443 protein-coding genes, 5 tRNA genes and 3 riboswitches (2 of these 451 cut by a window edge) are annotated in these 458,772 nt (G+C 62.5%); of the genes, 225 read left to right on the plus strand and 223 right to left on the minus strand.

Features of this window, described 5'->3' with window-relative positions; translation table 11 throughout:
* A protein-coding gene (locus G8767_RS01950) for a lipase family protein (RefSeq protein WP_166809189.1) crosses the window boundary here: on the plus strand, positions 1-512 show its end. The gene continues 877 nt to the left of window position 1, outside the view; the window shows 512 of its 1,389 coding nt (coding positions 878-1,389); its start codon lies beyond the left edge, outside the window; it ends in the stop codon at positions 510-512.
* 5 nt (positions 513-517) lie between these two features.
* On the opposite strand, the gene G8767_RS01955 is transcribed toward G8767_RS01950, so the two are convergent.
* Together G8767_RS01955 and G8767_RS01960 are read right to left on the minus strand one after the other, a co-directional pair.
* Positions 518-886 carry a limonene-1,2-epoxide hydrolase family protein gene (locus G8767_RS01955; protein WP_124567746.1) on the minus strand — a complete coding sequence of 123 codons (369 nt, stop codon included), beginning with the start codon at positions 884-886 and terminating at the stop codon, positions 518-520.
* Entirely contained in the window at positions 883-2,124 is a 1,242-nt protein-coding gene (locus tag G8767_RS01960) for a cytochrome P450 (protein ID WP_124567745.1), read from the minus strand. The genes G8767_RS01955 and G8767_RS01960 overlap by 4 nt, the downstream gene beginning before the upstream one ends.
* 185 nt (positions 2,125-2,309) lie before the next feature.
* Between G8767_RS01960 and G8767_RS01965 the strand changes: the two genes are divergently transcribed.
* Positions 2,310-2,864, plus strand: coding sequence for a helix-turn-helix domain-containing protein (locus G8767_RS01965; RefSeq protein ID WP_095968594.1), 555 nt, complete (start codon positions 2,310-2,312; stop codon positions 2,862-2,864).
* Positions 2,865-2,874: 10 nt separating this feature from the next.
* Here G8767_RS01965 and G8767_RS01970 read toward each other — a convergent pair whose 3' ends face one another.
* The gene (locus G8767_RS01970) at positions 2,875-3,828 is read right to left on the minus strand and encodes a TauD/TfdA family dioxygenase (protein ID WP_095968595.1); all 954 of its coding nucleotides are present in this window, start codon (positions 3,826-3,828) and stop codon (positions 2,875-2,877) included.
* A 185-nt stretch (positions 3,829-4,013) separates the two neighbouring features.
* On the opposite strand from G8767_RS01970, the gene G8767_RS01975 reads away from it, so the two are divergent.
* Positions 4,014-5,459, plus strand: a complete 1,446-nt coding sequence (locus tag G8767_RS01975) for an aldehyde dehydrogenase (protein WP_095968596.1) — start codon at positions 4,014-4,016, stop codon at positions 5,457-5,459.
* Between the two features lie 90 nt (positions 5,460-5,549).
* Here the strand turns inward: G8767_RS01975 and G8767_RS01980 are convergent, their stop codons facing one another.
* Positions 5,550-6,707, minus strand: coding sequence for an acyl-CoA dehydrogenase family protein (locus G8767_RS01980; RefSeq protein WP_166809190.1), 1,158 nt, complete (start codon positions 6,705-6,707; stop codon positions 5,550-5,552).
* 202 nt (positions 6,708-6,909) lie between these two features.
* Between G8767_RS01980 and G8767_RS01985 the strand changes: the two genes are divergently transcribed.
* The 5 genes from G8767_RS01985 (at position 6,910) to G8767_RS02005 (ending at position 11,802) form a co-directional block, all read left to right on the plus strand.
* Entirely contained in the window at positions 6,910-8,058 is a 1,149-nt protein-coding gene (locus G8767_RS01985; RefSeq protein ID WP_124567742.1) for a TetR/AcrR family transcriptional regulator, read from the plus strand.
* Between the two features lie 109 nt (positions 8,059-8,167).
* Positions 8,168-9,295, plus strand: a complete 1,128-nt coding sequence (locus G8767_RS01990) for an acyl-CoA dehydrogenase family protein (protein ID WP_166809191.1) — start codon at positions 8,168-8,170, stop codon at positions 9,293-9,295.
* Positions 9,292-10,362: an acyl-CoA dehydrogenase gene (locus G8767_RS01995; protein WP_166809192.1), complete on the plus strand. Its 1,071-nt coding sequence runs from the start codon at positions 9,292-9,294 to the stop codon at positions 10,360-10,362. The genes G8767_RS01990 and G8767_RS01995 overlap by 4 nt, the downstream gene beginning before the upstream one ends.
* The gene (locus G8767_RS02000; protein ID WP_166809193.1) at positions 10,359-11,126 is read left to right on the plus strand and encodes an enoyl-CoA hydratase/isomerase family protein; all 768 of its coding nucleotides are present in this window, start codon (positions 10,359-10,361) and stop codon (positions 11,124-11,126) included. The genes G8767_RS01995 and G8767_RS02000 overlap by 4 nt, the downstream gene beginning before the upstream one ends.
* Positions 11,127-11,154: 28 nt before the next feature.
* Complete coding sequence (locus G8767_RS02005) at positions 11,155-11,802, plus strand: GntR family transcriptional regulator (RefSeq protein ID WP_095968864.1); 648 nt, start codon at positions 11,155-11,157, stop codon at positions 11,800-11,802.
* Between the two features lie 83 nt (positions 11,803-11,885).
* Here G8767_RS02005 and G8767_RS02010 read toward each other — a convergent pair whose 3' ends face one another.
* The 11 genes from G8767_RS02010 to G8767_RS02060 all read right to left on the minus strand — a co-directional run bounded on the left by G8767_RS02010 (position 11,886) and on the right by G8767_RS02060 (position 23,758).
* Positions 11,886-13,586, minus strand: a complete 1,701-nt coding sequence (locus tag G8767_RS02010; protein WP_240951820.1) for a class I adenylate-forming enzyme family protein — start codon at positions 13,584-13,586, stop codon at positions 11,886-11,888.
* A gap of 1 nt (position 13,587) precedes the next feature.
* Positions 13,588-14,754, minus strand: a complete 1,167-nt coding sequence (locus tag G8767_RS02015; RefSeq protein ID WP_095968603.1) for a thiolase family protein — start codon at positions 14,752-14,754, stop codon at positions 13,588-13,590.
* A gap of 49 nt (positions 14,755-14,803) precedes the next feature.
* Positions 14,804-15,961, minus strand: a complete 1,158-nt coding sequence (locus tag G8767_RS02020) for an acyl-CoA dehydrogenase family protein (RefSeq protein WP_095968604.1) — start codon at positions 15,959-15,961, stop codon at positions 14,804-14,806.
* Between the two features lie 24 nt (positions 15,962-15,985).
* Complete coding sequence (locus G8767_RS02025) at positions 15,986-16,366, minus strand: MaoC/PaaZ C-terminal domain-containing protein (RefSeq protein WP_166809194.1); 381 nt, start codon at positions 16,364-16,366, stop codon at positions 15,986-15,988.
* 1 nt (position 16,367) lies between these two features.
* Positions 16,368-17,555 (minus strand): lipid-transfer protein, encoded by a 1,188-nt coding sequence (locus tag G8767_RS02030; protein ID WP_124567735.1) that lies wholly within the window; start codon positions 17,553-17,555, stop codon positions 16,368-16,370.
* A 30-nt stretch (positions 17,556-17,585) separates the two neighbouring features.
* Positions 17,586-18,389, minus strand: coding sequence for an SDR family oxidoreductase (locus G8767_RS02035; RefSeq protein ID WP_095968607.1), 804 nt, complete (start codon positions 18,387-18,389; stop codon positions 17,586-17,588).
* Positions 18,390-18,408: 19 nt separating this feature from the next.
* On the minus strand, positions 18,409-19,536 hold the full coding sequence (locus G8767_RS02040; RefSeq protein ID WP_235170236.1) for a CaiB/BaiF CoA-transferase family protein: 1,128 nt from the start codon (positions 19,534-19,536) through the stop codon (positions 18,409-18,411).
* 30 nt (positions 19,537-19,566) lie between these two features.
* On the minus strand, positions 19,567-20,370 hold the full coding sequence (locus tag G8767_RS02045; RefSeq protein WP_124567733.1) for an SDR family oxidoreductase: 804 nt from the start codon (positions 20,368-20,370) through the stop codon (positions 19,567-19,569).
* Between the two features lie 37 nt (positions 20,371-20,407).
* Positions 20,408-20,860, minus strand: coding sequence for a MaoC family dehydratase N-terminal domain-containing protein (locus tag G8767_RS02050; RefSeq protein WP_124567732.1), 453 nt, complete (start codon positions 20,858-20,860; stop codon positions 20,408-20,410).
* 161 nt (positions 20,861-21,021) lie between these two features.
* Entirely contained in the window at positions 21,022-22,554 is a 1,533-nt protein-coding gene (locus tag G8767_RS02055) for a long-chain fatty acid--CoA ligase (protein WP_166809195.1), read from the minus strand.
* Between the two features lie 37 nt (positions 22,555-22,591).
* The gene (locus tag G8767_RS02060) at positions 22,592-23,758 is read right to left on the minus strand and encodes a thiolase family protein (RefSeq protein ID WP_166809196.1); all 1,167 of its coding nucleotides are present in this window, start codon (positions 23,756-23,758) and stop codon (positions 22,592-22,594) included.
* Positions 23,759-24,036: 278 nt separating this feature from the next.
* On the opposite strand from G8767_RS02060, the gene G8767_RS02065 reads away from it, so the two are divergent.
* The 5 genes from G8767_RS02065 to G8767_RS02085 all read left to right on the plus strand — a co-directional run bounded on the left by G8767_RS02065 (position 24,037) and on the right by G8767_RS02085 (position 29,994).
* Entirely contained in the window at positions 24,037-25,416 is a 1,380-nt protein-coding gene (locus G8767_RS02065; protein ID WP_124567729.1) for an MFS transporter, read from the plus strand.
* 10 nt (positions 25,417-25,426) lie between these two features.
* Positions 25,427-26,308, plus strand: coding sequence for an acyl-CoA thioesterase II (locus G8767_RS02070; protein WP_166809197.1), 882 nt, complete (start codon positions 25,427-25,429; stop codon positions 26,306-26,308).
* Positions 26,309-26,350: 42 nt separating this feature from the next.
* A complete protein-coding gene (locus G8767_RS02075) occupies positions 26,351-28,045 on the plus strand; it encodes a class I adenylate-forming enzyme family protein (RefSeq protein ID WP_166809198.1) in 1,695 nt (564 codons plus the stop codon).
* Positions 28,046-28,111: 66 nt separating this feature from the next.
* Entirely contained in the window at positions 28,112-29,158 is a 1,047-nt protein-coding gene (locus G8767_RS02080) for a phosphatidylinositol-specific phospholipase C domain-containing protein (protein ID WP_206028798.1), read from the plus strand.
* Positions 29,159-29,217: 59 nt separating this feature from the next.
* Entirely contained in the window at positions 29,218-29,994 is a 777-nt protein-coding gene (locus tag G8767_RS02085; RefSeq protein WP_124567727.1) for a trans-aconitate 2-methyltransferase, read from the plus strand.
* Here G8767_RS02085 and G8767_RS02090 read toward each other — a convergent pair whose 3' ends face one another.
* The 5 genes from G8767_RS02090 to G8767_RS02110 form a co-directional block, all read right to left on the minus strand.
* Positions 29,995-30,990: a glycine betaine ABC transporter substrate-binding protein gene (locus G8767_RS02090; RefSeq protein WP_095968617.1), complete on the minus strand. Its 996-nt coding sequence runs from the start codon at positions 30,988-30,990 to the stop codon at positions 29,995-29,997.
* Entirely contained in the window at positions 30,987-31,766 is a 780-nt protein-coding gene (locus G8767_RS02095) for an ABC transporter permease (protein ID WP_095968866.1), read from the minus strand. The genes G8767_RS02090 and G8767_RS02095 overlap by 4 nt, the downstream gene beginning before the upstream one ends.
* 35 nt (positions 31,767-31,801) lie before the next feature.
* Positions 31,802-33,022 (minus strand): ATP-binding cassette domain-containing protein, encoded by a 1,221-nt coding sequence (locus tag G8767_RS02100; RefSeq protein ID WP_166809200.1) that lies wholly within the window; start codon positions 33,020-33,022, stop codon positions 31,802-31,804.
* Positions 33,019-33,666, minus strand: coding sequence for an ABC transporter permease subunit (locus tag G8767_RS02105; protein ID WP_095968619.1), 648 nt, complete (start codon positions 33,664-33,666; stop codon positions 33,019-33,021). Before G8767_RS02105 ends, G8767_RS02100 begins: the two co-directional genes overlap by 4 nt.
* Positions 33,667-33,965: 299 nt before the next feature.
* On the minus strand, positions 33,966-34,586 hold the full coding sequence (locus G8767_RS02110; protein ID WP_166809201.1) for a malonic semialdehyde reductase: 621 nt from the start codon (positions 34,584-34,586) through the stop codon (positions 33,966-33,968).
* A gap of 109 nt (positions 34,587-34,695) precedes the next feature.
* Between G8767_RS02110 and G8767_RS02115 the strand changes: the two genes are divergently transcribed.
* The gene (locus G8767_RS02115) at positions 34,696-35,049 is read left to right on the plus strand and encodes a helix-turn-helix domain-containing protein (RefSeq protein WP_095968621.1); all 354 of its coding nucleotides are present in this window, start codon (positions 34,696-34,698) and stop codon (positions 35,047-35,049) included.
* Between the two features lies 1 nt (position 35,050).
* Here the strand turns inward: G8767_RS02115 and G8767_RS02120 are convergent, their stop codons facing one another.
* Complete coding sequence (locus G8767_RS02120) at positions 35,051-35,467, minus strand: PPOX class F420-dependent oxidoreductase (protein WP_166809202.1); 417 nt, start codon at positions 35,465-35,467, stop codon at positions 35,051-35,053.
* A 260-nt stretch (positions 35,468-35,727) separates the two neighbouring features.
* Here G8767_RS02120 and G8767_RS02125 point away from each other — a divergent pair, with 260 nt between their 5' ends.
* Together G8767_RS02125 and G8767_RS02130 are read left to right on the plus strand one after the other, a co-directional pair.
* Positions 35,728-36,582: an alpha/beta hydrolase gene (locus G8767_RS02125; RefSeq protein ID WP_166809203.1), complete on the plus strand. Its 855-nt coding sequence runs from the start codon at positions 35,728-35,730 to the stop codon at positions 36,580-36,582.
* A 183-nt stretch (positions 36,583-36,765) separates the two neighbouring features.
* Complete coding sequence (locus G8767_RS02130; RefSeq protein ID WP_019745155.1) at positions 36,766-36,969, plus strand: PspC domain-containing protein; 204 nt, start codon at positions 36,766-36,768, stop codon at positions 36,967-36,969.
* A gap of 9 nt (positions 36,970-36,978) precedes the next feature.
* Here the strand turns inward: G8767_RS02130 and G8767_RS02135 are convergent, their stop codons facing one another.
* The gene (locus G8767_RS02135; RefSeq protein ID WP_095968624.1) at positions 36,979-37,638 is read right to left on the minus strand and encodes a TetR/AcrR family transcriptional regulator; all 660 of its coding nucleotides are present in this window, start codon (positions 37,636-37,638) and stop codon (positions 36,979-36,981) included.
* Between the two features lie 99 nt (positions 37,639-37,737).
* Between G8767_RS02135 and G8767_RS02140 the strand changes: the two genes are divergently transcribed.
* Entirely contained in the window at positions 37,738-39,234 is a 1,497-nt protein-coding gene (locus G8767_RS02140) for an MFS transporter (RefSeq protein WP_166809204.1), read from the plus strand.
* Positions 39,235-39,283: 49 nt separating this feature from the next.
* On the opposite strand, the gene G8767_RS02145 is transcribed toward G8767_RS02140, so the two are convergent.
* A complete protein-coding gene (locus G8767_RS02145; protein WP_095968625.1) occupies positions 39,284-39,991 on the minus strand; it encodes a TetR/AcrR family transcriptional regulator in 708 nt (235 codons plus the stop codon).
* 141 nt (positions 39,992-40,132) lie between these two features.
* On the opposite strand from G8767_RS02145, the gene G8767_RS02150 reads away from it, so the two are divergent.
* Positions 40,133-40,570 (plus strand): GtrA family protein, encoded by a 438-nt coding sequence (locus G8767_RS02150; RefSeq protein WP_020908979.1) that lies wholly within the window; start codon positions 40,133-40,135, stop codon positions 40,568-40,570.
* Positions 40,571-40,619: 49 nt separating this feature from the next.
* Positions 40,620-41,390: an ABC transporter permease gene (locus tag G8767_RS02155; protein ID WP_095968626.1), complete on the plus strand. Its 771-nt coding sequence runs from the start codon at positions 40,620-40,622 to the stop codon at positions 41,388-41,390.
* Here G8767_RS02155 and G8767_RS02160 read toward each other — a convergent pair.
* Positions 41,368-42,039, minus strand: a complete 672-nt coding sequence (locus G8767_RS02160) for an NAD(P)H-binding protein (protein WP_095968627.1) — start codon at positions 42,037-42,039, stop codon at positions 41,368-41,370. The genes G8767_RS02155 and G8767_RS02160 overlap by 23 nt on opposite strands.
* Before the next feature lie 178 nt (positions 42,040-42,217).
* Here G8767_RS02160 and G8767_RS02165 point away from each other — a divergent pair, with 178 nt between their 5' ends.
* On the plus strand, positions 42,218-42,469 hold the full coding sequence (locus G8767_RS02165; protein ID WP_166809205.1) for a hypothetical protein: 252 nt from the start codon (positions 42,218-42,220) through the stop codon (positions 42,467-42,469).
* Here G8767_RS02165 and G8767_RS02170 read toward each other — a convergent pair.
* Together G8767_RS02170 and G8767_RS02175 are read right to left on the minus strand one after the other, a co-directional pair.
* Positions 42,402-43,883, minus strand: coding sequence for an NAD(P)/FAD-dependent oxidoreductase (locus G8767_RS02170; RefSeq protein WP_166809206.1), 1,482 nt, complete (start codon positions 43,881-43,883; stop codon positions 42,402-42,404). The genes G8767_RS02165 and G8767_RS02170 overlap by 68 nt on opposite strands.
* Positions 43,884-43,956: 73 nt before the next feature.
* Positions 43,957-44,415, minus strand: a complete 459-nt coding sequence (locus tag G8767_RS02175) for a DUF5990 family protein (RefSeq protein ID WP_166809207.1) — start codon at positions 44,413-44,415, stop codon at positions 43,957-43,959.
* 41 nt (positions 44,416-44,456) lie between these two features.
* Here G8767_RS02175 and G8767_RS02180 point away from each other — a divergent pair, with 41 nt between their 5' ends.
* A complete protein-coding gene (locus G8767_RS02180; RefSeq protein WP_235170225.1) occupies positions 44,457-45,608 on the plus strand; it encodes a lipase family protein in 1,152 nt (383 codons plus the stop codon).
* A 46-nt stretch (positions 45,609-45,654) separates the two neighbouring features.
* Here the strand turns inward: G8767_RS02180 and G8767_RS02185 are convergent, their stop codons facing one another.
* The 5 genes from G8767_RS02185 to G8767_RS02205 all read right to left on the minus strand — a co-directional run bounded on the left by G8767_RS02185 (position 45,655) and on the right by G8767_RS02205 (position 48,732).
* Positions 45,655-45,987 carry a CD225/dispanin family protein gene (locus G8767_RS02185; RefSeq protein WP_095968630.1) on the minus strand — a complete coding sequence of 111 codons (333 nt, stop codon included), beginning with the start codon at positions 45,985-45,987 and terminating at the stop codon, positions 45,655-45,657.
* A 72-nt stretch (positions 45,988-46,059) separates the two neighbouring features.
* Complete coding sequence (locus tag G8767_RS02190; RefSeq protein WP_095968631.1) at positions 46,060-46,587, minus strand: hemerythrin domain-containing protein; 528 nt, start codon at positions 46,585-46,587, stop codon at positions 46,060-46,062.
* Entirely contained in the window at positions 46,584-47,150 is a 567-nt protein-coding gene (msuE, locus tag G8767_RS02195) for an FMN reductase (protein ID WP_166809209.1), read from the minus strand. Before msuE ends, G8767_RS02190 begins: the two co-directional genes overlap by 4 nt.
* An 8-nt stretch (positions 47,151-47,158) precedes the next feature.
* Entirely contained in the window at positions 47,159-48,217 is a 1,059-nt protein-coding gene (locus tag G8767_RS02200; RefSeq protein WP_166809210.1) for an LLM class flavin-dependent oxidoreductase, read from the minus strand.
* A gap of 11 nt (positions 48,218-48,228) precedes the next feature.
* Positions 48,229-48,732 (minus strand): MarR family transcriptional regulator, encoded by a 504-nt coding sequence (locus G8767_RS02205; RefSeq protein ID WP_166809211.1) that lies wholly within the window; start codon positions 48,730-48,732, stop codon positions 48,229-48,231.
* 158 nt (positions 48,733-48,890) lie between these two features.
* On the opposite strand from G8767_RS02205, the gene G8767_RS02210 reads away from it, so the two are divergent.
* Complete coding sequence (locus G8767_RS02210; protein WP_166809212.1) at positions 48,891-50,210, plus strand: HNH endonuclease signature motif containing protein; 1,320 nt, start codon at positions 48,891-48,893, stop codon at positions 50,208-50,210.
* Positions 50,211-50,297: 87 nt separating this feature from the next.
* On the opposite strand, the gene G8767_RS02215 is transcribed toward G8767_RS02210, so the two are convergent.
* On the minus strand, positions 50,298-51,275 hold the full coding sequence (locus G8767_RS02215) for a GGDEF domain-containing protein (RefSeq protein WP_166809213.1): 978 nt from the start codon (positions 51,273-51,275) through the stop codon (positions 50,298-50,300).
* A 172-nt stretch (positions 51,276-51,447) separates the two neighbouring features.
* Between G8767_RS02215 and G8767_RS02220 the strand changes: the two genes are divergently transcribed.
* Positions 51,448-52,716: a VWA domain-containing protein gene (locus G8767_RS02220; protein WP_166809214.1), complete on the plus strand. Its 1,269-nt coding sequence runs from the start codon at positions 51,448-51,450 to the stop codon at positions 52,714-52,716.
* A gap of 1 nt (position 52,717) precedes the next feature.
* Here G8767_RS02220 and G8767_RS02225 read toward each other — a convergent pair whose 3' ends face one another.
* The 4 genes from G8767_RS02225 to G8767_RS02240 form a co-directional block, all read right to left on the minus strand.
* Positions 52,718-53,809, minus strand: coding sequence for an alpha/beta fold hydrolase (locus tag G8767_RS02225; RefSeq protein ID WP_166809215.1), 1,092 nt, complete (start codon positions 53,807-53,809; stop codon positions 52,718-52,720).
* A gap of 214 nt (positions 53,810-54,023) precedes the next feature.
* On the minus strand, positions 54,024-54,650 hold the full coding sequence (locus G8767_RS02230) for a superoxide dismutase (protein WP_095968638.1): 627 nt from the start codon (positions 54,648-54,650) through the stop codon (positions 54,024-54,026).
* Complete coding sequence (locus G8767_RS02235; RefSeq protein ID WP_095968639.1) at positions 54,643-55,215, minus strand: flavin reductase family protein; 573 nt, start codon at positions 55,213-55,215, stop codon at positions 54,643-54,645. Before G8767_RS02235 ends, G8767_RS02230 begins: the two co-directional genes overlap by 8 nt.
* Before the next feature lie 105 nt (positions 55,216-55,320).
* Positions 55,321-56,166 carry an LLM class F420-dependent oxidoreductase gene (locus G8767_RS02240; RefSeq protein WP_124567713.1) on the minus strand — a complete coding sequence of 282 codons (846 nt, stop codon included), beginning with the start codon at positions 56,164-56,166 and terminating at the stop codon, positions 55,321-55,323.
* Positions 56,167-56,386: 220 nt separating this feature from the next.
* On the opposite strand from G8767_RS02240, the gene G8767_RS02245 reads away from it, so the two are divergent.
* The 5 genes from G8767_RS02245 (at position 56,387) to G8767_RS02265 (ending at position 60,173) form a co-directional block, all read left to right on the plus strand.
* A complete protein-coding gene (locus tag G8767_RS02245) occupies positions 56,387-57,007 on the plus strand; it encodes a hypothetical protein (protein WP_240951821.1) in 621 nt (206 codons plus the stop codon).
* A 91-nt stretch (positions 57,008-57,098) separates the two neighbouring features.
* Entirely contained in the window at positions 57,099-57,956 is an 858-nt protein-coding gene (locus G8767_RS02250; protein WP_124567712.1) for an ABC transporter permease, read from the plus strand.
* Positions 57,953-59,053, plus strand: coding sequence for an aliphatic sulfonate ABC transporter substrate-binding protein (locus tag G8767_RS02255; RefSeq protein ID WP_124567711.1), 1,101 nt, complete (start codon positions 57,953-57,955; stop codon positions 59,051-59,053). The genes G8767_RS02250 and G8767_RS02255 overlap by 4 nt, the downstream gene beginning before the upstream one ends.
* Complete coding sequence (locus tag G8767_RS02260; protein WP_206028799.1) at positions 59,037-59,864, plus strand: ABC transporter ATP-binding protein; 828 nt, start codon at positions 59,037-59,039, stop codon at positions 59,862-59,864. The genes G8767_RS02255 and G8767_RS02260 overlap by 17 nt, the downstream gene beginning before the upstream one ends.
* Positions 59,865-59,945: 81 nt before the next feature.
* Positions 59,946-60,173 carry a hypothetical protein gene (locus tag G8767_RS02265; protein ID WP_166809216.1) on the plus strand — a complete coding sequence of 76 codons (228 nt, stop codon included), beginning with the start codon at positions 59,946-59,948 and terminating at the stop codon, positions 60,171-60,173.
* A gap of 23 nt (positions 60,174-60,196) precedes the next feature.
* Here the strand turns inward: G8767_RS02265 and G8767_RS02270 are convergent, their stop codons facing one another.
* The 6 genes from G8767_RS02270 to G8767_RS02295 form a co-directional block, all read right to left on the minus strand.
* On the minus strand, positions 60,197-60,385 hold the full coding sequence (locus G8767_RS02270; RefSeq protein ID WP_166809217.1) for a helix-turn-helix transcriptional regulator: 189 nt from the start codon (positions 60,383-60,385) through the stop codon (positions 60,197-60,199).
* Entirely contained in the window at positions 60,385-60,795 is a 411-nt protein-coding gene (locus G8767_RS02275) for a hypothetical protein (RefSeq protein ID WP_166809218.1), read from the minus strand. Before G8767_RS02275 ends, G8767_RS02270 begins: the two co-directional genes overlap by 1 nt.
* A 90-nt stretch (positions 60,796-60,885) precedes the next feature.
* Positions 60,886-61,404: an N-acetyltransferase gene (locus G8767_RS02280; protein WP_166809476.1), complete on the minus strand. Its 519-nt coding sequence runs from the start codon at positions 61,402-61,404 to the stop codon at positions 60,886-60,888.
* Between the two features lie 19 nt (positions 61,405-61,423).
* The gene (locus tag G8767_RS02285; RefSeq protein WP_166809219.1) at positions 61,424-62,302 is read right to left on the minus strand and encodes an SDR family oxidoreductase; all 879 of its coding nucleotides are present in this window, start codon (positions 62,300-62,302) and stop codon (positions 61,424-61,426) included.
* Positions 62,299-63,831, minus strand: a complete 1,533-nt coding sequence (locus G8767_RS02290) for an NAD(P)/FAD-dependent oxidoreductase (RefSeq protein ID WP_166809220.1) — start codon at positions 63,829-63,831, stop codon at positions 62,299-62,301. Before G8767_RS02290 ends, G8767_RS02285 begins: the two co-directional genes overlap by 4 nt.
* Before the next feature lie 13 nt (positions 63,832-63,844).
* Positions 63,845-64,849, minus strand: coding sequence for a patatin-like phospholipase family protein (locus tag G8767_RS02295; RefSeq protein WP_166809221.1), 1,005 nt, complete (start codon positions 64,847-64,849; stop codon positions 63,845-63,847).
* Positions 64,850-64,979: 130 nt separating this feature from the next.
* Here G8767_RS02295 and G8767_RS02300 point away from each other — a divergent pair, with 130 nt between their 5' ends.
* On the plus strand, positions 64,980-65,570 hold the full coding sequence (locus tag G8767_RS02300) for a TetR/AcrR family transcriptional regulator (protein ID WP_095968649.1): 591 nt from the start codon (positions 64,980-64,982) through the stop codon (positions 65,568-65,570).
* Here the strand turns inward: G8767_RS02300 and G8767_RS02305 are convergent.
* Positions 65,506-66,630 carry an alpha/beta hydrolase gene (locus tag G8767_RS02305; RefSeq protein WP_346842951.1) on the minus strand — a complete coding sequence of 375 codons (1,125 nt, stop codon included), beginning with the start codon at positions 66,628-66,630 and terminating at the stop codon, positions 65,506-65,508. The genes G8767_RS02300 and G8767_RS02305 overlap by 65 nt on opposite strands.
* Before the next feature lie 19 nt (positions 66,631-66,649).
* On the opposite strand from G8767_RS02305, the gene G8767_RS02310 reads away from it, so the two are divergent.
* The 3 genes from G8767_RS02310 to G8767_RS02320 are packed head-to-tail and all read left to right on the plus strand — an operon-like array spanning position 66,650 to position 68,659.
* Positions 66,650-67,414 carry an MBL fold metallo-hydrolase gene (locus tag G8767_RS02310; RefSeq protein WP_166809223.1) on the plus strand — a complete coding sequence of 255 codons (765 nt, stop codon included), beginning with the start codon at positions 66,650-66,652 and terminating at the stop codon, positions 67,412-67,414.
* Positions 67,411-68,064, plus strand: a complete 654-nt coding sequence (locus G8767_RS02315) for an alpha/beta fold hydrolase (protein ID WP_166809224.1) — start codon at positions 67,411-67,413, stop codon at positions 68,062-68,064. Before G8767_RS02310 ends, G8767_RS02315 begins: the two co-directional genes overlap by 4 nt.
* Before the next feature lie 43 nt (positions 68,065-68,107).
* Positions 68,108-68,659 carry an SRPBCC family protein gene (locus G8767_RS02320; RefSeq protein ID WP_095968652.1) on the plus strand — a complete coding sequence of 184 codons (552 nt, stop codon included), beginning with the start codon at positions 68,108-68,110 and terminating at the stop codon, positions 68,657-68,659.
* A gap of 39 nt (positions 68,660-68,698) precedes the next feature.
* Here the strand turns inward: G8767_RS02320 and G8767_RS02325 are convergent, their stop codons facing one another.
* Complete coding sequence (locus G8767_RS02325; protein ID WP_166809225.1) at positions 68,699-69,763, minus strand: LacI family DNA-binding transcriptional regulator; 1,065 nt, start codon at positions 69,761-69,763, stop codon at positions 68,699-68,701.
* Between the two features lie 125 nt (positions 69,764-69,888).
* Here G8767_RS02325 and G8767_RS02330 point away from each other — a divergent pair, with 125 nt between their 5' ends.
* Both G8767_RS02330 and G8767_RS02335 read left to right on the plus strand, forming a co-directional pair.
* Positions 69,889-71,061: an acyl-CoA dehydrogenase family protein gene (locus tag G8767_RS02330; protein WP_124567703.1), complete on the plus strand. Its 1,173-nt coding sequence runs from the start codon at positions 69,889-69,891 to the stop codon at positions 71,059-71,061.
* Positions 71,058-72,206 carry a CoA transferase gene (locus G8767_RS02335; RefSeq protein ID WP_166809226.1) on the plus strand — a complete coding sequence of 383 codons (1,149 nt, stop codon included), beginning with the start codon at positions 71,058-71,060 and terminating at the stop codon, positions 72,204-72,206. The genes G8767_RS02330 and G8767_RS02335 overlap by 4 nt, the downstream gene beginning before the upstream one ends.
* A gap of 54 nt (positions 72,207-72,260) precedes the next feature.
* Here G8767_RS02335 and G8767_RS02340 read toward each other — a convergent pair whose 3' ends face one another.
* Positions 72,261-73,262, minus strand: coding sequence for an NADP-dependent oxidoreductase (locus G8767_RS02340; protein ID WP_095968655.1), 1,002 nt, complete (start codon positions 73,260-73,262; stop codon positions 72,261-72,263).
* A gap of 111 nt (positions 73,263-73,373) precedes the next feature.
* On the opposite strand from G8767_RS02340, the gene G8767_RS02345 reads away from it, so the two are divergent.
* Entirely contained in the window at positions 73,374-74,297 is a 924-nt protein-coding gene (locus G8767_RS02345; RefSeq protein ID WP_166809227.1) for an alpha/beta hydrolase, read from the plus strand.
* A complete protein-coding gene (locus G8767_RS02350) occupies positions 74,294-74,725 on the plus strand; it encodes a nuclear transport factor 2 family protein (protein WP_166809228.1) in 432 nt (143 codons plus the stop codon). Before G8767_RS02345 ends, G8767_RS02350 begins: the two co-directional genes overlap by 4 nt.
* A 31-nt stretch (positions 74,726-74,756) precedes the next feature.
* On the opposite strand, the gene G8767_RS02355 is transcribed toward G8767_RS02350, so the two are convergent.
* Positions 74,757-75,530: an SDR family oxidoreductase gene (locus G8767_RS02355; RefSeq protein ID WP_166809229.1), complete on the minus strand. Its 774-nt coding sequence runs from the start codon at positions 75,528-75,530 to the stop codon at positions 74,757-74,759.
* Positions 75,531-75,789: 259 nt separating this feature from the next.
* Here G8767_RS02355 and G8767_RS02360 point away from each other — a divergent pair, with 259 nt between their 5' ends.
* The gene (locus G8767_RS02360) at positions 75,790-76,701 is read left to right on the plus strand and encodes a hypothetical protein (protein WP_166809230.1); all 912 of its coding nucleotides are present in this window, start codon (positions 75,790-75,792) and stop codon (positions 76,699-76,701) included.
* Here G8767_RS02360 and G8767_RS02365 read toward each other — a convergent pair.
* Positions 76,689-77,300 (minus strand): phosphoribosylanthranilate isomerase, encoded by a 612-nt coding sequence (locus G8767_RS02365; protein ID WP_166809231.1) that lies wholly within the window; start codon positions 77,298-77,300, stop codon positions 76,689-76,691. The genes G8767_RS02360 and G8767_RS02365 overlap by 13 nt on opposite strands.
* Before the next feature lie 69 nt (positions 77,301-77,369).
* Here G8767_RS02365 and G8767_RS02370 point away from each other — a divergent pair, with 69 nt between their 5' ends.
* The 3 genes from G8767_RS02370 to G8767_RS02380 all read left to right on the plus strand — a co-directional run bounded on the left by G8767_RS02370 (position 77,370) and on the right by G8767_RS02380 (position 80,791).
* Entirely contained in the window at positions 77,370-78,671 is a 1,302-nt protein-coding gene (locus G8767_RS02370) for an alpha/beta hydrolase-fold protein (protein WP_124567697.1), read from the plus strand.
* 91 nt (positions 78,672-78,762) lie between these two features.
* Positions 78,763-79,992 carry an acyl-CoA dehydrogenase family protein gene (locus G8767_RS02375; protein ID WP_007733810.1) on the plus strand — a complete coding sequence of 410 codons (1,230 nt, stop codon included), beginning with the start codon at positions 78,763-78,765 and terminating at the stop codon, positions 79,990-79,992.
* A 202-nt stretch (positions 79,993-80,194) separates the two neighbouring features.
* Entirely contained in the window at positions 80,195-80,791 is a 597-nt protein-coding gene (locus tag G8767_RS02380) for a CatB-related O-acetyltransferase (RefSeq protein ID WP_166809477.1), read from the plus strand.
* Between the two features lie 12 nt (positions 80,792-80,803).
* Here the strand turns inward: G8767_RS02380 and G8767_RS02385 are convergent, their stop codons facing one another.
* Positions 80,804-81,409 carry a hypothetical protein gene (locus tag G8767_RS02385; protein WP_166809232.1) on the minus strand — a complete coding sequence of 202 codons (606 nt, stop codon included), beginning with the start codon at positions 81,407-81,409 and terminating at the stop codon, positions 80,804-80,806.
* A gap of 67 nt (positions 81,410-81,476) precedes the next feature.
* On the opposite strand from G8767_RS02385, the gene G8767_RS02390 reads away from it, so the two are divergent.
* Positions 81,477-81,830, plus strand: a complete 354-nt coding sequence (locus tag G8767_RS02390; protein WP_166809233.1) for a VOC family protein — start codon at positions 81,477-81,479, stop codon at positions 81,828-81,830.
* A 64-nt stretch (positions 81,831-81,894) separates the two neighbouring features.
* Positions 81,895-83,226 carry a M18 family aminopeptidase gene (locus G8767_RS02395; protein WP_166809478.1) on the plus strand — a complete coding sequence of 444 codons (1,332 nt, stop codon included), beginning with the start codon at positions 81,895-81,897 and terminating at the stop codon, positions 83,224-83,226.
* Between the two features lie 10 nt (positions 83,227-83,236).
* On the opposite strand, the gene G8767_RS02400 is transcribed toward G8767_RS02395, so the two are convergent.
* The gene (locus G8767_RS02400) at positions 83,237-84,214 is read right to left on the minus strand and encodes a Dyp-type peroxidase (RefSeq protein WP_166809234.1); all 978 of its coding nucleotides are present in this window, start codon (positions 84,212-84,214) and stop codon (positions 83,237-83,239) included.
* Positions 84,215-84,464: 250 nt separating this feature from the next.
* On the opposite strand from G8767_RS02400, the gene purL reads away from it, so the two are divergent.
* The 9 genes from purL (at position 84,465) to purM (ending at position 94,778) form a co-directional block, all read left to right on the plus strand.
* Positions 84,465-86,753, plus strand: a complete 2,289-nt coding sequence (gene purL, locus G8767_RS02405; RefSeq protein WP_166809235.1) for a phosphoribosylformylglycinamidine synthase subunit PurL — start codon at positions 84,465-84,467, stop codon at positions 86,751-86,753.
* A 3-nt stretch (positions 86,754-86,756) separates the two neighbouring features.
* On the plus strand, positions 86,757-88,541 hold the full coding sequence (locus G8767_RS02410; protein WP_124567693.1) for an alpha/beta hydrolase: 1,785 nt from the start codon (positions 86,757-86,759) through the stop codon (positions 88,539-88,541).
* Positions 88,538-89,194, plus strand: a complete 657-nt coding sequence (locus G8767_RS02415; RefSeq protein WP_095968667.1) for a type II CAAX endopeptidase family protein — start codon at positions 88,538-88,540, stop codon at positions 89,192-89,194. Before G8767_RS02410 ends, G8767_RS02415 begins: the two co-directional genes overlap by 4 nt.
* Positions 89,194-89,586: a sterol carrier family protein gene (locus G8767_RS02420; protein WP_124567691.1), complete on the plus strand. Its 393-nt coding sequence runs from the start codon at positions 89,194-89,196 to the stop codon at positions 89,584-89,586. The genes G8767_RS02415 and G8767_RS02420 overlap by 1 nt, the downstream gene beginning before the upstream one ends.
* A gap of 124 nt (positions 89,587-89,710) precedes the next feature.
* On the plus strand, positions 89,711-91,288 hold the full coding sequence (purF, locus tag G8767_RS02425; protein WP_166809236.1) for an amidophosphoribosyltransferase: 1,578 nt from the start codon (positions 89,711-89,713) through the stop codon (positions 91,286-91,288).
* Positions 91,289-91,441: 153 nt separating this feature from the next.
* The gene (locus G8767_RS02430; protein ID WP_003940441.1) at positions 91,442-92,050 is read left to right on the plus strand and encodes an AIM24 family protein; all 609 of its coding nucleotides are present in this window, start codon (positions 91,442-91,444) and stop codon (positions 92,048-92,050) included.
* A 3-nt stretch (positions 92,051-92,053) separates the two neighbouring features.
* Positions 92,054-92,731: an AIM24 family protein gene (locus G8767_RS02435; protein WP_003939918.1), complete on the plus strand. Its 678-nt coding sequence runs from the start codon at positions 92,054-92,056 to the stop codon at positions 92,729-92,731.
* 13 nt (positions 92,732-92,744) lie between these two features.
* Positions 92,745-93,491 (plus strand): AIM24 family protein, encoded by a 747-nt coding sequence (locus G8767_RS02440; RefSeq protein WP_003939813.1) that lies wholly within the window; start codon positions 92,745-92,747, stop codon positions 93,489-93,491.
* A gap of 207 nt (positions 93,492-93,698) precedes the next feature.
* Positions 93,699-94,778 carry a phosphoribosylformylglycinamidine cyclo-ligase gene (gene purM, locus G8767_RS02445; RefSeq protein ID WP_003940225.1) on the plus strand — a complete coding sequence of 360 codons (1,080 nt, stop codon included), beginning with the start codon at positions 93,699-93,701 and terminating at the stop codon, positions 94,776-94,778.
* A gap of 175 nt (positions 94,779-94,953) precedes the next feature.
* Here purM and G8767_RS02450 read toward each other — a convergent pair whose 3' ends face one another.
* From G8767_RS02450 to G8767_RS02465, 4 genes are all read right to left on the minus strand, one after another.
* A complete protein-coding gene (locus G8767_RS02450; protein WP_003940337.1) occupies positions 94,954-95,157 on the minus strand; it encodes a DUF3073 domain-containing protein in 204 nt (67 codons plus the stop codon).
* A gap of 202 nt (positions 95,158-95,359) precedes the next feature.
* On the minus strand, positions 95,360-96,313 hold the full coding sequence (locus G8767_RS02455; protein WP_095968669.1) for an asparaginase: 954 nt from the start codon (positions 96,311-96,313) through the stop codon (positions 95,360-95,362).
* Positions 96,310-96,978 carry an MOSC domain-containing protein gene (locus G8767_RS02460; RefSeq protein ID WP_095968670.1) on the minus strand — a complete coding sequence of 223 codons (669 nt, stop codon included), beginning with the start codon at positions 96,976-96,978 and terminating at the stop codon, positions 96,310-96,312. The genes G8767_RS02455 and G8767_RS02460 overlap by 4 nt, the downstream gene beginning before the upstream one ends.
* Positions 96,975-98,096 (minus strand): folate-binding protein YgfZ, encoded by a 1,122-nt coding sequence (locus G8767_RS02465; protein ID WP_124567690.1) that lies wholly within the window; start codon positions 98,094-98,096, stop codon positions 96,975-96,977. The genes G8767_RS02460 and G8767_RS02465 overlap by 4 nt, the downstream gene beginning before the upstream one ends.
* A 79-nt stretch (positions 98,097-98,175) precedes the next feature.
* On the opposite strand from G8767_RS02465, the gene G8767_RS02470 reads away from it, so the two are divergent.
* The 5 genes from G8767_RS02470 to cydC all read left to right on the plus strand — a co-directional run bounded on the left by G8767_RS02470 (position 98,176) and on the right by cydC (position 105,171).
* Complete coding sequence (locus G8767_RS02470; RefSeq protein ID WP_124567689.1) at positions 98,176-99,039, plus strand: aminodeoxychorismate lyase; 864 nt, start codon at positions 98,176-98,178, stop codon at positions 99,037-99,039.
* 154 nt (positions 99,040-99,193) lie between these two features.
* Entirely contained in the window at positions 99,194-100,693 is a 1,500-nt protein-coding gene (locus tag G8767_RS02475; RefSeq protein WP_166809237.1) for a cytochrome ubiquinol oxidase subunit I, read from the plus strand.
* Positions 100,694-100,702: 9 nt separating this feature from the next.
* Positions 100,703-101,746 carry a cytochrome d ubiquinol oxidase subunit II gene (gene cydB, locus G8767_RS02480; RefSeq protein WP_003939727.1) on the plus strand — a complete coding sequence of 348 codons (1,044 nt, stop codon included), beginning with the start codon at positions 100,703-100,705 and terminating at the stop codon, positions 101,744-101,746.
* Positions 101,747-101,804: 58 nt separating this feature from the next.
* On the plus strand, positions 101,805-103,493 hold the full coding sequence (cydD, locus tag G8767_RS02485) for a thiol reductant ABC exporter subunit CydD (protein WP_166809238.1): 1,689 nt from the start codon (positions 101,805-101,807) through the stop codon (positions 103,491-103,493).
* Positions 103,483-105,171 carry a thiol reductant ABC exporter subunit CydC gene (gene cydC / locus G8767_RS02490; protein ID WP_166809239.1) on the plus strand — a complete coding sequence of 563 codons (1,689 nt, stop codon included), beginning with the start codon at positions 103,483-103,485 and terminating at the stop codon, positions 105,169-105,171. Before cydD ends, cydC begins: the two co-directional genes overlap by 11 nt.
* A 233-nt stretch (positions 105,172-105,404) precedes the next feature.
* Here the strand turns inward: cydC and G8767_RS02495 are convergent, their stop codons facing one another.
* The 7 genes from G8767_RS02495 to G8767_RS02525 form a co-directional block, all read right to left on the minus strand.
* Entirely contained in the window at positions 105,405-106,445 is a 1,041-nt protein-coding gene (locus G8767_RS02495; protein ID WP_166809240.1) for a type IV toxin-antitoxin system AbiEi family antitoxin domain-containing protein, read from the minus strand.
* Between the two features lie 144 nt (positions 106,446-106,589).
* Positions 106,590-107,228 (minus strand): FABP family protein, encoded by a 639-nt coding sequence (locus G8767_RS02500; protein WP_037128815.1) that lies wholly within the window; start codon positions 107,226-107,228, stop codon positions 106,590-106,592.
* Between the two features lie 258 nt (positions 107,229-107,486).
* Positions 107,487-107,792: a DUF1416 domain-containing protein gene (locus G8767_RS02505; RefSeq protein ID WP_095968677.1), complete on the minus strand. Its 306-nt coding sequence runs from the start codon at positions 107,790-107,792 to the stop codon at positions 107,487-107,489.
* Between the two features lie 2 nt (positions 107,793-107,794).
* Positions 107,795-108,628: a sulfurtransferase gene (locus G8767_RS02510; protein WP_003939859.1), complete on the minus strand. Its 834-nt coding sequence runs from the start codon at positions 108,626-108,628 to the stop codon at positions 107,795-107,797.
* A 74-nt stretch (positions 108,629-108,702) separates the two neighbouring features.
* Positions 108,703-109,173, minus strand: coding sequence for a DUF4395 domain-containing protein (locus G8767_RS02515; RefSeq protein WP_124567684.1), 471 nt, complete (start codon positions 109,171-109,173; stop codon positions 108,703-108,705).
* A gap of 228 nt (positions 109,174-109,401) precedes the next feature.
* Entirely contained in the window at positions 109,402-109,878 is a 477-nt protein-coding gene (locus tag G8767_RS02520; RefSeq protein ID WP_166809241.1) for a thioredoxin family protein, read from the minus strand.
* Positions 109,875-110,654 carry an LmeA family phospholipid-binding protein gene (locus G8767_RS02525; protein ID WP_166809242.1) on the minus strand — a complete coding sequence of 260 codons (780 nt, stop codon included), beginning with the start codon at positions 110,652-110,654 and terminating at the stop codon, positions 109,875-109,877. Before G8767_RS02525 ends, G8767_RS02520 begins: the two co-directional genes overlap by 4 nt.
* A gap of 141 nt (positions 110,655-110,795) precedes the next feature.
* Here G8767_RS02525 and G8767_RS02530 point away from each other — a divergent pair, with 141 nt between their 5' ends.
* The 13 genes from G8767_RS02530 (at position 110,796) to G8767_RS02590 (ending at position 122,421) form a co-directional block, all read left to right on the plus strand.
* Positions 110,796-111,548, plus strand: coding sequence for a response regulator transcription factor (locus G8767_RS02530; protein WP_003939728.1), 753 nt, complete (start codon positions 110,796-110,798; stop codon positions 111,546-111,548).
* Position 111,549: 1 nt separating this feature from the next.
* Positions 111,550-112,449: a mycothiol synthase gene (gene mshD / locus G8767_RS02535; RefSeq protein ID WP_166809243.1), complete on the plus strand. Its 900-nt coding sequence runs from the start codon at positions 111,550-111,552 to the stop codon at positions 112,447-112,449.
* Positions 112,450-112,642: 193 nt separating this feature from the next.
* Complete coding sequence (gene pstS / locus G8767_RS02540; RefSeq protein WP_095968875.1) at positions 112,643-113,761, plus strand: phosphate ABC transporter substrate-binding protein PstS; 1,119 nt, start codon at positions 112,643-112,645, stop codon at positions 113,759-113,761.
* Between the two features lie 62 nt (positions 113,762-113,823).
* Positions 113,824-114,915 (plus strand): phosphate ABC transporter permease subunit PstC, encoded by a 1,092-nt coding sequence (gene pstC, locus G8767_RS02545; RefSeq protein ID WP_007733846.1) that lies wholly within the window; start codon positions 113,824-113,826, stop codon positions 114,913-114,915.
* Between the two features lie 3 nt (positions 114,916-114,918).
* On the plus strand, positions 114,919-115,827 hold the full coding sequence (pstA, locus tag G8767_RS02550) for a phosphate ABC transporter permease PstA (RefSeq protein ID WP_003940100.1): 909 nt from the start codon (positions 114,919-114,921) through the stop codon (positions 115,825-115,827).
* A 58-nt stretch (positions 115,828-115,885) separates the two neighbouring features.
* Complete coding sequence (gene pstB / locus G8767_RS02555) at positions 115,886-116,662, plus strand: phosphate ABC transporter ATP-binding protein PstB (RefSeq protein ID WP_003939968.1); 777 nt, start codon at positions 115,886-115,888, stop codon at positions 116,660-116,662.
* Between the two features lie 280 nt (positions 116,663-116,942).
* Positions 116,943-117,245, plus strand: coding sequence for an urease subunit gamma (gene ureA, locus G8767_RS02560; RefSeq protein ID WP_003939800.1), 303 nt, complete (start codon positions 116,943-116,945; stop codon positions 117,243-117,245).
* The gene (gene ureB, locus G8767_RS36505) at positions 117,242-117,712 is read left to right on the plus strand and encodes an urease subunit beta (RefSeq protein WP_095968681.1); all 471 of its coding nucleotides are present in this window, start codon (positions 117,242-117,244) and stop codon (positions 117,710-117,712) included. Before ureA ends, ureB begins: the two co-directional genes overlap by 4 nt.
* Positions 117,709-119,418, plus strand: a complete 1,710-nt coding sequence (locus G8767_RS02570) for an urease subunit alpha (RefSeq protein ID WP_030535249.1) — start codon at positions 117,709-117,711, stop codon at positions 119,416-119,418. The genes ureB and G8767_RS02570 overlap by 4 nt, the downstream gene beginning before the upstream one ends.
* Before the next feature lie 4 nt (positions 119,419-119,422).
* On the plus strand, positions 119,423-120,112 hold the full coding sequence (locus G8767_RS02575; protein WP_166809244.1) for an urease accessory UreF family protein: 690 nt from the start codon (positions 119,423-119,425) through the stop codon (positions 120,110-120,112).
* The gene (ureG, locus tag G8767_RS02580) at positions 120,105-120,848 is read left to right on the plus strand and encodes an urease accessory protein UreG (protein WP_166809245.1); all 744 of its coding nucleotides are present in this window, start codon (positions 120,105-120,107) and stop codon (positions 120,846-120,848) included. Before G8767_RS02575 ends, ureG begins: the two co-directional genes overlap by 8 nt.
* Positions 120,848-121,585 carry an urease accessory protein UreD gene (locus G8767_RS02585; protein WP_206028803.1) on the plus strand — a complete coding sequence of 246 codons (738 nt, stop codon included), beginning with the start codon at positions 120,848-120,850 and terminating at the stop codon, positions 121,583-121,585. The genes ureG and G8767_RS02585 overlap by 1 nt, the downstream gene beginning before the upstream one ends.
* Before the next feature lie 89 nt (positions 121,586-121,674).
* Positions 121,675-122,421 (plus strand): NAD(P)H-binding protein, encoded by a 747-nt coding sequence (locus G8767_RS02590; RefSeq protein WP_166809246.1) that lies wholly within the window; start codon positions 121,675-121,677, stop codon positions 122,419-122,421.
* A 58-nt stretch (positions 122,422-122,479) separates the two neighbouring features.
* Here G8767_RS02590 and phoU read toward each other — a convergent pair whose 3' ends face one another.
* The 5 genes from phoU to G8767_RS02615 all read right to left on the minus strand — a co-directional run bounded on the left by phoU (position 122,480) and on the right by G8767_RS02615 (position 128,671).
* On the minus strand, positions 122,480-123,175 hold the full coding sequence (gene phoU / locus G8767_RS02595) for a phosphate signaling complex protein PhoU (protein WP_003940130.1): 696 nt from the start codon (positions 123,173-123,175) through the stop codon (positions 122,480-122,482).
* A 72-nt stretch (positions 123,176-123,247) separates the two neighbouring features.
* Positions 123,248-125,329, minus strand: coding sequence for an LCP family protein (locus G8767_RS02600; RefSeq protein ID WP_346842952.1), 2,082 nt, complete (start codon positions 125,327-125,329; stop codon positions 123,248-123,250).
* A gap of 150 nt (positions 125,330-125,479) precedes the next feature.
* Positions 125,480-126,622: a tRNA dihydrouridine synthase DusB gene (dusB, locus tag G8767_RS02605; RefSeq protein WP_095968686.1), complete on the minus strand. Its 1,143-nt coding sequence runs from the start codon at positions 126,620-126,622 to the stop codon at positions 125,480-125,482.
* Positions 126,623-126,703: 81 nt separating this feature from the next.
* Positions 126,704-127,663: an acyl-ACP desaturase gene (locus G8767_RS02610; protein ID WP_003940492.1), complete on the minus strand. Its 960-nt coding sequence runs from the start codon at positions 127,661-127,663 to the stop codon at positions 126,704-126,706.
* A gap of 129 nt (positions 127,664-127,792) precedes the next feature.
* On the minus strand, positions 127,793-128,671 hold the full coding sequence (locus G8767_RS02615) for a LysR family transcriptional regulator (protein WP_166809247.1): 879 nt from the start codon (positions 128,669-128,671) through the stop codon (positions 127,793-127,795).
* A gap of 114 nt (positions 128,672-128,785) precedes the next feature.
* Here G8767_RS02615 and G8767_RS02620 point away from each other — a divergent pair, with 114 nt between their 5' ends.
* Positions 128,786-130,003, plus strand: coding sequence for an MFS transporter (locus G8767_RS02620; protein ID WP_166809248.1), 1,218 nt, complete (start codon positions 128,786-128,788; stop codon positions 130,001-130,003).
* Positions 130,004-130,094: 91 nt separating this feature from the next.
* Here G8767_RS02620 and G8767_RS02625 read toward each other — a convergent pair whose 3' ends face one another.
* Positions 130,095-130,688 (minus strand): DUF937 domain-containing protein, encoded by a 594-nt coding sequence (locus G8767_RS02625; RefSeq protein ID WP_095968689.1) that lies wholly within the window; start codon positions 130,686-130,688, stop codon positions 130,095-130,097.
* Between the two features lie 99 nt (positions 130,689-130,787).
* Positions 130,788-131,234 carry a hypothetical protein gene (locus G8767_RS02630; RefSeq protein WP_124567676.1) on the minus strand — a complete coding sequence of 149 codons (447 nt, stop codon included), beginning with the start codon at positions 131,232-131,234 and terminating at the stop codon, positions 130,788-130,790.
* 99 nt (positions 131,235-131,333) lie between these two features.
* Here G8767_RS02630 and G8767_RS02635 point away from each other — a divergent pair, with 99 nt between their 5' ends.
* On the plus strand, positions 131,334-131,711 hold the full coding sequence (locus G8767_RS02635) for an MmcQ/YjbR family DNA-binding protein (protein WP_020908916.1): 378 nt from the start codon (positions 131,334-131,336) through the stop codon (positions 131,709-131,711).
* Between the two features lie 45 nt (positions 131,712-131,756).
* Positions 131,757-132,341, plus strand: a complete 585-nt coding sequence (locus G8767_RS02640; RefSeq protein ID WP_003940111.1) for a hypothetical protein — start codon at positions 131,757-131,759, stop codon at positions 132,339-132,341.
* A 1-nt stretch (position 132,342) separates the two neighbouring features.
* On the opposite strand, the gene G8767_RS02645 is transcribed toward G8767_RS02640, so the two are convergent.
* From G8767_RS02645 to G8767_RS02655, 3 genes are all read right to left on the minus strand, one after another.
* The gene (locus G8767_RS02645) at positions 132,343-133,542 is read right to left on the minus strand and encodes a low temperature requirement protein A (RefSeq protein ID WP_166809249.1); all 1,200 of its coding nucleotides are present in this window, start codon (positions 133,540-133,542) and stop codon (positions 132,343-132,345) included.
* Positions 133,543-133,626: 84 nt separating this feature from the next.
* A complete protein-coding gene (locus tag G8767_RS02650; protein ID WP_166809480.1) occupies positions 133,627-134,715 on the minus strand; it encodes an NAD(P)-dependent alcohol dehydrogenase in 1,089 nt (362 codons plus the stop codon).
* 29 nt (positions 134,716-134,744) lie between these two features.
* Complete coding sequence (locus G8767_RS02655) at positions 134,745-135,218, minus strand: DUF4334 domain-containing protein (RefSeq protein WP_166809250.1); 474 nt, start codon at positions 135,216-135,218, stop codon at positions 134,745-134,747.
* A gap of 121 nt (positions 135,219-135,339) precedes the next feature.
* Between G8767_RS02655 and G8767_RS02660 the strand changes: the two genes are divergently transcribed.
* Positions 135,340-135,882: a TetR family transcriptional regulator gene (locus tag G8767_RS02660; protein WP_095968694.1), complete on the plus strand. Its 543-nt coding sequence runs from the start codon at positions 135,340-135,342 to the stop codon at positions 135,880-135,882.
* 94 nt (positions 135,883-135,976) lie between these two features.
* Here the strand turns inward: G8767_RS02660 and G8767_RS02665 are convergent, their stop codons facing one another.
* Together G8767_RS02665 and G8767_RS02670 are read right to left on the minus strand one after the other, a co-directional pair.
* Positions 135,977-137,173 (minus strand): PrsW family intramembrane metalloprotease, encoded by a 1,197-nt coding sequence (locus G8767_RS02665; protein ID WP_166809251.1) that lies wholly within the window; start codon positions 137,171-137,173, stop codon positions 135,977-135,979.
* The gene (locus G8767_RS02670; protein WP_166809252.1) at positions 137,173-137,844 is read right to left on the minus strand and encodes a hypothetical protein; all 672 of its coding nucleotides are present in this window, start codon (positions 137,842-137,844) and stop codon (positions 137,173-137,175) included. The genes G8767_RS02665 and G8767_RS02670 overlap by 1 nt, the downstream gene beginning before the upstream one ends.
* A 446-nt stretch (positions 137,845-138,290) precedes the next feature.
* Between G8767_RS02670 and G8767_RS02675 the strand changes: the two genes are divergently transcribed.
* Together G8767_RS02675 and G8767_RS02680 are read left to right on the plus strand one after the other, a co-directional pair.
* On the plus strand, positions 138,291-138,545 hold the full coding sequence (locus tag G8767_RS02675) for a hypothetical protein (protein ID WP_166809253.1): 255 nt from the start codon (positions 138,291-138,293) through the stop codon (positions 138,543-138,545).
* 62 nt (positions 138,546-138,607) lie between these two features.
* A complete protein-coding gene (locus tag G8767_RS02680) occupies positions 138,608-139,459 on the plus strand; it encodes an alpha/beta fold hydrolase (RefSeq protein WP_166809254.1) in 852 nt (283 codons plus the stop codon).
* Positions 139,460-139,548: 89 nt separating this feature from the next.
* On the opposite strand, the gene G8767_RS02685 is transcribed toward G8767_RS02680, so the two are convergent.
* The 3 genes from G8767_RS02685 to G8767_RS02695 all read right to left on the minus strand — a co-directional run bounded on the left by G8767_RS02685 (position 139,549) and on the right by G8767_RS02695 (position 141,519).
* Positions 139,549-139,621: transfer RNA gene (locus G8767_RS02685), tRNA-Lys, on the minus strand.
* Positions 139,622-139,633: 12 nt separating this feature from the next.
* Entirely contained in the window at positions 139,634-141,025 is a 1,392-nt protein-coding gene (locus G8767_RS02690; RefSeq protein ID WP_124567667.1) for an MFS transporter, read from the minus strand.
* On the minus strand, positions 141,022-141,519 hold the full coding sequence (locus G8767_RS02695; protein WP_166809255.1) for a MarR family transcriptional regulator: 498 nt from the start codon (positions 141,517-141,519) through the stop codon (positions 141,022-141,024). The genes G8767_RS02690 and G8767_RS02695 overlap by 4 nt, the downstream gene beginning before the upstream one ends.
* 405 nt (positions 141,520-141,924) lie before the next feature.
* Here G8767_RS02695 and G8767_RS02700 point away from each other — a divergent pair, with 405 nt between their 5' ends.
* The 10 genes from G8767_RS02700 (at position 141,925) to G8767_RS02745 (ending at position 151,558) form a co-directional block, all read left to right on the plus strand.
* Positions 141,925-142,578: a TetR family transcriptional regulator gene (locus G8767_RS02700; RefSeq protein ID WP_019745065.1), complete on the plus strand. Its 654-nt coding sequence runs from the start codon at positions 141,925-141,927 to the stop codon at positions 142,576-142,578.
* A 112-nt stretch (positions 142,579-142,690) separates the two neighbouring features.
* A tRNA-Glu gene (locus tag G8767_RS02705) sits at positions 142,691-142,763 on the plus strand.
* Positions 142,764-142,898: 135 nt separating this feature from the next.
* Positions 142,899-142,972 (plus strand) — tRNA-Asp (locus G8767_RS02710).
* A gap of 70 nt (positions 142,973-143,042) precedes the next feature.
* Positions 143,043-143,116, plus strand: a tRNA-Phe gene (locus G8767_RS02715).
* 245 nt (positions 143,117-143,361) lie between these two features.
* Complete coding sequence (locus tag G8767_RS02720; RefSeq protein WP_166809256.1) at positions 143,362-144,990, plus strand: ABC transporter substrate-binding protein; 1,629 nt, start codon at positions 143,362-143,364, stop codon at positions 144,988-144,990.
* Positions 144,991-145,174: 184 nt separating this feature from the next.
* Positions 145,175-145,270, plus strand: a riboswitch (SAM riboswitch).
* 4 nt (positions 145,271-145,274) lie between these two features.
* Complete coding sequence (locus G8767_RS02725; protein ID WP_166809257.1) at positions 145,275-146,354, plus strand: LLM class flavin-dependent oxidoreductase; 1,080 nt, start codon at positions 145,275-145,277, stop codon at positions 146,352-146,354.
* Between the two features lie 29 nt (positions 146,355-146,383).
* On the plus strand, positions 146,384-147,778 hold the full coding sequence (locus G8767_RS02730; protein ID WP_166809258.1) for an NtaA/DmoA family FMN-dependent monooxygenase: 1,395 nt from the start codon (positions 146,384-146,386) through the stop codon (positions 147,776-147,778).
* Between the two features lie 6 nt (positions 147,779-147,784).
* A complete protein-coding gene (locus G8767_RS02735; protein WP_166809481.1) occupies positions 147,785-149,209 on the plus strand; it encodes an MFS transporter in 1,425 nt (474 codons plus the stop codon).
* 101 nt (positions 149,210-149,310) lie between these two features.
* Complete coding sequence (ftsW, locus tag G8767_RS02740) at positions 149,311-150,810, plus strand: putative lipid II flippase FtsW (RefSeq protein ID WP_235170186.1); 1,500 nt, start codon at positions 149,311-149,313, stop codon at positions 150,808-150,810.
* A 115-nt stretch (positions 150,811-150,925) separates the two neighbouring features.
* The gene (locus G8767_RS02745) at positions 150,926-151,558 is read left to right on the plus strand and encodes a TetR family transcriptional regulator (RefSeq protein WP_007733896.1); all 633 of its coding nucleotides are present in this window, start codon (positions 150,926-150,928) and stop codon (positions 151,556-151,558) included.
* Positions 151,559-151,561: 3 nt separating this feature from the next.
* Here the strand turns inward: G8767_RS02745 and G8767_RS02750 are convergent, their stop codons facing one another.
* Positions 151,562-152,320 carry an SDR family oxidoreductase gene (locus G8767_RS02750; protein ID WP_166809259.1) on the minus strand — a complete coding sequence of 253 codons (759 nt, stop codon included), beginning with the start codon at positions 152,318-152,320 and terminating at the stop codon, positions 151,562-151,564.
* Between the two features lie 131 nt (positions 152,321-152,451).
* Here G8767_RS02750 and G8767_RS02755 point away from each other — a divergent pair, with 131 nt between their 5' ends.
* Positions 152,452-153,192, plus strand: a complete 741-nt coding sequence (locus tag G8767_RS02755) for a VIT family protein (RefSeq protein ID WP_095968707.1) — start codon at positions 152,452-152,454, stop codon at positions 153,190-153,192.
* A gap of 53 nt (positions 153,193-153,245) precedes the next feature.
* On the opposite strand, the gene G8767_RS02760 is transcribed toward G8767_RS02755, so the two are convergent.
* The 3 genes from G8767_RS02760 to G8767_RS02770 all read right to left on the minus strand — a co-directional run bounded on the left by G8767_RS02760 (position 153,246) and on the right by G8767_RS02770 (position 156,720).
* Entirely contained in the window at positions 153,246-154,136 is an 891-nt protein-coding gene (locus G8767_RS02760) for a universal stress protein (RefSeq protein WP_095968708.1), read from the minus strand.
* Positions 154,137-154,185: 49 nt separating this feature from the next.
* A complete protein-coding gene (locus G8767_RS02765; protein WP_166809260.1) occupies positions 154,186-155,721 on the minus strand; it encodes a CYTH and CHAD domain-containing protein in 1,536 nt (511 codons plus the stop codon).
* A 75-nt stretch (positions 155,722-155,796) separates the two neighbouring features.
* Entirely contained in the window at positions 155,797-156,720 is a 924-nt protein-coding gene (locus G8767_RS02770) for a pseudouridine synthase (protein WP_166809261.1), read from the minus strand.
* 140 nt (positions 156,721-156,860) lie between these two features.
* Between G8767_RS02770 and G8767_RS02775 the strand changes: the two genes are divergently transcribed.
* The 4 genes from G8767_RS02775 to puuE all read left to right on the plus strand — a co-directional run bounded on the left by G8767_RS02775 (position 156,861) and on the right by puuE (position 162,130).
* A complete protein-coding gene (locus G8767_RS02775; RefSeq protein WP_166809262.1) occupies positions 156,861-158,888 on the plus strand; it encodes a CocE/NonD family hydrolase in 2,028 nt (675 codons plus the stop codon).
* 62 nt (positions 158,889-158,950) lie between these two features.
* On the plus strand, positions 158,951-160,195 hold the full coding sequence (locus G8767_RS02780; protein WP_166809263.1) for an aldolase/citrate lyase family protein: 1,245 nt from the start codon (positions 158,951-158,953) through the stop codon (positions 160,193-160,195).
* 3 nt (positions 160,196-160,198) lie between these two features.
* The gene (alc, locus tag G8767_RS02785; RefSeq protein ID WP_166809264.1) at positions 160,199-161,185 is read left to right on the plus strand and encodes an allantoicase; all 987 of its coding nucleotides are present in this window, start codon (positions 160,199-160,201) and stop codon (positions 161,183-161,185) included.
* Between the two features lie 15 nt (positions 161,186-161,200).
* Entirely contained in the window at positions 161,201-162,130 is a 930-nt protein-coding gene (gene puuE / locus G8767_RS02790) for an allantoinase PuuE (RefSeq protein WP_166809265.1), read from the plus strand.
* Positions 162,131-162,137: 7 nt separating this feature from the next.
* On the opposite strand, the gene G8767_RS02795 is transcribed toward puuE, so the two are convergent.
* Both G8767_RS02795 and G8767_RS02800 read right to left on the minus strand, forming a co-directional pair.
* Entirely contained in the window at positions 162,138-162,890 is a 753-nt protein-coding gene (locus G8767_RS02795) for a class I SAM-dependent methyltransferase (RefSeq protein ID WP_124567828.1), read from the minus strand.
* Between the two features lie 82 nt (positions 162,891-162,972).
* Positions 162,973-164,220: an MlaD family protein gene (locus G8767_RS02800; RefSeq protein WP_095968878.1), complete on the minus strand. Its 1,248-nt coding sequence runs from the start codon at positions 164,218-164,220 to the stop codon at positions 162,973-162,975.
* A 340-nt stretch (positions 164,221-164,560) separates the two neighbouring features.
* On the opposite strand from G8767_RS02800, the gene G8767_RS02805 reads away from it, so the two are divergent.
* On the plus strand, positions 164,561-164,872 hold the full coding sequence (locus G8767_RS02805; RefSeq protein WP_166809266.1) for a metalloregulator ArsR/SmtB family transcription factor: 312 nt from the start codon (positions 164,561-164,563) through the stop codon (positions 164,870-164,872).
* A 97-nt stretch (positions 164,873-164,969) separates the two neighbouring features.
* Positions 164,970-166,145, plus strand: coding sequence for an MFS transporter (locus tag G8767_RS02810; protein WP_095968716.1), 1,176 nt, complete (start codon positions 164,970-164,972; stop codon positions 166,143-166,145).
* Here G8767_RS02810 and G8767_RS02815 read toward each other — a convergent pair.
* From G8767_RS02815 to G8767_RS02825, 3 genes are all read right to left on the minus strand, one after another.
* Positions 166,112-166,840 carry an aspartate/glutamate racemase family protein gene (locus tag G8767_RS02815; protein ID WP_095968717.1) on the minus strand — a complete coding sequence of 243 codons (729 nt, stop codon included), beginning with the start codon at positions 166,838-166,840 and terminating at the stop codon, positions 166,112-166,114. The genes G8767_RS02810 and G8767_RS02815 overlap by 34 nt on opposite strands.
* Positions 166,841-166,845: 5 nt before the next feature.
* Positions 166,846-168,420, minus strand: coding sequence for an NCS1 family nucleobase:cation symporter-1 (locus G8767_RS02820; protein WP_166809267.1), 1,575 nt, complete (start codon positions 168,418-168,420; stop codon positions 166,846-166,848).
* A 107-nt stretch (positions 168,421-168,527) separates the two neighbouring features.
* Entirely contained in the window at positions 168,528-169,253 is a 726-nt protein-coding gene (locus G8767_RS02825) for a GntR family transcriptional regulator (protein ID WP_166809268.1), read from the minus strand.
* A 197-nt stretch (positions 169,254-169,450) separates the two neighbouring features.
* On the opposite strand from G8767_RS02825, the gene G8767_RS02830 reads away from it, so the two are divergent.
* Complete coding sequence (locus G8767_RS02830) at positions 169,451-171,784, plus strand: LuxR C-terminal-related transcriptional regulator (protein ID WP_166809269.1); 2,334 nt, start codon at positions 169,451-169,453, stop codon at positions 171,782-171,784.
* Positions 171,785-171,870: 86 nt separating this feature from the next.
* Positions 171,871-174,231, plus strand: coding sequence for a LuxR C-terminal-related transcriptional regulator (locus G8767_RS02835; protein ID WP_166809270.1), 2,361 nt, complete (start codon positions 171,871-171,873; stop codon positions 174,229-174,231).
* Here G8767_RS02835 and G8767_RS02840 read toward each other — a convergent pair.
* Positions 174,206-174,442 (minus strand): hypothetical protein, encoded by a 237-nt coding sequence (locus G8767_RS02840; RefSeq protein WP_095968722.1) that lies wholly within the window; start codon positions 174,440-174,442, stop codon positions 174,206-174,208. The genes G8767_RS02835 and G8767_RS02840 overlap by 26 nt on opposite strands.
* Before the next feature lie 190 nt (positions 174,443-174,632).
* On the minus strand, positions 174,633-175,079 hold the full coding sequence (locus G8767_RS02845) for a C40 family peptidase (protein ID WP_235170177.1): 447 nt from the start codon (positions 175,077-175,079) through the stop codon (positions 174,633-174,635).
* 251 nt (positions 175,080-175,330) lie between these two features.
* On the opposite strand from G8767_RS02845, the gene G8767_RS02850 reads away from it, so the two are divergent.
* The 4 genes from G8767_RS02850 to G8767_RS02865 all read left to right on the plus strand — a co-directional run bounded on the left by G8767_RS02850 (position 175,331) and on the right by G8767_RS02865 (position 178,091).
* Complete coding sequence (locus G8767_RS02850) at positions 175,331-175,819, plus strand: alpha/beta fold hydrolase (RefSeq protein WP_346842953.1); 489 nt, start codon at positions 175,331-175,333, stop codon at positions 175,817-175,819.
* Complete coding sequence (locus tag G8767_RS02855) at positions 175,792-176,097, plus strand: DUF6412 domain-containing protein (protein WP_206028806.1); 306 nt, start codon at positions 175,792-175,794, stop codon at positions 176,095-176,097. Before G8767_RS02850 ends, G8767_RS02855 begins: the two co-directional genes overlap by 28 nt.
* 113 nt (positions 176,098-176,210) lie before the next feature.
* Complete coding sequence (gene yidC / locus G8767_RS02860) at positions 176,211-177,164, plus strand: membrane protein insertase YidC (RefSeq protein ID WP_166809272.1); 954 nt, start codon at positions 176,211-176,213, stop codon at positions 177,162-177,164.
* Positions 177,165-177,215: 51 nt separating this feature from the next.
* Positions 177,216-178,091 (plus strand): oxidoreductase, encoded by an 876-nt coding sequence (locus G8767_RS02865; RefSeq protein WP_166809273.1) that lies wholly within the window; start codon positions 177,216-177,218, stop codon positions 178,089-178,091.
* 78 nt (positions 178,092-178,169) lie between these two features.
* On the opposite strand, the gene G8767_RS02870 is transcribed toward G8767_RS02865, so the two are convergent.
* From G8767_RS02870 to G8767_RS02895, 6 genes are all read right to left on the minus strand, one after another.
* Positions 178,170-179,177: an NADP-dependent oxidoreductase gene (locus G8767_RS02870; protein WP_095968727.1), complete on the minus strand. Its 1,008-nt coding sequence runs from the start codon at positions 179,175-179,177 to the stop codon at positions 178,170-178,172.
* A complete protein-coding gene (locus tag G8767_RS02875) occupies positions 179,174-179,602 on the minus strand; it encodes an organic hydroperoxide resistance protein (RefSeq protein WP_003939720.1) in 429 nt (142 codons plus the stop codon). Before G8767_RS02875 ends, G8767_RS02870 begins: the two co-directional genes overlap by 4 nt.
* A complete protein-coding gene (locus G8767_RS02880; protein ID WP_166809274.1) occupies positions 179,599-180,060 on the minus strand; it encodes a MarR family transcriptional regulator in 462 nt (153 codons plus the stop codon). The genes G8767_RS02875 and G8767_RS02880 overlap by 4 nt, the downstream gene beginning before the upstream one ends.
* A 68-nt stretch (positions 180,061-180,128) precedes the next feature.
* The gene (locus G8767_RS02885) at positions 180,129-181,511 is read right to left on the minus strand and encodes a condensation domain-containing protein (RefSeq protein ID WP_166809275.1); all 1,383 of its coding nucleotides are present in this window, start codon (positions 181,509-181,511) and stop codon (positions 180,129-180,131) included.
* A complete protein-coding gene (locus G8767_RS02890) occupies positions 181,511-182,977 on the minus strand; it encodes a condensation domain-containing protein (RefSeq protein WP_166809276.1) in 1,467 nt (488 codons plus the stop codon). The genes G8767_RS02885 and G8767_RS02890 overlap by 1 nt, the downstream gene beginning before the upstream one ends.
* Positions 182,910-184,406, minus strand: a complete 1,497-nt coding sequence (locus tag G8767_RS02895) for a condensation domain-containing protein (RefSeq protein WP_166809277.1) — start codon at positions 184,404-184,406, stop codon at positions 182,910-182,912. The genes G8767_RS02890 and G8767_RS02895 overlap by 68 nt, the downstream gene beginning before the upstream one ends.
* A gap of 471 nt (positions 184,407-184,877) precedes the next feature.
* On the opposite strand from G8767_RS02895, the gene sthA reads away from it, so the two are divergent.
* The 3 genes from sthA (at position 184,878) to G8767_RS02910 (ending at position 188,300) form a co-directional block, all read left to right on the plus strand.
* The gene (sthA, locus tag G8767_RS02900; protein ID WP_007733953.1) at positions 184,878-186,290 is read left to right on the plus strand and encodes a Si-specific NAD(P)(+) transhydrogenase; all 1,413 of its coding nucleotides are present in this window, start codon (positions 184,878-184,880) and stop codon (positions 186,288-186,290) included.
* A gap of 151 nt (positions 186,291-186,441) precedes the next feature.
* The gene (locus G8767_RS02905) at positions 186,442-187,344 is read left to right on the plus strand and encodes a hypothetical protein (protein WP_124567643.1); all 903 of its coding nucleotides are present in this window, start codon (positions 186,442-186,444) and stop codon (positions 187,342-187,344) included.
* A 110-nt stretch (positions 187,345-187,454) separates the two neighbouring features.
* Positions 187,455-188,300 (plus strand): class I SAM-dependent methyltransferase, encoded by an 846-nt coding sequence (locus G8767_RS02910; protein WP_124567825.1) that lies wholly within the window; start codon positions 187,455-187,457, stop codon positions 188,298-188,300.
* A gap of 538 nt (positions 188,301-188,838) precedes the next feature.
* Here the strand turns inward: G8767_RS02910 and G8767_RS02915 are convergent.
* Entirely contained in the window at positions 188,839-189,264 is a 426-nt protein-coding gene (locus tag G8767_RS02915; protein ID WP_166809278.1) for a hypothetical protein, read from the minus strand.
* Between the two features lie 50 nt (positions 189,265-189,314).
* Positions 189,315-190,316: a helix-turn-helix domain-containing protein gene (locus tag G8767_RS02920; protein WP_206028917.1), complete on the minus strand. Its 1,002-nt coding sequence runs from the start codon at positions 190,314-190,316 to the stop codon at positions 189,315-189,317.
* A 364-nt stretch (positions 190,317-190,680) separates the two neighbouring features.
* Here G8767_RS02920 and G8767_RS02925 point away from each other — a divergent pair, with 364 nt between their 5' ends.
* Positions 190,681-193,200 (plus strand): LuxR C-terminal-related transcriptional regulator, encoded by a 2,520-nt coding sequence (locus tag G8767_RS02925; protein WP_166809279.1) that lies wholly within the window; start codon positions 190,681-190,683, stop codon positions 193,198-193,200.
* A gap of 6 nt (positions 193,201-193,206) precedes the next feature.
* Here G8767_RS02925 and G8767_RS02930 read toward each other — a convergent pair whose 3' ends face one another.
* Positions 193,207-193,962, minus strand: coding sequence for a MerR family transcriptional regulator (locus G8767_RS02930; protein ID WP_124567639.1), 756 nt, complete (start codon positions 193,960-193,962; stop codon positions 193,207-193,209).
* 321 nt (positions 193,963-194,283) lie between these two features.
* Between G8767_RS02930 and G8767_RS02935 the strand changes: the two genes are divergently transcribed.
* Positions 194,284-197,739: an indolepyruvate ferredoxin oxidoreductase family protein gene (locus tag G8767_RS02935; RefSeq protein ID WP_042921773.1), complete on the plus strand. Its 3,456-nt coding sequence runs from the start codon at positions 194,284-194,286 to the stop codon at positions 197,737-197,739.
* 92 nt (positions 197,740-197,831) lie between these two features.
* On the opposite strand, the gene G8767_RS02940 is transcribed toward G8767_RS02935, so the two are convergent.
* The 3 genes from G8767_RS02940 to G8767_RS02950 all read right to left on the minus strand — a co-directional run bounded on the left by G8767_RS02940 (position 197,832) and on the right by G8767_RS02950 (position 201,511).
* Positions 197,832-198,482, minus strand: coding sequence for an LppP/LprE family lipoprotein (locus tag G8767_RS02940; protein ID WP_166809280.1), 651 nt, complete (start codon positions 198,480-198,482; stop codon positions 197,832-197,834).
* 97 nt (positions 198,483-198,579) lie between these two features.
* Positions 198,580-200,244, minus strand: a complete 1,665-nt coding sequence (locus G8767_RS02945; protein WP_166809281.1) for an amidohydrolase — start codon at positions 200,242-200,244, stop codon at positions 198,580-198,582.
* A 16-nt stretch (positions 200,245-200,260) separates the two neighbouring features.
* Positions 200,261-201,511 (minus strand): MFS transporter, encoded by a 1,251-nt coding sequence (locus tag G8767_RS02950; protein ID WP_166809282.1) that lies wholly within the window; start codon positions 201,509-201,511, stop codon positions 200,261-200,263.
* A 216-nt stretch (positions 201,512-201,727) separates the two neighbouring features.
* Here G8767_RS02950 and G8767_RS02955 point away from each other — a divergent pair, with 216 nt between their 5' ends.
* The gene (locus G8767_RS02955) at positions 201,728-202,357 is read left to right on the plus strand and encodes a TMEM175 family protein (protein WP_124567634.1); all 630 of its coding nucleotides are present in this window, start codon (positions 201,728-201,730) and stop codon (positions 202,355-202,357) included.
* On the opposite strand, the gene G8767_RS36270 is transcribed toward G8767_RS02955, so the two are convergent.
* Complete coding sequence (locus G8767_RS36270) at positions 202,354-202,932, minus strand: ABATE domain-containing protein (RefSeq protein WP_166809283.1); 579 nt, start codon at positions 202,930-202,932, stop codon at positions 202,354-202,356. The two genes, G8767_RS02955 and G8767_RS36270, sit on opposite strands and share 4 nt — an antisense overlap.
* A 108-nt stretch (positions 202,933-203,040) precedes the next feature.
* Between G8767_RS36270 and G8767_RS02965 the strand changes: the two genes are divergently transcribed.
* The 4 genes from G8767_RS02965 to G8767_RS02980 all read left to right on the plus strand — a co-directional run bounded on the left by G8767_RS02965 (position 203,041) and on the right by G8767_RS02980 (position 208,205).
* Positions 203,041-203,943: an NAD(P)-dependent oxidoreductase gene (locus G8767_RS02965; RefSeq protein WP_166809284.1), complete on the plus strand. Its 903-nt coding sequence runs from the start codon at positions 203,041-203,043 to the stop codon at positions 203,941-203,943.
* Positions 203,940-205,139, plus strand: coding sequence for an MFS transporter (locus G8767_RS02970; protein WP_166809285.1), 1,200 nt, complete (start codon positions 203,940-203,942; stop codon positions 205,137-205,139). Before G8767_RS02965 ends, G8767_RS02970 begins: the two co-directional genes overlap by 4 nt.
* Positions 205,140-205,151: 12 nt before the next feature.
* On the plus strand, positions 205,152-205,667 hold the full coding sequence (locus tag G8767_RS02975; protein ID WP_095968754.1) for a hypothetical protein: 516 nt from the start codon (positions 205,152-205,154) through the stop codon (positions 205,665-205,667).
* A gap of 114 nt (positions 205,668-205,781) precedes the next feature.
* Entirely contained in the window at positions 205,782-208,205 is a 2,424-nt protein-coding gene (locus tag G8767_RS02980) for an ATP-dependent Clp protease ATP-binding subunit (protein ID WP_166809286.1), read from the plus strand.
* Positions 208,206-208,257: 52 nt separating this feature from the next.
* Here the strand turns inward: G8767_RS02980 and G8767_RS02985 are convergent, their stop codons facing one another.
* The 5 genes from G8767_RS02985 to G8767_RS03005 form a co-directional block, all read right to left on the minus strand.
* Positions 208,258-210,150, minus strand: a complete 1,893-nt coding sequence (locus G8767_RS02985; RefSeq protein ID WP_346842954.1) for an FAD/NAD(P)-binding protein — start codon at positions 210,148-210,150, stop codon at positions 208,258-208,260.
* Between the two features lie 176 nt (positions 210,151-210,326).
* A complete protein-coding gene (gene fahA, locus G8767_RS02990; RefSeq protein ID WP_166809287.1) occupies positions 210,327-211,517 on the minus strand; it encodes a fumarylacetoacetase in 1,191 nt (396 codons plus the stop codon).
* Entirely contained in the window at positions 211,514-212,383 is an 870-nt protein-coding gene (locus G8767_RS02995) for a hypothetical protein (RefSeq protein ID WP_166809485.1), read from the minus strand. The genes fahA and G8767_RS02995 overlap by 4 nt, the downstream gene beginning before the upstream one ends.
* A complete protein-coding gene (locus G8767_RS03000) occupies positions 212,380-213,579 on the minus strand; it encodes a homogentisate 1,2-dioxygenase (RefSeq protein ID WP_166809288.1) in 1,200 nt (399 codons plus the stop codon). The genes G8767_RS02995 and G8767_RS03000 overlap by 4 nt, the downstream gene beginning before the upstream one ends.
* A gap of 108 nt (positions 213,580-213,687) precedes the next feature.
* A complete protein-coding gene (locus G8767_RS03005) occupies positions 213,688-214,239 on the minus strand; it encodes a MarR family transcriptional regulator (protein ID WP_166809289.1) in 552 nt (183 codons plus the stop codon).
* Between the two features lie 341 nt (positions 214,240-214,580).
* Here G8767_RS03005 and G8767_RS03010 point away from each other — a divergent pair, with 341 nt between their 5' ends.
* The gene (locus G8767_RS03010; RefSeq protein WP_166809290.1) at positions 214,581-216,179 is read left to right on the plus strand and encodes an ABC transporter substrate-binding protein; all 1,599 of its coding nucleotides are present in this window, start codon (positions 214,581-214,583) and stop codon (positions 216,177-216,179) included.
* Positions 216,180-216,239: 60 nt separating this feature from the next.
* Here G8767_RS03010 and G8767_RS03015 read toward each other — a convergent pair whose 3' ends face one another.
* Complete coding sequence (locus tag G8767_RS03015; RefSeq protein ID WP_166809291.1) at positions 216,240-216,926, minus strand: phosphatase PAP2 family protein; 687 nt, start codon at positions 216,924-216,926, stop codon at positions 216,240-216,242.
* 330 nt (positions 216,927-217,256) lie between these two features.
* Entirely contained in the window at positions 217,257-219,371 is a 2,115-nt protein-coding gene (locus tag G8767_RS03020; protein ID WP_166809292.1) for an ABC transporter permease, read from the minus strand.
* A 236-nt stretch (positions 219,372-219,607) separates the two neighbouring features.
* Between G8767_RS03020 and G8767_RS03025 the strand changes: the two genes are divergently transcribed.
* Complete coding sequence (locus G8767_RS03025; RefSeq protein WP_095968762.1) at positions 219,608-220,264, plus strand: TetR/AcrR family transcriptional regulator; 657 nt, start codon at positions 219,608-219,610, stop codon at positions 220,262-220,264.
* 37 nt (positions 220,265-220,301) lie between these two features.
* Here the strand turns inward: G8767_RS03025 and G8767_RS03030 are convergent, their stop codons facing one another.
* The 9 genes from G8767_RS03030 to G8767_RS03070 form a co-directional block, all read right to left on the minus strand.
* Entirely contained in the window at positions 220,302-221,369 is a 1,068-nt protein-coding gene (locus G8767_RS03030) for a quercetin 2,3-dioxygenase (protein WP_124567626.1), read from the minus strand.
* A complete protein-coding gene (locus G8767_RS03035; protein ID WP_124567625.1) occupies positions 221,366-222,310 on the minus strand; it encodes an alpha/beta hydrolase in 945 nt (314 codons plus the stop codon). The genes G8767_RS03030 and G8767_RS03035 overlap by 4 nt, the downstream gene beginning before the upstream one ends.
* A 218-nt stretch (positions 222,311-222,528) precedes the next feature.
* Positions 222,529-224,793, minus strand: coding sequence for a 5-methyltetrahydropteroyltriglutamate--homocysteine S-methyltransferase (gene metE / locus G8767_RS03040; protein ID WP_166809293.1), 2,265 nt, complete (start codon positions 224,791-224,793; stop codon positions 222,529-222,531).
* A 158-nt stretch (positions 224,794-224,951) separates the two neighbouring features.
* Positions 224,952-225,153, minus strand: a riboswitch (cobalamin riboswitch).
* Positions 225,154-225,258: 105 nt separating this feature from the next.
* Positions 225,259-225,696 carry a helix-turn-helix transcriptional regulator gene (locus G8767_RS03045; protein WP_166809294.1) on the minus strand — a complete coding sequence of 146 codons (438 nt, stop codon included), beginning with the start codon at positions 225,694-225,696 and terminating at the stop codon, positions 225,259-225,261.
* A gap of 220 nt (positions 225,697-225,916) precedes the next feature.
* On the minus strand, positions 225,917-226,546 hold the full coding sequence (locus G8767_RS03050; RefSeq protein WP_095968766.1) for a response regulator transcription factor: 630 nt from the start codon (positions 226,544-226,546) through the stop codon (positions 225,917-225,919).
* Complete coding sequence (locus G8767_RS03055; protein ID WP_124567622.1) at positions 226,543-227,667, minus strand: histidine kinase; 1,125 nt, start codon at positions 227,665-227,667, stop codon at positions 226,543-226,545. The genes G8767_RS03050 and G8767_RS03055 overlap by 4 nt, the downstream gene beginning before the upstream one ends.
* The gene (locus tag G8767_RS03060; protein WP_166809295.1) at positions 227,668-228,462 is read right to left on the minus strand and encodes an ABC transporter permease; all 795 of its coding nucleotides are present in this window, start codon (positions 228,460-228,462) and stop codon (positions 227,668-227,670) included.
* The gene (locus tag G8767_RS03065; protein ID WP_166809296.1) at positions 228,462-229,418 is read right to left on the minus strand and encodes an ABC transporter ATP-binding protein; all 957 of its coding nucleotides are present in this window, start codon (positions 229,416-229,418) and stop codon (positions 228,462-228,464) included. Before G8767_RS03065 ends, G8767_RS03060 begins: the two co-directional genes overlap by 1 nt.
* A gap of 45 nt (positions 229,419-229,463) precedes the next feature.
* Positions 229,464-230,411, minus strand: coding sequence for a DMT family transporter (locus G8767_RS03070; protein WP_166809297.1), 948 nt, complete (start codon positions 230,409-230,411; stop codon positions 229,464-229,466).
* Between the two features lie 68 nt (positions 230,412-230,479).
* On the opposite strand from G8767_RS03070, the gene G8767_RS03075 reads away from it, so the two are divergent.
* Positions 230,480-231,025, plus strand: a complete 546-nt coding sequence (locus G8767_RS03075) for a CGNR zinc finger domain-containing protein (RefSeq protein WP_166809298.1) — start codon at positions 230,480-230,482, stop codon at positions 231,023-231,025.
* Positions 231,026-231,138: 113 nt separating this feature from the next.
* Positions 231,139-232,437: an NtaA/DmoA family FMN-dependent monooxygenase gene (locus G8767_RS03080; RefSeq protein ID WP_166809299.1), complete on the plus strand. Its 1,299-nt coding sequence runs from the start codon at positions 231,139-231,141 to the stop codon at positions 232,435-232,437.
* On the opposite strand, the gene G8767_RS03085 is transcribed toward G8767_RS03080, so the two are convergent.
* Both G8767_RS03085 and pruA read right to left on the minus strand, forming a co-directional pair.
* A complete protein-coding gene (locus G8767_RS03085) occupies positions 232,434-233,399 on the minus strand; it encodes a proline dehydrogenase family protein (protein WP_166809300.1) in 966 nt (321 codons plus the stop codon). The genes G8767_RS03080 and G8767_RS03085 overlap by 4 nt on opposite strands.
* Complete coding sequence (gene pruA / locus G8767_RS03090; protein WP_124567616.1) at positions 233,399-235,060, minus strand: L-glutamate gamma-semialdehyde dehydrogenase; 1,662 nt, start codon at positions 235,058-235,060, stop codon at positions 233,399-233,401. Before pruA ends, G8767_RS03085 begins: the two co-directional genes overlap by 1 nt.
* A gap of 195 nt (positions 235,061-235,255) precedes the next feature.
* Here pruA and G8767_RS03095 point away from each other — a divergent pair, with 195 nt between their 5' ends.
* Genes G8767_RS03095 through G8767_RS03105 form a run of 3 tightly spaced genes read left to right on the plus strand, consistent with a single transcriptional unit; the run spans position 235,256 to position 238,340 of the window.
* A complete protein-coding gene (locus tag G8767_RS03095; protein ID WP_166809301.1) occupies positions 235,256-236,926 on the plus strand; it encodes a helix-turn-helix domain-containing protein in 1,671 nt (556 codons plus the stop codon).
* Entirely contained in the window at positions 236,923-237,240 is a 318-nt protein-coding gene (locus G8767_RS03100) for a nuclear transport factor 2 family protein (RefSeq protein ID WP_166809302.1), read from the plus strand. The genes G8767_RS03095 and G8767_RS03100 overlap by 4 nt, the downstream gene beginning before the upstream one ends.
* Positions 237,240-238,340 (plus strand): DNA alkylation repair protein, encoded by a 1,101-nt coding sequence (locus G8767_RS03105; RefSeq protein ID WP_166809303.1) that lies wholly within the window; start codon positions 237,240-237,242, stop codon positions 238,338-238,340. Before G8767_RS03100 ends, G8767_RS03105 begins: the two co-directional genes overlap by 1 nt.
* Positions 238,341-238,386: 46 nt before the next feature.
* Here the strand turns inward: G8767_RS03105 and G8767_RS03110 are convergent, their stop codons facing one another.
* Entirely contained in the window at positions 238,387-239,400 is a 1,014-nt protein-coding gene (locus G8767_RS03110) for an ABC transporter substrate-binding protein (protein ID WP_240951822.1), read from the minus strand.
* Positions 239,401-239,773: 373 nt separating this feature from the next.
* Here G8767_RS03110 and G8767_RS03115 point away from each other — a divergent pair, with 373 nt between their 5' ends.
* Entirely contained in the window at positions 239,774-240,862 is a 1,089-nt protein-coding gene (locus G8767_RS03115) for a 3-deoxy-7-phosphoheptulonate synthase (RefSeq protein ID WP_003940571.1), read from the plus strand.
* Positions 240,863-240,916: 54 nt separating this feature from the next.
* On the opposite strand, the gene G8767_RS03120 is transcribed toward G8767_RS03115, so the two are convergent.
* The 8 genes from G8767_RS03120 to G8767_RS03155 form a co-directional block, all read right to left on the minus strand.
* Positions 240,917-241,720: a TIM barrel protein gene (locus G8767_RS03120; RefSeq protein ID WP_124567611.1), complete on the minus strand. Its 804-nt coding sequence runs from the start codon at positions 241,718-241,720 to the stop codon at positions 240,917-240,919.
* The gene (locus G8767_RS03125) at positions 241,717-243,444 is read right to left on the minus strand and encodes an FAD-dependent oxidoreductase (RefSeq protein ID WP_166809305.1); all 1,728 of its coding nucleotides are present in this window, start codon (positions 243,442-243,444) and stop codon (positions 241,717-241,719) included. The genes G8767_RS03120 and G8767_RS03125 overlap by 4 nt, the downstream gene beginning before the upstream one ends.
* Complete coding sequence (locus G8767_RS03130; RefSeq protein ID WP_166809306.1) at positions 243,441-244,535, minus strand: Gfo/Idh/MocA family oxidoreductase; 1,095 nt, start codon at positions 244,533-244,535, stop codon at positions 243,441-243,443. The genes G8767_RS03125 and G8767_RS03130 overlap by 4 nt, the downstream gene beginning before the upstream one ends.
* On the minus strand, positions 244,535-245,359 hold the full coding sequence (locus G8767_RS03135) for an aldo/keto reductase (protein ID WP_166809307.1): 825 nt from the start codon (positions 245,357-245,359) through the stop codon (positions 244,535-244,537). The genes G8767_RS03130 and G8767_RS03135 overlap by 1 nt, the downstream gene beginning before the upstream one ends.
* Complete coding sequence (locus G8767_RS03140) at positions 245,356-247,308, minus strand: NADH:flavin oxidoreductase (protein WP_206028926.1); 1,953 nt, start codon at positions 247,306-247,308, stop codon at positions 245,356-245,358. The genes G8767_RS03135 and G8767_RS03140 overlap by 4 nt, the downstream gene beginning before the upstream one ends.
* Before the next feature lie 44 nt (positions 247,309-247,352).
* Positions 247,353-248,234: a shikimate dehydrogenase gene (locus G8767_RS03145; protein WP_124567606.1), complete on the minus strand. Its 882-nt coding sequence runs from the start codon at positions 248,232-248,234 to the stop codon at positions 247,353-247,355.
* A gap of 63 nt (positions 248,235-248,297) precedes the next feature.
* Positions 248,298-249,674, minus strand: a complete 1,377-nt coding sequence (locus tag G8767_RS03150; protein ID WP_166809308.1) for an MFS transporter — start codon at positions 249,672-249,674, stop codon at positions 248,298-248,300.
* 139 nt (positions 249,675-249,813) lie between these two features.
* Complete coding sequence (locus G8767_RS03155) at positions 249,814-250,731, minus strand: LysR family transcriptional regulator (RefSeq protein WP_054831264.1); 918 nt, start codon at positions 250,729-250,731, stop codon at positions 249,814-249,816.
* Positions 250,732-250,865: 134 nt separating this feature from the next.
* Here G8767_RS03155 and G8767_RS03160 point away from each other — a divergent pair, with 134 nt between their 5' ends.
* Complete coding sequence (locus tag G8767_RS03160) at positions 250,866-251,558, plus strand: SDR family NAD(P)-dependent oxidoreductase (RefSeq protein ID WP_166809309.1); 693 nt, start codon at positions 250,866-250,868, stop codon at positions 251,556-251,558.
* Between the two features lie 22 nt (positions 251,559-251,580).
* On the opposite strand, the gene G8767_RS03165 is transcribed toward G8767_RS03160, so the two are convergent.
* A complete protein-coding gene (locus tag G8767_RS03165) occupies positions 251,581-252,354 on the minus strand; it encodes a hypothetical protein (RefSeq protein WP_166809310.1) in 774 nt (257 codons plus the stop codon).
* Positions 252,355-252,459: 105 nt separating this feature from the next.
* On the opposite strand from G8767_RS03165, the gene G8767_RS03170 reads away from it, so the two are divergent.
* Both G8767_RS03170 and G8767_RS03175 read left to right on the plus strand, forming a co-directional pair.
* Positions 252,460-253,287: a crotonase/enoyl-CoA hydratase family protein gene (locus G8767_RS03170; protein ID WP_166809311.1), complete on the plus strand. Its 828-nt coding sequence runs from the start codon at positions 252,460-252,462 to the stop codon at positions 253,285-253,287.
* Positions 253,284-254,822 carry an AMP-binding protein gene (locus tag G8767_RS03175; RefSeq protein WP_166809312.1) on the plus strand — a complete coding sequence of 513 codons (1,539 nt, stop codon included), beginning with the start codon at positions 253,284-253,286 and terminating at the stop codon, positions 254,820-254,822. The genes G8767_RS03170 and G8767_RS03175 overlap by 4 nt, the downstream gene beginning before the upstream one ends.
* Here the strand turns inward: G8767_RS03175 and G8767_RS03180 are convergent.
* Positions 254,815-255,447, minus strand: coding sequence for an alpha-ketoglutarate-dependent dioxygenase AlkB (locus G8767_RS03180; protein WP_166809313.1), 633 nt, complete (start codon positions 255,445-255,447; stop codon positions 254,815-254,817). The two genes, G8767_RS03175 and G8767_RS03180, sit on opposite strands and share 8 nt — an antisense overlap.
* Before the next feature lie 147 nt (positions 255,448-255,594).
* Between G8767_RS03180 and G8767_RS03185 the strand changes: the two genes are divergently transcribed.
* Positions 255,595-256,011: a hypothetical protein gene (locus G8767_RS03185; RefSeq protein WP_095968791.1), complete on the plus strand. Its 417-nt coding sequence runs from the start codon at positions 255,595-255,597 to the stop codon at positions 256,009-256,011.
* Between the two features lie 69 nt (positions 256,012-256,080).
* Here the strand turns inward: G8767_RS03185 and G8767_RS03190 are convergent, their stop codons facing one another.
* Positions 256,081-256,308: a hypothetical protein gene (locus G8767_RS03190; protein WP_240951823.1), complete on the minus strand. Its 228-nt coding sequence runs from the start codon at positions 256,306-256,308 to the stop codon at positions 256,081-256,083.
* A 247-nt stretch (positions 256,309-256,555) separates the two neighbouring features.
* On the opposite strand from G8767_RS03190, the gene G8767_RS03195 reads away from it, so the two are divergent.
* Positions 256,556-257,347, plus strand: coding sequence for a MerR family transcriptional regulator (locus tag G8767_RS03195; protein ID WP_166809314.1), 792 nt, complete (start codon positions 256,556-256,558; stop codon positions 257,345-257,347).
* Positions 257,348-257,730: 383 nt separating this feature from the next.
* Here the strand turns inward: G8767_RS03195 and G8767_RS35515 are convergent, their stop codons facing one another.
* Both G8767_RS35515 and G8767_RS03210 read right to left on the minus strand, forming a co-directional pair.
* Positions 257,731-258,633 (minus strand): DedA family protein, encoded by a 903-nt coding sequence (locus tag G8767_RS35515; RefSeq protein ID WP_206028807.1) that lies wholly within the window; start codon positions 258,631-258,633, stop codon positions 257,731-257,733.
* Positions 258,630-259,337, minus strand: coding sequence for a methyltransferase domain-containing protein (locus G8767_RS03210; RefSeq protein WP_234036860.1), 708 nt, complete (start codon positions 259,335-259,337; stop codon positions 258,630-258,632). The genes G8767_RS35515 and G8767_RS03210 overlap by 4 nt, the downstream gene beginning before the upstream one ends.
* 132 nt (positions 259,338-259,469) lie before the next feature.
* Between G8767_RS03210 and G8767_RS03215 the strand changes: the two genes are divergently transcribed.
* Positions 259,470-260,606: a histidine kinase gene (locus G8767_RS03215; RefSeq protein WP_166809316.1), complete on the plus strand. Its 1,137-nt coding sequence runs from the start codon at positions 259,470-259,472 to the stop codon at positions 260,604-260,606.
* Positions 260,603-261,247, plus strand: coding sequence for a response regulator transcription factor (locus G8767_RS03220; protein ID WP_029536917.1), 645 nt, complete (start codon positions 260,603-260,605; stop codon positions 261,245-261,247). The genes G8767_RS03215 and G8767_RS03220 overlap by 4 nt, the downstream gene beginning before the upstream one ends.
* A gap of 37 nt (positions 261,248-261,284) precedes the next feature.
* Here the strand turns inward: G8767_RS03220 and G8767_RS03225 are convergent, their stop codons facing one another.
* Positions 261,285-261,470 (minus strand): hypothetical protein, encoded by a 186-nt coding sequence (locus tag G8767_RS03225; RefSeq protein WP_240951824.1) that lies wholly within the window; start codon positions 261,468-261,470, stop codon positions 261,285-261,287.
* A 171-nt stretch (positions 261,471-261,641) separates the two neighbouring features.
* Here G8767_RS03225 and G8767_RS03230 point away from each other — a divergent pair, with 171 nt between their 5' ends.
* Positions 261,642-262,010: a hypothetical protein gene (locus G8767_RS03230; RefSeq protein WP_166809317.1), complete on the plus strand. Its 369-nt coding sequence runs from the start codon at positions 261,642-261,644 to the stop codon at positions 262,008-262,010.
* A 23-nt stretch (positions 262,011-262,033) separates the two neighbouring features.
* On the opposite strand, the gene G8767_RS03235 is transcribed toward G8767_RS03230, so the two are convergent.
* The 3 genes from G8767_RS03235 to G8767_RS03245 all read right to left on the minus strand — a co-directional run bounded on the left by G8767_RS03235 (position 262,034) and on the right by G8767_RS03245 (position 264,379).
* Positions 262,034-263,179, minus strand: coding sequence for a HoxN/HupN/NixA family nickel/cobalt transporter (locus G8767_RS03235; RefSeq protein ID WP_166809318.1), 1,146 nt, complete (start codon positions 263,177-263,179; stop codon positions 262,034-262,036).
* Positions 263,180-263,319: 140 nt separating this feature from the next.
* A complete protein-coding gene (locus tag G8767_RS03240; RefSeq protein WP_095968798.1) occupies positions 263,320-263,649 on the minus strand; it encodes an AzlD domain-containing protein in 330 nt (109 codons plus the stop codon).
* Positions 263,642-264,379, minus strand: coding sequence for an AzlC family ABC transporter permease (locus G8767_RS03245; protein WP_166809319.1), 738 nt, complete (start codon positions 264,377-264,379; stop codon positions 263,642-263,644). The genes G8767_RS03240 and G8767_RS03245 overlap by 8 nt, the downstream gene beginning before the upstream one ends.
* Positions 264,380-264,458: 79 nt before the next feature.
* Here G8767_RS03245 and G8767_RS03250 point away from each other — a divergent pair, with 79 nt between their 5' ends.
* Positions 264,459-264,899, plus strand: coding sequence for an Lrp/AsnC family transcriptional regulator (locus G8767_RS03250; protein WP_020970517.1), 441 nt, complete (start codon positions 264,459-264,461; stop codon positions 264,897-264,899).
* A gap of 57 nt (positions 264,900-264,956) precedes the next feature.
* The gene (locus tag G8767_RS03255) at positions 264,957-265,382 is read left to right on the plus strand and encodes a VOC family protein (RefSeq protein WP_095968800.1); all 426 of its coding nucleotides are present in this window, start codon (positions 264,957-264,959) and stop codon (positions 265,380-265,382) included.
* Here G8767_RS03255 and G8767_RS03260 read toward each other — a convergent pair.
* Both G8767_RS03260 and G8767_RS03265 read right to left on the minus strand, forming a co-directional pair.
* Positions 265,379-266,389: an AraC family transcriptional regulator gene (locus tag G8767_RS03260; RefSeq protein WP_166809320.1), complete on the minus strand. Its 1,011-nt coding sequence runs from the start codon at positions 266,387-266,389 to the stop codon at positions 265,379-265,381. The two genes, G8767_RS03255 and G8767_RS03260, sit on opposite strands and share 4 nt — an antisense overlap.
* Positions 266,386-267,576: a pyridoxal phosphate-dependent aminotransferase gene (locus tag G8767_RS03265; RefSeq protein ID WP_166809321.1), complete on the minus strand. Its 1,191-nt coding sequence runs from the start codon at positions 267,574-267,576 to the stop codon at positions 266,386-266,388. Before G8767_RS03265 ends, G8767_RS03260 begins: the two co-directional genes overlap by 4 nt.
* A 135-nt stretch (positions 267,577-267,711) precedes the next feature.
* Here G8767_RS03265 and G8767_RS03270 point away from each other — a divergent pair, with 135 nt between their 5' ends.
* The 5 genes from G8767_RS03270 (at position 267,712) to G8767_RS03290 (ending at position 271,599) form a co-directional block, all read left to right on the plus strand.
* A complete protein-coding gene (locus G8767_RS03270) occupies positions 267,712-268,290 on the plus strand; it encodes a carboxymuconolactone decarboxylase family protein (RefSeq protein WP_020908828.1) in 579 nt (192 codons plus the stop codon).
* 125 nt (positions 268,291-268,415) lie between these two features.
* Positions 268,416-268,811 carry a TOBE domain-containing protein gene (locus tag G8767_RS03275; RefSeq protein WP_003940157.1) on the plus strand — a complete coding sequence of 132 codons (396 nt, stop codon included), beginning with the start codon at positions 268,416-268,418 and terminating at the stop codon, positions 268,809-268,811.
* 90 nt (positions 268,812-268,901) lie between these two features.
* The gene (modA, locus tag G8767_RS03280) at positions 268,902-269,711 is read left to right on the plus strand and encodes a molybdate ABC transporter substrate-binding protein (protein ID WP_166809322.1); all 810 of its coding nucleotides are present in this window, start codon (positions 268,902-268,904) and stop codon (positions 269,709-269,711) included.
* A complete protein-coding gene (locus tag G8767_RS03285) occupies positions 269,708-270,517 on the plus strand; it encodes an ABC transporter permease (protein ID WP_095968803.1) in 810 nt (269 codons plus the stop codon). The genes modA and G8767_RS03285 overlap by 4 nt, the downstream gene beginning before the upstream one ends.
* Positions 270,514-271,599, plus strand: a complete 1,086-nt coding sequence (locus tag G8767_RS03290; RefSeq protein WP_166809323.1) for an ATP-binding cassette domain-containing protein — start codon at positions 270,514-270,516, stop codon at positions 271,597-271,599. The genes G8767_RS03285 and G8767_RS03290 overlap by 4 nt, the downstream gene beginning before the upstream one ends.
* Here G8767_RS03290 and fadD11 read toward each other — a convergent pair.
* Genes fadD11 through G8767_RS03325 form a run of 7 tightly spaced genes read right to left on the minus strand, consistent with a single transcriptional unit; the run spans position 271,575 to position 279,844 of the window.
* Positions 271,575-273,377, minus strand: coding sequence for a fatty acid--CoA ligase FadD11 (fadD11, locus tag G8767_RS03295; protein ID WP_166809324.1), 1,803 nt, complete (start codon positions 273,375-273,377; stop codon positions 271,575-271,577). The genes G8767_RS03290 and fadD11 overlap by 25 nt on opposite strands.
* A complete protein-coding gene (locus G8767_RS03300; RefSeq protein WP_166809325.1) occupies positions 273,374-274,336 on the minus strand; it encodes an SDR family oxidoreductase in 963 nt (320 codons plus the stop codon). Before G8767_RS03300 ends, fadD11 begins: the two co-directional genes overlap by 4 nt.
* A gap of 4 nt (positions 274,337-274,340) precedes the next feature.
* Entirely contained in the window at positions 274,341-275,774 is a 1,434-nt protein-coding gene (locus G8767_RS03305; protein WP_166809326.1) for an aldehyde dehydrogenase family protein, read from the minus strand.
* The gene (locus G8767_RS03310) at positions 275,771-276,271 is read right to left on the minus strand and encodes an SRPBCC family protein (protein WP_166809327.1); all 501 of its coding nucleotides are present in this window, start codon (positions 276,269-276,271) and stop codon (positions 275,771-275,773) included. The genes G8767_RS03305 and G8767_RS03310 overlap by 4 nt, the downstream gene beginning before the upstream one ends.
* A complete protein-coding gene (locus tag G8767_RS03315) occupies positions 276,268-277,359 on the minus strand; it encodes a PDR/VanB family oxidoreductase (RefSeq protein WP_166809328.1) in 1,092 nt (363 codons plus the stop codon). Before G8767_RS03315 ends, G8767_RS03310 begins: the two co-directional genes overlap by 4 nt.
* Positions 277,356-278,288, minus strand: a complete 933-nt coding sequence (locus G8767_RS03320) for a metal-dependent hydrolase (RefSeq protein ID WP_166809329.1) — start codon at positions 278,286-278,288, stop codon at positions 277,356-277,358. The genes G8767_RS03315 and G8767_RS03320 overlap by 4 nt, the downstream gene beginning before the upstream one ends.
* A complete protein-coding gene (locus G8767_RS03325; protein ID WP_166809330.1) occupies positions 278,288-279,844 on the minus strand; it encodes an NAD(P)/FAD-dependent oxidoreductase in 1,557 nt (518 codons plus the stop codon). Before G8767_RS03325 ends, G8767_RS03320 begins: the two co-directional genes overlap by 1 nt.
* A gap of 183 nt (positions 279,845-280,027) precedes the next feature.
* On the opposite strand from G8767_RS03325, the gene G8767_RS03330 reads away from it, so the two are divergent.
* Together G8767_RS03330 and G8767_RS03335 are read left to right on the plus strand one after the other, a co-directional pair.
* Positions 280,028-280,684, plus strand: a complete 657-nt coding sequence (locus G8767_RS03330; protein WP_124567585.1) for a TetR family transcriptional regulator — start codon at positions 280,028-280,030, stop codon at positions 280,682-280,684.
* Positions 280,685-280,689: 5 nt separating this feature from the next.
* A complete protein-coding gene (locus G8767_RS03335) occupies positions 280,690-281,307 on the plus strand; it encodes a TetR/AcrR family transcriptional regulator (RefSeq protein ID WP_234036857.1) in 618 nt (205 codons plus the stop codon).
* 4 nt (positions 281,308-281,311) lie between these two features.
* Here G8767_RS03335 and G8767_RS03340 read toward each other — a convergent pair whose 3' ends face one another.
* Positions 281,312-282,439, minus strand: coding sequence for an acyl-CoA dehydrogenase family protein (locus G8767_RS03340; protein ID WP_240951890.1), 1,128 nt, complete (start codon positions 282,437-282,439; stop codon positions 281,312-281,314).
* 248 nt (positions 282,440-282,687) lie between these two features.
* Between G8767_RS03340 and G8767_RS03345 the strand changes: the two genes are divergently transcribed.
* Positions 282,688-284,409: an FUSC family protein gene (locus G8767_RS03345; RefSeq protein WP_166809332.1), complete on the plus strand. Its 1,722-nt coding sequence runs from the start codon at positions 282,688-282,690 to the stop codon at positions 284,407-284,409.
* Here G8767_RS03345 and G8767_RS03350 read toward each other — a convergent pair.
* Positions 284,385-285,347, minus strand: a complete 963-nt coding sequence (locus tag G8767_RS03350; RefSeq protein ID WP_095968816.1) for a sigma-70 family RNA polymerase sigma factor — start codon at positions 285,345-285,347, stop codon at positions 284,385-284,387. The two genes, G8767_RS03345 and G8767_RS03350, sit on opposite strands and share 25 nt — an antisense overlap.
* Before the next feature lie 277 nt (positions 285,348-285,624).
* Between G8767_RS03350 and G8767_RS03355 the strand changes: the two genes are divergently transcribed.
* Genes G8767_RS03355 through G8767_RS03380 form a run of 6 tightly spaced genes read left to right on the plus strand, consistent with a single transcriptional unit; the run spans position 285,625 to position 291,994 of the window.
* Positions 285,625-286,704: an ABC transporter substrate-binding protein gene (locus G8767_RS03355; protein ID WP_095968817.1), complete on the plus strand. Its 1,080-nt coding sequence runs from the start codon at positions 285,625-285,627 to the stop codon at positions 286,702-286,704.
* On the plus strand, positions 286,701-287,522 hold the full coding sequence (locus G8767_RS03360) for an ABC transporter ATP-binding protein (protein ID WP_166809333.1): 822 nt from the start codon (positions 286,701-286,703) through the stop codon (positions 287,520-287,522). Before G8767_RS03355 ends, G8767_RS03360 begins: the two co-directional genes overlap by 4 nt.
* Positions 287,515-288,387, plus strand: a complete 873-nt coding sequence (locus G8767_RS03365; protein WP_095968818.1) for an ABC transporter permease — start codon at positions 287,515-287,517, stop codon at positions 288,385-288,387. Before G8767_RS03360 ends, G8767_RS03365 begins: the two co-directional genes overlap by 8 nt.
* Positions 288,388-288,418: 31 nt before the next feature.
* Positions 288,419-289,765, plus strand: coding sequence for an LLM class flavin-dependent oxidoreductase (locus tag G8767_RS03370; protein WP_124567582.1), 1,347 nt, complete (start codon positions 288,419-288,421; stop codon positions 289,763-289,765).
* A complete protein-coding gene (locus tag G8767_RS03375) occupies positions 289,762-290,994 on the plus strand; it encodes an MFS transporter (protein WP_124567581.1) in 1,233 nt (410 codons plus the stop codon). The genes G8767_RS03370 and G8767_RS03375 overlap by 4 nt, the downstream gene beginning before the upstream one ends.
* A 13-nt stretch (positions 290,995-291,007) precedes the next feature.
* Positions 291,008-291,994, plus strand: a complete 987-nt coding sequence (locus G8767_RS03380; RefSeq protein WP_095968821.1) for an LLM class F420-dependent oxidoreductase — start codon at positions 291,008-291,010, stop codon at positions 291,992-291,994.
* 9 nt (positions 291,995-292,003) lie between these two features.
* On the opposite strand, the gene G8767_RS03385 is transcribed toward G8767_RS03380, so the two are convergent.
* From G8767_RS03385 to G8767_RS03405, 5 genes are all read right to left on the minus strand, one after another.
* Positions 292,004-292,666 carry a DUF3239 domain-containing protein gene (locus tag G8767_RS03385; protein ID WP_124567580.1) on the minus strand — a complete coding sequence of 221 codons (663 nt, stop codon included), beginning with the start codon at positions 292,664-292,666 and terminating at the stop codon, positions 292,004-292,006.
* Positions 292,667-292,740: 74 nt separating this feature from the next.
* On the minus strand, positions 292,741-294,819 hold the full coding sequence (locus G8767_RS03390; protein WP_166809334.1) for a peptidase: 2,079 nt from the start codon (positions 294,817-294,819) through the stop codon (positions 292,741-292,743).
* Between the two features lie 102 nt (positions 294,820-294,921).
* Complete coding sequence (locus tag G8767_RS03395) at positions 294,922-296,580, minus strand: DNA repair helicase XPB (RefSeq protein WP_003940219.1); 1,659 nt, start codon at positions 296,578-296,580, stop codon at positions 294,922-294,924.
* Between the two features lie 180 nt (positions 296,581-296,760).
* Positions 296,761-297,837, minus strand: coding sequence for an alcohol dehydrogenase catalytic domain-containing protein (locus tag G8767_RS03400; protein ID WP_166809335.1), 1,077 nt, complete (start codon positions 297,835-297,837; stop codon positions 296,761-296,763).
* On the minus strand, positions 297,834-299,027 hold the full coding sequence (locus G8767_RS03405; protein WP_166809336.1) for an LLM class flavin-dependent oxidoreductase: 1,194 nt from the start codon (positions 299,025-299,027) through the stop codon (positions 297,834-297,836). Before G8767_RS03405 ends, G8767_RS03400 begins: the two co-directional genes overlap by 4 nt.
* Positions 299,028-299,295: 268 nt before the next feature.
* Between G8767_RS03405 and G8767_RS03410 the strand changes: the two genes are divergently transcribed.
* A complete protein-coding gene (locus G8767_RS03410) occupies positions 299,296-299,946 on the plus strand; it encodes a TetR/AcrR family transcriptional regulator (RefSeq protein WP_095968825.1) in 651 nt (216 codons plus the stop codon).
* A gap of 425 nt (positions 299,947-300,371) precedes the next feature.
* Here the strand turns inward: G8767_RS03410 and G8767_RS36275 are convergent, their stop codons facing one another.
* Entirely contained in the window at positions 300,372-300,497 is a 126-nt protein-coding gene (locus tag G8767_RS36275) for a hypothetical protein (RefSeq protein WP_007733507.1), read from the minus strand.
* 87 nt (positions 300,498-300,584) lie between these two features.
* Positions 300,585-302,909, minus strand: a complete 2,325-nt coding sequence (locus tag G8767_RS03420; protein ID WP_166809338.1) for a helicase-associated domain-containing protein — start codon at positions 302,907-302,909, stop codon at positions 300,585-300,587.
* A gap of 60 nt (positions 302,910-302,969) precedes the next feature.
* On the opposite strand from G8767_RS03420, the gene G8767_RS03425 reads away from it, so the two are divergent.
* Positions 302,970-303,158, plus strand: a complete 189-nt coding sequence (locus G8767_RS03425; protein WP_019744939.1) for a hypothetical protein — start codon at positions 302,970-302,972, stop codon at positions 303,156-303,158.
* 83 nt (positions 303,159-303,241) lie between these two features.
* Here G8767_RS03425 and G8767_RS03430 read toward each other — a convergent pair whose 3' ends face one another.
* Positions 303,242-303,805 (minus strand): transglycosylase family protein, encoded by a 564-nt coding sequence (locus G8767_RS03430; RefSeq protein WP_095968827.1) that lies wholly within the window; start codon positions 303,803-303,805, stop codon positions 303,242-303,244.
* Between the two features lie 8 nt (positions 303,806-303,813).
* Positions 303,814-304,034: riboswitch (cyclic di-AMP (ydaO/yuaA leader) on the minus strand.
* 381 nt (positions 304,035-304,415) lie between these two features.
* On the opposite strand from G8767_RS03430, the gene G8767_RS03435 reads away from it, so the two are divergent.
* Positions 304,416-305,813 carry a YncE family protein gene (locus G8767_RS03435; protein WP_095968828.1) on the plus strand — a complete coding sequence of 466 codons (1,398 nt, stop codon included), beginning with the start codon at positions 304,416-304,418 and terminating at the stop codon, positions 305,811-305,813.
* Between the two features lie 95 nt (positions 305,814-305,908).
* Here G8767_RS03435 and G8767_RS03440 read toward each other — a convergent pair whose 3' ends face one another.
* Together G8767_RS03440 and G8767_RS03445 are read right to left on the minus strand one after the other, a co-directional pair.
* Complete coding sequence (locus tag G8767_RS03440; RefSeq protein WP_003939919.1) at positions 305,909-306,298, minus strand: YccF domain-containing protein; 390 nt, start codon at positions 306,296-306,298, stop codon at positions 305,909-305,911.
* Between the two features lie 33 nt (positions 306,299-306,331).
* The gene (locus tag G8767_RS03445) at positions 306,332-306,559 is read right to left on the minus strand and encodes a hypothetical protein (RefSeq protein WP_095968829.1); all 228 of its coding nucleotides are present in this window, start codon (positions 306,557-306,559) and stop codon (positions 306,332-306,334) included.
* A gap of 215 nt (positions 306,560-306,774) precedes the next feature.
* Between G8767_RS03445 and G8767_RS03450 the strand changes: the two genes are divergently transcribed.
* Positions 306,775-307,188 carry a cold-shock protein gene (locus tag G8767_RS03450; RefSeq protein ID WP_166809487.1) on the plus strand — a complete coding sequence of 138 codons (414 nt, stop codon included), beginning with the start codon at positions 306,775-306,777 and terminating at the stop codon, positions 307,186-307,188.
* Between the two features lie 87 nt (positions 307,189-307,275).
* Here the strand turns inward: G8767_RS03450 and G8767_RS03455 are convergent, their stop codons facing one another.
* The 3 genes from G8767_RS03455 to G8767_RS03465 all read right to left on the minus strand — a co-directional run bounded on the left by G8767_RS03455 (position 307,276) and on the right by G8767_RS03465 (position 310,364).
* Positions 307,276-307,770 carry a DUF2771 domain-containing protein gene (locus tag G8767_RS03455; protein ID WP_206028809.1) on the minus strand — a complete coding sequence of 165 codons (495 nt, stop codon included), beginning with the start codon at positions 307,768-307,770 and terminating at the stop codon, positions 307,276-307,278.
* Entirely contained in the window at positions 307,770-309,464 is a 1,695-nt protein-coding gene (locus G8767_RS03460; RefSeq protein WP_346842955.1) for an MFS transporter, read from the minus strand. Before G8767_RS03460 ends, G8767_RS03455 begins: the two co-directional genes overlap by 1 nt.
* A gap of 69 nt (positions 309,465-309,533) precedes the next feature.
* Entirely contained in the window at positions 309,534-310,364 is an 831-nt protein-coding gene (locus tag G8767_RS03465) for a glutaminyl-peptide cyclotransferase (protein ID WP_206028810.1), read from the minus strand.
* A gap of 38 nt (positions 310,365-310,402) precedes the next feature.
* On the opposite strand from G8767_RS03465, the gene G8767_RS03470 reads away from it, so the two are divergent.
* From G8767_RS03470 to G8767_RS03480, 3 genes are all read left to right on the plus strand, one after another.
* Positions 310,403-311,224, plus strand: a complete 822-nt coding sequence (locus G8767_RS03470) for a DUF3027 domain-containing protein (RefSeq protein ID WP_166809488.1) — start codon at positions 310,403-310,405, stop codon at positions 311,222-311,224.
* A 68-nt stretch (positions 311,225-311,292) separates the two neighbouring features.
* The gene (locus tag G8767_RS03475; protein WP_166809340.1) at positions 311,293-313,965 is read left to right on the plus strand and encodes an ATP-binding protein; all 2,673 of its coding nucleotides are present in this window, start codon (positions 311,293-311,295) and stop codon (positions 313,963-313,965) included.
* A gap of 6 nt (positions 313,966-313,971) precedes the next feature.
* A complete protein-coding gene (locus tag G8767_RS03480; protein ID WP_095968835.1) occupies positions 313,972-314,523 on the plus strand; it encodes a phosphatase PAP2 family protein in 552 nt (183 codons plus the stop codon).
* Here G8767_RS03480 and G8767_RS03485 read toward each other — a convergent pair.
* Together G8767_RS03485 and G8767_RS03490 are read right to left on the minus strand one after the other, a co-directional pair.
* Entirely contained in the window at positions 314,513-315,556 is a 1,044-nt protein-coding gene (locus tag G8767_RS03485; RefSeq protein ID WP_166809341.1) for an iron-siderophore ABC transporter substrate-binding protein, read from the minus strand. The genes G8767_RS03480 and G8767_RS03485 overlap by 11 nt on opposite strands.
* 92 nt (positions 315,557-315,648) lie before the next feature.
* Complete coding sequence (locus G8767_RS03490) at positions 315,649-315,906, minus strand: DUF2530 domain-containing protein (protein ID WP_166809342.1); 258 nt, start codon at positions 315,904-315,906, stop codon at positions 315,649-315,651.
* 102 nt (positions 315,907-316,008) lie between these two features.
* On the opposite strand from G8767_RS03490, the gene G8767_RS03495 reads away from it, so the two are divergent.
* The 3 genes from G8767_RS03495 (at position 316,009) to G8767_RS03505 (ending at position 319,375) form a co-directional block, all read left to right on the plus strand.
* Positions 316,009-317,463: an NCS2 family permease gene (locus tag G8767_RS03495; protein ID WP_095968837.1), complete on the plus strand. Its 1,455-nt coding sequence runs from the start codon at positions 316,009-316,011 to the stop codon at positions 317,461-317,463.
* A 65-nt stretch (positions 317,464-317,528) separates the two neighbouring features.
* Positions 317,529-317,960, plus strand: a complete 432-nt coding sequence (locus tag G8767_RS03500) for a MarR family transcriptional regulator (protein WP_003939901.1) — start codon at positions 317,529-317,531, stop codon at positions 317,958-317,960.
* 107 nt (positions 317,961-318,067) lie between these two features.
* Positions 318,068-319,375 carry an MFS transporter gene (locus G8767_RS03505; protein WP_095968888.1) on the plus strand — a complete coding sequence of 436 codons (1,308 nt, stop codon included), beginning with the start codon at positions 318,068-318,070 and terminating at the stop codon, positions 319,373-319,375.
* Here G8767_RS03505 and G8767_RS03510 read toward each other — a convergent pair.
* Positions 319,359-319,907 carry a hypothetical protein gene (locus G8767_RS03510; protein ID WP_095968838.1) on the minus strand — a complete coding sequence of 183 codons (549 nt, stop codon included), beginning with the start codon at positions 319,905-319,907 and terminating at the stop codon, positions 319,359-319,361. The genes G8767_RS03505 and G8767_RS03510 overlap by 17 nt on opposite strands.
* Positions 319,908-319,977: 70 nt before the next feature.
* Between G8767_RS03510 and G8767_RS03515 the strand changes: the two genes are divergently transcribed.
* Genes G8767_RS03515 through G8767_RS03525 form a run of 3 tightly spaced genes read left to right on the plus strand, consistent with a single transcriptional unit; the run spans position 319,978 to position 321,681 of the window.
* A complete protein-coding gene (locus G8767_RS03515) occupies positions 319,978-320,568 on the plus strand; it encodes a TetR family transcriptional regulator C-terminal domain-containing protein (protein ID WP_253252768.1) in 591 nt (196 codons plus the stop codon).
* 49 nt (positions 320,569-320,617) lie between these two features.
* Positions 320,618-321,424, plus strand: a complete 807-nt coding sequence (locus tag G8767_RS03520; RefSeq protein WP_166809343.1) for an RNA methyltransferase — start codon at positions 320,618-320,620, stop codon at positions 321,422-321,424.
* A complete protein-coding gene (locus tag G8767_RS03525) occupies positions 321,421-321,681 on the plus strand; it encodes a DUF2537 domain-containing protein (RefSeq protein ID WP_095968839.1) in 261 nt (86 codons plus the stop codon). Before G8767_RS03520 ends, G8767_RS03525 begins: the two co-directional genes overlap by 4 nt.
* Positions 321,682-321,701: 20 nt before the next feature.
* On the opposite strand, the gene G8767_RS03530 is transcribed toward G8767_RS03525, so the two are convergent.
* From G8767_RS03530 to G8767_RS03545, 4 genes are all read right to left on the minus strand, one after another.
* On the minus strand, positions 321,702-322,487 hold the full coding sequence (locus tag G8767_RS03530; protein WP_166809344.1) for a hypothetical protein: 786 nt from the start codon (positions 322,485-322,487) through the stop codon (positions 321,702-321,704).
* Positions 322,488-322,539: 52 nt separating this feature from the next.
* Positions 322,540-323,445, minus strand: coding sequence for a septation protein SepH (gene sepH, locus G8767_RS03535; protein ID WP_166809345.1), 906 nt, complete (start codon positions 323,443-323,445; stop codon positions 322,540-322,542).
* 197 nt (positions 323,446-323,642) lie between these two features.
* Positions 323,643-324,764: a phosphoserine transaminase gene (serC, locus tag G8767_RS03540; protein ID WP_007733484.1), complete on the minus strand. Its 1,122-nt coding sequence runs from the start codon at positions 324,762-324,764 to the stop codon at positions 323,643-323,645.
* A 63-nt stretch (positions 324,765-324,827) separates the two neighbouring features.
* The gene (locus tag G8767_RS03545) at positions 324,828-325,955 is read right to left on the minus strand and encodes a citrate synthase 2 (protein WP_003940025.1); all 1,128 of its coding nucleotides are present in this window, start codon (positions 325,953-325,955) and stop codon (positions 324,828-324,830) included.
* A 244-nt stretch (positions 325,956-326,199) separates the two neighbouring features.
* Here G8767_RS03545 and pdxH point away from each other — a divergent pair, with 244 nt between their 5' ends.
* The 5 genes from pdxH to G8767_RS03570 all read left to right on the plus strand — a co-directional run bounded on the left by pdxH (position 326,200) and on the right by G8767_RS03570 (position 331,231).
* A complete protein-coding gene (gene pdxH / locus G8767_RS03550) occupies positions 326,200-326,913 on the plus strand; it encodes a pyridoxamine 5'-phosphate oxidase (RefSeq protein ID WP_095971282.1) in 714 nt (237 codons plus the stop codon).
* Positions 326,910-328,175 carry an MFS transporter gene (locus G8767_RS03555; RefSeq protein WP_095971281.1) on the plus strand — a complete coding sequence of 422 codons (1,266 nt, stop codon included), beginning with the start codon at positions 326,910-326,912 and terminating at the stop codon, positions 328,173-328,175. The genes pdxH and G8767_RS03555 overlap by 4 nt, the downstream gene beginning before the upstream one ends.
* 41 nt (positions 328,176-328,216) lie before the next feature.
* Entirely contained in the window at positions 328,217-329,164 is a 948-nt protein-coding gene (locus G8767_RS03560) for an aldose 1-epimerase family protein (protein WP_124567568.1), read from the plus strand.
* A gap of 368 nt (positions 329,165-329,532) precedes the next feature.
* A complete protein-coding gene (locus tag G8767_RS03565) occupies positions 329,533-330,831 on the plus strand; it encodes a citrate synthase (protein ID WP_020908786.1) in 1,299 nt (432 codons plus the stop codon).
* A 37-nt stretch (positions 330,832-330,868) separates the two neighbouring features.
* On the plus strand, positions 330,869-331,231 hold the full coding sequence (locus G8767_RS03570; RefSeq protein ID WP_003940440.1) for an FKBP-type peptidyl-prolyl cis-trans isomerase: 363 nt from the start codon (positions 330,869-330,871) through the stop codon (positions 331,229-331,231).
* 91 nt (positions 331,232-331,322) lie between these two features.
* On the opposite strand, the gene G8767_RS03575 is transcribed toward G8767_RS03570, so the two are convergent.
* Positions 331,323-332,084, minus strand: coding sequence for an ABC transporter permease (locus G8767_RS03575; RefSeq protein WP_095971278.1), 762 nt, complete (start codon positions 332,082-332,084; stop codon positions 331,323-331,325).
* Positions 332,081-333,034, minus strand: a complete 954-nt coding sequence (locus tag G8767_RS03580; RefSeq protein ID WP_166809346.1) for an ATP-binding cassette domain-containing protein — start codon at positions 333,032-333,034, stop codon at positions 332,081-332,083. Before G8767_RS03580 ends, G8767_RS03575 begins: the two co-directional genes overlap by 4 nt.
* 93 nt (positions 333,035-333,127) lie before the next feature.
* On the opposite strand from G8767_RS03580, the gene G8767_RS03585 reads away from it, so the two are divergent.
* Positions 333,128-333,931: a TetR/AcrR family transcriptional regulator gene (locus G8767_RS03585; protein ID WP_124567567.1), complete on the plus strand. Its 804-nt coding sequence runs from the start codon at positions 333,128-333,130 to the stop codon at positions 333,929-333,931.
* On the opposite strand, the gene G8767_RS03590 is transcribed toward G8767_RS03585, so the two are convergent.
* On the minus strand, positions 333,866-334,849 hold the full coding sequence (locus G8767_RS03590) for a sugar-binding domain-containing protein (protein WP_095971275.1): 984 nt from the start codon (positions 334,847-334,849) through the stop codon (positions 333,866-333,868). The two genes, G8767_RS03585 and G8767_RS03590, sit on opposite strands and share 66 nt — an antisense overlap.
* 239 nt (positions 334,850-335,088) lie before the next feature.
* On the opposite strand from G8767_RS03590, the gene G8767_RS03595 reads away from it, so the two are divergent.
* From G8767_RS03595 to G8767_RS03605, 3 genes are all read left to right on the plus strand, one after another.
* Positions 335,089-335,913: an MIP/aquaporin family protein gene (locus G8767_RS03595; protein ID WP_166809490.1), complete on the plus strand. Its 825-nt coding sequence runs from the start codon at positions 335,089-335,091 to the stop codon at positions 335,911-335,913.
* Between the two features lie 65 nt (positions 335,914-335,978).
* Positions 335,979-337,487: a glycerol kinase GlpK gene (glpK, locus tag G8767_RS03600; RefSeq protein WP_124567566.1), complete on the plus strand. Its 1,509-nt coding sequence runs from the start codon at positions 335,979-335,981 to the stop codon at positions 337,485-337,487.
* Positions 337,488-337,535: 48 nt separating this feature from the next.
* Positions 337,536-339,251 (plus strand): glycerol-3-phosphate dehydrogenase/oxidase, encoded by a 1,716-nt coding sequence (locus G8767_RS03605; protein WP_124567565.1) that lies wholly within the window; start codon positions 337,536-337,538, stop codon positions 339,249-339,251.
* A gap of 64 nt (positions 339,252-339,315) precedes the next feature.
* On the opposite strand, the gene G8767_RS03610 is transcribed toward G8767_RS03605, so the two are convergent.
* Genes G8767_RS03610 through G8767_RS03625 form a run of 4 tightly spaced genes read right to left on the minus strand, consistent with a single transcriptional unit; the run spans position 339,316 to position 342,489 of the window.
* Positions 339,316-340,593 carry a HAMP domain-containing sensor histidine kinase gene (locus G8767_RS03610; protein ID WP_166809347.1) on the minus strand — a complete coding sequence of 426 codons (1,278 nt, stop codon included), beginning with the start codon at positions 340,591-340,593 and terminating at the stop codon, positions 339,316-339,318.
* A complete protein-coding gene (locus tag G8767_RS03615; protein WP_095971270.1) occupies positions 340,590-341,267 on the minus strand; it encodes a response regulator transcription factor in 678 nt (225 codons plus the stop codon). The genes G8767_RS03610 and G8767_RS03615 overlap by 4 nt, the downstream gene beginning before the upstream one ends.
* A gap of 12 nt (positions 341,268-341,279) precedes the next feature.
* A complete protein-coding gene (locus tag G8767_RS03620; protein WP_095971269.1) occupies positions 341,280-341,840 on the minus strand; it encodes a hypothetical protein in 561 nt (186 codons plus the stop codon).
* On the minus strand, positions 341,833-342,489 hold the full coding sequence (locus G8767_RS03625; protein WP_235170108.1) for a hypothetical protein: 657 nt from the start codon (positions 342,487-342,489) through the stop codon (positions 341,833-341,835). The genes G8767_RS03620 and G8767_RS03625 overlap by 8 nt, the downstream gene beginning before the upstream one ends.
* Before the next feature lie 253 nt (positions 342,490-342,742).
* Between G8767_RS03625 and G8767_RS03630 the strand changes: the two genes are divergently transcribed.
* From G8767_RS03630 to G8767_RS03660, 7 genes are all read left to right on the plus strand, one after another.
* A complete protein-coding gene (locus G8767_RS03630; RefSeq protein WP_166809349.1) occupies positions 342,743-343,306 on the plus strand; it encodes a hypothetical protein in 564 nt (187 codons plus the stop codon).
* Positions 343,307-343,369: 63 nt separating this feature from the next.
* A complete protein-coding gene (locus G8767_RS03635; RefSeq protein ID WP_166809350.1) occupies positions 343,370-343,831 on the plus strand; it encodes an RNA polymerase subunit sigma in 462 nt (153 codons plus the stop codon).
* Between the two features lie 235 nt (positions 343,832-344,066).
* A complete protein-coding gene (locus G8767_RS03640; protein WP_166809491.1) occupies positions 344,067-344,990 on the plus strand; it encodes a thiamine pyrophosphate-dependent dehydrogenase E1 component subunit alpha in 924 nt (307 codons plus the stop codon).
* A 10-nt stretch (positions 344,991-345,000) separates the two neighbouring features.
* Positions 345,001-346,050 (plus strand): alpha-ketoacid dehydrogenase subunit beta, encoded by a 1,050-nt coding sequence (locus tag G8767_RS03645; RefSeq protein ID WP_070385568.1) that lies wholly within the window; start codon positions 345,001-345,003, stop codon positions 346,048-346,050.
* 2 nt (positions 346,051-346,052) lie between these two features.
* Positions 346,053-347,570: a 2-oxo acid dehydrogenase subunit E2 gene (locus tag G8767_RS03650; RefSeq protein ID WP_166809351.1), complete on the plus strand. Its 1,518-nt coding sequence runs from the start codon at positions 346,053-346,055 to the stop codon at positions 347,568-347,570.
* Between the two features lie 6 nt (positions 347,571-347,576).
* Positions 347,577-348,974, plus strand: coding sequence for a dihydrolipoyl dehydrogenase (gene lpdA / locus G8767_RS03655; RefSeq protein ID WP_124567558.1), 1,398 nt, complete (start codon positions 347,577-347,579; stop codon positions 348,972-348,974).
* A 105-nt stretch (positions 348,975-349,079) separates the two neighbouring features.
* Positions 349,080-350,318: a helix-turn-helix domain-containing protein gene (locus tag G8767_RS03660; RefSeq protein ID WP_166809352.1), complete on the plus strand. Its 1,239-nt coding sequence runs from the start codon at positions 349,080-349,082 to the stop codon at positions 350,316-350,318.
* 10 nt (positions 350,319-350,328) lie between these two features.
* Here G8767_RS03660 and G8767_RS03665 read toward each other — a convergent pair whose 3' ends face one another.
* Positions 350,329-351,540, minus strand: a complete 1,212-nt coding sequence (locus tag G8767_RS03665) for a low temperature requirement protein A (protein ID WP_166809353.1) — start codon at positions 351,538-351,540, stop codon at positions 350,329-350,331.
* Between the two features lie 85 nt (positions 351,541-351,625).
* Here G8767_RS03665 and G8767_RS03670 point away from each other — a divergent pair, with 85 nt between their 5' ends.
* From G8767_RS03670 to G8767_RS03685, 4 genes are all read left to right on the plus strand, one after another.
* A complete protein-coding gene (locus G8767_RS03670; RefSeq protein ID WP_166809354.1) occupies positions 351,626-352,435 on the plus strand; it encodes a helix-turn-helix transcriptional regulator in 810 nt (269 codons plus the stop codon).
* Positions 352,436-352,529: 94 nt separating this feature from the next.
* Positions 352,530-353,696, plus strand: a complete 1,167-nt coding sequence (locus G8767_RS03675) for an LLM class flavin-dependent oxidoreductase (protein WP_166809355.1) — start codon at positions 352,530-352,532, stop codon at positions 353,694-353,696.
* Positions 353,697-353,700: 4 nt separating this feature from the next.
* The gene (locus G8767_RS03680) at positions 353,701-353,850 is read left to right on the plus strand and encodes a hypothetical protein (protein WP_166809356.1); all 150 of its coding nucleotides are present in this window, start codon (positions 353,701-353,703) and stop codon (positions 353,848-353,850) included.
* Between the two features lie 121 nt (positions 353,851-353,971).
* The gene (locus tag G8767_RS03685) at positions 353,972-354,262 is read left to right on the plus strand and encodes a hypothetical protein (RefSeq protein ID WP_095971305.1); all 291 of its coding nucleotides are present in this window, start codon (positions 353,972-353,974) and stop codon (positions 354,260-354,262) included.
* A 10-nt stretch (positions 354,263-354,272) separates the two neighbouring features.
* Here the strand turns inward: G8767_RS03685 and G8767_RS03690 are convergent, their stop codons facing one another.
* Complete coding sequence (locus tag G8767_RS03690; protein ID WP_095971259.1) at positions 354,273-356,690, minus strand: lysylphosphatidylglycerol synthase transmembrane domain-containing protein; 2,418 nt, start codon at positions 356,688-356,690, stop codon at positions 354,273-354,275.
* A 210-nt stretch (positions 356,691-356,900) separates the two neighbouring features.
* On the opposite strand from G8767_RS03690, the gene ppk2 reads away from it, so the two are divergent.
* Positions 356,901-357,866 (plus strand): polyphosphate kinase 2, encoded by a 966-nt coding sequence (gene ppk2 / locus G8767_RS03695; protein WP_095971258.1) that lies wholly within the window; start codon positions 356,901-356,903, stop codon positions 357,864-357,866.
* A gap of 13 nt (positions 357,867-357,879) precedes the next feature.
* On the opposite strand, the gene mgrA is transcribed toward ppk2, so the two are convergent.
* On the minus strand, positions 357,880-358,911 hold the full coding sequence (mgrA, locus tag G8767_RS03700) for an L-glyceraldehyde 3-phosphate reductase (RefSeq protein WP_166809357.1): 1,032 nt from the start codon (positions 358,909-358,911) through the stop codon (positions 357,880-357,882).
* A gap of 325 nt (positions 358,912-359,236) precedes the next feature.
* Here mgrA and G8767_RS03705 point away from each other — a divergent pair, with 325 nt between their 5' ends.
* Positions 359,237-361,513 (plus strand): bifunctional SulP family inorganic anion transporter/carbonic anhydrase, encoded by a 2,277-nt coding sequence (locus tag G8767_RS03705; protein ID WP_166809358.1) that lies wholly within the window; start codon positions 359,237-359,239, stop codon positions 361,511-361,513.
* Positions 361,514-361,518: 5 nt separating this feature from the next.
* Here the strand turns inward: G8767_RS03705 and G8767_RS03710 are convergent, their stop codons facing one another.
* From G8767_RS03710 to G8767_RS03720, 3 genes are read right to left on the minus strand one after another with little or no spacing between them, the layout of a single operon-like run.
* Positions 361,519-362,862: a HAMP domain-containing sensor histidine kinase gene (locus G8767_RS03710; RefSeq protein ID WP_166809359.1), complete on the minus strand. Its 1,344-nt coding sequence runs from the start codon at positions 362,860-362,862 to the stop codon at positions 361,519-361,521.
* The gene (locus tag G8767_RS03715) at positions 362,859-363,563 is read right to left on the minus strand and encodes a response regulator transcription factor (RefSeq protein WP_095971255.1); all 705 of its coding nucleotides are present in this window, start codon (positions 363,561-363,563) and stop codon (positions 362,859-362,861) included. The genes G8767_RS03710 and G8767_RS03715 overlap by 4 nt, the downstream gene beginning before the upstream one ends.
* 40 nt (positions 363,564-363,603) lie before the next feature.
* Entirely contained in the window at positions 363,604-364,179 is a 576-nt protein-coding gene (locus G8767_RS03720) for a TetR/AcrR family transcriptional regulator (RefSeq protein WP_166809360.1), read from the minus strand.
* Positions 364,180-364,268: 89 nt separating this feature from the next.
* On the opposite strand from G8767_RS03720, the gene G8767_RS03725 reads away from it, so the two are divergent.
* The gene (locus tag G8767_RS03725; RefSeq protein WP_095971254.1) at positions 364,269-365,258 is read left to right on the plus strand and encodes a hypothetical protein; all 990 of its coding nucleotides are present in this window, start codon (positions 364,269-364,271) and stop codon (positions 365,256-365,258) included.
* Here G8767_RS03725 and G8767_RS03730 read toward each other — a convergent pair.
* Positions 365,255-365,632, minus strand: coding sequence for a DUF952 domain-containing protein (locus tag G8767_RS03730; RefSeq protein WP_166809361.1), 378 nt, complete (start codon positions 365,630-365,632; stop codon positions 365,255-365,257). The genes G8767_RS03725 and G8767_RS03730 overlap by 4 nt on opposite strands.
* A 75-nt stretch (positions 365,633-365,707) precedes the next feature.
* Between G8767_RS03730 and G8767_RS03735 the strand changes: the two genes are divergently transcribed.
* Complete coding sequence (locus tag G8767_RS03735; RefSeq protein WP_095971252.1) at positions 365,708-366,295, plus strand: TetR/AcrR family transcriptional regulator; 588 nt, start codon at positions 365,708-365,710, stop codon at positions 366,293-366,295.
* 10 nt (positions 366,296-366,305) lie between these two features.
* The gene (locus G8767_RS03740; protein ID WP_166809362.1) at positions 366,306-367,652 is read left to right on the plus strand and encodes a deoxyribodipyrimidine photo-lyase; all 1,347 of its coding nucleotides are present in this window, start codon (positions 366,306-366,308) and stop codon (positions 367,650-367,652) included.
* 4 nt (positions 367,653-367,656) lie between these two features.
* Here G8767_RS03740 and G8767_RS03745 read toward each other — a convergent pair whose 3' ends face one another.
* The 3 genes from G8767_RS03745 to G8767_RS03755 form a co-directional block, all read right to left on the minus strand.
* Positions 367,657-368,025, minus strand: coding sequence for a VOC family protein (locus G8767_RS03745; RefSeq protein ID WP_166809363.1), 369 nt, complete (start codon positions 368,023-368,025; stop codon positions 367,657-367,659).
* A 156-nt stretch (positions 368,026-368,181) separates the two neighbouring features.
* Entirely contained in the window at positions 368,182-368,628 is a 447-nt protein-coding gene (locus G8767_RS03750; protein WP_166809364.1) for a hypothetical protein, read from the minus strand.
* Positions 368,629-368,761: 133 nt separating this feature from the next.
* On the minus strand, positions 368,762-370,000 hold the full coding sequence (locus G8767_RS03755; RefSeq protein ID WP_166809365.1) for an MFS transporter: 1,239 nt from the start codon (positions 369,998-370,000) through the stop codon (positions 368,762-368,764).
* A gap of 114 nt (positions 370,001-370,114) precedes the next feature.
* Between G8767_RS03755 and G8767_RS03760 the strand changes: the two genes are divergently transcribed.
* A complete protein-coding gene (locus tag G8767_RS03760; protein ID WP_095971248.1) occupies positions 370,115-370,705 on the plus strand; it encodes a TetR/AcrR family transcriptional regulator in 591 nt (196 codons plus the stop codon).
* Here G8767_RS03760 and G8767_RS03765 read toward each other — a convergent pair.
* Together G8767_RS03765 and G8767_RS03770 are read right to left on the minus strand one after the other, a co-directional pair.
* A complete protein-coding gene (locus G8767_RS03765; RefSeq protein WP_166809366.1) occupies positions 370,663-371,283 on the minus strand; it encodes a GNAT family N-acetyltransferase in 621 nt (206 codons plus the stop codon). The genes G8767_RS03760 and G8767_RS03765 overlap by 43 nt on opposite strands.
* 46 nt (positions 371,284-371,329) lie before the next feature.
* Positions 371,330-371,923: a TetR/AcrR family transcriptional regulator gene (locus G8767_RS03770; RefSeq protein ID WP_166809367.1), complete on the minus strand. Its 594-nt coding sequence runs from the start codon at positions 371,921-371,923 to the stop codon at positions 371,330-371,332.
* An 87-nt stretch (positions 371,924-372,010) separates the two neighbouring features.
* Between G8767_RS03770 and G8767_RS03775 the strand changes: the two genes are divergently transcribed.
* Positions 372,011-372,397 (plus strand): DUF1304 domain-containing protein, encoded by a 387-nt coding sequence (locus G8767_RS03775; RefSeq protein ID WP_166809368.1) that lies wholly within the window; start codon positions 372,011-372,013, stop codon positions 372,395-372,397.
* A gap of 9 nt (positions 372,398-372,406) precedes the next feature.
* Here the strand turns inward: G8767_RS03775 and G8767_RS03780 are convergent, their stop codons facing one another.
* From G8767_RS03780 to G8767_RS03790, 3 genes are all read right to left on the minus strand, one after another.
* On the minus strand, positions 372,407-372,916 hold the full coding sequence (locus G8767_RS03780; protein ID WP_234036847.1) for a hypothetical protein: 510 nt from the start codon (positions 372,914-372,916) through the stop codon (positions 372,407-372,409).
* Positions 372,917-373,217: 301 nt separating this feature from the next.
* Complete coding sequence (locus tag G8767_RS03785; protein ID WP_166809369.1) at positions 373,218-374,063, minus strand: mycofactocin-coupled SDR family oxidoreductase; 846 nt, start codon at positions 374,061-374,063, stop codon at positions 373,218-373,220.
* Positions 374,064-374,155: 92 nt separating this feature from the next.
* Positions 374,156-376,072: a propionyl-CoA synthetase gene (locus G8767_RS03790; RefSeq protein WP_166809370.1), complete on the minus strand. Its 1,917-nt coding sequence runs from the start codon at positions 376,070-376,072 to the stop codon at positions 374,156-374,158.
* Positions 376,073-376,254: 182 nt separating this feature from the next.
* Here G8767_RS03790 and G8767_RS03795 point away from each other — a divergent pair, with 182 nt between their 5' ends.
* Positions 376,255-377,526, plus strand: coding sequence for an MFS transporter (locus G8767_RS03795; RefSeq protein WP_166809371.1), 1,272 nt, complete (start codon positions 376,255-376,257; stop codon positions 377,524-377,526).
* Positions 377,527-377,531: 5 nt separating this feature from the next.
* On the opposite strand, the gene G8767_RS03800 is transcribed toward G8767_RS03795, so the two are convergent.
* The 6 genes from G8767_RS03800 to G8767_RS03825 all read right to left on the minus strand — a co-directional run bounded on the left by G8767_RS03800 (position 377,532) and on the right by G8767_RS03825 (position 383,195).
* Positions 377,532-378,572: a hypothetical protein gene (locus G8767_RS03800; protein ID WP_166809372.1), complete on the minus strand. Its 1,041-nt coding sequence runs from the start codon at positions 378,570-378,572 to the stop codon at positions 377,532-377,534.
* Positions 378,569-380,056 (minus strand): carboxyl transferase domain-containing protein, encoded by a 1,488-nt coding sequence (locus G8767_RS03805; protein WP_166809373.1) that lies wholly within the window; start codon positions 380,054-380,056, stop codon positions 378,569-378,571. The genes G8767_RS03800 and G8767_RS03805 overlap by 4 nt, the downstream gene beginning before the upstream one ends.
* Before the next feature lie 93 nt (positions 380,057-380,149).
* Positions 380,150-381,343, minus strand: a complete 1,194-nt coding sequence (locus G8767_RS03810; protein WP_166809374.1) for an ABC transporter permease — start codon at positions 381,341-381,343, stop codon at positions 380,150-380,152.
* Entirely contained in the window at positions 381,340-382,236 is an 897-nt protein-coding gene (locus G8767_RS03815) for an ATP-binding cassette domain-containing protein (protein WP_166809375.1), read from the minus strand. The genes G8767_RS03810 and G8767_RS03815 overlap by 4 nt, the downstream gene beginning before the upstream one ends.
* A 43-nt stretch (positions 382,237-382,279) precedes the next feature.
* A complete protein-coding gene (locus G8767_RS03820; RefSeq protein ID WP_166809376.1) occupies positions 382,280-382,825 on the minus strand; it encodes a hypothetical protein in 546 nt (181 codons plus the stop codon).
* Positions 382,818-383,195, minus strand: coding sequence for a helix-turn-helix transcriptional regulator (locus tag G8767_RS03825; RefSeq protein WP_166809377.1), 378 nt, complete (start codon positions 383,193-383,195; stop codon positions 382,818-382,820). The genes G8767_RS03820 and G8767_RS03825 overlap by 8 nt, the downstream gene beginning before the upstream one ends.
* Before the next feature lie 106 nt (positions 383,196-383,301).
* Here G8767_RS03825 and G8767_RS03830 point away from each other — a divergent pair, with 106 nt between their 5' ends.
* The 3 genes from G8767_RS03830 (at position 383,302) to G8767_RS03840 (ending at position 384,786) form a co-directional block, all read left to right on the plus strand.
* A complete protein-coding gene (locus tag G8767_RS03830) occupies positions 383,302-383,721 on the plus strand; it encodes a hypothetical protein (RefSeq protein WP_124567535.1) in 420 nt (139 codons plus the stop codon).
* A 75-nt stretch (positions 383,722-383,796) separates the two neighbouring features.
* Complete coding sequence (locus tag G8767_RS03835; RefSeq protein ID WP_166809378.1) at positions 383,797-384,210, plus strand: VOC family protein; 414 nt, start codon at positions 383,797-383,799, stop codon at positions 384,208-384,210.
* The gene (locus G8767_RS03840; protein ID WP_166809379.1) at positions 384,211-384,786 is read left to right on the plus strand and encodes a TetR/AcrR family transcriptional regulator; all 576 of its coding nucleotides are present in this window, start codon (positions 384,211-384,213) and stop codon (positions 384,784-384,786) included.
* Between the two features lie 12 nt (positions 384,787-384,798).
* On the opposite strand, the gene G8767_RS03845 is transcribed toward G8767_RS03840, so the two are convergent.
* From G8767_RS03845 to G8767_RS03855, 3 genes are all read right to left on the minus strand, one after another.
* Positions 384,799-385,638 (minus strand): aldo/keto reductase, encoded by an 840-nt coding sequence (locus G8767_RS03845; protein WP_166809380.1) that lies wholly within the window; start codon positions 385,636-385,638, stop codon positions 384,799-384,801.
* A 144-nt stretch (positions 385,639-385,782) separates the two neighbouring features.
* A complete protein-coding gene (locus G8767_RS03850) occupies positions 385,783-387,414 on the minus strand; it encodes an ABC-F family ATP-binding cassette domain-containing protein (protein ID WP_095971232.1) in 1,632 nt (543 codons plus the stop codon).
* A gap of 89 nt (positions 387,415-387,503) precedes the next feature.
* Positions 387,504-388,100: a class I SAM-dependent methyltransferase gene (locus G8767_RS03855; protein WP_166809381.1), complete on the minus strand. Its 597-nt coding sequence runs from the start codon at positions 388,098-388,100 to the stop codon at positions 387,504-387,506.
* A 130-nt stretch (positions 388,101-388,230) separates the two neighbouring features.
* Between G8767_RS03855 and G8767_RS03860 the strand changes: the two genes are divergently transcribed.
* Positions 388,231-389,079, plus strand: coding sequence for an aldo/keto reductase (locus G8767_RS03860; RefSeq protein ID WP_166809382.1), 849 nt, complete (start codon positions 388,231-388,233; stop codon positions 389,077-389,079).
* 64 nt (positions 389,080-389,143) lie between these two features.
* Here G8767_RS03860 and G8767_RS03865 read toward each other — a convergent pair whose 3' ends face one another.
* Positions 389,144-390,295 (minus strand): NADH:flavin oxidoreductase, encoded by a 1,152-nt coding sequence (locus G8767_RS03865; protein WP_166809383.1) that lies wholly within the window; start codon positions 390,293-390,295, stop codon positions 389,144-389,146.
* 203 nt (positions 390,296-390,498) lie between these two features.
* Here G8767_RS03865 and ctaD point away from each other — a divergent pair, with 203 nt between their 5' ends.
* Genes ctaD through G8767_RS03880 form a run of 3 tightly spaced genes read left to right on the plus strand, consistent with a single transcriptional unit; the run spans position 390,499 to position 393,247 of the window.
* A complete protein-coding gene (gene ctaD / locus G8767_RS03870) occupies positions 390,499-392,253 on the plus strand; it encodes a cytochrome c oxidase subunit I (RefSeq protein WP_095971300.1) in 1,755 nt (584 codons plus the stop codon).
* A gap of 45 nt (positions 392,254-392,298) precedes the next feature.
* Entirely contained in the window at positions 392,299-392,772 is a 474-nt protein-coding gene (locus G8767_RS03875; RefSeq protein WP_019744857.1) for a MarR family transcriptional regulator, read from the plus strand.
* A 55-nt stretch (positions 392,773-392,827) separates the two neighbouring features.
* Entirely contained in the window at positions 392,828-393,247 is a 420-nt protein-coding gene (locus G8767_RS03880) for a DUF5313 family protein (protein WP_042451127.1), read from the plus strand.
* A gap of 9 nt (positions 393,248-393,256) precedes the next feature.
* On the opposite strand, the gene G8767_RS03885 is transcribed toward G8767_RS03880, so the two are convergent.
* Entirely contained in the window at positions 393,257-394,279 is a 1,023-nt protein-coding gene (locus G8767_RS03885) for an NAD(P)/FAD-dependent oxidoreductase (protein ID WP_206028814.1), read from the minus strand.
* A 77-nt stretch (positions 394,280-394,356) separates the two neighbouring features.
* On the opposite strand from G8767_RS03885, the gene G8767_RS03890 reads away from it, so the two are divergent.
* Together G8767_RS03890 and G8767_RS03895 are read left to right on the plus strand one after the other, a co-directional pair.
* Positions 394,357-394,944, plus strand: coding sequence for an XRE family transcriptional regulator (locus G8767_RS03890; protein ID WP_095971228.1), 588 nt, complete (start codon positions 394,357-394,359; stop codon positions 394,942-394,944).
* 56 nt (positions 394,945-395,000) lie between these two features.
* Positions 395,001-395,459, plus strand: a complete 459-nt coding sequence (locus G8767_RS03895; protein ID WP_095971227.1) for a GNAT family N-acetyltransferase — start codon at positions 395,001-395,003, stop codon at positions 395,457-395,459.
* A gap of 12 nt (positions 395,460-395,471) precedes the next feature.
* On the opposite strand, the gene G8767_RS03900 is transcribed toward G8767_RS03895, so the two are convergent.
* Genes G8767_RS03900 through G8767_RS03925 form a run of 6 tightly spaced genes read right to left on the minus strand, consistent with a single transcriptional unit; the run spans position 395,472 to position 401,101 of the window.
* The gene (locus G8767_RS03900) at positions 395,472-396,008 is read right to left on the minus strand and encodes an AAA family ATPase (RefSeq protein ID WP_166809385.1); all 537 of its coding nucleotides are present in this window, start codon (positions 396,006-396,008) and stop codon (positions 395,472-395,474) included.
* Between the two features lie 53 nt (positions 396,009-396,061).
* A complete protein-coding gene (locus tag G8767_RS03905) occupies positions 396,062-396,856 on the minus strand; it encodes an MHYT domain-containing protein (protein WP_095971225.1) in 795 nt (264 codons plus the stop codon).
* Positions 396,857-396,896: 40 nt separating this feature from the next.
* Positions 396,897-397,484, minus strand: a complete 588-nt coding sequence (locus G8767_RS03910) for an ATP/GTP-binding protein (RefSeq protein WP_003940118.1) — start codon at positions 397,482-397,484, stop codon at positions 396,897-396,899.
* Positions 397,465-397,839 (minus strand): DUF742 domain-containing protein, encoded by a 375-nt coding sequence (locus G8767_RS03915; RefSeq protein WP_166809386.1) that lies wholly within the window; start codon positions 397,837-397,839, stop codon positions 397,465-397,467. Before G8767_RS03915 ends, G8767_RS03910 begins: the two co-directional genes overlap by 20 nt.
* A 5-nt stretch (positions 397,840-397,844) precedes the next feature.
* Positions 397,845-398,261 (minus strand): roadblock/LC7 domain-containing protein, encoded by a 417-nt coding sequence (locus G8767_RS03920; protein WP_003940329.1) that lies wholly within the window; start codon positions 398,259-398,261, stop codon positions 397,845-397,847.
* Positions 398,258-401,101, minus strand: a complete 2,844-nt coding sequence (locus G8767_RS03925) for an ATP-binding protein (RefSeq protein ID WP_240951825.1) — start codon at positions 401,099-401,101, stop codon at positions 398,258-398,260. The genes G8767_RS03920 and G8767_RS03925 overlap by 4 nt, the downstream gene beginning before the upstream one ends.
* Positions 401,102-401,451: 350 nt before the next feature.
* Here G8767_RS03925 and G8767_RS03930 point away from each other — a divergent pair, with 350 nt between their 5' ends.
* Entirely contained in the window at positions 401,452-401,994 is a 543-nt protein-coding gene (locus G8767_RS03930) for a hypothetical protein (protein WP_206028815.1), read from the plus strand.
* 4 nt (positions 401,995-401,998) lie between these two features.
* On the opposite strand, the gene G8767_RS03935 is transcribed toward G8767_RS03930, so the two are convergent.
* Together G8767_RS03935 and G8767_RS03940 are read right to left on the minus strand one after the other, a co-directional pair.
* Complete coding sequence (locus tag G8767_RS03935) at positions 401,999-403,441, minus strand: phospholipase D-like domain-containing protein (protein WP_166809387.1); 1,443 nt, start codon at positions 403,439-403,441, stop codon at positions 401,999-402,001.
* A complete protein-coding gene (locus G8767_RS03940; protein WP_095971221.1) occupies positions 403,438-404,541 on the minus strand; it encodes an NAD(P)-binding domain-containing protein in 1,104 nt (367 codons plus the stop codon). The genes G8767_RS03935 and G8767_RS03940 overlap by 4 nt, the downstream gene beginning before the upstream one ends.
* A gap of 112 nt (positions 404,542-404,653) precedes the next feature.
* Between G8767_RS03940 and G8767_RS03945 the strand changes: the two genes are divergently transcribed.
* From G8767_RS03945 to G8767_RS03955, 3 genes are all read left to right on the plus strand, one after another.
* On the plus strand, positions 404,654-405,385 hold the full coding sequence (locus G8767_RS03945) for an enoyl-CoA hydratase (protein ID WP_166809388.1): 732 nt from the start codon (positions 404,654-404,656) through the stop codon (positions 405,383-405,385).
* A gap of 62 nt (positions 405,386-405,447) precedes the next feature.
* Entirely contained in the window at positions 405,448-406,563 is a 1,116-nt protein-coding gene (locus G8767_RS03950) for an MBL fold metallo-hydrolase (RefSeq protein WP_095971220.1), read from the plus strand.
* Positions 406,564-406,637: 74 nt separating this feature from the next.
* On the plus strand, positions 406,638-409,142 hold the full coding sequence (locus tag G8767_RS03955; protein ID WP_095971219.1) for a cation-translocating P-type ATPase: 2,505 nt from the start codon (positions 406,638-406,640) through the stop codon (positions 409,140-409,142).
* A 6-nt stretch (positions 409,143-409,148) separates the two neighbouring features.
* On the opposite strand, the gene G8767_RS03960 is transcribed toward G8767_RS03955, so the two are convergent.
* Positions 409,149-410,282 (minus strand): GGDEF domain-containing protein, encoded by a 1,134-nt coding sequence (locus G8767_RS03960; RefSeq protein WP_240951826.1) that lies wholly within the window; start codon positions 410,280-410,282, stop codon positions 409,149-409,151.
* Positions 410,283-410,471: 189 nt separating this feature from the next.
* Here G8767_RS03960 and G8767_RS03965 point away from each other — a divergent pair, with 189 nt between their 5' ends.
* The 12 genes from G8767_RS03965 to G8767_RS04020 all read left to right on the plus strand — a co-directional run bounded on the left by G8767_RS03965 (position 410,472) and on the right by G8767_RS04020 (position 422,677).
* The gene (locus G8767_RS03965) at positions 410,472-410,663 is read left to right on the plus strand and encodes an antitoxin (protein WP_003940164.1); all 192 of its coding nucleotides are present in this window, start codon (positions 410,472-410,474) and stop codon (positions 410,661-410,663) included.
* 106 nt (positions 410,664-410,769) lie between these two features.
* A complete protein-coding gene (locus G8767_RS03970; RefSeq protein ID WP_095971218.1) occupies positions 410,770-412,416 on the plus strand; it encodes a Na+/H+ antiporter in 1,647 nt (548 codons plus the stop codon).
* A 15-nt stretch (positions 412,417-412,431) separates the two neighbouring features.
* On the plus strand, positions 412,432-413,649 hold the full coding sequence (locus tag G8767_RS03975) for a lipase family protein (RefSeq protein ID WP_166809389.1): 1,218 nt from the start codon (positions 412,432-412,434) through the stop codon (positions 413,647-413,649).
* Between the two features lie 4 nt (positions 413,650-413,653).
* Positions 413,654-414,040 carry an MmcQ/YjbR family DNA-binding protein gene (locus tag G8767_RS03980; protein WP_124567520.1) on the plus strand — a complete coding sequence of 129 codons (387 nt, stop codon included), beginning with the start codon at positions 413,654-413,656 and terminating at the stop codon, positions 414,038-414,040.
* On the plus strand, positions 414,037-415,254 hold the full coding sequence (locus tag G8767_RS03985) for a histidine kinase (protein WP_095971215.1): 1,218 nt from the start codon (positions 414,037-414,039) through the stop codon (positions 415,252-415,254). Before G8767_RS03980 ends, G8767_RS03985 begins: the two co-directional genes overlap by 4 nt.
* A 12-nt stretch (positions 415,255-415,266) precedes the next feature.
* Entirely contained in the window at positions 415,267-416,097 is an 831-nt protein-coding gene (locus tag G8767_RS03990; RefSeq protein ID WP_206028817.1) for a LytTR family DNA-binding domain-containing protein, read from the plus strand.
* Positions 416,094-416,465, plus strand: a complete 372-nt coding sequence (locus tag G8767_RS03995; RefSeq protein ID WP_095971213.1) for a hypothetical protein — start codon at positions 416,094-416,096, stop codon at positions 416,463-416,465. Before G8767_RS03990 ends, G8767_RS03995 begins: the two co-directional genes overlap by 4 nt.
* Before the next feature lie 10 nt (positions 416,466-416,475).
* Entirely contained in the window at positions 416,476-418,227 is a 1,752-nt protein-coding gene (locus G8767_RS04000; RefSeq protein WP_166809390.1) for a cation acetate symporter, read from the plus strand.
* A 172-nt stretch (positions 418,228-418,399) separates the two neighbouring features.
* Positions 418,400-418,762 carry a DUF485 domain-containing protein gene (locus tag G8767_RS04005; protein WP_003939976.1) on the plus strand — a complete coding sequence of 121 codons (363 nt, stop codon included), beginning with the start codon at positions 418,400-418,402 and terminating at the stop codon, positions 418,760-418,762.
* Positions 418,759-420,396, plus strand: a complete 1,638-nt coding sequence (locus tag G8767_RS04010) for a cation acetate symporter (protein WP_007727752.1) — start codon at positions 418,759-418,761, stop codon at positions 420,394-420,396. The genes G8767_RS04005 and G8767_RS04010 overlap by 4 nt, the downstream gene beginning before the upstream one ends.
* Before the next feature lie 73 nt (positions 420,397-420,469).
* Positions 420,470-420,901: an SRPBCC family protein gene (locus tag G8767_RS04015; RefSeq protein WP_003939735.1), complete on the plus strand. Its 432-nt coding sequence runs from the start codon at positions 420,470-420,472 to the stop codon at positions 420,899-420,901.
* 120 nt (positions 420,902-421,021) lie between these two features.
* Positions 421,022-422,677 (plus strand): substrate-binding domain-containing protein, encoded by a 1,656-nt coding sequence (locus G8767_RS04020; protein WP_124567516.1) that lies wholly within the window; start codon positions 421,022-421,024, stop codon positions 422,675-422,677.
* A gap of 1 nt (position 422,678) precedes the next feature.
* Here the strand turns inward: G8767_RS04020 and G8767_RS04025 are convergent, their stop codons facing one another.
* Together G8767_RS04025 and G8767_RS04030 are read right to left on the minus strand one after the other, a co-directional pair.
* Complete coding sequence (locus G8767_RS04025; RefSeq protein ID WP_095971210.1) at positions 422,679-423,584, minus strand: transporter substrate-binding domain-containing protein; 906 nt, start codon at positions 423,582-423,584, stop codon at positions 422,679-422,681.
* A 65-nt stretch (positions 423,585-423,649) separates the two neighbouring features.
* Positions 423,650-423,922 carry a WhiB family transcriptional regulator gene (locus G8767_RS04030; RefSeq protein WP_050654722.1) on the minus strand — a complete coding sequence of 91 codons (273 nt, stop codon included), beginning with the start codon at positions 423,920-423,922 and terminating at the stop codon, positions 423,650-423,652.
* Positions 423,923-424,037: 115 nt separating this feature from the next.
* Here G8767_RS04030 and G8767_RS04035 point away from each other — a divergent pair, with 115 nt between their 5' ends.
* Positions 424,038-426,314, plus strand: coding sequence for an ATP-dependent DNA ligase (locus G8767_RS04035; protein ID WP_166809391.1), 2,277 nt, complete (start codon positions 424,038-424,040; stop codon positions 426,312-426,314).
* A gap of 21 nt (positions 426,315-426,335) precedes the next feature.
* Here the strand turns inward: G8767_RS04035 and G8767_RS04040 are convergent, their stop codons facing one another.
* Positions 426,336-427,031 carry a MerR family transcriptional regulator gene (locus G8767_RS04040; protein WP_166809392.1) on the minus strand — a complete coding sequence of 232 codons (696 nt, stop codon included), beginning with the start codon at positions 427,029-427,031 and terminating at the stop codon, positions 426,336-426,338.
* Between the two features lie 107 nt (positions 427,032-427,138).
* On the opposite strand from G8767_RS04040, the gene G8767_RS04045 reads away from it, so the two are divergent.
* On the plus strand, positions 427,139-428,362 hold the full coding sequence (locus G8767_RS04045) for an erythromycin esterase family protein (RefSeq protein ID WP_166809393.1): 1,224 nt from the start codon (positions 427,139-427,141) through the stop codon (positions 428,360-428,362).
* Positions 428,363-428,367: 5 nt separating this feature from the next.
* Here the strand turns inward: G8767_RS04045 and G8767_RS04050 are convergent, their stop codons facing one another.
* A complete protein-coding gene (locus G8767_RS04050; RefSeq protein WP_166809394.1) occupies positions 428,368-429,492 on the minus strand; it encodes a serine hydrolase domain-containing protein in 1,125 nt (374 codons plus the stop codon).
* 250 nt (positions 429,493-429,742) lie between these two features.
* On the opposite strand from G8767_RS04050, the gene G8767_RS04055 reads away from it, so the two are divergent.
* From G8767_RS04055 to G8767_RS04070, 4 genes are all read left to right on the plus strand, one after another.
* Positions 429,743-430,276 carry an NlpC/P60 family protein gene (locus G8767_RS04055; protein ID WP_029255974.1) on the plus strand — a complete coding sequence of 178 codons (534 nt, stop codon included), beginning with the start codon at positions 429,743-429,745 and terminating at the stop codon, positions 430,274-430,276.
* 65 nt (positions 430,277-430,341) lie between these two features.
* Complete coding sequence (locus tag G8767_RS04060; protein WP_095971204.1) at positions 430,342-431,028, plus strand: response regulator transcription factor; 687 nt, start codon at positions 430,342-430,344, stop codon at positions 431,026-431,028.
* The gene (locus tag G8767_RS04065) at positions 431,025-432,020 is read left to right on the plus strand and encodes a HAMP domain-containing sensor histidine kinase (RefSeq protein ID WP_095971203.1); all 996 of its coding nucleotides are present in this window, start codon (positions 431,025-431,027) and stop codon (positions 432,018-432,020) included. Before G8767_RS04060 ends, G8767_RS04065 begins: the two co-directional genes overlap by 4 nt.
* 108 nt (positions 432,021-432,128) lie before the next feature.
* A complete protein-coding gene (locus G8767_RS04070; protein WP_346842956.1) occupies positions 432,129-433,631 on the plus strand; it encodes a DUF4173 domain-containing protein in 1,503 nt (500 codons plus the stop codon).
* A gap of 73 nt (positions 433,632-433,704) precedes the next feature.
* On the opposite strand, the gene G8767_RS04075 is transcribed toward G8767_RS04070, so the two are convergent.
* On the minus strand, positions 433,705-436,041 hold the full coding sequence (locus G8767_RS04075; protein ID WP_166809395.1) for an arylsulfatase: 2,337 nt from the start codon (positions 436,039-436,041) through the stop codon (positions 433,705-433,707).
* A gap of 455 nt (positions 436,042-436,496) precedes the next feature.
* On the opposite strand from G8767_RS04075, the gene G8767_RS35685 reads away from it, so the two are divergent.
* Both G8767_RS35685 and G8767_RS04085 read left to right on the plus strand, forming a co-directional pair.
* Positions 436,497-436,913, plus strand: coding sequence for a hypothetical protein (locus G8767_RS35685; RefSeq protein WP_240951827.1), 417 nt, complete (start codon positions 436,497-436,499; stop codon positions 436,911-436,913).
* Between the two features lie 32 nt (positions 436,914-436,945).
* Complete coding sequence (locus G8767_RS04085; protein ID WP_166809396.1) at positions 436,946-437,863, plus strand: TauD/TfdA family dioxygenase; 918 nt, start codon at positions 436,946-436,948, stop codon at positions 437,861-437,863.
* Positions 437,864-437,917: 54 nt separating this feature from the next.
* On the opposite strand, the gene G8767_RS04090 is transcribed toward G8767_RS04085, so the two are convergent.
* Positions 437,918-438,820, minus strand: a complete 903-nt coding sequence (locus tag G8767_RS04090; RefSeq protein ID WP_166809397.1) for a proline iminopeptidase-family hydrolase — start codon at positions 438,818-438,820, stop codon at positions 437,918-437,920.
* Between the two features lie 409 nt (positions 438,821-439,229).
* Between G8767_RS04090 and G8767_RS04095 the strand changes: the two genes are divergently transcribed.
* From G8767_RS04095 to G8767_RS04125, 7 genes are all read left to right on the plus strand, one after another.
* On the plus strand, positions 439,230-439,841 hold the full coding sequence (locus G8767_RS04095) for an RraA family protein (RefSeq protein ID WP_206028819.1): 612 nt from the start codon (positions 439,230-439,232) through the stop codon (positions 439,839-439,841).
* A complete protein-coding gene (locus G8767_RS04100; protein ID WP_206028820.1) occupies positions 439,838-440,680 on the plus strand; it encodes a carbon-nitrogen hydrolase family protein in 843 nt (280 codons plus the stop codon). Before G8767_RS04095 ends, G8767_RS04100 begins: the two co-directional genes overlap by 4 nt.
* A 2-nt stretch (positions 440,681-440,682) precedes the next feature.
* A complete protein-coding gene (locus G8767_RS04105; protein WP_166809400.1) occupies positions 440,683-441,609 on the plus strand; it encodes a transporter substrate-binding domain-containing protein in 927 nt (308 codons plus the stop codon).
* Position 441,610: 1 nt separating this feature from the next.
* Complete coding sequence (locus G8767_RS04110) at positions 441,611-442,579, plus strand: amino acid ABC transporter permease (protein ID WP_206028821.1); 969 nt, start codon at positions 441,611-441,613, stop codon at positions 442,577-442,579.
* Positions 442,576-443,367, plus strand: a complete 792-nt coding sequence (locus G8767_RS04115; protein WP_166809401.1) for an amino acid ABC transporter ATP-binding protein — start codon at positions 442,576-442,578, stop codon at positions 443,365-443,367. Before G8767_RS04110 ends, G8767_RS04115 begins: the two co-directional genes overlap by 4 nt.
* Positions 443,368-443,431: 64 nt before the next feature.
* Positions 443,432-444,757, plus strand: coding sequence for an aminotransferase class I/II-fold pyridoxal phosphate-dependent enzyme (locus G8767_RS04120; protein ID WP_166809402.1), 1,326 nt, complete (start codon positions 443,432-443,434; stop codon positions 444,755-444,757).
* A gap of 26 nt (positions 444,758-444,783) precedes the next feature.
* On the plus strand, positions 444,784-445,581 hold the full coding sequence (locus G8767_RS04125; RefSeq protein ID WP_166809403.1) for an alpha/beta hydrolase: 798 nt from the start codon (positions 444,784-444,786) through the stop codon (positions 445,579-445,581).
* A 9-nt stretch (positions 445,582-445,590) separates the two neighbouring features.
* On the opposite strand, the gene G8767_RS04130 is transcribed toward G8767_RS04125, so the two are convergent.
* Both G8767_RS04130 and G8767_RS04135 read right to left on the minus strand, forming a co-directional pair.
* On the minus strand, positions 445,591-446,550 hold the full coding sequence (locus G8767_RS04130; protein WP_166809404.1) for a formylglycine-generating enzyme family protein: 960 nt from the start codon (positions 446,548-446,550) through the stop codon (positions 445,591-445,593).
* Between the two features lie 50 nt (positions 446,551-446,600).
* Positions 446,601-446,676 (minus strand) — tRNA-Arg (locus G8767_RS04135).
* Between the two features lie 244 nt (positions 446,677-446,920).
* On the opposite strand from G8767_RS04135, the gene G8767_RS04140 reads away from it, so the two are divergent.
* Positions 446,921-448,300 (plus strand): LLM class flavin-dependent oxidoreductase, encoded by a 1,380-nt coding sequence (locus tag G8767_RS04140; protein WP_166809405.1) that lies wholly within the window; start codon positions 446,921-446,923, stop codon positions 448,298-448,300.
* A gap of 9 nt (positions 448,301-448,309) precedes the next feature.
* Here G8767_RS04140 and G8767_RS04145 read toward each other — a convergent pair whose 3' ends face one another.
* From G8767_RS04145 to G8767_RS04165, 5 genes are all read right to left on the minus strand, one after another.
* Positions 448,310-449,308 (minus strand): helix-turn-helix domain-containing protein, encoded by a 999-nt coding sequence (locus tag G8767_RS04145; protein ID WP_095971140.1) that lies wholly within the window; start codon positions 449,306-449,308, stop codon positions 448,310-448,312.
* A gap of 81 nt (positions 449,309-449,389) precedes the next feature.
* Positions 449,390-450,256: an acyl-CoA thioesterase domain-containing protein gene (locus tag G8767_RS04150; RefSeq protein ID WP_166809406.1), complete on the minus strand. Its 867-nt coding sequence runs from the start codon at positions 450,254-450,256 to the stop codon at positions 449,390-449,392.
* Positions 450,253-451,077: a DUF1295 domain-containing protein gene (locus tag G8767_RS04155; protein WP_166809407.1), complete on the minus strand. Its 825-nt coding sequence runs from the start codon at positions 451,075-451,077 to the stop codon at positions 450,253-450,255. Before G8767_RS04155 ends, G8767_RS04150 begins: the two co-directional genes overlap by 4 nt.
* A complete protein-coding gene (locus G8767_RS04160; RefSeq protein ID WP_166809408.1) occupies positions 451,074-451,997 on the minus strand; it encodes an SDR family NAD(P)-dependent oxidoreductase in 924 nt (307 codons plus the stop codon). Before G8767_RS04160 ends, G8767_RS04155 begins: the two co-directional genes overlap by 4 nt.
* Positions 451,994-453,205, minus strand: coding sequence for an acetyl-CoA C-acyltransferase (locus tag G8767_RS04165; protein WP_095971136.1), 1,212 nt, complete (start codon positions 453,203-453,205; stop codon positions 451,994-451,996). The genes G8767_RS04160 and G8767_RS04165 overlap by 4 nt, the downstream gene beginning before the upstream one ends.
* A 123-nt stretch (positions 453,206-453,328) precedes the next feature.
* On the opposite strand from G8767_RS04165, the gene G8767_RS04170 reads away from it, so the two are divergent.
* Genes G8767_RS04170 through G8767_RS04180 form a run of 3 tightly spaced genes read left to right on the plus strand, consistent with a single transcriptional unit; the run spans position 453,329 to position 456,850 of the window.
* Positions 453,329-454,561 carry an acetyl-CoA acetyltransferase gene (locus G8767_RS04170; protein ID WP_166809494.1) on the plus strand — a complete coding sequence of 411 codons (1,233 nt, stop codon included), beginning with the start codon at positions 453,329-453,331 and terminating at the stop codon, positions 454,559-454,561.
* A 43-nt stretch (positions 454,562-454,604) separates the two neighbouring features.
* The gene (locus G8767_RS04175) at positions 454,605-456,122 is read left to right on the plus strand and encodes a carotenoid oxygenase family protein (protein ID WP_095971134.1); all 1,518 of its coding nucleotides are present in this window, start codon (positions 454,605-454,607) and stop codon (positions 456,120-456,122) included.
* A complete protein-coding gene (locus G8767_RS04180; protein WP_166809409.1) occupies positions 456,119-456,850 on the plus strand; it encodes a hypothetical protein in 732 nt (243 codons plus the stop codon). Before G8767_RS04175 ends, G8767_RS04180 begins: the two co-directional genes overlap by 4 nt.
* Positions 456,851-456,924: 74 nt before the next feature.
* On the opposite strand, the gene G8767_RS04185 is transcribed toward G8767_RS04180, so the two are convergent.
* Together G8767_RS04185 and G8767_RS04190 are read right to left on the minus strand one after the other, a co-directional pair.
* A complete protein-coding gene (locus G8767_RS04185; protein WP_166809410.1) occupies positions 456,925-458,553 on the minus strand; it encodes a long-chain-fatty-acid--CoA ligase in 1,629 nt (542 codons plus the stop codon).
* Positions 458,550-458,772: the end of a dihydrodipicolinate reductase gene (locus tag G8767_RS04190; RefSeq protein ID WP_166809411.1), read on the minus strand. Its footprint extends 833 nt past the window's final position; 223 of the gene's 1,056 nt are visible here — the last part of the coding sequence; the start codon falls outside the window, past its right edge; its stop codon occupies positions 458,550-458,552. The genes G8767_RS04185 and G8767_RS04190 overlap by 4 nt, the downstream gene beginning before the upstream one ends.

Below are 458,772 nucleotides of genomic sequence, written 5' to 3' on the forward strand. Positions count from 1 at the left end.
GAACATTCATGGAGACAACAGATTCCTCTGTCGGCGCCGGTTTCGGATTTGCGACGCTTCTCGGCCTCGAACCCTGGTACCCCGAGATGAAATTGAACGACAAGCTCAATCCCGTGGGCAGAGCGATCGCCGACGCGTACCGGGGTGAGTGCCAGATGCCGGCGTACTTCACGCTTCCGTTCGTACCGCTGGCAAGCCTTTTCGAGCCGGGAATCGATCCGATCACAGAACTTAGCTTCCAGCGCGCGTACGACGACAACGTATTAGGTCACGGTGCTCCGGCGTCGAAGGTATTGATAGCTTCATGTGCAAAGGACGACTCCCCGATGTCACTTGTACCGGCAGCCGATGCGCGTGAACTGGCGGACACGTACAGGAGTAGAGGGACGGACGTGAGCTATCAGCCCACCGACTGCAGTATGGATCGCGCATTCGCAGATCCCTACGGCTGGGGAACTGATCTGTTCGGAATGCAGACAGTCGACTGGATAGCGCATAACTTCGACAAGTGAGCGAATCACCCGGCCAACAGTTTGTTGATCGGCGCGAGATCGAAATAGTCACGCCATGCAACAATTTTCGAGTCCGCGATCTCGAAGATCCCCATGACCGGCAGGACTACGTGTTTGTCGCCGAGGTCGAAACGATCGGTCCGTTCGTTGAGTACAGTCGAACCGTTGGCGGACTGGTGATGAATCGTGAACTCGATCCCACCGAAGGCCGAAATGAACCCTTCCAGGAACTTCAGGATCTCGGTGCGTCCGACGATCGGGTCCATCGGAATATTATGGTAGACAGCATCTTCACCGAAGTACGACGCGATCGTCTCGGCACTACCGTTCTTCCACTCGGCGCAGAAAGCAGTGACCAGTTCTTCGGGACTCATGGTGTGACCTCTCGGTGTGGTGAGACGTTCAGATGCAAACTCTGATGGCGGCGCACGAACATGCTGGGGACCCAACGGGGTGGGGATTGGGAATCGACTGAGACGTGTGAACTGTTCTCGAGAAGGACTGCGATTGCGGTCTTAGCTTCCAGGCGAGCCAGCGCGGCCCCAACACAGAAATGTGCACCTTTGCCGAAGGCGAAATGCGCTCGGAGATTGGCCCTGTCGAGGTTCATCACCTGTGGCTCGGCGAACGACTCCGGGTCGCGGTTCGCCGAGCCCCACAGCAGTATGAGATGACTTCCGGCGGGTAGCGCCACTCCGCCGAGTGTTGTGTCCGCATTGACATGTCGGTGGTGTCCGCGAAAAGGCGACTCGAGTCTGAGCGTCTCCTCCAGGAACGCGCCCAGGAGCATCGGGTCCTCGCGCAATTGGATCTGGATCTCAGGGCGCTCGGCGAGTAGCCGTGCAGAGTTGGCGATCAGTCCGGCGGTTGATTCGCCACCCGCACCGACGAGTTGCACCAGCATCAGCACGGCCACGTCTTCGCTGAGTTCGCCTGCGTCACAGCAGTGAACGAGGTCTCCGAGTAGATCGTCGACCGGGTTTGTCCGCGCCTCACGAAACTTGCCGTAGAGGTACCCGGTGAGTTCGGCAGCCGAGGTGACGACGTCTGTCAACCGTTCCGCCGTCACGATGCCGCTGAGAAGTTCGGTGCTGTCGTACGACCACTCCAGCAATTGGGGGACGTCGTGTGCCGGCAGGCCGATCAGTGTGGCAACCATCTGCAGCGGCAGTGTGTCCGCTACCGACGTGACCCATTCGATCTGTCGACCGTCGAAGCCGTTGTCCCACAACTGCTGCGTGTACTCGAGCATCGTCGGCTCGAGTGCTCGTATGCGTTTGGCGACCAGTGTCGGCAGCACAAGTTTGCGCTGGTGCTGATGGTCGGGCTCGTCGGCAGTCGCGAGAACGTGAACAGCTTGCCCGCCGCTGTCCATATCGAAGGTCAGGGCCGAACCGTCCGGTGTACGGACCAGCACGCCGGTGAGGTTGGAGGAGAAGTCCTCCGTACGGGAAACGGCCTCGGTGACCAGTTCCCACGTCGACACCAGATAGAAGTCGGTATCGGGAATTCGGTACACGGGGTGCTCGCGCCGGAGTACGTCGTAGAGCGGGTACGGGTCGTCGATGTTCGACGGGAGGAAGGGATTGATGTCGAGCGTCGATGGTGTCACGAAGGGAAGATTTCACGCCCCGGAAGGAGAAGTCAACAGGTAGAAAATGCCTCTGAACTGGCATTTTGAGAAAATCTCACGCACATTCTGACTTCCCTGCTTCTCCCAGGTCAAAGGCTCCCCGCCTTCCGGAACGTAGAGATTTCTGATTGAATCTGTCTCAGAGTGAGACGAGGTGACGGAGAGTGACCGGTGCGAACGAGCGCCACGCCGCCGATTGGCTGGCCGGCGGTAATCGTCGTGAACTCGCTACCGAGCGCATCTTCGCGGCTGCAGCAGAGCTGATTCGAGAACACGGATTCGATCGGTTCAATGCCGACGACGTCGCTTCGCGCGCAGGCTGTTCGCGGGCAACGCTCTACCGCTACGTGGGTGGCAAGTCCGCGATTCGCGAAGGGCTGTTGTCCCGAGGTGCGGCTTCCGTGGCGAGGCAGGTTGCGGCTGCCGTCGAATCATTGCACGGCGACGAGCGGATCGTGGAGTCGATTCTCGTCGCCGTCGACGCGATACGATCCGACGCTGCCATGAGCCACGGCCTTGCGGCAGCGCGGGCCAACGGGATCGACGAGTATCTCGTGTCTTCGCCGCTGCTGCCGCGTACTGCACTGGAACTTGCCGGATTGGATCCCGAAGGGCAGAAGTCGCAGTGGGTGGTTCGGATCGTGTTGATGCTGTTGGCATGGCCTCTCGCAGACGAGACCGACGAACGACGGATGGTCGAGTCGTTCGTCAGCTCCTGAGACTCCGGTGTCAGCGAGCGCCCACGGGCCTGTCGCCGACGATCGATATTCGATCCATCACTCTGCGAGCGGGAAAGTAGTCGCTGGCCGCGTAGTGCTGACAAGTTCGGTTGTCCCAGAACGCAATCGTATTCTTCCGCCATTTGAGGCGTACTTGGAACTCGGGACGATGTACGTGTCGGTAGAGCAGAGTGAGTAGCTCGTTGGACTCGGCTTCGGATACCCCGACGATCCTCTGAGTGAAGCTGAGATTGACGAAGAGGACCTTCCGCCCGGTCTCGGGGATCACCCGCACCACAGGATGTCGAACCGCAGGGAACTGTGGACGCAACTTCGCCACCGTCGACGGATCCATGTGCTTGCCGAACGAATTGATCCAATCATGCTCGGCAACAAGCCGATCAATGCGTTCTTTGATGTCCTGCGGGAGTAGTTCGTACGCCGCTCCGGTATCGGCCCACAAGGTATCGCCGCCGACCGGAGGAACCTCGACCGCACGCAGGACCGCTGCGAACGAGGGGAACTCGTGCCAACTGACGTCGTTGTGCCAGTTGTTCTCCACGCCGCCGGTCATCGCATCTTTGGCGAGAGTGACGATGTCGGCTTCGCTCTGGCCTGGTTGGGTGTACTTGAAAAATGGATGCTGTTCCAGTGAGCCCCATCGACTCGCGAAATCTCGGTGTTCGCTGCGGTCGATAGTTTGATCGCGGAAGAAGAGTACTTTCCATTCGAGTAGCGCTCGGCGAAGTTCCGACATCGTCTCGTCCGAGAGTTGCCCGCTCAGTTGGATTCCCGAGATTTCTGCACCGATGGTAGGCGTCGTCGGAGTGAGTGTGAAACGTGTGTAGGGCAACACGTCGAATCCCTCCGCGGTGCGCGACGCCACGAGTGGCCCGTAAGCAGCGAGTGGATCGGTTGCTACCGGGTAGATCTGTCCGTTCACGAATGCCGTCATGTCCGTCATCCTTACTCGTTCGGTTGGAGTCCTTCGCTACGGTAAGGCGTAATCCTTAACCGTGTCAAGAGCGGGGGAGTCGCTTGTTTGCATTATTGTCAATTAACTTTATGATCTGAAATATATGGTCTACGACATACCGGCGAGATCTAAGCGCTGATCCGCTGAACACTAAACCTGAGGAGTGGGCGAGCATGGAAGCATGTGTCGAGTACACCGAACTATTCATCGGCGGCGAATGGGTTACACCATCCGACAGCGGCGTCATCGAGGTGATATCGCCGCATACGGAGAGCGTGATCGGTTCGGTCCCAGCGGCGTCGACGGCAGATGTCGACCGCGCAGTGGAGATCGCGAGAGCGGCATGTGATTCCGGACAGTGGGCACAGACACCCCTTGCTGATCGCATCGCGGTCGTCACCCGCATCAAGGACGCGATTCTCGCCAGGAGTGAGGAATTCGCAGCGCTGATCTCGCGGCAGAACGGTGCTCCGTCCAGTTCGGCGATGCGCACGCAGGTGTTGGGAGCCGTTGCGGCATACGGCGCGGCGTGTGCCGTTGCGGCGCAGTTTCCGTTCGAAGAGTCGCGTGAGGGCGTCGGCGGCCCGATGTTGATCCGTCACGAACCCGTGGGTGTCGTGGCAGCAATAGTTCCGTGGAACGTGCCACAGTTGGTGATCGCTGCGAAACTTGCACCGGCACTTCTGAGCGGATGTGCGGTGATCTTGAAACCGGCTCCGGAGACGCCGCTCGATTCGAACTTGCTGGCCGAGATCTGTTCACAGGCAGGACTTCCGAAGGGAGTGCTCAGCGTCTTGCCTGCCGACCGGGACGTGAGCGCACATCTGGTGTCCCACCCCGGAATCGACAAGGTGGCCTTCACCGGTTCGGTGGCAGCAGGTAAGGCGATCATGGCTGCTGCGGCCGCCAATCTCACACGAGTGACACTCGAACTCGGTGGCAAGTCGGCTGCGATAGTCCTCGAAGACGCAGATATCGATCGGGCGCTGCCCAACATTCTGGCCGGATCCTTTGCCAACAGTGGTCAAGCCTGCGTCGCGTTGACGCGTATTCTGTTGCCAGTCAGCAGATATGACGAGATCGCAGAGAAGTGTGCTGCTGCGGTCGCCGCGATGAAAGTTGGCGATCCGACCGATCCGGCGACTGTGATCGGCCCGATGACCAGTGCGGCGCAGCAGCAACGAGTGCTCGACTACGTCGAAATCGGTGAGGCAGAGGGTGCGAAGATATTGACGGGAGGGTCTGTTCCGGAGGGGCTTTCGACAGGCTGGTACGTCGAACCCACGGTCTTCGGCAACGTCGACAACTCCATGCGGATTGCTCGCGAGGAAATCTTCGGGCCGGTCGTCTGCCTGATCGCGTTCGAGGACGAAGCTCACGCGATCGCGATTGCCAACGATTCCGACCTCGGACTCTCGGGAGCGGTGTGGACCGCGGACACTGCTCGCGGCATCGAGGTGGCACGGCAGATTCGGACCGGTACCTTCTCGGTCAACTGCCAACGATTCGACGTCGTTGGTCCCTTCGGCGGTTACAAGAATTCGGGAGTGGGGCGCGAATTCGGCCCGGAAGGTCTGGCGGCGTACCTCGAAGCCAAGAGCATCTTCCTCCCTGCTTGATCAGGTGAAATCACAAAGATTCAGCCCCACTTCGATTGACGAGGTGGGGCTGAATCAGCTCGTGTCCGATGCCAATGTCCTTGACTGGCGTCAGATTCCGATGTCCTTGGCGATGATCGTCTTCATCACTTCACTCGAACCCGCATAGATTCGGTTGACCCGTGTGTCCGCATACAGACGAGAGATCGGGTACTCGCGCATGTAACCGTATCCACCGTGTAGTTGCAGGCATTTGTCGATGACGCGGCCGGCAGTCTCGGTGCAGAAGAGCTTGATCCTCGCCGCATCCGCGACGGTCAGCTCACGGATCTCGTCCAGATCGAGTGCGCGGTCGACCGCAGCTTGCGCGGCCGCAACCTCTGCCGAGCATTCTGCCAAGACGAATTTCGTGTTCTGGAACTGAGCCACAGGCGTGCCGAAGACCTCGCGCTCCTTGACGTAGGCGGTCGTGAACTCGATTGCTGCGCTTGCATTCGCGTACGACCCCACCGCGGCGCCGAGTCGCTCCCGGACGAGATTTCGGGTGAGGTAGCCGAACCCCGCACCCTCGTCGCCCAGGAGGTTCTCGATCGGCACGCGGACATCTGTGAACGACAGTTCTGCGGTGTCCTGCGCTCGTAGCCCCAGCTTCTCGAGCTTGCGGCCGACACTGAAGCCTTCCGACGTGGTGTCGACGCAGAGTATCGACAGACCAGCACGTCGGTCTGCATCGCTTGCCGGACTGGTGCGGGCGACCACGAGAATCAAGTCGGCCTGCACTCCGCCGGTGATGAACGTCTTGGATCCGTTGAGGATGTAGTGGCTGCCGTCGGCGGACAGTCTCGCCGTTGTCTTGATCCCGGCAAGGTCGGAACCGGCGCCCGGTTCCGTCATCGCGATGGCGGTCATCAGTTCACCGGAGAGGAATCCGGGAAGCCACCGCGCTTTCTGTTCGTCGTTGCCGTACTCGACCAGATAGGGCAGGACGAGGCACGTGTGGACGACGTCGGCGCCGAAAGTGACCCCTGCCCGTGCGGTCTCCTCACGGATCACGGCCTGATACTTGAAGCTCGTCTCGCCGCCGCCGCCATACTTCTCCGGTAGCTCGATTCCGAATATTCCGAGGTCACCCAACTGTCGATACAGTGACCGGGGAACCATGCCGGCTTCCTCCCATTCCGGGAAGTGTGGGACGACCTCACGGGCGATGAACGTCCGAATCATGTGACGGAACGTATCGTGATCGCTGTTGTAGACGGTTCGTTGCACGTGATTCTCCTTGGGCTCGGTACCCTGAAGCCAGGTGTCCGGTTCTGAGGTGAGGTAAGGTTCTCTAACCAGATGTTGAGAGAAAATTGCGGAATGAGCTGTTGTTTTCCGACAATAAGTGAATAATAACTCATAGATGTGTGTTTGACGATGCAACTTTGGTTGTTCGAGATTTCCAGTTGTCGCGAAGGAGAGAGTCACGATGGTCGTACGTCGGCCCCACGACCGCAAACAGCAGATTCTTGCTGCTGCAGGCGAACTTTTCCGTGAGCACGGCTATCACAACGTGTCCGTTGCACAGGTGGCTGCGGCAGTCGGAATCACGGCGCCTGCCCTGTATCGGCACTTCAAGAACAAGCCGGATCTTCTCTACGCAGCGGTCAACGCGGGCATCGAGTCGCTCTACGACCGGGTCGCCGGGTCCGAGGATCTGAAATCGATGATCGCCGAGCTTGCGGCGTCGGTATCTCGTCGTCGAGGTTTGTCGCTCTTGTGGCAACGCGAAGCTCGCTACCTGCCCGACGAGCAACGGGAGGAAATGCGCGCGACGCTCAAGAGCGCTGCGGCCCGCGATGCTGCGCTGATCCGAACGGAACGCCCCGAACTCGACGAGGAAGACAGCTATCTGCTCGCCTGGGCTCTCATCGCTGTCTTCAACAGCGTGTCCTCGCATCGAGTGTCCCTGCCGAGACGTCAGATGGAACTCCTGTTGGCAGAGTTGGCGGAGCGGGCGGTGCACACGGAGCTCGGCCACTCCGAGGCGAAGGTGGACACGCCGACCGGTCACGTTCCGGTCGCGATGCCGAGGCGTGAACTCTTGTTGACCGAAGCCATTCGTCTGTTCGACGAGCGTGGGTATCAGGCGGTCAACACCGAGGACATCGGTGAGGCCGCCGGAACTACGGGCCCCAATGTGTACAACCACTTCGATGCCAAGATCGACCTGCTGATTGCGGCGGTCTCGAGGGGTGGTGAGCGGCGGCGGATCGGTGTCGCGCAGGCGCTCGCTGCGGCAACCGGGCCGGAGGACGCGTTAGCGGGATTGCTTGCGGCACATATCGATTTCGCAATCAACGAGCGTCATCTGATCGGTTTGTTGATCAGTGAGCTCGACCAATTGCCGGACAAGTTCCGCCGCACGTGTGAACAGAATCAGCGTGAGTACGTCGCGTTGTGGGTCAAGATGCTCGACGACGTTCGTCCGGGACTTGAACCCGCGACGGCCAGAATCACCGTCAATGCTGCTCTGACGGTTGTGGAGAACGCCGTGCGTATCGGCCGACTACGTCGTCGTGACGACCTGCCTGAGCGTCTGTTCGAGATCGGCTCCGCCGTCTTGCTGGCCAGGTAGTCGCGCGATCAGCCGGGTGCTGTTGGCAGACAGCCATATTCAAGATGGTATACATTTTTGTATACGTTGCAATGAACCCAGTCGATGAATCAACTGATCGGAGACGTCCATGCGTTTCGACGCAACAGAACTGACGATCGAGGAACTCGAACTTCAGGCCGAAGTACGGGAATACCTCGACAAGCGGCTCACCCCCGGTAGCTATCCACTTGGACTCGGGATGTCGGGGGCGGTGGATCCGGTGTTCTCGCGAGATCTCGGTAGCCGTGGGTGGCTCGGCATGTCGCTGCCGAAGGAATACGGCGGGGGCGGACGGTCAGCAGTGGATCGATTGGTCGTCGTGGAAGAACTTCTCGCGCGGGGAGCACCGGTCGGGTATCACTGGATCGGAGACAGGCAGTCTGGTCCGAGCATCGCCGCCAACGGCACGGAGGAACAGAAGCGGTACTTCCTTCCCGGTATCGCCGGCGGTGAGTTCTCGTTCTCGATCGGGATGAGTGAGCCCGACTCGGGTTCGGACCTGGCATCGGTACGCACTCGCGCCGAACGTGTCGATGGTGGCTGGAAAGTCAACGGCACCAAGATCTGGACCACCGGCGCCTTCCACGCCACACACATACTCGCCCTGCTCCGAACCTCGGCGGACAAGCACAACGGACTCACTCAGCTGATCGTCGATCGTGACAGCGACGGCCTGTCCGTCTCACCCATTCCATTCATCGACGGTAGTGAGGACTTCTGCGAGGTGTCGTTCCAGGACGTTTTCGTGCCGGATTCGCGTCGCCTCGGCGACGTCGGAGCGGGCTGGGGACAAAACACCGGTGAACTGGCACTCGAGCGAGGTGGCGTCGACCGTTGGATGTCGCTGATGCCGGTCCTCGAGAACTGGGCAGCCAACCAAGCAGCGCAGGGCGGGCCGGCTGCCCTTGCCGATCTGGGCTCGATTGCTGCACGCTGCTGGGCTTTTCGCGGAATGTCGCTGTCCATTGCACGGATGGTCGACGCCGGCCGCTCGCCGGTCACGGAGGCGGCGCTGATCAAGGAGATGGCCACACGCTTCGAACAGGACTGTGTTGCGACCGTCGCGCGGCACCTCGGCCGGGCACCAGATCTTGCATCCGACGATCCGTACGAGTCACTGCTCGCCCGGGCCGTGCTGGTGGCGCCGTCGTGGTCGATTCGCGGCGGTACCAACGAAATTCTCCGCACTGTGATCGTGAAAGGGTTGAACCGATGAATTCGAGGTCAGAGATCAACGCGTACACATTCGACGCCGACCTCGAAGCGATGGTCGAGCAATTCTTCTCCGAGAAGTCCGGCACCGAGGTGGTAGCGCAGGCGGAGATCGACGGCCTGCCCACCGGATTGTGGTATGCGGCAGTGGAACTGGGGTTGCCGCAGGTCGGTCTTCCCGAATCTGCTGGTGGTTCCGGTGGCTCGCTCCTCGACGCCGTGACTGTCCAGCGCGCGGCGGCCAAGCACGCTGCGCCGTTGCCGCTCGCCGAGACCTACCTGGCGGGCAGGCTGGCAGCCGCGGCCGGGCTACCGGTGCCCTCCGGAATCGCAACCGTCGCACCGGGTTCACAGCGCGACGATGCGCGTCGGATCGGCGACGGTCTCGTATCCGGAACGTTTCACGATGTGCCGTGGGGGAGCGCCGCGTCAGTGCTGGCGGCAGTTCTCGGTGATCGAGTCGTACTCCTGAACATCTCCGACGCCGAGATCGGTTCCGGAACGGATCTTGCGGGGCAACCGCGTGAGAGTCTGACGTTCTCCGAAGCGCGTACCGTTGACGGTGAAAACCCGGTTGATCCCCGAATTCTCGGTAGACTCGGCGCATTCTTGCGTTCGGTGCAGATGGCGGGAGCCATGGAGGCGGTGTCGACGTTGACTCGGCGCTACGTGTCGGAGCGGGTGCAGTTCGGCAAGCCCGTCGCGCAATTTCAAGCCGTCCAGCAGCACGTCGTCACTCTCGCGCAGATGGCATCGATGTCGACGCTGGCTGTGGATCGCACTGCGCGTGCGCTCACCAGCCGTGACGCCGACTTCGAAGTGTACGCAACCAAATTGGTGATTTCGCAGAATGCGCTAGCGACCGTGCGCGCCGCCCACCAGGCGCACGGTGCGATCGGCATGACCCGCGAGTACCGCTTGCAACAACTCACCCGTCGACTGCATGCCTGGAGATCGGAGTTCGGCGACGAAATCGCACTGGCGACGCAGCTCGGAACTGCCGTCGCGGCGACGCCCTCCTTGCCCCGCTTGATCACCGACCCGCAACCGACCTTGGAGCTGAAATCATGACCGACGCCGTACACGTGGAAATCGACGGACACGTAGGAACCATCGAGTTCTCACGCCCGCCTGCCAATTACTTCGACCAGGCACTCTTGCAGCAAATCGCCGATGCAGCAGCTGATCTCGTCGAGGGTGGAGACATTCGAGCGATCGTCCTCGCCTCGGCGGGCAAACACTTCTGCGCCGGCGCGAACTTCGGTGAGGGCGGACTTGGGCCCGATCGTGCCGACACGGTACGCGCGATCTACACCGAGGCGTTGCGGTTGTTCGAGATTCCGGTTCCCGTGATTGCGGCAGTGCAGGGATCCGCGGTGGGCGGCGGGCTCGGCCTCGCCTGCGCGGCGGACTTTCGCGTTGCCGGGCCGTCGACACGGTTGCACGCGAACTTCGCTGCGTTGGGGTTCCATCAGGGATTCGGGCTCAGCGTCACCTTGCCTCGAATCGTCTCGGCACAATGCGCAGCCGATCTGCTGTACACGGCGCGGCGGTTGACGGGCACACAGGCGCACGAACGCGGCTTGGTGGACCGTCTGGCCGAAGATTCGAACATTCGGCAGGAGACGCTCGCGTATGCACACGAAATTGCCTCGAGTGCACCGTTGGCCGTCCGCTCCATGAAGGCGACGTTGCGCGCGGGGCTACGGGACGAGGTCGCCACTGTCCTCGAGCGCGAGTTGGCGGAGCAGGTAGTTCTGTGGGGGACCGAGGACTGCGTCGCCGGCATCGAGGCCAATCTTGCACGAGTGCAACCGCAGTTCAACGCGAGGTGAGGTCGGCGCGACCACTATCGTGTCCACTGTGAAGGAACCAACCGGTGCACAACGCTGCCTGCAACAGATCAGGCAGATGATCGTCTCGGGCGAGCTGCTGCCTGGACAGAAAGTCCACCAAAGCGAGCTCGCCGAGCGGTTGAACGTCAGCCGAATTCCGGTCCGTGAGGCACTGTCGACCTTGCAGGCAGAGGGCGTCCTCGAACACAAGTCGAACACCGGGTACACCGTCACCAGATTCAGCAGTGAAGATCTTTCCGAGCTCTACTTGATGCGACGTCTGCTCGAAACGGAGATCCTGGCGTCGATCGATCTCGGTGGCGTCGACGTCGCCGAGTTGGAACGAATTCAGGAGCAGGTCGACCAGGCCGAACCGAGCGAGGAGGGCCCCGAGTTTCAGGAAGCCAACCGTCAGTTCCACTTCCGCTTGTTCTCGTACTCGCCCCTGAAGCGTGTGCTGCAGGAAGTGGATCGGCTCTGGTACATGTCGGACTTCTATCGTGCCCTGTACATCCACGAACCGTCGTCGCGTCGGAAGGTTTCCGAGGACCACGGCCGGATTCTCCAGGCCGTTCGCGATCAGGATTCGGCCGAACTGATCCGGGCCAGCGACGAACACCGATCTGCTACCGAAGATCTGGTCGTGCGAAGGCTCGGCGGTGGTCGACCTCGCTGAGCGTTGACGACGAGCAGACAGATGCGCGGTATCCGTGGAATTCTCGGATACCGCGCATCGGTATTCGTTGGACGGCCGAACGCTCAGGGCACCAGACTGTCGCGAAGTTCGTTCTTACGGATCTTCCCGGTCTGCGTCGACGGCAACTCGTCGATTACGTACACCTCGCGTATCTTCTGGTACGGAGCAACCTGCGTGGCAACGTGATCCATGATCTCGGTCGCAATCTGCTCGATGCGATCGACCGACTCCGGGTCGACCACGACGAAGGCCACCGGAATCTCCCCGGCCAGTTGGTCGGGCGCGCCGACCACGGCCGCCTGCAGTACGTCGGGGTGGGTGCACACCAACTCTTCGAGCGGTTGCGGGTAGACGTTGTACCCCTTGTAGATGATCAAGTCCTTGGATCTGCCACCGATGAACAGATTGCCCTGCTCGTCACGCCAACCCATGTCCCCGGTATGAAGCCAACCGTCGATGAACTGACCGGCACTGAGTTCGGGTTCGTTGTGGTATCCGTCGGTGATCTGTGGCCCGCGGGCCCAGATCTGTCCGGTCTCGCCCGTCGCCAGGACAGCCTCGGTGACTTCGTCGCGGATCTGAATCTCGGTGTCGGGGAAGGGGAGCCCGACGCTCCCCAACGGGGTAGGGCGTTCTTCGCACGGAGAACCCATCGTCAGCCCCATTGTTGCTTCGCTGAGTCCGTAGCCTTCGGTGACGAGCGCGTTCGGAAAGACCTCGCGCAATGTGCGGATCGCTGTGGTGTCGAGCGGGGCCGCTCCGGATCCGAGAATCCGAACCGAACCCAGATCGTGCTCACGCAGAGTCCGTGCGCGTAGCAATGCGTAGTACATGGTGGGAGACCCGCCGATGTACGTCACCTGATACCTGTCGACGTCGGCGAGAAATCGGTCCGGATCGAAGCGCGTCCCGAGTACCACTGTGCCGCCGAGCAAGGTGGTGAAGTTGTGGCTGACCAGACCGAGACCGTGGAACAGAGGTGCGATCGAGATCGATGCACCCTCACCCGGAACGATGGAGTAACGCGTCACTGCGCCGTCGATCGGTCGGACGAGAAGTGCACCGTCGACGAGTTCGGTCCGATGACCGGAGCGCCAACAGGCGGATTGGAGCACGTTGGCCACGAGATTCCGATGGAGTACCCGTACGGCCTTGGACTTTCCGGTCGTGCCGCCGGTCAATTGCAGGTGAGCAACAAGTTCGGGATCCACCCGGTAGTCGGCCAGTGGTTTCGACGAGGCGAGGTCCGTGATGGAGGGGAGACCTCCGCAACGGCCGGACTGTGCGTCGGCTCCCGGAACCAGTACCAGGATGCGAGGCGGTGTGGACTGTGAGTTGACCTCGATTGCCGTTGCAGCACAGGACGGATGGGTGAACACGACCTTGGCGTCGACGTCGTCGAGTTGGCGCTTCAATTCGGCCACAGGCTGCGCCGGATTTATCGGAGCCACTGCTGCTCCGGCGCACAGTGTGCCGTAGTACGCGACAATGAACCAGATAGAATTCGGCATGTGCAGTCCCACTGCATCACCCGGCTGGACACCGCGCTCCCGCAGACCCTGCGCTACGCGCAGCGCTTGATCATGCAATTGCGAGAAGGTCAGCGACGTGTCGCCGTCGACGAGCGCGAGGCGGTCCGGGTACGAGCGGGCCGCTCCCGCCAGGATCGCATCGGCACCACAGTCGGGATAGTCCAAGCTGCGGGGCAGCCCGATTGGCCAACTCGAACTCATGTCAGGGCTCTGGATCTCTGTAGCCGTCATCTCAGATCAGCTCGAGAATCGTGGCATTGGCCATTCCGCCGCCTTCACACATGGACTGCAATCCGTAGCGGATGCCGTTCTCTCGCATGTGATGTACCAGAGTGGTCATCAGACGTGCGCCAGAACCGCCGATCGGATGGCCCAGTGCCATCGCGCCACCGTTTGGGTTCATGCGTTCGTAGTCGGCGCCGGTCTCACGGAGCCACGCGAGCGACACCGAGGCAAAAGCCTCGTTGATCTCGAATGCGCCGATGTCACCGATCGAGAGACCGGACTTTGCAAGAGCTTTCGCCGTAGCCGGAATCGGACCCTCGAGCATGGTGACCGGATCCGTTCCGGTGACCACCGCGGTGTGAATACGCGCGATGGGCGTCCAACCCTGAGACTTCGCGAACTCGCTCGTGGTCACGAGCAGCGCGCCCGAACCGTCGGAGATCTGCGACGAATTACCAGCGGTGATCGAACCATCCTCGGAAAACGCAGGTTTGAGCGATCCGAGCTTTTCGAGGGTGCCACCGCGGCGCACACCCTCGTCCTTCTCGAAGACACTGCTGCGGCCGTCGGCATCGATCACCGTCACAGCAGTGATCTGATCCTTGAAGCGACCTTCGTCGACGGCGGCGGCGGCGCGCTCGTGCGAATCCAGTGCGTGCTGATCCAGTTCGGCTCGCGAGATGCCGTACTTTTCGGCAATCAACTGGGCGCCCACACCCTGGTTGAAACGAATGCCGTTGTAGCGCTCCCACACAAGTGGCCCGTGCGGCTCACCGAAACGCGCGTCCGCACGCGCGGAGCCCATCGGTACAGCGCTCATCATTTCGACGCCGCCCGCGATTGCGACGTCGTACTGGCCGGAGATCACGCCAGCGGCCGCCTGATGAACGGCCTGCTGAGACGATCCGCACTGGCGATCGACGGTAACCCCAGGTACATGTTCGGGCCAACCGGCCGCCAGGACCGAAGACCGGGCGATGCAACCGGACTGCATCCCGAGCGTGCCGACACAGCCCCAGATCACGTCGTCCACGAGCGCCGGATCGAGATCTACGCGATCGGCCAAGGACTCGAGAACATGTGCAGACAGCGAGACTGCATGCATTCGGGAAAGTGCACCGTTTCGTTTACCGACTGCGGTCCGGACGGCGTCGACGATGACTGCGTCACGCATGGGAACTCCTTCGATCGTTCGTGTGACTGGGAAGATCTAGCTCTGGTCTCTACAGACCCATGTCCTTGGCGATGATCGTCTTCATGACTTCGCTCGTACCGCCGTAGATGCGGCTCACACGAGTGTCCGCGTACAGGCGGGCGATCGGGTACTCGAGCATGTAGCCGTAGCCGCCATGCAATTGCAGGCACTTGTCGATGACGCGCGCGGCTACCTCGGTCCCGAACAGTTTGATGCGCGCGGCGTCCGCGGCGGTGAGTTCGCCCGAATCGTCGAGTTCGATGCCGCGATCGGCGAGTGCCTGCGCGGCCTCGACCTCGGCAGAGCACTCGGCCAGAACGAACTTGGTGTTCTGGAACGCCGCGACGGGCTTGCCGAACACCTGACGTTCCTGGACATAGGCCTTTGCGAATTCGATTGCAGCCCGGGCAGATGCCACGCCGCGACTACCGATCGAGAGGCGCTCGCGCGGCAGGTTCTGCCCCAGGTACGAGAAGCCCTTGTCCTGCTCGCCGAGGAGATCGGCAACCGGAACCTTGACGTCGGTGAACGAAAGTTCGCTGGTGTCACTGGCGCGGAGGCCGAGCTTCTCTAGCTTGCGACCGTATTCGAATCCCGGCGCATCGGTGGGAACCACCATCAGGCTCAGCCCGAAGCGTCGATCGTCCTCTGCGGGCGCGGACGTGCGTGCAACCACCACGCACAGTTCGGAATTCACCGCTCCGGTGATGAAGGTCTTCGCTCCGTTGAGTACGTAGTGCGTGCCGTCGTCGGAGAGCTTGGCCGTGGTGCGGATGCCGGCCAGATCGGAACCGGTGCCGGGTTCGGTCATGGCGATGCACAGCGTCTTCTCACCGGTAGCGATCGACGGGAGCCAACGCTGCTTCTGTTCTTCGTTCGCCAGACGCAGGAGGTACGGCAGGACGATTCCGGTACTGACCGTGTAATGGCCGAAGCTCACCGCCGCGCGCGAGGTTTCCTCGTCCATCACCGCCTGGAACTTGTAGCTGATCGTGCCGGTTCCGCCGTACTCCTCGGGGATGTCGAAACCCATGACACCGAGATCGCCGAGCTTGTTGAACAACTCACGCGGGACGCGGTTGTCACGTTCCCAGTCTGCGTAGTACGGAGTGACCTCCTTGGCGATGAACGTGCGGATCGTTTCGCGGAAATCCTCGTGCTCTTGGGTGAAGAGGTTGCGCTTCATCTCGTTCTGCTTTCTCGTGGAGGGTTAGTTGACCGCGACGACTGCGGAACCGCGCAGTGTCACGGTGCCGTCGGGCAGCGTCATGGTGAGATCGAGGTGACCGAGGCCCTCTTCGACCTTGACGACCGTGCCGGTGCACTGCGGCGTCGAGTTCACCGGGGTGATTGCAGAAAACCGGACGGAGAAGGAATGGATGCGATCCTGCTCGTAGCGATCGGTGAGAAGTCGTCCGAGGTAAGCCATGGACAACATGCCATGGGCGAAGACGTCGGGAATACCAACTGCTGCACAGGCATCCGTGTCGATGTGAACGGGATTGTGGTCACCCGAAGCCCCGGCGTACAGAGCAAGTGTGGTGCGAGTGATCTTCGGGACCGTCAGGTCCAAGGTGTCTCCGGTATTCATCTCAGCTCACCTTTTCGTAGAGGGTGACGACTCCGGCACCGCCGAGGCCGAGGTTGTGCTGCAGAGCGAGGGTTGCACCGTCCACCTGACGTGGGCCGGCGTCGCCACGAAGCTGCCATACCAACTCCGCACATTGGGCGAGGCCGGTGGCGCCGAGTGGGTGGCCCTTGGACAGAAGGCCGCCGGACGGGTTGACCACCACTCGTCCGCCGTAGGTGTTGTCGCCGTTCAGGATGAACTGCTCGGCGCCGCCCTCTTCCACGAGCCCGAGAGCCTCGTAGCAGAGCACCTCGTTCACCGTGAAGCAGTCGTGAAGTTCGACGACCCTGATGTCGCGGGGGTCGACGCCCGAGGCCTCGTAGACGTTGTGAGCCGCCGAAGCGGTGACGTCGTAGCCGACAGCCTTGATCATGCTTCCTTCGTTGAAGGTGCTGGGCAGATCCGACGTCATCGACTGGGCTTTGATCGCGACGTCTGTGCGAAGTCCGTTGGCGCGGGCGAATTCTTCGGTGCAGATGATCGCTGCCGCGGCGCCACACGTGGGTGGGCAGGCCTGATACCGCGTGACGGGTCCGAAGAGTGTCGGCGCTGCCATCACTTCGTCTTCGGTGAGTTGTGTGCGGAACACCGAGTACGGGTTGCCGGCCGAGTGCTTGCGTGCCTTGACCTGAACCTTGGCGAACGTTTCGGCCTTCATGCCGAACTTCTCCATGTATTCCATACCCGCTACACCGAAGTACTGCGCAGCCCGCGGAACTGATGCGTCGATCCCGGCGGCAGCCTCGAGAACCTCGTCGAAGCGACCGAGCGGCCGCGGGCGGTCAGTCCAGGCACCCTTGAGGGCTCCGGGCTGCATCTGCTCGAAGCCGAGCGCCAGAGCACATTCCACCGCGCCGCTCTCGACTGCCTGTCGAGCCAGCCAGAGCGCAGTCGAACCGGTGGCGCAGTTGTTGTTGACGTTGACCACCGGAATGCCGGTCTCGCCGAGGTTGTACAGCGCTCGCTGGCCACTGGTGGAATCGCCGTACACATACCCGACGTAGGCCTGCTGAACCTTCGAGTACTCGAGGTCCGCGTCCCTCAACGCTGCGGTGGCCGCTCTTGCACCCATGACGTCGTAGTCGTCACTCTTACCTGGTTTGGTGAACGGGATCATGCCGACCCCGACTACAAATGCCTTACGGCTCATCGTTTCTCCGAATGATCGAGGGGAGCGGTGTCAGACTCGTCCGCCGTCGACAACCAGGCATTGGCTGTTGACGTAGTCGGACTCCGGTATGCAGAGCAGGTACACGGCGCCTGCGGCTTCCACCGGAGTTGCTCCTCGGCCGAAGGGGATGGTGGTTGCCATGGCTGCCATGCGGTCGGGATTGACTCCGACACGAATGTCGCGGCCGTCGATCGTGATCTTGGTGTCGGAATCGGCTGTCACCTCGGTCATTCGGGTCACGACGAAGCCGAAGGCGACCGCGTTGACGTTGACCTTGTAACGGCCCCACTCCTTGGCCAGCGTTTTGGTGAGACCGACGATGCCGGCTTTCGCGCTGCCGTAATTGGATTGTCCTGCATTGCCGAAGACACCCGAGGTGGACGAGATGTTGACGACCTTGCGGTGGTAGTCGGTGGGATTGGCTTTGACGAACGGCTGAGCGGCACGCAGGATCCGGAACGGCGCCTTGAGGTTGACGTCGAGGATGGTGTCCCATTGCTCGTCGGTCATCTTCTGGATCACACTGTCCCAGGTGTATCCCGCGTTGTTGACGATGACGTCGAGTCCACCGAATGATTCGACGGCGGTGTCCACGAAGCGTTCGGCAAATCCGTCCTCGGCAACGGAACCGACGCACGAGACTGCCTGTCCACCTGCGGCTTTGATGTCGTGCTCAGTCTGAGCGGCGGGCTCGGGATCGAGGTCGTTGACCACTACCGAGGCTCCTTCGGAGGCGAGCTTGAGTGCGATTTCGCGGCCGATGCCGCGGCCCGAGCCCGAGACGATGGCAACCTTGCCGTCGAGTGTTCCCATGATGCGATCCTTTTCGGTTTCAGCGTGCGGCGGTGACTACGCCGATTTCGGCGAGCACTTCGTCGGTGTGTTGACCGATGACGGGTGCGGGACGCGGGTCATCGGCCGGTGTATCGGAGTAACGCGGAGCTGGATTCGGTTGGATGTGCCCGTTGCCGAACTTGCCGAACGTCGCACGGAAGGCGTTGTGCGGGTGTGCCGCTGCTTCGTCGAAATTCAATACCGGGGAGACGCAGGCGCCCTGCATGTCGAATGCAGCGTCCCATTCGTCGCGGGTACGGGTCGCGAACAATTCGGCAAGTCGGTCGGCCATCGCCGTCCACGCGTCTCTGTTGTGTTGCTGTGCGAACAGTGGATCTTCGGTCAGGCCGAGCACTCTCATGGTCGCGGTGTAGAACTGCGGCTCCACGCAACCAACAGCCATGAATCCGCCGTCGGCGCAACGATAGTTCCGGTAGAAGGGAGCGCCGCCGTCGAACATGTTGGATGCGCGCTCGTCCACCCAGCGATCTCGCGCGAGTAGTCCGTGGATCAATGCCAACTGGACGGCGGTGCCGTCGGTCATCGCCGCGTCGACCACTTGTCCGCGGCCGTCGATTCGTGCCCGGAGCATTGCGGTTGTGATGCCGAGTGCCAGCAACATTCCGCCACCGCCCATGTCTCCGACCAGATTCAGAGGAACCGGAGGGACCTCCCCCGGGGCTCCCATGGCTCCGAGTGCGCCGGTCAGGGCAATGTAGTTGAGGTCGTGGCCGGGTTCCTGCGCCAACGGCCCATCCTGGCCCCACCCGGTCATCCGGCCGTACACGAGCTTCGGGTTCCTGGACAGGCAGGTGTCCGGGCCGAGCCCCAGACGCTCGGTGACTCCCGGCCTGAAGCCCTCGATGACCGCGTCGGCGGTGTCGATGATCTTCAAGACGGTGTCGACGTCGTGCGGATCCTTGAGATCCAGTGCTACTGAACGCCGGTTACGATGCAGGACAGGATGTCCGGACTGGTTTCCGACCTCGGTGCTTCGGTCGATCCGAATCACGTCGGCGCCTTGATCGGCTAGTAGCATTCCGCAGAACGGGCCAGGTCCGATACCACCGAGCTCGACAATACGAAGGCCCGCGAGTGGACCGTTGGGACTGGCGTCAGTCGTCATGGAAATAGACATCTTTCGCTGGTAGGGAGACTAGCGCGAGCCCGCATCGACGGTCAGGCACTGCCCGCTGACGTAGTCGGTGTCCTGCGTGCAGAGCACGTACACTGCTCCGGCAGCCTCGGCGGGAGTACCCGGGCGACCGAGTGGGTTGGACGTCTTGACTCGTTCCATGACAGCGGTGCTGACACCGGCCTTGATCTTGCGGCCGCCGATCTCGACGAACGAATCGTCGCCGGCAACCGCTTCGGTCATTCGGGTGAGGATGAACCCGTAGGCAACCGCATTGACATTGACCTTGTAGCGTCCCCACTCCTTGGCGAGAGTCTTTGTCAGTCCGACGATTCCAGCCTTTGCGGCTGCGTAGTTTGACTGTCCGGGGTTTCCGTAGAGGCCGGCCACCGAAGAGACGTTGACGACCTTGCGGTGGTAGGTGGTGGGGTTGGCCTTGATGTAGGGCTGTGCGGCCCGAAGAATGCGGAACGGTGCCTTCAGGTGGACGTCGAGAATGGTGTCCCACTGCTCGTCGGTCATCTTCTGGATGACGGTGTCCCAGGTGAATCCGGCGTTGTTGACGATGATGTCGAGCCCGTCGAACGCATCGATCGCGGTACCGACGAAACGCTCCGCGAAATCGGTGTCCGTCACGGATCCGACACAGGCGATTGCGTGCCCGCCTGCAGCCTTGATGTCTTCGACCGTTTCGTGTGCCGGTTCGGGATCGAGGTCGTTGACCACCACGGATGCGCCTTCGGAAGCGAGGCGGAGTGCGATGTCGCGGCCGATCCCGCGGCCGGAACCGGAGACGATGGCGACCTTGCCGTCGAGAGTGCCCATGTTCGATGTCCTTGCAGTCTAGGTGGAATGAGTGTTTTCAAGCTCGAGGATCACGGATGACCGTGGTGGAGCGGAGGGTTGCAATCGCTTCACCCTCGCGGGTCACCTCGGTGGTGCGGACCAGGAACTGCAGTGCACCAGCCTTTTTCGCGTAGCAATCCGTGACCGCTGTGGAGAATTGGAGAGTGTCACCTGCATACGCGGTCTGGAGGTAGGTGAACTCCTGCTCGCCGTGCAGGATCGTCCTGATGTCGATTCCGAGATCCGCGTAGAACGTGGACGGATTCGGCCGTTCCATGTCGAGGCAGAACAGGAAGGTCGGTGGGACGGGGATGTCGCGGTGTCCGGCCTGCTCGGCGGCGCTCCGGTCGGTGTAGATCGGATCGTCCTGTCCGGTGGCGCGGGCGAAGAAGGCGAGTCGCCCACGCTCGACCTCCACCGAGTGCTCGGGAATTCGGGTGCCGATGACTCCGGCGTCGAGGCTGGTCATGACAAACTCCTCGGAATCTGGGCGAAAGTGTCCGCCAGCTGGTGAGTGATCTTCGAATCGCGGTTAGCGTATATTCACTTTGACCCAGATAGCTGCAGTTGTCAAGGAATTTCAGAACCTGATGCAAGTGATGGTTGATTCCCGAGTTTGGTGGGGGCTGACTACTCAGACGCGGCGGCAAGGGCACGCAGATCGCGTTTGAGCACCTTTCCGGCGCCGTTGACCGGCAACGCATCGACGAACTGGAAGGAGCGAGGAACCTTGTACCCGGCGATGAGTGTCTTCACGTGCGCGCGCAATGCGCCGGCGTCGATGTTCGAATCCGCTCGAAGAACAACCACGGCATGTACGCGTTCGCCCCACTGGGAATCGGGAAGGCCGATGACAGAGCACGCTGCCACGGATTCGTGTCGAGCCAAGGCGTTTTCGACCTCGGTGGAATAGACGTTCTCGCCTCCGGTGACGATCATGTCCTTGATTCGATCGACGATGAACAGATAACCGCGCTCGTCGAGGTATCCCGCATCACCCGTGTGCATCCATCCGTCACGTAGTACCTCGGCGGTCTCGATCGGTTTGTTCCAGTACCCGAGCATGATGTGGCTGCCGAACGTGACGATTTCACCTACTTCACCCGGAGGCAGTTCCGTGCCGGCCGGATCGACGATCCGGACCTCGCAGTGCGGGAGAATGCGACCGGCGCTACGGAGCAACTCGCCGCCTTCCAGATGATCGGCAGGGCTGAGAACACTGATGTGGGCGGTTTCCGTCATCCCGTAGCCCTGCGCGAAGGCACTGTTGGGGAACATCTGCATGACTTGCCCCAGAAGCGTCGGAGAAATGGGAGAGGCCCCATACCTCAGGACTCGAACACTGGTCAGATCGTAGGAAGCCGTGTCCTCGTGCGAGATCAACATCTGAAGCATCGTCGGGACCAGGCCGACGGTTGTCGGCCGATGTCGGTCGACCGCCTCGAGGAATACGCCCGGATTGAATCTCGACAAGAAGACCTGAGTGCCGCCCATCAGCGACTGGGCCAGCCACCCGACTATCCCCGCGATGTGGAACAGAGGATTGACAGCGAGGTTCACTCCGCCGCTGACGGCGACATTTCCTGCGGCGAGTGTGCCCAAGGCCGAAGTGATCAGCGATCGATGGCTGACCATCACACCCTTCGGTACGCCCGTCGTACCACCGGTGTACAGCAGCAGTGCCAGGGTGTCGCCGCCGACGCGTAGATCGGCGACGGCCACCGATTCCGAGATCACCCGTTCGTAGTCGAGCATTCCCTCGGGAGCCTGTCCGTCGCCGCAGTAGATCACGGTCGCCAGACTTGGGCACGATTCGCGGAGGACGCCCACGGTGGAAGCGAAGTTGTCGTCGACCAGTAGGAAGGTCGAGCCGGAATCCTCGAGCGCATACGTGATTTCCGCTGGGCTCCAACGAGTATTGACGGGACTGGCCACCGCTCCCGACCACCAACAGGCGAGGAGTGCCTCGTGATACCAGTCCGAATTCAATGCCAGTATCGCGACGCGATCACCGGGTTGCAGGCCCATCGCCTGCAATCCGCCCGCCAGTTTCGTGATTCGTTCGACCGATTCCCGGCAGCTCCGGACTCGATCTCCGAACACCGTCATCGGGGTTTCCGGGGCCGCTCGCATGGACCGGTGAATGAATTGAGTCAGTTGCATGTGCTTCCTCCAAGGAGTCCGTGGCGCGTGGCCTGATTCAGATCAGTTCCAGGATCATGGCATTGGCCTGACCGCCAGCCTCGCACATCGACTGCAATCCGTACCGAATGCCGTTGTCGCGCATGTGGTGTACGAGGGTCGTCGTCAGACGTGCGCCCGAACCACCGAGCGGATGACCGAGCGCCATCGCGCCGCCGAGAGGGTTGAGCTTGGCATAATCGGCGCCGGTCGCCTGCAGCCAAGCCAGAGTGACCGAAGCGAAAGCCTCGTTGATCTCGAAAGCCCCGATGTCGGACAGCGACAGTCCCGAACGCTCGAGGGCCTTGGCGGTGGCCGGAATGGGACCGGTGGCCATGGTGATCGGGTCGACGCCTGCCAATGCCACGGTGTGGACCCTGGCGATGGGCTTCCACCCTCGGCGAGCCGCCAATTCGCTGCTGGTGACCAGTAGTGCAGCAGCGCCGTCGGAGATCTGTGACGAGTTGGCAGCGGTGACACGCCCGTCGTCCTTGAACGGGGTAGGCAGCGCGGCCAACCGCCCGAGAGTCGACCCGCGACGGACTCCCTCGTCGGTGTCGACGATGGACACGGTTCCGTCTTCTGCCGTCGTCTTCACGGGGCTGATCTGACTCGCGAATGCACCCGCGTCGATGGCCGCGGCTGCTCGCTCGTGAGAGTCGAGAGCGTGCTGATCCAACTGCGTTCGGGTCAGTCCGAAGTTCTCGGCGATCATTTCCGCGCCCACGCCCTGGTTGAACTCCACGCCGTTGTATCGCTGCCGGACCAACGGGCCGAACGGCTTGCCGAATTGCGTGGCGCTGCGCGCGGAGCCGATGGGGACGCGGCTCATGCTCTCGACGCCACCGGCGACCGCGATGTCGTAGTGGCCGCTCATGATTCCGGCCGCGGCGAAATGCAAGGACTGCTGCGAGGACCCGCAGGCCCGATCCACGGTCACACCGGTGACCGACTCGGGCCAACCTGCGGCGAGCACGGCGTATCGGCCGACGCCGCCGGCCTGCTCACCGACCTGGCTGACGCAACCCCACAAAACGTCGTCGACCGTGCTCGGATCGAGGTCGTTGCGTTCGGTGAGGGCGCGAAGAACGTGGGCGGACAGGTCGACCGGGTGGACCCCGGACAGTCCTCCGTTCCGCTTTCCGATCGGGGTGCGAACTGCGTCGACGATGACGGCGTCGGTCATGGCGGGCTCCTTCGTTGACGACCTGAGGGGTCGGCTCTTCGTAGACAAACAGTTAAGTGAATAGACGATAACTTGTTTCGCGGTTTGTATCTAGATTGATCTCGACCGTGCTTCAAGTTATGGCAAATTCACATTATCCGGCGAATTCCTTGCTAGGAAGCTTTTTTAGTGATTGAATTCTGCCCAGTCCACGATGTGATGCCCATCACCAGGTTGGGAATGGCAGCGCCAAAGGCGAAGTCGTGGCGAATCTTCCCTTACCAGTCCAAGGAGATTTAGTGGTACTCGAACAGCAGGTGAGTCGGCCTCGGGCCAAGCTCGGAGAAGCAGGCGAATCCAGGACAGTCGCCTGGGGAATGACCAGTGTGCTGGTCGCCATGTACGTCATCAACTTTGCCGACAAAGCAGTCCTCGGCATCATCGCCCAGCCCTTGGCCAAGGAATTGGGGCTCTCCGCTTCCGACATCGGCCTGGCTGGAAGTGCCTTCTTTCTGATGCTCTCGCTCGGTGGTTTGTTCTCCGGTGCCCTCGACAAGTGGCTCGGACTGCGCTGGGCGCTCGTTCTGCTGGTCGTCCTGTGGTCCGTGGCGATGCTGCCGCTCATGCTCTCAGCCAGTTTCGTGACCCTGCTCGTGAGTCGGATGATTCTCGGTTTCGCCGAAGGTCCCAACTCGCCGCTACTGTTTTCCGCCGCGTACTCCTGGCATGCGCCGGCGCGCCGTGGCTTGCCCGGAGCCGTCCTGACCTGCTCGGCGTCGATCGCCAAGATTGCGATCGCGCCCATTCTCGCGTACGTCGCGGTCACCTGGGGCTGGCGCTCTGCGCTGGTCGCATTGGCGATCGCGGGGCTTTTGTGGGCTGTGCTTTGGCTGGCGGTGTGGAAGGAGGGTCCGTACGGACGAGCTGCCAACTCGGGTAAGGCAGATGATGCCGACTCGGGCCCTGACGGCTCGAACCCCAAAATGGTTGCGGCACCTGCGACTGACGCTGAGCCGGCCGTGCCCTGGTTGCACATCTTCCGCACCCGCACCTTCATCGGCGGTGTTCTGCTCATTGCAGCCGCCTATGCACTGGCAGCGGTAGTCCTCACCTGGTTGCCGTCGTACTTCGAACTGGGCCTTGGTTATTCGCGACTTCAGGCTGGATCGATGTTCTCCATCCCCAGCCTCATCGGTCTTGCGATCATGTTGAGCAGCACGTGGTTGAGCGACAAGCTCATCACCCGAGGCGTCGGTATGCGTGCTGCTCGGGTTGTCTTTCCGGCGGTCGGCATGCTGATCGGCGGCACGTTGTTGGTGTTCCTGCCGTTCGTCGATGCGCCTGTCATGGCTGTGTTCATGGTGTCGTTGGGCTACGCGATATGTACTCCGGTACTTCCGCTTCTCAATGCGTGTGTCAGCGAATTGTGCCCGCCGAAGCAAATTTCCGGGGTACTCGGGGTGTTCCTGTCGCTCATGGCGTTCGGCGGGTTCATCGCGCCGTACATGATGGGACGCATCGTCGACGCGGCCGGTGACGGAGGCGACGGCTACGCGACCGCCTTCCAGATCCTCGGTGGGGTAGCGCTCGTCGTGGCCGTCATCGGCATCGTCATCATCGATCCTGCCCGTGACAAGAACTCGGTGCGCCCCCACGCTCCCGTTGTCGCTGCCCGATAGGCCGATTTCGATGACCTCCATCCTCGATCATCATGTTTCGCCTGACTTCGAGAGTTTGCTGACCTTGGAAAAGCTGAGCAGCAAGGAGTTTCGCGGATACTGTCACGCCGGGCATCCGATGAGGGCGTTCGGTGGGCAGGTGGCAGCCCAGGCTCTGACCGCAGCGGGAAGTTCCGTTCCATCGGAAAATCTCGCGCACTCTCTTCACGGCTACTTCCTCAGTGCAGGCGATCCCACCAAGCCGATCGTCTACGAGGTGGAACGACTCCGAGACGGGCGGTCGTATCGTTCCCGTCGGGTCACCGCGAGACAAGGCGGAGAACCGATCTTCACGTTGTCGGCCTCCTTCAAGTTGTCCGAAGACGGTGCGGATCGACAGTTGGTCATGCCTGAAGTGCCACCACCCGAGGACCTTCCGGATCCGTACGAGCACTGGGCGAAAGAGCGACCTGAGGAATATCAGGCCGCGACTACGGTTCGGGTGATGTCACTGCGCTTCGTACCGCAGGATCGGGTATCGGACTACCGTGCAGTACCGGGACTTTCGGAGCAGACAGTGTGGCTGAAACCTGCTCAGGCCTTGCCGGACAATCCATTGCTCCACGTCTGCGCGCTCACGTACGGCTCCGACATGACACTGGCGTCGACAGCGTCACTCGATATCCAGCCGCATCGTTCGATGCTCAAAGGAGAATCCAGGGCGATCGTGACCTCCCTCGATCACGCTGTGTGGTTCCACCGCCCGTTCCGGGCGGACGACTGGATGCTGTTCTCGCAAACCAGTCCGTCGTCCTGCGACGGGCGCGGTCTCTCGAGTGGGCATTTCTGGAGTAGGAAAGGAGATTTGGTAGCCACTGTGGTCCAAGAGTCGTTGGTCCGCCGGATCGATTAGAAGATTCATTCCATCCATTCCGAACAGCTGGAGGTTTTACTCATGACGCTCGCCTGGCCGACCGATATGCCCCGGTGCCTCGACTATCCGACGACAGGAATCGACGCAGTTCTGGCAGGGGCTGCTCGCGCGTACCCTGACCGAATTGCGCTGCAAGACGGCGACCTTGAACTCACCTTCGCCGAGCTGTACGAACGCGCACAGCGAGCGGCCGGGGGATTGCGTGCACTCGGGGTCCAGCCGGGGGACGTGGTGGCGCTCCATATGGCGAACAACCTGTGGTACGTCGTGGCGTACTACGGGGCGCTGTGTGCGGGTGCTGCTGTGGCGCCGGTCAATCCGACTCTCCCGCCGGCCGGTCTCCGCGATCAGTTGGACGATGTGAAGGCACGCGTGGTCATCTCGCACCCCGAATCCGTCGGAATCGTTCTGGCAGCGGCTGCGCAGTGCGTCGAGGCTGTGGTGTGCGTATCCGCGACACCTTCGGCGCCGACGACCGAAACGGCTCTGCCGGAGGGCGTTCTTGCATTCGGGGATCTGTTGCAGGCGCATCCGCTGACGTCGTACAGTGTCGATCCGGAGCTCGTCGCTCATCTTCAGCTGACCGGCGGTACGACCGGACGCTCCAAAGCTGTTCGCGTACTGAACCGTAACCTGGTCTCGAATGTCATCCAGATGGCGTCCTGGCGATCTGGGCTTCTCACCGAACTCGACGAACTCGGCGGGCTTCGAATGCAGTCGACCGTCGATCGCGGTCCTCATGCGCTGGTTCCGGGCGAAGGTGTCAACATCGCGGTGGCGCCACTCTTTCACGGTCTGGGCTTGGTCGGACAGAACGTCAGTACTCTGCTCGGATCGACTGTTGTCTTCACCGGCCGCTTCGATCCGGACCGGATGTTGGCAGACATCGAGCGCCTCGGCGTCACCCACATCACCGGTTCGCCCGCGATGTACTACGCGTTGTTGGCGAGCAACAAGATCGGATCGCACGACTTGTCCTCTGTGCGTGCGATCAACTCCGGGGCAGCCCCGTTCGACACGACATCGCTGCGGCGCCTGCAAACGATCTTCGACAATGCCTGGGTCACGGAGGGATACGGCCTGAGCGAAGCGACGATGGGCCTGACGGGTGCGCCTTTGAACTGTGACGTCGCGACGCCGCCGGACAGCGTCGGCGTCGCGATCTTCGACACCGAACTCGAGATCAGAGACGAGAATTCGGCAGTCCTCGGGGCCGGCGAGGTCGGTGAGGTCTGGGCCCGCGGGCCCCAGATCACCGACGGGTACCAGAACCAGCCGGAACTGACTGCGGTTCAGTTCCGCGGTGGGTGGCTGGCGACCGGAGACATGGGGCGGCTGGACGAGGCGGGGCACCTGTTTCTGGTGGGGCGATCGAAGGACATGATCATCTACAAGGGTTACAACGTGTATCCGCAGCCGCTCGAAGAGATTCTGTGTTCACACGCTGCCGTTGCACAGGCAGCCGTCGTCGGCGAACAGGCGCCAGTGGTCGGTGAGCGCGTGACGGCATTCGTTCAGTTGAACCGCGACTTCGCGTCCGAGACTGCGTCGGCCTTGAAATTGTTGGAGCGGGAACTGACGGACTACGTGGCCGCGAAGGTGGCGCCGTATCAGAAGGTTCGTTCCATCAGGTTCGTCGACCAACTGCCTGTCACGGCAACAGGGAAGATACAGAAGAACGTATTGAGGAACAGCCTTGTCGCCGACGCAGTCTAGGACGATCGTCCAGTAACTCTCCCGATTCGGTCCTGCCGCGGCGTGATTTCTGCGAGAGTGTCGAACATGCGTGGATTCCTGGTAGCCGGTGTGAGTACGTTCGCGGCGGTTGTCTCGGTAGTCTCGGCGCCCTCTGCCGGTGCCGAGACGACCGCGGGCCGAGCTCACTCGTTTTCCGAGACCACGTCCGTCGGCGTCCACAACTCCTACGAGAAGGCGACGTTCCCGTACTTCGCCGACGCTCTGGATTCAGGGGCGTCCCTGCTCGAGTTGGATCTGTGGACCAACGGCGGCGGTCCGGACTGGCGTGTGTCGCACATGAATCCGGTGGCGAGCGACAGCAATTGCGTCGGTGCGCAGGACGCTGCCGGATTGCGAAGCGGTCTGCGAGATCAGGGACTTCGCGGATGCCTGGCGGATATGCGCGCGTGGCACGAAGCCGATCCCGAGCATCCGCCGGTGATGATCAAGTTGGAACTCAAGGACGGTTTCACGGCCGGCTACGGACGTGGACCCGCCGATCTCGACGCCTTGATTCTCGGGACCCTAGGCGACGCGGTTTTCACTCCGTCCGATCTGATGGGTGAGTCCTACTCGACCCCGGATGCCGCGGTCGCCGAGCGCGGATGGCCGAGTGTTTCCGAGATGACCGGCAAGTTTTTGTTCGAGCTGATTCCGGGAACGATCGAGGAGGGAAACCCTCTCGACACGGACTGGACCGACCAGCAGTACGCGACGCACTTGCGAGATCTGTCCGCTGCCGGGCTCGTCCAACTCGGCGCGGCCTTTCCTGCTGTTCACCGGGCATCGCCGGGAGATCCCCGTCTCGACCGCTACGCCGATCCGGGGATCCGACCGTGGTTCGTGATTTTCGACGGCGACGCCCTCGCTTACACCTCGGGCGATGTGGAACCGCAGTGGTACCACGATCGTGGCTACCTGCTCGTCATGACCGACGCGCACAAGGTTGCTCCGCAGATCGACGGAACCCATGCCTCGGAAGCCGAAGCGAGCGAGCGACTCGACCGGCTGGCCGGTGAGCACGCGAGTTACATCACCGCGGACTGGTCGAGATTGCCGAACGTACTGTCCACCGTGGTGCCGCGTCGGTGATTTTCGCCGACAAGATCTGGCAGGCGGCAATTCTCAGGAACAGGGTGCAGGATGGGTTCATGCGCACTGTCACGTGGAATCCCGAAGTCTACGGCCGCTATTCGGGCGAGCGGTCACGCCCGTTCGTGGACCTGGTCTCACGGGTGACCACCGAAGACCCGACTCGGGTAGCCGACCTCGGCTGCGGCTCAGGCAACCTGACCGCGATGCTCGGGGAACGATGGCCGGACGCCTCGGTATCCGGATTCGACTCGTCTCCCGACATGGTGGCGCAGGCCCCGACAGACCTGCCGGGAAACGTCACCGTCGAGTTGGGGGACATCATGTCCTTCGACGCCACCGGTTACGACGTGGTCGTCAGTAACGCTGCATTGCAGTGGGTTCCGAGCCACCGCGAGCTGATCGACCAGTGGGCGGACACCCTGGCATCCGGGTCGTGGCTGGCGTGGCAGGTTCCGGGAAACTTCGATGCGCCGTCACATGCGCTCATGCGAGGCCTCGCGGAGTCCGCGGAATGGAGCGAGCGACTGGGCGGCGTCCTACGCGGCCCGGAAGGTGTCGACAGTCCGGTGGCGTACGCGCAGCGGCTGCAGGAACACGGGTTCGACGTCGACGCATGGGAAACGACGTACGTACACGTGCTGGCAGGTGCCGATCCCGTGCTCGGATGGGTACGGGGTACTGGACTTCGGCCGGTCCTGGACGTTCTCGGCGAGGCCGACGCTCCGGAGTTCGAGCGTCAGTATTCCGACCTGCTGCGAGAGGCGTATCCCGCCACGGCCGCCGGAACGCTGTTTCCGTTCCGGCGGGTGTTCTGTGTGGGACGCAAGCGGTAACTACTCGGCTGTGACGAAGCCTTCCGAGACCAGCCAGTCACGGGCCACGTCCGCCGGCTCCTTGCCGTCGACGTCGACCTGCCGGTTGAGCTCGGTCATCACCTCGTTGGTCAGTTTCTCCGAGATCGGCGCCATGACTTCGGCAACCTGCGGATGTGCCTCCGCGAAGTCCTTTTTCATCACCAGCGCCGGATTGTATTTCGGGAAGAACTGCAGATCGTCGTCGAGGAGAACCAGATCGAGTGCGATGATGCGACCGTCGGTGGTGAAGACTTCACCGAACTTGCATTGGTCGCTGTCGGCCGTCGCCTGGTAGATGATGCCCGTCTGCAGAATCTGCCGCTGGGCTCGCGAGGCGTCGAAGCCGTACTTGGCTGCCAGACCCGGATAGCCGTCCTGACGGACGTTGAACTCGGTCTCGACGCACGTCACTGCAGCACCGGGATCGGATTCGACCAACTTCGCGTAGTCGGAAACCGTCTTGACGCCGGTCTTCTCGGCGGTCTCCTTGCTCATCGCCAATGCATACGTATTGTTCATCGGCGCCGGATCAGTCCACACCATGTCGTTAGCGGCCAGATCTGCGTCGCGGACCGCCTCGAACTGCGCCTGCGAGTCGGGAAGTGGAGTTTCGTTTCCGAGATAGTTGATCCACCCGGTCCCGGTGTACTCGTACGCAAGGTCGATCTGCCCGTTCAACTGTGCGTCACGGGTGCTGTTCGAGCCCTGAATGTTCGTGAGATCTCGAACATCCGCGCCTGCCGCCGCCATAGCGAACTCGATGACGTACCCGAGCACGATCTGCTCGGTGAAGTCCTTGGAGCCGACGGTCATCTTCACTCCCTCGAGCTCGGGAACGGGCTCGATGCTGCCGGGGCCGACTGCCAGCGGCAGTGCGCCACCGGATTCCAGGCCGCAGGACGCGACAAGGGTGAGGCCGAGCGTGGCAACTGCGAGTTTCCAGCCCCGCGTTCTGGTGATCGAAGTCTTGGTCATCGTAATCCCTTGGGCCCGAGATAAGTTTCGGCGAGCGCGCCGAGCCAGTCGATCAGCAAGGCCAACGACACTGCGAGTACGGCGCCGACCACGAGGGTGACGTTGTCGCGCAGTTTGTACCCGGTGTCGATCAGAATGCCCAGACCACCGGCACTGACCAGGAAGCACAGCGTTGCCGTGCCGACGGCCAGTACGAGCGAAGTGCGAAGGCCCGCAAGAATGTACGGGACAGCCATCGGGAATTCGAGCTGACGCAGTACGGTCAGAGAAGACATCCCCTGACCACGTCCGGCGTCGATCAGAGTCTTGTCCACCTGCTGATAACCCAGAATCGTGTTGCGTAGCACGGGAAGCAGTGAGTAGAACGCGATCGGAAACACACCGATCCAGAAGCCCGTCGTTCTGGTCGCGAGATAGAAAAGCACCAGGAGGCCGATGGCCGGTGCCGCGGCCCCGATGTTCGCGATGCCGACGAAGAACGGTGCCAAGCGGGTGAATTTCGGTCTGGTCAACAATGTTCCGAGCGGAACCGCGATGGCGACGACAATGATGACCACAGCGGCGGTGATCAGCACGTGTTGCCACGTCAGCGTGACGATGTTGTCGAGATTGATGCTGGCCTTCTGTGTCGCGTTCAGTTCGCGCGTGAACGCCCAGGTCAGCACGCCCGCGACAAGAATCAGAACAATGACGGGTTGAACGTACAGCCGCATCCGCTCAGCTCGGCGGGTGGCCGCATTCTCGGCGGCGCCGAGATCGGGAGCGTCCGGTTCCATCTCGGGCGCGGCGACGAGGTCTTCGGTCGTGGCACTCATATTCGACCCTCGACGTTCTCGGCGTCGGACTCGTCGTCGTCGTGATCGTGGGCATGCTCCTCGCGCATCTCGGAGAGATGGCTGACCAGCGTGTCGATCGTGATGAGGCCGACGTACTCGCCGCGCCGTCCGGTGACCACGGTGGATGCATTGCTCTCGGCGAGAAGAGCTTCCAACGCATCCTGCAGGGTGGACTGGATGGACACGGCCTCACCGATCTCGTTACCGACACCTCGAAGGGTCGACGCGTGAGCGAGGTGCCCGGGTGAGACCCAGCGAAGCGGTCGGCCACGCTGATCGAGAATCAAGGCCCATTTCCACTTGCGTGCTGCGAGTGCGGTTCTCAAGTCGTCGACCGAATCGGTTTCGCGCGCGGTGAGGCACTGCTTGAGTTTGATCTGACGCACACGGGTCAAGGTCAACTGCTTGAGTGATGCGTCGGCGCCGACGAAACCCGCGACCATGTCGTTGGCGGGATTGGCGAGGATCGCTTCGGGGGTGTCGTACTGCATGATGCTGGACTGGTTACCCAGCACGGCAATTCGATCCCCGAGCTTGACTGCCTCGTTGAAATCGTGGGTGACGAACACGATGGTCTTGCCCAACTCCGACTGCAGACGCATCAGTTCGTCCTGGAGGAGACCGCGAGTGATGGGATCGACGGCACCGAAAGGCTCGTCCATCAACAGAACCGGGGGATCGGCGGCGAGTGCCCGCGCCACGCCCACGCGCTGTTGCTGGCCACCGGAGAGCTGTCGTGGGTACCGGTCACGATAAGTCTCGGGGTCGAGGCCGACGAGGTCGAGCATCTCGTCGGTCCGTGCCGCGATTCGCTTCTTGTCCCAACCGATGAGGCCGGGCACCGTCGCGACGTTCTTCGCAATGGTGAAGTGCGGGAACAAGCCTGCTTGCTGAATCGAGTATCCGATGCCGCGGCGAAGCTTGTCCGGGTCGATGGACAGGGCGTCTTTGCCGTCGATGGTGATCTTGCCCGAGGTGGGTTCGATCAGACGGTTGATCATGCGCATCGTCGTCGTCTTGCCGCAACCCGAAGGTCCGACGAATACCACGATCTCGCCGGCGGGAACAGTCAGCGAAACATTGTCCACCGCTGCAGCTTTCTGGCCCGGGTAACGCTTGGTCACGGATTCGAGAACGATCTCGACTCCGGACACCTTCTGATCAGCGGATACGTCGGACGGAATGGTTTCGGTCATTGCAGCCCCTTCGAAGTAGTGAGACGGCCGATGACGACGTAGATTCCGTCGAGGATCAGGGCCAGAATGACGATGAGTACGGTGCCGACCAGCGCTTGCGGAACAGCATTGGGGCTGCCTACCCGCGAGAGTCCGGAGAAGATCAGGTTTCCCAGACCTGGACCTTTGGCGTATGCGGCGATGGCCAGGATGCCCATGAGCATCTGCGTACTGACCCGCATGCCGGTGAGGATCGAGGGCCACGCAATCGGTAGCTCGATTCGACTCAGTACGTGCATGCGATTCATTCCGACGCCGCGCGCCGCGTCGGTGATGGCCGGGTTGACCGCATCCAGGCCGATGATCGTGTTCCGAATGATCGGGAGCAGGGCATACAGGATCAGTGCGGTGATCGTCGGGGCGACGCCGAGACCGAGAATCGGAATGAGCAGTCCGAGAAGAGCGAACGAAGGAACCGTCAAGATCGTGCTGGCCAAAGCTGTTGCCACGGACGAACCGACCGGGCTTCTGTAGACGAGAATTCCGATGATCACGGCGGCAATCGTCGCGATGATCACGGACTGGATAACTGCTGAAACATGTAGGTACGAGTCGGTCATCAATTGTTGTCGTCGTGCAACGACAAAATCCCATAGCGCGCCCATATTTCCGAACCCACTTTCTTCGGACTTCTGCTCGCAAACGTCTTCCCTCGACACCGACCGGCGCACAAGGGCTTTCCCCGCAGCCGTTTCCGGCCGAGGGGTTTGTCTCGACTGTCGTCCAAAAACTCCGATACTGCAACTAATTCCGATTGCAGCGTGTCGGATGTTGTTCTGGACGTGCGAGTTTGCGAGTCGCGTCTCTGTACCCAGCAGACAACCATCTCAAACGTGCTGGAAACAGCAAAGCGGGAGAGCTCCGAAGAACCCTCCCGCCTTGTACGAATCTTTCCGAATTGGGCTCAGGCCCAGCTGAGCGCGTCCTCGTCGGAGAGGCGTGGGAGACGATCGAACCACGGGTTCTCGCCGGGGTGGCCGATGTTCACTACGAGGATCGTCTTGAAACGTCCGTCCGCGAAGAATTCGCCGTCGATGCCGGCCGCATCGAATCCGGCCATCGGGCCGGCGACCAGACCCTGTGCACGAATCGCGAGGATCACGTAGCCGGCCTGCAGTGCGGCGTTGAACCGACTGGTCGAACTGGCGGCAGCTTCGTCGGATTCGAAGTAGTCCTTCATCTCCGGGCGGACGGGGAACAGGGTGGGGATGTGCTTGTAGAACTCGGTATCCACTGCGAGAACCGCAACTACAGGAGCCGCTTCGGTCTTGGCCTTGTTTCCGTCAGCCATGTGCTCGACGAGGCGCGCTTTGCCCTCCTCGGTGCGAACGAACAACACGCGCAGTGGATTGGTGTTTGCCGCGGTCGGTGCCCACTTCGCGAGCTCCCAGATTGCGGTGAGCTGGTCGTCGGTCACGGGCTCGTTCGAGAAGGAATTGGCGGTGCGAGCCGCGGTGAAGAGGAGTTCGCGGCCGGCTTCGTCGAGTTGCTGGGCGGTGAATGGGGTGGCTGCGTCGAGAGACATCGGGGGATTCCGTTCCGTGGTAGCTCGACCGAGCGTAACCCGGTAAAGCTAGTTGCTAGTAAAAAAATAGTGCCTACGGATACGGTAGCACTGTGGCTAGGATGGTGGGGTGGCGAGCAAGAGCGAAGCGGAACACGAGCCCCGCGCATGTGACGGGGCGTTGGCCCGCGCGTTCGGCTTCCTGGGCAAACGGTGGAACGGCGTCATTCTCGGCACGCTGCTCAACGGGCCGGCGGGATTCTCCGAACTCAAGCGCGCAGTTGGCGGGATCAGTGATTCGGTACTCTCGGAACGCCTGACGGAGTTGGCGGGGGCAGGCTTGGTGACGAGGAGCGTCGATGCAGGTCCGCCCATCGCCGTGGAGTACGAACTCACGGCGTCGGGGCAAGCACTGCTTCCAGCCCTCAGCGAACTGACAACCTGGGCTGCCGAGAACTTGCCACCTGAGAATTGCTCGAACTGAGCTAACGCGTGTGAACGGTCCTGCGTGCCGTGTACCAGGTTTCACCAGCGGGTTCTCCGGCCAGGTTCCAACTCCACGAGACTGTCGGCGTGATGCGTGAATAGATTCCGGGGCCGACCATTCCTACCCTCTCGATCGGCCGTTCAGCGATTCCGTAGATTCTGATTCCGCGCGCGACGAATGGCTCGAACGACGGCATGTCGTCGATGACCAGGGCGACTTCGAGTTGTCCTGACCCGATGTTGCGGAACTTCTTGGTCCGCATGACCGCCTCGCCGACCCCGCCGATCCACAGGTGGGCCCCGTCGTACTCGAAGGCCAACGGAACGACGTCGGGTTGTCCGTTCGGTGAGACGGTCGCTACGCGCGCCAGCGGCTGCGACTGCAAGTAGGCGATCTCTTCGTCCGTGAATGACATGTGTTTCTCCTTCTGTAGCTTCTCCCGGGTAACAGCTTCTCCACGGCAATGACGAAACATGCACGCAACGTAGATGCAACGTATCCAAAACTAGTGTTCTGGATCACACAGTTTTGGTCGGGTTCAGATGTATCGACGTGAATCTGTGGGCAGAACGGGTCCTGTTCGCTACCGGTGGCGGATGAGGACAAGGTTCCGCGGGTTGAGCACACAGCCCGCGGAACCGCTCCCCATCAGGGCACCGGCCGACAGGAGTCCAGGTGTCCGTAGTTGCGGAAGTCTCTGCGATCGATTTTGCGGAAACCGAATTCGAGAGGGCTCGAGGATCGGCCCTGATTCGCGAAGTCGGCCCGCTCGTTCCTGGCCCACCGTCCTTGGCGATGTGTCTGAGCGAACCGACGCGCGGACTCGTCGACATCGCGTCGTTACTCGTAGCTGCGCCGTGGCTGCTTCGATCGCCGCGAGGGGACGGTCACCCGGTCCTGGTTCTTCCCGGTCTGTTGACGTCCGATGTGTCCACGTTCGCGTTGAGGGCGTATCTCGGATTCCTCGGATATCGTGTCCACGGCTGGAATCTGGGCATCAACACCGGTCCGACGGCGATGGTGGTCGACGGATTGCCTGCCGCATTGGCTGCAGTGTCCGATCGGTACCAGCAGAAGGTGTCGGTGATCGGCTGGAGTCTGGGCGGAATCTACGCTCGAAAGCTGGCGAGGGACCTGCCGGACTCAGTACGTCAGGTGGTGACACTCGGTTCGCCTTTCGGTCTCACCAGTCTGGAGCAGACGCGAGTCGGATCGCTCTACGCTCGTTTGTCCGGCAACCATGCCATGATGCCTCCGGTCGACGGCATCGAATCCGAACAGGGACCGCCCATTTCGGTACCTGCCACGTCGGTCTACTCCAGGCACGACGGCATCGTTCCGTGGCAAGCGTGCTGTGAAACCACGTCTGGACTATCGGAAAGCGTTGCGGTGCAAGGTAGTCACATGGGGCTGACTCACAACCCCTCTGCGTTGTGGACGGTTGCCGATCGTCTGGCGCAGGACGTCGACAACTGGCAACCCTTTGCGGCACCGAAACGACTTCGACGGATGTTTCCCGTCGAGGTGTGAGGCCGAGGTGTGAGGCTGAGATGTGGGGGAGAACCCTGAGTCCCACGCGGGGACGGACCTGTACCTGAGTATGTACGGCACCGGAAAAGATGGGTCCATGGCCTGATGCGCGTGAGTGCCCCGGCGGCGGATAGTGGAAGTCGACGCGGACAGTCCGCGAGATCCACTGAAGGGACACCGAACATGACTTCGCCCATGAAGACCCGCAAACTCACTCGAGCTCGCTCCGGCGCGATGTTCGGCGGGGTGTGCGCCGGGATCGCTCGATACTTCGGGTGGAAGTCGTCGACCGTCCGCTTGCTGTTCGTGCTCTCGTGCTTGCTGCCCGGCCCGCAGTTTCTGATCTACATCGTGATGTGGATTTTCATTCCTCGTGAGCAAATCTGATCGAATCGCTCAGCGGCGCCGATTCTTCATGAGTTGTTTCGCTTCGTGCAGTTCTTCGGTGCTCAGGGGAGGGAGGGGAAGCGAGTCACGATGCAATCCCTCGGTGCGTAGTCCGTCGAGCATCACCGAAAGGTATCGGCGCCACACAGTCGGGTTGACCGGCTGAGCAAATTCGGTGACTGCTCCCACCATGAAGATGAGGCCGAACAGGTCCGTGGGGACGGCGTCGGGACGCAGCATTCCGGCGTCCTGGGCCCGGTAGAAGATCCTCTCGACCGACGGTTCGACGATGGATCGTTGGCATGCCAGCTGCTCGCAGCCCTCGTCGGTTCCGTTCAGGACGTCTTTGAGCCCACGATTGACCGACATACGGCTGCAGGCGAATTCGGCGAACGTGACGAGTCCGTCCCACGGATCCGGATTGTTCAGTGATGCCTCGGCAGTGGCGGCGATGTCGGCAAAGTTCTGTTCGAAGACTCCGTCGATCAATTCTTCCTTGCTGGCGAACCGCCGATAGACAGTTCCGACGCCGACACCCGCGCGCCGGGCAACGTCGTCGAGTGTGACGTCGATCCCTTCTTCGGCGAACAATTCACGTGCGGCATCGATGATCAACTGCCGGTTACGTGCAGCGTCGGCGCGAAGCGGGCGCCCCATTGCGGTACTCATGTCTCCACTCTACCCGCCAAGTGGAGACAGCCTCTCCGTTTTCGTGTAGCGTTTTTGCTAACCGGAGAAGCCATCTCCGCATAGGTTGGGCGAGGGACTATGTCAGACATTGCTGAACGGACTGAATTCGAGCAGTCCTCAGCGCCTTCAGGGGACAACCACGCAAAGCGGTGGCTGGTTCTCGCGGTTCTGGGAATTGCGCAGCTGATGGTGGTCTTGGATGCCACCATCGTCAATATCGCGCTGCCGGCTGCGCAGCGCTCACTGGAGTTCGGTGATTCCGACCGCCAGTGGATCATCACGGCATACGCGTTGGCGTTCGGCAGCCTGCTGTTGCTCGGCGGTCGATTGAGCGACTTGTTCGGGCGCAGGCGAACGTTCATCGTCGGCCTGGTCGGCTTTGCGGTCGCTTCCGCCATCGGTGGCGCAGCCGTCAACTTCGAAATGCTTGTTGCCGCTCGCGCGGGCCAGGGCGTGTTCGGTGCGCTCCTTGCTCCGGCGGCACTGTCTCTGTTGTCCGTGACATTCACCGATCCGGGTGAGCGCGCCAAGGCTTTCGGCATCTTCGGTGCCGTGGCCGGCGGTGGTGGCGCCATCGGCCTGTTGCTCGGCGGAGCTCTCACCGAGTGGGTCGACTGGCGCTGGTGCCTCTTCGTGAATCTCTTCTTCGCGGCGATCGCATTGGTCGGAGCGGTTCTGTTGCTCGCGCCGCACACCAGTGATTCGCGGCCCAAGCTCGACATCCCGGGAACGATCCTGGTCTCCATCAGCTTGTTCAGCATCGTCTTCGGATTCTCGAAGGCCGAATCTGATGGGTGGAGTGCAACTCCCACCATTTCGTGGCTCGTTGCCGGCGTAGTCTTCATGGCTGCATTCATCTACTGGCAGACCAAGTCCGAACACCCGCTCCTTCCGCTGCGGGTGGTGCTCGACCGGATCCGGGCGGGCTCGTATCTTGCGATCTTCCTTTCCGGCGCAGGCATGTTCGCTGTCTTCCTGTTCCTGACGTACTACATGCAACTGATCCTCGGGTACAGCCCGATCATGACCGGTCTCGCATTCATGCCGATGGTATTCGGAATTGTCACGGCGGCAACGCTTTCGACAGCAGTCTTGCTACCTCGGGTTGGTCCGCGAGTGCTGATCGTGAGCGGAATGGTCATCGCCGCGATCGGAATGACACTGCTCGCCCAGATCTCCGTGGACAGCACGTACGCCGTCCACATCCTGCCCGGCCTCGTGGTCACCGGACTCGGAATGGGCAGCATCTTCGCCCCGTCGATGCAGGGGGCAACTTCGGGCGTGCATCACGAAGACGCCGGCGTCGCATCTGCCACCGTCAACACGATGCAGCAGGTTGGTGGCTCGATCGGAACTGCACTGCTCAGCACGATTGCAGCCTCGGCTTCCACCAACTACCTGGTGGGGCGCGAGATGAACCCGCTGACCCAGGCGCAGGCCGCCGTCGAGAGTTACACCACGACGTTCTACTGGGCAGCAGGCATTTTCGCGGTCGGTGCGGTGTTGACCGGACTGGTTCTTCGGAGCGGGCTGCTTCCGGACTCGCCGGAAGGTGAACCGGTAATCGCCCACTGACGGCAAATTTCGGGGTCGACGCCGCTACGGGGTCGACCCCGAAATCGAGTCAGCAGTTCTTCCCGGGCGTTGTCTGGAACCGATGAAGGACGTGATCGAGTTGCTCGGAGGAGAGCGCAGGCACGGGCAGTTCCCGATGTCCAGTGCGGGAAGCGCACAGTCCGTCGATCATGAACCCGAGGGCGCGGCGGTAAGCCTGAGGGGCCTCGTCGCCGCCGAACTTCTGAGCCATCTTGACGACCTGCATGAGAAGCGGAATGTCGTTGACTTCGAAGTCGCTCCGCAGGGTGCCCTGTTCCTTCGCGTGATTGACGAGTGCCGCGGTGTGTCGAGCGATTCCCGCACGCGCGCGAGCGAAGGTGTCGGAAGTGAAGCGTCCGTCCATCAGGAGATCGCCGAAACCGCGGTTGTCCGCCATGCGCAGCGAGATGACGTCGAGGAAGTAGACGAGACCTTCCCAGGCGTCCGGCATCTCGCGGGCGGTGGCGGCGATCGATTCGATCTCGGAGCACCGCGTGTCGAACAGAGCCTGGATCAGTTCGTCCTTGCTGGCGAATCGTCGATACACGGTTCCGACGCCGACGCCGGCGTGCTTCGCGACGTCGGCCAGTGTGGCGTCCAGTCCTTGGGCCGCGAACACCTCGCGAGCGGAGCAGAGAATCCGTTCGAGGTTGGCCTGGGCGTCGGACCGGAGGCGCGGCTGTGAGCAGTCGGCCGAGGTCCCCGCACGAGAAGCGTCGGGGTGGGTTGTCGGCATCCTCACAGTCTACGGCACTAAGCGGAATGATTGATTCCGTTAGTGCTATATTGCTAAGCGGAACGTGTGGTTCCGATTGTCCGTACGAGAGAAGCCGATATGAGCACGTCTGACATCTGGGTCGGGAGCAATCCGATCTCGATGGTGGGTACGCGGAGTGCAGGTTTCGCGGCAACGAGGCTTCGCGCCCTTGCCGGCGACGGCGCCTTTGCTCAGCTCGTTCGTTTTGCCCTTGTCGGCGGAGCCAGCAACATTCTCTACTTCGCAGCTTTCCTGGCGCTGCGCGGTGACGGAGCGCTGGTCGCCAACGCAGTCGGTGCGGTCTTGAGCACCATTTTGGCCAATGAGCTGCATCGCCGGCTCACCTTCCACGCCGCGGATCGCGTCAACTGGTTCACCGCGCAGTGGGAAGGCGGTGGTCTCGCACTGGTCGGGCTGATCGCCAGTTCCGCTGCCATCAGTGCGCTCGGTTTCCTGTTGCCCGGTGCGGATGGGCTACTTCAAGCGGGCCTTGTAATCGCAGTGAGCGGAATTGTCGGTGGCCTGCGATTTGTCGCGCTTCGTGGCTGGGTTTTCTGAGCGGTTCGCGAGTTCGGACCGGAACGGTTCGTAGGGAACACTGTGACCCATGAGCCTTTCGATAGCCGATTCCGGCGTCCATCTGGCTGTGCTCTGCATCGTCATGGCGCTTGTGGCCACACTGGTCTATCGATTCGCTCACCTCGGTAGCATTCGCGTAGTTCCCGGCGCGCTCGCGCGTGGCGCCCTCCAATTGGCTGCTGTTTCGTTGATTCTTGCCGCAGCCCTGGCTCACATCTGGTCAGCGCTCCTCGTGCTCGTCGGCATGTTCGCCGCAGCGTCGTTCACCGCTGCACGACGCTCCGGAGCAGGAACTTCCGGAGTGTGGCTGACCGTCGCGTTGGCGTCGGGAATCGGTGTTGTGCTGCCACTGATGCTGTTGTCCGGAGTGGTTCCCGTCGAGGGCGTCGCTCTGGTTCCGATCGGCGGAATCGTCATGGGCGGCGCCATGACAGCTACGTCGATGGCAGCCAAACGTGGACTCGACGCGGTTGACGATCGATACGGGGAAGTGGAAGCGGCACTGAGCCTGGGATTCTCGCAACGCGACGCACGGTGGGAAGTCGCCCGCACGGCTGCGTCCGACGCCCTCCTGCCCGGAGTCGACCAGACCCGAACCGTCGGTCTCGTGACATTGCCCGGAGCATTTGTCGGTGTGTTGCTCGCGACGGGGTCGGCTGTTCAGGCCGGTGCGGTACAGATTCTCGTCCTGGCAGGGCTGTTGTTGGCGCAAACTTGCTCGGTGGCTGTGGCTTTGGAGCTCGTCGCCCGCGGCTTCGTCTTTCGAGGTGAATCCGTCAGGCCTGCGCGAGTTCGTTGATCTTGTCGCTGCGAAGGACGCGGTCGGGCAGATCGGGCGCGTTCGCGGCGAGTGCGATCATTGCCTTGCCGATGTTCTCACTGGTGGTCACGCTGCTGGGCCAGACCTTTCGCAGGAGCGGGTACAGGGGCACGGAGACCTGATAGAACACCTTGTACCACCACGTCTTCGACGGTGATCCCGGCCGCGGACGGATGAATCCCGGCCTGAGGATGTAGGTCTCGAGGGGGAGAGCGAGCAACGCATTCTCGGTCGCGCCGCGTACCCGCTTCCACATGGTCTTGCTGGTTTCGGTGGAGTCGGCGCTTTCGCCGGATACGTAGACGAACACCATCTGCGGATTCACACGCGAGAGCGTTGTGGCGGCGGCGAGGGTGATGTCACGCGTGATGCGCGTGTAGTCGGCTTCGTTCATTCCGGCAGAGGACACACCGAGACAGAAGAAGCACGCGTCGGCGCCGGACAGATCGGTTTCGATTGCCGAGAAGTCCAGTAGGTCACGGTGAACGATGTCGACGATCTTCGGGTCGGTTGTACCGGCGGGATTGCGGCCGACGGTCACGACCGTGCCGATTCGCGGATCGTCCAGGCATTCGCGCATGACGCTGTTGCCGACCATTCCTGTTGCCCCGAAAATAACGACCTTCATTGTGTTTCCCCCGGTGTCGGTTCTGCTCTTCCGTGATGCGCACACTACTGAAGGGTTTGGATCTCCCGGTCCGAGAGTGGCCAACTGAACGCTTGACCTGCATTTATGGGTCCATTTTGAACCGACTCGTGACCAAAGTCCCTACAAACCGGCTGGACGGTTGGCTGAAAATAGTTTTATGAGCGAAGGAGTTGATGAAATACACGTGCTCGGGTCGGAGTCCGCGGGTCGGATGATCGAGGCGTCGACAATCATCGTCCTCGGTGCGCTCTGTGCCGTCGTCGCAGGTTCGGGCGTGTTTCTCGTCATCGGCTCGATCGGTGGATTTGCCCGCCTGCTCTATCTGGTCGTGCGGGCGCCGATCAACTCTTACTCGGCACCGGTTTCGAATGTCGAGCTGGTGCCTTCGAGAACGTCATGTGGTCGTTGATGCTCCCGAACGTGGAGTGAAGACGGTCAAGGATGTAGTTCTGACGCATGTTCCACGGTGACTTCGATCCCTGCTTCGGGAACTGTTCCACGGCACGCATGACATACCCCGACGCCAGATCCAGGATCGGCCGCTGGTCCATTTCTTCGGTCGCGTGCGGCACGCACTTCGAATAGTCGCGCTTGTCCATCTCCGTCAGCAGTCGGCACACGTACATCGACGTGAGATCTGCTCGCAGAGTCCACGAGGCGTTGGTGTAGCCGACGCACATCGCGAAGTTCGGTACGTCGCTGATCATCATGCCCTTGTAGACGTAACGATCACCGAGGGTGACGGGTTCGCCGTCCACTTCGATGGACATCCCGCCGCACGCCTCCATCTTCAATCCTGTTGCAGTGACGATGATGTCGGCTTCGATTTCGCGCCCTGACGCGAGACGAATCCCGGTCTCGGTAAAGGTGTCGATGTGATCGGTCTCGATCGAGGCCTTGCCGGATCGGAGGGCTTTGAACAAATCGCCGTCGGGTACGACGCACAAGCGCTGGTCCCACGGATCGTAGTTGGGTGTGAAGTGCGGATCGAGTGGGATCTCTTCCGGGAGTTGACGACTGATCGCGAGATTCAGCAACCTCTTTGCGCGCGCTGGACTGCGTCGGCACAGTTGGTAGAAACTCAGGTTCACTACGACGCTCTTCCATCGAGCGATGCTGTGCGCGAGTTGATTCGGCAACACCGCGCGGATGGTGTCCGAGACTTTGTCGCTGGACGGCAGTGCCAGAATGTACGTCGGTGATCGCTGGAGCATCGTGACATGGCTTGCGTCCCGCGACATGGTGGGGACCAAAGTGACTGCGGTGGCGCCGCTTCCGATCACCACGACCTTCTTGTCGGAGTAATCGAGTTCGTCGGGCCAGAATTGCGGGTGCACTACCTCGCCGGCAAACGATTCGCGACCGGGGAAGTCGGGGGTGTATCCGCCCTCGTAGCTGTAGTAACCGCTGCAGAGATAGAGGAAGTTACAGGTCAGTGTTTCGTCTTCGTCATCGGTGGTGACGGTGACCGTCCACGTCGAGTCCGCTGACGACCATGATGCGGCCGTCACCTTCCGGTTGTACCGAATCTTCTTGTCGATTCCGTTCTCGCGAGCGGTGTCACGGACGTACCGGAGAATCGAATCACCGTCGGCGATGGCCTTGGCGTCGGTCCACGGGCGAAACGGGTAGCCGAGCGTGAACATGTCGGAATCCGAACGGATGCCGGGGTACTTGAAGAGGTCCCAGGTTCCGCCGCTGTTCGCACGGGCCTCGAGGATTGCGTACGACTTTCCGGGGAGTTCGGTCTGAAGTCGATACGCAGCACCGATGCCGGACAAGCCGGCGCCGACGATCAGGACATCGAGGTGTTCGGTGCTCATCAGTTCGGACTCCGTATCGATTGCGCGGTCACCGGCCGAGAAGGTGGTCGAACTCCACACTACTGAACGATGCTCAGTAAGGCGAGGATGTCCATGCGATCTTCGGCGGCCGGACCGCCGCGCATAGGGGTTTACCTGCGGCGTCAGTGAGGCCGAGGTTTCCGTGAAGCACGCCGGAACCGTCGGTCTCGGCAATGACGTGCTCGGGGATCGCGTCGAACATCAGCTTTGCGCGCCGAAACATCTCGAAGGTCTGGTCTTCGGACACCGTCACCCAGGACAGGTAGATGAAGCGTCCGCGCGGTGGGCCTTGGATGTACGGACCGAGAATGTCCCAGGCACCGGCCTTTTGCTCCAGGTTCGCAGTCAGTTCCCACCGCGCTGTCTCGGCGTCTCCTGGTACGAGGTCGAGAATTTCGTGTGGCTTGCCTCGACGCTGAATGCCGACGTGGATGTTGCTTCGCCCCTCGAAGGTTGCGGTTTCGGAACAATCACGCCCGGGCAGGCTGTGGCCGGTGATGATGATCTGCATATCGACATCATGCTCTGCACTGATCGGGAGGGATTGGCGTGGTGAGTCGTTCGGGTAGAACCTTTGTTGCCGCCGTGGTGGCGAGCATTCTGTTGTCGAGTCTTGGGTGGGGGACAGGTGCTGCCGCGGCGACGGCGGACGAACCGGTAGTCGCGGGCGCGTTGGAGTCCTATAGCGAACTCTCGGCTGCAGTGTTTCCGCTCGGCACCGGTGCGGCGCAGCGTGTCGTGTATCGAACTCTGCGTACCGCTGACAGGTGGGGAGACTCGTCGGGGTCGGTGTTTCTGCCGGAAGGCGAACCACCGGCGGGCGGTTGGCCCGTCATCTCCTACGCCCACGGGACTCTGGGTAGTGCGGATCAGTGTGCGCCCTCGTCGACCGGATTCGGTCCGGGCGAGATCGAACCGATCGAACGCTGGTTGCGCGAGGGGTACGCAGTAGTCGCCACCGACTACTCGGGTCTGGGTACAGACGGGGTACTCGCGTATCTCGACGGCCACGCCGCCGGCGCAAATGCTGTCGACATCGTACGGGCCGCACATGAGTTGTACGGGAACGTGCTGAGCCCGCGGTGGATGGTGGCAGGTCTGTCCGAAGGTGGGCACGCGGCGTACTTCGCGGGACACGAGGCCTCCTCTCGTGCACCGGAATTGGATTTCCGTGGCTCGGTTGTCGTCGCAGGGCCCACGCATATGGAAGGTCTCTTTCCGCTGGGCGGGCCGCTGTTTCCCGATATCGGCATCACGGGATTGGTGGGATACGCGCTGTATGTCCTGGCTGGGATCGACGACCAGCGGCCCGAGGAGAACATTCGCGAGGTTCTCTCACCACTGGGAATCGAGTGGATGGAAAAGGCTCGAGGCTTGTGCGCCGGAGACCTCGGCCGACAGATTCGAGCTGAGCGAATCCAGTTGAGCTCGTTGTTTTCTCGGTCGGTGTGGACGCCGCGTTTCCACGATCTGTTTCGCGAGATGATGCAGGTGCCGGTGGACGGCTACGACCGTCCACTGCGCGTGGTGCAGAGCGTGTCGGACACGACGGTCCCTGTCGCGCTCACCTGGGCGCAACTGGCCGACATGCGTACGCGAGGAACGCAATTCGAGTATCAGGAGCTCAGTGGGATCAGCCACGGCCAAACGACGGTCGCGTCGATGGACCAGACCATGGAGTTCATAGATCGTTTGGTGAGGTGATGTTTTGGTTGTGTGGTTGTTCAGTTTGATTGTTCAGTGTGGTTGTTCAGCGCATTCGTCGCGGGCCGTAGTCGTGGCCGCCGTTGGCGAACCACACGATTGCCGCAATCGCGTACAGGATGCAGACAAGGAGTAGTAGCCCGCCCGCGATCCACAGTGAGATCTGACCGAGTCGTTTCACTCGATCGGACGCATACCGCGATCCCGCGACATCGCCGTCGGCCCACAAGGGATACACGTTGAAGGCATGAGTGAAGGCGGCGAAGGAGAGCGGCCAGAAGAACAGCAGCGATACCACTGCCCAACCGGCATTGACAGGTGGTCGAATCGGGTGCTGAGGAACGGATTGCTGAACGGTGGGTTGATCCGGGGTCGTCATGGGAGCTCCTGACATGAGATGGCCCTTACGACGCTACTGCGATGGAGCTGAAGAATCACTGAACGTACGTGATCAGCCGTAGTGCCAGTCGCGATCCATTTTCCGGAAGTACGGGAAGAGTGTGGCTTCCTCGAAATCGAGATGCGACTGCATATGGTCCGCCAACTCGGCTATTGCGGAGTGTGCCCGGCTGACCGTGGAGGACTCGGTGCTCAGTGCGAGTGTCGCGCGCTTGGCTTCCGACACGATCTCCCCGACGAGCTTGTGCTCGGCCTGCAATCGTTCGACCGCAGGTGTCAACTCGGGAAAGTTCTTGGTCATCACCGGGAACATCCGCTGATCCTCGATGGTGTGGTGCAGAGTCAGCGTGTTGCAGTAGAAGTCGCAGTTGACCCGCAATTGCCAAACGAAATCCGCGATCGTCAGATTGTCGATCATCTCGGGTATCCGAGTCAGGTCGGCGGTTTCGTCCGACAACAGTTGCAGGGCATTCTGGAGTACCTCGATATCGGCTCGCAGAGGTTCGTGAACTTGGCGTAACTGATCGATCATCCTCAGACCGGCGGATGTTGCCATGCTGTGCGAATCAGGGGCGCTCACGTCAGCACTGTTCGGTTCCGCTCCGCAAGCATCCGAGCTACGGGGAGAACGTCGTTTGCTGCCATCTCGATTCGCTCGAACACCTCGGGGTTGAGGATCGTGGTTCCGTCGAAATCACCTGAGCTGAGATAGATCCCGACAGGAGCGGTGAGCGCTTGAAAGAATGCAAACAAGGGCCGCAGGGCATGATCCAACACGAGAGCATGGCGGTCGCTGCCACCTGTCGCGGCAAGTATCACCGGGGTGTTGGCGAGCGCGTACTGATCGACGAGATCGAAGAAGTGCTTGAACAATCCCGTGTAAGAGCCGCGGAAAACCGGTGACGCGGCGATGACTATATCCGCGGACTCGACTGCAACCAGGGCTTCGGCAGTGACAGGGTCGACCTGATTGCGATCCAGAGCAGTTGCGAGCCCGGGAATCAGATCCACGATCTCGATGACCCGTGCGTCGATCCGCTCGAAGTCACTGAACGTTTCGACGATCAGATCGACGAGCGCGCGAGTCTTGGAAGGCTTCTGAAGGTTGCCGACAACGGCGACAACTTTGAGTGGTGTGCTCACCGAAACTCCTATTTATCAGACGATTTCAACGATTCGATTTCCTTGCGCACAACGGGGGCTACCTCGGTGCCGAGGATCTCGATCGAGCGGAGCATGTCCTTCTGCGGAACATTGCCGAAACCCATCTGGATCATGATGCGGTCGTGGTGGAACAGCTCGTACTGCGCCATCGTCTTGTCGATGATTTCTTGCGGGCCACCGAGGAAGAAGGCACCCGCGGTGGTTGCCTGCGCTTCGTATGCCCTGCGCGGCATGGGAACTCCGTTTCCGCGCTGATGATGGTTCTGCATCCAGCCGGCCTGGAAGTACGGATAGGACGTATCGAGTGCTGTTTGCTTCGAGGTGTCGACAAACCCCGGCGAAGCAATAGAGACAGCGAGCTTCTTCGGATCATGTCCGAACTCTGCTGCAGCCCGGCGGTACAGATCGACGAACGGTTCGAACTGTTGGTAGCTCCCACCGATGATCGCAAGCGACAGAGGCAGGCCGAGTTTCGCCGCACGGACCACCGAGGCCGGGGTACCTCCGACCGCGATCCACACAGGAATCTGGCGATCCGGACGAGGTGTCACGTCACCGTCGATCAGTGGTGCGCGAAGTTGGCCCTCCCAGTTGATCGGGTTCTCGTCACGCAGTTTCAGTAGTAGGTCGAGCTTTTCGGCGAAGAGTTCGTTGTACTGGGAAAGGTCGTACCCGAAAAGCGGAAACGACTCCGTGTAGGAGCCTCGGCCGGCAATGATCTCGGCGCGACCTTCGGAAAGCAGATCGACCGTCGCGAACTGTTGGAACACGCGGACGGGATCGTCGGAACTGAGCACGGTGACCGCGCTCGACAGCTTGATGTTGTCGGTAGCCTGAGCCATTGCTGCAAGCACAACGGCAGGGGCCGAGACTGCGAAGTCGGTGCGATGATGCTCGCCGACGCCGAAGACATCGAGTCCTACCTGATCGGCGACGGTTGCCTGTTCGACCAAATGGCGAAGGTGCACACCGGGATTCATCATCGCGCCGGTTGTGGGATCTGGCGTGAGTTCACCGAAATGGTAGACGCCCAATTCGAAAGCCATGTTGTTTCTCTCTATCTGTTCGTGGGGGTGATCGAAAGTTGTTCGGCGTGCGCATCGCAGGCGCCACTGTGATTCGTGTGGCGAGTGACAAGACGGGAGAAGAAGCGGTCGAGTGCCGGAAGCTCTTCAGGTTCGATGAGATCGGAAAAGTACTCGGCGATTCCACGCGTGTGTATGGCGGACGCAGTTCGAAGTGTCTTCTTGCCCGCAGGCGTCATCGATACCGTCACAACGCGTCGATCGTTGTCCGGTCGAATGCGCTCCACCAGTCCCGACTCGACCAATCGATCGACGACGCGCGTCACACCGCTGGTGGTGACCAGGACGAGCTCGGCCAGATCACCCATTCGGATGGTGTTTCCGGGAGCTTCATGCAGGCGGAGTAGGACGTCGTACTGACCAAGGGTGAGCCCGGTGGTAGTCCGAAGATCTGCCTCCATCTTGCCGAGGATGACGCTGTGGGAGACGACGAGGTTGCGCCACACGCGGCCACGTACGTGTTCATCAGTTGGCATCGGTGACGTCCTCCGTTTATTTGCGATCGCAAGTATTGCTTACTCAAACAATACGCTCGGAGAGGTCGAACTATTCCCTGTCGTCATTTCTGCTGGTTGCGGGTATTGACTCGAACTGGTGTTCGAGTACTGTTGGGGGTGGGGATCGGGGGGATTCAATGAGTGTCTTGTTGTCGGATGTGGTGTCGGGTTCTGCGGTGGGGTTGCGCAAACGTCTGTGGCAGTTGTCGGCTTCTGAGTTGCGGGCTGCTTCGGTCGAGGCGAGCGCGGAGATTCTGCGCCTGGAAGCGGTGCGGGTGGCAGTGGTGGACGAGCTGTCGTTGCGCCCGGATGATCAGGTGATCGCGAGCCGCGGGGTCGGTTCCTGGTTGGCGGCGAACACGATGCTGCAGGTGCGGGACGGGAAGAAGATCGCCGCCCTCGGTGCGGCGCTGCGGCCGTTTCCCACGGTGGCAGCCCGGTTCGATTGCGGGGATTGTTCGTTCGATCATGCTGTCTTGATCGTCTCGTTTTGTGAATCGCCGCCGAAGAGAATGCCGGACGAGGCATTGCCTCGCTGTATCGATTTGTTGTTGGCTGCCGCGTCGGGAGTAGAAGCGACGACAACGAAGGTCCGGCATGTGATCGCGACGTTGGAGCGAATCTTCGAATCCGATGAGATTCCACCCGCCGAAGACGTCGACCGCAACGAACTCCGGATCGCCTCGACGTTGAATGGTCGGGTGGTGGTGCGAGGCGATTTCGACGCCCTCACCGGCGAAATGCTGCTGTCGGCGTTGTCGAATCTGACGATGCCGACCCCGGCACCCGATGGAACCCCGGATGCTCGGTCGGCGGCGAAGCGGACCGCGGACGGGTTCACCGAACTGATCCGCCGCTACCTGGACTGCGCCAAGACCGGCATGGATGGCGGCCAGCGGCCGCACGTGAACGTACACATCAACGCCCGGGATCTCGCCGAGCACCGGGACTGCGCCGCATCGACTGCTGCTGCTGACGTCGACGAATGCTCACTCGATCTGAATCTGTCGGATCTCGATGTGGGGCACATGCCCTGGCTCGGACCACTGTCCGTGTCGCAGACCAGGCTCCTCGGATGTGATTGTTTCCTGGCGACCGTTCTGCTCGATGATCACGGGGCGCCGCTCGATGCGAAACCCGGAAAGCGGTTGGTCACCGCCGAACAACGCGTCGCGCTGATCGCGAGAGACAAAGGTTGCGCGTTCCCAGGATGCACATGCGTGCCCGCCTGGACGGATGCGCACCATATTCGGCACTGGGCCAACGGCGGCCCGACGGTGATGAACAACCTGGTCCTGCTGTGCCGTTCGCATCACCGGTTGATGCACCGCAAATCCGGGTTCGTCGGAAAGTGGGAGATCCGGATCGGCGTCGACAACAAACCGTGGTTCATTCCGCCGCCGTCGATCGACCCGCAGCGGCACCCGCGGCCGGCGAACACCACCTTCAAAACCTGAGAAGAACTCGGGCACAACAGAACACGGCCGAGCACCGCATCGAAGAGATCCTCCGATGCGGTGCTACAGACCGTGGGTGGAGTCGAATCAGCGATTCGAGCGTTTCTGTCGGTACATCTCTGCATCGGCCGCATCCCAAGTCTCGGAAAAACTCTGGGACATAGAAAAGTCCGCCCGCCCGACCGAACAGCGCACCTCGGCGCGCCGGAAGGACTGCTCCAAACGCTCGATCAGGTAGTCGACGGAGTGCGGTTGCGTGTCGGACAGAGCGATTCCGAACTCGTCTCCGCCCAACCGCGAAACTACGGCGCCTGGGTGCGCGCATGCTGCCAGGATTTCACCCGCCCGTTGGACGTACTCGTCACCGGCGGCGTGTCCGCGTTCGTCGTTGATGGTCTTCATGCCGTCGAGATCGATGATGATGATTGATCCAGGGTCGGCGAATTGGCGGTATCGCGTTTGCTCGGCTTCGAGGAAGCGGTCCCATCCACGACGATTGAGAAGGCCGGTCAACGGGTCGGTCTCTGCATCGAGTTGCGCAGTTTCGGCCAGGCGAACCGACTGCGCTCGCTGATAGTCGATGTCGAGAATGGTTCCGAGAAGCCGGCACAGGAGTGTGAGTAGCGCTTCATTGTCCTCGAGACCGGAATCGCCTGTGGTGGGGTCGGCGCCGCACAGCGTTCCGAAGAGGCTGCCGTCGCTGTGCAGAATTGGAATGCTCACGTAGGCGCCAATCCCTTCCCATCTGTCATCTCGGGAAAGCGCGGGTACGAGTTCTCGGTTGGACGAGACCGGTGGTGCATTTCCGCAGACGACCTCACTACACATGGTGTTCTGCCACACTCGCGTCTCCCCGACTTCGATGTGAAGTGGGTTGGGGGAGACGGTCAGAAATATCTGGTTCGCGCCGTCGAACCGTGTGATCGACCACAGCGCGAAGGGGAGGTGGTCGTCGAGATAGGAGACGATCGAGCGACTTGCCTGGTCGAAATTAGTCAACGGCGGCAGGAGTGGCATGGATGGGAATGCCGGTGACGGGATGGTGCGCGCCTGACCGTGCGACATTGTTTACCTCCTGATCGACAGTCCGATTCTGTCGACCTTTGGGTTCTTGGTCCCGTGTACGACATATCTCCCATGGACAGTCTGCCTCGAGAATCCTGCGATTGCTGAAAGTGTGCTGTGATTCTTCAGGCCGCGAGGACGGCAATCGAAAGCAGCCAGCTAATCTTCCGGTATGGAGCTGGCGCGGGGAGCGAACACGATCATTGACGGAACGTCGTTGAAAGTGGCGGTGAGCGGTAGCGCCCCGGGCACGGTGGATCTGATGGTGTTCCAACTCGATGATCGCAGCAAAGTGCGCGGTGACGCCGATTTCATCTTCTTCAATCAGCCGGTCTCGCCAGAAGGTGCGGTGCGGCTGGAGGCGGGCGGCGTCATCGAAATCGACACGACGAGGTTGCCCGCTGACATCCACCAGCTGAGTGTGGCCGTGGCGTTGGATTCGGGGGCAAGCGGAACACTTTCTGCAGTCCGTGACATGGGCGTCGTGGTGGAGCAGGCAGGTTCCACAGCCATTGTGGCTCCCGCTTTGGGGTTGACGACGGAGAGGGCGGCGGTCCTCGTCGAGATCTATCGCCGCGGTGCGAGCTGGAAACTGCGGAACGTGTCGGCGGGTTGGGACAGTGGATTGGCAGATTTGGTCAGTGCCTTCGGCGTTTCTGTCGACGAGGAACCGCAGGCCCGACCGGCAGGCTCCGATGAATCGCCGGACGGAATTCGGAGCGTGCCTGACGAGGCAAAACTCTCGATGGTGAAGCGAGAGAAGCTGGATCTGCGAAAGCGTGAGGTGGCCAAGGTCCTGTTGACCAAGGGCGGCAACGGAATTCGCGCGCGAGTAATCCTGGTGATCGACAAAACTGGGAGTATGGCCAAGCAGTACCGCACCAGGGTGGTCCACCGCGTTGTGGAACGGATGGTTCCTGTTGCGATCCAACTCGACGACGACGGCAAACTCGAGCCGTACTTGTACGCGGTCAGCTTCGTCAAGCTTCCTGAGATCTCCGTGCATGACGCGGAAGCGTGGTCGGACACCTACCTGCACTTGCGAGGATCACACGGCGGTGTCAACTACGACAAGATCGGCGCGGTCAATCGTGAAGTGCCGATCATGACGGAGATAGTCTCCGGCCTGACACGTGGTTCGGCGCCCACGCTTGTCCTGTTCTTCACCGACGGCGGTTTCAGCGAGCGCAAGGAAATCACGAAGTTGATGCGCGAAGCGTCTGGGCTTCCCGCCTTTTGGCAGTTCGTCGGAATCGGCAAGGCCAACTACGGAGTGCTCGAGAAGCTCGACGACCTCGACGGCCGGGTGGTCGACAATGCCGGATTCTTCGCGCTGGACGACATAGACACCGTCGACGACGCCCAGTTGTACACCCGATTGCTGAGTGAATTCCCGGATTGGCACAAGGCGGCGGTTGCCGCGGGCATCACGACGCCGTGATTCAGTTGGTCGAAACCAGCTGCGGTGCATTCTCTTTCAAGAACTCGTCGATGAACGCCCAGGTGGAGTCTCTCGCGGTGGGGCCGGCAACGAGTCCGAGGTGACTGCCCGGTGCCTTCTCGAACCGGACCGACTGCGCTCCGATGAGGACCGACGTGATTGCTTCCACCGAAGCGATGGGTGCAATCACGTCAGTCGTGCCGCCGACCGCGAGAACAGGAACGCTCAGAGCTGACAGTTTGATCTCGCGTCCGGCGAGCGTGACGGCGTCGTGGAAGAGGTTGTTGCCGAGCATGAGTTGTTCGCAGATCTGCTGAAACGCCTTGCCCGGGTATCCAGGCATGGCCGCCATGAACTTGTCGATTGATTCCATGCGAGCCAGAGTCTCGGTGTTGTGGAGGTTGCGCACGATGAACCATGGCTTGAGCACTTCGCGTTGTAGCGCCGTCACCTTGTAACTCGCCTGAACGAGTGGGGCGGGTAGTCCGCCGACGAGATTGGTTGCGGAGGTGAGCGGGGTGTCGCCGGTGTATTTGCCGATCAGCCGCAACGGGCTGATAGCGGGAATCTTCGTGTAGTCGATGGGCGTTCCGATTGCCGTGATCGATGCGATCGGAAGGTCGGAGTGGGCGGAGCCCGTGAGCAGAGACATGGTCCCGCCGAGGCTCCATCCGATCAGCGAAACAGGTGCCCCGTCATGTAGGTCCGAGATGGTGCGGATCGCTTCGGGGATGATGTCGTCGACCCAGGCCTCGAAGCCCATTCCGCGGTCGGAGTACCGCATTGTTCCGTAGTCGAGAAGATAAGGAGTGTTACCGCCGTCCAGTAGGTGTGCGGCGAGGCTCTGGCCTGCACGAAGGTCGTAGCAGTCAGCTGAAACTGCGAGCGGCGGTACGAGGAGAATGGGGGTGCCTTTGGGCGTCCACAAGGCGCCGAAGCGATACAGATCGCGGTGTGGACCTTCGCTGATCAGGACAGACGGGGTGCGTTCGGCCTTCTCGACACCGTCGCCGAACGAGAGCCCCCACGCGTTGCGCGCCGCGGTGTCCAGCGTCGGACGCCATGTCGCGATCAAACCACTGATATCCAGCACTGGTTGCCCCTCGGAGTCGGATCGGTGGACGGCTGAGTCAGCCGCGCCCGGTGTATGTTACCTGCCTTCACATACATCGACCCTGGGGGTGTAGAAACCCAGCTCGGCAACGGAGCCACCGTGCCGAGCTGGGTTGATCGGGGGCTACGCAGCAATCAACAAGCAGCGATCACCAAGCAGCGATCACCAAGCAGCGATCACCAAGCGGCGACCATCAGGCCGGGACGATCAAGCCCGATGCCGTCGTGGCCGTTGCGTAACGCTGTGCAACGTCTTCCCAGTTGATGACGTTCCAGTAAGCCTTCACGTAGTCGGCCTTGACGTTCTTGTACTGCAGGTAGAAAGCGTGCTCCCACATGTCGAGCATGAGCAGAGGGACGATCCCGATGCTGATGTTGCCTTGCTGATCGGTGAGCTGCTCGATGACCAATCGCTGCCCGATCGTGTCGTAGGCCAGTACGGCCCAGCCGGATCCCTGCAAAGTGGTTGCTACAGCGGAGAAGTGGTTGACGAATGCGTCGAAGGAACCGAAGTGCTCGTCGATCGCGGCTGCCAACTCGCCCTCTGGTCGCTCACCGCCGTTGGGGGAGAGGTTCTTCCAGAAGATCGAGTGATTCGTGTGGCCGCCGAGATGGAAGGCGAGGTTCTTACTGAGCAGCGGCGCCTTCGTGGAGATCGTGCCGTCCTCACGCGCAGCAGCCAACTGCTCGATTGCGCTGTTGGCGCCCGCCACGTACGTGGCGTGGTGCTTGCTGTGGTGCAGTTCCATGATCTCGCCGGAGATGTGGGGCTCGAGCGCGGCGTAATCGTAATCCAGCTCGGGGAGAACGTATTCAGTCATGTGACATGCCTTCCTTTGAGGAGATATTGTGCGGGGACAGGTTTCGGTACGTTCGATCGTGATAGACCAGCGGCTCCAAGACCTGCTGAGGATCGATCACGTCGACTACGCGGGCGGTGACGATCACTGCGGAGTCACACTTGTTGGCAGTCAGAGGAACCGCGCGTAGAGCGTGGCCCGTGCCGTGCAGAAATGGTTCACCGGTCGGCAGAAACGACCAGGGCATGTCGTCCCCGAAGCGCACCGCGCCGCGCGTGGCAAACGTGGAAGCCAGTCGCTCGTTCGTCGAATTCGCCAGGTGAACAACAAAACTGCGGGCGGAAGCAATGACGCTGGCAGAACCTCGCAACGACTGCAGTGAGAATGCCAGAACTGCCGGATCGGCGCTGATCGAGATCACCGACGACGACGTGATGCCGGCCGGACCGTCATCGCCGGTTGCCGTGATGATCGAGACTCCGGCGGGATGGTTTCGGAACGCTTCTACGAAGGAGCTCCGTATGGACGGCTCCAAATCGACAGGGCGATCCGAAACAGATTGAGTGCCAACCAGTTTTGTGGTCACTCCTCGCACCTCTTTTGCATCGGGTTTTACTGTCGTTGCACTGTCTTGTGCAACACCGACGTTAAAACCTCGAGTGCAGTTGAGGTCAAGGCGCTGTGGCGGACCTCACCGTCCGAGCTTGGTTGCCAGACGTTCCATGTATCCGACAACCTCTTCGGGGCTCTTGTCCGGAGTGCCGAACATTGCCTCGGTGACACCGATGTCTGCCCAGTGGGCAAGCTTCTCCGGATCGGGTTTGCCTGCCAAGACCGTTATTTCAGGCTCGCCGACCCTACCTGCTTCGGCCCAGATCTTTCGAAGCAGTTCTACGTTTCCGTCGATCTCCTGCTCGATGGGTGTAGTGATCCAGCCGTCGGCAGACTTGGCGATCCACTTGAACGTCTTCTCGTTGCCGCCACCGCCCAGGAGGATCGGCGGGCGGGGCTTCTGAACTGGCTTGGGCCAGGCCCAACTCGGGCCGTACTTCACGAACTGGCCGTCGTACGACGCTTCTTCCTTCGACCACAGTTCGCCCATGGCTTCGAGGTATTCGCGGAGTGCGGTCCGGCGTTTGTTGGGCGGTACGCCGTGGTCTGCGAGTTCCTCTGCATTCCAGCCGAATCCGACACCGAAAACCACGCGACCGTCGGAAAGGTGATCCAGCGATGCGATGGTTTTCGCGAGAGTGATCGGATCGTGTTCGAGGGGCAGGGCCACCGAGGTGCCCAGTCGGATGGTGCTCGTGACCGAAGCCGCGGTACCCAGGGCGACCCAGGGGTCGAGTGTGCGCATATAGCGGTCGTCGGGTAATTCTGCCGACTGGGTTCCGGGGTGATCGGAGTCCCTCGAAACCGGGATGTGCGTGTGCTCCGGGACGTAGAAGGCGTCGAACCCGTTCGCCTCCGCAGCCTTCGCGGCATCGGCAGGGCGGATGCCGCGATCACTGGTGAACAGGCTGAGTCCGTAGCGCACTGGTTCTCCTTCGATGGTCCGTTCGAAAAACTGTAACCTGTTGCATCTGCGTTCGGATACGTTTCTCGCCCAGAAAATCGCTGCGACCGTCGCTCACGGGAGAGATCGGCGGCTCCTCGATTCTGCATCTGCAGTGCAATTCCGGTCAGTATTCGTTGTGGCTCCGTGATGCTGCCGCCGGCCGGAGAAAGTTCGACCGAGTCTTTCTTCGTACGGAACGGTGATCTGGCTACCTGATCTCGACGAGTGGGCCGAGGGGATTGCCGCTGTTCTGGCGCCGAACGGTCGATTCGTTCTGGTGGAGTTCCATCCGTTTGCCATGCGTTTCGACGAGAAGTGGTTCCTGGCATACCCGTACGGAGGCGGGGCTCCCATGACCGAAGCCGGTGGCGTTGGCGACTACGTCGCAGATTCAGCCGACCTCGTCTTGCCGGGCGCTCCGGGAGGCGGAGTCGAGAACGCCGAAAATCCCTTCCCCTCATGTGAATTCAACTGGTCTATTGCCGAGGTGTTCGGCGCTGCGCGGCGTGCCGGATTGACGATCGAGTCATTCGACGAGTATCCGTACGCCAGCGGTCGGCAAGGATTCGAAGAGATGACCCAACTCGGCGACAAGCGTTGGGGAGTCCCGGCCGGACGTCCCGAGATCCCGCTGATGTATTCGCTGTCTGTTCGCTTGGCCGACTGGGGCCTATTTCCCCCGCATTTGCGGGTAATTGCCGACACAGGTACTAATTACCCCCATGCCCACGACGCCACTGACACGACGCATTGCCGTCGACCTGTGCCGTCTTGGTGCCAACTGCTGTTGCTGTTGATTCCTGCCGACTCTCCTGAGTGAGAATGGCGCCTCTCTGCGCGCCTTCGTCCTTGCATATGCGCTCGTAGCTGTATATGTGCCGGAATTTCCGTACGTCGAGGAAGAAACAGCGATGTCGACTTCTGTCGAAGCAATAGAACCAACACCGGTCCAGGAACCGGGTCGTGAGCCGCGCCGGCCGTGGACTTCGAGTGTGACCACCGTCGGACTGCCGGTGCTCTCGGTGATCGCATTCCTGGCTTTGTGGCAGGTCGCCGCTGCCAGCGGGACCTGGAGCGAGACCTTCGTTCCGTACCCGAGCACGGTCTGGCATGCCTTCGTCAACACGATGACCACGCACGACGGAGTGCGTGGCTACCAGGGGTATTTGCTCTGGGAGCACCTGTACATGACGCTGCGACGGGTGTTGGTCGGCGTCGTCATCGGCGTCGGCTTGGGTGTGATCCTCGGCTTGGCCATGGGATCGGTGACATGGTTGCGGAGCCTGCTCGAACCATGGTTGACGTTCCTGCGCGCATTGCCTCCCTTGGCGTACTTCTTCCTGCTGGTGATCTGGCTGGGAATCGACGAGGCACCGAAGATCACCCTTCTGGCGCTCGCTGCGCTCCCGCCGGCAGCAGTGGCCACCACAGCTGCTGTTGTCGCGGCGCCTGTCGGACTGGTCGAAGCGGCCAGGGCGTTGGGAGCCTCACGAACGCAAGTGATTCGAGACGTAGTCGTGCCGTCGGCGTTGCCGGAAACTTTCACGGGCATTCGGTTGTCGGTGGGTATGGCGTACTCGTCGGTGGTCGCGGCCGAACTGTTCAACGGCATTCCCGGAATCGGCGGAATGGTCAAGGATGCAAGCAATTACAACAACACTCCGGTAGTGCTGGTGGGGATCTTCGCCATCGGATTCTCCGGTTTGATCATCGACGGACTGTTGCGGGCTGCTGAGCGCCGCGCCGTTCCCTGGAGGGGAAAAGTATGACTGACAATCAGAAACACGCCAGCAGCAATCCGAAGCGCAGCAGTGACTTGACGCGTAATGAGGGAAGAGCTTCCCGGACGGCGTTCACCGTACTGATCGGTGTCCTCGCTCTCGTCCTCGGCGCGTGCTCGGTGGATCATTCCGGCCAGGATTCGTCCAAGGAGACGATACGCATTGCCTACCAGTCCTTCCCGAGCGGCGACTTGATCGTCAAGAACAATCGCTGGCTCGAAGACGCTCTGCCCGAGTACAACGTGAAGTGGACGAAGTTCGATTCGGGAGCCGACATCAACACCGCCTTCATAGCCGGTGAAATCGACTTCGGTGCAATCGGTTCGAGTCCGGTCGCTCGTGGACTCTCGGCGCCGCTGAACATCCCGTACCAGGTCGCGTTTGTTCTCGACGTGGCCGGTGACAACGAAGCCTTGGTGGCGCGCAACGCAACCGGAATCAAGACCGTGGCCGATCTGCGTGGCAAGAAGGTGGCAACGGCCTTCGCGTCGACCGCTCACTACAGTCTGCTGGCAGCTCTGAACCAGGCCGGACTCAGTGCCGATGACGTTCAGTTGGTGGATCTCCAGCCGCAAGCGTCACTGGCCGCTTGGCAGCGCGGTGACATCGATGCCGTCTACACCTGGTTGCCCACGCTCGACGAACTTCGCAAGGACGGAACACAGTTGATCGCCAGCCGCGAGCTGGCGACGGCAGGAAAACCGACACTGGATCTGGGTGTGGTGTCGACGTCGTTTGCGAAGGATCACCCCGAGATCGTCGACACCTGGCGCCAGGTTCAGGCCCGTGCGCTCACGACGATCGCCACTGATCCGAACGCGGCAGCGGAAGCTGTTGCCGCGCAATTGGGCGCATCCAAGGAAGACGCGGCAGCGCAGCTGAAGCAGGGTGTGTTCCTCACTCCTGAACAGATCTCGTCGCCGGAGTGGCTGGGTACCGAAGGCTCTCCCGGGAATCTGGCGGTGAACCTGCAGAGCGCAGCGCAATTCCTCGCCGAGCAGAAGCAGATCGACAGTGTGCCTGATCTGACGGTCTTTCAGAATGCTCTCTATGTGAAGGGGCTTCCCGATGTCCTTGACCAGTAGCGTGACCGCGCAGCAGGCCGCGGGAGAATTCGCTGCCGACCGCCCGGGTGCGATCCGAATCGACACTGTCTCACACCGATACGGCCACGGCCGAGAGTCCGTGACGGCACTGGGGCCGGTATCGATCGACGTCGCACCCGGTGAGTTCCTGGTCCTCGTCGGGGCGTCTGGTTGCGGCAAGAGCACATTGCTGCGGCTGATTGCGGGTTTCGAAAATCCTTCCAGTGGAACAGTTCAGGTATCAGGATCCGACCCGATTCCAGGGTCGAGTGCCGGCGTGGTGTTTCAGCAACCACGACTGTTTCCGTGGAAATCGGTGGGCGGCAACATCGATCTGGCACTCAAATATGCCGGGGTGACGAAGAGCGAACGCGGGCGAAGGTGCGACGAGCTTCTCGACCGCGTCGGTCTGGGCGGCACAGCGGACCGGCGAATCTGGGAGATCTCCGGCGGCCAGCAGCAGCGGGTGGCCATTGCCCGGGCATTGGCGGCCGAAACCTCGTTGCTCCTGTTGGACGAGCCATTTGCCGCGCTGGACGCCCTCACTCGCGAGCGCCTGCAGGAGGACCTCCGCAACGTCAGCGCCGAATCGGGCCGAACGAGTGTCTTCGTCACTCACAGTGCCGACGAGGCAGCCTTTCTCGGCTCCCGGGTCGTGGTCCTGACAAGTAGGCCGGGCAAGGTTGCGCTCGATCTGAAAATCGATCTGCCACGAACAGGTGTCGATCCCGACGACCTGCGCGGCTCACCCGAGTATGCGGCATTCCGAGCCGAAGTCGGCCACGCGGTCAAGGTCGCCGCTGCAGCGTAGGTACCCTGCGCGTCGACTTCCAGGTGGCCGCGTCGATAATAGGAAGGAGAACGTGCAGGACACGACGAACAAGGAGTGGTCATGGCAACTGAGGTGGAGTCCGGTGACCTCGTGCAGGCAGCCGGCCATGCGGGTCCGTGGACGGTAGTCGAAGTTCGCCAGGGAATGGCGCTGCTCGAACACAGTGACGGGCACAGGTTGTCGCGTCGAACGACGACGCTGACCGTTGTCCGCAAGGGCTCGGGCAAGAAGACGACGGCCGTCGAGGACGGGAACGACGAAAACGGATCGCCTACCCTGTTCGACTGACCTTCTGTCAGCCTGAGACGGCGTCAGCTGGAGAAAATGTCGTCGACGCGTTTGTCGAAATACTCGGCGATTCGGAATGCCAGTGACAGACGGGGGTCGAAGTGGCCCTTCTCGATCGAGATGACGGTCTGGCGGGTGATGCCGAGCGCGTCGGCGCATGCTTGCTGTGACAATCCGGCTGCCGTCCGAAGTTCATGGAGATTGTTGCGCATCAGATCTCGATTGTGGGGGTGCGGTCCCTCGACACTGCCCAGTACCGGATTCCGAAGTCTGCCAGACCGAGAGCGGTGAATATCAGGAGCGGTAGTTCGGGTGCTCCGAAGACGTTGTGCGCGATCAGTGCGATTCCCATGGCAGTGATCAAGTCGGTGAACGCGCCGAATCCGGCCTTGCGACTCCATTCTGTTTCGACGGCGTCCTCGGGGTAGGCGGGGGCCTTGTTGTTCTCCGAGGGGAAGAGAGCCCACACCGATCCGATGCAAGCCGGTGCCATGACTAGTGCGAAGACGATGAAGGTCAACGTCTTCCGGTCATCGGCGGTCAAGGCTGCGAGAAGACTGAAGGACAGCGTTACTGTGACGCCGATACCGATGATCAGGCTCCACCGTGCCGTGGTGCTCATGAAGCCTCCCGGATGTAAGAGTTCTTTGACATGGATGAGCGTAGATCCGCGTACGCCGCATGTCAAAGAACTCGTACACCACGCTGCGGGTCAAGCGATTCCGAAAGGCGCCGCGTATGAAAACTTCCCCGTCTGATCGGCGCGGTGCGCGGTGAGTGTCCTGACCTGAAAGTGAGCGCCCCACTCGGCTTCCGGAGACTCGATTCCGGCGTCCGTGCTGGTGACGAATCCGAACCGCGGGTAGTACTCGGTGCTGCCCAGAAGTGCGATCAGTGGCACGTCCAGAGCGTCGCACGCACCGATCACCGCGTGCATCAGTGCCGAACCGACGCCACTGCGCTGGTTGCCCGGTGTGACCGCCAACGGGCCGAGACCCACCGCTTGCACGGGGCCGACCCATCCACGAGTTCCGATCACGAAACCGACGATCTCTTCGCCGGCTACGGCGACCAGTGACAGTGTCGGCAGGTAGTCGTCCGAGGTGAAGAGTTGACGTGTCAGTTCGATCTCGTAGGCAGGCTCGCCGGGCGCCGCCTGGTCGGCAAATGCTGCTCCGAGTAGTGAATAGACGGCGTCACGGTCGGAAGAAGTTTCGCGGCGGATGTACATGGCCACGAAACTACCCGGTTCACTTCGGATTGCGCACCCCGTTTTCGGCCTGCCTGGCCACGCGCTTTTCGTAATCCGCACGCCCGTTGGGATCTACCGACGTCAGTGCGCGACGATCGTCGACGACCCGGCGTCCGATGTTGATCATCCATTCGGGTACAACAGCATCGACGAGGTCCCAGCCGGCAAGGTAACGCGGCACAGTAGTTTCGGCTCGTCGATGAGCGACCGTGTCGACGACGGCTCTGGCCACGACTTCGGGTTCAACTGTCGGCATGCCCTTTCCGAGAGGCACACCGGAGGAGAGTCCGGTGCGCACCGCGCTGGGCAGGACAGCGCTGACGCTGACTCCGATATCTGCGAATTCGACACGGGCAGAGGCAGAAAGGCCCACCGCGCCGAACTTGCTTGCGTTGTACACCGCCATTCCCGGTACCGGTAGCTTGCCTGCCATGGATGCGATGTTGACGACGTGGCCTCGTCGTCGGTCCACCATGCCGGGCAGCACAGCGCGCATCCCGTGAATCGGGCCCCAGACATTGACGTCGAGGGTGACTCGACTGGTGGCGTCGGACTCGTCGAGGAAGCCGCCGAGCGGCATCACGCCCGCATTGTTGACCAGAATGTCGATGTGACCGAATTCGCCGATCACTGTGGAGACGAACACATCCCAGGATTCGCGTGAGGTGACGTCCAGAGCGTAGCCGCGGGCCCGTGCGCCGATGGATGCGGCGGTGTCCACGGCTGTCTCCTCGTCGAGGTCGCCGACGCATACGAGTGCGCCGCGAGTTGCGAACAACTCGGCTGTGGCCCGGCCGATTCCGCGGCCACCGCCGGAGATGACGACGACTGCTCCGTCGAGATCGATCGGCGGGTAGGTGGTGCCGAAAAGACTCATGTCGTGTACTCCGGTTCGAGGGTGGTGGTGGGCTCAGTGGCCGAGTCGTCGGACGCAGGGTTGTCGGACAACGTGTGGTTGTAGGCATATGGATCGAAGGCCCGTAGCCGCCGACGCATGGCCCCTGACGACCACGGCCAGTTGAAGCTGTTGCGGCCGTTGACGTCGAAGAAATAGCTTTCGCAACCACCGGCGTTGTAGACCGTGGTTCCCAATGCCTCCTGAACTTGAGAGTTGAAGGCTGCCTGCACTTCCGGGCGCACGTCCATATTTTTCCAGCCGTGCCGACGAGCGTGGCCGATCGCCTGCGCCACATAATTCAGTTGGGCTTCCAAGATCATGAAGGCCGACGTGTGTCCGGTGCCGAGGCTCGGGCCCAGCAGAATGAACGCGTTGGGGAATCCGCTGACGGCGGAACCGAAGTACGCCTGCGGGCTTCCGTGCCAATGATCGTCGAGGGATCGACCTTCTCCGTCGAATACCTTGGATGCGATGGGCATGTCGAGGATGTGGAATCCCGTGCCGAAGATGATGGCGTCCACTTCCGATTCCGCTCCGTCGGCGCCGATCACGGTGTTGCCGTGGATCTCTTCGACCGCGTTGGCATGGACGGTGACGTTGGGTCTGCCGAGGGCCGGGTAGTACGAGTTCGACATGAGCAGTCGCTTGCAACCGAGGGTGTAGTCGGGAGTCAGCGCCTTGCGCAGCTTCGGATCGCGCACCTGCAGGCGCAATTGGGCCGACCCGAGTTTCTGCACGATACGCAGGATCCACGGATTGCGGAACCCCAATCCCAGCGTCTCCATGATTCCGTATTCGATGCTGCGCAGGGCCTTGTGCGCTCCCGGTACGAACCGCATGACGGACCTTTCGATGCGCGGTACGTAGTGATCGGGTTTGGGAAGAACCCATTGAGCGGTTCGCTGGTAGAGGTGAAGTGTGGAGACCTCTGAGACGATTCGCGGAACGAATTGGACGGCGGAAGCGCCGGTACCCACGACAGCGACGCGTTTTCCGCTCAAGTCGTAGTCGTGATTCCACTGCGAGGAATGAAAAACTTCGCCCTCGAACGTTTCCAGTCCGGGAATCGCCGGCGTCAAGGGTTCGTTCCACGGACCAGCAGCGGCTATCACGAAGCGAGCAGTGAGTTCACCGCTGGAAGTTGTTATTTTCCACAGTGATTGCGGCGCATCCCACTGTGCGGAGAGCATTTCGACCCCGAAGCGAACGTGTTTGTCGACGCCGTGGCGGACGGCCGTGTCCTCGATGTATTCGCGGATCTCCGGCTGCTCCGCGAACAATCGCGTCCAATCCGGATTGGCGGCAAAGGAGTACGAGTACAGCCCGGACGGAACATCGCACGCGCAACCGGGATACGTATTGGCGCGCCAGGTGCCGCCGAGGGACTCGGCCTTTTCGAGCAGGACGAAATTGTCGATCCCGAGACGCTGAAGATGGATGGCTGCGCCGATTCCGGAAATTCCGCCGCCGATGATCACGACCTCGAAGTGGTCAGATTCGTTGTTCACTGAGACTGCGCTTTCACTGGTGGGAGCGGGTGGCGTGGAACGGGTGCATATCGAGTTCGCGCTTCACGCTCGCACGTGTCGTACGCAGCGATGATTCGAAGGTGGCGAGCCGCCGTCGACTGTCCATGAAGTTGGCGCCCATGACGGCAAGATCGTCGTCGGTGGCATCGATTCGCAAGACCCTGGTGCCCGCAGCGCGCACCAGATCGATCTCACGATCGAGGCCTTCGGACATGGAGTGGCGCAGGGCGCCGCGTTCGATGCGGGCGGCACCCCGTGCGGGCTTCAGGGTTCGAGATGCCATGGGCGCCAGTACAACCAGCTCGTCCAGCGCGAGAGGGAGCAGGAGGTCAACCGAAGCGGTGGATGCGGCGCCGCCGTCGATGTACCTGACGCCGCCGATGGTGACGGGTGGGAACCAGCCGGGAATCGCCCACGACGCTCGAAGCGCTTCACCGACGGTCGCTTTCGGGGCCCCCTGCGCTCCGAATGCGACTCTTCGCCCCGTTTTGTAGTCCATGGATACCATGTGCGCACACGGATGTGGGAGCCACGCATCGCCAGGGGCAAGAGATTCGGCGAGCGTGGTGAGCCAGGACGGGTCACCGCCACCCACCGGTGCAATGCCGCTCATCCGGCTCAGAAAGGGAAGATCTCGACGCGCCACCAGTCGCGGATTTCCGATCCCCAAGCGCGGTAGCGGTGGGACTTTCCCGGGTGCCGACGCTATGTGGGCGAGGAGTTCGGGACGGGCGGAGGGGTCTCCGAGTTGCATGGCTACCAGCTCGTCGACGCCGACTCCGCTGCCGAGCATCGTCACGAACTCGGCTCCGGCCGACGTTCCGATGATGGCTGTGGCTTCCCTGGGATCCCAGTCGAGTGCATCCCGAACCGAGGCGAGGGCAGCAACGGTCCAGGCGAAGCCGAGAGTGCCGCCGCATCCGATTGCCAAGCCGCGTTTCGGCGCGCTGTTTCGTCCGGACCCGGGTGCGGTGGTGCCGGTCACTTCTGAAGTCATATTTCGGAGACTATCAGTATCTGAATAACGTGGGTACCCCAAATTTGCCTATCCGAAGTGCGCGTGCGGCGAAACTTCGGTATTCGGCTACCGTTGGAATCTCGATGCTCAGAACCATGAGGAGGTTCCGATGGCGCGATTGACCAGGCAGGAAGCGCAGGCGTTGACCCGCGAGACCTTGTTGGCTACGGCCGTCGAACATTTTCTCGATCGCGGGTACGCCGCCGCATCGCTGGATCAGATCGCCGAGGATGCCGGCTATTCCAAGGGTGCGGTGTACTCGAACTTCAAGAACAAAGACGAGTTGTGCGCCGAAGTGCTCGGCCGAATCCGGTTGACCAAGGTCGGTGAGATCACCTCACAACTCGGAGCGGACTCGACGCTCGACGACGCGGTGGCAGAGTTCGCGAGGTGGGCCGAGCGGACCATCGGGGACAAGAGATGGACGTTGCTCGAAGTCGAATTCTCGGTGCGGTCGCGGCACAGCGAAGAGATCCGCGAGAAGATCGCGACAGGCGCCGATCAGGTGCGCGGATTGATCGCCGGAGTGGTGCAACATCTTGCCGAGTCCAACGGTGTGACGCCGACACTGGACCCGAACGCGGCGGCACTGCGCATACTCAGCGTCGGAATCGGTTTGGGGCTACAGCGTGCGATCAGTCCCGAGCTTCCTGTTGACCCACTGGTGGATACGTTGCGGGAGATTTTGCTGGGTGGGTGAGTAGAACGCGCAGCATCCCGCCGATCTCGGCGACGGCGGCGCGCGAACCGGCGCTCGGTCCCAGAACGTTGACGAAGCCGTGGATGAATCCGGGATAGCGTCGATCCGTCACGTGAACACCGTTGTCGCGCAATCGAGCTGCGTAGGCTTCGCCTTCGTCTCGGAGTGGATCGAATCCCGCCGTGATCACGATGGCCGGCGGCAGTCCGGCCACGTCGGGGGCGCGTAGCGGCGACACCATCGGATCGAGTCGATCGGCATCGGTGCCGAGGAAACTGGACTCGTAGAAGTTCATGTTGGCCTCGGTCAGGAAGAAGCCTTCGCCGAACGTCGTTCTCGACGGCGCCTTCTCGTGAAAGTCGGTAGCGGGGTAGATCAACAGCTGCGCTGCCGGTGAGGTCTTGCCGTCGTCGCGGGCACGCAGCGCCACCGTTGCCGACAGGTGCCCACCCGCGCTGTCGCCGCCGACAGCGATGCGACTGGGGTCTGCGCCGAACTCGTCGGCGCGTTCGACGATGTCGAGGTATGCGGCATAGGCGTCGTGTACTGGTGTGGGGAAAGCGAATTCGGGTGAGAGCCGGTAGTCGACCGAGATGACCCGTGCGCCGGAGGTTTCGGCCAACAGGCGGCACGGAGCATCGTGGGATTCGATGCTGCCCTGTACCCAGCCGCCGCCGTGGAAGTAGACGAGCAGAGCGCCGGTGTCGGCGGTCGGAACGTAGAGCCGGGCGCGAAGCGGGCCGTCGGCGCCCGAAACGGAAATCTCTTCGGTGTGGACCGGAGCGGGTCGGCCACCCATCATGATCGCCGTTCGGGTGAGATTGGTGCGAGCCGCGGCGAGTGACCGGGGATCGGTTGAATGCGAGGGCAGCGGCCGCGTCTTCGCGAGCGTGAGCAGCAGGTGTGCGTCGGCGTCGAGCGTGTTGCCCTCGATGATGACGGGTGGTCCGGTGATTCGACGTTTCACCGCGCTGGGCAGCGCGAATGCGGCTGTCACCAAGGATGCTTCGGCGCGATCTCGAATGCTGCGGCTGCTGGCCTGCTTCACGGATTCCGACACGTGGCGCAGACTACCAAGCATGACTACTGCGGCACTGTCGATCACGCAGATCGAGAACACACATCTGGTTCGGTGCGGTCACGCCAATTGGGTACTGGTCGAAGAGGGGGCCGATCTGACGTTGATCGACGGCGGATACCCGGCCAACGGTGCCGACGTCGAACGCTCGATCGAGCAGATCGGTCACCAGCTCGGGGATGTGCGGGCAATCCTGGTCACTCACGCGCATGTCGATCACATCGGCGGAATCGCGGACATCGTGACCAGGCTCGAGGTTCCGGTTCTGATGGATCCGTTGGAAGTGCCTCATGCGAAGCGGGAGTATCTGCAACAGTTGTCGCCGGCCGGAGTTCCGTTGCTGTTGTGGCGGCGAGGTGCTCCGAGGTGGCTTCGCGACGTGATCGGAGTCGGCGCGTTGAAAGGTGCGGAACTGCCTCAGGCACAGGCCTTTGCGTCCGGTGGTGCTCTGGATGTTCCCGGACGGATCGTGCCGATTCCCGCCCACGGGCATACCGACGGCCACAGCGCTTACCTTGTTCCTGACGCAGGCGTCATCGCGTCGGGTGACGCTCTGGTGACCGGACACGCGACGTCGAGCGTCGCCGGACCACAATTTCTTGTGTGCCCCTTCAATCATGACCGTGAAGCGACCGACGAGGCGTTGGACAACATCGCCGCGGCACCTGCCGGTGCGCTGTTTCCCGGACACGGGCCGGTCTACGAGGGCAGCATGGCTGCCGCAGTCGAACAGGCCCGAGCGGGCCGGACAAGGATGCGTCCATGAGTACCGTCGAAACGGTCGACGAAGGTGCGGTGCACGGTTTCCTGCATCGGCCTGCTTCTGCGCCGATCGCCACGCTTGCACTGACTCACGGCGCGGGAAGTAACTGCGACACTGTGCTGTTGCGCGCTGTTGCCGACGGCTTTGCGGAGGCGGGAGTGCAAGTCCTGCGATTCGAACTCGCGTTTCGGGTGCGTCGAGCTTCGGGGCCGCCACACCCGTCGCGTGCTGCGGAGGATCGCGCGGGCATTGCCGAGGTGATTGCCGCTGTTCGCAAGGACGACTCGGTGCCTGGACCCGTTCTGCTCGGCGGACATTCGTACGGTGGGCGGCAGGCGTCGATGCTGGCGTCGGAGAATCCAGGACTTGTCGACGGCCTGGTGCTGTTGTCCTATCCGCTGCATCCTCCGAAGAAGCCCGAGAAGCTCAGAACCGAACACCTGCCCGACCTGAACACGCCGACCGTTGTCGTCCACGGATCGAAGGACGAGTTCGCGACGACTGAGGAGATGCGGGCAGCGCTCGACCTGATTCCCGCAGTGACGGCTCTGGTGGAGTTCGAGGGAGCTCGGCACGACCTGTCCGTGGTGAAGTTTCCGGTGGTTGAACAGACAGTCGCCGCAGCAACAGAACTGTTCACGCTCGGACGTTGACTCGCCGGTTGCCCGTGTCGGTGGTTCCTGGTGAGATCGAACCATGAGTGCCCAGCAGTATCAGCCAAGTGCCCTGTCCGACGTCACGGTGAGCATCGACGGCGACGACACAGTCGTCAGCTTTCCTCGGGTGCTGCCGTATCCCGTCGAGAAGGTGTGGGAGGCGATCACCGATCCGGAGATGTTGGCGCAGTGGACGCCGTACACCGCCGATCGGAATCTGAGCCGTACGGGCGACGCCGTGATCACCATGCTCACCGAGGACGGGGCTCCCGAGATGTCGCTGCCCGTCACCGTTCACGTCGTGGAGACCGCCCGGCGGCTCGAACACGAGTGGGGCCCGGACGAATTGGTGTGGGACCTGACCTCGGTCGAGGGCGGTACCCGCGTCGTACTGACGCAGAGGTCGCGGGCTGAAGGGATGGCATCGGCGCTCGCGGCGGGGTGGCATTTGTGCTTCGACGTACTCGATGCCCTTCTGGCAGGCGAGCCCTTCGGTCCGGTCGTGGGTGAACGGGCGCGCGAGTACGGTTGGGACGCGCTCAACTCGGGCTATGCGCGACGCTTGGGTATCGACGAATCTCAGGTCTGGTAGCTGCTCAGAGTTCTCGAGCGGCGGCCTCTCAACGGCAGGCTACCGAGCGGAGAGCTTTCTGGTGGAAGCTCGCACGATCAGTTCGACGGGCAGTTTGACGGATTCGACGTTCCTGCCGGCGATCAGTGCGAGCAGGTGTTCGAGCCCGGTCGCGCCGATCTTGTGGGCGGGGGACCTCACCGTCGTCAGTGGCACCGGGAGTTGGGAGACAACGGGAATGTCGTTGTAGCCGACCAGCGCAAGATCGTCGGGAATGCTCAACCCGAGATCACGGGCAACACCGAGTACGCCGATCGCGATGGTGTCGCTCACCGTGAAGACGGCGTCAGGGCGCGTGTTCCCGCTGAGCAGTGTGGCCGCCGCATCGACACCCCCTTGAACTTCGAACTCGGACGCCACTATTCGGTTCGGTGGCAGTTCCAGACCGGCTTCGGTCAGGGCGTCGCGGAAACCCGCGACGCGTTCCCGCGACGTGCTGGCGTGATCCGGCCCCGCGATCACTCCGAGGTCGCGATAGCCGCAGTCCAGCAGATGCTTCCCCGCGAGGTAGCCGCCGAGGCGGTCGTCGCCGCTGACAAAGGGAAGGCTGCTGTTCGGCGACGACGTCGCCGGGTCGATGTGCCGGTTCAGCAGCAGGATCGGCAGTGAGCGCAGGGGGAGCGAGTCGACGAAATCTGTACCCGGAAGGTGGATGCTGCTCAGCATGAGACCGTCGACCTGGCGGCTGACGAGGAACTCGACCGCTTTGCGCTGCGCGTTCAGATCGTCGGGTGGGCTGGAAAGCAGGACGGAGTACCCGGCTGCGGTGGCGGCTTCCTCGATGCCTTGGAACATGGTGGCCACAACGACGTCCGTCAGCCTCGGCATCACGACGCCGATGGTGGTGGTCTTGCGGGTACGCAGGCTGGCCGCCCACAGGTTCGGTTGGTAACCGAGCTCCTCGGCGACCTGACGAACTCGGAGTGCGGAGTCGGACCAACCGTCGGCGGGCTCAGGCTGACGGAGTACCCGCGACGCCGTCGAGATGTGGACCCCGGCCTGGTCGGCGATTTCGCGCAGCGTCGGCGGACGGCCGTTGCTGCGGTTCGACGGATCGGGCGTCATCTGCGTCGGGGCTCCTGGTGTGCGTCGGGGATTGACGGGTGTGCAACCGGGCTCTAGTCTAGGCGATGCAAACGATTGCGCAATCGTTCTCGCAAAGGATTGCGCCCGAGAACACTGGAGGCCCCGTGACCACGCCGCAGTCCCTGTCCGAGCTTTTTGCCATCGACACCCTGCTGGACGCCGAAGAGATCGCGATCCGCGACACGGTCCGCAAGATGGTCGACGATCGCATTCGCCCGCACGTAGGCGAATGGTTCGAAGCGGCAGCACTGCCGGCTCGTGAGCTGGCCAAGGAACTGGGCGCGCTCGGCGTACTGGGCATGCACCTCGAGGGCTACGGCTGTGCCGGGATGAGCGCCACGGCGTACGGGTTGGCCTGCCAGGAACTGGAAGCTGTCGATTCGGGCATTCGCAGCCTCGTCTCGGTCCAGGGTTCGCTCGCCATGTTCGCGATCCACCACAACGGAAGTGAAGAGCAGAAGGAAGAATGGCTCCCGCGGATGGCGGCCGGTGAAGCCATCGGTTGCTTCGGTCTCACTGAACCCGATTTCGGATCCAACCCCGGCGGCATGCGAACCAACGCCAAGCGCGACGGCGACGACTGGGTCCTCAACGGCACCAAGATGTGGATCACCAACGGGTCCATCGCGGACGTCGCCGTGGTCTGGGCGCGAACAGACGACGGCGTACGCGGATTTGTCGTTCCCACCGACACTCCGGGCTTCTCCGCCCCCGAGATCAAGAACAAGATGTCGCTCCGGGCGTCGGTCACCTCGGAGCTGGTGCTCGAAGACGTGCGTCTTCCTGCCTCGGCGATGCTGCCCAAGGCTCGCGGACTGTCCGGCCCGCTCGGCTGCCTCAACGAGGCGCGCTTCGGCATCATTTTCGGGGCAATGGGTGCAGCACGTGACTGCCTCGAGACCGCGATCTCGTATGCACGTGATCGCAAGGTCTTCGACAAGTCGCTCGCCGCGTATCAGATCACCCAGGCCAAGATCGCCGACATGGCAGTCGAATTGGGCAAGGGGCAGCTGCTCGCCATCCACCTCGGACGCCTCAAGGACGCCGGGACGGTTCGCCCCGAGCAGGTCAGCACCGGCAAGCTCAACAATGTCCGCGAGGCCATCAAGATCGCCCGTGAATGCCGAACCATTCTGGGCGCCAACGGCATCACGCTCGAGTACCCCGTGATTCGGCACGCCAACAACCTCGAATCCGTTCTCACCTACGAGGGCACCTCCGAGGTTCACCAGCTCGTGATCGGTCGCGCTCTCACCGGTGAAGAAGCGTTCCGGTGACGGTAGACGCTGTCGGAGCGCTCGACGGGCTGGTGATCGCTGATTTCGGCCGCGTCCTCGCCGGCCCGTACGCCACGATGATTCTCGCCGACCTCGGTGCCGAGGTCGTCAAGATCGAGCGGCCGGGGGTCGGCGACGACACTCGCAGCTGGGGCCCGCCGTGGGTGGGGGACGAGTCGAGCTACTTCCTGTCGGTGAACCGCAACAAGAAGTCGGTCACTCTGGACCTGCGTGAGCGCGAGGATCTGGAGAGTGCACGCGAGCTGGTTCGCAGTGCGGACGTCGTGGTGCAGAACTTCCTGCCGGGAACGATGGACCGTCTGGGTCTGGGCTACGACGCTGTCCGAGAAATGAATCCGCGTGCGGTGTACTGCTCGATCAGCGGCTTCGGTGGCAATAATTCTCTGCCGGGTTACGACCTGTTGATTCAGGCGGTCGGCGGATTGATGAGTATCACCGGACCCGATTCCAAGACTCCGACCAAGGTCGGAGTCGCAGTGGTCGACGTCATCACCGGCTTGCATGCCAGCGTGGGAATCCTTGCAGCGCTGCGCCACCGCGATCGAACGGGCGAAGGGCAGCACGTCGAGGTCAACCTGTTGTCCTCGTTGCTGTCCGCACTTGCCAACCAGTCGTCCGGCTACGTGGCCGCGGGTGTGGTGCCCCAGGCAATGGGCAACCGGCATCCGAGCATCGCACCATACGAGGTGTTCGACACCGCGGACCGTCCGCTGGTCCTCGCTGTCGGTAACGATCGGCAATTCGGTTCGTTGACAGCGGTTCTCGGAGTTTCCGAACTTGCCGCTGATGCGCGTTTCGCGTCCAACAGCGACCGGGTTGCGCATCGAGAAGAACTGTTCGACGCTGTCACTGCTGCGTTGGCCAAGGGCACTGCAGACTCGTGGTTCGAGGCACTGACCGAGCGCGGTGTCCCGTGTGGGCCTCTCAACGACATCGCCGACGCGATAGCGCTGGCAGAACGGCTGAATCTCGATCCGGTGGTATCCATCGACGATCCGCGTCGAGAGGCACCGACTCGGCAGGTAGCCAATCCGATTCGGATGAGCGGCACGCCGGCAACCTATCGGTCCGCCCCGCCGCGGTTGGGTGAGGACAGCGTTCCCACTCCGTCCGGAGTCAGTTGACCCAAGCGAATCGGCCACCGGAATACCGGTGGCCGATCTGCGTGTGTGGCTGACTCAGCTGACCTTCAGGACCAGCTTTCCGGTGTTCGCGCCGGCGAAGAGAAGATTGAGGCTGTCACCGAACGCGTCGATACCGCCGTCGACGACGTGCTCGCGAGCAGTCAATTCGCCACTCTTGATCCACTTTCCGATCTGCTCTTGTGCTTCTGCGTAGCGATCGAGGTAGTCGAAGACCACGAAGCCGGCCATCGTGGCGCGGTTGACGAGAAGTGACAGGTAGTGCGCGGGCCCTGGCTGAGGTTCGGTGGCGTTGTAGCCCGCGATGGCGCCGCAGATGACCACCCGAGCGCCGAGACGCAGACGGGAGAGAGCGGCGTCGAGAATTTCTCCGCCGACGTTGTCGAAGTACACGTCGATACCGTCAGGAGCATTGGACTTGAGCGCCTTGTAGACGGATTCGTTCTTGTAGTCGATGGCGACGTCGAAGCCGAGGTCCTCGGTGAGCCACGCGCACTTTTCCGGACCGCCGGCGATACCGATGACCTTGCACCCGTGGATCTTTGCGATCTGGCCGACGAGACTGCCGACCGCACCCGCGGCGCCGGACACGACTACGGTGTCACCGTCTTTCAGCTTTCCGACGTCGAGCAATCCGAAATATGCAGTGACGCCGGGGAATCCGAGAGCTCCGAGCCACGTCGGCAGGGGAGCGATGGATTCGTCGACCCGAGTGACATCTGTGCCGTCGGACACTCCGTACTCGGAAGCGCCGAACGATCCGGCCACGATGTCCCCGACCTGGTAATCGGGGTGCTGTGATTCGGTGATGCGTCCGACGCCGTGGGCGCGCATGACGGAACCGAGCTTGACCGGCGGAACGTACGACTTGACGTCGTTGAGCCAACCGCGCATCGCGGGGTCCAGGGAGAGATATTCGACCTTGACGACAAACTCGCCCGGTCCGGCGGACGGGATCTCGGCATCGACGTATTCCCAGGTGGAAGCGTCGGGAAGTCCTGTCGGGCGGGCGGCGAGGCGTACTTGGCGGTTGGTCATCTCTCCCCTTCGGCGAAACGAATTGAACTTGAGGCCGGATTCAATATAGGTGATGGATCACGAACTGGGAAGAGTTGGATGAACCGATTGACGACTATGTATGTTCGATCGATGAGCAATGTGGTCGAAGACGCGCCTGGTTGGTTCACTCGGGCGCTGGAAGCGCCGGTCGAGTCGGGGTCGGTGGAGGTCGAGGGCGCTTCAGTGCACTTTCGGGCGTGGGGGTCGGCGGGGCCGGGGATCGTGTTGATTCACGGCGGCGCAGCCCACAGTCGCTGGTGGGATCACATCGCACCGCAGTTCGCCGAGGGGCGCCGCGTTGTCGCTCTCGACTTGACTGGACACGGCGACAGTGACACTCGCGACGCCTATGCGATGTCCCAGTGGGCTCGCGAGGTGCTGGCGGCGGCCGAGGCCGGGGGAATCGACGGCAAGCCGATTCTGGTGGGGCACAGTATGGGTGGGATTGTTTCTTTCGTGGCCTCGCATCTGCACGGCGAACTGTTGGACGGGGTTGTCATCATCGATTCTCCGCTCAAGGCGCGTACGCCCGAAGAGGAGGCGGCTCGACGCCAGAATGCATTCGGCCCCAAGAAGGTTTATCCCACCAGGGAAGACGCGATGGGTCGATTCCGCTTCGTTCCGCCGCAGGATTCGGGACTGCCGGCGGTGCGTGACCATGTGGCAGCTACGTCGATGGAGGAAGTCGAGGGCGGTTGGTCGTGGAAGTTCGATCCGAACTTCTTTCTCCGAGTGGGTGCCGAAGATGTACTCGACAGCGAACCACGTTGCCGCGTAGCCTATTTCCGAGCCGAGAACGGTATCGTGTCCGATCGACTCATGGAGCACATGCGCGGATTGTTCGGACCGGAGGCCATCGTGGCGGAGATACCGGAAGCCGGCCATCACGTCATGATCGATCAGCCGTTGCAACTCGTGACCGGGGTGCGAACTGTGTTGAGTGCGTGGTCCGTTGCAAGGCGAGTGCCGGTAAATCAAGCGGTAGGTAACATTGAGGAAAGGGTAGAAGCATGAGCACGGAATTGACGCTCGAACCGAAAGTCGAAGCTGCACTGAAGTTGTGGCACAACATGATCGACACCGGTGATCTGTCGGCGCTGCCTACTATCGTCGCGCCCGACGCGCAGTTCCGATCGCCCACGGGATTCAAGCCGTACCAGTCCGCGGACGCCGTTGTGCTCATTCTCAATACGGTGATCCAGGTGTTCGAGAACTTCGAGTACCACCGAAAGTTCGCCGGAGCCAACGGGCGGCAGGTCGTGCTCGAATTCAGCGCGAACATCGGAGACAAGAGCCTCAAGGGGATCGACATGGTCGAATTCGACGAGGACGGCAAGATCGTCGATTTCGAGGTCATGGTGCGTCCGGCCAGCGGGCTCGCCGCATTGGCTGCCGAGATGGGCCGCAGGCTCGGACAGACACTACCGAACTACAAGGCCTGACCTGATTCCGGCGCGGGCCGGGTCTGCCTGCTCAACTCGTGCTGAATCCGCCGTTGGAGTGAAGAAGTTGTCCTGTTATCCAGCCTCCGGCGTCGGACATCAGAAATCGGACGAGGTCTGCAGTGTCGCCGGGTGTACCCAGCCGGCCGGCAGGGGTGTGGAGGGTTGTGGCCTGCTTGATCTCCGGTGTCATCCATCCTGTGTCGATCGGTCCTGGGTTGATGACGTTTGCCCTTACGCCGCGTGATCCCAGTTCGACTGCGGCGGCGATGACGATGCGGTCGAGAGCGCCCTTGCTGGCGCCGTACGGAAGATTATGGGCCGCATGGTCGCTGGTGAGTGCGATGATCCGCCCGGTCACCTGACCGACGTCGCGCTGCTCCGGAAGGTGTTCGGCGAACGCTTTGATCAGAAGCCAGGAGGCGCGGGCATTGACGGCGAAATGCCGTTCCCAGCTCTCGATGGTCGTATCGAGGATCGAGCTGTCGACGCTTTCGCAATGCGAGAGCACCAGTCCACGAAGGTCATTTCGCGATGCGGCAGCGTCAACGAGCTGACCGGCCACGTCCGGCGAGGCCAGATCTCCGGGAACCAGGTCGACACGGCTCCCGAGTGCGCGACACTTCTCGGCAATGTCCTGTGGATCGTGCGCTCCGCGAACGAACCCGACGCGTTCGTCATAAGGTGCCCAGTAGCCGATCGTCAGATCCCAACCATCTTCGGCGAGACCCACTGCGAGGCTCGCTCCGATCGACTTGCTCCGGCCGACGCCGGTGATCAACACGGTCCCGCGCTTGTCAGACACTGCTCGCCTCCAGAGACTTTCTGTAGCTGTCGCGGGACTTCCTGCACCTGACGCGCACAGCTCGAGCGGTCAACCGCGGGTGGGGTCACTTCAGTTGGAAGGACCGTTGGAAGGACCGTTGGAAGGACCACTGTATCGGGCGAGCGTGTGCCGTCGGCCCCTCGACCTGGCACGTGTCTTGACACGGCGCTGGTCACAGCGTTTGACTGAGAGACAAGCTCGAGTTGATTCACCCGACTGTGTCCCGGGAGGTTGACCTATGCGCGGCAAGGGGATTGCAGGCAGGGATTTCTCAGGTCACGGCTGTCGACGCGGGGCACAGTTGCCTCGGGGGACCCTCACGGTGCTGGCTTTGGTTGGGGTGTGCGTACTTTCGTTTGGCACCACTCGGATGGCCGGCGCTCAACCGGTCGCAGAGACGGTCGATACCGGGTTCGTGATCCCCTTCGCCGGGGCGCCGGGCTACGAGAGCGTCGCTCCCACACAGATGACCAGTCCGGATCAGCTCAACCAGCCGCTGGGGCAGCAGGTGGCGGACGAGATTGCCGCGCAGATCGGACTCGACAGTTCCGACGCTTTGACCGAGGAGCAGTATCGCGATTTCATCACCGGCGGTGGGATCGGCGGCAATCGCGAGGATGCCGAGGTGATCGACGAATGCGCTCGGATTCTCACCAATACGAACGGGCGGCCCCTCTATTCGGGCACTACGTCGTCGGTTCTGGCCAGTTACGGGTTGTATGTGAATCCCGACGGATTGCTGGAGAGTCCGGCCAACGCGGATGCGCCGACGCGACAGGTGAATACGCTGATCGCCCCTGGTGGTTTCGTGGGCACCTGGTTACGCAACAACGGTGCGACGCACACTCTGATTGCGCTCTATCAGTCGGCATACACGGTGCAAGCGGTCTACGGATTTGCAGCGCAACAGATCTCGGGACAGGCGCAGCTGGTGACCAACACCAAAGGCGATGTGAGTTCGGAGGTCGGCATGTCGATGGCGCCGCCGCTCTGGATAGTGAACTTCGCATTGCTCTACATCTTGAAGCCGTCACTGGCAGCGGCGATGCCTGCACACTGGGCTCCCATTCCGTCGGCCGTTGCCGACGCGGTGAAGGCGAGCCCCACCGGCCAGATCGCGTTCGCTGACTACGCGTCCTACTTCGAGTGATCGGCCTGCCTGACAGCGCTGACGAACTTCTCGATCAAAGCGTGGTCCTTGATGCCGCGAGACGATTCGACGCCGCTGGAGACGTCGACGCCCCAGGCGCCGGTGGCGTCCAGTGCGTCGCGCACGTTGTCCGGGGACAGGCCGCCTGCCAGGATCCACTGGCCGTGGGGACGCGATTGCTGTTGGGCCCAGTTCCACGGCACCCCGGATCCGGCGTCGGCGCCGTCGATCAAGAGTTCATCCTCACCGAGGTCGAGGTTGTAGCCGTCGCGGACCTTGCTGGAGACGACAGCGCGGATGACGGTGAGTCCGGCGTCGTGCAGTCGCTGCACTTGCTCAGCGTCGACAAGATCGTGAACCTGTACGGTACGTAGCCCGGTGATCTGGGCGATCTCGAGAATCTGATCGATCGGGTTGCCGAGAAAGACTCCGATTGCCCGGATGTGATCGGGAATTCGGGCCATCAGTTCGACGGCGAGCGCGGGGTCGACTTTGCGGACGCTCTCGGCGAAGACGAAACCGACGGCATCGACGCCCAGGCCCACCGTGAGGTCGACCGTGTCAACGTCGCGCAGGCCACAGACCTTGATGAATGTCACCTGATACAGAGTACTAGCGTCGTCGTCTAGCCTCGTGCGTGCGACATTTCTACGCGCGAGAGGCTTGACGTGGACTGGCTCTACCGAATCAGTTTGATCTCGGGACCGCTGCCGGTGATCCTGACTGTCCTTGGGGTCCTGGGTGGTGTGTGGCTGCTCGGTTCGAGTGTGCGCTGGTACTACCGCAGAGCGGTGCCGATCGCGGGGCTGATCGCACTGGTGATCATGATCGCCGTGTGGATCACCGTCGAAAAGGTGATCGTGCCGTTTCCTGACCCCATCGAGATGTCGATCTACGTGTGGATCGGTCTCGGTATCTACGCGCTGCTACTTCTCGGGCCGCGAATCAAGGCGGGCGGAACGATCGCGAAGGCGGTGTTGTCCGTCGTTGCGACCGTTCTGGTCATCGTTACCGCCGCGACGCAGATCAATCTGGTCTTCGCGGCCTACCCGACTGTGGGAATTGCGTTCGGACACGACGATTTCGACCGCATTTCACTCAGCGAAGTTCCGGGTCCGACGGATCCTGTCGTCACCGGCGATCCTACGGACACTGTGTGGAAAGCGCCGGAAGGCATGCCGATTCGCGGACGAGTCACGACTTTGCCTGTCCCCGGAACGATTTCGGGATTCTCCGCACGCGATGCCCAGGTGTATCTGCCGCCGTCGTACTTCACCAATCCGCGTCCGCTACTTCCCGTGCTCGTGCTCATGGCAGGTCAGCCGGGCAAGCCCGAGGACTGGCTTCAGGGCGGAAAGCTCACCGCGACAATGGATGCTTTCGCCCGGGATCACGAGGGTTTGGCTCCGGTCGTAGTCATCGCCGACGGAACAGGATCGCAGATGGCCAATCCGCTGTGCACCGACTCGTCGCAGGGCAAGGTCGGCACGTATCTGGCAAAGGACTTGCCCGCTGCGGTGGCGAATGCGTTCCAGATCGACACGAACCCGAGGGCGTGGGCCATCGGCGGGCTCTCTTACGGCGGTACCTGCTCACTGCAGATGGCCACCAACTACCCCGACGTGTATCCGACCTTCCTCGATCTTTCCGGTCAGGTGGAGCCCTCACTCGGTGACCGACAGCGAACCGTCGACGAGATATTCGGGGGTGACGAAGCGGCATTCGTGAAGGTGAATCCGATGGACCTGCTGGCGACCCGGAAGTTCCCGAACTCGGGCGGAGTGTTCGTCGTCGGAACAGATGACAACGAGTTCAAGCCCGGTCAGCAAAAGGTGTACGAAGCGGCCAAAGCGGCCGGAATGGACGCCAGGTATCTCGAGCTTCCCGGTGGTCACAGCTTTTCGGTGTGGTCGGCCGGCGTCGAGCAGGAGTTGGCGTGGATCTCACAGCGGATGGGACTGATCAGCTGAATCCTGTTCCGGTTTTGGAACGTGTTCTATATTCGGTGTGTGGCTGCCGTTCGGCAGTCTCTCGATCGTTCACCGACTGGAGTTCAGGCACATGTACGAATGGTCCGACACCGACCTGATGTTCCGCGACGCCTTGCGCGGCTTTATCGACAAAGAGGTGCGACCTCACGTCGACGAGCTCGAAAGTGGTGCGCTGCCGCCGTTCGACATCATTCGCAAGCTGTACTCGACCTTCGGTCTGGCCGACATGGCACGCGAGGGCCTCGAGAAGTCGTTGGCACGCGAGCGCGGCGATGCGCCCTCCGGTGACGGTGAGAAGTCGAGCGCCTTCAGCGGCGCAGGCAGCATGGGCGTCGTGCTCAACAGCGAGTTGGCCGGAGTCAGTCTCGGCCTCGTCGCGTCGTTGGGCGTGAGCCTCGGATTGGCCGCTGGAACGATCCGCAGTCGCGGCACACTCGCGCAGAAGGAACGCTGGCTCCCCGGCCTGGTGACATTCGAAACCGTCGGCGCCTGGGCGATCACCGAACCGGACTCCGGCTCGGATGCCTTCGGCGGCATGAAGTCCTACGTACGCCGCGACGGCGACGACTACATTCTCAACGGCAACAAGACCTTCATCACCAACGGTCCGTATGCCGACGTGATGATCGTCTACGCAAAGCTCGACGAGGGCGACGCGTCGGTTGATCGTCGTGACCGCAAGGTGCTCGCCTTCATTCTCGACAAGGGCATGGAGGGGCTCACGCAGAGCCCGCCGTTCAAGAAGATGGGAATGAACTCCTCACCCACCGGTGAATTGTTCTTCGACAACGTCCGCATCACCAAGGATCGTCTGCTCGGCGAGACCGAGGACAGCGGAAAGTCGGACGGAAAGTCCAGCGCCAAGGAGAGTTTTGCCGCCGAGCGCATCGGCATCGCGTCCCTGTCTCTCGGCATCATCAACGAATGCCACCGCCTGAGTATCGAATACGCGAAGTCCCGCAAACTGTGGGGACGTGAGATCGGGCAGTTCCAGCTCATCCAGCTCAAGCTGGCCGAGATGGAGGTCGCTCGAATCAACGTGCAGAACATGGTCTTCAACGCGATCGAACGTACCGCGGCCGGAGACAAGGTGAGCCTGGCGGAGGCATCGGCGATGAAGCTGTACTCCTCGCGCGCAGCGACCGAGGTCGCGATGGAAGCCGTGCAACTGTTCGGAGGAAATGGTTACATGGCCGAGTACCGAGTGGAGCAGTTGGCGCGTGATGCCAAGTCGCTCATGATCTATGCGGGCAGCAACGAAATTCAGGTCACCCATATCGCCAAGGGGCTTCTGGGCTGAAACCCGGGACGTCGCCGCGTGGCGTCCGACCGCAGCAGGAACCAGATAGTCTTGCTGCGGTCGGCGACACCGCGCCGACGGATCGGAGTCGGTAATGAATGCGTCAGATCCCACCGCGTCGGATCCCACCGCGTCGGATCCCACCGCGTCGGATCCCACTGCGCAGGATCAGACTGCGCCGGACCCCACAAATGTTCATCCGATGGCCGGGCAACCACGAGTGGTGTTGCTGAAGCCGTTGATCGACAACCCGTTGATCGAGGTAGGGGAGTACACCTACTACGACGATCCGGAGTTCGCCGAAGAGTTCGAGACTCGAAACGTGTTGCATCACTACGGTCCCGACAAACTGGTGATCGGCAAGTTCTGCGCCCTCGCCACTGGTGTCACCTTCATCATGAACGGCGCGAACCATCGTATGAACGGTGTCTCCACCTACCCGTTCCCGATCATGGGCGGTGATTGGACCAGACACATGGACCTGGTGCAGGATCTGCCGTCTCGAGGTGACACCGTCGTCGGGAACGACGTGTGGTTCGGCGGGAACGTGACAGTCATGCCCGGCGTCCGGATCGGGCATGGGGCGATAGTGTCCACTGGCGCAGTCGTCACGCGCGACGTCTTGGACTACGCCATCGTCGGCGGCAACCCGGCCACGGAGATCAAGCGCCGCTTCAGTGCTGAAGACATCGAGAAGCTGGTGCGAATTGCATGGTGGGACTGGCCGATCGAGAAGATCACCCGCCACGTCCGGGTGATCTCGGACGGGAGTGTCGCGGAACTCGAAGCGGTCGAGTGATCTCCTCGCCCGCTAGTTCGTTCGTGTGAGCGAGTAGTTCCGGACGTGAAGCAGAGTGGCGGCGACAAGACCGACAGCAAGACCCGTGGCAGTGAACGTGATCAGGTTCGGTTCGAGGTCGAAGTGGATGATCGCCGATTCGGGGTAGGGGTTTTGCGGGTCACGAGGTTCGGGAAGGACCACCGAATAGAAGGTGGGCGGCCAGATTCGTCCGACGACGGCGACCGTGAGTCCGTAGGCTGTGCCGAAAGCTGAAAGTGCAAGCGGAAGAGTAAATTCTCTACCGCTTGCGTCACGGGCCAGCCGCCATCCCGTCGCATTCAGTGTCGCCGAGACGGCAAAGGCGACAGCGGTTCCGACTATCAGGAACCACGTAGTTGCGGGGAACCAATGTGGTGCGTCGGAGTAGCTGTATCCCTCGATCACCCACATGTATCCGGTCTTGCCGTCCTCCATCGGCGGCGGTGGAGGGGGTTGGATTCCGACATGTTCTGTTCGCGTGGACGGCGTGGCGAATCTCCAGGCGAGCACTCCGAGGACGCTCAGGAGCAATCCGGTCGCGATGAAGACTGCGAAGAGTGGTTCTGCAACGCGGTCGCGAAGCGTCGTGAATCGCATTCGAAGATCGTCTCATCTCAGCCCGAGATCGAGAGTCTTTGTCGGTGGCTTCCATTAGCGTGTGCGCATGACTCTCACACTCGGCATGATCACCTTCGACAGTTTCGATCCCGGTCCCCTCGCAACGTGGTGGGCAGCGCAATTGGGCGGATACATCGTCGAGGAAAACGACGGTTGGTTCTACATCGTCTCGGTCCCTGACAGCGCCACCAACTTCGCTTTCCAGAAGGTCCCGGACCCCACCGCCGGGAAGAACCGCATCCATCTCGATCTGGGGAGTCCGGATCTCGACGCCGAGGTGGAGCGCCTCGTCGAGGCCGGGGCAACTGAGCACCACCGCGAGAACATGGACGGTTTCCGCTGGGTGACGCTCCTCGATCCTGACGGGAATCAGTTCTGCGTGTCCGGTCCGCATGCCTGAGCCGACCGGTCCTGTGCCCACCTGATTCGCGCCCACTGATTTCGGAGACAGTGATTCGGGCATGATGAGGGGCATGACTTCTCAGACTTCTCGGACCGGGGCGGCTTCTCTGACCGGGGCCGACGCAGACGGCCTGTGCAGCTTCGTCGATTCGTCACCGTCGCCGTTCCATGTGTGCGCGACGGTGGCGACCGAGCTGACGGCCGGCGGGTTCGTCGAAGTCCACGAAACGCAGTCGTGGCCCGCCGAGCCCGGACGGTACTTTCTCGTGCGCGGTGGTTCGCTGATCGCCTGGAGCACCGAGGGCCTGGGAAAAACAGTGGGAAACACCGCTCCGTTCCGGATCGTCGGAGGCCACACCGACAGCCCGAATCTGCGGGTCAAACAGCACCCAGACCTCACTTCGGCGGGGTGGCAGATGGTGGGTCTCGAACCGTACGGCGGTGCGTGGCTGAACTCCTGGCTCGACCGCGATCTCGGTATCTCCGGCCGAGTGAGTGTTCGGGTGGGAAACACTGTGGAGCAGAAGCTGGTTCGCATCGACGACCCGATTCTTCGTGTTCCGCAGCTGGCTATCCACCTGTCCGAAGATCGCAAGGGCGTGACGCTGGATCCGCAGCGGCATGTCAACGGAATCTGGGGAGTGGGTTCGAAACCCAAGTCGTTCATCGGTTTTGTCGCCGAGCGTGCGGACGTGGCCGCGTCGTCGGTTCTCGGCTGGGAATTGATGACACACGACCTTGCACCCAGCACAGTGGTGGGGGTGGACAAGGAATTGGTCAGCGCCCCTCGGCTCGACAATCAAGGCACGTGTTATGCAGGGACACAAGCGCTTCTGGCCGCAACCGATTCGCCGGGAGAGCAGATTCCGGTGCTTGCGCTCTTCGATCACGAAGAGGTCGGCAGCATGTCCGATCGCGGAGCTTTCTCGGACTTGCTGAACACCGTTCTCGAGCGGATCGTGTTGGGGCGCGGTGGTGGCCGCGAAGAATTCCTGCAGGCGATGGCAGGCTCGGTGTGCGCGTCTGGCGACATGGCGCACGCGACGCACCCCAACTACCCGGACCGCCACGAGCCCGCCCATCGGATCGAGATCAACGGTGGGCCGGTACTCAAGGTCAACCAGAACCTGCGATACGCCACCGATGCTGCCGGTGCAGGCGAATTCGCGCTTGCCTGCGACCAGGCGGGGGTGCCGATGCAGCGCTACGTCCACCGCGCCGATCTGCCGTGCGGCTCAACCATCGGACCCATCACGGCATCGCGCACCGGGCTGTCCACCGTCGACGTCGGCGCGCCTCAACTCGCGATGCACTCGGCCCGCGAGCTGATGGGCGCGGCAGACGTCCGCATGTATGCCGACGCGCTCGGTGCCTTCCTCACGCCGCGAAGTTAAGAGCTGGGAGTCAGAGAGCAGGGAGCCCAGTGGGTGCAGCCGGTAGATCCTCGAAGAAGTCGGCGCTCGGTGTGAAGAACATCGAGCCCGTCACGGCCGTCGAGAAGTCGAGCAGTCGGTCGTAGTTGCCGCGAGGGTTGCCGAGAAACATGTTCTCGAGCATCCGTTCCGTGATCGCCGGCGTGCGGCAGTAGCCGATGAAAATCGTGCCGATCTCGTCGTCACCGAGGCGCCCGTACGGCATGTTGGCGCGCAGGATCTCGAGAGCCTTGCCGTTCTCGTCCTTGATCGCGTTGAGGGCGACGTGCGAGTTGGCCGGCTTCACGTCGGACGTCATCTCGATGTCCTCGAGCTTGCTGCGTCCGATGACACGCTCCTGCTCGTCGACGGTGATTGCTTCCCAGTCCCGCATCTTGTGGATGTAGCGCTGGATGTGGACGTAGCTGCCGCCGGCGAACTCGGGATCCTCGTCGCCGACCGTCACCGCGGCGACGGCGTCGCGGCCCACCGGATTCTCGGTGCCGTCGACGAAGCCGATGAGGTCGCGGTTCTCGAAGTACTGGAAGCCGTGAACCTCGTCGACCACCGTGGCCGCGCCGTGCAGTCGCTTCGTGATCTGCCGAGCCACCTCGAAACACGCGTCCATGCTCATCGCGCGGATGTGGAAGAGCAGATCGCCGGGAGTCGACGGCGCCGAGTGAACATCACCCTGCAAAGCGGTGAACGGGTGCAGCAGCGCAGGGCGCGGACCGGCGAACAGTCGATCCCAAGCCAGGGAACCGATGCTCGTCACGACGTCCAGACCTGATCCGGGGACACGCAGCCCCACGGCCCGTTGCAGTCCCGCGACATCGGCGAGCAGTCCTCGTGTGGTGTTCTCGCCACCCGGATTCACGGTCGCGACCAGGAAAATTGCAGCCGGAGTGAGGGGAGTGGTCACCGACTGGGACTGTGCCGTGAGGTCGGACTGACGAACATCCTGGGGCATGCGAGACCTTTCGAGGAAAACAATGAACCGGCCTGACCTTAAGAAAACCGACCGGATTACCCAAACCGGGGCGGGTGTGACCGGCGATACTTCGCAGGCCCGGCCGTGTCGCGGGTGCTGCCGTCTGCGGAAGTCGTCGGCCCACACCGATAGACTGTCCCCCGGCACGTTCTTTCGTTGGGCACATTCGTGGTGTCCCGCTCCGCGCCGGCTTGCCTCTTGACTCCCGTAGGGAAGGGACCACTCTCCAGTGTCTGCTCACCAGGTCGATACCGTCACGCACGCATCGGCTGATCCCGATGCCGCTCAGCCGTTCAAGGAGCTCGGTCTCAAGGACGACGAATACGCACGCATCAAGGAGATCCTGGGCCGCCGTCCCACGGACGCCGAACTGGCGATGTACTCGGTGATGTGGAGCGAGCACTGCTCGTACAAGTCCTCGAAGGTCCACCTCGGATACTTCGGCAAGACCACCACCGACGAGATGCGCGCCAACATGCTGGCCGGTATCGGTGAGAACGCCGGCGTTGTCGACATCGGCGACGGCTGGGCAGTCACGTTCAAGGTCGAGAGCCACAACCACCCGTCGTACGTCGAGCCCTACCAGGGTGCGGCAACCGGCGTCGGTGGCATCGTCCGCGACATCATGGCCATGGGTGCTCGTCCGATCGCCGTCATGGATCAGCTTCGGTTCGGTGCTGCTGACGCCCCCGATACCCGTCGCGTCGTCGACGGTGTCGTGCGTGGTGTCGGTGGATACGGAAACTCTCTCGGCCTGCCGAACATCGGCGGCGAGACGGTCTTCGACGAGTCCTATGCCGGTAACCCGCTGGTCAACGCCCTCGCTGCCGGCGTCATGCGCGTCGAGGATCTGCATCTGGCCTTCGCTTCGGGTGCAGGCAACAAGATCATCCTGTTCGGCGCACGCACCGGTCTCGACGGCATCGGCGGCGTCTCGGTCCTCGCGTCGGCAACCTTCGACGACGAGGGTGGAGACACCGGCGGACGTAAGAAGCTCCCTGCGGTTCAGGTTGGCGACCCCTTCACCGAGAAGGTGCTCATCGAGTGCTGTCTCGACCTCTACAAGGCCGGCCTCGTTGTCGGCATCCAGGACCTCGGCGGCGCCGGGCTGTCCTGCGCCACCTCCGAGTTGGCTGCAGCCGGTGACGGCGGCATGCACATCAACCTCGAGAAGGTTCCGATGCGCGCCACCGGCATGACCCCGGCCGAGGTGCTCTCGAGCGAATCACAGGAGCGCATGTGCGCCGTGGTCACGCCCGAGAACGTCGATGCGTTCATGGAGGTCTGCAAGAAGTGGGACGTCCTGGCCACCGACATCGGCGAGGTCACCGACGGTGAGCACCTCACCATCTCCTGGCACGGCGAGACCGTCGTCGACGTTCCCCCGCGCACCGTCGCTCACGAAGGCCCGGTCTACCACCGTCCCGTCGAGCGTCCGGCAAGCCAGGACGCGTTGATCGCGAACACGACCGCCGGACTGAAGCGTCCCGAAACCGACGCCGAGCTCGAAGCGACCCTGCTGAAGATGATCGCCTCGCCTGCCCTGTGCAGCCGCAAGTGGATCACCGAGCAGTACGACCGCTACGTCCGCGGCAACACCGTCCTGGCCGAGAACGCCGACGGTGGCGTCATCCGCATCGACGAGAAGACCGGACGCGGAATCGCACTGTCCACCGACGCTTCGGGCCGGTACACCGCGCTCGACCCGTACACCGGTGCGCAGCTCGCATTGGCCGAGGCTTTCCGCAACGTGGCAGTCACGGGCGCAACGCCCAAGGCCGTCTCCAACTGCCTCAACTTCGGTTCGCCCGAGGACCCGGGTGTCATGTGGCAGTTCCAGCAGGCTGTTCGCGGCCTCGCCGACGGTTGCGCCACCCTCGGCATCCCCGTCACCGGCGGCAACGTCAGCTTCTACAACCAGACCGGAACCACGCCGATCCTGCCGACGCCGGTGGTTGCCGTCCTCGGTGTGATCGACGACGTTCACCGCCGTATCCCGACGGGCCTCGGACTCGAGCCCGGCGAGACGCTGATCCTGCTCGGCGATACCCACGACGAGTTCGACGGTTCCATCTGGTCGCAGGTCGAGCACGGTCATCTCGGTGGCGTGCCGCCGAAGGTCGACCTCGCTCGTGAGCAGCTGCTTGCGGACATCCTGCTCGCTTCTTCGCGTGACGGACTGGTCACCGCAGCTCACGACCTCTCCGAGGGTGGACTGGCCCAGGCTGTGGTCGAAGCTGCGCTGGCCGGCGAAACCGGTTGCCGCATCCTGATTCCCGAGGGTGCCGATCCGTTCGTGACCCTGTTCTCGGAATCGTCCGGACGGGTCCTCGTGGCAGTGCCGCGCACCGAGGAGACCCGCTTCACCGGTATGTGCACCGCTCGCGGCTTGCCGTGGACGCGTATCGGGGTCGTCGACGAGGGCAGCGACTCCGTCGAGGTCCAGGGACACTTCTCCGTCACGATGGCCAAGCTCCGTGAGGCCTTCGAGGGAACGCTGCCCGCACTGTTCGGGTGATAGATGGTCGATTCCGGAGAACTGACTACTTCTGACAGCCAGCCGCAGGAACATCACCTGCGGCTGGCTGTTCCCGCATCTCTCGAGAAGTTCGACAACCGCTTCACCGAGTGGGCGTGGGGGCTCCTCAAACTCGACTTCACCGGCATCGCGTTTGCCGCGTTCTTCTTCTGCTGGTCGTTGACTCCTTCGCTGTTACCGCGAGATTGGCTGTTCCAAGGTCTTATCGGCGGCATCAACTCGGCCATCGGTTACGGCGTCGGTACCGCGATCGGTTGGGCTGTCGAGCGATACCTGCTCAGCGGTCGACGGTGGTGGCCCCTGCCTGAGCCGGTGCCATCCGCGATCAAGGTCTTCGTTCCGGTCGCATCCATCGTCGCGGCGATCATCATGCTGGTCTACGCGGCCGGGTGGCAACGCGAAATCGCGGCGCTGACCGACGCCGAAGGTACGACCACCTCGGGCTACATCCGAACCCTCGGACTGAGCCTGCTCGTGGGTGGTCTGCTCATCTCGATCTGGCGGGTCCTCCACGATCTGGTGAAACTGATTGCCCGACAGTTGATGCGGCGGTTCCACTGGTCGCGGTCGGTCGCCAATGGTGTCGGCGTCCTGGTCGTCACTGTTCTGTTCTTCATGCTGGTCGACGGCGTCCTCGTCCGTGGAATCTACGCCGCGACCAACTCGATCTTCAGTCTGCAGAACTCGACCACTCGCGACGGCGTCGTCGAACCGCAGGATCCGATGAAATCGGGTAGCCCCGAATCTGCGGCTCCCTGGGACACATTGGGGTTCGAGGGGCGCAACTTCGTCTCGCGTGGACTCGATGCCCAGGAACTCGAGGCGGCAACCGGTAAGCCTGCGATGGATCCGATTCGCGTCTATGCCGGGCTCGAAAGTGCCGAAGATCCCGAAGAACGCATGGATCTGGTCATCAAAGAACTGGAGAGGACCGGCGCCTTCCAGCGCAAGGTTCTCGTGGTCATTCCGACGACAGGTACGGGGTGGGTCAATCCCACTGCGGCACAGGCAATCGAGCTTGTACACGGCGGCGACACTGCTCTTGTCGCCAGCCAGTACTCGTACCTGCCGAGTTGGATCTCGTTCCTCGCCGACCAGGAGAAGGCGCAAGCTGCCGGTCGCCTGTTGATCGAGCGGGTACACGAAAGATGGCTCCAGGAACCGGAAGCCACCAGACCGAAGTTCATGGTCTACGGCGAGAGCCTCGGCGTCATGGCCGGCGCCGGCGCCTTCGACACCCTGCAAGCGGCGCGCGATACCGCCGACGGAATTCTGTGGGTAGGTCCACCGAACGCGACGCAGTTGTGGCGTTCGATCGAGAAGAGGCGCGATCCAGGCACTCCCGAAGTGGCGCCCGTGTACGCGGACGGTCTGGCCGGAGTCCGGTTCGCGGATCGCTCCGAAGACATTCCGGCCGACGGGATGACGTGGCCGCAGCCGCGGGTTCTGTTTGTCCAGCACCCTTCCGATCCGGTGGTGTGGTGGTCGCCCGACCTCATGTTCAACCGGCCCGAGTGGCTCAAGGAAGTACCGGGATTCGACCGCTCACCGTCGATGAAGTGGTTCCCGGTCGTGACGTTCTGGCAGGTGTCCGCCGACCTCGGTAACGCCGCGGGAGTTCCGGACGGTCACGGTCACAATTACGGAACCTCCGTTCTGGACGCCTGGATCAGCGTTGCCCAGCCCGAGGGATGGACGGCCGCAGAAACCGAGCGGGTTCGGTCGGCATTGGTCGTCGCCGTGAAATCCGAGGGTCCCGAGAAGTGAGGGGAGTCGCTTCGATCGGGCTTTCCGCCGCCGCGATCACCTGGAGCAACGTCGTGCTTCCGGCATTCGGTCTTTCGCCCCGCGCTCGCGCCGTGGTCAACACCGCGGCGGGTCTGTCCGCCATCGGGGTCTTACTCGCACGTGGTTACACCCGTGAGGAACTCGGTCTGGCGCACACCGGAATTCGTGGTGGTGCTCAGTTCGGCGGAGCCGCGGCCGGGGCGGTCCTCACCGGCTACAGCGTCGCTTTGGTTGTTCCCTCCTTGCGTGCGACTCTCGCTGCCGACGAGCGAGCCGACGGCCGCGAAGACTTCCTCGAATGGATCATCCTGCACATCCCGTTCGGCACGGTCCTTTCCGAGGAACTGTTGTTCCGTAGCGCGATGTCCGCAGTCTGGAACCGCGAACTGAACAGACCGACCGCGCAGGCTGTTCACGCACTGACTTTCGGGTTGTGGCACGTCGCCCCCGCCCGCGGTGCCGGCGACAACGTTCCCGCTGCAGTGGCATTCACCGGGGCCTCCGCAGTGCTGTTCGAGTGGCTGCATCGCAGAGGCGGCAGCGTGCTTGCCCCCGCCCTGCTGCACCTGGCCACCAATGTCGGTGGCGCACTGGCCGTTCGTATCGCTACTCGCAGACAGGGAGTGAACTGATGCCGCCCCGCCGCGCCGTCGACCCCGCCGAATTTCGTGCCGCCGTCCTGGCAGTCGGCCCGTGGCTTCGAGATCCGGATCTTCCGAAGCCGTCTCGCAGTGAACTCGGCGCCGCAGTGAAGATGAGTGCGCGCACTCTCGAGCAGATCGCCCCCGGATCGAGCGTCGAGGTGCGGGTCCCGCCGTTTGTTGCGGTGCAGTGCATCGAAGGACCGCGGCACACCCGCGGAACTCCACCCAACGTCGTCGAGACGGACGCTCGTACCTGGTTGCAGATGGTCACCGGACTCCTGGAGTTCTCCGAGGCCGCAGGTGACGGACGAGTCGACGCGTCAGGTAGCCGCGCCCCAGAAATAGCGCACTGGCTCCCACTGCTCCGGTTGGCGCAGTAAACAGAGACCACCCGGTTCGCTTCAGGGTGATCTGCGACCCAAGGCTGCCCTCAGGGGAACTGGGTCCCAAAATGGCCGTAGACTGTGGATGCCCCCCAACCCCTGCCCACAAAGGGAGCGCCCGGTGACTCGTGCCGATCTGTCGGTCAACAGTCCAAATCTCCTCGCTTCGAACCCGTCCGACGAGGACGAGAACGAGCCCCGCGAAGAATGCGGTGTATTCGGCGTCTGGGCGCCGGGAGAGGATGTGGCGAAGCTCACTTATTACGGCCTGTACGCACTTCAGCACCGTGGTCAAGAAGCTGCCGGCATTGCGGTAGCCGACGGCTCCCAGGTGTTGGTGTTCAAGGATCTCGGCCTGGTCAGCCAGGTATTCGACGAGCAGACCCTCGCAGCGATGCCAGGACATGTCGCCGTCGGACATTGCCGTTATTCGACGACCGGTTCCACGACGTGGGAGAACGCGCAGCCCATCTTCCGTACCACCACTGCCGGTACCGGAATCGCGCTCGGCCACAACGGCAACCTGGTCAACACCGCTGAACTCGCGAGCCGCACCCGTGCAGCCGGCCTGGTCAACGACAAGCGCCCCAATGCCGCGACGTCCGACTCCGACCTCATCGGTGGTCTCCTGGCACACGCTGCCGGCGACAGCACCATCGAGCAGGCCGCGATGGAATTGCTGCCCACGTTGGAGGGTGCGTTCTGCCTCACCTTCATGGACGAGCACACGCTGTACGCAGCTCGTGACCCACACGGCATCCGCCCGCTCTGCCTGGGCCGGCTCGACCGCGGTTGGGTGGTCGCCAGCGAGACCGCAGCCCTCGACATCGTCGGTGCATCGTTCGTCCGCGACATCGAACCCGGCGAGCTTCTCGCGATCGACGCCGACGGCGTCCGCTCCTCGCGTTTCGCGAACCCGACGCCCAAGGGCTGTGTCTTCGAGTACGTCTACCTCGCGCGTCCCGACAGCGTCATCGGTGGCCGTTCGGTTCACTCGACCCGAGTCGAGATCGGCCGCCTGCTCGCCAGCGAGCACCCCGCCGAAGGTGACCTGGTCATCCCCGTTCCCGAGTCCGGCACCCCCGCCGCCGTCGGTTACGCACAGGGCTCAGGCATTCCTTACGGCCAGGGTTTGATGAAGAACGCCTACGTCGGCCGTACCTTCATCCAGCCGTCGCAGACGATCCGTCAGCTCGGCATCAGGCTCAAGCTCAACCCGCTCAAGGAAGTCATCCGCGGCAAGCGCCTTGTGGTGGTGGACGATTCGATCGTCCGCGGCAACACCCAGCGTGCGCTCATCCGGATGCTCCGCGAAGCCGGCGCCCTCGAAATTCACGTCCGTATCGCCTCGCCGCCGGTCAAGTGGCCCTGCTTCTACGGCATCGACTTCGCCTCGCCGGCCGAATTGATTGCCAACGGCGCAGGCGGACAGGATGCGACGTTCGAGGAAATGCTCGACGGTGTGCGTCGTTCCATCGGAGCGGACACGCTCGGATACATCTCCACCGAAGGCATGATCGCCGCCACCGAGCAGCCGGCCAGCCGCCTGTGCGCCGCCTGCTTCGACGGGACCTACCCGATCGCGCTTCCCAAGGAAACCTCGATCGGCAAGAACGTCCTCGAGGGGATGCTCGAGAGCACCGCAGGTTCGTCGGCTACTCGCGACAACGACAACGCGAGCGCGCTCAGCCGCCCCTGAACACCGAAAGCTGCAAAGCACCGAAAATCGATAGCCGAGAATCTGCCGTCCACAACTTGTGGGCGGCAGATTTTCTGTTCCACGACTTTCCGTTCGACGACACGGCATACGTCGTGAGCATCTGGCATAGTGCCCTCCGTGGCGCAACTGAGAATGGACGGGCACCGGGTACTGGTCGCAGACCTGGTGGGGGACACCATCAAAGCGATCAACGGTTCGATGGTGGCGTACGAGGGTGCGATCACCTTCAAGAATGCCGGAATGGGCGGTGGCGGAGGGTTACGTGCCGCGCTGAAACAGAAGGCGGCAGGTGAATCGCTGTCCCTGATGGAAGTCAGCGGACAAGGCACCGTCTACTTCGCGGTCGACGCCCAGGACATCACGATCATCGAGCTCAACAACGATGCCTTGCACGTCGAAGCCTCGCAATTGCTCGCACTGGTGGGACAACTGCGAACCGACGTGAAGTTTGCCGGTCTCCGCGGCGCAGGTTCCGGACAGGGCTTGTTCACGACGGTCGTCAGCGGCACCGGTCTGGTGGCCGTGCTGTCGAAGGGTGGACCGATCATCGCGCTCGAAGTCAGCCCGCAGTATCCGCTGGTTGCCGATCCCGACGCCTTCGTCGCTCACCGCGGCCAGCTCAACCAGAGCTTCGTCACCGACGTCACCTGGCGCTCCGCGATCGGCGGTGGCAGCGGTGAAGCGTTCTCGCTGCGATTCGACGGATCCGGAGTCGTCTACATCCAGCCCGAGGAGCGCTGAACCATGCCGTTGGAATTGGTGAACAGCAAGGTCGTCAAGTCGACCCTCGCGCCGGGACAGAACGTGCTCGCCCGCACCGGGTCGATGCTTTACTACACCGGCGACGTCCGCTTCATCCCGCACAGCATGGGCGGTGGGCCGGGCGCCATGCCGAACATGGGCGGTATCGCCGGGATGGCCGGCCGCATGATGTCCGGCGAACACGCACGCATGATGGCGGCCGAAGGAAATGGTGAAGTCTTCTACGGCCACGCCGGTTTGTACGTCGAGGTGATCCACCTCGACGGTTCGTCGATGCTCACGGTCGAAGCCGACCGGCTCCTCGCACACGACGGGTACCTCCAGAGCTCGATAGTCGCACTCACGTCCCAGGGCGGTGTGCGCGGAGCAGTACGAGGCGCCATGACCGGTCAAGGACTGTTCACGACGCAATTGCACGGACAGGGAAGCGTCGCGGTCCTCTCGCACGGGGGTGCGATTCCGTTGCAGGTCGGTCCCAACAACCCTCAGGTCGTCGTCGACCCGCAGGCATACGTGTGCCACATCGGTCAGATAAACGTCGACATCTCCGCGAACGTCGGCTGGCGCGAGGCCGTCGGCAAGGGCTCGGGGGAGTCCATCCAGCTGAAGATGACCGGCGCCGGCACCGTCTGGGTCCAGGCGTCCGAGCAGAAGTTCTGAGAGGGCAAAGAGCATGGGTATCGAAATTCACAATCCGGCGACTCTGCCCGCCAACGACAACGTCCCGGGCAACGACTACGCCTTCTGCGTCGAGATGGCCGGACAACCGTGGTTCACGTCCAAGGGCGCAATGATCGCGTACTACGGAAACATCAACTTCGAGCCGCTCGGGCGCACGAGCATGACGGCGATCGTCGCGGCCAGGTTCTCTTCGCCGCTCTACGCGGACGACTGGGTGCTCGCTCAGGGGCAGGGCAAGTTGATCCTCGGCGACCGCGGATTCAACATCAATTCCTACGACCTCGACGACGGCAACCTCACGATTCGCGCGGCCAATCTCCTCGCCTTCGAGACGAGCCTGGACCTCAAACAGTCCATCGTCCCAGGCTTTTTGACGCTGCTGGGGACGGGTAAGTTCCTGGCGTCGTCCAACGGCCCGGTCATGTTCGCGGAGCCGCCGCTGCGCATCGACCCGCAGGCGTTGGTGGGTTGGGCCGACTGCCCGTCGCCGTCCCATCACTTCGATGCCGACTGGATGCAGAGCTTCCTGGGCGCGGTTCGCGGAAGCATGTTCGGCGCGAACACCGGTGAAGAACGCCAGTTCGATTTCACCGGAGCCGGGACGGTACTGATCCAGTCGAGCGAGAAGGTCGTCCACGACGGGCACCTCCTCAAACACATCGAATCCGAGACCGTCGCACTCGGGCAGAACAGTCTGCGCGCACTGCACGCCTCGATCGGCGCGCGGCTGCAGAACTGACGTCTCGGGGTACGCGAGGTCTCACCGAGGGGGCCGGTCCGGTAGCGTATGGGCGTAATCGTCGGTATTTGTGTGCGCGCTCTGGGTCTCGAGTCGAACGGTCCCTCTCGCGTCACGAGGATTGCAAACACTTCACATTGCAAGACCACTTACCTGTGCACGAGCAATACGTGCTCGCGAGAAATACAAGGCTGGAGTAGTAACCCGATGACCGAGGACAGTCACCGCACCGCAGGCGCCTCCTACGCGGCAGCAGGAGTCGATATCGCCGCAGGCGACCGGGCGGTGGAACTCTTCGCCCCTCTGGCCAAGAAGGCCAGCCGCCCCGAGGTCATGGGTGGCCTCGGTGGTTTCGCCGGCTTGTTCTCCCTCAAGGGTGACTACAAGGAGCCGCTGCTCGCCGCATCGACCGACGGCGTCGGAACCAAGCTCGCTGTCGCTCAGGCGATGGACAAGCACGACACGGTCGGACTCGACCTCGTCGCCATGGTTGTCGACGACCTCGTCGTCTGTGGCGCTGAGCCGCTGTTCCTCCAGGACTACATCGCTGTCGGCCGGGTCATCCCCGAGCGCGTCGCGGAATTGGTCAGCGGAATCGCCGAGGGCTGCATCCAGGCCGGCTGCGCTCTCCTCGGTGGCGAGACCGCCGAGCACCCCGGCATCATGGCCGACGGTGACTACGACCTCTCCGCCACCGGCGTCGGCGTCGTGGAGGCCGAGAAGCTGCTCGGACCGGACCGCGTTCGCCCCGGCGACGTCGTCATCGCCATGGGTTCGTCGGGACTGCACTCCAACGGTTACTCACTGGCCCGCAAGGTCCTCCTCGAGATCGATCGGATGAACCTGAGCGCACACGTCGACGAGTTCGGCCGCACGCTCGGTGAAGAACTGCTCGAGCCCACCAAGATCTACGCCAAGGACTGCCTGGCGCTCGCTGCCGAGACCGACGTGCGCACCTTCTGCCACGTCACCGGTGGCGGCCTCGCCAACAACCTCGCTCGCGTCATGCCCAAGGGCTTGGTCGCCGAACTCGATCGCGGAACCTGGAGCCCCGCTCCGGTCTTCGCGATGATCGCGCAGCGCGGACGCGTCGAGCGCGCCGAGATGGAGCAGACCTTCAACATGGGCGTCGGCATGGTGGCCGTCGTAGCTCCCGAAGACGTCGACCGTGCGCTTGCAGTTCTGACTGCACGCCACATCGACTGCTGGACGCTCGGTAGCGTCAAGAAGGCGTCGGACGCCGCTGCAGAGCGTGCGTTCCTGGCCGGAGACCACCCGCGCTTCTAAGCCGCAACGTCACCTCTAGACCACAACTGCCCCATCGGAGAAATCCGGTGGGGCAGTTTTGTTTCCATCTGTGTTTCGATCGAAGCGCAGGCGTGAGGCGGAAAATGGAACGCAAAAATGAGGAAGAGCGATCAGCTCTTCCTCATTTCACAGTCTGCGCGGTGGCAGTGCGCGGTCAACGCCGCCAGTCGTCGTAGTCGTCCTCTCGCGCATGCCCTTCCCTATCGGAAGTCTGGTCCGATCGGACACTGCTCCGATGCGAGTTGGTCGATCCACCTGCGAGCTCTCTTTGCAGGCTGTCGAAATCCGTGGTCGGTACGCTGTATTTCAATTCGCGTGCAACCTTGGTCTGCTTTGCCTTAGCCCGGCCGCGGCCCATGGCTGACCCCCTCGCGCTTTCGCGGGGCGGCCTGGGGAATTTGGCGGCCCCGTTTGAGTGTGTAAGTTTCCTGACACACACTCTAGCGTGGAAAAGTCGCTTCCGCTTCCACGAACGCCTCACCGCCGTGTCTGATTGCTCTCACTATGGCCGCGAGCTGCCAGGATGCTGAAAGAACTCGTCAGAACTTTGTGAGAACTGCTCAGAAGTTTCCCGGAATTGCGCGAATCGTCCCCACTCGGGCGTCACCGCCGAAGACGGGAGCCGACGCGAGAGCCGCCAGCTCCTCGGTCCACTCGGTGTTCATTCGCTTGAGCAGAGCTGCCGCCAACGGCAGGAGCGCCCGCTCGTGGCCGTCGTCGATCTTGAGGGCGAAAGCGGAACCGTCGGGAAGCGCTCCGGCGTAGATGCCGTCGTATCCGGTCTTGGAGAACAGACCCGGCACGGCTGACATCAGGCGCTGATCGTTGCGGCCCGTGCCCGAGACGAGGAAGGGGTTCTCGCGGACCGCGTCGGCCACGGCTCGTTCAGGGGAGTCCGGCTCAGCCGAGGGCAGGCGTCCGAATGCCCGAGCCAGGTTCGTGAGCGAGAGCGGCACGATCGGGAGGCCACAACCGTCGATACCGAGTTCCTGCTCCTCCTCACCGCTGAGATCGAAGATCGTCTCCTGGATCGCGAGCTGGAGGGGATGAGACGGCTCCATGTACGTCTCGAGCGGCCAGTCGTTCACGACGCACGTCGCGAGCATCGCGGAGTGCTTGCCCGAGCAGGTCATGTAGATCGGGCTGGGAAGCTCGCCCGCTGCGATCAGTTCGGCTCGGGCCAGTTCGTTGCCCGGCAGATCTGAGGGGCACTGCAACTGGTCGACACCGAGTTGGTAGCGAGCGAGAAGCGCGGCGACCAGTTCGATGTGATCGGCCTCGCCCGCGTGTGAGGACGACGCGACGGCCAACTCTTCCGGACTGGTGGGTGCAAAGCCGTTACGGAGCGCTGCGACGGCTTGCAGTGGCTTGTTCGCCGAGCGGGGGTAGATGGGTGTGTGAATTTCCCCGAGTCCGACCACGACCTCGCCGTCGGCGCCGAGAATGACGGCCGATCCGCGATGCACGCATTCGCGGAATCCGGAGCGGACCACTTCCACCAATTCGATACTCACGAGTGCACCTGCGCTTCTGCTTGTTCGATGAACCTCTGGACGCGCGCGGTGACGTTCGGTGCAAGATCGGTGTGTTCTGCGAGGAGCCGTCGAAGTCGCTCGGGGTCGGTTCCGGCGAAGACCTCTCGAACCGTCACCCCGTGCTCCGGGACGTGGACTCGGGTCACCGAGTCGCCCGCGGCGATCGTGCCGGTCCGGTTGACGCGAAGGTAAGCGCCCACGTCGGTCCGTTCGGTGAATCTCTTGACCCAGCCCTTTTCCGCGGCCCAGATGCCGAACGTGCCGCACGGGACGCGGGGAGCGGTTACTTCGAGTTCGAGAACGTCCGACGCCTCGGCTCCGGTGATGTGCCAGCGCTCGCCGATCACGGCGTCAGTAACAAGCATGCCGCTGATGTGGAGATTCTCGCCGAACCATCCGGGGCCGAGCGGTCGGCCCAACTCGTCCGACCAACGCTGCGCTTCGTCGCGCTGATACGCGTAGACGGCTTGGAATGCGCCGCCGTGGAACTCGGTGTCGCAGACGTAGTCGCCGCCGAGTCCGAGTCGTCCTACCGCGACACGGCCGTCGACGGGACGCTTGTCGATCGCGGTACGTGGGACTCGCCTGACGCCGCTGTCACGTTCGGTGTGGACGACGCAGACCGCGTCGACGATGCCCGTCACTTGCCGCGCAATCGGTTGACAGCCTCACGTCCGGCCTGGGGTGCGTCGTCCGCGACGATCGAATCCGGATCGATGGACGCGGCACTGGGGCCGGCCATGAGTTCGGTGTCGACCGGGATGTTGCGCTTGATCAGAGCGAGTGCGATGGGGCCGAGTTCGTGATGATTGACGACGGTCCCGACGCGTCCGACGGCCCGTCCACCCGCGGTGATCGGGTCACCCGGTTCCGGGACCGCTTCGGCGCTTCCGTCGAGGTGCAGCATGACGAGGTGGCGCGGGGGCTTGCCGAGATTGTGAACCCGGGCGACTGTTTCCTGACCGCGGTAGCAGCCCTTGTCGAGGTGGACGGCGCCGTGCTCGGCCGGACCACCGATCCAGTGGACCTCGTGCGGGATCGTGCGGTCGTCGGTGTCCAGTCCGAGGCGAGGCCTCGTCGCTTCGACGCGCAGTGCCTCGAAGGCCCAACTTCCGGCGGGCTTGGCGCCGGCATCGGTCAGCTTGGTCCACCACGCTGACAATTGCTCACGTGGGACGAGCAGATCGAACGAGTCCTCGGTTGGCCACGGCATGCGGCGGACGAACCCGCCGTCGGCCAGCGCGAGGGCGTCGTAGGCATCGGTTGGTGTCTGCACGCCGATCGAGGAGAGGACCGCCGGGGATTCGGGACCGATCAGGCTCAGGACCGCAAGCTCGTTGCCGTCTCGAGGCTCGGCTTTGGACCAGAACACCATCTTCTTCAAGAACGAGAGAAGGTCAGGTCCGCGGTCGGCCTCGGTGTCGATCCAGGTGACACCGGCCAGGTCCGTCTGCACGAAGTGGTGCTCGACGCGGCCGTTGACGTCCAGGCTCAGGTTTTCGGCGCTCTTGCCGTCGGGGAGCGCGGCGATGTGCTGACTGGAGATCGTGTGCAGCCACGTGAGGCGTTCGTCGCCGGGGATGGCGATCACGAATCTGTGACTGCGGTCGACCACCACTGCTGCGCGCTGCGCGGTTCGCTGTTCACCGAGGGGATCGCCGTAGTGCCATGCGACACCGATGTCGGCCGAACCGTCCGGTGCGGTGACCGCGCCGGGGGAAGTCAGAAGTGGGCTGTTGGGCACAAGAGCGTTGTCGACCACAAGACCAGTCTAGGAGTGTGGGCGGGATCGCGGTTACAGGGCGGCCCCAGCGGCTTGGCGGATCGTTAGGGTTGATGGCATGCCTGATCGCGTATTGGTGACTCTCGACCATGAGGTGCTCGATGCTGACGCACCGTTTCTGCACGCCGACGACCTGGCGGTGGTGCGCGGCGACGGAGTCTTCGAGACGCTGTTGGTACGCGACGGCCGCGCCCGGGTGGTCGAGGGACACCTGAGTCGACTGGTTCTGAGCGCGCGGGCACTCGGCCTGCCCGCTCCCGTTCTCGACGACTGGCGTCTGGCGATCGAGATGGCTGCCGAGGAGTGGGGGACCGAGGAGGAAGGCGCTCTTCGTCTCGTTCTGACCCGCGGCCGTGAGAGCGGCGACAAGCCGACCGCCTTCGTGATGGTCGGCCCGGTGGCCGATCGGGTCAGGCAGGTCCGGGAATCGGGGCTGTCGGTGATGACGCTCGAGCGAGGTTTCTCCGTCGATCTCTCGGCCCGGGCGCCCTGGCAGCTGCTGGGCGCGAAGACGTTGTCCTACGCAACCAACATGGCAGCGCTCCGATATGCGGCGAATTTGGGTGCCGACGATGTGATCTTCGTCAGTTCCGAGGGCAATGTGTTGGAGGGGCCACGCTCGACGGTGGTGATCGTTCGGGACAGGACTTTGATCACACCGCCTCCCGCACAGGGCATTTTGATGGGTACGACGCAGCGTGCCCTGTTCGACGTTGCCGGCAGCGCTCGCTTCGATTGCCGATACGAAACCCTCCGACCTGCGGATTTGATTGCGGCCGACGGAGTGTGGATGGTTTCGAGCGTCACGCTGGCCGCGCGCGTCCATACACTCGACGGGCTCGCATTGCCAGAGCCGAAGGTCTCCGAGGAATTCGCGGAATTGGTTGAACGTGCAATTGATTCGGATTCAGCAGGGCGATAGGCGAATAGGAATCGCGACAGGTCTCTACTACATTTGGTAGTAGCAAAGTCCTGCGGTCCAAACCGGACAGCAGTACCGTGTCCGCAGGGGCCGAGCGACTGCCCGCGTCTCGAACCCCGAAGCCTGTCCCAGGGCCCTACTCTCGGAGTAGCCAATGGATACTTTGGACGTCTCCAGGTGGCAGTTCGGTATCACTACCGTCTACCACTTCATCCTTGTTCCGCTGACCATCGGACTTGCGCCGATGATCGCGATCATGCAGACGATGTGGGTGGTCACCAAAAAGGACCACTGGTATCGGCTCACCAAGTTTTTCGGCAAGCTCTTCCTCATCAACTTCGCCCTCGGTGTAGCCACCGGCATCGTGCAGGAGTTCCAGTTCGGTATGAACTGGAGCGAGTACTCGCGATTCGTCGGTGACGTCTTCGGAGCTCCGCTCGCGTTGGAAGGCCTCGTCGCCTTCTTCATGGAGTCCGTCTTCATCGGACTGTGGATCTTCGGTTGGGGCAGGCTGCCCAAACTTGTACACCTGGCGTGTATTTGGCTCGTGGCGATCGGCGTCAACGCGTCGGCGTTCTTCATCATCGCGGCCAACTCGTTCATGCAGCATCCGGTCGGTGCGACGTACAACCCCGAAACGGGCCGTGCCGAGCTCACCAGCATCTGGGAGCTGTTGACCAACAACACCGCTCTTGCTGCCTTCCCGCACGCGGTAGCGGGCGCCTTCCTGACGGCGGCGACGTTTGTTGCCGGCATCAGTGGTTGGTGGATGGTGCGGAACATGCGCCGCGCCAAGCAAGCTGAGGCCACCGAAGCCGAACGTCTCGAATCCGATGCGCGCACGATGTACCGCCCGGCAACACGATTCGCCTTGCTCGTCATGATCGTGGCCGGAATCGGCATCATCTACACCGGTGACGTCCAAGGCAAGCTCATGTTCCAGCAGCAGCCGATGAAGATGGCGTCGGCAGAATCGCTGTGCGACACCGAGATGGATCCGGACTTCTCGATTCTCACCATCGGTACGCACAACAACTGTGACAGCGTGACGCACGTAATCAAGGTGCCGTTCGTTCTGCCGTGGTTGGCCGAAGGCAAGTTCACCGGTGTCGAACTGCAAGGTGTCAACCAGCTGCAGGAGCAGGCGGAGCAGGACTTCGGACCGGGCAACTACCGACCGAATCTCTTTGTCACGTACTGGTCCTTCCGCGCAATGATCGGCCTTGCAGCCGGTTCGGCAGCGCTGGCCCTCGCGGGACTGTGGGTCACACGCAAGGGACGGGTCCCGGACCAGAAGTGGTTCGGAATCCTCAGTCTCGTCGCGATTCCCACTCCCTTCATGGCGAACAGCGCCGGCTGGATCTTCACCGAGATGGGCCGTCAGCCCTGGGTGGTGCATCCCAATCCGACCGGCGTCGACATGATCAGACTGACTGTCGACCAAGGTGTTTCGGACCACGCGTCGGCTACCGTCTGGGCCTCGCTGATCACCTTCACCCTCTTGTACGGAGCACTGGGTGTGGTCTGGTTCAAGCTGATCGTGCGGTACGCGAAGGAAGGTCCGCTGGAGCACGACATGCATCCGCCGGGCGATACAGATCATGACGAGCCGGAAGATCCGGACAAGCCCAAACAACTGTCGTTCGCGTACTAGGAGGCGATCATGGGACTTCAAGAAGTATGGTTCGTGCTCGTCGCAGTACTGTTCATCGGTTACTTCGTCCTCGAAGGGTTCGACTTCGGTGTCGGAATGCTCATGCCGATCGTCGGCAGAGGCAGCGACCTCCCTGCCGATACGCGTCGACGCGTGGCGCTCAACACGATCGGCCCGGTGTGGGACGGCAACGAGGTGTGGCTGATCACGGCCGGTGGCGCGATGTTCGCGGCATTCCCGGAGTGGTACGCGACGTTGTTCTCCGGGTTCTATCTACCGTTGCTGATCATCCTGGTGGCCTTGATCGTTCGTATCTGTGCCATCGAATGGCGAAGCAAGATCGACGACGACAAATGGCGTCAGCGCTGCGACTGGGGCATCATCTTCGGCTCCTGGGTCCCGGCAGTTCTCTGGGGCGTGGCTTTCGCGAACATCGTTCGGGGCGTGGCGATCAACGCCGACAAGCAGGTCGAGTCGGGATTTTTCGATCTGCTCAACCCGTACGCACTGCTCGGCGGTCTGACCACCGCGCTGGTGTTCGCTCTCCACGGCGCTGTGTTCCTGGCGCTCAAGAGTGCCGACGAGGTTCGTGAAGACGCAGTGAAAATTGCTGCACGACTCGCAATTCCGGCTATTCCCGTCGCCGGCGGATTCGTCCTGTGGACGCAGCTCGCCTACGGCAAGGGATGGACGTGGATTCTGGTAGCCGCAGCTGCTGCTGCACTGATCGGCGTCGTCTTCCTGACGCGGGCCGAGCGTGAAGGCTGGGCTTTCGTTCTCACCTGTGTGGCCGTCATCGCCACCGTCGTGCTGCTGTTCGCCTCGCTGTTCCCGAACGTCATGCCGTCGACGCTCGATCCGGCGTACAGCCTGACCATCGAGAACGCGTCGTCGAGTCCGTACACGCTCAAGGTGATGACGTGGGCCGCGGCATTCATGACGCCGGTGGTGATCATCTACCAGGGTTGGACGTACTGGGTGTTCCGACAGCGCATCTCCTCCAAGCAGATTCCGGCGTCGATCGGTCTGCGATTCAAGGAGAAGACGTGGTAGTCACCAACCTTGAATCACGGAACATTCGAATGACGAAAGAACTGACGGTCGAATTCACGTGACTATCGAAGTAGGCGACGCTCCCACCACTCGGGAGCGTCGCCGGGGGCCGATCGACCCGCGACTGTGGCGCCATTCCGCTTCTGCGCGCGGCTATCTGATCCTGACGGTCGCTCTGTCGATGGTGAACGTCGTGATGGTCATCGTCGCGGCGCTCATGATCGGCCGGGTGCTGGCCGGAGTGATCACCACTCGAACTGTGGATGTTTCTTCGTGGACAACCGAATTGGTTGTTCTGGCCGCAGCTGTGGCGGTGCGAGTTCTGGGGACCTGGCTGCAGACCAGGTATGCACACCGGGCGTCGACTCGCGTCGTTGCCGAGATCAAGAACGGCGTACTGACGTCGGCGACGGCAATGAACCCGCGCGATCTGGATCCTCGGCGTGACGAGATCGCGACCGTGGTCACCCGCGGTGTCGACGGCCTCGGTCCGTACCTGACGGGATACCTTCCGGCTCTGGTCCTGTCGGTGACACTGACGCCCATCACCCTGATAGTCATTGCGGTGCAGGACATGACGTCTGCGGTCATCATTTTCGTGACGCTGCCGCTGATTCCGATCTTCATGATTCTGATCGGCTTGCTGACAAAGGGTAAATCGGAGAAGACGCTGGCAGCGATGACCACCTTGTCTTCACAACTGCTCGATCTACTTGCCGGTTTGCCGACGCTGCGAGCGCTCGGTCGTCAGCAAGGTCCTGCCGAGCGGGTACGTGAACTCGGTGACGCCCATCGGCGAACGACGATGTCTGCTCTGCGCGTCGCGTTCCTGTCCTCGATGGTGCTGGAACTGCTCGCTACACTCTGCGTCGCGTTGGTGGCCGTGAGCATCGGCTTGCGACTGGTGTACGGGGACATGTCGCTCGAGCCGGGGATCGTCGCGTTGATCCTCGCGCCCGAGGTGTACCTGCCGCTTCGGATGGTGGGAACCCAGTTCCATGCCGCCGAGGACGGAATGGCAGCAGCCGACAAGGCATTCGAGGTGATCGAAGCGGATTCTGCTGCGCCGGAGGGTGGTTGGACGACGGTGGTCGCGCGCGGCGCCGACATCGTCTTCGACGGACTCGGCGTGACCTCTCGTGGGGGAGTCGCACCGTCTCAACTTTCCGCCGTGGCGTCGCCAGGGAAGATCACCGTGCTCACCGGGCCCAACGGCTGCGGCAAGTCGACGGCAGTGCACGCGCTACTCGGGTTGATCGAACCGAGCAGTGGGCGTGTGACGGTTGCCGGCGTCGATGTTCGAGAGCTGGACGAGAACGCGTGGTGGAGTCAATTGGCTTGGCTGCCCCAGCATCCGGTCCTCCTACCGGGCACTGTTCGCGAGAATCTCGATCTCACCGGGGTCGTTGATGCACAGGCGTCGACTCGTGCCGCCGCTGCGACGGGATTCGAGGCCGTGCTGGCCGAGCTGCCTGCGGGTGTCGAGACAGTCATCGGTGCCGGCGGCAAAGGTCTGTCGCTGGGGCAGCGTCAACGTCTGGCGCTGACACGCGTGCTCGCTTCCGACCGTGCTGTTCTCATCCTGGACGAGCCCACCGCTCACCTCGACTCCGATTCGGAAGGGACAGTGTTGGCTTCTCTGAGAGCACGGGCGGAGCGTGGTGACACCGTCGTCGTGATCGGCCACCGTCCGAGTGTGCTTGCCGCAGCTGACCAGATCGTCGAGGTTCGTGCCCATGAGAAGTGACACTCACGATCCGCTCCTGCGTGCTCTGCAACTACTCGAACTTCGACCACGACGCGTACTGACTGCGGTGGCCGCCGGTGTGGCAACACTCGGCAGTGCCCTCGCCTTGGCCGCGCTGTCCGCGTGGTTGATCACGCGTGCTTGGGAGATGCCTCCCGTTCTCGATCTCAGCGTTGCGGTGGTTGCCGTGCGCGCGTTGGGAATCTCGCGTGGTGTCTTCCGCTACCTCGAGCGATTGACGACGCACGACGTCGCGTTGCGCGGCACCACTGCAGCGCGGTCGAGGATCTACCAGCAGTTGGCAGCGGGAGATCCCGCGGCCGCCGCCGGACTACGACGCGGTGACCTGCTCTCGCGTACCGGCGCCGATGTGGACGCGCTGGGCGACGTAGTCGTCAAAGCGCTGATCCCGATCGCTGTTTCGGTTGTCCTCGCGTTCGCTGCGGTGGGCATCTTGTTGTTCATCTCGATCCCGGCTGCGCTCATTCTGGCTGTTGCGCTGGCGGTGTCCGGGATCGCGGCACCCTGGCTTTCGGCGCGTGCAGCTCGACTCGCCGAGGCCGACAGTTCAGCTGCCGCAGCGCGATTCAGTGAGTCCGCTGTGACGGCGCTCGACCATTCCGCTGAGCTTCGGGTATCAGGTCGCTTGGATCAGGCCGTGGGCGAGGCGGTGTCTGCCGAGAACGAGGTGGTCGACGCAACCGATCGCGCGGCGGTCCCGAGTGCCTTTGCCGCCGCCGCGACACCTCTCGCAATCGGTGTGAGCGTTCTCGGGGCGTTGCTGATCGGAATCACACTGTACGGAACCACCGACATGTCACCGATGTCCATGGGAATCCTTGTACTGCTTCCTCTGTCGGCATTCGAGGGAACCGCGATCCTGCCCAGCGCGGCGGTGGCATTGACCAAGGCGCGACTGGCGTCGGCTCGCATCATGGCGGTCCTCGATCGAGCAGCCGAGGAACACGTCGAAGGTGATCGTGCGTGGCCCGAGAACGGGGCTCTCAGCGTGCACGCGTTGCAGGCAGGTTGGCCCGGTGGGAAGGTGACCGAACCGCTGTCTGTGGATCTTCCTCGCGGTGCTCGTGTTGCCGTGGTCGGTGAGAGCGGATCGGGAAAGACCACCGCGCTGATGACGATGGCGGGACTGCTACCACCCGTCGCGGGAACGGTTCGCGTCGGCGGAGTGGATGTTTCGGATATCGATCCGGCCGAACTGCGTCGGCACGTCGGATACTTCGCCGAAGACGCACACCTTTTCGAGACGTCGGTACTCGAGAACCTGCGCGTCGCGCGGGGTGACCTCACCGCCGAGGACGCGGAGAAGGCACTTGCCGCCGTTGGTCTCGGAGAGTGGCTGTCGGAACTGCCGGACGGACTCGACACTTACCTGGTCGGCGGTATGCGAGCGGTTTCGGGCGGTGAGCGTCGTCGGTTGCTGTTGGCACGCGCGATCGTCTCGCCCGCGGAGGTATTGCTGCTCGACGAGCCGACCGAGCACATGGACGCGGAGGCCGGCGCTCAGTTGCTCCGCGAGTTGCTCGGTCGCGAAGCAACGCTGGTCGATTCTTCGCGAACCGTAGTTGTCGTCACCCACCAACTTCCGGACGGCACAGCAGCTGACCAGGTGATATGCGTCGGGAAAGTTTCTGTGGAAAATACGTTGCCGTCGTCGTGAAGTGGGCGTACTTTCTCCTGTACACAAGGAAGGAGGTGGTCTGAAATTGAAGTACAGACGGACGCGTGAGGTGGCTGCCAGCTAGCCGCAATCGCTGATGGAATTCACTTACCGCGTGAGCGGCCGGCGAATCCCAGGCAGCCACCCGACCCCCGAGCCCCCGATCAGTCCGACCGGGACCCGTGCGAAAGCGCGGGTGTGGCTCGGGGGTCGCTTCGTGCTGTGCGCCTTTATTAACCCCCGGCGGTTAATAAAGGCGCACAGCGTGGACAAGGATTGGGTCCCCACCATCCACCGCGCTCGAGGATCGCTCTGACCTCGGCTGCAGTTCGGCACGAGGCTCCTTCCACTTCTTCCCAACCGAAGACCAGCGTGGCATTGCCTGACAGTTCGGATGCGTTTCCTCGCCGACGATCCCGCAGCGCAGTCGCCCGAGATGAGTGGAAGGCGAATCCGTCGAGTCGAACGATCAGCGCGACACCGCAATTGCGGTAGTCGACGTCCTCGTAGAGAGTTCTCCCATCGACGAGGACCGGCGATTGCCGTCGTGCTTCCGGCAGACCGTGTGCTCGCTCGACTTCGATTGCGTAGCGATGCTCGAGTACCGACTGGACGCCGCGATCCAGGAGGTCCAATGTCGAGGACAGCGCTTTGACATATCGCCTCGGCCGGCGGTACTCCATTCGGGTGCGTAGTTCCATCCGCGACACCTTGCAGGCCGTGGCGGAGCGGACCAGAGAACGAGCGGCGTCGCGAGCCGACGGCTCTGCAACCGCCAGGTCAATTGCGGTGTCAGCCAGCGAAGTACGAGCAGGTTGAGTGGCAACGCCGATGTGGGCCTGAGCGCGTGAACGATGAACGATCACTCCGGGATGGGCAGTGGACCACCCCAACGGAACGGGGCGCGCCGGGGAGCGTTCGGGTCTGACCGTCGGACTCTGGCAGCGCGAGGATCTGCCGTATCGGACCGTGATGTGGACCGGCAGATCGGACTCGATGTGCGTGAGTCCCCACTCTTCAGCTGCAGTCCGGTGACTCAGATAAGTCTCTCCGCCGCCGAACAGCAGTGCGGCCTCGAGAATCATTGCTCGGTTGAGTGGGCCGTTGGTGCTGGATTGAACGCCGTGGAGGACGGAAGTCCATTGACCCGATTCGACCAGATGCTGGATTCGCCGCGGCGAATAGCCGAAAGGGCGCAGCTGTTTATTGGTCGCGAGTCCGTGTTGGAAGTCGAGAATTCTTCGGAGATCAGGATCGATGTAGTCGCAGTTCATGCGAATACCGTGAGATCCCGGTCCGACAGGAATCGGTCGAAGATGCCGCTCCAGAGCCCACCTGTGGAATTTGTCGGTGGCTGTGGATGGATCTGCTGTGCGCCTTTATTAACCGCCGGGGGTTAATAAAGGCGCACAGCAGATCTAGCCGATGTAGCGGGTCAGCCGCGCCGAGAGGCGCGGCTCCAGGCCACCGTCAGACATGATGCGCTCTTCGACGTACGCGAGGTCGCCGCCTTCGACGATGCCGTACAGGCGCTTCGCGCCGCCGTACAGTGCACCGGACTGGCTGCGGATCACCACGTCGGTGGCAAGTTCCCACGACGCCTGGGTGAGCGCACGGCCGTAGTACATTTCGACGACGCCGGAGCTGTGGCTGAGCAGGAGTTCGACGACTTCCTGATTGACGCTGCCGGGAATGCCGTCGCCGCCCATGCGCCAGTAACCGCTCTCGCGCAGATCGGGGCTCACGTACTTGCCCTCGGCGTCGAGGCGCCAGGACCGGGACTCCCAATTGAGATAGGGGCCGCCGTCGTGAGAGATGACGATCTGCTGACCGAAGGCGTAGTCGCCGGTCTCGTCGTGCCCTTCACCTTCGCCGCGCCAGACGCCGACGAGGGGGAGCAGTGCGAGGAGTTCGGGATTGATGTCCGGGCCGAGGCGCAGGTTTGCGGTGTCCTCTGGCAACGGAAGGTCCGGCAGGGTCGGGATGTTGAGTGACGCCGTCGACTTGGAGCGCTCGACGGCGATGGCGACAGCTTCGTCCCCGCTGCCGCGCCTCACGGCACCTGCAGCGGCGGAATCGTCAGCGGTCGCGTCGGACCCTGAATCCGGAGCCTGACTCACGACTCGTCGGTGACCAAGCGGTACACGACGTACACGGAGAACCAAGCGATCATGACGGATGCGAGTGCGAGGAGTACCTCGAAGAAAATGACCACGGGTACATCTTAGACCGCGGCGACCGACCGGAAAAATCGGGAGCCGGAATGCAGAAGGCCCCGCACCGAAGGGGTGCGGGGCCGCCTGAAAATGCAGGAATTACTTGCTGACGGTCACGTCCACGTTGTGCACGCCCGAGCCTTCGGGAGTGACGGTGGAGGTGCCGTTGCCCGAGCTGGACAGTGCACGCACGGTCCACTCGCCCGGGGCGGCGAAGAAGCGGAAATCGCCGGTTCCCGATGCCACGACCTCGGCCGTGAACTCTCCGGAGCCGTCGAGCAGGCGCACGAATGCGCCGCCGATGGGCTGGCCGTCAGCTGCGAGAACACGGCCGGTGATGACCGTTTCCTTCTCGACGTCGACGCCGGCAGGCAGGGTCTGGCCCTGGGTAGGTGCTCCACACATGATCAGGCTCCCAATTCGATCGGTGCGCCGACGAGTGAGCCGTATTCGACCCAGCTGCCGTCGTAGTTCTTGACGTTGTTCTTGCCGAGGATCTCCTGCAGCACGAACCAGGTGTGGCTCGAGCGCTCGCCGATGCGGCAGTAGGCGATCGTTTCCTTGGTGTCGTCGAAGCCCTTCTCCGCGTACAGCTTGGCGAGGTCGTCGTCCGACTTGAACGTGCCGTCCTCGTTGGCGGTGGTGCTCCACGGGATGTTGATGGCTCCGGGGACGTGGCCGCGCTGCTGCGCCTGCTCCTGCGGAAGGTGCGCGGGAGCGAGGATCTTGCCGGAGAACTCGTCAGGGCTACGAACGTCGACGAGGTTCTTGCTGCCGATGGCGTCGATGACCTCGTCGCGGAATGCGCGGATCGAGAAGTCGGGGGTCTCGGCCTTGTACTGCGTGGCTTCGCGGTTGACTGCGTCCTTGGAGAGCGGGCGTCCGTCGAGTTCCCACTTCTTGCGGCCGCCGTCGATCAGCTTGATGTCCTGGTGGCCGTACAGCTTGAAGTACCAGTACGCGTATGCGGCGAACCAGTTGTTGTTGCCACCGTAGAGAACAACGGTGTCGTCGTTCGCAATGCCCTTGGCGGAGAGCAGGTCCGAGAACTGCTCCTGGTTCAGGAAGTCACGTCGGACGCCGTCCTGGAGGTCCTTGCGCCAGTCGAGCTTGACTGCACCCTCGATGTGGCCGCCGTCGTATGCGCTGGTGTCCTCGTCCACCTCGACAAAAACGGTCTTGGGGGTGTTGAGGTTCTGCTCAGCCCAGTCAGCGGAGACTAGGACGTCGGAGCGAGCCATGGTGTTCCTTTCGATGTGGTCTTGCATCGGTCGATATCCAGCAGGGGTTCAGTGGGGTTGTGTGGCAAGCGCTTTCACGCGGTGGTAGCGCGGCCGGTATTTCGCAGCCTGGCGACCAGTGGGTAGATCTGGCAGCCGAGGCAGATGCCGAACGCGGCGTTGAGCAGGGCCGCGAACAGGGCGAAGCCCGTGGCAACGGTGCCGACGATCGTCGACCCGGCCAGGAAACCGACCGTGCCTGCCAATGCGAAGACGAAGCCGACGAACTGAGCGAAGCGAAGTGGCGCTACGGGTTCTCGTTCGCTGACCGGCGAGATTCGCGGGGCGACGAGCTTGCCGAAGATCTGGCCGTACGGGCTGCGCTTGGGGCCGAGTACGGCCCCGACCGCGAAGACGATGGCCTGCAGTGCGAGAAGCACAGTGGCAGCCGGCAGTGAGAAGGTCGAGAGGATGAGCGTGAGTACGAGAACGCCGGTGGTGACCCACGCGGCGAATCGAGGTCCGCGGACGTCGACCTGCTCGAGTTGGGGTGTGGTTGTGGACATCGGGAGTGCTCCTGCGCTGGGTTGCATGATGCTGTGCGTGGACCGAGAAAACGGGACGCAAAAGTCCCACTCGGTGGATTGATCACGAGAGCGAAAGCTCGAAGGTCAGAGAGTTCTGACGGATGTGGTGATCAGCAACAGGTACAGCAACAGCCCCCGAGGCGGCACAGGTCTACTGCGCGGCGTCGGGTGAGCATCAGCTCGTGGCGGGTTTGCACGTCGGCGAGTTTACCCCGAATTCTCGGATTTTGGCTCGTGGGGTCCGGATAGTGGTACGAGCGCAGCTTTCAGATCGCCTGCGGACGGCACTCCGGACACCCGGAACTGTTCCTCGAGGCCACCGTCGAGGATGAAGGTGGTGGGTAGCGACAGGACGCTCATTTCGCGTGCGAGAGCCGGTTCCTTGTCGATGTCGAGTTCGATCTCGACCGGCGGACGGGGAGCGTCGGCCATCGACACCACGACCTGACCGACGACGCGGCGTACTGCCGCGCACGGTCCGCACCAGTCGGCGGAGAAATGCAGTACGACGGGCCCACCGTTCGCCGACACGACTCCAGCCGCGCGGAGCAGTTCGAGGCGACTGTCAGCGGTGCCGGTCGCGGTCGGCGAGGTGACTCGGACCTTTCCGTTGCGCGACTTGAGAAAGAGCCCGACAGCGACGACGGCGACAAGCGCGACCAGCAGAATTGTGATCCCGGTCATCGGTTCTGCAGCTCTGCGAGGTCGATCGTCGTGTTCTCGGCGCTGCCTTCGATCACGATTCTTCCGCCTTCCGCGTAGACCAGGCTCGGCTGGATTCCGTAGGGGAGTGCCTGTGGATCGATCGTGTAGCTGAACAATCCGAGGACGACGGGTTCGAGTGCTGCGGGGATCGAGAAATCGGCTTTGCCCTCCGGACCGAAGTACAGGTTGCTGGCGACGATCTTGACCTGCCCACCTTCCAGAACCAGGTTGGCCTGCACGCTCACTGCAGACTCGATCGGGCCGACGGCAACCGTTCCGGTCAGCACGACAGCGCCCGCGGTGCTCGCACCTGTTCCACCGCTACCGCCGGTGCCATCCGACTTGTTGGCCGGAGGTGAAGATACCTGCAGGTCAGGGATGTTGAGCAGCTTTCCGAGGTCGGTGGCGTTGATTCCCATCCGGCCGTCGAGTTTGTCGACGGGGAGCTGGGTGACGTTGCCGTTCACTATGTCGGAGAAGGGAACGGTGACCCCGCGCAGATCTGCCTCGACGGTCACTTCGCCGACCACGTCGCTCTGGACGCCGGTAGCTCTGACGTAGACGTCCTTGTATTTCCCGCCGAGAGCTTGGGTGAGGAAGGGGAACCCGTTGAAGGTGACCTCCGGGTCCGCCTCGAGTGATGCGCCGGTTCGGAGCTCGCGGGAAACCCGGTACTCGGCGTACGCGGCCGCGCCGAAATCGGCCACCAGTCCGAGGCCGAGGAGGAAGACGATGCCGATGATCAGTTTGCGCACCGCACCATTGTGACCGACTCCGGTCGGGGTTCGATGCGACGGCCCCGGTACCAGGCACGCTAATGTAGTGACCGACCAAAAGCGTCGAACTACTCGAGCGTTGCCCTCGCGGGTTGCGCGGGCTACTAGATAGGAGGCCGTGTGGAACTGCTCCTCCTCACCTCCGACCCCAACCCGGAAGCTGTACTACCGGCGTTGGCGTTGCTGGCGCACTCGGTTCGGCCTGCCCCCACAGAGGTTTCCTCGCTACTCGAGGCAAGTTCCGCGGACGTGGCATTGGTGGATGCGCGCACTGATCTAGCTGCCGCACGCGGGTTGTGTCGATTGCTCGGAAGCACAGGATCCGCAGTACCTGTGGTCGCCGTCCTCACCGAAGGCGGACTCGTTGCCGTCAACGCCGACTGGGGGCTGGACGACATCCTGCTTCCGGGTACCGGTCCGGCTGAGGTGGACGCCCGATTGCGGTTGTTGGTCGCCCGCAGCGGCGGTGTGGCCAGTCCGGAAGCGTCGGGAAAGATCACGCTGGGCGAACTGGTTATCGACGAGGGGACGTACACGGCACGATTGCGTGGACGGCCCCTTGATTTGACTTACAAGGAATTCGAGCTGCTCAAGTACCTCGCGCAGCACGCCGGCCGGGTTTTCACTCGTGCGCAGCTGCTGCAGGAGGTGTGGGGCTACGACTTCTTCGGTGGCACCAGGACGGTCGACGTCCATGTGCGTCGTCTGCGGGCGAAACTCGGCACCGAATACGAGTCCTTGATCGGTACAGTCCGAAATGTCGGATACAAGGCAGTGCGGCCGACCAGGGCCAAGGGTGGCGCAGCTGCTCCCGTTCAGTTCGAGGACGACGAAGACGTCGACTACGACGCGGCCGACGGATCGGTGGTCTGAGATGGGTTGGAGCGATTCGCTGGCGGCCGGATCCGCTGAGCAGGTTACCGCGCTGCTCGATCGCGCGACCGACTTCGACGGCAAGGCACCGGTGTCGGAGCAGGGGCGCCATGCCGTTGCCGGGCGCGGCGCAGCACGGCACCTTCTCGAACTCGACGGCGATACGGTCGTCGGTTATGCACAGCTGCAAGCCGGTTCGGACGAGCATCCCGACATGGCCGAGTTGGTGGTCGACCCGCAGGCCCGGCGCCGCGGTATCGGAACCAGGCTTGCCGCAGCGGTATTCGACGAGGGGCGTCCGGGCACGCGAGTGTGGGCGCACGGAAACATCGACGCCGCAGTGGAATTCGTCAAGAGTCTCGATCTGGTGAGCGTTCGTGAACTCCTCCAGCTGCGTCGACCGCTCGATGCTCCGCAACTTCCGGAAATCGTTGTGCCCGAAGGCATAACGATGCGGACGTATCGTGGGCCCGAAGACGATTCCGAGATCCTTCGCGTCAACAACGCGGCCTTCTCCTGGCATCCCGAGCAGGGTGGCTGGACCCAGGCGGAGATCGACGAGAGAACGGCCGAAGGTTGGTTCGATCCCGCCGGTCTGTTCCTGGCGTTCGCGGACACCGATCCCGATACCCTTCTCGGCTTTCACTGGACGAAGGTGCACGCACCCGAAGGTGACGATCCGGAGCTGGGGGAGGTGTACGTCGTGGGGATCGATCCTGCTGCACAGGGACGCGGTCTCGGCCGAGTGCTGACTCTTGCGGGCATGCATTACCTGCGTGATCGCGGCCTCGGAACCGTCCTTCTGTACGTCGAAGGCGACAACACCGCAGCCCTTCACACGTACGAGCGACTCGGCTTCGATCGGTTCCATGTGGACATGGCTTACGCTCGCGCGCTCTGACGTCACAGTCGAACACGCAGAAATGTCCAGTCTGTTCATTCTCCGTTAACCATGTGTGGTCCAACCGGACACCGCGCCCGCCTACTTTTCTCTGTGGGCAGCGCCGTGTTGCCTGATGCAGATTTCAATCATTCTGCGTCTCATGTCGCCGCCCGAACGTGGGCGTGGCGGTAGCGATTTCCGGAGGATCTTGGTGAATCTCAAGCGCAGTGGTGCCCTGCTCGGTGTAGTGGCCGTGGGCGCCATGACCTTGGCCGCATGTGGCAGCGACAACAACTCGTCGTCGACGGGTGTGGACGCGTCCGCATCGAACGCAACGTGCGAAGGCAAGAGCAACCTCTCTGCCGCTGGTTCCTCGGCACAGAAGAACGCCATGGACCAGTTCGTCGCCACCTACATCTCCGTATGCCAGGAAAAGGGCAAGACGGTCAACGTCGCTTACAACCCCAGCGGTTCGGGCGACGGTCGCACCCAGTTCATCGCCGGCCAGATCGACTTCGCCGGCTCCGACTCGGCCATCAAGGACGAGCAGGCCGACAAGGCCAAGGAGCGTTGCGTCGGCGGCGAAGCCTGGAACCTTCCCCTCGTCTTCGGCCCGATCGCGGTTGCATACAACCTCGACGGCGTCGACAAGCTCGTGCTCAACGCAGAGGTTCTCGCGAAGATCTTCAACGGTGGCATCACCAAGTGGAACGATCCGGCAATCGCCGCGCTCAACTCCGGTGCTTCGCTTCCCGACGAGAAGATCACCACCGTGATCCGCTCCGATTCCTCGGGCACCACCGACAACTTCCAGAAGTACCTCGACGCGGCATCGAACGGTGCTTGGACGTCGGGCGCAGGGTCCGACTTCACCGGTGGCGTCGGTGAGGGCGCCAAGGGTTCGGCGGGCGTTGCACAGGCAGTTGCTACTGCACCGGGTTCGATCACCTACGTCGAGAAGTCGTTCGCCGATCAGAACAAGCTCTCGGTTGCCGAGATCAACACCGGCTCCGAAGCAGTCGCACTGACCAACGACTCGGCCGCCAAGTCGATCGCAGGCGCGAAGTTCAAGTCCGACGCGACCGGCGACCTGACGCTCGACCTCGCGTCGATCTTCAAGACCAACGAATCCGGCGCGTACCCGCTGGTTCTCGCGACGTACTCGATCGTCTGCTCCAAGGGCTACGACGCGGACACCTCCGCAGCAGTGAAGTCGTTCCTGACGAGCGCGGCCAACGAGGGTCAGGCCAACCTGGCCGAGCAGGGTTACGTTCCGCTGCCGGCCAACGTCCAGGATCGCCTCAACGCGTCCATCACGGCAATCAGCTGACCTAGAGACTCGTGCGGACAAGCTCATGGATCTACATTCAGACGTGAAGGAAGTGAGCGCGCATGAGTGACGCGCCCATCACCTCGACATCTCGTTCTCCCGGCCCCGCAACCAGCGGGGCCGGGGTGGGCGGTCCGAACGGCACCACGGAGGACACGATTACTTCCACCAAGGCTCCAGAAACCGAGCATCCTCCGAAGGGTGACGGTCCGGGCAGCGGCAACAGCAAGACGGTGACCCGTCCGGGTGACCGCATCTTCAGCTCGCTTGCATCCGGTTCGGCAATCTTCATCACGGTTGTCATCGCGGCGATCGGCGCGTTCCTGATCTGGCGTGCTGTTCCTGCCTTGAGCCGGAACCAGGTCAACTTTCTGACCAGCCGTGAATGGGTGACGCAGAACATCAACGCGATGGCGTTCGGTGTCCTCGATCTCTTCCAGGTCACGGTGTTGGTCTCGCTGTTCGCCCTGGTGCTCGCGATGCCGATCGCACTGGGCATCGCGATCTTCCTGACTTCGTACTCTCCCAAGTGGCTCACGCGGCCACTGTCGTACACGATCGACCTTCTCGCGGCCGTGCCGTCCATCGTCTACGGCCTGTGGGGACTGCTCGTCTTCGCCCCGGCGATCACCCCGGTCGCGGTGTGGCTCAACGACACTCTCGGCTGGTTCCCGCTCTTCGCCGACGGCAGCGGATCGATCACCGGCGGCGGCACCATCTTCACCGCAGGCATCGTCCTTGCCGTGATGATCCTTCCGGTCATCACCGCTGTGACCCGCGAGGTGTTCATCCAGACCCCGCGATCACAGATCGAAGCCGCACTCGCCCTCGGCGCCACGCGCTGGGAAGTTGTGCGCACCACGGTCATCCCGTTCGGTAAGTCCGGCTACATCAGCGGATCGATGCTCGGTCTCGGACGCGCACTCGGCGAGACGATGGCCCTGTACCTGATCCTGCGCACCACCTCTCAGGCCTTCGGCTGGTCGCTGTTCGACGGCGGCTCGACCATCGCCTCCAAGATCGCCCTCGGCTACGCGGAGTTCAACAACGACATCCAGGCAGGCGCGTACATCGCGGCCGGACTGGTGTTGTTCGTGCTGACCTTCGTCGTCAACGCGGCTGCCCGCGCAGTGATCGCCGGAAAGAAGGACTGACCCATGACCTCCACTCTGGACCGGCCGGTCAAGGCCCCCACTTTCCAAGGCGTCGGCGCCCGTCGTCGTGCCAAGGACGTCATCGCGACCATCCTGGTGAGCCTGGCAGTCGTCATCGCGCTCATCCCGTTGGTCTGGGTGCTCTTCACGGTCATCGCCAAGGGCCTGCCCGCTCTGACGTCGCCGACGTGGTTCACCAATTCGCTGAGCGGATTGACGGCATCGGCCGACGGCGGCGGTATCTATCACGCATTGATCGGCACCTTGCTGCAAGGCATCGTGTGTGCGGTCTTCTCCATCCCGCTCGGCATCTTCGTCGCGATCTACCTGGTGGAGTACGCCGACCGGAAGTCGAAGCTGGGCAAGCTCACCACGTTCATGGTGGACATCCTCAGCGGTGTTCCGTCGATCGTGGCCGCGCTGTTCATCTACGCACTGTGGATCGCGACCTTCGGCTTCCCCAAGTCCGCGTTCGCTGTATCTCTGGCTCTGGTCCTCCTGATGGTCCCGGTCGTCATTCGCTCCACCGAGGAAATGCTGCGCATCGTCCCGATGGACTTGCGAGAGGCGTCGTACGCGCTCGGTGTGCCGAAGTGGAAGACCATCTCGAAAATCGTTCTGCCGACGGCACTTCCCGGCATCATCACCGGTGTCATGCTGGCCCTGGCCCGCGTGCTCGGTGAGACCGCGCCGCTGCTGATCCTTGTCGGCTACGCACCGTTCATCAACTTCGACCTGTTCAACGGCGAGATGGGCACTCTGCCTTCCGTCATGGTCGCCGAGATGAACAACCCCACCGACGCCGGCACCAACCGCATCTGGGGCGCAGCACTGACCTTGATCCTGCTGATCGCGATCCTCAACATCGTCGCGAAGCTGATCGGTCACTTCTCGCAGGTGAGAAGCAAGTGATGCGGCCTCGGAACATGTTCGTACTCAACAGCGTCAACAACTCAGTAGGGAGCCGGTAATGGCCAAGCGTCTGGATCTCAAGGACGTCAACATCTACTACGGCAAGTTCCACGCCGTCGCCGATGTGGGCCTGTCCGTCCCGCCCCGGAGCGTCACCGCCTTCATCGGCCCGTCCGGTTGCGGCAAGTCCACCGTTCTTCGTTCACTCAACCGCATGCACGAAGTGATTCCCGGTGCGCGCGTCGAGGGTTCGGTCTTGCTCGACGGTGAGGACATCTACGGTTCGAACGTCGATCCCGTCGGTGTTCGCAAGACGATCGGCATGGTCTTCCAGCGGCCCAACCCCTTCCCGACCATGTCCATCAAGGACAACGTCGTCGCAGGCTTGAAGTTGCAGGGCGAGCGCAGCAAGAAGAAGCTCGACGAGGTGGCCGAGCGTTCGTTGCGTGGCGCCAACCTGTGGAACGAGGTCAAGGATCGCCTCGACAAGCCCGGTGGCGGCCTCTCAGGCGGTCAGCAGCAGCGTCTGTGCATCGCGCGTGCCATCGCGGTCTCGCCCGACGTTCTGCTCATGGACGAGCCGTGCTCCGCGCTCGACCCGATCTCGACTCTCGCGATCGAAGACCTGATCACCGAGTTGAAGAAGGACTTCACGATCGTCATCGTCACGCACAACATGCAGCAGGCTGCGCGTGTGAGTGACCAGACTGCATTCTTCAACCTCGAGGCAACCGGTAAGCCCGGTCAGCTCGTCGAGATCGACGACACCGAGAAGATCTTCTCGAACCCGACGCAGAAGGCCACCGAGGACTACATCTCCGGCCGCTTCGGATAGGTCCTGGGACAAACCCTGCACGATCATGTTTCACCCCCGTTTCCAACAGGAGACGGGGGTGAAACTTTTTGGTTGTGGTGATAGTTCCCACTCCGGTGCGCAGAGCTGAGCGTCGTTGGGCGCCCGAATAATTCGATGAGCAGCGCAAGTGCGCCGAGTGGGCGCTGAAGTAGCCGACGATGTGAATCTCGTGGATACTGACGACGCTTCGGACAATGCTAATCTCGGCCCGACAGCACGCTGTCGATCGATGTCGTTTCACAACCGGAAGGGCTTGTCAGTGCACCTCACCCCTTCAGATACCGAAAAGCTGCTCCTGAGCGTTGCGGGCATGGTCGCCCGCGACCGCCGCGAGCGCGGGGTACTGCTGAACTACCCCGAAGCGATGGCCCTGATCTCGTGTTGGATTCTCGAGCGCGCGCGTGACGGAATGACGGTTGCGGAACTGATGAACGCCGGTCGGCAAGTGCTCACCCGCGACGACGTGATGGAAGGGGTACCCGAGATGATTGCAAACGTCCAGGTGGAGGCCACTTTCCCGGACGGTCGCAAGCTGGTCACCGTGACGGAGCCCATTCGATGATTCCCGGCGAGGTACGTGTGTCCACCGAACCGCTCGAGTTCGGCACTGACGCGGAAAAGATCACGATGGTCGTCGTCAACGACGGCGATCGCCCCATTCAGATCGGTTCGCATCTTCATCTTCCCGCGGCCAACCCGGCGCTGACCTTCGATCGTGAAGCGGCAGACGGTTTCCGGCTCGACATCCCCTCGGGAACGTCGGTTCGGTTCGAACCGGGAGTCAGCCGAACGGTGACACTGATCGCGCTCGGCGGACTCAAAAGGGTTCCGGGCCTGCAGATCGTGCCGGACGAAGACCTGCCGACTCACGCACGTGAGCCCAAGACCGTCATGCCGTTCGGCACACCTGGCGTCGAGGTCGAAGAACCCTTGCGAGCGTCCTCGGTGAACGTTCGCGTGAGTGATGTTCCGGTCGAGGCGGATTCACCGGAAGACGCCGCGACGACAGTTGAGAGGACAGCCGAATGAGCAGGATCGATCGACGCGGTTACGCCTCCCTGTACGGCCCGACTGCAGGCGACCAGATCCGTTTGGCCGACACAGATCTGTGGATCGAGATCGAGCACGACTACACCGCGACCGGCGACGAGATGGTCTTCGGTGGCGGCAAGAGCATCCGCGAGTCGATGGGCCAGGGCCTGACCACTCGCGACCAGGGTGCTCTCGACGTCGTCATCACCAATACGGTGATTCTCGATCACTGGGGAATTGTCCGGGCAGACGTCGGAATTCGCGACGGACGCATCGTCGCGATCGGCAAGTCCGGTAACCCCGACATCATGGATGGCGTGCACCCCAAGTTGCTCATCGGGCCGAGCACCGACGTGATCGCCGGCGAGGGAAAGATCCTCACCGCGGGTGCGATCGACACTCACGTGCACTTCCTCAGTGAAATCGAGATGATGGAAGCGCTCGCGACCGGTACGACGACAGTGGCGGGCGGCGGAACGGGCCCCACGGAGGGAAGCAAGGCAACCACCGTCACGCCCGGCGCCTGGTCCCTGACGATGATGCACCGGGCCCTCGACCACATCCCGCTCAACGTTCTTCTCCTCGGCAAGGGCAGCACCGTCAGCCATGAGGCCATGCGTCAGGAAGCTCTCGCCGGCGCAGGTGGATTCAAGGTTCACGAGGACTGGGGTTCCACTCCGGCCGCGATCGACGCAGCTCTACGCGCAGCCGACGAGTTCGGCCTCCAGGTGGCGCTGCACGCCGACAGCCTCAACGAAACCGGGTACGTACAGCACACTTTGGATGCGATCGCCGGACGCGGGATCCACGTGTTCCATGCGGAAGGTGCCGGCGGCGGGCACGCTCCGGACATCATCGTGACGGCAGGTGAGCCGAACGTTCTTCCGGCATCGACCAATCCGACGTTGCCGCATACCGTCAACACGGTGGCCGAGCACCTCGACATGCTCATCGTGTGTCATGCGCTCAATCCCCGGGTTCCGGAGGATCTGGCCTTTGCCGAATCCCGGATCCGGCCGACAACGATTGCGGCGGAGGACTTTCTGCACGATATCGGAGCCATCTCCATCACCTCGTCCGACGCCCAGGCAATGGGCCGTATCGGTGAGGTGACCCTGCGGACGTGGCAGGTTGCCCACGTCATGAAGGCCCAGTACGGCAAGTTGGGCACCAGCATGCCGGCCGACAACGAGCGTGCGCGGCGCTACGTCGCCAAGTACACGATCTGCCCTGCGGTGGCGCACGGTATCGATCACGAGATCGGATCGGTCGAGGCAGGGAAGATGGCGGACCTGGTGCTGTGGGATCCCGCGTTCTTCGGTGTCCGTCCTTCTGCCGTGATCAAGGGCGGGGCGATAGTTGCTGCGCCGCTGGGTGATCCGAACGCTGCAATCCCGACCCCGCAGCCGGTGTTCGTACGTCCGGCCATCGCGGCAACTCCGGGATCGGCACCGCACCTGTCCACGACGTTCGTCTCTCCGATGGCCATCGAGGACGGTCTGGCCGATCGTCTCGGTCTCACGCGCACCCTCACCGGTGTTCGTCCGACGAGGCACCTCACCAAGGCGGATATGCCGAACAACACGGCACTGCCGTCCATCGACGTCGATCCGGAGACGTTTGCCATCAAGGTCAACGGCGACCTGATCGCGCCCAACCCCGTTGACGTAGTGCCGATGGCTCAGCGCTACATGCTGTTCTGAAACCATGTCGATCGAGATGGCGTCTGCCGACATAGCGTCGATGCTCTTGGCGGACGGGCGTCTGCCTACCGGCGGTCACGCGCACTCGTCGGGGTTGGAACCGGCACTGGCGGGCGGACTCCTGCAGAGTCAGGTCCCTGACTTCATTCGTGGTCGACTCGAAACAGTGGGACTGGTCGAGGCCGCTGCAACGGTAATCACGCGACGCTGGGCCGTAAGTGAGGGTAGTGCAGGCGAACTCGAGGACATCTCGAGGGAACTGCTCGCTCGGACTCCCAGCGCACCGCTGCGTGAGGCGTCGATTCAGCTCGGACGTGGGCTGGCAAGACTGGCGTCGCGATTGTGGCCGCAGCACCCCGCGGTGCAGATGCTCATGGCGCTGCCCGGGCATCCGATGCGGCCGCTCGCGTTGGGCGTCTTCACGGCGATCTCCGGGATGGACGACCTACAGGCAGCCAGATCCTGTTTGTACGACGACGCTCAAACGGTGGCGTCGGCGGCATTGAAGCTACTGCCGGTGGATCCGGCAGAACCGGTCGAATGGCTGTTCCGAGCAGCCTCGACCATCGAAAGCGCCGCCAAGGCTGCCGTGGCAGTCGAAGGCGTCACAGATATACCCGCAACAACAGGACCGTTGGTCGAACAATGGTCACTCGAACACCACGCTCGATCCAGGAGGATTTTCCGTGCTTGACAACCTGAACAACACCACCACTGCTGCAAGAGGTTTGAGGCTGGGCGTTGCCGGCCCCGTCGGCACCGGCAAAAGCACTCTCATCGCCACCATCTGCCGCGAACTCGCGTCGGAGTACGAGATCGCGGTGGTCACCAACGACATCTACACCGACGAGGACGCGCGATTGTTGCGCGCGGCCAACGTTCTTCCGATCGAGCGCATCGTCGCAGTCGAGACCGGAGCGTGCCCGCACACGGCCATCCGTGACGACGTGACACCGAACCTCATTGCGGTCGAAGACCTCGAGCGTCAGTTCCATCCCCTCGACATGGTGATCGTGGAAAGCGGCGGTGACAACCTGACCGCCACGTTCAGCCCGGCACTGGTCGACGCCCAGATCTTCTGCATCGACGTCGCGGGCGGCGGAGACGTCGCACGTAAGGGTGGTCCGGGAATCGAGCGGGCAGATCTGTTGGTGGTCAACAAGATCGACCTGGCCCCGTACGTCGACGTCGACGCAGTCCAGATGGTTGCCGATGCCACGGCCGCGCGAGACGGACTTCCCGTTCTCGCGCTCAGCCAGAAGGATCACGCCACGATCGACCAGCTCAGTGCCTGGCTTCGCCAGGTCATCGCGTCTCATCGCGCAGGTAGTCACACTCCGCAGGATCCGGGACCGATGGCACCGCACTTCCATGCCGATGAAGAAGACCACGGACACGGTCACGGGCACAGCCACTCTTACGCTCACTGATGCGCACTGGAGCTACGCGGGTCGTCGTCGAGAGAGTGGGTGACACCGCTGTTGCGCGAGAGCTGATCTCGGGCGACTTCCTGGCCCCGCGATTCGTCGACGCTCGCGGGCTCACCGTGCGAATTGCCTTGGTAGGGCACAGTGCAACGCTGCTGGCCGGTGACGACCTGCGTATCGAGTTCGTGGTCGCGCCGGGTACGTGTCTCGAGGTGATCGAGCCGTCAGGGACCGTCGCGTACAACGCACGCGGCGGCCGGGCGGCGTGGTCGGCCTCGGCGAGCGTCGGCGCCGGTGCGGCGCTGATCTGGCGAGCGGCACCGTTTGTCGTCGCCGGGGGCGCGGATGTGACCAGGCGCGTGGATATTTCACTGGAATCCGATGCGGTGGCGCTGCTCGACGAGATGATCGTGTTCGGGCGGACCGGCGAAACCGGCGGTGCGCTTCGCTCGGATCAGCGCATCACCGTCGACGGGAAAGCGCTGCTCGTGGAAACTCTCGACCTACGTAGCGTTCCGGACCGTTCGTTGCCGGGAATTTTGGGTGGTCGTCGTGTGCTGGGCACGACCATGCTGTTGGGGATGAAGATTTCCGACGACGTCGAGGGACACGTGACGCCGCTGGCGGGGCCGGGGATGCTCGCGCGGGCCGTGGCCGATCACGCACATGAGGCGAGCGCAGCATTGGATCCGATCTGGTCGCAGTGGCGGGCGCAGGTGTCGGAGAGGTACACCGACTGATCTCCCCGAGCGTCACACTTCGGGCGGCTGCGTCGTCCACTATGTGACCAGGCCGAAGAGAGCCGGGCGCACAGGTTGACGGAGGCATCATGCGAATTGTTGTTCTGGGCGGAACCGGCCAGATGGGAAAGCTGGTCGTAGAGCAGGCGAAGGCAGCGAGCCATGACGTCGTCGCCGCCGCTCGATCGACGGGAGTCGACATCTCCACGGGTGCGGGGTTGGACGAAGCATTTGTCGGTGCCGACGTTGTCATCGACGTGAGTGATCACGTCACCAACAGCGCCAAGAAGGCGATCGAGTTCTTCGAGACGGCAGCGAGGAACATCGCCGCGGCCGAAACCAAGGCAGGCGTGAAGCATCACGTGCTGCTCTCGATCGTGAACTGCGACGATCCGCAGTTGAAGTCCTTCGGGTACTACCAGGGAAAGGCCGCGCAGGAACGCGCGGTGGAAGCGTCGGGCATTCCGTTCACAATTCTGCGATCCACCCAGTGGTTCGAGTTCGGCGAGAAAACCATCGCGCTGTTCGGATTGGGGCCGGTCGCGATGGTTCCCCGGATGCGGTCCCAACCGGTGGCGGCGAAGACCGTCGCCGAGGCTCTGGTGGCGTGCGCTCAGAACGGTCCGAGCGGGAGGGCTCCAGATCTCGCCGGCCCGGAGGTCCTCGAGATCCCGGCGATGACGCGCGAGATCTTGCAATACCGTGGCCGACGCAAGTGGCTGATCCCGATCTCGATGCCGGGAGCGGGTAAGGCGATGAAGGGTGGGGCGCTGCTACCGGGGCCTGGATCGACAACTGCAGGACCCACGTTGAAGACCTGGTTGCACGAGAACTGAATAGGTAAGGCGGCCGCGCAAGTGCGCGGCCGCCTTTTACTCACGTGGACGGTTGGGTTCAGAGATCCGGGTACGAGGTGAGGTTGTCGACCTTCTCGGTGGTTTCCGGCTCTTCGGGCAGCTTGCCGGTCACCAGGAAGATGACGCGTCGACCGACCTCGACGGCGTGGTCGGCGAATCGCTCGTAGAAGCGGCCGAGCAGCGTGACGTCGACTGCAGCGGCAACGCCGTGCTTCCACTCACGGTCCATGAGGACGGTGAACAGGTGGCGGTGGAGGTCGTCCATCGCTTCGTCTTCTTCGCGTAGGCGGGCAGCGCGCTCGGGGTCGCGGGTCTCGAGTACGACCTTGGCGGCCGCACCGATGGAGACAGCGATGCGTCCCATCTCCGCGAAGTAGCCGTTGACCTCTTCGGGAAGCACGTGGTTGGGATGTCGGCGGCGCGCGATCTTGGCGACGTGCAGGGCGAGCGCACCCATGCGGTCGATGTCGGCGACGATCTGGATTCCGCTGACCACCGAGCGCAGATCTCCGGCAACGGGAGCCTGCAAGGCGAGCAACGCAAACGCGCGCTCCTCGCAAATGGTGCTGAGTTCGGTGATCTTGTCGTGTTCGCCGATTACTTGTTCTGCCAGGGACAGGTCTGCCTGGAGCAGGGACTGGGTGGCGCGCTCCATAGCGGCACCTGCCAGTCCTGCCATCTCGCCGAGCGTGTCTGCAAGCTCGGTCATCTGTTCGTTGTAAGCCACGCGCATGAGGTCAGAGCCTACGTGCCGTGAAAGACCAAGTCACAAGCACCAGGTGAACGCAAGGTGAATGAACGTGTGTCAGTCGCAGGTGGTGTCGCCGGCATTGACGCTCGCGATGTCGGCGGGCAGTGCCGTCGAGGTGCTGGTGTCGACCGACGTCGGATTTGCCGCCAGGATGGTCCCCGGGTCCGCGGGGGCGACGACGGTGCCGGAGAAATTGCTTCCGACGACGACCTCGATCATGTCTCCCATACTCGGCGCGAGAACGAGAACCGCGCCGGGAATCGACGACGCGACAGTGACGGCTTCGGCCTCGTAACCTGCGGCGTAGCGCACGACGGTGGTCGACGCTTGAGCATTCGCCAGGCCGGTGGCTGCGCTGAAATTGCCGACCGTGGAGATCTGGAATCCGTAAGCAGCGAGGCTGTCGGCGATCGTCGCGGCCTGCCCGGCAATTCCCGACGCGTTGGAGACGTCGACCGAGATGTTGTACGCGCTCATCGCTTCGACGGAAGTGGCGGCGGGCGGCGTGCTGGACGTAGGAGCGGTCGTCGTGGAACTGGTGGACGACGGTGTGGTGTCCTCGCGCTCTTCACCCGGAAGCGGATCGTCGTCGATGATCGCCTGGAAGAGTGACTTGATCTCGTCGGTGCGAGGAATCTCGTTGCCCCAGTCGTTGGTGCCGTCCGTGGGGACCGTCAAGAACGTGACCGCGCCCGCGTCGACGTTCTGCAGCGAACGGCCGAGGGTGACCAGCGACTTCGTGTCGATGTTCTCGACGAACGTGTCGCTGGTGAAGGCGTTGATGAATCCGTTGAGCTTGCCCGGATTCAGGAGGACCTGGTTGGACAGGGCCGAGCGGAGCAGTGCCGACAGGAATTTCTGCTGACGGGTGATGCGTCCGTAGTCGCCGTTGCCCTCGGCTTCGACGTGGCGCGCACGCACATAGTTGAGGGCAGTGCGGCCGTCGAGCATCTGCGTCCCGCCGGACGCGAGGACGGTTCCGAGGATGCCGTCTTCGATCGGTCCGGGGGAGCAGACGTTCACGCCACCGACGGTGTCGACCATGCGCTCGAAACCGGCGAAGTCCATTCCGACGAAGTGCCCGATTTTCAGGCCGGACATCTTCTGGATGACCTTGACCAGGCACTTGGGACCACCGAGTGCGTACGTCGCATTGAGCTTGTCGCCGCTGGCGGCCGGGAAGGTTTCGCTGGTGTACTTGCCGGCGTCGTTGTCCCAGCCCTGGCAGATCGGACGTTCGACGTCGAGGTCACGCGGGAAGGAGACGGCGACGACGCGGCTTCTGTCAGCAGGAATGTTCACCAGCATGACCGTGTCGGCTCGGGCGCCTTCGGCGTCTTCGACGGTTCCGGCGCCGATCTCACCGCTCGCACCGGCTCGGGTATCGGTGCCGATGATCAGGTAGGTCTCGTCGCCGAGCTGGCCGCCGGCGTCGATGATGTCGTCGGACTCGGTGTCGAGTGCCGCAATCTGATCGAATCCGCCTTCGACCGACCGCAGATAACCCCAGACGACGCCGGTCAATGCGAGAGACATGACGGCCAGGAACGCTACTGCCGATCGGCCGATCACTTTTGCGCGATGGCGGCGGCGAATCTTGCTTTGCGCCAGGCGCGTGGCGCCGGTGTCACCGACTACACGCGGCACTGCGGAGGTGACGGGATGTTCTTCGGTGATCCAGTCCGCCGCGGCAGGCGGGACGGTCGGACGCGCGGGAATCGGTCGGGCAGGGGGCGGCGCCGACGCTGCTGAAGATTGGGTCTCGGGTGGTACGGATTTGGTCGGCGCCGGCTTGGGCGGCGCAGCCGGGGCGGGTGATGGCTTTTTGTCGCCTACCCGACGGACCAACTCGGCGACCGACACGGAGTCGTCGGTCGGAGGCGAATCCCGTCGCCCGGTACGTCCACTGTTACGACGCTCCGGGGGACTGGGTGGTTGCGGCGCTGGTCGCTGGGGTGTTGAAGGGCGGGGTGTTGAAGGGCGCTGGGGTGTTGCCGGGCGCTGGGGTGTTGCCGGGCGCTGGGGAGCGGCCGGTTGGTCCGGGCGGGCGTTGCGGAAGCGCTTGTCCGCGAGCGGACGTTCCCAGGGGGCGCGGCTCTCGGGCGGAGGTGGGCCCGAATCGTGATCATCACCCACCGATGCAACCTGTCCCGTCGTCGACTGTCAGTAACTCGTCATTCAAGTGCCGGCGTCAACCGGTTGTCGACGAAGCTGGAGCCATATTACTGGTTAATCCTGAGTGCTTCACTCAGAAAGTGATGAGAGTAAACCGACGGCGTGTTCTCGCTAGCCGCCGGAGTGCATCATGTCAGCTCCCACCGGCACAAGGTCGTCCTCGGGATCGTCGAGCCAACCTTCCGGAAGTGCTACCTGACCGGGCGAGCCTTGGCGACCCCGCGGGCCTTCGGCGTCCTTGGGGAACGGGACGTTGTGATCGAGCTGTCCGAGCAGGTCGTCCAGTTCGGACAACGTGCTGACCAGCGCCATCGAGACCCGCAGATCCGATCCGACCGGGAACCCACGCATGTACCAGGAGACGTGCTTGCGAAGTTCGCGCAAGCCCTTCATCTCGCCGTGGTGTGCGGCGAGCAGCTGGGCGTGACGGGCGATGATCTTGGTGACTTCGCCGAGCGTCGGCGGCGTGGCGATCTGTTGTCCGTTGAGAGCTGCGCTGAGTTCCGCGAACAGCCATGGCCGTCCGAGGCAGCCACGTCCGACGACGACGCCGTCGCAGCCGGTCTCGTTCATCATCCGTGCAGCATCCGACGCGTCGAAGATGTCGCCGTTGCCGAGGATCGGAACATCGGTGACGTGTTCCTTGAGGCGCGTGATCTCGTTCCAGTCGGCGGTGCCGGAGTAGCGCTGCGACGCGGTACGTGCGTGGAGTGCGACGGCGGCAGCGCCTTCGGCTGCGGCGATCCGTCCGGCGTCGAGGTGCGTGTGATGTTCGGGGTCGATACCGACACGCATCTTGACGGTGACCGGAATGTCGGTGCCCTCGGTTGCGCGCACTGCGGCTGCGACGATCTGTCCGAACAGTCGACGCTTGTACGGCAGCGCCGAGCCACCGCCCTTGCGGGTCACCTTCGGGACGGGGCAGCCGAAGTTCATGTCGATGTGATCCGCCATGTTCTCGTCGACGATCATCTTGGCCGCGGCGTAGGTCGTATCCGGGTCGACGGTGTACAGCTGCAGGGACCTGGGTGTTTCGGTCGGGCCGAACGTGGTCATGTGCATCGTGGCCGGTTGGCGTTCGACGAGCGCACGTGCGGTGACCATCTCGCAGACGTAGAGCCCGGACGTGCTGCCTGCACGTTCGAGTTCGAGTTCACGGCACAGCGTGCGGAAGGCGACGTTGGTGACGCCCGCCATGGGTGCGAGGACCACGGGGCTGTGCAGCTCGAGTGAACCGATGCGAAGGGATGACATGACTACCTCTGAACAAATACTTGTGACAATTGGAAGTGCCCGGTACCGAATCCGGTACCGGGCACAGAATAGCCGGTGAAACTAAGAAGCCTGCTGTTCGCGCTTGGCGGCCTCGCGTGCGAGCATGCGATCGCGCTGTTCTTCGAACTTCGTCGCGTTCGCGGCGAGGGTCTCGAGGAAAGCTGCCAACTCTTCGCGCGTGTTCTCGCCTTCGGCACTGAAATCGTTGCGCTCGAAGATGTTCCACTTGCGCAGGACCGGCCAGACGACCTCGTCGAGGTGCTGGCGAAGGTCGTAGATACCGTGCTTGGCCATGAGGGCGCCGTTGCGGCGGAAGTTCGGCATGCCGGCGCCGGGCATCTGGAAGTTCTGGACGATGTTCGCCACAGCTTTGAGAGCCTGATCGGGCGCAAGATCGAGCGCGGCGGCGCAGATGTTGCGGTAGAAGATCATGTGCAGGTTCTCGTCGGCCGCGATGCGCTGAAGCATCTTGTCGGCGATCGGCTCGTCACAGGCCTTACCGGTATTGCGGTGGCTGACGCGCGTCGCGAGTTCCTGGAAGGTCACGTAGGCGACCGAGTGCAGCAGGCCGGCGTCGCCCTCGTCGATGGGTGCGCTGTAACCGTTCGTCATGTGTTCCATGCGGAAACGCTCGAGCTCGACGGGGTCGACTGCGCGAGTGACGACGAGGTAGTCACGCATCACGATGCCGTGACGGTTCTCCTCGGCGGTCCACCGGCCGACCCACGTACCCCAGGCGCCGTCCTGCGAAAAGTTCTCGGCGATCTCACGGTGGTACGACGGCAGGTTGTCCTCGGTGAGCAGGTTGGTGATCATCGCGGCGCGGGCGACCTCGCCGAGTTGTGACTGCTCGAGGCTCCAGTCCTCGCCGCCCATGGCTGCGAAGTTACGGCCCTCGTCCCACGGGACGTAGTCGTGTGGATGCCATTCCTTGGCCATGGAGATGTGGCGGTTGACGTTCTCCTCGGCAACCGGCTGCAGCTCTTGTAGCAGCTCCAGCTGCGTCAGAATCCTCGTCATTTCTTGCCTCCATGTTGAGTGAATGCGCGACTTCGCCCCAGCCTACGGCACCGTAGGTTTGAAAAGAATGGCATGAATATTGCTCCCCTCGGGGCGATGTTACCGATCCGTAGTTATCCGGGGGCACTTTCACGACCAAGTCGTTCTTTCGACGTAGTCGCGGAACGTCCGGGCAGGATCGGACAGTTCGCGGCTCTTCGACCAGATCAGTCCTATTTTCCGTTGGGCACCTTCGATCGGTACGTAGACGACTCCTTCGGCCCAGATCGGTGGATCTTGCACCGGCATGACCGATACACCGAAGGATGCGGAGACCAGTCCGCCGACCGTTGCCAGCTCGCTGCTCTCGAAGACGAAATTCGGAGTGAAACCTGCGGCCGCGCACAGTTCATCGAGAATTCTTCGCATCCCGAAGTTCGGATGCATACCGATGAACGGTTCGTCGGCCGCGTCCGCGAGCTCGACCGAACGCAACTGTGCGAAGCGATGATCAGCTGGAACAGCCAACGCCAGTGACTGCTGAGCGATCTGCATCCACGCGACCTGCGGATCGCGCGGCTGCGGCGAGACGACGGCCAGGTCGGACGCACCCGCGGCAATCCGGTCGACCAGGAACTGCGCGCTGTCCTGATGCAGTTCGAATCGCACTCCGGGATGCTCGACGCGGTATCCCCGCAGCATGTGCGGTACCAGCCAGGTACCGAACGAGTGGAGGAAGTCGAGTCGGACGGTGCCGCTCTCGGGACTCGCCAGCGACCGGATTTCGGTCTGCGCCGCGTCGAGTGCGTCAAGCGCGGTCCGAGCGTGCTCGTAGAGGATCTCGCCGTACCGGTTCAGTTCGAGTCGGCGTCCTTGACGGTCGAAGAGCCTCACGCCGATCTGTCCTTCGAGGCGTGCGAGTTTGCGCGAGAGGGTCGGCTGCGACAGGTGGGTCAGGTCGGCAGTGGCGGTGACCTGTTGGGTTTCGGCGAGCATGACAAACCATTCGAGGTCTTCGGTCAGCATCACGACGTCAATCTATATGTGTTCAAGACATAAAGAACTCCACAACTATGCATTTTCTTTTGTCGAAGCTCAGCGAGAGGATTCTTACCGGAGGTAAGTGATGTCTGGAGGTACGTGGTGACTGTCGAGAAGGTGATCGAATCCGATCTGGCGCCGCTTCGGCGGGGATCTACCGGATACCGCACGGTGACCGTTGCGTTGTTCGCGGCCGGGCTGTCGACGTTCATCTCGATGTACGCGGCTCAGGCACTGCTGCCCGCGTTTGCCGAAGGCTTCGACGTCTCGCCTGCTGTGTCTGCACTTTCCGTCTCGGCGACGACGGGCATGTTGGCGCTGGCGATCATTCCGGCCAGCGCGCTCTCCGAGCGGTTCGGTCGCACACAGGTGATGATCGCGTCGGCGTCGGCGTCCTGTGTGATCGGTTTGCTCCTGCCGCTCAGTCCGACGATGGAGGTTCTGCTGATCGGACGCGCGGCGCAAGGCTTGGCTCTGGCCGGGGTCCCGGCGGTGGCGATGGCCTATCTGGCCGAGGAGGTCGATCGGAAGGACCTCGGTGCGGCGATGGGAAGGTACGTTGCCGGCACGACGATCGGTGGGCTGATCGGACGGCTCGTTCCCTCGGCGGTGGTCGATTTCAGTACGTGGCGCTGGGCACTGTCGACTGCGGCCGTGCTGTCAGCGTTGTTCGCGCTCAACATGATCCGGAAGATTCCCGCGTCGAAGTTCTTTCACCCGCAACCGGTATCGGTGCGTGCGATCGCGTCGAATCTACGTCACCACCTTGCGAACCCGTCGCTGCGCACGCTTTTCGCCTTGGGGTTCATCCTGATGGGCGGATTCGTCTCGATCTACAACTTCCTCGGGTTTAGGCTTACAGCAGCACCTTTCGGTCTTCCCGAAGCGCTTGTGGGTCTGGTGTTCCTCTTCTACCTCGCCGGCACTTTCACCTCGGCGGTAGCCGGCGGGGCCTCGGACCGGCTGGGCAGGCGCAGTGTTCTGCTCGGCTCGGTGGTCGTCGTAGTGATCGGGCTGGCACTGACCGTTCCGGACAACCTGGCCCTGACACTCGTAGGGATGCTGCTCTTCACCGGAGGATTCTTCGCGGCACATTCTGTGGCCAGCGGTTGGGTGGGCCTGATCGCGACCGATCACCGGGCGGAGGCGTCGGCGTTGTATCTGTTTGCCTACTACGCGGGTTCGTCCGTGGCGGGTGCCCTCGCGGGCGTCGCGTACGCGGGCGGCGGTTGGGGCGGGGTCAGTGTCTTTGTCGGCGCGCTGCTGTTGGTTGCGTTCGCATTGTCGCTGAGGATGTTTCGATCTACGAAGGTTGACTGACAGGGTTGACTGTCAGGGCTGACTGACAGGGCTGACAGGGCACTGCGGCGACCCCGAACGGGATCGCCGCAGTGCGAATCTGTTCAGCGTCCTACTTCTTGCCGCCGCCGAGGAGGCCACCGAGAAGGTCGCCGAGGCCACCGCCGCCGCCGGATCCACCCAGGATGCCGCCGAGTGCGCCGCCGATGCCGCCGCCGGAATTACCGCCACCGCCGAGAATTCCGCCGAGGAGATCCCCGAGTCCGCCGCCGCCGGAGGCCTGGGTCTGCGCGCCGGCTCCGCCACCGGTGAACTGCTTGGCGAGGTAAGCCAGGACGATGGGAGCGAGGATCGGCAGCAACTGCTTCACCAGATCGTTTCCACCCCCGCCGCCGACACCGCCGAGTGCGCTGGCGACCTGATCGGTGTTGCCGCCGAAGATGTTCGAGACGATCTTCTGACCGTCCGCGGTGTCGACTTTGCTGATGTCGACGCCGTCGTCGAGAAGGCTGGTGTCGGCGTGCGACTGCAACGCGCTTTCCAGCGAGGCTGCGCCTGCGGGATCCTGCGCGTTGGCGCCGAGGCCGCCGACGAGGGTCGGAAGTGCAGTCTTGACCGCCGATTCGGCAGTTGCCTGGTCCACGCCGAGTTGCTGCGCGATCTGGTCGATGGGGATCTGGGATAGAAGGTCGTCAAGCGATGCCATTGATGCCCTACCTCTTCTGGGGTACTACTCGTCAGTACCCGGCTGTTGCAGACACTAGTGAATGTCGGCGTCGACGGTAACCCTCCGGTTGCCGAGCGGTCAGGCTCGGGTCTTCTCGCGGGGGACCAGACACGCTAGGAGTGCGAGAATCAGTCCGCCGGCCGTCAAGATGAATCCTGTCTGATTTGTCAGGATCGTGGAGTAGTTTTCCCTGATGACATTGTCGAATTGGTCGTTCACTCGGTAGTAGAACGTGCCCAGAGTTCCCAATCCCACGATGATTCCGATCCACGCCGCAATACGAGAACCGAACAATGCGGCGATCAGAATCAATACGGCTGAAGCGAGCAGAAGTATCGCCATCGACCGGTAGAAGGTCACGGACTGATCGCCGAGTTGCTCGATTGCCCACCCGGCCGGAAAGCCGTCCCTCAGGTCCTCGAGGCGAACATTGTTGGGTTTGACCCCGGCCAGTACGTACATGAACGAGCCGACGGCAACGGCGATTCCACAAATGAGCAGAACCAGATGAACTAACGTGCGCATGCCAGTCTCCCTGTGTTCGGAGTTCGGTGACGCGGTCGTCGCCGAGCCTAGCTGTGTCGCGGGTGTCAAGCTCGGTATCGAGCGTGCAGAATCGTCTCCATGCCCGACAACATGCGTCGACTCGAAGAGATCTCGTTGTCCCTGCCGGAGGCGGAGCGCGTCGACATCGAAGCGTGGGACGGACACCCGACCTTCCGGGTCCGGGGCAAGAACTTCGTGTTCTGCAATCTCGAAGCCACCTCCTTGACCGTCAAGTTGAGCAAGGAGGAAGCCGAAGCGGTGGTGGCCACCGAACCAGGCGCAAGTGCTGCCGGCTATGGTCTCGGTCGTCACGGGTGGGTTGCACTCGACATCGGCACCGACGTTTCCGAGGAGAAATGGTCGCAACTGGAGGAGTGGATCTACACCTCGTTCACCCTCGTTGCACCGAAGCGGCTTGCCCGGATCGTTCTCGATGCGGATGAGGAACGCCCGTAACGGATAGATTCGTCAGTACAGACGCCGACTAGACGAGGATTTGTCATGACGACACCGGAAACTTCACCGGCCACCGCAAAACCGGGCATGCCGCCGTGGGCGAAGAAGGCCATCGGGATCGCAGTGATGGCGGTGGTCCTGGTCATTGCGTACTTCATCCTCGCCGCCTTCCTTCCGCGTTGGTGGGCGCAGCGTATTGCGTCGCTCGCAAACGGCAGTTTCAGCGCCGGTATCGCGTGGGGACTTCTGTTCGGTCTCGTGTGCACGCTGGTCCCGCTGATCTTCTTCCGCGCGGTCTGGCAGGTGCGCAAGCGTAAGCACGCGCGGATCATGCAGATCACCGCCCTCGCGTTGGGAGTGATCTTCGCGCTGCCGAACCTGCTCTCTCTGACAGTTGTCCTCGGCAACAACAACGCGGCGCATGCGGGCGAGCGGATCCTCGACGTCGACGGCCCAGGCTTCCGCGGAGCCTCGGTTGTCGGTGCCGTCCTCGGCGTTGCGTTGTTCCTGGGACTTGTGGCGCTCGGCTACATGTACAAAAAGCGTGGCAAGGATCTCGACAAGATGCGCGGTGAACTCAAGCAGCACGAGCCGCAGAGCAAAGGCGAGGCACCGGCTCCCGAAATCTGAGTCAGCTCTTCGACCGAGTACTCAGGCCGACACCGACTCCGACGGTTCCCGCCGCCACCAGTCCGGCGAGCGGGACCGCCCAGTGGCCGGCGAACGTGCAGGCGAGAACCAGGATGGCACTCGCCGGTAGTACAGCCTGCTCGATCCTGTCGCGCTTGAAGTGGCGTGAGTGCATGAGCCACACGAAGATCAGGAACATCGCGGCCGGGATCGTGACCGCGGCAGATGCTGCGAACGTCGAAATGTGCGCTTCGCCCACTGCTTCCTCGACGGCTACTTCGATGCCGGCGCCGATGGCCGCAGCAGATCCGAATACGAAGTAGTGCCCGTATCCCCACAACAGGACGGCGCGATTGCCTTGGTCGGCGAGGTACTCGTGGATCGGGACGGCAAAGTAGATCCACAACGCGGAGAACACGATCAGAACTCCGCCGACGGCAATCGGTATCAGGAGGTCGGCGGCGTCGAAATCACGAATGCCGGATTGGACTGCGATGGTGGCGGCAGCAATGGTTTCGCCGAGCATGATGATGGTGAAGAGGCCGTAGCGTTCGGCGATGTGTTGCGGGTGCCACGGCGTCTGGTGGTTGCGTTCGGCTATTGCCGGCACCGCGAGTTCGGCGATCATGAGAACGAAGAATCCGGGTATCCACGCCGACGCCGGCATCAGAAGCAGCACGATCCAGCCGGCCTGGACGATCACGAGCCCGGCAGCGTATTCCAGAGCAGTGGTTCGCGCTGCACCGGTTTCACCGCTGGCGGCTCGAAGCCATTGGCAGGTGAGCGCAATTCGCATGATGAGGTAGCCGACGATGGCCGTCGTACGGTCGGTCCCGTCGAATGCGTCGGGGATCCCGGCGGCGAAGACGAGCACGCCACAAATCTGTACGAAGGTCGCGATCCGGTAGGGGACGTCGTCCGTGTCGTAGGCAGATGCGAACCAGGTGAAGTTCACCCACGCCCACCACAGTGCGAAGAAGACGAACATGTAACCGGCGATGCCGTCGGCGTAGTGGCCCTCGGCAACTGCGTGCACCAGTTGGACTCCGGCTTGCGCGGCTGCCACCACGAAACACAGGTCGAAGAACAATTCGAGTGGAGTCGACGCGCGATGGTTCTCGTCGCGGCTGCGTGCGCGCATCCGGATTATCGGCATAACCGCGCGGCCGTGGCCGGCCCCCGTACTGGTGTGTTCTGTCATCGTCCCCACCTTGCTCCGCCGAGTAGTGCAGGAGCGCAGTCTAGGACGAATCCCGTCGGGTCGACGAATGAGACATTTCGACCTTCACCACACGAGAACGGGCTTGATGACGCGGCCCGACGCCTGATCTTCCACGGCTTTGTTGATGTCGGAGAACGCGTACCGCGTCACCAAACGGTCGATCGGAAACCTGCCCTCGGTGAAGAGTTCGACGAGTTCGGGAATGAAGGTCGTGATCTCGGATTCGCCCTCGATGCATCCTCGAATCGTCTTTCCGTTCAACATGATGTCGGCCATGTTCACCTCGAGTGCGGACGCTCCGAGTCCGACCACTGCCAGTGTTCCCCGCGCACGAAGCGAGGCAATTCCCTGGTTGATCACGGCGCCGATGCCGGTGGTGTCGAGGGAATGCGTCGAACCCCCGTCGGTGGCGGCTCGCACCGCTTCGACCGCGTCCTCGGTGGTCGGATCGACGGTCACAGCGCCGAATTCCTCGGCGAGGCTTCGTCGCTGCGCAACCGGGTCCACCGCGACCAGGGTGGAAACCCCGGCAGCTCTCGCTGCCAGCAGCGCCGCGAATCCGACGCTGCCGGCTCCGAAGACGACAAACGTCGAGTCGGTCTCGGGGCGAAGCAGATTCAGTACCGCGCCGGCGCCGGTTTGAAACCCGCAGCCGAGCGGAGCTGCGACGGTCAGGTCCACCGCAGGATCGACGACGACGGTGTTGTCGGCGGAGGTGATGACGTATTCCGCGAAGCTGGACTGGCCGAAGAAGGCGGACCGTAGCGGGGTTCCGTCTCGCCGGATCGGCGTCGAGCCGTCGGTGCGTGCGCCAGAGCTGTTGAGCGCGTGTGAGCTTTCGCAGTACGCCCGATGACCGCTGAGACATTGCCTGCACGCACCGCAACTGCGATAGCTCAACAACACGTGATCGCCGGGCACGACCTTGTCGATCGACGAGCCGACGGCCTCGACCACCCCCGCTCCTTCGTGCCCGAACACGCAGGGGCCGAGCCTTTCCGGTAGCACCGACTTCGTGAACAAATCTGTGTGGCACAGGCCGGTAGCGACGATGCGAACAAGGATCTCGTCTGCGCGGGGTTCGTCGATTTCAACGGTGTCGAGTGTGAAGGGGGAGTGTGGGCCGTGTGAGAGCGCCGCTGTCATCTGCATGGAGGACGTCGAATTCTGTTCGGCGCGAATCACACTCGCTCGAGCAGGAAGTAGTAGTGCTGCCCACCGTCGAGAACCACCGCCGACTTTCCGTTCATGATGCCCATCAGTGTCGAGTCGTCGACCTTCTTGAAGTGGTCGAAGATCGGCGCACCGTCGTAGACCATCGTTGCCGTGACTTCGCCACGAAACTCGATGTTCCACAGGCTTGCTTCGCCATTGCCGCCCTTGACGTCGGAATAGAGGTTGCCGTCTTCGTCTCGGCAGATCAACGGCTTTGCGTCCTCGACCGAGTTGAAGGTCTTGCCGTACCAACGGCTCGCGAACAGCTTTTCGTGAAGCCGGTGACCGGTGGCGAAGTCGTCACCTTTCCATTCGCCGAGGATGTCTTCTGCGGCGACGGTGTCCAGAGCGGCCCACACGTCATCGAGTTCTGCAGGAGATACACCACTTTCCGCTGCACGGAGCCGAGCGAAAGTGGTTCGGGCCTCGTCGAGATTCATGTCTCTCCCTGCATCGGCGGATAAGCGTCAAGTGAGTTCGCGAACCAAACTGTTCGTCAACTCCGCACGCTACGCCGAACCGGACGGTTCGGCAACGGTCGATTCGTTCTAGGCTGTCGACATGCGCTCAGCAGGGGAAGCCACGAGGGACCGCATCCTGGCGGCCGCAAAGGACGAGTTCGCCACGCACGGTCTGGCCGGCGCGCGGATCAATCGGATCGCCGCGCAGGCGCGTGCCAGCAAAGACCGTCTCTATGCGTACTTCGCAAGCAAGGAAGAGTTGTTCGCTGCCGTCACCGAACAGTGGACGTCCGAAACCACAGCGGAGACAGCGCTTCGTGGCGACGATCTGCCGGGCTATGCCGCTCGGCTTTTCGACAACTACGTTGCGCATCCCGAGAACGCACGGTTGCAGCAATGGGCGGATCTCGAAGCACCGGACGTCATGAGTGAGGACGACATACGAAGCAAGACGTTCCGGCCCAAAGTAGCCGAGATCCGCAAGGGCCAACTCGAGGGACACATCGACCCCGAGTGGAATCCTACGGAGTTGATTCTGTTGATCACCGATATCGTCCGAATGCTTGCGCTCAAGTCGTCTCGTTCGGTCCCTCGACGTCGGGAGGCGGCGGTCGAGGCGGTTCGGCGGTTGATCGCGACGTGACGAACCGGATGTGCAACGTGATCAATGGCCAACGCCGCGTTCCCTTGTGTTCTCGCACGAGGGGACGCGGCGTTGAATTCCAGTTCGGAGCGGGTCAGAGCTTGACCGACGGCTGACCACTCCTGATACGGCTTACCTCGGATCGAGCGAATTCGACTCGGTCGCTTTCTGTTCCGCGGGCCTGGGCCAGTGCGTCGGCTAGATCCGCGGCGGCCTCGAGTACGTACCCGTTGCGTTTGCGATCTGCGTGGCTTGCCGCTGACTTCCGGAATGTCTTGCGTGCCTTCCGGTCGCCGCACAGAGCCGTCAGTTCGTCGACGGTGATGACGCCGCGCTCGACCTCCGGGGTGAGGACGTCTCGAAGGAACTGGCGTTCGCGGGGAACCGTCATTCGGAACACTCGGAAAACGAGGACCAACGCCGCGGTGATCATGACGACGAAGAGTGGGAAGAGAAGAATGGCCTTGCCCTGGGACAGAGCAGCGGCCGAATCCCACAGGCCGTGCAGCAACATCGCAGATGCCATCAAGATGAGGCCCCGCCCCACTCGTCGTGGTTCGGCGGGGCGCCCCAAGAGATAGACCAGTCCCGCACAGAAGATTGCACTGTAGAGAGTGTGCGCCGCGACTCCGAAGACCATACGGAGCATGATCGTGGACATCGCTGCACCGACCGGATCGGCCCCGAACTGCGACGCGGCCGAGTTCAGTGCGTAGAGAACGTCTTCGAAGATCTGGAAGCCGAGTCCGATGAACGCGCCGAGTATGAAGCCGTCGAAGGCGGTGCGCACCAGGCGAGATGCCAGCGCGACGAGTAGGAGCAGTCCGACACCTTTGGCGATTTCTTCGGTGAACGGCGCTGTCAACCCCGCGCCCCAGTCCTTCGCCCACGCTTGTCCGAACGTCTTGGCATACAAGGCGAGTATCGCGTCGTTGGCGTTCGCTGCCATGACCCACGTCGCAGCGAAGCTCCCCCAGAGGAAGGCCACCACGATCAACTTCACCGGCTGGCGTGCATAGCGGTCGATGTGATGGGTGAACCACCAGAAGACTGCACCGTAGACGCCGAAGAGCACGATCGACAGTGCTATGGCGTCGCCGTAGGCGGGTGCTGAGGCCGAGAGCATCGAGAAAAGCTTGAAAGCACCGGTCACCACCAGCATGAGGTAGACCCAGAAGGCTGCGTTGCGCGGCTGGTAGAAGGTGAAAGACCGTCCCCAGCCCGAGTTTTCGATTGCATCGACTCTAGCGGTGATCAGGTTGTCGGTCGTCTGAGTGGCGGGAGCGGTCATCACTTTCCCTCTCCGGTTCGGTGGCCGATGCTCACGATCATGCGAGCGATGTCGTCGGTGATCGCGGGAGCCACGTCGCTCGGACCGGTGGAGAGCACCTCGATGCCCTTGCCGTCGACGACGAATGCGGCGATCACTCCGTCCGTGGACGAATTCGAGTAGCTGGTCAGGACGCCACGGATGCCGCTCTCGGTCGTGATCGCCGAGGAATCGTCGCTCACGCGCAGTGATTTCTCGGTAGCGAGAGCATCCGAAGTCTTCTTGATCTGTTCCAGGAGAGCCTGTGCGTCTCCGGCGAAAGGCGCTGTGTACACGGTGAACATTGCTCCGCCGTTCACGAGCGCGGCGCGAGGGGGGAACGAACCGGTCACCGGTGTATCGGCCTCGCGGACGCCGTCGGTGATTCCCCAGCCTGGAGCGGGAACGAAGGTGATGCCGTACTGGAGTTCCATGACGTCGCCCGCGACGACCGGGTCGTCGTAGGAGACGGCGTCGTTGATCTGCGGGATGACGATGCTCATCACGATTGCGACGGCCAGCACGATGGCAGCCGGAAGGATGGTCGTGCGATCGAGGCCGAACCACCGCCGGTCAACCGGAACCCAGCGGTCGTCGGGTTCGTACCGGGCACGTGGCGGTCCTTCCCGTTCCGTAATGTTCGCGTGTGTCATTTATGCCTCGGTTTCCGTGACTTTGTGGTTTGAAGAGTTCGCGCACAACAGTTTCCGATGCCTGTGTGCCGGAGAAGATCGGCAGGCCCCGAGAATCCGAGGAGTGAGCTTGTCTGTGAAGAAATTATCAAACCGAATATTTCGGGCTGCGGACTGAACTCGTTGTTTCTTTCCGAACTTGCATCGGTGCAGCTCGACCGTCGGCTGAGGAGGTCGCCTGGATTTACGGATTTCTCAGTAATGGTGCGTACGTTGGGCGTCGGCTCGTTGACGCCCTCGGGATGTTGACGTGCCGCCAAACTTTTTGTCGTCGACTGTTCAGATGCTGGTGAGCAAAAGGATCGCGGACGGCCACCCGAAGTGAATATCGTCGACTCCCAGCGTGTTCCTTCGGTGCGCGCACCTGTTCAGCATCTGGAGTGGCCCGTGTCGAAGTGGCAGTACACATGAAGATCTCGAAGAAGACGGCGCTGGTTGTCATGGCTGCATTCGCCCTGACGTTGGGATCGGCGCAAGTCGGGACCGCCCGCGCGGACACACCGGTCAAGGTCAGTGTGGCCGGTCATGTGGTGAACGCTGGGCACTTCGAGCAGGTGCGGCGCCCGAATCGCTGCGTGAAGGCATCGCCGGCAAAGCCGAAGCCGAGCGAGCAGAAGACCACGAATCGCAGCGGGCGTCGTGGTAGCGGGGGATGCTTCTGAGCTCGCCGGCCGCCTTCGTTGTTTCCTGCTCCGGAAACTGCAACACGTTCTAATATCGGGTCATGGACGTGACCTATGACGGGACCAAACGCGAAGTCGCCACAGGCAAAGGCACCTTGCGTTATCACGAGGCAGGGGATGGTCCGCCGTTGATCCTGTTGCACGGCTCGGGGATCGGCGTGAGTGGGTGGCGGAACTATCGGGGGAACCTCGAGGTGTTCGCGAAGCATTTCCACTGCTACATCCTCGAGTTCCCGGGTTTCGGCGTGAGCGATCCCGTCGACGGGCATCCGGTTCTCACGGCAGCTTCGGCGGTGATCCGATTCATGGACGCGCTGGGAATCGAATCGGCTGCGATGATCGGCAATTCGATGGGTGGAGTTGTCGGCGTCAACGTCGCGATGAGGTTCCCCGACCGCGTCCGCACACTGGTCACCATTGGCGGAGTGGGCCCGAACATCTTCAGTCAGAACCCGAGCGAAGGCACGCGGCTCCTGCAGGACTTCGCCGACGCTCCCAGTCGCGACAAGTTGGTTCGCTGGCTCGAATGCATGGTGTACGACAGGGCCGTGATCACCGAGGAACGGATCGCGGAGCGGTGGGAAACTGCCAACGACCCGGCATCGCATCAGGCATTGTCTGCGATGTACGGGTCCAAAGCCTTTGCTGCTCAGCAACAGATGATGGCCAACTCGGACGCACCGCCCTACTGGTCGATGATGCACAAGGTGCAGTGCCCGACCTTGCTGACGTGGGGGCTCGACGATCGGCAGTGCCCACCCGACATGCCGATGATTCCGATGCGACTGATTCCGAACGCCGAACTGCACGTCTTCCCGAACTGCGGGCACTGGGTGATGGTCGAAGCCAAGCAGGCATTCGAGCGAGTGACCCTCGAGTTTCTGCTTCGATGATCTGTTCGGCAATTCATGTGGCGCCCGTTCACGTGGCACGAATGCAGAAGACCCGGCGCTCCGTGTGAGGAGTGCCGGGTCTGCGTTTGTGCCCCCAGTAGGACTCGAACCTACGACCTGCGGATTAAAAGTCCGTAGCTCTACCAACTGAGCTATAGGGGCGCGGCGCAGAGTCTAACGGGACCGCAGAGTACGTGAAAACACCACCCCCACCAGAAGTGCAATTCCGATGACGGCGATGGTTCCACCGGTGCGGTGCAGACCCGCGTCGTCGATGGTTCCGCGCATGGTCAACTCGATGACGACGGCAGCAAGGTTGGCGCCGATGTACTGGATTGTTCGGTACAGGCCGATCGCGGTCCCGACGTCGGCGGAGGTTGTCACCGAGTTGATCAGGTTCTGGTTTCCCATGTTGTTGAAGCCGTTGGGAATGCCCAGGATCGCCGCTATCAGCAGGAGCGCCACCAGCGGCGTCGAACTCGATTCGACGAAGGCGATCAGAATCCCGCCGACAGCCAACGCGGCTGTGCCGATCAGCAGGGTGATCCGTGCGCCGAATTTCCCGTACACCTTCGACGCGGACATAGTCGCGAAGATCCCGATCGCAGCGACGGGGAGCATGAAGAGCCCCGCGCTGATCGGCGACATTCCGCGGGCTACCTGTAGCCACTGGGGGAGTCCGAAGAATATGCAGTAGAACGCTGTGTAGGTCAGCAGGGTCCGGCCGAGTGTCATGCTCAGTGCACGGTTTCGCGCGACGGCACGGACGTCGATGAATGCCGAGGCCGTTCGACGTTCCCACCAGACGAAGAGGAACGCGAAGAATGCCGTCGATGGCAGGAGGTACCACTTCGCATGCTCGGCGAGGGAGAGGAGAAAGAGCATCGTCGACGTCGTCAGGGCCAGAAACAGGCCGATGCCGAGTGGATCGAGAGACTTGAACAACGCAGCGGCACCGGCGCGGTCGGGCAGAGCTGAGTCGCTCGGAGCGGCGAAGAAGACCCATACGGCGGTGACGACGACGAGCGGGAGGTTCACCCACATGATCGACTGCCAACCGAGTGTGCCGACCAACAATCCGCCGAGGGTCGGGCCCAGCGCGACGACCGACTGAGCGCAAATGGTGAGTGTTGCTATCGCTGAACGGGTTTGAGTCCGGTGGCGATCGGCGTATTCACGGATGACGGTCATCGCATTCGGATACTGTGTCGCCGTGCCGATTCCGAGCAGGATTCGTGCCGCGATGAGCCAACCCAGCGACGGAGCGAGCGAGCCGAGGATCGATCCGGCAGCGATCAGTCCCAACCCTGCGAGATAGACGCGTTTGGCGCCGAGAATCGATCCGAGTCGCCCGGCCGCAGGGGCCGTGACCGCGGTCGCGATGTAGAGGGCCGAGATCACCCAGGCTGTACCGGAACTCGAACCGAAGTAGGTGGCGATCGGGACGATTGCCACCGCAATCATCGACGAGTTCAGTGCTTGAAGAACGGTTCCCGAGCCGAGAGCAAGACTCAGTTTCAGTGGAACGGAAGTGTGGGGCGTCGGCGTTTCGACCACGGCGGTCACGGGTTCATCAGTGACTCCTCTGATGTCGATGTCGATGCTGATGCCGGGGAAGCATCCTGGCCGAGTCTGCGCAGGATGCGGCCGGCGATCAGCAGCAGATCGCGCTCGGCTTCGGTGCACTCGGTATCGATCACCTCGGCCAGCCACTCAGTGCGTTTCTTTCGGTCTTCGTCCAGGGTCGAGATCCCGAGTTCGGTCATCGTGACCAGGACCGCGCGCCCATCCGACGGATCCGAACTGCGTGTAACAATCCCCTGCTCTTCGAGTGCGGCCACGGTCTTGGCGATCGATTGCGGTGTGACGCGCTCGAATTTGGCCAACTCTTTTGCGGTCAACGGACCTTGTCGGTCGAGGTGGCCGAGGGCCTGGATTTGGCTCGGGGTGAGTTTGTGGTCGTTGCGTTTGGTGCGCAGCCGCCGAACGAAGGCACCCAGATCGTCCCAAAGTACGTCGATGTCGTCTCGTGCCTTACTGCGAGCCCCACGTTCGTCCATTTAGACAGTCTAACTGTGTTATTTCAGCGTTTCCAGTCCGATTTGCGCGAAAAAGTGGGAATAAATGATTGCTTTGGTTGTTTAAAACTCTGAGACTGCCGTGCATCGGCAGGCGGACTGATTCCGTCCACGGGGGCGGATTGCCGAAGCCTCCGACAGTAGAAAGCTCGGATGCGCACCCCCTGCGGCGCACCCGAGCGGCCAAAACCATACCACTTGGTGTCTTTTGGGCATAAAGTCGGTTGTTGTCCCCCGAACAGCCGATTGCGACTAGTACTTTTGGCGGGTATCGCTCTAGTCCTTACGTAGGGTGTGTTGGAGGGGATATTGTGAAGTTTCGGGGGATGACAGGCGCCGATCACGGCGATTCTGCGTACCAACTCTGCGAGAGGCACAACACCGTCAATGGCACGTCAACAAGAGCGTGCGCGGCGTACCCGCGCCGCCCTGGTCGAAGCGGCTGCAGTCGAATTCGCCAAGCGCGGCTATGCAGCTGCGTCGGTGAACACGATCCTCGAGGGCTCCCGCGCCACCAAAGGCGCCATGTATTTTCATTTCCAGTCCAAGGAGGAGTTGGCGCGAGCAGTTCTGACCTCGGCTATCGAAACCTTCACTGGAATCACTGATCGTTGGGCCAAGAGAACAGACCTCGATCCATTCGTCGCCTTGCACGGGCTCGTGCTCGACATTGCCGAGGTCTTCCGTACCGAGGTAATCGTGCAGGCGGAATTCCGGCTGATCATCGAGCCGGAGTTCTACAAGGATGTGCAATCGGGTGGCGGGCAGGTCTGGGGAAAGACCGCCTACGAGTTGGCATTGCGCGCCAAGGACGACGGTTTGCTCCGCGAAGACGTCGACCCGGAGAAATTCACGCGTGTCCTGGCAGCGAGCCTTGCCGGCCAGCGGTACATGGCAGACCTGATTGCCTCGAGTGGCGATCTGGGCGTGTGGTTCGAGGAGTCCCTCGAAGTGGTGCTCGAAGCGATGGCCACGCCGGAGTGGTTGGAGAAGTTCCATCGTGACGGGTGGCCGCAAGTGGAGTTCCCCGACGCGGAATAGTCCACTTTTTTGGCCATGACCAGGCGATTTGTGATTTCCGAATGCCGTGCCATAAGCTATCCAAGCTCCCAACGGAACGCCGTTGGGGTACTAGTTCGGAGAGATCCGGCGGGCCCCCTTCGTCTAGCGGCCTAGGACGCCGCCCTTTCAAGGCGGTAGCGCGGGTTCGAATCCCGTAGGGGGTACGTTTTGCGAAAGCGAAACGATGCAGTATGGTTTGACCCGCACGACACGCTTTGAGATGCACAAATGCCAGGCCAGGACAGTGGTTTGGGAGCGGCTCGAAGATGTAGTACGGTTTCACAGCAAGGAAAAAGCAAGGCCCTGTGGCGCAGTTGGTTAGCGCGCCGCCCTGTCACGGCGGAGGTCGCGGGTTCGAGTCCCGTCAGGGTCGCAAAGCGTTGTTCTCAGTCTCTTGATTGAGAACAACGCAATGCGATAGGCATTCGGTTCGGGTGCCGTCCGGCCAGGTAGCTCAGTTGGTACGAGCGTCCGCCTGAAAAGCGGAAGGTCGCCGGTTCGATCCCGGCCCTGGCCACAACAATTCTTCTGAACAAGCTCCAACGTCGATGTTCTTCGAACATGAGGTTGGAGCTTTTTCGTGTTCCGATGCCAATCGCCATCTTCATTTCGGCGCGACCATCTGGGCAAGTACGCGCCCATCCCTTCGTGAATGTTTCCGGTCACCGGGAACGTGCTGTGCGTCACTCCGCCGCGAACTTCACTATTAGCCGGTTGCGGCCGATCCCTGGTCGCGTCTACTGGAAGTGAGGTGGAATACCTGTGTCGCACTCGAGATCTTGGCGTACCGGGAAAGTGAGCCGTGCCGCCGTCGCGGTGCTCGGTGCCGGCGTCTTGTTGGTGGGCTGCGCGAGTAGCAACGACGACAGCGGAACCGACACACCGACTGCGTCGGGTGACGTCGTGACCGGCATGGTCAACGAGCAACCAGATCCGGGGAGTGCAGTCGCCGGCGGGACCATGACGTACGGCGTGCAGGTACTCGTTCCCTCACTCGACCCGACCAAGACTGCCGCCCGCGGCGGTTCCGGTGGAGAGGCGTTCGCAGCTGTCTACGACGTCTTGATGAGCTACGACACTGCAAGCGGAGAATTCGAGCCCAAGCTTGCCGAATCGCTCGCGACCGCTGACGACGGAGCCACCTGGACTCTGAAACTTCGCGACGGTGTGAAGTTCAGCGACGGCACCACCCTGGACGCCAACGCGGTGATTGCGAGTATCGATCGGTACAACGCAGGCAAGGGCAACGGCGCCGAGCTCTGGCTGGCTTCAGTGGAATCGGCGCAGGCAAGCGATCCGACGACGGTCGTGTTCAAGCTGAAGACGCCGTGGATGCGCTTCCCGTCGATGCTCGCTCTCGGTCACGGGATGATCGTCGCCCCGAGTTCGCAGCAAGGCGACAAGTTCACCGCTGTCGGAGCCGGGCCTTTCACCGAAGATCTCTTCACTCCGAGCGTCGAGCGAGTTTTCAAGGCCAACCCGTCCTACTACGGCGGGGCTCCGAAGCTGGACAAGTTGCGAATGGTCGCACTCAACGGTCCGCAGGCCAATCTCGAATCGTTGAACAGCGGTCAGCTCGATGTCGCGTACATTCGTGGCCTCACGTCGGCGATCAATTCCGCCAAGTCCGCTGGTTACCCCGGCTACATCGACGTGCTCAATGCCGGTAGTGCCGAGATCGTCAACAACCGTGAAGGCCGACCGGGCTCGGATGTTCGCGTCCGCCAGGCTATCGGCTACGCGCTCGACACCACGTTGATCGATCAGCGCGTGGAAAATGGTGAGGGACTGCCGGGCTCGGAGTTGTTCGGTCCGACGTCCCAATGGCATGTAGACACACCGGGTATCGCCTACGACCCCGAGAAGGCGAAGGAACTACTGAATCAGGCAAAGGCCGACGGGTACGACGGCACTCTCGACTACACCGTCCTGAGTGAGCCCAAGGATCATGCGATCGGTCTCGCCGTGCAGTCACTGTTGCAGGCCGTCGGGTTCGATGTGAACTTGATCTTGGCCAACAATGCAGGCGACATCGTGCAGAACGTCTACGTCAAGCACGATTTCGACCTCGCGCACGCGGGCATCGGAATGTACGAGTCGATTCTCGATCTCGGATTGTTCTCCACGACCAACAGCACCTCGATGGCGAACACTGCTGGATACGCGAACCCCGCGATGGACCAGCTGATCGCAGATCTTCAACAGGCCAAGGACAACTCGTCGACCCTGGCGGTCATCGGCAAGATCCAGACACTGTGGAACGAGACGGTTCCGTCCGCACCGATCGGCGGGCTGACATCGTTCTGGGCCTGGCAGAAGAACGTTCACGGTGTCGTTCCCACAGCTACCGGAATCATGCTGTTCGACCAGGCCTGGCTGGGCGCGAAGTAGATCAACTGCTGCCCTCCAGGCGAGCCCCGTCCGACGCGAGTCGGGCGGGGCTCGTTCTCTTTCGACGTCCAGCATCAACGATGCAACCCTTTCGATCAGTGTGATTCAATTGAAATAGGTTGTAGGTCAATAGGATTCGTCAAGCGTGATTTGACTTGTCCAGTGTGGCCCGCATAGATTGCATCCACCATCCAGAGTGGCTGAGAGACCTGGCTCGATGATGCCGCAGCAACCCGCTACCTAACCGCAGTGTGGGTGCTACCGCCAGGACCGATGGAGGACACATGACTGTATTTGCCGTGGGTATCGAACTGGACGGCGAGGGCACTCACCCCGCCGCCTGGCGCCGAAGTTCGCACCGCCCGGATCAGCTGCTCACGGGTAAGACCGTGCGCGATCGCGTCGCGGCTGCCGAGAATGCGGGCTTCACCTTCGCGACGTTCGACGATTCCATCCTTCCGCCGAGTGGCGACGTCGTCGGCCGGATCGACGCCGTCTCGCGGGCGTCGTACGTGGCGGCGACGACCAGCACGATCGGGTTGGTCCCCGTCGTCGGGACCACGTACGCCGAACCATTCCACACGTCTTCGCAATTGGCGACGCTCGACTACTCCTCCCGTGGGCGCGGTGGCTGGCTGGCTGTTCCGGTCGAAGACGAAGCTGCGGCGAAGGCGTGGGGGAGAGCTCCGGTGACAACGGAGTCGGCGCGTCAGCAGGAGCAGCGGGATTCGGTCACGGTCGTGACCGATCTCTGGGATTCGTGGGAGGACGACGCCGTCGTCCGTGACTATCTCAGCGGACGGTTCCTCGAGCGTGATCGTCTACATTACGTCAATTTCGAGGGTGACACGTTCTCGGTGAAGGGGCCCGCAATCGTTCCGCGACCGCCGCAAGGTCAGTTGGTGGTGTTCGGACGCTACGGAGAAATCGATCCACGCCAGGCGGATGTCGTTCTCGTTTCCGGTGATTCGGTGGAGGCTGTTACACAGTCGGCCGCCAAGGCGCGCGATGAGGGCGCGTCATTGGTGGTCGCCGAGGTCGATGTGGCATTCGATACGCCCAATCTGTCTGCGGCGCAGCGGTTGATCGAGCTGAACTCGCACGGGAAAGCCGTCGACAGTGGACGACTGCTCCTCGCTGCGGATCCAGGGGAGGCGGCCGTAGTTCTGAGGGAGTTGGCCGGGCACCTCGACGGGGTTCATGTCCACGCTCTCGTGATCGACGAGGACCTTCCGGTGCTGGCCAAATTCGTTCTTCCGGCGCTGTCCAAGGCCGGGCTGACGCGACGCCCGGTTCCGGGATCGACTCTGAGGGGCAACCTCGGTCTGCAGCGGCCCGCAAATCGATTTGCCCACTCCTCCTGACTTGACTTCGCGCTAAGGACATTTCGGCCATGACTGCATCACGCTCCGCCGTACCTCGACCCGACGCTCACGTTCACTTCGGCGTCTTCTTCCAAGGGGTCAACCACACCACCATCTGGTCCGATTCCGCCAGTGGTTCCCAGATCGACTTCGAGACGTTTCGGCGGTTGGTACTCACCGCCGAGCGAGGCCTGTTCGACGCCTTCTTCCTCGGTGAGGGCCTCCGCCTCCGCGAGCAGAACGGCAAGATTCTCGACCTCGATATCGCCGGCCGCCCCGACGCCATCGCGCAGTTGGCCGCACTCGCCGGTATCACCGACAAGATCGGGTTGGTCGCGACGCAGAACACCACGTACAACGAACCGGCCGATCTCGCGCGGCGACTCTCCGGTCTCGATCTGCTTTCCGGTGGACGGGCCGGCTGGAACGCGGTGACCACCGACAACGCGTGGACTGGAGAGAACTTCCGTCGCGGTGGCTTCCTCGATCACGCCCTACGCTACGAGCGTGCCGGGCAGTTTATCGAAACCGCGCGGGCACTGTGGGATTCGTGGGCCGACGACGCGATCTCGGACTCTCGCACGTCCGAGCACTGGTCGACTCCGGGAGCCGTCGGCGACGTACGCAAGCAGACTTCGCAGTTCGACATCTCCGTGACGCCGACCCTTCCCCGAAGCCGCCAGGGGCATCCGGTCATCTTCCAGGCAGGCGATTCGCCGAGTGGACGCGATTTCGCGGCGACACATGCAGATGTCATATTCTCCCGACACGGGACGCATTTCGACGGCGCTCTCGACTTCGCGGAGGACATTCGGGCTCGGTTGCGTAGAGCCGGACGACCGGAGGACGACGTCAAGATCTTGCCCAGCACACAGATCGTGTTGGCGGAGAACGAGTCCGAAGTCGAGGAGAAAGCGCGGTGGGTCCTCGAAGGCCAGTTCACCGGTCAGACTGCCCTGTCTCTGGTCGGACTGGTGTGGGGGAAGGATCTGTCCGATCGAGACCCGGACGGTCCACTGCCCGAAGAAGATCCGGTTGCCCGCCCGGTTTCCGAGACACGCGGTTCAGCGAGGGACGGCAACGACCCCATTGCGATCGCGCGTGAATGGCGGGCGCTCGCGGAGGCAAAGAACCTGTCCCTGCGTCAGGTCGCCATCGAGACCTCGCAGCGTTCGGGTTTTGCGGGCACTCCCGGCCAGGTGGCCGACCAGTTGGTGCATTGGGTGCGCAACGGAGCGTCGGACGGCTTCAACATTTCGCCGTACCTGGTGCCGACCGGGTTGGACGAGATCGTCGACTGGTTGATCCCGGAGTTGCAGGAGCGTGGGGCGTATCGCACCGAGTACTCCACGTCGACGCTGCGAGAGCACCTGGGTCTGCGGCCGCCGCTCACGCGTCGGGCTCCGTCCGAAGCTGCGGGGTAACGGGTCCTGTCTCACACGGTCACAGCGACGGCCGAATCCACCAAGCTCGATTCGGCCGTCCGCTGGGAGCTTGTCGTCTGCGTCGCCGCGGGTTTCACCACTCTTCTCGATTCGGCGGTGCTCGGAATCGGAGTTCCGTCCATCCGTGCGTCACTGGGCGCGTCGACCTCCGAAGTGCAGTGGATCCTCGCGAGCTATTCGCTTACTTTCGGCTTGGCCCTGGTGCCGGCGGGCCGACTCGGTGACGTCGTCGGGCGTCGACGCTTGTTCTTGTCGGGGCTGAGCATTTTCGCGGTGATGGGAATCCTCGGAGCGTGTGCGTCGGATCCGTCGATGATCGTGTCGGCCCGGCTGGGGCAAGGGATCGGCGCAGGCACCATCAGTTCGCAGGTGCTCGGCATCATCACCGACCGGGTGTCCGGAAAGGCTCGGGCGAAGGCGTTGGGCGCGTACAGCACCGCGGGTGGGCTGGCCGGCGTTTCCGGACCGATCCTCGGTGGCGTTCTGCTGAAGTATTCCGACGCCGACTTCGGATGGCGGTTGCTTCTCGTTCTCAATGTGCCGTTTGCCGTGATCACTCTGATGTTGGCATTTCGCTTTCTGCGCCGTGATCGGACCACCCGATCAGGCGCGTCGATCGATCCGGTCGGGCTGTGTCTGCTGGCGACTACGACCGGGCTCCTGTTGTGGCCCATCGTGACCCGAACCAGTGTCACTGTCGCCGCGGTTTTCCTGATCGGCGCGTTCGGCGCTGCCGTTGCCTTCTGGTTCTGGGAGCGGCGGTACGCCGACCGCGGCGGAACGCCGGTACTGCTTCCGTCGTTGATCGCCTCACGGGGCTTCCGACTGGGTACAACGGTTGCACTCTTCTGGTTCGGATCCATCCTCGCCGTCAACGCGGTGCTCAGCCTCTATCTGATCGAAGGTTTGGGCTTCGCGCCGCTGAGTGCGGCGTTGATCATGACCGGTAGCTCACTCGCGATGGCACTGACGTCGGCTTTCGGATGGCGGTTGGTCGCCAGGTTCGGTCGAAGTGCGGTGGTTTTTGCGATAGTCGGCGAGATCCTCGTCATCCTCGGCTACGTCGTGGCGGTCAATGTGATTCCGCGGGAACATCTGATCCCGGTGCTGGTAGTCCTGGCGGTGCTGTCGGGAGTTGCCAGCGGCTTGGTCGACGCGCCCAATCGGGTTCTGACTCTCGAATATGCACCGACGGGCGCGAACGGAGTTGCAGCGGGTTTCCTGCAACTGTCGCAGCGCCTGTCCGCGACCATCTCGCTGGCCGCGGTATCGGGGTTGTATCTCGGTGTACTCGGATCGTCGACCGACGGATACGGACGTGCGCTCGGTATCGCGCTGGCCGTTTGTGTGGTCATGTTGACGCTCTCGTTGGCAGCAGCGGTAGCAGACAGACGTCGGCGAAGGGTGTGAACAGGCATTTCGTAGGTTGTCGAGTCCGTTCGAAGGCCGAGCCCGTGTGACTCATGGGACTTGTGTTACCCATGGGTTAGGAGTCGTGGGACGATACTTGTGTGGTGACCGGTCGCAGTGAAGACAAGCCCAACGGTCGCGGGAGTGGAGAGCCAGTTAACTCGCCCCGTGGATCGTCGGACAAACGTGACCGCACATCGACGCCCTTCCGTGCTCGAACGGCGCTCTGGACGAATCGGCCGCTGTTCGATTTCCACATGATCGTCGGTCTGGTCGTGCTGATCGTCGCGTTCGGACTACTGATGGTGCTCTCGTCTTCGGGCGTCGAGTCCTATGTTCTGTCCGGGACGTCCTATGCCAGATTCTGGCCGCAGTGCATGTTCGCGGCGATCGGTTTGGTGATGTTCGTGGCGGTCGTGCGCTTACCGACCGAAACGATGCGTAGAGCGTCGCCGTGGCTGCTGATCCTGTGTCTTGTTCTTCTTGTCCTGGTGCTGATTCCAGGTATCGGTTCGGAACAGATGGGTGCGCGCAGCTGGTTTGTGATCGCGGGCATTTCCTTCCAGCCGTCGGAGCTGGCCAAACTTGCTCTGGCGATCTGGTCCGCAGCGACGGTTGCGTCGTTCATGAAGGCGCGGATGGACGTCAATCGCGCGCTGCCGGTGATCGGCGGTACGACCCTGCTGGTTCTGGTCCTGGTGGTGTTGGAGAAAGACCTCGGAACCACCATCACGATCGGCATCATCTTCATGTCGGTGCTGTGGTTCGGGCTGTTCCGGATGAAGACGTTCATCAGCCTCACACTCGGTTCCGCAGTCGCGTTTCTCGTGCTCGGGCTTACTGCTGGTTACCGCTCGGATCGCATCAAAGCCTTCCTCAATCCTGATCTCGACCCGCAAGGCCTGAACTTCCAGAGCACCCAGGCGAAGTACGCATTGGCGAACGGCGGCATCTTCGGTCGTGGTCTGGGACAGTCCGACGCCAAATGGAGCTACCTCCCGCAAGCACACAACGACTTCATTTTTGCCGTGATCGGTGAAGAGTTGGGTCTGGTCGGCGCGCTGATCGTCGTTGCTCTCTTTGCTGCGGTACTGATCGTCGGGCTGCGGATTGCCAAGCGGTCCACCGATCCGTTCCTCAAAGTCATGACGGCGACGGCAACGACGTTGATCGTCGTACAGGCGTTCATCAACATCGCGTACGTGGTGGGCTTGATTCCGGTGACCGGTCTGCAATTGCCGCTCATCTCGGCGGGCGGAACGTCGATGATCACCACCCTGCTGATGTTCGGGCTGATCGCTCACGCTGCCTTCCGCGAGCCGGAGGCCGTCGCCTCGTCCGAGAGCAGCGGTCGCGGTTGGATTCCGTTGGTCTTCGGCAAGCCGCGGTTCGGCCTTGCCAAGAAACCGCAGACTGATCGGCGTCGGCCGCCTGCTCGCCGCGCTCAGCCTGTCCCAACTGGTCAACGCAGGCCGGAGCGACGTGCGCCACAACCCGACCGGCGCCGGACTCCAGCGCCGGGCCGACGCGCACCATCGCGTGACTGGTCGGAAGATCCACGTAGACGCGGCCGATCCGATCGGCCCCGTCGCGCTTCCTGATCTCGGCCGGTTCCACTGGCGGGCACTTCGGAAGCGGGCAGTCGTGCACCCGACAATTGCGTTGGGCGGCTACATTAGGAGTCGGTATTGACGACGTCTAATAAGGGTTGTGGACATGGCAGGTGGCGACAAGGCAGACCAGTCGGTGGTCGAACGTAGCTCGGTGACCGGACGTCGTACGACGCCGTCGCAGCGAGCGCGTTTTCGCCGGATTGTCGACGCTGCAATGGAATCCGCCTCCGAAGGCGGCTACGACGCGGTGCAGATGCGATCGGTCGCCGATCGTGCCGGCGTCGCGATCGGGACTGTTTACCGCTATTTCCCGTCCAAGAACCACATGCTCGTCGTCGCATTGTTGTGGATGTTCGAGGGTTTGCGTGACAGATTCCAGGACTTTGTAATCCCCGGCGAGACTCCGTCGGACCGGATTCTGTTTGTGCTGCGCAAGAATACGGAGGTCCTCGAGACCGATCACCTCCGCTACGAAGCGTTGGTTCGGGCGTACATGTTCGCAGACGCATCGGCGACTCCGGAACTCAACGCACTCGGTGGGGTCGTGACCGAGATGTTCGCGAAGGCTATCGGCGTCGAGGAAGTCTCGCAGCAGCAACTGGACGCGGTGAAGGTCATCGACGACGTCTGGATGTCGAGTCTCGTCTCGTGGGTAGCCGGCCGGATGACGACAGACGAAGTGATGGCGCATCTCGAACTTGCCGTGCGCCTGGTCTTTCGCAAGTTGGGCGGATAGAACTCACACGGTGTATCCGCCGTCGACGTTGAGCTTCTGGCCGCTGATGAATCCGGCGGCGTCGCTCGCGAGGAAACATACGGCTTCGGCGATGTCGGTGGCCGATCCGAAGCGCTTCAACGGGATTCGGCTCATGGTCACGTCGAGCGCGCCCTGATCGAGTTCGGCGGAGTTGATCAGACGCTCGGCCATTCCGTCCGTCAACATGCCTGGTCCTACGGCGTTGAACCGGACGCCGTAGCGTCCTTCCTCTGCGGCGAATCCGCGAACCAGTTGTTCGACAGCCCCTTTGGTGCCTGCGGAGAGTCCGTCGCGCACGGGAAAACGATCCGTAGCCGCGGTCGTCACCGCTACCACCGAACCCGAGGATGCACGCAGCGCAGGCAGGGCGGTGTGGACGAGCGTGAAGAACGCCGCGGCTTCCTGGTTCAGTTGTTCGGTGAAGAACGCCGGAGTCACGCGTGAGAGGTGCGTCATCGGGACGTGCGGTCCGGCAGCGTGGACGAGGGTCGTCAGCCCACCCAGATCACTGACCGCATCGCTGACGGCGGCGTTGATCGACGATTCGTCGGTGAGGTCGAGAGGGTACGAGTGGGCGCTTACGCCATGCGCGCGAATCTGCTCGCTCAGCTGCTCGGCGGCGTCCTTGTTGTTTCGGTAGGTGAAGGCGACGTCGTGTCCGCGTTCGGCGAGAGTCAAGGCGATCGCCGACCCGATTCCGCCGGTTCCTCCACTGACAAAAGCGGTGCGTGCTGCGCTCACAATGCCTCCAGGTGTCTGCCGATTCCAAACCTAACAAATGCTTGGTTGGGGTGCTGGACGGAATATATCAGTGCGCGAAGGACAGGCTCAGATTGCTATCGCAACCGGACTGATCGTCCTAATCTGTTGCCATGTCAGGAGACAGTGTGCAGTTGACCGACGGGGCGCCCGGTGGGGAATCCGAACCTCACGCACCGAGTTTGAACAATCGCCTGAATTGGCTGCGTGCAGGTGTTCTGGGTGCAAACGACGGAATCGTCTCGACCGCAGGCCTCGTGGTCGGTGTTGCGGCAGCCACAACCGAGCGCTCCGCGATCTTCACCGCCGGTTTCGCTGGTCTGGTTGCCGGCGCTGTGTCCATGGCGTTGGGTGAGTACGTTTCGGTCAGCGCTCAGCGAGACACCGAACGCGCACTCCTGCAGAAGGAGAAGAAGGAACTCCTCGAAACACCGGAGGCGGAACTTCAGGAACTGACCGAGATCTACGAGAACAAGGGTTTGAGCCAGGAGACGGCTCGACGAGTCGCCGAAGAATTGACCGAGCACGATGCTTTCGCGGCACACGTCGAAGTCGAATTGGGCATCGACCCGGACGATCTCACCAATCCATGGCATGCGGCGATCTCGTCGGCAATCTCGTTCACGATCGGCGCGGCGATCCCGTTGGTCGCGATTCTGTTGCCGCCGACGGGTATCCGCGTGCCCATCGCCTTCTTCGCGGTGCTGATCGCACTTGCACTGACCGGGACGATCAGCGCGACGCTGGGCGGAGCCCGCAAGACCAGAGCCGTGCTACGAGTGGTGATCGGCGGCGCGCTGGCGATGGCTGTGACGTACGGAGTAGGTCAGCTGGTGGGCACGGGTCTCGGCTGACCCTGCTGTGCGCCTTTATTAACCGCGGGGGGTTAATAAAGGCGCACAGCAATTCAGGCGCGACAGATCATGACCGGTCCCGGCGCATGGTGCAGCAGATTCTGGCTCGTCGAGCCCATCACGGCGCCGGCCATCGCACTACGCCCGTGACTTCCGACAACTATCAACTGCGCATCGTCCGCGTACTTGAGCATGACGGGAGCAGCGGCGCCGGGTTCACTGATGCGGGTGACCGGCACGTCCGGGTACTGGTCGGCCATACCGGCCAGGTTTTCCGCCAATAGCGCCGACTCCTCCTGCTCGACGGCCTCCCAGTCGATGAGGATTCCCGCTCCGCCCTCGCGGAAGGTGGACGAGCCCTGCCAGGTGTGGACGGCGATGAGCGGCGCGTCGAACTGATCGGCATAACGAAACGCGTACTCGACGGCCTTCTTGCTCAACGCACTTCCGTCGACTCCGACGATGACGGGACGTTGATCCGGACCGGGATTCTGCGCCGAACCACGCCACACCGTGACCGGACAGGTGGCGTGATTTGCCACCTTCAGCGCAGTCGAACCCAGCAGCCTCGAACGCAGTGCACCCGATCCGGTCGACCCCATCACGATCAGGCGTGCGGTACCCGAAGATTCGAGTATGTGCGTCGACGCCGGGCCTGGTGCGATCTCGGATTCGACGGTCAGTTCCGGGAATTCAGCTGAAATCACCGCGGCAGCGGCGTCGACGATCGCTTCGCCGTCTTCGCGGATCTGGCTGAGGAACTGCGACTGCAACATCACTGCAGCGGGACTGTAGATCGGACCCTCCTGCGGGAGGGCGTGCGCCAGAATCAGTCGTGAGTTCACCGCATTCGCAACCGAGGCGGCCCACCGGGCCGCGGCCGTGGACGCCTCGGATCCGTCGATGCCGGCGACGACATCCTGGTGTCCTGCAAGTGTGTTCATGTCTACTCCCTCTGAAATGATCGAGATCGGTCGACTGGTTGCGGCGAAGTCACCAGAGTGACGACGCCGACTTCACGGCTTCCTTCCACGTCTTGCGGAGCAGGGTTGACTGCCCGTCGGCTATTTCCAGTTCTCGCCGATAGGCCATGCCCAATCCGAAGCTGGTCAAAGACGTGTGTTCCTGCTCCGCCGCGATTTCGAGCAGATGGTGTTGGGCGACAACGGAATCCTGATGTTCGCCGAGAACGTCCTGGAAGTGGCTGAAATGCTTCAAGGCGCGCTTGGCTCGGCTCTTCGACACCGGTTCCATGACCTCGATCGCGTACTTCATCCGCTTGGCACCCTTGCGTGCGCGGTGCATTCGCTCGTCACGCTCGGCGCGGGTATCGGCATCGAAGACGTGATCGACTCGCTTGCCGACCTTGTGAGCCAGGTGGCGCAGGGTATGGGCCAACTCTCGTGCCGACGCCTTCTTTCCCACACGGTGGGCGACGGTGTCGAACTCGAGGTCGCCGACGTACTCGTCGAGACGATCGAGCAGCGTGGTGTAGCGCTCGGAATCGAGCGCTTCGAGGGCTGTTTCCTGCGCGGTTTCACCGCGGGCCGAGAAGAACTCGTCGATTCGAGCACGCACAGCTTCTCGTTCGGGCATCTCGTCGATTTCGCCGAGGCGTTCGACCAGACGTTCCCATTGGACCTCGACGTCGCGGGCGTCACCGAACTTTCCACCGATCCACCGCAGGTCGGTGATCAGATCGTCGGTCTTGGGGGAGTGGCCCGCGTAGGACTGAAGAGCGCTGCGGATGCGACGAGCTGCAACCCGGAAGTCGTGAACGGCTTCGTCGTCGGCCCGACGCGTTCCGAGGTCCGCTGCGACCAGTGCGCGTAGTTGTTCGACGAGGTAATTGCGCAACAGAATCCGCGGATTCGACGCTTTGCCCGTGGTGATCTCGGGACCGACGTACGGGGTCACCGAAGTACCCAGTGCTCGTTTGAGTTTGGACGGACTTGCAGAACGCTCCAGCCCGGCGTCCAGTAGAACCGTCTCGATTGCGTCGGCCAGATCTCGTCCGCCTGCGCCTTGTTCGACCTCGACTTCCTGCCACGTCGATTCACCGGAACCGTCTGCCTTGCAGGCGATGACGGTGTCGGAGACCACTTCGGCGAGCAGAACACCGTTTTCGCCGTTGAGTCGGGTGCGCTCCCGGTCGGTGATGATCAGGGCGACCGGAACCAGGTCGTGACCGCGAATGATCGCCCGGATCAGACTCGACAGCGGCGAGGGGACATCGGTGCTCTCGTCCGGCGGAAGCTGGATCTCAGTTCGAGTGTCCTGGCCTGCGGGAAGTTTCATGTGCCACCCCGCATCATCGCCGCCCTCGCGCTTGCGCAGCGTGATCTTCTCGGCGAGCAACCGGTAGTCGGCGGTGTCGAAGTAGGTGGCAGAGAGCTGTATCGAGTCGTGAACCGGCTCACCGACAACACCGGGAAGTCCACCCAAGGCGGGGACTTCCTGCTCGGCCGGCGCCTCGTACTTGCGCTCGATCTCCCGTACGGCTTCGGGTACGACAGCGGTCTTGCTCATCTGGTCTCCTCTTGCGGTGCGGTCTGCGCTTCCATCCTCCCGGTATCGGTGGCGCAGTGGAAGGGTCCGGGGTCCCTACGGCGAGTCGCCACCGCCTGATTCGTCCGGCCAGGACAGGGTTCGCCGACTTTCGAACCGTCGCAGCCGGCCGGTCATCGGATCCTCGAACTCGAGAACCTTCGACAGCAGGCGCAGCGGGTTCGAATAATCCTCTGCGGCAACGTCGTAGAAGTCGGGATAGAAGTTGTCGCCGTGGATCGGGAGCCCGACGGAGGTCATGTGCAGGCGCAGTTGATGGGTCTTGCCGGTATGGGGGATCAACCGGTACCGCGCGAAGCCGTCCCGCGTCTCGATCAGTTCGATTCGCGACTCGCTGTTGGGTTCGCCCTCGATCTCCTCGGCTTTGAGTACCCCGCGTTCTTTGACGATGCGACTGCGCACGACCACGGGAGTGCTCACCTGTGCGTCGTAACGCGCGATGGCCTCGTATTCCTTGGCGACGCGGCGCTCGGCGAACATGGTCTGGTAGCCGCGCCTGGCCGCCTGATGCACGGTGAACAGCAGTAGTCCCGCTGTGACGCGGTCGAGGCGATGAGCGGGACTCAACTCCGGCAGGTCGAGGTCCCGACGCAATCTGACCAGTGCCGATTCGGCGATGTATCGCCCTCGCGGGGTGCTCGCCAGGAAATGCGGCTTGTCCACGACCAGGATGTTCTCGTCCCGGTGCAGGACGTCGATCTCGAACGGTACCCGCGACTCGACGGGTGGGTCTCGGTACAGGTAGACGAACCGCCGCGGAGCGTAAGCACTCGCCTCGGTGATTCCGACGCCCTTCTCGTCGACGACTTCCCCGGCTGCGACTTTCTCCCGCAAGCGGACGGCATCCTGGGGGAACCGTTCGAGCAGGTAGTCGAGCGTCGTCGCCCACATGCCGTCTTCGGGCTGACGGATGCGACTGGGGTTCAGGCCGTCGCGGACGGGAAGGGGAGATCGTGACACATCTTCAAAGCTAGCCGTCCGGCCGGCATTCAGACCTATTGACGACATATGGGACGGAAGTTACTATCCGGTAAGTTCGTGACGCCGGTCACTGTCGTGGGGGCAGGGCTGGGTCATCACAACAGAAAATTGGGGTTTTCGTGAAGACACGACTTCTACGTCGAAGGTCGACAACGATTGCGGTCGGACTGTGCGTCGTGGGCCTGACGGTGCCGAGTGCCGTCGCTTCTGCGGATCCGACGGGCGGGTCGGACGGACAAGCCTGGCTCGCGGCTACGGAGGCGGCGCCACAGTATCCGGGGGTCTCCATCGAGTGGGACGTGCCCATCACGATGAGTGACGGCACCGTTCTACAAGCGAATGTGTACCGCCCGGCAGATGCGTCCGGGCGCGCCGTGGAATCGAAGACGCCTTCGGTTCTCAACATCACGCCGTACACGAAACTGCTGGATACGTTGGTGGATTCAGCTCTGTCGATCCCGCAGGTGGGTGAGACGTTGATGGACGTGGCGAACTCGCTCGACCTCGCTGCGCCGTTCGACGGAGTGTCGGAGTTGACGGGCGTCATCGCCGGCGGAGGCGCACGGGTTCTCGGCGTCAACCGCGACCTGGTCCAGAACGGATACATCCAGGTCGTGGTCGACGCGCGTGGAACCGGCTTCTCCCAAGGTAATTGGGATGTCCTCGGCAAGCGCGAGCAACAGGATTCGATCGAGGTCATCGACTGGATGAGCAAGCAAGGGTGGTCGGACGGAAAAGTAGGGATGGCGGGTATCTCGTACTCCGCGATCAATTCGGTGCAGGCGGCGAGCAACAACCCCCCGGCGCTGAAGGCGATCTTCCCGGTAGAACCAGGCAACGATCTGCTGCGCGACATCGTCGGGACCGGTGGTGGCCTCGGAGTAGGGTTCATGCCGTTGTGGTTGACCGCGGTCAACGGACTCAAGCTCATCCCGAACGTTCAGGACATCCTGCAAGGAAATTTCGATCCACTGTGGTTGGCGAGCCGCCTCGAGGATCCGGGAACACTGATTCCCGAACTGGTACAAGCGATGACGGCCCAGAGAATCGAAGACGTGTCACCGTCGACTCTCCAAGTCGCGCAAGACGGTCAGTTCTATCAGGACCGATCCGCTGACGTCGGCAACATCACCGCTGCGACGATGGTCTACGGCGGTTGGCACGACATCTTCGCCAACAGCGAGCCGCGGATCTACAACGGAATCGATCTGCCACCCGGCCAGAAGCAGTTGATCATGGGGAACGGCTATCACGTCACTCCCGGTGGAGGATTCGGCAAGGACGGTGCGCCGCCGCGCCTCGACGTACTCGAACGTGCGTGGTTCGACAAGTGGCTCAAGGGCATCGACAACGGAATCGATCGCTACGGCCCGGTGACGATGTTGCAGCAAGGCGGCGGATGGATCACCGATGATCAGTTCCCGCGAGCGGGTGCGACGTACGAACGTATGTATCTGAACTCCGCGCCCAGCGGAACTGCCGCCCACGCGGCGTACGACGGTTCGCTGACAAATGACCCGTCCAGTGCCGCAGCGCGATTGACGGTCGCACCAGGACTGCGAGGCTTTTGTTCCGGCGACGGAACACAGGGAACTGCCGGGATCTCCGTGGTGCTCGGTGCGTCGTGTTCCAAGGATTCCCGATTCCAGGAAGCGGAGGGTCTGACGTTCACCGGTGAGGCGGTGACGGAGCCGACCTCACTCTCGGGCCCGATCAACGTCCATCTCGAGACAGTCCTGGACGCGACGGACGGATTCTGGGCAGCGACTGTCAACGACGTAGCGCCGGACGGAACCTCGACACCGATCACGAACGGCGCTCTGACTGCGTCGCTCCGGGCGGTCGACGATTCCAAGAGCACTCGCTCGGCCAACGGTGACTACAGTGAACCGCACCACTATCTGACGATCGACACGCGTCAGCCGGTGGTTCCCGGCGAGGTCACTGCCGTCGACATCAACATGCTCCCGACGGACGCGGTGCTACAACCCGGACACCGACTCCGCGTCGACGTCTACGCTGCCAGCGTGCCGCGTTACCTGGCACTCGGGCCGATGCTCGCCGACAGCCAACTGAAGCCGCAGCACATCGAGTTGGCTGCGGACCGGCCGAGCTTCGTCAACGTTCCGTTCGTCGGAGGTCGCTGACCCGGACTGGATCGGCGGCGTGAGAACCTGCGGGCTCGCGGACGTTCTGCGAAGATCGTCCGATGACAGAATCCCGACTCTCCGCCGCCGTCCACGATCGTCTGGACGGACTTCTGGACCCGGTGGACGAGCGGCTCGCGGCGCAGTACCCGGGAAACCGTGACGAGATCCAGCCTGTGCACACGATTTACGTCAGTGCTGCAGACGCAACTGTCGACACCCCTCGTCTCTGGGGTGAGCAGGCGATCGCGCTTCTCGATTCTCATGCGCATGTGTTCGCCGATCTCGACACCGAGAATGCGCTCGCAGATGTGCGAGTTCAGCTCGGCCGCAAGCCGGTCCAGGACTTTCGAATAGATTTCGAGGACGGGTACGGACGTCGCAGCGACGAGGAAGAAGACGCGGCAGCGACGTCGGCCGGCCGGACACTCGCAGTGCTCAGCACTGATTCTGCGGGTCCGAGCTGGGGTGGCATCAGGTTCAAGGGGTTACCGGCCGGCGAGCGTCGGCGCTCGATCAGGACTCTCGAGCTGGTGCTCGACGCCGCCGGCGGAGTGCCGGCCGGATTTGTCTTCACCGTTCCCAAACTGCGCGCGGTGGAGCAGGTCACGGCGACGGTGTTGCTCTGCGAAGAACTGGAGAAGGCCCACGGACTCGAGACCGGTTCGCTTCGGTTCGAGTTGCAGATCGAGAGCCCGCAGGCGGTCATCGCTGCCGACGGAACGGTGGCAGTTGCTCCGGCCATCCATCGCGGAGCCGGCCGTCTGACGGGATTGCATTACGGCACTTACGATTACAGCGCGGCATGCGGAATTGCATCACGTCATCAGTCGCTCGAACATCCGGTGGCAGACCACGCAAAGGCTGTCATGTTGGCTGCTGCCGCTCAGACCGGCGTCTGGGTGTGCGACGGGTCCACTCAGGTTGCGCCCGTCGGGGGTGCCACGGCGATTCGCGACGCGATCACGCGGCACCATCGCCTCGTCACACGGTCCCTGGAACGCGGCTACTACCAGGGGTGGGACATGCACCCCGGACATCTGGTCACCCGCTGGCTCGCCACGTTCGGCTTCTACCGCAACGCGCTCGGCGCCGCTGCTCCGCGCATCCAGTCGTACCTGGGGCGCCAAGGTGGCGACGTGATCGACGAACCCGCAACTGCCCAGGCGCTGGCAGCGGTGGTTCTGCGCGGGCTCGACGCGGGGGCCTATCCGGAATCCGAAGTGCTCAGGCTCGCCCCGAGTGCCGACACCGACGCACTCCGCCACCTCGTAGGACGCACCACACCGATCACAGGAGAACACTGACCGATGAGCACCACCGAATTCACCTTGCTGCCCGACCTGGCACTGCGCACCCTCGGTGGAGCCGTCATCTGGGCGAACGACGAGGCATTCGCCGAGCGTGAGGCCCTGATCCGACCGGGCAAAGCTGGATACCAGCCGGCGACGTTCGGTCACAAGGGTCAGGTGTACGACGGTTGGGAGACCCGTCGTCGCCGGGTGGCAGGTCATGACGAGGCGATCGTGCGCCTCGGTGTTCCCGGAGTGGTGCGAGGCGTCGTAGTCGACACGGCCTGGTTCAAGGGCAATTACCCGCCCGAGATCTCGGTGGAAGCAATCTCCGTGGACGGGTATCCGGATCCACTCGACCTGGCCGGTTCCGACGAGTGGACAACCATCGTCGAGCGCTCGCCCGTTCACGGCGACTCCGAGAATCCGTTCTCGGTGTCTTCGGAGGAGCGGTGGACACACGTCAAGCTGACCATCTACCCGGACGGCGGTGTTGCCAGGTTCCGTGTTCACGGTGAAGCACGGCCAGACCCGCGTTTCCTCGACGCCGGGCCGTTGGACCTCGCAGCACTCGAAAACGGTGGCCGCGTAACCGATTGCTCCAACATGTTCTACAGCTCGCCGCAGAACATTCTGTTTCCCGGACGCGCTGCCTCGATGGGTGACGGGTGGGAGACGGCCAGGCGCCGCGACGACGGAAACGACTGGGTACAAGTACAACTCGCAGGTGAAGGCGTGCTGAGCTTTGTCGAGATCGACACCTCGTATTTCCTCGGAAACAGTCCGGGGGAGGGCGCTCTGACCGGCCGGACGTCGGGAGGGGAGTGGATCGAACTCTTGCCTCGAACCACTCTGCGTCCGGACACTCGCCATCGCTTTCCCCTTGAATCCGAAGTCCCGGTCACCGATGTTCGTCTGGACATCTTCCCCGACGGTGGCCTCGCGCGGCTGAGAGTCTTCGGCGTACTGACAGAAGCTGCTCGCGCTGTGATCTCGGAGCGCTGACGGTAAGTTGTTGGCATGAGCGACTATCCGCGCGACGACTATCCCCGGGACATGGTGGGGTACGGTCCTCATCCGCCGCACCCCCACTGGCCCGACGACGCGCGGATAGCTGTTCAATTCGTGCTCAACTACGAAGAGGGTGCCGAGAACAGCGTTCTGGACGGCGACGCGGCTTCGGAAACCTTCTTGTCGGAAATGACTCCGGCAGAACCATTTCCGGATCGACACATGAGTATGGAATCGCTGTACGAGTACGGCTCTCGGGCCGGATTGTGGCGTGTCCTGCGGACTTTCGAGCGGCGGAACCTGCCTCTCACCATCTTCGCGGTGGCGCGCGCGATGCAACGTAACCCGGAAGCAGTCAGTGCTTTTCAGGAATTGGGTCACGAGATCGCATGTCACGGATTGCGATGGAAGTCGTACCAATCCGTGGACATCGAGCGAGAACGTGCAGACATGGCCGAGGCGGTCCAGATCCTGCAGGATCTGACGGGTTCGGCGCCTCTCGGTTGGTACACCGGACGCGATTCACCGAACACCCGTGAACTGGTGGTCGAGCACGGCGGCTTCGTCTACGACTCCGATTCGTACGCCGACGATCTGCCGTACTGGGTGGACGTCCCCCGTGGAACAGAGTCGGCGAAGCACCTGGTGGTTCCGTACACCCTTGACACCAACGACATGCGGTTTGCCTCTCCCGCAGGATTTCCCAGCGGTGATCAGTTCTTTGCGCACCTACGCGACGCCTTCGACGTGCTGTATGCGGAGGGAACGGCCGGATCGCCGAAGATGCTGTCGGTCGGGTTGCACTGCCGCATTGTCGGCCGCCCCGCCCGTACCGCTGCCCTCGAGCGCTTCCTGGATCACGTGCAGTCGCACGAGAAGGTCTGGATCACGCGGCGAATCGACATCGCCGAACATTGGAAAGCTGTTCACCCGGCGTAATGCGGGTTCACCTGCGCGCCTCGATCAGGAATCGACTCGAGTACGCGACAAATGATCCATCGCGACGGATCTGCTCGTCGAGCTCGCGGAGTCGGTCTCGATACTGCGCCACGGTGAATCCCGGAACCATCCAGATCACCTTGCGTAAGAAGTAGATGACGGCGCCGATGTCGAAGAATTCCATGCGCAGACGCTCGAAACGAAGATCGACAACGGTGAGCCCAGCGGCAACCGCGTCGGCACTTTCGTCCTCGTAGTGCCGTCCGCGACGAGCCTGCGGCTGAGGACCGAGAAAGTACTCGACGAGTTCGAACACGCTCGCGTGACCCACATGTTGAGCGAAGTACGTTCCCCCCGGTTCGAGTACCCGAGCGATCTCGGCCCACCACACCGTCGCAGGGTGCCGACTGGTCACCAGATCGAAAGCCGAATCGGCGAACGGTAGCGGTGGCTCGTCCGGATCCGCGACCACCACCACACCTCGGGGACGCAGAAGGGCGGTGGCCTTGATGACGTTCGGTGGCCAGGATTCGGTTGCTGCCATCACAGGCGGGAGTGCTGGTGCAGCGGCGAGGACTTCGCCGCCGCCGGTCTGGATGTCCAACGCGGCCCCGGCGCGACCGAGACGCTCACCCATGAGGTTCTGATACCCCCACGACGGACGCTGCTCCGTGGCCCGGCCGTCGAGCCACGAGAAATCCCACCCGTCGACGGAGGCGGACTCGGCCTCGGCGACAAGTTCTTCGAAACTTCGCGACATCCCCTGTGACATCCCCTCGGGCGTTCCTTCCGGCATCACATCATCATCGTCGCCGAGCGTCGACGGTGCCAGTCGTTTTCGCCTACTTCGGGGTGGCGCCGAGCATCGGAGCCAGTTGAGTGGCGATCGGGTTGAGATCGAGCTTGTCGGGGTCCACCTTGGGCTTGCTGTCCCACGGCTGGGAGGTGTTCGGATCGGCGAAGGCGATGCGGTTGGCGCTCCGGACACCCGTTTCGCTGCCCTGAGGTGCCTGGCAGTTGGCAGCGGTGTTCAGAGGGAAGTTCTGCGTCGTGTCGTCGAAGTTCGGGTCTTTGCGCTTCATCTCGTCGAGAATTGCCATCGTCCCTTCGTATCCGACGGTGCACGAGAGCGGGTTGTTGGTCTCGAGTACCAAGCCCAGGTGCACGGTTCCATCGCCTGGTGCCACGGTGGGCGCTGCCCCGGCGAGCGCAGGCAGAAAGAGCAAGAACGGCTGCAGGGTGGGCACTGTCGGTGCTGCTGCCGACGCAACTGCAGCGAGGTTCGAGAGATTGGTCGTGAGCGCGGGGCCGGCTTCGGTGACGAGAGAGCCGACCTGTTCGCTGGCCGGTATGCCGTTGTCGATCACCCGTCGAATGTCGGGGTCGCTGGTGCGCAGCTGCGCGGTTAGTGCGTCGAGATCGGTGCTGAACTGCTTGATCGCCGACGATTGATCGGACTGGGTCGTGAGTACGGTCTGGCTGTCACGGATCAGTCCGAGGGTCTGTGGAAGGGCGTCGAGGCCTGACTGGGAAATCCCCGACAGCGAGTCGGCAAGTACCTGTAGATCTTCGCCCTTGCCGTTGAATGCCGCGCCGAGTTCCTTCGCGACGGTGTGGAGCGCGTCGACGGGAACGGAGTGCACCAGACCGTCGGCGCTGGTCAATACGTTCTCGATCGGAATCGGCGTGGTGGTATCGGCCACTGCGATCACCGAGCCGTCTTCGAGAAAAGGGCCCTGGTCGGTATCGGGCTGAAGGTCGACGTACTGCTCGCCGATGGCAGAGCGGTTGGCCACTACGGCTCGCGCGGATGCGGGGATCTGTGGAGCACTGCTGTCGATCAGCAGGTCGACTTCGATTCCCTCGGTCGTGAGCGACATGTCGCCGACGCGTCCGACGGGCACACCGCGGTATGTCACTTCGGCGTTGGTGAAGATGCCACCGGACGTCGCCAGTTCGGTTTTGACCGTGTATTGGCCGAATCCCAGAAGATTGTCCAGCCGTACGTATTTCGCTCCGACGTAGATCAAACCCAGGAGTGCAACCACTACGAGGGCGACCAGCTGCCATTTGGCGAGCTTCGACATCACCATCGGAGATCGAGCCCGAACTGACGTGGTGTGCTCATGGTTCGACTCCCGAATGACAAGCCGGTACGGCTGATGGTGAGCGAATTGTGTTCACCCGCGGATGTTCTCGGGCGAACGGGAAAGTTCCGACAATTCGTTGTTGGCGATAACTATAAACAAGTCGTCACAGATAGAAAGTCGGGGCATCTGTTTCCGCAGGTCGTCGAAGTGCAAGTGGCACAGCTCACTTCGGGCACGGGGGTGTGATGCACGCCCCCATCCGCCTTTTGCGGGCTTGACTTCGCGAGTCGTATCTACAAAAGTAGATGCGTTCTGGTCGGCGGAGGGCGAGGTGTGATCGATGGATGCGTTGGCGATCTTCAAGGCGTTGTCCAACCCCACGCGTCTGCAGATCATGGAGTGGCTCGCGCACCCGGCGAAGTATTTCGACGAAGACTCGTACACCCAACAAGATCTCGGTTTCCATATCGGGGTCTGTGTTGGTGACATCCAGTCGCGTTCGGGGCTTGCCCAGTCGGTGATCTCGGGTTATCTGCAGGGCATGAAAGATGTGGGTCTGCTCGAGTCCGAGCGTATCGGGAAGTGGACGTACTACCGACGAAACGAAGCTGTGATCGGCGAGTTCAGGGAATTCGTTCGCGAAAAGCTGTAGCGGTCGGGTTGTCCTCGTCGACCGGTTTGCTTCACCAAATATATCTACATATCTAGATATGTATCTGTTTCATGTTGCGTAGTAGGAGGAGTGTGTCGTGAAGTCGAAATTGTTGATACCGGTTCTGGCGTTGGGCGTATTCGGGATCATCACCACAGAGATGGGGATTATCGGGGTTTTGCCCCAGGTCAGCGACAAGTTCGGCATCAGCACTTCTGATGCAGGATGGTTGGTCGGTGTGTTTGCGCTCGTCGTGGCGGTCACCGGTCCGTTCACGACGCTCTTCACCTCGGGAATCAACAGAAAAACCGTTCTGTTGGTGGCGATTGCGGTCTTTGCGGTCTCGAACGTGGTGTACGCGAGTACATCGAGTTTCGAGGTGATGTTCGCTTTCCGGATCATTCCCGCCGTCGTTCATCCGGTCTTCTTCGCGGTCGCGTTGGCGAGTGCGGTTCGTCTGGTGCCACCGGAGGAGGCCACTTCTGCTGTGACGAAGGTATTCGCCGGTGTCACGGTCGGTTTTGCCTTCGGTGTGCCGTTGACGTCGTATCTGGCCGAGAACTTGTCGGTTTCGACGGCATTCGTTTTCGGTGCCGTGGTCAATGCGCTCGCGTTTGTCGGAATTCTTGTACTTCTGCCCTCGGCCCCGGTCGCACAACGTGTGTCGTACGGTGCGCAGGTCGGGATACTTCGCCGACCCGGCGTGTGGTTGACCATTCTTTCCGTCACGTTCGTTTTTGCGGCGATGTTCTCGGTGTACGGATACTTCGCCGAATATCTCGGCGAGGTGACGGGTATGAGCGGATCGTGGATCAGTGCGATGCTCTTGGCATTCGGTGTCGTGATGATCTTCGGAAACTTCGTCTTCGGGGCCCTGCTCGGCAAGAGTGTGGTGCGAACAGTCGTGGCGTTTCCGTTGCTGTACATACTCGTGTACGTGGTGATCTATCTGGTGGGTCCGTACTTCGCTGCGATGACTGTTGCCGTGTTGGTGTGGGGCGTGGTGCATTCCGGTGGACTGGTCATTTCCCAGAGTTGGATGGGGCGAGATTCGGTCGATGCACCCGAATTCGGTAACAGCCTGTTCATTTCGTTCTCCAATCTGGGGATCACGCTCGGAACAGCGACAGGTGGTTTGTTTCTCACACACCTCGGAACACGTCAATTGGTGTGGGCCGGCGTCTTGTTCGCCGCTCTGGCCCTGGCAATGATCGGCGCTCGATTGTCGCTCGGGCGGGTTCACAAAGAAAACGGTGCCAAAGTTCCGGTGTAGTTCTTGGGTAGGGGCCGCGCGAACTCACCGCGCGTACTGGTCGACAATCCTAGCGTGATCAAGGATTGAACCATGGTGACGGCAGCGGCAACACCGTCGACTACCGGCACTCCCAGTTCGTCGGACAGATCCTGGCACAGGTCCGCCATCCCGGCGCACCCCAGAACGAGGACATCCGAGCCGTCTCGTTCCAAGGCGTCGAAACAGGCTTCCAGGATCACCTTTCGTGCATCGGGATCGCGATCGAGTGCGAGAACCGGAATCTCGCAGGAGTGGATACCGCGGCACCGGGCCGCCATTCCGTAACGGTCCACCAGATCGGCAGCCCGGCCACGAGTCCGACCGAGGGTGGTGACGACACTGAATCCGCGTCCGAGGAAACCGGCGTAGTGCACAGCTGCCTCGGCGATCGCGACCACGGGACCCCTGGCCAGCTCGCGAGCTGCATCCAGGCCTGGATCACCGAAGCAGGCAATGACATATCCGTCGACGCCGTTCTTCTCTCCGGACGCGATCTCGGTCAGAATCCCTGGGACGCTGAGCGCTTCGTCGTAGTGGCTCTCGATCGACGCAGGACCCATGGCAGGACTGACGGCCTCGACGAATGTGCCCGAGCCGGCGACGGCCCAGGCACATTCCTCGATCTTGGCGGTCATCGCCCACGTGGTGTTGGGATTGATCACCTTGATTCTCATGAGGATCAGTCGACCGTCACAGTGTCGGCAGAAGAAGCATTCCGAACAGCCAGAGGGGTGCGCGTGGCGAGAAAGTAGTAGACGGCAAATCCGAGCCCACAACCGATGAACCAGCTGTACTGCGCTGCGGTGTACATCCCGGTGAGGTCCTTACCCAGGACCGGGACCATCGCGACGACGGCTCCCACTACGGTGGCAATCACCGCAGCAGGGTTGTATCCCTTGCTGTACCAGTAGGTTCCGGTCGGCGACATGCTGAACAGGTCGTCGACGATCACTTTCTGCTTGCGCACGAGGTAGTAGTCGGCGATCAGGATTCCGAACAGTGGCCCGATGAAAGCTCCGAGGGTCTCCAGGGTGTAGTGGATGACGTCGGGATTGTTGTACAGGTTCCATGGGGTGATGAGGATGGATCCGATTGCCGCGATCATTCCACCGGCGCGCCAGCTGATCTTCTGCGGGCTGACGTTCGAGAAGTCGAAGGCCGGGGAAATGAAGTTGGCGACGATGTTGATGCCGATCGTGGCGATGGTGAAGGTGAGGGCGCCGAGGACGATGGCGAAGGTACTGTCGATACGTGCCACGGTTGCAACGGGATCGGTGATCAGCTCGCCGTACACCGGCAATGTCAACGATGCGGTGACGACGACGAGTACCGAGAACACGAGGAAGTTGACCGGCAACCCCAGGAAGTTACCCTTCTTGACGGCTGCGAACGACTTCCCGTAGCGAGAGAAGTCGCCGAAGTTGAGCATCGGCCCGGAGAAGTACGAGACGACCAGGGCGATCGCACCGAGCATGACCGGCACGGCGTCGAAACCGGAATATTTCACGTCACCGAGCGTGAGATCGATTGCGCTCCAGCCTGCTTTGTAGACGAGATATCCGCACAGCATGAACATCACGACGTACACGGCGGGGCCACAGAAGTCGATGAAGCGGCGGATCGATTCCATGCCTCGCCAGAACACACAGGCCTGAAGTACCCACAGGAGCATGAAACTTCCCCAGCCCAGTGCGGAGAGCCCGGCGAAGCCGTAATTCTCGACCACGGCGTACGGTGCAAGTGACGGAAAGAGCTTGATGAGTACGACATCGAGTGCTGCCGAGGCGAGAAAAGTTTGAATTCCGTACCAAGCCACGGCAATCAGGCCGCGAATGATTGCCGGAATGTTCGCTCCGAGGACACCGAACACGCTGCGGCAGATCACCGGATAGGGCACACCGGTGGCCTGGCTGGGTTTGGCCACCAGATTGCAGAAGAAATAGACGATCGTGATGCCGACCAGCAATGCGACGAGTACCTGCCAACTGGCCAGGCCGAGGGCGAAAAGACTACCGGCCGTGACGTATCCACCAACGCTGTGTACGTCGGACATCCAGAACGCGAAGATGTTGTACGACGACCAGGTCTGCTTGCGTAGCGGTGCCAGATCCTCGTTGGTCAAACGTGGGTCGTAACCCGCCTTGATCAATCCGCTGCCCACCGGGTGGCCGGCGGCCTCGACGAGATCACCTGTACCGGTTTCCGTTGTGGGAGTGGTGGAAGAAGTGGTTCGAGACGGAAGAATGTCGGTCATGACAGCTCCTGTGCTTGTGTGCAAGGAATCAGCGGACAGAGCACAAGCTCTCAGCGACGGTGGTGAAAACTGTGTTGAGAGAAAGGTATCGAGGCCGTGTTGCGCGACTATTGCGCAATCGGTATATCTTTTTCGGCAAGCAGGCCGGTGTCGGTCGGCAGAGTCGCGATCACGGTATCGAGTCGGCGATGATGGATTTCGGATGCAGTCAGGAGCGCGGTCGCGTCCCGACGCAGGAATGCGTCCAGCATCGCTGTGTGATCGGAGTGCAGTACCTGCCGGTCGACGCCGGCAACATGGACCATCGGCTGAACCGGTTCGGTGATGTTCCAGGCAGCTTCGAACATGTGCAGAAGTCGAAGCATCTGCGACGGTCGGGTCAGTGCGAGGTGAAAGTTGCGGCTCTCGCAGTGATAGGACTGAGAGTCGTCGTAGCGCAACGCGATCTCCAGACGGGAGTTCACCTCGACGGCGTGTTCGTGATCCTCTTCGGTGGCCTGCTCGACGGCGACGGCCAATGCAGCTGATTCGAGGGTTTCGCGGACGATGTACATCTCATGTAGCTCCGCCGGCGTCAACTGCGCGACGGTGTAGCCGAACTGGTGGCGATGGTCGACCAACGACTCTCCGACCAGGGTTTTCAGCGATTCCCGCACAGGTATTCGACTGACACCGAACACATCAGCCACGTCGCCGAGAGGAATCGGGGTACCCGGAGGCGCCGAACCCGACAGAATTACTCGCCGCAGTTCGTCGAGGATCGCTTGTTGGGGACTACCGGGAGCATCGATTACCAGTTGCGTCAGCAGTACCGATCTACGGCGCGGCGGCATGTCGGTCTCCCTTCTCCTCGCTGCCAGGGTAGGAATCCGTTGTTTCGGGCGCATGACACCGGCATGGCCGTCGTGAATCGCATCCGTGAGGTGCGGGCACTTCGACTGCGACAACGAAGCTCGAGTGAGCACTGCTCAGGTCGACGAACGCGGGGGTAGCGTTGATTTGTAGTGGTTGGCAGAAAGCGAGTCGGTCGATGGCATCCGTTGTGCGCGCAGAAGCCGACCAGAGAGTTGTCGGCAACTTGCCCTTGGAGCTGACAAGTTTCGTCGGCCGACGGCGTGAGTTGGCCGAAGCCAGAAGATTGTTCGAGTCGTCCCGTTTATTGACGCTCACCGGCATCGGCGGTGTGGGCAAGACGCGGCTCGCGATCCGACTCGCGAGTGCGCTCCAGCGGGTGTTCCGGGACGGCGCGTGGTTGGTGGAGTTGGGCGACCAGACGGATCCAGAACTTCTCGAGGATCATGTCGCCGTGATACTGGGTGTGCGGCCGGTGTCCTCGTCGGACCCGCTGCACACTGTGACCGACTATTGCGCCGATCGCAGTCTGCTGTTGGTACTCGACAACTGCGAACATCTTGTCGATGCCGTCGCTTCGTTCGTCGGTGCGATCCTACGGCGATGTGCCGGCGTCAAGATCTTGGCGACGAGCCGAGAATCGCTGGGTATAGGTGGTGAGGTGACGATGCGCGTTCCCTCGCTCACCACACCGCAGCAACAGCCGCGCGAATTCGAGGGACTTGCCCAGTACGAATCCGTGTCGCTGTTCACCGAGCGTGCGGCTTCCGTAGTGCCAGGTTTCACCCTCACCGAGGAGAACAAGCGCGCCGTTGCTCATATCTGTCACGACCTGGATGGACTCCCACTCCCGATCGAGTTGGCGGCCGCTCGCCTGCGTGGGATGTCGGCGGAGCAGATCATGGATCGGCTCTCGGATCGTTACCGCCTTTTGACTTCCGGTGGACGTGGTGTACCGAGTCGCCAGCAGACCCTCCGATTGTCGATCGATTGGAGCTACGACTTGTGCTCACCTCCGGAGCAGCAGTTGTGGGGTCGGCTGACCGTATTTTCCGGCGGGTTCGAACTGGACGCGGCCGAAGGCGTATGCGGGCAGGATTCGAGTTCGACCGAGGTGCTCGATCTCGTCACTGCGTTGGTCGAGAAGTCCATCCTCATTCGTGAGGAGGTCGACGGCACTGTTCGCTATCACCTGCTAGACCTCCTGCGGGAGTACGGACGCGAGAAGGCCGAGATCTCGAGTGATTTCGTGGAACTTCGACGGCGTCACCGTGATTGGTTCGAAGCGCTGGTCGTTCGTGCGGAAGCCCAGTGGATCAGTGACCGGCAAGCGGCGTGGATTGCAAGGCTGGGTCGTGAACAGCGCAACGTCAACGACGCGTTGGAATTCTCGATCTCCACTGCGGGAGAGGCGCGATCTGCAACGCGAATGGTCGGTGCGTTGTACAGATTCTGGCTTGCAAGTGGATTGCTTGTGCAGGCGCGCTATTGGACGGATCGAGCCCTGAATACAGCGGATCGGGAGCTGGACCCGTTCCGAGTGGATGTCTTGGCCATCGACGCCGTGAATCACGCGATGCAGGGTGAGCTCGAACGGGCAGAAGAGCTGGTCGACGAGAGTTGGCGCCTGGCGAACGCCTTGGCGGACGTACGCTCACGCGGTCTGGCGGCATGGGGTGACGGATACGTCGATACATTCGGGGGCAACTTCGATACCGCTACAGCCAAGCTGGAATCCGCGTTGACGCTGTTTCGACTCGACGAAAATCTGCTGCATGTGGTGATCGGCCTGGACACTCTGGGGATCGCATACTTCCTTTCGGGGGCCCTCGATCGCTCTGTGGAGTGCAACGAAGAGACTCTCGCGATCACCGTGCCCGCCCACGAAGTGATGTTCCAGGCTTTTGCGCTGGGAACTCTCGGGATCGTCGGCTGGCTCCGAGGTGAATTAGAAGGCGCACGTGACTATTTGACTCGAAGTCTGAGAATTCTCGATGCCCCGATGAACTCGGCGTGGTGTATCGAACCGTTGGCCTGGATTGCTGCAGCGCAACGTGATTGGAAGCATGCAGCGGTTCTGCTCGGCGCGGCGTCCATGTATTGGCAGAAGCTCGGGGGACGGCTGGCGGGCCTGCCGGGTTTGTCAACTCATCACGACAGCGCGGCAGACGCTGCACGCAAGGTTATGGGTGATGATGCTTTCGACACCTCGTTTCGCAACGGGTTTGCGATGTCCGAAGGTGAAGCTGTCGCGTATGCGCTCGACAAGCGTTCCAGTGCGACGACTGCATCGTCGACAGAAGGACCTCACCTCACTCGCCGTGAGCAGCAAGTTGCGGAACTGGTTGCTCAGGGACTGACCAACCGCGCCATCGCGGAGCACTTGGTCATCTCGCTGCGGACCGCTCAGGGGCATGTGGAACATGTGCTGACAAAACTGGGATTCACTTCCAGAGCACAGATCGCGGCGTGGTTCGTCTCGACCGCGCAGGAGACCGACTCCCGAGGCTGAGACCGTGGGCAGCGGTGCGCTTCTCCGGGTGCAGTTCGCGGGGGTAGCGTTGGTGTGGAGTGGAATCGCAGAAAGCGAGTCGGTCGATGGCATCCGCTGTGCGTGCAGAAGCCGATCATCGGATTGTCGGCAACTTGCCGTTGGAGCTGACGAGTTTCGTCGGCCGACGGCGTGAGTTGGCCGATGCCAGAAGATTGTTCGAGTCGTCCCGTTTGTTGACGCTGACCGGCGTTGGGGGAGTGGGTAAGACACGCCTTGCGATCAGACTCGCGGGTGCGCTGCAACGCGTGTTCAGCGGGGGAACCTGGTTGGTGGAGTTGGGCGAGCTGTCGGATCCGGACCTGCTCGAGGACCATGTCGCCCTGACGTTGGGGGTGCGGCCGGTCTCGTCGTCGGATTCGCTGCACGCCGTGATCGACTACTGCGCCGATCGGAGTCTGCTGTTGGTGCTCGACAACTGTGAGCACTTGGTGGATTCGGTTGCCCGCTTGTGCGGGGCGATCTTGCGTCGCTGCGCCGGGGTGAAAATCTTGGCGACGAGCCGCGAGTCGCTGGGGATGGGCGGTGAGGTGACGATGCGTGTTCCCTCGCTCACGACGCCGGCTCTTCGGGGCCCGAACGGGTCCACCGGGCTGGCCCAGTACGAATCCGTTCTGTTGTTCACAGAACGAGCCGCAGCGGTGGTACCAGGATTTGCGCTGACCGAGGAGAACAGGCATACCGTTGCCCGCATCTGCCAAGACCTGGACGGACTGCCGTTGCCGATCGAACTGGCAGCTGCCCGTCTGCGGGGTATGTCTGCGGAGCAGATCATGAACCGGCTCTCGGATCGGTACCGTCTCCTCACCAATGGCGGACGAGACGTGCCCAGTCGTCAGCAGACCCTTCGATTGTCGATCGATTGGAGCTATGACCTCTGTTCGCTACCGGAGCAGCGGTTGTGGGGGAGGTTGTCGGTCTTTTCGGGTGGGTTCGATCTCGACGCGGCGGAGGGGGTGTGCGGGCAGGATTCGAGTTCGACGGAAACACTCGATCTCGTCACCGGTTTGGTCGAGAAGTCCATCCTCATTCGTGAGGAGATCGACGGCTCCGTTCGATACCACCTTCTCGATCTGCTCCGGGAGTACGGGCGTGAAAAGTTGGATTCAACGGGGGAGCAGCTCGATCTGCCTCGCCGACACCGTGATTGGTTCGAAGGCCTTGTCATCCGTGCAGAATCCGACTGGATCAGTAGCGGGCAGGCGTCGTGGGCAGCGCGGCTCGGTCGAGAACAACACAATCTGTACGATGCACTGGAATATTCGATTTCCACCGTTGGTGAGGCGCGTTCTGCGACTCGTATGTTCGCCGCGTGGTACAGATTCTTGTTGTCCGACGGATTGATCGGCCAGTTGCGATATTGGGCTGATCGAACACTGAACGCCGCGGACTCCGAGCCTGACATGTTTCGGGTGGATGTCCTGTGCGTGGACGCCGCGGCGCATGCGATGCAGGGCGATCTCGTTCGCGCCCGCGAACTGATCGACGAGGGACGGCGACTTGCCGAGGCTCTGGGAGATGTGCGCTCGCGAGCTCTGACGGAGTGGGCGGGCGGGTACGTCGACACATGCGCGGGTGAATTGGACAATGCCACAGCGAAGTTGGAATCTGCCGTGACGTTGTTTCGGCTCGACGAAAATCTGCAGTACGTGGTGATCAGTTTGGATACCCTCGGCCTCGCCTACATTCTTACGGGCGTGCTGGAGCGGTCGGCGGAGTGTTTCGACGAGTGTCTCGAGATTACCGAGCCACTGCGCGAAGTGACGTATCAGGCCCACGCGTTGGGGTTTCTCGGACTCATTGCTTGGCTTCGGGGCGACTTCGCGCGCACGAGTGAGTATTTGACGCGAAGTTTGCGAATTGACAGCTCGTCGATGAACGCGGCGTGGTGCATCGAACCGCTTGCATGGACGGCTGTGGCACAACGTGATTGGAAGCATGGAGCGGTTCTTCTCGGTGCCGCGGCGATGTACTGGCAGAAGATCGGGCAACCTCTCACCGGATTCTCGCGATTGTCGAGCTACCGCGAGAATGCCATGGATAGTTCTCGAAAGGCTTTGGGTGACAGCGCCTTCGATAGAGAGTTTCACCGAGGAATCGCCATGGCCGAGGGTGAAGCCGTCGCCTATGCGCTCGACGAGCGTCGCAGTGCTTCAGCTTCACTGTCGACGGAGGCGATCCGACTGACCCGTCGTGAGCAGCAAGTTGCGGAACTGGTGGCTCAGGGCCTCACCAACCGCGCTATCGCCGAGCATCTCGTCATTTCGCCACGGACGGCACAGGGGCATGTGGAGAACGTGCTGACGAAATTGGGATTCACCTCCAGAGCGCAGATCGCGGCGTGGGTGGTATCGACTGCGCAGGAGAATGATTCGCAGCAGATCAAAGCTTCAGAAGGCCGGAGTTGACGTCCGATTGCACTGCGCCTCGGTCGTCGCCGCACAGGCAGAACACCGGATAGCGCTTACCCACTTCTCGCCGTTGAAACGACACTCGCAGCGGTCCGGGCGCATCCGTGCGTGGGGATTGCGTGAGTAACGTGTACAGCCACGGTCCCTCGTCCAATTCGACGATGGCGAGAACCGTCGTCGGATCGCCCTGAACCGTTCGCCAGGACACGACAGTGCCGTCTCCGCAGCACCGCGCTACGTCCAATCGCACCCCGCGGCATCTGGTGCAGACGGCACTGGCGGGGGAGAGGATGGCGTCGCATTCCGCGCAATGGGGGAGCGTCAAGCATTCGGATAGTGACGAGCGGGCCGAATGTCGTTGCGATCCAGGCCGTTTTGTCAAGCTGACGTGAAACATGTCAGTAACGGCGGGCGAGGTAGTACGGCATCGAGTCCACGGGTGCGCGTTTGACCGACTCGCCCGATGTCGGGGCGTGAACGACGTCACCGCCGCCGGCATAGATCCCGACATGTTCCCCGCCGTAGTACAGGACCACGTCACCGGGCTGGAGTTCGTCCCGGGAAACCGGAGCTCCGCCGACAGCCTGGTCATAGGTAGTTCGTGGAATCGAAACGCCCGCTTGTGCATAGGCCCACTGCACGAGGCCGGAGCAGTCGAACGAGTCCGGTCCGGTTGCGCCCCAGACGTACGGGGCGCCGATCTTGGACTGTGCGGCTGCCAATGCGCGGCCTCCGTCCGAGGAAACGAAACCCGACACCTTTGCCGGATTCGTGGCGACGGAAACTTCGCCTGTGTTCCAGTCCGGAAGCAAGGGGGCCTGAGCGTTTGCGGTGTCGATGCTCACGGCAAGGGTTGTGAGCGAAAGAGCGCCGATGACAAGCGCCCTTCCGAGTGCGTTCTTCGTCGTGCGGGGGCTGGTGAATCGGTGGTGCGACATTTCTCGTGTTGCCTTCGCGTCGGTGCGTCCCGAAGCAGGTATCGGCTGAGCGTGATCGGGCTTCGGCTTGTGACACACAGCCTGGTGTCGCCTCGACGTGTTCGCGCCGGTCAGGTGGACGGGGTGCATACCTGTTTTCGAATGGCGTGTCGGCAGGTGTGACGTCTCGAGAAAGGGCAGAAGTAAGAAGTAGGTATCGGTGCAGGTACTACGGTCGTCGCCGCACCGCGGGCGCACGGCAATATCGAGTTCGGTACTTCACCCGAGGAAAAACCACCTCTGAACTGGACCGAGCCGATCGACACTTCGAAGGTTATGCGGCGTGGATGACGCGGTTTCTGGACGCCGCCGGAGTTACCGGCCCGGTGACCGTCGTCGGGCATTCGTTCGGCGGCGGTGTGGCGACAGCACTCGCGCGGGACTTCCCCGTGCGATTTGCGCGCTTGGTTCTGGTGAACTCGGTTGGTGGCGTTCTGTTCGACCATGCGGATTGCGCAGTGACCAGGCGGCCGGCGATCGTGTGCGGCGTGGCGACCTCGCCGGTACGCAGCGGGTCGGGAAATGCGCTCACGAAACGGTGCCTAGCTGGATTCGGCGGTCGTTCTGTACTCTCGCAGTCATGCAACAGCGGAGCACGGGAACGGTGACACGGTCACTGTTGCTGCTTCTGCTGCCGTTCATCGCGCTTCTCGCAGTGCCTCCGCTTGGATCGTCGGGCAGCGCCGCGGTGCTGGGAACTGCGATTGCCGTCTTCGTGGTCGCAGCGCTCGCCACCTCGTCGAAGTACGAACTTCTGCAACTGTGTGCGGTTGCGGCCACCGGCCCGTCGGATGACGAGCGCTGCCTGCGTGGTGCCTTCCGTAGGCAGAGCAGTCCGGACGCGCCCGGTCGTCCGCAACCTCGAGCACCCGGAATCGGTCTGTAGATCGGCCGTCGGCGGGAGTGAACTCGCCGTAGGTCGGTCAGACGTCTTGCGTCCACGACCATTCCCGCGCTCTCGATTGCCGGAGCGTGCCTCTCGGTGAGGTTTTATTCGTCATGCTCGATTTTGTCTACTACCCCGTGTCCGGAATCCTCTGGTTCTGGCACAAGGTCTTCTCACTGATCTCCGGATCACCCGACAACGGCGTCGTATGGGCGCTGTCGGTCGTGTTTCTGGTCTTCACGCTCAAGGCCTTGCTGTTCAAACCATTCGTCAAGCAAGTCCGCACCCAACTCGTGATGCAGAAACTGCAACCGCAGATCAAGGCATTGCAGAAGAAGTATTCGGGCGACCGGCAGAAGCTCACTGTCGAGATGGCAAAGCTGCAGAAGGAACACAACTACAGCCCGTTGCTCGGATGCCTGCCGATGCTCGTTCAGGCACCGGTGTTCATTGGTCTCTATCACGTCCTGCGATCATTCAATCGAACCGGAGCGGCATCCCACGTCCCGTTTCTGAGCCCGACCGAGCCCATGTCGGTGGCGGACAACGCGAACACTGCCAACTACTTCTTCAGCGCCTCGGACGTGCAGTCGTTTCTCGACGCCAAACTGTTCGGCGCGCCGTTGTCCGCCATGATTTCGAGTCCGGCAGCACAACTGGAGGCGTTCGGCGACGTCAGCCGAATCTCCATCATTCTGGTTGCCGTACCGCTGATGATCTTCGCGGCCGTCGCTACGCATTTCACGTCGCGGGCGTCCATCGCACGTCAGGTGGACACCGGAACCGTCAACCCCCAGACGGCAATCATGAACAAACTTGCGCTGTGGGTATTTCCGATCGGTGTGGTTGCGTTCGGCGCTTTCGCCCCTGTTGCGATCCTGCTCTATTTCGTGAGCAACAACTGCTGGACGTTGGGACAACAGCATTTCGTCTACGGACGCATCGCGGCGGAGCAGAAGGAGGCCGAATTGTCGCCGACATCCTCGACGGCCGCGACCCAGGCGCCCCGAAGGGCCGCCGCACCGTTACCGGGAGCAAAGCCGATCCGGACCAAGCGCAAGCGATGACCGGAAAATCGCCCCTCCCTACCGACGAGTAAGGCACGTACGCTGGAAAGCATGACCAAATGGACCGCAGAAGACGTAGTCGATCAGACCGGCCGCACATTTGTCGTCACGGGGGCGAACAGCGGACTGGGTGAGGTAGTCGCACGAGCGCTGGGCAAAGCCGGGGCAGACGTGGTCCTCGCCTGTCGGGACACCACGAAGGCCGACGTCGTAGCCGCCGAGATCGGGTCAAACGCGGAAGTGCGTAAGTTGGACCTGTCCGATCTGTCGTCGGTACGAGCTTTCGCCGACGCAACGGACAAGGTCGACGTCCTGGTGAACAACGCCGGCGTTATGGCCGTTCCGTTCCGCCGGACGGTCGACGGTTTCGAAATGCAGATCGGCACAAATCATCTCGGGCACTTCGCCTTGACCGGTCTGTTGAAGGACAAACTCACCGACCGGGTCGTGACCATGTCCAGTGCCCTGCATCAGCTTGGAACTGTCGATCTCGACGATCTCAATTTCGAACGTCGAAAGTACAACCGCTGGTTGGCCTACGGGCAGTCCAAGCTCGCCAATCTGTTGTTCACGTACGAACTTCAGCGCAGGCTCGCAGCTTCGGGATCTCCGCTCAAAGCGCTCGCTTCGCATCCGGGATATGCGTCGACGAACCTGCAGGGGCATACCGAGTCGATCCAGGACAAGCTGATGGGGATAGGTAATTCGATCTTCGCTCAGTCCGCGGAGATGGGTGCGCTTCCCGAACTGTGGGCGGCCACTGCGCCGGATGCTTTCGGCGGCAGTTACATCGGACCGGACGGTCCGTTCGAGCAGCGCGGGTATCCGAAGGTCGTGGGGTCGAACAAGAAGTCTCACGATACGAGGACCGCCGCGGGCTTGTGGAATTTGTCGGAGAAGTTGACCGGAGTCTCGTACGGGATCTGATTCGGATATGAAGGTGGCCGCGAACTTCGAGAAGTTGGCGGCCACCTTCACATCTGTTCGAGCTACATGCTGTTCGGGTTACAGCGTGACAACCATCTTGCCGGTGTTCGCACCGCGCATCAGGTCGATGAAGGCTTGTGGTGCATTCTCCAGGCCTTCGACGATGGTCTCGTCCCACTGAATCTTGTTGTCGGCGAGCCACCCTGCCATGTGGGTGCGGAATTCGCCGCCGAGGTGGCGGTAGCCGCCCACGAGGAATCCGCGCAGCGTGAGCTGCTTGCCGATCACCAATGCCAGATTGTGGGGAGCGGTGGGCTTGTCAGTGGTGTTGTACTGAGCGATGGCCCCACACAAGGCAATCCGGCCACCCTGGTTCATGGCGTCGATGGCGGCTTCGAGGTGCTCGCCACCGACGTTGTCGAAGTACACGTCGATGCCGTCAGGCGCCGCGGCGGCCAGAAGTTCGGTGATCGGGCCGTCGTGATAGTCGAACGCCGCGTCGAATCCGAGTTCGAGAAGTCGGGCAACCTTCGCCGGTGAACCGGCGCTGCCGATCACTCGCTTCGCGCCGAGCAACTTGGCGATCTGACCGACGAGCGATCCGACGGCACCTGCTGCGCCGGAGACGAATACGGTGTCGCCTTCCTTGAATTCCGCGACTGCGGTGAGGCCGGCATACGCAGTGAGGCCGGTCATGCCGAGGGCGCCCAGGTAGGCCGTCGCCGGCGCGATGGACGTGTCGGCCGGAGTCACTGCGGATCCGTCGAGAATGGCGTATTCACGCCACCCCAGGCCGTGGACGACAACGTCGCCCACAGCGCGATCAGCCGACTTGGATTCGACGACCTCGCCGACAGCGCCACCGTCGAGCGCCGCGCCGACCTGGAACGGCGGAAGGTAGGACTTCACGTCGTTCATCCGGCCGCGCATGTACGGGTCGACGGAGATGGCGATGTTGCGAACCAGGATCTGGCCGTCTTCGAGTTCGGGGAGTTCGACTTCGGCGGTGGCGAAGTTCTCCGAGGTGGGCCAACCGCTCGGGCGTGATGCGAGGCGGATTTCCCGGCTTACAGTGGTGGTGCTCATTCGTCGTCCTTACTTACTTCGAGGGTGACCTCGATGTTGCCGCGAGTTGCGTTGGAGTACGGGCACACCTGGTGTGCCTTCTCCGTCAGCTCGACGGCCTGGTCATGGGGCAGATGGGGGAGTGAAACCTCCAGCGTCACAGCAAGTCCGAAACCGCCTGCGCCGTTCGGGCCGATGCCGACCCGCGCGCCGACTGCGGAATCAGCCACGTTGGCCTTCTCGGCGCGGGCGACCATCTGCAGAGCGGAGTGGAAGCACGCTGCGTATCCGGCGGCAAAGAGCTGCTCGGGGTTGGTGCCCTCGCCGCTGCCACCCATTTCCTTGGGAATGGCGAGGCCGAGGTCGAGGCGTCCGTCCGAGGTGCGAGCGTGACCGTTGCGGCCTTCGCCGGTGGCAAGTGCTTCTGCGGTGTAGACGATGTTCATGACTTCTTCTTTCCGTCGGAGTGGGCATTGGATGCTTGAAGTGACTCGCCGAGGCGGGTGAGAACGTCTCGGAGTTCGGTCAGTTCGTCGTTACTCAGACCAGTGGCGCCCGCGAGCTTGGCCGGGATGTCCTCGGCCTTGCTGCGCAGGGTGGAACCGGACTCGGTCAGGTGGATCTCGACGCGACGCTCGTCGGTGGTGAGGCGTCGACGTTCGATGAAACCCAGACCCTCCAACCGTTTGAGCAGCGGCGACAGGGTTCCGGTATCCAGATCGAGGGCCTCACAGATTTCGCGCACCCCGCGGCCGTCTCGTTCCCAGAGTGTCAACAGGACGAGGTACTGGGGATACGTGATCCCCAGGTCGTCGAGCATCGCTCGGTACGCAGCCGTGGTGGCCCGCGACGCCGAATAGAGGGCGAAGCAGACCTGGCGTTCGAGGGCGAGTGGGTTGATCACGAGAACAACTGTAGCGCACAGTTAAGTTGTGCACAACAAAGAAGTGTCAAATATATGCGGCTGTAGCTCTACGGAGCCGACAGGATCTCGGAGACACTCGCGAGGAAGGTGTGCACCGTCCGAGCCGCGGGCGCGGGAAAGCGGGTGCGAAGTGCCAGACCGTCGTGGGTGCGCGAGAACCAGAACTGAACGTCGTCGGCATTCGACACGCGACTGAGTTGCTGCGGATTGATCGGCGCAGGCTGTGATTCGCGGGACTCTGATTTGCGGGGGCGAGATCCACCGGGCATGGTTCGGTAGTCGGCGTAGGACACCGAGAAGATGTCTCGGCGAGTGGGCGAAACCTCGGGACCCAAGCTTCGCAACACCTGTCGCGAGGACACGGACGACAGTGAAAGTGACTCGTGGAAAGCGAGATTGACTGCCCGAGCAGTGCTGTGAAGATTATCCATGCTCGTCACGGTGATGGGCGCATTGGCCACCAGCCATCCGAAGGTGTGGTTGTGCCGCGGTTCCCGACGTGTGTGGACCGGAAACAGCAGGTGTGTGTCCCTCTTGCCGGTCAATTGTGTTGTGGCCAAACCGATCGACGCAAGAATGGCGCCGAAAGGCGAGTGTCGATGATCGGCGCAGTTCTGGTCGAAGAGCTCTGCTTCGTCGGCGTCGAGGAGCATTCGGGTGTCGGTGCCCTGGGGTGACAACGTTCCGGCGGGTAGTCCCAGATCTACGGGAAAATGGGGAGTGTCACCTCCGCATGATCGAAGGAAGGACCGCCAACCCGCAATGCGGTGGTCGCCGGGATCTGGATCCGCTGTTGCCGATTCGCGGAAGCAGTAGTTGAGGAAACTTCCGGGCTCCGGCAATAGGTCCGACGCGATCGGAACACGTTCCGCCCGAGTGTATTCGCGATACAGAGTGCTGATCTCGGTGATGGCGATGCTCATGGACCAGCCGTCGCAGATGGCATGGTCGAACCCGCAGATCACTGTCGACTGGTCGTCGCGGGTGATGGCACCGAGAAAGTACGCGGGAAACGCAAAAGGATTGCACCATCGATCCAGGCGCTCGCCCAAGAGTTCTCGCACCTGTTCCGGCGTTCGTGCGTCCGCCACGGTTTCCTCACGGAGGCGCAGGTCGCCGATATCGGCGACGTCGACGAACAGTGCCGAGGATTCACCCGGTACTTCGGCCTGGGAGAACGAGCACGACAGGGCGTCGTGGCGGGACGTCCATTCCTCGAAGCTGGCTCTGAGTGCGTCCGTGTCGATGGGGCCGGGGACGTCGAAAGTGGCAGCGAGCCATGTCGTATCGCCGCGGCTCCCGGCAAGATGCAGCTGCTGATTCGAGGTCGGAGGAACCGGATACGTCGATCCGGTGGAGATTTCGCTCGGAGTCCACTGCAGGATGCGCCCCGGCCGTGCCTCGAACCTGTCGAGAAAGGTTATGTGCATCAGGCGGTCTCCACTTCCTGACGTGCATCCGCCTGACGAACGACACGGTAGTCGCCGGTATCGGCGACCGTTCTCAGGACGTTGCGGAGGTGTCGAAGGTACCGATCCACCGATGTGTGTGCTTGCTCGGTATCGGGAAAACTGACCATCACGTACGTACGGTCTTCCTTCCTGTTGATCCACATCGACAGATCACCCGTCGTTCCTGGCCCACCCAGTGCGCGCGCGTCGAGTTCGTCGTGGTGCTCGGCACCTGGAATCAGGCGCATGTCGATGTACGACACCATCGGCGGGACCGAGGTTCCGCCGATGTCGGATCCGGTCAACTTCGAGACCTGGGCGATCACCGAGTGAATGGACACGTCCGCGAGTCCCTTCACTGCTGCGCGAGCAGCGTGGGCAAGGGGGAGTGCATCGGTGAAGCTCGTGACATCACTCAGCGTGAACGAGACCGGGACGAGGTTGATGAACCAGCCTTGCGCGTAGCGGTATCTCGGATCGGAGCGGGTACCGACTGCGTTGAGCGCGAAGTAGTTCGCTCTGTCGGCAACTTCGATCTCGGTGAGGGCGAGGGCTGCGAAGATCCCCGTGGAGAAGCCGACACCATGGGACTTGCACAGCGCTGCGAACGCGGCTGACTCGTCGCTGTCGAGAACGTCGATGTGTGTGCGGGTCGACCGGGTCTGTTCGCCCCGCGCGACGCCGAGGTCGAGGGGGAACGTCGGGAGTTGTCCGGCATTGGCCGCGAGAATCGAAATCCACTGCTGCACAGGGGCTGCAGCCAGATCAAGGCTTTCTGCCGAGGCCCGCTCTTCGCCGCTGTACTCGACGTAGCTGCCGGGAGAGGGAAGTTGAGCGTCGATGCCGGCGCTTTCGGCGATGTACAACGTACGAAGCTCTTCGACGCCCAGCATCAGCGACAGGCCGTCGGTGTGCGAGTGATCGACGCCGTAGTAGACGGTGAAGCCGGTGCCGTGCTCGACGGCGCCACTGATGAACGAGGGCCACTGCAGTGGGCTGGTATCGCCGGCGAAACTTCGGCTGACATGCTCGCGAACCGCATCGGTCGTGTGCAGAGAACCGACGCTGTGCGGCGTGAGTTCGATCGTCGATGCATCCACCACGTGACGGTCGATGACCCCGCTCCCGTCGGCATCTTCGGATGGTCTGACCTCGAACCAACTGTGCAGTGTGTTGTGCCGCAGGACAAACGACTGGACGGCCCGACGCAGTGCCTCCCGATCGAGATCACCGGGCAGGGTGACCGTGAATCCGATCCACGGTGACCAGTCGACGCCTTGTGCGCGCTTGTGATCGGCGGTACGAATGTGTCCTTCTTGGAGGAACGAGAGCGGTTGGTCGCTTCGCGGTGCCCCGGATGCCGCCGCCAGGGACTGTTCAGTAGGCCTGAACTCGGTGAGCGTCCCGGCTTTCGGAGCCCAGAGATCGATGGGTGTCATTTCCATGAGAGTTCTCCTCGATCGGTGCAGCGGTTTTGGTCGGAGGGGCGAATGTGTCGGTCGAGAAGGCAAAGTCCTCCATTTCGCGGCGTAGGAGTCCCGCGAACTGATGGATGTGGCGGCTCGTGCGCGCGTTGCCCGGGTGGCGTATGGCCAGATTGAGCCCTTCGGGAGTCCGTGTGAGCCAGATGTAGACGTCGGTTCCCGAATGATCGCGACTACGAAGGCCTCTGGTCTGCCAGCTCGTCCATTGCTCGGCACCAGGAACGTGACGAACGTCCATGTAGGAGAGCACGAACGGCAGGTGATGCGGGGAGTCGATCAGCTCGCACACTCTCGAATACGGCAGGGCCGCCGCGGGTCGGACGCGTCGTATCTCCGCACCGGCAAGCTGGGCCAGATCGTTCACCGTTGCGGCGGGGGCAATCGGAATCCTCACCGGCACAACACCGATGAACCATCCCAGCGACGCAGCCCATCGAAGCTCCGAACGCGTGTGTTGCGGCACGACGACGCGGAATTCGTCTGCGCCGGTGAGATCTCCGGTCACCTTGGCTGCGCACGCGAGTATCGCGGCAAGGAAACCTTGGTTGCTGCGCTTGCTCGCTTCTGCCAGGCGTTCGGCGCCCCGGGCGCTCAGAAGCCAAGCGGACAGGCTCTGTTGAGGGACGCGGCGTCCGACGACCGGTTCGGGTAGCGATGGAAAGTACGGAGCCTCGCCCTGCGCGTAGAACTCGCGCCACGTCTGCACCGCCGGGTGATAGCAGTCCGCGTGTTCCACGAGATCTCGTTCCCTGGTGCCGAAGTCGATGTAGCTTCCGGTCTCCGGCGGTGAGGGATGACTTCCCTCGCTCAGCGAACGGTAGATCGTCTGCAGTTCGTGCGCGGTCAACGCCACCGAGTATCCGTCCAGCAGAGCATGATCAGCGGCAAAAACCACGGTGAAGTGGTTGGGACCTTCAATCGTCGCGAACTGATACGCAGGCCAGACAAGTGGATCGGTCGATCGGTCGAGCAGTTGCTGCAGATGTGTGAAGACGGACATCGAGGACGCAAGATGTCCGACGTCGTTACCCAAAATCCGGACGTCCCCACGCCCCGCGGTGCGTCGGACTATCGCTTCGGCCTCCACGGCGACGTGTGTTCGGAGCACTTCGTGGCGATCGATCCAGAGATCGAGAGCGGCTGCCCAGATCCTTCGGTCGAGTCTGTCGTGGATGCGAAACGAGGTACCCAGCCACGACGGAGCGCACCCGTCGATCTTGTAGCGCTCCTGCCGTTTCATCTGCTCGGCATGTTTCAGATGTGCTTCGTGGATGTAGCTGGCGGGGCGCTGGTCGACAGGCCACTGCGAGGGCGGATTCACCGCGCCGGGAGTCCACTCGGTGACGGTCCCGGGTGGTAGGGGATAGTCGGCAAGTTCCGTGAATTCCATTGGGAAACCTGATCTCTCGAGATGGTGAAAGGTGGGGATCGTGAACGGGGCGGATGTTTGTAACCGAGAGTGACAGATGATTAGTCAAGGCAAGTAGAACGCGACCTGAGACTCCGCGCAACTGCTTCGAGGCGAGATGTGACGAGGAACATTCCGCTCGTTATTTCGGACAATTCGAATACTGGACATCCGGTTTACGGCCCTGGTCACCTGTCAGTTGATCGATCAATCACTCTGTGGTGAAACAAATTTCAATAGATCGTTGTGAATTCCGCCGGATGGCGAAGAATGTGCGTATGCGAATGCCGGAATATGTTTGTGTGTAGCAATTTTCGTAGGGATTCGGCTGTATCTCTTTCAATGACAACAGGGTTCGTGTACGGCCATCGTGCCCCTTCGGTGCGCGGATTGTTCACCGAGTATTGACATGCTCGGCATCTGCCGGTCGTATGCGGACGGTAGTTGTAAGCGATGACTGATCCGATGGAATACGACCTGGTTGTGATCGGCTCCGGCCCGGGCGGGCAGAAGGCTGCCATCGCGGCCGCCAAGCTGGGTAAACGGGTGGCGATGGTCGAGAAAGGCAACATGCTCGGGGGAGTGTGCGTCAACACCGGCACCATTCCGTCGAAGACGTTGCGCGAGGCGGTTCTCTACCTCACCGGGATGAACCAACGCGAACTGTACGGCGCGAGTTACCGCGTCAAGGAGAACATCACTCCGGCCGACCTACTGGCGCGAACCCAGCATGTCATCACCAAGGAAATCGAAGTCGTGCGATCTCAACTCCTGCGCAACCGTGTCGAATTGTTGGTAGGGGTCGGCTCGTTCGTCGACGAGCACACCATCCTCGTCGAGGACGCCTCGCGCGGAGACAAGATGACGATCACGGCGAAATTCGTGGTGATCGCGACCGGAACGTTGCCTGCCCGCCCGGCGGGGGTGTCCTTCGACAGCCACCGTGTGCTCGACTCCGACGGAATCCTCGATCTGACCTCCATCCCGACCACCATGGTCGTGGTGGGCGCGGGAGTGATCGGTATCGAGTACGCGTCGATGTTCGCGGCACTCGGCACCAAGGTCACCGTCGTAGAGAAGAGAACGTCGATGCTGGACTTCTGCGACCCCGAGGTCATCGAATCGCTTCGGTTCCATCTGCGCGATCTGGCGGTCACTTTCCGATTCGGTGAGGAAGTGACGGCCGTAGACGTCGGAGCGAACGGAACGCTTACGACGCTGCGCAGCGGCAAGCAGATTCCCGCCGAGACCGTGATGTACTCGGCTGGACGGCAAGGCCTCACGGCGCCGCTCGCGCTGGAGAACGCGGGGCTCGAAGCCGACGAACGCGGCCGTATCTACGTCGACGACAATTTTCGCACAAAGGTCGAACACATCTACGCCGTCGGTGACGTCATCGGCTTCCCGGCGTTGGCGGCGACGTCGATGGATCAAGGTCGACTCGCGGCCTACCATGCCTTCGACGAACCAGGCGCGAAGCTGATGGATCTGCAGCCGATCGGCATCTACTCGATTCCCGAGGTGTCGTACGTAGGCGCGACCGAGGTCGATCTGACCAAGGAATCGGTGCCGTACGAGGTCGGGGTTTCCCGATACCGTGAACTCGCGCGCGGGCAGATCGCAGGCGACACCTACGGGATGCTCAAGATCCTGGTGTCGACGGATGACCTGAAACTGCTCGGTGTTCATATCTTCGGCTCGGGTGCAACGGATCTCGTGCACATCGGCCAAGCGGTGATGGGGTGCGGCGGGACTGTCGAATACCTTGTCGACGCCGTCTTCAACTATCCGACACTGTCCGAGGCGTACAAGGTGGCGGCGCTCGACGTGATGAACAAGATCAGGGCTCTCAAGCAATTCCACTAGGGGTCGGTGTGTCCCCAGGTACCGGTCAGGGTCGGTCGGTGTACTTCTCGGGTAGCACTTGTTCGAATACCTGAGGGTGATGTCAGGCCTGGGGAAATAGGGCAGGGTCTATCCCTATGACCATTGCCCTGGAACTTCGTGTGGAATTTCGATGCTGATCGGACTGATTGCCGCGATCGTGGCATGCGTCGGATACGGCGTTGCATCGGTGCTGCAGGCGTACGGTGCGCGCAAGTCGGCAGCTGCCGCCGAGCAGCGAGGCGAGGCCGGACACGTGACGGCGTCGGGTGGCCCGACCCTGCGTTCGACCTTCGCCGCCGCGCTGACTGCGTCGTTCATCCTGGGCACCGTGCTCGATGCAGTCGGATTCGCCGGTAGTGCCATCTCCGCGCGGCTCATTCCACTGTTCTTGTCGCAGACCGTGGTCAGCGCCAATCTCGTCATCACGGCAGTGCTGGGGACCGTGGTCCTGGGCATCCAGTTGCGTCGTCGTGACTGGTTCGCGATCGCCGCGGTGATCGGATCGCTCCTGCTGCTCGGATTGTCGTCGGGTCACGCGGGCGGCGGGAGTTCCAACGACGCCGTCCATTGGGGTGTCCTCGTGGGCTCGGCGTTGATCTTGTCGATCGGCATCGGCTTGATCCGATGGTTGGGCTCACGGGCAGCAGTTGTCGCCGGGTTGATCTCGGGTGTGCTGTTCGGCTGTCTGGCCATTGCCGTACGCGTGGTCTACGGAATCGATCCGTTCGAAATCGGCACGATGCTCCGCGATCCGGCCGGCTGGGCAATCCTCGTCTCGGGTCTGGGCGGTTTCTATCTGCACACGGTCGCGTTGCAACTGGGATCCGTCAACGGCGCGACAGCGGCTCTGGTTGTCGGCGAGACGGTGGTTCCGGGAATCGTCGGCGTCGTGGTGCTCGGCGACGCGTCGCGACCGGGCCTGGAATGGCTTGCCGTTGTCGGCTTCATCGGAGCGATCGCTGGCGCCGTCGCCGTGGCTGTCTTCGGCGCGGCGAGCCACGAGGAGAAACCCGCCGAAGAAGTGAGCGTCTGATGCGGTAACGAAAGTGTCTGCGAGAACACGACCGCGAGCAGAACCACAGACGTGTTAGAAAGGCGGTTCAGGCCGAACTCGGAGGGGCAGCGATGCGCGGGAGAGAAGCGATGCACGAGGACGAAGCCATCGCAGGCAACAAAGCGAATTGGGATGATCGCGCCGAGGTGCATGTGCGCTCCGAAATGTATGACGTCGGAGGGTTTCTCGCCAACAGAGCGGCCATTTCCACCGTCGTGAAGAACGATCTGTCGAGTCTGGCTCCGCATCTGCCGGCGTCAGGAATGCGGGATCGCTCGCTCCTGCACTTGCAGTGTCACATTGGTATCGACACCATCTCCTGGGCGCGACTTGGTGCTGTGGACGTGCACGGGCTCGATCTTTCGCCCAACTCTCTGCACCACGCAACTCGTATCGCACAGGCGGACAACCGCCGGATCACCTGGGTGGAAGGTGATGCGCGATTCGCTTCGACGCTGATCGACCGACGTTTCGACACGATTGTCACCAGCGCCGGGACCATCGTCTGGTTGCCGGAACTCGCCTCTTGGGCTAAGTCGATCCACGACCTGCTCGAGCCGGGTGGAGTGTTTCAGATCCGAGACGACCATCCGATCCTCGGCGCAATGGCATTCGAACCATGGACGATCACCGACGACTACCTCTCCGGAGGCGGCGTGCGTTCGTACGAAGACTCTGCGACCTACACCGAGGACTCCGACGGACAGATAGCGCACGTCACCAACCATGAATGGCGTCACGACCTAGGCGAGGTCATTGGTTCCTTGCTGGATGCGGGTCTTCATATCGAATCAGTTTCGGAACTTCCCTACATGGACTGGCCGGCCTTCCCCGAACTCGTTCCATGCCCCAACGGATGGACTCTGCCGAGCCGCTATCCGCGGATCCCCTTGAACTTCGCCATCGTCGCCAGACGAAATCAGCGAAATGAGTGAGCAGATCCGATCCGATCCCCTGGGAGTCTTCGAATGATTCCTGGAGTGGCGTGGACGTATTTCGTGCGTGATCGTCGGATGGCTTTGTCCCGGTTGCTGCCTGCCGGATCGTAGTTCTTTCGAGCTAATACTTTTGGCGGATACTGTTTTTCGTTCGAACTCTGCTCGGCGTTGTTTCAACCGTTCGACGAATCTGCAACAGCAGGTTCGACTGAACCTGCGTCGCTGTTCGGTCGGTCCAGCGGTAACGGAAACCGCATTTTCGCAGATAGTTCTCATGCGCGACCGATGCCTCGCATACGTTGTGCGGTCACAGTCACCTGGTCGTAGACCGGAGGAAAGTAATGAGCAGCTTGGACATTCAACGTTGGTCGAACGACTTCACAGCCCTCACCAAGGTCATTTCGGAAGGTATCGAGAAGCTTGTTCTTCAATTCCTTTCCAGCTGAAGTGATCTGAGCTCGTGCCTGGTGTGGAGTTTTTGATCTCTACCGCGGTTCGGGGCGGAATCGTGATGAAGGCGAGGTCCTTACCGGGGCTAGGAGGGCCGGTCCGGGCCGAGCACGTAGGCGAACACGTACGTAACTGCGGCGATTACCGCCAGTACGGCCAGAGACGTCGGGAACCCTGCGTCATCTCGCACCGGGTCACCTGAAGCGATGACGGGCGCCGTGAATACTCCGGCTACCAGTAACGTCACTGCCAGGGTCGAACACGCAGCAAACCGGTGTTTCCAGCGAGGGACTGTGCGTGCCGGCCATCTGTGGCCGGAGTTCAGGGCACAGTGCCCGCCTGCAACCGCGCTGGAGCCGACTACGAGTCCGACCAGTGCTCCAATGAATGCGGGTATGAAAAGGCCCACCCAGGACCATGCTTCATCGCTGACCAGCGGGATCATCACGGCGACGCCTGTGACCGCGCCGGTCAGCGCGGCCACGCACAGTTCCTTGTCGATCCAGCTCATGAATCAACTAGAACACAGGCCCACTCTCAAGACCCTCGAGCAGAGAGAATTCAGGGGTTGAAGAACTGGAGTCGGCGTTGCAGGCGAGCTATCGACGGGTCCCCGATCGTGCGCCGGCCATGGGTACGGGCTTGGCTCGGGGTCATCCCGTAGAAGTCTTTGAACGCGCGCGCCAATTGGGATGTCGACGTGAAGCCGCATCGCCGGGCCAACGCTTCGATCGTTTCGTTCGGCGTTTCGGCTTTGGTCAACTCGCGGTAGACGAGTTCGAGGCGCTTCCGCCGTATGACAAGAGCGATTCCGCCGTCGGATGCGAATGCGCGGTAGAGCTGTGCTCGCGAGACCGACAAGGCCCCACACATCGATGTCGGGCCGAGCCAGCTCTCCGAGAGATGTTCGGCGATGTAGGTGTAGGCGCGATCTCGGAGGGAGCGATCGGGCCGCGGCGACAGGTCAGGCTCGGCGATACCCAAACTGACACGAAGCAGGGACGCCACGACGTCCTCGTAACCGGTTGCTGCGCCGGGATCGAGATGCGGTAGCGCGAGTACGACCGATTGCATGCACTGAGCGAGCACCACGGCAGGAACTCCGCGCAGTACCGTCCCGTGGAGAGAGCGACCCTTCGACTCCGCCTCGACGAGGGAGCGCGGTGCGAGAAGCGTGATGGTGCGCCCTGTCGATTCGGCCTCCGCGTCGGCGGTCCATGTACGCCCGAGGTCGAAGAATGTGACATCTCCTGGACGTGCGACGAAATCGACTCCGTCGGCGTTGCCGCTCAGCTGCCCGTCGAGGACGACCTGGACCATGTATTGATCGTCGAGTCCGCTCTCGGCGATCAGCCGGTTGTTTCGGGTGTACTTCTGCGCGTTGAAGGTTGTTCGACCGATCAACGAGGACCCGATGGGAAGTGCTGAGATCGAGCCTTCGAGAGGCGTGTCGGGGTCAATCCGGTCGGTGACGAAGAACGGACGTGTCGCGCTGCGCCAGAAGTCGTCGGCGTCCTCCGGATCAACCGATCGAGTCGACACGCGGATGCGGGCGGAATTCATCGACACGCGGGCATGATATGTCAGATCCCGCAGGTCGCAGTCACTCTCCCGCAAATAATCGTCAATAGTGACCGAGCCCACATAATGAGACAAATCGGGCGTATTTGTGAGACGGCCAGTGCTCGCGCGTCGCGGCGATTCTGTCTATGTTGTTCGTTATGGGTGGACGGGTTGGGAGTTCGATGCTCGAACGAAATCTCGAGTTCGGCGGGGATCGACTGCTCGTTTGTCGGCCGTCATGACGTCCCCTTCGAATCGATCGCAGCTATCTCGAGCAAAGCGAAATCCTCGAGGACGGGGCACGCTGCAAAGGCGGCTCGCTGGGCGCGGAGCCACGGCGATTCGTCCTCGCCTGCTCGGATTGATGGAACGCTCGGCGGGATTGACGGTCATCGATTCGCCTCGTGGGTTCGGCAAGACGGAACTCGCCGCGCTGTGGCTCACGACTCTCGGGCAGGTGCCGAACAGACCGGTTGTCTGGGTGCCGGCGCCGTCGACTCGGATGACTCCCCTCGAGTACTGGAACACCGCGCTCGCAGTGATTCGGGATTCGCTGGAATCACTCGAGGCCCCGCCACGAATGCACGAGGATCCGGTGGGGGCAATCGAATCACTACTCGATTCGTCGCCCGCTCCATTCGTGTTGGTGTTCAACCGCATCGACCTGGTCGAGGGTGACGAGGTGGGACGCCGAATCGTGGATCTGATCGTACGGCTTACCGGGTTGAAAGTGATTGTCACACTGCAGGATCGATCTGCGACGGACTTGCTCGAGGACGTCCGCGTGGACGAGTACCTGTGCGCGAACGACCTCAGGTACACGCTCGACGAGTCCACAGTTCTGTTCGCGGAGGCCGGGATCCACCTTCCTTCGGGCATCGTCCATTCGATCTGTGAACGCGTTGCCGGCGTTCCAGTGCTGATGAAGGTTGCTCTGAGTGCGGTTGCGGGGCTGAGTGAACCGAGCCGTGGACGTGAACGCGTTCAGCAGCGAGTGGACCAGGCGATCCGCGCGTACGTCAGTCGGACCGCTCCTCGATCGGGCAAGTCGCTCGAGTTGTTCGACTTCGCGACTACGATCGCCGCTGCCCGCACGGTGACGCCGGAGATCGCTCGTGTCCTGTCCGACGATCTTGACGTGGCAGGCAAATTGGACTTGCTCGAGTCTTTCGGTCTGATCTTCCGGAATGGTCTCGAGGGGGAACCGTCCTGGTACTTTGCGCCGTCAGTTCGCCTGGCATTCATGCAGATACGGACCGAACAAGGGGATGGATTCGAAGATCCCTTTCAGGTTCTCGTCGATCACGCTCTCGGGACTTCGGATATAGCCGGTGCCGTTCACTACGCCTTGGACGGACGCAAGTGGACCAGGGTGCTCGACATACTCGAGCGTCACTGGGCCGATCTTCTGGTCGATCACACCGGGTTGGTCCGGACTGCGTTGCAATCGATACCCGGCGACGTACTGAGTTCGAACTCTTCGATTCTGGTGGGGCGTGACCTGCTCGAATCACGTCTGAGGCCGCAGTTGATCAACGGCGATTCGTTGCCGACGGAACCGGCGGAATTGCGTGCGATAGGTGGCAGTCCGCATGCGCACAGCTTGTTGAACGTCGGGACCGTCCAATCCGTCGTGCTGAGAACATCCGGTAAGTACCAACGCTCTACCGAGATCACACGCAGGTTGGCACACGTCGTGTACGGACTCGGCGACGAGTCGTTGGGCACGTTGGGGTCTCAGCTTCCAGCACTGCGGCTCATCTGGGGAGTCTCACATCAATTGACCGGCGACCTCGGTGACGCCGCAGTGGAACTACGTCTCGCGTATCAAGGTGCCGTGGAGCATGGCCCGGCGTTCGTCCTGCGGCACGCAGCAGGCAACGCAGCACTCAACTCCGCGTTGATCGGCGACGTCGCGCACACGACCGAGTGGCTTCGCCTCGAACGTACACATCCAGATGTTTCGGGATGGTTGGGACCGCCTTCGCACATGGGCGGAGCGATCGCACGTGCGTTGGTGGCGTACGACCGCCTGGACAGAGATGCGGGCGCTGCGGCGATGGACGCGCTCGCCGAGATCACCCCGCCAGGTGACCTGTGGGCATTCGCGGCCTACGCATACACCAGATTTTCTCTGCTGCAATCCGACCCGTTCTCGGGCTTGATCTCTCTGCAGCGCGCGGTGGCAACTGACGGCCACGTGAATCCATGCGACAGATCGTTCGGTGACGCCCTTCTCACCGCAGCGCGGATCGATCTCCTGTTGGCGTCGGGAGAGGGGACGAAGGCGCTGGAAGAATCAGTTGCCGCCGCGCACACGTTCGCTGTCGTCGCGGTCTCGTCCGCTCGCGCGCATCTCTTGACGGGATCCCCGTCGCAGGCCTTGGAAATGTGTCGCGGAATCGACTGGAGTGGGCAGTATCTCGCACGGTATCGCCTCGAATCCCTGCTGATCGAATGCGCGGCGCTCCGTGAACTGGGCAGCATCGCCGCGGCTGCGAGCCAGTGGGAGGAGGCTTGCGGAATACTTGAAACCTCGGGTGTCCTGTCGGCGTTGGCGACTGTTCCGCGTGATCTGATCAGGCAACTCGAGGAGCGGGCCGACGGCCCGAGCGGTGCCGTCACAGCTTTTCTCGAATCCGAAGCGCCGCAGTTTTATCCGGCGGCCATCGTTCGGGTCCAACTGACAAAACGGGAGATGGACGTTCTCGTGGAACTGGACCTCGGTATTCCGATCGGTGAGATCGCACGAAAGTTGTTCGTATCCAACAACACGTTGAAGAGTCACCTCCGAGCCTTGTATCGCAAACTCGGTGCGCACTCCCGGGAAGAGGCCGTCGCGGCAGCGCACCGACACAACCTCCTCGGCAGTGGGCAGGACTGAGCGACGTCAGTGCAGGTTGCGCTCGGCGTAGACCTTCATCGCGTCACGGACCAGCGAAGCGGTGCCCTCTCCGTACTTGTCGTAGTTTGCGGTGAAGCGGGGATCGTCGACGTACATCTGGCCGAGTCCGGTGAAGGCGTCGGCGCTGGGAGTTCTTCCCTGCCAACCGATCTTTATCCACTCGAACTGTCTGCGGGTAATCGTCTGGACGTCGTCGCTGTCCGCGGACAGGCCCGCTGTCAGGGCATTTCCGAATGCCGCTGCGATGTCGGCTTGAGCTTGCAGGTGCGCTGTCCGGTCCTCCTCCGACATCGACCGCCACCAAGTGTCGCCGCTGCTGTAGGCGTCCTTACCCCAACGCTCGATGACCTCTTCCTTGTATCGGGTGTGGTCGAACCCGTCGAAAACATCTTCCGGCATGAGTGATTCACCTTTCTTCGTCTTGTTCAAGGTCCTGTTGACCGATTCGATCTGTCTCGAGATCCGCGTGCGCTCTTGCTCGAGGAGTTCGAGGTGGGTACGCAGCGCGGCGGCCGTGTCGCGTTCACCGGTGAGGACTTCGGCAATGGCCGGCAATCCGAGTCCGAGTTCCCGAAGCAGCAGGATGCGTTGCAGTCGCACCAGGGCGTCTTCGTCGTAGAAGCGGTAGCCGTTGGCGCCGATGCGGCTCGGTTCCAGGAGTCCGAGATCGCCGTAATGACGCAGCGTTCTGCTGGTGGTACCGGCGGATTTGGCGAGTTCTTGGATGGACCATTCGCTCACGTGAAGTTCCTACTCTCGGATCGGTTTCGCTCATTCAGCATGCAAGTTGACGTTGCGTCAATGTCAAGGCTGTTCTCGGTTTGTATTGTCAGGAACGTTTTATGTCCGTTTCGCCGTATCGCCACGAACGGGTCTCCAACTGATTGATTCGATGACCTAGGTCACGTGATTTGGCTCACAAACTGTCAATTTGAATAGTTGAACAAGCCTCTGTTGACGCTTTCACATACCTCGACCACGATCATCTGAACAGATCGAGTTACGCGGTTGTTGAAAATGCACGGTAGTTGAAATGCACTGCAGACGGAACGGTGGTCCACGATGACTGAACTGGTGTCGGGCGTAGCCCAGGCCAAGCCCTATGACCTCGATGATCGGTACCGGTCGGGATCGGGACCGGTGTTGCTGACCGGTGTTCAGGCAATTGCACGCGGCTTCGTCGAGCAGCATGTTCGCGACATCCGGGCAGGTAAGCGTATTGCCACTTTCGTCTCCGGTTACCAGGGCAGCCCGCTGGGCGGCGTCGACAAGATGCTTCACGGCATGCCCAAGGTGCTCGCAGAACACGACATCACCTTCATTCCGGGCTTCAACGAGGAACTTGCTGCCACCGCGGTGTGGGGAAGCCAGACGGACCTCCCCGCAGGAACCGCGACCCACGACGGCGTGACCGGCGTCTGGTACGGCAAGGGCCCCGGCGTCGACCGCGCTACCGACACCATTCGCCACGCCAACATGTACGGCGTGAACCCCAAGGGCGGCGTAGTCCTGCTGGTGGGCGACGACCCGGCGTCGAAGTCCTCCACGGTTCCGGCCGTCAGTGAGCGCTCGCTTGCCGCGATGGGTGTGCCGGTTCTGTTCCCGCGCAATGCCGAAGAGATCATCACGATGGGTATGCACGCAGTTGCGCTCTCGCGTGTCTCCGGTTGTGTCGTAGCGCTCAAGATCGTCGCCGACGTCGCCGACGGCGCCTGGACGATCGACGGCAGCATCGCGGACTTCGACATCGTGGTTCCGGAAGTGCAGTTCGAGGGCAAGCCCTTCGTCTACAAGCAGCGTCAGATGGCCGCGCCGCCGGACAGTGTCATCGCCGAGGCCGATCTGTACGGCCCGCGATGGGATCTCGTGCACGCGTACGGAACTGCCAACAACCTCGATGTGATCGAGGTAAACCCCTCCGGTGCGAAGATCGGTATCGCCGCCACCGGTACAACTTTCGACTCCGTCCGACAAGCTCTGGCAGACCTCGGTGTCGACGACGCCGCGCTGCACCGCGCCGGGATCCGTCTCCTTCGCATCGGAATGTGCTACCCCGTCGTGGGCGAGAAGATCAAGGAGTTCGCCGAAGGCCTCGAGCAGATCGTCGTGGTCGAGGACAAGACCGCGTTCATCGAAGCGCAGATCCGGGAAGTCCTGTACGGCACCGACGATGCCCCTCGCATCATCGGCAAGCGTGACGGCCAGGGCCGTCTGCTCATGCCTGCCAGTGGTGAACTGACCGCAGGCCGGCTGCTCGCCCCGTTGCGGCGCGTACTGAAGCCGCACGTCGAACTCAAGCGCACCCTCCCGGCCCCGCTGTCGCTGAACGTGCTCTCCGCCAAGCGAACCGCGTACTTCTGCAGCGGGTGCCCCCACAACCGTTCCACCGCTATCCCCGAGGGTTCCATCGGTGGCGGCGGAATCGGTTGCCACACACTCGTCACCATGTCCGGCCGTGAGGACAGCGCTGTCACGGGCCTGACACAGATGGGTGGCGAGGGCAGCCAGTGGATCGGGCAGGCACCGTTCACCGACGTGCCTCACCTGTTCCAGAACATCGGCGACGGCACCTTCTTCCACTCCGGTCAGTTGGCTGTCCAGGCATGCATCGCCGCAGGCGTGAACATCACCTACAAGTTGCTCTACAACGAGGTAGTGGCGATGACCGGTGCACAGGACGCGGAAGGTGCCCTCTCCGTTGCTCAACTCAGCCACAAGCTGACCACCGAGGGCGTCAAGCAGATCATCATCTGCGCCGACGAGCCTTCGCGTCACAACAAGCGCGCTCTGGCCAAGGGCACCAAGCTCTGGCACCGCGATCGCCTCGACGAGGCCCAGAAGGAGCTTCGCGAGATCAAGGGCGTCACAGTGTTGATCTACGACCAGCACTGTGCGGCCGACGCACGTCGCCAGCGCAAGCGTGGCACGCTGCCCACTCGCAACACTCGCGTCGTCATCAACGAGGCAGTGTGCGAAGGCTGCGGTGACTGCGGTGTGAAGTCGAACTGCCTCTCGGTCCAGCCCGTGGACACCGAGTACGGCCGCAAGACGAAGATCGACCAGACGTCCTGCAACACCGACTACACCTGCATGGACGGCGATTGCCCGTCGTTCGTGACCGTCGAACTGGTGCCGGGCAAGAAGGCTCCCAAGGCCGCACGTCCCGTCCCGCCCGTCGTCGCAGATCCTGATTTCGGACCGCTCACCAGCACGCAGAACGTTTTCCTCGCGGGCATCGGTGGCACCGGCATCGTGACCGTCAACCAGGTGCTCGCAACGGCGGCACTGCGCGCCGGCCTCGAGGTGGAGAGCCTTGACCAGATCGGACTGAGCCAGAAGGCCGGACCTGTTGTCTCGCACCTGCGTTTCAGCTCCAGCGCGCTCGAGCCGTCCAACCGCCTCACCCCGGGCAGTGCCGATTGCATCGTCGCCTTCGACCTGCTGACCGCGACGGACAACAAGAACCTCGACTACGGCAATGCCGAGAAGACGGTCTCCATCGCCTCGACGTCGCAGACGCCGACCGGCGACATGGTCTACGACAAGGCTGTTCGCTACCCCGAGGAGACGTCACTCCTCGCCCGTCTCGACAAGGTGTCGCGCACCCTGCGTTCGTTCGACGCACTCGCCGCGGCACAGGAGTTGTTCGGTAACACCGCAGCCGCCAACTTCCTGCTGATCGGTGCGGCCTACCAGAGCGGCGGACTCCGTCTGCCGGCCGAGGCCATCGAAGAAGCGATCGGCATCAACGGCGTTGCCGTGGACGCGAACATCGCGGCATTCCGTTGGGGTCGTGCAGCAATTGCCGACACCGCAGCGTTCTCGGCCGTCACCACGCCGGCCAAGTCCGTCCGCGAACCCGTAGTCGCACCGGCTCACATGTTCGCCGGAACCACCTTCACCGGTGAAACCCTGCGACTGGTGGAACTGCGTGCGGCGCAGCTCATCGAGTTCCAGTCCGTCAAGATCGCCCAGCGTTACATCGATCAGGTTCAGGCAGTCTGGACCGCCGAACGTGCCGCAACCGAGCGGACCGACTTCAGCGAGGCTGTTGCCCGCGGCCTGTTCAAGTTCACCGCGTACAAGGACGAGTACGAGGTTGCTCGCATGCTGGTCGATCCTGCCTTCATCGAAGACGTCAAGTCGCAGGTGCCGGCCGGGGAGAACCTGACCTACAAGCTCCACCCCCCGATCCTCCGAGTGATGGGCCGCAAGAAGAAGATCGGTCTCGGGCCCAAGTCGCATGTTGCACTGAAGGTTTTGGCCAAGGGAAAGAAGCTTCGCGGTACCAAGCTCGATCCCTTCGGTTACATGCACGTTCGCAAGGTCGAGCGTGAACTGCTCGCCGAGTACGAGGCCATGATCGCTGATCTCTCTCGTACGCTCGCAACCGACGGATACGATCGCGCCGTCGAGATCGCGGCACTGCCGGACGTGGTTCGCGGCTACGAGGACATCAAGCTCGGCAACATCGAGCTGTACAAGACTCGCCTGCGCGAACTCGGTGTCGGTGAGTAGGAGCGCCGGCGAGTAGATCGAAGAAGACTGTGCCCCAGTGACCTTGTCACTGGGGCACAGTTGTATTCAGGCCTACTCGGACCCGGGCAGGTTCAGGAGGGCGGGAACTGGCCGTCGGCAACCACGGCGCTGCCGTTCCACGTGAAGTTCACTATGTTCGGTCCGCCTTGGGGGCAGCAGAATGCATCGTCGTCCAGCAGCCAACGGTATTGGACGGATACCGAATCCTTGTTGCTGTCGATGACGTGTGTGTACGAGTACGGCTCGCTGGTAGCGGTGCCCAGGTATGCTCCGTCGTGGAAGAACAGGACGTGTGACTGATACGTCGCATCGCCGACCCCGTCGCCGTCCACCGAAACCCAGAGCAGATCAGGACAATTCCCGATCTGTTCTTCGCTCGCGGATCGCGGTATCCACTTGCCTCCGTTGATGTCGGTGCCCAGCGTGCCGATCGCGTCGGTGACGAGCGAGGAGTCGACGTCGAGACAGGGACCCGAGGCCGGGATTGCAGTCGTCGCTGACGAGCTTGTGCGGGTGTTCGATTGTGGCGGGGGAGAGCTCGCTACCGTCGTCTCGGGTTCGTTTGCCGTCGAGGTTGCCGACTCCGTTGAACTGGCTGCCGTGGAACTCGCCGCCGCTTCAGGTGTTCCTTCGGTCGACCCGCAACCGGCGACGATCAGGGCAGCGGTGGTTGCCAGGGCAGAGACAGTGACGGCGGCCGAAATCGGAGCTTTCCTGCGCATGCGTCCTCCAGAGTGTATGGGTTCACGAATTCACGTCCCTCCTTCGTTCTGTCGCCGGGCCGCATGCGCGCGTTATCGAACAACTGGTAACGATCAGCTATCGGGTTTCGGTGTGCTGTGCTTCGGTCTTCTTTGCCCGGGTGGCGTCGTATCGCACGGATCCGGCAACCACGGTCATCGCGATTCCCGTGGTCAGAAGAGAATCGACCCCTTCGGTGAACGGATCTTGTTTCAATACGACGAAATCGGCAGCTTTTCCCCGAACCAGTTGGCCGGTCACATCTTCCCACCTGCACGAGTAGGCAGCGTCGCGGGTTGCGTGAGCCAGCGCGTCCGCGAGGGGGAGAGCGTACCCCGGCAGGTTGGGTGCCAGCGACGGATCGATTGCGGATCGACGGGTGGTGGCGATGAACATGTTCGGCAGCGGCGGATGGGGCGCCGTCGGAGCGTCCGAACCCAACGCCAGAACCGCTCCGGCTTCGGTGAATTCAGGCCACGGGTACGCGCGATTCACCCGGTAGTCGCCGAGCATTGCCTGCCAGTTCTCTTGGATCGCAGGGTCAGCGTGAACCGGTTGCATCGACGCGATGATGCCAAGGCGGGCAAGCCTTTCGACGTTGTCCCGGGTGATCGACTCCAAGTGTTCCATTCGGTGCCTGCGGGGAATGTCTCCGTTGGCAGCGATCGCGTACTCGAGTGCCGTCAATCCGATCTCCGACGCCTCGTCGCCGATCGCGTGCATCGCGATCTGCAGGCCTGCGGCGTCTGCGGCCGTCACGACGGGGATCAACGACTCGAGATCCCAGATGGGCTCGGCGTTGGTGCCGTCCGAGTACGGCTCTTTCATTGCGGCCGTGCAGCTGTCGATCACACCGTCGATGATGATCTTGATTCCGGCGATCCGAAGCCACGGACCTTGGACGCGCCCGTGAAGTTCGATCACGTCGTGAACTTGTCGGACGTTGTCGGCCTCGTTGTCCTCGCGGGTCATCAGCCAGTGAGCCGCGACGCGCAGTGGCAATGTGCCGTCTCCGGCGTCCAATGCTCTTTCCAGCGAGGCTAATTCGTCCGCGCCGAGCGCCATGTCGACCGCACCGGTCACGCCGTCCTCGAGATAGTGGCGGAACGCGAGCGCGAGGGCGGCGTCCCGGTCCTCGTCGGACGCGAGCTCCGCCAGTTTCGGCCAGACATAGAGCATCATGGCGGTCTCGTACAGCATTCCGGTGGCTTCTCCGGTGACCGGATCCCGGCCGATACGACCTCCGATCGGGTCGGGAGTGTCCGCGTCGATGCCGAGTTCACGCAGTGCTGCAGTGTTCACCCAGACCGAATGTACGTCGTTGGCGTCGAGGTACACGGGACGATCGGGCACTACGGCGTCGATCATCTCTCGCGTCGGGTGTCCTCCATCCAGTGCGGAGAACAACCAACTGCGACCCAACAGGCGTGGTGCGTCCGGGTTCGATTCCGCGAATTGCTTGATGCTGGACTGAATGTCGGCGAGATCTGTGGCGTCACGCAGATCCAACTTCTGCAGGGCGAATCCCATCATGACCAAATGTGTATGTGCGTCGACGAAACCGGGTAGCACGACGGCACCTTCGAGGTCGATCACCTCGGCGTCGGGAGCCAGGATTTCGGCATAGACGGTTTCGCCCACGAATCTGAGTTTGTGGTCCTCGACGACCATCGATTCGGCCCATCCGTCGTCGGCAGCCGTGAAGATCTTTCCGTTGCGGTAGTGAGTGATGCTGTCATTCATGACTTCTACGTGATCCTTACGCGATGACGGTAGTAGTGATGGCGGCGCTGTGGTGACGATACGCACCCTCGGTGCGTGCGGAGAGTCGGGAAACCAAGGCGAACGGGACCAAGAGAACGAAGCTGATCCCCGAGATGATGACTCCGAAGGTCGGATACCCGAGGCTCGCCGTCACCGAAGTTCCGAACAGCGGCGCGAACGCGGAGCCGATGAGGTAGGTGCCCAGTAGTGGGGCCGACCATCGGCCGGCCGCGTCGAGAGCGGCCGAGATGGCAACCAAGACGATGAACGTGGCCGCGTAGATAGTGTTCCATGCGATGACCAGTGCGAGGTAGATCGTGGGATCGGTGGTGAGGCCGGCAGACAGCTTCAGAATTGCCCCGAGTATCAGCAGCACGGAGATCGATATTGTCCGACTGACCCGAGAACCCAACGCGGTCAAGGTAACAGCCGCGAGCACACCACCCGCCGTCGATGCGCTCAGTGCGAGACTCATTTGTTGATCCGAGAGCCCGGCGTGCTCGGAACCCATGATGCCGAGTACTGCCCACAGCGAGTCCTCACTGATCGCCCAGACTGCAAGCATTGCGAGAAATGCGGTTCCGGCAAAAGTGAGTCGTTTTGCGCTGACCCCGGCGGGGAGAGTTGTGGTCGTCTTGGCGGACTTCGCCGTCTCCGGCGACTCTCTCACCGGGGACGACGGCAGCCAGGTGACCGTTGCGGCGGTTGCCAGTGCCAGGACTGCGACGATGCCGAATGCGTTGGTCATGTGTGTGCCGAGGATGGGGATGAGGGCGAGGACGGCTGTGACGACGAGACGGTTCACGAGCCCGCTGATGCTCGATGCCCGGTCTGGGTTCGTGAGCGCGGCCAGTGCCGCTCCGCCAACGGACGCGGATCCACCAGCGCCGATGCCGCCGATGATGATCGCGGCGCACGCGATGACCGTGGACGGCGCGATGGCCGCAATGCCGAATGCGGCCGCCATCGCGATCAGGCTGACGCGGCCGAGGAGATGACGATGCCGACCCGATGCGATACGAGTGGTGGCGAGGCAGGTGAATGCGCAGACCAGCAGCGATGCGGTCAGGACGGCGCCGGCGGCGGATTCGGTGACACCGAGGTCCTCGACCATTGCCACGATCATCAGGGGGATGAGGTTCGCGGTGATGAACCCCATGACGCCGATGCTGAAGACAGCAACACCGCGGTTGGCGGTGAGCGGAACCCGGTCGGACTGCGTATTCGTCGAAGCGTTGATCGGCACTAGGGCAACCCCATGTCCTGAAGGGGGTGGCAGTACCGACCCCTGGTGGCGTGATGCGAGTCACTTAATGAATGTGATTCGTTAAGTATGGGGATGGGTTCCGTCACGGTCAAGGGATCTAACGAATTTGATTCGTTAATTGTATGTTTCCGGATACCCGCTCCCGCAAAGTGGCGTCGCCGGTCTGTTTCCTGTTGTGAGGCTTATGCTTCCGCAATGGCTGAGATTGCGGAACGAACTCGCTACTTCGAGCGCTACGTCACTTTCGTCGACGCGATTGTCGCCATCGCGATCACGCTGCTCGTGCTTCCGCTGGTCGAGTTGACCAGCGACCACCACGGCACCACGTCGGAACTGCTGGGCGATCACGCTGCGCAGTTCTACTCGTTCGCTCTGAGCTTTCTGGTGATCTTCCGTCTTTGGTGGTCGCAGCATCGACTGCTTCGTTTTGTGATCGACGGAGACAAGGTGGTCGTGCGCGGACTGGGGTTGTGGGTGATGACCATCGTGTTCTTGCCCTTCCCTACGGCGCTGGTTGCAGCGCCGTCACAAGATCTCGGAACCAGGGCTCTCTACATCGGGACAATGGCAGCCAGTGCTGCGTGCCTCGCGGTGGTCGCGTGGGGTCTGGTTCGCAACCCGTCGTTGAGTGAAGAGAATGCGAAGCCGCATTTCACCGCTGAAATCGTCACTTTCCTGATCATGGTGGTGGCACTGCTCGTCAGTGTGCTCGTTCCGGTGACGTCGTACTTCCCGCTGCTTCTTCTCCTGCTGTCGACGCCCATCGAGAAGCTGTGGGATCGGGCGGCGGCGAAATGGAGTGGCCGTGAAGGTGAGATGAGCTAGTCGGCGCGAGCGGTCATCGCGGATTTCTTGGCTTTGTTTCCGCAGATGTTCATCGAGCACCAGCGTCGGTTGTTGCCACGACTGGTGTCGACGTAGAGGCCGGTGCACCCGTCGCCCTGGCAGGCTTTGACGCGGTCGCGGTCGGGTCCACCGAGTACCGCGATTGCGTCGGCAGCCACTATCGACAAACCGTCGCGGATCGGATTGTCTCCGGCTGATTTCCAGAGGGCTCGGCCACTCTCGAGGACGAGGTGGGCATCACCGAGTTCGGATGCGGTGTTGACGATCGCGACATCTGCGCGTGAGGCGCGGCGGTCCTCGCACACGGCGGTTCCGATGCGATGAATGGCCTCGCGTAAATCCCGTGCGCCGCGGAGGTCGTCTTCTGTCGCGGTTGCTGGGGTGTCCATCAGATCGTTGGCGCGTAACCATAATTCGAGTCGCTGCGGGCTCGTGAGTCGTTCGAACCTCGAGCCGTTCCGGTTGGTGAGGGTGGCGGTGAAGCGGAAGGCGAGCGTGTCGTTGTCGAGTCGAAACACGTCCCGAGCGGATTGATCAGCTCCTGCTTCGTTCACTTTCGTCCTCCTTTGTGGCGAACCATCTCAACCGGTTCGACAGCAACTGTACCCGTGTGAGAGTGTTGAACCGTCTTAGGTGGTTCAACATTTTCGAGAGGGAAATCCATGACTTCTGTTTCCGTGGTCGGTCTGGGTGCGATGGGTCGTCCCATCGCTCGAAATCTGATGGGTGCAGGCTTCGACGTGACGGTGTGGAATCGCAGCCCTGAAGCGGTAGCCGAACTGGTCGCGGAAGGGGCGACCGGCGCGAAAACCGTTGCCGAGGCATTCCAGTCCGGCGTTGTACTGTCGATGTTGGCGGATGATTCGGCCGTGTCTGCGGCCATTCTGGATCCCGCCGTACTCACATCCGTTCCGAGTGGAACCGTGCACGTCAACATGGCCACCGTCAGCGTCGGCCTTGCCAAGCGCGCCGCCGCACTGCACGCCGAGTACGGCGTCGGGTACATCGCGGCGCCGGTATTCGGACGCGTTTCTGTTGCTCAGGCTGGCCAGTTGAACATCATCGCCGGCGGCGACAGTTCCCTCCTCGAGCGAGTGCAGCCCTTCCTCGACGTCATCGGGGCTCGCACGTGGCCACAAGGTGAGCGTCCGGAGCAGGCCAACATCGTCAAGATCATCGGTAACTACCTCATCCTCTCCGCGATTCAATCCTTGGGTGAGGCAATCACATTGGGGGAGAGGTCAGGTGTGGACGGAAGCCAACTCGTAGAACTGCTGACCTCGACGATCTTCCCCGGGCCGGTCTACTCCAGCTACGGAAACCTCGTCGCGACGCGTCAGTACGAGCCGGCAGGATTCACCACCGCTCTGGGCCTCAAGGATTTGAGGCTTGCGCTCGACGCCGCCGACAGCGTCGATCTGGACTTGCCGTTCGGTGGCGTACTTCGGGGCGTGCTTGCTCAGGCTCTGGCGAACGGTCAGGGCGAGATGGACTGGGCGTCGATTGCAGAACTGGTCCGTTCCGGCCAGTCGGGTGAAGGCAGTCCCGAAACACCGACGAGGTGAGCGCAAACTCGGACGGGACTGCGACTTCGGCACTGGCGGAGACCGATTCCGTCCGAGCGCTACCGTTGGCCGGGTTGTCGGCACTCGCGATGGCAGGTTTCATCGCGATCACAACCGAAACCATGCCGGCCGGACTACTGGTGCAGATCGGGTCAGGACTGTCCGTATCTGTCTCCGGCGCCGGGCAATTGGTCACTGCATACGCGTTGGGCTCCGTCGTCGGGGCGGTACCACTGATCGCATTGACCCGAGGATTGCGACGACGTGCTGTCCTGGTGTCGGCGACTGTTGGATTCGGTGTCTTCAATCTGGTGACAGCGCTGTCGTCGAATCTTGTTCTCACCTTGGGTGTTCGGTTTCTGGCGGGCATGGCAGCAGGTGTGGTGTGGGGGTTGCTTGCCGGGTACGCGCGCAGGATGGCGCCCCCTCGTCTGCAGGGGCGGGCCGTTGCGGTTGCCTCCGTCGGACAGCCGATCGCGCTGGCTATCGGCGTTCCGATGGGGGCATGGCTCGGGACCTTGGCCGATTGGCGCGTCGTCTTCGCCGTGATGTCGGTTGCTGCGCTACTTCTGGTCGTGTGGATACTCACGGTGATGCCGGACTTTCCCGGGCAACACGCGGATCGACAGCTGTCGGTGCGGAAAGTCCTGGTCCTGCCAGGCGTACGACCGATTCTGCTTGTCGCGTTCTTGTGGATCCTCGCGCACAACATCGTGTACACGTATCTGGCGGCGTTTCTGGATCGCATCGGTTTCGGCGATCGGTTGGGGACCGTGTTGTTCGTGTTCGGACTTTTCGCCTTCGCGGGCATCGGTGTGGTCGGGGTGTTCGTCGACCGGGCGCTTCGAAGGCTCACCGTCCTGAGCTTGGTGGTCTTTGCAGCAGCTTTGACCGGCTTGGGCGTCGGCGGTGACAGCTTCGCAGTGATCGCACTCAGCGTCGCGGTGTGGGGCGTGGCAATCGGAGGTGCTCCCACTCTCCTTCAGACTGCGCTCGCGGATACGACGGGCGACGCTGTGGACACTGCGCAATCGGTATTCGTGACGATCTTCAATTCGGCGATCGCAGCGGGCGGCGTCGTGGGCGGGCTGATCTTGGTGGACAGGGATGCGGGAGCGTTGCCGATGGTGGCGCTGGTGCTGATCGTCGTCGGTGTCCTTGTGGTCAGTATCCGACAATTCGGACATAGCTTGTGATTCACTTCACGCATGCGAAAGTCATTGCTGGTGGTTGCTCTCGTTGCTACGTGGTTTGTCGCCGGGGCGATGCCCGCGGGGGCTGCGGATGCGAATTGGTCCGGTGATTACTCGCTCAAGCGCTTCGCCGCGACCAAGACGGGCACAAGTCTGGCCGCCAGCCAGTGGGAGCCGGATTTCTCCGATACATACACGTTCGAGACGGACTGCTCGGGCGGAGTTTGTGTTGCCACCGTGGTCGGCGGGCCGGCTCCCGCCAATCCGACTTTGCCGCAGCCTGCTCGATACACCTGGGACGGAACCAGTTGGGTGCATCCGTATGACTGGGAGTGGGATTGCTACCAGGGTGAGGGAATGCCGAAGGTATGGGCGCCGGCGCACTCGGACGCGTACTACACACCGCAGCCCGATGGCAGTCTGAAAGGTTCGTGGCGGACCGACATCAAGAGTGGTCCCTGCGAGGGATCGGTGATCATGCACATCGAGGCGTACCCGGTAGGTCGTTCTACCGGGTCCTTCGGTAGTTGAGAACGATCGTCGGTCTGACGGTGTTGAAACAAATCTGAACCCTCGGGAATTGATCGGGCCCCATGCACGTTAATTGAGTCAGTAACGCTCAACTTTCTGCAAGGAGGCTTCGGAATGCCAGCATTCTTCGGGCCCGAGGGTCCCGGTCGCATCGATATTTCCCGGCTCATGAGCAGGGCCACCCAGCAACTCATGGCTGACGCTGCACGCGTAGCGGCTGCTCGCGGTGATTCGGATCTCGATGCACTGCACGTTCTCCGCGTCATGGCGGAGCAGGATCCGGTCCGCACGCTCATGCAGCGCGCCGGAGCCGACCCGAAATCCGTGGTCGACGCCGTCGACCTGCGGCTACCACAGGGCCGTGAGCAGGGCGCATACTCTGCTCCCGCGCTCAGCAGTGCCGTCAAAACTGCTCTCCTCGAGGCGCATCAACTGGCCCGAGCCCTGGGATCGACGTACATCGACCCCGAACATCTCTTCATCGCACTAGCCGGTGACCCCGATCATGTTCCGGGCCGTCTGCTCGCTTCGGCCGGTATCACGCCGGAGAAGCTGCAGGCCGCGGTTCAGAATCCCGCGTCCGGTCCAGTCGAAGACGAGTCCAGCACCCCGACGCTCGACAAGTACGGCGTCGACCTGACCGATCGTGCCCGCAACGGCGGCGTCGATCCGGTGATCGGCCGTGCCGACGAGATCGAACAGACCATCGAGATCCTCTCCCGCCGCACCAAGAACAACCCCGTCCTGGTGGGTGAGGCCGGCGTCGGCAAGACTGCCATCGTCGAAGGACTGGCGCAGCGCATCGTCGACGGGGACGTGCCGGAATCGTTGGTGGGTAAGAAGATCGTCCAGCTCGAACTCTCGAGCATGGTCTCGGGTACCCGCTACCGCGGCGACTTCGAGGAACGGCTCACCAAGGTGATCGACGAGATCACCGCGCACAAGGACGAGCTGATCGTCTTCATCGACGAGATGCACACCATCGCAGGTGCCGGCGGCGGAGCCGAAGGCGCGATGGATGCCGGAAACATCCTCAAGCCCAAGCTCGCTCGCGGTGAACTGCACATCGTCGGTGCCACCACGCTCGACGAATACCGCAAGAACATCGAGAAGGATCCCGCGCTCGAACGGCGCTTCCAGCCGGTACAGGTCGGTGAGCCGTCGATCGAGGACGCGATCGCCATCTTGAGTGGATTGCGCAGTCGCTACGAGGATCACCACAAGGTCCACTACACCGACGAGGCGATCACCGCTGCGGTGGAGCTGTCGGCACGTTACATCGGCGACAGGTTCCTGCCGGACAAGGCAATCGACCTGATCGACCAGGCCGGTGCCAGGCTCCGTCTGAAGACGGCCACGGTAGACACCGCTGCCCTGCAGCAGCGTCTCGAGCAGCTCGAGAGCGACAAGGAAAATGCCGTCGCCGACGAGTTGTACGAGAAGGCGTCGACCTTGCGTGACGAGATCAACGGCGTCGCAAAGCGTCTCGAGAAGGCAGGATCCTCTGTTCCTTCCGAGGAGACTCCGGACGTGACCGCTGAACAGATCGCCGACGTTGTCGCTCGCGCAACGGGTATTCCGGCCAGCCAGATGACTCAGGCAGAGAAAGATCGTCTGCGCCGTCTGGAAGAGGAACTGCACGGCCGTGTCATCGGACAGGACGACGCCGTTCGCGCCATCGCGCGTGCCGTGCGTCGTAGTCGGACCGGAATGAGTGATCCGGATCGTCCCGTCGGCAGCTTCCTGTTCCTCGGGCCTACCGGTGTCGGCAAGACGGAGCTCGCAAAAGCTCTGGCTGCCACACTCTTCGGTGACGAGAACAAGATGCTGCGCTTCGACATGAGTGAGTTCGGGGAACGCCACACGGTCAGCCGATTGGTCGGTGCCCCTCCCGGATACGTCGGCTACGGCGAGGCGGGACAGCTCACGGAGCAGGTGCGTCGTAACCCGTACTCGGTGATCCTTCTCGACGAGATCGAAAAGGCACACCCGGACGTGTTCAACACCTTGCTCCAGGTGCTCGACGACGGGCGTCTGACCGACGGCCAGGGGCGCACGGTGGACTTCAAGAACACCGTCGTGATCATGACCAGCAACCTCGGCTCCGACATCATCTCGAGCAAGTCCGGTGGACTCGGCTTCACCACAGGTGATGCAGAGTCGGCGGAGAAGCCGCTGCGCGACCGCGTGATGGCCAGGTTGCGCGAATCGATGCGGCCGGAGTTCCTCAACCGTATCGACGAGATCGTGATCTTCCGCAAGCTCGACACCGAGCAACTGCACCGGATCACTGATCTGCTGCTCGACGACAGTCGGAAGCGGTTGCAGTCCAAGGGTATCGACATCGAGTTCACCGCCGACGCAGTGGACTGGATCGCCGAGCACGGGCATCAACCCGAGTTCGGGGCTCGCCCGTTGCGTCGTTCGATCCAGCGTGTGGTCGACGACAAGATCGCCGACATGCTGCTCGACGATCTCCTCGAAGAGGGCGGCAGCATCACCGTCGCAGTTGACGAGGGTGAGTTGGTGTTCAGCTAAGAGGGGCACAGCCCCTGTGAGCGGTTAGGGAGTCCCTGGACTCCTTAACCGCTCACAGGCGCGCAGCGCCCAAAATCTCCGCAGCCAAGGCGTCGTTGTGCCGGAAAAACCCCGCATTGGTGCGCGGGCGAGGGAACGCCGCCGACCAGTTGTGCCCGGCAACCCACGGCCCGGCGGCGAAGCGGCGGGGATGCGCACTGTTGTCCTGATGCAGAATTCGCGATGTGCCGTCGACCGCGAGCTTCGCAGAACTGTCGGCGGTGGCACGTAGTTCGACTGCCTCGCCCCGGCCGTGAAGTGTCCGTAGGAGCGCGTCGCCGCTCGCACTGATGGAAGCGACCGGCAATCGTGCCTCGACGAGGGTGTTCGCGGCCACGATATCGGTGTGAGACGCACTGCGGGCTACAAAGATCCCGACTCCCGTTGCCGGATCGATCTCGGTGGAGAACACTGAATCCGGCCCCAGGAATTGCACGATGCCGGCCTCGTTGAGGGCGGTCAACTGTTCCAGACGCTCGGGTGGCGGACCACTGGCAATGAAGCTGAAGAACGAATGCAGCCAACCTTCGACGTCCTTGGCGACGGATTCGGCCGGGATTCTGCCGCGCCGCAACAATTCTCCGACGGTCATGTACGTCGACAGCAACGCTGAGAAGACAGCTGCGTCGGCGCTGAAATACGGGTCCGACCGGCGTGCGACGTCTGCCGAGATGTATTCGGTGATCCTGAGTTGGACGTCGGCGAGTCCGTCGTAGCGCTCACCACCGAGCGGGCGGTTCAGTCGCTCGAGATCGATACGGTCTTCCGGTTTCGGAACTGCGTTCTCGACCAGTTCCTGCAATCGAGACGATCCCCAAGCCAGCGAGGCGAATTCGGCGTCGAACTCCTCCCAGGTACCCACCGTTCGATCCGGGTGCGACGCGAACAGTTCGTGATAGTGGGCGCCTGCCAGTTCTTTCGACGCCAAGGGCCAGATGTCGTTTCGGAAATCCAACGGTCCGTCGCCGGGCACAAGATCAGCAGTGAAGAACCGCGGTAGCGGTGGCCGCGCGTCAGCGATCGAGTACGAAATCTTGGAGTGATACGGCACGCCGCGACGAGATCCGGCATACAACAGGGGTTCTCGACCCGAGGGAGCGTAAGTCAGGACGCCGTCTTCACCGCGTTCGAAGATGCCGCCACGGCTCTCGGCGAGGAGAACCATCCAGTCGATGAAAGCCAGCCCGAGTCCGGCGATCAGAACCGGTTCGCGTTCGGGAATGACATCGGCGTCGAGGTCGGCGGTGTATCCCGGTCCTACGTAGGTCAACCCGTGGTCGGACGCAAAGCTGGTCAGCGCGGTTTCACGCGGAGCAGCCAACGCATCGGGGTGCCCCTGTGCGAGGAGGACGGCCGTCGCGTCGATGACAACTCCGTCGTCCAGATGAACCTTCTGCATCTGGCCGACGTTCACGATGTCGACCACGGATCGTCGATGAACCTGAACGTCGACGTGCGCCGGCGCAGAGTCGACTGCAGTCTCGAACACCCAGTTCAGGTATCGGCTCTGCAATGACCTCGATGCGAACGACGACGGCGTGACAGTCGGAACTTCTGCCGCGATCTCGGGCAATTCGGCAAGCTCAGCCGCGTTCTCGGCGACCCATTCCGCGAGCGTCGGGCCGGGTACTACCGGACCGGTGACCGCGGTGGTGTCGTCGGTGAACATCGTGACGTCAGCGGTTGTCGAATTCATCCACAGGAGCGGCGCCTGGCTGCCTCGCCAAATGCGGCCGGCGCCTGCCGGATACGGGTCGACGACGTGAATGTCGATCGGTGCGGGGTCAGTGTTCACCGATTCGTGAGCGAGGATCCGTTCGAGTACACCGGTACCACGGGGACCACCGCCCACGATCACGATGACAGCAGGTGTCCCCACCGAGGTACGGGGTCGATCGCCTGGCACGAGTCCTCCATCGGACCTGGCGGAAAGCACCCGCACCTCAGTAGAGGGGGTTGCTGCGACGTCAGGGAGCCAGGACTCTCGATCGCTCTGGATGGTTAGTCCAGCTTATCTTCGGAGAATCGTGAGGCAAGGAATTCCGGACATCAGATCAGCGTGAATCAAACAGTTGTCAATCGTTATCTTCCAGTTTGCGTTGCAGGCAGGATCCGAGCGTGAACATCGCCGAAGCCGATGCGTGAACCGCCGACCCCGGGAGCGGTGGCCGAGATGGAGATGGTGTCGCCGTCCTCGAGGAACGTGCGAGTCTCGGAGCCAACTGCAACGGGTTCTTTTCCGCCCCAGGTCAGTTCGATGAAGGCGCCGCGCTGATCCTTGTCCGGCCCGGAAATGGTTCCGGACGCGAAGAGATCGCCCGTGCTCGCCGCTGCGCCGTTGATGGTGGTGTGCGCGAGCATCTGCGCGGGCGACCAGTACATCTGGGCGTACGGAGGTCGCGAAACGACGTGACCGTTCCACTCCACGGCCAGATCTATGTCCAGGCCCCACTTCTCTTCACCGCGCAGGTAGGAAAGCGGTTCGGGATCCTGCACCGGAGTGTCGATTCGGGCTGCTTCGAGCGCGAGTAACGGAACAACCCACGGAGAGATGGACGTCGCGAAACTCTTCCCCAGATTCGGACCGAGGGGCACGTACTCCCACGCCTGGATGTCTCGGGCAGACCAGTCGTTCACGACGACGGCGCCGAAGACGTGCTCGGCAAATTCGTCCGGGGTGATGGAATCGCCCATCTTCGAGGGAGTTCCGACGATGAATCCCATCTCGGCTTCGATGTCGAGGCGACGCGAAGGTCCGAAGTCCGGGCTTTCCTGATCGGGTGCCTTCCGCTGTCCGCAGGGACGAACGATGTCGGTGCCGGAGACGACGACGGTGCTCGAGCGCCCGTGGTATCCGACGGGAAGATGCTTCCAGTTCGGCATCAAGGGGGCGGCGTCCGGGCGGAACAACCGCCCGAGGTTGGTTGCGTGATTCTCCGAGGCGTAGAAGTCGACGTAATCGGCCACTGCGATCGGCAAATGCATTGTCACCGAGTCGACGGAAAACACGGCATTCGAGTCTATTTCGCCGGTCACGAGCTCCGTGATCCGGTTCCGCACCGAAACCCACTGATCTCGGCCTTGAGCCATGAATGCATTCAGGGTCGGTTCGGCGAAGACGGAATCACCCAGTGTCGCTGCGAGATCGACGACCGAGTCGGCGACCCGCACACCGACGCGCGGTGACCCGCCTGCGGGGGAGAAGACCCCGTACGGCAGATTGTCGAGACCGAACAGTGAGTCGGCGGGAATGTCGATGGTCGTGACGGTCATACGAGAGTTCCTTCGGTTTTGTCGGAGCGGACGATCAATCCGAGGCCTTCCAGCTCGGTCAGAGGGTCCGAGATGCTGCAGGTACCGAACGAGAGGAATCGGCGACGCACCTCGCCTGCCTCGTCTTCGGTCAGGTCGGCCAGTGCCCGTGCGATCGACTCGCCATCGCGCTGCGCCAGTGCAGCAACAACTTCAGAACGATCTGCGCCCCGCCTCGCAGCGTCGACGGCCACCATGATGTTGAGGAAGCCGTGCTGTTCGAAGCCCGTCTCGGGATCGGTGTTGCGCACACCGTGGTGCAGTCCCGCAGTCGCCTTGAACGGGATATTCGCTCGGACGACGGAAATCAGCGCATCGGCGAGTTCGTCCTCGTTCGGGTACGCCTCGGCGACAATGCCTCCGGTGCGAAACTTCGCGGAGTACCCTGCGGTTTCGAGAGCCGTGAGATAGTCGGCGCGCCGGCCGCCTCGGGGCACCTCGACAAAAATGGCGATGTCGGGATGAGCGGCATGGACACGGGCGAGCTCCGCGAAGGCGGCATCGGCCTCCAGCCCGTCAGGAATTCCCACTTCGACGGCGGCGACGCGAACGCCGGGGATGGCGAGCGCGTTCGACAACGCGGCCGCGGTATCGGCTGGACCGGCCGGCACGGTCAGGCTCAGCGTCACTGGGCTGTCCGCTGAGACGTACGCAGCCAGTTCGCTCAGTCGCGGCGCGGGGAAGACGAAGGGCCCCACCAGTGCGTCGTAATCTGCCTGCAGGTAGGCGGCGTGGGCCGGAACTGCTTCGGCCAGAGGGGCATTGCCGGGTGGGAAGAGTGCTGCGTCGTCGCACAGGCCGCTCAGGAGGGGAGAGACGATTGTCATTGCTGCGGCCCCCGCCCCGCCCAACTCCACGCGTAGGCTCCGTCTTCGCACGCCAAGGCTCCCTCACCCAATTCGAGCGGCCGGAACGTATCGACCATCACGGCCAACTCGTCGAAGAACTCGGCGCCGATGCTTCGCTCGTACGCTCCGGGTTGTGGGCCGTGGGCGTGGCCACCGGGATGAATCGAAATCGAACCCTGTCCGATGCCGGAACCCTTACGGGCCTCGTAATCACCGCCGCAGTAGAACATGATCTCGTCGGAGTCGACGTTGGAGTGGTAGTACGGCACCGGGATCGACAGGGGGTGGTAGTCGACCTTGCGAGGCACGAAGTTGCAGATCACGAAGTTGTTCCCCTCGAAGGCCTGGTGCGCCGGCGGCGGCTGGTGAACACGGCCCGTGATCGGCTCGTAGTCGGAGATGTTGAAGGTGTACGGGTACAGGCATCCGTCCCAACCGACGACATCGAAAGGGTGCGTGGGATAAACCATTCGGGTGCCGACGATGCCCGCCGACGTACGGTGCTTGACCAGTACCTCGATGTCGGTGCCTTCGGCGATCATGGGCGCGGTCGGTCCGTGCAGGTCTCGTTCACAGAACGGTGCGTTCTCGAGTAGCTGGCCGAAGCGGGACAGATAGCGCTTGGGCGGGACGATGTGACTGTTCGCTTCGATGGTGTAGGCACGAAGTGGTTTGTCACCCTTGGGGATCCATCGATGCGTTGTGGACATCGGGATCAGGACGTAGTCACCTTCACGGGCCTCGAGTGTGCCGAAGACAGTCTCGACGGTCGCCTCGCCAGATTCGATGTAGACCATCTCGTCGCCGATTGCGTTGCGGTACAGGGGAGATGGCGCTGCCGCAACGACGTAGGACAGTCGTACGTCGGCATTGCCGAGGACGAGACGACGGCCCGTTACCACGTCGGTCTCGTTCCAGGTGCTTTCGGGAAACAGTGTGTGGAGTTTCAGATGGCGCGGTTTGAGGGGATGGTTGGGGGTTGTGCTCTGATCGCGCAGTTCCCAGACTGTTGCGTCGACGATGGCCGACGGGATCTCGCGGTGGTAGAGCAACGAAGAATCCGAGGAGAAACCTTCCTCGCCCATCAGCTCTTCGTAGTAGAGGTTGCCGGACTCGTCACGGTGTTGGGTGTGACGCTTCGGTGGGATGTTGCCGAGTTGTCGATAGAACGCCATGACGGGGCTCCTTCTGTGCTGTTCTGCCTGGCTCACCTCCACCAGATAGTAAATACATTAACTAAAATGATGTGATGGGCGCAACCCTCCAAGGGGTTCGGGTCTATGTCAGTTACGTCCGCGCACGTCGAACTGGCTGCGGTTGGTGATCAGTTTGTCCAGGAGCATGACAAGGATGCGCTGTTCGGCCTCGCTCAGGACGCTGACCCAGGCGTGTTCGCGTTCGTTCTGCTCGCGAAATGCTTCGACCATGGCTTCTCGGCCTTTGTCGGTCAGGTACAGCTGGACTGAGCGTCCGTCGTTCTCGGTGGGGCGGCGATCGATCAGCCCATCTGCCAGTAGCGACTTGGACAGATTGGAGACGGCGGCCCGGCTCATCCCGGTGAGTTCGGCGGCAGCCTTCGGCTCGATCGGACCGGCCAGCCAGGTGACGAACAACAGTCGGAACGACGACCATGACCAGCCGCGAGGGCGGTGGATCGACGACTCGAGATCGTAGGTGACCACGTTCGAGGCCCGATTGAGCGTCAAGAGCACCTCGGTGGCCAGCTGGTCGCGAAAGCCGTGTTCGGTGGCCAGTCGTTTGTTGGCCAGTTCGATGAACGACCAGAAGTTGAGCTCGCCGACGGCTGGTTGGTCATCGGTTGTTCGCTCATTCATGGCCTAACCCTAGCGTGGATCACGTTTGATAAATGTATGTACTAGATTGTAGGTGTTCTCGCGAAACTCGGAAACCCGGCGATTCGGCGACAGTCCTGAGCCGTCGTGGCGCGAGTGGCAACGAGTTTCCTCTGGGTGCGGCGCATGTCGAGATGTCAGCGGATCCAATTCAGAACGTTCTAGAATTCGTGTCTTGTTTCTGTTGACCCAGATTCGAATTATCGCTTCAGCTTTGCGAAAACAAGGACGCAGGATTGCTCCTTACCTAGAATTCACTTACAAATCTGTCGGGTGTCGGTTTCAAGGATCGACGCGTCCGTGAACTGTGAAAGTGAGTCGCAATGAAGCGCTCGTGCCGAGCTCGCGCTCGAATCTGGATGGTTGTCCTGGCGTCGGCGACACTGGTGGTGACCGGGTGCGCGGGTAGCAGCCAAGGTACGACGACGGATGCATCGGACGTGACGGTCGGAGTTGTCGGTGACCAGAACGACGGGGGAGAGCCACGCTCGGGTGGCACGGTGTCGTTTGCCACGTACAACGGGATCAGCAGTCTCGATCCGGCTGACCGTCAGGACGGCGGCGCTACCGGTGGTAGCGAAATGGCAGCCATCTACGACCTTCTGATGCGATTCGATACCGCGGCGGGCGAATATGTTCCGCACTTGGCACAGTCCTTGTCGGCCAATGACGACAACACGGTGTGGACATTGAAGTTGCGTGACGGTGTCACCTTCAGTGACGGCACGCCGATGGACAGCGCTGCAGTCGTGTGGAGCATCGATCACTATCTGCAGAAGAAGGGTACTCACGCGCTGGTGTGGAAGACCGCTGTGCGTGAGATGAATTCATTGGATCCGAGTACGGTTGTCTTCACATTGGCGCAGCCGTGGGACGAGTTCCCGATCATGTTCACCACCGGTCCCGGCATGATCGTCGCACCCTCGTCGATGGCTACCGGTACGTTCACCCCGGTCGGAGCGGGTCCGTTCACAGTCGAGAAGTTCGCTTCCCAGGACGAATTGGTGCTCACGGCCCGTCCGACGTACTGGGACGGTGCGCCGTACCTCGAGAAGTTGCGCTTTCCCGCAATCGTCAACGAGAAGAGCAAACTCGAGGGCTTGCACACCGACGGAATTCAGGTTGCTTATTTGAAGTCGCCCGATTTCATTCACGAGGCTTTCGAAGCCGGCGATCCCGGATTCGTGTACTCGGCCAGCATGGCCGGAGTGCTGGCAATCAATCAGCGCGACGATCGGGCAGCGAAAGACGAGCGTGTGCGTAAGGCGATTGTCGCTGCGGTGGACCCGACTACGTTCAACGAGCGAGTTCAAGGCGGCTTCGGTGAACCCGGCACCGACATGTTCGCGTCGTGGTCGCAGTGGCACGGTTCGGTGGCCGGAAACGGCTTCGATCCCGAGGCCGCGAAGAAGTATCTGGCCGAGGCGAAGGCCGACGGCTACGACGGAAAACTGACATACGTCGGAATGAACGATCCGGCGACGCAACGCAGCGCGCTGACGTTTCAGTCGCTCTTGCAGGCAGTGGGTTTCACGGTCGACATCACCTACGCGACCAGCATCAACGATTTGATTTCCATGCTGTATGCAAAACACGACTACGACGTGTCCTACTTCGCGTTCAACGTGCTGGAAGAGTCACCCTTCGTGCGCATGTACGGCAATCTGTTCAGCGAATCTCCGTCGAACATCCTCGGCTACAAGAACGCTCGGATGGACGAGTTGCTCGGCAAGCTGCAAACAGCGTCGGGCGAGGATGAACGGCGAGCCGTCATCGACGATATTCAGACAGTGGTCAACGAGACGGCGCCGATGGCCGTGGTCAACTCCGGCAAGGTCTTCATCCCGTGGCGCGAGAACGTCCACGGAGTGACCCCGAGTGCGGACGGGATTCTGCTCTTCGGCAATACGTGGTTGAGCTGACCACTGTTCCCCTTCTGTTGTCGCTGTGAACAGCACTGTGTGACAGCAAATTCAGTGGCGTCATCTCCCTCCCGTGGTATCGGCTCTGTTGCGACGAGGAAAGGTGGAAGTCAGGAAAGCCATCGCTATGACCATGATGAGGGTCGCGACCAATCCGTCCAACCAATAGTGATTTGCGGTGGCGATCACCACAAATGTAGTCACAACCGGGTGGGCGAGAACGGCCCAACGCCATCGAGACCGTATTGCCAGGAACAGTGCGATGGACAGCAACAGCGCCCATCCAATGTGCAGCGACGGCATCGCGGCGAACTGGTTCGAGAGGGTATCTGTGTCTGGAGGTCCGTAGACCGATTGCCCGTATCGGGTGGCGAGGTCGACGAAACCGAGATCGGGCAGCATTCGCGGGGGTGCAAGCGGGACCAGCACGTGGATCACAACCGCCGTTGCGGTCAAGGCAGCCATGACATTTCGGACCCATGTGTAGTACTGCGCGCGATATACCCACAACCACAGCAGTGTGGCAATTGCAAAAGGGAAATGCACGCTCGCGTAGTATCCGTTCGCAAATCTCGCGAGGGTATCGGAATGCGTAAGGAAGGCATTCAGTGACGCTTCGTTCGGTAAATGCATTCCGCGCTCGAAGTCCACGAGAGCGTGGGCGTTGGAGAATGCTCGTGATTCCTGGCCGGCGGCAAAGATCCGTCCGGCGCGATAGCCCAGGTAGAGCACCGTAATCAGCGCCAACTGTGTTGTCGCTTCTCGTCCGCGCCCTCGAACTTGCTCCTGCAGAGATCGAAACCACAAGGGTCCCAGCAGTTGTCGAGGAGTAGATATTCCAGTAACACCCATTACCCGCCCTCACATCCAGGCGAAGTCACCGAAGGCCACTTCGACGGCTCGGCTGCCTGCGATCGTTGCAGCATTTGTTCCGCGGCATTCGCTGGTGGTCCGATCTTTTGTTTCTCGCTCCTGTCGAGGACCTGGTCGGAGCGCGCAGTCCAGATCCCCGACAGTCGCAGCGTTCTTGCTCGCGCTATCAGTCGTGAATCCCTGTCCTTCAGGGAGTTCTGGCTCTCACGCCGTGGCGAATTCGGAATCCGACGGACGTTCCGTTGCCTCTGCGGGGCGAGCCTTGTCGGCGCGAGCTTTGTCGATGAGCAACACGCACAGCAGGGAGATGGCTCCCCAGATTCCGAAGGTCATCAGCTGACTACCGACCGTGTCCGCACCGAAGTACAGGATCGATCGGACGGACTCCACAGCTGCGGGCATCGGCAGTACGTCGTGTAGGACGCGGAAGATCCCGGGTTCCATGTAGATCGACATCGCGGCACCCGAAGCCGGTATTCCGAGAAACATGAGAACTCCGACGGCCGGGATGACTGCGAGGAGTCCGAGTAGTCGAACCAGCACGGTGGTGAACAACGCGGTACTGAAGATCGCGATGATGCCGGTGCCGAAAAGCTGCCAGAAGTGACCGTCGATCGTGCCGACGAGGGGACCGGCGATCAGCCAGATCACGGCGGACATGAACACCGACCATCCTGCGAGAACGGGAACAAGCGTCCGCAATTTCATCACTGCCGGCGCTGCGCTGCTGCCGACGACGATGATCATGAAGCCGGACATGATCCAGCCCATCGCCAAGTACATGCTGACCGTGCCGCTGGAATCCGAGTCGGCGAGCGGTGCGAGATCTTCTGTCGTCATTTGTACGTGCTGGCCGGCAGAAACCTGTTTGAAGACCGATTGCACTGCTTGTTGTTGGCTCGTTCCGGCGGCTTGACTGGTGATCAGTGTCGCGGTGGGCGACTCTGCCGAAGGTAGGACGTAGGCGGCGGTGACTGTGCGGTCCTGAACGAGGCTGCGGGCTTCGTCCACTGATCCGACTGCCTGCAGATCGAACAGTCCGCCCAAGTTCTGTTCGAGGCCGGCGACAGCTTGTTCTGCCTGTTCCGTGGTGGCCGCGACCACCGAGACCGGCATGTCCCGGGGAGCAGGCTGGTACATCGAACCGAGCATGACCGAAAGCATGAGCGTGACCATGGCGAAGGGGAAGAACGCCAAGGTGGCGTAGCGAACCTTGTTGCTGGCGGGTCGCGGCCGTGCGGTCAGCGATGCCATCGAGATCTCGGGAGTACCAGCCTCGGGATTGCGGCGTCGTTTCAGCGCGTCGACGCCCAGTGTTGCGAGTAGTGCAATCGCTGCGCCGAGGGCCAGGACCAGCAGATGGGAGCCGAGTCCGTCGCCGCCGAAGTAGAGCACCGAGCGCAGGGCCTCGCCGGCGGCTGCGGTAGGCAGGAAGCTGTGCAACGTTGCGTAGATCGACGGCATCGTGAACACCGACATGCCCATGTTGGATGCCGGGACGCCGAGCACCATCACGAACAACATGCCGACCAGCACTGCCAACGGGCCGAATATCCGGGTGAGGAGCAACTGCACGGAACCGACAGCGAATACGGCGAGCCACGAGATCCCGAGGATTGCTGCTGTATGCCCCTCGACCGCGCCGAGGATCGGACCCGCGACCAACCACACCAGTGCTGCGATCAGCGCTGACCATCCGGCGAGAAGTGGTACGACTCGGCGGAATCGCAACAGCTCGGGCGAGTTGGACAGCGTAATACTCAGGGGCATGTAACCGGCAAGCATCAGAGCGGTGGCCATGAACATCGCGGCCAAGCCCGCAGGGTCGTGGGCCGGCAGTGGTGCGAGATCTTCGACGGTCAGATCGCCGCCTTGCGCAAGGACCTGGGGAGCGAGCAGTCCGGTGACCGTGGAAACCTGAGCAGCTCCGGCCGCACTTGCGGTGTACACCGTCGCGTTGGGGTCCGTAGCGTGCAGCGATACGACGCCGGACACCTCGCGGTCGAGGAGGAGTTGGCGTGCCTCCTCGTCAGTGGCGACGATCCGGACGTCCACGGCCGACGGATCGGACGCTTCGAGTGCTGCCGCAAATTGTTCGGCCTGCTGTGTCTGTCCGGCAACTGCGACAGGCATGTTGTTCGGGGCAGGTGCGTGCATCGCAACCAAGTAGCCGGTGATCATCATTCCGACCATCAAGAAGGGCAGCAAGATCATCGCCACGTACCGGCCGATCTGCTCCTTTCGGGCGCGAGCGGCGGCTTCGGCCACGGCGTTCCCCTCTGGCGGACTTTCGGCATCGGGAGAAGCAGTGGTGGGCATTGTGGAACTCCTCGAACTCTGGGCAGGTGTTGCTCGATCCAGTCGCGACAGGCAGGGCGGATCCACGGTTGGGTCGATGGGACACGCCCACGTCGTCCAACAGAATTACGCGTCCTGTCTTAAATAAAGTTACGCCGCATGTCTTAAAATTCAAACAGGCAGGGTAGTGATGTCTGCCCTATCGGTGAGAAGGCGTATCGAACGACCCCGGCAGACGAAGTCGACGAGGAGTAGGCATGGGACAACATGGTGACCGGGTGAAGAAAGCCTTGCTGGACGCAGCTGAGGAGCTCTTTGCCAGGGAAGGGGTTGATGCGGTCTCCAACCGGCACATCGCCGAGCGCACTGGTAGTGCCAATCACTCCGCTGTGACCTATCACTTCGGCGGACGTGACGAGCTCATTCGGGCGTTGATCGAGCGTCATACCGACGACACCCGTCGCCGACGCCGTGAACTCGCCGATCTACTCGGCGAAGACCCAGATCTCCGAGATCTGTTGGGCTGCCTCATACTCCCGTGGACCGACCAACTGGCGTCCTTGCCTCGTCCGAGCTGGCGTGCACGGCTCGTACAACAACTGAAGGCGGCGCCGTCGGGCATCGAACTCATTGCCATGCTGTCGGATCCGCTGGTCGACGAAGTGTTTCAGCGGGCGATGGGTCTCCTCTCGGATATTCCTGCGCCCGTGCTCGTCGGTCGATCTTGGATCATGGGACGAATGGTCACCGACGTCTGCGCCGAATACGAGGCACGCCTCGAGCAGGACACCATCGAGCCCAACTGGACCGGGTTGGCCTACTTCCTCATCGATGCTTGCGCGGGGATGCTCAGAGCGCCGGTGACCACCGTCGGCGACTTTCTCAGCTCTCGTTCGGCAGGCACGCTCTCTTAGTTCAGGGAATGGTCATCGGAGGTGAGCGCACATCGCTTCATCCGCCGGGAGTTGGGGGCGGCCCGACGACCTCCAGGTCCAGTTCGGCACGAGCGCGCCCGAATCCTTCACCAGGGAAGGTCATGTCGCCTCCTTCGACGTGGATGTGAGCCTCGGTCGGGCGGTTCATGTATTCGAAGAACTTCTCGAACACACCGGTGGTCAGCAGTCCGAGCATCTGGGTGCTGTGGCCGGCGAACGAGAAACTGTGCACGGTGCCTGCAGGTGCGTGAAGGAAGTCGCCTTTGGTCAGAAGGATTTCCTTACCGTTCGCGTGCAACAGAATCCGGCCCTCGAGGCAGAAGAAGTTCTCGGTGTGCTGACGGTGGAAATGCAACGGAATGTATGGACTCTTGCCGCCGCTGGTGTGCATCGCGAAGTACGTCGAATCCGTGTTTCGGGAGCGTGCGAGATAAGTGTTGAGTTGGTCCATGCTCGCCCATCGGTCACCTTCGCCGGCTCGCAGGACGTAGGCCGAATTGGACTGAGGCAAAATCGATCCCGACGACGAGGGAAGATCCTTCTTCTCCAGGTCGAGAACTCGAATTCCGTACTGCGCTGCAAGTTCGGACTGACGCGCGTCTGAAACGTTCTGGTCAGCGCTGATGTCGAAGACGTGCGACTGCGTGGCGGTGCCCGATTCTGCGCCCCAACTGTGTCCGTCACCGACAGTGAGCCAACTCAGGAATCGCGTGCGATGCGCGAGCATGCGGTACGCGTACGGCGTGCCGGGTGGGATCGACACGGCGTCTCCCGCTACGAGGATGTTGGTTTCGCCCGGAAGCCAGACTTGGAGTCGACCGTCGGTGACGTACAGGAAACGGAATTCGTCGGAGTGCTGGACGAACGGCGTCTCGACACCTGCGCCGCCGTAGACGTAGGCGGCGCCGAACTGTCCACCGGTATCTTGCGGGCGGGCGATGACTGTGAGGAGTTGACCGCCTAGTTGGTATCGCTCGCCTTCACCGGCGGACAGGTGGTAAGGCACGCAACGCCCTGGTAGAGAATCCGATTCGGGAACGGTGGAGTGGACCTCGTCCAAACTCGGAATGTCGAATGTGGTCATGAGAGGGACGCACCTGCTTTCAGTGTTCGAGAGAAAAAGGCTTCGATAGTCGCGAACGACGCGCATGGGTGGCGTTCGACGAACCGTCTCCCGCGGTCGGTGGAGGCTCGGACTGTTGCGGATGCGGACGGATCACGCTCGAGGTGCCCCTGATCGAGACTGAGCCCAGGACCCAGCTCCAGCACGTTGCCAGGGTTGAAGAAGCCGTGGCCGAAACCGTCCACGAGATAAAGGATCACGTCGTTTCCGTAGGCGGCGAGCGAGTCGTACAGGCTGACGCTTTGGTGGTGTGGAACCATCGTGTCCTCGATCCCGTGCATGACCAGGAACGGGGGCGTGCCGCCCTTGGCTACGAGTGCCGGACTCGCGTCGCGTGCGGCGGCGAGGTTGTCTCGAATCGGTCCACCCAACAGTGATGCCTCGGGCGATACTTGTTCGGCTTCGGAGATCGGCGACGAAAGATTCACCAGGGCAGGAAGATCTGCTGGGCCGTAACCGTCGACGACGGCCTGGACTGCTGAGCTGACGGATGAGGCCTCTTCGTGGTCCAGCCGAAGGGTCGAGGAATGGATGCCGGCAAGCGCCGCGAGGTGCCCTCCTGCCGACGATCCCCAGAGTCCAATTCGATCCGGATCCACGCGATGTTCGGCGGCATTGCTTCGCAGCCAGCGCACTGCGCGCCGAACGTCGAGCAATTGACCGGGGTGAACGATGTCCGGTGCCAACCGGTAGTCGATGCTGACCATCACGTATCCCTCGGCAGCGAAATGCTTCGCGAGGTCTGGGCAGGCCGTGCGGTCTTGTAGCCGCCATCCACCGCCGTGGATCCACACGATCGCAGGCAACGGCTGCGGTGGGTCCTTCGGTCGGACTATGTCGAGGTGTAAGCCAGGGGCGTACTCGACCGTGGAATGGCGGACATCGGTCGAAACCGTGTCCACGTGGGTGAACTCCTTCGACGTGAACCCGGGCCTGGGTCGTCGCTTTCGCGGTTGTAAGGCCTCTCCTTAGGTCACTGTCTAGTAAGGCAAGGTAGCAGGAAAGGGAGAGATCCGGAAGCCTACGTTTCGATGCTTCGAGACCGATCGGCCATACGGCATGACCCCCTGTGCGCCTTTCCGATAATGCCACCACCAGAAAGGCGCACAGGGGCTTGCCCCTAAAGCTCCGCTCGTACCACCTTCGCGGCTTCGACGAGGTTACGCAGCGACGCTTCGACCTCGATCGGCCCCCGTGTCTTCAATCCGCAGTCCGGATTGACCCACAATCGTTCGACCGGAACAGCTTTGAGTGCTTCGCGTAGCGACTCCGCGATCTCGTCGACGCTCGGCACGCGTGGCGAGTGGATGTCGTAGACACCCGGACCGACGCCGAGGTCGAACCCGACCGAACTGAGATCGTCGAGCACCTCCATGTGTGATCGCGCAGCCTCGATGGACGTGACGTCCGCGTCGAGACCGGCGATGGCACCGATCACCGCTCCGAACTCGGAGTAGCACAGGTGGGTGTGGATGGCGGTGGAATCCGCGACGCCCGAGGTGGCCAGCCGGAAGGCGCCGACCGACCAGTCCAGGTAGGCGGGCTGGTCCGCAGCACGCAGTGGAAGTAGCTCACGCAGTGCCGGTTCGTCGACCTGGATGATTCCGATACCGGCGGCCTGCAGATCGACCGTCTCGTCTCGAATGGCCAGTGCGACTTGATTTGCCGAGTCGGCGAGCGGTTGGTCGTCGCGGACGAACGACCAGGCCAGAATGGTGACGGGCCCGGTGAGCATGCCCTTGACCGGCTTGTCTGTCAGCGACTGTGCGTACGTGATCCAGTCGACGGTCATCTGCTTCGGACGTGAGACGTCGCCGTACAGAATCGGCGGACGCACGCAGCGGGTGCCGTACGACTGGACCCATCCGTTGGCGGTGGCGAAGAACCCGTCCAACTGCTCCGCGAAGTACTGCACCATGTCGTTGCGTTCCGGTTCGCCGTGAACGAGTACGTCGAGGTCCAATTTTTCCTGGAGTGCAACAACTTCGGCGATCTCGGCGCGCATGCGGTCGACGTACTCGGCTTCGTCGATCTCGCCCTTGCGCAGCGCCGCGCGAGCGATACGGATCTTCGACGTTTGTGGGTACGAGCCGATAGTCGTCGTGGGCAGCGGTGGCAGAGACAGCAACTCGTCCTGGGCAGCGCGGCGCTCGGCGGCGGGCGCGCGACCGGTCGCCGAGCTCAGTACGGCGTCCAGCCGGCCTCGAATGCTCGCGTCATTGAGTCTGCGATCGTCCTTGCGGGTCGACGCGGCAGCTCGTGCCAGCGCGAACTCGTCCTCCACCGACTCTCGTCCCTGCGTGAGAGCGGTTGCGAGAGTGACCACTTCCTTGACCTTCTCGGTGCCGAACGCGAGCCACGAGCGCAGGGCCTTGTCGACATCGGCTTCTGCGTCGAGAGTGTACGGAACGTGCAGCAGGGAGCACGACGTGGAGACGGCAAGAGTATCCACGCTGCCCAACAGAGCACCCAACGTGCTCAGTGCCGAATCCAGATCCGACCGCCAGATGTTTCGTCCGTCGACCACACCGGCGACGACCAGTTTGCGGGCGAGTTCGGGGACGGAGCCGATCGAATCCTGACCGGCCACGAGATCGACGGCAAATCCTTCGACACCGGTGGACGCGAGTGCGGGCAGCGCGTCACGCAGCGAGCCGAAGTACGACGCCAACAGGATCGACGGCCGCTCGGTCAGTGCCGAAAGCTGTTCGTACGCAGCGCGTGCCGCTTCGATTTCCTCGTCGGTGCGATCACCTACGAGAGCCGGTTCGTCGAGTTGAATCCACTCCGCGCCGGCCTTCGCGAGCCGACCGAGTAGATCCGCGTAGAGGGGGAGCAGTTCGTCGAGCCGCGAGAGCAGAGGCTCGTCAGTGCCGACAGGCTTCGAAAGCAACAGGAAGGTGACCGGTCCGATGACGACCGGGCGGGCTGCGATGCCGTCGGAAAGTGCTTCTGCGAGTTCGGACAAGACCTTGGACGGGTCGAGTGCGAACGTGGTGGACGGCGAGATCTCCGGCACCAGGTAGTGGTAATTGGTGTCGAACCACTTCGTCATTTCGAGCGGCGCGATGGTGTCCGTCCCACGGGCAGCTGCAAAGTAGCGGTCCAACGGATCGGCGACCGATGCGACACGATCGGGAAGTGCTCCGAGAAGAACTGCGGTGTCGAGCATTTGATCGTAGAAGGAGAAGGTGTTGACCGGGATCGAGTCGAGGCCCAGGTCACGGAGGCCGGCCAAGCCCTGCCGACGGAGGTCACGGGCGACGCTCTGCAAGGCGTCGGCGTCGATGCGCCCCGCCCAGTAGCTTTCGGTTGCCCGCTTGAGTTCTCGATGAGGACCGATGCGCGGTGAGCCCAGCACGGTCGAAGTGAATGTCGTTGTCACGGAGTTTCTCCAGATTGCCAATGCACTGATGGCCACTGCCGGCAGACGGGTACACCTCACGAGACCCCGAGCTGCGGCGGGCAGCACTGCCCGAACCACGCACGAGGTCCGATGGAGATCTACACGCCCATTCCACGAGGCGGTGGACCGTCGGGCACGGCGTGCCCGACACAGTTGGCAGGTCTTCGGACTCGCGGGCACTCGATCGAGTTGGATCGAACCTACTGGCCGTCGCTTCCCAGGCGGATGCCCAGTGCACATAAACGGCGGTCGTTCCTGCTTACCGCTGCGGGACAGTCCCGGATTTTCACCGGGTTCCCTCTCACTCCGTCAGCTTGCGCTGACGGGGCTTCGACGCCGGGAACGGTCTTCGGGGCTCCTCATGACCGTGCCGGGCGAACCAGCTGCATCGATCAGCATAAGGCCAACCCTCCCTGCGCAGTCAAGGAGAGTCGGCGAAGGGCGCTACGCGCGTGACATGTAGGAATTCGAGTCCGGTGGTACGCGCGGAAGATTCTCGGAGGAACGTAGATTCTCCGCCATTTCCACAAGCAGATCCTGCGAAGACGGTGAGAGATCGACGACCCGGGCAGTGAGGTTTCGCAGGCGCACGTTGTGCAGCTGTTCGAGAAGTGAGAGGTCTGCTTCGCCACCGGAGACGGTCGGTGGAGTGTGGTCGGACGGGGCGTAGAAGTAGTCCGGATGGACGTTGAAGAAGTGGGCGAGGGCAGCGACCACTTCGGGTGACGGGTTGGTTCGGACGCCGGTGCGTAGTTGCGACAGGTACGGCGTCGAGATGCGGCAACCGAACTCGGTCATGCCGCGAACGACCATCGCGTTGGTGACGTGAAAGTCGGCAGTCTCGAACAGCGAGTTCAAGCGATCGTTGAACTGGTTCGACATGAGACGTCCCTTCCCCCGTTACGCACAGGCTCCGTCGATTCAATTAACTGCATCATAGCCAGTTATCGAACGATTAGCTGTTTCGGATTCTCACGAAGGGGGTCGTTTGCAGGGAAAATCCCTAGGGTAGAAGGTCCCTACTTTGAGTGATCTGGACAAATCGTCATCAAGAATCGAACGGCGGACTATTTGCCGGCGAAGCGGATTCCGGCATCGCGGATCAGAGCCAGCCGTTCGACTCGGCGATTCTCACGGCTTCGGCGCGGGTCGTGGCACCCGTCTTACCCATTGCGGACGACAGGTGATTTCGAACTGTCCCTGCGGACAAGAACAGCGCCCCCGCGATGGCCGCCACGGGTGCGCCGTCGTGAGCAGCGCGCAGTACTTGGGTCTCACGCTCCGTCAGGGGCGACTCACCGCTGACGAGGCTGTCAGCCGCAAGGGTGGGATCGACGACGCGCAGTCCGGCATGAACACGCCTGACCGCGTCGGCAAGCTGCCTGGCAGGTGTGTCCTTGACGACGAACCCGCCGGCCCCCGCGTGAAGGGCTTTACGGAGAAATCCTGGGCGCCCGAACGTGGTGACGATCAGAACCCGGGTCTCGGGTGCTGCTTCGCGAAGGGCCGCTGTCGCGGCGATACCGTCCATGCCGGGCATCTCGACGTCGAGAAGCGCGACGTCCGGACGGTGCTCGAGTACGGCAGCCACCACCTCGTCACCGCGGCCGACCTCGGCCACCACGGACAGATCGGATTCCAGATCGAGTAGCGCGGCCAAAGCTCCTCGCACGAGCGCCTGGTCGTCCGCCAAGAGCAGCCGTATGGTTGCTCGATCGCCCTGGTTGCTCACACTTTCTCCTGTTCGACGACCTGAAGTGCAAACCCTTGCGGTTCGGGATGAGTGATGATCACTCGTGCGCCCGACGCGCCGGCCCGCTCACGCAATCCGATCAGACCGTTGCCGGAAGACGTCGACCCGGCCCCTCGTCCGTCGTCGACGACAGATGCGCTTCTTTCGTCGACCGTGATCCGACAGTGTGTTGCTCCGCTGTGCCGAACCACGTTGGTGACACCCTCACGGATCGTCCATGCGAAGAGTTCTCGGAGGCGAGTGGGGACCATGTCGGTACTGCTCGGCACGTCGTCCTCGATACCTGCCGCACGCAATGCCTCTCGCGCACGGGCTATCTCGACGGGAAGTGAAATTCCACGAAATCCTTCGACGGCCGAGCGCACGTCCGCAAGCGCGTCTCGAGAGAGTCTTTCGAGATCGTCGAGTTCGCTGCGCGCACGTTCTATGTCGACGTCCAGTAGGCGGTTGGCCAGTTCAGCTTTGATCGTGATGACGGTCAGCGAGTGCCCGAGGATGTCGTGCAGATCGCGCGCCATCCTCGTTCGCTCTTCCATGATTGCCCGCTGCTCCTGCTCTTCGCGTTCATGGAGCATGGCGAAGTTGCGGCTGATCAGGGACATGATGCCCCAGGTCGCGAATGCGGCCGCGCAGACTCCGAGGGAGAGCCCGGAGTAATTACCCCACCCGGACGAGAGGCTGACTATCTCCACGGAGGCTGCAAACACCAAGGCGAGAATGCCGCCCGCGACGGTCGGCAGCAGCGTCACCGCTGTCACCGCGAGATACGGTGCGGCTGCCAAACCCGTCGGCCCGACGCTGACGATCATCACGGCGGCCAACACGGTCAGAGCGGCCAGAGCCAGTGCAGCTTCGCGAATTTTCGGCCGAGTCATTGTCATTCGGCGCCGCTGCTGAGTTGTGGCGAACGTGTACAGGTAGAGCGCACTGAAGGTGATCGTCGCGAGAATCCCTGTCCAGCCGCGCACTTCGTCGCGCAGATTCCATCCCTCGATCAGCGGTCCGCCGAGAAATACCATCCAGACCGCCGCGAAGAGAACGCCGAAACGATTCCGCCGCGGTAGCGCGACGGAATCGTTTCGGTCAGTCGTTTGCGACAACTACACACGCTCCGTATCTCGTTGGAACCGCCAGATCGCTCCGCCGGCGAAGATGGCGAACCACACCAGGATATTGACGATCCAGGTCCAGTGAATGCTATTGCCGGTCAACGGTGCGTGGGCGAGGGCATTGATGCCGAACATCGGCGTGAACTGTGCGATGGTCGCCCACACGGAACCGTCGGTGAGAGGTACGAAGAGTCCGCCGCCGAAGGCGAGCAAGGCCAGTCCCGGGCCGAGCAACTGCATGACGTTCTCACTGGGGAGCAGATACCCCATGAACAGGCCGAAGGCCGCGAAGATCGACGACCCCAGCCAGGCGATCAATGCTGTTGTGAACCAGAGCGATCCGTCCATCTGCGCAGACGTGAACGCGCCGACGACGTAGACGACAAGGATCGAGACGAGACCGAGCAGCATCGCCATGATCAGTTTGACGGCGATGTAGGCGACCGGCGTCAGTGGAGTCAGGCGCAGTTGCCGGCTCCATCCCGACGCTCGTTCGATCGAGACCATCGCTCCGCCACTCGTAGTGGCCAGCATCGCGCCGTACAGGGCCATGCTGATCATGATGTACGCGGCGACATTGCCGTGCCCGATCCCGTGGTCGTCGTCGCCTTGACCGAGCCCGAAGACGAGGAAGAAGACGACCGGCATGACGAGTGTGAAGATCATCGTGCGCCGATTGCGGGTCAGACGACGAAATTCCAGTCGCAACAAGGTCGTGTTGAATCCGCCCAGTGGTACGACGGTTCGCTCAGCTCCGTAGGTGTTCGCTTCGATTGCAGTGGTCATCACTTCTGTCCTTCGGAGTTGTTCGACGTGAGTGCGATGAATGCGTCTTCGAGGCCACGCGAGACGATTTCGAGATCGCGAGCCTGCGTGTTGGTCAGCAGAAACCGTGCAACGGCATCGGTGTCGCCCGAGTGCACGAGCAATGACTCACCACGCACCTCGACGGCGTCCGAGTTCGGTATGGCTCGGAGCAGTTCGTCGGTGATACCGGGGACTCGTGCGCGCAGGGTGCGCCCGGACGCCATCGCCTTGACCTCGGCGGTGGTTCCGTCGGCGACGACTGTGCCCTGCCGGACCAGGATGATGCGGTCGGCGTAGACATCGGCCTCTTCGAGGTAGTGCGTCGCAAAAAGCACAGTGCGACCGTGATCTGCGTCGGCGCGGATGGCGGACCAAAAGTCCCGACGCCCTTCGACGTCCATACCGGTGGTCGGCTCGTCGAGAATGAGCAATTGGGGGTTCGACAGCAACGCCATCGCAAACCGCAGGCGCTGTTGTTGTCCGCCTGAGCATTTGCTGACGAGGCGATCGGAGATGTCGAGGATTCCGGCTCGCCCCAGCACTTCGTCGACCGGACGGGATTGGGCGTACAGGCTGGCGGTCAGCTGCACGGTCTCGGCCACCGTCAGTTCTTTGAGCAGCCCGCCGGTCTGCATGACTGCAGACACGAGTCCGCGGGCGATCGCCGATCGGGGTGACATTCCGAAGACGCTCACGTCGCCCGACGTCGGTCGGGACAGTCCGAGGATCATGTCGATGGTTGTCGTCTTGCCTGCGCCGTTCGGGCCGAGGAACGCGACGATCTCGCCGGGGCGGATGCTCAGGTCGATACCCTTGACGGCGTCGACGGTTCCGAAACTCTTGCGAAGTCCGGTCAACCGGACGGCGTCGTGTGCCGATCCTTCAGTGAGTGTGTGCAGTGCCTGTGGTGAATGCCGTGCCTGTGTTGAGGTCATACATAGAATCTGCTCGCTTCGAGGACATGAGCCCTCGTCCGTCCGTCATTCTTCTGCCATGACATTTGTCATCGGGTCGGCCGGTATCTGTTTCGGTGCATTCTGGCCGAGCCGGGCGAGGACCAACCCCGCGATGATTGCTGCGCCACCCACGGCTTGGAGTGCGGTGACGGATTCCCCGACCAGGATCCACGCGGCGACGACCGCGCACAGCACTTCGGTCAGCGCTACCAGAGATCCTATGGTCGGTCCCAGCAGCGTGATCGCGGCGATGCCGGTGAGATAGGCGATGACAGTGCTGACCAGGACAAGGACCGCCACGGGCAGCCACACGCCCACCGAGTGTTCTGCCACGACTGCGTTCGAGGCCGAGAACTCGAGGGGGAGGATGCCGACGAGCCCGAGTGCGCCGATGACCAGTGCGCTGACGGTCAGCCCCGAAGCCGCGAGCACAACAGGCTGGAGATCGCCGTCCGCACGTTCGGAAATGACGAAATAGACTGCAAGGCATGCCGCTGCGGCCAGTCCCCACGCAACTCCGACGGCACTGATCTCTGCCGATCCGAAGACGTCGATCACCACTGCGGCGCCGATCAAGGCAACCGCCGCACCGAGAAGTGTCTGCACGCTCGGCCGCGCGCCTTTGGTGATCCACACCCATCCGATGACGATGATCGGTGCAAGGTGTTCGAGGAGTAATGCGACTCCGACCGAAAGATGTTGCACAGCATTGAAGAAGCACAGTTGAACGCCGGAAATCGCGAACACTCCGTACAGCAGTACGGTTCGCGTGTGGGCGCCGACCTGTCGTAGGCGAGGCCATTGGGTGGCTACCGCGATCACCATCATCACCAGTGCGCCGCCGGCCACGCGCGCGAACACCGCGCCGCCGGGGGACCACCCTGATTCGATGAGAGATTTCGCGAACGGGCCCGAGACGCCGAACGTTGCCGCGGACAGCAGAGCGAAGATCAAACCGTTGCGAGAGTTCACGTGGGCACCTGTCAGGAGTAAAAGCGATTATGATGCTGACATTAGGTTGACAAGGCTCAGGAGTCAAAGTGCATTTTGCTGGTGACACGGAATCGGCGCTCGTCTTCGCCGCGTCGTTGGTCAACACGGCTCGCGGTGGCGAGGAACTGTTGCCGGATTCAGAGGAACTGACCAGGTTCCTCGACGCCGATCGTTGGACCGGCCGGCGGGACGGCACTCTGGAGGAATTGGCGGCGGTTCGTGCACTGCGTCCACGACTGCGAAAGTTCTGGGAAGTCACGGGAGTGGACGACGCCGTCGAGGTGGTGAACTCACTGCTTCTCGAATCGGGCGCGAGGCCGCGGCTCACCAGGCACGATGATCTCGGCTGGCATCTCCACGTCACCGCTGACGATTCGCCCCTCGTGGACCGGATGGCTGCAGAAGCGGCAATGGGTGTGCTCGATCTGATCCGAACCGACGAATTCTCGAGGTTGCGATGGTGCGAGGCTCCGGACTGCGAAGCGGTATTCGTGGACTTGTCGCGCAATCGGTCGAAGCGATACTGCGACACCGGAAACTGTGGGAACAGGGCGCACGTCGCCGCCTATCGTGCCCGTAAATCCGGGGCGTGACCAAGCGGTGTTCGCAGGGATAGAACCAGGCTGAGCGAATACCTTGTCGGGAGCCAGGATCGGTCTAGCGTTGTGAATTCGGAACAGATTTCGCGAAGCTAGGAGGACGGTCGGTGGCCGATCGTAGGCGTCCGCTCAAGACGGTGACCGGTGTCAGCGGGGCGGTGAGCATCTACGACGCCGCGATCGATCCGTCGACTTCGACGGTCGCGTCCGCGATCGAAGTCGCAAAGACGGCCGAGGTGAACAAGATCGACGGACTGTTTGCCGCCGATCTCCTGAGCTTCGGTGCGCAGGGTGCGATCGGCGCACAGGAGCCGTTGATCTTCCTTGCTGCGCTGAGTGCGGTCACCACTCATGTGGGGCTCATCGCGACCGTCACGACGACGTTTCATCACCCGTTCAACCTCGCACGGTTGTTCGGCACCCTGGACCACGTCAGCAATGGTCGAGCCGCGTGGAATGCCGTCACTTCCTCACTCGGAGAAGAGAACTACAGCGACCTGGACCTGCCGAGCCCGGAGGAGCGCTACGCCCGAGCGGCCGAATCGCTCGAAGTCGTCAACGCGCTCTTCGACAGCTGGAAGCCCGGCGCCTTGATTCAGGGAGAGGGCTCTGCGGTGCTCGATCCGTCGAGGGTGGTCCCCATCGAGCACCGAGGTAAGTACTTCACCGTGCAGGGACCGTTGAACATCCCCTCTCTGCCGCAGCGTCGCCCGGTCCAATTCCAGGCAGGCCAGTCTGCCGGAGGTATCGAACTGGGGGCTCGCTTCGCGGAGGTCGTATTCACCTCTCTCGCAACCTTCGAGGACGCGGTCACCTACACGAAGACGATCCGCGCCCGGGCGGCAGAGTTGGGGCGCGGAGACGAACTACCACTGATATTCAGCTCGTTCCACGCAACGTACGGCGCCACCGAAGCCGAAGTCGAACGATTGGTCAGAGAGGCCGAGGAATCGACGGACTTCGACGCCGGACGCACCAGGCTTGCCGACATGTTCGGCGGTGACGTGGATTTCTCGGAATTGCCGCTCGACCGGCCGATCCCGGAGTCGTTGTTACCGGACCCGTCGTCGGTGAATCGACGACGGGGCCGGGTCGAGATCTTCGGCAAGCTCGCGTCACAGGGAAAGACATTGCGTGAGTTGATCATCGCGTCCAAGGATACGGGCCACTGGGCAGCGGCAGGCACCCCGGAACAGCTCGCGGACGCAATCGAGGAACGATACGACGCAGGTGTCCTCGACGTCATCACGCTCGGTGACCTTGCCGATCCGCGTACACGCGATTTCGTCACGAACGGACTGCTGCCGGAATTGCGCAAGCGCGCAATCGTGGGATCCGACTACGTCGGAGGTACCTTCCGTGAGAACCTCGAATTGCCTCCGCTGCCACCAGTTTCCGGCGCCTAGTTGTTGGAGGCGAGTGAGCGCATGAAGAACATGAGGTTGGCCGGTCGTTCCGCGAGGCGACGCATGAAGTAGCCGTACCACTGGCTACCGTAGGGAACGTAGACCCGCAGGTGATTGCCTTCGACTACCAATCTGCGTTGTTCGCCGTCGCGGATGCCGTAGAGCATCTGGAATTCGAAGCTCTCGGTTGTCCGCTCGGTCAGTGAGGCGAGTTCGAGGGCGGCGTCGATCATCGTGGGATCGTGGGAGGCGACCATCGGGTATCCGTCGCCTTCCATCAAGACCTTCAGGCAACGCCGGTACGACGCATCGACTTCGGCGGGCTTTTGGAACGCGACGCCGGCCGGTTCCTGGTATGCGCCCTTGCACAGCCGGATTCGTGAACCTGGTCCGGAGAAGTGCCGGCAGTCGGCCTCGGTGCGGTGTAGATACGCCTGCAGGACCGTGCCGAGCGTCGGGAAGTCACGGCGCAACTCCTCGACGATGGACAGTGTCGAGTCGGTGGTGGTGTGATCCTCCGCGTCGACGGTGACCCATGCGCCCACTTCGTTTGCCGCTGTGACGATTCGGTGTGCATTCGCCAGGGCGATCTTCTCGCCGTCACCGGGAAGTGCCTGCCCTAACGCCGAGAGCTTGAGCGAAACCTCGAGGGAGCAGTGCGTCCCCGCCGCTTCGGAAAGCGTTGCGTACGAGCGGAGAAGGGAGAGATAGGCATCGACGGTAGCTGTTGCCTGAGCTGGATCGGTAGTGTCCTCGCCGAGGTAGTCGACCGTCGCGAACCGGCCACTGGTGAGGATGTCGCGTACGGCCGAGACCGCTGCGGGTTCTGCGTCCCCGGCGACGAACCTGTCTACCAGCTTGCGGGTCAAGGACATCCCGGAGACTGTCTTCTCCAGCCGCGACGAGCGTGCCGCCGCCAGCAGTACCGGCCGCAACGGGTTGCTCAGAGAGACGGTACTCATCAACGGTTCTCGCTCTCGGCTGGATCGACGTCCTGGTGTGGGTAACGATGATCGGTGGGAGGAACGAAGGTCTCCTTGACGGTACGCGTCGACGTCCAACGGAGCAGGTTCTGCGGTGAACCGGCCTTGTCGTTGGTGCCCGAAGCCCGCGCGCCCCCGAAGGGCTGTTGCCCGACAACCGCGCCCGTCGGTTTGTCGTTGACGTAGAAGTTTCCGGCGGCAAACCGCAGACCGTGGTGAGCTTGATCGACGGCCGCACGGTCGGTGGCGATCACGGCACCGGTCAGGGCGTAAGCGGATCCGCTGTCGACGCGAGCGAGGATGTCGGCGTAGGCATTCGGTGCGGAGTCGTCGTAGACGTGCAGGGAGAGTATGGGGCCGAAGTACTCGGTGCTGAAGGCCTCGTCACTGGGGTCGTCACCGAGCAGGACCGTCGGCGAGATGAAGAATCCTTCGCGGTCGTCGTAGTCGCCGCCTGCTGCGATGGTGAGGCTGCTGGTCGACTTGGCGCGGACGATCGCGGCGGCGTTTCGGTCGAACGAACGCTGGTCGATGACGGCGCCGCCGAAGTTCTGCAGGTCGGTGACGTCTCCGTACTTCAGCGACGACACAGTGTCGATGAACGTGTCGCCCATCTTGGCCCACACCGACTTCGGGATGAACGCGCGTGATGCGGCCGAACACTTCTGGCCCTGGTAGTCGAAGGCCCCGCGAATCAATGCCGTCGTGAGTACGTCCGGGTCTGCGGAACTGTGTGCTAGTACGAAGTCTTTGCCGCCGGTTTCGCCGACAAGACGTGGGTACGTCCGGTAGTTCGAGATGTTGGCTCCGACTTCACGCCACAAGCGCTGGAACGTTGCGGTCGATCCGGTGAAGTGGATGCCCGCCAGGCGGGGGTCGGCCAGCGCGACCTCGGACACCGTGGGGCCGTCGCCGAGAACAAGATTGATCACCCCGGGCGGAAGACCGGCGGCTTCGAGTAGTTGCATCGTCAGGTACGCCGCGACGGCCTGCGTCGGTGACGGCTTCCAGATCACGGTGTTGCCCATCAGGGCCGGTGCGGTGGGTAGATTTCCGGCGATGGCGGTGAAATTGAAGGGCGTGATCGCGTAGACGAAGCCTTCGAGTGGTCGATATTCGACGCGATTCCACACTCCCGGAGCGGAAACGGGTTGGTCGGCGAGTATCTGGCGAGCGAACGCTACGTTGAAACGCCAGAAGTCGACGAGTTCGCAGGGGGCGTCGATCTCGGCCTGATATGCGGTCTTCGACTGGCCGAGCATTGTTGCAGCGGCGATAGTTTCGCGCCACGGGCCGGAGAGAAGATCGGCGGCGCGGAGGAAGACCGCAGCGCGGTCGTCGAACGAGAGGTCGCGCCAGGCGGGGGCGGCGAGGGTTGCGGCGTCGATGGCATCACGAACGTCCGAGTGCGTTGCGCCCGCATACGATCCGATGACTGAACTGTGACGGTGTGGTTGAACGACGTTCTCCCGCTTGCCTTCCGCAGTTCGGTGGAAACCCCCGATGACCTGCCTGATGTCGGTCGGTGTTTCGGCCAGTTCGGTCAGTTTCGTACGTAGGCGTGATCGTTCCGGGCTTCCCGGTGCGTAATTGTTCACCGGTTCGTTGGCGGGGTGGGGGACATTGGTAACGGCGTCCATGACGATCCTTCGGCAGACTCAGGAGTGGGCAGTTGTCGTGTCGTGAATCAGTCAAGTCGAAAAACGTCGGCGAGTAATCCGCTGAGCGGCCAAACATCGGTGTCCGTGTTTGTCCGATCGGCTGAACCGTTTTCGCAGGAAGATGCGCTATTCTCGAAATTGAGGTGTTGCGACGGTCCGGAGAGTGGGTGGTACGTGTCTATCCGTGGGGTCAGGCTCGACGCGGTCCTTCGGGCGCTGGGCGGAGCTTTTGTCGAGCTCGTCCTCGCGCCGTCGGACGCTGACGTCTTCGTCGACTCCGTGGTGTTCGCAGAGGCCGGGGACCTCACGCGCTCCGGAACCGAGGGCGTCGAATCCTCTGAGCTCTGGCTCGCTGTCGGTATCGACGCAGCCGAACTGGCGGCGTGGCTGAACCGTCTCGATCAGAAGGGATCAGCGCCACGGGCTGTCATGTCGAAGGAGGTCGCGGGCACGTCGGTGCAGGTCGCGGCACAGCGCGCCGGAATCGCCTTGATAGCTGTCCACCCGGATGCTCGTTGGGATCGATTGTTCACAACGATCCGGGGCGTGCTCGATCATTCGGTGTCCCGACAGGATTCGGACGACATCGTATTCGGTAGTGACACAGACTTGTTCGAGCTGGCGCAGAACGTCGCCGCAATCACGCGGGGGATGGTCAGCATCGAGGACGAGCGTTCCCACGTCTTGGCCTATTCGGCATCGGGAGATGCTGCGGACGAACTACGCCGGCAATCCATCCTCGGTCGCGAAGGCCCTCGCGAATACCTCCGAAAGCTGCAGGAGTGGGGCGTCTTCGAAAGCCTGCGGCGAAGCGACGACGTAGTCGAGGTGCCTGCTCACGAAGACCTCGCGATCAGGCGACGGTTGGTGGTCCCGATACGCAGGATCTCCGAGAACAGCAGGGGGGAGAGCGGTTTCAGTTTCGATCTTCTCGGCACTATCTGGGTTCAGGAAGGCCCGGTACCCATCGCCGGCGATGCCGACAGTGTGCTTCGCGGTGCCGCAGCCGTTGCTGCGCGGCTGATTTCGCGCATCCGAGACGCGCCGAGTAACGAGGCGATACAGATTCAGCGGTTGCTCGGGGTTCGCGGCGGCGGTGTCGATGTTCCTTCGCTCGCGGCCTCGTTGACCATCCCGATGTCCGGACCGGCGATGGTGGTCGGCGTGGCGAGTATCGGCGACGGTGGGCTGCCGTCTTCGGGCGAACTCGTGTCGTCTTTGCGACTGCACGCCAGCGCCTTTCAGCGTGAATCGCTGGTGAGTGCCGTCGGCACTCGGATCTATGTGCTGTTTCCGCGAACCCAATCCGCGAAATCCACAGTCTCGTGGACCCGTGAAGTTGTCGCGCGTTTGGACAAGGTGTCGCCTTCGGGTTTGCGGGCCGCGGTCTCTTCGCCGGTTTCGATGCTTGCGGAGGTGGCCCAGGCTCGGGCCGAAGTGGATCGGGTCTTGGACGGAACGTCCGGGGATATTCGAGTGACCACCCTCGCGGACTCGCGCACGCCGGTGCTGCTGGGCGAAATCATGGACACGATTGCGGCCGACGAGCAACTGCACGATCCGAGAGTCGACGCCCTGGACGTCTACGACAGACGCAACGGGTCGAACATGCGCGAAAGCATCTCCGTTTACCTCGCACATTCGGGCGATGTCCGACGCGCATCCGAGCAGCTTCGGATTCACCCGAACACACTCAGGTATCGGATCAAGAGGGTCGAGGAGATCACGGATACCGACCTGTCCGAGCCGTCGGCCAGGCTGTTGATGGAGATTCAGTTGGCGGCGTCCGCTCGGGCAGTGAGTTCGCCGAACCTGTCGGACCCCAGCAGTACTCTTCGCGAATGATCGACTCAGCGAAGGTGCCAGGCGCAGCGCGCGCGTACTTCGACGGCGGCGACGCCCGCGACGTGTTCACCGAAGACGCCGTGGTGCGCGACGACGGCCGGACGTACGTCGGCATCGGAGAAATCGTGGCATGGAAATCCGCGGTGTCGACCGCGTTCACCTTCACCCAGAAAATCGAGTCGGTGCACACCCCTGGCTCAGCTGTTGTCGTGTCAGTGAACGTCGAGGGGAATTTTCCCGGAAGTCCCATCCGGTTGCACCATCACTTCACTCTCGACGGTGATCGGATTTCCGCTCTCACGGTGTGCCCCTGATGCCCACCGCCGACGAACTGCTCGGTAAATCCGTCGTCGCCGATCTGGCGGGCTGCCTCGAGCGAGCCTCCGGTCACACACGCCTCGCCCTCGTTCGGGGCAGTGCATCCGAATTCGACGGAATGAGTCTCGGGGAACGCACCCGCGTCGTACGGGACGCGATGACTGCCGAACTGCCTCAGGATTTTCCGGTCTTCGCCGAGGTCATCCGCCGTGCGCTTTCAGAGGTGACCTTCACTGGTTGGATGATCTGGCCGGTCACCGAATCCGTCGCCGTCACGGCGACACGAAGTGGCTCCGAGTCGGATTTCGACGAGGGAATGGCTCTCCTTGCTGAGCTGACGTCGCGTCTGACCGCCGAATTCGCGATTCGCACATTTCTCGAAACGAACCTCGACCGTTCACTGGCGATCGCACTCACCTGGACCGGCCACGAAGACGAACACGTCCGGCGCTTGGCGACCGAAGGCACTCGTACTCGTTTGCCCTGGGGACGACGAGTGAAAGAATTGACGGCGCGTCCCGAGTCGACAATCGTCATTCTCGACCAGCTGTATCGGGATGATTCGGAATATGTACGACGTTCAGTCGCAAACCATCTCAACGATCTCAGTCGTGCTGACTCAGCGCTCGCCGTGTCGACTGCGAAGCGTTGGTTGCAGACACCGGATTCCAACACACTGAAAATCGTCAAACATGCATTGCGGACGTTGATCAAGGCCGGCGACCCAGATGCTCTGTCTCTCTTGGGTTTCGCGCCGCCCACCGACGTCGTGGTCGAAGGTTTCGTCATCGACCGAGAAGTAGTCGATGCGGGTGGAGAACTCACCTTCGATTTCGCTGTCACGAACAACAGCAGCGAGTCCGTCACCGTCGTGATCGATTACATCGTCCACCACGTGAAGGCCAACGGGACGACGACGCCCAAGGTCTTCAAACTGACAACACGAACACTGGAACCCGGGGTGCCGGCCCGCATCGCGAAGAGGCATTCCTTCAAACCGATCAGTACCCGGAAGTACTATGCGGGCGACCATGCCGTCGAAGTGCAGATCAACGGCGTACGTCAGGTACGAGGCGAGTTCCGCTTGGACGCGTGAGTGACCCCACCGGTCACCACGCGCTGATCAAATGCCCGCACTGACGTCAGCGCATGACCTGTACCTGTTCGGCGATGTCGGTAGCCAGGGCCATCGCAGTCAGAGCGAGGCCGTTGTTGAGGTCGTATCGCAGTTGCCCGACATGGCCGTCCTGGACAGCGCGGACTCGTTTCCACGTCGGCGACTCGGCTTCGACGGCGTCGGGGTTCTGTAGTAGTACGAAGTCGGCCTGGTCGAAGATCGCGAGCTCCTCGAGGCTGTAGAACGTCGAGTCCTTCCGATCGGGCGCGGCATGGGCGGCGTCGGTCAAGACGTTCAGGCCGAGGTCCTGTGCAACCGACACGGCGAACGTGTTGTTCTGAAGCCAGATCTGGCCGCTGTCTGCGCCGGCTATCGCGATCGACTTTCCTTCTAGCAGTCCACCGATCTTGGCCCGCGCTTGTGCAAGTTCGGCGTTGTAGCGGGCGATGACGCGTTCGGCGACTTCGCGGCGATCGAGAGCCGTGAGTTGCGCGGTCATGGCCTGCTTCCAGGACGAGCCCGTCGTGCCCTCGTCGACGACGAGCACCGGAGCGATGTCAGTGCCGAGCAGGCCTTTGTCCTGGTAGTAGTCCCACCAGCCTTTACCGACGACCAACAGATCGGGGTCGAAGCTCAGTATCGATTCGGCGTTCGGTTCGTTGTTCGTCCCACCGAGGCGAGCTGCGCCGGCGGGTACCTGCTGCATGAGTTGCGACTTCGGATCCCAATTGGTCGCGACGATCGGGTACTCGGCCAGTAGCGCAAAATCGAGGGCTCCTCGCGCTTCGAGCACCACCACACGCTTGGGGTCCCGCGGGAGGCGGTAGGCCTGGTCCGCGACGACGATGTCGACCCATTCGTCCGAGGCTTCGGTGCCGCTGGATTCGCTCGAACATGCAGACAGTGCGCCCAGTGCACCGAGCGCCGCTGCACCGGTCAGGAACCCGCGTCGTGTCAAGGAATCGATCAGACGGGTGAATTCGCCGTCCACATCTTTTGTCGACTGCAAGGGGGTTTCTGTCGATTCGATCACAGGCATGAGAAGGCACAGCTCCATCTGGTGTTCTGGGCATTTGAGGGTGCCTTTTCAACCTATTCGACCGTGACCGCCGACGCCTTGCTCGAAAACGCCAACCGCTCACCAGATGTGGCCAGTCCGCGTTGGCGGGTGTCGCAGAGCTCCCTCCTCGGATTCGGCTCGTTGTGGAGGGGCGCGCCCATCCGATCCGAACTCGAGGTATCGTGACCGACATGCAGCGCGTCTATTTCTGGTTTAGCAGGCCGGCCCCGGGTGGGCCTGCCGGCGTAACCACGCGCTGACAACCTCCACCCAAGAGCCGGACTACAGACCGGCTCGCTGGAGTTTCTCTTCATCTCTGGGGTCGGCCTGAGAACAGGAAACCGAAAACCCCATGACTGTCACCATCGACACCACCGCAGCTTCGGACAGCCTCGACGATCAGCGGACTGTGAGTATCAGTCCGCTCGTGTCACCGGCGACTGTTCGGGCCCAGCACGCTCCGGACGAGGTCGCGGCCGCAACCGTGCGCACCGGGCGTGCTGACACCATCAACATCCTCAACGGTGACGACGACCGTTTGATCGTCGTCGTCGGTCCGTGCTCCGTGCACGATCCGGAAGCGGCGATGGACTACGCCCGCCGGTTGGCTGCCAAGGCAGAGGAGTTGCGGGACGATCTGCACATCGTCATGCGCGTCTACTTCGAGAAGCCGCGCACCACTCTCGGGTGGAAGGGCCTACTCAACGACCCCCACCTCGACGGCACGTTCGACATCAACACCGGGCTCGGAATCGGCCGCAAGTTGCTGCTCGACGTGTCGAGTCTGGGCCTGCCGGTCGGCTGCGAGTTCCTCGACCCGATAATGCCTCAGTACATCGCCGATCTGGTCAGTTACGGTGCGATCGGCGCACGGACCGCCGCCAGTCAGGTTCACCGTCAGCTGTGCAGCGCGCTGTCCATGCCCGTCGGCATCAAGAATTCCACCGAAGGTGATGTGCAGGTAGCCGTCGACGGTACCCGCGCGGCGGCAGCGAGCCACGTGTTCCCCGGAACGGATCTCGACGGCCAGGCTGCCTTGATTCGTACCGCGGGCAACCCCGACTGCCATGTCATTCTTCGTGGCGGCAGCGACGGACCGAACTACGACGCCGAGACCGTCGCGGACACCCTTGCCCGCCTGCGTAAGTCGAACCTGCCCGAGCGCGTGGTCATCGACGCGAGCCACGGCAACAGCAGCAAGGATCACGAGCGTCAGGTCATCGTGCTGGACGACATCGCCCGACGTCTGACCGAGGGTGAGCAGGGAATCGCCGGCGTCATGTTGGAGAGTTTCATCGAGGCCGGCCGTCAGGACCTGACCTTGGGCAAGGCGGACGAGCTCACCTACGGTCAGTCGATCACCGACGCATGCATCGACTGGTCCACCACGGCAGCACAATTGGACCGTTTGGCGCAGGCCGTTGCGGCTCGGAGGGGCTGACGCCCCCGTGCGCGTTTAGGGAGTGCCTGGACTCGCTAATCGCGCACAGGGCCGCTAGGCCAATACTTCTCGCGTGGCCTCGACCAGGCGCTCCAGCCAGGCGTCCGTGCCGACGGCCTGACGAAGTGGCTCGTTGGGCAATTCGATGCTGACCGGCAACCCGGCAGGCAAACTCGACCAGATGTCGGCCAGGGCGATGCCGCCGGTGCCGGGCACCAGACGCTCCTCGCGGGCCTGACGGATAAGCTCTGCGTCCTCCGTGGGAGCAGGGATCGAACCGTCACACATCTGGGCGTAGTGCAGCCACTCGCGCGGGATGGACGCAAGATCCTCCAGCGTGGTCGCCGAGCGGTCGGTGTGGAGTGCGTCGACGAGAACGCTCCGAGCCGGACCGTCTGCCGCCGAGACGATCTCGATGGCTGCACGCGCATCGGGTACCGCGGTCCACGGCATGAACTCGAGGGAAGCGACGATGCCGTAGTTCGCGCACAGTTCCGCGAGGCGGGCATAGGAGTCCGTGAGCCGGTCGCGGTCGCGGTCGTCACCGCCAACCAGAACGGCTTTGGCTCCGAGCTGTGCTCCGGCTTCGAGCAGCGGAACGTAGTCGGCGGGGTCGAAGTCGGCTGCAAGACGGATGATTTCGAGGTCGAATACCTCGACCGGTGAATCGTCCAGTCGACGAACCAGTTCGTTCAACCCCTGCTTGTCCTCGTGCAGAGGATAGGCCGTCGTGCCTGGTGCCGCGGGCATCAGACGAATGCCGATGGTGTCGAAGCCGTGTTTTTCGGCCAGGTCGACGTGTTGCATCGGAGCCGTGTCCAGCACCGTGAGGGCGGCAAGCCCCAGTGAGGGTGTCATGCGTGCGCTCCAACTGTCGTGGCGGCGGCCAGTTCCCGACCTGCCAGATAACCGAACGTCATAGCCGGGCCGAGGTTGATGCCGCCCGACGGGTAATGCCCGCCCATCACGCTCGCCTGATCGACGCCGACGGCGAGCAATCCCTCGATGGGGCGGTCGTTGTCGTCGAGCACATGCGACGACGAGTCCGTCACCAGGCCGGCGAAGGTGCCGAAACTCCCTGGCACCACTTTCACCGCGTAGTACGGACCTTTCTGCAAGGGTGCGAGCGACGGGTTCGGCCAGGGGTTGGCTGCATCTCCGGACCCTCGGTTGAATGGTGTTGTACCGCGACCGAACTCGGGGTCGTCACCGGCCACAGCCCCGATGTTGAAGGCTGCGACGGTTTTCTCCAACTGCACGGGGTCGACGCCGATCTTCTCGGCCAAGTCCCGAAGAGTGCGCCCACGCGTGAGGTATCCGGAGCGCAGGTACGGCTGGATCGGGATCGGCAGGGGCTTGGCCATGCCCAGCGGGAGGTATCGCACATACTGTTGATCGGCGATCAACCACGAACACACTTCTACTCCCTCGGGAACCTGCTCGACCATCGCGAGTGTGTAGTCGTGGTACCCGAGTGCCTCGTTGACAAAACGCTTACCGTTCGCGAGAACTCCGATGACACCGGGCTTTCCGCGGTCGAGGATGTGCGGAAATACCCCTTCCTTGCCGTTGCGGTAGCGAACGATCGAGACGGGGCAGTACGCGACAGGGGATGCGAGTGTGCGGTCCAGGCGGCCACCCACGGATTCACCGAGGGTGATGCCGTCACCGGTGGTTGTCTTCGGGGTGAGCGACCAATGCTCGTTTCCGGTGGGGGTCCGGGGGAACAATTCGCGTCGTCGGTCGATGTCCTGCGCAAAGCCACCGGTGGCCAGTACGACACCGCGTCGGGCACTTACCGAGTAGGCACCGTCCGGGCCTTCCAGGCGGACGCCGACAACGCGGCCGTCGTCATCGGTCTGGAGCGACGTTGCCGACGTCTTCACCCGAATATCAACCCCCAGATCGAGTGCCGAGCGCAGCATCATGCCGACCAACGCGGTGCCGTTGACGAGTTGCTGACCACGGCGCTTGGTGGCGAGGTCGAACATGTGCTTGGTGACTCGAACACCGCAGTGCACAAATGCTTTCGGCGAGCGTGTCGAGTGCAGGAAAGCCTGCAGATCAGGGCCGGCCATGATCCCCATGCCGAGGAACGACGTCTCGTACAGTTGTCGACGAAGCAGCGCCGCGACATCGGCGCCGAGCTTTCGCAAGCTCACCGGTGTCGGTCCGACGGAACGGTGGCCCGTGCCGGCTCCCGGTGTGTCGCCGTGAATGTCGGCGATCTTGGCTCCGGGAACAAACTTCAGCGCGGTCTTGCGTTCGAAGAACTCGACCATCTCGGGGGCGCCGTCGAGAAGTGCATCGACCTTGGCGGCGTCGAAATTGTCGCCGAGTCGGTTCTCCAGATATGTCCGCGGCGCCGAACGGTCCTCGACAACACCGTCGGCGATGGCAAACATGTTGCGCGGGGTCCACATCCACCCACCAGACCATGCCGTTGCACCGCCGCAGGTGTCGGCCTTCTCGACAACGAGTACCGACGCGCCGCCATGTGCTGCGGCAATTGCTGTGGAAAGCCCGCCTGCGCCGGAGCCCACGACAACCACGTCGTAGGTGAGGGGGGTACTGCTACTCATTTCTGCTCCTTGGCAGTTGTTGCGAGGGTCGGTGTCGATGTCAGATCGACAACCTTCCCGGTTCGTGACGATTCGTAGATTGCGGCGATGATGGCAAGTGACGCGCGGGCGTCCCGGCCTGTGACGGCGGGTTCGCGCCCGGTCAGGACGGCATCGGCGAAGTCCTGTACCTGCAGGGTATGGAAGTCGGTCAGTGCCGCATTGACGGCTCCCACATCGAGATTGGCGTCGACGTCGGCGGAGTACGGCGACTGGAACTCCACTTCGCCCGGCACGGTCCAGATTTCGTTGACACCCTCGTGCCCTTCGGGAAACTCGAGGACGCTGGCCATGGCACCGGTGCGCCCGATCACTGTCACACGGTTGCCCAGGTTGTGATTGGCACCGGTAGTCGCGGTGACGGTGGCGGTGCCGCCTGAGGCAAAGGAGATCACAGCTGACGCGCTGTCCTCGGTCTCGATGTGCTCACCGTGTGTATGGGTGCGGATGAAGCCGCTGACCGCGACGGCCTCGCCCATGAACCAGGCCAGCATGTCGATCTGGTGTACCGCCTGCGTCATGAGCACGCCGCCTCCATCGGTATCCCAGCGTCCGCGCCACGCGTCGGCCGAGTAGTAACTCGACGGGCGGTGCAGGATGACCGACGCCTCGCCGAGCGTGGGCAGTCCGATCCGGCCGTCGTCGATGGCGTCCCGGATCCGACGCGCTGCCGGCCAGAATCGGCGTTGGAAGAGCACCCCGAACGTGATCCCGGCGCGGTCGGCGGCCTCGATCATGCGGTCGGCGGCAGCAACATCGACTGCGATGGGTTTCTCGCACAACACATGTACACCAGCCTCGGCAGCCGCAACGACCACCTCTTCGTGTACCGGATGGGGCGTGCAGACGGTACAGGCGTCGAGTCCGAGGGCCAGAAGTTGTTCCACGGAACTCACGGCTGCGGGAATGCCGTGGAGTGCCGCGAATTCCTGGGCGCGTCCGAGATCGGGGTCGCAGCAGCCGATTACCTCGACACCGGGTACTTGTTGCAGGGCGCGGGCATGGTTGCCGGCGATCTTGCCGCAGCCGACGATTCCGACTTTCAGCGTCATCAGAAATGTTCCTCTGCCTCGACGTCCCGTGCCGCAGACTCGCCGCGGTCGAGACTGTTCAGTGCTTCGATGTCCTCGCCGGTGAGGGTCACGTCGAGTGCTGCCAGGTTCTCGGCCTGGCGCGTCGGATTCGCGGACCGCGCGACCGGAACCACGCCCTGCGCGACATGCCAAGCAAGAACCACCTGCGCAGGGGTGCAACCCACTCGATCGGCGATCTGGCTTACAACGGCATTGCCGAGCACGTCACCCCGGCCGAGCGGACTCCATGACTGAGTGAAGATGCCAAGTTCGTCGTTTGCGCGGCGAACCGGGATTCGAGCGAGCGACGGGTCCATCTGAATCTGGTTGACTGCCGGTGCCTCGCCGGTTTCAGCGACGACGCGGCGCAGGTGGTGCTCGAGGAAGTTCGACACTCCAACGTACCGAACCAGCCCGGCGTCGCGGCAGGCCAGCATCGCCTCGAATGACGAGACGTAACGATCGATCCGCGGGAGCGGCCAGTGGATCAGGAACAGATCGAGTTGATCCAGTCCCAGTCGTTCCAAGCTCTGCTCGAGCGCTCCGCGGATGTCACCGGAAACCTGGTCGTTTCCACGAAGTTTGGTGGTGACGAAGAGTTCTTCTCGCGGTAGACCCGATGTCGTCAGCGCTACGCCGACGGCGTCCTCGTTGCCGTAGATCGCGGCGGTGTCGATGAGGCGGTACCCGGCCTCGATTCCGGAGAGCACCGAGTTCGTGGCGTCGGCACCGACCAGTGGCCAGGTTCCGAGTCCGATGGGTGGCAACGCAGTTGCCACCGGTGCGGCTTTCTGTGCGCTCATGCGTGAACCTCCTGACGGGCCGCAGCAGCGGCGGTGATAACGACGGCAACGTCGGCTGCGGTCACGAGTGCGGCATGGATGGACCCGCCGTCACCGCTCGCGTCGCCGACGGTATGGACGCCGAGTCGTGGTGCCAGTGAACGGAGTTCGGTCAGAAGCTCCGAGCGCGGCTCGACGCCTTGCGAGATCAGCAGTTCGCCGGGGGCGTCGACTTCGCTCAGTACACCGCCCGTCGAGATCGTGACCGACTCGGCGTCGACCTTCGTGACGATCGAGCTCAGGTAGATCGTGAGGTTTTCACTTGCGGCCAGGCGCGGCAGCAGCACGATCTTGCCGCGTCGGCCGACGTCGTGTGCGATGGTTTCCTGCGGGCCGATCATGACGACCTGTGTGCCCTTCTGGAGCAGATCGTCTGCGACGGCGGCAGCCTCGCGGTCGGCGCCGAAGATGGTGATTGCTTCGGGGGCAGGATCGCCGGAGACGAGGAATTCGCGGACGTCGCGAACGGTACGGGTTGCTGCTCCGGGGAGATCGACCACGGGGCCGACGCCGCCGGCGGCAAGAACTATCGCGTCGAAATCGCCACCAGAGAGCAAAGCGGCATCTGCTCTGGTCGAGGTGTGGCACTGCACCCCGAGTTCGGCCAGTTCCGCGAGGTACCAGTCCACTATCCGCCCGTATTCGGGATACTCGTGCAGCGTCGATGCCAGAGCGAAATCGCCACCGAGGCTGGGGCGTTCGTCGTACAGGTCGACGCGATGACCGGCAAGTGCGAGGTCGCGGGCAGCGGCCATTCCGGACGGACCGGCACCGATGACGGCGACCCGCACGGTGGCATCAGCCGGCTGTGTGGGCTGATCCAGTTCACGTCCGACCCACGGGTTGACGGAGCAGGGAATGGGGCCGGCGGCCAGGCTGTCGATGCAGTAGTTGCAGGCGATGCAGGGGCGGTACCGCCCACCGTCGATGGCGCGATTCGGGAAGTCCGGATCAGCGTGCAACGTACGAGCCATGCTGACGAAGTTGGCTTGCCCGGATTCGATGATCCGCGCGGCGGTCTCCGGCGACGTGATGCGTCCGGCCACACCCACCGGGATGTCGAAATCGCGCTGGTACTGCTCGGAGTACGGCGCGAGGAGACCGCGCGACCATTCACCGGGCTGTATGATCCATTGTCCCGCTTCGTAGTTGCCTGCCGAGACGTCGAGAAAATCGAGTCGGTCGGTGTCGATGGCGTCGATGCGGGCGCGGGTTGTCTCGGCGTCGAGTCCGCCGTCGACACCTTCGAAAGCTGAGAACCGAAGTCCCAGAGTAATTCCCGGAGCATGCTCGTGTACCGCAGCGATGACTCTGTTGACGAAGAGGGTTGGCTCCGCCCATTCATCGTCTCGGTGATTGTAAGCAGGGGAGAGGAACTGGTGGATCAAGTACCCGTGGCCGCCGTGTAGGGAGATGACGTCTACGCCGGCCTTCTGGCAGCGCGCCGCGGCTTCACCGAAACACTCGATGATGTGTTCGATGTCGTCGCCGTCGAGTTGTTCGGGCATCTCGCCGCCGACGACCATGCACGGAATCGGTGTCGGCGCAACGGGAACAAATCCGCTGACCGACCCCTGCGCCGTGCGTCCACCGTGGTTGAGTTCGACTCCGACAAGGGCGCCGTGTGCGTGGATCGCCTCGACCATCTTCTTGATGCCGGGAATCCGTTCGTCGACGTCGACACCCATCTGCCGGATGCGACCCTTGCCGTCGGCGCGCACGTAGCTCGCTTCGGTGAAGATCAGTGCCGCACCACCTTCGGCGCGGCGGGCGAGGTAGGCGATGTACTCGTCCGTCATGGTGCCGTCGACTTCGCAGTAGTTGCGTTCCATCGGAGCGGACACGAACCTGTTCCGCAGGCGGACGGTGCCCATGTCGAGCGGTTCGGCGAACGGTGCAGTCACGTTCATCAGTGCTCCCGGTACTTCTCGAGAAAGTAGACGTTCGGTTGTGCTCATGCGCGTGCCGTCTCGGAGAGCATTTCGCTCAGATGGCTGCGCATGCGATCCGTATCGGCTTCGATACCGGTCAGGAGTGTGAAGGTGTCAGAGGCTTGAGCCACCAGCATCTGCCCACCGTCGAGGACCGAGCATCCGAGAGCAAGTGCAGCATCGAGTAATTCGGTGCGCATCGGTCGGTAGACGATGTCGGCAACCCACAAGTCCGAATGGAGCGCAGCGGGATCGAAGGGAGTTCCGGGATGGCCGACCATCCCGATCGGAGACGCATTGACGACGCCGTCGCACGTAGTCAGGTTGGCGGCGATCTCACCGATCACCAAAGCCGTTGTGCGCGTGGCAGGGAAGGCCGAGGCGACGCGAGAACACACATCGGCAGCGCGATCGGGATCAATATCTGCGATGCGAAGATCCGTGGTGCCGGCGGCGGCGAGGGCGTAGGCCACAGCGGAACCCGCCCCTCCTGCCCCTGCGAGCACCACTCGGTCCAAGGCGGCGTCGGGCAAACTGCGTTGCAGTGCGGTGAGGAATCCGCTGTGGTCTGTGTTGTGGCCGATCAAACGGCCGTTGTCGACGACAACCGTGTTGACGGCACCGAGCAACCGCGCGTTGTCGGACAGCTCGTCGAGCGCGTCCACGACAACCTGCTTGCACGGGTGGGTGATGTTCAGTCCGGTGAAATCGCCCCCGACGGCGCCACGCACCACCTCACCGGTTTTCTCGACCGGGATGTTCAGGTTCTCGAGATCGATCAGTTCGTAGCTGTAATCGTCGAGTCCGAGTGCTGATGCTTCGTGTGCGTGCAACGCGGGCGAGAGTGAGGTGGCGATACCCGACCCGACAAGGCCGATACGGTGACGTGTGTATTCGGTAGTCATGACATTCTCCTGCATAAGTGGGGACGGCCCCTCGCGGAGATTCAGCGCGAGGGGCCGGTCCGGTCAAGCGTTGTTGCTGGTGAGCTCTGAGTCCTGCTTGCTCGGCAGGCTCGGCTTCGGTAGGCCCAGTTCTGCTGTGGGCGTGCGGTACGTTTCCGGTCCGGTCATTGCCGCGATGGCGGAGACGACGGCGAAGCCCAGGCACATCCATGCAACTGGTGTCCAGTTGCTCTTGTCTCCGGCCGAAATGGCCTGGGCGATAGCCGGTGTGAAGCCGGCAACAAGGAGTCCGAGCATGAGGCTGACGGCCATTCCGGTGTACCGGACCTTCGCGGGGAACTGCTCGGGGAAGTACGCCGGGTACGTGCCGTTGGGCATCGCGTAGAAGATTCCGATCATGACGATTCCGGAAGCGAAGACCATGGGGACGCTTTGGGTTCCGATCGAATGGAAGAACACGAAGATCATCAGGCCGGCTCCGATCGCGCCGACGACGAAGATGGGCTTACGTCCGTAGCGATCCGAGAGAATGCCGAACAGCGGCTGAGTCAGTACGGCAACAAAATTGGCGGTCGCGATTGCCCACAGCATGGTTGAGCGTTCGAATCCCGATTCGACGGCGTACGCCAGGGCGAAGACGTTGACGATGGTGTTGATCATCGCGAAGGTCGAGCTCATGCTGATACGGATCACGGTGCGCCAGTGCGAGCGGAACATCTCGACGACGGGAATTCCGGCCGTCTCATCCTGTTCCTTGAGTTCTTCGAACACCTCGGGCTCATCCAGGGCGCGACGTAGCCACAGGGCAACGACGGTCACGATGATGCTGAGCCAGAAGGGAACTCGCCAGCCCCACGAGTAGAGGTCTTCGTCGGGCAGGCTCGCCACTGGGATGAAGACCAGGCTGGAGACGACGATACCGAACATGATCCCGCTCATGGTGAACGAGGTGAAGAACGAGCGACGGTGATCCGGTGCGTGTTCGAGTGTCAGTGCCGAAGAGCCGGGTGATTCACCGCCGGCGGAGAGCCCCTGAAGTAGGCGAAGCAAGACGAGAATGATCGGCGCGGCGATGCCGATCTGGTCGTAGGTCGGCAGGCAACCGACGATGACTGTCGCAACACCCATGAGGAGCAGGCAGGCGAGAAGCGCGTTCTTGCGTCCGTACCGATCGCCGAGGTGTCCCCACAGCACTGCGCCGAGTGGGCGGGCGACGTAGGCCACGCCCAGGGTGCTGATCGAGAGCAGCGTTGCCGTCGAGCCGCCGCCAGGAAAGAAGATCTTGGGGAATACGAGCGCGGCCGCGGAGCCGTAGATGAAGAAGTCGTAGTACTCGAGGGTGCTGCCGAGGAAGCCTGAAACGGCGGCGCGGCGCGCGTTCGAATTCGGATGTTCTTCGGTGGAGTGCGTGGAACCGGTGGAGGTGATCGGTGGTGCCATGTGAAGTCCTTTCGTCCCGATGGGCCGGCCGTGGCGGCACGTTTGGTGATGCACCACGCATCGGTGACGTCCCTCACCTTTCGGCGGCTGAGACGACAGTGCCACGAAGGACTATGGCGCGTCCAACACTAAATGAGTCTCAGATAATGACGTTTTTGGTCTCAATATCGGGCGTAGGCAGAATCTCCTCGGACGTCTCCAGTGCGACGGCGAGCGCATCGGTCATGTGCCGGGGTGACCAGGCAATTCCGTGATTCATGAACGTCGGCTCGCCGGTGAGCGGGACGAACACACTGCCAGGTGGGGTGATCGCAGCCATCCCGGACGTCATCAGCGCTACGCCGACGCCCGCGGCAACGAGCATGAGGATCATGTACGGATCGGTGATCTCCTGGACGACGCGAGGTCTGAAGTCTGCGTTCATGCAGGCGCGCATCGCGGTTTCCTGGAGGGCAGAGCCGGCCGAGAGCGGGGTGGTCACGAATCCGTCGTCGGCCAATTCACGGAGGTCGATCGCGTCCCTCTCGGCGAGGGGATGGTCGATCGGAAGCACGGCGCCGAATGCCTCCCGTCGAATCAGCCTGGTAGACAGCGACGCGGATTCCACCGGCAGTCCCACGAAGGCCAGATCGAGGGCGCCGCTCTCGAGTTGAATGACCGCGTCGCGAGTCATGATCCGGCCGAGGAGTGTCAGTTCGACTTCCGGATAGCGCTGACGCAACGCGCGGGTCAATGGCGGAAGTGCCTGATAATTGAGCACTCCGGTGAAACCGATCGTGACCCGTCCGTAGACGCCTCCCGACGACGCGCGCGTAGCGTGTCGTGCCGTCTCCATGTTCTCGATGACGCGATAGGCGTGGGGGAGAAATGCGTGTCCGCCGGATGTGAGTGCGACGCTGCGAGTGCTTCGCTCGAACAGCTTGACGCCGATGTCCTTTTCGAGCTTTCGGATCATCTGGCTGAGCGGAGACTGGGCCATCTGGAGCCGTGATGCGGCCCGCCCGAAGTGAAGTTCTTCCGCAACCGCGACAAACGCGTGCAACCAGCGGGTTTCCATCGGCAAGGCCTCCAGGTATTTGACGTTGACGACAAACGCCATATATTCAGAATTTCTACACAGTGTGACGGCAATTATGCCTATTTGCAACATAAATTGAGTGCGTATCGCACAGAAACTCAGGAGTGAAGACGATGCAGAGTTATCCCGAAGGTGTTACCGCGCTCATCACCGGTGGTGCGAGCGGAATCGGTGCCGCCAGTGCAAAGCTGTTGACGGAGAATGGCGTTCGGATCATTACTGCCGACCTTGCCGAGGGGGCGGATGAACAACTCGACGTGAGTGATCCGATCGCAGTCGACGCGCTTCGTGCTCGAATCGGCAGGGTCGACATCTTGATCAACAGTGCGGGAATCGTCGGGCCGTCGGCGCCACTCGTCGACGTCGATCTTGCGGGCTGGCAGCGTACGTTCCGCATCAACGTCGAGGGAACGTTTCTCATGTGCCGGGCATTCGTGCCGGGGATGGTCGCGTCGGGGTGGGGGCGAGTCGTAAACCTTGCGAGCATTGCGGCCAAGGACGGAAACCCGAATCAGAGTGCGTATTCGGCGTCCAAGGCGGCCGTCGTCGCGCTGACGAAATCGCTCGGAAAAGAGATCGCCACCACCGGTGTGCTGGTCAACGCGATAGCTCCCGCGGCGGTGGAAAGTCCGATGAATGCCGGCACCGATCCGGCCATCCTCGCCCGTTCGCAGTCTTTGACGCCGATGGCGCGAATGGGGAAGGCGGACGAAATTGCCGAACTGATCTCCTGGCTGTCGTCGTCTGCGGTGAGTTACTCGACCGGTGCTGTGTACGACGCCAGTGGTGGCCGCGCCACGTACTGAATTATCTTCTGGGAGAAGTCGATCAGAATTGGAGCAGTGACTGCCACAGTTCACGAGATGCATCTTGGTACTCGAGCATGTGCGAGATCAGGTCTCGCAGTGGCTGCGTCGGTTCGAGTTCTTCCGGAAGAAGTGGATTGCGCACGATGACCGAGATCACCGCGCTGCCCAAAGCAAGTGATTCGCGGGCCGCCTCCTCGCGACTGATTGTCGCCAGGCGTGTTTGCGCCTGTGTGAGTGCTTCACGGGCCCCGGCGATGTCGGCCAACAGTGCTTCCGAGTTCCAGAGTGTGCGAATTGTCGAATCATCCTCGGGGGCAAGGTGATCGATCTCCATGACTGTAGATTCGGGGGCGGTGCCGAGTCGGCGGAGAGTGCGGCGGGCGCTGTCGGTGCCGCCGGCGAGATTGTTCGGTCGGACTGCGAGTGTGGGCTTCCAGTCCTCGTAGCCCGCCAGGCGCAACGCCTGATCGTGCCGGCGAGCGGCAGTGCGGTCGCTTCGCTTGAGACCTGAGTGTTCGACGGCGATCCAGGTGCCGTCCCAGGGGCGTATGCGATCGGTGCGTGTTCGCCACCCCTCGACCTCGCCGTAGGTGGGGATGCCGTCCGGGTTGAGGACGTACGTTCCGCGAGCGGTACGACGCAGTTTGTCCTCGCGGCACAGACGGCCTGCTGCCACGCGAATGCTCGAGGCGCTGACGCCGACGATCTCGCCGGCCCGGGTCAGCACGGCGGTGCTGAACTCGGTGTCCGGACTGGCCGTCGCGAGGTCCAGTACGACTCGGGTTGCGGACATTCCTCGATCATTTTGTAACAACTTTTGAACAACTCCTGACAAATTCTGTTACAAGTGGCATGGTGGGTACCGGGAAACCATATCCGCGAGCAGTGAGGAATTATCGTGACCGACTCCGATCGACCAGGTGGCGATGTCTATGTGGAGCGTGACGGCGGCGTCACCGTCATCGTGATGAATCGCCCCGATCGCAAGAATGCGGTGGACGGACCGATGGCGGCGCAGTTGCGATATGCGTTCTTGGATTTCGAGTCGGACGAGAGTCAGAAGGTCGCGATTCTGTGGGGTGCGGGCGGCACATTTTGTGCCGGTGCGGATTTGACCGCAGTCTCCGACCCCGCCCGAGTGCACGAGTTGCATCCCGAAGGTGGCGGCACCGGGCCGATGGGGCCGAGTCGGTTGGTGTTGTCCAAACCGTTGATCGCTGCGGTCAGCGGATACGCGGTGGCCGGAGGGCTCGAGCTTTCCTTGCTCGCGGATCTGAGAATTTGCGAGGAAGATTCCGTTTTCGGAGTCTTCTGCCGACGCTGGGGAGTTCCCCTCATCGACGGTGGGACCGTGCGTCTGCCGCGAATCGTCGGGCAGGGGCGAGCGCTCGACATGATCTTGACCGGTCGCCCGGTCGACGCTCTGGAGGCGCTGTCCTTCGGACTTGCCAATCGTGTTGTTCCCGTGGGGCAATCACTTCAGGCTGCCAAGGAGCTTGCACACCAGCTGACCGCTTTCCCTCAACTCTGCATGCTCGCGGATCGCGCGTCGGCCTATCGATCTTTTGATCTACCACTTGCCGAAGCACTGCGCGCCGAGGGCGTTGCAGGAAATCCCATTGTCATCGCTGAAGGTGTGCGCGGCGCTGCTGCGTTCGCCGCGGGCGCCGGCCGGCACGGCCGATTCGAGAACAACCGGAATTCGAACGAGGAAACTGAACCATGATGCCCATAACCAGAGACCTGATCGTCCGTGGCGCGCGACAGCACGGCCCGCGAACGGCCGTCGTCTTCGGCGATCGATCGATGACGTTCACGGAAGTGGACGAACTCAGCAGCCGATTGGCACACGCATTCATTGCGCTCGGTATCGGGCGCGGCGCGCGGATTGCGTTGCTGATCAACAACTCTCTAGCCAGCGTGCCTGTCGATTTTGCCTGTGTGAAAGCCGGCGTCAACCGGGTTCCACTCAATTCGCGACTGTCGCTCGACGAGCATGCGCGGATGCTCGAGGACACCGACAGCTCGCACGTCGTCTTCGGTCGTGACCTCGCAGACCGGGCCGCGGAACTGTCCGCCCGGTTCCCCGATCGGACATTCATCGGTCTGGAAACGGATGCGGCGGGACAGAGCTCCTTGCTCGACCAGGCGCAGAGCATGCCTTCGGACACCCCGGACGTCGAGGTGGCTCCTGACGACGTGATCCTGACTTTGTTCACCTCTGGGACTACCGGAACGCTGAAGGCTGCGCAGCACACTCAACGTAGTTACGCCGGTATCTGCCGCAACGTACTGCTCAATCTGCTTCCTGCAACTCGAGACGACACGATGCTGCACGCGGCGTCGCTGATCCATGCCAGCGGTGTTTTCGTGCTTCCGTTCTGGCTCCGCGGCGGTAAGACCGTCATTCTTCCTGGATTCGATCCCTCGACGTTCTTGAGCTCGATAACCGAGCATCGTGCCACCGCAATCAATCTGGTGCCGACGATGATTCAGATGCTTCTCGAACGCCCTGATTTCGCGACCGCAGACATCTCGAGTCTGAAATCCGTGATCTACGGTGCGTCGCCGATGCCGCTGGCCACCATCGAACGGGCAATGCAGGCTTGGGGGCAACACCGTTTTCTGCAGTACTACGGGCAGACCGAGGCACCGCTGTGTATCGCAGTCCTACGGCCCGAAGATCACACGGAAGATCGCCTGCTGTCCTGCGGTCAGCCGGCCATCGACGTCGAGATCAGGCTGCTCGACGGTGAGGGAAACGAAGTGCCGCAGGGAGAACCGGGCGAAATCGTGATTCGCTCGCCATCTGCGATCGCCGGATACTTCAATGCACCGGAACTGAATGCTGACACCTTCACCGAAGACGGTTGGGTCCACACACGTGACATCGGCCAGTTCGATGCCGAGGGATTCCTGTTCTTGAAGGACCGAGCGTCGGACATGATCATCAGCGGCGGATACAACGTCTATCCCCGTGAAGTCGAGGACGCACTCCTGACGCATCCTGCTGTTCGTGAGGTTGCCGTGGTGGGCACCGCAGACGCCAAGTGGGTGGAGGCCGTCACGGCGGTGGTTGTCCTCGAGGACGGGACCGTCGAAAACGACTCACTCCAAGCCTCATTGGTGGCGCACGTCGGCGAGCGACTGGCGTCGTACAAGAAACCGCGTCGGGTAGTTTTCGCCGAATCGGTTCCGAAGACCGCCGTCGGCAAGCTCAATCGGAAGGCGCTTCGAGACGAGCTTCGCGACGCTATCTGACTCCGCGAGTGCGGAATTGAACGCTGATTCTCGGCCCGAGGGCTCTCGCACTCTTGGGGACGCAGTGTTCCCAGGTTCGTTGGCAAGATCCGCCCATCACGAGTAGATCGCCGTGACCGAGATTGAACCGGATCGATTCGCCACCCCCGCGGGGGCGCAGAAGGAGCGGGCGAGCGGCACCGAGAGACAGGATGGCAACCATTGTGTCCTCGGTGCGGCTTCGTCCCGTGTCGTCCCCGTGCCAGGCAACGCTGTCGGAACCGTCACGATAGAAACACAGCCCCGACGTGGCGAAGGGCTCGCCGAGTTCGTTGAAGTAGTGCCTGCTCAGCGCATCCTTGGCTTCGGCGAGAAGTGCGTCCGGCAGCGGTTGGTTTTCTGCATAGAAGCACACCAGCCGAGGTACGTCGACAACGCGGTCGTACATCTGACGCCGTTCGGAGCGCCACGGGACCGTGGCCTCCAGGTTGTCGAACACGGTCGCGGACCCGGTCAACCAGGCAGGGCGATGGTCGACCCAGGCGCCGGCGGTGAGAATGCGTCGCTGCACGGTGCCGTCGAGTTCGGCCAAAGAAACGCCGAGGTCACCGTTGTCGAACAGAGACGGTTGCATCGTGGCGGTCATGGGCACAACAGTACACCGTAATCGAACGTATGTTCCCATGAATTTCAATTGCGGTGCTGGACGGCTGTTCATCCTTGCTGGGTGATGTCCGTCGGTGTGAACCTTTGAATACTGTTCTCACGCTATTTCGCCGATGAAGGGGACGCCATGACTGCTCCGCGCCAATCACATGCGAACCATCCTGTCCGACAGGGCTTTGCCATCGGGACGACGGTGGCGGCCGCATGCCTGCTCTTCGTTGCCGGCGTAGTCGCATTACTGCAAGGCATCGCGGCTCTCGCAGACAACGATCTCCTCGTCGTCGGAGTCAACTACACCTTCGAATTCGACGTCACGACGTGGGGTTGGATCCACATCGTGCTCGGAATCATCGGCATTGCGGTCTCCCTGGGGTTGTTCGTGGGGATGACCTGGGCTCGCGGGATGGCATTCGTGATCGCGGCCCTCTCGATCGTGGCCAATTTCTTGTGGTTGCCGTACTACCCGCTGTGGTCGATCGTGATCATCGCTCTCGACGTCGCTGTGATCTGGGCCGTCGCGACGTGGCGACCCGACGAGGTCTGATCACCTGACCGGAGTGAGTGGTTCACCTGCGACAGGTGAACCACTCACTGCTCGGTGCGGGGGCCGGAGTCATCTCCGCTTCGGAGAATCGCGTTCCGGGTCGTCGTTCGGATGCAAGTGCTTGGACGATCGTTGAGGGAAGCCGTGGATCATCGAGCACGAGATCCAGCAGATGACGACGGTAGCCAGGCCGAGCCCGATCGAAGCGATCGGTTGCCGGGTGGCCAACCATACGATCAGCCCGATGGCCGTCCCGACGATCAGAATCAGGATGGTGTCGATTCGTGTCGTTTGCATCGAAATCATCGCCTGGCACAGATTGTTTCGCCGGCCCCGCTGGTTTTGGCGGCCCGCCGCCCGGCGAGTGACAGCCGGGGGCAGACCTTGCGCGGCTGACCCCTCGCTCTGGAAATCGCCGCCGCAAGGGATCAATACCCGCGAAATTCGTCCGCGAAACTCCTGGCCGCTAGAACAGGACCTTGGGCCCGTGGCCCGGCGTGCCGAATATTGACTATGACGTAGCGTCATAGTTGATGCTGTTCGTATGCGAATCAGCGACGTGGCCAGGGCGGCAGGCACCACCCCACGGACCGTTCGGCACTATCACCGCCTGGGCCTGCTGGCTGAGCCGAGACGGCTGTCCAATGGATACCGAACGTACGAACTACCCGATCTGGTCAGGCTGATGCGCATTCGTTGGCTCTCTGCCGCCGGCATTCCACTCGGCTCCATTGCCGCAATGATCGAGCCGGAACCGATCGATGCACGAGAACCGGACGACTTCGCCGAAGATCTTTCTTCCCTGATCGCGGAGATAGACCGGAAGCAGCGCGTCCTCGCAGACCAGCGAGTGCGCCTCGAGGAAATGCTCTCGGCGCGAGGTGCCGGCCGGGTGGTCTCGCCGCTTCCGGTGGAGTTGCTGTCTGCGTTCGACGAGTTGATCGCGTCGTCCCCGACGGATTCGGTTCGGCATGTCTTCGAGCGTGAACGCGACATGTGGGAATTGGTGGCGATCTCGGGAACTGCGCCGCATGAACTGTTCTCCACGGCTACGCGATTGCTGTCCGACGAGAGTGACCGGAAGCGAATCGTCGATCTGTACCGCCGTTTCGCCGCACTGGCTGGGCGCGAGGTTACCGAGGCCGCATACGAGATCGCGAACTTGTCGTGCGAGTTGGAGGAATCGCTGGCCGAAGTCCTCGGCGACGTGCCCACGGACGGAGAATCTGCAGGTGTGGGCGTCTCGGTCGGGATCGCAGATCTGGTGCCTGATCCGGCGCAACGGGAAGTGGTCGTGCGCGTCGCAGCACGTCTCATGTCTGGAGGAAGTTCATGATCCGAACATTGTGGTTACTCGCGAGAGGTCGGGTTGACGGAGGTTCCAGCGATACAGCGACTTTCGGCTACTCGAGGGGGACCATGTCGATACCGGTGGCATTTGCAGCGGCGAGTGTGATCGAGGCCGTAGCGATTCATTTCCTGGTTCCATGGCCTTGGCTCCGCATCGTGCTGCTCATCGCAACGGTGTTGTCGCTGATCGCGATCGGTGGGTGGCTTGCCGGACGTGTCGTGCGCCCGCATCTCGTGTCACCTCGAACAGCGGTGTTTCGATCAGGCGCAGGTATACGCGTCGAGGTGGACCGATCACGGATTTCGCGGGTGAGCATGGTCCGAAGATTCGGTGAGACGGCAAATGCGATTGTCGACGACTGCCTGGTTCTACCGGGGCCCGACGGCACTGTCGTGGACGTCGGCTTCGACCGACCCGTCTCGGTCACGCTCCCGAAACGGCTGTCGAAGGGATCTGGCTCCACTCTGATCGATGGGTTGCGGTTGCATGTCGACCAACCCGGAGAGTTCTGTGCAGCGTTGTCGCGGAACTGAACTCACATCACGTCGTCTGCGATCCGAATGATCGATGTCCTCCTGCATGCGGTGGCGCCCAGCCTGCGCCGAGCGCTCGCAGAAGGTGCTTCCGCAAGAGTACGCACGGGACCAACCAGGTAACACCCGCGCTCTCGATCTGCTGCGAAGGATCACCCATCTTGCTCCGACCACCGCGGCGGCCGTCAGTGCGGCAATTGCGACAAGAAACGGGGCCCCGAACGTCGTGATCTGATGGAGTGATGCGGCGGTCATGTACCCGAGGGTTGTCTCGGCTGTCGCCCACACGAGGGCACCGACCGTGCTGTACGGAGCCATCTTGCGGTACGACAGATCAGACATCCCGACGAGGTGGGGAGTCAGTGTTCGCACGACCGGGATGAATCGACTTGCCAACACAGCAGGGCCGCCGTGTCGAAGGATCAGTGCCTCGGCTCGTCGCAGTAACCGAGTGGGGACGCGGCGAAAGAGCCTCTCGCTGAAGGGACGCCGGTGAAGCGAGCGCCCGGTGCGGTGGGCGAGGAAGTCACCGACCACGACTGCCATGGCGGCGATTGCGATGAGAACCGCCAGATTGACGTGCCCGTACCGGGCCATTGCGCCACCTGTCACCAGAAGTGTGAACGTGGGGACAAGAGCGCCGACAAGAAGAACGGACTCGGCCAGGACCGCAGTGCCGACCAGCGCGTAGGCACCATAAGCGGGTACATGTCCCAGCAGCCCAACCAGATCGATCACGCGTTCACCTGGGGATCAGTCGGGGCGGGGTTCGGTAGGACTTCACGAGACAGTTCCCACACCAGGGCGGGCGGAAGGTTCGCCCAGATTGTCTTGCAGTCCACGGTGAATCGTTGTCGGTATTCGGTGAGAAGCTCCTCGACCTGGCGGTGGCGACGCACTGATTCCCGTGCAGCGGTCACCGAACGCAGTCGACGAGTGCCCCGGTAGGCGAAGTACGTCAAACACCCTCCACCTGTGAGAAGTTCGTCGTAGCGCGTGAGAATGTCCCTCACCGTGCCAGGCGCAAAATTGGTGAACGGTAGTCCGGAAACGATCGCGTCGTAGCGAATGTCATTTTTCATCAATTCAATTCGTGATTCGTGGACATGCGTGCGCGGCCCACCGAATCTATGGGCGTCGCGAGTGAGCTCGCGCAATCGAGCTGCGAAGCGCGGATTCGTTTCGACGACATCGAGTCTGTCGGTCGGCGAGAGCCGGTCGAGCAGCGCCGTTGTGATCGGGCCCGTCCCTGCTCCGACCTCGAGGACAGTGCGCGGACCGTCGAATCGGGTAACCGGTGCAGTCATCGCCCGGGCAAGTGAGATGCTGCTCGGAGCGACGGCGCCGACGTCGCGGAAACCGTCGAACGCCTCGCGTAGGAACATGGCGGAAGAATTGACTCCGGGGCGGACAGATCGAGTGGAGCGGGGTTTGTCATTCACGGATTCGACGCTACGAATATCGGTGAGCAGGAGAATCGGCCGATCGACGACGGTATACCCCGACGAAAGTCGGGGGTCGTGGGCTCCCATCGTCGGGGTCAATCGGGAGCTGTGACAACTACTGTCATTGGCATGACCTGGGCTGAGAACTCGACCGTCCGTGCAACGGGGCGTCTCGTCATCGTCGCGGTGTTCACCGCGACCGCTATCCAGAACTGTGCGTCATCTCTCGACAGCGGATATCGGGTTCCCGGGATCGTCGTCGCGGCAGTTGCCGGGGCATTGATCGCTTGGCAGAGAGTCCCCTGGTACGTCGCCCCAGTGGTGATTACGGCTGCAACCGGCATTTTCGGCTGGGTTCTTCTGCCGCTGCTGGCGTTGGTCTTGTTCGATCTTACAGTCCAGCGGCGCACGAACATCGCCCTGCTCTTCAGTGCAATCGCGATCGCGGTGACAGCATTCGCGCCTGCTCAGGCCACTCCACAGGCAATCGAGATATCCGCGATGATCATCATTCTCGCGTTGCCGATGCTGGCGGGAATGTGGGTCGGACACCGCCGGAAAAGGATCGCGGTGCTCAACGACGAAGTCGCGCGTCTCAAGCACGAACGGAGTCTGGGGGAGGACCGGGCGCGCGCCAAGGAACGGGCCCGGATCGCAGCGGAGATGCACGACGTTCTCGCGCATCGTCTGAGCATCATCGCTCTGCACTCCGGTGTTCTCGAGGCCAAATCGGCGACCCTCCCCGCTCCGATCGGTGATCGACTTACTCTGTTACGCAACGCATCCACGCAAGCATTGTCCGATCTGCGAGACCTTCTCGGGGCCCTTCACGAATCCCCTGAAGATCTGCCGACTCGACCGGTTCTCGTAGATGTCGACGACCTGACCGAACAAGCACGCGCGGCCGGGCAAGATGTCACGCTCGTAGTCGATGGCACCTCAGCTGACGCCCCTGTCGCCCATCAGCTCGCTGTACAGCGCATCGTCTTGGAGTCGATGACCAATGCGCGTAAACATGCGGTAGGCGGTTCGGTCACCGTCCGCCTCGCCTACGGACCACCTGTGACTACCGTGTCGGTCGACAACACGCTCGGGTCGGCATCCTCGGATGCAGCCCCCTCCGGCTACGGATTGGTCGGACTCCGTGAGCGAGTGCTCGCGCTGGTAGGTGAATTCGAAGCGGGCCCCACCGACGAAGGCGGGTGGCGAGTCTCAGCTCGAATTCCACACCCCCATCCGGTCGAACAAGATTGGCAGGAAAAATGATCCGCGTAATGATCGTCGACGACGACGCACTTGTTCGACTCGGCCTCACGGACTTACTTGTCGACGACCCCGACATCGAGGTCGCTGCGCAAGCATCCGACGGCATCGAAGCAATCGAGAAGGCTACCGCTCACCGGATCGACGTTGCGTTGGTCGATATCCGTATGCCGAGAATGGACGGCATCGCGGCGATCTCGAGGCTCCGCGCTCTGCCGCATCCGCCGAAAATTATCACTCTGACCACCTTCGATCTCGACGAATACGTCTACGAAGCAGTGGCTGCGGGCGCCGATGGGTTCCTGCTCAAGGACGCTGCTCCCGGCGAAATAGTGCGCGCGGTCCACACTGTGGCTGCGGGATCGGCCATCTTGCACCCCAACGCCGCCAGGCGACTTATCGACCGCTACCACCGCACCGATACGAAGGCGGCAACAAATGCCCGCCAACGCATCGAGTCTTTGACGCCCCGCGAACGGGACGTCCTCGACCTCCTCGCTCGCGGGGATACCAACGCAGAGATTGCGCAGGAGCTCGGTATGCGGGAGAGCACGGTCAAAGCTCACGTCAGTCGCATCTTGGCCGCGTTGCAGACCACAAACCGCGTGCAAGCCGCGCTGCTTGTGCGTGACGCCCAGCAATGACGCCGAGCCACGGTGCTCTACGGCCCTGCTCGCGTATTCACCGAAGCGGATCGACAACCAGCCACTCCACCGTGCCACCGACATTCCACAGTGCGGCGGGGTTGTCGAGCGAGGCTGAGTACGTAGCCGCAGCTTGGTTGCCGACGATTTCACCGCTCTCGCCCGACGGCGGGTTGGGCCGCAGGAATTCGGTGGGGTGCGGACCCGGCCATGCAGGCTCCACTATTGCATCTCACCAACTCCGCAGGATGCGCCTTCCGATAAGTAAGTGTAAGCCGCTGAACATGCCCGACAAGTGAATTGGATTGCGAATCACGTGGGCAGTCGAGTCTGCGACCTCTGCCCATTTCGGTTGATCGACCAGGGGGCAATTCCGCCCGTTGTACTGTGAGCCATGCCGACCCCGCTCCGACGTGCATTCAAGATTGGCGTGTTAGCGCTGGCAACGATTGTGGTGGCGGCCTATCTGTATTTGGCCTTCACTTATCGCAGCGCTGATGTCTTTGCGCCGCCGGGACGCATAGAGTCTCTCGGACGGACCTATCTGATCAGCAATTTCCCGCCGCACACTCGTCAAGATATCGAAGAGCGATACGCGCAAGGCCACAGTGAGCAGTACACCTTGGAACGAGTGAGTTCCGTATTTCCGTGGCGCGCTGTCTACCAGTGGCAGAACGACCAGATCCGCGGCCAGGCGACGTCGAGTGCGTACCTGAAATGGGGCGAGACGTACATCAGCTATTCGCTTTCGGGTGGCCCATGATTCCCGCGTAGACCGAGTCGGACTCACATCGCTTCGTCCGCTGCCGCTCGTCGTGCTACTGCTACACCGGACTGCGCCTGCCACCGTTCCTCGATGCGGCCGTACCGCCACACGAGTAGAGCAATCAGCCAGGTGGCGACAAAGAGTCCGACGATGATGAAGCCCATTGCGCCGAGATCCAGGTTTCCGATTGCGCCGAGAACGCCGTCGTGGATGTCGAGTTTGTCGGTGAAGATCGAGATGATTTCCTGGGTCCCGATCAACAGGGCTACTGCCACCGAGAGCCCCGTGATCACCATGTTGTAGTAGATCTTTCGCACCGGTTGGGCAAACGCCCAACCGTAGGCGAAGTTCATGAACGATCCGTCGATGGAGTCGAAAAGCGACATCCCGGCGCAGAAGAGTATCGGTAGGACGAGGATCGAATACCACGGGAGCCCCGTCGCCGCCGCGCCGCCGGCGATCACCAGAAGTCCGACTTCGGTGACGGTGTCGAATCCCAATCCGAACAGTAGGCCGACCGGGTACATGTGCCAGGGCTTGCGGACCATCTTCATGACCGGGCCGAGGATCTTGTTCAGGGCACCGCGGTTGTCGAGTTCCTTTTCGAGTTGTTCCTCGTCAAAGGTTCCGGCCTTGTACTTGGTGTACACCCGATGAATCCCGATGAGAGAGACGAGGTTCAGGATTCCGATCAAGATCAGGAACGTGCCGGAAATGGTGGTGCCGAACAAGCCGGTCCACTTCTCCAGATCGGAGTTGTCGTCGGAAAGGCTGGTGGCCAGTTGCCGCACACCCAAAGCCAACAGGGCGACGAGAACGAAGACGATGGTCGAATGTCCGAGCGAAAACCAGAACCCGACGGACATCGGTTTCTTGCCGTCCGCCACCAACTTCCGAGTGGTGTTGTCGATAGCGGCGATGTGATCGGCGTCGAACGCATGGCGCATGCCGAGCGTGTACGCCGTGACACCGAGTCCGATGCCGAAGACACTGCCTTCGATCGTGTAGTGGCCGGGCACGACCAGACCGAGAAGAACTGCCCACCCGACGACGTTGAGTGCAACGACGGTGACGGTCATCCCGATGATGCTTCGACGCTGGCCTCGATCCAGACTGTGCCAGGCACCGGCGATTCGAGTGCCCGTCGTGGTCATTGTCGTGGACATCGAACCTCACCGATCTTTCAGTCGCGGCCGGCGGCCACACTACTGAAATCGTATAAGTGTTCAACTGTTCAGATAAGCGCCTGGAGGTTACAAATTGCCCATTCGGGAGTAAAGATATTTTGCTCGTCGATGGGAAATGCTCAGGCGAACACGGTGTTGACCAGCGCGACGTAGATCGTCGTTCCGACGACGATGCTCAGGACGGCATTCTTTCGCCACAGGTGCGCGGCGATCGTGGCGCACACTGCAATCAGTTCGGGTAGGCCGTGAGAAGGGGCGGTGATCGACACCCCTTTGAGCGAATACATGACGAGGATCAACATGATGCCTGCCGGCATGTAGATGCCGAGGTAGCCGACCAAGGCGGAGGAGCGCAGTGGCATGAGCGCGGCAAACGGTATCGCCCGCAGCGCGAAGGTGACCACGGCCATGACGGCGACGGCGGCAAAGATGTACGAGGTGTCAGGCATCGATCTTCGCCTTTCGTGAGTCGTAGACGAAGCGGCCGATCAGGAAGAGCACGAAGGCGCCCATCGCAATTGGCAGCATGTGCTCCGGCGCTGCTAGCCGGGCGACCAGAGCGCAGGTGACCGCGGCGACCGGCACCGCGAATCCGTTCTGTGCACGAATCGCTTCGATCGAGAGGACGACGAACAGCGCGGTCAGGGCGAAGTCGAGACCGACGATCGAGTCCGGAATCCACTGCCCTGCAGTCGCGCCCAGAACCGCACCACCGATCCAGTAGGCGTGCAGGTACAGCTGCGAGTAGACGATGGTGCGACCGGTGAGCGCCCGGGGATCGGCAGTCACCGACATCGCGTAGGCCTCGTCGGTCAGTGCGAACATGCTGTAGAAGCGAGCGAAGGGATTTCGAATCTTTTCCAGCGGAAAACTCAAGGCGTAGAAGACATGTCGAAAGTTGACCAGCAGTGCGGTCAGCGCGACGTACGGCAGTGGTGTCATGGCCGCGACCATTCCGACGGCGAGAAACTCCAGCGATCCTGCGTAGATCAGCGAGGTGAAAGCGACTGCCCACCAAGGACTGAGGCCCTGTTGGACCACAAGAACGCCGAGTGCGATCCCGAGTGGGAGCAGGCCGAATCCGACCGGCAGCGACAGCTGGAAGGCGTGCCGCCACGCCGGAGTTCGCGGCGGGAGTTCGACGGCAGTTGCGGCCGTCGACGATGCTGGTTCGATCACGACGCAAATCTATAACAAAGATCGAGGTGATCGATTGCTCATAATGCCCACATAGTGAACAGTGCGCAATAATAGTGCGATGGATGCCATGGATGACGCAATTTTGTTTCACCTTCGTCAGGACTCTAGTTTGACCAACACCGAATTGGCCGATCTGGTGGGTCTGACGCCCTCGCCTTGCCTGCGCCGCGTGAAAAAGCTCGAAGCCGACGGAATCATCACCGGATACCGGGCGATCGTCAGTCAGGAAGCGCTCGGTCGAGGATTTCAGGTGATCGTCACCGCCGAGATCGGAGTCAATGACCAGGCCACCATCGAAGACTTCGAATCCCAGGTCGCGGCGTTCGACGAAGTGATCGAGTGTCGGCGACTGTTCGGAATTCCCGACTATTTCATCCGCGTCGCGGTGAAGGATCTCGCGACGTACGAGAACTTCATGGTCACCAAGCTCAGCGGGCTTCCGGCTGTCTCGAGGGTGACGTCGCTGATCACCATGAAGACCATCAAGAGCGTCGACTGACGCCCGGGCTCACCCGAACCTGCGCCACGTGTCGGTGGTCGGCGTTAACGTCGGAACATGGGATACGAATTTCAAGTCACAGTAGATTCGGCGCACCCGCACGAACAAGCGAAGTGGTGGGCCGCAGCACTCGGGTGGGCAGCGGAGCCTAGCGACGAAGACTTCATCAGGGGCCTCGTTGCCGCTGGTCACGCCAAGGAATCCGACACCACGACCTTCGAGGGAGTCCTCGTCTGGCGCGAAGGCGCGGCCATCAGCGATCCGGAGCATCCTGAACGTCCCCGCGTTCTCTTCCAACTGGTTCCGGAATCGAAGACGGTGAAGAACCGACTCCATTTCGACATACGAGTGGGGGACAAGCGCGAGGATGTCGCAGCGCAACTCGAGAAGGTCGGAGCGACGATCCTGCATCGAGGAGCACAGGGGCCGAGTGTGTGGATCACGATGACCGATCCCGAGGGAAACGAGTTCTGTGTCAGCTAGCGGTACGAACTCGGAGTGTCGCCGGTCCATCGTTTGAAGGCCCGACGGAAGGCGCTGGGTTCGGAGAATCCCAATCGCGCCGAGAGTACTTCGACGGATTCTCCGCGTCGCAGACCGGCGATGGCTACGTCGCGGAGTACTTCCTCGCGCAGCTGATTCAGTGATGTTCCGTCGCGCCGCAGTAGTCGACGCAGGTGGGGAACACTGATCGAGAGCATCTCGGCGATCTCCTCGGCGGTGGAGGTTCGACCCTTCACCCCGAGTTCCAGGACCCGTCGCACCTGCGCCGACGCAGTGCTGTCGTAATCGCGTTCGGACATGAGCTGAATCGGAGATTCTCGGAGGTACTCCTCCAATGTCTCCTCGGTTTGGATGATCGGTGCACGCATTGCCGAGTTGTCGAACTCCAGTGCCGCTCGCTGCGCGCCGAAGGTGACGGGTGCTCCGAAGATGTAGTCGTAGTCTTGCGCCAACCGCGCATCCGGTGCCGAGTAAGGAAATTCGACGGCCCGCAGGCGGACGCGTTTCCCGATCAGCCACGCGGAAAAGCGGTGCAGCAATATCAGGACGAAATCGGTGGTAACACGTTCTGCTACATCAGGTTCGGCGATACCTTCGCGAGCTCGGACGGCAAAACTCACCCGAGTGCTTTCCTCGCCCTTCTCGATCGACAGTGGGGCGAGCGCCGGCAGTGCGCGGATCACGTCGGACATTCGATCGAAGGCCGATCCGAGATCTGGGCAGTGGATCAGCGTCAGGCAGATCAATCGGAAAGTGCCGCGGGGGACCGGAGCTGATCCGAGGCCGAACAATTCGTCGTCGGTGATCTGCCAAGTGGATTGGATGAAGGTGGTGACCTGTGTCGGGGTGAGTCGGGCGCGAGGGTCGGACAAAGTCTCGAGGTCGATCCCGGCAGTTCGCAGTGCACCCGACAAATCGACGTGATTGTCCGGCGAGAACGCGAGGTAGCGGTGGACGAATGCGGCTGGGATTGTCCGCGCTGTCATGGGTGTGCTGCTCCTTGGAGCAGGTGGAGACGGCGCGCTGCTTCGGACAGAATGTGATCCTGTTTGCAGAAGGCGAAGCGCACCAGGTGCTTCCAATCGTCGCGGTTGTCCGCGAACACGTCGACCGGTACGGCTGCGACGCCGATACGCTCGGGAAGCTCGCGGCAGAAATCTCCCGCGTCGGTCTCACCCAACGGCCTGATGTCTGCGAGAAGGAAGTACGTGCCACCGCCGGAATGCACGGTGAAACCGGCTTCGGTCAGTGCTTTGCCGAGTACGTCCCGTTTGCCTTGCAGGCTCTGCCGAAGCTCGACCACCCACGGTTGTTCGTTGGTCAGCGCATACGCAACGGCAGGTTGAAATGGTGCACCGGCGACAAACGACATGAACTGCTTGGCTGCGCGAACACCGTCGATGAGTTCGCGGGGGCCGATCGCCCAGCCGGTTTTCCAGCCGGTGACATTGAAAGTCTTTGCGGCACTGGACACCGTGACGGTGCGCTCACGCATGCCCGGGAGCGACGCCATCGGTGTGTGGGTGAGGCCGTCGAAGACCAAGTGCTCGTAGACCTCGTCACTCAACACGATCAGGTCGCGTTCGCACGCGAGTTCGGCGATCGCTCGAAGTTCGTGATCGGTGAACACGGTGCCGGTGGGGTTGTGAGGACTGTTGACGATCAACATCTTCGTCTTGGCGGTGATCGCACCGCGCAATGCATCGAGATCGACCGCGAATCCGTCTCCCGCGGCTACCAACGGAACTGTGCGACGCACAGCGCCTGCCAATGCGACAGATGCTGCATAGGAGTCGTAGTACGGCTCGATCAGCACTACTTCTTCGCCGGGTTCGACCAGTCCGAGAATCGCAGCACTGATCGCCTCGGTGGCGCCGACGGTGACCAGAACTTCGGAGTCGGGGTCACTGTCGAGTCCGTAGCGGACGCGCCGATCCTCGGCAATGGCCTGCCGCAGCACGGGCATGCCCGTGCCGGGTGGGTATTGGTTGACGCCCTCGGCGATGGCTCGCCGCGCTACTTCGAGCATGGCCGCAGGACCGTCGGTATCCGGAAAGCCCTGACCGAGGTTGACCGCGTCGTGAAGGGTGGCCAACGCTGTCATCTCGGCGAAGATCGTGGATGCGAACGGCTGCAGACGCGAGACGGTGCGGTTGCGGGGCGTCGAAGGCATCTTTGCAGCTTAGTCGGCTGAGACCGCATCCTCACATCCGCTCGGGCGCGGCGCTTGTCACGTTTGAATCGCCGCCGTCGTCCAACTCTGTAGAGAGCATCGAATCCGGTGCCCCAGAACAAACGGAGGCTTGCCATGACTCGCATTCCCGCAGTGACACCGTCAGAAGCCAGTCCGTTGATCAAAGTAGCATACAAATTCGCCGCCAGGCAATACGACGAAGTTCCCGAGCCCTTCGCCGTCCTGGCCAACCACCGCAAACTGTTCGTCGCCGCTGCCCGTCACGAGATGGCCGTGCAGAAGGCGTCGAAGGTGCTGCCGTCGAACATTCGTGAACTGGCCGTCTATCGCGTCGCCTGGACCGTCGGCTGCTCGTGGTGTGTCGACTTCGGGACGATGCTCTCGCGCCTGGACGGTTTGGACATCGACAAGCTGAAAGGGATCGCGAATTACCGCGATTCACCGAAGTACAGCGAGGACGAGCGGGCCGCGATCGCCTACGCCGATGCCATGACCGGTGACCCCCACGGGGAGAACGGAGTGACGGACGAGCAGGTCGCGGATCTCGAGCGCAGGTTCGGGCGGGCGGGCGTCGTGGAACTGACCTATCAGATCGGGCTCGAAAACATGCGCGCCCGGATGTATTCGGCATTGGGGATCACCGAGCAAGGGTTCAGCACCGACTCCTGTCGCGTGCCCTGGGCCGAAGAATGATGCGCTGACCCGTCTACGGCAACTATCGACAATGCTCCGCAGATACGTGATCAGGATTGACTAGTTCACGCATCTGCGGAGTATTTCGGCTTGTTAGGTCCGCACTTGCGACCTACGATCACCTGGTGCCCAACATTCGAATCCGCGAAGCTGCCGGTCTGCTCGGTGTCAGTGACGACACCGTTCGACGGTGGGTCGACGGTGGGCTTCTCACCGCGACGACGGACGACTCCGGCCGCAAGGTCATCGACGGCGCCGAGTTGGCGGGCTTCGCCCGGTCCAACGCCGGACCCGCTCCGGCCGATCCGCTGACGGGCGCGAGTTCGGCCCGCAACCGGTTTGCCGGTCTCGTCACCAAGGTCGTCACCGACAAGGTGATGGCACAGGTCGAAATGCAGTGCGGGCCCTTCACCGTCGTCTCGTTGATGAGTACCGACGCGGTTCGGGAGCTCGGACTCGAGGTCGGGAGTATCGGCGTCGCAATCGTGAAGGCCACCACGGTCATCGTCGAAACGCCGTAACCCTGAAACGCCGTAACCCTGAAACGCCGTAACTCTGAAAACCTGGCAACTCTGCAAACACCGTAGTACTGAACATACTGGAGGAAATCCGTGAAGCGTGTAGTCGGACTTGTTGCAGCAGGCGCTTTTTCGCTTGCCCTGGTGACTGGTTGTAGTTCCTCCGACAATTCGTCGTCGGAGACGTCGTCGGCTGCTCCGACCACAACAAGCTCGAGCGAGAGTGCCACGGGAAGCATCACCGTCTTCGCGGCGGCGTCACTGAAGAACAGCTTCACCGAACTCGGTACTGAGTTCGAGTCCGAGAACCCCGGTTCCAAGGTCACTTTCAGCTTTGCCGGGTCATCGGATCTCGTCGCCCAGATCACGCAGGGTGCACCGGCTGACGTGTTCGCCTCGGCCGATGCCGCCAACATGACCAAGGCCACCGATGCCGGCGTCGTCGCGGGGTCGCCGTCGGACTTCGCGAGCAATACCTTGACGATCGTTGTGCCGCCCGGCAACCCGAAGGGCATCGCGTCCTTCGCCGACCTGACGAAGGACGGGACGCAACTGGTGATCTGCGCTCCGCAGGTCCCTTGTGGTGCGGCTACGAAGAAGGTCGAGACGGCCACCGGTGAGACCCTCTCGCCCGTCAGTGAGGAATCCTCGGTGACGGACGTTCTCAACAAGGTGACGTCCGGGCAGGCCGATGCCGGCATCGTCTACGTCACCGACGCGAAGTCCGCCGGCGACAAGGTGCAGACCGTAGCGTTCCCGGAAGCCACCACGGTGGTCAACCTGTACCAGATCGTGGTGCTGAAGGATTCGAAGAATTCGGAAACGGCAACGAAGTTCGTCGACCTTGTGAAGGGGCCCAAGGGCCTGGCAGTTCTGAGTGACGCGGGATTCGCTGCTCCGTGACACGCCTACGACCGGCAGTCCGCGCCCCGCTCGGGCTGCCGGTATGGATTTACCTCCCCGCGCTGATCGGCGGGGCGTTTGTCATCGCTCCCTTGGCCGCGATGCTTGCCACCGTGCAGTGGTCGCAGTTCTGGGAACTCGTGACTTCCGAATCGTCGGTTGCCGCGCTGAAACTGAGTTTGAAGACAGCGGCGATGAGCACGCTGTTGTGCATTCTGTTCGGGGTACCGATGGCGGCGGTGTTGGCACGCAGCCGCTTTCGGGGACTGTCAGTTCTTCGATCGTTGATTCTGCTCCCGCTGGTTCTGCCGCCCGTGGTGGGCGGTATCGCTTTGCTGTACACGTTCGGCCGCAAAGGGTTGATCGGTGAGCAGTTGGAAGTGCTCGGCATCCAGATAGCATTCTCGACAACCGCGGTGGTTCTGGCGCAGACGTTTGTGGCGCTGCCGTTCCTCGTCGTCAGTCTCGAAGGTGCGTTACGCACTGCGGGAACGCGATACGAGGCCGTAGCCTCGACGCTCGGAGCCCGCCCCACCACGGTGCTTCGTCGGGTGACTCTGCCGCTGGTGCTTCCCGGTCTGGTGTCAGGGGCAGTGCTGGCTTTCGCGCGCGCTTTGGGGGAGTTCGGTGCAACGCTGACGTTCGCGGGAAGTCTGCAAGGGGTCACGCGTACTCTGCCCCTGGAAATCTATCTCCAGCGTGAGACCGATCCTGATGCAGCGGTGGCGCTTTCGCTGGTGCTGGTCGTGGTCGCGGTGGTGATCGTGGTTGCGGTGCGTGGACGCGGATCGGCGGGTTCGTTATGAGTGGCCTCCACGTCGACATCGAGATTCCGGAGCGCGATGTCGTCGCGGCGTTCGACGTCGCGGCCGGTGAGGTGACCGCCATCCTCGGACCGAACGGCGCAGGTAAGTCGACGGTACTGGCGGCGGTTGCCGGACTACATCATCCGCGGCGTGGGTTGATCGAACTCAATTCCCGTGTTCTCACCGATACCGGTAGGGGAGTCGCGTTGGCGCCGCATCGGCGCGGCACTGCTCTACTCGCGCAAGAGGCACTTCTCTTTCCCCATCTCAGTGCGGCTGCGAACGTGGCGTTCGCGCCGCGCAGTGCAGGGCGGTCGCGTCGCGATTCCGCCGAGTCTGCCCGCCATTGGCTGGACGCAGTCGACGCCGGCGATTTGGCTGACCGCAGGCCTTCACAGCTGTCCGGCGGCCAAGCGCAACGGGTCGCAGTGGCGAGGGCATTGGCTGCTGAACCCGAACTGCTTCTACTCGACGAACCGATGTCCGCGCTCGATGTCGCCTCTGCTCCCGCGCTGCGGTCGTTGCTGCGCCGAGTGCTCCGGACCGGGGATCGTACGGCCGTGCTCGTCACGCACGACGCTCTGGACGCACTGGCGCTGGCCGACACGGTCGTCGTCGTGGACGGTGGCCGGGTCGTCGAACGTGGTGACGTACGAACGGTTCTGACCCGCCCGCGTAGTGCCTTCGCCGCACGCATCGCCGGGATCAATTTGCGTAGCGGCACGATGACCGGAGACGGAGTACTCAGAAGTCCGACCGGGGTGGATATTGCGGGCCGGACGGAGACCGACCTACCGGCGGGCAGTGCCGCCGTGGCGGTCTTCGAACCGCGAGCAGTTTCGGTCTACCTGGATCCGCCGCACGGCAGCCCCCGAAACGCATTTGCAGTAACGATCGCGGAGATCGAAAACCGAGGCGATGTCGTCAGAGTCCGAGCCGAGGACGACGCGGGCCAGCCGGGCTTGTCTGCCGACATCACGGCGAGCGCAGCGGCCGAGCTCGATCTGGTTCCGGGATCGGCCGCTACTTTTGTGGTCAAGGCCACCGAGACACTGATCTATGCGCAGGGCGCCGGCTCGTAAACGTCCTCTGCAATCGAATCCGCATAGAGTGACGCGATTTCGGGCGCGTACTTCTCGGCTATCGGCTTGCGCCTGAGCTTCATCGTCGGTGTCAGCTCGTCGCCACCAGGTACCCAGAACGTGGTGAGTACGCGAAATCGCTTGATCTGCTCGGCCCTCGACAGACGCGAGTTTCCCTCGGCGACAGCAGTTGCGACGATGTCGACGACCCGAGCGTCCTCGGCGAGTACTGCGGCGTCGACCGCAAGTCCCAGTGCGCGCGCCGCCTCGACCGCGGCATCGGCGCTGAGCGTGATCAATGCGGTGTTGAACTTCCGTCCGTCGCCGATCGTCACGACCTCACCGATCAACGACGACGACGTCTTCACCGCTGTCTCGATGGCGGCGGGTGACATGTTCTTTCCCGACGCATTGATGATCAGCTCCTTCTTCCGATCGATCACGGTGAGGTATCCGTCTGCGTCGGCCGTGACGATGTCTCCGGTCGAGAGCCAACCGTCTGCGCTTATCGCTTCGGCCGTCTTCGCCGGTTCGCCGCGGTACCCCTTCATGACCAGCGGGCCTCGAACCAGCAGCTCGCCGTCCGCCTCGATGCGCATTTCCATGCCTGGGAGCAGCTTTCCGACGGTTCCGAGCTTGGTCGGCTCGGCCGGCGCGGTGCTCGCGATGCATGTCAGCTCGGACATTCCCCAGATCTCCGAGATCGGAACTCCCAAGGACGAAAAGAACGCCAAGGTGTCCGGCGGAATCGGCGCTGCACCGGAAATGGCCCACTTCAGGTCGGCAAAGCCGAGTTTCGCACGCAGAGTGGAGAGAACCATCGCATCGGCTCGGGAGTACTCCGCTTCCAGTTCGACGGGGACGGATTCACCGGCCCGCAGGTGTGCGAGACGAGTGCGGCCGACGTCGAGTGCCCACTTCAACGCAGCCCGACGCACATCGTCCGGTTCGTTGGCGACGGCCGATTCGACGGCAACTTTCAGCTTTTCCCACACGCGGGGGACGCTGCCCCAGATCGTGGGGCGACAATCGGGGAGCGCGGCAGCCACCTGGCCGGGATCCGGTACGACGGTGATCTGGGTGCCGAACACCATCTGCATGTACAGGCAGGTGAGTCGATCCGCGATGTGCGCCGACGGCATGTACGACGTGATGCGGTCACCGAATTCGACTGGGAGGACTGCGCTGACGGCGTTGGTTTCGAACAACAGGCACGCATGAGTCGTCTCGACGCCCTTGGGGTTGCCTGTCGTGCCGGAGGTGTAGATCAACGTGGCGACGTCGTTCGGTTTCACCGCACGCCAGGTGCCGTCGAAATCGAAATCTGATGCGGCAGAATTCTTCATCTGCTCCAGGGTCACGGTGCGGGGCTGGTGGACATGCGATTGCGCGTCGACGACGACGATCGTCTCGAGTGTGGCGCCCGAGCGGCGGACCGTATCCACGTACCGGTCTTCGCAGACGAGAACCCGTGCACCGGAATTGGCGAGGATGTAACGGATGGCTTCGGGTGCCGACGTGTTGTAGATGGAGAAGGACGTCGCGCCGAGATGTTGGGCACCGACGTCGATCGGATAGAACTCGATGCGGTTACTCATCATCAGGGCAACCGTATCGCCGTGTCCCACGCCGATTCCGGCCAATCCCGCGGCAACCTCGCGTACCTGTTCGGCGTACTCGCGCCACGTCAGTGTTCGCGCATCGCCGATGTCTCGCAGGGCCACCGCGTCGGGCGCTACCGCCGACACTCGCTGGAAGGCTGCACACAACGTGGTCATGATGTTCTCCTGGATGCCTTTGTCAGGGCTGATGCATTCGTCGGGGCCGCAGCGGTGGTTCTGTCTTCGAGTTCGCGGATCAGGTCGTGTGCCTGTTTGTCCCTGGCCAGATAGCCGTCGGCCAGGACGTTGACGAATCCGCGTCCCCACGCCCAGGGTTCCCAGGCTGCCGGTGCAAGGGTCCGGCCGGCGCGACGCGCGATCGCGTCGGCGATCACTGTCGCGGCACGGTCAGGGGAGATCCGATGGCGGAGGGGGCCGGGTAGTCGAGCGTCGAGTTTGCGCCCGATTTCGTCGTCGTCGAGTGTTGCCCGCGCAAGTTGTGTGTCGACCATCCCGAAGTACGCGACGCCGGCGGTGGCGCCGTAGCCGGCAACTTCCAAACGCAGTGCCCGCCCGAGTGCTTCGACACCCGCCTTGCTGATCATGTACGAAGCGCCGCCCAAACCGGGGGCGAACGACGCCGCCGATGACACGACGACGATGTGCCCACTGTTGCGGATCACCTCGTCGATGGTCGGATGCACGGTGTTGAAGACGCCGGTGAGATTGACGTCGAGCACACGATCGAAGGCGTCGGGATCGATCTGGCGCAACGTTGCCGGGGGAGGGGTGATTCCGGCGTTGGCGACCACGACGTCGATTCTGCCCAGCTGCTCGATGATCGTTTGCACGGCTGCGGTCATGCCGTCCCGATCGCGGACATCGGCCGTCACCGTCACGACTCGCCGTGACTCGAATGCGCGCTCCGCTGCTGCCAGCGAATTCCGGTTGACGTCGACCAGCGCCACCGTCGCCCCACGTCGGTGAAGAGTGCGCGCCAGCGCCGCACCGATACCGTCCCCTCCACCGGTGATCAGAACGACCTTGCCGGCGACGTCGTAGTCGATTCGGCGTCCGGGCAGTGGAATGCCCAGATCGCGGACTGTTCCCGCAATTGCGGACAAGCGTCCCGTCATTGCTTCAGTGCCTTCCGTGTAGCGCGCGGATGAGAACTTTGACCAGCCAGTCGATTCGGGCGGTCCTTCGAAACGTCGTCAGTGGTAGTGGCGAACGGAATCGTTGCCGAGTCGTCGAACGAGCGTAGGTGAACTCCTTCAGGCCATCTGGGCCGTGAACGCGCCCGAAACCGGATGCTCCGACCCCACCCAGTGGCAGGTTGGGAACCGCGGCATACATCACGTAAGAGTTCACCGACGCTCCTCCGGATCGGAGCCGATCGGCAACAGCCGCTCCGTCCTTGCCGAACACGCTTGCTCCCAACGCGTATGGTGACGCATTGACCAATTTCACCGCCTCGTCCATCGAGGCGACCTTGGTGATCGTCATGGTCGGGCCGAAAGTTTCCTCCGTGACGGCGAGGCTGTCTTCGGGTACGTCGACCATGATGGTCGGTTGCACATACTGGCCGGAGATCGAGCCGAGCCCTCCGAGAAGGACACGCCCACCCCGCGATACCGCGTCTTCGATGTGGCGCCGGATGACGTCGACCTGCGAGGGCATGGTGATCGGACCGATCTTGTCTTCGATGTCGGGCCCCGCATGAACTCGGGCAGCCAAAGTGGTTGTCTTGTGCAGAAACTCGTCGAAGACGTGTTCGTGCACGTATACACGCTCGACGCCCAGACAGGTCTGACCGGAGTTGGACAACGCACCCCACACTGCAGCGTCCGCGGCGGCACCAACATTTCCGTCGGCATCAAGGATGAGCGCGTCCTTGCCGCCGCATTCCATCAACACCGGGGTGAGGGGCTCGGCGCAGGCCGCCATGACTTTCTTGCCGGTGGCGGTGGATCCGGTGAACCCGATCTTGTCGACGCCGGCCAGGCACAGTGCCGCGCCGACGGAACCGTCACCCGTGACGACTTGCAGCACAGGATGTTCAGGGACGACCTCGGCAAACGCTCGGACCAACCATTGCCCGACTGCCGGCGCGAACTCACTCGGCTTGTAGACCACGGCGTTGCCGGCAGCGAGGGCGAACGAGAGCGAACCGAGCGGAGTGAAGACCGGATAGTTCCACGGACCGATCACACCGATCACCCCGAGAGGCCGATACTCCACCGAGGCGGCCTGATTGATCGTCAACAGACTGGAACCGACGCTGCGCCTGCCCAGTACCTTTCGGGCATTCTTCGACGCCCACGCGAGATGTTCGAGTGCCATGGCTATTTCGAGCATCGCGTCGGGGTGCGGCTTGCCCATGTCCCGATGCACGACGTCGGCGAGTTCGGATGCTCGACGCGCGATGATTCCTCGCCACCGATCCAGGCGACGAGCGCGTTGCTCGAATGTCAGTTCTGCCCACCACGCGGAAGCAGCACGCGCGTCGCGCACTGCCTGCGTCACGGTGTCGTCGTTCGCCTGTGTGGTCGTGTCGATCTCGGTCGCCGTCATTGTGGAGTTCCTTGAAGTGTGTGGTGGACGGCGCCGTCGGCCCAGCTGCGAGTGACGCGTTCGAGGATCGGTCGGGACAGAGCCAGAATCGGGGCGAACCACGGCTGCGCTTGCACCGCGAACGTCCAGGTGAGGCGGCTTCCAGCCGAAGTCGGTTCCAGGACCAGATCTTCGGCGAAGCGCTGGAAACCCGGAAGTGACGCAGACTCCACGTAGAACGTCATTCGGTGCACCTCGTCCCAGCGGAAGAATCTCTCGTTCAGTGCAGCAAAAGCGCCGGCCCGCACAGTTCGCGTAGTCCCGATGCCGAATGGTCTGGCCGAGGTCCAGTCGGCGCCGGTGATCCCGCGCGCCCAGGACGCGAGCGCTCCGTCCGAGGTCAACGTCTGCCACAAGCTTTCACACGTTGCTTCGGATTCGATCCGGTGAGTGATCACCAGCGGCGCGGATCGGACGAAATCTGCGTCGGCTGCCGCAAGAGAGAATCTTCCCCTCACAGGTCCACCACCAAAGATGCACCGGTGGAACGTGATCGACAGGTCAACATCGAATCGGCACGTTCGGATTCGGTGAGCAAGGTGTCTCGATGATCGACGGACCCAGAGAGCACCCGGACCTTGCACGTACCGCAGAAGCCCTGTTGGCAGGAATACGCGACTCCAGGCAGTGCGCGTCGTATTGCAGCCAAAGTGCTTTCGGATTCGCCTACATCGACGGTGAGACCGGTGCGCGCCAGATGCACCGTGAACTGGTTGCCGTCGATCACCGGGAGTGGGGAGAAACGCTCACTGTGCACCGATCCGGTCGGGTTGCCCGCGAAAGCTGCAGCACGCACCATGTTCATCAGCGGGGCAGGTCCGCAGGTGTAGACCGCTGCGCCGGGCTTTGCAGCGGAGACCAGTGTTTCGACATCCGGCGGGCTGGATTCGTCGTCCGGTCGGATGGTTACCCGACCACTGGAATACTCTTCGATCTCGTGCAGAAAGGGCATCGCTGTGCGAGTTCGCCCGAGATAGTCCAATCGCCAGGGGATTCCGCGACGGTGGCAGCGTTGCACCATGGGAAGTAGCGGGGTGATCCCGATTCCGCCTGCGACAAAGAGGTACGACGGAGCAGCGACGAACGGAAAAGCATTCCGCGGCCCTCGTACGTCCACGACCATTCCGGGTTTCAGTGACTCGTGGATCTCGCGCGAGCCGCCCCCACCCTCGTCGATCCTGCGGACGGCGATCCGATACGAGGTCAAGTCGTCGGGGTCGCCGCACAGCGAATACTGTCGTTGCCTTCCCGAGGGGAGAAAGACGTCGAGGTGAGCGCCGGGAATCCACGACGGCAGGGTGATGCCTTCCCTCGGGGCCAAGGTGACACTCAGGACGTCGTCGCATTCGAACCGGACGGACTTCACCTCCAGAGTCATGTCGAACCCGCTGTAGCGGACCGGGCTGGGGCGCGAAAGTATCTGCGCTGCAGGGCTCGACGCAAAGATCCGACGGTATGCGCCCGTAGCCTGCGCGGCAAACCTCAACGACCGAGTCGGTGTGAAGCCGGGTGCGTCGTGAGGACGGTCGGCAGTCGTCTTGTTCATCCTTCACCCTCTTCGGAAGATCGATTGGCGGCAGGTGAGCGAGCGAGGTAACGCATGGCGACGTCCATGTCCCCGATCTGGGACGGATGGAAGCTCGGCCGCAGATACGGGGGGATCTCGGTGACCAGGAATTTCATGTTGGGAACCAGGCCGCGACGAGTGGCGCTGATCAGCTGCAGAGGCCACAGGCGTCCCTTCGCCTTCGACGGGTCCTGTCGGAAAAGGTAATTCATCGAGGCGATGAACAACACGAACAGCGTGAAGCTGGCCAGCAGCGCCGTGCGAACGCGTCTGGCATAGCTACCGTCCACGTACATGTAGGCGTCGAAAGCCACGTTGCGGTGTTCGACTTCCTCGGCGCCGTGCCACTTGACCATGTCGAGCATCATCGGGTGCATACCGGCATCTTCGAGCGCGGGATCGGTGAGAAGCCATTCCCCGACCACTGCCGTGTAGTGCTCCATGGCAGCAAACAGGCCGAGACGTTCACAGAGCCAGGCGTGCTTGGCTTTTCCGGTCAATCCTTTGTCGCCCAGTATCTTGTCCACGAGCCAGTCCATCCGGCGTGACATCGGTTTCATGTCCATGCCGAGGTCCGCAAGATGTTCGCGTGCACCCTTGTGAGACGACGCATGTGTTGCTTCCTGGCCGACGAACCCCACCACCTCCTCGTGCAGGCGGGTGTCCTCGATGAGAGGGAGTGCTTCGGCGAGTGTCGCGGACATGGCCCGCTCTCCCTCCGGTAACACGAGATGCATGAAGTTGATGACGTGGGTGACCATCGGTTCGTTCGGCACGTAGTGCAGTGGTACACCGTCCCAGTCGAATTCGACGTCGCGGGCAGCGATCGCATGTGCCTCGTCGGTGTAGCGGCGGGCGCCGGACGGTGCGACGACGGGTGTGCCTCGGAAGGCGTTGATGCCGAGCATTATCGGCTCCTCACGGTTTCTCGAGCAGTGGCGAGTGCTGTGGGCGAGACGGGTTCTACGTGCGAATAGTGAGCGAGGTCGGCCCGCTTGGTCCTGGCACGGAAGGATCGGTTGAATCCGGGATAGAAGGTGTAGTTGCGGCCACCGTCGACGAGGTAGTAACTACTGCACCCGCCTGCGTTCCACACACTGGTGGTGAGTCGGCGATCGGTCGCGCGCACGAACTCGCGCTGCACCTCGGCGCGGACGTCGATGCTGCCGATACCGCGTTGGTCCATTTGGAGAATGCAACTCACGATGTACTCGACCTGCGCTTCGATCGTGACGACCTGTGAGGTGTAGACCACCGAATTGGGGCCGAGAATCATGAAGAAGTTCGGAAACCCGCTGATGGTGGTACCGAGGAAGGCCTCGGCGCTGCCGTTCCACGTTTGCGCGAGGCTACGGCCGTCCTTGCCTCGGATGATGTCGAACGACGGGTTGTCTCCCATGCGAAAGCCGGTACCCATGACTATGGTGTCGACTTCGCGGAAAGTGCCGTCCGCAGTGAGTACTCCCCGCTCCTGTACCTCGACGATTCCGTCCGTCACGACCTCCACATTGGATGACGCCAGCGCAGGATAGTAGGTGTTCGAGAACGTCGGACGCTTGCATCCGAATGCGTAGTGGGGGAGCAGCTTTGCGCGAAGTTCGCGGTCGCGTACCTGCCGGCGAAGGTGAGCTCGGCCGAGCGCGGCCAATCCTTCGAGCAGTGACGGCTTGTACACGAATCCGGGTACCAGGGCTTCTTGAAGGAGGTCGAGCCCCTTGCGTGCGAGTCGTTGGACGAGCGGTACCCGCTCGAAGAGGGTGCTCGGCCATCCCGTCATCGGCTGATCCGGGTGCGGCAGAATCCACGTCGGTGTCCGCTGGAACACGGTCAACGTGTCTGCGAGCGGTTGCAGTCTGGGGATGATCTGCACCGCTGAGGCGCCGGTACCGACGACTGCAATCCGTTCGCCGCGAAGGTCGTGATCGTGGTTCCAGTCTGCGGTGTGGAACATCTGACCACGGTACGATTCGATTCCGGGGAGGTCAGGAGTGGCCGGGGCGCTGAACGGGCCGGTGGCCGCAACGAGGAACTGTGCTTCCCACACGGTTTCCGCGGTGTGTACCCGCCAGATCTGGGCATGCTCGTCCCACGATGCCTCTGTCACGTCCTGGTTGCAGTGGAAATGACCGGCGAGTCCGAAGCGGTGGACACAATCGCGGAGATAGTCGTAGATCTCCGGCTGCAGCGGATACAGCCGCGTCCAGTTCGGATTGGGCGCGAACGAGAACGAATACAGGATCGAGGGGATGTCGCACTGTGCGCCGGGGTAGGTATTGACCTGCCAGGTCCCCCCGGGTTCCGCAGCGCGTTCGAGAACGACGAAGTCGTCGATTCCGGATTGCTTCAAGCGGACGGCAGTTCCGATGCCGCCGAAACCGGCTCCGATGACGACGACTCGTGTTCGGCGAGTTGGAGTTTCCTCTTCACTGGCCGATGGCCCCGAGGGTGGGTCGATGTCGACCATGTGTGACGCCTCCTGATTGGTGCGTGAACAACTGAACGAAGAGTAAGTCTGACATCATGTGATGTCAACAGCGGTTGATGTCAGAATATGTTCGACTGACATCAACCGCTGTCAATTCGCTCTCGAGCGTCACCGCGATCACCTGAGGTCGAGAGCACTGCCGGTCAGTGAGAACATGGGGGCATGACGGATATCGAGGCTCGGCGCACCGGCCCGCGCAGGTGGCGTGGGCAGGAACCGGAAGACCGCCGCGCCGCGCGCCGGGCGCAGCTGATCGAAGCCGGATTGCAGATCATGGGCACCGAGGGCGCGGCTGCCGCGACCATGCGTGCGACCTGCCGCGAGGCCGCGCTGACCGAACGGTACTTCTACGAGAGCTTCACCAACCGTGACGAACTGTTGGTCGCCGTGCTCGACGAAGTCGTCCTCGGCGCTCGTGACACCATTCTGGACGCTCTCGGAGCCGCGCCTTCCGAACCGTCGGCCCTGATCCGTCACGTGGTGAAGGCCTTCACCAACTACGTATTCAAAGATCCGCGCCGTGGACGCATCATGTTCGTCGAATCCCAGGCGGAACCTGCACTGTGGGACCGGGGGCGAGAACTGATGGCGGAGTTCACCAATCCGATTTCCGCGTCGCTGGAGCTGATGTACGGCGGCGAGACGGCCGACTCCGCCAACTCCGAACTCAACTCGGTGGGGCTGTTCGGCGCCCTCGCGTTCATCTATCAGGCGCACACCCCGTCCTCCAAGATCTCTCGAAAGCGGTTGGTGGAACACATTTCGCTCATGGTCGAGGCCCAGGCGACCGTCAACAGCACGCCGGCGAGAAAAGAATGAACTCGGTGCCGGTCGCCAGTGGAAAGCGTCTCGGACCCGAAGACCGCCGTGAACAGATCATTGTCAGCGCGGCAAAGGTTTTCGAGGAGAAGCCCTATGCCGACGTCTCGATGACCGAGTTGGCCAAGGCCGCTGGGGTCGGTCGTCCGCTGCTCAATCATTACTTCGGCTCCAAGCGCGAGTTGTATCTCGACGTCGTACGGCGATTCGTCTTCATCCCCGAAGTGGCGGTGGACCGCATTCCGCGATCGGCGAGCCAGGAGAAGCGGATCGCCGCCGTGATCGATCGGTGGCTCGACGTCGCCTGGCGTCATCGAGACATGTGGATCTCGACAGTCATGTCCGACGACCTCCGCCGTGATCCCGAGATGGATCGGATCCTGCAGGACGCGGACGACGTTGCCGCGCGACGCATGATGGATGCGCTCGAGATTCAACCGACTGAAGGCAGCAAGGCCGCTGTTCATTCGGTGATCGTGGCGTACGGAGGATTGGCGAAGGCCGCCAGTAAGCAGTGGTTGGTGACCGGGTCGCTGGACCGCGAACAGGTGCACCTTCTGCTGGTACGCAGCTTGCTGGCAATCGTGCGTGAAGTGCTGCCGGCCTGCGAGGCGGACTCCTGATGGCTCAGAGAGATCTCGCGACGAGGTCTTTCATGACCTCGTTCGATCCGGCGTAGATGCGCTGAATGCGAGCGTCGGCGTACATCTGGGCGATGGGATATTCGAGGATGTAGCCGTACCCGCCGTGCAGTTGTACGCACCGGTCGATCACGGCGCACTGCTGATCGGTGAGCCAGTACTTGGCCATCGCGGCGGTAGTCGCATCGAGCTGCCCGGCAAGGTATTTGACGATGCAGTCGTCGATGAACGTTCGTGAGATACGAGCGATGGACGCGCACTCGGCAAGTTCGAAGCGGGTGTTCTGCAGATCGAAGAGCGTTTGCCCGAACATGTTTCGCGATTTGGTGTACTCGACGGTGATGGCGACTGCACGCTCCATTGCCGCAGTGGCAGCAACCCCACAGATCAATCGTTCGGGCAGTAGCTGTTGCATCAGCTGGGCAAATCCTGTGCCTTCGCGGTCCCCGAGCAGGTTTGTCACCGGCACGCGCAAGCCGTCGAAGAACAACTCGGTGGTGTCCTGGCCCTTCTGTCCGACCTTCTCGAGTATTCGCCCGCGCTCGAAACCCGTTGTGTTGTCGTCGACCTCGGCGACGATGAGCGACACTCCTCGCGCTCCGAGGCTGGGATCGGTTTTGGCGGCAATGATCACCAGATCACAATTGCGGCCGTTGGAGATGAATGTCTTTGCGCCGCTGATCAGATAGTCGTCACCGTCACGGACGGCGCGGGTGGTGATGTTCTGTAGGTCGGACCCGGTGCCGGGCTCGGTCATGGCGATTGCGCCCACCCATTCGCCGCTCACCAACTTCGGTAACCAGCGCAGCTTGTGCTCGTGATCGGCGTAGGCATTGAGGTAGTGCGGCACGATTCCCGAGTGCACACCGAGTTGGAGTGAATGATCACCTGCCATCACCTGCTCGTGAAACAGAACGGCGTCGTGTGCGAAAGTTCCTCCTCCGCCGCCGTACTCGGTGGGGATCGACATGCCGGCGAGCCCGAGTGTCCCGAGTTCCCGATATGCAGACTTGTCGGGAAAACCCTGGTCCGCGAAGCGTTTCTGGTGCGGTGTCACGTGTTTGGCGAAGAAGTTCCTCGCCAGGTCGCCAACGGACTCCAATTCGTCGTCCATCCACGGGGACCGTCGTTCTGTGGTCCGGGTTGCAGCGACTGCGGTTGATCCTTGCGTCATCGTGATTTCTCCCGATCGATGAAGTGCGACCCGCGAGCGGATCTGACCTCACCTATCATCCACACTGTTGACGGTGTGTCAATAAGGGGCTGGTCGAATCGACCTCCAGACCCGCCTCGAATGCCACGTCGCCCGCCCGCAAGAATGGGACGACACAGACACGAACAGGCCGGCGCGAAGGATGGGCAGTGGACCCCGAAGAAACATCAGCGGGTCACGAGTCCAGCCTCCCGGCACCGCGGCCGGCGCGCAGCGTCCTGTTCGGATTGCCGCCGGTGGGAAACCGGTATCCAGGAGCTGTTCGAGTCGCACTCGCCCTGGCGATTCCGGCGTCCATCGCCACGCTGCTCGGATTCGGACCTACTTCACTCCTGGTCGGCCTCGGCGCATTCGCATCGATCTACGGTGAGGGGCGCCCGTACCGGAGCAGATGGAAGGCAGTCGGTATCGCCGCGACGGTGCTGACGATCCTGTCCTTCATCGGGGCGTCGGTCGGGGAGCCGGTCCACCGAGCCATCGCCGAGGGCGCGCCGACGGTTCTCCTGGTCTTCGTCGTACTGATCATGGCGGTCGTGGTCTCGACGTGCGCCTTTACCGTCGACGCACTTCGATTGGGCCCACCGGGCGCGTTCTTCCTACTGCTCACCACCGAGATCAGCTCCGTGATCGCCACTCCCGGCCAGCCACCGGTCGAGGTCGCGACGTGGACGGCTGTCGGCGGGATCAGCGCGGTGGTCGTCTCGATGACGGGCATCCTGTGGGCACCGAGAGCGATAGAGCGCAGCGCGGTACAGGCAGCCGTTTCGGCCGTTGCGGAGTACACGGAAGCACAGGCGACGTACGCCCCGCCGGAGTTGGCGCGAGACAAGCGCCACGCTGCCGCGCTTCGCCTGCACGACGCGTGGCAGTGCCTGTACCGCGGCGCAATCGTCGGGAAGGACCACCCGTTGACCCGCGAACTCCAACGAGCGCAGATCTCGATGGCAAGGGCGATCTCCGACGACCACGATCCCGAACTCATGGCGGACCCCGCATTCGACGTCGACGAGGTCGGTGCTCATCCACCTCTGCCGGATCCGACGATCCGGTATCGGTTCCTCCGCGCCTGCAATCCGTCCAGCCGAGCGTCGATCACGGCCCTTCGGCTGTCAGTGGCCTGTATGGCGGCGGGAACCCTCACTGTTCTGCTCGGCATCGATCGCCCGGACTGGGCGGTGATCGCCGCTGCGATGGTCCTTCACCAGGGGCCGGACCGGATACTGGGCACCTATCGCGGAATCCATCGCATCGGCGGAACCGTTCTCGGGTTGATTCTGTTGGGCGTCATCTATGCATGGGGTCCGACCGGTCTGTGGATGGTGGCGGTGCTTGCCGTCCTGATGGCGGGGATCGAGCTGTTCCTGGTGAGGAACTACGGGATCGCCGTCATCTTCATCACCGCCCTGGCCATTCTCCTCGGCGCTGCCGGTGGTGCGCACGGGACCGTCCAGCATCTGATTCTCAGCCGCATGCTCGAGACGGCAATCGGAGTCGTGGTGGCGTTGATCGTCCTGTGGACGGTCGGACGCGGGGCACATCGACGGACTTTGGTCTGGGTGGACGAACGCGCCGGCAGTGTCCTGTTCAAGCTGCTGACCGAAATCCGCGCAAGGCACTATGCACCACAGGCGAATTGGTCCGAGCTTTCCGAGCTTCGTCGCGACCTGGACTTCGAACTGCGCGGCAGCACGATGGCCGGGATCGACGCCGCCCACAACGAACCCGAATGGGCGTCGCAGCGGTGGGGAACGCACACCGCACTACATCACCTGGGATCGGATGTGCTGCACCGGCTGTGGTTCGGAACGCAGGTGTCCAGGTCTCACCTCGAAGAATGGGAGTCTCGCTACTTGCGCTCGGGTTCGGTGTGATCGAGCATCGGCACAGCGCTGAACTTGGCTGGATTCGCGATGTCATAGGCCGCGCACACAACTCCGTCGCGAACGGTGAAGCCGGCGACTCGCGCGGCGAACTGTGGGTACTGGTCGTCCCCGGGTGAGCCGGCGAATACACCGCCGAGCTGTCCATTGACGAGAACCGGTGACATCGAGAACACCGCAGCGGGTCCGTACTTGCGCGCCAACCCCAGGTAGAACCGCGCCACGCGATCACTGCCACGGACGATGTTGACCGCCGTGCGGGTGGTTCCGCCTGCGTCACCGATCAGCACGGCATCGGGATCGAGTGCATCGATCACGGCGTTCAGATCTCCACTCGCGATAGCCGTCACCAATCGTTCGACTGCGGCGGAATGCTCCTCGCTGCTGACCGGTACCGGCGCCGATGCTGCGGCTTTCCGAGCCCGTGAAGCCAACTGTCGGGCGGCGGCGACTTCGATGTCGAGGATGCGGGCCACCTCGGCGAACGGTACGTCGAAGCCGTCGTGCAGGACGAAGGCGACTCGTTGAGCGGGCGTGAGGGTGTCCAGGACGACGAGGGCAGCAAAGCGATTCTGTTCCTGAGCCACCACGTACGCGAGCGGATCGGGTGTCGCTGAGGGTGTGCTCGCGGTGGCGTCGACGGCCGTGACGATCGGCTCCGGAAGCCACTGTCCTACATAGCTTTCTCTGCGCACCGCGGCCGACTTGAGATGATCGAGACAGATCCGCCCGACAACGGTGGTGAGCCATCCGCGCAGTTCGCGGATCTCGAGGTCGGCACCTTCTCGTGATTGCGCGACTTGTAAGCGTATCCATGTTTCCTGCACCGCGTCCTGGGCGTCACTGAAACTGCCGGTGAGCCGGTAGGCCACCGACGTCAGATGGCCACGGTGTTGCTCGAAGTCCTGCGCAGTCGTCGGCGAAAGCATGCCATCATGATACGGACCTGACACTTTAAATCCGGCATGAATGTAACCGTTGACCCAGGTAGTGGGTGCCGACGTATGGTTTCGGCACTGCTTACGGCTCGATTCCGTCGTCACATTCATTGGAGTCCCACGTGTTTCGGTCTTTCCCGCTCATGTCGCTCAACTGTTGTCGTTGAACTGACATTCCCCACACCTGCCTGTGCCGAGCGCCGCACACGGCGCTCCGGACAGGTGTAGCCGAGAACTGAACCAATCATCTTCTACAGGAAGCCACTTCATGATTCGCCCTCGTTTCGCGCGCTCGGTAGCCGCGGTCGTCGCTCTTGTCACTCTGTCCAGCTTCGCCGTTGCCTGCTCGGGCTCCTCCGACGAAGTGGTCAAGACCGCCGACGGCAAGACCGTCCTGCGGTACGAAGGCAGCACCGGACAGGTCATCTACCCCGAGTTGGCCGCCGACCTCGGCTACTTCAACGACGTGGAGCTCAACTGGATCGGTGACACGACCAGCGGCCCTCAGAGCATTCAGAACGCGGCGACCGGTCAAACCGAGTTCGGTGGAGCGTTCAACGGTGCCGTGGTGAAGTTGGCTTCCGCAGGTTCACCGATCACCTCGGTCATCGGGTACTACGGCTCGGACAAGGAGAGCTTCAACGGGTACTACGTGCTCGACGACAGTCCGATCAAGTCTGCGAAGGACTTGATCGGCAAGAAGGTCGGGATGAATACCCTCGGCGCACACCACGAGTTCGTCGTGCGTGAATGGCTTGCGCGACAGGGGCTTACGCCGGACGAGATCAAGCAGGTGGAATTGATCGTGGTGCCGCCGGTCAACACGGAACAAGCGCTGCGGCAGGGACAGATCGACGTCGCCACTCTCGGCTCGGTCTTCCGGGACTCCGCGCTCGAACGTGGTGGTCTTCGTGAGCTGTTCACGGACGAGTCGCTGTTCGGCTCGTTCACCTACGGCACGTTGGTGTTCCGTGACGACTACATCGCGCAGAACAAGGAGGCGGTCGCCGATTTCGTTCAGGGAACAGCGCGAGCCATCCGCTGGACTCAGACGCACCCGCGTGAGGAAGTGATCGCGAAGCTGACCTCGATCATCAACAACCGAGGACGCAACGAGGACACCAAGCTCATCAGCTACTGGAAGAGTCCGGGAGTCGCCGGCCCCGGCGGAACGATCACCGATACCGAGATCAGCACGTGGATCGACTGGCTCACCCGAAACGGCGAACTCGAAGAGGGGAAGTTGAAGCCGTCGGACATCTACACCAACGAGTTCAATCCATACGCCAACGGAACGTATTCACCCGACAGCGGCGCTGACGGACAGGCACTGGAGGCAGCAAAATGAGCACAGAACCGAAACTACGGCTCGAGCACGTCACCAAACAGTTCGACATTCGTGGGACCGACGAGGTTTTCACCGCAGTCGAGGACATCAACATCGACGTGGCGCCGGGGGAGTTCCTGGTACTCGTAGGGCCGAGTGGTTGCGGCAAGTCAACTCTCCTTGACCTTCTCGGTGGACTCAGTTCACCCACTTCCGGTCGAATCCTTCTGGACGGCAAGCAGATCACCGGCCCCGGCTTGGACAGGGGCATCGTCTTCCAGCAGTACGCACTGCTTCCGTGGCGCACTGCACGTCACAACATCGAGTTCGGCCTCGAGGCGAAGGGCGTCAAGAAGAGCGAGCGACGCGAACTCGCCGAGCACTACCTCGAACTGGTCGGTCTGCAAGGCTTCGCGGATCGCTATCCGCACGAGTTGTCCGGCGGAATGAAGCAGCGAGTTGCGATTGCTCGCAGCCTGGCCTTCGATCCCGAGGTGTTGCTGATGGACGAACCGTTTGCAGCCCTGGACGCACAGACACGGGAGTCGCTGCAGGATGAGCTTCTGCGCATCTGGAAGGCCACCGGCAAGACGATCCTGTTCATCACCCACGGAATCGACGAGGCCATCTACCTCGGACAACGTGTTGCCGTGCTGACCTCGAGGCCGGGGCGCGTCAAGACGATCGTCGACATCGACATCGACAGGTCCGGCGACGACGTGCGATCCGGTGAGGAGTTCCGAGTGTCCCGGCACCGGATCTGGACACTGCTGCACGGTGAAGTCGAGCGCGCCCGCGCCGGCGAACTCGATCCCGCCAAGGAGGTTGCACATGTCTAGCGCATTGGCAACGCCGGACGTGGTCGTCGACCCGAAACCGTTGCCCGACAAAACACCTGACATTGCGCAGCGGAGCCAGGCCGGCGGTAAGGCGGCGCGTTACGTCGGTTCCGCCGCGTGGCGGATCGCCAAGCCGTCGATTGCGATCGCGATTTTCCTCGGGATCTGGGAAGCGGCACCTCGGCTCGGGCTGGTGGACAAGGTTTTCCTCCCGCCCTTCACCGAAGTCGTGTCCGCATTCTTCACCCTCGCCGAGAATGGGCAACTGCAAGAACATGTTTCAGCCAGCCTGACGCGTGCGCTGACCGGATTCTTCGTGGCCATCGCGATCGCGATTCCGTTGGGAATTGCGATCGCCTGGTACCGCCCGGTCTCCGACTTCCTCAACCCGATTCTCGAATTGTTCCGTAACACTGCAGCCTTGGCGCTGCTTCCCGTCTTCGTGCTGATTCTGGGAATCGGTGAGGAATCGAAGATCGCCCTGGTGATCTACGCCTGCACCTTCCCGATTCTGCTCAACACCATTTCCGGTGTCCGCACGGTCGATCCGCTGCTGATCAAGTCCGCTGCCTCGCTGGGGTTCTCCTCGATTCGGCTGTTCCAGAAGGTGGTTCTACCCGCTGCGGTGCCCACGATCTTCACCGGAATTCGCATGGCCGCCGCATCGTCGATTCTCGTGCTGATCGCCGCCGAAATGGTCGGGGCCAAAGCCGGTCTCGGGTATCTGATCACCGCCTCACAGCTCAACTTCCAGATCCCGAACATGTACGCGGGTATCGTCGCGATCTCGTTGCTGGGTCTGACGATCAACGCGATTCTGGTCCTGATCGAACGTCGGCTCTCGCGCTGGCGCGTCACGACCTGACCACACTTTCACGGAAAGATTCTGCGAACTCATGTCCGAACGACAATTTCATCTGAACGCCTTCCTGATGGGCGTCGGCCATCACGAGGCGGCGTGGCGCCACCCACACACAAATGCGGCCAACCTTCTGGACGTCAAGCACTTCCAGGATTTGGGAAGGATCGCCGAACGAGGAAAGCTGGACTCGGTGTTCTTCGCCGACGGACTGGCAGTCGGCCCGCGGGTCAAGCACAACACGCAGGCGATCTTCGAACCCGTGACCCTGCTCTCGGCGATCGCTGCAGCCACCGACAAGGTGGGTCTGATTGCGACGGCGTCGACCAGTTACAGCGATCCGTACACTCTCGCAAGAAAGTTCGCTTCCCTCGACCACATCAGCGGGGGGCGCGGCGGATGGAATATCGTCACGTCGGCCGGCGCCGACGAGGCGGCCAACTTCGGCCTCGATGCAGTACCGGCGCACAGCGGTCGTTACGAGCGTGCCGAGGAGTTTCTGGACGTGACGCTCGGACTCTGGGACAGTTGGGAAGAGGGAGCCGTTGTCCTGGACGAAGAGACCGGAATCTTCGCCGATCCTGATCGTGTCCATCGGATCGACCACGACGGTGAACGATTCACGGTCGCCGGTCCGCTCAATTCGCCGAGGTCTCCGCAGGGACGTCCGCTGCTGGTGCAGGCCGGTTCCTCCGAGAGCGGTAAGGATTTCGCGGCGAGATATGCCGAAGCCGTGTTCACCGCTCAACGGACTCTCGAGCAGGGGCAGGATTTCTACAACGATCTCAAAGCTCGGCTGATCAAGTACGGGCGTAGTCCCGACGAGATCAAGGTGCTGCCGGGCATCGTTCCCTTCATCGCGGATACGGAGGAAGAAGCCAAGGCCCTGGAGCAGTCGTTCACGGACCTGATCTCTCCGGAGTATTCACTGCGCCAACTCTCGAACATGGTGGGCGTCGATCTCACCGAACATTCCCTGGACGCCCCGCTGCCGCCACTGCCGGACATCGATCGGATTCAGGGAAACAAGAGTCGATACCAACTCGTCAAAGACCTTGCAGAGAGCGAAAAGCTGACCGTTCGAGAGTTGATCGGCAAACTCGGTGGTGGCCGAGGACATCGGACGTTCGCCGGGACACCGGAGCAGGTGGCCGACGAGTTGACCGAATGGTTCGACAAGGGCGCCGCGGACGGCTTCAACATCATGCCGCCGTACCTGCCGGGTGGGCTCGAGGTCTTTGTCGACCGGGTCGTGCCGATTCTGCAGGCGCGTGGGCTCTTCCGAACCGAGTACACCGAATCCACCCTGCGGGGCCACTACGGCCTCGATCGTCCGGCGAACCGGTTTTCGCGGGCCGCTGACGCGGCAGAAGTGAGCGCGTGACGGAAACTCTACCCAAGGAACAGCCGGCGATTGCCGGGCTCAAGCCGCTGGTGACAACGGTTTTCGTGCCGGCGGCCATCTTCGGGATCGGTCAGGGTGCGGCTGCCCCCATCATGGCCGTGACCGCCCGGGATCTGGGTGCGTCGGTCGCCGTCGCCGGCCTGATCGTTGCCCTCGGTGGTTTGGGCGCCGTACTCGGTGACCTCCCGGCCGGACGGATAGTGTCGCGTTTCGGTGAGCGAAGATCGATCATCGGCGGAAGTACCTTGGGTGCAACAGGAGTGGTGATCTGCCTGCTTGCGCAGACTCCGTGGATGCTGGGAGTCGGAGCACTGCTGACCGGACTGGCGAATGCGGTGTGGGGCCTCGCGAGGCAGAGCTACCTCGCCGAGACCGTGCCACTCGGGCTACGGGCCCGAGCGATGTCGTCGTTCGCGGCGATGTGGCGGTTGGGTTTCTTCCTGGGACCGCTCATCGGTGCGGGCGTGATTCTCCTGGTGGGAGCGCGCGGAGGATTCCTGGTCCAGTTGGTGGGCGTCGTACTCGCCGGGGCACTGATGGCTCGCGTTCCCGACCCGCCGCGAAAGGCGCAGGCGGGCATCGGCGATCACGGGCACGTCACCCTCCCGGACATCCTTCGCCGTCATCGTGCCGCCCTGTCGACGCTCGGGACAGGCTCCCTTCTGATGGGCGCGGCCCGTGCTTCGCGGGAGGCGGTTCTGCCACTGTGGGCATTGCACCTCGGGTTGGATGCAGCCCAGGTGAGTGTGATCTTCGGTATCGGCGCGGCCGTGGACCTGCTGTGCTCGTACCCGGCCGGACACATCATGGACCGGTACGGCCGCAGGCTGGTCGCGGTGCCTTCGCTGACGGTGATCGGTGTGTCGTACCTGATGCTGCCGTTCTCGACGGGTGCACTGGGGCTGACCGTGGTCGCCGTCGTGATGGGGATCGGCAACGGATTGGGCAACGGCGTGATCATGACTCTCGGTGCCGATATCGCTCCGCCCGAGGAGCGCGCCGAGTTCCTCGCTGCATGGCGATTGACCCACGACACGGGCATGTTCGGTGGGCCGCTCGCGATCGGTCTTCTCGCCGCGGTGTTCCCGCTCGGGTGGGCATTCGCCGCCCTGGGCGCGACTTCGTTCGCCGGCGCAGCAATGATGTTCCGCTTCATTCCGGTCTACTCGCCGCGGGTGTCACCCCGCTCGCGCGTCGGGAAACGGTAGGTACGCTCGCTACATGCGATTCGGACTGTTCGTACCTCAAGGCTGGCGTCTGGACCTGGTCGGCATCGACCCCGCGAAGCAGTGGGAGGTGATGCGAGACTTCACGCTGCGCGCGGAGGCAGGGCCGTGGGAATCGGTGTGGGTCTACGACCACTTCCACACCGTTCCCCAGCCGACGGAAGAAGCGACTCACGAGGCGTGGACATTGATGGCCGCACTCGGTGCGTCGACGTCGCGTATCCGACTCGGCCAGATGTGTACCGCCATGAGCTACCGCAACCCGGCGTACCTCGCCAAGGTCGCTGCAACCACCGACCTCATCACGGGTGGACGCGTCGAGATGGGAATCGGCGGTGGATGGTACGAGCAGGAGTGGCGCGCATACGGCTACGGCTTCCCCTCTGCCGGTGAGCGACTGGGCCGACTCGACGAAGGAATCCAGATCATGCAGCAGGCGTGGTCGACCGGCAGCGCCACGCTCGACGGCAAGTACTACCAGGTCGACGGAGCGCTGTGCCGCCCACTTCCGTTGCAAGAGGGCGGAATTCCCATCTGGGTTGCCGGCGGCGGCGAGAAGGTCACACTCAAGATCGCGGCCAAGTACGCGCAGTACACCAACTTCGACGGCACCCCGGAGGGCTTCGTACACAAGTCGGAGATCCTGAAGAAGCACTGCGACACCGTCGGTACCGACTTCGACGCCATCGTCCGTTCGGCCAACTACAACGTGGCCATCGGCGCGACGGAAGCCGAGGTGGCTCAGCGGTTGGAGACACTGAAAGCCAGACTGACGCCGCTGGTCGGCGAAGCTGCCGCCGATGCGTCGCTCGACGCCTTCCGCGGAATGCCTGCCGTGGGTACACCCGAGCAGATCATCGAGAACCTGTCGGCGCTCAAGGCGCAGGGACTCGAGTACGGAATCTTCTACTTCCCCGAGGCCGCGTACGACACGTCGGGAATCGAGATGTTCGAGAAGGAAGTGCTTCCCGCGCTCGCGTAACCGTTGGGGCTAGCGCAGGGAGTCGGGAAGATCGGCCGGTTTGATCAGAACCCGGCGATCGGGGTGAGTGCGAACTTCTTCGGAGTCGGGAATCCGGCTCTGCAGGAAGTTCCACTCGCTCGCGCTGACAGCGGCGATCGCTCGTGCCAGGACGGCCGAGTCCTTGGTTCCCCATTCGATCGGCATGGGACTGACCATCTGCCAGGTGTCTGCCTTGCTTCGGGTGGAACGATCCGAACGCAGCGCCACCGACGGAATGCGGTCGCCGACTCGCCACTTCGGATTGAGTCGAACGTTGCGGCTGACGAGCGCGTACTTCGGCGCCCCGGCGGCCGGCTTCGCGATGTCGATCAGCGCGGTCAGCGTCGCCGCACGCGGGTGGACCTCGGTGACGATCGCAGGGACCAGTGGGTTGTTCGCATACAGAGATTCGACGCTTCCCACCTTGCGGGGCGCCCACACCGCCACCCACAGTGAACTGGCCGCACCGATGGCGAGGACCGCGCCGATAATGATGGACCACACCTCGCCCATGCTGATCAGCCAGGCCCCGACGGCGGCGAGGACGATCGCGAAGATCACCGCAGAAATCTGCAGGCGGCGTACGTCGGCCAGTGTGTCGTTGACCGACTTGGCGTGAGTCTTGTCGACGGTGAACTGGAAGTCAGCCACGAAAAGTTCCTTCGGGTGGTGCCGGACGATCTAGGACCGGCCCCCGATCGCGCGGGGACCGTCCACCAGCGTAGCTAGTTTCGCGCGCGCTCCCACATCTGCAGGTAAGCCTCGGCGCCTCGGCTCATGTCCTCGATGATGGTGTCGCCGTCGGCTCCCGCAGCGATGCGCATGTCCGCGATCCAGTCGGGAATCATCCCGTACTGCGCCACACCGTCGGTGTTCACGTCGAAAACTCGGGTGCCGGCGCGCTGCTGGTCCATGACCGTGCCGTCGAAGGCGGTGTACGGATACTGCAGCGGATTTTCGGCGGCGTCACCGCGCGGTGCGGCCTGCGGCCCGAAGCCGTTGGTGTCGGCGCCGTAGCCGAAACCGAAGTAGTAGTTCTCGCTTCGCATCGCCCGCGCGTCGCGCCATTGGTCGATGAATCCACGCTCTTCGGGCTTCTCGTCCGACGCGTCCAGTTGCCCGGCGTACAGGGCGACGAAACCGCCGAGCGCGTAGATCCGCTTGTACAGGCTCGGGTCGCTCCAGCTGTGACTCGAGACGACACCGGAGTAATTCGCGGCTTCGAGAATATCGAGGGCTGCTTCGGCGGTCTTGACGCTCATGTGGTCGATGTCCACGATCATTCCGCGATCCATCAAACCCCTGATCGTGTATGCGCCCAGATCGGTGAGGCCATGTGAATTACATTGCGGACCAGCGGGGTACACCGGAAGCGTCACCCCGGGTGGGAGTACTGCGAGAAGATTCTGTGCGCCGTCGACCTTGGTGGGCAGCACGTTGTCCTCGGCGACGCCGGTGCATGATTCCGATTGCCAGAACTCCCCGGTGCCCAGGTAGTTGCCGATGTTGACGGCGACGCCGGTGACGCCGCCGTCGAAGCGGGCACCGCCCAGAGCATTGTCGAACTTGTGCGTGACGATCATCTGCCGGACACCCAGGTCGTACAACTCGTCCAGGCCGCGGTCGATGTCGTCCTCGGTGCACTGCGGAATCCCGTTACGCACAGAGCAACCGAAAGGTTCGGATACCTCCACCCCGAGGGTGACGGCGAGCTTTCCGTCGGCGGCCACCTGCCTGGCTTGTTCGGGGGAGCTCACGATGCGGAACCATCCGCGGCCGGGTCCGCCGTACTGGGCGTCGATGTAGTCCTGAAGTTCGCGTGTCTGCTGGGCCTGGATTCGGACGGTCTCCATCTCGTCGCAGGGATTCCGCTTGCTCGGATACAGCTCGCACAGGACCCGATTGGCGACAAAGAGATTGGTGAAGATGCGTAGTCCGCCGCGCCAGGCCCGTTCGACCCATTTGTAGTACGTCTGCTCGTGTGTCAGAGAATCGTGCGCCGGCCAGTCGGCGAAGCTGGGCCAGCCGGTGGTGTCGTGAGTTTCGAAGGGATTTCCGTACGACAGAACGTTTTCGAGGAGGGCCGGTATCCCGTCGGGTTGATGGTCCGGGCAGTCGACGAGCGCTGCGGTGACGCCCTGTGGATCGAAAGGTCGGCCGCAGTGCAGGTTTCCGCCCATGAACTCGGAAGCATTCATGTGCACGTGTGTGTCGATGAATCCGGTGACTTCACCGTTCGGCCCGATTTCTCCCGGAACACCGCTTGCACCCACTTCTGCTTCGGGGAAATCGGCGCAGCCGTCGCGGGGGATCAGAGTGAACGCCGATTCGGGAACGTCACCGGGATCGGACATCGTGAGCATCAAGTCTCGCGAGATCAGTTGGCGACCGTTCGAGGTCGCGGTCAGAACGAAGGACTCGCCGGTGGACATCACGGTCCAGTCGGTGGACGGAGCTGCTTCGGAGGTGGCGAGAACGGAGTCTGCGCCGTCGTGCGAGAGCATCGATCCGTCCGGGCCGTACAGCATGAAACGGCCCAACTGGGCCGCGTGTAGGCGGAACGGTTCGGCGTCGGCGGCTTTCGTGGAATCGGTGAGGTACGCGGTTCCGTCACGGCGCACGAAATCACCGGACTCCGTGCGAAGTGCGTAGCAGCCGTTCGCAAGTGCGTACACCGAGTTCTGCGCGCCAGGAGCTGGACTCGGTGCCGCAGCACTGACGCCGGTCGTGGCGACGACGACGGCGGCAGTCAGCAGCGAGATGGTTCCGGCGAGCCGACCCCGTAGACGTGGAACTGAGCGCATGGTGCTGGTGACCCCCGGCCGATGGACACGACTGTGACAGGGGACACTCTACAGATAACTGGACGTATGTCCATTTGTTTCTGCAACGTGTTGCAGAAATGGTCAGCCGATTGCAGGTCCGAGCAGGTCGTCGGCGTCGGTGATTCGGTAGGCGTAGCCCTGTTCGGCGAGGAATCGCTGACGATGGGCCGCGTACTCCGCATCGAGAGTGTCGCGGGAAACCACCGAATAGAAGTGAGCCTGACCGCCGTCGTGCTTGGGCCGCAGGAGGCGCCCGAGTCGCTGAGCCTCTTCCTGCCTCGACCCGAACGTTCCCGAAACCTGCACGGCGACAGACGCCTCCGGAAGGTCGATCGAGAAGTTCGCGACCTTGCTCACCACGAGCGTCTGGATCTCACCGTTACGGAACTGATCGAACAGGATCTCGCGTTCCTTGTTCTTGGTGGATCCCTTGATCACCGGAGCGTTCAGAGCCTCGCCGAGTTCGTCGAGTTGATCGAGATACGCACCGATCACCAAGGTCGGGGAATCGGGGTGCTTGGCCAGAATCGATTTCACGACAGCAATTTTGGTGTGCGCCGTCGAGCACAGCTTGTAGCGCTCCTCGGGTTCGGCGACGGCATAGGACATGCGTTCGGCGTCCGTCATCGTCACTCGCACCTCGACGCAGTCGGCCGGCGCGATCCAGCCCTGCGCTTCGATGTCCTTCCACGGAGCGTCGTAGCGCTTGGGGCCGATGAGCGAGAAGACGTCGCCTTCGCGGCCGTCTTCACGCACCAGCGTCGCAGTCAGGCCGAGACGGCGGCGAGACTGCAGGTCTGCCGTCATCCGGAAGACGGGCGCGGGCAGCAGGTGCACCTCGTCGTAGATCACCAGTCCCCAGTCGCGGGAATCGAACAGCTCGAGATGCTTGTATTCGCCCTTCGTACGACGCGTGATGACCTGGTACGTGGCGATCGTGACCGGCCGAATCTCCTTGCGCTCGCCGGAGTATTCGCCGATCTCTTCCTCGGTCAACGACGTGCGGGCGATGAGCTCACGCTTCCACTGCCGGCCGGCGACGGTGTTGGTCACCAGAATGAGGGTGGTGGCCTTTGCCTTCGCCATGGCGGCTGCGCCCACCATCGTCTTCCCGGCGCCACACGGCAGCACGACGACGCCCGAGCCACCGGCCCAGAACGAATCCGCTGCCATCTGCTGGTAGTCACGCAGTTCCCAGTGGCCCTCTTCGAAGGCGAGGTCGATGGGATGCGCTTCGCCGTCCACATAGCCGGCGAGGTCCTCGGCGGGCCAGCCGACCTTGAGCAGCATCTGCTTGAGGCGGCCGCGTTCGCTCGGGTGGACGATCACGGTGTCGTCGTCGACCTTCTCACCGAGCATCGGCGAGATCTTCTTGTGTCGCATCACCTCGGTGAGGACTGCGCGGTCGAGGCTGACCAGGATGAGGCCGTGGACCGGGCTCTTGACCAACTGCAAACGTCCGTACCTGGCCATCGTGTCGACGATGTCGACCAGCAGTGGCTGGGGGACCGCGAACCGCGAGTACGACACGAGCGCGTCGACAACCTGCTCGGCGTCGTGTCCGGCGGCGCGGGCATTCCACAAGGCCAGGGGAGTGATGCGATACGTGTGGACGTGTTCCGGGGCCCGTTCGAGTTCCGCGAAAGGGGCGATTGCCTGTCTGGCATCGCCGGCGCGCTCGTGGTCGACCTCCAACAGCAGCGTCTTGTCGGATTGGACGATCAACGGTCCGTCGGTCACGGAAGCCTCCTAGTGAAACAAACGCGGCAGCCACAAAGCGTTGCACCGCGCTGTCGGCTGACGCCAACCCTGCCATTGTCCTGGTATCGGAGCGCATACGCCAACAGGCGACGCTTGCACACCCCGAAGTAGAGGTGCCCGAGTGCGGGCACCCCTACGTCAACAGGGCAGGGTCGACCGCTATTCCGGGAGGCCGGCGGGTAGAACGATGATCTTCACGTGTTCGTCGGGTGCGCGCAGAGCTGCGAAAGCGTCCGAGACTTCATCCAGACCGACCCGGCCGGTGATGATTGCTTCGGCGTCGATCTCGCCGTCGGCGAGCCTCTGCAGGGTGATGTCGTAGGCATTCTCGTAAGGACCGTGACCGAAGTTGATCGAGATCCTCCGGAACTGCCCGACGACGGGAATGATCGTCTCGTCGCCGAACGGCGCAGCCAGAACCTGAATCCGCGAGTTGAACGGCAGCGTGTGCATCAGTTCTCCGATGACTCCCGCCCGGCCGCTGCATTCGTAGGCGATCAGAACTCCGTTCGCGGCCTGACCGACAAGCTGGTTGCCTTCGGCGATCATCCGATTCCACAGTTCGATCGGATCCTGCTCGGCCGGATCGACGACGATGTCCGCGCCCATCCTCTCGGCGAGCTCGCGCCTTTTCGGGGAGGGCTCCGAAGCGATGACGATCTGCGCTCCGCGCGCTTTGGCGGCGACGATGGCGCCCAGTCCGATCGTTCCGCAGCCGATGACGAGCGCCGAATCGGCCGAGGTGAGGCCGGACTGTTGCAGGTGCATCTCGCCCACGTGGAGCGGTTCGGCAAGTGTGGCGTGCTCGAGTGACAGGTGATCGGGAACTTTGCGGACCCAGAACGCATCGACGACGATGTGATCGCCGAACGCGCCGTGATAGTCGTTGGAGTAGCCGATGATCGTCGGGATCCCGGTAGCCGTGTCGGTGGCCAACCCGATGCCGGCCACCCGATCGCCGATCGTGAAATCTTCTACTGCAGAACCGGTCTCGGAGACGATACCCGCGTATTCGTGCCCCAGGACCACTGGCGCGTCTGGATCGAAGGTGGCGAGCGGGTAGCCCCCGTCGTGCGCGACCTGAACGAACCGGCACGGGTCCTTCGACATGCTCAGGTCACTGCCGCAGATCCCGCAGGCGACGACGTCGATGCGGATCTGATGGGGTGCCAACGGCGGCGCGTCGGCCACCTCGGCAACGGCGAATTCTCCCTGCTGGAATCGGACGGCCCTCATGCGCGCACGGCTCCCGTCTCGGCCGGCCGGCCGTAGTAGTCGGTATGGGCTTTGGTGATCGCTCCGACCAGCCCGCCGATCAGGTATTCGCGGTTGTCCTCGGCGAACTGCATGCTCGCCTGACGCCCGACATTGCGCTTCCGGAAGTGCGGGACCACCTCGGAGGCGAACAATTCGTAACTGCGTTTGGTGTCCTCCCAGCTCGCCATGTCGACGTGAAGGATCAGGAACGTGCCGAACCCTCCCGTCTTCTCGATCAGACGCTCGATCTGCGCGATCGCATCTTCGGGAGTACCGATGATCGCCTGACCGAACTCGCCGAGCGTGTCGTTGCGCCACTGATCGATGATTCCGGCAGGGGTATCTGCCCAGGCCGGGTTCTGGCCGGTCTGTCGATTAACGTAGGAGGCCATCGATCCGATCCGTCGGCTCACGGCGTGCTCAGCCTCGGCTCGGGTCTCGGCGAGGAACATCGGATTGACCACACGCCACGTCGTTCGGTCGGCGCGGTGGCCGTGTTCGGCCGAGACCTTCTCGTACACATCCCAGTTGCGATCCAGTGCGTCGAAGCCGCTGGGTGAACTCGCCGCCAACGAGAGTAGGGAGAGGCCGTTCTTGCCTGCGAGTACCGAACCGTTGGGGGAAATGGTCGACGCTGTCACGGTCTCGATGCCGTCCGCTCGGTAGGTGGGCAGCTGTGCACGCGCGTCACGCAACGTGAACCAGTCGGTTTCCATAGTGACGACCTCGCCGCGGAGCAACGCGAGAATGGCTTCGAGTGCTTCACCCTGGCGCCGACGCTGGTCCGACGGGTTGATGCCCATCATGTGTGCATCGAGGGGGATCTTGCCCGGACCGGTGCCGAAGATGAGTCGTCCGCGGGTCTGGAGATCGAGCTGAGTGATGCGGTCGGCGGTGATCAGCGGGTGGTGATAGGGCAGGGACGTCACACCCGTGCCGAACTGGATGCGCTCGGTCCGCTCGGCGGCTGCGGCGATGAAGATGTCCGGGGCAGGCACGATCTCGGCGCCGGTCGAATGATGCTCACCCATCCAGGCTTCCTCGAATCCGAGGTGGTCCAAGTGCGTCATGAGGTCGATATCGCGTCTGAGTTGCAGGGCGGGATCGGCGTCGAGCGGATGGTACGGGGCGAGGAATGCTCCGAAGCGGATGGACGATGCGGACCACACGATGACATCTCCTGTCGACAGGGAAGTGATTTGGCTCACTCGCTCTGATCGAGATGTCTAACATGGATCAAGTGATCCAATAAGTTGAATCTCCCGCACAGTGGGAGGTTTGTAATCATCTGCAATACAACAACTTATGCGTCGATGTTGCAGGATAGTGTTTCTTCAAGTCGATCATGTGAATCAGGAAAGAGCAGGCTGTGAATCACTCTGACTCCGCGTTCGCCACTGTGGAGACGTTTGTCGAGCCCGTGCGAAGCTCGTTCGTATGACCGACTCCAGGCAGAACCGTCAAGGCGACGCGACGCGCACACGCTTGCTCAAAACTGCCGAGCGCCTTTTTGCGACAGAGGGATTGGACGCCGTGTCCCTGCGCGCGGTGAACGCCGCAGCCGGTCTCGGGCCGTCGTCCGTCCACTACCACTTCGGCACCAAGGACGATCTGGTCGCCGCGGTGCTGCTGGACATGGGGTCGTCGGTGCGAGATCAGATCAGCGCGAACGTGGACGCCCTCGCCGCCGACAAGACACCGCCGACGGTCGAGGCGCTGGTACGGGCCGTCACCGCGCCCTACAAGGCATTGCTCGTTCGCCATCGCACGCGGGGGATGCGTTGGATCAGAATCGTCACGCAGATCTCGCAGCCGCGGATGTCGCGAGCCGGCCATCCAGCCCTCGAGGCGACAGAGCTGCACCTCCGCGATCACCTGCTCGACCAGGTCCGTCGTACCTTTCCCGCTACCGATCCGGACAGAATGGAGACTCGCTGGGCTATCGCCTTGATGGGCTTCCTCCACGCGTTGAGCCGGGCGGACGATTGGAGCGGAAGTGGCAAGCCGCTCGCGCCGGAGCGGCTCGCCGACTTCTACGAGGACCAGGTCGTCTTTCTTATCGGTGGTGTACGGCAGTTATTGGGGTGAGTACCTAATCGATACGCCTCCTATTTCTGCGCGACCACTGACTTCCGCATTTCCATTACATGAGTAATAGCTTCGGAAATCCCGGATCGATAACCGATATTCTTTTCGGAATCACCCGGAGTGGAATCAAGCTCCGATTCAAGTCTCGTTTGAATACGGTCCAGGGTGTGGATTGTTCTTTTCACGATGGTTGATTCTCTTTCTGCGGTAAATCCGAAAGTTGTATTCCGGATTGCCGAGCGTGTTCGTCGAGGACGCAGAGTGAAGCGAGGGTCATGCCCGCTGCGTAGCCGCGCGAGCGCGCATCAGTTCCTCGACTACGTGACTTGAACAGGTTGAATGTCTCGTGCAGGTGCACGAGGGTGTCGGTGGAGGCAGGCATGGGTCAGCTTCGCAGTCAGCTCGTCTTCCTCTGGACTGTGGTGTCAGCTCCGCTTCCGCTTACGAATGAACTCGGAAGACTCCGCAGTTTTCGCCCGCTTTTCCGCGCGGCGTTCCTTGATCGACTGGGCGGGTTTCTTCATGTTCTTACCCGGCGCCTTGTCAGCCATTGTCGCTCCTCATTTTTCGAAGTGGCAATCACAAACTGACCTCGACCATACTTCATTTACAGAAAAAAGCCAGTTGCTTGTTTTCTGCTACTTTTTTCCGGAGTCGACGGGGCTGACGGAAGTAATGCGGTGCAACGTGAAACGGCGTACGGCACCACTAGCCGGGTCGAAGGCGTCCAACTGTCCTCCGCCCACGCTGACGGGGTCGACGATGCGATGCGTCGCCACTCCCTGAGCGTCGACGTAGCCGATGTTGACGCTGGAATTGTCTCGGGCCGCCGTGGCCAGCAAGGCGATGGTGGCGGCGTTGTTCTCCCTCGAACCGTCCGTCCGGACACCACCACGGCCCGGGGCGGAAGCGCGGTCACCTGCCCGCATCGTGCGTACCAACGACGCCAGCTGATCCGCCGAGGGGCTCGCCGGCATTCTCGACGCCGGTCGGCTGCGACGGTTAGGTACACGTGCCCCACGTGGGCGGAGATCGACCAACGTGCCCGAGGAGTCCTCACCTGCCGGTGCGAATCCGGCGGCTCGCAGCTCGGCCAGGACTTCGCGGAGCGGGGCCTGCGAAATCGCGACCGTAGGAGCCAATGCGCGCAGAGCCAACGGCTCGGCCACCGCGGATGCAAGTACCTCCGCCAAAAGCGATGCGTCCTCGCACCGAATGAACGACGCCGCAACCCCGGCACGCAGTCGCCCGTGTCGACGGGCGACATCGTCGATCAGATACGAAAGTGATTGGGGAACAGGCGTCTTCGATTTCGAAGCGAACATCGCATGCAGTTCGGTGGCCGTCAGACCGGCGTCGAGCGCACGACGCACGCTGTCCTCACTGATGCGGTACATCGACGCCGATCCTGCCGACTCGATGTCCGCGACCAGGCTCACCTGCTCGAGCAGGTCCGGTACCAGCGGGCCGGGAGCAACCAACGTCAGATCTGCCTGGACCAGGATGTAGTCGATGGGCTCGGGTAGCGCGGACTGCATTTCGGCTTCGGCGTCCCCACCGTGCAGCAATGCTCGTCCAGGCGACGACAAAGCACCGCGGGCCACCAGTCCGAGCGCGGCGGCCTCGTCCAGAGTCCGCTCGATCGCGAACGTCCGCAGGCGCCCGCTCCATCGCGGGCGTCGCCACGCGAGCAGCCGACTCACCTCGACGGCCGAAGCAGTCTGGCCACTGTCGAGTTCGGCGAGCAGCCCCAGAATGGCCTGGCGGTCGCGAGGCGCCGCCGGGGCTCGGCCCTCCTCGGACAATGCGGCGATCGGCTTGTCGGTGGAATCGCGCAGCCCGATCATCCACGGAACTCGCGGTACGTCAACCCAGGCGGATGCCAGGACCTCCCACCGACGCGCTGTGGACGCGTTGAGCCAGCCGTCGACGGCGAGTGTGGGCGTCCAGTACTCGTCCGCGTTGTCCGAGACCGGCGCCGGGTCGGGCGTTCCACTGGCGATGAGGCCGGCCGCCGAGAGCAATTCGACGAGCAGGCTCACGCGCGCTTCGTCGAGATCGGCCGTCTTGGCCACGCGTCGTAGTTCTCGAACACCGAGACCACCGGCTCGCAGTGCGGGAGCCGGTGCTGCGCCCAGAACGGCGATCACGTTCTCGCATTGGCGTACCAACTCGAGCGCTTCGCCCGCTGCTGCGGCGTTCACGTCCGCGGGCTTGAGTTTGTCGCCCCCGATGACGGGTGCGGTCAGCGTCGTCGGATCGAAAACCGGCTCGCCGCGGATGACCTGACGAACCGTCGCCGGGAGTTCGACGGTCTGCTCGTCGAGCCACCGCAGCAGGCCGGCCGCCAGCAGTCGTTGAACCGGGCGCTCCGGCGGCGTTCCGGGGGCGGCGTCGCGGGTGCGGCCGATCGGGCTCGAGTTGGCGAGAGTCTCGAGGAGATCCCGCTCGCGGGTGTCCAGAGCGTCGAGGGCTGCCGAGATCTCGGTCTCGGTCATCGCCTCGGCAGGCTCGAGGGCTCGCCCCACACGCCACGGAATCATCCCGATGACCGCCGGGACGACGCTGATGGGATCGACACCCCAGATGAGGGCGGACTCGCGCATCTTCGCCAGTGACTTGTCGACGGCCTTCTTGGTGACCTTGCCCTTGCCGGTCAGGGCCCGTTCGGCGATCGCAGTGTTGAGCTCCGCCCGCGTCATCGGGGTTTCCTCGGCGCCAGCCAGTGCCAACAATTCGAGAAGACCGAAATCGAGGGTGTCGAGTTCGTCCGCAGCTCGGCTGACCGACGCGCGTTGCTGTGCCCGACCGCTGAGAACCACCATCGTGCTCGGCGGCGGTACGGCCAGATCGGGGCGCAGACGCAGCAACTCCGTCAACTCGGCGTCACTGCGCGCCGAGAGCCAATCGGTCAGACTTTCGGCTGCGGAACTGCCCGCCGGGGTGCCACGTGTTTCGGTCATCAGGTATCAGATTAGAGACCTGGTCTGTACGGCGTAACGGCGTCCTGTCAAAATGACTTCGTGGCCAACAATTCGAAGCAACACTATGTAGATCCAGGATGGCCGGAAACTGCAGACGGAGATCACGCAGTGACCGAATTGTCATCGACCCGCGCAGGTGGACTTTCACCCTTCGGCGAGGACACCACCTTTCCGGTTCCGGTGGAGTCACTTCCCTACGTACACCCGCACACCGTCATCAACCGATAACAACTCGACACGAAGAAGGCCCGCACCGAATCGGTGCGGGCCTTCTTGATGTTCGAGCGTCCGAGCGGACAGTCTTACCGGTGTTACTTGAGGAACGTCTTCGCGGTGTCGGCGACTGCGAGGATCTGCGGGTCGACCGGAATGCCGTTGGCCTTGGCGAACGCGATTGCCTGATCGATGGCGTCAGCGACCGGGTGTGCAACGGTCTGAGCGACCTGCTGAGCCGGAGCCGGAGCTGCCTGAGGAGCCGTGGTGGCCGGAGCGGAACGCTCGGTGGCGCCGCTGCTCAGTCCGAGGCTGGAGGAGCAGGACGGCCATGCGCCCCAACCCTGGTTTGCGAGAACACGCTCGGCAACAACGATCTGCTGCTCGCGAGTGGCCTGGTTTGCGGTGGCTGCATACTGTCCGCCGCCGTGTGCGTTCCACGTGCTGGGGGAGAACTGCAGTCCGCCCTGGTAACCGTTGCCGGTGTTGATGGCCCAGTTTCCGCCGGCCTCACACTGGGCGAGACGATCCCAGTCGGAGTCGGGGGCAGCGTTTGCGGTTCCGGTGGCTGCAATTCCTGCTACGCCCATGATGGCGCCGGTGACGGCGACCTTGGCGACAGTGCGGCCGGTGGTGGTGGGCTTGCGATGGCGTCCGCTCATGATGGTCGAAATCCTCTCCACACGCGCCTGCGAGGTCAGCTGTCGGGTTCGGGCTGAGAGGTCGCCCGGCCTCGCCTTTCCTGGCTGGAAAGGGTCTGGCTTCACCCCAAGATTCGGTCTTGCGATCGAACCGGTGTCCACTGGAGAACTTTTCTGTTCTCACAGAGGACTTTGGGTCCCCCGTCCTCGTCCCTGGAATGCTCTGTCGGAAGTCCGGTACCCGCGGGACAAGGCTTGGCGCGGCGGGCCGGAGGTGGCCGAGTTTCCCGGCCGAAAACGACGGTAACGGCTCGAGTCTCTCGTGTCACCATTTGATAACGCGGCGTGGCGAAGGACGTACAACGCGTCACACAGAGCGCAGGAGACTCTTCCCAGGTAGGTGGGGGTGCCTGAGTGAATGTCCGGTTGTGTCCGTTCCGTTATCCATCCGTAATGTGAGCAAGGTCACATGTTATATGGAAATGGAATGGCGGGCGATTGAGAGGCGCGTCGATTCCGGCCGAAGATGTGGCCTGCGTCTCAACATCGAAATTGAAACTTAGGTTAGGTTTGCCTCATCTGCCCGAAGGGCAGAATCCTCAGAGTCTTCCAAAGCATTAAGGCACCCCTCATGAATCTGCACTACCGTCGGCGCGCGGTCACCGCGTCCCTCGCCGTCGCCGCTGCTGCTGTCGGCCTGGCCGTCACTGCTCCCGCTGCACACGCCTCACCCGAGGATCCGACACACGGCGTTGTCGGAAGCTATTCCGCAACGCAGCCTGGCGACATCGTCGTCGACTCGGCAACCCACCGCGGATACATCACGCAGTACGGCGGACCGACCAGCTCGTTGTCCGTCGTCGACACGAACACCGGCGAGTCCGTCGGCAACATCGACGGTGTCGTCGGTTACCCGTCGGCACTTGCCGTGGACTCGGGCCTCGGACGCGCATACGTGTCCTCCTCCTACGGCGGCGCGATCTCGATTGTCGACACCAAGACCGGCAAGGTCGAAAAGACGGTCACGCTGAGCGAGAAGAACCCTGACGGCTCGCGGCCGCAGATCAACGATGTCGTCGTCGACCCCACAACGCACCGCGCGTACTTCTCGGACTACAAGTCCGGCAACATCCGAGTCGTCGACCCCAACGCCGCCGACGCCGTGTCGAGCATTCTGGTCGACAAGTCGGCAACGCCGACCAAGCTCGCCTTCGACGGCGACCGCGGCTTCCTCTACATCGCAGACACCAACTTCTTCGACGAGAACTACGGACGCACGCTGTGGCAGGCGGACGTACGCAAGGGTGGAGCGCTCAAGTCGATCGTGCGTGCCGACAACCTCTACCCGGTCGACGTCGATGTCGACACGAACACCGGAAACGTCTACATGACCGACACCAGGGCGACCAACCTGTGGACGATCACGCCAGCCGGCGCAGTCCTGTCGAAGACCACGCTGTCTCCGACTGCGATTCCCAACGGCGTGAGCGTCGACTCGGCTGCAGGCATTGCATATGTCGCGGACATCATGAACGGACACTTGTGGTCGGTCGACCTGACGACCCGCGCCACCACCGCTCTGACCGATACCAAGGTTCCCGCACTGGAGAAGGTCAAAAACCTCGCACTCGATACCTCGACCGGCGCCATCGCGTCGACGACCAACGGGGGCAAGGTGACGGTAGTTGCTGCGTACCCGCTGCCCGCGACCGTCGAACTGCCTGCTGGTCAGGTCGGCAAGGCGTATTCGCAGAAGCTTGCTTCCGCTGACTCCCGCGCAACCTTTGCACTCACCAACGGCACTCTGCCCGGTGGACTTTCACTTGCACAGGACGGCACCATCTCGGGAACCCCCACCGCTGTCGGCAGCGTCACCGTCGAGATCACTGCGAAGAGCGTGCTCTCGCGCGCGTCGAGCGTGACCATCGTGGTCTCCGAGGGGCCGGTCGGCCCCGTAGATCCGGGCAACCCGGGAACGGGTACCGGTTCGCTCGGCAATCTCCCCGGACTCGGTAGCCTCGGCCGCTGATCCGACCTGATACGACAGAACCCGACCACAGCGCCTGCCGTGGTCGGGTTCTTCTGGCTGTGCTGCCGGCTACGCGTAATTGACGCGGTCCACGGCTACGCGTAATTGACGCGGTCCACGTCGACGATCTCCTTGCCGAGCGGCATCAGCGAGATCGGAATCATCTTCAGATTCGCGACCGCGAGCGGAATACCGATGATCGTGATTGCCATCGCGACGGCGGTGACGATGTGTCCGATCGCCAACCAGATACCGGCGATGATCACCCAGATGACATTGCCGATCATCGAACCGACGCCAGCGGTCGGCTTGTCGACGACGGTCTTACCGAACGGCCACAGTGCATAGATGCCGATGCGGAATGCTGCGATTCCGAAGGGAATCGTGATGATGAGGATGCAGCAGATGATGCCTGCGGCGAAGTAACCCAACGCCAGCCAGAAGCCGCCGAACACCAGCCAGATCACGTTCAGGAGGATTCTCATGGTCAGTGACCTTTCGGTTGGAGGCGGGAGTGATCAGCGCACGCGTCGACCGGATCTGAGCGTGTAGACGATGGCCAGAATGAAGCCGATCGGGCACGCAAGTGCCACCAGGTACAAGGCCAGGCCGGGTGGGGTGTCGCTGAAGATATGGACTGCGAAGATGGCCACGATGGCCAGGAATCCGACAATGAAGAGTGCCATCGCCGTACGGAACAGACCGTTTCCGGTGCCGGAAGTGCGCGGGTTCGGTTGAGGGTCCACACCTACGAGGATAGTGCCTGTAAACCTGGGTGCCGACACGGGTTGGTCACAGGTAGACTGGTAACAGACTGCGCGCCCCGCTGAAGCAAGTGTGGGGCGCGTTCTTTTGCATTCTTCCACCGGAAGCAATGCGAGCAAGGCCATGAGGCTCTTCCGGGAGCCTCCCGAGCACATTGGGGCAGATGCCCCAGTCGAGTGATGAGCAGGTGAACGCGGTGCCGACCGGCAAGGTGAAGTGGTACGACGTCGAAAAAGGTTTCGGCTTTCTGTCGCAGGAAGAGGGCGAGGACGTCTACGTCCGTGCTTCCGCTCTCCCCGAGGGTGTCGAAGGCTTGAAGGCCGGCCAGCGCGTCGAGTTCGGCATGGCTGCAGGCCGCCGCGGTCCGCAGGCTCTGAGCCTGAAGGTGCTCGAGCCGGCGCCGTCGTTGCGCGGTGCTACGGCGTCGCGTCGCGAGCCCGTCGAGCGCAAGCACACCCCTGACCAGCTGCACGGCATGGTCGAGGACATGATCACGTTGCTCGAGGCGAAGGTCCAGCCGGATCTGCGCAACGGCAAGTACCCGGACCGCAAGACCGCTCAGCGGATCTCCGAGGTCGTCCGGGCAGTCGCTCGCGAGCTCGACACCTGATCGCTCGATGCGAGCTGCCGTACACGGCTTCGAAACAAAATGCCCTGCACACCAATCGGTGTGCAGGGCATTTTCATGTTCAGAGGATCAGGCGGTCTTGATCGACCAGATCAGCAGTCCCTGTTCGCTTCCCTCACCGACCGCGAGGTGAATTTCGACGCCGACGAGTTGTTTGACGGGATCGCTCGAAGACTCGACCGTCACGGCCAAGGCCTCGCCGGGCTCGAAGACTCGGGGCTCACCGGTCTGGTTGCCGTCGGCATCCTCGTAGACGGCGAGCAGTGCCCACTGCGCATCCGAGACGTCCGTCGACAACGACAGCTGCAGCGGGTAGCCCGCGGGAACATCGAGGGCGTAGATGTCGCCCACCTGGGCGCACTGGGACAGATCGATGGTGCAGAACCCGGCAGGGTTGGTCTCGATCGTCGTGCCGTGTGCGTATGCAGTGATGACCGGCAGTTTGTCGGGGTCGTCGTTGATGTTCTTGATGATCACGAAAAGAACGGAGACGTAAGCAACCAGTGCCACCACCATCAGGACACTGATCGCTGCCACGATCTTCTTTGTTCTCGAGCGCATCATCACTGCGGAGTACTTCCTTGTCCTCGGTTGGATTTACCGGTGTAAATCACTTCGGTCACTTCTTGCTCGGCCAGATCGGGTCGCTTCCCGCCGAGGCCGGGCAGGAGGCTGCTTCCTCGGTAGCTCAGGAAGGTCTGCAGGAGCCCGATCGTCAGGAACACCGATACAACAGTGAACCCGATCCAGTATTCGGTCGGAAGCAGAACCCCCAATGCGCCGCCGAGTACCCAGCTCAACTGCAGAACCGTCTCGGACCTACCGAATCCGGACGCGATCGATTCCTCGGGCAGGTCGTGCTGGAGTGACGCGTCGAGGGAGACCTTGGCGAGTGCGCTGGCGGCCGAGGCGATGAGTGTGGCAAGGGCGGCGGTCATCAGGTTGTCCGTCAGAGCTGCGATCACCGCGATGATCCATACCGACGCCGTGCACCGGAGCACGATCAATGCGGGCCGGCCGAGCTTGAGGCGCGCACCTGTGGCATTTCCGGCGAAGTTACCCAGACCGGCTGCCGCGCCGACCAGGCCGAGCATCATGGCCTGCTGGAGTGGCTCGTGATCGGTACGCGATTTGGCGACGAACGCGATGTAGAGCGTCAGGAAGCCGGTGAGTACGCGAATGGTCCCGTTGCCCCAGAGTCCGATGATCACGGCGCGTCCGAGAGGCTGTCGGACCTTGGCAGGTTTGGCGTTCGGCTGTGGCGGGGCGTTGCCGGCGTGGTGTGCCTCGTCCGGGTGGTAGGTGATGGTCGCGGGAACCTCACCCTCGGTGACCTCGACCCACGACGGGATTCGCATGCTCAGATATGCGCCGAAGACGGTGACGGCGACTGCGAACCACAAGGCTCCGGTGGAACCGAAAGCGAGCGCGAGCGCACCTGCGACAGCACCGGCCCCGATGGTTCCACCGATCAAACCGAAGACCGTCAGACGCGAATTGACGCGCACCAGGTCTATTTCCGGTGGTAGGACGCGTGGTGTCACCGCACTCTTGAGCACCGAGAACGATTTACTGAGCACCATCATTCCGAGCGCGGCCGGATAGAGGATCCAACTGTCGAAGTTGAAGACCAGGATCACCGCGAGGAGCGTCCGGATTCCGAACGACGACGCGAGTGCGATGCGGCGGCCGCGCTGCAAGCGGTCGAGCATCGGACCGATCAGCGGTGCGATCACGGCGAACGGAGCGATCGTGATCAGGAGATAGAGCGCGACCTTGGTCTTGTCCTCACCGGTCGCCGCCGAGAAGAACAGCGTGTTGGCGAGAGCGACGGAGATCGCCGCGTCGGTCGCGTTGTTCGTCATCACTGCGTAGGTGAGAGCAGTCAGACCGGACTTGTCCGCGCCGTCGGCCTTCGCTGCGCGCTGGAAGGTCGCGATGCCCTTGTTCGTCAGTTCGCGGCTGCGCATCGCTGCGACGCGAGTGACGGTGAGCTTGCGAGGCATCGGGGGAGCCTTGGGAGCGTCCGCACCCGGCGCCTTCGAACCGGCCGCGGAATCGGAGTCTGCCCGCGATTCGGGAATCGGATGCAGCGGCGGCAACGGCGTGCGACGGGCAGCGGGACGGGCCGAGGGCGGGTAATTGTCCGGGCGGGCCGCAGGTGGGTAATTGTCGTAACCGGGGTGCACCTGTTGCCCCTCCGGCTCGTCGTGGATTCGCCGAGTTTCGGGGTCGTAGGGTTCGCGCGGTCCGGTCACCACTCAATTCTGTCCTAGTGTCGGCGCGGCTACCACGCACACCCCTGCGAGTCCTGTGTCATGTCGGACTCAGTTAACAAAACGGACTTCGAACATCTGCGGCCAATACTTGCCGGTGAGCAGGAATCGATCGGTACCGGGAATCTGCGCGATGCCGTTGAGAACGTCGACGGTGCTGGTCGATCCATCCGTGACGAGTTCTTCGCGTAGCGGCGAAGCGTCGTAGACGTTGGTGACGCGCCCGTCCGCCGGATCGATTCGGACGACGGTGTCCGTGGTCCAGACATTGGCGTAGACGAAGCCGTCTTCGGCGCATTCCAGTTCGTTCAGTTTGCCGACGGACTCCGAGGCTCTGGTGACGTCGATCGTGGAGATCGACGCGAAGGTTTCGGGATCGCGAAAGGTCAACCTGGCCGTACCGTCGCTGGAGACCAGCCGATCCCCGAGTGAACAGATTCCCCATCCCTCGGTGTCGAGGGGGAACCGTTCACGTTCGCTCAGAGTGTTCTTGTCCCGGGCGATTGCGACGCCGTCCTTCCAGGTGAGTTGCCACAGTGTGTCTCCGGCGATGGTGATGCCCTCACCGAACAACGGCGGGTCGAGATCGGCACGTGCAATCTCCGGTCCCGAAGCGGGGGACTGCTCGTCCGAGATCTCGCTCGAGCGGACCCAGGACTGCCCGACGCGCCCGGTACTTTCGTAGAGGCGATTTCCGTCGATCTCGAGGCCTTGCGTGAATGCGCCGGGATCGTGCGCGGACACTCGGACGATCTCGACGGAGCCGGTTTCGGTCGTGAGGTTGTCGGGGGTACCGGGGGAATCGGAGCACCCCACCAAGGCCGACGCGATCACGGCGACCACTGCGAAAGTACGCACGGAATTGGCGTGTGACCTACTCATCTGCCCAGCATGGCAGCCCAGTGCGTTGCGGACTTGCGGTGGTGCGGCAAACTGGAGGAGTGAGTGTTGCTACTTCTCCAGAGCGTGCAGTGCCGCGCCCAGTACTGGCCGATGCGGTCGAGCTTGCCCGAACGGCAGTCGTCGACCTGCATGAAGGCGGTGTGGGGGCATACCTCGGCGTGACGTCGGAGGACGAATTTGCCGCCACCCATCGATTTGCAGCAGACATTCCGGGATACCGCGGTTGGCAGTGGGCGGTCGTCGTCGCTGCCGGACCGGAGGACACCCACGCAACGGTCAGTGAGTTGGCGCTGCTGCCAGGTCCCGACGCGTTGGTTGCGCCGGAATGGCTGCCATGGGATCAGCGGATCCGTCCCGGCGATCTCTCCGTCGGTGACCTACTGGCTCCGCCGGCCGAGGATCCTCGGCTCGTTCCCGGCTACGTCGCCACCGGTGACCCGGAAGTCGACGAGGTAGCTCTCGAAATCGGGCTCGGCCGCAAACAGGTCATGAGCCTCGAGGGTCGACTCGATGCCGCGCAGCGTTGGTTCGACGGTGACTTCGGCCCGGAGTCGGAGATGGCGAAGGCTGCTCCGTCGACGTGTGGGCTGTGTGGTTTCTTCCTGCCGCTCGCCGGTTCGTTGCACGCAGCGTTCGGCGTGTGCGGAAACGAACTCTCCGCAGACGGCCGTGTGGTCAGTGCGTCCTACGGTTGTGGCGCGCACTCGGACACCAGCCTGCCGCTCGGTGCGGGATCGCCGCAGTTCGACGCATTCGACGACGGAGCAGTCGAGCTGATTGCCATGCCCGCTCGCCCGTCGAGCGTTGTTGCAGTTGAGGATTCGGTATCCACCGAGTAGAAGATCCGTTCGGCACGGACGCACTCCGCGAGGCGACGCTGCGCGCGTGGTCGGAATCTCCGACGCGATTGCGTGAAGACGCGGCTGCGGAATCCGACCTCGCGAAGGCCGGGTACCGCGACCGTCTGCTCACCGAGTTGGCGCAGAACGCTGCCGATGCGGCGGCGCGCGAGGGCATCGAGGGCTCTCTGTGGGTGGACCTGGACGGTCGGACTCTGACGGTGGCGAACACCGGCCGTCCGCTGGACGAATCCGGCGTCCACGCACTCACCGCGCTGCGAGCGTCGAACAAGGTCGACACCGACGAAGGTGTGACGGGCCGGTTCGGAGTCGGATTCTCGGCAGTTCTCTCGGTCGGTGACGAGGTGGAGCTGCGCTCGTCGACGGGATCGATTCGGTTCTCCGCGTCACACACGCTGCGCGAGATCGAGTCACGCGAGCTCCCCGTGCCGGAAACCGGTGTCCCTGTACTTCGTTTGGTGTGGCCCTCGGGCGAATTACCGAGCGACGGTGCCGATTCGGAAGTGGTGCTGACGCTTCGGCCGGAAGTCGATGCCGCAGCGCTGCTTTCGCAGATGATGCGCGAGGCCGTCGACCTGCTTCTCGAACTTCCGGCTCTCGGATCTATTCGTGTGGGCGAGAAGATCTTTCAGCGATCGGAACGAGTGTTGGAGTCCGGTCTCGTCGAGATCTCCATCGGTGATCGCACGTGGTGGCAGTACACGGCGGCTGACGCACGATGGTTGGTTCCGGTCCGCGACGGGGTCGTCGAGCCGGTCGCAGGCGACGTCCTGCGGGCGCCGACGAGATCCGACGAGGAACTGTCGATCCCCGCGATCGTCATTGCCGACATTGCAATGCAACCCGATCGGCGACGCCTCATGCCCGGTGCACCGATCGCTCCGCTTGCCGAGGGGTATGCGAAGTTCCTTGCGGCTCTCCCTCCTCGGCAGCGAACGGCGCTCGTCCCGATTCCGGCCTTCGCCCGCAGTGAGACGGATTCGCTTCTGCGCGAAGCGCTTCTGAAGGAGCTGCAGGAAAACGAGTGGCTTCCGGTGGTCGGGGAACCTGACCGCGCGCCGCAGCGAGCGTCCGTGGTGCCCGGGCTCAGTGACGAACTCGCCGAGTTGCTCACCGACATCATCGGCGGACTGGTCGTCCCCGAACTCTCCGGGCCCAAGCACGAGCGAGCGCTCGCGGCGGTCTCGACGCACCGCATCGGGCTCGCGCGTATCGCCGAACTGCTCAGCGGCGTGGAACGTGAACCGAAGTGGTGGAATCGACTCTATTCGGCTCTCGAACCCTTGGTGATCGACACTCTCGCGGTGGAAGAGCTTGGAACACTGCCGGTTCCGCTCTCCGACGGACGAACGGTGACCGGTCCGCGGACCGTCGTCGTCGGCGTCGAACTGGGCGAAGACGCACCGTCGGTGCAGTGGACGAGGTTGGTTCATCCTGTCGCAGCGCACCCGTTGCTGTCCCGATTGGGAGCACAGACCGCCAGTGCCACCGACCTGCTGTCCGATCCGGCACTGCGAGCATTGATCGAAGATGCTGCGGATCAGGATGATTCGGTAGCGGCGGACTTGTCGCAGGTGGTGCTCGGACTGGCGGCCCATGTTGCGCCAGGAGCGCTGCCGTCGTGGATCGGTGAAGTGCTGCTTCCTGATTCGGATGGCGAATTGCGGTCCGCCGACCAACTTCTGCTTCCGGGAGCTCCACTCGCAAGCGTCCTGGTCGAGGATTCTCCCTTCGGCATCGTCGACGCTGATTTCGTTCAACAGGTGGGGGAGCAGGCGTTACGGGTAGTCGGTGTCGGGTGGAGCTTCACGGTGGTCCGTGAGGAATTGCCGTCCGGCCCCGATCACGATCTCGACGCCGAAGACGCATGGTGGGACACCCTCGACGAGGACCCCGAATGCGTCGAAGCCGTGCGCGATCTCGATCTCGTGGACGAAGACCGCTGGCCGCAGGCGTTGTCGCTGCTGGTCGAGTCACCGGCGACACGGGCGCTGCTCACCGACCGTCGTGGATACACGGCGTGGTGGTTGCGTTCGAATGCGGAACTGAGCGGTGAGGTGCTGGGCTTGCTGCGCGCTCCGGGAGATCGCACCTTCGAGGGATTGCTCGATGCCGCCGAACACCCCGACGCCGGATTCTTCTCCGGATTGCTGGCATCGGATACCGTCGACGATCCGGAACTGGCTCAGCTGCTACTCGATCGGCTTGCCGACCCACTGCGGATGCCGGCCTCCGCGGTCGTCGCTCGGACACACCGACTGCTGGGTGAGGTAGCGCAGCGACGGGTTCTCGACCTGGAGGAACTGCACCTGCCGCCGTTCGTGCGCGGGCTTTCCGGCGATCTGGTCGATCCCGGCGACGCTCTTGTCCTCGACCGACCGTGGCTGGGGGCGGCACTACCTGCACAACGAGTGGTGCTCGGCAGTTTCGATACGGCTGACGCATTGGCGGATCTGCTCGACGTCGCGACGGCGTCTACGTCCGTTCACGGTCGAGTGAGCAGCACCGGCATCGTGACTACGTGGGCGAACGAACCACAGGCAGTTCTCGGCTTCGCAGCCCTCGGCCGTGAGGTTCCCGGCGGCGAGGTAGTGATTCATCACGAACTGACAGTGGAACTGACGGGAGCGGTGGAGGCGACGGTGACCGTGCCGTGGTGGGTGGACTCGGACGACGTTCATCACGTGATGCGCACGTGGACCCTGCCGCAAGGGATGTGAGGGCAGATGTCTTTCGACCAGTGGGTGCTCGACAGCGCGGTGAGTCAGCGGACGGAGTGGCTCGTCGACGTAGTCGACGTCATCACCGACAGCGGCGGAACACTCGCGTCGTGGCTGATCGCGACGCTGCTCACCATCGTGCTTCTGGTTCGGGGACTACGCACCGAAGCTCTGCTGATCGCCGGGTCGATGTTGACCGGTCTGCTCGTGATGAGCGGATTGAAGCGCATCTTCACCCGGACCCGTCCACCCGTTCCGGAGCGTTTGATCGAAATCGATTCGTATTCGTTCCCGTCGGGCCACGCGATGATGAGTGCAATCCTCGCGACTTCGGTTGCCGCCGTGATCCTTCGGCTTGCCTTGCCGAGGCTCGCGAAGATGGCAATGCTCGCGAGCCTCGGCCTGTACACGGTCGCCGTCGGATTCTCCCGCGTCTATCTTGCTGCCCATTGGATGACCGATGTGCTGGCAGGCTGGGCGTTCGGGATGGTGTGGGCCGGCGTATGGATTTGGGGGACCGCGCAGATCAGGAAGCGCCGGGCGCTGGTTACTTCGTGAGTTCGGCGAGTAGTTGGCTCGTGGCCCACGGCAAGCTCAGCGCCGAGCTCGCGGTCAGGGCCGCGCCGACCTGCGGGGCCTGATCGTCGTTGACGTAGACGACGCGGTTGTTCTTGACCACGTCGAGTTGCTGGAATCCGGGATTGTTTCGGACTGCCTGGGCGGCATCGGGGTTGCCGATGACAACGAGACGGTCCACGTCGAGGAGATCGAGTCGTTCGGTGGAGATCGGCGCGTAGAACTCACCGTTCATCAAGGCCTCGACCGCCGGAGCAGGTTTGAAACCGAGACTGCCGAGGACCCGTCCGCGGGCGTCCTCGGAGGAGAAGGCGTAGAACTCCGGGGTCGCGTCGACGCTGATGATCACCGCGGTCTGGTCTGCAAATTCCGGGTGAGCGCTTCTGGCGTCGGCGAACTGCTTGTCGATATCGGCGACCAACTTCTCGCCGTCTGCTTCGCGACCCACTGCCTTCGCCGCGGTCTTCGTCGTGATCTGCCACGGAGTTGCGTAGTCGCCGTAAGCCGGGTCCTTCGCGACGGTGGGGGCGATCGCGGAAAGTGTGCTGTACAGGTCTTTGTCGATGCTCGAGTAGAGAGCGAGGATCAGGTCGGGCTCGAGCGCGGCGATCTTTTCGACGCTGATCGTGGTTTCGGGATTGCTGCCGACCACGGTCGGTTCGGTTCCGCCCCAAGGGCCGGTGACCCACGGCCACGTGCGGTTGACGTCCGGCTCACCCGGGTACTGGTTGACCATTCCCACGGGCTTGATGCCCAAGGCCAGTAGAGCCTGCTCGTCGTTGTAGCCGACGGTGACGATCCGTTGTGGTTCGGAATCGATCGTGGTGCTACCGAAGGCGTGATCGATCGTGACGGGGAAGGCGCCGCCACCGGAACCCGACGAACCACTCGAAGTGTCGTCCTCGTCCGAACTGCAGGAGACGAGTGCTGTGCCGACCAGGGCGACCAGAGCAACGGATGTCAGTCTCGTCCAACGTCCTCGGCTTTTCCAACGATTTCGGTGGGAGATCTTCACGGTTACGTGGTTCCTTTCAGCATTGACAAGCTAAGACCGACACTAGAGTGCAGGGTAGGCTTACCATACTGAAGAGCGTTGAATCGACCCGTTCAGTCGACCAGACCAGCGCCCTGTTGTGCGCCCTTGTCTCCGCGCACAGCTGCGCGTCGTTGAATCGAGAACAGAGCGAAGCCGAGGAAGCCGACTCCGATACCCGCGTAACAGATCGGGAGGGCGTCCGACCAACGATCCCCGCTCACCGCGACCACGATCGTGGCGATCACCCACAACGCGGTGCCGATGATCAGTGCCGGCGCGGGTGCGGACAATTTGCCGATCAGGCTGGTTGTGTTGCGAGTCTCCGTCACAAAATTAACGCTACCCGTACCCCGGTGGCCTACTCTCCCTAGTGCGACCGGCTTCATGTGCGCCGGCACACGGCGACCTACAGCGATGGGGAAAGAACAAACATGGCGGCACCCGGCAAGATCCTCGACACCTATTTCAAGATCAGCGAACGAGGGTCGACGATCTCGACCGAGATTCGCGGCGGTGTCGTCACCTTCGTGGCGATGGCCTACATCGTGGTCCTCAACCCTCTCATCCTCGGCAGTTTCTCGGCTGAAGACGCTGCGGCGAAGACCGACGTTCTCGGCAACATCCTTCCGGTCAACCAGGTGGCTGCGGTCACCGCTCTGGTGGCCGGCCTGATGAGCATCGTCTTCGGTGTCGTTGCCAACTATCCGTTTGCGATCGCCGCGGGTCTCGGCATCAACAGCCTGCTCGCGGTCACCATCGCACCGCAGGTCACCTGGCCCGAGGCGATGGGCCTGGTGGTCATCGACGGTGTGATCATCGTTCTGTTGGCGCTCACGGGTTTCCGGACTGCGGTGTTCAACGCGATTCCCTCGGCTTTGAAGTCCGCGATCGCGGCCGGTATCGGCATGTTCATCGCCTTCATCGGGCTCGTCGACGCCGGGTTCGTCCGCCGCATCCCCGATGCTGCCGGTACGACGGTTCCCGTCGGACTCGGAATCAACGGCTCCATCGCGTCGTGGCCGACCGTGGTGTTCATCTTCGGTGTGCTGCTCATGGGTGTTCTGGTCGTGCGCAAGGTTCGTGGTGGACTGCTGATCGGCATCGTCGTCACGACGATCCTCGCCGCGATCATCGAGGCAGTGGCCGACGTCGGACCCTCGCTCGGCACCAACCCCAAGGGCTGGAACCTCAGCATCCCCGCAATCCCGGACATGCTCGGCGGTATGCCTGATCTGAGCCTGGTCGGCGACGTCAGCATCTTCGGCGCATTCACACGCATCGGTGTTCTGGCCGCCAGCCTGTTGGTCTTCACCCTCGTACTCGCGAACTTCTTCGACGCCATGGGCACGATGACCGGCCTCGGTAAGGAAGCCGGCCTGACCGACAAGGACGGAAACCTCCCCAACGTCGGCCGCGCGCTTGTCGTCGAAGGCGCGGGCGCGATCGTCGGCGGTGGCGCTTCGGCGTCGTCGAACACCGTGTTCGTGGAATCCGCGTCGGGTATCGCCGAAGGTGCCCGCACGGGCCTGGCAAATGTCGTCACCGGACTGCTCTTCCTCGTCGCGATGTTCCTGACGCCGCTCTACTCCGTCGTGCCGATCGAGGCAGCTGCACCCGCTCTGGTCGTCGTCGGTGCGCTGATGATCGGACAGGTCCGAGACATCGATTTCACCAAGTTCTCGGTGGCGCTCCCGGCGTTCTTGACCATGATCGTCATGCCGTTCACCTACTCGATCGCCAACGGCATCGGCGTCGGCTTCATTTCATGGGTGGTCCTGCACGCTGCCAGCGGTGGTATCAAGAAGATCCACCCGTTGCTCTGGATCGTGGCGGCACTTTTTGTGGCCTACTTCACTGTCGGACCCATTACCGACGCCCTTACGTGAAATCAGGGTTGACCGGTATTCGATTACGTGAGCTACCGGCCAGCTCTTGACGTATTGTCTGACGCGTGACCACCGAAACTCGTGCGCTGGCCAGCGATCTTTCCCTGGCTGTAGTGCGTCTCACCAGGCATCTGCGCGGCCGCAGAGTCGACGCTCAGGTATCGCTGACGCAACTGTCGGCTTTGGCCAGCCTGGATCAGTACGGCCCGATGACTCCTGGCGTACTCGCAGCACGTGAGAAAGTTCAGCCGCCGTCGATGACGCGTGTTGTTGCTTCTCTCGCCGAGCTCGGTCTGGTCGAGCGCTCGCCGCATCCCACGGACGGTCGTCAGATCATCGTGAATCTCTCCGACGCCGGGCAGGCGTTGCTCGCGGACGAGACCCATGCGCGTGAGGCGTGGATGAACGAGCAGTTGGCCGGGCTGGGCGGCGAAGAACTCGCGACGCTGCGCGGGGCCGTCGAGATCATCACGGAGATGGTCAACAAGACGGAGTAGCTCCGCGACCGAGTAGTTGTTGCGTAGCTCCGCTACACAGAGGTCGTTGCCCGAACGAATTACTCGAGGGGCAAGATGGTGGGGTGCCCCGAGACCCCGATTCCGGCATGTTTGCCGCGCTCCACAACCGTAACTATCGCCTTTGGGCTTCCGGACAGATCGTTTCTCTGGTCGGCACGTGGATGCAACGTATCGCCCAGGACTGGCTGGTACTGACGCTCTCGGACGGCAACGCGCTGGCGGTGGGCATCGTCATGGCCTTGCAGTTCGGCCCGACGCTGTTCCTGTCGGTGTGGGGCGGTGTGCTGGCCGATCGGTACGACAAGCGTCGCATCCTGATCTTCACCCAATGGGCGAGTGCGGTGTGCGCGCTGGTGTTGGGTGTTTTGGACGTCGGTGGGCTCGTCGCGTTGTGGCACGTCTTCCTGATTGCCTTTGCCCTCGGCTGTGTCTCGGCGCTCGACGCTCCGGTGCGTCAGTCGTTCACTATCGAAATGGTGGGCAAGGAACACCTGTCCAACGCCATCGCGCTCAACTCCATGACGTTCAACACGGCCCGCATCGTCGGACCGGCCATCTCGGGTGTTTTGATCAACCTGATCGGTACCGGGTGGGTGTTCCTGCTCAACGTCGCGACGTTCGGTGGGGTGCTCATCGCGCTGTACCTGATGAACAAGAAGGAGCTGATCCCGTCCGAACCGGCCCCGCGTACCAAGGGACAGGTGCGCGACGGGTTCCGATACGTGTGGGGCCGCAAGGACCTTCGCGTGATCATGGTGTCCGTCTTCATGGTCTCGACGTTCGGTTTGAACTTCGCGATCAGCCTTGCGGTGATGGCGCGCAACACGTTCGGTCTCGAGGCCGACGGTTACGGACTGCTGTCCACGACGCTTGCCGTGGGCACCCTCGCCGGCGCTGCATATGCCGCAAGACGGAAGGAAGCGCCGCGACTGCGGACGTTCCTCGGTGCCGCCGTGGCTTTCGGTGTGTTCGAGGTCGCGGTGGGATTGATGCCCACCTACGCGCTGGTGGCGCTGATGTTGATTCCCACGGGCGCACTGACGTTGACGTTCACGACGTCCGCGATGAACATCCTGCAGATGTCGGTGCCTTCCGAGATGCGTGGGCGCGTGATGGGTATCTACATGCTCAGTTTCCTCGGTGGCACACCGCTGGGAAGTCCGCTGCTGGGCTGGCTGGCCGACTCCGTGGATCCCCGTGCGCCTTTGATCGTGGGTGGAGTGATCTCGCTCGTCTCGGGCACAGCGGCCGGGGTGTACCTGCTACGTAGCGAAGGACTGAAACTTCGTCTTGCGCGACCGGAAGACGGTGGCAGATTGCCGGTTTTCGTCCTGCGTCCGGTGATCGTGTGCGACGCGACCGAACAGGCGGTCGAGGCTAGCCGCGCGCCGTGACCTTCTCGCGCTTGGGAAACACCGTGTAGCTCAGGGCGATTGCTCCCCAGATCGCGAGCACCACTGTCAGCTTGCTGATCCACCCGTCGAGGGCACCCGTACGGGCGGGGTCGTCGACGAGGAAGATGGCCGCGCCGAGAAGTCCGCACGCGATGGCCCAGGCGATCGCAGCTTTGCCGAACTCGCGCCATTCGCGCAGTGCTCGCGCGCTCCCGTACCTGGGCGGCGCCACCGGTGCCGGGCCGCCGGCGAATCGGTAGGCGAACCTGGCGTCGGCCCAGGAGATGAGGCTGTGTCCGAATGCTACGGAGAAGCCTATGTAGGCCGCAGCAAGCCCGTGGGTGAAGTTCGCCTCGCCGCCGCCCCGAAGATCGAGGGCCGTGGCGACGAGCAGCACGACGTCGACCAGGGGTGCGCAGATGAGCAGTGCGGCGCCCAGAGTCTTGCGGCGCAGCAGATAGCGGGCGGCGAGACCTGCGGCGATGAACACCCAGAACATGATTTCGCACGCGATGATCAAGTGGACGATCATGACATCAGCTCATTTCTAGTACGACTGTGTTAGTGCTTGAAAACTAGCACAGCTGTGTTAGTTTTGTGAAGTGGTGAAACGTAGCAGTCCGGATGAGCGGCGTGAAGAGATTGCCGAGGCCGTGTGGCGTGTGATCCGACGCGACGGTGTCGCAAGCGCCAGCGTCCGCGCCGTGGCCGACGAGGCACAGATGTCGACGGGGTCGCTACGTCACTTCTTCGCGACGCAGTCCGAACTCTTGCTGTTCGCGATGACGCTCGTGACCGTCCGGGTGGAGGAAAGGATTGCCGGCATCGACTTCGATCCCGACATCCGCCGCGCCATCCGTCAGTTCACCGATCAGTTCGTTCCCCTCGACGAAGACCGGCGAGAAGAAATGCAGGTCTGGGAGGCTTTTGCTGCTGCCGCTCAAACCGATTCGGCGTTGACGGCAGTGCGTGACGAGACGGATCGGACCTTGTTCGGGCACTTTCGTTCGTTCGTCGACGCAGCGTTTGAAGCGGGATTTCTACGGCCGGGTGCCTCGGTCGACATCGAGGCGATGAGATTGCATGCGCTCGCCGACGGGCTCGCGTCGCACGGCGTCGACAATCCCGAGCGAACCAATCCAGAGGTGATCAGCCAGGTGCTCGACGCGCATTTCGTCACGCTGTTGCGCTAGGTCGGGAGTAGTGGTGGGGGGCTCGCGGTGCGTACGGCACGATAGACCCGTGGTTCACGTCATCGACATCTCAGATCCCGCCGACCCCCGGCTGGATGACTTTCGCGATCTCAACTCCTCGGATCGGCGCCCTGACCTGCCGGAGGGCAAGGGGCTGGTCATCGCCGAGGGAGTGTTCGTCACCCAGCGACTGCTGACCTCGCGGTTCGTGCCGATCAGTCTCCTCGGCGTCGAACGACGGCTCCTGGAGCTCGCTGACGATCTCGACGGTGTGGACGTGCCGTTCTACCGTACGAGCGCGGAAGTGATGGCCGAGGTCGTCGGATTTCACCTCAACCGTGGCGTCCTCGCTGCAGCAGCACGCCCGGCGCCGCTCGCAGTTTCGGACGTGTTGAAGGACGCGAAGACCGTAGTGGTCCTCGAAGGCGTCAACGATCACGAGAATCTCGGTTCGATGTTCCGCAACGCGGCGGGGCTCGGTGTCGATGCAGTTCTGTTCGGGAAGGGTTGTGCCGACCCGCTGTACCGGCGGTCGGTCCGTGTGTCGATGGGGCACGTGCTGCGAGTGCCATTCGCGCATGTGGCAAAGTGGCCACACGATTTGGATGAGCTGCGTGGCAACGGTTTTCAGCTCATCTCCTTGACTCCGAATCCGGAAGCGGTCACTTTGGCCGAAGCGATGACCGGGGAGAAGGTGGCGCTACTGCTGGGCGCCGAGGGGCCAGGTCTGACCGAACATGCGATGCGGGCCACCGACATTCGCGCCAAGATACCGATGGCGCCAGGCACCGATTCACTCAATGTCGCGACCGCAGCGGCGATGGCCTTCTACGAACGTGTCAGGACCGGCCGGTGACTTCTGACCGCACGCCCTGGTTCACCGGAATCGCGGTGTCGGTATTCGCCGCGATGCTCTCGACCAGCGCCGTCGCGGCGTTCTGCATCGCGCTCGGCGACGTGAACGTGCTCCTGGCAGTCGTCGTCAATCTCATTGCGGTAGGCGGACTTGCGCCGACCGTGTGGCGCTGGCGAGCGATTCCCGTCTGGCGATGGGTGGTCTTCGGGGCAGCGGCCGGAGTTCCGCTCGGATGGATCGCAGCGATAGCCGCGTGACCGTGTGATGCCGGTTCGCGCTACTTGAACCCGAAGTACCGAGCGAGGCGGCCGCGCGGCTTGGCCACCGGTGCGTCGTGGATCGGCGGCAGGTTCTCGGGCATGGGCACCCCTGTCGGCGCCTGCTCGGGTACCGGTGCGGGAGCTGGGGGCGCAGGTTTGGGTGCCTCGCCGGGGCGATGAATCTTGAAGCCCCACAGGAGAATCTGCGTCGTGTCGAGTTCGTGCTCTCGCGGCGCGCCGGTGTATCGAAATCCCAGCCACTCGAGGTTGGCAGACTCCGCGAACTGTTGTGGGTGGAACGGAAGTGACTGCGGATCGGGCAGGATCCCGGGCGGGTAACGCAGGGGATGGTTGCCGGCCCAGAATTCCCGTTCCCAGGTCTGCGGGATCCCCAGATTTTCGACGATGTCGATCGGGATGGCACTGAACGAGCGTCGTAGCTCGCCGTCCTCCCACAGCGCAAACGAACCCTGCGCGGTTTCGGGGACGGAGCTGATCAACAGCGTCGAGCCACCCTCGGCTGAAAGGCGCCAGGACTCAGGCAGTTTCGAGGGGACGAAGGTGCTGAGTTCGGAGCTGCAGACGACACTCACTCGGCCGTACGCGCCGACGAAGACGTACCCGGGGCTCACCGTCGCGGCGATGGACAGCGGCTGAGGCCCGAGCGACTCGAACTCCTTGTCCGGGTACAGCGACATGGCGATTTTCAGCGCCTCGGTCTGATCAGGCTGTGGGTACTTGCTCAATTCGGTGCGAGCGTCTGCGCCGCCCAGAAACCAGATCGTCGATACCCGTGCAGCCACCGGCAGCCCTCTCTCCTCAGCCTCGCTCGAAAGAAGAATACTTTCCTTCGGGTCAGCGACCGCTGCTGCGGACCCCGAGGAGTACGTCGTCCCACGAGGGCAGAGCAGGCCGTCCGCGCTTGTCTTTGGTCTGCGTCTGCTGCGGAGCGGTTTTTGGGGTCACATCCGGTGCAGGCTCGGGAACCTCTTCGGCGACGACGGTTTCCGGCTCGACCGCAATCGGTTCGGGTGCCACGATCCGTTCCGCCACTACCGTCCGCTCGGGGACCACTGCGGGCTCGGGCTCGATCTCCACCACCGGTTCGACGTCGAATCGGGACAGTTCGAGTTGTTCGGGCTCGCTCGATGCCACCGGTACCAGGCCGCGGAGCGGGCGACCGAAGTCGGGATCGATCAAGTCGAATGCCGCGTCGTCGAGTGCGACGATCGTTCCGCCGTGCGCGTCGGGCTGGTAGCGCCAGTGCGCGGCGTTGGTGGTGCGGCCGGCCTGCCACTGCAACTGGGCGACCCACTGATTGTCCTCGTCGCGCCAGGCATCCCAGGTGGCCTCGTCGATGCTGTGGCCGCGGGCGCGGAATGCGTGCGTCACGATTTCGGAGAGGGTGGGGACCGTCGGACCGTTGTCGCGGACCGGGTGTCCGCCCTGGGCCATCTCCGCGGCGCGGGAACGCTCGAGAAGGACGGGGTACGCAAAGCGCTCGACCTTGCTGATGGGGATCTTCGCTTCTTCGGCGACCTGCTCTACGGAAGCGCCGGAACGGATGCGCGCCTGAATTTCACGGGGACGGAGTTGGCTTTCCATTTCGATCTCAATCTGGCCGAGTCGAGCCACGTCTCCGCGGGAAGCTGCACGAAGTTTGTCATCGGCGGGAAGCCGGAATTTCTGGCCGGTTTCAGCATCTGCGCACACCACATGCGATCCATCGGGTTCAAGTCCGATCACTCGAAGCTCTCGCACATTGACCTCCTTATCGCGCCGGCTCGCGACTTTGCGCCGCGCTCAACTGTAATTCATTCGTGACCATGGACTCGGCAGGACACGCAGGGCGAGATGACCTCGGATCCGACCACCGGTGTGGTAGCTCACAAGGCCTGGCAAACGACGCTCGGCCCCCGACGTCATGTCGGGGGCCGAGCGGTGAAGCACTGCGAAAATCAGCCGAGCTGAGAAACGACCCAGTCGATGCTCTTGGTGAGAGCGGTGACGTCATCGGGATCGATTGCGGGGAACATGCCGACGCGCAGCTGGTTGCGGCCGAGCTTGCGGTACGGCTCGGTATCGACGATTCCGTTGGCGCGCAGGATCTTTGCCACCTCGGCAGCGTCGACGTCGTCGTTGAAGTCGATGGTGCCGACAACCTGCGAGCGGTGTGCCGGATCAGCGACGAACGGCGTGGCGAACTCGCTGGCCTCGGCCCAGTTGTACAGGCGCGAGGACGAATCCGCGGTGCGAGCGGTGGTCCAGTCGAGGCCGCCGTTGCTGTTCATCCACTCGATCTGGTTGGCGAAGAGCAACAGAGTGGCCAAGGCCGGGGTGTTGTACGTCTGATCCTTGGAGCTGTTGTCCACGGCGATGGGCAGCGAGAGGAAGTCAGGCGTCCAGCGACCCGAATCCTTGATCTCCGCGACGCGCTCGAGGGCGGCCGGGCTCATCAGTGCGATCCACAGTCCGCCGTCCGCAGCGAAGCACTTCTGCGGAGCGAAGTAGTAGACGTCGGAATCTGCGACGTTGACCGGAAGTCCACCGGCGCCCGAGGTGGCGTCGATGGCGATCAGGGCGTTCTCCGAACCCGCGGGGCGCGAGACGGGAATCGACACACCGGTGGAGGTCTCGTTGTGCGCCCAGCCGATGAGATCGACGGACGGGTCGGAGACCGGCACCGGCGCGCTGCCCGGATCGGCGGAAACGACGATCGGGTCACCGATGAACGGGTTGGCCTTGGCCACCGAAGCGAACTTGGAGCTGAATTCGCCGTTGGTCAGGTGCAGCGACTTCTCGCGGATGAGGCCGAATGCAGCCGCATCCCAGAACGCAGTGGTTCCGCCGTTACCGAGGACGACCTCGTAGCCCTCGGGCAGTGAGAACAGATCGGCGAGGCCGGACCGAATGCTGGCAACAACGTTCTTGACCGGCTTCTGGCGATGGCTGGTGCCGAACACCGAAGCGCCCACCTCGACCAGGGACTGCAGCTGCTCGGGGCGAACCTTGGAAGGACCGCAGCCGAAGCGTCCGTCGGCGGGCTTGAGGTCGGCGGGGATGATCGGTGTGGAGGTCATCGCTTCTTTCTGTTCCTTCACTTGTGTTCTGTACTACCGTGATTGGCGAATTCGAGCGGGGTACTACGCGTGGCTGATCTGGTCCCAGCCCTCGACCGACTCCGGAGTACGGGGCGCCGGGCCGGTGTAGATGGCGGCCGGGCGTACCAGTTTACCGAGACGCTTCTGCTCGAGGATGTGTGCACACCAGCCGGCGGTGCGACCACAGGTGAACATGGCGGGCATCATGTGCGCGGGAACCTCGGCGAAGTCGAGGATGACGGCGGCCCAGAACTCGACGTTGGTCTCGATCGCGCGATCGGGACGACGCTCACGCAGTTCTGCCAGTGCAGCCTGCTCGAGAGCTGCGGCTGCCTCGTAGCGAGGAGCGTTGAGGCGCTTCGCGGTGGCGCGGAGCACGCGTGCACGGGGATCTTCGGCGCGGTAGACGCGGTGTCCGAAGCCCATGAGCTTTTCCTTGCGGTCGAGGATTCCCTTGACCAGTGCGCGGGCGTCGCCGGTCTTCTCGGTCTCTTCGATCATCGGAAGAACGCGGGCCGGTGCGCCGCCGTGCAGCGGGCCGGACATCGCGCCGATGGCGCCGGAAAGCGAAGCCGCGACGTCGGCGCCGGTGGAGGCGATGACGCGGGCCGTGAAGGTGGAGGCGTTCATGCCGTGCTCGGCTGCCGAGACCCAGTACGCGTCGATTGCCTCGACGTGCGCCGGATCGGGCTCACCCTTCCAGCGCACCATGAAGCGCTCGGTGACCGTCTTGGCCTCGTCGATGCGGCTCTGGGGGACTGCAGGCTGGTAGATGCCGCGAGCGGACTGCGCGACGTACGACAGTGCCATGACGGATGCGCGGGCGAGCTGGTCGCGGGCGGTCTCGTCATCGATGTCGAGGAGCGGCTGGTAACCCCAGATGGGGGCCAGCATCGCCAGTCCGGCCTGGACGTCGACTCGGACGTCGCCGGTGTGAATGGGGAGGGGGAACGGCTCGGCCGGCGGGAGGCCGGGGCCGAAGCGTCCGTCGACGAGAAGGGCCCATACGTTGCCGAAGGTGACCCTCTGGCCGACCAGGTCTTCGATGTCGACTCCGCGGTAGCGCAGTGCGCCGCCGTCCTTGTCGGGTTCTGCGATATCGCTGGTGAAGGCGACGACGCCTTCGAGTCCGCTCACAAAATCGTCCGGTATTGCTGCGCTCGCTGCCATTCTCGTGGACTCTCCTCGTTCGAGTGCGCCAGGTCTACAGTCGCACTGCCTCAGCTTCAGTGACTGCGCCTCGGTGCTCGCAGGGATGAGCACGCACCGTGTTTTGTACTGCGCAATCGTCTCGTCCCGATTCGGTGCTGTCGCTGGTGCGGCTCGCGGTCCGGGTCGGGTCTAGCCACGGCAAACTTTAGCGCGTGCCGCGTAGCCGTTGGCCAGTGAGTACCCGGGAGTAGCGTTCTCGGCTGTGTCGAATGAACGTCAGGACCCGCAGGCGGTGGACAACGAACTCGCGGCCATGCGTGTGGGCTATCCGCAAGCAGGTAGCGAATCGGAGTCCGTCGAGGACCGCATGAGTGCGGAATTGGATACTTCGGTCGTCGAGACCGGTTGGCTGCCCCTCATGCGTCAATGGCTCGTGGACGCCGTCGAAGCGGACGCTCCGGAGCCCAACGCCATGACTCTGTCGACGGTGGACGAGGGTGGCCGTCCGGCGTCGCGGACCGTGCTCTGCAAAGGACTCAGCGAGGACGGCGTCCTCTTCTTCACCAACTACGGATCCGACAAGGCTCGTCACCTCGCCGCCCACCCGTACGCGTCGGCCAACTTCACGTGGCTGACCCTTGCCAGGCAGGTGATCGTCCGCGGCACCACCGAGCGGGTGAGTGCTCAACTGACGCAAGAGTATTGGCGAACCAGGCCTCGAGGTTCGCAGCTCGGCGCATGGGCGTCGTCGCAGTCTCGTCCGATCGACTCGCGTGCCGATCTCGACGAGCAACTGCGTGAGGTCGCTGCCCGATTCGGCGTGGACGGCGAGATTCCGGTGCCACCGAACTGGGGCGGGATCCTGATCCGGCCCGAGTCCGTCGAGTTCTGGCAAGGACGCGCGAACCGCATGCACAATCGAGTTCGCACGAGCCTGGTCGACGGACAGTGGTCCGCCGTCCGTCTCCAGCCGTGAGCCGGCTTCTCGCGGACACGACTCCGCTCGAGAATCGCGACTATCGACGGCTGTGGACGGCCGGCATCGTCACCGTTATCGGCGCTCAACTCAGCGTGGTCGCCGTACCGCAACAGGTGTACGAGATCACCCGAAGCTCGGCCTACGTCGGTCTGACGGGAATCTTCGGTCTGGTCCCGCTGGTCGTTTTCGGTCTGTGGGGCGGCGCACTGGCCGACGTCATGGATCGACGACGGCTGTTGATGATCACCTCGATCGGACTCGGTGTCACGTCGGTGCTGTTCTGGATCCAGGCCGCCTTGAACGTGAACAACGTGTGGTTGGTGCTCGGCCTGTTCTCGGTTCAACAGGCGTTCTTCGCGGTGAACCAGCCGACGCGAGCGGCGATCATCCCTCGGTTGATTCCGGGCAGGCAGTTGCCTGCCGCGAACTCGCTGAACATGACTGTCGTGCAGTTCGGTGCGATAGCCGGCCCGCTACTGGCTGGTGTCCTCATACCGTCGGCCGGTCTGCAACTGCTGTACCTGCTCGACTCGATCTTTCTTCTCGCCACACTGTGGGCGGTATGGAAGCTCCCGGCGATTCCGCCGACCGGCACGTCTCGACGGGCAGGATTGAGCGAGGTCCTGGGCGGTTTCACGTATCTCGCGACACAGAAGGTTCTGCTCGCGTCGTTCGTGGTGGACATCATCGCGATGGTGTTCGGGATGTCGCGAGCACTGTTCCCGGAGATCGCACACGAATCCTTCGGCGACCCCGCCAGCGGTGGTTTTGCGCTCGGACTGCTGTTCGCGGCGATGTCGGTGGGAGCCGTTCTGGGCGGAGTCTTCTCGGGCTGGTTGCCGCGGGTTCAGTACCAGGGGCGGGCCGTGCTGGTCTGCATCGCGCTGTGGGGGCTGTCGATGGTCGGCTTCGGCGTTGCCGTGTACTTCGCGAGCCCTGGTTCCAGTGTGATTCTGCTGTGGATCGCTGTGGCGTTCCTGGCATTCGGCGGCGCGGTCGACATGGTCTCGGCCGCATTCCGCAGCACGATGCTTCAGCAAGTGGCAACCGACGACATGCGCGGACGACTGCAGGGCGTGTTCATCGTGGTCGTGGCAGGTGGTCCGCGTATCGGTGACGTACTGCACGGGGGTGCGGCCTTCTTGTTCGGGACCGGTGTCGCGGCAGCGGGCGGCGGCTTCCTGGTGATCGTCGGTGTTGTCCTTTCTGCCCTCGCGTTTCCGGCGTTCGTTCGCTACAAGGTGGGACGCGCCGTCTGACGTCCTGGTTAACCGGTCGCTCGTGGTGGAAACTGGTACGTATGACTGCGCCGCACAGCACGGGTAGGGGAGGGTTCGAGATCCGGGGTGGCGGCTATCGCGCCGAGATCGCCGCGGCCGGTGCCGGGTTGCGGCTTCTCGATCACGAGGGTCCCCACGGTCGGCGTGCGCTGACCGAGACCTGGGCACTCGGATCGAAGCCACCACTGTCGGCCGGATTGGTTCTCGCGCCGTGGCCCAACCGAATTCGCGACGGGCACTTCATGTTCGACGGGATCGAGCATCAACTCGAGATCACCGAACCTGCGCTGGGGAACGCGAGCCACGGGTTCGTCCGGCGTCGCAATTGGAGCCTCGTGGACCACACGTACGAGCGCGTCGAACTGTCGGTGGACGTGGGACTTCACAAGGGTTGGCCCTATCCGTTGCAGCTGACGATCGCCTATGAGGTCGGTGCCGACGGATTGACCGTCACTCACACGGCCACCAACAAGGGGGCGACCTCGTCGCCGTTCGGGCTCGGAATGCACACCTTCATTCGCGCCGGCGACTTTCCGCTCGACGAATGTGCTCTGCATCTGGCAGCGGGCACGCGGTTGCCGATCGATCCGGCGAGGATGCTGCCGAACGCCTATTCGCAGGCAGTCGCCGGTACGGACTACGACTTCCGGACACCGAGACTGCTTGCCGGGGTTCAGTTGGACACTCCGTACAGCGCGTTGGACGTCGTCGACGGCAGTGGTCGCACGCAGCACGAATTGCTCGCGCCGGATGGAACGGGCACTGCCCTGTGGACCAACCGCGAGTTCCCATGGATTCAGGCTTTCATCGCAGATCCCGCCAACGACAAGGGGTATCCCGACCGCGGCCGCGCATTGGCTTTGGAGCCGATGACCTGCCCGCCTGACGCCTTCAATTCGGGCATCGATCTCCTGGTGCTCCATCCGGGGCAGACGTGGACGGGTAGCTGGGGTATCAAAGCATTGTGATCCGGCTCTCATAGTGTGAGATCGTGTAACGCCCAGTAGGTATCGGTCGATACCCACCTGTTTTTCGTATCGTGTGTCACTGACGCAGGAGTCGGCGAAAGGGCGGGCATTCGCCGTTGTTGCGGATCTTGGCCGAAGCCTGCAGATCAGCGCGGTCGATCGGCGATTCCGTAGACTGAATCTTCTAGTCACACAAGCGAGAAAACTCGAGCTGAAACGTGTTTCAGTTTAGGTGGGTATGTCGGGTTCGTGAGTGCCCGAAAAATAGCCGTGGGGCGACCCTCCTTCGGCACGATCTCTCCCGTGCGACTAGTTTCTAGTTGATCGCATGTAGTTACTCGTTGGTTCGAGCTTGAGAGGGATCCTTCGTGCCCGCTGACAATGACACAAAGCCCACGCTTACTTACCCCGGTGGTGAGTACACGATGTCCATTGCCAGGGCAACAGAGGGCAATGACGGCATCGAGCTGGGAAAGCTGCTGGCCACAACGGGGTACACCACCCTTGACCCCGGTTTTGTGAACACTGCATCCACCAGTTCTGCAATCACTTACATCGACGGTGAGAAGGGAATCCTGCGTTACCGCGGATACCCCATCGAGCAGTTGGCAGGTAAGTCGACGTTCATCGAGGTCAGCTACCTGCTGATCTACGGCGAACTGCCGACCGACGCCCAGCTCGAGTCCTTCACGGACCGCATCCGTCGACACACCCTGCTCCACGAGGACCTCAAGCGGTTCTTCGACGGGTTCCCGCGCAACGCTCACCCGATGCCGGTTCTCTCGTCCGCAGTGAACGCACTGTCGGCGTACTACCAGGATTCGCTCGATCCCGAGGACCCGGAGCAGGTGGAGCTGTCCACCATCCGTCTTCTCGCGAAGCTGCCGACCATCGCGGCGTACGCGTACAAGAAGTCCGTGGGTCAGCCGTTCCTGTACCCGGACAACTCCTTGAACCTGGTCGAGAACTTCATGCGTATGACGTTCGGCTTCCCGGCCGAGCCTTACCAGGGTGATCCCGAGGTCGCCAAGGCGCTCGACATGCTGCTGATCCTGCACGCCGACCACGAGCAGAACTGCTCCACGTCGACCGTGCGTATGGTCGGCTCGTCGGACGCCAACCTGTTCACCTCCGTCTCTGCTGGCATCAACGCACTGTGGGGCCCGCTGCACGGCGGCGCGAACCAGGCAGTGCTCGAGATGCTCGACGAGATCAAGGCCAGCGGCAGCACCGCGGCCGAGTTCGTCCGCAAGGTCAAGAACAAGGAAGACGGCGTGAAGCTCATGGGCTTCGGGCACCGCGTCTACCGCAACTACGATCCGCGCGCTGCGCTGGTCCGCGAAACCGCGCACACCATCCTCGCCAAGCTCGGCGGCGACGACGAACTGCTCAACATCGCAATGCAACTCGAAGAGGCCGCCCTCACGGACGACTACTTCATCGAGCGCAAGCTCTACCCGAACGTCGACTTCTACACCGGCCTCATCTACCGCGCGATGGGCTTCCCGCCGCGCATGTTCACCGTGCTGTTCGCCATGGGCCGTCTGCCAGGCTGGATTGCGCACTGGCGTGAAATGCACGAGGATCCGGCTACGAAGATCGGCCGCCCGCGCCAGATCTACACCGGCTACACCGAGCGTGACTATCGGGATATCACCACCCGCTAGCCCCTGCCCACAATTTTCGCCTCAACGAGGAGGACCCATGAGTAGCAAGCCCGTAATCGAGTTCCAGGAAGGCCCCGCGCCGACCGATCTGGTCATCAAGGACCTGGTCGTCGGAGAAGGCGCCGAAGCCGTTCCCGGTGGCACCGTCGACGTTCACTACGTCGGTGTCGAGTTCGAGTCCGGTGAAGAGTTCGACTCTTCCTGGAGCCGCGGCGAGTCCATTCAGTTCCCGCTTCGTGGCCTGATCAAGGGTTGGCAGGACGGCATTCCCGGCATGAAGGTCGGCGGACGTCGCCAGCTCACCATTCCGCCGGAGCTGGCTTACGGCCCCGCCGGTGCAGGGCACCAGCTTTCCGGCAAGACCTTGGTCTTCGTGATCGATCTGCTGGACGCCAAGTAATTCACTGTGCGCCTTTATTAACCCCCCGCGGTTAATAAAGGCGCACAGCAAAAGAGCCCCGCACCGTCAGGTGTGGGGCTTTCTTGTGTGGTCAGCTAGCGGTCTTTCGTCGGTAAAGCCAGTTCGACCACACGAATCCCACGGCGGCGATGCCCAGGCACCACGCGAGCGCGGTGACGGCACTGTTTCCGATCGGCGTGCCCATCAGGAGTCCGCGCACTGTCTCGATGATCGGGGTCACGGGTTGGTGCCGGGCAAACCCCTGCAGCCAGGACGGCATGGTCTCGGCCGGCACGAAGGCAGTGCTGACGTAGGGCAGGAACATGATGGCGAAGGTGAATCCGCTTGCAGCCTCCGGGTTCTGGGCCAAGAGTCCCAAAGCCGTCGAGAGGTATGACATGGCAAAGACGAAGGCGACGATCACAGCGGTGACGCCGAGCCAGCGCAGCGGATCGCTTGTCGGGCGAAATCCCATGATCAGCGCAACGACGACCACGATCGCCGTAGTCAGTACGTTGCGGACGACGCTGGCCAGTACATGACCTGTCAGGACCGACGACGGAGAGATCGCCAGGGTCCGGAAACGGTCGATGATCCCGTCCTTCATGTCGCTCGAGACGCTGACCGCGGTGGTCGAGGCACCGAAACCGGCGCACAGAAGGATGATTCCGGGCACGACGTAGTCGATGTACTCGCTACCGGTGTTGATGGCGCCGCCGAATACGTAGACGAACAGCAGCATGAGCATGACCGGAAGGGCTATCGCGGTGATCATCGAATCTGGACTGCGCAGAACGTGTTTGAGATTCCGGCGAAGCATCACCGCGGAATCGACTGCAATGGTGGAGGTCATCGAACGCTCGCAATCTCGGGTTGGCCTGATCCGGTGAGCGCGAAGAACACGTCGTCCAGGTCTGGGGTGTGAACAGAGAACTTCGCGACGGTGATCGACGGATCGTCGATCGAGTCGAGGATGGCTTTGATCGACGGAACCGCGCCGTCGGAGGGTATGTGCAAGGTCAAGGTCTCGGCATTCGCATGTGCCTGCGGTAGTGATGCCGCGGCGAGGTCGAGTTGGGTCAGATTCTCGAATTGCAGCGCGACGTGGCCACCGGGAACGAGACGTTTGAGCTCTTCCGGTGTTCCCTCGGCGACCAGACGCCCATCGCTGAGAACGCCTACGGTGTCGGCCAGTTCGTCCGCCTCGTCGAGGTATTGGGTGGTGAGGAAGATCGTGACACCCGACGCCGTGAGGTCACGAACTATCGACCACATTTCGTGGCGGCTTCGCGGGTCCAAGCCGGTGGTGGGTTCGTCGAGAAAGACGATGTCCGGTTTCGCGACGAGGCTCATCGCGATGTCGAGTCGTCTGAGCATGCCGCCCGAATAGTCGCCCGCTCGCTTGTCACCGAAGTCCGTCAGGTGGAACTGGTCGAGAAGTTCGTCGGCACGTCGTCGAGACCTCCTCCGGCCCAGGTGATTCAGCTCGCCCAGGAGAGTCAGGTTCTCGGAGCCGGTCAACAGTGTGTCGACGGCCGCGTATTGCCCGGTGACGCTGATGCGTCGGCGGACGTTCTGTGGATCGTCAGGGAGCGAATGCCCCGCGACCGTGACCTCGCCGGCATCGAAGGGGATGAGGGTCGTGAGAATTCTTACGGCCGTGGTCTTTCCGGCGCCGTTCGCGCCGAGGAGGGCGTATACCGATCCGGCCGGGACGGACAGATCGAGTCCGTCCAGTACCTGTTGATCGCCGTATCGCTTACGGAGTCCGCGGACCGAGATTGCGGGGATCGTTCCTGACATCGAGACCTCCAATGAAGAACTGTGTATGGCATAAACGTGTGTTTATAGCGTACACAGTTCTAGGATGATGGCAAGAGTGAAGAGTGGGAGCTTATGGATCGCGGAGCGCTACCGAGAGCAGTCGAGCTGGCCTGGGGACTGGACCAGCCGGGAACGCGGGGTCCCAAGAAGGGGCTCAGTCTCGAGCACATTCTCGACACCGCGATCGAGTTGGCCGACGCGGAAGGTGTGACGGCTCTGTCGATGGGCCGCGTGGCCAAAGCGCTCGGGTTCACGACGATGTCGCTCTACCGCTACGTGGCGAGCAAAGACGAACTGATCGAACTGATTTCGGATCGGGTGATCGGTCCACCGCCGGTAATTCCCGACGGAGTGTCATGGCGCGTCAAGCTCGAAGCGTGGGCGAATCACGAATACGCCACGATGCTGAGTCGGCCGTGGTGGCTCAAGCTACCCATTACCGCTCCGCCGACCGGACCCAACAACATGGCGTGGCTCGACGCGGGTCTGAGCGCGCTTGACGGTGTCGCGCTGAGCGCCGCGTCGAAGTTCCAAGTGGTGACCAACGTGTCGTTGTTCGTGATCGGTCGTGCTCGATTCTCGGCCGACCTTGCGTCGCGATCGGCACAGTCGGCAGACGACGACGTGGCTTACGGCGCCCTCATCGCACGAGTGATCAATCGCGAGGACTTTCCCTACCTCAGTGCTGCAATTGACGAGGGCGGCTTCGAGGACGGCAGTCCGGAGGGCGAGGCCGCCGGCGACGACGCTTTCGATTTCGGTTTCTCGCTCGGCCTGCTGCTCGACGGAGTCGAGAAGTTGGTGCAGCGGTCAGGACACCAGCGCGGTGGCACTGACGTCGTCGATGATCAGGTCGGTGATCAACCCACCCCGTAGGGCTCCCTCCAACGCGGGCAGTTTTGCTGTTCCGGCGACGATGCACACGCGCCTGGCGACCTTCTCGAAAAGGTCCAGTCGCGGGCCGCTCGCGCGCTCGTTGAGTTCGATTCCGCGGTAGCTCCCGTCCGACCGGAAGAACACGGTTGCGATGTCCCCGACCACTCCGTCGCGTCGAAGTGCCTCTGCTTCATCGGGTTCGAGGTAGCCGGCGGTGTAGACGTGACTCGGCACATTGCCGCCCGGGACGCCGATACTGAAGACTGCCAGATCCATTCGCTTCTGCATGTCCAGTACGCGTTTGATGCTGCGTTCGCGCCACAGCTGCTCTCGGGTTTCCGGGTAGTCGAAGAAGGCGGGCACCGGAAATCCTTGTGGCAGAGCACCGTAGGCGTCGGCGATCGTTCTGATGATGTCGCTGGCATAGGAGATTCCCGTGGTACGAGTATTCGCGGCGCCGTTGAGTTGCACGACGTACGAGTTGTACGTGCGTTTGGGGGCAAGGTGCTTGCTGACTTCGCTGAGAGTGGTTCCCCAGGCGATCCCCATCACCATGTCGCTGTCGAAGAACGATGCCAACAGGCGCCCGGCGAAAGTCGCGACCTTCTCGAGTCGCTCGAGATCTCCCACCAGTTCCGGGACGGTCACCACGTGGGCGCGCACTCCGTACCTTTCCGAGAACTCGCGTTCGATGCGTGGAGCCTGGCCGTGCGGGGTGCTGATCTTGATCTCGACGAGACCTGAGGTGCGTGCGTAGGTGATCAATCGGGAGACGGTGGATCGGGACACTCCCATGTCGCGGCCGATGGCAGCCATCGTCTGATCTTGGAAGTAGTAGAGACGCGCGGCCTGAACTGCGTCGGAGATGCGCGGGTCCGCCGGATCGGAGGTAACGGAGTCGGAAGTGGGAGTTTCCATGGGTTCGTCCTGTCTGCACGTACGTGCAAGAGCGCTGAACCGAATCTTATCCGAGTAGAACCAGGTGGAGGCGCTCGATCACGCAAAGTCCCAGAAGTCTGTCTGTTACCCGCGTTACGGTGCACAAATGGGGCATTTGCACATATGTGCACGAGCTATGCGTGAATGTGCAAAGGGAATTACGCTACGGGTGCAGCAATCCAAACTATGACATGCATCACAACGAAGTGAGGGTGGGGATGGAGAAAGCCAAGCGATTAGGGCTCCCAGGCGAGTTGGCAGCCGAGTTCGCCGGAACGATGATCCTGATCTTGTTCGGCGTCGGAGTTGTAGCGCAGGTTGTGTCCGGCGGGAGCGGTGGGGGTCTCGGCGGACACGACAGTATCGCGTGGGCCTGGGGACTCGGCGTCATGTTCGGCATCTATGTCGCAGGCCGGGCGACGGGTGCTCATCTGAACCCCGCAGTGACCTTTGCCTTCGCGATCTTCCGTGACTTCTCCTGGCGCAAGGTATTGCCTTACACGCTGGCACAGACCGCTGGAGCCTTTGTCGCGGCCCTGATCGTCCGGTGGAATTACAACGACATGCTCAATGCCATCGATCCCGGACACACCACGACTCAGACGATCTTCTCGACGATGCCCGGAAACGGAACGCTCCCGGTCAGCCTCGGCTCGGCACTGATCGATCAGATCATCGGCACGGCGATCCTGCTGTTCCTCATCGTTGCCGTGACGGATTCTCGCGGCACTCCGCCGCTCGCGAATCTCGCACCGTTTGTCGTCGGACTGATCGTGGTGGGAATCGGATTCGCCTGGGCGACCAACGCGGGTTACGCCATCAATCCGGCCCGTGACTTCGGTCCGCGACTGGCGTCGTATCTCACCGGCTACGGCAGCGCCTGGCGGGATCAGTACGGGAGTTTGTATTTCTGGGTGCCTATCGTGGGACCGCTGATCGGCGCTCCGATCGGGGTGTTCCTCTACGACAAGCTGGTAGGACGATTCCTGCCTGACGACTCGGTGGAGAAGGCGCCCGAGGAACAAGCCACTATCGCGGCGTGATGGCGAATCATCATCTCTGACAGTAAATCTCTCGCACTTTCTTCGACACCAAAAGGGGTAGCACGATGGCGCAATTCGTAGCCGCGATAGACCAGGGAACCACCTCCACTCGATGCATGATCTTCGATCACAGTGGGCACGTAGTTGCCGTCGAACAGCATGAGCACTCGCAGATCTTCCCGCAAGCGGGTTGGGTCGAACACGATCCGATCGAGATCTGGGACAACGTCCGCAACGTCACGGCCGGCGCGCTGGCGAATGCCGACCTGACCGCAGCCGACATCGCGTCCGTCGGAATCACCAATCAGCGTGAGACGGCAGTGGTCTGGGAGCGCGCTACGGGGAAGCCCGTTTACAACGCGATCGTCTGGCAGGACACACGCACCGATCGAATCTGTACTGCACTCGCCGGCGAGGACGGGCCGAAGAAGTACACCGAAGTCACCGGATTGCCGTTGGCGACGTACTTCTCGGGTCCCAAGGTCAAATGGATTCTCGACAACGTCGAGGGCGCTCGCGACAAGGCCGAAGCTGGCGAGTTGTGCTTCGGCACGATGGATACCTGGGTGTTGTGGAACATGACCGGCGGTGTCCAAGGCGGAGTGCATGCCACCGATCCGACCAACGCCTCACGTACTCTGCTGATGGATCTCGACACTCTCGCTTGGGATTCGGAGATCTGCGCCGACATGGGGATTCCGGAGTCCATGCTTCCCGAGATCCGCAGCTCCTCCGAGGTCTTCGGATTCGTTCGTGAACGTGGCACCCTGTCCGGCGTACCGATCGCCGGAATCCTCGGCGATCAGCAGGCGGCAACCTTCGGCCAGGCCTGCCTCTCTCCAGGCGAAGCGAAGAACACCTACGGAACCGGCAACTTCGTCCTGCTCAACACCGGCACCGAGAAGGTGATGAGCAAGAACGGATTGTTGACGACCGTCTGTTACAAGATCGGCGAACAGCCAACGGTGTACGCGTTGGAAGGATCGATCGCCGTGACCGGTTCGCTGGTCCAGTGGCTTCGGGACAACCTCGGCATGATCGACAACGCGGCCGACATCGAGGTGAACGCACGCTCCGTGGAGGACAACGGCGGCGCGTACTTCGTGCCCGCGTTCTCGGGTCTGTTCGCACCGCACTGGCGTGCGGATGCACGCGGGGCGATCGTCGGCCTGACCCGGTTCGTGAACAAGGGGCACCTTGCCCGGGCGGTGCTCGAAGCCACTGCCTACCAGAGCCGTGAGGTGATCGAGGCGATGAACCTCGACTCGGGTGTCGACCTGAAAGTACTCAAGGTCGACGGCGGAATGGTAGCGAACGAACTCCTCATGCAGTTCCAGGCCGATCTGCTCGACGTCGAGGTGATCCGCCCTGTCGTGGCCGAGACCACGGCTTTGGGTGCTGCGTACGCCGCTGGTCTGGCCGTGGGGTACTGGGAGAGCGAGGACGACATCCGCAGCAACTGGGCGAAGGACAAGAGCTGGACGCCGTCGATGGATTCGACCGAGCGCGAGCGGTTGTACGCCGGCTGGCAGAAAGCGGTCACTCGAACACTCGACTGGGTCGACGCAGACTGATCGCGGCGCCCGCATTTCTACCTATTTTCAAGTGAAGGAACAGTTTTCATGAGCACAGCACAAGCATTGAGTCCGTCTTCGCGGGCGGAGTCGCTGAAGAAGTTGGAAGAAACCGAACTCGACGTCCTGGTCATCGGCGGTGGCGTGGTCGGCGCGGGTAGCGCACTCGACGCCGCAACTCGCGGTCTGAAGGTGGGCTTGGTGGAGGCTCGCGATTTCGCGTCCGGAACCTCGAGCAGGTCGAGCAAGTTGTTCCACGGTGGACTTCGTTACCTCGAGCAGTTCAATTTTGCGCTCGTTTTCGAGGCACTGCGTGAGCGGTCGCTGGTTCTGAACTCGCTGTGCCCGCATCTCGCGAAGCCGGTGCCGTTCATCTACCCGCTCGAGAAGTTGATCGACCGACCGTACGTCGGTCTGGGCATCGGCGTCTACGACGTGATGGGCGCCGGCCGCGGGGTTCCCTCACACCACAAGCATGTGGGCAAGAAGAAGACACTCGAATCGTTCCCGTCCGGAAAGCGTTCTGCTATCCGGGGTTCGGTCAAGTTCTACGAGGGTCAGGTAGATGACGCCCGCCACACGATGATGCTGGCGCGCACGGCCGCCGAGTACGGCGCGCTGTGCGTCAACAGCACCCGCGTAATCGGCTTTCTCCGCGAGGAGGACCGCGTCGTCGGAGTGAAGGCAGTGGATCTGGAAACGGGGCGTGCCTTCGAGATCCGTGCTCGCCAGGTCATCAACGCCGCCGGTGTGTGGACTGACGAGATTCAGGAAATGGTCGGTGGGCGAGGGCAATTCCAGGTCCGTGCCTCCAAGGGTGTGCACCTGGTCGTCCCGCGCAACCGGATCAATTCCTCGACCGGGATCATCACGCGCACCGAGAAGAGCCTGCTCTTCGTGATCCCGTGGGGAAGCCACTGGATCATCGGTACCACGGACACCGACTGGAATCTCGACCTCGCGCATCCGGCAGCGAGCCGTAGCGATATCGACTACATCCTCGGTCATGTCAACAAGCTGCTCCAGGACGAGTTGACGCACGACGACGTCGTCGGTGTGTACGCGGGACTGCGCCCGTTGCTGTTCGGTGAATCGGACTCGACCAGCACTCTCTCGCGGGAACACGCGGTGTCCAGTCCGGTGCGAGGTTTGACGGTGGTTGCCGGTGGCAAGTACACGACCTACCGCGTGATGGCCAAGGACGCAGTCGATTCCGCGGTGCACGGACTCGAGCAGAAGGTGCCGAAGTCCTGCACCGAGCGTATCCAACTGGTGGGTGCCGACGGTTACTTTGCCGCGCACAACAATCGGCACCTCACAGCTGAGCGCACCGGGCTCCACGTCTCGACGATCGAGCACCTACTCGGTCGGTACGGCACTTTGGCCGACGAGTTGTTCGAACTCATCGAGGCGAGGCCGGAACTGGGGCAGCCGTTGGACTCCGCCCCCGAGTACCTCAAGGCGGAGATTCACTACGCCGCGAGCCACGAGGGCGCTCAGCATCTCGACGACATCCTCACCCGTCGTACCCGCATCTCCATCGAGGTGAACGACCGCGGCGACGCCGCAGCCGCGGAAGTAGCCGAACTGGTTGCACCGGTGCTGGGTTGGACTCCCGAGCACATCGCGGAGGAGATCGAGCACTACCGGTTGCGTGTGGCCGCCGAGCGGGAATCGCAGGAGCAACCCGACGACCTGACGGCTGATGCGGCACGCCTGGGTGCGCCGGACGTCCGCACCGGAGTCACTGTCGGACAGGTTTGAGTTCGAGACACCACTGATCGGCCGGGACGCTGCGTCCCGGCCGATCGGCCGAGCTGCCTCGGTGTCAATCGAACTCGTCTGACGAGCACTCCGGGAGGTCGACCGTCACCACAGCGCCGCCGTTCGGATGGTTCGAGAAGTCGATTCGAGCGCCGATGACCGCGGCTTGCCCGACTACGATCGTCAAGCCGAGGCCCAAGCCCGAATTCGAGCCACGTTCGACGCAATCGGTCTGAAACCTCCTCGGCCCCTGACGAAGCCATTCCTGGGTGAACCCGTTGCCCTGGTCTCGCACCGTGATACGGGAGTGGTCGACGTCGACTCCGATCGGCGACTTTCCGTGATTGCGAGCATTCAAGATCAGGTTGGCGATGATCCGCTCGAGCCGACGTGCGTCTGTGTAGGACACAGGGGTGCCGTGAACACTTACTTCACACTCGACCTCGGTGATGGAGATCGCGTGACGCACCACCTGTGCGAGTTCCACCGATTGGATGTCTGCCTGTTCGGACGTGGTGTCGAGACGAGCCACCTCGATGACATCCTCGGCGAGCCTTCTGAGTTTGTGGACGCCGTCGCGCACCAATTCGGTAGGCCTACCTGGCGGCAGAAGCTCGGCGGCGCCGACCAGTCCGGAGATGGGCGTCCTGAGATCGTGTGCGATGTTGGCTGTCACGCGCTTCTCGGCGTCGAGTTGTCCCCGCAGCGCATCCGACATCGCGTCGACCGCGTCTGCCAGCTCTGTGATCTCGTCGTCGAAGAGTGACCAAGTGACCGAGCGGACGCGGATGTCCGCCCCGGTGGACACTTTGCGGGCCGCGCGGGCGGCCGAGCGCAGTCGATACGACATCGCGAGCCCTAGCAGTACGCCCAGGACGGCGCCCGCTGCGATCACCGCGACGGTGGCGTTGCGGAGAGTTCGATCGACGCTGGCGATCGATTCCCGCTGCGCGGTGTACGGGACGCGAATCGCAACCACCTGGGTGTTGACGTCGGCTGCAGCCCAGACAAATGGTTGGTCACCGCTGTCGACAAGGTAGGTGGCACGTTTGCCGCCGGCCACGGCCTGACGCAACTCTTCCGGAACGTCGAGACCATCGGTGGTGGCGCGGAACAGCGCACGCATGCTGCCGGTTTCGTCCTGCAGCACCAGTTGGAGATTGCGATCAGCTGCTGCCCGCGCTGCGTCCTCCTGGTTGTGTGAAAAGGTTTGATGCATCACGGTACTGAGCGTGATCGACGCGACGGCGATCACGAACGTGATAGCTGCAGCGATCTTCCACTGAAACGACAACCGCCTGCCGGTGGACGGGAGCTTGGCCGCGAGGTCCCGCGATCTCACCGATGGTTGTCCATCGTGTACCCGAATCCCCGGACGGTTCGGATCTGTTCGGAGCCGATCTTCGTGCGCAATCGCTGAACGTGCACGTCGACGATGCGGGTGTCGCCGCCCCAGTCGTAATCCCAGACGTCCGAGAGCAGTTCGGAGCGGGACCAGACTTTGCGCGGCACACTCACCATGACGAGAAGCAGTTTCATCTCGGTGGGGGTCAGTGCCACTTCGGCGCCCGAACGCGTGACCGTCACCAACTCGCGATCGATCTCCAGATCACCGAGAGTCACGATGTCCTTCTCCACACCGGAATGAGTGTCGACCCGCCTGAGCACACTTCGGATACGAGCCACCAGGACTCCACTGTCGAAAGGTTTGGTGACGTAGTCGTCGGCACCGGCTTCCAATCCGAGAACGATGTCGATCGGGTCGTCGCGCGCGGAAAGCATGATGACCGGCACCGAGAGTTCCTCACGAATACGACGGCACAGGCTGATTCCGTTCAGGTCGGGAAGCATCACGTCCAGGACGGCGATATCCGGCTTGGCGTCGACCGCCAGCTCCATTCCGGTCAACCCCCCGGACGCGGTGATCACCCGAAAACCGTTGCGTTCGAGATTCAATTGAGTGGCTTCTCGAATGACGGCGTCGTCTTCGACCAGCAGAATCAACGGATCGGTCATCGGCCTTCGCTTTCATGGGAACGGAACACTCTCAAACCCTTCACCGGTCCACTTGTATGCAGTCGACGATTGACAGAACTCCGGAATGCCAGGGTCTTTGCACAGGTCGACCATGACCGACAATCCTCCGGTTGAGCCGACGACGTAGCGTCCTGGGTCTTGCACTCCGAAGACTTTGTGAGCGCCCGATTCGTCGATCTGGTAGACGAATCCGGCGACCATGAAGCTGACCGGTGGCGCCGGTCGTCCCCAGATACCGGCAGCGTCGCAGGTGAAGACGTTGACGACGGCATCCTGCCATACGGCATCCGTCACGTGGGAGTACCGGATTTCGTACGGGAAGTTCGCATCACCGCACAGTCGGAGGCTGTCTTTGACCACATCGGACACCTCCGGGTCTGCTCTGATGAGGGCAACAGGATCGATGCTCAAGCCCTGCGAGAGATCCGAAGGGTCGAGTGATGCAGCGATATTCGGAGCAGGTTCGGATTCGGGTTCGGTGGAACAGGAGGCGAGAGCAATCACGAGCGGTACGCAAACACCGGCGAGCAGCGCCCGGCGAGAATCAATCACGGACGAACTCCATCCCGTCCCAATGGAACTCGGTCCGCAGCGGCGGACGCGGGCAACATTCGAACTCGGGTGGCCGCGGATCCGTTTCCAGGACCGACAAACTCGCGGCGCGTTGACCGCTGACGATGAACTTTCCGCGCTCTTCGACAGAGAACAGGCGCTCACCCAGCTCAGGATTGTCTTCACTCGAACCGGCCTTGCCGCTGCGGTACACATAGCCGGCAAGGTTGACGGAAATCGACACTCCGGTACCGGGCTGGTGGGCCGGTTGGCACGGATACACGTTCATGACGACGAGCTCGGTCTCCGGCACGATACGAGGTGCGCCTGGGTCGAGAAGGATGGATCCGACCGAGATCGGATACCAGTCAGGGCACGATCGGAGTTCTGTCTTCACACCCTCCGACACCCCAGGATCGTCGAGAAGCGCACGGCCCAACCTCGAATTCTCGGCAACCCGTCTTGCCAGGTCGGCGGGCTGCGTGACGGGCAACCCGGTGGAAGCGACGTCGCCTTCGATCACAACGCCCTGGGTGGACCCGCATCCGGCGAGCACTGAAGTTCCGAGGGCCGCTGTCGCGAGCGCCGTACCGAACAGCCTGCGAGTGCGGCCTGCTCGACCGCCGCAGATCTTATTCCGATACAACACTTTCCCCTCCCCGGCCGCTGCGAACTGTCTCATCGGCATATGCGCTTTTCATACGATCACACGTGATCTCGATATCGAGGGTTCACCACCCACCGTTACGTAATCGTATGAATGTCGGGACCGTCGAGAGTTGGTACCCGACCGCCGGATTTCTGTTACGAAACCGATGGAATCAGGCTTCTAGAGTGAGTCAGGTCGATGTTCACCGCTGGGTGGGACGACCTGATTCGCGTATCGAGGAGGGTGAGAGCAAATGCCTGAAGTATTGCTGACCAACAGGACTCGGCGCCTGAGAGTGCTGCTCGCGGTACTGACGATCGGAGCGGTGTGCGCGATGACGGCATGTTCGGGTGAAGACACCACGGCACCCGAACGCGCGACGACCACGGCGGTGGTCGCGGCGTCCACGACCCCATCGCCACTGACCGCAGCGACCACTTCGGAGACAGTCGAAAGCTCGAACTCGGTGGGCGGCGGTACGGACGCATCTGCCCCCGGAATCGCGGAGGGTGGAGCAGCACCGGCCTGGACCCCGGTCTCGACCAGCGCGGTTGCGCCTGCGGCCCCCGGTCAAGGTACCGGGTCGACCAAGTGCACCGATCAGATCAACTACGTCGGCGATCCTCGATCGGATGCGGAGATCAACAGCATCGGAGAGCGGATGGGTTCGTGCCCGGCACCGCTCCCGCCCGGTGCGATCGAGCCCCCCGAGAAGTGCACCGACCAGATCAACTACGGCGCCGACCCGCGTTCCAATGCCGAGATCAACATCATCGGGGAACAAACCGGAGACTGCCCCGAACCGATCCGCCCTTAGCGAGTTCGAAACCGAAGCAGTAGTCGGGAATTCGTCCGAAGGCCTAACCAGGGGGAGATCCGAATGGCAAGCAGGGCAGGTGGGCGTTCGATCGACAGTGTTGCCGACGATGCGTCTCGCGGGGATCGGGGAGCGATCGCGGAACTCCTTCAACGCGTCGTGCCTGTGGTGACGCGACGTTGTCGTGCCGAACTGCGACCGGTCGATGCTGACCGTATTGCCGCCGGGATCTGCCGGTCGATTCTGGCCGAGTTCCAGCGACGAAGACGAGGCGGCGAAGCATTCCTCGCATTTCTGCACGACGCGGTCAGTCGTGAAATCGACTCACTACCTGCATCCAGTCGAATCACTCTGCCGTTCGGCGACCTGTCGGCCGTCGAACGCAATGTTCTCGTAGCTCGCATCGTTGTCGGATTCGACGTGAGCGAGACGGCGCTGTCGTTGAGAACGACAACGAGCGCCGTGGAACTCGTCCAACACCGTGCGTTGGTCAAGATCAGACGCGGCAGCCTCAGCGGCGCCTGAGTCAACCTCGAAAGTCAACAGCTGCAACCCTTCGCAACTCCTGGCAACCTCACGCAACTCTTTCCCTTCGCCCGTGACCTACACGACACTGCATGGCGACGAGTGATCGAGAACGAGGAGTGTGACGGTGGTTCAACGGACGGCGCAGAGGCCGACAACGCCAGGATCGAAAAAGACCGGGGCCAAGCCTCATTCAGGGTTGGACCGGGATGCATTGCTGAAGGCGTACGAGAAGATGTCGCGCATCCGAGCGTTCGAGGATCGATTGCACGAAGAGAATGCAACCGGCGACATCCCCGGTTTCATTCACCTGTACTCGGGCCAGGAAGCCATCGCCGTGGGAGTGTGCGAGAACCTGAGCGACGCCGACTACATCGGGTCCACGCACCGCGGTCACGGGCACTGCATTGCCAAGGGGTGCGATCTGAACGGCATGATGGCCGAGATCTTCGGCAAGGACGACGGCCTGTGTCGCGGCAAGGGCGGTTCGATGCACATCGCCGACTTGTCCGTGGGAATGCTCGGCGCCAATGCAATCGTCGGCGGCGCGCCGTCGTTGGCGATCGGTGCAGCACTGAGTGGCAAGACACTCCGAAACGGCGTCATCGCTGCTTCGTTCACGGGAGACGGCGGATCCAACCAGGGAACCGTCTTCGAGGCGATGAACATGGCTGTGGTGCTGGATCTTCCGATCGTCTTCGTGATCGAGAACAACGGATTCGGTGAAGCAACAGGAACCGACTACGCGGTGGGCGCACCCGACATCGCCGCCCGCGCTGCATCCTTCGGAATGCCTGCCGTCAAGGTGGACGGCACCGACTTCTTCGCGGTTTACGACGCGATGGCGGAAGCATCGGAGCGCGCCAGGTCTGGCGGCGGACCCACCACGATCGAGGCGGCGGCATTCCGTTGGCACGGTCACTTCGAAGGTGACGCACAGCTTTACCGCACGGCGGAACAGGTTGCGCACCTGCGGGAAACCAAGGATCCGCTCCAGAATTTCCGTAGCAGTGTCGATACGAAGAAGGTCAGTGCCGCTGATCTGGACGCGGTGGACGAGCAGTCGCGAGTGTTGGTGGACGAGGCGGTTGCGAAGGCGCGCGCCGCGGCGTACCCGCCCGTCGAGAATCTGCTGACCGATGTCTACGTGTCGTACTGAGGAGCCCGAGATGACAAGCGTGGAAGCCGAGAACGTGTCGAAGAAGACCTACCGCGAGGCCGTCAAAGAGGCCATCGCCCAAGAAATGCAACGCGACCCGAGCGTCGTTCTCATCGGTGAGGACGTACGGGGCGGGCATGCCGGTACCAATCCCGATCTGGAAACGAAGAAGATCGAGGCGTTCGGCGGTGTCCTCGGTGTCACCAAGGGCCTGTGGACGGAATTCGGATCGGAACGTGTGATCGACACTCCGATCACCGAGTCCGCGATCATCGGAATGGCCGCGGGAGCAGCACTGACCGGGCTGCGGCCGGTCGCCGAACTGATGTTCATGGACTTCTTCGGAGTTTCTTACGACGCGCTCTACAACCAGGCCGCCAAGTTCCGTTACATGTTCGGAGGCAAGGCCAGAACCCCGTTGGTGGTGCGAGGCATGATCGGCGCCGGTTTCTCCGCCGCTGCGCAGCACTCTCAGTCTCCGTACAACGTGTTCGCCGCGGTGCCCGGCCTGAAGGTGGTCGCCCCGTCCAACGCCTACGACGCCAAAGGCCTACTCATCCAGGCTATCCGGGACGACGATCCCGTTGTGTTCTGTGAGCACAAGGTGCTCTACGACCTCAAAGGCGAAGTGCCGGACGAGCCCTACGCGATTCCGTTCGGCGTCGCCAACTACACCAGGCAGGGCGACGACGTCACGATCATTGCGTTGTCCGCAATGGTGAACCGCGCCAACGACGTAGCGGACAAGCTGGCAGCTGAGGGTATTTCGGTCGAGGTCGTTGATCCTCGTACCGTCTCGCCATTGGACGAGGACGGCATCCTCGAATCCGTTGCGTCGACCGGACGCGTGGTGATCGTCGACGAATCTGCCGCACGCTGCGGTTTCGGGCACGATGTGGCCGCACTGATCGCCACCAAGGGATTCAACTATCTGAAGGCGCCGATCGAACTGATCACGCCGCCGCACACGCCGGTTCCGTTCTCACCGACTCTCGAAACAGCCTGGCTGCCTGACGCGGCGCGCATCGAAGAGTCGGTTCGCAAGCTGGTGAGAGCCTGATCATGGCCGATATCAAAGCTATCGACATCCCCAAGTGGGGGCTCTCCATGGAGGAGGGGCTGGTCAACGCATGGCTCATCGAGGAAGGTGACTCGTTCACCAAGGGCCAGTTGATCTGTGAGATCGAGACCAGCAAGATCACCAACGAGCTGGAGGCACCGTTCGACGGTGTTCTCCGCAAGATCGTCGGCATACCGGGGCAGACTCTGCCCGTCGGTGCCGTGATCGGTGTGTCCGCCGATGCGTCCACGACGGATGCGGAGATCGAGCATTTCCTCGCCGCTCGCGGCGCAACCGCGCCGGCGGAAGAGCCGGCACCGTCACCAGCTGCCGAACCGGAGGCTCCCGCGACACCTACGGCTACACCCGCTGCGAAGGTGGTTGTTGCAGCGAAACCTGCACCAACCGGTTCCACCGTCGTACCGAGTGTTCTGCAGGGCACGACGCAGAGCGACGTGTTTGCGAGTCCTCGAGCACTCCGACGTGCCGAAGCGCTCGGAATCGATCTCGCCGCCGTAGTGGGTACCGGCCCACTCGGACGGATCAGTGTCCGAGACATCGACGACGCGATTCGTGACGCCGGTGGCACTGTTGCGCCGGTGGCGCCGGCCACGAGATCCGGCCTTCCGCTGCGATCGACCGCCGACGACAGTGCCGTGCCTGCCACTCCGGTCGCACGCAGAACTGCCCGATCGCTGGGCGTCAATCTCCACGACTGTCGTCCGACGGGTTCGAGGGGGCGCGTCTGCGTGGCCGACGTGCACGACGCCGCCCGTTCCGCGCAGCTCCTACCTGATGCGGCGGCCGAGCCGGGAACCGTTGCTGTCGAACCGGAATACGCCACAATTCCGTTCACACCCATGCGATCGGCAATCGCCGGTAGGTTGCAGGCGTCCAAGCAGCAGGCACCCCATTTCCGGCTCACGGCGGATCTCGAGCTCGATGCGCTCCTCGCTCTGCGCAAGGAGATCAATGCGAGCGTTCCGGCAGTCAAGCTGTCGGTCAACGACTTCATCGTGAAGGCCTGCGCCGCTGCGCTGACGAAGGTGCCGGACGTGAACGTCCAGTACGATGCCGCGAACGAAGCGGTCCTTCGATTCGCGTCGGCGGATGTCTCGGTGGCAGTTGCACTTCCGACCGGGCTGATCACGCCCATCGTGCGCAGTGCGAATACCAAGTCGTTGGCGGACATCTCCGGTGAGGTGCTCTCGTTGGCCACCAAGGCGAAGACCGGCAAGCTCCGTCCCGAAGAATTCCAGGGCGGAACTTTCACGGTGTCCAACCTCGGTATGTTCGGGGTCAAGGCATTCGACGCGATCATCAATCCGCCCCAGGGAGCGATCCTCGCCGTGGGTGCGGGGGAGAAGCGGGCCGTGGTGGTCGGTGACACCGTTTCGGTTCGGACGGTGATGACCGTGACCCTCTCGTGCGATCACCGGGTGATCGACGGAGCGTTGGGTGCGACCTTCCTTCGGGAACTCCAACGGTTTGTCTCTTCTCCCGCGCTGATGTTGGTGTAAGGGGCTGTGGTGGAGAGCAATACGTCGAAGAAGTACGACGTTCTTGTCGTCGGTGGTGGCCCCGGTGGTTACGTGGCGGCGATCCGGGCCGCCCAGTTGGGGTTGAACGTAGCGCTGGTAGAACGTGATCGCCTGGGAGGCATCTGCCTCAACTGGGGTTGTATCCCCACCAAGGCGATGCTTCACGGCGCGGACGTCGCGCATACCTTGAGCGAACTCGACAAATACGGATTCAGTTCGGCGTCTGTCCAGTTCGACATCTCGAAGTTGGTGTCGTTCAGCCGAGGGGTTTCGGAGAGATTGTCCGGCGGTGTTGCCTATCTGATGAAGAAGAACGGCGTCGACGTCATCTCAGGCACCGCGAAGTTGGTGGACAAGGGCGTCGTGTCCGTGGAAGGTCAGACGTATCGAGCCGACCACGTGATCATTGCAACCGGCGCCCGTCCGCGTTCGATTCCCGGGGTTGTCCCCGACGGTGATCGGGTGTGGACCTACTTCGAGGCGCTCGTCCCGAAGGAACTGCCGAAGTCGATGCTCGTGATCGGGTCCGGCGCGATCGGAGTCGAATTCGCCAGCCTGTACCGCGATCTCGGCACCGAGGTGACCATTGTCGAGATGGCACCACACATCATGCCGGTCGAGGACGAAGAGATTTCGGTGTTCGTTCGCAGGCAGTTCGAGAAGCGTGGCATCACGATTCACACCGGAGCCTCGGTGTCGGCCGTGACTGTCGGAGCCGATGCCGTCGAGGTGAGCGTGCAGACGAGCGACGGTGTCCAGACGTTGACCGTGGACCGGGTGTTGGTGGCGGCCGGGATCACCGGCAACGTCGAGGATCTGGGGTTGGAGGCTCTGGGCGTCGAGATCGAGCGCGGTGCGATCGTCACGGACCAGTGGTGCCGTACCAGTGCTTTCGGGATCTACGCCATCGGTGACGTTGCGGGCGCTCCATGTCTGGCGCACAAGGCGAGTCACGAAGCTGTCCTGTGCGTCGAGAAGCTCGCGGGCGTGACCGATGTTCATCCTCTCGATCGTGACTTCGTTCCGGGATGCACGTATGCCCGCCCACAGGTGGCGAGTCTGGGTCTGACGGAGAAGCAGTGCGCCGGTACGGGTCGCACGCTGCGGGTCGGACACTTCGACCTTCAGGCGAACGGCAAGGCATTGGCGATCGGCGAGGCCGAAGGCTTCGTCAAGACGATTTTCGACGCCGATACCGGGGAACTGCTCGGCGCGCACATGGTCGGTCCGGATGTGACCGAGCAGATTCAGGGTTTCGGTATCGCTCGATCCCTCGAAGCCACCGGTGAGGATCTCGCCGAGGTCGTGTTTGCTCATCCGACGCTCTCGGAGGCAATGCACGAGTCTGTGCTCTCGGCGTTGGGGAGACCCCTCAACGCGTGAGCACCGTTCGCGTGCGTGAACGTCGTCCTACGTTCACGCACGCGGACAACTCTGCAACCGGGTGCAACGCTCGCTTTCGGTGACCCCATCACATAGGACTGGAGTGTGATCGGCGCAACGAATCGACTCGAACCGGCCCTGGGTAGTGGTGAAGACGCGGCGCAGTACGCACGTGTTCTCGAATCCGTGTACGAAGCAACGATGTCGGGGCGTAAACCGCCCGCACGCCCGCGCTCCGTGATCGCCGATTCGTGGTCGCGGCTGCGCGCACTCGGACTCGATCCGGAGCGGTGCTCGATCACCAGGACCGGACGCGAATCCGAGATCGAAGAGAGCCGGCGCGCCGCCGGAATGACGGAGATATTGGACGAGGCGGTACAAGGCCTGGCACCGCTGGTCGGCCCGGACGACGCGAATCTGATCGTGGTGGCGGACCGCCACGGACGCATCCTCTGGCGCCGCGGGCCCAGTCGAATGCTGGATCGGGCCGAACGCCTCGGAATGATCGAGGGCGCGTCGTGGACCGAGGAAGCTGTAGGTACCAACGGAATCGGTACCTCGTTGGCTTCGGGTTCGGCAGTGCAGGTGTTCTCGGCCGAGCACTACTCGCGCTCGCAGCATCCGTGGACCTGCTCGGGGGCGACGGTTCGGGATCCGCGTAGTCGCCGGGCCATCGCCGTCGTCAACGTCGCCGGCGCAGCAGACACAGTTCACCCGTCGACTCTCGCACTGGTGGACAGCGTAGCCAGGCTGGCGGAATCCGCACTGCGGGAGAAACATCGAATCGGATTGGATCAGCTCCGGATGATCTCGGCGTCGACACTGGCTCGCGCGAGTCAGCCGACCGTGGTCGTGGACCGTAACGGCTGGGTCGCGGCGGTGGACTCGATGGCGCCGATCTACCGAATCGCACTGCCGAAAGTGATGAGCAGCGGCGAGCATTGGCTCCCGACGCTCGGATTGTGTATGTGCGAGCCGCTTCCGGGTGGGTGGCTCATCCGCCCTCGAGTGAACCCGGCGTCCGGAACGGTGTGTGCCGAAGTCGAATTGGATTTGCGAGATCCGAACGCGATGGAACTGCGGTACTCCTCGGCAATGGGGCGTTGGAGTATCGACCTCAGTCCGCGCCATTCGCAGATCCTCGTGGCTCTGACACAGGCGCACGAGGGTCTCACGGCCTCGCAGCTCGCCTCACAGTTGTTCGGCGATCCGCGCAAGACGGTGACCGTCCGGGCCGAGATGTCGAGGTTGCGTAAGCGATTGGCCGGAATTCTGTTGGCGCAGCCCTATCGCTTCGACCCGGCGGTGAGGGTAAAGACCGTCCCCGCTGTGCGCCTTTATTAACCGCGGGGGGTTAATAAAGGCGCACAGCAGAGCGGCGCGACCGCCGCACCTGCGCGTACTCGTAGCCGTTCTGCCAGGTGACGGTGGCGACCAGTACCCAGATGATCCACGTCGAGCTCATGTGCGTGCCGACGATGCCCATGACGACGGGGATGGCTGTGCAGGGGAGTGCCCAGCCGAGCAGCCACCGTCGGTCCGATCGCGCAAACAGCCCCGCCACCATGCTGATTCCGAAATAGACTGCGATGCTTCCGCACAACAGCCACCGCAGGTTCGCGGGCGTGTGTTCCGCGCCGTGTTCGGTCGCCGCTCCGAGTCCTGCGACCAGAACCGCGATAGCCCCGGTGGTGAAACAGTGCAGGGCCATGTCGATGCGAGCGGGAAACTTCTCGGGCTGCAGGTGCGGAACACCGGCGTGACCGTAGAGAAGCGAGAGCGCCCACATGCCGGACAGCAGAACGAACGACCCGACGGCGAGGCTGACCACGGTCGAGTCCCAGGTGAGCTTCGAGGCCGCCGAGATCACGAGGATCACACCCTCGCCCAATACGATGATGACGTACAGCCCCAGCCGCTCGGCAAGATGCGCCCGATCGGAGTGCAGGGCTTCGAGTTCGGGCATCCGGTCGTCCTTGAACCCGCGCACCTTGATGATGCGGTCGAGCTTTTCCTGCGCGTCTTCCATGATCGCGCTGCCGGAGACGACGAACATGATCAGCAGGTCGATGGTGACGCCGGCAGTCCAGAGCCAGAAGCGGGTGTCGCCCTCGAACCAGAACGAGACGATCCACGGAATCACACCGAGCGACATCTGGGCGATCGGCCAGTCCACGACGATCTGGCCGTTGTGCCACACCCGACTCGCCAGCAGACGCACGGCTACGTAGGCGACAGCGAAGGCCAGCGCATGGTTGTCGTGGATACCGGCCACTGCCGCCATCATGACGGCGAGCCCGAACATGGCGATCAGCATGCTCGGAATGCGGACGCGATCGCCGGCGACGTTGCCGTACATCGTGAACGTCGCCCACGCGGTCCAGAACGCGAGATAGAGCAAGGCGTAGAGCGCGACATCCGACCACGACGGCGAACCGTGGAGCAGGTGAGCAAGCTGACCGATACCGGCAACCACGACGAGGTCGAAGAACAATTCGATCCACGACGCGTGCCGCTCCAGCACTGCCTTCTGCTTCTCGTCTGGTTCTTTTCCGAGTTCCGACATAGGGGTCAGTATCCGGTATCGACCTCAACAGTGCAGGTAGGCGACGAACTTGTCCGTTTCACGAGCGCAGTGCCTATGCTGTTCGATGAGTGATCTAGATCATAGTTCCGGCGAGGTGGTAGGCGTGCGTGGTGGCGGTGACGTGGCTTTGTCTGCGGCGGACTACGACCGTGTCTTCGCCATCCTCGACTACTGCTCGGCGGCGAGAACGCTCGATCAGCTCAAGAACCTCCTCATGGTGGCGTTGCACGATCACTACGGCTGCCCCAACACCACGTTCCTTCCCGGGCCTACCTTCACGACTGCCTTCGCCGATCCGAATCCGGTGACGACCGGGCGGATCACGCCGATCCTCGACGAGTACCAAGCGCATTGGTACCTCGACGACGTCTTTGCGACGGCACAATCACGGGCGACGCTGTTGGCCTCCCCGGCCATCACGCACACGCAGTTGGCCGATGTCCCTTCGCAGTCGGCGACCTACCTGCGAGATTTTCTCTATCGCAAGCGACTGCACAGTGCGTCGGTGATGCATCTCGAGCTCGCCCACGGTGGTCACGGTTTGGTGGGAATCTTCGATTCCGAAGGCAAGGATCTGTCAGGGCGCGACATCGCGGGTTTGGGCATCTTGGGCAGGCAGTTGTCGCTGTTGTGTCAGACGCTTCCCGGCCAACGTGAGCCGGGCTGGCGAGAGAAGCTGACGCCCAGGCAGATCGATCTCGCGGAGTTGTTGGCAGATGGTCACACCAACGACGAAATTGCGGCGATCTTGTCGCTGAGTCCGGACACGGTGAAGAAGTACGTCAGCCGCATCCTCGCCGTTCTGCACGTGCGCAACCGTGCCGAGTTCGTGAAGTTGGTCTACGAGCAGAAACTTGCCGACCAACGCGGCTGAGATTGTCCACTTTCGTGCACTGTGACCACGGTCACGTCGCGGATAGCGTTTTCGGTGCACGGCCAGGAGTTGGCCCAGAGCACTAGGAGAACTCATGAGCAGGCTTCGTTTCGGGTATTTCATGGCCCCGTTCCACGTCCCCGGACGCAATCCCACCGCTGCACTGCAGCGCGATCTCGAACTGGTCGAACACCTCGATCGGTTGGGCTACGACGAGGCGTGGTTCGGTGAGCATCACTCTGCCGGAAGCGAGATCATCGCGTCGCCGGAAATCATGATCGCCGCAGCCTCGCAGCGTGCGCCGCGGATTCGTTTCGGCACGGGCGTGACATCCCTGTCGTATCACAACCCGCTGTGGGCCGCGGATCGAATCATGCAGTTGGACCACCTCACTCAGGGGCGCACCATCTTCGGAGTCGGGCCCGGTTCGTTGCCCACCGACTCGGCGATGATCGGTCTGAACCCGACGGACACCCGAGAGTTGTTGCAGGAGAACCTCGACATCGTCGTGCGCCTTCTTCGTGGCGAGACGGTGTCCGCGAAGACCCGAACTCACGAGTTGTACGACGCCAAGCTGCAGCTCGCTCCGTACTCGGAGAACGGCATCGAAATCACCGTGGCCGCAGTGGCTTCCCCGACCGGTCCTCGCCTGGCCGGTACGCACGGTCTCGGCCTGCTCTCCATCGGAGCAACGTTGTCCGCCGACGGTTTCGACGCCTTGGCGCACCACTGGAATGTGATGGAGGAGCGCGCGGAGGTCAACGGGACGACGGTGGATCGTCGGCAGTGGTCTCTTGCCGGGCCTTTCCATATCGCCGAAACCGAGGCGGAAGCACGCAAGCAGGTCGAATACGGCATCGAGGAGTGGTTCGACTATTTCCAGCACGTGGCGGCCTTCCCCCAGATGGCCGTATCCGGTGCGCGCCTGAGCGAGATGATCGACTTCATCAACGAAGCCGGCATCGGTGTCATCGGCACACCGGAGCAGGCCAGGCGTCAGGTGCAACGGCTGTGGGACCAGTCCGGTGGTTTCGGCTGCATGCTGCAGATGGGCCACGATTGGGCGAACCCGCAGGACACACGACGTTCGGCAGAGTTGTTCGCGCAGGAGGTTTTTCCGCATTTCCAAGGACAGGCGCAGGCGACGCTCGACGCGGCAGCTCACGCGCGCGCCGTCCGGGAAGGGCATGCCAAGGCACAACTCGACGCCGTCGACCACATGACGAAGAAGTACGCACGAGAGTTGGCAGACAAAGGCTGACCTCGTGAACGATCCTCAGGGCAACCATGTCGTTGTCGATGGATACACCGATGACCGCGGTGGCACTGGATCGGCAGTCGGAGTTCTCGGCCTCATCGAAGGAACGCGGAAGTTCGCGATCAACATTTTCGGACGCCGCAGTCGACGGTGGTGACCACAAGATCGTGACAGGATCGGTGGACGACGCCTGGCACTGCGAGTCGGATCCACAGACCTGTCACCGGCGTGTAATCGGTACGCACTCACCGTCGTGAGTGATCCAGGAAAGGAAAGCCATGTTTGTACTGGTGGACAACGGCCGCGTCAGCGTCCGCGATGTGGATAACCTGAAGGCCTTTCACGTCGAGGTGACTGCCGACATCTCCGATTCCGAACTGGACGAGCTCTTGCACGCTCGAGATTACGGATACGTCAGCGGTGGTAATGCTTTCATCTCGGTGGCCCGTGTTCGCGAGAGCACCACCGACGTCGAAGGTGTTGCCGCGATGGTCGACTACGCGCAGAGCAAGGGCTGGGTCGACGAGGACGGTGAAGCACTGCAGGCGCACGTCGTTCGCCAGAAGTAACGGGAACGGCTCAGACCATGTCGTTCTTCTGCAGCCATCGCAGGGTCGGCCAACCGCAGAACACCGGAAGCCAGCAAGTCAGGACTCGGTAGAGCAGGACTGACGGGACCGCGATGCTTGCCGGCAGTCCGAACGCGGACAGACCGCCGATGAGGGCGGCCTCGACGGCTCCGACGCCACCCGGTGTCGGAGCCGCCGAGGCGAGCGTCCCACCGATCATCGTCACGATGGTGACGGTGATGAACGTCGTTCCGCCGCCGAATGCCTCGACGCTCGCCCACAGAGCCAGGGCGGCACCCAGAGTTGTTGCGGCGCTGCCGCCCACGATGATGAGGAAACGCGTGGGGTTTCGCGCGAGTTGGCTCAGTTCACCCAACACTTCGGTGATCTGAGGACGCAGATCGTCGCGCAGCCACCCACGGAGCTTCGGGATGAACATGAAGGCACCGAGAACTCCGAGCGCGACGCCGCCCGCCAGATACAGAACGGTGGATCCCGGGATGAAGTGTGAAAGGTTCGTATCGCGTCCGGCGACGATCGAGAAGAAGATCAGCAAGCCGACGTGGGTGACCACCTGAACCGTCTGTTGCAACGCGACTGCGGCCGTTGCACGGACGGTACCGAGCCCGCCCTTCTGCAGGAACCGCACACTCAGCGCGAGTCCGCCGACTCCGGCCGGTGTTGTGGTCGCCGCAAAGGTGTTGGCCACCTGCATGATCAGGAGGTTGCGGTAACTGACCATCGACGACGCGCAGGCCCACAGGGCAGCCGCCGCGCCGACGTATGTCAGTGCGGAGACGCCGAGGCCGAGCAGCGCCCACCACCAGTTGGCCGTCTTCAGTTCGGTGATGAACGCGGGGACCTGGCTGATGAAGGGGTAGGCGACGTAGACCAGACCGATGAGCAGAACGAGCTGGATCAGTTGGTTGCGACTGAACCGGGTGACCTGTGCGGGAGCGACCTTTTCGATCCCGTTCTTGGCACCGACCTCGTCCCGGATCTCGGTCATCAGTTTCGCGGAATCCGTGACGGTCCGCCGAATGCGGTTGGGCAATGCAGCGGTGGTCAATCGGCCGGAGGCGGCGAGAATCGTGTCTGCGCCTTGCGCTCGAATCGCGGCGTCCACCGCTGCATCGACCCCGAACAGTGAGGCGGTGGCGAAGAGAAGTTGTGCGTTGTCGGACTGCATCTGAACTTCGGTGGCGCCGAATTCGGAGTACGCGTACCCGCCGAAGAGGATGGTTCCGCCTTCGACACGAATCTCCGAAGCGCGCAGGTCGCCGTGCGCCATCTGGTGCACGTGAGCGGTGTGCAGTGTTTGCCACAGCGCGTCGATGAGTTTGGTGGATTCTTCCTCGCCCGCTTGGTTCTCGACGGCGACGGCAAGGGGGATGCCGCGAGGACTCGGGCGCGCGTACATCTCCCACCCGCGGTCGAGTACCGAGATGGCGACGGCCTTGGAGCTGGCCAAACCGATGTCGGCGAAAGCGATACCCATGAGCGCTCGGTGTTCGACGGCGCGACGAAGCGATCCGTAGGGCGGCGGAGTTTCACGGTTCCGGAACGAGATCCAGCGGAACGTCTGTCGAATTGCTCCGCTGCTTCGCTGGTTCTGTCCGTACAACTCGACGACGAGTTCGTCGAAAGGTTCATCGTCCGGTGCCTTGTCGATGGCGGCGGACATGACAAGAGGCCCGATTCCCGAGGGACTCACGACGCGGAAAGCGGTGACGCGGTAACCGCGCCGCGCGAGTACGCGTACTGCCGAGTCCAACGGCACTTCGAGGGCAGGGGTGCCGACGGCGAGAACGATCACCGCGCCGATCAGATATCCGACGGCGAGACCCAGCATCGATCGTGCGGGAACGATCGAGCTGACGATCAGATGAATGGGAGCGAAGAGCAGAAGCAGCGTCCACCAGGCTCGTCGCCACTTCTTCGGAAGCCACGGGCCCGAGACGGTGAGCACCGCCGCGAGCATTGCGATCCATCGCGGATCGTCGAGGAATTGAGACAGGAAGGTGGCGTCGAGTCGGTCCGGCACGTCGAGGTGCCATTTCGGTGCGGCCAGTCCTGTTCCGGTGAAGGACAACGCGACACCGGCGCACAGACCGGCAGCGGCGTATCCGGCCAGCAACTTCCACCGGCGCCCGACGATCAGGCCGATCAGGATGGCGAACGGTAGCGCCAGAATTGCGATGCCGTAGAGCAGGTACACGGTGTCGGACAGGCTCGGCGACAGAACTCCGACGATGTTGGACACCGACGTTTCGAGGGCGTCCCACTGGCTTCGAGTGATCAGGGATCCCGCGATCACGCCGCCGAGCAGCACAGCAGCGATCGCAACCCGCATGATGTCGCTCGTACGGCGGTGCAGTGGTGGCAGGAGGCTTCCCGTTACCGGGATCTCCCGTCCGTCTACTCGCATCTCGCCAGAACTCTCTTCTCTCGGGGTTACCGACCGTCTCAGTTACCTCGATCAAGGTACCGCGTGAGGGTTCGGCGACTGGGAAGCCGGACCTGTCGTTACCTCCTCGATGCCAAGCAACATTCTCTTCGGACCCGCGGGAGCGGGCTTCGGCGCGTAAAATTCACTTTCCGGACGTTCGTTCATTTCGACGACAGGGAGTGCGCATTCATGAGCCCCGACGCCAGCGGTGTGGACGGTCGGGTTCCTGACCTGCCGACCCCGTCGACCAGAATTTCCGTCACCGAGGACTACGCAGCCGAGATCGACGAGCTCTCGAGCCTCAAGCACAAGCTCGGCGGGCTGGAGCCTTCAGAGTTCTCGGATGCCTGGAAGCAGGGTTACCCCTACGAGAAGAAGATGTCGCGCCGCGAGTACGAGCGGAAGAAGCGGCGTCTGCAGATCGAGCTGCTCAAGCTGCAGTTGTGGGTCAAGGAAACCGGTCAGAAAGTGCTCATCATCTTCGAAGGTCGCGATGCTGCCGGTAAGGGCGGGTCGATCAAGAGATTCACCGAGCATCTCAATCCCCGTGGCGCCCGCGTAGTCGCGCTCGAGAAGCCCACGGACATCGAGCGGACGCAATGGTATTTCCAACGCTATGTCGCACACCTGCCCAGCGGCGGCGAGATAGTGATGATGGACCGGTCCTGGTACAACCGCGCCGGCGTCGAACGAGTGATGGGTTACTGCACGCCGACGCAATATCTCGAGTTCATGAGAGAGACGCCGGACTTCGAGCGGATGCTCGTCAACTCCGGGATTCATCTGCACAAGCTGTGGTTCTCGGTCAGCCGCGAAGAGCAGTTGGCGCGGTTCGCGGCCCGCCGAACGGACCCGGTGCGTCAGTGGAAGCTCTCACCGACCGATCTGGCGTCGCTCGACAAGTGGGACGACTACACCCAGGCCAAGGAAGCGATGTTCTTCTACACCGATACCGGAGACGCGCCCTGGACGGTGATCAAGAGCAACGACAAGAAGCGCGCTCGCCTCGAGGCGATGCGTCACGTGCTCGCCAGCTTCGACTATCCCAACAAGGATCACCGGGCTGTCGGTACTCCGGATCCCTTGATCGTCGGGCCGGCGTCGGCCGTGTTCGAAGAGGGCGAGCACGTGAACGTGGAGTTGCCTCAGCTCTAGCTGAAGTTCTCACTCAGATCGAACTGGCCTCTGCCCACAGATTGATGCCGCTGTCCTTGGCGTGCTGATCGATGGAGGCCAGTTCGTCTGTACTGAATTCGAGATTGTCGAGCGCGCCGACATTGGCTTCGAGTTGCGCGACACTGGACGCACCGATCAGTACCGAGGTGACCCGCGAATCGCGAAGTGCCCAGCTCAGTGCCAGCTGGGCCAGCGACTGGCCGCGAGCTGACGCTATGTCGTCGAGCGCGCGAATGTGGGTGAGGGCGTCGTCGGTCAGCCACGACGGATCCAGTGACTTACCTTGAGCTGCACGGGAATCCTCGGGGACACCATTCAGATAGCGATCGGTGAGCATGCCTTGAGCGAGTGGTGAGAACGCGATCACGCCCACTCCGAGATCGTCGACAGCCGATAGCAGGTCCTGCTCGATCCAGCGATTCAGCATCGAATAGCTCGGCTGGTGGATCAAGAGCGGAACCCCCGCAGCGGTGAGCAGTGCGGCGATTTCGCGGGTGCGCTCCGGCGAGTACGAACTGATACCCGCGTACAGGGCCTTGCCCTGCTGGACAGCGCTGATCAGGGCGCCTGCGGTCTCGTCGATCGGAGTTTCGGCGTCAGGGCGATGGCTGTAGAAGATGTCGACGTAGTCGACGCCGAGTCGGCCGAGCGACTGATCGAGGGACGACAACAAGTACTTGCGGGAACCGCCGAATCCGTAGGGGCCGGGCCACATGTCCCAACCGGCTTTGGACGAGATGACCAATTCCTCGCGGTACGAAGAGAAATCCTCACGCAGGATCCTGCCGAAGTTCGTCTCGGCGCTTCCGTACGGGGGCCCGTAGTTGTTGGCCAGATCGAAGTGGGTGATTCCGAGATCGAATGCCCGCCGAAGAACTGCGCGCTGGTTCTCGATCGGTACGTCGTCGCCGAAGTTGTGCCAGAGGCCCAGCGAGATGGCCGGGAGTTTGAGACCGCTCCGACCGGTTCGGCGGTACGGCATGGCTTCGTAACGGTCCTGCGCGGCGACGTACTGATCGGACATGGTGCCTGCCTTCACATCGTTGTGTTTGCGGTTGAGCGTTCACTCCCGACCATTATCGCCGATGGCGCTCGGGTGTGCTGGTCGCTGGGAGGTGTCTCAGTCAAAATGCTTGCGGTTTAAAGCAATTCGATCGATCTTTTGGACCGATGTTCAGGTTCGAGTCACAGTGCCGGGCGGCGGTGACGTCGACCACGTCCGGGCTCGCATCTAAGGGAACGGTAAGGAATCGCGGTTACCATGGTCACAGTCGATCGGCGATACCGATCGCCGATTCGCTTCGAACATGTTGCCCAGCAGCCGGATCCGGGGTCCGGCGAGGAGATCTATGTCGACGCAGTCCGTAGTGCACGCACAATCATCCGCAGACGAGAGCGTCGTGGGGGATTCGTCTCCGCCGGGTGGTGGAAGCCGGCGGTATCTCGAGCAACTGATCAGATACGACGTGCCGGCGTCGTTGGTCGTCTTCCTGGTGGCACTTCCCCTGTCCTTGGGAATTGCGATCGCCTCCGGGGCGCCGATCATGGCAGGTCTGATCGCCGCGATCGTCGGCGGAGTGGTGGCCGGAGCTGTGGGAGGTTCTCCGCTGCAAGTCAGTGGTCCCGCAGCCGGACTGACCGTGGTGGTCGCCGAACTGATCGGCAAGTTCGGGTGGAAGGTCACCTGTTTGATCACCGTCGGCGCCGGTCTTCTGCAGATCGTGTTCGGGCTCAGTCGAATTGCCCGTGCAGCACTGGCTATTGCGCCGGTGGTCGTGCATGCGATGCTCGCCGGAATCGGCATCACCATTGCGCTGCAACAGGTTCACGTGTTGTTGGGTGGAAGCTCGGCCAGCTCGGCGCTGGACAATCTACGGCAGTTGCCCGCTCAGATCGGTGCCTTGCACGTCGAGGACTTGATGATCGGACTCGTCGTCATCGCCACTCTTCTCGGGTGGCGCTATCTCCCCGCGGGCGTCCGAAAAGTTCCGGCCGCGTTGGTCGGCATCGTATTGGCAACTCTCGCTTCGCTCGTGCTGCCGATCGACGTCGAGCGTATTGCACTCGACGGGTCCCTGCTGGACTCGATCGGACTGCCTGCGCTGCCGGACGGACAGTGGCTCGGCGTCGCAACCGGCATCCTGACCATCGCACTGATCGCCAGTGTGGAGAGTCTGCTCTCGGCTGTGGCCGTGGACAAGATGCATTCGGGCCCGCGTTCGAACTTCGACCGCGAGATGCTCGGCCAAGGTACTGCGAACATGGTGTCAGGGGCGATCGGAGGTCTGCCCGTCACGGGTGTGATCGTACGCAGCGCCACCAACGTCGAAGCCGGTGCGAAGTCACGAGCGTCGTCGATCATGCACGGCCTGTGGATCCTGCTGTTCTCGGCTGCGCTGGCCGGGTTGGTGCAGCAGATTCCGAAGTCTGCGCTGGCCGGACTGTTGATCGTCATCGGTATTCAACTGGTCAAGCTGGCGCACATTCGGTTGGCGCGACGGACCGGTGATCTATGGGTGTACGGCATCACGGTTGTCGGCGTCGTGTTCTTGAATCTGCTCGAGGGTGTGCTGATCGGATTGGCGCTGGCCATCGCCCTCCTGGTGTGGCGAGTCATCCGTGCAACCGTCACCGCAGAAGAATTGGGTGACAACGATTCCGGGAAGTGGCGCGTCCTGGTCGAGGGCTCGTGCACCTTCCTGGTGCTGCCCAAGCTCACGTCGGTGCTCGCCGGAATCCCACCACGGTCCGACGTCACAGTGGAGTTGTCCGTCGACTTCCTCGACCATGCCGTCTTCGACGTCATCGAAGAGTGGGCGAGGCAGTACGAGTTGGCAGGTGGTTCGGTGATCATCGACGAAGTCGGCTCGGTGAGTATGGAGAGCGCGACCACCGGTCCGCCGAAGCGCGGCGCCGCAGTCACCGACCTGCGCGGATTGCTCGCTCCGTGGGGTAGTTGGCAACCACAGGCTTCGGGAAGGAATCTGAGCAGCCCGCCAGCCTTGCGGCCCATTCTCGACGGGGTGTCCAACTATCATCGCCATCGCGCCGAAGCGATACGGCCGCACATGGATCAGTTGCGCGACGGCCAGAATCCGGACTCCCTTTTCCTTACCTGCGCAGATTCGCGAGTGGTGCCGAACATCATCACGAGCAGTGGCCCTGGCGACCTGTTCACCGTGCGCAACGTCGGAAACCTGGTTCCTGCCGGCGGGCGCGATACGTCGGTGGAAGCGGCACTGGCCTTCGGGATCGACGAGTTGGGTGTCAGTTCGGTGATCGTGTGCGGACATTCGGGCTGCGGCGCGATGCAGGCACTCCTGACGAACAGTTCGTCGGAATCGGGAGTTGTCGGTGAATGGCTGAGGCATGCGGAGACGAGCTTGCAGGCATATACGAGTGGCCATCCGGTGGCGCGTGCTGCGGCCGAGGCGGGTTTCTCGGAGGTCGATCAGCTCGGAATGGTCAACGTTGCAGTCCAATTGCAGACTCTCGAACGCCATCCTCTGGTCGGTCAGGCCCGTGTGGATGGTCGCCTGCGTATCGCCGGACTGTTCTTCGACATCGGCTCGGCTCGGGTCATCGAAGTGACAGCGTCAGGGATCGGCGAGTTGATCGAGACCTGATGGGGCTATTCGGGTCCGGGCTGATCCCTGAGTTCGACCAGCAGGCGAGCCCCGCCGAGCGGACTGTCGTGAAATGTCGTACGTCCGCCGTGCAGGGCCGCTTGCTGCGCCACCAGTGCCAGGCCCAAACCGGAACCCGTCTTGCCTGCCGTCGATCCGCGAGTGAAGCGCTCGAAGACGCTCGAGCGTTCCTCGGCCGGTATTCCGCAACCGTTGTCGTCGATGGTGATCGTGACGGTGTCCGGTGAATCGACCGGCCGCGCGAGAGTGATGCGCACCGTGCTCGCGCCGCCGTGGCGGACTGCGTTGGTGATCGCGTTGTCGAGGATCAACCGGATTCCGCCAGGAAGTGCCCGGATGCAATAGGGGAGTGGGGAATCCACCGTGACGACGCTGACGTCGAGCCCAGGATGATGTCGGCGTGCGTCGTCGGCAGCGATGTCGCAGACCTCGGTCAGGTCCGTGTCCTTGAAATCCTCGGCCGTCGAGAGTTCACCCTTTGCAAGGCGCTCGAGGTCTCGCAGAGTTGATTCGACACGGCCCTGTGCGCGGGCGAGATCGGTGAGGATCTCACGTCGCTGCTCGTGGTCGAGGTCGTGAATGGACAACACTTCGATGTCGGTTCGCATCGCCGTCAACGGAGTTCGGAGTTCGTGAGCCGAAGCGGAAGCAAAGTCCCGAGCGGCAGCAAGGGCCGAGTTGGTCGCGGCCTGTGCCCGGGCGACGTCGCTGAGCATCGACTCTGCTGCTGCGGCAAGCTCGTCCGCTTCACGGATGCCGGAAACCTCGGTGGCGAGATCGGGATCTCGCCGGGCGATCCGACGGGTCAATTCCACGAGAGGGCGCACAGCCGGGCCACCGAACAACCATCCCAACGCAGCTGCGGCCGCCACGGCCCCGACGCCGAAGAACGCAACCTGACGCTGTTGATCGACCGTGATGTCCCGCGCTTCGGCATAGGGAACCGCCAGCGAGACAAGGGCGTTGATCCCGTCGGCCTCGGCGGTATATGCCCTGTACTTCGTACCGTCCACGTCGACGGTCGCCGAGCCGACCGGCAGTTCGGGCAGTCGCGTCGGGGTACTGGATTTGACGGTTCCGTCGGTGTCGGAGCGGATGGTCACGGAAAATGCGCCGCCGTCTCCGAACGCGCCGAGAAAAGGTCCCGCTGTTGCTGCATTGGCCACGATGACCGTCGATGCCGTCTCGAGTCGACGGTCCAACTGAGCCAAATTGTTTCGTGCGATGGCCAGTGCAACGACCACACCGAGTGCGATGACGATGAACGTCGCCCCCAGTGCCGCGGCCGCGGCAACGCGAGTTCGTAGTGAGAAGCGGCGACGCTTCACGGGTTCTCCCGAAGCACGAACCCGACGCCGCGAACGGTGTGCAGAAGACGAGGTGAACCGCCGGATTCGAACTTTCGACGCAGATAGCCGATGAAGACGTCCACGACGTTCGTGTCGGCGACGAAGTCGTAGCCCCAGACCAGTTCGAGGAGACGTTCGCGAGTGAGCACGATGCCGGAATTGTGTGCGAGCACTTCGAGTAGCTCGAATTCGCGCTTGGTGAGCGGTACTTCCTTGCCGTCGACACGAACTCGGCGGCCGGAAAGATCGATGTCGAGGTTTCCGACGCGCAGGGTGTTCGTACCTTCCGCGTGATCGCCGGCCGGAGTGTTGCTGCGCCGGAGCATCGCGCGGATCCGGGCAACCAGTTCGGCGAGGACGAACGGTTTGACCATGTAGTCGTCTGCACCGGATTCGAGCCCGGCGATGCGATCGTCGACCGAGTTGCGTGCGCTGAGCACGCAGATCGGGATTTCGTTGCCGGCGGCACGAAGCGCCGTCACCACTCCGGTGCCGTCGAGAACCGGCATGTTGATGTCGAGGACCACCGCGTCCGGTCGCTTGTCGGAGATCACTCGGAGCGCGTCGGCTCCGTCCACCGCCGTCAGTACGGTGAATCCCGAGAGCCGCAATCCGCGTTCGAGTGAGGTCAGGACGTCTGCGTCGTCGTCGACTACGAGGATTTTCGGTATCTCGGTCACAGCCCCATTGTGCCTTGCCTGGTACGTCGGGTTTCGCCGATCAGACCGGCAAGTCGGTACCGTCCGGACGCAGACCGGCCATGAACACCGCGACCAACCGCGGGACCAGGTTCGGCATGGCCTCGTCCGACAATTCGATTTGCGGGCGCGTCAGTTTGGCCAGAGCCATGACAAATTCGAGGGGTTGCAGATCGGGGCGGACCAGCCCGGCGCTCTGAGCGGCGCCGATCGTCGCGGTCATCTTCGCTTTCGTCACCTCGCGCACGGCCAGAACTTCAGGCGCCAACTCGGTGAAACTACGTTCCACCAGCGCGGGAATGAGTGCGCCCAGGCGCAGTTCCACGAGTCGGTCCACCAGCGTGTGCCACGCACTCGTCGGATCGGTGGGCATCGCCGTGAGTGCGACGTCGGCAGCCTCGCGGACATCGGTCAGTGTTGCGACGGCGACGGCGGTCACGAGGTCCTCGCGGGTCGGAAAGTTCCGATAGAGCGTGGCGATGCCCACTTTCGCGAGTTCTGCGACCGCGTCGAGGGGCGCGTCGTGCCCACGCTCGGTGAACACCGCGCGTGCGGCGTCGACTATTGCGTTCCTGCGTTCACGTGCATCGGCTCGCACATTCACCTCCGGTATTGACAGTTCATCATAACCGGAGGAATATCTTCCACAAATAGTGGAGGAAAACCTTCCACTTAGGGAGGTGGGTTATGAACGTCGAAGCGCAGGACCGGAAGAAGTTGGTGGCTGTGGTGTTGGGCTTGTCCGCTGTGATCGGGTTGATGCTGCTCGCCTTCGTGTTGCCCTCGATCAACAGTGGCCCGCACGAACTGAAGTTGGGCATCGCCGGTCCGGTTCAGGCCACTACCCAGATCAGTGCCTCGCTCGAGGCGAGTAAACCGGGCGCCTTCGATACTCGAGACTTCGCCGACGCGGATGCCCTACGTGATGCGATTCGGAATCGCGACGTGGTCGGCGGAATCGCCGTTGATGCCACCGGCCCTCACGTGTTGATCGCGACCGCCGGCGGAACCCCGATCGCTCAAACCTTGACCGGTGTGGCCAGTGGGCTCGCGGAGAGTTCAGGGGCGAAGGTGCCCGTCGAAGACGTTGTGCCGCTGACGGCCGACGACCCGACCGGTGCGGGACTCACGGCATTGGCATTGCCTCTGGTGTTCGGTGGAATCATGCCTGCTGTTGTTCTCGTGCAACTGTTTCCGCGCAGCATCGTCAAGCGAGTGCTCGGTGCAGGCGGCGTCGCGGTTGTCGCGGGTTTTGCACTGACTGCCATTCTGCAGTTCGGCACCAACAGTCTCGACGGAAACTACCTGCTCACCGCGCTCGCGCTCACCCTGGGCATGTCGGCCATCTCACTTCCCATTCTGGGGCTCGAATCCCTGCTCGGGATGAAGGGATTCGCGTTGGGAGCGGTCACGATGATGTTCATCGGAAACCCGCTCTCGGGGATGGCGACAACTGCGGCGTGGTTGCCTGCAGGTTGGGGTGCGTTGGGGCAGTTGCTCCCACCTGGCGCCGCAGGGGCATCCGTCCGTTCGACGGCGTTCTTCGACGGCCATGGCGCCGCCACGCCACTTCTGGTGTTGGCGTGCTGGATTGCGGTCGGGATCGCGCTGTGTGTCGCCGCCGGCCGGAAGAAGGCGTCGACTCCCGTGGTCGAACCCGAGGCTGCGCTGGTCTAGCCGGCGTGGTTTGCGTACGGGGTCAGGTCGGGAATCGGCCAGGCCCCGTCAACGCGTTCCACGGCCAGTTCGGCGACCACTGTGTCCTCGTCCATCGGTAGTGGTCGGAGGATTCGGGGCTTTCCTGCCTCCCATTCGACGTCGATACCTGCGGCGGTCAGAGCGTCCTCGTCGATGACGGCGACGATCAGCGGCAAGGTGAGGTCGCCGAACACCAGATCGAGCACCGAAGGGAGTGCGTCGGGCTTGGTTGCGCGAATGAATCCCGCCTCGTCGTAACTGATTCCGCGCGTCGAGACCTCGTACTCACCGAAACGCTTGCACGCTTCCCAGTCGTCGGCGATGGCGACGTGGACGAGCCGTTGTCCGGTCATGCAGTGCTCCTGTAGTGTTCGAAATAATGAAACGTCAACGTAGCATTAATTTGTCGGAACGGTAACAGGGACTTGATGGAGCAACCGCGCAGACGTGGGAGAACCAGCGACGCCGAGCGGGCTGATCGACGCAACGAGATTCTCGACGTCGCGGTCGACTCGTTTCGGGAAGTCGGGTTCGCGCGAACGACCATCGACGCCATTGCCACGGCGGCAGGCGTCGCCAAGCGCACCGTGTACAGCTATTTCGGCGACAAATCCGCGGTCTTCGCTGCTGCTGTTGCGCGTCAGCACGCGTATGTCGAGAACGCCGGTGGCGACCAGTCGGACCTGCTCGCCGCTGCAGCGGACATCGTGATCGCCCTGCACAGCGACAACTCGATTGCGCTGCACCGCATGATGATCGGCGAGGCCCTGCAGTTCCCTGAACTGGCCGCCGCGTTCTACGAATCCGGCCCGGCGAAGTCGATTGCCTTTCTGGAGAAGATATTGCTCGATCGGCACGGCCGGAAGGCTGCGCTGTGCGCGGATCAGTTGTACACATTGCTGCTCGGGGAGGAGCACCGACGGCGACTGCTCGGGCTCGCCTGCGCACCGACACCCGAAAGAGCTGCGCAACTTGCGGCTCGTGCGGTGGGGTGCGTTCTGGGATCTGATCGGTAGGCTCGACTGGGTGAGCAACTCTGTGGTCTGGTTTCGACGCGATCTGAGGGTAGGTGACCTTCCCACGCTGAGTGCAGCGTCGGATGGCGGCGGACAGACGTTGGGTTTGTTCGTTCTCGACGACAAACTGCTCGGACCGGCAGGCTCACCGCGCCAGGATCAACTGTTCGTGAACTTGACGGCGCTCGATCACCAACTCGACGGAAACCTGATGGTTGTTCGAGGTGATCCGGCAGACGTGGTGCCCCGCGTGGCGAAATCCGTTGGCGCCGAAGAGGTTCACATCAGTGCTGATTACGGGCCTTACGGCCGACGGCGAGACGCGGCGGTGGCCGAGAAGGTGGAGTTGATCGCCACGGGATCTCCGTATGCCGTAGCGCCCGGGCGTGTCACCAAGGCCGACGGTGATCCGTACAAGGTATTCACGCCGTACTTCCGTCAGTGGATGGAACACGGATGGCGAGGCCCCGCGTCGACCGACGCGCAGACCGTCCGTTGGTTCGATCCGAGCGACAAGGACGGTGGCCCGCGCCGGGTGAGTATCCCCGCGCCATCCGCAACCGTGTGCGATTTCGTCGGTGAGGCCGGTGCCCTCGAGCAGTGGAAAGAATACTGCGAGAACGATCTTGACCGGTACGACGACGAACGAAATCGACCCGACCTCGACACCACGAGCCGGATGTCGATTCCGCTCAAGTACGGCACGATCCATCCGCGAACGATGTTGGCAGATCTCTCCCAGCGGCTCGGCGACGGTGCGCAGGCTTACCGTCGCCAACTGGCTTGGCGAGACTTCTACGCAGACATCCTGTTTCAACGACCGGACAGCGCCCGGAAAAACTACGACGACAAGTTCGACCGCATACGTCACGATGGCGGAGCCGACGCAGACTCCGCTTTCAAAGCCTGGTGTGAGGGCAGGACCGGCTTCCCGATTGTCGATGCCGGCATGCGGCAACTCGCGGCCGAGAACTGGATGCACAATCGGGTGCGAATGATCGTCGCGTCTTTCCTGGTGAAGGACCTGCACATTCCGTGGTGGCGCGGCGCACGGTTCTTCATGTCGCAACTGGTGGACGGTGACTTGGCCTCCAATCAGCACGGATGGCAGTGGACTGCCGGGTCTGGCACGGACGCTTCGCCGTTCTTCCGCGTCTTCAACCCGATCACGCAGGGGGAGAAGTTCGATCCCGACGGCACATACGTCCGCCGGTGGGTTCCCGAACTCCGCGATGTTCCCGGGAAAGCGGTCCACTCGCTGAAGGCGATGCGCCCGGTCGACTACCCGGATCCGATCGTCGACCATGCGCAAGAGCGTGAGGAAGCCCTCCGTAGATACGGCGAGATCAAGGGTTGAGAGCTCAGTGATCTGCGGGCGCTACGCGGAGGCGGTTCCCGTCCAGATCTGAAATGACGAATGTCAGACCGAAGACATCTTCGTTCGGCTCCTCGACGACCTCGACGCCCTTGGCTACCCACTCGTCGTGGATCGCGCGTATTTCGCTGCTCCCGCCGTCGACCAATATGCCGACTTCGAAATTGCGCGGTGTCGTGGGATCGAGGTCGCGTGACTTGCCGCTCCACAGTGCAAGGACCACACCGCCGCCGAGGTCGAATGTCATGTACCGAGGGCTGAGGACCTCGGGCTTCGCGTCGAACAATTCGCCGTAGAACGCTGCTGCGGAGGCGGCATCGCTGACGTAGATCAGAAACTGGTTGGGTAGTCGCACTGTGGTTTTCCCTCTCCCGTTGATGTTCGGACCACCTGCAACGGGGCGTGTGCCTGCTCGTGCGGGGCTGTGTTCAACAATCCCCTCGCGCCGGACGAATGTCCAAGAACGAATGCGTCTGAGAGGCAGACGGATTTCTTATGACGACTGCTGCAGTCACACCGCACCGAGGTGGTACCCGACGCTCAGGTTCGGGTAGAAGCCGTCGATGTAGCTCGAGATGAAGTAGCGATCAGGGTCGGTGGTGCGAGTTCCGTCGGTGTCGAACTGCGGATAGTCGTTGGCCATGAAGACGGCTTGTCCGCCGCCGGGAGTGGAATAGACGACGTCGACCGTCAGGCCTCGCGGATCCTCGTTGTACGCGGTGACGATCTCGGTCTCGTGGGGTGCGAGCGACTGGCGTGGGCTCTGCATCCACTGTCCGTAGGGATTGTCGGCACCTTCGAGACGAATCGTCTGTTCGGTGTCGTTGCTGATCGTCATCGTGATGGTGTTGCCCGTTGTGGGAAGAGTTCCGGCACTGGCGATTCCGCTCAATCCCAAAGTGAGGGCGCCGGCGGCCAGAGCTGTGATTGCGGCAACTACGTAGCGGGGGTTCGTCATCGTCGGTGTCCTTGTCCGGGTGGGCGTTCGGTTGTCTGTCTCGAAGACAACCATGTCGGAGCAGATCGATGCCGTCTGTCCACTCTCCGGACCCTGTGCAGGACGAACGGTGTGTCCACCGATCGGGGGACACCTACTCCGGCACGGAGGTAGTCGTACCCTTCCGCTCGCCGGTGACCAGCAATCCGATCAGCGCGGCGGCCGCGAGCACCATGACGAGTGCGCCGTAGCCACGCGTCGTATCCACCAGTCCGACCTTGCCGACCAGGTAGCCGGCCAGCAGTGCCGGAAGGCTGTTGGCCAAGTATGCGATGACGTAAACGGTGGACAACAATCCTGCGCGTTCGTGGTTGGCGGCCAGTGGCATGACGGTGAGGATGGTTCCCTGGAATCCCGCTCCGAAGCCGATACCGGCAATTGCCGTGCCGGCCAGAATGAAGACTGCAGAGGATATTTCAGCCCCGACGAGTGTGACGGCCACCCCGAGTACCAAGGCTGTGGTTCCGATCAGCATCACGGTTCGGCCACCGAGTTTACGGAAGGTGAGCACTGCTGCGGCGCCGAATCCCGTCAGTGTCGCGACCATGACGGCGCCGATGAGCGAGCTGTGAACCTCAAGTGCGTTGCGCGCCAATGCAGGTCCGAGTGAGAGGTAGAACCCGCCCAGTGCCCACACCGCGATCAGGCACGGCGCGGTCAGGGCAATCATCGTGCGCGCCTGACGAGGAACGGCCAGTGTGGGGCGCAGGGACTGCCAGGCTCCGGGCCGACCACCCGACGTCTCGGGAGCTGCCCATACTCCGAAGATCTCGAGAATGACAAGCACTAGAAGGACCAGGTAGACAGTGCTGGTGGGTCGGGGCAGGTGCTCGCTGATGAGACTCGAACCCACGGCTCCGACGGCAAGCCCCACCGTCGGGGCAACGCTGTTGATGATCGATCCGCGGCCCGGAGTGCGTTCGAGGTCGATCAACGCAGAACCCAAAGCACTGATTGCAGCGCCGGTGGCAACACCCTGCACGACGCGGGCGATCAGCAGAACGGTCAAACCGTCGGCCGAGGCGAACAGGGCGAGCGAGACCGCCTCCAAGGCGAGCGCTCCGAGCAGGACCGGGCGCCTGCCGATGTGATCGGACAAGGATCCGGCGGTCAAGAGCGTGGCGAGTAATGCGAGAGCGTAGATGCCGAACACGAGCGTCGACGCGAGCGAGGAGAATCCCCACAACTGTTGATAGTGCTCGTACAGCGGCGTCGGGGTCGCGGAGGCGCCCAGGAACGTGGCGATGATGACGGCGATGAGAGTGAAAGCGACGCCTCGCCCCAAGCGTGGGCGCGAAGTGCTCTCGGTCGGTGGTGAAACGGTCGTTGTCATTGTCGTAGGCGCTTCCCGTGCGGGTGGTGAAGACTTCAAACGCAAATACTTTGCGTTTGGGACGCTACGCCTGGCCGTAGCCTAATGCAACATCTTTGCGTTAGTATTGGTTTCATGAGTCCGTCCGCAGGTCCGCGCCCCGGTGGCCGCAGTGCGCGCATCCAACAGGCAGTGCATGCGTCGGCGCGCAAGTTGTTGGAACAGCGTGATCGAGCAGAGATCACGGTGCCGATGATCGCGACCGATGCGGGCGTGACCCCGTCGACCATCTATCGGCGGTGGGGGGACATCAACGAAGTTTTTGCCGACGTCTCGATCGAGAGATTGCGCCCGGACGCGGACCCGCGTGAAACGGGTTCGCTCCGAGGGGATCTGACGGTTTGGGCGCAAGAGTATCTCGAGGAGATGTCTGCACCTGTCGGTCGCGCGTCGCTGCGAGATGTGTTGATGAGCGACGATCAGACGCATGCACCGGACGGTACGAAGAAGTTCAAGTGTGCCTTCTTCTGTCGGACGCAGATCGACGTGATCCTCGCGCGTTGGCCGGAAGCGGCCGGCGTGGATGGTGATTCGGTAGTGGACCACGTGGTGGCGCCGATCGTCTACCGAATTCTGTTCGACCTCGAACCGGTCGCGCCGCAGCGCGTTGCGGAATTGGTGGATCAGACACTTGCTCTCGCGGCGCGGGTCGTTGCCGAAGGTTGATCGCTGCGTAGGCGGGCGTGGACGTGCATGTCGTGCCAGCCGTCGGCATGCCTGGCGGAGCCTCGTCGAACACCTTCTTCGCTGAACCCTGCTTTGGTCGCGACCCGGCACGATCGTGGGTTGTGGATCGAGTGTTCGAGTTCCAGGCGATGAAACCCGGCATCGCGGAACGCCCACTCGGACAGTGCGGTTACAGCCTGGGTGCAGAGTCCGCGGCCGCGCGCCGCTGGAGTCATCCAATACGCGAGCTCAGCAGTGCCGTCCCATAAATTCACCCCCTTTGCCGCGATTCGGCCGAGGAGTTCATTCGTCTCGGGGGCGGCAATCGCCCAATGGCATTCGGATTCGCTTGCCCACCCGTCTCGCCACTGGGTGAGCCAATTCCGTGCTTCGTCGATCGAGTCGGCACGGCGGACGTGCCAACGCTGAATCGACGGATCCCGAAAGGCTTCCACGACAGCCGGGGCGTCGTCGTAGGTCCACGGCCGGAGAATCGCCGAAGTCCCGACGTGGATCGAGGGTTGGTCCATCCCTCCGAGACAGCCACTGGCGATCGCAGGCGTAGTCAACGTGGGCATGTGAAGCATCATTGCCTACCCGTTCGATTGTGGGTAACGACGCGAGCTACATGTTCCGGCTCTGCCACTCTGCGTTCAGTCGATGCGCAGATTCCAGGGTTGCGATCGCCTCGTCGGTGTCAACTCGCGCGAGGACCAGTGCGCTTACCGTGCAGGAGAGAAGGATTCGAGTGCGATCCTCCAGTGCGGCGTCCGTCTCGTTCGGAAAGGCGGCTTGTAGGCCACTGCGAATCGCAACGGCAAGTTCTTGCCGATACGCGCGAATCACGGCTGCCACCGCATCGTCGTGCGCGCCGAGTCCGGCAGCCGTATTGAGAAGTAGGCAACCGCGCCGAGGTGAGTCGGCGGTCATGGTGCCGATCGCGTGCGCAAGCGAGGAAAGGTAGTCGTCGACGGCGTCTGCCCCGGGATTTGTCGTGAGGCTGCGCAGACGTGGCCGGATGACACGTTCGAGGTACATCTGCACGGCGGCGTCGAACAATCCGCGCTTGTTGGTGAACGAGTTGTAGAGACTTGACCGACTCAGCCCCGTCGCGGATTCGAGGTCTCCGAGGGATGCGCCTTCGTACCCTCGTGCCCAGAACACGTCCAAGGCGGCAGCGACCACGGCTGTTGTGTCGAATTCTTGTGATCTGCCCATCAAAGCCTCGCTCTTTCTGTATCGTTCGGTCCAGTATATATTGGACTGAACGATACAGAATTTACTCGAAGCAACAGGAGCTCACCGATGAACGTCGCCGGCTACATCTTCGCGGGACTTGCCGCAGCAGTGCACGTATACATTTTCGTCCTCGAATCGATCCTCTGGACGGCCCCGAAGACCCGCGCCACGTTCGGCGTGAAGTCCGAGGAAGAGGCGATCATCACGCAGCCGCTCGCATTCAACCAGGGCTTTTACAACCTCTTCCTGGCGATCGTGTCGGTGATCGGCATCGTGATTGCGGCGACCGGTTCCGCGTCGGTCGGAATTGCCCTCGTACTGGCAGGCACAGGATCGATGGTTGCCGCGGGGTTGGTGCTGATTCTCTCGTCTCCCGACAAAGCCCGCGCAGCCGTCGTGCAGATGCTTTTCCCAGCTATTGCCGTAGTTCTGCTGGTAGTCCACCTGCTCTGAGCGGGGCCTCTATCCGCCGCCGAGCACCAGTGATTCGATCAGAGCAAAAGCTCCGTTGAGTGCTCCGCAATCGAAGGCCTCGGCCAGGGCGTAACCGATGACGAGTTCGTCTGTGCTCGGAGTGCTCGACCAGACTGCGTCGGTCTGTCTGGGATCGGATTCCTCGTTCTTGGAGAAGTGCCCGATCCGTACACCGTTGCGGGTGAAGGCACTGTTCGCGTCGTCGACTGGAGCGAAGTTCAAACTCACGCCGTCGACGAGTGCCGAGACGGAGTACGAGCGACGGGACAGAAACCCTTTGCCGACAGTGAGTTCGACTTCGTCACCACCGACAGTGAAGAACAAGTCTGCGGCGGCGCGCGTTCCGATGGGAGTGCCTTCGCGGCGCGGGGAATCGACTCGACGCGTCAACAGAGCATGTGAGTTGCCGTTTCGGACGTCGACGACCCCCGTGTCGACGTCGAACGAGATCTCGACTTTTCCGTGAATCGGGTCCGTTGCGGCGTATTTGACCGTCACTGTGCCTACCCCCTGTAAGTGTGAACTCGGGTCCATAATACGTGGTGGGAGCGTTGTCCAGTATGCCCGAATCCAAAAAAATAGTGCGGAATGACGCGCGTTTGCGGCGAAATGCTTCTACTCTGGGTCTTGGGTTTGTTGCGCATCCCACAACGGTTTTTCCCACGCCAGACGAGGAGCGCCTATGAGGTTGTCGACTACTTGTTCTGTTGCTACGAAGGCTTGATCAAGCCGGAATTGCCTCTGCCGGATGGTGCTCGAGACCCATCCGGCAGAGGCAATTCTGCATCAATTCGGGCCCTCAGCCGCCGGCGAATTTTTCCGACGTACCGAGATCGATCGGCAACGCGATGCCGGTGATCCCGCGCCCGGCCGGCCCTACGAGATAGAACACCGCATCCGCAATCACTTCGGGATCGACCCACGGGTGGGGCAGCAGATTCAGCTTCGACATGATCGGAGCGGTATCGGCGAGGACAGGATTCTCCAAGTCCGGACGGAACGCACGAACCATCGGTTCGTTGTCGATCATCGTCGTTCGCACATTGCCCGGGTGTACGGAGTTGACCCGAATGTCCGCCCAGCCGAGTTCGTTGGCCAGAGACTTCGCCAACCCTCGAACGGCGTGCTTCGACGCGGAATAGTGTGCGATACCCGGCACACCTCGAAGCCCGGCCATCGAGCTGATCAACACGATCGATCCACCTCGATTGCCGTTCATGATGTGCGGAATCGACACCTTGGTCGTCAACCACACGCCCGTGACGTTGATGTCCATCAGCTCGCGGAACTCTTCGGCGCTCAGGTCCCAGGACAACTTTGCCGACGCCGCGATGCCTGCGTTGGCGATCACGATGTCCAGTCGGCCGAGCTCCTCGACTCCGGCGTCGACAGCTGATTTCAGGGCAACGAGGTCGCGAGTGTCCGCTACGGACGCGACGATGCGCCGGCCCTGAGCTTCGACCAGGGCGACGGTCTGGGCGAGGTCGGCCTCGGTGGCCATGTCGTACCCCGCCGTGGCGACCGGCGCGCACAGGTCCACCGCGATGATGTCTGCGCCCTCGGATGCGAGTTTGACGGCGTGCGCACGACCTTGCCCACGCGCCGCTCCGGTGATGAATGCGACTTGACCGTCCAAATTGCCCATCGAACTTCCCCTGCCCGTGTGAATCGCCAGAACTGGAACGTGTTCATACTGCTACGTCCGGCGGCAGACAGGCAGGGGAATTCGCTGAATCCTTATCCGCGAAGGAGTTTGGACAACTCGTCCAGTACGCTCGCATCCTCGATGGTCGACGGGACCGTGTACTCCTCGTTGTCGGCGATCTGCCGCATGGTCTTGCGGAGGATCTTGCCGGAGCGCGTCTTCGGCAGGGCCGCGACGACGGTGACGTCCCGGAACGTGGCGACGGCACCGATCTGGTCTCGCACCCGCGCGACCAGTTCCTGTCGGAGTGTTTCGGGATCGATGTCGACGCCGGACTTGAGCACGACGTAGCCGCTCGGCCGTTGCCCCTTGAGTTCGTCGTGAATGCCGATGACGGCGCATTCGGCGACGGCCGGGTGGCCGGCGACGACAGCTTCCATGCTTCCGGTCGAAAGGCGGTGTCCGGCAACGTTGATCACGTCGTCGCTGCGTCCGAGGACGAAGACGTAGTTGTCCTCGTCGATGTATCCGGAGTCGCCGGTGAGGTAATAGCCTTCGAAAGTCGACAGGTAGGACTTCACGTACCGGTCCTCGTCACGCCACAGTCCGGCGAGTGTTCCGGGAGGAAGCGGCAGGCCGATCACGATGTTGCCCTCGGTGCCCGGACCCACGAGTTCGCCCTTGCCGTCGACGATTTCGACGCGGTATCCGGGGCAGGCGACGGTGGGTGAGCCTGCTTTGATCTCCATCGGTTCGAGGCCGCGCAGGTTGGCGCAGATGGCCCAACCGGTTTCGGTCTGCCACCAGTGATCGACCACCGGGCGATCGAGAATCCGAGTAGCCCACTCGTAGGTGTCGGGGTCCAAGCGCTCGCCGGCAGCGAACAGTGTGTCGAGCGACGAGATGTCGTACTTGGCAAGCTCTTTTGCGTCCGGGTCGGCCTTGCGGACCGCGCGGATCGCCGTCGGAGCGGTGAAGAGTGCCGACACGTTGTATTCGGAAATGATTCGCCAGAAGGCACCGGCGTCGGGGGTCCCGACGGGCTTGCCTTCGTACATGACTGTCGTGGCTCCGGCGAGCAATGGCCCGTAGACGATGTAGGAGTGCCCGACCACCCAGCCGACGTCGGAGGCGGTCCACCAGACCTGGCCGGGGCTGATGTCGTAAAGGTTCTTCATCGTCCACGTCAGGGCAACGGCATGGCCACCGTTGTCCCGGACGACGCCCTTGGGCTTACCGGTCGTTCCGGAGGTGTAGAGGATGTAGAGCGGATCCGTCGCGGCGACCGACACCGGGTCGGCCGCGGTGGCGTCGGCGATCAGCTCGTCCCAGTCGAACCAGGCTGCGGCACTTGACTTGTAGTCGGCAGCGGCACCGGGAATCTGCTCGCGATTCTTCACGATCACGGTGTGTGCGGGCGTGGCCGACAGTTGCAGAGCCTTTTCGACCATCGGCAGGTACTCGATGGTTCGTCCCGGCTCGAGGCCACCGGAGGCCGTCACGAGCACGACCGGGCCGGCGTCGTCGATACGGGTTGCGAGTTCCTTGGCCGCAAAGCCGCCGAACACCACAGAATGCACAGCGCCGATACGCGCACACGCGAGCATCGCGATCGCGGCTTCGGGGATCATCGGCATGTAGATGATGACGCGGTCACCTGCCACGACGCCCTGATCTTTCAAGACACCGGCGAAGAGCGAGACCTGCTCGAGGAGTTCGGCGTAGGTGTACGTGGCCTTGGTGGGGACCATCGCCGATTCGAAGATCAACGCAGTCTGATCGCCGCGGCCGTCGCGCACATGCCGATCGAGTGCATTGAAACTGGTGTTCAGCGAAGCATCCGGGAACCAGCGATAGATCGGTGCGGCCGAATCGTCGAGAGCCCTCGTTGGGGCGACATCCCAGTCGACGGCACGCGCAGCGTCGAGCCAGAACTTCTCCGGCTGATCCATGCTCTCGCGGTATGCGTCGGCATACGTGGTGTGGGACGCCTGCTCGGAAGAGCTCATCGACGTGTGTCCTCTCGTGAACTTCGCTTACCGGTGACCTGAAACACCTTAGGTCACCGTCAGTGTGGTGCGCCTCAGTAGCGGTGCGGGTACCGTCCCTTTGCGCCGGGCGGGCCTGTCCCGTCGGTCAGTGGTGTGTGCGGGTGGGGTGGGATGGGCCAGGGATTGGAATGGGGTTCGACGTGACAGGTGCAGCGCAACGCGCAGGCTTCTGGGGAGTCCTCGCTCAGCGTGACTTCCGACTTCTGTGGACCGGCGACGCAGTCAGCGGAATCGGTAACGGTGTGACGACCGTCGTGCTGCCGTTGATCGCGCTTCGCGAGTTGGAAGCGAGTAACTTCCAGATCGGTGTGCTGGCCTCGGCGGTCTGGTTGCCGTGGTTGATCGTCGGACTACCTGCCGGTGCCTGGATCGACCGGCTGCACCGCCGTCCGATCATGATGATCGCGAACGCTGCGTGCGCGGTGCTCTTCGCGAGCGTCACGATTGCGGGCCTCATGGGGGCGGTGACGTATAGCCACCTGCTTCTGGTTGCGCTGCTCACCGGTACCGCCACCGTTTTCTTCCAGGCGGCCTACCACGCGTATCTCCCCACGGTGCTCGCCGAAGCGGATCTTGTCGAAGGGAACTCGAAGATTCAGGGCGCCGAGGCCGCAACCCGGGTGATCGGCCCCAGTTTCGGCGGACTGTTGGTAGCGACGGTCGGGCTCGCTGCCGGTCTGCTGGTCGATGCGTTCACCTTCGTCTTCTGTTTCGTGTGCATCTGCCTGATTCGTGCGCAGGAAACGGTTGATCGCGGACTCGGCGCCCGAGAGCCGTTGCGGCGCCAGATAGCGCTCGGACTGCGATTCGTCGCAGTCGATCCGTATCTGCGGCCCATCGTCGTCTACGGGACTCTTCTCAATTTCGGTCTGGCCGGGTACACCACGATCCAGATCGTGTTCCTGGAGAAGACGGTTGGTGTGGGGGAGTTCGGGCTAGGGCTTCTGTTGGCGATTGCGGGGGTGGGCGGAATTGTCGGGTCGATGATCGCGCGCCCGCTCGGGCGCCGATTCGGCACTGCCCGAAGTGTTCTCATCTGTCAGTTGGTCACGGGACCGTTCGTCCTGTTGGCGCCCCTGACGACGTACGGCGCCGGCCTGCTCTGGTTCTGTGCCGGAGGAATTGTGATGATTGCCGGCGTCGTGTCCTGCAATGTAGTGCTCGGCAGCTTCCGTCAGAGTTACTGTCCGCCGGACCGTCTCGGTCGAGTAGTGGCGACGAGTATGTTCCTGTTGCACAGCACTATTCCGCTGGGTGCGCTGCTGGCGGGCTTCCTCGGTGACCTCGTGGGGCTGCGCGGGACAATGTGGATCATGGCCGGACTGATTGCGCCGTGCGGGTTGGTCTTGCTCTTGAGCCCGCTCCGCGGTGTCCGCGATCTACCGAGTCGGCCTGCGATCTCGCTGCGGTAGAGAAATCACTGCGGTAGAGCTGCTGCTGCCTCTTCGCTTCGAATCGCGATGCGAAGAGTCGCGAGCATGAACAGTGACACTGCGAATCCGAACAGCGCGCCGAACTGGTCCTGCGTGAACAGATACACCTGGGTCACCAGAAGGCTCACGATGAGAGATGCGCGCAGGAGTCTCAGGGCTCGCAGGTAGGGACCGCGGAAGAGGAACCACACTCCCAGAACCACAAGAATTCCGGTTGCGACGGTGGAGATCTGGACTACGAGGTCGGAGACGTCGTCGGCCTCGACGACGTTCTCGGAAACCAACGCGTAGATCACCTGGACTATCGCCAGAACAGCCTGCAGTACGAACAGGGTGAGTACCAGTCGGCGGACGACACGGTGTCGGAGCAGTTCCTCGGCGCGGTGGAAGAAGGCATTGCGACCACGAGTGATTTTCGATTCGATACCGCCGACCGGCGGAGTCTGTGAATGCAGGCCGGCCTTGATCGAATCGACGAGGTCGGTGAGGCTGCGGTCTTCGACGCCGTCGAGTACGCGGAGGGCGTGGTTGTACTGGATCTCGTCGAGCTGACCGAGAGCGAGGTCGGAGAGCGCCCGCGCGCCGATGGCGAGCCGATGACGATCATTCATTCCGCGCCGAATCACCACCTCGCGCGCGGCGAGATAGAAGAGAACGAAGACGACGTACATGATCGCGATGGCAGGCTGGTAGAAGTAATCGACGTCGGCGGTGACGAATTTTCCGACCTCGTCGATGAAGAGACCGAACCCGATTCCGCCGACCAGCGTGGCGAGGTCACGCGTGCGAGAACCCTCGGTGATGGCGGTAGCGACGATGGCGACGGCCATCAGCAATCCGCCCCACAAAACGTGTGCGATGTGGAGGGCGCCGCCCCCGATCTGGGGATAGCCCGTTGCTGCCAGATAGGCGCGGGTGATCAGCACGGTCGCGACGCCGGCAAACAGGAACAATTCGAAACGAGCCAGTGCCGCGCGGTCGTAACTGTGCGGCAGAGTCAGCGCATTCCGGTCCTTCGTCGTCATTGCGGAACTCCCAGGTTTCGATATCGCGCGATACGGGAGGACTGGCGATCGGTGTCCGACTCTTCGGCAAGCACAAAGAGTTCGTGCGCTATCGCAGCCCCTACCCTCTTGGAGAATTCCACGGGTTCGTCCGCCGCGTCAGGCGTTTCGGGAATGATCACGTCGATCACGCCGTCTCGAAGCAGATCCAGCGAACGAATGCCCTGCGCGGCGGCCATCTCCGGTGCGTGACTGATGTCGCGATGGACGATCGCGCTGGCGCCTTCCGGCGGCAGGGGAGCGAGCCACCCGTTCTGTGCCGCGAGTACCCGATCGGCGGGCAGCAGCGCGAGAGCCCCGCCGCCTGTTCCCTGGCCGAGCAACACCGACACTGTCGGGGTCTTCAGCGTCACGAGGTCGGCGATGCAGCGGGCGATCTCAGGGGCCAGTCCACGTTCCTCGGCTTCCTTGGACAGCGACGCGCCCAAAGTGTCGATCACGAGGACAAGCGGGAGTTGTAGTTCTTCGGCAAGTTTCATGCCCCGTCTGGCTTCACGAAGCGCGGCCGGTCCCATCGTGGTGAGCGCGGATTGGCCACTGCGGTCCTGGCCGAGCAGGATGCACGGAAAGCCTCGGAAGCGGGCGAGTGAGAGCAAGATCGTCTTGTCGGTTTCGCCCTGCCCGGTGCCGCTGAGCGGTACCTGTTCGGTCGCGGCATGGCGGAGCAACTGCCGAATGCCTGGTCGATCGGCCCGGCGCGAGAGCATCACCGACTGCCAGGCGGGAACATCGGGAATCTCGGGTGAGGGAATCGGGTCCGCGGCCGCCGGAGCCGGGGGATCGGTGAGCACGCACAACGCTCGATTGACCAGCAGACGGAGGCGGTCGACGGGTACGACGCCGTCGATAACGCCGTTGCGATACAAGTTTTCGGACGTCTGGATTCCGTCGGGAAACTTTTCGCCGTAGAGCGATTCGTAGACACGGGGTCCGAGGAATCCCACCAGAGCACCGGGTTCCGCGACGGTGATGTGACCGAGGGATCCCCACGAGGCAAAGACCCCGCCGGTGGTGGGATTGCGCAGGTAAACCAGGTAGGGCAGGTGTGCCGCTTTGTGAACAGCCACTGCCGCAGCGATCTTCACCATCTGAACGAAGGCGACGGTGCCCTCCTGCATCCGCGTTCCGCCGGAGGTGGGCGAGGCGAGCAGCGGGAGTTGTTCTGCCGTAGCACGTTCGACGGCGGTCACGATCCGCTCGGCCGCGGCGACTCCGATGGAACCGGCGAGAAAGCTGAATTCACAGGCAATTACCGCGACCCGACGTCCCCGAACGGTACCGACACCGGTGACGACCGACTCGTCCACTCCGCTCTTCTCGCGGGCCTTCGCCAGGTCTTCCGCGTATTTCGGGCCGGGCCCGACGTCGACCGGCGGGGAGTCCCAGGAGACGAAGCTCTCGGGATCGAGTACCGCAGTGAGTAGTTCTTCGGCCGAGATTCGCACAACGTCCTCCAAGTAAGCAGCACCCCGTCCAGGATGAACCTACCTGGACGGGGTGCCGCCGGGGTCGCGCGGCGCCAGTTGTGCGCCGGAGAATCAGCGTCCGAACGCCTCTTTCCATGAAACGACCTTGCCGATACGAAGGATGGAGCGCTGGTAGATCTTTGCCGCGATCATCGACAGCGCAGCAGTCACCACCAGCATCAGCAGAATGGTTCCCACGATCTGGAACGGAGAAGCAACGCCGGCGGAGATGCGCAGGGGCATGAGGATTGCCGAGAACGGCGGAATCCAACTCAACACGTTGCTCAGGGTTCCTTCTGGATTGCTCACCGAAACGAAAGCCACGCTGACCATTGCCATGACGAGCAGCGCGAGAGGCATCGCGGTGGCATTGACGTCCTCCTGCCGCGAGACCATGGACCCGGCGGCGGCGTACAGCACGGCGAAGAAGAGGAAGCCGAGAATGAACCACCCCAGAGTGCCGAACAGAACCCCGATCGCCGTGCCCGTCACGGTCAGGACGCCCGTCGCCAATCCGGTGGCGACGCCCGCGACAGCGTAAGCGGCCATCTGCATCAGCCCGACAGCACCGATTCCGAGAACCTTGCCCCACAACAACTGCAGCGGACGAAGCGTGGAGAGCAGCAACTCGACGACACGGCTGGACTTCTCCTCGACGACGCCCATCGCCACGTACGTTCCGAACAGCAGGATCTGCATGTACAGGAGCACCACAGCCGCGATCGACATCGCTATGCGTTGGCCCTGTTCGGGATCCGGCGGATCGATGGCATCGATGGTGACCACTGCCGTGGACGTGGCTTCGGCGAGCTGAGCCGGATCGATTCCCGCGGCGGCCAGCGCATTCGATTGTGCCTGCTGTGCAACGGAACTCTCGATGACGGCCCGCAGATTCGTGGCTAAATCCTTCTTGGTCACGACGGTGACGCCGCCGCCCGATCCGGCAATCACGGCCACGTCGAGGTCGCCGTCCTTGACCTGATCACGCGCGGTTCCGTCGTCGGAAACCTCGGTCACCGTCACCGGATTTCCGAGTGTGTCGCCGATGGACACCATCGTGGCACTGAGCGACTGGTTGCCGACCAGGCCGATCTTCGACTTGTCCTCGTCGCCGCCGGAGAAGAGTGAGAAGGCGATGATGCCGCCGATGATCGCGACCAGAATGATGACGTTGCTGATCACAAAACTCTTCTTCGAGATCTGCGTCATGAATTCGCGTCGGGCGACCAACCCGATGGCTCGACCTCCGCTCAACTGGTTGCTCATGCGGCTACTACCTCTCGGAACAGGTCGGTCAGTGACGGACGTCGAAGCGTGAACTCGTGTACCGGTCCGGTTTTCAACGCGGCGTGCAGGATCTGCTGATCGTCGGCTGTGCCGTCGACGCTCAGGAGCGTTCGACCGTCGAGGTGGCTCAGCGTGGTGACACCGATCAGATGGTGTGCCCAGCCGACCGGTGCGTCAGGAGCGAAGACCTCGATTCGGCCGTCCCCCTTGCCTCGTAGTTCGTCGACAGTTCCGATCTCTCGCATGCTGCCGCGACTGATGATGCCGACGCGATCACACAGGCGCTCCACCAGATCCAGCTGATGGCTGGAGAAGATCACCGGAACGCCGGTGCGAGCCTTCTCGACCAACACGTCACTCATGACGTCGACCGCTACAGGGTCCAAGCCCGAAAACGGTTCGTCCAGAACGAGTACCGCTGGATCGTGAACAAGCGCGGCCGCAAGCTGCACACGTTGCTGATTACCGAGGGAGAGTGAATCGACGGTGTCCTTGACGCGTTCGGCGATGCCCAGGCGTTCGGTCCACCGCTCCGTGGCCGCGTGCGCGTCGGCCTTCGTGAGTCCATGTAGCTCGGCCAGATAGGAAAGTTGCGCTCCCACCTTCATCTTGGGGTAGAGGCCGCGTTCCTCCGGCATGTATCCGATAGTGCGACGCACGTCGAGGTCGACGGGTTTGCCGCCGAGACGAACTTCCCCCGAATCTGCTCCGAGTACACCCAGCGCAATGCGCATCGTGGTCGTCTTGCCGGCGCCGTTGCTGCCGACGAATCCGAAGATCTCGCCTGGGCGCACTTCGAAACTCAGGTTGTCGAGTGCAACGACGTCGCCGTAGCGTTTCGAGATGCCGTCGATCGTGAGGGTGGCTGACATGGGTCCTTCCCATCGGTCGAGTGGTGCGCTTCGGTAATACGGGTCAGAGGTCGAACTCTTCGGAATCAATCGGATCCGGGTCTGGATTGGTCCACGCGAGAATCATCGCGGGCGTGCACGCGCCGATCAGCATTGCAGTCAGTGCCAATAAACCTCCTGTGTAAGGCAGTCTCTCTACATTCCACTGCACCGACGAGGTGAAAATGAGGAAAATGGCGACAATGAAGACCAACGTTTGGGTCACGCTCAACCCGACGGAGCGGGCGTCGTTGCGTTGCTGGATCTCCCATTCGTCCAGAGCGTGCCGCGGCGCATCCCCCTGTCGACCCGACACGATTTGAAGTGAGGACCACGTCGGCAGGAACAACACCGTGATGATCGGCCATGCCACCGCGAACAGTGGGTTGAACAGGCACGCGATCCCGACGACAACCATCGTGGTGAACAGGACTCCGAGGGCGACGACGAGCACGCGCCGACGTCGACGGGTTCGCCAATTCGGGAGCCAATGTCGGAACGTCTCCTCGTTCTGCAGGAATCGCCGAGTGCGGTGGGCCTGGTAGCGGTCGATCAGATTCGATTCAGGCACTGGGCTTTTCACTCCCCTCGGTAGTGCGGTGACTCCGGTTGATCTCCGTCGACTGTGCATTCCGGTAGACCTCCGTCGACTGTGCATTCCGGTAGACCTCCGTCGACTGTGCATTCCGGTAGACCTCCGTCGACAGCGGCCCGAACTCCGTCCGAGAGAACACCGCCTCCACCGGGAGGTCGAACACCCAGCAGATTCGGAATGCAAGATCCAGGCTGGGGTAGTGGTCACCGCGTTCGAGTGCCCCCACAGTCTGCGGATTGACGTCGACGAGTTGCGCGAGCTGGGCCCGGCTCATCTTCCGCTCGGCGCGAAGCACTCCGATGCGATTGAAGATAGGGAGCGCGTCTCCCCGCCGGACTGGGCTCATGCATCAAAGTGTTGTAAAAACCCAACAGTTTGTCAATTGGAACCGAGATTGTTCTGCTGCTGGGCCGTGCCGACGGATAAGGTTCGGGCAACGGAAGGGGCTTGACATGGTGGTCGAACAGTTGATGCTCGAGAAGTCTCGCCTGGTCGTGCAGGTGCGCGAGGACGGCAACTACAGCGTGGGATCACAAGGGCTCGAAGCGATCTGGCGCGATCCGATGGACAAGGGTGCCGTCATCGGTATCGGTCAGCACACTCCGGGGGATGTGGAAGGAGAATCGTGGTGGGTCGTGTACGGCCAGTCCGACACCACGGCCGACGTCACCGTTCGGCTCGAGGATGGATCGCACGTGAAGGTGGGCCGTATCGGTGAGATCTTCGCCGCCGAATGGGTGAGTACCCCGCAGCAGGCGTTGCTGTACCGGTCCGATCGCCCGGTGGAGTCGCAGCCCACCAAACTGTCGGTGCTGTTCGCCCGGCCGAAGTTCATGCCCAAGGCCGCATTTCCGGAGAACGATCGCTTGTAGTCCTGGCGAGGTCGGCCGCGGAGGGCGGTCCGACTTGCCCTCGATTTGTTACGGTACGTACTGTACCGTTTGGATATGACAACGTGGCCGAACGACCTCGAAGTAGTCCAAGTGCGAGTAGCGCGACCCACCGACCGGCTCGACGACGTGATTGCGTTCTATCGCGACTGCGTGGGATTGCCGGAGCTCTACCGGTTCTCCGGACATGCCGGCTACGACGGAATCATGCTGGGTTTGCCGGATGCGAACTATCACCTCGAATTCACGACCCACGAAGACGGAAGCCCGTGCCCGGCTCCGACGCAGGACAATTTGTTGGTGCTCTACTTCACCGGCGAGTCGGCGATGTACGAGGTGGTGCATCGGCTGGGTGCGGCGGGGCACGAACCCGTCGAGGCCGAGAATCCGTACTGGGAGGAGAATGCGGGAATGACCTTCGAAGATCCTGACGGCTGGCGTCTGGTGCTCATGCCCCGGCCGGTGCTGTAGATGGTGCGCGCCCGCGACGAACGGATCGACGACGCCGTACTGTCCGCGACCCTGGAACTGTTGGGGGAGAACGGGTATGCGGAGCTCTCGATCGGTTCGGTGGCGACGAAAGCGGGCGTACATCGACCCGCCATCTACCGGAGATGGCCGTCGAAACGGCATCTGGTGGTAGACGTCGTCGTGGGGCATATCGGCACCGATCCGACGCCGGACACCGGCGATCTCAGGGCAGACCTGGTCGCCGGCATCACGACATTGGTTGTGGGACTGAGCGAATCGGTGGTTGGTCGGATATTGCCCGCGTTGGTCGCGGACCTGGCCGCCGACCCGGAGTTGGCGCGGGAGTTCCAGTCGGCGTTCTTTCAGCCCCGACGCGATTCCACTGCGGCAGTGCTGGAATCGGCGCGGATACGCGGCGACATTCGCGATGATTTCGACCTGGACTTCGTCCTGGACGCGCTGGCGTCCCCGATCTACTACCGAGCGTTGTTTCGTCACCTACCGCTGGACGCGCTCCTGGCAGAGCAGACTGTTGATTCTGTGCTGCTGACGTTGGCTGCGCACGAGAACCCCTGAAGTCGTTTCGATTCAGTTCAATTCGAGCGGATCGGGTCCGACTCGGCTGTCGGTGTTCAAGGCTGCGATGGCAGCTGACTCGTCAGCATCGAGTGTGAAGTCGAAGATCGCGGCGTTCTCGCGCATGCGGGCAGGGGTGACCGACTTCGACAGAACGGTGTGTCCCTGTTCGAGGTGCCAGTGCAGAATGATCTGCGCGGGACTCTTGCCGTGTGCTGCAGCGATTTTCCCGATGGTCGGGTCGTCGAGGATCGTTCCCTGTCCTAATGGGCTCCATGCCTCGATTTCGATGCCGCGGCTCTGTGCGTACTCCCGTGATGCGTGCTGTTGCAGGCGGGGGTGCAATTCGATCTGGTTGACGGCCGGGATGATCGAGCTGTGCTCGGCCAGCAGTTCGAGGTGCTCGGGGAGGAAGTTCGACACACCGATCGCACGGGTGCGGCCGGAGGCGAGGATCTCCTCGAAAGCTGCCCACGTCTCCACGAACAGGCCCTTTGCCGGTGCCGGCCAGTGGATCAGATAGAGGTCGACGAAGTCGAGGCCGAGCTTGTCGAGGCTCGTGTCGAACGCGGCGAGTGCTCGGTCGTGGCCCTGATCGTCATTCCACAACTTGGTGGTGACAAAAAGCTCTGACCTCGGAACTCCCGAACTTGCGATGGCGCGGCCGACACCGGCTTCGTTTCCGTAGATTGCGGCCGTGTCGATGTGGCGGTAGCCGATCTCGAGAGCGGTGGAAGTGACCTCTTCGGTCTGTGCGTCCGGTACCTGGAAAACGCCGTACCCGAGTTGCGGGATGGTGATCGGCTCGCCGGTGGTTCCGTGAGTCAGTGCGCGGTCGGGGATCGACAACATTGAAGAGTGCCTTTCAGGACTGGGTGTGGCGGTTCTAGGGGCGATCGTGTCGCCCGTGGTCCACCTATGCCGCGCATGCAACTATTGCGTGCGCCGGATAAATAGTTGCACACGCGGGTTGCCTGCGCAAGCGCAGTCGATTGGCTACTCCTCGAAGAGCTGTCCGTTCTCCATTCGCCACCGGCGCGTGCTTCTGGTGGACTGCAGCATGCGTCGATCGTGAGTGACCAGGAGGAGGGTTCCCTCGAAGGATTCCATCGCCTGCTCGAGTTGTTCGATCGCCGGAAGGTCGAGATGGTTCGTCGGCTCGTCCAGTACCAGTAGGTTCACTCCGCGAGCTTGCAGTAAAGCAAGTGCAGCCCTTGTTCTTTCGCCGGGGGACAGGGAAGCGGCAGATCGGAGTACGTGGTGTCCGCGCAGGCCGAACTTGGCGAGCAGAGTGCGGACATCGGCATCGGGCCAGTCCGGAACCTGTGCACCGAAGGCCTCGACGACTGGCTGATCGCCTTCGAACAATCCGCGCGCCTGGTCGATCTCACCGATCGCGACACCGGAACCCAGCGACGCGATGCCCTCGTCGGGGACGAGTTTGCCGAGTAGGACGTTCAGGAGGGTGGTCTTGCCTGCTCCGTTCGCGCCCGTGACGAGGATCCGATCACCCCAGTCGATCTGCGTCGTGACCGGACCGAACGTGAACTGACCGCGAGTTACCTTGGCGCCGTTCGTGGTCGCGACAACGGATCCGGATCGCGGCGCCGCCGCGATCTCCATGCGAAGTTCCCACTCCTTGCGCGGTTCCTCGACGACTTCGAGGCGCTCGATTCGGCGTTGAGTCTGGCGGGCTTTCGCGGCTTGCTTCTCCGTCGACTCGGTCCGCAATCCGCGTCCGATCTTGTCGTTGTCCTTGGCCTTACGACGCGCGTTGCGGACGCCGTGTTCCATCCAGTTGCGCTGCATCTGCGCGCGATCCTCGAGATCGGAGCGGGTGCCTGCGTATTCCTCGAACGCCTCGCGTGCGTGCTGGCGGGCGATCTCGCGTTCGGCGAGGTACGACTCGTAGCCGCCGTCGTAAACGGCGATGTCCTGCTGTGCCAGGTCGAGTTCCACGATTCCGGTGACGGTGCGCGAGAGGAATTCGCGATCATGGCTCACGACAACCAGCGCCGCTCGGGTCTCGGCGACAAATCGTTCCAACTGCTCGAGACCGCGCAGGTCGAGATCATTGGTGGGCTCGTCCAACAGGAGAATGTCGTAGCGCGAAAGCAACAGTGACGCGAGGCCGGCGCGCGCGGCCTGACCGCCGGACAATGCCGTCATATGCGCATCGAGCGGAACTCCGAGCCCGAGTTCTTCGACCACCTTCTCGGCGCGCTCGAACAGATCGGCGCCGCCGAGAGCGAGCCAGCGTTCCAGTGCCGGGGAGTACAGATCCTCTTCGGCTTCGGCCAGGGTTTCGGCCGCGGCGTTCATGACTTCCTCGGCATGCGCGACGCCGGTGCGGCGGCCGAGGAACTCGAGGACGGTCTCACCCTCGATGCGGTCGGGTTCCTGCGCGAGGTAACCGACCGCAGCATCCGGAGGGCTGAGAATGATCGAACCCTCGACGTCGGCGGTGCCGATTCCGGCCAGTGCGGTGAGAAGCGTCGACTTGCCGGCGCCGTTCGCGCCGACGAGGCCGATGACGTCGCCAGGCGCGACGGTGAGATCGAGGTCGGAGAACAGGGTGCGTTCTCCCCGGGAGGCAGAGAGGCCGCTGATGCGCAGTGTTGCAGTCACCTGAGAAGTATCCCCGGCGCTGTGCGCCAGTGTTAATCGGTGCTGTGCGCCTTTATTAACCGCGGGCGGTTAATAAAGGCGCACAGCAGTCAGCCGCGGACCAGGTGATACCAGCACGGATGTGCCGCACGGACCGGAAGTGGCGATTCACTCACATCAGCGGCCGTACTCGAGGCCATCGACCAACCGTCGAATGCTCGCATGACGTCCTCCTCGGAGACACCATGTGGCATCGGCCAGCGGTGACCTGGTCCGAATGCGAACATCACCAGGGACGCTCCCGGTGCGGTGATCGCGTTGACCGACCTCCCGTAGTCCCGTCGTTGGTGATCGGTGAGCCCGTGAAAGCAGCCGATGTCGAGTACCAGCATGTGCCCACCGTCGACGGCTATGTGCAGGTCTGCCGCGTCCTCGTGGAGGAACCGGACGTCGACGTGTGCTTCGCGTGCATGTATGCGCGCTTTGTCCAGGGGTTCCTGCTCGGCGTCGACGCCGGTGACGTGCCAACCGCGTTGCGCCAGCTCGATGGAATGGCGTCCGGTGCCGCAGCCGATGTCGAGTGCACGGCCACCTTCCGGGACGGGGATCGCATCCAGAAGGCCGGACAGTTGAGCGTCGAAGCCGTGGCCGGTGTGCTCCCACGGAGTGACGCCGACCTTGTAGGCGAGACGATATCCGAGATTCATCGCTCTCTCTTTTCTCGAGGCGATTCCAATACTTGTCTTCCAAGGTAGACCGGCATTTCGGGCGGTACAAGGGCACCGCGCGGAGGTTCGGCGGGGAATGCCTCCCTGCCCTCGGGCGTTGGATTCACTTATGACCGAGACCAATGATGTGACCGATGTACCGACAATTGTTCTGAACGACGGTAAGACGATCCCCGCACTCGGATTCGGTGTGTTCCAGGTTCCGGACGACGAGACGCAGGAAGCCGTCTCCACCGCCCTGAAGACCGGCTACCGCAGCATCGACACCGCCAAGATCTACGGCAACGAGGTGGGCGTCGGCCGCGCGATCGCCGAATCCGGCATCGCACGCGAAGACCTCTACATCACGACGAAGTTGTGGAACGACGATCAGGGCTACGACTCGACGCTTGCCGCATTCGACGCCAGCCTCGACAAGTTGGGTCTCGACTACCTCGATCTGTACCTGATCCACTGGCCGGTACCGTCCAAGGACCTGTACGTCGAGACCTTCAAGGCATTCCAGAAGCTCAAGGCCGACGGACGGGTTCGATCCATCGGCGTCTCCAACTTCACCATCGAGAACCTCGAGCGTGTCATCGGTGAAACCGGTGAGGTACCGGTCCTCAACCAGATCGAGCTTCACCCCAAGTTCAACCAGGCCGAACTGCGCGCCTTCCACACCGGCAAGGGAATCGCGACGGAAGCATGGAGCCCGCTCGGCCAGGGAACCGTTCTCGGTGACCCCGTCATCACCGCTGTCGCCGACGCTCATGGCGTCACCGCGGCTCAGGTGATCATTCGCTGGCACCTGCAGATCGGCAACGTGGTGATCCCGAAGTCGGTGACCCCCGAACGTATCGCCGCCAACTTCGATGTCTTCGGCTTCGAACTGACGCCGGAACAGATCAACGCGATCGGTGCTCTCGACGACCAGGCCGGCCGCATCGGCCCCGATCCGGTCACGCTCGGCAGCTAGAACTTCCGGTAGACCCACAAACGGCACTCCCGCGATCGCGGGAGTGCCGTTTTGTCGTGCGAGGTCAGTTCAGGTGCGTGCGATGTTCTGCAGTGAATGCGATGTGTTCGTCCGCGCGTCCGGTGCGGAGCTTTTCGACCCACTCGGGATCGGCGAGCAGCGCGCGCCCGATGGCAACCATGTCGAATTCACCGTTCTCGTACTGAGCTTCGAGACGCTCCAGCCCCGTGACAGCCGATGCAGCGTCGCCGGTGAATGCCGTCGTGAACACCGAGTCGAGTCCGACCGAGCCGACGGTGATGGTCGGCAACCCGGTCAGCTTCTTCGTCCAGCCCGCGAGGCCGAGCTTGCCGTCTTCGCCGTCGAGTTCAGCGAACGCCGGTTCCCAATGACGCCTCGTCGACGGATGCAGAACGTCGACACCGGCGTCGACCAGGGGAGTGAGGATGCGGCCGAGTTCTGCCGGGCTCTGGGCGATACGAGCGTCGTAGTGGCCGGACTTCCACTGCGAGAAGCGGTAGACGATCGCGAACTCGTTTCCGACTGCCTCCCGGATCGCGGCGACGACCTCGGCCGGGAAACGGGTGCGGGCTTCGAGTGATCCGCCGTATCCATCGGTGCGGACATTGGTTCCTGCCCAGAGGAACTCGTCGAGCAGGTAGCCATGCGCCCCATGCAACTCGAGACCGTCGAAACCGGTGTTCTTCGCGTTGAGTGCCGCGTCGACCCACGACTGCTTCAAGTTGTCGAGATCCGAGGTGGTGAATTCTCGTCCCAGACGGGTGCCGTCCAGCGCCAGGCCGGAAGGGCTGACGGTTTCGACCTCTGGGTTCAGGCGCGAATTCTCGCCGCGCTCGACTCCGAGGTGCCACAGCTGGGGAATTATCGATCCGCCCTCGGCGTGGACGGCGTCGACTACCGACTTCCAGCCGCCCAGGCTCGAATCGCCGTAGATGCGCGGTACGCGGGTGTGCGGGCCGGCCGCCGGGTCCGGGATGTACGTGCCTTCGGTGATGATCAAGCCGACACCACCTGCTGCGCGACGACGGTAGTACTCGGCCACGTCGGCGCCGGGGATTCCGTCCGGCGAGAAGGCGCGCGTCATCGGGGCCATGGCGAAACGGTTACGCAACGAGAGTGATTTGACCTCGAAAGGCTCGAAGAGGCCGCGCAACGCGGGGGCCTCGGGTGCTGTCGATGTGTCGGGAAGAGTCACGGGTTTGTTCAACGCGGCCGGCTCTCGACCTATTCCGCTGCATGAGTACATCTCGCCGAAAATCTGCAAAAGGTTGCGTACGTTCGGTTTTCATCGGTGCATCGGTCGTCAAAACTTAGTTTGTGCATTAACTATTAACATGCGATATGGTCGTGCGGAAAGTTCTTGAGGGCGGTATCGAGCACGAAAGAGGACGCGCGAGCATGACAACAACGGTGCCGGACGAGCGGACCGGAGACTTGGAGCCGATTCCGGAGCGGCCGTACCCGAAGCGTCGTGATCCCAAGGGGTCGTGGATGCTCGAGATGATCAAGACCACCGATCACAAGAAGATCGGGATCATGTACCTGATCACTGCGTTCGCGTTCTTCCTGATCGGCGGCCTGATGGCGCTGTTCATGCGCGCCGAACTGGCCGTTCCCGGAATGCAGTTCCTCTCCAATGAGCAGTTCAACCAGCTTTTCACCATGCACGGCACGATCATGCTGCTGCTGTACGCGACCCCCGTCGTCTTCGGCTTCGCGAACTACATGCTTCCGTTGCAGATCGGAGCACCCGACGTCGCCTTTCCTCGGCTGAACTCATTCGGGTTCTGGCTCTTCACTTTTGGTGGCCTCATCGTTCTCGGCGGCTTCCTCACGCCGGGCGGGGCTGCCGACTTCGGTTGGACGGCGTACACCCCGCTCTCCGGCGCGGTTCACAGCCCCGGCGTCGGGGCCGACCTGTGGGTCTTCGGTCTGACGGTCGGTGGGCTCGGCACGATTCTCGGTGCGGTCAACATGATCACCACCGTGATCTGCCTGCGCGCGCCCGGCATGACCATGTTCCGCATGTCGATCTTCACCTGGAACATCTTCATCACCAGCATCTTGATCTTGATGGCGTTCCCGCTCCTGACCGCCGCGTTCATGGGGCTGTTCGTCGACCGTCACCTCGGTGGTCACATCTTCGATCCGGCGTCGGGCGGAGTTCTGTTGTGGCAGCACCTGTTCTGGTTCTTCGGTCATCCCGAGGTATACATCATCGCGCTGCCGTTCTTCGGCATCGTCTCGGAGATCTTCCCGGTCTTCAGCCGTAAGCCGATCTTCGGTTACACGGGATTGGTCTATGCGACACTCGCGATTGCCGCTCTCTCGATCGCTGTGTGGGCTCACCACATGTATGCGACGGGTGCTGTTCTCCTGCCGTATTTCTCGTTCATGACGTTCCTGATCGCCGTGCCGACAGGCGTGAAGATCTTCAACTGGATCGGAACGATGTGGAAGGGGCAGTTGACTTTCGAGTCGCCGATGCTGTTCTCGGTGGGCTTTTTGATCACCTTCCTCTTCGGTGGTCTGTCGGGTGTCATCCTCGCGAGCCCGCCGCTCGACTTCCACGTCACCGACACGTATTTTGTCGTGGCCCACTTCCACTACGTGGTCTTCGGTACGGTCGTGTTCGCCACGTATGCCGGTATCTACTTCTGGTTCCCGAAGATGACGGGACGTCTGCTCGACGAACGGTTGGGCAAGTGGCACTTCTGGACCACGTTCGTCGGTTTCCACGGCACGTTCCTCGTTCAGCACTGGCTCGGCGGTGAGGGCATGCCGCGTCGATACGCCGACTACCTGCCTTCGGACGGGTTCACCGTGCTCAACTCGGTCTCGACCATTTTCGCCTTCGTGCTCGGTGCCTCGACGCTGCCCTTCCTGTGGAACGTCTTCAAGAGTTACCGCTACGGCGAAGTGGTCACCGTCGACGATCCGTGGGGTTACGGAAACTCGCTGGAGTGGGCGACCACCTGCCCGCCGCCGCGTCACAACTTCACCGAGTTGCCGCGCATCCGTAGCGAGCGTCCGGCGTTCGAGCTGCACTACCCGCACATGGTCGAGCGAATGAGGGCGGAAGCGCACGTGGGTCTGACCGGGCAACCCACGTCGACGTTGGAGAAGAGTGACGATCATCGCCAGATTGATTAGTGCAATAATAGTTACTGCACTAATTAATCTGATAACATCGGAGTCATGACGACGAAGGCTCCGCAGACGCAGATGGACGATCCGCTGGCTCTCGACCGGCAGGTGTGTTTTGCACTTGCGGTCGCGAACCGGGCAGTGCTCTCCGTCTACCGGCCCCTGCTCGAGCCGATGGGCCTCACGCATCCCCAGTATCTGGTGATGCTGGCACTGTGGGGAAAGTCGCCGATGGCGGTCAAGGAAATCGGGCAGGCGCTTCAGCTCGATTCGCCGACACTGTCGCCGCTCCTCAAACGGCTCGAGGCGTCCGGGTTGATCACGCGAACCCGTAGCCGCGCCGACGAGCGTCAACTCGACGTCGACCTCACCGAAGCGGGTGTGGCGCTGCGCGACGAGGCGGAGAAGATCCCGCCGGCGGTTGTCGCGAAGTTGGGCGTGAGCCTCGCCGAACTCGAAGAACTCCACAACGTTCTGACGCGGGTCAACGAGGCCGCGCTCCGCGCCGGAGCCTTGGACCAATGAGAGAAATGTGACGACTGCATCCGAAAGAAACGTGATGACTGCGTCAGTACCGTCGATGCGTACCGAACAGGTGACTTCCGTGACTTCCAAAAAGCAACGTACGAGCCCGAATCCCCTTCAGTGGTTGGGCTATTCAGTGGGCCGTAAGCTGCCCGACTCCATGCAGGACTGGGTGCGAAACGACCTGATCGGTGATTGGGCTGTGCCGCGTCACTTGATCCGAAGCATGGTGCCGTTCATTCCAGTCTTCGCTGCCTTCATGCTCTTTCCGGGGCCGTGGGCTCTGCGGGCATCGATGGTGCTGCTCGGAGTGCTCCTGGCACTGTTCTATTCGGTTTCCTACATGGCTCAGAACAGGTCGCGTCGCCTCGAGCGTCACGGTTTGCCTTCCGACCTCGAGAACCCGAAGAAGATCTCGCGCCACGACGCCGAGAAGGCCGCCTACGAGAAGTTGCACGGCGGCCCCGCGACGTAGACTCTTCTCTCAGAAGCCGTGGAGGGCGCTGCCGCCGTTCATCTCGCAGACGCGTTGCTCCACGGTGGCCGAGAAATCAACCTCTGGCGCGGTCGTAAGCAGGGCCGATTCGACGTCTTGCTCGACCAGGTATCCGTTGATCGCGATTGCCGCTGTCGAACCGGCAGCGGCAGCGCCTATCACCTGAGCGCGAGGGTCGACGACATTGCCGGCGCCCCAGATGCCAGGAACGCTGGTGGCGCCGGAAGGATCGACAGTCACGAATCCGTTTGTGCCCACGTGGCAACCGAGTTGTGACAAGGCCCCGTCGTTCGGGACGAGGCGAGGTGCGACGAACAGCGCTGAACGAGGAACCAATTGACCGTTGTCCAACTCGATTGCCTTCAGTTCGCCGTGCTCGGAGGTCACTGCGGTGACCTGCCCGTCGACCACCTCGACACCGCGCGCCGCAAGTCGCCTGCGTTCTTCCGGTGTGAGCGAGATGTGATGAGGGAAGAACGTCACATCCGACGACCACTGCCGGAGCAGAAGCGCCTGGTGAAGTGACATTTCGCGAACGTCGCCGCCGAGAACGCCGATCGGTTGGTCGCTGATCTCGTACGCATGGCAGTAGGGGCAATGGAGCACGCTCTGTCCCCAAAGTTCTTGGATGCCTGGTATTTCCGGAAGTGAATCCCGTAGGCCGGTGGCAACCAGCACGGTGCGAGCGGTGAGCGTCGTGCCGCCTGAAAGCTCGACGACAAAGCCGGGTTCGATACCGCGCCACGAGATGTCGACAACGTCATCCTGTGTGAATTCCACTCCGTACGTCTGTAATTCGCTGCGTCCGACGGTGAGTAACTCGCCCGGCGCCATGCCGTCGCGCGAGAGGAAGCCGTGCATGTGTGCCGCGGGTGCGTTGCGGGGAGTGCCGGAATCGATGACGGCGACGCTGCGCCGAGCGCGCCCCAACACCAGGGCTGCGCTGAGTCCGGCGGCTCCACCACCGACGATCACGGTGTCGAGGACCTGTGTTTCAGTGTGTGTTCGCATGAGCACAGGTTGCCCGCGGACGAGACAGCTCAGCAACTATTGTTGCCATTTCTGGGAATCGTCGTCAGACTCGGACCATGAATGTCAACGGCCCGCACATCGATGCCGCCATCTCGCAGATAGGCGCGCGCCTCAAACGCATTCGTACACAGCGCAATGTCACGCTCACGGCGCTGTCCGAGTCGACCGGTATCTCGAAGAGCACCCTGTCGAGGCTCGAAGCGGGGGAGCGTCGCCCGAGTTTGGAGTTGCTGCTCCCGATCGCGCTCGCCCACCAAGTGCCGTTGGACCAGTTGGTGGCGGCGCCACAGGTCGCCGATCCGCGTATCCAGAGTGCGCCTCGAAGCGTCAGTGGGCGAACGGTCTTGCCGCTGACTCGGCAACCGGGTGGGCTGCAGGCATTCAAGATGACCATCCCGGCAAACCAGACCGAGCCGAATCCGCAGGTGCATGACGGCTATGAATGGCTGTACGTGTTGTCGGGGAAGCTGAGATTGGTGTTGGCCGATCACGACATCATCATGGGAACGGGTGAAGCTGCTGAATTCGACACCCGAAATCCGCATTGGTTCGGCAGTGACGGCAAAGGCCCGGTCGAAGTGCTGAGTCTGTTCGGCCCACAAGGAGAACGCATTCACGTTCGGGCCAAGCCTTCGGCGAAGTGACGGACAGTCATACTTCATTCGATGCTGCCGGAGGCGACGTGGACAGTGAGGGATCTGTGCGAATCGAAACTGACGACCTGAGTCGGGACGCGGTCCGGGCTCTCCTGGCCGAGCACCTCGCGGACATGCATGCGACCTCCCCTGTGGACAGCGTTCACGCGCTGGACGTCACGGGGCTGACGGATAGCTCTGTGACCATGTGGACGCTGTGGAGCGACGGTGACGAGCTACTCGGTTGCGTAGCGCTCAAGGAACGGTCGTCGACCGGCGGCGAGATCAAGTCGATGCGAACATCATCGGCAGCTCGAGGGCGTGGAGTGGGTACGCGACTTCTTCAACACGTCGTGGACGAGTCGAGACAACGAGGTTACCGTCAACTCGAATTGGAGACCGGCACACAGGACTTCTTCGATCCCGCTCGCCGGTTGTACGCGAGATTCGGGTTCGTGCCCTGTCCACCGTTCGGGAACTACCGCGAAGATCCGAACAGTGCATTCTTCGTTCTCGCCCTGTGAGCAGCTCGCACGCTACGGCATCGTGGCGGTGATGCGTCGTACTGCGCTGTCGGAGTCCATGATTGCGGTGTCGAGCACCAGCCGTTCCGTGGTCCACGGCTCGTAGTCCCGATCCAGAATTTCCTGCCACGTCGGTAGTACAAGATCCGGGATGTCGACGACTCGCTGTTCAGCGCGTCTGCGATGCTCGTCGGGATCCGAACAGATTACTTCGACATTGAGCAAGTACGCCGAATTGTGTTGTGCGGTAGCGGACCAGGCGCTTCGCGTCACCTCGATCGGGTTGACACACTCGACCACGACCGAGAGTCCCAGTCGCAATTGTTCGGCGGCGAGCGCATAGGCGGTGATGTATCCAGCGGTCCCGGACGCGTCAGCGATACCGCTGTGGGTCAGTGCCTGTTCGATGGTATCGATCCGCACGAAAGGGATTCGGTGATGCTGGGCAAGCGCTCGCGCGATAGTCGACTTGCCGGTGGCCGGCAAACCACCGATCACGACCAGTGTCGCGCGGGCCGACGGCTGAGGGTTGTGTCCGGCATCCACCATCCTCGAAATGTACGGGGCGTCGTCGATTCACACTGACTCGCCTCGTACTTCGCTCAGTTCGAGATCGCGAACTCGCGTGCTTCGAACGCCAGGTCGTCGGCGGCGGACTCCATCCGAGCCGTCGCACGGTTGGGCGCTGTCAGCACTGCAACGATCGGAACCGCCAACGCCAACAAGCCGAGAACGAAGACGGGGAAGAGGAAGGAGAACACTTCGAGTCCCTGCGGCGCCGGGGCTGCTGCGTCGTGAACGACCTCGACCGCAGCCATTCCGGTGTAATGCATTCCGACGACGGCGATACCCATGATGATTCCGGCGACAAAACGAAGAATCGTGGACTCGAGCACCATGGTGAACCACAGTGCGGCCGTTCCGGCGACGACTGCGATGAGAACCGACAGTGCGACGAAGAGCAGGTCGTAGTGGATCTCACCCTGAAAGCGTAAGGCGCGCATACCGGTGTAGTGCATGATGTTCACGGCGAGACCGGTCACCAGGCCGCCGATCAGAAGTCGAGTCCAGCGGAATTCGGTCCCGATGATCAGCAGGCCGACAAACACGGCCCCCACCGAGATGATCGCCGAGATCACGGTCCATCCGAGGTTGTATCGAATGGGACTGCCGGGGACTGCGAAGCCGAGCATGGCGATGAAATGCATCAGCCAGATGGCGACGCCACCGATCGACAGGGCGGCCATGGCGAGCCAGCGCATGCGTGTGGCGGTCGTCGTCGCCGACGCTGAATGCCTGGTGCACGCCAGGCCGACTACCGACCCGACCACGGACACGACGTAGGCGAGCCCGAGCAGCCAGATTCCCATCGAGAAATGGTGCATTTCATCCGACATGCCAGTTCCTTTCGGTGACGATTCGCATCTGGTGATTCATCTAGACGACTGCTTCAGCTGCAAGTCGTTCGAGGGAGTATTCGGTGACGGCGATCAGCGCGCGTTTGGCCGATTCGCGGTTTCGGGCGTCGATCTCGATCATGGGAACGCGGTTGGGTAGAGCCAACGCCTGGCGGAGATCGCTCGCCGAATGGATGGGTGCGCCGTCGAAACGGTTGACCGCCACGATGAACGGGAGGCCTCGCGCCTCGAAGAAGTCGACTGCGGCGAAGCTGTCTTCCAAGCGACGCGTGTCGACCAGAATGACCGCACCGATCGCACCGGTGATCAGGTCGTCCCACATGAACCAGAAGCGACGCTGTCCCGGGGTTCCGAACAGATAGAGAACCAGGTCGTCGGCGAGAGTGATGCGCCCGAAGTCCATCGCGACCGTCGTGGTGCTCTTGTCGGGAGTGGAACCGAGATTGTCGATACCGTCGCTGGCGTCGGTGACCATGGCCTCCGTGCGAAGGGGGACGATTTCGGAGACGGTCCCCACAAGCGTTGTCTTGCCAACACCGAAACCCCCGGCGATCACGATTTTCGTCGATTTCACGCGAGACGATGAGTCAGAGTGCCCGAAGTCCACTGAGGGTCCTTTCGATCAGTTCGCGTCGCTCGACTCGAGATGCGTCGCTTCGCAGAGTGGCATGTATTTCCAGTGATCCGGCTACTACGAGGTCGGCGACCAGTACCCGCACGACTCCGATCGGAACACCCAGGTGGGCAGCGATCTCGGCAACCGAGATCCGCTGCTCGCAGAGTGCGACGATCGATGCACGAATATCTTGCGGTGCAAGATTGTTCGAGACCACGTCTTCGATCGTCGCGATGATCGCTTCGAGCGGGAGGTCGATGGACGGCAGGGTCCGACCTTCGGTGAGCGCGTACGGCCGTACCAAGCTCGGTTCGGCGTCGTCGTACTCGGATTGATGGTGAGACATCGAACTCAAATACCCTGCGATGTTCGCGGGGCAATGTCCATGGTGGTCCCGACGCGATCGACGAGAGTCGCCATTTCGTAACCGATCTGGCCGATGTCGCATCCGGCGACAGCGAGTGCGGCGAGGTAGGCGCCACTACCGACGCCCATGAGAAGCAGGTAGCCGTTCTCCATCTCGACGACGGACTGCATGACGGCCCCACCGTCGAAGAGGCGTGACGCCCCCGCGGACAGGCTGGCGAGTCCGGAAGTGACAGCGGCTAATTGATCCGCCCGGTCGAGCGGAAGGTGTGTGCTCGAGGCCGTCAACAACCCGTCGGCTGAGACGATGATCGCGTGACTCACACCCGGCACGTCTCGGGCAAAAGCCGAAACCAGCCAGTCGAGTGCGCGGGGAGTCTCTTGGGCTCCGACAGTGTTCACTGTTCTCCTTCATCGTTGTGCAACATCGTGGACGATTCGAAAGACTGTCCGCCGTCGGACTGGTGGACGGCAGCATGCCGACGCCCACGTTGCACGCCGGATTGGTAACTGCTCCAACCACGTTGAACGTCGGCGGGATTGGATGCTTGACGTTGGGCTGTACCACCTCCTCCGACGGCGCCAGGAACCAAGCGAGCTCCTCGATCCCGAATAGGCAATCCGGAATCGGCGATCTTGGTGACCGGCATCTCGAACGACGTCCGGGCAGCCAGCCAGCCTTGATCTGCGTCCGTGGTCCAGGAACCACCGGTGGAAGCCGTTGACGACTCCGCCGTCGGATCCACCAGCCACTCCGACACCATCCGAGCAAAGATCGGCATCGTCGACGGGGCAGACGTTCCACCGTTCGCGCCGCCGTTGTTGTTGCTGCTGCTGTCAGTACGCGCAGACGTGCGAGCCGACATCCCGTCACGGGTACGAGAGGAGAAGAAGGCCGCAGTATTTGTCGGCGTCGGTGCCGAGAGTCGGTGCCGCGGCGCCGGAGTTGTCGACGGCTGTGGACCCACCGGGATCTCGGGACCCTGTGCAGACGAGTTGGATTCCGGCGACGGAGTACGGACGGAAAGCGACGTCGATGCGTTCGCGCCCGCGGGATCGAGTTGGGGAGCGAAGGTTGACACCGGCGCAGCTGGTGCCGGAGTGGTCGAGGTACTGACCTGCGGCACTCCACTCGTGCCCGGGGTGCGGCGAGGTAGTCCCGAGGGTGTTGCCGTCGGTGTCGACTCCGGCGTGATCGGGGCGAACGTCTCGGTCCGATCGGTGCTGATGCCGGGCGTTCGGCGGGGGAGGTCGGCGAAGCTTCTGGTCGCAGGCTGTGGGGGTGCGGAAGCGGTCGGGACCGGCTGTGACCATACCGGGGCAGGTGGTGCGGGCGGCGGTGTCCGCTCGACTGTGGCAACGGGTCCTGTTCGCGGCGTGCGGATTTCGGGAGCCCGCGAGGAATCGAGAATCGAGGTCGGTAGGAGCACCGTTGCGGTGATGCCGCTGTGTGTCGACGACGTTGCCGTCGGGCGCAGGCGCACAGAGATGTTGTAGCGACGGCTGATTCGGCTCACGACGAACAAACCCATGCGACGCGCTGTGTCCGCGCTCATCTCGCCGCCGGCCGCGAGGCGCTCGTTGGCATCGAGGATGTCGGCAGGCGACATACCGATACCGAGATCTGCGATCTCGACGATCATGGAGCCGTCGATGGTGCGGGCAGCGTTGATGGAGACGGTGGTCTCCGGTGGGGAGTACCGCAGCGAATTGTCGAGCAGTTCGGCAATGAGGTGAACGACGTCCGGCGCAGCGTGACCGGTGACGACTCCGGGCGGGATCTGCCCGAGTTCGACGCGTCGATACTCCTCGACACCCGATACCGCGGCGCGAAGGGTATCGCCGAGAGCGACGGGTGCAGTCCTGGCGCGGCGCACATCGGTTCCGGCGAGAACCAACAAGTTGTCGCCGTTTCGACGCATTCTCGCGGCGATGTGGTCGAGCCGGAACAGATTCTCGAGGCGACGCGGGTCGTCCTCGTCCTGCTCGAGCTGTTCGATCAAACCGAGTTGCTGGTCGACGAGGGACTTGTTCCGCCTCGACAGCGTTTCGAACATGTCGTTGACCTGGCGCCGCAGGGTCGCCTGCTCGCCGGCAAGCGTGATGGCCTGACCGTGCATGTCGTCCACCGCGCGTGCAAGCTCGCCGATTTCCTCGTGGGTGCGGATCGGGACACGGGCGAAGTCGAGTTCGTCGGTACTGGCACCTGCGCGGATTCGTTCGATCGCGTCGGGAAGTCCGCGTCTCGCGGCCTGCAGAGCGGCGAACCGCAACCGGCGGATCGGATCGATGAGCGATCGGCTGATGACGAGGGCGATCGCCAGTGCCAGCAGGACCGCGCCGAGCACGATGGCAGTGTCACGAAGTGCTGCGGTTCGTGCTGCATTGGATTCAGCGGTGACGGTGTCGCCGAACTCGGTGACGGTGGTATCGGTCAAGCTGTTGTACTGGTCGCTGCCGGATTTCAGGTCTGCGCCGACGCGGCTTCCCAGAGGAGAGGTCGACGGAGTTGATCCGAGGGCGTTGATCCGGTTCTGAGCTGAGTTGCTGAGGGTCTGGACGGTGTCGTTACTCCCGTCGATGGCGAGAATGTTGTTCAGAGCGACCAGTTCGGCACCGGCGGCACTGACCATCGAGGTACGAGCTTGCTGGTCCGGATCACCTGAGCCGAAGAGAATTCGTTGTTCGGCCAGTGCTCGTCGCGCATCCCAGAGTGCGGCGAGTCGGCCACCCTCTTCGCGCAGCGCCGGCCGCTGAGAATGCTCGACGACGCTGGTGAAGGTGCTCGAGAGTGCGCGCGAGACTTCACCGACCCGCGAAACCAAGCGTGCGGGAGCCACCGCGCCGGCGGAAATCTCCTCAGTGATGGAACGGCTCTCGGCAAGTGCCGAAGTCACTTGGTCGTTGAGGGCGTCATCGGACTGGAACGCGCGCGCCGCGTCGACCAGTTGGTCCATTGCGTCCGAAACCGCTTGTGTGGCCGGGCCGGTGTCAGTGCGTGCCGAGGCCGCTTCGGCGAGTTCGTACAGCGCGGATTCGAGGTTGATCGCGGTGGGCACAGCGAGGGCGCGTTCGGACGAGGAACTCAGCTGCGCGGCTTCTTCGAGTTCGGTCTGAACGCGAAGGGCTCCGAGGACGACGGCGACGATCATCGGCAATGCGAGAACGGCGATGACCTTCCAACCCAGGCGCCACTCGCCGATCGACCACCAAGAGGTTGTCGTGTGTGAATCGTGTTTCATGCGGAACATGGCCCCTTCACGTCAACCCCCCGTGGGTCATTGCCCGAACCCCTTCGATCCGGTTTGACCAGAAGGAGTAGTTAGCTGAACGGTAACAGACTGTTCGCTGGCTCGCTACATCCCAGTTGACTTCTCGGATCGACGATGACTATATCCGGATTGTAAGACCAGGTGAAAGGGTAAACGGACAAGTGCGGCGAATGGGATAGCCGGATAGTCCAATTTGGTAGCTCGACACCGGCGCTGCTCGGGAATCGGTGGAACTCGGGGTAAGCATCCGGCTCGTGTCCCGACATCGAGACATATCCGAAGAAGGCGCACTCGCATGTCAGACTGTGGGAACCGCACCGATGACCGAATCGAACCTTGGAGCCGTAGTGGGTGGACCTGCTCGCGACGCGTTGCGTGCGATCGCCGAACTGCTCGCCTCTGACAGCCCCGCAGTCAGCGATCGTGTGACTCTCGCGATCGACTACCCGGAACGGTATGTCGAGGTACAGAACGATCTGTACTCACAGACGCTCGAGAAGCCGCACCCGGAAATGGCGTGGTTTGCTCTCGTCGACGCATTGCACGAACAAGAACTCCTGGCCTGGGTGGACTGGAACGAGGACGCCGCCGAGGTTCTCGGTCGACTGCGGCAGCTGGAGTCTGCACCCGGAGCGGCCCACTCATGGAAATGGGCGGACGAGCTTGCCGCAGGCTATGACCGCACCGCTGGCCTCGAAACGCTTCTTGCCGGCGTCGGCGCCAACATCGCCGGGTCAGGAGTTTCCGTTGCCTGGCTCGACAGCGACAGCGATACGTTTCTCATCGTGTTCGTCCCGAGTGTTCAAAGTGCAACTCTCGTCGAACTCGCGCCGGCAACCGGTCACTGTGTGCGCGTGTTCTAGAGTCTCAGCGTTTGCCGAGCAGGCGGCGTAATCCTTCGATTCGATCGCTCAGTCTGGGCGGCGTGCGCTCGGGATCCATCAGTGCATTTTCGGCGAGCACGTGGTCTTCGCCGTCGACTGTGTTGCGGTCGAATTCGCGCAGACTGCGAGCGTCGGAGGTCGAGAGAGCGCGAACCGTCGACAACAGTGACTGCTCACCCAACGCGTCGTCGACTTCTTCCTCGGTGACGTCGAGGTGCTCGCCGAGTAGCCGCCGCCTCAATCCGATGATCGACGCGCGCAGCTCGACATCTGCGTCGTCGACGGATTCGACGGCGATGTCGCACTCGGTGTCGAAGTCCATCGATCGATTGTTGAGGTTCGACGACCCGATTCGCAAGAGTCGATCGTCCATCACGAGGACCTTGGCGTGCACGTAAATGGGTGCGCCAGAAGAGGTCACGGGATAGAACGCACCGAACCGGCCATGGATGTCGGCGCTCCACAACAGATGCAAGAGGTCGTGGCGTGCCCCGTCCATCGCCTTTTGTTCCAGCCATCCATCGGCATTGCGGGGGATGACCAGAACGATCTCCGGCCCGTCGGCCTCACGTAGACGCGCGGCAATTGCCTCGGCCAGAGTGCGGGAGGCGAGGTATTGGCTCTCGATGTACAGCGTCCGCTCCGCCCCGGCGATGGCCGCGAGATAGAGCGCCTCGATCTCACGTACCTCCGTGCGTTCGCCGAGTTCCGGCAGTGTTCTGGCTACGGCTACGTCGACGACCCGCAACGTGGGAGCCAGATTGACCGGCCATGGCGTCGCTGTGCTCTGAACCGGTACCAGATCCTCGCCGGTTGCGGATTTCCAGCGTGCCCGCGCCAATTCGCCGATTGCCGCGGCCGCATCGCCGTCGATAGCTGTGGTGGCGTCATGCCAAGGGCCGTAACGTCTTCCGCTCGGTGTGATCCGGTAGTCGTTGCGGTCGACGTGATCCGAGGTGTCCCAGCGGTCCACCGTCATGTCGATGCCGCCGCAGAAGGCCAGGGCGTCGTCGATGACGATGATCTTCTGATGGTGCGCCGCGCCCACTGGATGTGCGCCGTCGATCTCGAACCGAAGACGCTCGTCGGTCAACCAGTTGGACACGAAGACTGGAGTCATCCCGCGCCCGATTGCGGTGAAGGCGCCGATGTTCCATTTGAGTACGAGGATTTCGAGATCAGGTTTCTCGCGGACGAGCCAGCGGAGGAACATCCCCAATCGGTTGGGGCCGTCGAGCGTCTGCTTTCCTGGCTCGAGTTTGATGCGCGTGTCGAAATCCCAGCCGATCAACATGATTCGCTTCTCGGCTTGCAGCATTGCGGACTTCGCGTGATGAAAGTAGTCAGCGGCGTCGACGATGCAGGCCAGATTGTCGGCAGGCTCGATGCGCCAGCAGGTTTCTCCCGGTACAAGAATTCTGTTCATTCGCCGATTCCCAGGTAAGACGTCAGTTCGCGGGCGGCCGCTTGGCCGGCGCGGTTGGCTCCGATCGTCGACGACGACGGCCCGTATCCCACCAGATGTACGCGAGGGTCGGCTTCGACCTGCGTGGCGAGGCGTCCGGTCATCGGTATTCCGCCACCTGGTCCTCGCAGGTGCAGAGGCGCCAGGTGATCGAGTGAGCTGCGAAAACCGGTGCACCACAGGATCACATCGGCATCGATGACAGTACCGTCGGCCCACTTCACGCCGTTCGGAAGGATTTCGGAGAACATCGGGAGTCGATTCATGACACCGCGCTCTCGCGCTGCCCGGATGGCCGGTGTCACCGGGAGGCCGGTCACCGAAACAACGGATCCCGGTGGCAGACCGCGTCGTACACGATCCTCGACCATGGCAACCGCGGCGCGGCCGATGTCCGGAGTGAACGGCTCGTCGCGGAACTCCGGTTCACGACGCGTCACCCAGGTAGTGGTCGTGACGCGTGAGATCTCGTCGAGCAGTTGGACGGCCGAGATACCGCCGCCGACCACGACGACATGTTTGCCCTCGAACTCCGCGGCGGTTCGATAGTCCTTCGTGTGGAGTTGTCGGCCACGAAATGATTCGGCCCCGCGATAGTGGGGGATGAAGGGCCGCTCCCAGGTTCCTGTCGCATTGATCAAGCCTCGCGCCGCGAACACTCCGTGGTCGGTCTCGATCCGCAGTCGCTCTTCCCGAGGGCACACCACTCGGGTGTGCACCGGGCGGTGGACGGGAAGTTCGAATTGCTTTTCGTACAGTTCGAAGTAATGGGGGACCGCGACGGATGCAGGCACCTGTTCGGCGTCGGTGCCGGTGGTTTCCGCGAAGGACATTCCCGGGAGATCATGCACGCCGTTGACGGTGCTCAGTGTCAGGCTCGGCCAGCGAAACTGCCACGCCCCGCCCGGCCCGGACGCATGATCGAGCACCACGAAACCCGATTCGGGTTCGATTCCGAACTTGCGCAGGTAGTACGCGGCGGAGAGTCCGGCCTGTCCGGCGCCGATCACCACCACGTCAACCGGGTGCGGTTCCGGTGAGGCAAGGTCGTCTGTACTCATCGGTAATCTAACCTCCTGATGTACAGAACTTAGCTGCAGAGAAGTATGCGGACGGTATCGGCGCCTCGGAACGTCCCTGCGTCGAGCCTTCCAGAAACGAAAGTGAGCGGACATGATCGGGTTCTCCCGTGACGGCAACGTCGTGACCATCGAGTTGCAGCGTCACGAGCGTCGCAATGCACTCAGCGCGGAACTCTGCATTGCGATTCGGGACGCGATGAACGCGGCAGTCGCCGAGCATGCGCACGTCGTCGTCATCACCGGTGAGGGATCGGCATTCTGCGCAGGGGCAGATCTCTCCGGCGACGTCTACATGGAGGGCTTCACCGATCGCCTGTTCGAGATGCTTCGGTCTATCGACACGGCGCCCATCCCGGTCATCGCTGCCGTCAACGGTCCGGCCATCGGCGCGGGCACGCAGCTGGCCATCGCGTCGGATCTGCGCGTCGTGGCGCCGGGCGCTCGTTTCGGAATCCCGGCAGCCACCCTCGGTGTCTCTGTGGACAAGTGGACGATGCGTCGGCTCGCGTCGCTGGTCGGCGGCGGTCCCGCGCGCACCATTCTGCTCGGTATCGAACAGATCGGCGCTGAGGAAGCCTTCACTCGGGGCCTCGCCAACAAAATCGGCACCCTCGACGACGCCCAGGAATGGGCACACCGCATCGCCAATCTCGCACCGCTGTCGTTGCGGCACATGAAGATGGTTCTCAACGACGACGGCACCATGGAGGAGCAGTCTCCCGAGCAACTCGACGCTCTTCACGCCGCCTGGCTCAGCGAGGACGTCCAGGAAGCCCGCGCGGCCCGCATCGAGAACCGCCCTCCCGTATTCAAGGGCAAGTAAAGCCGGTTGCAGGGTAAACAGGCGCCGGGCACACAGGGCGGATAGTGGCTACGCTCGTCTGAATGAAGAAGACGACGGTTCTCGGAGTTGCTGCTGTTGCCGCGGCGACGGGGTGGGTGGCGCGAGCCGCATGGGGAATCCCGACGCAGATCGGGGCATCGCGAAACACGGTGCAACCGTATGCGGCGATGTCTCCGCGATATCGGGACCGCCAGTTCCACAACTCGGAGCCCAGCAGCACACTGGTGCCGGGCACTGATGCCGGAATGTTCAAGTCGATGGCAACGCGAGGGTCGACGGGTCGGCCGCGTCAGCCGATTCCGTTGGCCACTCCGCTGGCACCGGCGGTAGCCGGCGACGCAGCGGTGACGTGGTACGGCCATTCGAGTGTTCTCGTCGAGGTCGACGGTTACCGTGTTCTCGCAGATCCGGTGTGGAGCGAGCGCGTATCACCCTCGGCCACAGTAGGTCCCGCACGGATGCACCCCACTCCGGTGGCATTGACCGAACTGCCTGCAGTAGATGCGATAGTCATCTCTCACGATCACTACGACCATCTCGACATGGCTACGGTCAAGACGCTGACTCGTACCCAGACCGCTCCGTTTGTCGTGCCGATCGGTATCGGGGCTCACCTGCGGCACTGGAAGGTGCCCGAGAACCGGATCGTGGAATTGGACTGGGACGAGTCGACAAAAATCGGCGACCTGGTCCTCACGTGCACCGAGGCTCGTCACTTCTCTGGTCGTGGTCTTGTCCGGAACACGACTCAGTGGGCGTCGTGGGTGTTCGCCGGTCCGGAGCACCGGGTGTTCTTCGGCGGCGACAGCGGATACACGCAGCGCTTCGAACAATTGGGTGAAACGTACGGGCCGTTCGATCTGACGCTTCTCCCCGTCGGCGCCTACGACGTGCGCTGGCCGGACATTCACATGAACCCCGAAGAGGCAGTGCAGACGCACATCGACCTCAACAAGGGCGACGGGTCTCGCGGTGTGTTCGTCCCGATCCACTGGGCAACGTTCAACCTCGCGTTTCATTCATGGTCGGAGCCGATCATTCGCCTCAACGAGGCCGCGGCGGAGGCGGGCACCAGCGTGTCGGTGCCGATGCCGGGCGGCCGGATCGACGCGTTGTCGCCGACACCGCCGTCGAAGTGGTGGATTGCTCTCAGCTGACCAGAAGCGCAGCGGACGTGGTTGCCTTTCGAGTCGAACCCTGATTAGTTGCTCCGGGTGCGTAATCTTTGACCATGGCTCACGAGCACACCGGTTCAGAAGAGACAGCAGTGGCGGTAGCCACTGAGCGATTGCCGGACGACGTCGACGTCGCCCGCGGTTTGACCGCCGATCAGGTTGCGGCCCGGATCGCGTCGGGGCAAACCAACGACGTGCCGGATCGGGCGTCCCGCTCGGTCAAGGACATCATTCGCGGCAACGTCTTCACTCGCATCAACGCGATCCTGACGGTGTTGTTGGTGATCGTGCTCGCGACGGGCTCGATCATCGACGGCATGTTCGGATTGTTGATCATCGCGAACAGCGGTATCGGCATCATCCAAGAGATTCGCGCCAAGCGCACGCTCGATGCACTGGCCATCGTGAGTCAGGCAAAGCCCATGGTCCGGCGTGACGGCGTCGCCGTGGCGATGGCGCCCAAAGACGTTGTGCTCGACGACATTATCGAACTCGGCTCCGGTGACCAGATAGTCGTCGACGGCGAGGTGGTCAGTTCCGCTGCACTCGAGGTCGACGAATCGCTCCTCACCGGTGAAGCCGATCCGGTTCACAAGGCGAGCGGCCAGCAAGTGTTGTCGGGCAGTTTCGTTGCCGCCGGCAGCGGCGCGTACCGCGCCACCAAGGTCGGTGGCGATGCATACGCGGCCAAGCTTGCCGAAGAGGCGAGCAAGTTCACTCTCGTGCACTCGGAACTGCGCAGCGGTATCGACAAGATCCTGAAATTCATCACCTACCTGATGATTCCCGCGGGTGCGCTGATCATCTTCAATCAGCTCTTCACCATCGGCCTGCCGATCCGACCGGCACTCAACGGCATGGTGGCAGCGCTGGTTCCGATGGTTCCCGAAGGCCTTGTGCTCATGACATCCATTGCATTTGCTGTCGGTGTCATCCGATTGGGCAAGCGCCAGTGCCTCGTTCAGGAGTTGCCGGCGATCGAAGGCTTGGCCCGTGTCGACGTGGTGTGCGCGGACAAGACCGGAACCCTGACCGAGAACGGCATGCGCCTGTCCGAGGTCGACGTCGCACCGGGTGGTTCGGGGGAGTCTGCGGTCAAGTCCGCGTTGAGCGCGATGGCTGCGTCCGACCCTCGCCCCAACGCGAGTGTGCTGGCGATTCGCGAGTCGCTCTCCGACGATCCAGGCTGGGGCGAAGCCACCGCGGTGGCGCCGTTCTCCTCGGCGAAGAAGTGGAGCGGCCAGTCGTACGGCAGTAACGGCAACTGGGTGCTCGGTGCCCCGGACGTGCTGCTCGACCCGGACTCGGAGATGGCCCGCAAGGCGGAAGAAGTGGGATCGAGCGGGCTTCGTGTCCTCATGCTCGGCAGCAGCGACCTCCCCGTCGACGACGCCGACGCACCGGGCACCGTCACCCCCGAAGCTCTGGTCGTGCTCGAGCAGAAGGTGCGTCCCGACGCCCAGGAGACGCTGGAGTACTTCGCCAGCCAGAAGGTCGCAGTCAAGGTCATTTCCGGCGACAACGCGGTTTCCGTCGGTGCCGTTGCCGGGTCCCTCGGACTCGAGGGCGGCGACCGCCCCATCGACGCGCGGGAGTTGCCCAGCGATCAGGAAAAGCTGGCGGACACTCTCGACGGAGCAACGACGTTCGGGCGAGTGCGACCGGATCAGAAGCGGGAAATGGTCGCGGCCTTGCAGTCTCGCGGGCACACCGTCGCGATGACCGGTGACGGCGTCAACGACGTTCTCGCGCTCAAGGACGCCGACATCGGAGTCTCGATGGGTTCGGGTAGCCCGGCTACGCGAGCCGTGGCCCAGATCGTGCTGCTGGACAACAAGTTCGCGACGCTCCCGTACGTCGTCGCGGAAGGCCGCCGAGTGATCGGCAACATCGAGCGCGTGTCGAATCTGTTCCTGACCAAGACCGTCTACTCGGTGGTGCTCGCGTTCCTGATCGGCATCACCGGCGTCCTGTCCCAGGTCTTCGATTTCGAGCCGCTGCCGTACCCGTTTCTGCCCCGCCACGTCACGATCGCAGCGTGGTTCACGATCGGTATCCCGGCCTTCATCTTGTCTCTGGCACCGAACAACGAGCGCGCGCGAACCGGTTTCGTCTCTCGCGTGATGCGCTTGGCGCTGCCGTCCGGTCTGATCATCGGCATCACCACGTTCATCTCCTACGTGTTGGCCTATCAAGGCCCCGACCAGACGGAGACCCAAAAGATCCAGGCCGGAACCAGCGCTCTCATCACGTTGATCATGATCGCCGTGTGGGTCCTGGCCGTCGTGGCCCGGCCGTATGTGTGGTGGAAGCTCGTTCTGATCGGCGGATCGGTGGCCGGCTACCTCATCCTGTTCGCGCTGCCGTTCACCCGCGAGTTCTTCAAGCTGGATCCGAGCAACGTCGCTGCCACGACGCTCGCGATCACCCTCGGCGCTATCGGCGTCGTACTCGTGGAACTCTCGTGGTGGATCAGCGCGCGCCTGCACGGGGAGAAGCGGAAGATGTTCGCGACGCCCGACGATCTGCCCGGTGAGCATCACCATGCTCACAGCGAGTAAGTAGTTTCAGCGCCTGAACATCTGCACCCAGGCAATGCGATCGCCGCCGCGCTTCTTGGCCCGGTACATCGCATTGTCTGCGTGCTCGATCAGTTCGTTGACAGCCCGATCCGGTAAGTCCGTCTCGGGACTCAGATAGACACTGACGCCGGTACTGGCGGATACGGGATAGGGATCGGAGTCGGACGAGACCGCCGAATGTATCTCGGTGGCGACCTGTTCGATTTCTCCTCGATCGACTCCGCGCAGGACGACGAACTCGTCGCCGCCGATTCGCGCCACCACCGCGTCGGGCCCGGCGGCAGCGATGAGGCGGTCGGCGACGGCGGTCAACGCGTCGTCACCCGCGACGTGCCCGTGCGTGTCGTTGAGGATCTTGAACGAGTCGACGTCGATGAGTAGCGCGATCAGCGCTTGCGTTCGATCGCTGCGCAGCAGATGCTGGGCCTCGTCCTGGAGTCCGCGGCGATTGAGCGTCGCGGTGAGATAGTCCCGGTGGGCGTTGCGTGCGTCGTCGGTCAGTCGGAGCCAGACGATCTGCAGAATCCACGCCGTGGAGAACACCACGCCGGCCACCATCAGATAAAGGTTCAGGACCACCCAGTTGTCGTTGACCGGTTCGGACATCGCCATGGCGGCCAGCGCCGTACAGACAGCAAGAGCCCAGCCGATGTGGGTGATGGCAACGCGTGGGCTGTGAACTATAGCCGCGTAGAAACCGATCATGATGAACAGGATGCAGCCGATGGTCCCGACGAAAGCGGTGCGTACGGCGAAGAAAAGAGTGACGGCGAGCCATAGGTCGGCCCAGACGACGAAAGCCACGGATTGTCGCCAGGTGGGCCACGATTCATTACGCGCCCAGCGGTAGCCCGCATAGGCGCCGCTGATCGTTCCGAGGGCGAAGATCGACCGAGCCAGAGCAGTGTCGGAACCGAACCGGCTCAACTGCATCGTCACCGCGATCAGGGCGAAGAGGAAACACCAGACCGCGACCAATTTGCGTCCGGGAACGGTCAACCCGCGAGCGTCGAGGAATCGGGGGAGCCAGGTGTAATCCGTGTGATCTGACCACCACCGTGACAGCAGTTCACGCGTCGGGTGGGGGTCGCTCCCCGTCCCGCGCAGTCCTGCATTCAAACCGGGTACCTGTCGATGTCGATGGATGGGCAATCAGCTATTGGCGGGTTAACGCTACCTCGAGTTGTGCGTGGCCCGGACGCACGGACCTGCTTTCTGGCGCAGAGGCCCTCGACCTGTGAGAATCGAAGGGCGCGGAGGAACGATTCCGCCGAAGGACGTGCGTCAGCACCGGGAGAGGACACGGACATGGGTTTCTTGGACAACGTCAAGGGATTGGTCGAAAAGGGCCAGGAGCTCGCAGCGGAGAACTCCGACAAGGTTCACGACGCGATCGACAAGGTCGCCGACATCGCCGACGACAAGACCGGCAACAAGTACGGCGATCAGATCGACAAGGCAGCCGAGGCTGCCAAGAAGGCCGTTCCCGAGAAGCAGTAATACCGGATTCGGCAATACCGTTGCTCAGGAGCCCGTAACCGAAATGGTTGCGGGCTTCTGTGCGTCCGCTGGGTGAACTCCCAGGGTCGGCGGGCAGAATGAACGCGTGAACTTCACCTGGATTCTGCTGGTCGTCATTGCCGCCATCGCAGTCACCGGGCTGTCCAATCGGCGAAACCTGCAGGCCCCGCTGGTTTTGGTGACGGTGGGCTCGGTCGCCTCGTTCATACCCGGCATGCCGCGGCCGGAGCTGGATCCCCACGTCATTCTCGGTGTGGTCCTGCCGCCGCTTCTCTACTCGGCAGCTCTCAAATTCTCGGTGGCGACCTTCAAACGCAACCTTGCACCGATCCTGCGCCTCGGCGTCGGAATGGTGTTGGTGACGGCGTTCGTGGTGGCCTTCTTCGCCGAATGGATGGTTCCCGAGTTCACGATCGGCGCCGCCCTCGTGCTCGGAGCCGTGATCGCGCCGACCGACGCCGTCAGCGCGGTAGCGGTCGGTCAGAAACTCGGACTCCCGAAACGGGTCATCGCCATCCTCACGGGCGAAGGGCTCGTCAACGACGCCACCGCGCTCACGCTCTTCACCGTTGCCGTCGCAGCAGTGACCGGAACCAGAATTGCCACCGATTCGCCCCTGTTGTTCTTCGCGTACGAAGTGATCGGTGGCGTCGTCGTCGGTTTGGTGCTCGCGTTCGTCGTCAAGTTCGTTCGTGCACGCATGTACGACTCTCCACTCGAAACCGGCCTGGGGTTGGTGCTTCCGTTCGCCGCCTACCTGGCCGCTGAGGAACTGCACGCGTCCGGTGTCCTGGCCGTCGTGGTTGCAGGTTTGGTGATCGGGCACTATTCGACGGACGCGTCGATCATGACGAGACTGCAGGAGCGCTCGGTGTGGTCGAGCCTGGACACCCTTCTCGAGATGTTCGTCTTCGCGTACATGGGGCTGCAGCTGAGTTTCGTGATCGACGATGTTGTCGCCGACGGGCTTCCGGTGCTTCACGTGTTCGCGTACGGTCTCGCAGTCCTGGCCGTGGTCATCGTAATTCGGCCGCTGTGGCTGTTCCTGAGTTACTCGCGTGTGCGATTCGGTGTGACCCTGCGCCGTGACCGCGAGAATCAACTGACGTGGAAACAGAATCTGGTGGTCTCGTGGGCGGGAATGCGCGGCGTCGTCACTCTTGCTGCGGCCGGCGGTATCCCGTTCGCGCTCTCGTCCGGCGAGCCGTTCCCCGGTCGCGGCGTCATTCAGGCGATCGCGTTCATCGTCGCTGTCGGGACTCTGCTCATCCAGGGATCGACCTTGCCGTTCATGATCCGTCGCCTCGACGTCGCGGATCCTTACGAGCAGCTGCGGACACAGGAACAGATGGAGTTGGCCCGCAACATTTCTCGCAAGGCGGGCGAGAAGGCGCTGGCAGACGCAGCCGCGCACCCTCCGCCGGGGATCGACGGAAAGGAATTGCAGGCAATCGTCGAGCGCGTACGACGCTCGATGCAGGCGAGGCTTCAACTCCAGGAGGTCGACGAGGACGCCGATCGCGAGGCCGCTTTGTGGAATGCGGGAGCATTGTTCGACAAGTTCCGGCATCAGTCACTGCGCTCGCAACGAGTTGCCTTGATCGCCGCACGTGACGACGGCGATCTCGACGACGAGGTATTGCGTACCGTATTGGAAGGACTCGACATCGAAGAGGCCGCAGCCGAGGAACGTGTCAGGCGTCGCCGAGCCGGTAGCGGCGCGGGCAAATAGAGGGGAACACTGCGTATGACGGTTCGGAGTTCGAGAGTTCGCGCAGGCTGGGGAATCATGGTGGCGAGCGCACTTCTCGTCAGCGTGGGCTGCGGATCGAATGCGTCGCCGGACATCTCTGTCACCGACACCGCAACCACAACGACCCCACCGGTCGTGAGCAGTGCTCAACGCGGCGTCGTCTTCGCCAGTGAACCTTTCACCAGCACAGCCGAAGTGGCGGCGTCCGGAGCGAGCGCAACGAAGATCCTGTACGGCTCCACCTCCGGCATCGACGGCCGGGAGACTCAGGTCTCGGGAACGGTGTTCACGCCGGCTGGAACTCCGCCCGAGGGTGGTTGGCCGATCGTCTCCATCGGCCATGGCACGACGGGTATTTCGGACGACTGCGCGCCGTCGGCCTCGCCGACCCTCTTCGGCACGATCGGTCTGGTCGCGCCGTTCCTCGACTCGGGATACGTGGTCGCTGTCTCCGACTTCGAGGGCCTCGGCACTCCGGACCCGCATCCGTACCTGCAACCGGACACTGCGGCGTTCAACGTCATCGACGCTGTTCGAGCGGCGCGCAACGTCGTTCCGGACACCTCGACTCGCTGGGCAACACTGGGACTTTCCCAAGGCGGGCAGGCGTCCTGGGCAGCAGCCGAGGAAGCCGATTCCTACGGGGACGGACTCGAATTCGTAGGTGCGGCAAACCTGTCCCCGGCAGCGGACATCTCACCGATCATCTCGAGTGATTCCGAGGTGAATCTGTCACTGCCTCAGCAACTGCTGCTGCCCTATGTTCTCGAAGGGCTGTCCCTCACCCATCCGGACCTCGAACGAACCGACTACGTGCGCGGCGCATTCGAGCAGAACTACGACCTGCTCACCTCGTGCCTGACCTCCCGTGCGACCGAGAAGTTGGGTCTTGTCGGAAAGGTGACGCCAGCAGACACCCGGCCCGCCACCGCCGAGGATGCGGACCGAATTCACGCGTGGCTCAGCGACGTTGCGCTCCCACGTCAACGCGCGAGCGGTCCCATGTACGTGGTTGTCGGTACCAACGACAACCTCATCCGTCCGGAATGGACCGAGGCTGCGGTCGAACGTGCCTGCGCCGACGGCGACGTCATCGAATTCCAGGCGCGGCCGGGTGAAGGTCACGCGGACGGTGCCGCGGTGCCCGGAGCTGTTGCGTGGGTGAAGGATCGATTTGCAGGTGTGCCGGCGCCGAATACCTGCGGGTCGTGAATCGGTGACGCCGCTGGAACGAATCCGCGCGCTTGCACTGGCACTGCCGGAGGCGACCGAGCGGGTCAGCCACGGTGAACCGTCGTGGTTCGTGCGTAAGGCGCCGCAGTTCGTCTCCATGGCAGATCACCACCACGACGATCGTGTCGCGATCTGGGCCGCAGCACCGCCTGGGGCGCAGGCAGATTGGGTCGGCCGTGATCCGTCGCGGTTCTTCGTGCCGCCGTACGTGGGCGGCCGTGGATGGATCGGCGTGTACCTCGACGTTCCGAGTGCCGACGACACCGAGGACGGGAAATTCTGGAACGACGTCGCCGACATCGTCGAAGAGGCGTACCGCACGGTGGCTCCGAGAACACTGATCCGGAAACTGGACGAGGATTCGCGTTGAGCCCGGCCGTGGTCGCACTTCTCAGCGTGCTGATCCTCGCAGTGGCCGGGGCACTGACAGTGGTGTGGATGCGCACCAGACGTGAGGTGACCACGCCCACCGAACGAGCCGTCCATGCCGCGCTCCACACGGCTTCGCTTGCCGCACGGCCGCTTCGGCGCGGGCTCGACAAGAATTCGGCCGCCGAGGCAGCGCCTCACCTGCGCGAGCTGACCGGCGGCGCCGGTTTCGGCCTGGCTGATGCTTCGGGAAATCTGCTGGCGTGGGACGGTCGTCACGAGGCATTGGCCGATCAATTCCACGACGCCGCCATTCGCGCGATCGAAGGTGAGCGCCGGGTGCTCGTCTCCCAAGCGGACTTGGTACGCGGGTCGAGCGATCACAGCGTGCGCGCGCTGATCGCTCAACCACTGCTGATCGAGGACATCGGCGTCGTCGGGGTGATGGGAATCGTCACCAGCGAGGACCCGTGGCCGGGAATGCTCGGAGCCGTCACCGAGGTCGCCCGGTACGCCTGCAGTCAGATCGAACTCGCCGACCTCGACGCGTCCCGGGCCCTGCTGGATCGAGCGGAAGTGCGGGCTCTGCGCGCTCAGATCAGTCCCCACTTCATCTACAACGCCCTCAACACCGTCGCGTCTTTCGTACGGACCGACCCGGCGCGGGCCAGGGAACTGATTCTCGAGTTCGCGGACTTCACCCGGTACTCGTTTCGATCTGCGGGTGAGTTCACTCTGCTCGCCGACGAGCTACGCAACATCGATCGGTATCTGACTCTCGAACGCGCGCGCTTCGGGGACGCTCTGAACGTCCGACTTCAAGTCGCACCCGAAGTGCTCAACGTGGTCCTTCCCTTCCTGGCGCTCCAGCCTCTGGTCGAGAACGCGGTTCGTCACGGCATTTCGAGTAAGCCGGAGGGCGGCACGGTCAGCATCGTTGCCGCGGACGAGGGACCGGACTGCATCATCAGCGTCGAAGACGACGGTGTGGGGATGGATCCCGAACTGCTGCGGTCCGGTTCGCTCGACGCCATCGAGTCGGGGTCGGGACGACCCAGTGCTCGGGAAGCCGCTCACGTCGGTTTGGCCAACGTCGACGACAGGCTTCGTGCCGCATTCGGAAACGACTACGGACTCGTGGTGGAGACAGCGCCGGGCGCCGGAACGAAGGTCAGTATGCGTGTTCCCAAGTTCAAGCAGGGGATTCACGTCTGATTCTCGCCTTCGATGATCAGGCCGAAACGGTCGTGGGAACATGGACCTGTTGTGAACGAGACTGACACTGATGCCCAGCTGACCGTCCTGGCCGTCGACGACGAGAAACCAGCCCTCGACGAGCTGGCATTCTTGCTGCGCGCAGAGGGCGCGGTCGCGCACGTTCACACGGCGTCGGATGCGACGACCGCGCTGAGAATCCTGCGCGGTGGAAGCATCGACGCGGTATTTCTCGACATCAACATGCCAGGCCTCGACGGTCTCGAACTGGCCGGCATTCTCTCCAACTTCGCGACTCCACCACCCGTGGTGTTCGTGACGGCGCACGACGATCGAGCGGTTGCGGCATTCGATCTCGGTGCCGTCGATTATCTGCTCAAACCGCTCCGAGAGGAGCGCCTCGCTCAGGCCGTTCAACGGATCGTGGGGTTGGCCGGGCGAACCAAGAGCGAGAGCAAGCCCGAAACTGCGTCGACCGACGAGGTGATCCCGGTGGAACTGGGCGGCGTCACGACGCTCGTTCAGCGTTCCTCGGTGGAGTGGGTGGAAGCCGACGGGGACTACGCGCGTCTGCACACCGCCGGGAAGTCACACCTGGTGCGCATCCCGATCTCGACGCTCGAATCACGCTGGGCCGACGCGGGGTTCCTGCGCGTGCATCGTTCATATCTGGTGTCTCTGGCCCTGGTCACCGGTATCCGCACGGTTGGAAGCGGGTTGGTGGTCTGTCTGCGCCCGCACGGCGACAAGCCGCCCGTCGAGCTTCCGGTCAGCCGCAGACACACGCGTGAACTCAAGGATCGACTGGTTCGTGCGCCCAAACAGAGTTGGTTGTCGCGGTGACGTCGCAGTCCGACCCCCCGCAGCGTGAGCGCGTTGTGTTGGCGCAACGCAGTGGCGCTCGGATCGTGCGTACCCGGGTGGAGGTGCAGGAACAGACCGAAGTCGGTGACGCCATGATTCGCGGTCTCGTTCGCGCGCAGTTGGGACTGGCGATCCGCCTTGCCGTCGTCGCAGCCGGACTCCTGTGTGCGGTGCCGCTTCTGACCCATCTCTTCCCGACGCTGTCGGAGGTCGCAGTGCTGGGCATCCGCTTGCCGTGGCTCGTGATGGGCGGCGCCGTGTATCCCTTGCTGCTGATCACCGGCTGGGTGTTCGTGCGTCGGGCGGAACGAAACGAGCAGGACTTCACCGACATCGTGGACGACTGAGCGCGGCGCTGTGGGCGGACAACCAATCCCGGTGTTGACGGTGCTCGGCATCGTGGCGGCGGCTGTGGCGACAGTGGCGATCGGTATCTACGGAGTTCGGCTGGCTCGTACCACCTCCGACTTTCTCGTCGCGTCCAGAACCGTCAGCGCGCGGTGGAATGCGACGGCCATCTCCGGCGAGTATCTCTCTGCTGCTTCGTTTCTCGGTGTCGCCGGACTGGTCGCGAAATACGGGGCAGACGCTCTCTGGTATCCCATCGGATTCACCGCCGGATACCTCGCACTGTTGCTTTTCGTCGCGGCGCCGCTTCGACGTTCCGGCGCTTACACCGTCCCCGATTTCGCCGAATTCCGTCTCGGCTCACCGCGATTGCGCAAGCTCGCGATGCTCGTGGTCGCGATGGTGTGCATCCTGTATCTGATTCCGCAGTTCCAAGGCGCGGGGCTGACGCTCAACATCCTGCTCGGTGTTCCAAGCTGGATCGGGGGCGTTGCGGTCGGAGTCATCGTCATCGCCAACGTCGTCGGCGGTGGGATGCGCTCGATCACCTTCGTCCAGGCCTTCCAGTACTGGCTGAAACTGACTGCCGTCGCGATTCCCGCTGTGGCACTGACCTTCTATTTCTTCGGCGATCACCACGACGTCGGCGCGTCGATGCCGCCGACGGTCACCACTGCGACGACCGTCGACATCACCACCGACGTCGTCGTCCAGGTGTCCGAGCCGGTGACGGTCAGCGGCGGCACAGTCGACGGGCAAGCAGTAGAAGGTACCGTCACGCTGGGTCCGGGGGAGCACACCCTCGGTGAAGGCATGTCGATGGTTCTCGACGCGGGAGCGGCGGTCCCCGTCGTCGCCGGAGCGCCTGCGCAGAACTCGGACTGGATCACTCCGGGTTGGGGGTTCGGCGGGCCCCATCCGATGTATCAGGTGTACTCGCTGATGCTCGCCACCTTCCTCGGAACGCTCGGCCTGCCGCACGTCCTCGTCCGGTTCTACACCAACCCCGACGGACGGGCCGCCCGTCTGACCTCGCTCGCCGTTGTCGCTCTGGTCAGCGTCTTCTACCTGTTCCCGACACTCCTCGGTGTCTTCGCTCGCCTCTACGTTCCGCAACTTCTGATCACGGGCACCTCCGATGCCGCGGTGCTGCTGCTGCCGGGCTCGGTGTTCTCGGGGTGGGGCGGACAGTTGCTGGCAGCCCTCGTGGCGTCCGGTGCCATTGCGGCCTTCCTGTCGACGTCGTCCGGATTGCTCGTGAGCATCGCGGGTGTCGTCAGTACCGATGTTCTCCGCGGGCGAGTCCGAGACTTCCGCATTGCCGCACTCCTGGCCGGTCTCGTCCCGCTCGTACTGTCGCTGGCGGTGGTGTCGGTCGACCTCTCGCGAACCGTCGGGTTGGTGTTCGCGGTTGCCGCGTCGACGCTCTGTCCACTGCTCGTGTTGGGCATCTGGTGGCGCGGTCTGACTGCTGTCGGTGCTGGGGCGGGGATGGTGGTAGGCGGGTTCGTCGCGGGAACCGCTGCGACTGTCGCGGTCCTGGGGGGCTTGTCGGAGAGCGTCCTCGGTGGCTGGCCGGCGGCCATTTTCGCGTTCCCGGCCGCGGTGAGCGTGCCGCTGGCGTTCCTCACGATGATCGTCGTCAGCAAGGCGTCGTCGAAGCAGGTACCGGCAGATATCGCGCGAATCTTCACGCGGATGCACGCCCCGGAACGGCTCGGAATGGGCTCCGATCGCGAAGACGATCTCCGCCAACCCTGACAGTCACCGCCTGAAGTCGCCCGAAGTCTCTGCCGTTGGTCGCGCCTGCCTGACCGTTCGGCGCAGTGCGCGACTGCTCAGCGTGTGACTGGCACCACAGCATCTTAATGTGACTCCGATCTCACTAGCGTCTGTGCGTAGTTCACTTCACACGCGAGGCGAGGAGCCGGCAGTGTCCACAGCAGAAATCAGTGAGGGGTCGCCGCAAGAGCGACGCACCCCGGATGCCCAGGCATTCATAGACATGCAAGCGAGTCCCGAATTCCAGGAGCTCCGAACGCGTCTGCGCAAGTTCGTTTTCCCCATCACTGCATTCTTCCTGCTCTGGTATGCGGTGTACGTCGTCCTGGCTACCTATGCCCACGACTTCATGGCCACCAAGGTCCTCGGCAACATCAATCTCGGCATCATCCTCGGCCTCGGGCAATTCGTCACGACCTTCGCCATCACCGCGTGGTACGTGAAGTTCGCCGGGCGTGAGCTCGATCCCCGCTCCGCTGCCATCCGTGAAGAACTGGAAGGTCCCGCACAGTGATCACCACACTCGCCGCGTCCGGAACGGACGTAGGAAACCCCGCCTTCAACATCGCGATCTTCCTCGCGTTTGTCGTCGTGACCATGACGCTGGTCATCCGCGCCAGCCGGACCACCAAGAAGGCGTCCGACTTCTACACCGGCGGTGGGCAGTTCACCGGCCCGCAGAACGGGTTCGCCATCGCCGGCGACTACCTCTCGGCGGCATCGTTCCTCGGTATCGCAGGTGCGATCGCCGTGTACGGCTACGACGGTTTCCTGTACTCCATCGGATTCCTTGTCGCCTGGTTGGTTGCGCTGCTTCTGGTGGCCGAATTGCTGAGGAACACAGGCAGATTCACGATGGCCGACGTGCTGAGCTTCAGGCTCAAGCAGCGTCCGGTGCGCATGGCTGCAGCCCTGTCCACGCTTGCCGTTTCCCTCTTCTATCTTCTTGCTCAGATGGCCGGCGCCGGCGGGCTGGTCGCGCTGCTGCTCAACATCGACGGCAAGGTGGGACAGTCGATCGTGGTCGCGATCGTGGGTGTGCTGATGATCGTGTACGTCTTGGTCGGCGGTATGAAGGGCACCACCTACGTGCAGATGGTCAAGGCGGTTCTGCTGGTTGCCGGAGCCGGAATCATGTTCGTGCTCGTTCTGTGGGCAGTACGCGGCAACTTCTCCCAGTTGCTGGCCAATGCGCAGGACATGGTCAACAGTTCCACCACCAAGGGTGTGCAGGGACGCGACATCCTCGGGCCGGGTGCGAAGTACGGACTCTCCGGCATGACCAAGCTCGACTTCATCTCTCTCGGAATCGCTTTGGTGCTCGGCACCGCCGGCCTGCCACACGTGCTGATGCGCTTCTACACGGTACCCACCGCCAAGGAAGCTCGCCGCTCGGTGACCTGGGCGATCGCGCTGATCGGTGCCTTCTACCTGTTCACGCTGGTTCTCGGCTACGGCGCGGCCAGCATGGTCGGACCGGACAAGATCTTGGCAGCACCAGGTAAGGAGAACGCGGCGGCCCCGCTGCTCGCCTTCGAACTCGGTGGCACCATCTTCCTGGGCATCATCTCGGCGGTGGCGTTCGCGACCATCCTCGCCGTCGTGGCCGGCCTCGCGATCACTGCTTCGGCGTCGTTCGCTCACGACATCTACGCCAGTGTCATCAAGCGCGGCAACGCAACCGAGGAGCAGCAGGTGCGAGTTTCTCGAATCACCGTCGTGGTCATCGGACTCGTCTCCATCGTTCTCGGCATCATGGCGATGGGACAGAACATCGCCTTCCTGGTGGCTCTCGCCTTCGCCGTGGCGGCCTCGGCGAACCTGCCCACCCTGCTGTACTCGCTGTTCTGGAAGAAGTTCAACACCACCGGAGCGCTGTTCAGCATCTACGGCGGATTGATCAGCTGCTTGACGCTGATCGTGTTCTCCCCGGCAGTCTCGGGTAAGCCGTCGTCGATGTTCCCGAACTCCGACTTCGCCTGGTTCCCGCTCTCGAACCCCGGCATCGTCTCGATCCCGCTGGCATTCGTCCTCGGCATCGTCGGTACGTACATCGGACGCAACAAGATCGAAGATCCGGCAAAGCAGGCGGAGATGGAAGTTCGCTCCCTCACCGGCGTCGGCGTCGAAAAGGCTGTCAGCCACTAGTACGGGCAAAGCCCCGTGCGTCTTTCTGGTACCTCCGGTTACGGAAAAGGCGCACGGGGCTTATTGTTCTGCCATGGCAAAGCTCACAGTGAAAATCGATGTTCCGCTTCCTCCCCAAGAAGTGTGGGACAAGGCGTCCGATCTCAGTGGATACGAGAACTGGCTCGTGGTTCACGACGGATGGCGCAGTGAACTTCCCGAGCAGTTGGGTGTGGGCACCGAGATCAGCTCGGTCGTGACCGTGAAGGGCCTGCGCAACCGCGTTCGGTGGACCATCAAGAAGTACGACGTCCCGAAGGCGATCTCGCTCAAGGGAGACGGCAAGGGTGGGGTCAAGCTCGGTCTCGAACTCGACGTGAAGGCAAAGGGCGACGGGTCGGAACTCGCGCTGACAGTCGAGTTGGGCGGCGCTCCGTTGTTCGGCCCGATCGGTTCGAGCGTGGCGCGGGCGCTCAAGGGCGATGTGGAGAAGTCACTGGCCCAGTTTGTCCAGATCTACACCTAGTTTGTCGAGATCTACACATTGAGCTACTTCACCGCTAACATGGGTTAGGATTCTTTTCGGCGGGATAAACCGGGCATCGGTTGGTTATTGGTGCGGGTCCCGCCGGAAAGGATTCGATCAATGTCGTCTCGTCATGGGTACGGCGCACCACCTGCGTCCATGCCTCGATCCGTGCAGGTTCTGATCGGACTCTTGGCGGTAGTTGCAGTCGGTGGAACCGCGGCATTCGCCGTGACGTTCAAAAGCGTCAGCGACAAGGGAGAACTCGGTGCGGGCGCCGCTGCAGCTGCTACGGCAACCAATTGTGACAACCCTGAAACCGTGACCGTGGCGGCCGATCCGTCGATCGCCTCGGGACTCGAAGCTGTCGCCGCTGCCATCCCCGCTACGGAACTCGGGTGCATCTCGCTCAGCGTGACGCCGCAAGATCCCGTGCTCACTGTCGCGGCGATCGCCGACGGTACGGCGCCCGCCCTGTGGATACCTGATTCGGGCGAATGGCTGGACAAGGTTTCCGCAAGCGGGCAGGAGGTTCGCCGGATCAGCAACTCGGTCGCGTCCACCCCGGTTGTCGCCGTCTCGGCGCCAGGCACCGAGGCACCCGGCGCATGGACGGACGTCCTCGGCGCTCCAGCACTGCACATCGGCGATCCCCTGACCAGTGCCGTCTCCAGCGCACCGATCGTGGCAGCCTTTGCCGAGACCCAGTCGCGGGGCGGGGACCTCACGTCCATATCGGCAGCCTTGGTCCCGGTGGCGCAAGCGCAGTACGGAAATCTGAAGGAAACCGGTTCGACCGGACGCATCCAAACCGTGGACGCGGACGGCGGGACCGCGGTGACTACCGAGCAGACCTTCGAGGCCTATCTCGCCGCACATGCGGACAGTCGACTCACCGCGTCGGTACCGTCGTCCGGTTCGGTCTTCATGGACTACCCGATGGCACGTGTGGGTGCAGCCTCGTCAGCGGCGGACGGCGCCGGCAAACTGCTGGCGGCAGCGCTGACATCGGACACCGGGCGCTCGGTACTTGCCGGCCTCGGGTTCCGCGGCGCGGATCAGGCCCCACCGGTCGCCGGTGGAGTGGGAAAGGTCGTGTCACTGGTGCCGTCCGATCCGACTGTGGTCACCAAAGCGCTTGCGCGGTACGAGATTCTGTCCAGGCCTTCCCGTGCGTTGGCAGTTGTCGACGTCTCGGGGTCCATGGACTACATGCAGGACGGGGTCACTCGAATGGCCGCGACGGCGCAGGCCGGTGACATCGCGATCCGAATGTTTCCTGCCAACGCACAATTGGGTCTCTGGGCATTTTCCGTAGATCTCGGTGAGGGGACGGACTACCGCGAACTCGAACCCGTCGCCCGGATGGATGCAACTGAAGGCGACACGGATCATCGGAACAAACTGCTGTCTCGGATCGACGATCTCTCTTCGATCGTCGGCGGCGGAACAGGTTTGTACGACAGCGTTCTCGCCGCGTATCGGTCCATGCAACAGTCCTACGATCCGGCCTCGATCAATTCGGTGATTCTGCTTACCGACGGTGCGAACGACGACCCGTCGGGTATCTCGCTGCAGGAACTTCTCGACACCCTGACTCGCGAGCAGGACCCGGCGCGGCCGGTACCGATCATCACCATCGGTGTCACCGATGACGCCGATACCGATGTGCTCGAGCAGATTTCGGCTCTCACCGGCGGTAACAGTCACTTCGCTCCGGCACCGGCAGACATCCCGAAGGTCTTCGTCGGCGCGATCAGTGGGCGCGCCGGCTGAGCTACTCGAGAACGGGTGCGTCGGCGCTGTCCGTGATCCATTCGGTAGCGAGCTTCTCGAGGGTGCCGTCGGCGTAGAGCGCATCCACGGCGGCAGAGACGCACGCGGTCAGTGGACTGTTCTTCTCCAGCACCAACCCGAAGAATTCGGTGACCGCGTTGGGGCGCGGAAACTGACCCACGATGACCGACCCGGGCAGTTCGTTCTCGGTGATGTGGAATCCGGTCGGAATGTCGACGACCAGTGCGTCGATCTCGCCCGCGGCCAGCGCAGCTTTCGCGTCGTCCGTGGTCGCGAACTCGCGGGGCGCAGTGGTCGGAACAATCGTGTCGGTGATTGCCGCGAGGCTGGTGGAACCGGTTTGAGCGCCCAAGCGGTAGCCGGCGAGATCCGCAAGATTCTTTGCACCGGCTGCTTTGCTTCCGTCAGAGGCGATCACCGACTGCGCGACTGCGTAATACGGCGAGCTGAAGTCGACGTTCGCGCGGCGATCTTCGGAAATCGTGAATTGATTGACGTCGAAGTCGAAATCCTTGGGGCCAGGTTTCAGTGCGTCGTTGAAGGCGACCGTGGTGAAGCGAACCTGGTCGGTGTTGTATCCGAGCTTGTCGACGACGGCCCGGGCCACCGCACCTTCGAAGCCCTTGCCATTCGACGGAGTGTTGTCGACGAACCACGGCGCGTATGCCGGTGAATCGGTGGCGATGGTCAAGAAACCGTCCTCGAGGGTGGTCCCGCTCTGGGGTCCGCACTTGTCCACGGCGGTGGTCGAGGGCAGTTTGGTGAACGCCTCGGGAACCGTGGTGGTGGTGTCTGCTGCCGCAGGGGCCTCCGGCTGCGGCGAACATGAGCCCAACAAGATCGAGGAAGCGAAGATCGCGGTCACGGCAACTGCGCGTCGTGTCATAGGCACAAGGCCATCTTGCCTGTTTGTCCGGTATCGACGTGACGGGGGTCTCGTATGAGCGGAGTTCACGCAGCTGAGCGTCGTAGTGCAAGGCGCTCCGACGGTGTCGTCCCACCCCATACTCCGTGTGGTTCAGCGGTGTCGAGTGCAAAGGTCAGGCAGTCTCGAATGACCGGGCAGCGGAAGCACACCTGCTTCGCCGAACTTTCCCGTGCAGCCCGATTGCGTCCGCGTTCTTCACCCGGCGAATAGAACACCGCCGGGTCCACTGTTTTACAGGTGGCGAACATCCGCCAATTGTTGTCGACCAACGGCTCCACGGAACTGCGAACTGTCATCGTGGTCTCCTCTCCCATCGAGAAACCAGTCTTGCCCGTGGCCTGGTGCAGCGGCAGGTTTCCGATCCGTCAGATTTCTACTGCCAGACACAGCGCTATCCAGCACAATGAGAAAATGGCAACGACGGATCGGGGTCAGATCACACTCGACGGCACAACCGTGTCCGTGACCAATCTGGGCAAGATCCTTTACCCCGAGAGCGGCACCACGAAGGCCGAAGTCATCGACTACTACACCCGTATCGCCGCAGTCATGCTTCCGCATGTCGTCGGTAGGCCGGGCACTCGTAAGCGTTGGCCCAACGGTGTGGACGGTCAGTCCTTCTTCGAGAAGAACCTTGCGTCGTCAGCCCCGCAGTGGCTCACGCGTGCGTCGCTGCAACATTCTGATCGTGTCGTCACTTACCCGATCTTCGATTCCGTTGCATCCCTGGCGTGGCTGGGTCAGCAGGCCGCACTCGAATTGCACGTTCCCCAATGGCGATTCGACGGTTCCGAGCGTGGTCCGGCGACACGACTGGTATTCGACCTCGACCCGGGCGAAGGCGTCGGGTTGACCCAGTGCGCCGAGGTGGCCAGGTCGATTCGCGATCTGGTCGCAACTCTGGGGTGGACTGCCTATCCGGTAACCAGTGGTAGCAAGGGAATTCACCTCTACGTTCCACTGGATCGAGCCTTGGACGGCAGTGGTGCGTCGACTGTCGCCAAGCAGATCGCCACCGGGCTCGAGAAGCTTCACCCGGATCTCGTCACCGCGACGATGGCTCGAAATGTCCGGGCAGGCAAGATTTTCGTGGACTGGAGTCAGAACAACGCAGCCAAGACAACCATTGCGCCGTATTCGATGCGCGGTCGCGATCAACCCTATGTTGCCGCGCCGCGTAGTTGGGATGAACTCGACGATCCGAAACTACGGCATCTGTTGTTCGACGAGGTTCTGGAGCGCGTCGAATCCGACGGTGATCTGCTGAGCGATCTGGATCCGCCGGTCTCGGCGGCTGTAGCCGACACGTTGACGCACTATCGCAACAAGCGGTCGGCCGACCGGACACCGGAGCCGATCCCTGCTGCGGTGACCAAGGAGAGCGCGGGCAATACCTTTGTGATCCAGGAACATCACGCCAGACGATTGCATTACGACGTTCGCCTCGAGCGGGACGGTGTGCTCGTGTCCTGGGCTGTTCCGAAGGGCGTGCCGACCAGTGCCGGAGAGAATCGGTTGGCCGTGCACACCGAGGATCACCCGCTCGAATACGCCACGTTCTCGGGCACGATTCCGAAGGGGGAGTACGGCGGCGGTTCGATGACGATCTGGGATTCCGGGACGTACGAGACCGAGAAGTGGCGTGAAGACGAAGTGATTGTGCGCCTCAGCGGCGAACGGGTGCAGGGACGATTCGCGCTGATCCGGACAAAGGGTGACCAGTGGCTGATGCATCTGATGAAGGATCAGAACGCGAGTTTCGGAACTGAGTTTCCCAAGAATCTCGAGCCGATGCTTGCCACCGCTGGAACGCTCGAAGGTCTCGACCCGCAGGAGTGGGCCTTCGAAGGCAAGTGGGACGGGATTCGAGTGATCCTCGAATATCATTCGGGCACAATGTCGCTTCGCAGTCGCGCGGGTAACGACAAGACCGGGGACTATCCAGCCCTTGCCGGGTTGGCCGAGGTGCTGGACGGTCATGACGTGGTTCTCGACGGTGAAGTGGTGGCGTACAACGACGCGGGAGGTACAGATTTCGGCCTCCTCCAGCGAGGTGGGGAACCGGTATTCCTGGCCTTCGATCTTCTGTACCTCGACGGAGTGTCTTTGCTGCGGAAATCCTATTCGGATCGCCGCACCGTGTTGAATGCGTTGGCGGGCAAGGTCGGTGAGCTCGAGGTGCCCCCACAGATCGAGGGTACGGCGGAGAACGCGTTGGAGGTGAGTGCCGATGCGGGGTGGGAAGGGATCGTCGCCAAACGTCGTGCATCGGTCTACCTTCCGGGACGGCGTGGGTCGAGTTGGATCAAGGTGAAGAACTGGCGCACTCAAGAGGTGGTGATCGGTGGGTGGCGCACCGGACAGGGCAATCGAGCGCAGGGGATCGGGGCGCTGCTCATGGGAATTCCGGGTGAGGACGGGTTGACCTACGTGGGCCGCGTCGGTACCGGATTCAGTGATCGTGATTTGGAGTCACTGCTTGCGGTGCTGGAACCGTTGCGTCAGAAGGAAAGTCCGTTCGAGGAGGAACTTCCAGCAGATGACCGAAAGGGGGCGGTCTGGGTGAGGCCTGAACTCGTCGGTGAGGTGCGGTTCATGGATTGGACGGCAACCGGACGCCTTCGCCATCCGAGTTGGCGGGGTCTGCGGGAGGACAAGAAGCCAGGCGACGTCACAGGGCGGGAATAGGATGCGTCGACGATTGCTCGGCTAGGTCTGATCCAGCATCGTGAGATAGGCATCGAGTTGAGCCGCGCCGGCGAGAAGGTTGCGGCTGCGTGTGGTCAGCCGGTCTTGCCAGGAGTCGAGGAACGCTGCCAACGCGTCCGCTCCGCCTGCCTCGCGCAGCGAGTCGAGAAACTGGGCGACTTGCGACAGTCGGTAGCCGCCGCGCCGCAGTTGCCGTGCGATCTCGGCGTCGCGCACACACTCGGGACCGTATTCGCGATAACCCGTTGCCTGTTCGCGTTCGGGACGCAGGATGCCGTGCTCTTCCCATGTGCGCAGTGTCGCCGGATGAACGCCGAGACGGCGCGCGAGCTCACCCACCGTCAGCGCTGGACCGTGTACCTGTGCCGGTGCTGTGGTGGACAGAGTCCCCAGCGCAGTGGCTACCTCGGTGCGAGTTCCTCGCTCGGCGAGCAGCGTTACGTGCGCACTGTCGATCAGGCGGTAGGCGGACTCGGTGTCGCCCTGGTTGGTCGCACGCATGATTTCCGTGGCCCGCCGGTGCCCGTGGCCGCCGCGCAATGCGAGGAAAGTACGCAGGGCTTGTGCGTGAACTGGGTTGTATCGCCGGTAGCCGTGGTTGCTGCGCTCGGATAGAGGAAGGACGCCGGCATCGTCGTAGTTGCGGATCGCCTGTGCGGACAACCCGTGTTCACGCGCAAGGTCGATGGGCCGCACTGATCACCTCCGATTGAGGCTTTTCACGGTATACCCCAGGTAATTATCGTCAAAGTTTCACCCGAACCTTCAACGATACTGTCGAAGGCAGTCCACCTTCGAAAGGGATGATCATGTCCACTGCCCCAGCGCTGAGTGAGTTCGGCCGCCAACTCGAAGACGCGGCAGGTCTTGGTCGTGCCGTCGACGAACTGCTCGCAACGCGAACCACGGGGCCGGCTCTACTCGCCCTCGGAGAGCCGACCCACGGAATCAAGGCATTTCCGTTGCTGCGCAACGAACTTCTCGGCCAACTCGTCGAACGAGGATATCGGTCGATCGTGCTCGAAACAGATGCCTTAGCGGTGTTGCTCGTCGACGACTACGTGAACGGGGGAGAGGTGGACATCGAGAAGGTGCTCGCCACCGGCTTCAGTCACGGATTCGGGGCGGTACCGGGTAACCGCGAACTCGTCGAATGGCTACGCGATTACAACGACGGTCGCGCTCCGGCTGACCGAGTTCGCTTCTACGGCTTCGACGCTCCGGTGGAGTATTCCGGCGCGCCGAGCCCACGTGGCGCGCTGTCTGCGGCAGGTGACTTCCTGCCCGCTGCGATGCGACCGCACTCTTTCGACGACATCGACCTTCTGCTCGGGCAGGACACCGACTGGAGCAACCCGGCGGCGATGTTCGATCCGGCTGCGTCTATCGGCAACTCCGATCATGCTCGCGCCCTGCGCATCATTGCGGACGACCTCGGCAGCGTCCTGCGGCGCGCCGCACCGGTGCTGCGGTCCGCCGACCCGACCGGGTACGACCTGGCCCTCGCACACGCACGCACCGCTGTAGGTCTTCTGCGATACCACGCCGCGATGGCGAGTTCCGCTCCTGATCGCATCGGCACTCTGCTCAGCCTGCGTGCCGAGATGATGGCCGAGAACCTGCTGGCCGTCGTCGCCCAGGAGCAGCGACGCGGGCCGGGCCTGCTGTTCGCACACAATGCCCATCTCTTGCGAGTGCAGTCCGACATGCCGGTCAACGGCGACGTGGTCAGTTGGGGAAGCGCCGGTTCACTCGTCGGACTTGCCCTCGGAGAGCGTTACGTAGTCGTGGCAACCGACGCCAACCCAGACAGTGATCCGGGCACTCTGCAGGGTGCGTTGGCCGAAGTGACCACTCGGCGTGCCCTGTTCTCGACTCCGGCCCTGCGAGCGGCGCTCGGCACTTTGGTCACTGCGGGCGAACCAATCCTGCCAGGGCACCTGCCGCTGAAACCTTCGGAGTTGAACGGAGCGGACGCGGTCATCTTCGTCGCGGATACTGATGGAAAACGTCATCAGTACTGGTAAGAGCGTCAGGGGCAGAGCGCGTGCGCGAGCATCGCGACGGTGTCCGGTTGGTCCTTCGGCGTCGACGTCAGTGTCACGGTGAACGCACGATCGGGCGTCGCCCCGGACAGCGTGTAGTACCCGTAGATCCCGCCGCTGTGGCCGATATAGGTGACGCCGCAGGGAAGTTCGGTGGCGCCGACGCCCAATCCGTACCCGGATCCCTCGGCTTCGGTGGCGGCGACCTGAGGGGTGGTCATCTCGGCAAGCTGCTCGGCCGGCACCACCTGCCCGTCGAGTAGTGCTCGCCAGAAGACGTTCAGGTCTGTGCCCGTCGAGACCATCGCTCCGGCAGACCACGGGATCGACGGTTCGGTGCGGGAAACATCGGTCAGACCACCGTCGAGATCTTGATAGCCCGTCAGGTGGTCGCCCCTGATGTCGCGCTCGCCGGCCGGCGGGAGGTACGTGTCTTCCAGGTCCAGCGGATCGAGTATTCGAGACTGGAGTTCATCGGCGTAGCTGCGGCCGGTCACGGATTCGACGAGCATTCCGAGAACGATGTAGTTGGTGTTGGTGTAGACGAACGACGTTCCGGGGACGAATTGCGCCGGTTTACCGAGGGCGATGGCGACCGCGGCGGACGGCGTCAGCGTACGGTCCTCGTTTGCGGCAATCCATTCGTCGGCGCCGGGTTCTCCGGCGAATTCGGGAAGGCCGCTGCGATGTTGCAGCAGTTGTCGCACGGTGATTGCGCTGCCGTCGATGCCGCTGCCGTCTATTCCACTGCCGTCGATGCCCCTGCCGTGCAGTAGGCCCGGGAGGTACTGCTCGATCGGTGCGTCGAGGTCGATCTTGCCCTCGGCGACCAACTGCAGAACGAGGGAAGCGGTGAATGTCTTTGTCACACTACCGATCCGGACGCGGTCGTTCTTGCCGATCGAATCGCCGTTGGTCCGGTTGGGCACGCCGCTCGTCATCACAGCCGTTGTGGTGCCGTCGTCGAGTGTTGCGATCGACCCGACGACACCCGACCTGGTGAGTCCGTCGAGATCCGATTGAATCTCCACTGCGCGCTGGAGCGTCGAGCAACCGATCAGCGCCGTGGTGGCTCCGATGATGACCGCGGCGACGAGCAGGTATGAGCGCATGAGTCGAATTTATGGACTTCGTCGCTGGATCGGATCCAGGAAATCCCCCATCATTCCCTGATCTTCTGCCAGGCCGGGACGTAAGGCCTGTTTGTTGAAAACCGACAAATCGGATCAATCATTCCTGTCCGAACACCACGTCCACGCCGTTAACATCCGAACGAAGTGTTTGTTTTCACGTGTCTTACCAGTTCACGGCTATCGAGGTGCGCTGCCGCGCGCCGAAACGACTCCCACGAAGGACGGATGCATGAAGAAGTCGACACTCCGCACGGGAACGGTCGCGGCTCTGCTGACCGGAAGTGTCCTGTTGCTCTCCGCTGCCCCTGCCTCGGCCGATCCGGGAAGTCTCGGCAGTGGCGGCAGTAGCGGGAGCTCCGGCAGCCTGGGAAGCGCGGGCAGCATCAGCAGTGGATCAGCCGCCCTGCCCATCCCGAGTCCGGCAGGCCTGATCGCGCTGGCAGCAGCGAGCACTCAGACCGGAAAGCCCTACCAGTGGGGCGGCGTCGGTCCGAACTCGTGGGACTGCTCCGGGCTGGTGCAGTGGGCGTTTCGGCAGGCCGGAGTGAATCTGCCACGGACCAGTCAGCAGCAGGCCAACGTCGGACAGCCGGTTCCGCGGTGGGCCCTGGCGCCCGGCGACGTCATCACCTTCTACCCCGGTGCGACCCATGTCGGCATCTACGCTGGGTTCGGAATGGTGTTCAACGCCTATGGAGTTGGTGTTCCGACCGGACTGACGCCGCTGGCGGATCTGCCGATCAACAACATCCGCAGGTTCTAGAACCTGCACAGAACCTTCACAAGTCCTCCCAGGTTCATCCACGACGGCCGAATACAGTCAGTTCCATGAGTCAGCGAAGAGTGCTCGTGGTCGACGACGAGGTCAGTATCTGCGAGTCCATCGCGGCGAGGCTGCGTGCCGAGGGCTACGACGTCGAGCTGGCGTTCGACGGTCCCAGCGCGGTGACCCGCTGCGAGGAGATGGACGCCGACCTGGTGGTGCTCGACGTGATGATGCCGGGATTCGACGGACTCGAGGTCTGCCGCCGCATTCAGTCCGTGCGCCCGGTGCCGGTGCTGATGCTGACCGCCCGTGCCGACGAAACCGACATGCTGATCGGTCTCGGTGTCGGGGCCGACGATTATCTGAGCAAGCCGTTCAGCATGCGTGTCCTCGTCGCCCGTGTTCAGGCCTTGCTTCGGCGCGCTGATCGTGCGGAGCACGCTGCTCGCCCGGTGACCGACCTACTCGAGTTCGGCGATGTCGTGATCGACCTGACCGAGCGTCGAGTACGCCGTGATGCCCAAGAAGTCCACCTGACCCGCACCGAGTTCGATCTCATCGCCTACCTGGCGGAGCGGCCGCGAGCTGCGATCCCGCGGGAGTCGCTGCTCGAGGAGATCTGGGGCTGGGGAGAGGGAGCGGGTAGTCGGACCGTCGACAGCCACGTCAAGGCGCTACGACGCAAGCTCGGACCTTCCGTGATCCGGACCGTTCACGGCGTCGGGTACGCCTGGGACGTGCCGCGATGAGCGTCGTCGACCGGCTTTTCGCACGATGGCCGCGGCCGCTGGACCCGATGCGGTCCTTCAAAGTGAAGGTCGGCCTCCTGGTTGTCGCAGCGCTGTTGTTCGCCGCGGGTGGTTTCTGGTTGACCTCGCAACAACCGTTTCGTTTCGCCCTTCTGACGGCGTTGGTTGTCGCACTCGGAGTTACGCAGGTGCTCGCACACGGAATGACGTCACCGCTTCGCGAGATGACGGCCGCAGCGAAGGCGATGGCGCGCGGTGACTACTCACGGCGAGTGCGAGCGACTTCCCGCGACGAGGTAGGCGAGCTCGCCCATGCGTTCAATCGGATGGCCGAGGACCTCGGTGCAGACGACCGGTACCGCCGCGAACTGATCGGCAACGTCTCCCACGAATTACGTACGCCCATCACCGCTTTGCAAGCGATGCTCGAAAACGTCGTCGACGGTGTCGAAGAACCGGATCCGGCGATGATGAAATCGGCGCTGCGGCAGACGGAACGACTGGGCGCGCTGGTGGCCGACCTTCTCGACCTCTCGAAACTCGAGGGTGGCGCGATGCCGTTGAAGCGGCGCCGATTCGAGGTCGAGCCGTTCCTCCGCGAGCTGTCGAGTGTGAGCGCGGGCGACATCGAGATCGACGTGAAGCCTCCGCAATTGTCCGTCGTAGCCGATCCGGATCGCCTCCATCAGGTGGTGACCAACCTGGTGGGCAACGCAGTTCAGCACGGGAACGTCGACACGAAAGTTGTCATCCGAGTGCGTACCGGCAGTGCAGGGGAGTTGGTGCTCGACGTCCACGACGACGGCCCCGGCATCGAACCACAAGCCCGCGAGCGAGTGTTCGACCGCTTCATACGAGGCGGATCGACAGACGGTGGCACCGGGCTCGGCCTCGCGATCGCGAAGTGGGCCGTCGAATTGCATGACGGCAGGATCGCCGTCGTCGACGCCCCGTCGGGCTGCTGCATTCGAGTAGTGCTGCCGCAGAACTGAATCGAAGTCTCTGACGAGATCGAGAGATCTCGCGATGGCGCATGCCTACATCAGGCATTCGTCTGTATTTCCGACCCTGAAATCTGAACCAGAAACATAGGAGATCACATGAGCGCTCCGATAGTCATTCCACCGAAAGCGCCGATGCCGGCCGTGAAACCCAAGCGTCCCAGCCGGTTCTGGCGTCCCGATCGCACGTCGATGGCCACCCGCTCGATGCTCGTCGGCGCGGCCGCAGTAGGGGTGCTTGCGGCTCTGATCCTTGATCCAGGGTTCGTGAGTGTCGCGTACGTGATCGTCGGTGTCGGCGTGGTGACCGTGTTCGGGATTCTGACGCCGCCGCGGATGACCGTGACGCAGTGGGTCGCCGCCATCGGGATGCTCGCACTACTGGGCGTTGCCGCCGTTCGCGGTGCAGAGTGGTTGGTGTTCCTCTGCGTCGTAGCCGCGTGGGTTCTGTTCACGTGGACTCTGATCGGCGGGCGGACGTGGACCGGGATACTCCTGGGAACGGTCGCTCCCTGGCGGGCGCCCCATCGGACGGTCAACTTCGTTCGTCGTCGCAAACTTTCGACCCGCTCTGCTCCGCGGGTGCCGGCCGTGCGAGTTGTCGTCGTCAGCGCAGTATCGGTTGTTCTCCTGCTGATCTTCGGATCTTTGTTCGTGAGCGCGGATCCGGAGTTCGCGAAGATCTTCGGCGGCTTCACTCCTGCCATCTCGGTGTCGAACCCGGGGGCACGGATCTTCGCCGGTGTCGTGATGGCGTTCGGCACGCTGGTTGCGGTGTATCTGCGTCGGAGAACGCCGACGGTGGACGCATTTGCGCCTGCACCGGCGACGCCGTTGCCGATGTGGGAGTGGGCGGTCCCGCTCGGAGTGCTCAACGTGCTGTTTCTCGGTTTTGTTGCAGTGCAGACGAAAACGCTGTTCGGGGGAGACGAGCACGTACAGGTGACCGACGGACTGACCTATGCGGACTACGCGCGTGAGGGTTTCTGGCAGCTCATGGCGGTCACCGTGCTGACGCTGCTCGTCATCGCGGTCGCAGTGCGGTTCATCGACCGCCGCGACGCCGGATCGAGGCGTCTTGCCCGCGGACTGTTGGGTGCACTGTGTCTCTTCAGCCTGGTGATCGTGGCGTCCGCAGTACACCGGATGTGGTTGTACGAGAATCAGTACGGTTTCACGGTGCTCCGGGTCAGCGTCTTCGCCACAGAGTTACTTCTGGGATTCGTGTTCGTATTGTTGCTCGGCGCAGGTATCCGGATGTCCGGGAAGTGGCTGCCCACAGCCGTTCTCGCCACTTCAGCCGTCGCGCTGCTGGCCTTCGCGGTGTTCAACCCTGACGCGTACATCGCGCAAAAGAACGTGGAGCGGTTCGAGGGCGGCAAGAGCATCGACGTTTCCTACTTACACGGGCTCTCCGTCGATGCGGTGCCTGCCTTGGATCGTCTACCGGAACCGCAGCGTTCATGTGCCTTGAGTAGATATCGATTCGGAGTGCCGGGTACCACTGTGCCCTGGGAGTTCAATGCTGCGCGTGAGAAGGCCCGCGACATCCTGGACGCTCGCCCGGTCGGGCCGTGCCTGCAGATGTACACGGTCGGATAGACGCAGGGCCATTGTGCAGCCGCGCGCCGGATATGGCGCGCGGCTGCACAATCGGCGAGCGTCACTTGGTCGATCAGTGCACGGCGAGTGAGATCTTCTCCCTCTCCTGCGCCGACACCACGTCGCGCGTGGAGCGCAAGTCGATGGTCACGCTGTTGAGTTTGCCGCCGTAACGGAAGGTGCCGTGCTCGGCGAACTCCTCCGCCACCGGACTGCCCCGATTGATGCCGACGTCGAGCTGTTCGTTCATGCTGAAGATCGCCCGAGTGGTCTTCTCGATCCGGCCCTCGGCGACCACCTCGCCGTCGACGCTCAGGGTGGCGGTTCCGCCCTTGCCGATTCCGCCGCCGTCGTACTCGAAGTGGACGGACACCTCGCTCGTATCGGGTGTCAGCGGGTTGCGCCCACGCACGAAGGTCCGGCCGCCGCCGCTGAAGTTGTAGCAGTAAACCGGAACGGAATCGAGTATGTACAAAGCGAATCCGCCGAACCGGCCGCCGAGGCTGACCAGCATGCCGTCGGCGACGCTACCCAGACTCGCGGTGAGTGTGTACGAGCGGTTGAAGAACGTCGGCGCAGCCTTCTCGACCAGTCCGTTCATGTGTGGATACAGAGTGAGGGTTGTGCGGCCCATCATCGGATGCGGTGGTCGTGATTCCGCGGTGGCGTGGCGGCCGACCGTTCTGTCGTCCAGTGGCAGTACCTGATACTTGGCGGCCTCGACGAGGAACTTTTCCTTGAGCCGGGCCAGGATCTCGGGATGCTCGTCCGCGAGATCGCGGGCCTGCGACCAGTCGACCGAGGTGTCGTACAACTCCCAACGATCTTCGCTCATCGGTGTGAGCTCGAGGCCGTGAGTGGCCATCAGCCAGGGTGCGCGGTGCGCCGTGACTGCCGTCCAGCCGTGATCGTAGATTCCGCGGTTGCCGAAAATTTCGAAATACTGTGTGGTGTGGCGCTCTTCGGCTTCGGGCTCGGCGAAGGTGTAGTTCATCGCCACGCCCTCCATCGGTTTCTGGGTGACGCCGTCGACGCTGGTCGGCGCCGGAATACCGGCAGCTTCCAGGATTGTCGGCGTGATGTCGACGCAATGATGCCACTGCTCTCTGATGCCTGGCTTGTCGATCCCCTTGGGCCAGTGGGCGATCAGGCCGTTACGGGTGCCGCCGTAATGAGACGCGACCTGCTTGGCCCACTGGTACGGGGTGTCGAGAGCCAGAGCCCACGACGCCGGATAGTGCGGGTAGCTGGTTTCGGTTCCCAATTCGTCGTAGCGCGCCAGCACGTCGGATGTCGCACTCTTGTAACCGTTGAGGCCGGCGAGATAGTTGAACGAGCCCTCCATACCGCCCTCGGCGGAAGCGCCGTTGTCACCCATCATGTAGAGCACCAGCGTGTTGTCGAGGACGCCCATGTCCTGCAACCGGTCGACGAGCCTGCCTACCTCGTCGTCGGTGTGCTCGAGAAATGCCGCGTACAACTCCATCAAACGGGCCGAGACCTTCTTCTGGTCGTCGTCGAGTTCGTCCCAGTGTGGGAGTCCCGGAGCCCACGGGGCCAGCTCGGTATCTGGAGCGACGACGCCCAGTTCCTTCTGCTTTTCGAGGGTGATCTCGCGTTGACGATCCCACCCGTGATCGAATTCGCCGACGTACTTGTCCAGGTAGCGGTCCGGAACCTGTAGTGGGGCATGGCAGGCGCCGAAGGGGAGGTAGCAGAACCACGGCTTGTCCGGGTCCGTCGTGTTGACACCCTCGACCCATTCGATCGCGTGGTCGACCAAATCCTCGGAGAGGTGGTAGCCCTCCCGTGGCGTCTTGGGTAAGTCCACCATCGTGAAGTCCTCGTAGAGAACCGGGGAGAACTGGTCGGACTCGGCACCGAGAAAACCGTAGAACTTGTCGAAGCCCTCACGGACCGGCCATCGATCGAACGGCCCGGCGGCGGTGGTCTCCCACGTCGGGGTCTGGTGCATCTTGCCGAAAGCGCCCGTCGCATAACCGTTTCCCTGCAGGACACGGGCAACAGTCGCCGCGGAAGCTGGACGCGTCCCGTTGTATCCCGGTGCAGCATTCGCCATTTCGGAGATGACACCCATGCCGACGCTGTGGTGGTTGCGTCCGGTCAGAGTGGCAGCACGCGTCGGTGAGCACAGAGCCGTGGTATGGAATCGGCTGTACTTCACACCGGTCTCGGCCAAACGCTCGGCCGTGGGTGTGCGGCACGGGCCACCGAACGCCGAAGGTGCACCGAATCCGACGTCGTCGATCATGATCAGCAGCACGTTCGGTGCCCCGGCAGGCGGCCGAAGCGGTTCCGGGCGGGTGTACGGGGGATTCTGATCGGGGTAGTACACGGCGGCCGCGACGTTCGGCGTCTCGGGAATGATCGGGATGGAATGGCGATTCACCAGCAGGCTCCTTGGCGTGTGCAAAACCGGGTCGATTAAGCAGTCGTCTTAAATTGGAGCGTAACGGTCACGACTTCGCTAGCAGCCTCGGTCTCGCTGACTGGGACAATCACCCCTGTGAGCGGTTAAGGAGTCCCTGCACTCCCTAACCGCGCACAGGGGTGGGTGTTGCAGAATTAAGGCAGTGACTTATATGGTCGGTGCATGCCCGCCTCGTTGGATGCCAAGAACGCCATGGTCGCCGTCGCCGAGCGTATGTTCGCCGAGCACGGTATTCACGAAGTGTCCATGAGGGACGTGGCAACGGCGGCGGGGCAGCGCAACAACTCTGCAGTTCAGTACCACTTCGGTGGGCGAGACGGTCTGGTACTGGCCGTATTCCGGCATCGGATGGATCAGATCAATGCAGCACGACTGACATATCTCGACGACATCGACGCCAGTGGCGGACCGACTTGGTCCGCGCCTTGGTCGAAGCCTTTCTGTACCCGTTGGCCGATTTCATGGCGACAGTCGACGGGTCCAACTACGCGCGTTTCATTGCGAGAATTTCACCGTCTGTGGATACACAGAGTGCTGAGTTTCGTGAGGTCAGTGAAGGAATCAACGAAGTAGTCGGCAGGTTGACGCGGGCCTTGCCGCATCTGCCCCGCCGCGTCGCGGTTGAACGGATCGATCTGACGTTCAACATGAGCGTCTCCGCTATGGCCATCTTCGAGCAGCGCCGCGAAGACGAAAACCCGGTTGTGCAGGCAGATTTCGATACGACGGTGGATCATCTGGTCGATCTCGCGGTAGGAGCACTGACCGCACCTCAAAGCGCACACAAACGCACACGAGCAAAGCGGGTGCACGCGTCGACTGACGTGTGACCCCTTCAGCCCCGACAGGACGGAGTCATCCGATGGCTATCCTTACATCATCACGCACAGTTCAAATCGGCAATCACACAATTGAATTCGGACCACGTGGCATGCGCCGCAATCCGGAAGGCGTTGAATCGATGCCGTACGAGCGGTTCACTCTGACGCCCGTCACACCGTTCATCGGTGCGGAGATCACCGACATCGACTTGCGTGATCCGTCGGCCGAGCAGATCGAGGATCTACGTCGGGCCCTCCTCGAATGGAAGGTCGTGTTCTTTCGGGACCAGCCGATTTCGAGCTTGAATCATCGCGACTTCGCGGCCCATTGGGGTGAACTCGAGGTTCATCCACTTCTCCCGCAGGGAGACGTCCCGGCCGTCGTCAGATTCGAACGCGGAGAAGACAGTCCAGGAACCGAAAACATCTGGCACGTCGACGTCACGTGGACCAAGACACCGCCCCTCGGTTCGGTCCTTCGGGCGATCGACGTACCGCCCGCCGGTGGTGACACCCTCTGGGCCGATATGGGTAACGCCTTCGACTGCCTCCCCGACGAGATCAAGGACTTTATCGACGGCAAGGACGCCATCCACGATTTTGTGCCGTCCTTCGGACGCGGCATGAGCCCGGAGAAGTTGGAACAGATGAAGGAGCAGTACCCGCCGGTCCTGCATCCGATGGTGCGTAAGCATCCGGAAACCGGGCGAAAGACGCTGTTCGTCAACAGCCTCTTCACCACCCACATTCCGGACATGGATCCTGCCGAAGGCAACGATCTGCTCAACCTGTTGTTCGCACAGGTCAAGGTCCCGGACTTCCAGTGCCGCTTCAAGTGGGCGCCGAATTCCATTGCCTTCTGGGACAACCGGGCCACCCAGCACTACGCGGCGAGTGATTACTTCCCCCATCGCCGCGTGATGGAGCGCGTGGCGATCCTCGGAGACGCGCCCTTCTGATTTTGTACTCCACTCGCGCAGGACTGGCGGTGGTCGGCGACGACCCGAGCGAGATCACGTATCTTTGCCATCGAGGAAGTCGGCGACCACCTTCATGAACAATTCCCGCTCTTCGATGTGCGGCATGTGGCTCGAATGTTCGAATCGGACCCACCGTGCTCCGCTGATCTCGCGGACAAAAGGTTCGACAGTGCGATCGGTTGCTTCGTCGTACGCACCGTTGATTACCAGCGTTCGAGTCTGAATCCGGGAAAGACGTTCTTTCACAGACCAATTGCGTAGGGATCCGATGACGTGAAACTCGCTTGGACCGTTCATCGTGTGATAGACAGTCGGATCGGTGTCGATCCACTTGAATGTCGCCGCCACTTCCGGTGGGGTCGGAATCGAGCGACATACATGTCGATCGTAGAACTCCGACATTGCCGCCCGATACTCCTGTGAGTCCGTCGTACCTGCATGTTCGTTGCGCAGCAACGCTTCTTGGACGTCAAGTGGCAAGGCGCTCCGCAGTTCGGCTGCTGCGTCCACCCAATCCTGCATCGATGCCGGTGAATTCGCGATCACCAGATTCCGAAGCCCTGGTGGTCGGCGTAGCGCATGCTCAGCCGCCAGCATGCCACCCCATGATTGACCCAAGAGGTCGTACTCGCCGATTCCGAGCTCCGAGATTAGATTCTCGAGCTCGCGGAGGAACAGGTCGACGGTCCAGAAATCGTAGGGAGCTTCGGACATATGCGTCGAGCGTCCATTTCCCAATTGGTCGTAGTGTATGACGGATCGGTTGCCGTTGACCAAATCGCTCAGGCTGACCAGATAGTCGTGGGTGCAACCAGGCCCACCGTGTAGCACCAACAGCGGACGACCACGTTCTCGAGGCCCTTCGCTTTCAGCTGTCCAGCGGTAGTAGGTACTCCATTGTTCGAATCCGACTACCGATTCTTCGACAGTATGCACAGCCGTATCTCCTTGCAGCTTGTGGGCGATGCTCTGATCCTCGGCTCCAGCAACGGCGTTGCCAACCTGTTCTGTGTCTGAACAAAACTCGCGTGAGCGCCCTCCGCGGACAAAACTATGACCTGCATCTCAAGGTTGCTTTCGATGAATTCTTTTTGTGTAACAGCTGGATTAACTGACGCGTGTCGGATGGGAAGGTCACTCGTTGCTGCTCAGAGGTGGGGCCGCAATCGACATACTAGTGATCTTCGGCTTATCTGGGTTGCACTTTTTGTTCAGTAACAAATGCTATTGCACCTGAACTATCGCACCCTGCATGCTCGGCTGACCAACCAATAACATGCAAGGAGGTGAGTTCGAGTTGACTTTCTCAGTCGGCCCGGGGTTTCCCAGGCCGGATGCTCAGTTGATGGAGAGATTTACCCGAGTTACCGCAGCAACACTTGGCCACACAACAGATTTCGGGTTTCCTCGCGGATTGAAGCCAGTTGGTCCTTCGGGCCGATTCGCGGGTCCGGCCCTGACAGTCAAGATCCCCCATCTCGATTCGACCGCTGTTCATCGTGCGATGAGTTTGGTTCAACCGGGGGATGTTGTTGTGATCGATCAGTCCGGCGACGATTACCGTTCCAGTTTTGGTGGCACGCTTGCCGCAATCGCTGCGGATGCGGGAGCAGTCGCAGCGGTGTCGAACGGTTCGACTAATGATGCGACCGAAATTCGTGAACTGGGGTTCCCAGTGTTCTCTCGCGGTCTTACGGCTTTGACGACACGAATCTTGATGTTGGAAGGGCAGATCAACGTCCCAGTCAGCGTCGGTGGCGTTGTCGTGATGCCTGGTGACATCGTATTCGGCGATGACGACGGTATCGCCGTCGTGCCGGCCGCGCAGGCTCAAGAGGTAGCAGATCGATTGTCGCTCATTGAGATCGACTTCGAGCGTTCGGACCTTCGTGGCACTGTGGCCAGGGGTACTGACCTAGCCGAGTTGACCGGTGCGTCCGGTCAAGGTCCGCGATGACTACGGGCGGCAGCCTCGCAATCAGATTGGCTCAAGTGTCTTCGGTGCGTGATGTATCGACGAACGCGGAGCTGTGCCAGTCGTTGGTAGACCATGCGGTGCGGGAAGGAATCGACCTCCTGGTGTTTCCCGAATCGGCGTCGAGTCGGACCGATGCCGTCGACGAATCTCCCCAGGATGAACGGCTCGATGGATTCTTTGTTCGTAGGTTAGCCGAATCCACGCGCGGAACTGAGCTGACCGTCATCGTAGGAGTCACCGAGACCGCCGATACGGGAAGGCCTTTCAACACCATCGTGGCGCTTCGCGACGGCGAGATCATATCCACGTACCGGAAGATACACCTGTACGACGCCTTTGCCTTCCGCGAATCAGACTCCGTTACTGCAGGAGACGGAACTCTCAGTACCTTTGTGGTCAAGGGGTTCTCGATCGGAATGCTTACCTGTTACGACATACGATTCCCGGAGGTTGCCAGACTGTTGGCGGACAAAGGCGTCGATGTTCTGGTGCTTCCGACATCATGGGTTTCCGGACCGCTCAAGGAAGAGCACTGGGAAACCCTGTGCAAAGCCCGCGCCTTGGAGAACACATGTTTCCTCGCTGCCGCCGGTCAAACAGGAGGCAACCGAATCGGGCGCAGCATGATCGTCGGTCCGGACGGTGTGGTGCGAGCGATGGCTGGAATAGAGGAAGGCACTGTGTCCGTCAGCCTTTCGATGAACCTCCTTCACTCTGCCCGGCACGTGATGCCGGTCCTGAAGCAACGGCGCTTCTTCGTCGATCCAAGAGCAACAGATGTCGTATCGGCATCCGATTGCCAGTACAGCAGGAGCTGACAATGACTACATTCATACGACGTCGACACACGATCGCGGCAGTGCTGTGCGCAGGTTCGGTCCTTGCAGGATCGGCCTGTAGTAGCGGCGCTACCGCCGACAGTTCAAGTGCCGCGCAACCCTCGGTGCAGATGGACTCGGCACTTCACGACGCTCTTCCACAGAGGATTCGTGACGCAGGCAAGCTCGTGATCGTCATGCCGGGTGTGAACCCGCCGTGGTGGCAGAAGGCAGGTGACTCCTATAGTGGTGCGGCTGCTGAACTTACCGGCCAACTTGGCGAAGTGCTGGGCATAAACGTCGAGTACGTACCGATGAACGATCTGGCTGGGGCGTTCGCTGCAGTTTCGTCCGGTCGATACGACGCTGGGTTCAATCCCTACGGAGACACCGGCAAATCGGAGAATGTTCAGTTGGTGGACGTGGTGCGTGAGATCGTTCCATTTCTCGTTCCCAAGGGAAATCCAAAGGGTGTGAACGGCCTCGACGACGTTTGCGGGATCTCGGTCTCCGCGCTGGGCCCCGCCGGTACCGGGTCTGCCTACAAAATTCTAACCGATCGTTCCGATCGTTGTGTGGCCGAGGGTAAGTCGGCGATCAATGTGGTGGGTCTCAAGTCGGTTCCTGATGGGGTTTTGTCTGTCAAGTCGGGGCGCGCTGATGCATTCTTCGCCTCCGGCGCACCACTTTCCTACTATGCAAAGACTTCGGACGGTGCGCTGGAGATCACCGGAAACGATGCCGACAACGGATTTTCGAATCTTTACCAGGGCATGATTCTTCCGTTGAGCTCTCCGTTGACGCCGACAATTCTGGCGGGATTTCAGAAGGTGTTCGACAGCGGCACCTACGACGAGATCATGAACCGTTACGAACTCCAGGCTCAAATGCTCGACGCTCCTGGTGTCGACCTCGCCAGGGCGAAGTGACATGACCGCCAGCGACATGCGTGATCTCGGGACTGCCCGCGTGACCCCTGACGGTGACGATATGATCGATGTGTCGATCGCAAAGCGTCCGCCGAGGCCGTGGACGTGGTTCACGGCAGTTGTCGTCGGAGTTCTTCTCGCTCAACTCGTCAACATGATGGTCCGAAACCCCAACTTCGAATGGGATGTCGTCGCCGAATATCTGAGCAGTGAACAAATATTGAAGGGTCTGGTGGTGACGTGCTACTTGACGATTCTGGCGATGTTCATCGGAGTCGTGTTCGGTGGAGTACTCGCCGCGTTCCGAATCGCGGACAACCCGGTGCTTCGCGCGATCGCATCGGGATACATCTGGGTCTTTCGTGGAACTCCGCAGCTTGTTCAGTTGATCTTCTGGTTCAATATCGCACTGTTGATTCCGGTTCTCGGGATCGGAATTCCCTTCGGACCGACATTCATTCAATCCGAGGCGAATTCGGTGATAACCCCCTTTCTTGCTGCGGTGGTAGGTCTCGGTCTTCACGAGGCGGCATATCAGGCCGAGATCTATCGGGCGGGTCTTCTATCCGTCGACGAGGGACAGATAGACGCTGCCAAGTCGGTCGGCATGAAGCCGATGTCGATCTTCCTGAGAATTCAACTGCCGCAAGCGATGCGGTTCATTGTCCCGCCGACATTCAGTCAGATCATCGGCATGACGAAGGCTACGTCCATCGTGAGCGTCATCGGCGGCGCGGAACTGTTGTTCTCGGCTCAGGAAATCTACAGTGACACATTCCAAACGATTCCATTGTTGATCGTGGCCTGTATCTGGTATCTCGTTCTGACCACCGTACTCAACTTCTTCCAGTATTTCATCGAGGCGCACTACGCCAAGGGTGCCACCCGAAGCGCGTCGACCAATGCCGGCACCTGGTTTGCGCAGTGGGTGTCGAAGGGTTTGCGCAAGAATCGAATGAGGACGTCATGACGGATCGAACCAGAAGTACGGGACAACCGCTGCTCTCTATTCGCAATTTGCGAAAAAGATACGGAGACAATGAAGTATTGCGCGGAGTCAGCCTGGACGTACACCGCGGCGAAACCGTGGCGATTCTCGGAGCATCCGGTTCGGGCAAATCGACGATGTTGCGTTGCGTCAACTATCTGGAACGGCCAGACGGTGGCTCAATCACTCTCGGTGGTGAGTTGCTCGGGTGTGAACTGAGTCCGCGCGGTCTCCGGATGCTCGGTGAGGGAAAGATCTCCAGACAGCGCCAGAAGACAGGGATGGTCTTTCAGAGCTTCAATCTGTTTCCCCATTGGACCGTGCTCCGGAACGTGATCGACGCGCCGATCCACGTTCGAGGCCTAGACAAGGGTAAGGCTCGCGAACTCGGTCTGAGATTACTGTCGAGGGTGGGATTGGAAGATCGTGCGGACTCGTACCCGAAGCACCTTTCCGGGGGACAACAGCAGCGTGTATCGATTGCGCGCGCATTGGCGATGGAGCCGGAGTTGTTGCTCTTCGACGAGCCGACCTCGGCCTTGGATCCGGCTAACGTCGGGGAGGTGACCTCGGTGATGAAGCAGCTGGCCGACGAAGGATCGACCATGATGGTTGTCACTCACGAGATCGGCTTTGCACGCGCCGCGGCATCCCGGGTCGTTGTGGTGGCGAACGGTTCGATCGTCGAGGACGGTCATACCGAGCAAGTGCTGCAGGCGCCGCGGAGTCCGATCACCGAGTCCTTCCTGGAGAACACCCTGCACCGATGATTCGATTCAGGAGCGGACGATGCAGACGCGAGGGACTTGAAGGACGGAGAACGCTGTGGGTCGGGTGACCAAGTTCGATGCGGCCCTGTTGGGTAGAAGAATCGAGGACCCATCCTCCCGGGGTATCGCCTCATACGTAGCTGAACTGATCAGGACAGGTGAACTGACGCCGGGGGACGCACTGCCCCACGTGCGTTCGTTGGCCGAGGTTCTCCGGGTCAGTCCGGCGACGGTCTCCTCGGCGTGGAGTCTGCTCAAGAAACGAGGGCTGATCATGGGCAGCGGTAAGTCGGGAACCCGAGTCAGCAGCCCGGCGGGATTGGTGACGCGAATCGAACCGGCATCCATCATCCCGGCCCGGTTCGACATGCGGTTGCTTTATCCCGACCCTGACCTGTTGCCCTCGCTGAAACCGGCGTTGGTCAGTGCATCGGAGATGCCGGGACTCGACCAGTACTACGATTCGCCCATCCTTCCCGCGCTCAGAGATGTCGTGGAGCCCGAGTGGCCGTACCCCGCTGAGGCATTCGCAGTGGCGAACGGCGCATCTGATGCTATATGGACTGTCTTACAGTCACTTTCGGTTCCCGGCGATCGAATTGTGGTTGAATCCCCGACGCAACCACAGTTGCTCAACCTCATGTCGGATCTGGGTCTGACCGTGGTGCCCGTGCCGTACGTCGAGGGCGGGTTGTCACTGATGCATCTCGAGGAAGCAATGAAGACGCGTCCTGTTGTGGTCTTCTATCAGCCGAGAGCTCAGGTGCCGACGGGTAATGCAACAGCTACGGACCGCGCATGGCGGATCGCGGAAGTACTGAAGCGCAATACTTCCGCGATGATCGTGGAGTACGACGATCTGAATGCTCTATCGTTGGTGGATATCAACAGTGTGGGCGAGTATCTCCCCAAACGGACGATCCACATCAAGTCCTATGAGAAGTCGTACGGGCCTGATCTGCGGCTGGCAGTCATCGGAACGACTGTTGCTCGGATGGCCACTGTCCATGCGCAGATCCGATTGACAAGACAGTGGACATCACGAATCTTGCAGAGTGCCTTGGCGTGGTTGCTGCAGGACGAAGTGACGGCTGAGGGCGTCGCTCGCGCCCGAGGCATTTACGCAGAAAGGCTCTTCGCATTGACGTCGATGTTGCACGCCAACGGCATTGATGTGCCCGCCAGGGACGGGTTCTGCGTCTGGATTCCCGTGACCGACGAGGCGAAGGCGATCGAGCATCTCACAGCGCACGGGATCCTGGCCCTTGCCGGCGAGACGTCGTATTCGACGGGGGCGTTGCCGCATATCCGTGTTGCCACGTCGAGAATGGAGCCGGGGATAAGCAGTCAATTGGCGGAGATTCTCCGTCAGTCCGCGCTCGCACTGTAAACGAGAACTGTTGAATGGAGTTGGACGTGAAATACCCACGTAGCGGACGGATTCCGGGGACGGCGTGTTCGAAGGACCAGCGGTTCAGTCACTTCAGTTTCATCCCTTCTCATCCCAGTGGTCGTGTTGCTGTGCTCGTACACGGGAGCGACCGGGCCGCCGAGTCCCTGCGCGAGTTATTTCTGGACTGGGCGGAAACGACGGGAACCACATTGCTTGCGCCACTATTCCCCGCCGGGATCGGCAATCCGGCCGACGGTGACAATTACAAATCCCTCGAGTACGAAGGAATTCGGTTCGACCGCGTTTTGATCGACATGCTCGACGATCTTGCCGGCTGGGTGGAACTGGAGTTCGACCCCGAAGTATTACTGTTCGGATTCTCCGGGGGCGCTCAGTTCGCTCATCGGTTCTTCCTTGTTCATCCGCAACGAGTTCTTGCGGTCTCGATCGGTGCGCCCGGCAATGTGACGTTGTTGGATCGCGCGCGCGATTGGTGGGTGGGCATCGGAAACGCCTCGACTGTGTTCGGGCACGACATCGACCTCGAAAGTCTTGCCGCGGTATCGGTTCAGACTGTCATCGGTGGAAACGATGACGGGCGAGACGTCATCGCGGTCACACCAGAGCAGTCCAGATGGATGCCAGGAGCGAACGACGCCGGCGCGACCCGGGGTGATCGAATTGCGTCATTGCAGAACAACTATCGCCGGGCAGGAATGGACGTAAAAGAAGTGGTGATCGACTCGGTGTCACATCAGCTCGCGCCGATGGTCACTCACGTTCAGGGATTCTTTGATTCTGTGCTCCAGCGGACTACCTGACGCGTCCTTCTACTGCGGAATGCGGATGATGCACCGGAAGCCGACGTGGCAGGTCGAGGACTCCTCGGATTCGGCCTGCCGCGCGGCAGGGCGGTAGCGCAAGCAGTAGTTCGGTGCGCACAGATGTGAGCCGCCCTTGATCACCCGTCGTGCGTAGGGTTCGCCCGCCAAGGCCTCCGTGGCGAACTCCGCTCGGGGATTACGAGGAATGCAGCACGACGAGGTCGGCGCGACGTTCTTGGAACTGTGGGCGTGGTCGGACGTGTAGTGATCGGCTGTCCACTCCCACACGTTCCCGGCCATGTCGAGCAGCCCGTAGCCGTTGGGCCGGAACTTTCCGACCGGCGCTGTGCGCTCGTACCCGTCCTCGAGCAGGTTCTCCCAGGGGAACTGTCCCTGCCACACATTGCCACCAGGCCGCCCGCCCGGAGAGTCGTGATCGCCCCACACATAGGCCTGGCGATCGAGTCCACCGCGGGCGGCGAACTCCCACTCGGCCTCGGTCGGGAGTTCCTTGCCGGCCCACGCGGCGTAGGCCTGAGCGTCGAAATACGACACGTGGGTGACCGGGTGCCGTTCACGTCCCCCGATGTTGCTGTCGACTCCCTCGGGGTGGCGCCAGTCGGCGCCGGGAGTGAACGACCACCACTGGGTGTAGTCGTCGAGTGAGACCGGACCGGATGGTGATGTGAAGACCAACGAGCCCGGAACGAGGAGGGCAGGATCGGCGTCGGGATAGTCGGCGGCATCCGGGGCGATTTCCGCAGTGGTGACGTGGCCGGTTGCCTTCACGAAGCGTCGGAACTCGGCGACCGTCACCGCCGTCGTGTCCATCCAGAATCCGTCGACTGTGACCTGATGAACTGGGCGTTCTTCCGGATAGAAGTCTTCGGAGCCCATCCAGTACGTCCCACCCGGGATCAAAGACATGTTCTTCGGGGGAGTAGCCGTGGAGTGAGGCGTCGTCATGAATTCAAGAATGGCACGTCGGTCGCGCCGATGTGGGGGAGAGTCCCACCTGGTGCCCTCGGCAGGATTCGAACCTGCGACCCTTCCTTTAGGAGAGGAATGCTCTATCCCCTGAGCTACGAGGGCGGGGAGCGTTACCGACAAGCGCTGAAAACCCTGTGCTGCCGGGGTTTTCGCTTCTCGGTGCTGCTGTTGCATCCGCTCGGCCTGTCGGCACGAAGCCTCAGGCGTCACAGCTGCGCTAGTCAGTGTAGCGGCCCGCCGACGAGGTCGCGAAGTCGACGGTGTTATCGCGTGCAAGCTGCCGGCCGAACCGATCGCACTGATCGCAATGGTGGTCACCGCGGAGCAGGCGCGGCATGGTGCGGGAATGACCCGCAGAATCCGCTTCAACGCCTTTGCCATGAACTGCGTCGCCCACCAATCGCCTGGTCTGTGGCGCCACCCGGAAGACCAGTCGTCCAGGTACACGGATCTGAGGTACTGGACGGAATTGGCGAAGCTCCTCGAGCGTGGACGATTCGACGGGCTGTTTCTGGCCGATGTGTTGGGAACATACGACGTGTACGGCGGCAATCACGACGCAGCGCTGCGGCAGGGCGCGCAGGTTCCGGTCTCGGACCCGCTGCTGCTGGCATCGGCTATGGCTGCCGTGACCGAGCACCTGGGCTTCGGTATCACCGCAGGTACAGCCTTCGAGCATCCGTACCCGTTCGCTCGGCGCTTGAGCACCCTCGATCATCTGACGAACGGGCGAATCGGGTGGAACGTGGTAACCGGATACCTCCCGTCGGCCGCACGGAACATGGGCGAGGACGACCAACTCCAGCACGACGATCGCTACGACCACGCGGACGAGTACCTCGAAGTTCTCTACAAGTTGTGGGAAACGTCGTGGGAAGACGACGCGGTGGTGCGTGACAGAAGCACCGGGGTCTACACGGACCCCGCCAAAGTTCATCCGATCGAGCACGAGGGCAAGCACTTCACGGTTCCGGGCATCCACATCTCCGAACCTTCTCCGCAGCGGACGCCGGTCATCTTCCAGGCGGGCGCGTCGCCTCGCGGGGTTCGGTTCGCCGCCGAGAATGCCGAGGCGATCTTTGTCGGTGCACCGACAAAAGCGATTCTCAAAGACACCGTTGCGCGCATCCGGAACGAGCTGACCAAGGTCGGACGAGATCCGTACGCGGCCCGCATCTACACACTGTTGACGATCATCACCGACCGAACCCCCGAGTTGGCGCAGGCGAAGCTCGAGGACTACCGCAGTTACGCCAGTAGTGAAGGCGCGCTCGTTTTCACCTCGGGGTGGATGGGAATCGACCTTTCCGGATACCGAGCGGACGAGCCGATCGGGAACGTCGAGAGCAACGCCATTCAATCCGCGGTCGCATCGTTTCGTCAGGCCGACGAGAAGGGTGGCGAGTGGACGGTGGGAGACATCGCGGAGTGGGCGGGCATCGGAGGGCTGGGCCCGATCGTCGTCGGTTCGGGCGCGGAGGTCGCCGACGAGTTGCAGGAGTGGGTTGCCGAGACCGACGTCGACGGTTTCAATCTGGCGTACGCGGTGACTCCGGGAACCTTCGAAGACATTGTGGAGCATGTGATTCCGGAGCTGATCAAACGGGGCGCTTACCAGAGCGACTACGAAGCAGGGACGCTGCGCAACAAATTGTTCGGGCGAGGGGACCGGCTGCCGCTCGAACACCGAGGTCGGAGCTTCGACCGGATCCGCACGACCGGCTGAGCGGGGACCTCAGGACCAGCCGGACCCCGGTACGTGAACCGAGGTGGTGAGGTCGATCGCCTCAATGTCCGAAGACCTCAATTCTTCACCACACACACTGCAACCCAAGCGTGCTTCGAATCGCTTACCGCAGGTCTTGTGATGGAGAACGATGTCGGGGCCGTCCGCGGATCTGAACCAACGCTGACCCCAGGAGATCATGCACATCACGACGGGGAAGTACGCCGTGCCCTTGGGGGTGAGTCGATACTCCGACCACTGTGGGCGATCCGGAAGCGGACGCGTTTCCATCACACCGATCTCGGTGAGGTGCTTCAAGCGATCCGCGACTATCGCCGGTGGTGCCCCGGTGATCTCGGCGAACTCTCCGTAGCGGCGAGCGCCTCGGAAAGCTGCACCGATGATCGCCGCTGACCAGCGATTGCCGACGAGCTCCATCGTGTGAGCCAGAATTTCCGGACGGCGTTCGGACTTGGTGGAGCGTCGTCGCGATGTTGCTTCCGGGACACTGCGTGAGAAGTCGCCACTCGGGCCCATTTCGGAGTCCAGGGACCGTACGTCCACGTCCTCGCCGCACTCCTTGCAGCGCAGGATCGGGGTGAAGTCGTGTCCGCAGGTGCTGTGCCGCAGTGGTGGAAGCGGCTGGGTTTCGTTGGGCGCCCACTGCTTCTCCCACGACCACATGGTGATGAGGACGGGCCAGATCGACTGCCCTTTGCGGGTGACCGAGTATTCGTGCCTGGGCGGGTTCTGCTGATACTCACGACGCTCGAGCATTCCGCCGGCCGTCAGGACCGCCAACCGTGAGGACAATACGGAGTTGGAGATTCCCCCGAGCGCCAGCCAGTCGTTGTATCGTCGCGACCCCAACAGGGCGAATCGCAGAATCCAGAGGTTCCACTCGTCCCCCAACAGTCCGAGCGTGACGGCCAGTGCGTTGGGACCACCGGCAGGCAACTCGGTGACGCCCGTCGACGCGGTGGGTGTCGAAGATCCGGCTGCATTCACTCGTACCACCCCGAAATCATAGGCCGCGCATCCGGGGGCACCGCGAGACCGTACCGAGTGGTCTGCAGAAAGAGTCGGGAATCACTCGACACGGGCAATGAGTAACGCTTCCTGAGTGATCTGGCAGATCTGGAGTCCGGATCGATCGAAGACCGCGGCATTCACGACTGCTCTGCCGGCGTGAGCTGTGGGTGTCGAGTGCTCGAAGAGCAGCCACTCGTCCGCTCGTACCGGACGCTGAAACCACATCGTGTGATCGAGGGACACACCCGTCCAGTCCGTGTCGAGCGAGTGCTCCTGCCCGATGTCGTAGCCGTGCGGAGTCAGCGCGGTTGCCATCAGCATCAGATCGCTGGCATAGGCGAGAGCAGCGACGTGAATCAGCGGATCGTCGCTCAGGGGCTGCGCCGACCGCATCCAGATGTTGCGCGGAGGCGCCGCCGAATGCGTCGTAGGGGACTGCAGATCGAGTGGCGACACACGAATTTCGATGGCGGAGAACTCTTCCCACACTTCGCCCAGTCCGCCGTCAGCCTCGGCCAACTCTTGCAGGGTCACGCACTCTTCGGGTGGGAGCGCTGCGGGAGTTGCCCGACTGTGAGTGATGCCCTCGTCGATCGAGGAGGCCGAGACCGTCGAGCGGCAGACGAGTCGTCCGTCCTGGTGGACGTCGACGCCTCTGGTGGACAGGCGTTTTCCGTCGCGAAGTCGATCTACCGAGAACTCTGTCGCGTGATTCGGCGAACCCGGGCGAAGGAAGTGCGTGTGGACGGAACTGATCGCTTTTCCGTCGGTGACCGTGTGCCCGGCCGCGAGAATCGACTGGGCGACCAGTTGGCCGCCGAACAACTGAGGTAGCCGAACACCGTCATTCGACCCTTGCCACCGGTCCGGGCCGGTCGATTCCAGGTCGAAGACGTCGGCGAGACCACTCGTGGGGGCGCTCATGACGCGTGGTTTCGTGCCGGGCGTGGCGGGCGGGGAAAGAATCCGCTGGTCCGGGCCACGTAGTCGTCGTAGGCCTGCCCCTTGCTCTTACGCATGCCGCGTTCGAGCAGGGCTTTACCGCTGTAGCTCACCAGCAGTTTGATCATGACGATCGGCGAGACGATCGTGATCAGTGCCAATGGATCACCTAATGCGAGGATGAAGAGTCCGACCCAGACGCATGCGTCACCGAAGTAGTTGGGATGGCGGGTCCAGGCCCAGAGCCCACGATCCATTACCCTGCCGGCATTGGCCGGGTCAGCCTTGAAGCGGGAAAGTTGGTAGTCGCCAACCGATTCGAAGACGAAGCCGATTGTCCAGACTGCGATGCCGATCGCGCCCAGGATTCCGAGAGTCCGAAACTCGTACATCGCGAACTGAACGGGCAGCGAGACCACGAGAATGAGGACGCCCTGGAGTCCGTAGATCTTACGGATCAGGAACGGAACCAGCGGGCCCTGTTGGTGTTTGAGCAGGGCAGTGTAGCGCTTGTCCTGCCCGTGCCCACGGTTACGGAAACCGATGTAGAGGCCCAGTCGCATTCCCCACACCACGGTCAGCGCCAGGACCACGAGGCGACGCAGATCGTTGCCGTCCGATCCGATGGACGTCACGTACGAGACGACGGCGACGACGGCGAATCCAGGCCCCCAACAGATGTCGATGATCGAGTGATTGTTCATCCGGATGGCGACGGCCATCACGACTGCGATGAAGACGAGCACGGCGAGTGCGCTCACACCGAAGTTCAGTGCAAGATCGCCCAGTGGGATGTCGGTCATGCGCGCGCTTTCTGATTGTGGTGGTCGAGCAGTTCGGAAGCAAAGTCCGCGAAGGCTTCCTGAGCGCTCGGATAGGTGTGGGAAGTGCCGAGCCGGCTGGTCACGAGTAGTGCGTCGAGTGCTTTGGCATCGAGTTCTGTGGTGGTGGGCAGGAAGGCGGTCGAGCCTTCGACGGCGTCGGCCGAACGCACCCCGTTGCCTGCCGTGACGATCACCTGCCCGTTGGTCGTGGACTCGGGATCGACGAGGGCAGCGACCACCGGAGCTACCAGGTCGGCACCCATGATGTCGATGAATCGCGGGTCCATTCCGGACTCGGTCATCTGCGTAGTGGCGTAGGGCAGAACGACATTGGTGAAGACGTTGTGGCTCGCACCTTCGGCCGCTGCGGTGCGCCCCAGGGCGATCACGGCTCCCTTGCTGGCGGCATAGGCGGATACGGTCGGTTCGCCGTGCAGTCCTGCGGTCGAGGCAATCATCACGATGCGCCCGAATCCGGCTTCGCGCATCACTCGGGAGGCTTCGGCGGCAACCAGTGCGGTCCCGACGACGTTTGTCGTGATGACGGTACTGAGGTTTTCGGCGGTGGTGCGATGGAGCATCTGTGGACCGCTGACCGCGGCGCTGGTGATGCAGAAGTCGAGTCGTCCGAAGCGAGTGAGAGCCTCGTCCACCAACTTTCGGCCGACCTCGGGGTCGGTGACGTCGTCGTGGTTGGCGACGGCGTGGCCACCGGCTTCGAGGATCTCGTCGGCAACCTGATCTGCGGGGCCACGGCCGCGCGCGTCGAGTGTGCGATTTCGATTGTTGACGATCACCGTGACCCCTCGGCTCGCGAGATGCAGTGCGACGGCACGGCCGAGGCCCTTACCCCCTCCGGTGACGACGGCAACGCGGCCCGAAAGCGAACTGGCGGTCATGAGGCGATCCGTTCGACGAGAACCGCGACTCCGACACCGGCGGCGCCGCTGACCGCGGCCACACCGTAGCGTCCGTCGCTCCGTACCAGTTCGTCGACGCAGGCGCCGACGAGAATTGCTCCGGTAGCGCCGAATGCATGGCCCATCGCCATCGTGCCTCCGTTGGGGTTCATCCGGTCCGGTCCGGCGTCGAGATCGCGACGGAACCGTAGGCAGAGCGCGGAGAACGCCTCGGCGAACTCGAACACGTCGATGTCCTGCGGACGAAGCCCGGCTCGCGCGATGACTGCCTCCACGGCGCTCTGGCCCGCCGTGAGCATGAGAACCGGATTCACCGAAGTCGATGCGGATCCGATGATCCGAGCGCGAGGGGTCAACCCGGCTCTGGCCGCGGCCTTTTCGGATCCGAGGAGGAGGAGTGCTGCGCCGTCGGCCATGGCGGGAGAGGATCCGACGGTGTGCAGGTGTTCGATCTTGCCGACCTCAGGGTAGGCGGCGAGGGCGAGTGCATCCTGACCGGCGGAGCCGAGCCCTTCGAAGGCGGCAGGCAGTGCTGCGAGCCCCTCTGCAGTCGTGTCTGCCCTGACCAGTTCGTCGTGCGCAATTCCAGGTTCACCGTGTCTTCCGGGAACAGGTACAACGGACCGCTCGAATGCGCCGTTACGCCAGGCCTCGGCAGCCTTGTGCTGGGTTTCGACGCCGTAGGCGTCCAGCTCGTCGCGGGAGTACCCCTCGATCGTGGCATTCAAATCGGCGGCAACACCCATATGGATGGAGCCGATCTGCGCAATGGTTGCCGGGTCGGTCCACAGAGGTCCTCGATCGCTGAACATCGGAGTGCGGGAGACGCTTTCGACGCCACCGGCCACGACGAGGGACACGTCGTCGCTGCGAATGCGGGCTGCGCTCTGGCCGACCGCGTCGACGCCGGATGCGCAGAAACGATTGAGAGTCGCGCCGGGAACGGAATCACCCCAACCGGCCAGGAGGGCTGCAGTTCTCGCGATGTTCGCTCCCTGCTCGTCCACCTGCGATGCGCAGCCGAGAACGACGTCGTCGATCTGCTCTGCGGCGAGGTTCGTTCGACCTTGCAGTGCCTTGGCCAGATGGACGACAAGATCCACTGGGCTGTGTTCGTGGAGGGCGCCTCGCGTCGATGCTCGGCCGCGCGGCGTGCGCACGTAGTCGAGGACAAAAGCATCAGTCATTTTCAACCCTTCAATTAGTAGAGTTACTCTGCTAGTTGTAGTACGGTTGCGATGAAATTACAACCGCCGATGCACGGGTATCTCGGTGACGTCACCGAGGCCGGATCGGCAAGGGGAGAGGTCATGACTGTTTCGAACATTTGGATTCTCGGCGGGTACCAATCCGACTTCGCACGAAACTTCACCCGTGAGGAACTCGATTTCGCGAACCTTGCCGAAGAGGTGGTGAACCACACTCTGGCCGCGGCGAAGGTTCCTGCCACCGACATCGAGGTGATCCACGTCGGTAATGCCTTCGGTCAATTGTTTGCCGGCCAAGGTCAGCTGGGTGCGATGCCCGCCACCGTGCATCCAGAACTCTGGGGTGTGCCCTCGTCCAGGCACGAGGCAGCGTGCGCATCGGGCAGTATCGCTGTACTTGCAGCGATGGCAGACCTGCGCGCCGGTAACTACGACGCGGCTCTGGTGATGGGTATCGAACTGGAGAAGACTGTTCCGGGTGATGACGCGGCCGGCCATCTGGGCGCTGCAGCCTGGGTCGGACACGAAGGTCAGGAAGCAAAATTCATGTGGCCGTACATGTTCGATCGTGTGTCGAAGGAATACGGGCGGCGTTACGGGATCGACGAATCTCACCTTCGCGCGATCTCGCAGATCAACTTCGCGAACGCGAAGAACAACCCCAATGCGCAGACACGCGGTTGGGCGGTGCCCGATCTACTCGGAAATGCGGGTGGTGACGACACCACCAATCCTGTTGTGGAAGGTGGTGTTCGACGATTCGATTGCAGCCAGGTGACCGACGGTGGCGCCGGGGTGGTGCTGGTGACGGACAAGTACCTCCGTGACCACCCTGGTGCCGCGGCGACTCCACTGGCCCAGATCGCAGGCTGGGGTCACCGCACCGTCGGTTTGGGTCTCGAACAGAAACTGACGCGTGACGCGGAGAATCCCTACGTGATGCCACACGTTCGGGATGCGGTGATGGGCGCCTTCTCCCGGGCGGGAGTCGACCTGGCCGGGATAGACGGGATCGAAACACATGATTGTTTCACGGCGAGTGAGTATCTCGCGATCGACCACATCGGTCTGACCGCGCCCGGCGAGTCGTGGAAAGCCATCGAGAGTGGTGACATCGCCATGGGCGGCAAGCTACCGATCAACCCCAGCGGCGGTCTGATCGGCGGTGGTCATCCGGTGGGTGCCAGTGGTGTTCGAATGCTTCTCGACGCGGCCCATCAGGTGACGGGAACGGCCGGCGGTTTCCAAGTCGAGGGTGCGAGCCGCTTTGCGACGCTCAACTTCGGTGGAAGTACGGCCACCACCGTCAGTTTTGTCGTCGACGCAGTTTCCTGAAAGTGCAGCCCAGCCTTTCCCCATCAGTCGAAAAGAGAATTCCATGGACGTCGAAATCGTAGGCAAGTTGTTGTCCACCCTTCCCGCCGATGACGATCACCCGTATCGCACCGGCCCGTGGCAACCCCAGACCACCGAGTTCAAAGCGGACAACCTCGAGGTCGTATTCGGTGAGGTTCCGAAAGACCTCGACGGTGTCTACCTGCGCAACACCGAGAATCCGCTCCATCCCTCGATGAAGGCTTATCATCCCTTCGACGGCGACGGAATGATTCACATCGTGGGCTTTCGTGACGGAGAGTCGTTCTACCGCAATCGATTCGTACGGACTGACGGGTTGGCGGCCGAGCAGGATGCCGGCGCCGCCTTGTGGGCCGGGCTCGCAGAGTCTCCCAAACTCAGTCGCCCCGAGGGCGGCAAGGGTGCGCGCACCCGGATGAAGGACGCGTCCAGCACCGACGTCGTCGTTCACCGGGGGACGGCTCTCACCAGCTTCTACCAGTGCGGAGATCTGTATCGGCTCGATCCGATGTCGGCGGAGACACTGGGAAAGGAAAGCTGGAACGGCAAGTTCCCCTTCGAATGGGGTGTATCCGCGCATCCGAAGGTGGACGACAAGACCGGAGAAATGCTGTTCTTCAACTACAGCAAGGAAGCACCGTACATGCACTACGGCGTCGTGGACTCGGCCAACGAGTTGGTCCACTACGTCGACGTGCCACTTCCCGGTCCGCGGTTGCCACACGACATGGCCTTCACCGAGAACTACGCGATCCTCAACGACTGCCCCTTGTTCTGGGATCCGGTTCTGCTCCAGAAGGGCGCGCACGTCGCGAATTTCCATCCCGATATCCCGCTACGTCTCGGAGTCATCCCACGCCGCGGAAACACCGCCGACATCAAGTGGTTCGAGGCGGATCCGACCTATGTCCTGCATTTCGTGAACGCCTACGAAGAGGGGGACGAAATCGTTCTGGACGGTTTCTACCAGGGCGATCCGGAGCCGTCGGACAACGGGATGGGCAATCAGTGGGAACGCGCCTTCCGCTTCCTCGCTCTCGATCGCATGCAGACCCGACTGCACCGCTGGCGTCTGAACCTGGTCACCGGAGCCACGCGTGAAGAGCAGCTCAGTGACTCGATCACCGAATTCGGCATGATGAACGGGAATTTCGCGGGGGAGAAGTACCGATACGCATATGCGGCTTCGGGTAAACCGTCGTGGTTCCTGTTCGACGGCTTGGTCAAACATGACCTGCTGACGGGGAACGAGGAGCGATTCTCCTTCGGTGACGGTGTGTACGGTAGCGAGACGTCGATGGCGCCACGTGTGGGCGGTACCGCGGAAGACGACGGTTATCTCATCACGTTGACCACTGACATGAACGAGGATGCGTCCTTCTGTCTGATCTTCGACGCCGCCCGCGTCGGAGACGGTCCGCTGTGCAAACTTCGCCTCCCCGAACGGATTTCGAGTGGTACCCATTCGACATGGGCTCCGGGGGCCGAGCTTCGTCGCTGGCAGACCGCCGACACCGCCGCCGAAGCGGTCGGACTGTGACGGACGCGCCCGGCACGGGCACGTGGGAGATCTTGCGGCAAGTGGTGATCGGTGCACGAGATCTGGACAAGACCGGCCGGCAATTACGTGAAGCGTTGAATCTGGCACCAGGATTCGCGGATCCACTGCTCGAAGACATCGGTTTGGCCGACGAGACCCTGGCCGTCGGGCCGCAAGCCTTTCTGGAGATCGTCGCACCGCTCGACGAGACTGTCTCGTTGGCGAGATGGATCCGAAAGGGCGGAGGGGAGGGCGGTTATGCACTCTCGATCCAGGTATCGAAGATCGCGCCCTATCTGGAACGTGCAGCAGCAGTTGGTGTTCGGACGGTGGCTGATCTCGAGGCCTACGGTCACCGGATCGTCCAGCTCCATCCCGGTGATCTCGGACTGCTCGTAGAACTCGACGAGATTCCCGACGCCGACGAGTGGTTCTGGGACGAGACGGAGAAGGAGGTTTCGGTCGATCCATGGGTCGACGACATCCTCGGGGTCGACGTGTCCTCTCCCGATCCGGCCAAGACGGCGACGCTCTGGGCCGAAGTGTTCGGCAAGAAACCGGATTCGGCGCAAACACTCTCGATCAGGCTGGGATCGCGCGTCGTGTCGTTTGTTCCGGGAGAGCGGTCGATGCTCAGCGCAATCGATCTGGCCGCGGCGAGCGGCGCGTCTGCCGTCGAGCCCGGTCCGAGTCTCGGCGGCATCGAGTTTCGGATTCACCCACACTGAGCCTGCCTGACGTCGAATGACAGAAATCGGGGCCGATCGCTCGTAGCGATCGGCCCCGATTTCCTGTCATGGACTCAGGTGAAGTCCTGTCGCAAGCGAGTCTTGAGAAGCTTTCCACTCGCGTTACGTGGCAGCTCCTCGACGAACCGAACTGCACTGGGGCACTTGAAGTGAGCCAGCCGCTCGCGTGACCACTCGATGATCTCAGCTTCTGTGACGGCCGAATCGCCCGAACGAACGACCACCGCAATGGGAGTCTCACCCCAACGATCGGAGTGAACGCCGACTACGGCGACCTCCCGGATTCCGGGGTGGCCGGAGAGAACGCTCTCCACCTCGGCGGGATAGACGTTCTCACCGCCGGAGACGATCATGTCCTTGAGGCGGTCGTGGAGATAGAGATACCCGTCCTCGTCGAACGATCCGCCGTCTCCGGTGCGAAGCCAGCCCCCGTCCAACATGGTGGCGGCAGTAGCCGCCTCGTTGCGCCAGTAGCGCTTCATAACGTGGGCGCCGCCGATGACGACCTCGCCGCGGGCTCCGACCGGGACGTCTTCGAGGGTCACGGGATCGATGATGCGGATGGGTACGCCGAACATCGGCTGCCCGACCGACTTCAACCGATGCGCGGTCGACTCGTCGGTCGCCCGATGATCTTCCGGGGTCAGCATCGTGACACCGCCGGTCGATTCGGTGAGTCCGTAAGCCTGCAGGAAACTGCATCCGAAGACCTTGGTGGCGTCCTGCAACAGCGGCAGTGGCATCGGAGCGGCTCCGTAGACCAGGAACTGCAGGGCGCTCCAATCCGCCTCGCGTACAGCAGGAAGGGAGGTGAGGACGCTGATCACCGCGGGAACAGCGACCGCATGAGTCACCCGGTACTCCTGCATCAGCGCCACCAGCTCCAGCGGACCGGCGATGGTCTTGAGAAGTAGAGCGCCACCGCCGAGCGTCGTGACAAGAGCGAGACCCAGCCCCGCCACATGGAAGAACGGGACCGGGCACATGGCCACGGAATCGGTGTCGAGATCGAGCAGGTGATACATGGTCGCGAGGGCGCGGCCGAGGTTCGCGCCGGTGAGTTCGATTCCCTTGGGGTGGCCGGTGGTTCCCGACGAGTAGAAGATCAGCGCGGTATCGTCGGGAAGGCGTGACACTCCTGGGTCGTCGTCCCCTGCACCGGAGAGCCAGTCGCTCCACGAGACCGAGTTTGCGGAACCGTCCACCGTGACGACGGTCCGGACGCTACCGACCGCCGCGGCGACGTCGGAGAGGCCCTCATCGCCTGCTCCGAGTACGACGACGGTCGGCTCGCTGTTGCTCAGGATGTAGTCGACCTCGCCCGGTGCCAGCCGATTGTTGACGGCCGTCAGAATCGAGCCCATCTTCGAAGATCCGTACAGGACGGAGAGGAAAGACGGTGCATTGGCGCCGATGTACGCCACCCGGTCACCTGTTCGAACACCATCGCGGAGAAGTGCATTCGCGACACGATTTGCTTCGATGTCCAGCTCGCGGAAACTGGTACGGCCGTCATCGGAGATGACGGCGGTGCTCTCCGGACTGGCAATCGCCCGGCTGCGCAGCAAGTCTTCGAGATTCTGCACGGGGCGACCATCGGGTAGGAGCGCGTTCACAGAAGGTTCGCGGGTGGCGGGTTCACGGGTGGCAGTCGAACCTACGGCCGTCGGCTGAGTGGTCATGCTGAATGCTCCAATCTGAAGGGGGCAAAGACAGGGGGTTCGAAAATGCCTGTGGGAGCAGCGAGTACATGCTCGACGGCGCGCAGTGCCGGGCCCGCAGTGATGAACTGACCGGCGGTTGTCCGGCTGTTCGGATCTTGTGGTTCGACGAGATTGACGGTCATCACGATCTCGGGTTTGCCGTACAGGTGGACCTCCCATTGATCGCGCCCCACGTAT

Origin of the sequence: Rhodococcus sp. IC4_135, assembly GCF_011602025.1 — a bacterium.
GTDB classification, from domain to species: Bacteria; Actinomycetota; Actinomycetes; order Mycobacteriales; family Mycobacteriaceae; genus Rhodococcus_F; species Rhodococcus_F baikonurensis.

Excerpts from the sequence above, each read along its gene's own strand:
- G8767_RS04030 (WP_050654722.1), bottom strand. The coding sequence starts at position 423,922 with ATGACAGTTCGCAGTTCCGTGGAGCCGTTGGTCGACAACAATTGGCGG.
- G8767_RS03815 (WP_166809375.1), bottom strand. The coding sequence starts at position 382,236 with ATGTCAGCCACCCTCACGATCGACGGCATCTCGAAACGCTACGGCGAC.
- G8767_RS03030 (WP_124567626.1), bottom strand. The coding sequence starts at position 221,369 with ATGACCACATTCGACATTCCGAGTTTGGACGAGGTCCACTCCACCGTT.
- G8767_RS03575 (WP_095971278.1), bottom strand. The coding sequence starts at position 332,084 with ATGACCTCCACCATTGCAGTCGATTCCGCGGTGATGCTTCGCCGGAAT.
- G8767_RS03630 (WP_166809349.1), top strand. The coding sequence starts at position 342,743 with ATGCCTGAAGTATTGCTGACCAACAGGACTCGGCGCCTGAGAGTGCTG.
- G8767_RS02000 (WP_166809193.1), top strand. The coding sequence starts at position 10,359 with ATGACCGACGCCGTACACGTGGAAATCGACGGACACGTAGGAACCATC.
- G8767_RS03860 (WP_166809382.1), top strand. The coding sequence starts at position 388,231 with ATGACCGAGACCAATGATGTGACCGATGTACCGACAATTGTTCTGAAC.
- G8767_RS03160 (WP_166809309.1), top strand. The coding sequence starts at position 250,866 with ATGCAGAGTTATCCCGAAGGTGTTACCGCGCTCATCACCGGTGGTGCG.
- G8767_RS03605 (WP_124567565.1), top strand. The coding sequence starts at position 337,536 with ATGAGCACAGCACAAGCATTGAGTCCGTCTTCGCGGGCGGAGTCGCTG.
- G8767_RS04085 (WP_166809396.1), top strand. The coding sequence starts at position 436,946 with ATGGCTATCCTTACATCATCACGCACAGTTCAAATCGGCAATCACACA.
- G8767_RS03255 (WP_095968800.1), top strand. The coding sequence starts at position 264,957 with ATGGGATACGAATTTCAAGTCACAGTAGATTCGGCGCACCCGCACGAA.
- G8767_RS03835 (WP_166809378.1), top strand. The coding sequence starts at position 383,797 with ATGACAACGTGGCCGAACGACCTCGAAGTAGTCCAAGTGCGAGTAGCG.
- G8767_RS03905 (WP_095971225.1), bottom strand. The coding sequence starts at position 396,856 with ATGTCGGATGAAATGCACCATTTCTCGATGGGAATCTGGCTGCTCGGG.
- G8767_RS02870 (WP_095968727.1), bottom strand. The coding sequence starts at position 179,177 with ATGAGCACCACCACTGTAAGCCGGGAAATCCGCCTCGCATCACGCCCG.
- G8767_RS03735 (WP_095971252.1), top strand. The coding sequence starts at position 365,708 with ATGGAGCAACCGCGCAGACGTGGGAGAACCAGCGACGCCGAGCGGGCT.
- ctaD (WP_095971300.1), top strand. The coding sequence starts at position 390,499 with ATGACAACAACGGTGCCGGACGAGCGGACCGGAGACTTGGAGCCGATT.
- G8767_RS02285 (WP_166809219.1), bottom strand. The coding sequence starts at position 62,302 with ATGAGTCTTTTCGGCACCACCTACCCGCCGATCGATCTCGACGGAGCA.
- G8767_RS03945 (WP_166809388.1), top strand. The coding sequence starts at position 404,654 with ATGATCGGGTTCTCCCGTGACGGCAACGTCGTGACCATCGAGTTGCAG.
- pruA (WP_124567616.1), bottom strand. The coding sequence starts at position 235,060 with ATGGACGCCGTTACCAATGTCCCCCACCCCGCCAACGAACCGGTGAAC.
- G8767_RS03305 (WP_166809326.1), bottom strand. The coding sequence starts at position 275,774 with ATGACGGCGACCGAGATCGACACGACCACACAGGCGAACGACGACACC.
- G8767_RS03675 (WP_166809355.1), top strand. The coding sequence starts at position 352,530 with ATGAGCAGGCTTCGTTTCGGGTATTTCATGGCCCCGTTCCACGTCCCC.
- G8767_RS02760 (WP_095968708.1), bottom strand. The coding sequence starts at position 154,136 with ATGAACACACTTGCAGGACACCAGGATGTCGTCGCCGGCATCGACGGA.
- G8767_RS03560 (WP_124567568.1), top strand. The coding sequence starts at position 328,217 with ATGACTGCGCCGCACAGCACGGGTAGGGGAGGGTTCGAGATCCGGGGT.
- G8767_RS04155 (WP_166809407.1), bottom strand. The coding sequence starts at position 451,077 with ATGACCGACATCCCACTGGGCGATCTTGCACTGAACTTCGGTGTGAGC.
- G8767_RS02610 (WP_003940492.1), bottom strand. The coding sequence starts at position 127,663 with ATGACGAGGATTCTGACGCAGCTGGAGCTGCTACAAGAGCTGCAGCCG.
- G8767_RS02325 (WP_166809225.1), bottom strand. The coding sequence starts at position 69,763 with ATGACGCCCGATCCGTCGAACCGCAGCAACGGCCGTCCGCCGACGCTG.
- G8767_RS02145 (WP_095968625.1), bottom strand. The coding sequence starts at position 39,991 with ATGCCGACAACCCACCCCGACGCTTCTCGTGCGGGGACCTCGGCCGAC.
- G8767_RS02430 (WP_003940441.1), top strand. The coding sequence starts at position 91,442 with ATGGACGGGCACCGGGTACTGGTCGCAGACCTGGTGGGGGACACCATC.
- G8767_RS02865 (WP_166809273.1), top strand. The coding sequence starts at position 177,216 with ATGACCAAATGGACCGCAGAAGACGTAGTCGATCAGACCGGCCGCACA.
- G8767_RS04055 (WP_029255974.1), top strand. The coding sequence starts at position 429,743 with ATGAAGAAGTCGACACTCCGCACGGGAACGGTCGCGGCTCTGCTGACC.
- sthA (WP_007733953.1), top strand. The coding sequence starts at position 184,878 with ATGACTGATCCGATGGAATACGACCTGGTTGTGATCGGCTCCGGCCCG.
- cydC (WP_166809239.1), top strand. The coding sequence starts at position 103,483 with ATGAGAAGTGACACTCACGATCCGCTCCTGCGTGCTCTGCAACTACTC.
- G8767_RS02020 (WP_095968604.1), bottom strand. The coding sequence starts at position 15,961 with ATGAAGCGCAACCTCTTCACCCAAGAGCACGAGGATTTCCGCGAAACG.
- G8767_RS03705 (WP_166809358.1), top strand. The coding sequence starts at position 359,237 with ATGTCGACGCAGTCCGTAGTGCACGCACAATCATCCGCAGACGAGAGC.
- G8767_RS04160 (WP_166809408.1), bottom strand. The coding sequence starts at position 451,997 with ATGACCGCCAGTTCGCTTTCGGGCCGCGTTGCCGTCGTCACCGGAGGG.
- G8767_RS02275 (WP_166809218.1), bottom strand. The coding sequence starts at position 60,795 with ATGAGCACCACGGCACGGTGGAGCCTGATCATCGGTATCGGCGTCACA.
- G8767_RS02170 (WP_166809206.1), bottom strand. The coding sequence starts at position 43,883 with ATGAGCACCGAACACCTCGATGTCCTGATCGTCGGCGCCGGCTTGTCC.
- G8767_RS03830 (WP_124567535.1), top strand. The coding sequence starts at position 383,302 with ATGGTGGTCGAACAGTTGATGCTCGAGAAGTCTCGCCTGGTCGTGCAG.
- G8767_RS03020 (WP_166809292.1), bottom strand. The coding sequence starts at position 219,371 with ATGCCCACCACTGCTTCTCCCGATGCCGAAAGTCCGCCAGAGGGGAAC.
- G8767_RS03885 (WP_206028814.1), bottom strand. The coding sequence starts at position 394,279 with ATGCGAACACACACTGAAACACAGGTCCTCGACACCGTGATCGTCGGT.
- G8767_RS03935 (WP_166809387.1), bottom strand. The coding sequence starts at position 403,441 with ATGAACAGAATTCTTGTACCGGGAGAAACCTGCTGGCGCATCGAGCCT.
- G8767_RS03300 (WP_166809325.1), bottom strand. The coding sequence starts at position 274,336 with ATGACGGGACGCTTGTCCGCAATTGCGGGAACAGTCCGCGATCTGGGC.
- G8767_RS02570 (WP_030535249.1), top strand. The coding sequence starts at position 117,709 with ATGAGCAGGATCGATCGACGCGGTTACGCCTCCCTGTACGGCCCGACT.
- G8767_RS04050 (WP_166809394.1), bottom strand. The coding sequence starts at position 429,492 with ATGCGCTCATACCTGCTCGTCGCCGCGGTCATCATCGGAGCCACCACG.
- G8767_RS04165 (WP_095971136.1), bottom strand. The coding sequence starts at position 453,205 with ATGACTGATGCTTTTGTCCTCGACTACGTGCGCACGCCGCGCGGCCGA.
- G8767_RS03975 (WP_166809389.1), top strand. The coding sequence starts at position 412,432 with ATGACGGTTCGGAGTTCGAGAGTTCGCGCAGGCTGGGGAATCATGGTG.
- G8767_RS03690 (WP_095971259.1), bottom strand. The coding sequence starts at position 356,690 with ATGCGAGTAGACGGACGGGAGATCCCGGTAACGGGAAGCCTCCTGCCA.
- G8767_RS03110 (WP_240951822.1), bottom strand. The coding sequence starts at position 239,400 with ATGCCTGTGATCGAATCGACAGAAACCCCCTTGCAGTCGACAAAAGAT.
- G8767_RS03340 (WP_240951890.1), bottom strand. The coding sequence starts at position 282,439 with ATGGACGACGAATTGGAGTCCGTTGGCGACCTGGCGAGGAACTTCTTC.
- G8767_RS02025 (WP_166809194.1), bottom strand. The coding sequence starts at position 16,366 with ATGAATACCGGAGACACCTTGGACCTGACGGTCCCGAAGATCACTCGC.
- G8767_RS03900 (WP_166809385.1), bottom strand. The coding sequence starts at position 396,008 with ATGGTGGATGCCGGACACAACCCTCAGCCGTCGGCCCGCGCGACACTG.
- G8767_RS01970 (WP_095968595.1), bottom strand. The coding sequence starts at position 3,828 with ATGACGGACATGACGGCATTCGTGAACGGACAGATCTACCCGGTAGCA.
- G8767_RS03355 (WP_095968817.1), top strand. The coding sequence starts at position 285,625 with ATGATTCGCCCTCGTTTCGCGCGCTCGGTAGCCGCGGTCGTCGCTCTT.
- G8767_RS03915 (WP_166809386.1), bottom strand. The coding sequence starts at position 397,839 with ATGTCTCACCATCAATCCGAGTACGACGACGCCGAACCGAGCTTGGTA.
- G8767_RS03190 (WP_240951823.1), bottom strand. The coding sequence starts at position 256,308 with ATGCAAACGACACGAATCGACACCATCCTGATTCTGATCGTCGGGACG.
- G8767_RS04065 (WP_095971203.1), top strand. The coding sequence starts at position 431,025 with ATGAGCGTCGTCGACCGGCTTTTCGCACGATGGCCGCGGCCGCTGGAC.
- G8767_RS03505 (WP_095968888.1), top strand. The coding sequence starts at position 318,068 with ATGTTTGCCGCGCTCCACAACCGTAACTATCGCCTTTGGGCTTCCGGA.
- G8767_RS03510 (WP_095968838.1), bottom strand. The coding sequence starts at position 319,907 with ATGATCGTCCACTTGATCATCGCGTGCGAAATCATGTTCTGGGTGTTC.
- G8767_RS03495 (WP_095968837.1), top strand. The coding sequence starts at position 316,009 with ATGGCGGCACCCGGCAAGATCCTCGACACCTATTTCAAGATCAGCGAA.
- G8767_RS04015 (WP_003939735.1), top strand. The coding sequence starts at position 420,470 with ATGGCAAAGCTCACAGTGAAAATCGATGTTCCGCTTCCTCCCCAAGAA.
- G8767_RS03100 (WP_166809302.1), top strand. The coding sequence starts at position 236,923 with ATGATCGACTCAGCGAAGGTGCCAGGCGCAGCGCGCGCGTACTTCGAC.
- G8767_RS03120 (WP_124567611.1), bottom strand. The coding sequence starts at position 241,720 with ATGACACCCTCACTGGGGCTTGCCGCCCTCACGGTGCTGGACACGGCT.
- G8767_RS02265 (WP_166809216.1), top strand. The coding sequence starts at position 59,946 with ATGGCAACTGAGGTGGAGTCCGGTGACCTCGTGCAGGCAGCCGGCCAT.
- G8767_RS02520 (WP_166809241.1), bottom strand. The coding sequence starts at position 109,878 with ATGACCGGGATCACAATTCTGCTGGTCGCGCTTGTCGCCGTCGTCGCT.
- G8767_RS02885 (WP_166809275.1), bottom strand. The coding sequence starts at position 181,511 with ATGCACATAACCTTTCTCGACAGGTTCGAGGCACGGCCGGGGCGCATC.
- G8767_RS02295 (WP_166809221.1), bottom strand. The coding sequence starts at position 64,849 with ATGACTTCAGAAGTGACCGGCACCACCGCACCCGGGTCCGGACGAAAC.
- G8767_RS03125 (WP_166809305.1), bottom strand. The coding sequence starts at position 243,444 with ATGAGTAGCAGTACCCCCCTCACCTACGACGTGGTTGTCGTGGGCTCC.
- G8767_RS03230 (WP_166809317.1), top strand. The coding sequence starts at position 261,642 with ATGCCGACCCCGCTCCGACGTGCATTCAAGATTGGCGTGTTAGCGCTG.
- G8767_RS03175 (WP_166809312.1), top strand. The coding sequence starts at position 253,284 with ATGATGCCCATAACCAGAGACCTGATCGTCCGTGGCGCGCGACAGCAC.
- purM (WP_003940225.1), top strand. The coding sequence starts at position 93,699 with ATGACCGAGGACAGTCACCGCACCGCAGGCGCCTCCTACGCGGCAGCA.
- G8767_RS03000 (WP_166809288.1), bottom strand. The coding sequence starts at position 213,579 with ATGGCGTTCTATCGACAACTCGGCAACATCCCACCGAAGCGTCACACC.
- G8767_RS36275 (WP_007733507.1), bottom strand. The coding sequence starts at position 300,497 with ATGGCTGACAAGGCGCCGGGTAAGAACATGAAGAAACCCGCCCAGTCG.
- G8767_RS02040 (WP_235170236.1), bottom strand. The coding sequence starts at position 19,536 with ATGACGACTGACGCCAGTCCCAACGGTCCACTCGCGGGCCTTCGTATT.
- G8767_RS02640 (WP_003940111.1), top strand. The coding sequence starts at position 131,757 with ATGACGACACCGGAAACTTCACCGGCCACCGCAAAACCGGGCATGCCG.
- G8767_RS02765 (WP_166809260.1), bottom strand. The coding sequence starts at position 155,721 with ATGAGCAAGACCGCTGTCGTACCCGAAGCCGTACGGGAGATCGAGCGC.
- G8767_RS03645 (WP_070385568.1), top strand. The coding sequence starts at position 345,001 with ATGACAAGCGTGGAAGCCGAGAACGTGTCGAAGAAGACCTACCGCGAG.
- mgrA (WP_166809357.1), bottom strand. The coding sequence starts at position 358,911 with ATGTCCGATCAGTACGTCGCCGCGCAGGACCGTTACGAAGCCATGCCG.
- G8767_RS02745 (WP_007733896.1), top strand. The coding sequence starts at position 150,926 with ATGGCAGGTGGCGACAAGGCAGACCAGTCGGTGGTCGAACGTAGCTCG.
- G8767_RS02875 (WP_003939720.1), bottom strand. The coding sequence starts at position 179,602 with ATGAACATCGTCTACACCGCAGAAGCACTTGCCACCGGCGAAGGCCGC.
- G8767_RS02035 (WP_095968607.1), bottom strand. The coding sequence starts at position 18,389 with ATGGGAACACTCGACGGCAAGGTTGCCATCGTCTCGGGCTCGGGCCGC.
- G8767_RS03420 (WP_166809338.1), bottom strand. The coding sequence starts at position 302,909 with ATGACCGAAACACGTGGCACCCCGGCGGGCAGTTCCGCAGCCGAAAGT.
- G8767_RS02730 (WP_166809258.1), top strand. The coding sequence starts at position 146,384 with ATGACTGCATCACGCTCCGCCGTACCTCGACCCGACGCTCACGTTCAC.
- pstC (WP_007733846.1), top strand. The coding sequence starts at position 113,824 with ATGAGTGACGCGCCCATCACCTCGACATCTCGTTCTCCCGGCCCCGCA.
- G8767_RS03060 (WP_166809295.1), bottom strand. The coding sequence starts at position 228,462 with ATGACCACTGCAATCGAAGCGAACACCTACGGAGCTGAGCGAACCGTC.
- G8767_RS03775 (WP_166809368.1), top strand. The coding sequence starts at position 372,011 with ATGAACGTCGCCGGCTACATCTTCGCGGGACTTGCCGCAGCAGTGCAC.
- G8767_RS03370 (WP_124567582.1), top strand. The coding sequence starts at position 288,419 with ATGTCCGAACGACAATTTCATCTGAACGCCTTCCTGATGGGCGTCGGC.
- G8767_RS02835 (WP_166809270.1), top strand. The coding sequence starts at position 171,871 with ATGGCATCCGCTGTGCGTGCAGAAGCCGATCATCGGATTGTCGGCAAC.
- G8767_RS03845 (WP_166809380.1), bottom strand. The coding sequence starts at position 385,638 with ATGTTGTCGATCCCCGACCGCGCACTGACTCACGGAACCACCGGCGAG.
- pstA (WP_003940100.1), top strand. The coding sequence starts at position 114,919 with ATGACCTCCACTCTGGACCGGCCGGTCAAGGCCCCCACTTTCCAAGGC.
- G8767_RS02230 (WP_095968638.1), bottom strand. The coding sequence starts at position 54,650 with ATGACTGAATACGTTCTCCCCGAGCTGGATTACGATTACGCCGCGCTC.
- G8767_RS02105 (WP_095968619.1), bottom strand. The coding sequence starts at position 33,666 with ATGGGCGCGCTATGGGATTTTGTCGTTGCACGACGACAACAATTGATG.
- G8767_RS04110 (WP_206028821.1), top strand. The coding sequence starts at position 441,611 with ATGACCGCCAGCGACATGCGTGATCTCGGGACTGCCCGCGTGACCCCT.
- G8767_RS04105 (WP_166809400.1), top strand. The coding sequence starts at position 440,683 with ATGACTACATTCATACGACGTCGACACACGATCGCGGCAGTGCTGTGC.
- ureB (WP_095968681.1), top strand. The coding sequence starts at position 117,242 with ATGATTCCCGGCGAGGTACGTGTGTCCACCGAACCGCTCGAGTTCGGC.
- G8767_RS03770 (WP_166809367.1), bottom strand. The coding sequence starts at position 371,923 with ATGGGCAGATCACAAGAATTCGACACAACAGCCGTGGTCGCTGCCGCC.
- G8767_RS02205 (WP_166809211.1), bottom strand. The coding sequence starts at position 48,732 with ATGCCAACTGATGAACACGTACGTGGCCGCGTGTGGCGCAACCTCGTC.
- G8767_RS03650 (WP_166809351.1), top strand. The coding sequence starts at position 346,053 with ATGGCCGATATCAAAGCTATCGACATCCCCAAGTGGGGGCTCTCCATG.
- G8767_RS02085 (WP_124567727.1), top strand. The coding sequence starts at position 29,218 with ATGCGCACTGTCACGTGGAATCCCGAAGTCTACGGCCGCTATTCGGGC.
- G8767_RS03240 (WP_095968798.1), bottom strand. The coding sequence starts at position 263,649 with ATGCCTGACACCTCGTACATCTTTGCCGCCGTCGCCGTCATGGCCGTG.
- G8767_RS02475 (WP_166809237.1), top strand. The coding sequence starts at position 99,194 with ATGGATACTTTGGACGTCTCCAGGTGGCAGTTCGGTATCACTACCGTC.
- G8767_RS02830 (WP_166809269.1), top strand. The coding sequence starts at position 169,451 with ATGGCATCCGTTGTGCGCGCAGAAGCCGACCAGAGAGTTGTCGGCAAC.
- G8767_RS02110 (WP_166809201.1), bottom strand. The coding sequence starts at position 34,586 with ATGTCTCTCGACGCAGCCACCCCATTCACCGCCCAGCAACTCGACGAA.
- G8767_RS02965 (WP_166809284.1), top strand. The coding sequence starts at position 203,041 with ATGACTTCTGTTTCCGTGGTCGGTCTGGGTGCGATGGGTCGTCCCATC.
- G8767_RS03875 (WP_019744857.1), top strand. The coding sequence starts at position 392,299 with ATGACGACGAAGGCTCCGCAGACGCAGATGGACGATCCGCTGGCTCTC.
- G8767_RS02645 (WP_166809249.1), bottom strand. The coding sequence starts at position 133,542 with ATGACAGAACACACCAGTACGGGGGCCGGCCACGGCCGCGCGGTTATG.
- G8767_RS03685 (WP_095971305.1), top strand. The coding sequence starts at position 353,972 with ATGTTTGTACTGGTGGACAACGGCCGCGTCAGCGTCCGCGATGTGGAT.
- G8767_RS02695 (WP_166809255.1), bottom strand. The coding sequence starts at position 141,519 with ATGGACGAACGTGGGGCTCGCAGTAAGGCACGAGACGACATCGACGTA.
- G8767_RS04060 (WP_095971204.1), top strand. The coding sequence starts at position 430,342 with ATGAGTCAGCGAAGAGTGCTCGTGGTCGACGACGAGGTCAGTATCTGC.
- G8767_RS02450 (WP_003940337.1), bottom strand. The coding sequence starts at position 95,157 with ATGGGCCGCGGCCGGGCTAAGGCAAAGCAGACCAAGGTTGCACGCGAA.
- G8767_RS03115 (WP_003940571.1), top strand. The coding sequence starts at position 239,774 with ATGACTGTCACCATCGACACCACCGCAGCTTCGGACAGCCTCGACGAT.
- mshD (WP_166809243.1), top strand. The coding sequence starts at position 111,550 with ATGGGTTGGAGCGATTCGCTGGCGGCCGGATCCGCTGAGCAGGTTACC.
- G8767_RS02655 (WP_166809250.1), bottom strand. The coding sequence starts at position 135,218 with ATGAATCTCGACGAGGCCCGAACCACTTTCGCTCGGCTCCGTGCAGCG.
- G8767_RS03825 (WP_166809377.1), bottom strand. The coding sequence starts at position 383,195 with ATGAGCCCAGTCCGGCGGGGAGACGCGCTCCCTATCTTCAATCGCATC.
- G8767_RS02360 (WP_166809230.1), top strand. The coding sequence starts at position 75,790 with ATGCGCGGCAAGGGGATTGCAGGCAGGGATTTCTCAGGTCACGGCTGT.
- G8767_RS02630 (WP_124567676.1), bottom strand. The coding sequence starts at position 131,234 with ATGCGCACGTTAGTTCATCTGGTTCTGCTCATTTGTGGAATCGCCGTT.
- G8767_RS02210 (WP_166809212.1), top strand. The coding sequence starts at position 48,891 with ATGAGTGTCTTGTTGTCGGATGTGGTGTCGGGTTCTGCGGTGGGGTTG.
- G8767_RS02665 (WP_166809251.1), bottom strand. The coding sequence starts at position 137,173 with ATGACCGCTCCCGCCACTCAGACGACCGACAACCTGATCACCGCTAGA.
- G8767_RS03165 (WP_166809310.1), bottom strand. The coding sequence starts at position 252,354 with ATGTCCGCAACCCGAGTCGTACTGGACCTCGCGACGGCCAGTCCGGAC.
- G8767_RS02915 (WP_166809278.1), bottom strand. The coding sequence starts at position 189,264 with ATGAGCTGGATCGACAAGGAACTGTGCGTGGCCGCGCTGACCGGCGCG.
- G8767_RS04130 (WP_166809404.1), bottom strand. The coding sequence starts at position 446,550 with ATGACGACGCCTCACTCCACGGCTACTCCCCCGAAGAACATGTCTTTG.
- G8767_RS02410 (WP_124567693.1), top strand. The coding sequence starts at position 86,757 with ATGGTCGATTCCGGAGAACTGACTACTTCTGACAGCCAGCCGCAGGAA.
- G8767_RS02895 (WP_166809277.1), bottom strand. The coding sequence starts at position 184,406 with ATGGAATTCACGGAACTTGCCGACTATCCCCTACCACCCGGGACCGTC.
- G8767_RS02945 (WP_166809281.1), bottom strand. The coding sequence starts at position 200,244 with ATGAATGACAGCATCACTCACTACCGCAACGGAAAGATCTTCACGGCT.
- G8767_RS02825 (WP_166809268.1), bottom strand. The coding sequence starts at position 169,253 with ATGCCGCCGCGCCGTAGATCGGTACTGCTGACGCAACTGGTAATCGAT.
- G8767_RS04045 (WP_166809393.1), top strand. The coding sequence starts at position 427,139 with ATGATCATGTCCACTGCCCCAGCGCTGAGTGAGTTCGGCCGCCAACTC.
- G8767_RS02055 (WP_166809195.1), bottom strand. The coding sequence starts at position 22,554 with ATGCAACTGACTCAATTCATTCACCGGTCCATGCGAGCGGCCCCGGAA.
- G8767_RS02585 (WP_206028803.1), top strand. The coding sequence starts at position 120,848 with ATGCGCACTGGAGCTACGCGGGTCGTCGTCGAGAGAGTGGGTGACACC.
- G8767_RS03800 (WP_166809372.1), bottom strand. The coding sequence starts at position 378,572 with ATGACGACGAAGGACCGGAATGCGCTGACTCTGCCGCACAGTTACGAC.
- G8767_RS01975 (WP_095968596.1), top strand. The coding sequence starts at position 4,014 with ATGGAAGCATGTGTCGAGTACACCGAACTATTCATCGGCGGCGAATGG.
- G8767_RS03790 (WP_166809370.1), bottom strand. The coding sequence starts at position 376,072 with ATGAGCTCTTCCGAGCAGGCGTCCCACACCACGTATGCCGACGCATAC.
- G8767_RS03570 (WP_003940440.1), top strand. The coding sequence starts at position 330,869 with ATGAGTAGCAAGCCCGTAATCGAGTTCCAGGAAGGCCCCGCGCCGACC.
- G8767_RS03135 (WP_166809307.1), bottom strand. The coding sequence starts at position 245,359 with ATGAGCGCACAGAAAGCCGCACCGGTGGCAACTGCGTTGCCACCCATC.
- G8767_RS02015 (WP_095968603.1), bottom strand. The coding sequence starts at position 14,754 with ATGCGTGACGCAGTCATCGTCGACGCCGTCCGGACCGCAGTCGGTAAA.
- G8767_RS02505 (WP_095968677.1), bottom strand. The coding sequence starts at position 107,792 with ATGTGTGGAGCACCTACCCAGGGCCAGACCCTGCCTGCCGGCGTCGAC.
- G8767_RS02135 (WP_095968624.1), bottom strand. The coding sequence starts at position 37,638 with ATGAGTACCGCAATGGGGCGCCCGCTTCGCGCCGACGCTGCACGTAAC.
- G8767_RS02625 (WP_095968689.1), bottom strand. The coding sequence starts at position 130,688 with ATGGCATCGCTTGACGACCTTCTATCCCAGATCCCCATCGACCAGATC.
- G8767_RS03235 (WP_166809318.1), bottom strand. The coding sequence starts at position 263,179 with ATGTCCACGACAATGACCACGACGGGCACTCGAATCGCCGGTGCCTGG.
- G8767_RS02395 (WP_166809478.1), top strand. The coding sequence starts at position 81,895 with ATGAGGGGCATGACTTCTCAGACTTCTCGGACCGGGGCGGCTTCTCTG.
- G8767_RS03330 (WP_124567585.1), top strand. The coding sequence starts at position 280,028 with ATGACGGATATCGAGGCTCGGCGCACCGGCCCGCGCAGGTGGCGTGGG.
- G8767_RS03155 (WP_054831264.1), bottom strand. The coding sequence starts at position 250,731 with ATGGAAACCCGCTGGTTGCACGCGTTTGTCGCGGTTGCGGAAGAACTT.
- G8767_RS02590 (WP_166809246.1), top strand. The coding sequence starts at position 121,675 with ATGCGAATTGTTGTTCTGGGCGGAACCGGCCAGATGGGAAAGCTGGTC.
- G8767_RS02200 (WP_166809210.1), bottom strand. The coding sequence starts at position 48,217 with ATGGCTTTCGAATTGGGCGTCTACCATTTCGGTGAACTCACGCCAGAT.
- ppk2 (WP_095971258.1), top strand. The coding sequence starts at position 356,901 with ATGAGCCCCGACGCCAGCGGTGTGGACGGTCGGGTTCCTGACCTGCCG.
- G8767_RS04035 (WP_166809391.1), top strand. The coding sequence starts at position 424,038 with ATGGCAACGACGGATCGGGGTCAGATCACACTCGACGGCACAACCGTG.
- G8767_RS03350 (WP_095968816.1), bottom strand. The coding sequence starts at position 285,347 with ATGCTTTCGCCGACGACTGCGCAGGACTTCGAGCAACACCGTGGCCAT.
- G8767_RS01990 (WP_166809191.1), top strand. The coding sequence starts at position 8,168 with ATGCGTTTCGACGCAACAGAACTGACGATCGAGGAACTCGAACTTCAG.
- G8767_RS03840 (WP_166809379.1), top strand. The coding sequence starts at position 384,211 with ATGGTGCGCGCCCGCGACGAACGGATCGACGACGCCGTACTGTCCGCG.
- G8767_RS02400 (WP_166809234.1), bottom strand. The coding sequence starts at position 84,214 with ATGCCCCAGGATGTTCGTCAGTCCGACCTCACGGCACAGTCCCAGTCG.
- G8767_RS03130 (WP_166809306.1), bottom strand. The coding sequence starts at position 244,535 with ATGACGCTGAAAGTCGGAATCGTCGGCTGCGGCAAGATCGCCGGCAAC.
- G8767_RS02270 (WP_166809217.1), bottom strand. The coding sequence starts at position 60,385 with ATGCGCAACAATCTCCATGAACTTCGGACGGCAGCCGGATTGTCACAG.
- G8767_RS02515 (WP_124567684.1), bottom strand. The coding sequence starts at position 109,173 with ATGTCCACAACCACACCCCAACTCGAGCAGGTCGACGTCCGCGGACCT.
- G8767_RS04170 (WP_166809494.1), top strand. The coding sequence starts at position 453,329 with ATGACTGTTTCGAACATTTGGATTCTCGGCGGGTACCAATCCGACTTC.
- pstB (WP_003939968.1), top strand. The coding sequence starts at position 115,886 with ATGGCCAAGCGTCTGGATCTCAAGGACGTCAACATCTACTACGGCAAG.
- G8767_RS02635 (WP_020908916.1), top strand. The coding sequence starts at position 131,334 with ATGCCCGACAACATGCGTCGACTCGAAGAGATCTCGTTGTCCCTGCCG.
- G8767_RS03585 (WP_124567567.1), top strand. The coding sequence starts at position 333,128 with ATGGATCGCGGAGCGCTACCGAGAGCAGTCGAGCTGGCCTGGGGACTG.
- G8767_RS02920 (WP_206028917.1), bottom strand. The coding sequence starts at position 190,316 with ATGAATTCCGCCCGCATCCGCGTGTCGACTCGATCGGTTGATCCGGAG.
- G8767_RS04070 (WP_346842956.1), top strand. The coding sequence starts at position 432,129 with ATGAGCGCTCCGATAGTCATTCCACCGAAAGCGCCGATGCCGGCCGTG.
- G8767_RS02510 (WP_003939859.1), bottom strand. The coding sequence starts at position 108,628 with ATGGCTCGCTCCGACGTCCTAGTCTCCGCTGACTGGGCTGAGCAGAAC.
- G8767_RS02905 (WP_124567643.1), top strand. The coding sequence starts at position 186,442 with ATGCTGATCGGACTGATTGCCGCGATCGTGGCATGCGTCGGATACGGC.
- G8767_RS02075 (WP_166809198.1), top strand. The coding sequence starts at position 26,351 with ATGACGCTCGCCTGGCCGACCGATATGCCCCGGTGCCTCGACTATCCG.
- G8767_RS03455 (WP_206028809.1), bottom strand. The coding sequence starts at position 307,770 with ATGATGCGCTCGAGAACAAAGAAGATCGTGGCAGCGATCAGTGTCCTG.
- G8767_RS03465 (WP_206028810.1), bottom strand. The coding sequence starts at position 310,364 with ATGAGTAGGTCACACGCCAATTCCGTGCGTACTTTCGCAGTGGTCGCC.
- G8767_RS03215 (WP_166809316.1), top strand. The coding sequence starts at position 259,470 with ATGACCTGGGCTGAGAACTCGACCGTCCGTGCAACGGGGCGTCTCGTC.
- G8767_RS02680 (WP_166809254.1), top strand. The coding sequence starts at position 138,608 with ATGGACGTGACCTATGACGGGACCAAACGCGAAGTCGCCACAGGCAAA.
- G8767_RS03290 (WP_166809323.1), top strand. The coding sequence starts at position 270,514 with ATGAGTGGCCTCCACGTCGACATCGAGATTCCGGAGCGCGATGTCGTC.
- dusB (WP_095968686.1), bottom strand. The coding sequence starts at position 126,622 with ATGTCATCCCTTCGCATCGGTTCACTCGAGCTGCACAGCCCCGTGGTC.
- G8767_RS04025 (WP_095971210.1), bottom strand. The coding sequence starts at position 423,584 with ATGACACGACGCGCAGTTGCCGTGACCGCGATCTTCGCTTCCTCGATC.
- G8767_RS02080 (WP_206028798.1), top strand. The coding sequence starts at position 28,112 with ATGCGTGGATTCCTGGTAGCCGGTGTGAGTACGTTCGCGGCGGTTGTC.
- G8767_RS04100 (WP_206028820.1), top strand. The coding sequence starts at position 439,838 with ATGACTACGGGCGGCAGCCTCGCAATCAGATTGGCTCAAGTGTCTTCG.
- G8767_RS02495 (WP_166809240.1), bottom strand. The coding sequence starts at position 106,445 with ATGAACTGCGACTACATCGATCCTGATCTCCGAAGAATTCTCGACTTC.
- phoU (WP_003940130.1), bottom strand. The coding sequence starts at position 123,175 with ATGCGCGTGGCTTACAACGAACAGATGACCGAGCTTGCAGACACGCTC.
- G8767_RS02310 (WP_166809223.1), top strand. The coding sequence starts at position 66,650 with ATGACTACTGCGGCACTGTCGATCACGCAGATCGAGAACACACATCTG.
- G8767_RS02340 (WP_095968655.1), bottom strand. The coding sequence starts at position 73,262 with ATGACCAACCGCCAAGTACGCCTCGCCGCCCGCCCGACAGGACTTCCC.
- G8767_RS02575 (WP_166809244.1), top strand. The coding sequence starts at position 119,423 with ATGTCGATCGAGATGGCGTCTGCCGACATAGCGTCGATGCTCTTGGCG.
- G8767_RS02380 (WP_166809477.1), top strand. The coding sequence starts at position 80,195 with ATGGCCGGGCAACCACGAGTGGTGTTGCTGAAGCCGTTGATCGACAAC.
- G8767_RS02060 (WP_166809196.1), bottom strand. The coding sequence starts at position 23,758 with ATGACCGACGCCGTCATCGTCGACGCAGTTCGCACCCCGATCGGAAAG.
- G8767_RS01995 (WP_166809192.1), top strand. The coding sequence starts at position 9,292 with ATGAATTCGAGGTCAGAGATCAACGCGTACACATTCGACGCCGACCTC.
- G8767_RS02100 (WP_166809200.1), bottom strand. The coding sequence starts at position 33,022 with ATGACCGAAACCATTCCGTCCGACGTATCCGCTGATCAGAAGGTGTCC.
- fadD11 (WP_166809324.1), bottom strand. The coding sequence starts at position 273,377 with ATGACCACGTTGTGTGCAGCCTTCCAGCGAGTGTCGGCGGTAGCGCCC.
- G8767_RS02725 (WP_166809257.1), top strand. The coding sequence starts at position 145,275 with ATGACTGTATTTGCCGTGGGTATCGAACTGGACGGCGAGGGCACTCAC.
- G8767_RS02940 (WP_166809280.1), bottom strand. The coding sequence starts at position 198,482 with ATGCGCAGGAAAGCTCCGATTTCGGCCGCCGTCACTGTCTCTGCCCTG.
- G8767_RS03640 (WP_166809491.1), top strand. The coding sequence starts at position 344,067 with ATGTCGCGCATCCGAGCGTTCGAGGATCGATTGCACGAAGAGAATGCA.
- G8767_RS02440 (WP_003939813.1), top strand. The coding sequence starts at position 92,745 with ATGGGTATCGAAATTCACAATCCGGCGACTCTGCCCGCCAACGACAAC.
- G8767_RS04175 (WP_095971134.1), top strand. The coding sequence starts at position 454,605 with ATGGACGTCGAAATCGTAGGCAAGTTGTTGTCCACCCTTCCCGCCGAT.
- G8767_RS03010 (WP_166809290.1), top strand. The coding sequence starts at position 214,581 with ATGAAGCGCTCGTGCCGAGCTCGCGCTCGAATCTGGATGGTTGTCCTG.
- G8767_RS02955 (WP_124567634.1), top strand. The coding sequence starts at position 201,728 with ATGGCTGAGATTGCGGAACGAACTCGCTACTTCGAGCGCTACGTCACT.
- G8767_RS02975 (WP_095968754.1), top strand. The coding sequence starts at position 205,152 with ATGCGAAAGTCATTGCTGGTGGTTGCTCTCGTTGCTACGTGGTTTGTC.
- G8767_RS03430 (WP_095968827.1), bottom strand. The coding sequence starts at position 303,805 with ATGAGCGGACGCCATCGCAAGCCCACCACCACCGGCCGCACTGTCGCC.
- G8767_RS02935 (WP_042921773.1), top strand. The coding sequence starts at position 194,284 with ATGACTGAACTGGTGTCGGGCGTAGCCCAGGCCAAGCCCTATGACCTC.
- alc (WP_166809264.1), top strand. The coding sequence starts at position 160,199 with ATGAGCACCACCGAATTCACCTTGCTGCCCGACCTGGCACTGCGCACC.
- G8767_RS03670 (WP_166809354.1), top strand. The coding sequence starts at position 351,626 with ATGAGTGATCTAGATCATAGTTCCGGCGAGGTGGTAGGCGTGCGTGGT.
- G8767_RS02650 (WP_166809480.1), bottom strand. The coding sequence starts at position 134,715 with ATGCAGATGACAGCGGCGCTCTCACACGGCCCACACTCCCCCTTCACA.
- G8767_RS04185 (WP_166809410.1), bottom strand. The coding sequence starts at position 458,553 with ATGACCACTCAGCCGACGGCCGTAGGTTCGACTGCCACCCGTGAACCC.
- G8767_RS04020 (WP_124567516.1), top strand. The coding sequence starts at position 421,022 with ATGTCGTCTCGTCATGGGTACGGCGCACCACCTGCGTCCATGCCTCGA.
- G8767_RS02345 (WP_166809227.1), top strand. The coding sequence starts at position 73,374 with ATGAGCAATGTGGTCGAAGACGCGCCTGGTTGGTTCACTCGGGCGCTG.
- G8767_RS02675 (WP_166809253.1), top strand. The coding sequence starts at position 138,291 with ATGAAGATCTCGAAGAAGACGGCGCTGGTTGTCATGGCTGCATTCGCC.
- puuE (WP_166809265.1), top strand. The coding sequence starts at position 161,201 with ATGAGCGACTATCCGCGCGACGACTATCCCCGGGACATGGTGGGGTAC.
- G8767_RS02755 (WP_095968707.1), top strand. The coding sequence starts at position 152,452 with ATGTCAGGAGACAGTGTGCAGTTGACCGACGGGGCGCCCGGTGGGGAA.
- G8767_RS03580 (WP_166809346.1), bottom strand. The coding sequence starts at position 333,034 with ATGTCAGGAACGATCCCCGCAATCTCGGTCCGCGGACTCCGTAAGCGA.
- G8767_RS02130 (WP_019745155.1), top strand. The coding sequence starts at position 36,766 with ATGACTTCGCCCATGAAGACCCGCAAACTCACTCGAGCTCGCTCCGGC.
- G8767_RS03440 (WP_003939919.1), bottom strand. The coding sequence starts at position 306,298 with ATGAGAATCCTCCTGAACGTGATCTGGCTGGTGTTCGGCGGCTTCTGG.
- G8767_RS03665 (WP_166809353.1), bottom strand. The coding sequence starts at position 351,540 with ATGTCGGAACTCGGAAAAGAACCAGACGAGAAGCAGAAGGCAGTGCTG.
- G8767_RS02670 (WP_166809252.1), bottom strand. The coding sequence starts at position 137,844 with ATGACACACGCGAACATTACGGAACGGGAAGGACCGCCACGTGCCCGG.
- G8767_RS03265 (WP_166809321.1), bottom strand. The coding sequence starts at position 267,576 with ATGCCTTCGACGCCCCGCAACCGCACCGTCTCGCGTCTGCAGCCGTTC.
- G8767_RS03145 (WP_124567606.1), bottom strand. The coding sequence starts at position 248,234 with ATGACTACCGAATACACACGTCACCGTATCGGCCTTGTCGGGTCGGGT.
- fahA (WP_166809287.1), bottom strand. The coding sequence starts at position 211,517 with ATGACCGTCACGACCATCGACATTCCCGCCGACTCACTGTTCGGTCTC.
- G8767_RS03195 (WP_166809314.1), top strand. The coding sequence starts at position 256,556 with ATGCGAATCAGCGACGTGGCCAGGGCGGCAGGCACCACCCCACGGACC.
- G8767_RS03320 (WP_166809329.1), bottom strand. The coding sequence starts at position 278,288 with ATGCTCGGCATCAACGCCTTCCGAGGCACACCCGTCGTCGCACCGTCC.
- G8767_RS03400 (WP_166809335.1), bottom strand. The coding sequence starts at position 297,837 with ATGAGGGCCGTCCGATTCCAGCAGGGAGAATTCGCCGTTGCCGAGGTG.
- G8767_RS03260 (WP_166809320.1), bottom strand. The coding sequence starts at position 266,389 with ATGACAGCGCGGACAATCCCAGCCGCATTCGTCCACCGCTACCTCGCG.
- G8767_RS02150 (WP_020908979.1), top strand. The coding sequence starts at position 40,133 with ATGGTGGGTACGCGGAGTGCAGGTTTCGCGGCAACGAGGCTTCGCGCC.
- G8767_RS02435 (WP_003939918.1), top strand. The coding sequence starts at position 92,054 with ATGCCGTTGGAATTGGTGAACAGCAAGGTCGTCAAGTCGACCCTCGCG.
- G8767_RS03855 (WP_166809381.1), bottom strand. The coding sequence starts at position 388,100 with ATGAATCTCGGATATCGTCTCGCCTACAAGGTCGGCGTCACTCCGTGG.
- G8767_RS03250 (WP_020970517.1), top strand. The coding sequence starts at position 264,459 with ATGGATGCCATGGATGACGCAATTTTGTTTCACCTTCGTCAGGACTCT.
- G8767_RS03990 (WP_206028817.1), top strand. The coding sequence starts at position 415,267 with ATGATCAGGCCGAAACGGTCGTGGGAACATGGACCTGTTGTGAACGAG.
- G8767_RS02260 (WP_206028799.1), top strand. The coding sequence starts at position 59,037 with ATGTCCTTGACCAGTAGCGTGACCGCGCAGCAGGCCGCGGGAGAATTC.
- G8767_RS03270 (WP_020908828.1), top strand. The coding sequence starts at position 267,712 with ATGACTCGCATTCCCGCAGTGACACCGTCAGAAGCCAGTCCGTTGATC.
- serC (WP_007733484.1), bottom strand. The coding sequence starts at position 324,764 with ATGACCTCCACACCGATCATCCCCGCCGACCTCAAGCCCGCCGACGGA.
- G8767_RS02855 (WP_206028806.1), top strand. The coding sequence starts at position 175,792 with ATGCAACAGCGGAGCACGGGAACGGTGACACGGTCACTGTTGCTGCTT.
- G8767_RS02300 (WP_095968649.1), top strand. The coding sequence starts at position 64,980 with ATGGCGCGATTGACCAGGCAGGAAGCGCAGGCGTTGACCCGCGAGACC.
- yidC (WP_166809272.1), top strand. The coding sequence starts at position 176,211 with ATGCTCGATTTTGTCTACTACCCCGTGTCCGGAATCCTCTGGTTCTGG.
- G8767_RS02155 (WP_095968626.1), top strand. The coding sequence starts at position 40,620 with ATGAGCCTTTCGATAGCCGATTCCGGCGTCCATCTGGCTGTGCTCTGC.
- G8767_RS02820 (WP_166809267.1), bottom strand. The coding sequence starts at position 168,420 with ATGACCGACATTCTTCCGTCTCGAACCACTTCTTCCACCACTCCCACA.
- G8767_RS01955 (WP_124567746.1), bottom strand. The coding sequence starts at position 886 with ATGAGTCCCGAAGAACTGGTCACTGCTTTCTGCGCCGAGTGGAAGAAC.
- G8767_RS03025 (WP_095968762.1), top strand. The coding sequence starts at position 219,608 with ATGGGACAACATGGTGACCGGGTGAAGAAAGCCTTGCTGGACGCAGCT.
- G8767_RS02255 (WP_124567711.1), top strand. The coding sequence starts at position 57,953 with ATGACTGACAATCAGAAACACGCCAGCAGCAATCCGAAGCGCAGCAGT.
- G8767_RS03930 (WP_206028815.1), top strand. The coding sequence starts at position 401,452 with ATGACCGAATCGAACCTTGGAGCCGTAGTGGGTGGACCTGCTCGCGAC.
- G8767_RS03325 (WP_166809330.1), bottom strand. The coding sequence starts at position 279,844 with ATGGTCGACATCGACCCACCCTCGGGGCCATCGGCCAGTGAAGAGGAA.
- G8767_RS03925 (WP_240951825.1), bottom strand. The coding sequence starts at position 401,101 with ATGAAACACGATTCACACACGACAACCTCTTGGTGGTCGATCGGCGAG.
- G8767_RS02250 (WP_124567712.1), top strand. The coding sequence starts at position 57,099 with ATGTCGACTTCTGTCGAAGCAATAGAACCAACACCGGTCCAGGAACCG.
- G8767_RS03185 (WP_095968791.1), top strand. The coding sequence starts at position 255,595 with ATGACTGCTCCGCGCCAATCACATGCGAACCATCCTGTCCGACAGGGC.
- G8767_RS04150 (WP_166809406.1), bottom strand. The coding sequence starts at position 450,256 with ATGAGCGCCCCCACGAGTGGTCTCGCCGACGTCTTCGACCTGGAATCG.
- G8767_RS02280 (WP_166809476.1), bottom strand. The coding sequence starts at position 61,404 with ATGTACATCCGCCGCGAAACTTCTTCCGACCGTGACGCCGTCTATTCA.
- G8767_RS03940 (WP_095971221.1), bottom strand. The coding sequence starts at position 404,541 with ATGAGTACAGACGACCTTGCCTCACCGGAACCGCACCCGGTTGACGTG.
- G8767_RS03005 (WP_166809289.1), bottom strand. The coding sequence starts at position 214,239 with ATGAATGAGCGAACAACCGATGACCAACCAGCCGTCGGCGAGCTCAAC.
- G8767_RS02315 (WP_166809224.1), top strand. The coding sequence starts at position 67,411 with ATGAGTACCGTCGAAACGGTCGACGAAGGTGCGGTGCACGGTTTCCTG.
- G8767_RS02780 (WP_166809263.1), top strand. The coding sequence starts at position 158,951 with ATGACAGAATCCCGACTCTCCGCCGCCGTCCACGATCGTCTGGACGGA.
- G8767_RS02030 (WP_124567735.1), bottom strand. The coding sequence starts at position 17,555 with ATGAGCCGTAAGGCATTTGTAGTCGGGGTCGGCATGATCCCGTTCACC.
- G8767_RS02220 (WP_166809214.1), top strand. The coding sequence starts at position 51,448 with ATGGAGCTGGCGCGGGGAGCGAACACGATCATTGACGGAACGTCGTTG.
- G8767_RS01985 (WP_124567742.1), top strand. The coding sequence starts at position 6,910 with ATGGTCGTACGTCGGCCCCACGACCGCAAACAGCAGATTCTTGCTGCT.
- G8767_RS03065 (WP_166809296.1), bottom strand. The coding sequence starts at position 229,418 with ATGACCTCAACACAGGCACGGCATTCACCACAGGCACTGCACACACTC.
- G8767_RS03730 (WP_166809361.1), bottom strand. The coding sequence starts at position 365,632 with ATGACCGGACAACGGCTCGTCCACGTCGCCATCGCCGACGACTGGGAA.
- G8767_RS02795 (WP_124567828.1), bottom strand. The coding sequence starts at position 162,890 with ATGTCGCGAAGTTTCGAAGAACTTGTCGCCGAGGCCGAGTCCGCCTCC.
- G8767_RS02070 (WP_166809197.1), top strand. The coding sequence starts at position 25,427 with ATGACCTCCATCCTCGATCATCATGTTTCGCCTGACTTCGAGAGTTTG.
- G8767_RS02925 (WP_166809279.1), top strand. The coding sequence starts at position 190,681 with ATGGAACGCTCGGCGGGATTGACGGTCATCGATTCGCCTCGTGGGTTC.
- G8767_RS03045 (WP_166809294.1), bottom strand. The coding sequence starts at position 225,696 with ATGTCGAACCAGTTCAACGATCGCTTGAACTCGCTGTTCGAGACTGCC.
- G8767_RS02375 (WP_007733810.1), top strand. The coding sequence starts at position 78,763 with ATGTACGAATGGTCCGACACCGACCTGATGTTCCGCGACGCCTTGCGC.
- G8767_RS02320 (WP_095968652.1), top strand. The coding sequence starts at position 68,108 with ATGAGTGCCCAGCAGTATCAGCCAAGTGCCCTGTCCGACGTCACGGTG.
- G8767_RS03140 (WP_206028926.1), bottom strand. The coding sequence starts at position 247,308 with ATGAACGTGACTGCACCGTTCGCCGAACCGCTCGACATGGGCACCGTC.
- G8767_RS02160 (WP_095968627.1), bottom strand. The coding sequence starts at position 42,039 with ATGAAGGTCGTTATTTTCGGGGCAACAGGAATGGTCGGCAACAGCGTC.
- G8767_RS02420 (WP_124567691.1), top strand. The coding sequence starts at position 89,194 with ATGCCGCCCCGCCGCGCCGTCGACCCCGCCGAATTTCGTGCCGCCGTC.
- G8767_RS02050 (WP_124567732.1), bottom strand. The coding sequence starts at position 20,860 with ATGACCAGCCTCGACGCCGGAGTCATCGGCACCCGAATTCCCGAGCAC.
- G8767_RS02660 (WP_095968694.1), top strand. The coding sequence starts at position 135,340 with ATGCGCTCAGCAGGGGAAGCCACGAGGGACCGCATCCTGGCGGCCGCA.
- G8767_RS03810 (WP_166809374.1), bottom strand. The coding sequence starts at position 381,343 with ATGAGCAACCAGTTGAGCGGAGGTCGAGCCATCGGGTTGGTCGCCCGA.
- G8767_RS03365 (WP_095968818.1), top strand. The coding sequence starts at position 287,515 with ATGTCTAGCGCATTGGCAACGCCGGACGTGGTCGTCGACCCGAAACCG.
- G8767_RS03220 (WP_029536917.1), top strand. The coding sequence starts at position 260,603 with ATGATCCGCGTAATGATCGTCGACGACGACGCACTTGTTCGACTCGGC.
- G8767_RS02215 (WP_166809213.1), bottom strand. The coding sequence starts at position 51,275 with ATGTCGCACGGTCAGGCGCGCACCATCCCGTCACCGGCATTCCCATCC.
- G8767_RS03880 (WP_042451127.1), top strand. The coding sequence starts at position 392,828 with ATGCGTACCGAACAGGTGACTTCCGTGACTTCCAAAAAGCAACGTACG.
- G8767_RS02350 (WP_166809228.1), top strand. The coding sequence starts at position 74,294 with ATGAGCACGGAATTGACGCTCGAACCGAAAGTCGAAGCTGCACTGAAG.
- G8767_RS02700 (WP_019745065.1), top strand. The coding sequence starts at position 141,925 with ATGGCACGTCAACAAGAGCGTGCGCGGCGTACCCGCGCCGCCCTGGTC.
- G8767_RS03590 (WP_095971275.1), bottom strand. The coding sequence starts at position 334,849 with ATGGAAACTCCCACTTCCGACTCCGTTACCTCCGATCCGGCGGACCCG.
- G8767_RS03085 (WP_166809300.1), bottom strand. The coding sequence starts at position 233,399 with ATGAGTACCGTCTCTCTGAGCAACCCGTTGCGGCCGGTACTGCTGGCG.
- G8767_RS02910 (WP_124567825.1), top strand. The coding sequence starts at position 187,455 with ATGCACGAGGACGAAGCCATCGCAGGCAACAAAGCGAATTGGGATGAT.
- G8767_RS02980 (WP_166809286.1), top strand. The coding sequence starts at position 205,782 with ATGCCAGCATTCTTCGGGCCCGAGGGTCCCGGTCGCATCGATATTTCC.
- G8767_RS03595 (WP_166809490.1), top strand. The coding sequence starts at position 335,089 with ATGGAGAAAGCCAAGCGATTAGGGCTCCCAGGCGAGTTGGCAGCCGAG.
- G8767_RS02995 (WP_166809485.1), bottom strand. The coding sequence starts at position 212,383 with ATGACAATCGTCTCTCCCCTCCTGAGCGGCCTGTGCGACGACGCAGCA.
- G8767_RS04140 (WP_166809405.1), top strand. The coding sequence starts at position 446,921 with ATGACCCGCAGAATCCGCTTCAACGCCTTTGCCATGAACTGCGTCGCC.
- G8767_RS03105 (WP_166809303.1), top strand. The coding sequence starts at position 237,240 with ATGCCCACCGCCGACGAACTGCTCGGTAAATCCGTCGTCGCCGATCTG.
- G8767_RS03785 (WP_166809369.1), bottom strand. The coding sequence starts at position 374,063 with ATGGGCAATTTGGACGGTCAAGTCGCATTCATCACCGGAGCGGCGCGT.
- G8767_RS02010 (WP_240951820.1), bottom strand. The coding sequence starts at position 13,586 with ATGACGGCTACAGAGATCCAGAGCCCTGACATGAGTTCGAGTTGGCCA.
- G8767_RS02805 (WP_166809266.1), top strand. The coding sequence starts at position 164,561 with ATGGATGCGTTGGCGATCTTCAAGGCGTTGTCCAACCCCACGCGTCTG.
- G8767_RS03615 (WP_095971270.1), bottom strand. The coding sequence starts at position 341,267 with ATGACCGATCCGTTGATTCTGCTGGTCGAAGACGACGCCGTCATTCGA.
- G8767_RS02470 (WP_124567689.1), top strand. The coding sequence starts at position 98,176 with ATGCCTGATCGCGTATTGGTGACTCTCGACCATGAGGTGCTCGATGCT.
- G8767_RS02095 (WP_095968866.1), bottom strand. The coding sequence starts at position 31,766 with ATGGAACCGGACGCTCCCGATCTCGGCGCCGCCGAGAATGCGGCCACC.
- G8767_RS02385 (WP_166809232.1), bottom strand. The coding sequence starts at position 81,409 with ATGCGATTCACGACGCTTCGCGACCGCGTTGCAGAACCACTCTTCGCA.
- G8767_RS03955 (WP_095971219.1), top strand. The coding sequence starts at position 406,638 with ATGGCTCACGAGCACACCGGTTCAGAAGAGACAGCAGTGGCGGTAGCC.
- G8767_RS02140 (WP_166809204.1), top strand. The coding sequence starts at position 37,738 with ATGTCAGACATTGCTGAACGGACTGAATTCGAGCAGTCCTCAGCGCCT.
- G8767_RS02045 (WP_124567733.1), bottom strand. The coding sequence starts at position 20,370 with ATGGGCACTCTCGACGGCAAGGTCGCCATCGTCTCCGGTTCCGGCCGC.
- G8767_RS03725 (WP_095971254.1), top strand. The coding sequence starts at position 364,269 with ATGAACGTCGAAGCGCAGGACCGGAAGAAGTTGGTGGCTGTGGTGTTG.
- G8767_RS03315 (WP_166809328.1), bottom strand. The coding sequence starts at position 277,359 with ATGAACAAGACGACTGCCGACCGTCCTCACGACGCACCCGGCTTCACA.
- G8767_RS03950 (WP_095971220.1), top strand. The coding sequence starts at position 405,448 with ATGAAGAAGACGACGGTTCTCGGAGTTGCTGCTGTTGCCGCGGCGACG.
- G8767_RS04095 (WP_206028819.1), top strand. The coding sequence starts at position 439,230 with ATGGAGAGATTTACCCGAGTTACCGCAGCAACACTTGGCCACACAACA.
- G8767_RS02090 (WP_095968617.1), bottom strand. The coding sequence starts at position 30,990 with ATGACCAAGACTTCGATCACCAGAACGCGGGGCTGGAAACTCGCAGTT.
- G8767_RS03635 (WP_166809350.1), top strand. The coding sequence starts at position 343,370 with ATGGCAAGCAGGGCAGGTGGGCGTTCGATCGACAGTGTTGCCGACGAT.
- G8767_RS03410 (WP_095968825.1), top strand. The coding sequence starts at position 299,296 with ATGACCGACTCCAGGCAGAACCGTCAAGGCGACGCGACGCGCACACGC.
- G8767_RS03760 (WP_095971248.1), top strand. The coding sequence starts at position 370,115 with ATGAGTCCGTCCGCAGGTCCGCGCCCCGGTGGCCGCAGTGCGCGCATC.
- cydB (WP_003939727.1), top strand. The coding sequence starts at position 100,703 with ATGGGACTTCAAGAAGTATGGTTCGTGCTCGTCGCAGTACTGTTCATC.
- G8767_RS02175 (WP_166809207.1), bottom strand. The coding sequence starts at position 44,415 with ATGCAGATCATCATCACCGGCCACAGCCTGCCCGGGCGTGATTGTTCC.
- G8767_RS03435 (WP_095968828.1), top strand. The coding sequence starts at position 304,416 with ATGAATCTGCACTACCGTCGGCGCGCGGTCACCGCGTCCCTCGCCGTC.
- G8767_RS04115 (WP_166809401.1), top strand. The coding sequence starts at position 442,576 with ATGACGGATCGAACCAGAAGTACGGGACAACCGCTGCTCTCTATTCGC.
- G8767_RS03150 (WP_166809308.1), bottom strand. The coding sequence starts at position 249,674 with ATGGCACCACCGATCACCTCCACCGGTTCCACGCACTCCACCGAAGAA.
- G8767_RS02890 (WP_166809276.1), bottom strand. The coding sequence starts at position 182,977 with ATGGAAATGACACCCATCGATCTCTGGGCTCCGAAAGCCGGGACGCTC.
- G8767_RS02165 (WP_166809205.1), top strand. The coding sequence starts at position 42,218 with ATGAGCGAAGGAGTTGATGAAATACACGTGCTCGGGTCGGAGTCCGCG.
- G8767_RS03765 (WP_166809366.1), bottom strand. The coding sequence starts at position 371,283 with ATGCCCACGTTGACTACGCCTGCGATCGCCAGTGGCTGTCTCGGAGGG.
- G8767_RS02185 (WP_095968630.1), bottom strand. The coding sequence starts at position 45,987 with ATGACGACCCCGGATCAACCCACCGTTCAGCAATCCGTTCCTCAGCAC.
- G8767_RS02815 (WP_095968717.1), bottom strand. The coding sequence starts at position 166,840 with ATGAGAATCAAGGTGATCAATCCCAACACCACGTGGGCGATGACCGCC.
- G8767_RS03380 (WP_095968821.1), top strand. The coding sequence starts at position 291,008 with ATGCGATTCGGACTGTTCGTACCTCAAGGCTGGCGTCTGGACCTGGTC.
- G8767_RS03755 (WP_166809365.1), bottom strand. The coding sequence starts at position 370,000 with ATGACAACGACCGTTTCACCACCGACCGAGAGCACTTCGCGCCCACGC.
- G8767_RS03890 (WP_095971228.1), top strand. The coding sequence starts at position 394,357 with ATGAATGTCAACGGCCCGCACATCGATGCCGCCATCTCGCAGATAGGC.
- G8767_RS02390 (WP_166809233.1), top strand. The coding sequence starts at position 81,477 with ATGACTCTCACACTCGGCATGATCACCTTCGACAGTTTCGATCCCGGT.
- G8767_RS03965 (WP_003940164.1), top strand. The coding sequence starts at position 410,472 with ATGGGTTTCTTGGACAACGTCAAGGGATTGGTCGAAAAGGGCCAGGAG.
- G8767_RS03390 (WP_166809334.1), bottom strand. The coding sequence starts at position 294,819 with ATGCGCTCAGTTCCACGTCTACGGGGTCGGCTCGCCGGAACCATCTCG.
- G8767_RS03180 (WP_166809313.1), bottom strand. The coding sequence starts at position 255,447 with ATGACCGCCACGATGCAACCGTCTCTGTTCGACAACGGTGACCTCGGC.
- glpK (WP_124567566.1), top strand. The coding sequence starts at position 335,979 with ATGGCGCAATTCGTAGCCGCGATAGACCAGGGAACCACCTCCACTCGA.
- G8767_RS03750 (WP_166809364.1), bottom strand. The coding sequence starts at position 368,628 with ATGACGAACCCCCGCTACGTAGTTGCCGCAATCACAGCTCTGGCCGCC.
- G8767_RS03480 (WP_095968835.1), top strand. The coding sequence starts at position 313,972 with ATGTCTTTCGACCAGTGGGTGCTCGACAGCGCGGTGAGTCAGCGGACG.
- G8767_RS03545 (WP_003940025.1), bottom strand. The coding sequence starts at position 325,955 with ATGGCAGCGAGCGCAGCAATACCGGACGATTTTGTGAGCGGACTCGAA.
- G8767_RS03360 (WP_166809333.1), top strand. The coding sequence starts at position 286,701 with ATGAGCACAGAACCGAAACTACGGCTCGAGCACGTCACCAAACAGTTC.
- G8767_RS02120 (WP_166809202.1), bottom strand. The coding sequence starts at position 35,467 with ATGTCATTCACGGACGAAGAGATCGCCTACTTGCAGTCGCAGCCGCTG.